At 67.8% G+C, this 453,955-nt stretch carries 402 protein-coding genes, 2 tRNA genes and 1 pseudogene (1 of these 405 cut by a window edge); 154 read left to right on the top strand and 251 right to left on the bottom strand.

Going from position 1 to position 453,955, the window contains the following annotated elements:
- The 5 genes from P5F91_RS14140 to P5F91_RS14120 all read right to left on the bottom strand — a co-directional run.
- Positions 1–216, bottom strand: partial view of a circularly permuted type 2 ATP-grasp protein gene (locus P5F91_RS14140; RefSeq protein ID WP_277907447.1) — the start only. It extends 2,343 nt beyond the left edge of the window; only the first 216 of its 2,559 coding nucleotides appear in the window; the start codon lies at positions 214–216; its stop codon lies beyond the left edge, outside the window.
- Complete coding sequence (locus P5F91_RS14135) at positions 209–3,526, bottom strand: transglutaminase family protein (RefSeq protein WP_277907446.1); 3,318 nt, start codon at positions 3,524–3,526, stop codon at positions 209–211. The genes P5F91_RS14140 and P5F91_RS14135 overlap by 8 nt, the downstream gene beginning before the upstream one ends.
- A gap of 175 nt (positions 3,527–3,701) precedes the next feature.
- Positions 3,702–5,606, bottom strand: coding sequence for a tetratricopeptide repeat protein (locus P5F91_RS14130; RefSeq protein ID WP_277907445.1), 1,905 nt, complete (start codon positions 5,604–5,606; stop codon positions 3,702–3,704).
- A 170-nt stretch (positions 5,607–5,776) separates the two neighbouring features.
- On the bottom strand, positions 5,777–8,773 hold the full coding sequence (locus tag P5F91_RS14125) for a TonB-dependent receptor domain-containing protein (protein WP_246134249.1): 2,997 nt from the start codon (positions 8,771–8,773) through the stop codon (positions 5,777–5,779).
- A gap of 406 nt (positions 8,774–9,179) precedes the next feature.
- The gene (locus P5F91_RS14120) at positions 9,180–9,632 is read right to left on the bottom strand and encodes an Lrp/AsnC family transcriptional regulator (protein WP_211106850.1); all 453 of its coding nucleotides are present in this window, start codon (positions 9,630–9,632) and stop codon (positions 9,180–9,182) included.
- Positions 9,633–9,735: 103 nt separating this feature from the next.
- Here P5F91_RS14120 and P5F91_RS14115 point away from each other — a divergent pair, with 103 nt between their 5' ends.
- The 4 genes from P5F91_RS14115 to P5F91_RS14100 all read left to right on the top strand — a co-directional run bounded on the left by P5F91_RS14115 (position 9,736) and on the right by P5F91_RS14100 (position 14,311).
- Entirely contained in the window at positions 9,736–10,848 is a 1,113-nt protein-coding gene (locus P5F91_RS14115) for a saccharopine dehydrogenase family protein (protein ID WP_040849010.1), read from the top strand.
- 44 nt (positions 10,849–10,892) lie between these two features.
- Positions 10,893–12,416 carry an L-piperidine-6-carboxylate dehydrogenase gene (gene amaB / locus P5F91_RS14110; protein WP_211106851.1) on the top strand — a complete coding sequence of 508 codons (1,524 nt, stop codon included), beginning with the start codon at positions 10,893–10,895 and terminating at the stop codon, positions 12,414–12,416.
- A 14-nt stretch (positions 12,417–12,430) separates the two neighbouring features.
- Complete coding sequence (locus P5F91_RS14105; RefSeq protein WP_145609349.1) at positions 12,431–13,447, top strand: 2-oxoadipate dioxygenase/decarboxylase family protein; 1,017 nt, start codon at positions 12,431–12,433, stop codon at positions 13,445–13,447.
- 216 nt (positions 13,448–13,663) lie between these two features.
- Positions 13,664–14,311, top strand: a complete 648-nt coding sequence (locus P5F91_RS14100) for an invasion associated locus B family protein (RefSeq protein WP_145609350.1) — start codon at positions 13,664–13,666, stop codon at positions 14,309–14,311.
- A gap of 64 nt (positions 14,312–14,375) precedes the next feature.
- Here the strand turns inward: P5F91_RS14100 and P5F91_RS14095 are convergent, their stop codons facing one another.
- The gene (locus P5F91_RS14095; protein ID WP_145609351.1) at positions 14,376–15,728 is read right to left on the bottom strand and encodes a pectate lyase family protein; all 1,353 of its coding nucleotides are present in this window, start codon (positions 15,726–15,728) and stop codon (positions 14,376–14,378) included.
- A 289-nt stretch (positions 15,729–16,017) separates the two neighbouring features.
- On the opposite strand from P5F91_RS14095, the gene P5F91_RS14090 reads away from it, so the two are divergent.
- The 5 genes from P5F91_RS14090 to P5F91_RS14070 all read left to right on the top strand — a co-directional run bounded on the left by P5F91_RS14090 (position 16,018) and on the right by P5F91_RS14070 (position 21,875).
- Positions 16,018–17,133: a LacI family DNA-binding transcriptional regulator gene (locus P5F91_RS14090; protein WP_246134250.1), complete on the top strand. Its 1,116-nt coding sequence runs from the start codon at positions 16,018–16,020 to the stop codon at positions 17,131–17,133.
- A 166-nt stretch (positions 17,134–17,299) separates the two neighbouring features.
- Positions 17,300–18,718, top strand: coding sequence for a glucuronate isomerase (gene uxaC / locus P5F91_RS14085; protein ID WP_277907444.1), 1,419 nt, complete (start codon positions 17,300–17,302; stop codon positions 18,716–18,718).
- A gap of 84 nt (positions 18,719–18,802) precedes the next feature.
- Positions 18,803–19,648 (top strand): 5-dehydro-4-deoxy-D-glucuronate isomerase, encoded by an 846-nt coding sequence (gene kduI, locus P5F91_RS14080; RefSeq protein ID WP_277907443.1) that lies wholly within the window; start codon positions 18,803–18,805, stop codon positions 19,646–19,648.
- Positions 19,649–19,662: 14 nt separating this feature from the next.
- Positions 19,663–20,436, top strand: a complete 774-nt coding sequence (gene kduD / locus P5F91_RS14075; protein WP_145609354.1) for a 2-dehydro-3-deoxy-D-gluconate 5-dehydrogenase KduD — start codon at positions 19,663–19,665, stop codon at positions 20,434–20,436.
- Between the two features lie 137 nt (positions 20,437–20,573).
- The gene (locus P5F91_RS14070; protein ID WP_277907442.1) at positions 20,574–21,875 is read left to right on the top strand and encodes a hypothetical protein; all 1,302 of its coding nucleotides are present in this window, start codon (positions 20,574–20,576) and stop codon (positions 21,873–21,875) included.
- A gap of 82 nt (positions 21,876–21,957) precedes the next feature.
- On the opposite strand, the gene P5F91_RS14065 is transcribed toward P5F91_RS14070, so the two are convergent.
- Positions 21,958–22,887 (bottom strand): AraC family transcriptional regulator, encoded by a 930-nt coding sequence (locus tag P5F91_RS14065; protein WP_277907441.1) that lies wholly within the window; start codon positions 22,885–22,887, stop codon positions 21,958–21,960.
- A gap of 99 nt (positions 22,888–22,986) precedes the next feature.
- Between P5F91_RS14065 and P5F91_RS14060 the strand changes: the two genes are divergently transcribed.
- Positions 22,987–24,015 carry an oxidoreductase gene (locus tag P5F91_RS14060; RefSeq protein ID WP_277907440.1) on the top strand — a complete coding sequence of 343 codons (1,029 nt, stop codon included), beginning with the start codon at positions 22,987–22,989 and terminating at the stop codon, positions 24,013–24,015.
- 18 nt (positions 24,016–24,033) lie between these two features.
- Here P5F91_RS14060 and P5F91_RS14055 read toward each other — a convergent pair whose 3' ends face one another.
- From P5F91_RS14055 to P5F91_RS14020, 8 genes are all read right to left on the bottom strand, one after another.
- Positions 24,034–25,350 (bottom strand): carbohydrate porin, encoded by a 1,317-nt coding sequence (locus P5F91_RS14055; RefSeq protein ID WP_145609358.1) that lies wholly within the window; start codon positions 25,348–25,350, stop codon positions 24,034–24,036.
- A 196-nt stretch (positions 25,351–25,546) separates the two neighbouring features.
- Positions 25,547–26,827, bottom strand: a complete 1,281-nt coding sequence (locus P5F91_RS14050) for a TRAP transporter large permease (RefSeq protein WP_145609359.1) — start codon at positions 26,825–26,827, stop codon at positions 25,547–25,549.
- Between the two features lie 4 nt (positions 26,828–26,831).
- Complete coding sequence (locus tag P5F91_RS14045; RefSeq protein WP_246134251.1) at positions 26,832–27,356, bottom strand: TRAP transporter small permease; 525 nt, start codon at positions 27,354–27,356, stop codon at positions 26,832–26,834.
- A 4-nt stretch (positions 27,357–27,360) separates the two neighbouring features.
- On the bottom strand, positions 27,361–28,356 hold the full coding sequence (locus tag P5F91_RS14040; protein WP_145609360.1) for a TRAP transporter substrate-binding protein: 996 nt from the start codon (positions 28,354–28,356) through the stop codon (positions 27,361–27,363).
- Between the two features lie 23 nt (positions 28,357–28,379).
- Positions 28,380–29,225 (bottom strand): 2-keto-4-pentenoate hydratase, encoded by an 846-nt coding sequence (locus P5F91_RS14035; RefSeq protein WP_145609361.1) that lies wholly within the window; start codon positions 29,223–29,225, stop codon positions 28,380–28,382.
- Positions 29,226–29,421: 196 nt separating this feature from the next.
- Positions 29,422–30,885, bottom strand: a complete 1,464-nt coding sequence (locus P5F91_RS14030; protein WP_277907439.1) for a mannitol dehydrogenase family protein — start codon at positions 30,883–30,885, stop codon at positions 29,422–29,424.
- Positions 30,886–30,911: 26 nt separating this feature from the next.
- On the bottom strand, positions 30,912–31,928 hold the full coding sequence (locus tag P5F91_RS14025; protein ID WP_277907438.1) for a sugar kinase: 1,017 nt from the start codon (positions 31,926–31,928) through the stop codon (positions 30,912–30,914).
- 189 nt (positions 31,929–32,117) lie between these two features.
- Positions 32,118–33,038: an alpha/beta hydrolase gene (locus P5F91_RS14020; RefSeq protein WP_277907437.1), complete on the bottom strand. Its 921-nt coding sequence runs from the start codon at positions 33,036–33,038 to the stop codon at positions 32,118–32,120.
- A 234-nt stretch (positions 33,039–33,272) separates the two neighbouring features.
- Here P5F91_RS14020 and P5F91_RS14015 point away from each other — a divergent pair, with 234 nt between their 5' ends.
- The 3 genes from P5F91_RS14015 (at position 33,273) to P5F91_RS14005 (ending at position 38,933) form a co-directional block, all read left to right on the top strand.
- Positions 33,273–34,850, top strand: coding sequence for a carboxylesterase/lipase family protein (locus P5F91_RS14015; protein WP_277907436.1), 1,578 nt, complete (start codon positions 33,273–33,275; stop codon positions 34,848–34,850).
- Between the two features lie 528 nt (positions 34,851–35,378).
- The gene (locus P5F91_RS14010) at positions 35,379–38,306 is read left to right on the top strand and encodes a TonB-dependent receptor (RefSeq protein ID WP_145609366.1); all 2,928 of its coding nucleotides are present in this window, start codon (positions 35,379–35,381) and stop codon (positions 38,304–38,306) included.
- Between the two features lie 207 nt (positions 38,307–38,513).
- Positions 38,514–38,933, top strand: a complete 420-nt coding sequence (locus tag P5F91_RS14005) for a hypothetical protein (protein WP_277907435.1) — start codon at positions 38,514–38,516, stop codon at positions 38,931–38,933.
- A gap of 51 nt (positions 38,934–38,984) precedes the next feature.
- On the opposite strand, the gene P5F91_RS14000 is transcribed toward P5F91_RS14005, so the two are convergent.
- The 7 genes from P5F91_RS14000 to P5F91_RS13970 form a co-directional block, all read right to left on the bottom strand.
- The gene (locus P5F91_RS14000) at positions 38,985–40,076 is read right to left on the bottom strand and encodes an NAD(P)H-dependent flavin oxidoreductase (protein WP_277907434.1); all 1,092 of its coding nucleotides are present in this window, start codon (positions 40,074–40,076) and stop codon (positions 38,985–38,987) included.
- A gap of 258 nt (positions 40,077–40,334) precedes the next feature.
- On the bottom strand, positions 40,335–40,547 hold the full coding sequence (locus tag P5F91_RS13995) for a SlyX family protein (RefSeq protein ID WP_004274585.1): 213 nt from the start codon (positions 40,545–40,547) through the stop codon (positions 40,335–40,337).
- A 91-nt stretch (positions 40,548–40,638) separates the two neighbouring features.
- Positions 40,639–41,214 carry a helix-turn-helix transcriptional regulator gene (locus P5F91_RS13990; protein WP_186454596.1) on the bottom strand — a complete coding sequence of 192 codons (576 nt, stop codon included), beginning with the start codon at positions 41,212–41,214 and terminating at the stop codon, positions 40,639–40,641.
- 341 nt (positions 41,215–41,555) lie between these two features.
- Complete coding sequence (locus P5F91_RS13985; protein ID WP_145609370.1) at positions 41,556–41,792, bottom strand: hypothetical protein; 237 nt, start codon at positions 41,790–41,792, stop codon at positions 41,556–41,558.
- Between the two features lie 28 nt (positions 41,793–41,820).
- Entirely contained in the window at positions 41,821–42,111 is a 291-nt protein-coding gene (locus P5F91_RS13980; RefSeq protein ID WP_145609371.1) for a hypothetical protein, read from the bottom strand.
- Positions 42,112–42,153: 42 nt separating this feature from the next.
- Complete coding sequence (locus tag P5F91_RS13975; RefSeq protein ID WP_004274473.1) at positions 42,154–42,309, bottom strand: DUF3309 family protein; 156 nt, start codon at positions 42,307–42,309, stop codon at positions 42,154–42,156.
- 342 nt (positions 42,310–42,651) lie between these two features.
- On the bottom strand, positions 42,652–43,230 hold the full coding sequence (locus P5F91_RS13970; protein ID WP_145609372.1) for a sigma-70 family RNA polymerase sigma factor: 579 nt from the start codon (positions 43,228–43,230) through the stop codon (positions 42,652–42,654).
- Between the two features lie 451 nt (positions 43,231–43,681).
- Between P5F91_RS13970 and P5F91_RS13965 the strand changes: the two genes are divergently transcribed.
- On the top strand, positions 43,682–43,909 hold the full coding sequence (locus P5F91_RS13965; RefSeq protein ID WP_145609373.1) for a hypothetical protein: 228 nt from the start codon (positions 43,682–43,684) through the stop codon (positions 43,907–43,909).
- A 117-nt stretch (positions 43,910–44,026) separates the two neighbouring features.
- On the opposite strand, the gene P5F91_RS13960 is transcribed toward P5F91_RS13965, so the two are convergent.
- The 7 genes from P5F91_RS13960 to P5F91_RS13930 all read right to left on the bottom strand — a co-directional run bounded on the left by P5F91_RS13960 (position 44,027) and on the right by P5F91_RS13930 (position 49,256).
- Complete coding sequence (locus tag P5F91_RS13960) at positions 44,027–44,578, bottom strand: type 1 glutamine amidotransferase domain-containing protein (RefSeq protein WP_145609374.1); 552 nt, start codon at positions 44,576–44,578, stop codon at positions 44,027–44,029.
- A 68-nt stretch (positions 44,579–44,646) separates the two neighbouring features.
- Entirely contained in the window at positions 44,647–45,180 is a 534-nt protein-coding gene (locus tag P5F91_RS13955; protein WP_277907433.1) for an SRPBCC family protein, read from the bottom strand.
- A 34-nt stretch (positions 45,181–45,214) separates the two neighbouring features.
- Positions 45,215–45,685, bottom strand: coding sequence for a VOC family protein (locus P5F91_RS13950; protein ID WP_145609376.1), 471 nt, complete (start codon positions 45,683–45,685; stop codon positions 45,215–45,217).
- Positions 45,686–45,788: 103 nt separating this feature from the next.
- Positions 45,789–47,063 (bottom strand): RNA polymerase sigma factor, encoded by a 1,275-nt coding sequence (locus tag P5F91_RS13945; RefSeq protein WP_277907432.1) that lies wholly within the window; start codon positions 47,061–47,063, stop codon positions 45,789–45,791.
- A 4-nt stretch (positions 47,064–47,067) separates the two neighbouring features.
- A complete protein-coding gene (locus tag P5F91_RS13940; protein WP_145609378.1) occupies positions 47,068–47,451 on the bottom strand; it encodes a YciI family protein in 384 nt (127 codons plus the stop codon).
- Between the two features lie 129 nt (positions 47,452–47,580).
- Entirely contained in the window at positions 47,581–48,666 is a 1,086-nt protein-coding gene (locus P5F91_RS13935) for a serine hydrolase domain-containing protein (RefSeq protein ID WP_211106854.1), read from the bottom strand.
- Positions 48,667–48,827: 161 nt separating this feature from the next.
- A complete protein-coding gene (locus P5F91_RS13930) occupies positions 48,828–49,256 on the bottom strand; it encodes a VOC family protein (protein WP_145609379.1) in 429 nt (142 codons plus the stop codon).
- A gap of 312 nt (positions 49,257–49,568) precedes the next feature.
- On the opposite strand from P5F91_RS13930, the gene P5F91_RS13925 reads away from it, so the two are divergent.
- The 3 genes from P5F91_RS13925 to P5F91_RS13915 all read left to right on the top strand — a co-directional run bounded on the left by P5F91_RS13925 (position 49,569) and on the right by P5F91_RS13915 (position 52,444).
- The gene (locus P5F91_RS13925) at positions 49,569–50,744 is read left to right on the top strand and encodes a glycosyltransferase family 4 protein (RefSeq protein ID WP_145609380.1); all 1,176 of its coding nucleotides are present in this window, start codon (positions 49,569–49,571) and stop codon (positions 50,742–50,744) included.
- 11 nt (positions 50,745–50,755) lie between these two features.
- Entirely contained in the window at positions 50,756–51,745 is a 990-nt protein-coding gene (locus P5F91_RS13920; RefSeq protein ID WP_145609381.1) for an alpha/beta hydrolase, read from the top strand.
- A 99-nt stretch (positions 51,746–51,844) separates the two neighbouring features.
- Complete coding sequence (locus tag P5F91_RS13915) at positions 51,845–52,444, top strand: hypothetical protein (RefSeq protein WP_277907431.1); 600 nt, start codon at positions 51,845–51,847, stop codon at positions 52,442–52,444.
- 12 nt (positions 52,445–52,456) lie between these two features.
- On the opposite strand, the gene P5F91_RS13910 is transcribed toward P5F91_RS13915, so the two are convergent.
- Complete coding sequence (locus P5F91_RS13910) at positions 52,457–53,371, bottom strand: LytTR family DNA-binding domain-containing protein (RefSeq protein WP_145609383.1); 915 nt, start codon at positions 53,369–53,371, stop codon at positions 52,457–52,459.
- A 133-nt stretch (positions 53,372–53,504) separates the two neighbouring features.
- On the opposite strand from P5F91_RS13910, the gene P5F91_RS13905 reads away from it, so the two are divergent.
- Positions 53,505–54,728, top strand: a complete 1,224-nt coding sequence (locus P5F91_RS13905; RefSeq protein WP_145609384.1) for an acyltransferase family protein — start codon at positions 53,505–53,507, stop codon at positions 54,726–54,728.
- A gap of 17 nt (positions 54,729–54,745) precedes the next feature.
- Here P5F91_RS13905 and P5F91_RS13900 read toward each other — a convergent pair whose 3' ends face one another.
- Together P5F91_RS13900 and P5F91_RS13895 are read right to left on the bottom strand one after the other, a co-directional pair.
- Positions 54,746–55,705 (bottom strand): PAS domain S-box protein, encoded by a 960-nt coding sequence (locus P5F91_RS13900; RefSeq protein WP_277907430.1) that lies wholly within the window; start codon positions 55,703–55,705, stop codon positions 54,746–54,748.
- A 245-nt stretch (positions 55,706–55,950) separates the two neighbouring features.
- Positions 55,951–56,820 (bottom strand): LytR/AlgR family response regulator transcription factor, encoded by an 870-nt coding sequence (locus P5F91_RS13895; RefSeq protein ID WP_277907429.1) that lies wholly within the window; start codon positions 56,818–56,820, stop codon positions 55,951–55,953.
- Positions 56,821–56,993: 173 nt separating this feature from the next.
- Here P5F91_RS13895 and P5F91_RS13890 point away from each other — a divergent pair, with 173 nt between their 5' ends.
- The 4 genes from P5F91_RS13890 (at position 56,994) to P5F91_RS13875 (ending at position 62,811) form a co-directional block, all read left to right on the top strand.
- The gene (locus P5F91_RS13890) at positions 56,994–58,235 is read left to right on the top strand and encodes an acyltransferase family protein (protein ID WP_277907428.1); all 1,242 of its coding nucleotides are present in this window, start codon (positions 56,994–56,996) and stop codon (positions 58,233–58,235) included.
- A 187-nt stretch (positions 58,236–58,422) separates the two neighbouring features.
- Positions 58,423–60,318: a methyl-accepting chemotaxis protein gene (locus P5F91_RS13885; protein WP_277907427.1), complete on the top strand. Its 1,896-nt coding sequence runs from the start codon at positions 58,423–58,425 to the stop codon at positions 60,316–60,318.
- 663 nt (positions 60,319–60,981) lie between these two features.
- Positions 60,982–61,392 (top strand): helix-turn-helix domain-containing protein, encoded by a 411-nt coding sequence (locus P5F91_RS13880; protein WP_044560789.1) that lies wholly within the window; start codon positions 60,982–60,984, stop codon positions 61,390–61,392.
- A gap of 591 nt (positions 61,393–61,983) precedes the next feature.
- Positions 61,984–62,811, top strand: a complete 828-nt coding sequence (locus P5F91_RS13875) for a ProQ/FINO family protein (RefSeq protein WP_186454598.1) — start codon at positions 61,984–61,986, stop codon at positions 62,809–62,811.
- 162 nt (positions 62,812–62,973) lie between these two features.
- Here the strand turns inward: P5F91_RS13875 and P5F91_RS13870 are convergent, their stop codons facing one another.
- Positions 62,974–65,688 (bottom strand): DUF3369 domain-containing protein, encoded by a 2,715-nt coding sequence (locus P5F91_RS13870; protein WP_145609389.1) that lies wholly within the window; start codon positions 65,686–65,688, stop codon positions 62,974–62,976.
- A 227-nt stretch (positions 65,689–65,915) separates the two neighbouring features.
- On the opposite strand from P5F91_RS13870, the gene P5F91_RS13865 reads away from it, so the two are divergent.
- Positions 65,916–66,608, top strand: coding sequence for a Spy/CpxP family protein refolding chaperone (locus P5F91_RS13865; RefSeq protein ID WP_277907426.1), 693 nt, complete (start codon positions 65,916–65,918; stop codon positions 66,606–66,608).
- A 90-nt stretch (positions 66,609–66,698) separates the two neighbouring features.
- Here P5F91_RS13865 and P5F91_RS13860 read toward each other — a convergent pair whose 3' ends face one another.
- Complete coding sequence (locus P5F91_RS13860; RefSeq protein ID WP_277907425.1) at positions 66,699–68,132, bottom strand: MFS transporter; 1,434 nt, start codon at positions 68,130–68,132, stop codon at positions 66,699–66,701.
- A gap of 108 nt (positions 68,133–68,240) precedes the next feature.
- On the opposite strand from P5F91_RS13860, the gene P5F91_RS13855 reads away from it, so the two are divergent.
- Positions 68,241–68,864: a helix-turn-helix transcriptional regulator gene (locus P5F91_RS13855; RefSeq protein ID WP_277907424.1), complete on the top strand. Its 624-nt coding sequence runs from the start codon at positions 68,241–68,243 to the stop codon at positions 68,862–68,864.
- On the opposite strand, the gene P5F91_RS13850 is transcribed toward P5F91_RS13855, so the two are convergent.
- From P5F91_RS13850 to P5F91_RS13840, 3 genes are all read right to left on the bottom strand, one after another.
- Positions 68,861–69,859 (bottom strand): glycoside hydrolase family 18 protein, encoded by a 999-nt coding sequence (locus P5F91_RS13850; RefSeq protein WP_277907423.1) that lies wholly within the window; start codon positions 69,857–69,859, stop codon positions 68,861–68,863. The genes P5F91_RS13855 and P5F91_RS13850 overlap by 4 nt on opposite strands.
- 142 nt (positions 69,860–70,001) lie before the next feature.
- On the bottom strand, positions 70,002–71,441 hold the full coding sequence (locus tag P5F91_RS13845; protein WP_277907422.1) for a M20/M25/M40 family metallo-hydrolase: 1,440 nt from the start codon (positions 71,439–71,441) through the stop codon (positions 70,002–70,004).
- Positions 71,442–71,574: 133 nt separating this feature from the next.
- Complete coding sequence (locus P5F91_RS13840; protein WP_277907421.1) at positions 71,575–75,462, bottom strand: sensor histidine kinase; 3,888 nt, start codon at positions 75,460–75,462, stop codon at positions 71,575–71,577.
- A 240-nt stretch (positions 75,463–75,702) separates the two neighbouring features.
- Between P5F91_RS13840 and P5F91_RS13835 the strand changes: the two genes are divergently transcribed.
- Entirely contained in the window at positions 75,703–76,122 is a 420-nt protein-coding gene (locus P5F91_RS13835) for a response regulator (protein ID WP_145609396.1), read from the top strand.
- Positions 76,123–76,245: 123 nt separating this feature from the next.
- On the opposite strand, the gene clpA is transcribed toward P5F91_RS13835, so the two are convergent.
- The 3 genes from clpA to P5F91_RS13820 all read right to left on the bottom strand — a co-directional run bounded on the left by clpA (position 76,246) and on the right by P5F91_RS13820 (position 79,733).
- On the bottom strand, positions 76,246–78,561 hold the full coding sequence (clpA, locus tag P5F91_RS13830) for an ATP-dependent Clp protease ATP-binding subunit ClpA (RefSeq protein WP_277907420.1): 2,316 nt from the start codon (positions 78,559–78,561) through the stop codon (positions 76,246–76,248).
- A 5-nt stretch (positions 78,562–78,566) separates the two neighbouring features.
- A complete protein-coding gene (gene clpS / locus P5F91_RS13825; RefSeq protein ID WP_040843733.1) occupies positions 78,567–78,911 on the bottom strand; it encodes an ATP-dependent Clp protease adapter ClpS in 345 nt (114 codons plus the stop codon).
- A gap of 261 nt (positions 78,912–79,172) precedes the next feature.
- Positions 79,173–79,733, bottom strand: coding sequence for a phasin family protein (locus P5F91_RS13820; protein ID WP_277907419.1), 561 nt, complete (start codon positions 79,731–79,733; stop codon positions 79,173–79,175).
- A gap of 528 nt (positions 79,734–80,261) precedes the next feature.
- Here P5F91_RS13820 and P5F91_RS13815 point away from each other — a divergent pair.
- Complete coding sequence (locus P5F91_RS13815) at positions 80,262–81,665, top strand: D-alanyl-D-alanine carboxypeptidase family protein (RefSeq protein ID WP_277907418.1); 1,404 nt, start codon at positions 80,262–80,264, stop codon at positions 81,663–81,665.
- An 11-nt stretch (positions 81,666–81,676) separates the two neighbouring features.
- Positions 81,677–82,603, top strand: a complete 927-nt coding sequence (locus P5F91_RS13810) for a CPBP family intramembrane glutamic endopeptidase (protein ID WP_277907417.1) — start codon at positions 81,677–81,679, stop codon at positions 82,601–82,603.
- Positions 82,604–82,661: 58 nt separating this feature from the next.
- On the opposite strand, the gene pgmG is transcribed toward P5F91_RS13810, so the two are convergent.
- The 3 genes from pgmG to galU form a co-directional block, all read right to left on the bottom strand.
- A complete protein-coding gene (gene pgmG / locus P5F91_RS13805; protein WP_277907416.1) occupies positions 82,662–84,053 on the bottom strand; it encodes a phosphoglucomutase/phosphomannomutase PgmG in 1,392 nt (463 codons plus the stop codon).
- Positions 84,054–84,083: 30 nt separating this feature from the next.
- On the bottom strand, positions 84,084–85,403 hold the full coding sequence (locus tag P5F91_RS13800) for a UDP-glucose dehydrogenase family protein (protein WP_145609402.1): 1,320 nt from the start codon (positions 85,401–85,403) through the stop codon (positions 84,084–84,086).
- 263 nt (positions 85,404–85,666) lie between these two features.
- Positions 85,667–86,536: a UTP--glucose-1-phosphate uridylyltransferase GalU gene (gene galU / locus P5F91_RS13795; RefSeq protein ID WP_145609403.1), complete on the bottom strand. Its 870-nt coding sequence runs from the start codon at positions 86,534–86,536 to the stop codon at positions 85,667–85,669.
- A 535-nt stretch (positions 86,537–87,071) separates the two neighbouring features.
- Here galU and P5F91_RS13790 point away from each other — a divergent pair.
- The 3 genes from P5F91_RS13790 to P5F91_RS13780 all read left to right on the top strand — a co-directional run bounded on the left by P5F91_RS13790 (position 87,072) and on the right by P5F91_RS13780 (position 89,852).
- On the top strand, positions 87,072–87,722 hold the full coding sequence (locus tag P5F91_RS13790; protein WP_145609404.1) for a LuxR C-terminal-related transcriptional regulator: 651 nt from the start codon (positions 87,072–87,074) through the stop codon (positions 87,720–87,722).
- A gap of 37 nt (positions 87,723–87,759) precedes the next feature.
- The gene (locus tag P5F91_RS13785; RefSeq protein ID WP_277907415.1) at positions 87,760–88,758 is read left to right on the top strand and encodes an SAM-dependent methyltransferase; all 999 of its coding nucleotides are present in this window, start codon (positions 87,760–87,762) and stop codon (positions 88,756–88,758) included.
- A gap of 185 nt (positions 88,759–88,943) precedes the next feature.
- On the top strand, positions 88,944–89,852 hold the full coding sequence (locus P5F91_RS13780; RefSeq protein ID WP_277907414.1) for a sterol desaturase family protein: 909 nt from the start codon (positions 88,944–88,946) through the stop codon (positions 89,850–89,852).
- 57 nt (positions 89,853–89,909) lie between these two features.
- Here P5F91_RS13780 and P5F91_RS13775 read toward each other — a convergent pair whose 3' ends face one another.
- The 7 genes from P5F91_RS13775 to P5F91_RS13745 all read right to left on the bottom strand — a co-directional run bounded on the left by P5F91_RS13775 (position 89,910) and on the right by P5F91_RS13745 (position 95,169).
- On the bottom strand, positions 89,910–91,115 hold the full coding sequence (locus tag P5F91_RS13775; RefSeq protein ID WP_277907413.1) for a BaiN/RdsA family NAD(P)/FAD-dependent oxidoreductase: 1,206 nt from the start codon (positions 91,113–91,115) through the stop codon (positions 89,910–89,912).
- Between the two features lie 8 nt (positions 91,116–91,123).
- A complete protein-coding gene (arfB, locus tag P5F91_RS13770) occupies positions 91,124–91,540 on the bottom strand; it encodes an alternative ribosome rescue aminoacyl-tRNA hydrolase ArfB (protein WP_040849022.1) in 417 nt (138 codons plus the stop codon).
- Positions 91,541–91,696: 156 nt separating this feature from the next.
- Positions 91,697–92,464 (bottom strand): Crp/Fnr family transcriptional regulator, encoded by a 768-nt coding sequence (locus tag P5F91_RS13765; protein ID WP_145609409.1) that lies wholly within the window; start codon positions 92,462–92,464, stop codon positions 91,697–91,699.
- Positions 92,465–92,597: 133 nt separating this feature from the next.
- Positions 92,598–93,212, bottom strand: coding sequence for a hypothetical protein (locus P5F91_RS13760; protein WP_145609410.1), 615 nt, complete (start codon positions 93,210–93,212; stop codon positions 92,598–92,600).
- Positions 93,213–93,438: 226 nt separating this feature from the next.
- Positions 93,439–93,921, bottom strand: a complete 483-nt coding sequence (rpsI, locus tag P5F91_RS13755; RefSeq protein WP_050898408.1) for a 30S ribosomal protein S9 — start codon at positions 93,919–93,921, stop codon at positions 93,439–93,441.
- Positions 93,922–93,924: 3 nt separating this feature from the next.
- The gene (rplM, locus tag P5F91_RS13750; RefSeq protein WP_004273148.1) at positions 93,925–94,386 is read right to left on the bottom strand and encodes a 50S ribosomal protein L13; all 462 of its coding nucleotides are present in this window, start codon (positions 94,384–94,386) and stop codon (positions 93,925–93,927) included.
- A gap of 285 nt (positions 94,387–94,671) precedes the next feature.
- The gene (locus tag P5F91_RS13745) at positions 94,672–95,169 is read right to left on the bottom strand and encodes a PaaI family thioesterase (RefSeq protein WP_145609411.1); all 498 of its coding nucleotides are present in this window, start codon (positions 95,167–95,169) and stop codon (positions 94,672–94,674) included.
- A gap of 104 nt (positions 95,170–95,273) precedes the next feature.
- On the opposite strand from P5F91_RS13745, the gene P5F91_RS13740 reads away from it, so the two are divergent.
- On the top strand, positions 95,274–95,732 hold the full coding sequence (locus P5F91_RS13740) for a CoA-binding protein (protein WP_145609412.1): 459 nt from the start codon (positions 95,274–95,276) through the stop codon (positions 95,730–95,732).
- Between the two features lie 2 nt (positions 95,733–95,734).
- Here the strand turns inward: P5F91_RS13740 and cutA are convergent, their stop codons facing one another.
- Positions 95,735–96,067 carry a divalent-cation tolerance protein CutA gene (gene cutA, locus P5F91_RS13735; protein WP_186454601.1) on the bottom strand — a complete coding sequence of 111 codons (333 nt, stop codon included), beginning with the start codon at positions 96,065–96,067 and terminating at the stop codon, positions 95,735–95,737.
- A 215-nt stretch (positions 96,068–96,282) separates the two neighbouring features.
- On the opposite strand from cutA, the gene P5F91_RS13730 reads away from it, so the two are divergent.
- The gene (locus tag P5F91_RS13730) at positions 96,283–96,615 is read left to right on the top strand and encodes a hypothetical protein (protein ID WP_246134255.1); all 333 of its coding nucleotides are present in this window, start codon (positions 96,283–96,285) and stop codon (positions 96,613–96,615) included.
- A 58-nt stretch (positions 96,616–96,673) separates the two neighbouring features.
- On the opposite strand, the gene P5F91_RS13725 is transcribed toward P5F91_RS13730, so the two are convergent.
- The 8 genes from P5F91_RS13725 to P5F91_RS13690 form a co-directional block, all read right to left on the bottom strand.
- Positions 96,674–96,750 (bottom strand) — tRNA-Pro (locus P5F91_RS13725).
- A gap of 343 nt (positions 96,751–97,093) precedes the next feature.
- Positions 97,094–97,861, bottom strand: a complete 768-nt coding sequence (locus tag P5F91_RS13720; RefSeq protein WP_246134256.1) for a MerR family transcriptional regulator — start codon at positions 97,859–97,861, stop codon at positions 97,094–97,096.
- 48 nt (positions 97,862–97,909) lie between these two features.
- Positions 97,910–98,221 carry an integration host factor subunit alpha gene (locus P5F91_RS13715; protein WP_145609414.1) on the bottom strand — a complete coding sequence of 104 codons (312 nt, stop codon included), beginning with the start codon at positions 98,219–98,221 and terminating at the stop codon, positions 97,910–97,912.
- Between the two features lie 292 nt (positions 98,222–98,513).
- Positions 98,514–99,488, bottom strand: a complete 975-nt coding sequence (locus tag P5F91_RS13710; RefSeq protein ID WP_277907411.1) for a beta-ketoacyl-ACP synthase III — start codon at positions 99,486–99,488, stop codon at positions 98,514–98,516.
- A gap of 29 nt (positions 99,489–99,517) precedes the next feature.
- Positions 99,518–100,591 (bottom strand): phosphate acyltransferase PlsX, encoded by a 1,074-nt coding sequence (gene plsX / locus P5F91_RS13705; RefSeq protein ID WP_145609416.1) that lies wholly within the window; start codon positions 100,589–100,591, stop codon positions 99,518–99,520.
- Positions 100,592–100,627: 36 nt separating this feature from the next.
- Positions 100,628–100,819, bottom strand: a complete 192-nt coding sequence (gene rpmF / locus P5F91_RS13700; RefSeq protein WP_081486680.1) for a 50S ribosomal protein L32 — start codon at positions 100,817–100,819, stop codon at positions 100,628–100,630.
- 238 nt (positions 100,820–101,057) lie between these two features.
- Positions 101,058–101,708 carry a YceD family protein gene (locus P5F91_RS13695; protein ID WP_145609417.1) on the bottom strand — a complete coding sequence of 217 codons (651 nt, stop codon included), beginning with the start codon at positions 101,706–101,708 and terminating at the stop codon, positions 101,058–101,060.
- A 63-nt stretch (positions 101,709–101,771) separates the two neighbouring features.
- On the bottom strand, positions 101,772–102,332 hold the full coding sequence (locus tag P5F91_RS13690; RefSeq protein ID WP_277907410.1) for a ubiquinol-cytochrome C chaperone family protein: 561 nt from the start codon (positions 102,330–102,332) through the stop codon (positions 101,772–101,774).
- A 247-nt stretch (positions 102,333–102,579) separates the two neighbouring features.
- On the opposite strand from P5F91_RS13690, the gene P5F91_RS13685 reads away from it, so the two are divergent.
- Positions 102,580–103,065, top strand: coding sequence for an outer membrane protein assembly factor BamE (locus P5F91_RS13685; RefSeq protein ID WP_145609419.1), 486 nt, complete (start codon positions 102,580–102,582; stop codon positions 103,063–103,065).
- Positions 103,066–103,155: 90 nt separating this feature from the next.
- On the opposite strand, the gene P5F91_RS13680 is transcribed toward P5F91_RS13685, so the two are convergent.
- The 12 genes from P5F91_RS13680 to rpiB form a co-directional block, all read right to left on the bottom strand.
- A complete protein-coding gene (locus P5F91_RS13680; protein ID WP_145609420.1) occupies positions 103,156–105,279 on the bottom strand; it encodes a sodium-translocating pyrophosphatase in 2,124 nt (707 codons plus the stop codon).
- A gap of 135 nt (positions 105,280–105,414) precedes the next feature.
- Positions 105,415–105,903 (bottom strand): GNAT family N-acetyltransferase, encoded by a 489-nt coding sequence (locus P5F91_RS13675; RefSeq protein ID WP_145609421.1) that lies wholly within the window; start codon positions 105,901–105,903, stop codon positions 105,415–105,417.
- Positions 105,904–105,905: 2 nt separating this feature from the next.
- On the bottom strand, positions 105,906–106,358 hold the full coding sequence (locus P5F91_RS13670; RefSeq protein ID WP_088871458.1) for a flagellar basal body-associated FliL family protein: 453 nt from the start codon (positions 106,356–106,358) through the stop codon (positions 105,906–105,908).
- 188 nt (positions 106,359–106,546) lie between these two features.
- On the bottom strand, positions 106,547–107,626 hold the full coding sequence (gene thiL / locus P5F91_RS13665) for a thiamine-phosphate kinase (RefSeq protein ID WP_277907409.1): 1,080 nt from the start codon (positions 107,624–107,626) through the stop codon (positions 106,547–106,549).
- Positions 107,627–107,660: 34 nt separating this feature from the next.
- The gene (gene nusB, locus P5F91_RS13660; RefSeq protein WP_246134257.1) at positions 107,661–108,218 is read right to left on the bottom strand and encodes a transcription antitermination factor NusB; all 558 of its coding nucleotides are present in this window, start codon (positions 108,216–108,218) and stop codon (positions 107,661–107,663) included.
- 259 nt (positions 108,219–108,477) lie between these two features.
- Positions 108,478–108,942 (bottom strand): 6,7-dimethyl-8-ribityllumazine synthase, encoded by a 465-nt coding sequence (ribH, locus tag P5F91_RS13655; RefSeq protein WP_145609424.1) that lies wholly within the window; start codon positions 108,940–108,942, stop codon positions 108,478–108,480.
- Positions 108,943–108,971: 29 nt separating this feature from the next.
- Positions 108,972–110,108: a 3,4-dihydroxy-2-butanone-4-phosphate synthase gene (gene ribB, locus P5F91_RS13650; protein ID WP_277907407.1), complete on the bottom strand. Its 1,137-nt coding sequence runs from the start codon at positions 110,106–110,108 to the stop codon at positions 108,972–108,974.
- Positions 110,105–110,704, bottom strand: coding sequence for a riboflavin synthase (locus P5F91_RS13645; RefSeq protein ID WP_145609426.1), 600 nt, complete (start codon positions 110,702–110,704; stop codon positions 110,105–110,107). The genes ribB and P5F91_RS13645 overlap by 4 nt, the downstream gene beginning before the upstream one ends.
- 77 nt (positions 110,705–110,781) lie before the next feature.
- The gene (gene ribD / locus P5F91_RS13640; RefSeq protein WP_277907406.1) at positions 110,782–111,900 is read right to left on the bottom strand and encodes a bifunctional diaminohydroxyphosphoribosylaminopyrimidine deaminase/5-amino-6-(5-phosphoribosylamino)uracil reductase RibD; all 1,119 of its coding nucleotides are present in this window, start codon (positions 111,898–111,900) and stop codon (positions 110,782–110,784) included.
- A gap of 77 nt (positions 111,901–111,977) precedes the next feature.
- On the bottom strand, positions 111,978–112,439 hold the full coding sequence (gene nrdR, locus P5F91_RS13635) for a transcriptional regulator NrdR (protein WP_145609427.1): 462 nt from the start codon (positions 112,437–112,439) through the stop codon (positions 111,978–111,980).
- Between the two features lie 45 nt (positions 112,440–112,484).
- Positions 112,485–113,765, bottom strand: coding sequence for a serine hydroxymethyltransferase (glyA, locus tag P5F91_RS13630; protein ID WP_145609428.1), 1,281 nt, complete (start codon positions 113,763–113,765; stop codon positions 112,485–112,487).
- A 71-nt stretch (positions 113,766–113,836) separates the two neighbouring features.
- The gene (rpiB, locus tag P5F91_RS13625) at positions 113,837–114,271 is read right to left on the bottom strand and encodes a ribose 5-phosphate isomerase B (RefSeq protein ID WP_145609429.1); all 435 of its coding nucleotides are present in this window, start codon (positions 114,269–114,271) and stop codon (positions 113,837–113,839) included.
- A gap of 574 nt (positions 114,272–114,845) precedes the next feature.
- On the opposite strand from rpiB, the gene P5F91_RS13620 reads away from it, so the two are divergent.
- Positions 114,846–115,289: a Ros/MucR family transcriptional regulator gene (locus P5F91_RS13620; RefSeq protein WP_145609430.1), complete on the top strand. Its 444-nt coding sequence runs from the start codon at positions 114,846–114,848 to the stop codon at positions 115,287–115,289.
- Between the two features lie 116 nt (positions 115,290–115,405).
- Here P5F91_RS13620 and P5F91_RS13615 read toward each other — a convergent pair whose 3' ends face one another.
- From P5F91_RS13615 to P5F91_RS13605, 3 genes are all read right to left on the bottom strand, one after another.
- Positions 115,406–115,615 (bottom strand): DUF6898 family protein, encoded by a 210-nt coding sequence (locus P5F91_RS13615; RefSeq protein ID WP_246134259.1) that lies wholly within the window; start codon positions 115,613–115,615, stop codon positions 115,406–115,408.
- A 31-nt stretch (positions 115,616–115,646) separates the two neighbouring features.
- Positions 115,647–116,120, bottom strand: coding sequence for a MarR family winged helix-turn-helix transcriptional regulator (locus P5F91_RS13610; protein WP_145609431.1), 474 nt, complete (start codon positions 116,118–116,120; stop codon positions 115,647–115,649).
- Between the two features lie 277 nt (positions 116,121–116,397).
- Positions 116,398–117,516: an enoyl-CoA hydratase/isomerase family protein gene (locus P5F91_RS13605; protein ID WP_145609432.1), complete on the bottom strand. Its 1,119-nt coding sequence runs from the start codon at positions 117,514–117,516 to the stop codon at positions 116,398–116,400.
- Positions 117,517–117,808: 292 nt separating this feature from the next.
- Between P5F91_RS13605 and hemB the strand changes: the two genes are divergently transcribed.
- A complete protein-coding gene (hemB, locus tag P5F91_RS13600; RefSeq protein ID WP_145615666.1) occupies positions 117,809–118,831 on the top strand; it encodes a porphobilinogen synthase in 1,023 nt (340 codons plus the stop codon).
- A 49-nt stretch (positions 118,832–118,880) separates the two neighbouring features.
- On the opposite strand, the gene P5F91_RS13595 is transcribed toward hemB, so the two are convergent.
- The 3 genes from P5F91_RS13595 to P5F91_RS13585 are packed head-to-tail and all read right to left on the bottom strand — an operon-like array spanning position 118,881 to position 121,205.
- The gene (locus tag P5F91_RS13595) at positions 118,881–119,270 is read right to left on the bottom strand and encodes a VOC family protein (protein ID WP_145609434.1); all 390 of its coding nucleotides are present in this window, start codon (positions 119,268–119,270) and stop codon (positions 118,881–118,883) included.
- A 38-nt stretch (positions 119,271–119,308) separates the two neighbouring features.
- On the bottom strand, positions 119,309–120,343 hold the full coding sequence (locus P5F91_RS13590) for a YheT family hydrolase (RefSeq protein ID WP_277907405.1): 1,035 nt from the start codon (positions 120,341–120,343) through the stop codon (positions 119,309–119,311).
- A 1-nt stretch (position 120,344) separates the two neighbouring features.
- Positions 120,345–121,205, bottom strand: a complete 861-nt coding sequence (locus P5F91_RS13585) for an alpha/beta fold hydrolase (RefSeq protein ID WP_145609436.1) — start codon at positions 121,203–121,205, stop codon at positions 120,345–120,347.
- A gap of 189 nt (positions 121,206–121,394) precedes the next feature.
- Between P5F91_RS13585 and P5F91_RS13580 the strand changes: the two genes are divergently transcribed.
- The 3 genes from P5F91_RS13580 (at position 121,395) to P5F91_RS13570 (ending at position 124,153) form a co-directional block, all read left to right on the top strand.
- Positions 121,395–122,555, top strand: coding sequence for a flagellar motor protein MotB (locus P5F91_RS13580; RefSeq protein ID WP_277907404.1), 1,161 nt, complete (start codon positions 121,395–121,397; stop codon positions 122,553–122,555).
- 181 nt (positions 122,556–122,736) lie between these two features.
- Positions 122,737–123,471: an arginyltransferase gene (locus P5F91_RS13575; RefSeq protein ID WP_145609437.1), complete on the top strand. Its 735-nt coding sequence runs from the start codon at positions 122,737–122,739 to the stop codon at positions 123,469–123,471.
- 220 nt (positions 123,472–123,691) lie between these two features.
- Positions 123,692–124,153, top strand: coding sequence for a hypothetical protein (locus tag P5F91_RS13570; protein ID WP_145609438.1), 462 nt, complete (start codon positions 123,692–123,694; stop codon positions 124,151–124,153).
- Here P5F91_RS13570 and P5F91_RS13565 read toward each other — a convergent pair.
- Entirely contained in the window at positions 124,150–124,743 is a 594-nt protein-coding gene (locus P5F91_RS13565; protein WP_145609439.1) for a CPBP family intramembrane glutamic endopeptidase, read from the bottom strand. The genes P5F91_RS13570 and P5F91_RS13565 overlap by 4 nt on opposite strands.
- Before the next feature lie 432 nt (positions 124,744–125,175).
- Here P5F91_RS13565 and P5F91_RS13560 point away from each other — a divergent pair, with 432 nt between their 5' ends.
- Positions 125,176–127,590: a glycoside hydrolase family 9 protein gene (locus P5F91_RS13560; protein ID WP_277907403.1), complete on the top strand. Its 2,415-nt coding sequence runs from the start codon at positions 125,176–125,178 to the stop codon at positions 127,588–127,590.
- 80 nt (positions 127,591–127,670) lie between these two features.
- On the opposite strand, the gene parC is transcribed toward P5F91_RS13560, so the two are convergent.
- Both parC and recO read right to left on the bottom strand, forming a co-directional pair.
- Entirely contained in the window at positions 127,671–129,920 is a 2,250-nt protein-coding gene (gene parC / locus P5F91_RS13555; RefSeq protein ID WP_145609441.1) for a DNA topoisomerase IV subunit A, read from the bottom strand.
- Between the two features lie 62 nt (positions 129,921–129,982).
- Positions 129,983–130,768: a DNA repair protein RecO gene (gene recO / locus P5F91_RS13550; protein WP_277907402.1), complete on the bottom strand. Its 786-nt coding sequence runs from the start codon at positions 130,766–130,768 to the stop codon at positions 129,983–129,985.
- A 222-nt stretch (positions 130,769–130,990) separates the two neighbouring features.
- Here recO and P5F91_RS13545 point away from each other — a divergent pair, with 222 nt between their 5' ends.
- The gene (locus P5F91_RS13545) at positions 130,991–133,195 is read left to right on the top strand and encodes a putative bifunctional diguanylate cyclase/phosphodiesterase (RefSeq protein WP_246134260.1); all 2,205 of its coding nucleotides are present in this window, start codon (positions 130,991–130,993) and stop codon (positions 133,193–133,195) included.
- Positions 133,196–133,227: 32 nt separating this feature from the next.
- Positions 133,228–133,569: a hypothetical protein gene (locus tag P5F91_RS13540; protein ID WP_277907401.1), complete on the top strand. Its 342-nt coding sequence runs from the start codon at positions 133,228–133,230 to the stop codon at positions 133,567–133,569.
- A 144-nt stretch (positions 133,570–133,713) separates the two neighbouring features.
- On the opposite strand, the gene P5F91_RS13535 is transcribed toward P5F91_RS13540, so the two are convergent.
- The 3 genes from P5F91_RS13535 to P5F91_RS13525 all read right to left on the bottom strand — a co-directional run bounded on the left by P5F91_RS13535 (position 133,714) and on the right by P5F91_RS13525 (position 134,884).
- Positions 133,714–134,058 (bottom strand): type II toxin-antitoxin system RelE/ParE family toxin, encoded by a 345-nt coding sequence (locus tag P5F91_RS13535; protein WP_145609445.1) that lies wholly within the window; start codon positions 134,056–134,058, stop codon positions 133,714–133,716.
- Entirely contained in the window at positions 134,055–134,321 is a 267-nt protein-coding gene (locus P5F91_RS13530; RefSeq protein WP_277907400.1) for a ribbon-helix-helix domain-containing protein, read from the bottom strand. Before P5F91_RS13530 ends, P5F91_RS13535 begins: the two co-directional genes overlap by 4 nt.
- A 170-nt stretch (positions 134,322–134,491) precedes the next feature.
- On the bottom strand, positions 134,492–134,884 hold the full coding sequence (locus P5F91_RS13525) for a DUF1801 domain-containing protein (RefSeq protein ID WP_277907399.1): 393 nt from the start codon (positions 134,882–134,884) through the stop codon (positions 134,492–134,494).
- 157 nt (positions 134,885–135,041) lie between these two features.
- Here P5F91_RS13525 and P5F91_RS13520 point away from each other — a divergent pair, with 157 nt between their 5' ends.
- On the top strand, positions 135,042–135,578 hold the full coding sequence (locus tag P5F91_RS13520) for a DUF3237 domain-containing protein (RefSeq protein WP_246134261.1): 537 nt from the start codon (positions 135,042–135,044) through the stop codon (positions 135,576–135,578).
- Here the strand turns inward: P5F91_RS13520 and cueR are convergent.
- From cueR to era, 4 genes are all read right to left on the bottom strand, one after another.
- Positions 135,563–135,973 carry a Cu(I)-responsive transcriptional regulator gene (cueR, locus tag P5F91_RS13515; RefSeq protein ID WP_145609449.1) on the bottom strand — a complete coding sequence of 137 codons (411 nt, stop codon included), beginning with the start codon at positions 135,971–135,973 and terminating at the stop codon, positions 135,563–135,565. The genes P5F91_RS13520 and cueR overlap by 16 nt on opposite strands.
- A complete protein-coding gene (locus tag P5F91_RS13510; protein ID WP_277907398.1) occupies positions 135,970–137,757 on the bottom strand; it encodes a tetratricopeptide repeat protein in 1,788 nt (595 codons plus the stop codon). Before P5F91_RS13510 ends, cueR begins: the two co-directional genes overlap by 4 nt.
- A gap of 79 nt (positions 137,758–137,836) precedes the next feature.
- A complete protein-coding gene (locus P5F91_RS13505) occupies positions 137,837–140,326 on the bottom strand; it encodes a heavy metal translocating P-type ATPase (protein ID WP_277907397.1) in 2,490 nt (829 codons plus the stop codon).
- A gap of 102 nt (positions 140,327–140,428) precedes the next feature.
- Positions 140,429–141,316, bottom strand: a complete 888-nt coding sequence (gene era / locus P5F91_RS13500; protein ID WP_244909422.1) for a GTPase Era — start codon at positions 141,314–141,316, stop codon at positions 140,429–140,431.
- 426 nt (positions 141,317–141,742) lie between these two features.
- Here era and P5F91_RS13495 point away from each other — a divergent pair, with 426 nt between their 5' ends.
- Together P5F91_RS13495 and P5F91_RS13490 are read left to right on the top strand one after the other, a co-directional pair.
- Positions 141,743–142,768 carry a glycerophosphodiester phosphodiesterase gene (locus P5F91_RS13495; protein ID WP_145609453.1) on the top strand — a complete coding sequence of 342 codons (1,026 nt, stop codon included), beginning with the start codon at positions 141,743–141,745 and terminating at the stop codon, positions 142,766–142,768.
- 242 nt (positions 142,769–143,010) lie between these two features.
- A complete protein-coding gene (locus P5F91_RS13490) occupies positions 143,011–144,324 on the top strand; it encodes an SIP domain-containing protein (protein ID WP_277907396.1) in 1,314 nt (437 codons plus the stop codon).
- 3 nt (positions 144,325–144,327) lie between these two features.
- On the opposite strand, the gene P5F91_RS13485 is transcribed toward P5F91_RS13490, so the two are convergent.
- Positions 144,328–144,966 carry an MSMEG_1061 family FMN-dependent PPOX-type flavoprotein gene (locus tag P5F91_RS13485; protein WP_186454606.1) on the bottom strand — a complete coding sequence of 213 codons (639 nt, stop codon included), beginning with the start codon at positions 144,964–144,966 and terminating at the stop codon, positions 144,328–144,330.
- A 16-nt stretch (positions 144,967–144,982) separates the two neighbouring features.
- Complete coding sequence (locus P5F91_RS13480) at positions 144,983–145,750, bottom strand: siderophore-interacting protein (RefSeq protein ID WP_211106857.1); 768 nt, start codon at positions 145,748–145,750, stop codon at positions 144,983–144,985.
- A 133-nt stretch (positions 145,751–145,883) separates the two neighbouring features.
- On the opposite strand from P5F91_RS13480, the gene P5F91_RS13475 reads away from it, so the two are divergent.
- On the top strand, positions 145,884–146,720 hold the full coding sequence (locus P5F91_RS13475) for an AraC family transcriptional regulator (protein WP_145609455.1): 837 nt from the start codon (positions 145,884–145,886) through the stop codon (positions 146,718–146,720).
- Here P5F91_RS13475 and P5F91_RS13470 read toward each other — a convergent pair.
- The 9 genes from P5F91_RS13470 to folK form a co-directional block, all read right to left on the bottom strand.
- Positions 146,707–147,870 carry a M23 family metallopeptidase gene (locus P5F91_RS13470; RefSeq protein ID WP_145609456.1) on the bottom strand — a complete coding sequence of 388 codons (1,164 nt, stop codon included), beginning with the start codon at positions 147,868–147,870 and terminating at the stop codon, positions 146,707–146,709. The genes P5F91_RS13475 and P5F91_RS13470 overlap by 14 nt on opposite strands.
- 112 nt (positions 147,871–147,982) lie before the next feature.
- On the bottom strand, positions 147,983–148,702 hold the full coding sequence (gene rnc, locus P5F91_RS13465) for a ribonuclease III (protein WP_145609457.1): 720 nt from the start codon (positions 148,700–148,702) through the stop codon (positions 147,983–147,985).
- 4 nt (positions 148,703–148,706) lie between these two features.
- The gene (gene lepB / locus P5F91_RS13460) at positions 148,707–149,483 is read right to left on the bottom strand and encodes a signal peptidase I (RefSeq protein WP_040845561.1); all 777 of its coding nucleotides are present in this window, start codon (positions 149,481–149,483) and stop codon (positions 148,707–148,709) included.
- Positions 149,484–149,542: 59 nt separating this feature from the next.
- On the bottom strand, positions 149,543–150,010 hold the full coding sequence (gene acpS / locus P5F91_RS13455; RefSeq protein ID WP_145609458.1) for a holo-ACP synthase: 468 nt from the start codon (positions 150,008–150,010) through the stop codon (positions 149,543–149,545).
- The gene (locus tag P5F91_RS13450; protein WP_145609459.1) at positions 150,010–150,792 is read right to left on the bottom strand and encodes a pyridoxine 5'-phosphate synthase; all 783 of its coding nucleotides are present in this window, start codon (positions 150,790–150,792) and stop codon (positions 150,010–150,012) included. The genes acpS and P5F91_RS13450 overlap by 1 nt, the downstream gene beginning before the upstream one ends.
- Position 150,793: 1 nt before the next feature.
- Positions 150,794–151,351, bottom strand: coding sequence for a DUF2062 domain-containing protein (locus P5F91_RS13445; protein WP_145609460.1), 558 nt, complete (start codon positions 151,349–151,351; stop codon positions 150,794–150,796).
- Between the two features lie 209 nt (positions 151,352–151,560).
- Positions 151,561–153,741, bottom strand: a complete 2,181-nt coding sequence (locus P5F91_RS13440) for a RelA/SpoT family protein (RefSeq protein WP_277907395.1) — start codon at positions 153,739–153,741, stop codon at positions 151,561–151,563.
- 135 nt (positions 153,742–153,876) lie between these two features.
- Positions 153,877–154,260: a DNA-directed RNA polymerase subunit omega gene (rpoZ, locus tag P5F91_RS13435; RefSeq protein ID WP_145615642.1), complete on the bottom strand. Its 384-nt coding sequence runs from the start codon at positions 154,258–154,260 to the stop codon at positions 153,877–153,879.
- A 169-nt stretch (positions 154,261–154,429) separates the two neighbouring features.
- On the bottom strand, positions 154,430–154,921 hold the full coding sequence (gene folK / locus P5F91_RS13430; protein WP_277907394.1) for a 2-amino-4-hydroxy-6-hydroxymethyldihydropteridine diphosphokinase: 492 nt from the start codon (positions 154,919–154,921) through the stop codon (positions 154,430–154,432).
- A 272-nt stretch (positions 154,922–155,193) separates the two neighbouring features.
- On the opposite strand from folK, the gene P5F91_RS13425 reads away from it, so the two are divergent.
- Together P5F91_RS13425 and P5F91_RS13420 are read left to right on the top strand one after the other, a co-directional pair.
- Complete coding sequence (locus P5F91_RS13425) at positions 155,194–155,778, top strand: LabA-like NYN domain-containing protein (RefSeq protein WP_145609463.1); 585 nt, start codon at positions 155,194–155,196, stop codon at positions 155,776–155,778.
- Between the two features lie 41 nt (positions 155,779–155,819).
- Positions 155,820–156,470, top strand: a complete 651-nt coding sequence (locus tag P5F91_RS13420) for a uracil-DNA glycosylase (RefSeq protein WP_145609464.1) — start codon at positions 155,820–155,822, stop codon at positions 156,468–156,470.
- 65 nt (positions 156,471–156,535) lie between these two features.
- Here the strand turns inward: P5F91_RS13420 and smpB are convergent, their stop codons facing one another.
- Positions 156,536–157,006: an SsrA-binding protein SmpB gene (smpB, locus tag P5F91_RS13415; RefSeq protein ID WP_145609465.1), complete on the bottom strand. Its 471-nt coding sequence runs from the start codon at positions 157,004–157,006 to the stop codon at positions 156,536–156,538.
- A 22-nt stretch (positions 157,007–157,028) separates the two neighbouring features.
- Positions 157,029–157,922 (bottom strand): 4-hydroxy-tetrahydrodipicolinate synthase, encoded by an 894-nt coding sequence (dapA, locus tag P5F91_RS13410; protein ID WP_145609466.1) that lies wholly within the window; start codon positions 157,920–157,922, stop codon positions 157,029–157,031.
- A gap of 117 nt (positions 157,923–158,039) precedes the next feature.
- On the opposite strand from dapA, the gene P5F91_RS13405 reads away from it, so the two are divergent.
- The 3 genes from P5F91_RS13405 to P5F91_RS13395 all read left to right on the top strand — a co-directional run bounded on the left by P5F91_RS13405 (position 158,040) and on the right by P5F91_RS13395 (position 161,320).
- Positions 158,040–159,983 carry a lytic transglycosylase domain-containing protein gene (locus P5F91_RS13405; RefSeq protein ID WP_277907393.1) on the top strand — a complete coding sequence of 648 codons (1,944 nt, stop codon included), beginning with the start codon at positions 158,040–158,042 and terminating at the stop codon, positions 159,981–159,983.
- A gap of 135 nt (positions 159,984–160,118) precedes the next feature.
- On the top strand, positions 160,119–160,376 hold the full coding sequence (locus P5F91_RS13400) for a hypothetical protein (RefSeq protein ID WP_145609467.1): 258 nt from the start codon (positions 160,119–160,121) through the stop codon (positions 160,374–160,376).
- 356 nt (positions 160,377–160,732) lie between these two features.
- Positions 160,733–161,320: a helix-turn-helix domain-containing protein gene (locus tag P5F91_RS13395; RefSeq protein ID WP_277907392.1), complete on the top strand. Its 588-nt coding sequence runs from the start codon at positions 160,733–160,735 to the stop codon at positions 161,318–161,320.
- 134 nt (positions 161,321–161,454) lie between these two features.
- Here the strand turns inward: P5F91_RS13395 and P5F91_RS13390 are convergent, their stop codons facing one another.
- Positions 161,455–161,955, bottom strand: coding sequence for a MarR family winged helix-turn-helix transcriptional regulator (locus P5F91_RS13390; RefSeq protein WP_277907391.1), 501 nt, complete (start codon positions 161,953–161,955; stop codon positions 161,455–161,457).
- Positions 161,956–162,052: 97 nt separating this feature from the next.
- Between P5F91_RS13390 and P5F91_RS13385 the strand changes: the two genes are divergently transcribed.
- Positions 162,053–163,573, top strand: coding sequence for a S41 family peptidase (locus P5F91_RS13385; protein WP_277907390.1), 1,521 nt, complete (start codon positions 162,053–162,055; stop codon positions 163,571–163,573).
- Positions 163,574–163,582: 9 nt separating this feature from the next.
- Here P5F91_RS13385 and P5F91_RS13380 read toward each other — a convergent pair whose 3' ends face one another.
- A complete protein-coding gene (locus P5F91_RS13380; RefSeq protein WP_145609469.1) occupies positions 163,583–163,894 on the bottom strand; it encodes an alkylphosphonate utilization protein in 312 nt (103 codons plus the stop codon).
- A gap of 221 nt (positions 163,895–164,115) precedes the next feature.
- Between P5F91_RS13380 and P5F91_RS13375 the strand changes: the two genes are divergently transcribed.
- Complete coding sequence (locus tag P5F91_RS13375) at positions 164,116–164,481, top strand: DUF4180 domain-containing protein (protein WP_145609470.1); 366 nt, start codon at positions 164,116–164,118, stop codon at positions 164,479–164,481.
- A 101-nt stretch (positions 164,482–164,582) separates the two neighbouring features.
- On the opposite strand, the gene P5F91_RS13370 is transcribed toward P5F91_RS13375, so the two are convergent.
- Both P5F91_RS13370 and gatB read right to left on the bottom strand, forming a co-directional pair.
- A tRNA-Ser gene (locus P5F91_RS13370) sits at positions 164,583–164,674 on the bottom strand.
- A 209-nt stretch (positions 164,675–164,883) separates the two neighbouring features.
- Positions 164,884–166,338, bottom strand: a complete 1,455-nt coding sequence (gene gatB / locus P5F91_RS13365; protein ID WP_277907881.1) for an Asp-tRNA(Asn)/Glu-tRNA(Gln) amidotransferase subunit GatB — start codon at positions 166,336–166,338, stop codon at positions 164,884–164,886.
- A gap of 272 nt (positions 166,339–166,610) precedes the next feature.
- On the opposite strand from gatB, the gene P5F91_RS13360 reads away from it, so the two are divergent.
- Both P5F91_RS13360 and P5F91_RS13355 read left to right on the top strand, forming a co-directional pair.
- Complete coding sequence (locus P5F91_RS13360; protein WP_277907389.1) at positions 166,611–168,830, top strand: methyl-accepting chemotaxis protein; 2,220 nt, start codon at positions 166,611–166,613, stop codon at positions 168,828–168,830.
- Between the two features lie 164 nt (positions 168,831–168,994).
- Positions 168,995–172,516, top strand: coding sequence for a CHASE domain-containing protein (locus tag P5F91_RS13355; RefSeq protein ID WP_277907388.1), 3,522 nt, complete (start codon positions 168,995–168,997; stop codon positions 172,514–172,516).
- A 22-nt stretch (positions 172,517–172,538) separates the two neighbouring features.
- Here the strand turns inward: P5F91_RS13355 and P5F91_RS13350 are convergent, their stop codons facing one another.
- Entirely contained in the window at positions 172,539–173,576 is a 1,038-nt protein-coding gene (locus tag P5F91_RS13350; protein ID WP_145609473.1) for a Tim44 domain-containing protein, read from the bottom strand.
- Between the two features lie 259 nt (positions 173,577–173,835).
- On the opposite strand from P5F91_RS13350, the gene P5F91_RS13345 reads away from it, so the two are divergent.
- Entirely contained in the window at positions 173,836–175,416 is a 1,581-nt protein-coding gene (locus P5F91_RS13345) for a S10 family peptidase (protein ID WP_277907387.1), read from the top strand.
- An 88-nt stretch (positions 175,417–175,504) separates the two neighbouring features.
- Here the strand turns inward: P5F91_RS13345 and P5F91_RS13340 are convergent, their stop codons facing one another.
- Both P5F91_RS13340 and P5F91_RS13335 read right to left on the bottom strand, forming a co-directional pair.
- The gene (locus P5F91_RS13340) at positions 175,505–176,809 is read right to left on the bottom strand and encodes a DUF3131 domain-containing protein (protein WP_277907386.1); all 1,305 of its coding nucleotides are present in this window, start codon (positions 176,807–176,809) and stop codon (positions 175,505–175,507) included.
- On the bottom strand, positions 176,803–177,654 hold the full coding sequence (locus P5F91_RS13335) for a hypothetical protein (protein WP_186454610.1): 852 nt from the start codon (positions 177,652–177,654) through the stop codon (positions 176,803–176,805). The genes P5F91_RS13340 and P5F91_RS13335 overlap by 7 nt, the downstream gene beginning before the upstream one ends.
- Before the next feature lie 369 nt (positions 177,655–178,023).
- On the opposite strand from P5F91_RS13335, the gene P5F91_RS13330 reads away from it, so the two are divergent.
- The 7 genes from P5F91_RS13330 to P5F91_RS13300 all read left to right on the top strand — a co-directional run bounded on the left by P5F91_RS13330 (position 178,024) and on the right by P5F91_RS13300 (position 184,695).
- Positions 178,024–179,868 carry a glycosyltransferase family 2 protein gene (locus P5F91_RS13330; RefSeq protein WP_145609476.1) on the top strand — a complete coding sequence of 615 codons (1,845 nt, stop codon included), beginning with the start codon at positions 178,024–178,026 and terminating at the stop codon, positions 179,866–179,868.
- On the top strand, positions 179,865–181,202 hold the full coding sequence (locus P5F91_RS13325; protein WP_277907385.1) for a DUF3131 domain-containing protein: 1,338 nt from the start codon (positions 179,865–179,867) through the stop codon (positions 181,200–181,202). The genes P5F91_RS13330 and P5F91_RS13325 overlap by 4 nt, the downstream gene beginning before the upstream one ends.
- Entirely contained in the window at positions 181,199–182,440 is a 1,242-nt protein-coding gene (locus P5F91_RS13320; protein WP_277907384.1) for a PP2C family protein-serine/threonine phosphatase, read from the top strand. Before P5F91_RS13325 ends, P5F91_RS13320 begins: the two co-directional genes overlap by 4 nt.
- On the top strand, positions 182,427–182,771 hold the full coding sequence (locus tag P5F91_RS13315) for an STAS domain-containing protein (RefSeq protein ID WP_145609479.1): 345 nt from the start codon (positions 182,427–182,429) through the stop codon (positions 182,769–182,771). Before P5F91_RS13320 ends, P5F91_RS13315 begins: the two co-directional genes overlap by 14 nt.
- Before the next feature lie 7 nt (positions 182,772–182,778).
- Positions 182,779–183,213: an ATP-binding protein gene (locus tag P5F91_RS13310; RefSeq protein WP_145609480.1), complete on the top strand. Its 435-nt coding sequence runs from the start codon at positions 182,779–182,781 to the stop codon at positions 183,211–183,213.
- Positions 183,210–184,355: an endo-1,4-beta-xylanase gene (locus P5F91_RS13305; RefSeq protein ID WP_277907383.1), complete on the top strand. Its 1,146-nt coding sequence runs from the start codon at positions 183,210–183,212 to the stop codon at positions 184,353–184,355. The genes P5F91_RS13310 and P5F91_RS13305 overlap by 4 nt, the downstream gene beginning before the upstream one ends.
- A gap of 109 nt (positions 184,356–184,464) precedes the next feature.
- Positions 184,465–184,695, top strand: coding sequence for a hypothetical protein (locus P5F91_RS13300; RefSeq protein ID WP_277907382.1), 231 nt, complete (start codon positions 184,465–184,467; stop codon positions 184,693–184,695).
- A gap of 377 nt (positions 184,696–185,072) precedes the next feature.
- On the opposite strand, the gene P5F91_RS13295 is transcribed toward P5F91_RS13300, so the two are convergent.
- The 5 genes from P5F91_RS13295 to P5F91_RS13275 form a co-directional block, all read right to left on the bottom strand.
- On the bottom strand, positions 185,073–185,495 hold the full coding sequence (locus tag P5F91_RS13295) for a type II toxin-antitoxin system VapC family toxin (protein ID WP_277907381.1): 423 nt from the start codon (positions 185,493–185,495) through the stop codon (positions 185,073–185,075).
- A complete protein-coding gene (locus P5F91_RS13290) occupies positions 185,492–185,779 on the bottom strand; it encodes a type II toxin-antitoxin system Phd/YefM family antitoxin (protein ID WP_145609485.1) in 288 nt (95 codons plus the stop codon). Before P5F91_RS13290 ends, P5F91_RS13295 begins: the two co-directional genes overlap by 4 nt.
- A gap of 60 nt (positions 185,780–185,839) precedes the next feature.
- The gene (locus P5F91_RS13285) at positions 185,840–188,545 is read right to left on the bottom strand and encodes a response regulator (RefSeq protein WP_277907380.1); all 2,706 of its coding nucleotides are present in this window, start codon (positions 188,543–188,545) and stop codon (positions 185,840–185,842) included.
- 55 nt (positions 188,546–188,600) lie between these two features.
- On the bottom strand, positions 188,601–189,770 hold the full coding sequence (locus P5F91_RS13280) for a response regulator (RefSeq protein ID WP_422394464.1): 1,170 nt from the start codon (positions 189,768–189,770) through the stop codon (positions 188,601–188,603).
- Between the two features lie 304 nt (positions 189,771–190,074).
- Complete coding sequence (locus tag P5F91_RS13275) at positions 190,075–191,301, bottom strand: TCR/Tet family MFS transporter (protein WP_186454611.1); 1,227 nt, start codon at positions 191,299–191,301, stop codon at positions 190,075–190,077.
- Positions 191,302–191,539: 238 nt separating this feature from the next.
- On the opposite strand from P5F91_RS13275, the gene P5F91_RS13270 reads away from it, so the two are divergent.
- Positions 191,540–192,430, top strand: coding sequence for an SMP-30/gluconolactonase/LRE family protein (locus P5F91_RS13270; RefSeq protein ID WP_277907379.1), 891 nt, complete (start codon positions 191,540–191,542; stop codon positions 192,428–192,430).
- Between the two features lie 39 nt (positions 192,431–192,469).
- Here P5F91_RS13270 and P5F91_RS13265 read toward each other — a convergent pair whose 3' ends face one another.
- Entirely contained in the window at positions 192,470–192,853 is a 384-nt protein-coding gene (locus P5F91_RS13265; RefSeq protein WP_145609489.1) for a hypothetical protein, read from the bottom strand.
- 246 nt (positions 192,854–193,099) lie between these two features.
- Positions 193,100–194,515, bottom strand: coding sequence for a DHA2 family efflux MFS transporter permease subunit (locus tag P5F91_RS13260; protein ID WP_145609792.1), 1,416 nt, complete (start codon positions 194,513–194,515; stop codon positions 193,100–193,102).
- A 234-nt stretch (positions 194,516–194,749) separates the two neighbouring features.
- Between P5F91_RS13260 and P5F91_RS13255 the strand changes: the two genes are divergently transcribed.
- Positions 194,750–195,142, top strand: coding sequence for a COG4315 family predicted lipoprotein (locus P5F91_RS13255; RefSeq protein ID WP_277907378.1), 393 nt, complete (start codon positions 194,750–194,752; stop codon positions 195,140–195,142).
- Positions 195,143–195,177: 35 nt separating this feature from the next.
- On the opposite strand, the gene P5F91_RS13250 is transcribed toward P5F91_RS13255, so the two are convergent.
- Positions 195,178–196,080, bottom strand: coding sequence for a LysR family transcriptional regulator (locus P5F91_RS13250; protein WP_145609491.1), 903 nt, complete (start codon positions 196,078–196,080; stop codon positions 195,178–195,180).
- Positions 196,081–196,225: 145 nt separating this feature from the next.
- Here P5F91_RS13250 and P5F91_RS13245 point away from each other — a divergent pair, with 145 nt between their 5' ends.
- Positions 196,226–197,098, top strand: a complete 873-nt coding sequence (locus tag P5F91_RS13245) for an NmrA family NAD(P)-binding protein (RefSeq protein WP_145609492.1) — start codon at positions 196,226–196,228, stop codon at positions 197,096–197,098.
- Between the two features lie 127 nt (positions 197,099–197,225).
- The gene (gene gstA, locus P5F91_RS13240; protein WP_145609493.1) at positions 197,226–197,840 is read left to right on the top strand and encodes a glutathione transferase GstA; all 615 of its coding nucleotides are present in this window, start codon (positions 197,226–197,228) and stop codon (positions 197,838–197,840) included.
- Positions 197,841–197,895: 55 nt separating this feature from the next.
- Here the strand turns inward: gstA and P5F91_RS13235 are convergent, their stop codons facing one another.
- From P5F91_RS13235 to kdpF, 11 genes are all read right to left on the bottom strand, one after another.
- A complete protein-coding gene (locus tag P5F91_RS13235; RefSeq protein ID WP_277907377.1) occupies positions 197,896–200,172 on the bottom strand; it encodes a glycoside hydrolase family 31 protein in 2,277 nt (758 codons plus the stop codon).
- A 61-nt stretch (positions 200,173–200,233) separates the two neighbouring features.
- Positions 200,234–202,663: a glycoside hydrolase family 2 TIM barrel-domain containing protein gene (locus P5F91_RS13230; protein ID WP_277907376.1), complete on the bottom strand. Its 2,430-nt coding sequence runs from the start codon at positions 202,661–202,663 to the stop codon at positions 200,234–200,236.
- A 223-nt stretch (positions 202,664–202,886) separates the two neighbouring features.
- Entirely contained in the window at positions 202,887–203,444 is a 558-nt protein-coding gene (locus tag P5F91_RS13225; protein WP_145609497.1) for an EF-hand domain-containing protein, read from the bottom strand.
- A gap of 160 nt (positions 203,445–203,604) precedes the next feature.
- Positions 203,605–204,393 (bottom strand): CBS domain-containing protein, encoded by a 789-nt coding sequence (locus P5F91_RS13220; RefSeq protein WP_186454612.1) that lies wholly within the window; start codon positions 204,391–204,393, stop codon positions 203,605–203,607.
- Between the two features lie 107 nt (positions 204,394–204,500).
- Positions 204,501–205,004 carry a PTS sugar transporter subunit IIA gene (locus P5F91_RS13215; RefSeq protein ID WP_145609499.1) on the bottom strand — a complete coding sequence of 168 codons (504 nt, stop codon included), beginning with the start codon at positions 205,002–205,004 and terminating at the stop codon, positions 204,501–204,503.
- Positions 205,005–205,207: 203 nt separating this feature from the next.
- Positions 205,208–205,909 (bottom strand): response regulator, encoded by a 702-nt coding sequence (locus P5F91_RS13210; RefSeq protein ID WP_145609500.1) that lies wholly within the window; start codon positions 205,907–205,909, stop codon positions 205,208–205,210.
- Between the two features lie 26 nt (positions 205,910–205,935).
- Entirely contained in the window at positions 205,936–208,638 is a 2,703-nt protein-coding gene (locus P5F91_RS13205) for a sensor histidine kinase (protein WP_186454613.1), read from the bottom strand.
- A gap of 110 nt (positions 208,639–208,748) precedes the next feature.
- Positions 208,749–209,360 (bottom strand): potassium-transporting ATPase subunit KdpC, encoded by a 612-nt coding sequence (kdpC, locus tag P5F91_RS13200; protein ID WP_145609501.1) that lies wholly within the window; start codon positions 209,358–209,360, stop codon positions 208,749–208,751.
- A 16-nt stretch (positions 209,361–209,376) separates the two neighbouring features.
- Positions 209,377–211,533, bottom strand: a complete 2,157-nt coding sequence (gene kdpB / locus P5F91_RS13195) for a potassium-transporting ATPase subunit KdpB (RefSeq protein ID WP_277907374.1) — start codon at positions 211,531–211,533, stop codon at positions 209,377–209,379.
- Positions 211,534–211,585: 52 nt separating this feature from the next.
- On the bottom strand, positions 211,586–213,313 hold the full coding sequence (gene kdpA / locus P5F91_RS13190) for a potassium-transporting ATPase subunit KdpA (protein WP_145609502.1): 1,728 nt from the start codon (positions 213,311–213,313) through the stop codon (positions 211,586–211,588).
- Between the two features lie 42 nt (positions 213,314–213,355).
- Positions 213,356–213,442 carry a K(+)-transporting ATPase subunit F gene (gene kdpF, locus P5F91_RS29875; RefSeq protein WP_145609795.1) on the bottom strand — a complete coding sequence of 29 codons (87 nt, stop codon included), beginning with the start codon at positions 213,440–213,442 and terminating at the stop codon, positions 213,356–213,358.
- 447 nt (positions 213,443–213,889) lie between these two features.
- Here kdpF and P5F91_RS13185 point away from each other — a divergent pair, with 447 nt between their 5' ends.
- The 3 genes from P5F91_RS13185 to P5F91_RS13175 all read left to right on the top strand — a co-directional run bounded on the left by P5F91_RS13185 (position 213,890) and on the right by P5F91_RS13175 (position 216,757).
- Entirely contained in the window at positions 213,890–214,513 is a 624-nt protein-coding gene (locus P5F91_RS13185) for a hypothetical protein (protein ID WP_145609503.1), read from the top strand.
- A 31-nt stretch (positions 214,514–214,544) separates the two neighbouring features.
- Complete coding sequence (locus tag P5F91_RS13180; RefSeq protein WP_277907373.1) at positions 214,545–214,937, top strand: hypothetical protein; 393 nt, start codon at positions 214,545–214,547, stop codon at positions 214,935–214,937.
- Between the two features lie 170 nt (positions 214,938–215,107).
- Complete coding sequence (locus P5F91_RS13175) at positions 215,108–216,757, top strand: ankyrin repeat domain-containing protein (RefSeq protein ID WP_277907372.1); 1,650 nt, start codon at positions 215,108–215,110, stop codon at positions 216,755–216,757.
- A gap of 74 nt (positions 216,758–216,831) precedes the next feature.
- Here the strand turns inward: P5F91_RS13175 and P5F91_RS13170 are convergent, their stop codons facing one another.
- Together P5F91_RS13170 and P5F91_RS13165 are read right to left on the bottom strand one after the other, a co-directional pair.
- On the bottom strand, positions 216,832–217,275 hold the full coding sequence (locus P5F91_RS13170; protein WP_145609506.1) for a septal ring lytic transglycosylase RlpA family protein: 444 nt from the start codon (positions 217,273–217,275) through the stop codon (positions 216,832–216,834).
- Between the two features lie 36 nt (positions 217,276–217,311).
- Positions 217,312–218,604: an outer membrane beta-barrel protein gene (locus tag P5F91_RS13165; RefSeq protein ID WP_145609507.1), complete on the bottom strand. Its 1,293-nt coding sequence runs from the start codon at positions 218,602–218,604 to the stop codon at positions 217,312–217,314.
- 302 nt (positions 218,605–218,906) lie between these two features.
- On the opposite strand from P5F91_RS13165, the gene P5F91_RS13160 reads away from it, so the two are divergent.
- Together P5F91_RS13160 and P5F91_RS13155 are read left to right on the top strand one after the other, a co-directional pair.
- Positions 218,907–220,568 carry a long-chain-fatty-acid--CoA ligase gene (locus P5F91_RS13160; RefSeq protein ID WP_145609508.1) on the top strand — a complete coding sequence of 554 codons (1,662 nt, stop codon included), beginning with the start codon at positions 218,907–218,909 and terminating at the stop codon, positions 220,566–220,568.
- A 113-nt stretch (positions 220,569–220,681) separates the two neighbouring features.
- Entirely contained in the window at positions 220,682–221,143 is a 462-nt protein-coding gene (locus P5F91_RS13155; RefSeq protein ID WP_277907371.1) for an acyl-CoA thioesterase, read from the top strand.
- On the opposite strand, the gene P5F91_RS13150 is transcribed toward P5F91_RS13155, so the two are convergent.
- From P5F91_RS13150 to P5F91_RS13140, 3 genes are all read right to left on the bottom strand, one after another.
- Positions 221,140–222,729 carry a PepSY-associated TM helix domain-containing protein gene (locus tag P5F91_RS13150; protein WP_145609510.1) on the bottom strand — a complete coding sequence of 530 codons (1,590 nt, stop codon included), beginning with the start codon at positions 222,727–222,729 and terminating at the stop codon, positions 221,140–221,142. The two genes, P5F91_RS13155 and P5F91_RS13150, sit on opposite strands and share 4 nt — an antisense overlap.
- An 11-nt stretch (positions 222,730–222,740) precedes the next feature.
- Positions 222,741–223,313, bottom strand: coding sequence for a hypothetical protein (locus tag P5F91_RS13145; protein WP_145609511.1), 573 nt, complete (start codon positions 223,311–223,313; stop codon positions 222,741–222,743).
- Between the two features lie 112 nt (positions 223,314–223,425).
- Positions 223,426–224,784, bottom strand: a complete 1,359-nt coding sequence (locus P5F91_RS13140) for a CoA transferase (protein WP_277907370.1) — start codon at positions 224,782–224,784, stop codon at positions 223,426–223,428.
- Between the two features lie 113 nt (positions 224,785–224,897).
- Here P5F91_RS13140 and P5F91_RS13135 point away from each other — a divergent pair, with 113 nt between their 5' ends.
- Both P5F91_RS13135 and P5F91_RS13130 read left to right on the top strand, forming a co-directional pair.
- Positions 224,898–226,103 carry a citrate synthase family protein gene (locus tag P5F91_RS13135; protein WP_277907369.1) on the top strand — a complete coding sequence of 402 codons (1,206 nt, stop codon included), beginning with the start codon at positions 224,898–224,900 and terminating at the stop codon, positions 226,101–226,103.
- Between the two features lie 121 nt (positions 226,104–226,224).
- Positions 226,225–227,898, top strand: coding sequence for a S53 family peptidase (locus P5F91_RS13130; RefSeq protein WP_145609514.1), 1,674 nt, complete (start codon positions 226,225–226,227; stop codon positions 227,896–227,898).
- A gap of 55 nt (positions 227,899–227,953) precedes the next feature.
- Here P5F91_RS13130 and P5F91_RS13125 read toward each other — a convergent pair whose 3' ends face one another.
- Positions 227,954–229,084 carry an FAD-dependent oxidoreductase gene (locus tag P5F91_RS13125; RefSeq protein ID WP_277907368.1) on the bottom strand — a complete coding sequence of 377 codons (1,131 nt, stop codon included), beginning with the start codon at positions 229,082–229,084 and terminating at the stop codon, positions 227,954–227,956.
- A 231-nt stretch (positions 229,085–229,315) separates the two neighbouring features.
- Between P5F91_RS13125 and P5F91_RS13120 the strand changes: the two genes are divergently transcribed.
- The 7 genes from P5F91_RS13120 to P5F91_RS13090 all read left to right on the top strand — a co-directional run bounded on the left by P5F91_RS13120 (position 229,316) and on the right by P5F91_RS13090 (position 233,336).
- On the top strand, positions 229,316–230,218 hold the full coding sequence (locus P5F91_RS13120; RefSeq protein WP_277907367.1) for a LysR family transcriptional regulator: 903 nt from the start codon (positions 229,316–229,318) through the stop codon (positions 230,216–230,218).
- A 219-nt stretch (positions 230,219–230,437) separates the two neighbouring features.
- The gene (locus P5F91_RS13115) at positions 230,438–231,076 is read left to right on the top strand and encodes a lysozyme family protein (RefSeq protein ID WP_145609516.1); all 639 of its coding nucleotides are present in this window, start codon (positions 230,438–230,440) and stop codon (positions 231,074–231,076) included.
- The gene (locus tag P5F91_RS13110; protein ID WP_145609517.1) at positions 231,073–231,504 is read left to right on the top strand and encodes a hypothetical protein; all 432 of its coding nucleotides are present in this window, start codon (positions 231,073–231,075) and stop codon (positions 231,502–231,504) included. The genes P5F91_RS13115 and P5F91_RS13110 overlap by 4 nt, the downstream gene beginning before the upstream one ends.
- Before the next feature lie 106 nt (positions 231,505–231,610).
- The gene (locus P5F91_RS13105; RefSeq protein ID WP_277907366.1) at positions 231,611–232,048 is read left to right on the top strand and encodes a hypothetical protein; all 438 of its coding nucleotides are present in this window, start codon (positions 231,611–231,613) and stop codon (positions 232,046–232,048) included.
- Positions 232,049–232,480: a hypothetical protein gene (locus P5F91_RS13100; RefSeq protein WP_277907365.1), complete on the top strand. Its 432-nt coding sequence runs from the start codon at positions 232,049–232,051 to the stop codon at positions 232,478–232,480. It abuts the gene before it with no gap.
- Positions 232,481–232,503: 23 nt separating this feature from the next.
- A complete protein-coding gene (locus tag P5F91_RS13095) occupies positions 232,504–232,965 on the top strand; it encodes a hypothetical protein (protein ID WP_277907364.1) in 462 nt (153 codons plus the stop codon).
- Positions 232,966–233,021: 56 nt separating this feature from the next.
- On the top strand, positions 233,022–233,336 hold the full coding sequence (locus tag P5F91_RS13090) for a type 2 periplasmic-binding domain-containing protein (protein ID WP_277907363.1): 315 nt from the start codon (positions 233,022–233,024) through the stop codon (positions 233,334–233,336).
- Between the two features lie 21 nt (positions 233,337–233,357).
- On the opposite strand, the gene P5F91_RS13085 is transcribed toward P5F91_RS13090, so the two are convergent.
- Complete coding sequence (locus P5F91_RS13085) at positions 233,358–233,639, bottom strand: hypothetical protein (RefSeq protein WP_277907362.1); 282 nt, start codon at positions 233,637–233,639, stop codon at positions 233,358–233,360.
- Entirely contained in the window at positions 233,636–234,280 is a 645-nt protein-coding gene (locus tag P5F91_RS13080; protein WP_145609523.1) for a hypothetical protein, read from the bottom strand. Before P5F91_RS13080 ends, P5F91_RS13085 begins: the two co-directional genes overlap by 4 nt.
- A 349-nt stretch (positions 234,281–234,629) precedes the next feature.
- On the opposite strand from P5F91_RS13080, the gene P5F91_RS13075 reads away from it, so the two are divergent.
- From P5F91_RS13075 to P5F91_RS13065, 3 genes are all read left to right on the top strand, one after another.
- Positions 234,630–236,939 (top strand): TonB-dependent receptor, encoded by a 2,310-nt coding sequence (locus P5F91_RS13075; RefSeq protein WP_277907361.1) that lies wholly within the window; start codon positions 234,630–234,632, stop codon positions 236,937–236,939.
- Positions 236,940–237,249: 310 nt separating this feature from the next.
- A complete protein-coding gene (locus P5F91_RS13070) occupies positions 237,250–239,553 on the top strand; it encodes a TonB-dependent receptor (RefSeq protein ID WP_277907360.1) in 2,304 nt (767 codons plus the stop codon).
- A 41-nt stretch (positions 239,554–239,594) separates the two neighbouring features.
- Positions 239,595–241,067 carry an esterase/lipase family protein gene (locus P5F91_RS13065; RefSeq protein WP_145609525.1) on the top strand — a complete coding sequence of 491 codons (1,473 nt, stop codon included), beginning with the start codon at positions 239,595–239,597 and terminating at the stop codon, positions 241,065–241,067.
- A 4-nt stretch (positions 241,068–241,071) separates the two neighbouring features.
- Here P5F91_RS13065 and P5F91_RS13060 read toward each other — a convergent pair whose 3' ends face one another.
- Positions 241,072–241,869: an SDR family NAD(P)-dependent oxidoreductase gene (locus tag P5F91_RS13060; protein ID WP_145609526.1), complete on the bottom strand. Its 798-nt coding sequence runs from the start codon at positions 241,867–241,869 to the stop codon at positions 241,072–241,074.
- A 276-nt stretch (positions 241,870–242,145) separates the two neighbouring features.
- Here P5F91_RS13060 and P5F91_RS13055 point away from each other — a divergent pair, with 276 nt between their 5' ends.
- Positions 242,146–242,712: a MarR family winged helix-turn-helix transcriptional regulator gene (locus P5F91_RS13055; protein ID WP_145609527.1), complete on the top strand. Its 567-nt coding sequence runs from the start codon at positions 242,146–242,148 to the stop codon at positions 242,710–242,712.
- A 5-nt stretch (positions 242,713–242,717) separates the two neighbouring features.
- On the opposite strand, the gene P5F91_RS13050 is transcribed toward P5F91_RS13055, so the two are convergent.
- The 5 genes from P5F91_RS13050 to P5F91_RS13030 all read right to left on the bottom strand — a co-directional run bounded on the left by P5F91_RS13050 (position 242,718) and on the right by P5F91_RS13030 (position 249,475).
- Positions 242,718–243,119 carry a type II toxin-antitoxin system VapC family toxin gene (locus tag P5F91_RS13050; RefSeq protein ID WP_246134269.1) on the bottom strand — a complete coding sequence of 134 codons (402 nt, stop codon included), beginning with the start codon at positions 243,117–243,119 and terminating at the stop codon, positions 242,718–242,720.
- A complete protein-coding gene (locus P5F91_RS13045) occupies positions 243,119–243,352 on the bottom strand; it encodes an antitoxin (RefSeq protein WP_004273055.1) in 234 nt (77 codons plus the stop codon). Before P5F91_RS13045 ends, P5F91_RS13050 begins: the two co-directional genes overlap by 1 nt.
- A 71-nt stretch (positions 243,353–243,423) precedes the next feature.
- Positions 243,424–246,684, bottom strand: coding sequence for an error-prone DNA polymerase (locus P5F91_RS13040; RefSeq protein WP_277907359.1), 3,261 nt, complete (start codon positions 246,682–246,684; stop codon positions 243,424–243,426).
- A 162-nt stretch (positions 246,685–246,846) separates the two neighbouring features.
- Complete coding sequence (locus P5F91_RS13035; RefSeq protein WP_277907358.1) at positions 246,847–248,544, bottom strand: DNA polymerase Y family protein; 1,698 nt, start codon at positions 248,542–248,544, stop codon at positions 246,847–246,849.
- A 4-nt stretch (positions 248,545–248,548) separates the two neighbouring features.
- The gene (locus tag P5F91_RS13030; protein WP_277907357.1) at positions 248,549–249,475 is read right to left on the bottom strand and encodes an ImuA family protein; all 927 of its coding nucleotides are present in this window, start codon (positions 249,473–249,475) and stop codon (positions 248,549–248,551) included.
- Positions 249,476–249,700: 225 nt separating this feature from the next.
- Here P5F91_RS13030 and P5F91_RS13025 point away from each other — a divergent pair, with 225 nt between their 5' ends.
- Complete coding sequence (locus tag P5F91_RS13025) at positions 249,701–249,922, top strand: ParD-like family protein (RefSeq protein ID WP_145609532.1); 222 nt, start codon at positions 249,701–249,703, stop codon at positions 249,920–249,922.
- Complete coding sequence (map, locus tag P5F91_RS13020) at positions 249,922–250,701, top strand: type I methionyl aminopeptidase (protein WP_145609533.1); 780 nt, start codon at positions 249,922–249,924, stop codon at positions 250,699–250,701. Before P5F91_RS13025 ends, map begins: the two co-directional genes overlap by 1 nt.
- A 2-nt stretch (positions 250,702–250,703) precedes the next feature.
- Here the strand turns inward: map and P5F91_RS13015 are convergent, their stop codons facing one another.
- Positions 250,704–250,934, bottom strand: a complete 231-nt coding sequence (locus P5F91_RS13015) for an AbrB/MazE/SpoVT family DNA-binding domain-containing protein (protein WP_145609534.1) — start codon at positions 250,932–250,934, stop codon at positions 250,704–250,706.
- 142 nt (positions 250,935–251,076) lie between these two features.
- Here P5F91_RS13015 and galA point away from each other — a divergent pair, with 142 nt between their 5' ends.
- Positions 251,077–253,623: a beta-galactosidase GalA gene (gene galA / locus P5F91_RS13010; protein ID WP_277907356.1), complete on the top strand. Its 2,547-nt coding sequence runs from the start codon at positions 251,077–251,079 to the stop codon at positions 253,621–253,623.
- A 60-nt stretch (positions 253,624–253,683) separates the two neighbouring features.
- On the opposite strand, the gene P5F91_RS13005 is transcribed toward galA, so the two are convergent.
- Positions 253,684–255,075, bottom strand: a complete 1,392-nt coding sequence (locus P5F91_RS13005) for an NAD-dependent succinate-semialdehyde dehydrogenase (RefSeq protein ID WP_277907355.1) — start codon at positions 255,073–255,075, stop codon at positions 253,684–253,686.
- A 289-nt stretch (positions 255,076–255,364) separates the two neighbouring features.
- Between P5F91_RS13005 and P5F91_RS13000 the strand changes: the two genes are divergently transcribed.
- The 6 genes from P5F91_RS13000 to P5F91_RS12975 all read left to right on the top strand — a co-directional run bounded on the left by P5F91_RS13000 (position 255,365) and on the right by P5F91_RS12975 (position 261,289).
- A complete protein-coding gene (locus P5F91_RS13000; RefSeq protein ID WP_277907879.1) occupies positions 255,365–256,558 on the top strand; it encodes an acyltransferase family protein in 1,194 nt (397 codons plus the stop codon).
- A 202-nt stretch (positions 256,559–256,760) separates the two neighbouring features.
- Positions 256,761–257,450 carry a phosphoribosylformylglycinamidine synthase subunit PurQ gene (gene purQ / locus P5F91_RS12995; RefSeq protein ID WP_277907354.1) on the top strand — a complete coding sequence of 230 codons (690 nt, stop codon included), beginning with the start codon at positions 256,761–256,763 and terminating at the stop codon, positions 257,448–257,450.
- A complete protein-coding gene (gene purL / locus P5F91_RS12990; RefSeq protein ID WP_277907353.1) occupies positions 257,447–259,666 on the top strand; it encodes a phosphoribosylformylglycinamidine synthase subunit PurL in 2,220 nt (739 codons plus the stop codon). The genes purQ and purL overlap by 4 nt, the downstream gene beginning before the upstream one ends.
- A gap of 149 nt (positions 259,667–259,815) precedes the next feature.
- The gene (locus P5F91_RS12985; RefSeq protein WP_040846404.1) at positions 259,816–260,052 is read left to right on the top strand and encodes a BolA family protein; all 237 of its coding nucleotides are present in this window, start codon (positions 259,816–259,818) and stop codon (positions 260,050–260,052) included.
- A 218-nt stretch (positions 260,053–260,270) separates the two neighbouring features.
- Positions 260,271–260,609 carry a Grx4 family monothiol glutaredoxin gene (gene grxD, locus P5F91_RS12980; RefSeq protein WP_004272927.1) on the top strand — a complete coding sequence of 113 codons (339 nt, stop codon included), beginning with the start codon at positions 260,271–260,273 and terminating at the stop codon, positions 260,607–260,609.
- A 389-nt stretch (positions 260,610–260,998) separates the two neighbouring features.
- Complete coding sequence (locus P5F91_RS12975) at positions 260,999–261,289, top strand: hypothetical protein (protein WP_277907352.1); 291 nt, start codon at positions 260,999–261,001, stop codon at positions 261,287–261,289.
- 53 nt (positions 261,290–261,342) lie between these two features.
- Here the strand turns inward: P5F91_RS12975 and P5F91_RS12970 are convergent, their stop codons facing one another.
- A complete protein-coding gene (locus tag P5F91_RS12970; RefSeq protein ID WP_277907351.1) occupies positions 261,343–262,359 on the bottom strand; it encodes a sulfotransferase family protein in 1,017 nt (338 codons plus the stop codon).
- 477 nt (positions 262,360–262,836) lie between these two features.
- A complete protein-coding gene (locus tag P5F91_RS12965) occupies positions 262,837–263,226 on the bottom strand; it encodes a VOC family protein (protein WP_004272924.1) in 390 nt (129 codons plus the stop codon).
- 246 nt (positions 263,227–263,472) lie between these two features.
- Here P5F91_RS12965 and P5F91_RS12960 point away from each other — a divergent pair, with 246 nt between their 5' ends.
- Together P5F91_RS12960 and P5F91_RS12955 are read left to right on the top strand one after the other, a co-directional pair.
- Positions 263,473–265,971 carry a cation-translocating P-type ATPase gene (locus P5F91_RS12960; protein ID WP_277907350.1) on the top strand — a complete coding sequence of 833 codons (2,499 nt, stop codon included), beginning with the start codon at positions 263,473–263,475 and terminating at the stop codon, positions 265,969–265,971.
- A gap of 18 nt (positions 265,972–265,989) precedes the next feature.
- Entirely contained in the window at positions 265,990–266,544 is a 555-nt protein-coding gene (locus P5F91_RS12955; protein ID WP_211106859.1) for a cytochrome b, read from the top strand.
- A 93-nt stretch (positions 266,545–266,637) separates the two neighbouring features.
- Here the strand turns inward: P5F91_RS12955 and rpsD are convergent, their stop codons facing one another.
- Positions 266,638–267,252, bottom strand: coding sequence for a 30S ribosomal protein S4 (rpsD, locus tag P5F91_RS12950; RefSeq protein ID WP_145609542.1), 615 nt, complete (start codon positions 267,250–267,252; stop codon positions 266,638–266,640).
- Positions 267,253–267,554: 302 nt separating this feature from the next.
- Between rpsD and P5F91_RS12945 the strand changes: the two genes are divergently transcribed.
- Together P5F91_RS12945 and P5F91_RS12940 are read left to right on the top strand one after the other, a co-directional pair.
- Complete coding sequence (locus P5F91_RS12945) at positions 267,555–268,385, top strand: MerR family transcriptional regulator (RefSeq protein ID WP_186454615.1); 831 nt, start codon at positions 267,555–267,557, stop codon at positions 268,383–268,385.
- Positions 268,382–268,990, top strand: a complete 609-nt coding sequence (locus P5F91_RS12940) for a hypothetical protein (RefSeq protein ID WP_145609544.1) — start codon at positions 268,382–268,384, stop codon at positions 268,988–268,990. Before P5F91_RS12945 ends, P5F91_RS12940 begins: the two co-directional genes overlap by 4 nt.
- Positions 268,991–269,044: 54 nt before the next feature.
- Here the strand turns inward: P5F91_RS12940 and P5F91_RS12935 are convergent, their stop codons facing one another.
- From P5F91_RS12935 to P5F91_RS12915, 5 genes are all read right to left on the bottom strand, one after another.
- A complete protein-coding gene (locus tag P5F91_RS12935) occupies positions 269,045–269,743 on the bottom strand; it encodes a peroxiredoxin-like family protein (RefSeq protein WP_145609545.1) in 699 nt (232 codons plus the stop codon).
- 106 nt (positions 269,744–269,849) lie between these two features.
- Positions 269,850–270,614, bottom strand: coding sequence for a tetratricopeptide repeat protein (locus tag P5F91_RS12930; RefSeq protein WP_145609546.1), 765 nt, complete (start codon positions 270,612–270,614; stop codon positions 269,850–269,852).
- Positions 270,615–270,616: 2 nt separating this feature from the next.
- On the bottom strand, positions 270,617–271,423 hold the full coding sequence (locus tag P5F91_RS12925) for a tetratricopeptide repeat protein (protein ID WP_277907349.1): 807 nt from the start codon (positions 271,421–271,423) through the stop codon (positions 270,617–270,619).
- 103 nt (positions 271,424–271,526) lie between these two features.
- Entirely contained in the window at positions 271,527–273,161 is a 1,635-nt protein-coding gene (locus P5F91_RS12920) for an amidohydrolase (RefSeq protein ID WP_277907348.1), read from the bottom strand.
- A gap of 134 nt (positions 273,162–273,295) precedes the next feature.
- On the bottom strand, positions 273,296–274,228 hold the full coding sequence (locus P5F91_RS12915) for an alpha/beta fold hydrolase (RefSeq protein WP_277907347.1): 933 nt from the start codon (positions 274,226–274,228) through the stop codon (positions 273,296–273,298).
- Between the two features lie 147 nt (positions 274,229–274,375).
- Here P5F91_RS12915 and P5F91_RS12910 point away from each other — a divergent pair, with 147 nt between their 5' ends.
- Entirely contained in the window at positions 274,376–275,245 is an 870-nt protein-coding gene (locus P5F91_RS12910) for an AraC family transcriptional regulator (RefSeq protein WP_277907346.1), read from the top strand.
- A gap of 12 nt (positions 275,246–275,257) precedes the next feature.
- Here P5F91_RS12910 and P5F91_RS12905 read toward each other — a convergent pair whose 3' ends face one another.
- On the bottom strand, positions 275,258–276,064 hold the full coding sequence (locus P5F91_RS12905; RefSeq protein WP_145609551.1) for an RNA methyltransferase: 807 nt from the start codon (positions 276,062–276,064) through the stop codon (positions 275,258–275,260).
- Between the two features lie 31 nt (positions 276,065–276,095).
- A complete protein-coding gene (cimA, locus tag P5F91_RS12900; protein ID WP_277907345.1) occupies positions 276,096–277,718 on the bottom strand; it encodes a citramalate synthase in 1,623 nt (540 codons plus the stop codon).
- A 425-nt stretch (positions 277,719–278,143) separates the two neighbouring features.
- On the opposite strand from cimA, the gene P5F91_RS12895 reads away from it, so the two are divergent.
- Positions 278,144–279,850, top strand: coding sequence for a methyl-accepting chemotaxis protein (locus tag P5F91_RS12895; RefSeq protein WP_145609553.1), 1,707 nt, complete (start codon positions 278,144–278,146; stop codon positions 279,848–279,850).
- A 64-nt stretch (positions 279,851–279,914) separates the two neighbouring features.
- Here the strand turns inward: P5F91_RS12895 and P5F91_RS12890 are convergent, their stop codons facing one another.
- Positions 279,915–280,304 (bottom strand): VHL beta domain-containing protein, encoded by a 390-nt coding sequence (locus P5F91_RS12890; RefSeq protein WP_186454617.1) that lies wholly within the window; start codon positions 280,302–280,304, stop codon positions 279,915–279,917.
- 807 nt (positions 280,305–281,111) lie between these two features.
- Between P5F91_RS12890 and P5F91_RS12885 the strand changes: the two genes are divergently transcribed.
- Positions 281,112–282,200: a tetratricopeptide repeat protein gene (locus tag P5F91_RS12885; RefSeq protein ID WP_277907344.1), complete on the top strand. Its 1,089-nt coding sequence runs from the start codon at positions 281,112–281,114 to the stop codon at positions 282,198–282,200.
- 173 nt (positions 282,201–282,373) lie between these two features.
- Here P5F91_RS12885 and P5F91_RS12880 read toward each other — a convergent pair whose 3' ends face one another.
- The 5 genes from P5F91_RS12880 to P5F91_RS12860 all read right to left on the bottom strand — a co-directional run bounded on the left by P5F91_RS12880 (position 282,374) and on the right by P5F91_RS12860 (position 288,600).
- Positions 282,374–283,222, bottom strand: coding sequence for a hypothetical protein (locus tag P5F91_RS12880; RefSeq protein ID WP_145609556.1), 849 nt, complete (start codon positions 283,220–283,222; stop codon positions 282,374–282,376).
- Positions 283,223–283,743: 521 nt separating this feature from the next.
- On the bottom strand, positions 283,744–285,183 hold the full coding sequence (locus tag P5F91_RS12875) for a tetratricopeptide repeat protein (RefSeq protein WP_145609557.1): 1,440 nt from the start codon (positions 285,181–285,183) through the stop codon (positions 283,744–283,746).
- An 84-nt stretch (positions 285,184–285,267) separates the two neighbouring features.
- Entirely contained in the window at positions 285,268–286,641 is a 1,374-nt protein-coding gene (gene cysS / locus P5F91_RS12870) for a cysteine--tRNA ligase (RefSeq protein WP_145609558.1), read from the bottom strand.
- 57 nt (positions 286,642–286,698) lie between these two features.
- Positions 286,699–288,045, bottom strand: a complete 1,347-nt coding sequence (gltX, locus tag P5F91_RS12865; RefSeq protein ID WP_145609559.1) for a glutamate--tRNA ligase — start codon at positions 288,043–288,045, stop codon at positions 286,699–286,701.
- 123 nt (positions 288,046–288,168) lie between these two features.
- The gene (locus tag P5F91_RS12860) at positions 288,169–288,600 is read right to left on the bottom strand and encodes a hypothetical protein (protein WP_145609560.1); all 432 of its coding nucleotides are present in this window, start codon (positions 288,598–288,600) and stop codon (positions 288,169–288,171) included.
- Between the two features lie 297 nt (positions 288,601–288,897).
- On the opposite strand from P5F91_RS12860, the gene P5F91_RS12855 reads away from it, so the two are divergent.
- Positions 288,898–289,560, top strand: coding sequence for a DsbA family oxidoreductase (locus P5F91_RS12855; protein WP_145609561.1), 663 nt, complete (start codon positions 288,898–288,900; stop codon positions 289,558–289,560).
- A gap of 37 nt (positions 289,561–289,597) precedes the next feature.
- Positions 289,598–290,521, top strand: a complete 924-nt coding sequence (locus tag P5F91_RS12850; protein WP_277907342.1) for an alpha/beta fold hydrolase — start codon at positions 289,598–289,600, stop codon at positions 290,519–290,521.
- 12 nt (positions 290,522–290,533) lie between these two features.
- On the opposite strand, the gene P5F91_RS12845 is transcribed toward P5F91_RS12850, so the two are convergent.
- Complete coding sequence (locus tag P5F91_RS12845; RefSeq protein ID WP_277907341.1) at positions 290,534–291,496, bottom strand: 3-keto-disaccharide hydrolase; 963 nt, start codon at positions 291,494–291,496, stop codon at positions 290,534–290,536.
- Between the two features lie 182 nt (positions 291,497–291,678).
- Here P5F91_RS12845 and P5F91_RS12840 point away from each other — a divergent pair, with 182 nt between their 5' ends.
- Both P5F91_RS12840 and P5F91_RS12835 read left to right on the top strand, forming a co-directional pair.
- A complete protein-coding gene (locus tag P5F91_RS12840) occupies positions 291,679–292,740 on the top strand; it encodes a serine hydrolase domain-containing protein (RefSeq protein ID WP_277907340.1) in 1,062 nt (353 codons plus the stop codon).
- A gap of 64 nt (positions 292,741–292,804) precedes the next feature.
- Positions 292,805–292,951 (top strand): hypothetical protein, encoded by a 147-nt coding sequence (locus P5F91_RS12835; RefSeq protein ID WP_277907339.1) that lies wholly within the window; start codon positions 292,805–292,807, stop codon positions 292,949–292,951.
- 2 nt (positions 292,952–292,953) lie between these two features.
- Here P5F91_RS12835 and P5F91_RS12830 read toward each other — a convergent pair whose 3' ends face one another.
- On the bottom strand, positions 292,954–295,047 hold the full coding sequence (locus P5F91_RS12830; protein ID WP_277907338.1) for an NACHT domain-containing protein: 2,094 nt from the start codon (positions 295,045–295,047) through the stop codon (positions 292,954–292,956).
- Positions 295,048–295,463: 416 nt separating this feature from the next.
- On the opposite strand from P5F91_RS12830, the gene P5F91_RS12825 reads away from it, so the two are divergent.
- Positions 295,464–296,333, top strand: coding sequence for a DUF2189 domain-containing protein (locus P5F91_RS12825; RefSeq protein ID WP_145609568.1), 870 nt, complete (start codon positions 295,464–295,466; stop codon positions 296,331–296,333).
- A 23-nt stretch (positions 296,334–296,356) separates the two neighbouring features.
- On the opposite strand, the gene P5F91_RS12820 is transcribed toward P5F91_RS12825, so the two are convergent.
- Positions 296,357–297,649 (bottom strand): O-acetylhomoserine aminocarboxypropyltransferase/cysteine synthase family protein, encoded by a 1,293-nt coding sequence (locus tag P5F91_RS12820; protein ID WP_277907337.1) that lies wholly within the window; start codon positions 297,647–297,649, stop codon positions 296,357–296,359.
- A gap of 275 nt (positions 297,650–297,924) precedes the next feature.
- On the opposite strand from P5F91_RS12820, the gene P5F91_RS12815 reads away from it, so the two are divergent.
- Positions 297,925–298,485, top strand: a complete 561-nt coding sequence (locus P5F91_RS12815; RefSeq protein WP_277907336.1) for a hypothetical protein — start codon at positions 297,925–297,927, stop codon at positions 298,483–298,485.
- A 26-nt stretch (positions 298,486–298,511) separates the two neighbouring features.
- Here P5F91_RS12815 and P5F91_RS12810 read toward each other — a convergent pair whose 3' ends face one another.
- The 3 genes from P5F91_RS12810 to P5F91_RS12800 all read right to left on the bottom strand — a co-directional run bounded on the left by P5F91_RS12810 (position 298,512) and on the right by P5F91_RS12800 (position 303,222).
- Positions 298,512–299,096: a tetratricopeptide repeat protein gene (locus tag P5F91_RS12810; RefSeq protein WP_277907335.1), complete on the bottom strand. Its 585-nt coding sequence runs from the start codon at positions 299,094–299,096 to the stop codon at positions 298,512–298,514.
- A 114-nt stretch (positions 299,097–299,210) separates the two neighbouring features.
- The gene (gene mfd, locus P5F91_RS12805; RefSeq protein WP_277907334.1) at positions 299,211–302,894 is read right to left on the bottom strand and encodes a transcription-repair coupling factor; all 3,684 of its coding nucleotides are present in this window, start codon (positions 302,892–302,894) and stop codon (positions 299,211–299,213) included.
- A 37-nt stretch (positions 302,895–302,931) separates the two neighbouring features.
- A complete protein-coding gene (locus P5F91_RS12800; RefSeq protein WP_145609573.1) occupies positions 302,932–303,222 on the bottom strand; it encodes a succinate dehydrogenase assembly factor 2 in 291 nt (96 codons plus the stop codon).
- 254 nt (positions 303,223–303,476) lie between these two features.
- Here P5F91_RS12800 and recG point away from each other — a divergent pair, with 254 nt between their 5' ends.
- The 3 genes from recG (at position 303,477) to P5F91_RS12785 (ending at position 306,956) form a co-directional block, all read left to right on the top strand.
- Positions 303,477–305,558, top strand: a complete 2,082-nt coding sequence (gene recG / locus P5F91_RS12795) for an ATP-dependent DNA helicase RecG (protein WP_145609574.1) — start codon at positions 303,477–303,479, stop codon at positions 305,556–305,558.
- Positions 305,559–305,653: 95 nt separating this feature from the next.
- Complete coding sequence (locus P5F91_RS12790; RefSeq protein WP_145609575.1) at positions 305,654–306,382, top strand: class I SAM-dependent methyltransferase; 729 nt, start codon at positions 305,654–305,656, stop codon at positions 306,380–306,382.
- 220 nt (positions 306,383–306,602) lie between these two features.
- Entirely contained in the window at positions 306,603–306,956 is a 354-nt protein-coding gene (locus P5F91_RS12785; protein ID WP_277907333.1) for a hypothetical protein, read from the top strand.
- On the opposite strand, the gene P5F91_RS12780 is transcribed toward P5F91_RS12785, so the two are convergent.
- Positions 306,919–307,329: a hypothetical protein gene (locus tag P5F91_RS12780; protein ID WP_277907332.1), complete on the bottom strand. Its 411-nt coding sequence runs from the start codon at positions 307,327–307,329 to the stop codon at positions 306,919–306,921. The genes P5F91_RS12785 and P5F91_RS12780 overlap by 38 nt on opposite strands.
- Positions 307,330–307,575: 246 nt before the next feature.
- Here P5F91_RS12780 and P5F91_RS12775 point away from each other — a divergent pair, with 246 nt between their 5' ends.
- The 4 genes from P5F91_RS12775 to P5F91_RS12760 all read left to right on the top strand — a co-directional run bounded on the left by P5F91_RS12775 (position 307,576) and on the right by P5F91_RS12760 (position 316,750).
- A complete protein-coding gene (locus P5F91_RS12775) occupies positions 307,576–308,679 on the top strand; it encodes a type III polyketide synthase (protein WP_246134274.1) in 1,104 nt (367 codons plus the stop codon).
- A 9-nt stretch (positions 308,680–308,688) separates the two neighbouring features.
- A complete protein-coding gene (locus P5F91_RS12770; RefSeq protein WP_145609578.1) occupies positions 308,689–309,213 on the top strand; it encodes an isoprenylcysteine carboxyl methyltransferase family protein in 525 nt (174 codons plus the stop codon).
- A 200-nt stretch (positions 309,214–309,413) separates the two neighbouring features.
- Positions 309,414–310,106, top strand: coding sequence for a Crp/Fnr family transcriptional regulator (locus tag P5F91_RS12765; protein ID WP_326485930.1), 693 nt, complete (start codon positions 309,414–309,416; stop codon positions 310,104–310,106).
- Positions 310,107–310,636: 530 nt separating this feature from the next.
- A complete protein-coding gene (locus tag P5F91_RS12760) occupies positions 310,637–316,750 on the top strand; it encodes a beta strand repeat-containing protein (protein ID WP_277907330.1) in 6,114 nt (2,037 codons plus the stop codon).
- Between the two features lie 33 nt (positions 316,751–316,783).
- On the opposite strand, the gene P5F91_RS12755 is transcribed toward P5F91_RS12760, so the two are convergent.
- The 13 genes from P5F91_RS12755 to ccoN form a co-directional block, all read right to left on the bottom strand.
- Positions 316,784–317,227, bottom strand: a complete 444-nt coding sequence (locus P5F91_RS12755; protein ID WP_145609580.1) for a PaaI family thioesterase — start codon at positions 317,225–317,227, stop codon at positions 316,784–316,786.
- A gap of 36 nt (positions 317,228–317,263) precedes the next feature.
- Positions 317,264–317,566 carry a flagellar motor switch protein FliN gene (gene fliN / locus P5F91_RS12750; protein WP_186291285.1) on the bottom strand — a complete coding sequence of 101 codons (303 nt, stop codon included), beginning with the start codon at positions 317,564–317,566 and terminating at the stop codon, positions 317,264–317,266.
- A gap of 120 nt (positions 317,567–317,686) precedes the next feature.
- A complete protein-coding gene (locus tag P5F91_RS12745) occupies positions 317,687–318,913 on the bottom strand; it encodes a GGDEF domain-containing protein (RefSeq protein WP_186454621.1) in 1,227 nt (408 codons plus the stop codon).
- Positions 318,914–319,102: 189 nt separating this feature from the next.
- Positions 319,103–319,633 carry a mismatch-specific DNA-glycosylase gene (locus P5F91_RS12740; RefSeq protein WP_145609583.1) on the bottom strand — a complete coding sequence of 177 codons (531 nt, stop codon included), beginning with the start codon at positions 319,631–319,633 and terminating at the stop codon, positions 319,103–319,105.
- A 55-nt stretch (positions 319,634–319,688) separates the two neighbouring features.
- Positions 319,689–319,904 carry a hypothetical protein gene (locus P5F91_RS12735; protein ID WP_145609584.1) on the bottom strand — a complete coding sequence of 72 codons (216 nt, stop codon included), beginning with the start codon at positions 319,902–319,904 and terminating at the stop codon, positions 319,689–319,691.
- Positions 319,905–319,929: 25 nt separating this feature from the next.
- Positions 319,930–320,094 carry a cbb3-type cytochrome oxidase assembly protein CcoS gene (ccoS, locus tag P5F91_RS12730; RefSeq protein WP_004274417.1) on the bottom strand — a complete coding sequence of 55 codons (165 nt, stop codon included), beginning with the start codon at positions 320,092–320,094 and terminating at the stop codon, positions 319,930–319,932.
- Entirely contained in the window at positions 320,091–322,499 is a 2,409-nt protein-coding gene (locus P5F91_RS12725; protein ID WP_145609585.1) for a heavy metal translocating P-type ATPase metal-binding domain-containing protein, read from the bottom strand. The genes ccoS and P5F91_RS12725 overlap by 4 nt, the downstream gene beginning before the upstream one ends.
- A 19-nt stretch (positions 322,500–322,518) precedes the next feature.
- On the bottom strand, positions 322,519–323,034 hold the full coding sequence (locus P5F91_RS12720) for a FixH family protein (RefSeq protein WP_246134275.1): 516 nt from the start codon (positions 323,032–323,034) through the stop codon (positions 322,519–322,521).
- A gap of 33 nt (positions 323,035–323,067) precedes the next feature.
- Positions 323,068–324,618, bottom strand: coding sequence for a cytochrome c oxidase accessory protein CcoG (gene ccoG, locus P5F91_RS12715; protein WP_145609586.1), 1,551 nt, complete (start codon positions 324,616–324,618; stop codon positions 323,068–323,070).
- A 335-nt stretch (positions 324,619–324,953) separates the two neighbouring features.
- A complete protein-coding gene (gene ccoP / locus P5F91_RS12710) occupies positions 324,954–325,847 on the bottom strand; it encodes a cytochrome-c oxidase, cbb3-type subunit III (RefSeq protein WP_145609587.1) in 894 nt (297 codons plus the stop codon).
- A gap of 9 nt (positions 325,848–325,856) precedes the next feature.
- Positions 325,857–326,063, bottom strand: coding sequence for a cbb3-type cytochrome oxidase subunit 3 (locus P5F91_RS12705; protein ID WP_088871312.1), 207 nt, complete (start codon positions 326,061–326,063; stop codon positions 325,857–325,859).
- Positions 326,064–326,073: 10 nt separating this feature from the next.
- Entirely contained in the window at positions 326,074–326,799 is a 726-nt protein-coding gene (gene ccoO / locus P5F91_RS12700; protein ID WP_004274100.1) for a cytochrome-c oxidase, cbb3-type subunit II, read from the bottom strand.
- A 15-nt stretch (positions 326,800–326,814) separates the two neighbouring features.
- Complete coding sequence (gene ccoN, locus P5F91_RS12695; protein WP_145609588.1) at positions 326,815–328,296, bottom strand: cytochrome-c oxidase, cbb3-type subunit I; 1,482 nt, start codon at positions 328,294–328,296, stop codon at positions 326,815–326,817.
- 298 nt (positions 328,297–328,594) lie between these two features.
- Between ccoN and P5F91_RS12690 the strand changes: the two genes are divergently transcribed.
- Positions 328,595–329,416 (top strand): DUF2189 domain-containing protein, encoded by an 822-nt coding sequence (locus tag P5F91_RS12690; RefSeq protein WP_246134276.1) that lies wholly within the window; start codon positions 328,595–328,597, stop codon positions 329,414–329,416.
- A gap of 126 nt (positions 329,417–329,542) precedes the next feature.
- Here P5F91_RS12690 and P5F91_RS12685 read toward each other — a convergent pair whose 3' ends face one another.
- The 3 genes from P5F91_RS12685 to P5F91_RS12675 all read right to left on the bottom strand — a co-directional run bounded on the left by P5F91_RS12685 (position 329,543) and on the right by P5F91_RS12675 (position 331,226).
- Complete coding sequence (locus P5F91_RS12685) at positions 329,543–330,046, bottom strand: hypothetical protein (RefSeq protein ID WP_040849387.1); 504 nt, start codon at positions 330,044–330,046, stop codon at positions 329,543–329,545.
- Positions 330,047–330,172: 126 nt separating this feature from the next.
- Positions 330,173–330,682 (bottom strand): hypothetical protein, encoded by a 510-nt coding sequence (locus P5F91_RS12680; RefSeq protein WP_145609589.1) that lies wholly within the window; start codon positions 330,680–330,682, stop codon positions 330,173–330,175.
- A complete protein-coding gene (locus P5F91_RS12675) occupies positions 330,669–331,226 on the bottom strand; it encodes a DUF5655 domain-containing protein (protein ID WP_145609590.1) in 558 nt (185 codons plus the stop codon). The genes P5F91_RS12680 and P5F91_RS12675 overlap by 14 nt, the downstream gene beginning before the upstream one ends.
- Before the next feature lie 128 nt (positions 331,227–331,354).
- On the opposite strand from P5F91_RS12675, the gene P5F91_RS12670 reads away from it, so the two are divergent.
- On the top strand, positions 331,355–332,044 hold the full coding sequence (locus P5F91_RS12670) for a helix-turn-helix transcriptional regulator (RefSeq protein WP_277907329.1): 690 nt from the start codon (positions 331,355–331,357) through the stop codon (positions 332,042–332,044).
- On the opposite strand, the gene P5F91_RS12665 is transcribed toward P5F91_RS12670, so the two are convergent.
- A complete protein-coding gene (locus P5F91_RS12665; protein WP_145609592.1) occupies positions 332,041–333,300 on the bottom strand; it encodes an FAD-dependent monooxygenase in 1,260 nt (419 codons plus the stop codon). The two genes, P5F91_RS12670 and P5F91_RS12665, sit on opposite strands and share 4 nt — an antisense overlap.
- A 239-nt stretch (positions 333,301–333,539) precedes the next feature.
- Between P5F91_RS12665 and P5F91_RS12660 the strand changes: the two genes are divergently transcribed.
- A complete protein-coding gene (locus P5F91_RS12660; protein WP_040849383.1) occupies positions 333,540–334,004 on the top strand; it encodes a hypothetical protein in 465 nt (154 codons plus the stop codon).
- Between the two features lie 36 nt (positions 334,005–334,040).
- A complete protein-coding gene (locus P5F91_RS12655) occupies positions 334,041–334,349 on the top strand; it encodes a hypothetical protein (protein WP_145609593.1) in 309 nt (102 codons plus the stop codon).
- A 97-nt stretch (positions 334,350–334,446) separates the two neighbouring features.
- Here P5F91_RS12655 and P5F91_RS12650 read toward each other — a convergent pair whose 3' ends face one another.
- From P5F91_RS12650 to P5F91_RS12640, 3 genes are all read right to left on the bottom strand, one after another.
- Positions 334,447–335,469 (bottom strand): LysM peptidoglycan-binding domain-containing protein, encoded by a 1,023-nt coding sequence (locus P5F91_RS12650; protein ID WP_277907328.1) that lies wholly within the window; start codon positions 335,467–335,469, stop codon positions 334,447–334,449.
- Positions 335,470–335,624: 155 nt separating this feature from the next.
- Entirely contained in the window at positions 335,625–336,314 is a 690-nt protein-coding gene (locus P5F91_RS12645; protein WP_277907327.1) for a cytochrome b/b6 domain-containing protein, read from the bottom strand.
- A 7-nt stretch (positions 336,315–336,321) separates the two neighbouring features.
- Complete coding sequence (locus P5F91_RS12640; protein WP_277907326.1) at positions 336,322–336,825, bottom strand: c-type cytochrome; 504 nt, start codon at positions 336,823–336,825, stop codon at positions 336,322–336,324.
- A 243-nt stretch (positions 336,826–337,068) separates the two neighbouring features.
- Here P5F91_RS12640 and P5F91_RS12635 point away from each other — a divergent pair, with 243 nt between their 5' ends.
- Both P5F91_RS12635 and P5F91_RS12630 read left to right on the top strand, forming a co-directional pair.
- A complete protein-coding gene (locus P5F91_RS12635; protein ID WP_145609597.1) occupies positions 337,069–337,653 on the top strand; it encodes an LOG family protein in 585 nt (194 codons plus the stop codon).
- A 243-nt stretch (positions 337,654–337,896) separates the two neighbouring features.
- The gene (locus P5F91_RS12630) at positions 337,897–339,120 is read left to right on the top strand and encodes an NADP-dependent isocitrate dehydrogenase (protein ID WP_277907325.1); all 1,224 of its coding nucleotides are present in this window, start codon (positions 337,897–337,899) and stop codon (positions 339,118–339,120) included.
- 85 nt (positions 339,121–339,205) lie between these two features.
- Here P5F91_RS12630 and P5F91_RS12625 read toward each other — a convergent pair whose 3' ends face one another.
- The 5 genes from P5F91_RS12625 to P5F91_RS12605 form a co-directional block, all read right to left on the bottom strand.
- Entirely contained in the window at positions 339,206–339,598 is a 393-nt protein-coding gene (locus tag P5F91_RS12625; protein ID WP_277907324.1) for a helix-turn-helix domain-containing protein, read from the bottom strand.
- Positions 339,582–339,857: a BrnT family toxin gene (locus P5F91_RS12620; RefSeq protein ID WP_145609600.1), complete on the bottom strand. Its 276-nt coding sequence runs from the start codon at positions 339,855–339,857 to the stop codon at positions 339,582–339,584. The genes P5F91_RS12625 and P5F91_RS12620 overlap by 17 nt, the downstream gene beginning before the upstream one ends.
- A gap of 161 nt (positions 339,858–340,018) precedes the next feature.
- The gene (locus tag P5F91_RS12615; RefSeq protein ID WP_004272076.1) at positions 340,019–340,378 is read right to left on the bottom strand and encodes a GcrA family cell cycle regulator; all 360 of its coding nucleotides are present in this window, start codon (positions 340,376–340,378) and stop codon (positions 340,019–340,021) included.
- Positions 340,379–340,795: 417 nt separating this feature from the next.
- Positions 340,796–342,247, bottom strand: coding sequence for an NADP-dependent isocitrate dehydrogenase (locus tag P5F91_RS12610; RefSeq protein WP_145609601.1), 1,452 nt, complete (start codon positions 342,245–342,247; stop codon positions 340,796–340,798).
- Between the two features lie 225 nt (positions 342,248–342,472).
- Positions 342,473–343,666, bottom strand: a complete 1,194-nt coding sequence (locus P5F91_RS12605) for a vWA domain-containing protein (protein ID WP_145609602.1) — start codon at positions 343,664–343,666, stop codon at positions 342,473–342,475.
- Positions 343,667–343,980: 314 nt separating this feature from the next.
- Between P5F91_RS12605 and P5F91_RS12600 the strand changes: the two genes are divergently transcribed.
- A complete protein-coding gene (locus tag P5F91_RS12600; protein ID WP_277907323.1) occupies positions 343,981–345,258 on the top strand; it encodes an ABC transporter substrate-binding protein in 1,278 nt (425 codons plus the stop codon).
- Positions 345,259–345,326: 68 nt separating this feature from the next.
- Here the strand turns inward: P5F91_RS12600 and P5F91_RS12595 are convergent, their stop codons facing one another.
- The 6 genes from P5F91_RS12595 to P5F91_RS12570 all read right to left on the bottom strand — a co-directional run bounded on the left by P5F91_RS12595 (position 345,327) and on the right by P5F91_RS12570 (position 354,693).
- Entirely contained in the window at positions 345,327–346,805 is a 1,479-nt protein-coding gene (locus P5F91_RS12595; RefSeq protein ID WP_277907322.1) for a methyl-accepting chemotaxis protein, read from the bottom strand.
- A gap of 140 nt (positions 346,806–346,945) precedes the next feature.
- Positions 346,946–348,634: a methyl-accepting chemotaxis protein gene (locus P5F91_RS12590; protein ID WP_277907321.1), complete on the bottom strand. Its 1,689-nt coding sequence runs from the start codon at positions 348,632–348,634 to the stop codon at positions 346,946–346,948.
- Between the two features lie 334 nt (positions 348,635–348,968).
- Positions 348,969–349,556 carry a hypothetical protein gene (locus P5F91_RS12585; protein WP_277907320.1) on the bottom strand — a complete coding sequence of 196 codons (588 nt, stop codon included), beginning with the start codon at positions 349,554–349,556 and terminating at the stop codon, positions 348,969–348,971.
- 211 nt (positions 349,557–349,767) lie between these two features.
- A complete protein-coding gene (locus P5F91_RS12580) occupies positions 349,768–350,613 on the bottom strand; it encodes an AAA family ATPase (protein WP_277907319.1) in 846 nt (281 codons plus the stop codon).
- A gap of 154 nt (positions 350,614–350,767) precedes the next feature.
- Positions 350,768–353,425 carry an alanine--tRNA ligase gene (gene alaS / locus P5F91_RS12575; protein WP_145609607.1) on the bottom strand — a complete coding sequence of 886 codons (2,658 nt, stop codon included), beginning with the start codon at positions 353,423–353,425 and terminating at the stop codon, positions 350,768–350,770.
- 218 nt (positions 353,426–353,643) lie between these two features.
- A complete protein-coding gene (locus P5F91_RS12570) occupies positions 353,644–354,693 on the bottom strand; it encodes a hypothetical protein (RefSeq protein ID WP_145609608.1) in 1,050 nt (349 codons plus the stop codon).
- Positions 354,694–354,840: 147 nt separating this feature from the next.
- Between P5F91_RS12570 and P5F91_RS12565 the strand changes: the two genes are divergently transcribed.
- A complete protein-coding gene (locus P5F91_RS12565; protein ID WP_145609609.1) occupies positions 354,841–355,332 on the top strand; it encodes a DUF2867 domain-containing protein in 492 nt (163 codons plus the stop codon).
- Positions 355,333–355,421: 89 nt separating this feature from the next.
- Here P5F91_RS12565 and recA read toward each other — a convergent pair whose 3' ends face one another.
- From recA to flgB, 8 genes are all read right to left on the bottom strand, one after another.
- Complete coding sequence (recA, locus tag P5F91_RS12560; RefSeq protein ID WP_145609610.1) at positions 355,422–356,498, bottom strand: recombinase RecA; 1,077 nt, start codon at positions 356,496–356,498, stop codon at positions 355,422–355,424.
- 304 nt (positions 356,499–356,802) lie between these two features.
- A complete protein-coding gene (locus tag P5F91_RS12555) occupies positions 356,803–359,370 on the bottom strand; it encodes a hybrid sensor histidine kinase/response regulator (RefSeq protein WP_277907318.1) in 2,568 nt (855 codons plus the stop codon).
- A 115-nt stretch (positions 359,371–359,485) separates the two neighbouring features.
- Positions 359,486–360,568 (bottom strand): flagellar biosynthesis protein FlhB, encoded by a 1,083-nt coding sequence (gene flhB / locus P5F91_RS12550; RefSeq protein WP_145609612.1) that lies wholly within the window; start codon positions 360,566–360,568, stop codon positions 359,486–359,488.
- Positions 360,569–360,581: 13 nt separating this feature from the next.
- Positions 360,582–361,343, bottom strand: coding sequence for a flagellar biosynthetic protein FliR (fliR, locus tag P5F91_RS12545; RefSeq protein WP_145609806.1), 762 nt, complete (start codon positions 361,341–361,343; stop codon positions 360,582–360,584).
- Positions 361,343–361,621, bottom strand: a complete 279-nt coding sequence (gene fliQ, locus P5F91_RS12540) for a flagellar biosynthesis protein FliQ (protein WP_004272109.1) — start codon at positions 361,619–361,621, stop codon at positions 361,343–361,345. Before fliQ ends, fliR begins: the two co-directional genes overlap by 1 nt.
- 134 nt (positions 361,622–361,755) lie before the next feature.
- Entirely contained in the window at positions 361,756–362,061 is a 306-nt protein-coding gene (gene fliE / locus P5F91_RS12535; protein ID WP_277907317.1) for a flagellar hook-basal body complex protein FliE, read from the bottom strand.
- A 27-nt stretch (positions 362,062–362,088) separates the two neighbouring features.
- Entirely contained in the window at positions 362,089–362,499 is a 411-nt protein-coding gene (flgC, locus tag P5F91_RS12530; RefSeq protein WP_277907316.1) for a flagellar basal body rod protein FlgC, read from the bottom strand.
- A 73-nt stretch (positions 362,500–362,572) separates the two neighbouring features.
- Entirely contained in the window at positions 362,573–362,980 is a 408-nt protein-coding gene (flgB, locus tag P5F91_RS12525) for a flagellar basal body rod protein FlgB (RefSeq protein WP_145609615.1), read from the bottom strand.
- 383 nt (positions 362,981–363,363) lie between these two features.
- Here flgB and P5F91_RS12520 point away from each other — a divergent pair, with 383 nt between their 5' ends.
- The 7 genes from P5F91_RS12520 (at position 363,364) to P5F91_RS12490 (ending at position 366,832) form a co-directional block, all read left to right on the top strand.
- Entirely contained in the window at positions 363,364–363,777 is a 414-nt protein-coding gene (locus P5F91_RS12520; protein ID WP_338424075.1) for an EscU/YscU/HrcU family type III secretion system export apparatus switch protein, read from the top strand.
- A gap of 41 nt (positions 363,778–363,818) precedes the next feature.
- Positions 363,819–364,106 (top strand): hypothetical protein, encoded by a 288-nt coding sequence (locus P5F91_RS12515; RefSeq protein ID WP_277907315.1) that lies wholly within the window; start codon positions 363,819–363,821, stop codon positions 364,104–364,106.
- Complete coding sequence (locus P5F91_RS12510) at positions 364,096–364,458, top strand: FliO/MopB family protein (RefSeq protein ID WP_277907314.1); 363 nt, start codon at positions 364,096–364,098, stop codon at positions 364,456–364,458. The genes P5F91_RS12515 and P5F91_RS12510 overlap by 11 nt, the downstream gene beginning before the upstream one ends.
- A complete protein-coding gene (fliP, locus tag P5F91_RS12505) occupies positions 364,455–365,228 on the top strand; it encodes a flagellar type III secretion system pore protein FliP (RefSeq protein ID WP_277907313.1) in 774 nt (257 codons plus the stop codon). Before P5F91_RS12510 ends, fliP begins: the two co-directional genes overlap by 4 nt.
- Positions 365,229–365,362: 134 nt before the next feature.
- Entirely contained in the window at positions 365,363–365,818 is a 456-nt protein-coding gene (locus P5F91_RS12500; RefSeq protein WP_145609617.1) for an STY0301 family protein, read from the top strand.
- Between the two features lie 166 nt (positions 365,819–365,984).
- Entirely contained in the window at positions 365,985–366,395 is a 411-nt protein-coding gene (locus P5F91_RS12495) for a BPSL0067 family protein (RefSeq protein WP_277907312.1), read from the top strand.
- Positions 366,396–366,400: 5 nt separating this feature from the next.
- Positions 366,401–366,832 (top strand): STY0301 family protein, encoded by a 432-nt coding sequence (locus tag P5F91_RS12490; protein ID WP_277907311.1) that lies wholly within the window; start codon positions 366,401–366,403, stop codon positions 366,830–366,832.
- 8 nt (positions 366,833–366,840) lie between these two features.
- Here the strand turns inward: P5F91_RS12490 and P5F91_RS12485 are convergent, their stop codons facing one another.
- The 13 genes from P5F91_RS12485 to P5F91_RS12425 form a co-directional block, all read right to left on the bottom strand.
- Positions 366,841–370,278, bottom strand: a complete 3,438-nt coding sequence (locus P5F91_RS12485; protein WP_277907310.1) for a tetratricopeptide repeat protein — start codon at positions 370,276–370,278, stop codon at positions 366,841–366,843.
- Positions 370,275–371,033 carry an OmpA/MotB family protein gene (locus P5F91_RS12480; protein WP_277907309.1) on the bottom strand — a complete coding sequence of 253 codons (759 nt, stop codon included), beginning with the start codon at positions 371,031–371,033 and terminating at the stop codon, positions 370,275–370,277. The genes P5F91_RS12485 and P5F91_RS12480 overlap by 4 nt, the downstream gene beginning before the upstream one ends.
- Positions 371,030–371,719 carry a flagellar motor protein MotB gene (locus tag P5F91_RS12475; RefSeq protein ID WP_277907308.1) on the bottom strand — a complete coding sequence of 230 codons (690 nt, stop codon included), beginning with the start codon at positions 371,717–371,719 and terminating at the stop codon, positions 371,030–371,032. The genes P5F91_RS12480 and P5F91_RS12475 overlap by 4 nt, the downstream gene beginning before the upstream one ends.
- A 64-nt stretch (positions 371,720–371,783) precedes the next feature.
- Positions 371,784–372,446: a protein phosphatase CheZ gene (locus P5F91_RS12470; protein WP_145609620.1), complete on the bottom strand. Its 663-nt coding sequence runs from the start codon at positions 372,444–372,446 to the stop codon at positions 371,784–371,786.
- A gap of 83 nt (positions 372,447–372,529) precedes the next feature.
- Entirely contained in the window at positions 372,530–373,327 is a 798-nt protein-coding gene (locus P5F91_RS12465) for a MotE family protein (RefSeq protein ID WP_277907307.1), read from the bottom strand.
- 179 nt (positions 373,328–373,506) lie between these two features.
- On the bottom strand, positions 373,507–374,445 hold the full coding sequence (locus tag P5F91_RS12460; RefSeq protein WP_277907306.1) for a DUF6468 domain-containing protein: 939 nt from the start codon (positions 374,443–374,445) through the stop codon (positions 373,507–373,509).
- Positions 374,442–375,521 carry a flagellar motor switch protein FliM gene (gene fliM, locus P5F91_RS12455; RefSeq protein WP_004271642.1) on the bottom strand — a complete coding sequence of 360 codons (1,080 nt, stop codon included), beginning with the start codon at positions 375,519–375,521 and terminating at the stop codon, positions 374,442–374,444. Before fliM ends, P5F91_RS12460 begins: the two co-directional genes overlap by 4 nt.
- A 242-nt stretch (positions 375,522–375,763) precedes the next feature.
- Positions 375,764–376,300, bottom strand: a complete 537-nt coding sequence (locus tag P5F91_RS12450; RefSeq protein ID WP_145609623.1) for a flagellar basal body-associated FliL family protein — start codon at positions 376,298–376,300, stop codon at positions 375,764–375,766.
- 170 nt (positions 376,301–376,470) lie between these two features.
- On the bottom strand, positions 376,471–376,863 hold the full coding sequence (locus tag P5F91_RS12445; RefSeq protein WP_277907305.1) for a VOC family protein: 393 nt from the start codon (positions 376,861–376,863) through the stop codon (positions 376,471–376,473).
- Positions 376,860–378,260 (bottom strand): flavin monoamine oxidase family protein, encoded by a 1,401-nt coding sequence (locus P5F91_RS12440; protein ID WP_277907304.1) that lies wholly within the window; start codon positions 378,258–378,260, stop codon positions 376,860–376,862. Before P5F91_RS12440 ends, P5F91_RS12445 begins: the two co-directional genes overlap by 4 nt.
- 136 nt (positions 378,261–378,396) lie before the next feature.
- A complete protein-coding gene (locus P5F91_RS12435) occupies positions 378,397–380,010 on the bottom strand; it encodes a peptide chain release factor 3 (RefSeq protein WP_277907303.1) in 1,614 nt (537 codons plus the stop codon).
- Between the two features lie 82 nt (positions 380,011–380,092).
- On the bottom strand, positions 380,093–381,802 hold the full coding sequence (locus tag P5F91_RS12430) for a DEAD/DEAH box helicase (protein ID WP_277907302.1): 1,710 nt from the start codon (positions 381,800–381,802) through the stop codon (positions 380,093–380,095).
- 367 nt (positions 381,803–382,169) lie between these two features.
- Positions 382,170–383,261: a serine hydrolase domain-containing protein gene (locus tag P5F91_RS12425; RefSeq protein WP_277907301.1), complete on the bottom strand. Its 1,092-nt coding sequence runs from the start codon at positions 383,259–383,261 to the stop codon at positions 382,170–382,172.
- Positions 383,262–383,397: 136 nt separating this feature from the next.
- Here P5F91_RS12425 and P5F91_RS12420 point away from each other — a divergent pair, with 136 nt between their 5' ends.
- The 4 genes from P5F91_RS12420 to P5F91_RS12405 all read left to right on the top strand — a co-directional run bounded on the left by P5F91_RS12420 (position 383,398) and on the right by P5F91_RS12405 (position 386,374).
- Positions 383,398–383,913: a MarR family winged helix-turn-helix transcriptional regulator gene (locus P5F91_RS12420; protein ID WP_211106860.1), complete on the top strand. Its 516-nt coding sequence runs from the start codon at positions 383,398–383,400 to the stop codon at positions 383,911–383,913.
- A gap of 61 nt (positions 383,914–383,974) precedes the next feature.
- On the top strand, positions 383,975–385,075 hold the full coding sequence (locus P5F91_RS12415) for a hypothetical protein (protein WP_277907300.1): 1,101 nt from the start codon (positions 383,975–383,977) through the stop codon (positions 385,073–385,075).
- Positions 385,076–385,214: 139 nt separating this feature from the next.
- On the top strand, positions 385,215–385,652 hold the full coding sequence (locus tag P5F91_RS12410; RefSeq protein WP_211106861.1) for a CidA/LrgA family protein: 438 nt from the start codon (positions 385,215–385,217) through the stop codon (positions 385,650–385,652).
- Positions 385,649–386,374, top strand: coding sequence for an LrgB family protein (locus P5F91_RS12405; protein WP_338424074.1), 726 nt, complete (start codon positions 385,649–385,651; stop codon positions 386,372–386,374). Before P5F91_RS12410 ends, P5F91_RS12405 begins: the two co-directional genes overlap by 4 nt.
- 30 nt (positions 386,375–386,404) lie before the next feature.
- Here the strand turns inward: P5F91_RS12405 and P5F91_RS12400 are convergent, their stop codons facing one another.
- Entirely contained in the window at positions 386,405–387,733 is a 1,329-nt protein-coding gene (locus P5F91_RS12400) for a methyltransferase (protein WP_145609630.1), read from the bottom strand.
- Between the two features lie 466 nt (positions 387,734–388,199).
- On the opposite strand from P5F91_RS12400, the gene P5F91_RS12395 reads away from it, so the two are divergent.
- The 3 genes from P5F91_RS12395 (at position 388,200) to P5F91_RS12385 (ending at position 390,728) form a co-directional block, all read left to right on the top strand.
- A complete protein-coding gene (locus P5F91_RS12395) occupies positions 388,200–388,913 on the top strand; it encodes a transglycosylase SLT domain-containing protein (RefSeq protein WP_186454625.1) in 714 nt (237 codons plus the stop codon).
- A 118-nt stretch (positions 388,914–389,031) separates the two neighbouring features.
- Positions 389,032–389,904 (top strand): 23S rRNA (adenine(2030)-N(6))-methyltransferase RlmJ, encoded by an 873-nt coding sequence (locus P5F91_RS12390; RefSeq protein WP_145609632.1) that lies wholly within the window; start codon positions 389,032–389,034, stop codon positions 389,902–389,904.
- 71 nt (positions 389,905–389,975) lie between these two features.
- Entirely contained in the window at positions 389,976–390,728 is a 753-nt protein-coding gene (locus P5F91_RS12385) for a protein phosphatase CheZ (RefSeq protein WP_145609633.1), read from the top strand.
- Between the two features lie 260 nt (positions 390,729–390,988).
- Here the strand turns inward: P5F91_RS12385 and P5F91_RS12380 are convergent, their stop codons facing one another.
- Positions 390,989–391,711: a response regulator transcription factor gene (locus tag P5F91_RS12380; RefSeq protein ID WP_246134280.1), complete on the bottom strand. Its 723-nt coding sequence runs from the start codon at positions 391,709–391,711 to the stop codon at positions 390,989–390,991.
- A gap of 617 nt (positions 391,712–392,328) precedes the next feature.
- On the opposite strand from P5F91_RS12380, the gene P5F91_RS12375 reads away from it, so the two are divergent.
- Positions 392,329–392,991: a LuxR C-terminal-related transcriptional regulator gene (locus tag P5F91_RS12375; protein ID WP_004272649.1), complete on the top strand. Its 663-nt coding sequence runs from the start codon at positions 392,329–392,331 to the stop codon at positions 392,989–392,991.
- Between the two features lie 270 nt (positions 392,992–393,261).
- On the opposite strand, the gene P5F91_RS12370 is transcribed toward P5F91_RS12375, so the two are convergent.
- From P5F91_RS12370 to P5F91_RS12360, 3 genes are all read right to left on the bottom strand, one after another.
- A complete protein-coding gene (locus P5F91_RS12370; RefSeq protein WP_145609635.1) occupies positions 393,262–394,332 on the bottom strand; it encodes an OmpA family protein in 1,071 nt (356 codons plus the stop codon).
- A gap of 340 nt (positions 394,333–394,672) precedes the next feature.
- Positions 394,673–395,005: a hypothetical protein gene (locus P5F91_RS12365; RefSeq protein WP_186454626.1), complete on the bottom strand. Its 333-nt coding sequence runs from the start codon at positions 395,003–395,005 to the stop codon at positions 394,673–394,675.
- 189 nt (positions 395,006–395,194) lie between these two features.
- A complete protein-coding gene (locus tag P5F91_RS12360) occupies positions 395,195–395,908 on the bottom strand; it encodes a hypothetical protein (protein WP_277907299.1) in 714 nt (237 codons plus the stop codon).
- Between the two features lie 238 nt (positions 395,909–396,146).
- Between P5F91_RS12360 and P5F91_RS12355 the strand changes: the two genes are divergently transcribed.
- Entirely contained in the window at positions 396,147–397,097 is a 951-nt protein-coding gene (locus P5F91_RS12355; protein WP_277907298.1) for an ROK family protein, read from the top strand.
- A 65-nt stretch (positions 397,098–397,162) separates the two neighbouring features.
- Here P5F91_RS12355 and P5F91_RS12350 read toward each other — a convergent pair whose 3' ends face one another.
- Entirely contained in the window at positions 397,163–397,327 is a 165-nt protein-coding gene (locus P5F91_RS12350; protein WP_186454627.1) for a hypothetical protein, read from the bottom strand.
- Between the two features lie 783 nt (positions 397,328–398,110).
- Here P5F91_RS12350 and P5F91_RS12345 point away from each other — a divergent pair.
- Positions 398,111–399,211, top strand: a complete 1,101-nt coding sequence (locus P5F91_RS12345; RefSeq protein WP_277907297.1) for a hypothetical protein — start codon at positions 398,111–398,113, stop codon at positions 399,209–399,211.
- A 137-nt stretch (positions 399,212–399,348) separates the two neighbouring features.
- On the opposite strand, the gene P5F91_RS12340 is transcribed toward P5F91_RS12345, so the two are convergent.
- The 4 genes from P5F91_RS12340 to P5F91_RS12325 all read right to left on the bottom strand — a co-directional run bounded on the left by P5F91_RS12340 (position 399,349) and on the right by P5F91_RS12325 (position 401,147).
- Positions 399,349–399,543, bottom strand: a complete 195-nt coding sequence (locus P5F91_RS12340) for a hypothetical protein (RefSeq protein WP_145609640.1) — start codon at positions 399,541–399,543, stop codon at positions 399,349–399,351.
- A gap of 188 nt (positions 399,544–399,731) precedes the next feature.
- Entirely contained in the window at positions 399,732–400,091 is a 360-nt protein-coding gene (locus P5F91_RS12335) for an ArsC family reductase (RefSeq protein WP_277907296.1), read from the bottom strand.
- 49 nt (positions 400,092–400,140) lie between these two features.
- Positions 400,141–400,521, bottom strand: coding sequence for a nuclear transport factor 2 family protein (locus P5F91_RS12330; RefSeq protein ID WP_211106862.1), 381 nt, complete (start codon positions 400,519–400,521; stop codon positions 400,141–400,143).
- A 239-nt stretch (positions 400,522–400,760) separates the two neighbouring features.
- Positions 400,761–401,147, bottom strand: a complete 387-nt coding sequence (locus tag P5F91_RS12325) for a winged helix-turn-helix transcriptional regulator (RefSeq protein ID WP_145609642.1) — start codon at positions 401,145–401,147, stop codon at positions 400,761–400,763.
- Between the two features lie 119 nt (positions 401,148–401,266).
- Between P5F91_RS12325 and P5F91_RS12320 the strand changes: the two genes are divergently transcribed.
- The gene (locus tag P5F91_RS12320) at positions 401,267–402,340 is read left to right on the top strand and encodes an SDR family oxidoreductase (RefSeq protein ID WP_277907295.1); all 1,074 of its coding nucleotides are present in this window, start codon (positions 401,267–401,269) and stop codon (positions 402,338–402,340) included.
- On the opposite strand, the gene P5F91_RS12315 is transcribed toward P5F91_RS12320, so the two are convergent.
- From P5F91_RS12315 to P5F91_RS12290, 6 genes and pseudogenes are all read right to left on the bottom strand, one after another.
- Entirely contained in the window at positions 402,341–405,562 is a 3,222-nt protein-coding gene (locus P5F91_RS12315; RefSeq protein WP_277907294.1) for a VIT domain-containing protein, read from the bottom strand.
- A 175-nt stretch (positions 405,563–405,737) separates the two neighbouring features.
- On the bottom strand, positions 405,738–407,057 hold the full coding sequence (locus P5F91_RS12310) for an MmgE/PrpD family protein (protein WP_277907293.1): 1,320 nt from the start codon (positions 407,055–407,057) through the stop codon (positions 405,738–405,740).
- Positions 407,054–408,178 carry an adenosine deaminase family protein gene (locus P5F91_RS12305; protein ID WP_277907292.1) on the bottom strand — a complete coding sequence of 375 codons (1,125 nt, stop codon included), beginning with the start codon at positions 408,176–408,178 and terminating at the stop codon, positions 407,054–407,056. The genes P5F91_RS12310 and P5F91_RS12305 overlap by 4 nt, the downstream gene beginning before the upstream one ends.
- A 29-nt stretch (positions 408,179–408,207) precedes the next feature.
- Positions 408,208–409,524 (bottom strand): NCS2 family permease, encoded by a 1,317-nt coding sequence (locus P5F91_RS12300; protein ID WP_277907291.1) that lies wholly within the window; start codon positions 409,522–409,524, stop codon positions 408,208–408,210.
- Between the two features lie 101 nt (positions 409,525–409,625).
- Positions 409,626–410,471: pseudogene (locus tag P5F91_RS12295) on the bottom strand (nucleoside hydrolase); the annotation flags it as partial.
- 149 nt (positions 410,472–410,620) lie between these two features.
- Positions 410,621–413,560: a TonB-dependent receptor domain-containing protein gene (locus P5F91_RS12290; RefSeq protein ID WP_145609649.1), complete on the bottom strand. Its 2,940-nt coding sequence runs from the start codon at positions 413,558–413,560 to the stop codon at positions 410,621–410,623.
- Positions 413,561–413,806: 246 nt separating this feature from the next.
- On the opposite strand from P5F91_RS12290, the gene P5F91_RS12285 reads away from it, so the two are divergent.
- Positions 413,807–414,754, top strand: a complete 948-nt coding sequence (locus P5F91_RS12285) for a LysR family transcriptional regulator (protein ID WP_145609650.1) — start codon at positions 413,807–413,809, stop codon at positions 414,752–414,754.
- Positions 414,755–414,769: 15 nt separating this feature from the next.
- On the opposite strand, the gene P5F91_RS12280 is transcribed toward P5F91_RS12285, so the two are convergent.
- Positions 414,770–415,147 carry a DUF427 domain-containing protein gene (locus P5F91_RS12280; protein WP_145609651.1) on the bottom strand — a complete coding sequence of 126 codons (378 nt, stop codon included), beginning with the start codon at positions 415,145–415,147 and terminating at the stop codon, positions 414,770–414,772.
- A 160-nt stretch (positions 415,148–415,307) separates the two neighbouring features.
- Here P5F91_RS12280 and P5F91_RS12275 point away from each other — a divergent pair, with 160 nt between their 5' ends.
- From P5F91_RS12275 to P5F91_RS12250, 6 genes are read left to right on the top strand one after another with little or no spacing between them, the layout of a single operon-like run.
- Positions 415,308–416,057, top strand: a complete 750-nt coding sequence (locus P5F91_RS12275; protein ID WP_277907289.1) for a FadR/GntR family transcriptional regulator — start codon at positions 415,308–415,310, stop codon at positions 416,055–416,057.
- The gene (locus tag P5F91_RS12270) at positions 416,054–417,229 is read left to right on the top strand and encodes a PLP-dependent transferase (protein ID WP_145609653.1); all 1,176 of its coding nucleotides are present in this window, start codon (positions 416,054–416,056) and stop codon (positions 417,227–417,229) included. Before P5F91_RS12275 ends, P5F91_RS12270 begins: the two co-directional genes overlap by 4 nt.
- Positions 417,229–418,509, top strand: coding sequence for an ABC transporter substrate-binding protein (locus P5F91_RS12265; protein ID WP_277907288.1), 1,281 nt, complete (start codon positions 417,229–417,231; stop codon positions 418,507–418,509). Before P5F91_RS12270 ends, P5F91_RS12265 begins: the two co-directional genes overlap by 1 nt.
- The gene (locus tag P5F91_RS12260; protein ID WP_246134281.1) at positions 418,506–419,393 is read left to right on the top strand and encodes a carbohydrate ABC transporter permease; all 888 of its coding nucleotides are present in this window, start codon (positions 418,506–418,508) and stop codon (positions 419,391–419,393) included. The genes P5F91_RS12265 and P5F91_RS12260 overlap by 4 nt, the downstream gene beginning before the upstream one ends.
- Complete coding sequence (locus tag P5F91_RS12255) at positions 419,390–420,232, top strand: carbohydrate ABC transporter permease (protein ID WP_277907287.1); 843 nt, start codon at positions 419,390–419,392, stop codon at positions 420,230–420,232. The genes P5F91_RS12260 and P5F91_RS12255 overlap by 4 nt, the downstream gene beginning before the upstream one ends.
- A gap of 9 nt (positions 420,233–420,241) precedes the next feature.
- Positions 420,242–421,306 carry an ABC transporter ATP-binding protein gene (locus P5F91_RS12250; protein WP_277907286.1) on the top strand — a complete coding sequence of 355 codons (1,065 nt, stop codon included), beginning with the start codon at positions 420,242–420,244 and terminating at the stop codon, positions 421,304–421,306.
- A 79-nt stretch (positions 421,307–421,385) separates the two neighbouring features.
- Here P5F91_RS12250 and P5F91_RS12245 read toward each other — a convergent pair whose 3' ends face one another.
- The 3 genes from P5F91_RS12245 to P5F91_RS12235 all read right to left on the bottom strand — a co-directional run bounded on the left by P5F91_RS12245 (position 421,386) and on the right by P5F91_RS12235 (position 426,250).
- Complete coding sequence (locus P5F91_RS12245) at positions 421,386–422,891, bottom strand: S10 family peptidase (protein WP_088871246.1); 1,506 nt, start codon at positions 422,889–422,891, stop codon at positions 421,386–421,388.
- A gap of 240 nt (positions 422,892–423,131) precedes the next feature.
- On the bottom strand, positions 423,132–423,539 hold the full coding sequence (locus tag P5F91_RS12240; protein WP_277907285.1) for a hypothetical protein: 408 nt from the start codon (positions 423,537–423,539) through the stop codon (positions 423,132–423,134).
- Positions 423,540–423,616: 77 nt separating this feature from the next.
- Positions 423,617–426,250: a tyrosinase family protein gene (locus P5F91_RS12235; protein WP_277907284.1), complete on the bottom strand. Its 2,634-nt coding sequence runs from the start codon at positions 426,248–426,250 to the stop codon at positions 423,617–423,619.
- 264 nt (positions 426,251–426,514) lie between these two features.
- Between P5F91_RS12235 and P5F91_RS12230 the strand changes: the two genes are divergently transcribed.
- The 4 genes from P5F91_RS12230 (at position 426,515) to P5F91_RS12215 (ending at position 429,779) form a co-directional block, all read left to right on the top strand.
- Complete coding sequence (locus tag P5F91_RS12230) at positions 426,515–427,621, top strand: carbohydrate kinase (RefSeq protein ID WP_145609660.1); 1,107 nt, start codon at positions 426,515–426,517, stop codon at positions 427,619–427,621.
- 8 nt (positions 427,622–427,629) lie between these two features.
- Positions 427,630–428,544, top strand: coding sequence for a pseudouridine-5'-phosphate glycosidase (locus P5F91_RS12225; RefSeq protein WP_145609661.1), 915 nt, complete (start codon positions 427,630–427,632; stop codon positions 428,542–428,544).
- 87 nt (positions 428,545–428,631) lie between these two features.
- A complete protein-coding gene (locus tag P5F91_RS12220) occupies positions 428,632–429,126 on the top strand; it encodes a helix-turn-helix transcriptional regulator (RefSeq protein ID WP_145609662.1) in 495 nt (164 codons plus the stop codon).
- Between the two features lie 104 nt (positions 429,127–429,230).
- Positions 429,231–429,779, top strand: a complete 549-nt coding sequence (locus P5F91_RS12215) for a DUF4199 domain-containing protein (RefSeq protein WP_040849108.1) — start codon at positions 429,231–429,233, stop codon at positions 429,777–429,779.
- Here P5F91_RS12215 and P5F91_RS12210 read toward each other — a convergent pair whose 3' ends face one another.
- From P5F91_RS12210 to P5F91_RS12200, 3 genes are read right to left on the bottom strand one after another with little or no spacing between them, the layout of a single operon-like run.
- Positions 429,780–430,457 carry a cupin domain-containing protein gene (locus tag P5F91_RS12210; protein ID WP_211106864.1) on the bottom strand — a complete coding sequence of 226 codons (678 nt, stop codon included), beginning with the start codon at positions 430,455–430,457 and terminating at the stop codon, positions 429,780–429,782.
- Between the two features lie 34 nt (positions 430,458–430,491).
- Complete coding sequence (locus P5F91_RS12205) at positions 430,492–431,616, bottom strand: alpha/beta fold hydrolase (protein WP_277907283.1); 1,125 nt, start codon at positions 431,614–431,616, stop codon at positions 430,492–430,494.
- Positions 431,617–431,669: 53 nt separating this feature from the next.
- Positions 431,670–434,174 (bottom strand): zinc-dependent metalloprotease, encoded by a 2,505-nt coding sequence (locus tag P5F91_RS12200; RefSeq protein ID WP_277907282.1) that lies wholly within the window; start codon positions 434,172–434,174, stop codon positions 431,670–431,672.
- A 280-nt stretch (positions 434,175–434,454) separates the two neighbouring features.
- Between P5F91_RS12200 and P5F91_RS12195 the strand changes: the two genes are divergently transcribed.
- The gene (locus P5F91_RS12195) at positions 434,455–437,478 is read left to right on the top strand and encodes a ligand-binding sensor domain-containing diguanylate cyclase (RefSeq protein WP_277907281.1); all 3,024 of its coding nucleotides are present in this window, start codon (positions 434,455–434,457) and stop codon (positions 437,476–437,478) included.
- A gap of 9 nt (positions 437,479–437,487) precedes the next feature.
- Here the strand turns inward: P5F91_RS12195 and P5F91_RS12190 are convergent, their stop codons facing one another.
- The 6 genes from P5F91_RS12190 to P5F91_RS12165 all read right to left on the bottom strand — a co-directional run bounded on the left by P5F91_RS12190 (position 437,488) and on the right by P5F91_RS12165 (position 446,225).
- Positions 437,488–438,072, bottom strand: coding sequence for a hypothetical protein (locus tag P5F91_RS12190; RefSeq protein ID WP_277907280.1), 585 nt, complete (start codon positions 438,070–438,072; stop codon positions 437,488–437,490).
- A 101-nt stretch (positions 438,073–438,173) separates the two neighbouring features.
- On the bottom strand, positions 438,174–438,983 hold the full coding sequence (locus P5F91_RS12185; protein WP_277907279.1) for a biopolymer transporter Tol: 810 nt from the start codon (positions 438,981–438,983) through the stop codon (positions 438,174–438,176).
- 41 nt (positions 438,984–439,024) lie between these two features.
- A complete protein-coding gene (locus P5F91_RS12180) occupies positions 439,025–439,966 on the bottom strand; it encodes a VOC family protein (protein ID WP_277907278.1) in 942 nt (313 codons plus the stop codon).
- A 31-nt stretch (positions 439,967–439,997) separates the two neighbouring features.
- On the bottom strand, positions 439,998–442,229 hold the full coding sequence (locus P5F91_RS12175; protein ID WP_277907277.1) for an alpha-amylase family protein: 2,232 nt from the start codon (positions 442,227–442,229) through the stop codon (positions 439,998–440,000).
- Between the two features lie 7 nt (positions 442,230–442,236).
- Entirely contained in the window at positions 442,237–444,870 is a 2,634-nt protein-coding gene (locus tag P5F91_RS12170) for a glycoside hydrolase family 3 C-terminal domain-containing protein (protein ID WP_277907276.1), read from the bottom strand.
- Between the two features lie 95 nt (positions 444,871–444,965).
- Positions 444,966–446,225, bottom strand: coding sequence for a Gfo/Idh/MocA family protein (locus P5F91_RS12165; protein WP_211106869.1), 1,260 nt, complete (start codon positions 446,223–446,225; stop codon positions 444,966–444,968).
- A 202-nt stretch (positions 446,226–446,427) separates the two neighbouring features.
- Between P5F91_RS12165 and P5F91_RS12160 the strand changes: the two genes are divergently transcribed.
- Positions 446,428–448,122, top strand: a complete 1,695-nt coding sequence (locus P5F91_RS12160) for a carboxylesterase/lipase family protein (protein WP_186454630.1) — start codon at positions 446,428–446,430, stop codon at positions 448,120–448,122.
- A gap of 9 nt (positions 448,123–448,131) precedes the next feature.
- Here the strand turns inward: P5F91_RS12160 and P5F91_RS12155 are convergent, their stop codons facing one another.
- Positions 448,132–448,995: an oxidoreductase gene (locus P5F91_RS12155; protein WP_145609669.1), complete on the bottom strand. Its 864-nt coding sequence runs from the start codon at positions 448,993–448,995 to the stop codon at positions 448,132–448,134.
- 117 nt (positions 448,996–449,112) lie between these two features.
- Entirely contained in the window at positions 449,113–449,997 is an 885-nt protein-coding gene (locus P5F91_RS12150; protein ID WP_145609670.1) for an AraC family transcriptional regulator, read from the bottom strand.
- Positions 449,998–450,150: 153 nt separating this feature from the next.
- Between P5F91_RS12150 and P5F91_RS12145 the strand changes: the two genes are divergently transcribed.
- Both P5F91_RS12145 and P5F91_RS12140 read left to right on the top strand, forming a co-directional pair.
- The gene (locus P5F91_RS12145; protein ID WP_145609671.1) at positions 450,151–451,077 is read left to right on the top strand and encodes an alpha/beta hydrolase; all 927 of its coding nucleotides are present in this window, start codon (positions 450,151–450,153) and stop codon (positions 451,075–451,077) included.
- 98 nt (positions 451,078–451,175) lie between these two features.
- Positions 451,176–451,622, top strand: a complete 447-nt coding sequence (locus tag P5F91_RS12140) for an acetyltransferase (RefSeq protein ID WP_277907275.1) — start codon at positions 451,176–451,178, stop codon at positions 451,620–451,622.
- A gap of 34 nt (positions 451,623–451,656) precedes the next feature.
- Here the strand turns inward: P5F91_RS12140 and P5F91_RS12135 are convergent, their stop codons facing one another.
- The 3 genes from P5F91_RS12135 to P5F91_RS12125 form a co-directional block, all read right to left on the bottom strand.
- Positions 451,657–452,580 (bottom strand): alpha/beta fold hydrolase, encoded by a 924-nt coding sequence (locus tag P5F91_RS12135; RefSeq protein WP_277907274.1) that lies wholly within the window; start codon positions 452,578–452,580, stop codon positions 451,657–451,659.
- A 147-nt stretch (positions 452,581–452,727) separates the two neighbouring features.
- Positions 452,728–453,228, bottom strand: a complete 501-nt coding sequence (locus P5F91_RS12130; protein WP_277907273.1) for a hypothetical protein — start codon at positions 453,226–453,228, stop codon at positions 452,728–452,730.
- A 98-nt stretch (positions 453,229–453,326) separates the two neighbouring features.
- Positions 453,327–453,908 carry a TetR/AcrR family transcriptional regulator gene (locus P5F91_RS12125; protein WP_145609675.1) on the bottom strand — a complete coding sequence of 194 codons (582 nt, stop codon included), beginning with the start codon at positions 453,906–453,908 and terminating at the stop codon, positions 453,327–453,329.
- Between the last annotated feature and the right edge of the window lie 47 nt (positions 453,909–453,955).

Raw genomic sequence — 453,955 nt, 5'->3', positions numbered from 1 at the left:
GCGCGCCGCCGCCCACCGCGCCGCCATCTGCTCCGGGGTGAACGGGCCATGGGCGGCGAAGAACTGCTGCCAGTGCGCGCGCAACTGCCCCGTGCCGGTCACCATCTCGTCAAAGATGGGACCGGTTCCATAACCGAGGTCGCCGGCGTCGCTGAACAGCGAAGGCTGCTCGGGCGGCTGTTGGGAAACGGGCTCCGCCAAATCCTGTTCAGCCAAGTCTCAGGTCTAGGGTCATGGGATAGTCCGGGTTCCGTGTTTCCGGCGGGATGGCCATGGGCCCCGGCGTATGCCCGAAGGGATGGAAGCGCGCCAGCCGGCGCCCCTCCGCTTCGTTGGCATTGACCGGGAAGGTGGTGAAGTTGCGCCCTCCTGGATGGGCGACGTGATAGGTGCAGCCGCCGACGGACCGTTCCGTCCACAGATCCAAAATATCGAAGACCAGGGGCGTATGCACGGGGATAGTCGGGTGCAGGCATCCGGGCGGCTGCCAGGCGCGATACCGGACGGCCGCCACATATTCGCCCTCCGTGCCCGTGGGGTGCAGGGGCAGGCGGCGGCCGTTGCAGGTGACGGCGTAGCGGTCGCCCACCATGCCCGTCATGCGGACTTGGATGCGTTCCAGGCTGCTGTCGACATAGCGCACGGTGCCGCCGCCGCCTGGCTCCTCGCCCAGCACGTGCCAGGGCTCCAGCGCCGTGCGCAGTTCCAGGGTCAGGCTGCGCTGGCTGACGCTGCCGATCTTGGGGAAGCGGAAGTTCAGGTGCGGGGCGAACCAAGACTCCTCGAAGGCGTAGCCGGCCTCGCGCAGCTCCGCCACCACGTCCTGGATGTCCTGGGTCACGAACTGCGGCAGCAGGAAGCGGTCGTGCAGCTTGGTGCCCCAGCGCACCAGGCCGGCGCGATAGGGCTCCCGCCAGAACCAGGCGATCAGGGTGCGCAACAGCAATTGCTGCACCAGGCTCATCTGCGCGTGCGGCGGCATCTCGAAGCTGCGCAGTTCCACCAGGCCCAACCGGCCGGTGGAGCTGTCGGGGCTGTACAGCTTGTCGATGCAGAATTCGGAGCGGTGGGTGTTGCCCTGCACGTCCACCAGCAGGTGGCGCAGCGCCCGGTCCACCAGCCAGGGCGGCGGGTTGGGGCCGGCGCGATCCAGCTCCTTGAAGGCGATCTCCAGTTCATACAGGCTTTCGTGCCGCGCCTCGTCCACCCGGGGGTGCTGGCTGGTGGGGCCGATGAACATGGTGCTGAACAGGTAGGACAGACTGGGGTGGTTCTGGAAATAGGCCAGCAGAGAGCGCAGCACGTCCGGCCGGCGCAGGAAGGGGCTGTCCGCCGCCGTCGGGCCGCCCACCACCACATGGTTGCCCCCGCCGGTGCCGACGTGGCGGCCGTCCAGCGCGAACTTCTCCGTGCCCAGGCGGGTCTGGCGCGCGTCCTCATACAGGGTGGTGGTGGTGTAGACCAGATCCTGCCAGTTGGACGAGGGGTGGATGTTCACCTCGATGACGCCCGGATCCGGTGTCACGGCCATGCTGTTCAGGCGCGGGTCGCGGGGCGGGGGATAGCCCTCCAGGACGACGGCCAGGTCCAGATCGACGCAGGTGGCCTCGATCTGGGTGACCAGCTCGATCCAGTCCTCCAGATAGCTGGTGGGCGGCAGGAAGATGTAGAGGCGGCCGTCGCGCGGCTGAACGCACAGGGCGGTGCGAACCAGCCACCAAGCGCTGGTGCCTTTTTCCGGCACCTGGTCGCGCACATCGGCCATGGCGCGCTGGCTCAAGGGTTCCGTCTGGCCCTTGCGGAGCACCATCTGCCGTTCCAGGTCCTCGCGCGAGGGCAGGTCCGGCCGGCTGTCGAAGGGATCCTGCTCGTAGGAATAGACGCGGTCGATGGTGTCGACCCAGGGCAGGGAACCCAGGGGCAGGCGATAGCCGATGGGGCTGTCGCCCGGGGCCAGCAACAGCCGATCGCTGCGCGTGGTCCAGGCGCTGGACAGCCAGACGGGGCCGCTGGCCTCATGCCGGCGGCTGATGGGCAGGGCGTAGCCGACGGCGGTGCCCAGGCCGGTGTCGAACACCTTGGCCAGGCGCGCCCGCTCCTCCGCGTTTTCCAGCTTGCTGTCGAACGGGTCGACGTTTACCGGCAGCTCGCGTTCCTTGCGGATGTAGTGCCAGGGATCTTCGAAGGCGCCCCGCGCGTAGTCGGGATTGATGCCCAGCCGTTCCGCCAGGCGGCGGATGAACCGCTCGGACTCGGCCAGGCCATAGCCATAGTGCCGGCGCTCATCGGCCAGGTATTCGGCATGGGTCCACAGGGCGTCGCCGTCGCGCCGCCAGAACAGCTGCAGCGCCCAGCGCGGCAGGCTTTCCCCGGGATACCACTTGCCCTGGCCGAAATGCAGCAGGCCGCCCTGGGCGTAGCGCGCCTGCAGGCGGCGGATGAGGTCGCCGGACAGCAGGCGCTTGGTGGGGCCCAGCGCGGCCGTGTTCCACTCCGCCCCCTCCATGTCGTCGATGGAGATGAAGGTGGGCTCGCCGCCCATGGTCAGGCGGATGTCGCCGTCCACGATCTCGCGGTCCACCTGCTGGCCCAGCCGGTCGATGGCGCCCCACTGGTCGGGGGTGTAGGGCTTGGTGGTGCGCGGCTGCTCCCGGATGCGGGTGACCGACATCTCGTGCTCGAACGTCACCTCGCACATGTCCAGGCCGCCGGTGACCGGGGCGGCGGAGAAGGGGTCGGGCGTGCAGGCCAGCGGGATGTGGCCCTCGCCCGCGAACAGGCCGGAGGTGGGGTCCAGCCCGATCCAGCCGGCGCCGGGCAGGTAGACCTCGGTCCAGGCGTGCAGGTCGGTGAAGTCCGCCGTGGGGCCGTCCGGCCCCTCCAGCGGCTTCTGGTCGGCCACCAGCTGCACCAGGTAGCCGGAGGCGAAGCGGGCGGCCAGGCCCAGGTTGCGCAGGATCTGCACCAGCAGCCAGGCGGTATCGCGGCAGGAACCGGTGCCCAGCTGCAGCGTTTCCTCCGGCGTCTGCACACCGGGCTCCAGGCGGATGACATAGCCGATGCGCTGCTGCAGCTTCAGGTTCAGATCGGCCAGGAAGGCGACGGTGCCCGTGGGCGTGAGGTCGACATCGGCCAGCAGTGCCTTGACCAGGGGGCCGGGCTCGTCAGCCTCCAGGAAGGGCTTGAGGTCCTTGGCCAGCCACGGCTCATAGGTGAAGGGGAATTTCTCCGCCGCCGGCTCCAGGAAAAAGTCGAAGGGGTTGATGACCGCCATGTCGGCCACCAGGTCCACCTCCAGCGTGAATTCCTCCGTCTTCTCGGGGAAGACCAGGCGTGCCAGCCAGTTGGACTGCGGGTCCTGCTGCCAGTTCAGGAAGTGCTGCTTGGGCGTGACCTTCAGCGAATACGACAGGATGGGCGTGCGGCAATGCGGCGCCGGCCGCAGGCGCACCAGTTGTGCCCCCAGATTGATGAGCCGGTCGTAGCGGTAGCTGGTCTTGTGATTGATGGCGACGTGGATGCTCATGACTTCCCCTGTTCGCGGAAGCGATGGCGACCCATAGCCCCCGGTGCCCTGACCCGGTCACGGTACCATCAATGCCCGCAAGCGTTAAAGTGCATTGCAGCATGTTTTTTGGGCAGCGCAAAAAATAGGCAACGCGCCGCCCCCAATAGCGCCGCCTACAGACCACCCCCGCCGGTCAGGCCCGGCCGCCGATGTCGAACGCGACGGTCGTGCGGGTCTGCGCGCTGTGGAAGGGGATGGTGCCGTGCCACATGTAGCTGGGGAACAGCACCAGCAGGCCGGGGCGCGGCTGGATGGCCCGTTCCCACGGCAGGGTGGCGCCGGTGCCCTGGGCGAAGGCGCCGAAGGTAATCCAGCCCTGCTTGCCCTCGGCATCCTTCACCACGTCGGGCATGTCCACGTAATAGCAGCCGCTGATCCAGCCCTCGGGATGGATGTGGTTGGTGTGATAGCCCTGGTCGCGCAGGCGGGCGGACCATGATCCGGCCCACACCAGGGACTGGCCCTTGCGCCGCAGGAAGGGGTGGCCGGCATCGTCCGGCAAGGCCGCGATATAGCGATGAGTGGCGGCCAGGATGCTGTCGCGCAGCGCCTGGATGACAGGCGCCGCGCCCACGCGCGTGAACAAATTCTCCCGCGTCTGCGTGCCGTTGCGCAGCGTCTGCTCGATGGGTTCGTGCGTGGCCACGTGCTGGGCGTCCAGCGCCGCCATCAGATCCGCGTGGAAGGCCGTCAGGTCGGCATAGCCTGCCGGCGGCGCGAGGTCGATGGACTGGATGAACCGGTCGTAATCATAGAGGCCGCGCGGATCCGGCTGGCCCAGCAGGCGATAGGCCGTTGCCTGGAAGGCGGCGGCGAACTGGCTGTCCCGCGCCACAGCGTCCAGGCGCCGGGCGGCCTCCAGCGCCTCGGCCGGCCGGTTCAGGCGCAGGGCGGACTCGGCCACCCGATGCAGCAGCAACTGGTCGTCCGGCGCGGTGGCCAGGCCCTGGCGGGCGGCGTCCAGCGCTTCCTCCACCCGCTGCTGGGCCAGCAGCAGGGTGGTGCGCAGGCGGGGAAGGGCGGGGGCGTCGGGCTCCAGGGCGGCGACGGCGGCGATATTGGCCTCCGCCTCCTCATGCCGGCCGAACAGGATGTAGGCCTCCGCCGCCATCTTCAGCAGTTCAGGGTCGTTGGGCTTGCGTTCCTTGGCCCATTCATAGGAGTTCAGCAACTGGGTGTGCTGGCCTGTTTCCCACAGCGCCTGGTTCAGGGCGCTTTGCGCGGCGTAGTTGGCGGGATCCAGCACCACCACCTTCTTGAAGCAGACGATGGCGTCGTCCATCTGGCCTAGGGCCAGGAAGGTGTTGCCCAGGTTCAGCCAGATCTGCCAGCGGTCCGGGGCCCGCTCGACCGCGCGCTTCAGGTAGGGCGCGGCTTCCTCGAACCGCTGCTGGCGGCGCAGCGCCGTGCCCAGGCTGTTGTTCAGGTAGAAGTCGTTGGGCAACCGGGTCAGGCCGGCGCGCAGCACCTCTTCCGCGTGCGGCGGCTCACCCAGCTGCAGGTAGGCCTCGGCCATGCCCACGCGCGCCGGGACGAAGTCGGGCTGCAGTTGCAAGGCGCGGCGGTAGAGCGGCAGGGCCGTTTCCAGCAGCGAGCGGGCATTGCCCGCTTCCGTCCCGGCAAGCGCGGCCAGGCATTCGGCGCGGTTGGTGTAGGCCTCGACATAGTCAGCCTTGTACAGGATGGCCTTTTCGTAGAAGGGCAGCGCCTCGGCCGGGCGGCCGGTGTCCTTCAGCAGGTTGCCCAGATTGTAGTTCACATGTGGCTGGCGGCTGTTCACGACCAGTGAGCGGCGCAGCAGCTGTTCCGCCTGGTCCAGCTTGCCGTTGCGCTTGGCGATCAGGCCCATGAGCTGCAGCGCGTCCGGTTCCGAGGCGTCCACCGCCAGCACCTGCAGCAGGATTTGTTCCGCCTCATGCAACTGGCCCCGCGTCTGGAAGGCCAGGGCCTGCTGGATGAGCGCCTGGATGCGCTGTCGCTGGGGCGCCGAAACGGACGGGGTGACGGGGATGGAGAAGGGGGACTGTCCGGTGGTCATGAGGCGTGCGCCGATGCGTCGTGAACGGGAGTGAGAAACGGCGGGCCCCTGGGGTAGGGACCCGCCGCGTGTCGAGATTATACGATAAGCCGCTCCGGGAGTCGGCGATTAGAAATCGGCGGTGATGCTCCCACGCCGATCAGAAATCGGCGGTGATGCCCCCACGCCGATCAGAAATCGGCGGTGATGCCCAGGAAGAACGTCCGCCCCAGCGTGTCGTAGATGCCGGGGTAGGTGTTGCCGTTGCCGTAACTGCCCAGCACGCTGACATAGTCGTCGTTGGCGGACTGGATGGGCGGGTCCTTGTCGAACAGGTTGTTGATGCCGAACCGCAGCGTGTAGTGGTCCATCAGGTTGATGGTCCCGGCGAGGTCGAAGTAATTGTAGGCGGCGATCTTGCCGTCGATGTTGTTGTAGATGCCGGAACCGGAGTTCAGGCTGGGATCGGTGCTGTTGTTGTCCAGGCTGGTGCCGCCGATGTAGCGCCAGTTGACCGACAGGTCGGCATTCCACGGCGTGTTCCAGGTGACGCGGAACTGGTGGCGCCAGTGGGGCGTGGGCTGGCCGCAGGTGCTGCCGTACAGGCCGGCGCAGTCGTACTTGGCCTCATGCAGCAGCGGCTGGTAGCGGTTGAACTGCGTCCAGGAACCGATGAACTTCAGGGTCACACCGCCCAGGTCCTTGATCCCCAGATCCTCCAGGTCCTGACGGTAGGTGCCGGAGACGTCGACGCCCGCCTGCTGGCGATAGCCGGCGTTGATGTCGGTGGTGATGAAATAGCCGTCACTGGAATTCAGGCTGCCCGAGGCGCCGCGGTGGATCAGGTCGCAGTAATAGGAGTTACCGGTGTTCAGGCATTGCGACATGATCTGCGAGGTCGGCACCGTGCCGATCAGATCCTGGATCTTGATGTTGTAGTAATCGACCGTGGCCGCGAAGTTGGGCATGAAGGTCGGCGTGAAGACGAAGCCGGCGGTATAGGTGTCGGCCGTTTCCGGCTTCAGCGCCTTGTTGCCGCCGCTTAGCGTGTTGCAGCCGTCGACGGAGGTGCATTCGGAGATGTTGCCGTACTGCGCGGCCGTGACGCCGGTGCGGCCGCATTGGGCCAGCGAGGCCGACGGGTTGGAGCCGGAGCAGGGGTCCAGCGCGCCGCCGATGCCCGAGGTGTTGGTCTGGAACAGCTCGATGATGTTGGGCGCGCGGACGGCGTGGTTGTAGCCGCCGCGCAGGGCCACGTCGCTGATGGGGGCATAGTTCAGGCTGGCCTTGTAGGTGTTGGCCTTGCCCGCCAGGTTGTAGTCCGACCAGCGGTAGCCGGCGTCGATGGACAGATCCTTGATGAAGGGCTGGTCCGACACCAGCGGCAGGCGCAATTCGCCGAAGATGTCCTTCACCTCGGTGGCGCCCACGGCCGGCTGGGTGGTGCCGGCGCCGGAGCCCGACAGGTCGCCGGACAGCACGTTCTCGCTGTATTTCAGGTCGATGGCGTCGCGGCGCCACTCGCTGCCCAGGGCGACGGCCACGGCATCCTTGGCGAAGGGGCTTTTCACGCCCCAGGCACCGAAGTCGCCGGAGACGGTGCCGCTGACGATGTCCTGGGTGGTGCTGCCTTCCTTGAAGCTGGTGGTGTAGACGTAGTTGTAGGCGGCGCTGCTGATCTTCCCCAGCTGGAAGATGTTGATGGGCACGCAGGCCGTGTCCGTGCCGCTGATGACGGATTCGCAGGTGGCGACGCCGTTGACGTTCTTCGCCAGCAGCGCGTTCTGCAGCTTGGCAATGGAAACGTCGTTCTGATAGGTCTCGTTGTAGATCACCGCCGAATGCTGGGCGTAAACGTCGTAGGACCAGCCGCCGCCCAGATCGCCCCTGGTGCCGATGACATAGCGGTAGTCGGTGTGCCGCAGGTCATCGTAGCGGGGCGCGTTGTTGTCGGTGAAGCGATAGGCGACATAGCCTTTCCAGGTGGCGGTGGCGCTGCCGGCGTTGGCGCCGCACAGGGTCGTTGCCTCGGATGCCGACATCAGCGGGTTGTCGCAGTTGATGGAATAGGTGGTGCCGCTGAAGAAGCCCGACGGCGCGATCTGCGCCTTGGTGTGGTCGGACATGAACATGAAGTCGGTGTAGACGTCGAACGCCGGGCTGATCTCATAGTGCGCGAAGGCACCGCCGGTGTACCGCTCATCCTGGCGCTGGATGTAGTTGTAGGGGCCGTAGTTGAAGGCCAGCGCGCTGTTGTATTTCACGAAGGACGCGGAGCCGTCCGGGTTCAGCGAATAGCCGGTGCCCGAGCCGTTGGTGCGTAGGCGGGCATAGGCGCTGTTGGACGAGCCCGAGCAATAGCGCTGGTTGTCCTGGGTGGCGAGCGCGTCCTCATTGCTGCTGGTGGTGGCCATGGTGCACGCCGACCAGTCGCGGGTGGCCTGCGTCACCGGTTCGGTCCAGCGATAAGTGGCGTAGGCGGTGACGTTGCCCTTGTTGTTGGGTGAGTTGACGCCCATGACGAAGGAGCTGTCGCGGACGAAGCCGTCGAAGCGGTCGCCCGGGACCGTGACCGGGTACTTGGAACTCTTCAGGACCTTCTGGGCATCATCGTTCTCGTTGCTGTGCTGGGCGGCGGAGAACTGGTAGTCGACCTTCACCCCTTCGAAGTCGCGCTTCATCTTGAAATTCACCACACCGGCCACGGCGTCCGAGCCATAGACGGCCGAGGCGCCGCCGGTGACCACGTCCACGCTTTCCACCAGCGCGCCGGGAATGAAATTGACGTCCGCATATGGATAGGTCGGGTCGCCCAGAGGCATGCGGCGCCCGTCGATCAGCACCAGGGTGCGTGCTTCGCCCAGGTTGCGCAGGTTGATGGTGGCGGTGCCGGTGGCGCCGTTGGACTGGGCGTTGGTCTGGGCCGCGGTGATGCCGGGCAGGTTGTTCAGCATCGTTTCGACGTTGGTCGTGCCCTGGAGCTTCATCTCGATGCTGTCGACCGTCGTCAGTGGACTGTCGCTGGTCAGGTTCGCGGCCTGTTTGATGCGTGAGCCCGTGACGACGATTTCCTGCATGTCGGTGCTGGCGCTGGCCGACTGTTGCGCCGCAGCATCCGTCGCCACCGCCAAGGCGCCGACAAGCATGGTCGAGGACAGCAGCAATGCGCGCCGCCCGAATTTTGGCATGCCCATGGATTTCCCCGCTGTTCTGGAGATTGTTGATATTGCTGGCCCCAACCAGACAAATCTCTTCTGAAACCGTGTCCCCTTGTGATCGGGGCCAACGGGGAAAGGCTATTTTGGATAATTTATGCTCGTCAATGCTGCGTCGCAAAATTGACGATTTCAGCAACCGGTTTCACTCCGGAGTGTAACTGCTGTGTAACAGTCGTGCGCATTCCTGAAATGAATCAGAAACATAATTACCGGCAGTTTTGCTTAGATCGAACGGAATAGACAAAAGCAGTACCGACTCGCGCCACTTTTCGAACGGTCTAGGCCCTTGCGGGTAATCTTCGAAAAACAGGGCGGGGCCGCCCGCGAGGGCCGCGGGGCGACTCAGGGAGCCCCGCAGGCGGCTGCGGGACTGGGGTCAGCGGGCCAGGCGCTGAGACAGGATGATGGAGGAGTTGGTGCGCTCCACCCCCTCCACCGCGCCGATGTCGTCGATCACCCTATTCATCTCGGCGATGGATTCGGTGGAGACGACGGCGATCATGTCGAAAGGGCCGCTGACGGCGTAGAGCTGGCGCACCTGGGGCATGGCCTTCAGCCGGGTTTCCACCTGGCGCGCCGCCTTGGGCAACAGGGTGATGGCGACATGGCCCTGGATGCGGCGTGCCAGGTAATCCTCATCCAGGCGGATGGTGAAGGCTGTGATGACGCCGCGTGATACCAGGCGTTCCAGCCGGGCCTGCACCGTGGTGCGGGACACGCCTAGGCGCTTGGCCAGCGTCACGGTGGGCAGCCGGCTGTCCCCCTCCAGCAGGCGCAGCAGGGCGATATCCAGGTCGTCAGGTTGAAAACTGTCGGTCTGACTGATCATTCTGCCCACCATTTTCCGTCAGATTGGTCGCATTGACTGTTCATTCCGTCAAGGGTTTGCCCGACAGTCGTTCCAACAGGGAACTTTGAACGGGAGAGCACACATGCGTCGCATCGTCGTCGTCGGGGCGGGCAAGATCGGGTCCATCATCGCGGAGAACCTGGCGGGGTCGGGCGATTTCCTGGTGACGGTGCTGGACCGGTCGGCCAAGGCGCTCGAAGGCGTCTCCAAACGCCTGCCCATCGAACGGCGCGAGGTCGACATCAGCGACGTGGCCGCCCTTACCGAGGCGCTGACCGGGGCCTACGCCGTGCTGAGCGCCGCCCCTTATCACCTGACCATCAAGGTGGCGGAGGCCGCGGCCATCGCCCGATGCCATTACCTGGACCTGACGGAGGACGTGGCCACCACCCGCCGGGTGAAGGAACTGGCGGCCAACGCCCCCAACGCCTTCATCCCCCAGTGCGGCCTGGCGCCCGGCTTCATCTCCATCGTCGCCGGCAGCCTGGCCAAGAAGTTCGACACGCTGGAGGCCGTGCGCCTGCGCGTGGGCGCCCTGCCGCGCTACGCCAGCAATTCGCTGGGCTATAACCTGACCTGGAGCACCGACGGCGTCATCAACGAGTATTGCGAGCCCTGCGAGGCCATCGTGGAGGGCGCGCTGCGCGAGGTACCGGCGCTGGAGGAGCGGGAGGAGTTCTGGCTGGATGGCGTGCCATATGAGGCGTTCAACACCTCCGGCGGCCTGGGCAGCCTGGCGGAGGTGCTGAAGGGCCGGGTGCGCACCCTGAACTACAAGACCATCCGCTATCCCGGCCACTGCCAGCTGATGAAGACCCTGCTGAACGATCTGCGCTTGCGCGACCGGCGCGACCTGTTCAAGACGGTGCTGGAGGGGGCCTTGCCCGCCACCATGCAGGACGTGGTGGTCATCTTCGTCACCGTCAGCGGCATGCTGGACGGCCAGCTGACCCAGGAAAGCTATTCCAGCCGCGTCTTCGGCGACTATGCCCATGGCCGGCAGCGCACCGCCATCCAGACGACCACCGCCGCCGGCATCTGCGCCGTGCTGGACATGCTGGCCGACGGTCGCCTGCCGTCGCACGGCTTCATCCGCCAGGAAGACATCGCCCTGGATGATTTCCTGGCCAATCGCTTCGGCCGCGCCTATCAGGGGGCGAACCCGGTGGACCAGGTGGTGGCGCGCGTCGCCTGATCGGGCCAACCGTTTAAGCAAGAAGCAGCATGAGGGAAGAAGCGATGACGGCAGTGGGCGAAACCCGGCGTGATATTCTGGCGGTGCTGGACCGGCTGGGCGTGGACCGGGCCGTGCTGGCGGGCGGCGACATCGTGGCGCGCAGCCCCATCGATGGCGGCGAAGCGGGGCGGGTGACGGCCCTGTCGGCCGCCGATGTCGATGCGCTGGTGCGCAAGGCGCATGCGGCGCACCTGGCCTGGCGCGTGGTGCCGGCCCCCCGCCGGGGTGAACTGGTGCGCCTGCTGGGCGAGGAACTGCGCGCGGTACGCACCGAACTGGGCCTGCTGGTGACGCTGGAGGCCGGCAAGATCCTGTCCGAAGGCCTGGGCGAAGTGCAGGAGATGATCGACATCTGCGACTTCGCGGTCGGCCTGTCCCGTCAGCTGTACGGCCTGACCATCGCCACGGAGCGGCCGGGCCATCGGCTGATGGAAACCTGGCATCCGCTGGGTGTCTGCGGCGTCATCAGCGCCTTCAACTTCCCCGTGGCGGTCTGGTCGTGGAACGCCGCCCTGGCCCTGGTCTGCGGCAACAGCGTCATCTGGAAGCCGTCGGAAAAGACGCCCCTGACCGCCATCGCCGTGCAGGCGGCCTTCGACCGCGCCGCCGCCAAGTTCGGCTCCGCTCCGGACGGCTTGTCCATCCTGGCACAGGGGCATGCCGACGTGGGCCAGGCCCTGGTGGACCATCCGCTGGTGCCGCTGGTCTCGGCCACCGGCTCCACCCGCATGGGCCGGGCCGTGGCGCCCCGCCTGGCGGCACGCTTCGCCCGCGCCATCCTGGAACTGGGCGGCAACAACGCCGCCATCGTGGCGCCGTCGGCCGACCTGGAACTGGCGGTGCGCGGCATCGCCTTCGCCGCGATGGGCACGGCCGGCCAGCGCTGCACCACCCTGCGCCGCCTGATCGTGCATGAGGCCGTGGCCGACCGCTTGCTGGACCGGCTGGCGGCCGCCTACCGCAGCGTCAAGGTGGGCGACCCGCGCGAGGCCGGCACCCTGGTGGGCCCGCTGATCGACAAGGCATCCTACGAGGGCATGGTCCAGGCACTGGCCGCCGCCAAGGCCGCCGGCGGCACCGTCATCGGCGGCGACCGCGTGGATGTGGGCTCGGGCGACGCCTATTACGTGCGCCCGGCGCTGGTGGTCATGCCGGACCAGGCCGGCCCCATGCTGGAAGAAACCTTCGCCCCCATTCTCTACGTCGTCCGCTACCGCGACCTGGACCAGGCCATTGCGCTGCAGAACGGCGTGCCGCAGGGGCTGGCCTCCAGCATCTTCACCACCGACATGCGCGAGGCCGAGACCTTCATGAGCCCGGCCGGTTCCGACTGCGGCATCGCCAACGTCAACCTGGGCCCGTCGGGCGCCGAGATCGGCGGCGCCTTCGGTGGCGAGAAGGAGACGGGCGGCGGGCGCGAGGCCGGGTCGGACAGCTGGAAGGCCTATATGCGGCGGGCCACCAACACCATCAATTACTCGAGATCACTGCCGCTTGCCCAGGGCGTGCAGTTCGACATCGGTTGAGGAGGGACCGTCCCATGAAGACGCCCACCGTCCAGAAGATCGCCCAGGGGCTGGTCGGCTCGGAGGAGGCCGGCCGGCTGATGGAGATGCTGGCCCTGCATCCCGATTTCCTGGCCGACCATGGCGACGCGGTGCCGCGCGCCGCGCTGGCCCAGGCCCTGACCATGCTGCTGTTCCGGGGCCTGCTGCGCGAGGTGCCGGAGGGGGCCCGCTATGTGCGGGAGCAGGGCGGGCGCATGGTGTTCGACCACGGCGCCCTGCGCACGGTGAACGCCCCCGGCCTGGGGGCGCTGCCGCCCGGCCACGCCGCCTTCGCCCGGGTGCTGGAGCCGCTGGGCTATCACGTCGGCGGGACCTACCCGCTGGAGCGGCTGCGCATGATGGGCTACGCCTACACCCACCGCGACTATCCCGACGACATCGCCCAGTTCTTCGTCAGTGAAATCTTTCCCGACCGCTTCTCACCCGAGGTGCAGGCAGCGGCGCAGCAGGTGTTCCAGGTAAAGGTGGACCCCTTGGCCGCCGAGGCCAAGGGCCTGCTGGACCGCCTGGCCGCCGGCGGCACGCTGAGCCTGGACGAGGCGACCGGCCTGGTGGGCGAGCTGGCGCGCCTGTTCGACCGGCACCACCCGGTGCCCACCCTGGCGCAATACGAGACGCTGCTGGCGGAATCGGCGGAGCTTGCCTGGATCGCCACCGAGGGCAATCGCTTCAACCACGCCACCGACCGGGTGCCGGATGTGGAGGCGCTGGCGGAGGAGCTGAAGGCCCGCGGTTATGAGATGAAGCCCAAGGTGGAGGTATCGCGCGACGGCACGGTCCGCCAGACGGCGCTGCGGGCGGCCATGGTGGAACGGCCGTTCGTCGACGCCCGGGGCGACACGGTCAGCCGCGTGGTGCCGGGATCGTTCTATGAGTTCATTTCGCGCGACCTCATCGACACCGAAGCAGGCCGCCGGCTGGACCTGCGATTCGACAGCGGCAATGCCCAGGGCATCTTCAAGATGACGGCGGCGGCCTCTGCCTGCTGACCATTTGTGACGGTACGCGCGCCCGGTCCCATCCTTATGAACAGGGTGGGGCGGGGGGGATGTGATATGGGGCGCTCGAGCCCGTCGCCGGTGGAGCGAGAGGTTGACCGGATACCGGGTTCTCCCCACAATCCCGTGTCTGATCATTGCTGCCCCGGGGGCTGGGGCAATCCGGGCTCCGGCGGTCTCGCGCCATAAACAGAAAAAAGCATATCCATGACCAATAAAGAGGACCCCGCGCCCGCCACCGCATCCACCGGCGGTTCGCGCACCCCCCTCATCGTGATCGGCCTGCTGCTGCTGCTGGGGCTGCTGACCGTGGGCGGCATCATGCTGTACCAGCATCACAAGGCCAGCTCGGCCAAGTCCACCGCGGCCGAGGCGCAGAAGCCGGCGGGACCGGCCTGGGCCAAGAATTGCGCCAAGGACGCCAATGGCGGTGACGTTTGCTATGTCGAGCAGTTCGCCATCGCCAACCCGGGCAACGCCATCGTGCTGCACGTCCAGATCGGCTACATGTCGGCCGACGGCAAGCCGGTTCTGGTCATCACCGTGCCGCTGGGCACGCCGGTGCAGCCGGGCCTGCAACTGACGCTGGACGGCGCCAAGCCCATCCCCTTGCCGCTGACCCTGTGCCAGCAGGGCGGCTGCATCGCCTCCGCCAACCTGGACCAGGACGTGCTGAAGCAGTTCACCACCGGCAAGGTGCTGATGGTGCGCTATGCCAAGCCGGACAAGACACCCATGGACGTCCCGGTGCAGCTGGGCGGTCTGGCGCCCGCGCTGCAGAGCCTGGGGCCGCCGCCGGCCCCGAAGCCGGCTGACAAGCCCACCGACAAGCCTGCGGACCAGCCGAAGAAATAAGCCGGGTCCGGATCAAGGAAAAAGGGCGGCGTCTCATGCGGGCGTCGCCCTTTTTCCTTGGGGATCAGGTTCCCCGGGCCTTGGACTTGGCGTCCAGCGCCGTCGCGGTGCGGGGGGTCATGTCGTCCAGGTTCCAATCGGCCGGGTTGAAGGGCCGGGTGCTGGGCTTCTCAGTGGGATAGCCGTGGATGTCATCCTGGCTGTTGATGATCTCACCCCGGCCCTCGGCCACGTCGGCCAACAGGCGCACGTCGTCGTAGTCACGGTCCCAGGGGCGGGCGCCGGCGTTGTGCAGCACGGACTTCTGCACCTCGGCCGCCGGCAGGGCTGTCAGGCCTTCCGGCCACAACGGCGGCTTGTCCATCTCGATCACCTTGGCGGGCGAGGTGGTGTAGCGGCCCATCAGGGGCAGGGGCTCGCCCGCCCGGTCCACGGCGATGTTATCCTTGCCGTAGTACTCCAGGTCGCCATAGCCGCCGATCTCCAGGAACGCCAGCGGCGTGGGGGTGGAGGGGCCGGCCCGCAGCACGTTGCCCACCGCCGCCATCTGGCCGACCTGATAGGGATGGTCGCCCCACTCTTCGGCCTGCAGGTTGTAGTGCACCGCCCGCTGGCCGGGATCGTAGATCAGATTGTTGACGATGACGCCGTGGACGCCGCCCTTGAACAGGGGGCTGCGCTCCACATTGTGGGCGTACAGGTTGCCGACGATCAGGATGTCGGTGATGTTGTCGTGGATGAGCGAGCCCTTGGAGTGCTCGATCTTCAGGTGGGTGGCGCGGGCCAGCCCTTCGGCGATGATGTTGTTGGAATAGGTAATGCGGTGCGAGGTGTGCTCGCGCCATTCGTCTGGCGTGTTGCCGTTGAAGCGGGGGCCGGAAGCGGACAGGTTCTCATCCGTCGCCCAGGTCAGGCTGCAATGGTCGACGATGACGTTGTAGGCGGCTTTCACCGTGCTGAAGGCATCCTCCTCCCAGCCGCTCTTCTTGGGCGCGCCGGCATCGCCCACGCGGATGCGGATGTGCTGCATCACCACGTCGTGGGCGCTGACATCCATGCCGCCGCGGATCAGGGTGATGCCGGGGGAGGGGGCGGTCTGCCCGGCGATGGTGACGAAGGGCTCATCCAGCTTGATGGTCTTCTGGTTCAGGTCGATGACGCCGCCGACCTCGAACACGATGATGCGCGGGCCCTTGGTCTCGATGGCTTCGCGGAAGGAGCCGGGCCCCTCATTGTTAAGGTTGGTCACCTTGATGATCTTGCCGCCGCGCCCGCCGGGCGTGTGCGCCGCCCAGCCCACGGCGCCGGGAAAGGCCAGCTGGTCCGCTTTCTCGGCGGCGCCGGCGCTGCTGACAGCCACGCCACCGGCGGCCAGCAGCGTGGCCAGGGCGGTGGTGGCCAGAATACGTCTGATCAACGGTCTATCCTCCCAGATGTTTGTTATGGCGATGGCGGGCCGCGACACGTCAAGCGTGCTGGACCCCGCTCCCGGCGTCAATAAATGACACCGGTTTCCTAATGGGGCAAGGGTGCAATTCCGGGGGTGCGGCGGAATGACGCCCGGGAAGCCGGCGGTGCGGAGGCCGGCGACGGGCGGGGGCCGCAAATCCCTTTTGCGGCGGCGCGCGGGACGCGGCATGTTAGGAAGCCTGAGCGGGCACTTCAAAAAGAAGCCCTGGAAAAGAATAACGAGAAGAAGACCAGCGATGACCCAGGATGCCGCGCCGCGTAAGGGGCGCCCCCGGCGGGGACGTGCCGCCGCCATCCAGACCGTGGCCGTGGAGGCCGTGACCTGGACCCTGGACCGGCCGCCCACCATCAACGACGTGGCCCGTCTGGCGCACGTGTCCAAGAAGACGGTGTCGCGCGTCATCAACCAGTCGCCCTTCGTGAATGAAGAGACGCGCACCATCATCAACGGCATCATCGAGCAGATCGGCTACGTGCCCAGCCCCCAGGCGCGTGGCTTGGCCTTTCAGCGGTCCTTCCTGCTGGGCCTGGTCTATGACAATCCCAACGCCCAGTTCATCGTGAACATCCAGGAAGGCGTGCTGGCCGCCTGCCGCCTGGCGGGGTTCGAACTGGTGGTGCATCCCTGCGACCAGAAAAGCCCGCATTTCCTGAACGATGCCAAGCAGTTCGTGCAGCGCCAGAACCTGGACGGCGTCATCGTCGTGCCGCCCGCGTCGGAAAACCCGCAGTTGGTCGAGGTGCTGCGGGACCTGGGTTGCCGCTATGTCCGCCTGTCCGCCGTGTCGCTGGACGAGGCCGCCAACATGGTGGTCTACAACGACCGGCAAGGGGCGGCGGAGGTGGCGGAGCATCTGGCCGCCCTGGGCCACCGTGACATCGGCTTCATCGCCGGCCCGTCGCGTCACCGCTCCGCCCATGAACGCCGGGAGAGCTTCGTCGGCGCGCTGAAAAGCCACGGCATCACCCTGCGTCCCGAGATGGTGGAGGAGGGCGCCTACACCTTCGAATCCGGTGAGGTCTGCGCCACCCGGCTGCTGACGCGGGAGCCCCGGCCCACCGCCATCTTCGCCAGCAACGACGAGATGGCGGCCGGTGTCTACAAGACGGCGCAGCGCCTGGGCATCAGCATCCCCCGGGACCTGACCATCGTGGGCTTCGACGACAGCCCCATCGCCACCCGGCTGTGGCCGTCGCTGACCACCGTGCGCCTGCCGGCCAAGGATCTGGGGCGGCTGGCGGCGGAAAAGCTGATCATCCGCATCTCCAGCGATGAGGAGGAGGGGCACACCGCCACCGGCGTTGTCAGCCGCATGGTGGTGCGCGAGTCCTCCGTGCCGCCCCGGGGCTGATCCCAACCTTGCGCCTGTTTTGGCGCCGGGTAAGCGATGCGAAATTGACACCGGTTACCAAGATCGTTACCACATGGGGTGGGAGGAGAGCGGCCCACCGGACATCCGGACGCCGTTCCTGCAACAACGTTTGCCGCATCTTGGCGGATAGTGAAGGAAGGCCCGGATGGCCCAGAACCTGACCCTGCACGACGATCGCCTGTTTCCCGCCGACCCGGCGGTTCGCGCCATCGCCCGACGCCTGTACGCCCTGGTGAAGGGCCTGCCCATCATCAGCCCGCACGGCCACACCGACCCGTCGTGGTTCGCCGGCAACGAGGCGTTTCCCAACGCCACCGCCCTGCTGCTGCAGCCGGACCACTATCTTTACCGCATGCTCTACAGCCAGGGCGTGACCTTGGAGCAGCTGGGCATTCCGGCCGCCGGCCAGCCGGCTCCCGATGTGGACCCGCGCGAGGCCTGGCGCCTGCTGGCCCGGAACTTCCACCTGTTCCGCGGCACCCCGTCCTCCACCTGGCTGAACCATGTGTTCACCCAGGTCTTCGGGCTGGATGTGAAGCTCGGCGCCGAGACCGCCGACCTGTACTTCGACACCATCACCGCCAAGCTGGCGACGGAGGAATTCCGCCCCCGCGCCCTGTTCGAGCGGTTCAACATCGAGGTCATCGCCACCACGGAAAGCCCGGTGGACACGCTGGCCCATCATGAGGCCATCCGCGACAGCGGCTGGAAGGGCAAGGTCATCACCGCCTATCGCCCGGACGCCGTCATCGATCCGGAGCACGAGAACTTCCGCCCGGCCATGGAACAGTTCGCCGCCATCACCGGTGAGGACGTGTACAGCTGGCGGGGCTATCTGAACGCCCATCGGAAGCGTCGCATCGACTTCAAGGCCGTAGGCGCCACCAGCAGCGACCATGGCCACGTCACCGCCGCCACCGCCGACCTGTCGCCGACCGAGGCCGAGGCCCTCTTTGCCCGCGTGGTCAAGGGCACCTTCACGGCGGCGGATGCCGAGCTGTTCCGGGCCCAGATGCTGACCGAGATGGCGGGCATGAGCCTGGAGGACGGGCTGGTCATGCAGATCCACCCCGGTTCCTTCCGCAATCACAACCACCAGATCTTCCAGCGCTATGGCCGCGACAAGGGCGCCGACATCCCGCTGCGCACCGAATATGTCCATGCGCTGAAGCCGTTGCTGGACCGTTACGGCAACGATCCGCGCCTGTCCGTCATCCTGTTCACCCTGGATGAGACGGTCTATGCCCGCGAGCTGGCGCCGCTGGCCGGCCATTACCCGGTGCTGAAGCTGGGCCCCGCTTGGTGGTTCCACGACAGCCCGGAGGGGATGATGCGCTTCCGCGAGCAGACGACGGAAACGGCGGGCTTCTACAACACCGTGGGCTTCAACGACGACACCCGCGCCTTCCTGTCCATCCCCGCCCGCCACGACGTGGCCCGCCGGGTAGATTGCGCCTTCCTGGCCCGCCTGGTGGCGGAACACCGCATCGATGAGGACGACGCGGCGGAGGTGGCGGTGGACCTGGCCTACCGCCTGCCCAAGCGCGCCTACAAGCTGGACTGACGATGGGGTGTTGCGGGGAAGATGACATCCGCGCCGCACCTCTTCCCCAGACGGGGAAACCACAAACAAACGGGGAGAATGGCCATGTTCAAGAAGGTTTATCAGGCGACCCATCCCGACATGATGGATGGCGCCCGTAACCAGCAGCTGCGCGACCGCTATCTCATTACCGACCTGTTCGTGGCCGGTGAGGTCAGCCTGAACTATTCCCATAACGAACGCTTCATCATCGGCGGTGCCGCCCCGGTGGACGCCCCCATAAACCTGCCCCTGCAGACGGAACCGGCCTCGGCCGCTGGCAAGCCCTTCCTGGAACGGCGGGAACTCGGCATCGTCAATGTCGGCGGCCCCGGCACGGTCACCGTGGATGGCACGGTTTACGAGCTGGCGTCGCGCGACGGCCTGTATGTACCCATGGGGACGGAGGCGGTGGTGTTCGCCTCGGCCGATGCCGCCCACCCGGCCAAGTTCTACCTGGCCAGCACGCCGGCCCACGCTCGTTTCAAGACGGTGAAGATATCCATCGACCAAGCCGTGCCGCTGGAGCGCGGGGCGCTGGAGACCAGCAACGAGCGCACGATCTACCAGTACATCGTGCCCCAGACCTGCCAGTCGGCGCAGCTGTTGCTGGGCCTGACCATGCTGAAGCCGGGCAGCGTGTGGAACACCATGCCGCCCCACCTGCACGACCGCCGGTCAGAGGTCTATTTCTACTTCGACATCAAGGACGACCAGCGCGTCTTTCATTTCATGGGTGAGCCGGAGCTGGCCCGCCACATCGTGGTCGCCAATGAGGAGGCCGTGGTGTCGCCGCCCTGGTCCATCCACATGGGCTCCGGCACCGCCAACTATTCCTTCATTTGGGCCATGGGCGGGGAGAACCTCGACTACACCGACATGAAGGTCCTGGACATTTGCCAGCTGCGCTGAGGGAGGGTGATCCCATGGCTTATAACCCCTTCGACCTGACGGGCCGCGTGGCCCTGGTCACCGGCGCCAACACCGGCCTGGGGCAGGGCCTGGCCGTGGCGCTGGCCCGGGCCGGCGCCGACATCGTGGCCGCCGGCCGCAGCACGCCTACGGAAACCGAGGCGGCGGTCAAGGAGGTGGGCGCCCGCTTCCACTTCGTCCATGCCGATCTCGACAGTGTCGGCGTGGTGCAGCAGGTGGTGGACCAAGCCGTCGCCGCCTTCGGCCGTATCGACATCCTGATCAACAACGCCGGCACCATCCGCCGGGCCGACGCCCTGGAATTCTCCGAGGACGATTGGGACCTGGTGATGAACGTGAATCTGAAGACGCCCTTCTTCCTGGCCCAGGCCGTGGCGCGCCGCATGGTGGACCAGGGAAATGGGGGCCACGGGGGCGGCAAGATCATCAACATCGCCTCCATGCTGTCCTTCCAGGGCGGCATCCGCGTGGCGTCCTATACCGCCAGCAAGAGCGGCATCGCGGGATTGACCAAGCTGTTGGCCAACGAGTGGGCGGCCAAGGGCATCAACGTCAACGCCATCGCCCCCGGTTACTTCGCCACCAACAATACCGAGGCGCTGCGCAACGACGAGACGCGGAACCGCGACATCCTGGCCCGCATCCCCGCCGGCCGCTGGGGGCGCCCGGAGGATCTGGGCGGGGCGGCGGTGTTCCTGTCCTCCGCTGCCGCCGACTATGTGCACGGCACCGTCCTGGCGGTCGACGGGGGGTGGCTGGCCCGGTGATCCCCGCACGCGGGCGCCGGGGCCGGTGAGGGCGCCTGTCGGAAATTCTGGCCGAAAAAGTTCCATGGTACCGGCTGATGCGGTAGGTATGGTCGATTGCAGGTCGCGACAGCGATACTATCAGGTGAGCCTCGACCGTGACCGACACGCCTCTTCCGCTGATCAGCCGACTGGCCGTCGGGCGGCGTCTGGCCGGTTCCCTCGTCGTCAAGATCCTGGCCGTCGTTGTCCTGTCCGCGTTGCTGGTCAGCCGCGACGCGGACTGGGTGATGCATCCGACCCTGTGGGCTGAGGATGGCGTCATCTGGTTCCAGAACGCCTATACCAAGGGCCTCAGGGTGCTGGTCATGCCCAGCGCCGGATACATCAACCTTTTCCCCTATGCCATGGCCCTGGCCGCCCGGGCCCTGCCGCTGGGATGGCTGCCGGGGTGGATGATGGCTGGCGGCTTCGTCGCCCAGGTGGCGCCCGCCGTTCTGTTGCTTTTGCGGGGGGCGCCGCTTGTTCCCTCCCTCTGGGCGCGAGGGGCGCTCGCGGTCTTTTACCTGGGCGTTCCCAATTCCTACGAAATCCATTTGAACCTGACCAATGCCCAATGGCACCTGATGCTCCTGTCCTTCCTGATGCTGGTGCTGCCGGCGCCGCAGGGGTGGGGCTGGCGGGCGCTTCAGTATGGCGTGTTGCTGGTCAGCGGGCTTACGGGGCCGTTCTGCCTGTTCCTGGCCCCTGCCGCCCTGTGGCAATGGTTGGGTGCGGCCCCAGATCAGCGGCGCCATGCCTTCATTCAGGCAGCGGTCATCGGGGCCACCGCCTTGATCCAGGTCCTGTGCCTGCTCACCCTGGGGGCGGGGGAGCGTCAGAGCCTGGTGCTGGGTGCCAGTGCCGCGAGGCTGGCGCGCATGCTGACGGATCAGGTGTTCCTCAGCGGCGTGTTGGGCACCGCCAACGTCGGCGTCCTGAAGCAGGGCGCGCTATGGCAGCAGCCTGCGATGGCATGGGCCATCGCCCTGGCGGGCCTGTCCATCATTGCCTTGGCGCTGGTGAAGGGGCCATCGAGCTTCCGTAAATTCTGCCTTGCCGGGCTTATCCTGCTGGCCTGCGCCCTGGTAAGCCCAGCCGGCTCGCCGGTGGGTGACCAATGGGCCCTGCTGGGCATGCTGGGATACGGTGGCCGCTATTTCGTCATTCCCATCCTTATCTTTTTCACCGCCTGCCTGATTCTGGCGTGCAAGGCGCCGGCCAAGTTCCGCATTCCGGCTTGCGCCCTGCTGTGCGCCTTCATGGTAGGGGTGTGGGCGGATTGGCTGTACCCGACGCGCAGCGGCACGTTCGCCGCCTATCACCAAGCGGTGGAGGCTTTCGACAACGCCCCGCCGGGAACCCAGGTTTCCTTCCCGGAGGCCAGCCCCGGTTGGAACATGGTGTTGACCAAGCGCTGAGGCCGGCGGATGGTCTGGTCCTATTGAGGAAACGGCATCGGTCGCGTTCTCAAATCCCCCTAAGGCCAATTGGGGGAATTGTCTATAAGCCCGCAGCCCCGCGATAGCGTCGTGGACCTACCCCGGTCACCCGTTTGAAGGCGTTGCTGAAGGCGCTTTCGGAGGCATAACCAAGGCGGTGGGCCAGTTCGGATACGGGCGCGTCCTGTTCCTTCAAGGCCCGCTCCGCCAGCCGCATGCGCCAAGCCGTCAGGTAGGCCAGGGGCGGAATGCCGGCCACCGCCTTGAAATATTGGGCGAAGGTGGTGCGCGACATGGCGGCGGCCTTGGCCAACTCGCCCAATTGCCAGGCGCGGCCGGGATCGCCGTGCATCAGCCTGAGGGCCGGGGCTAGGCGGGCGTCGGTGGCAGCGCGCAGCCAGCCGGCGGGCAAGGGGGGCCCCTCCACCAGATGGGCCCGCAGGATGCGGATGAACAACAGATGCGCCAGCTGAGCTGCCGCGATGCCGGCGCCCGGCAGGTCGGCGGCGTGCTCGCGTACCAGTTGGTCCAGCAGCCAGTGCAGGCCGTCGGCCTCCGGTGCCGTATGGCGAACCAGGATCACCGGCGGCAGGATGTCGGGCAGCAGCCAGCCGCAGGCGGGATCCAGCACCACATGGGCGCCCAGCAGGAAGAACTCATCGCAATCGCCCACCTGGCGGATGCCGCAGCCGGTGTTGGGTCCAAAGACGGTTCTGGCCTCCACAGGGGCTGCCCTCAGGTCGCTACCCAGCCGGAAGGGCCGTTGCGCCGGCAACAGGAACACATCGCCCGCCTCCAGGCGGTGTGGCGCCGCTACCCCCTCGATATCCAGCCAGCCGCCACCCCGCAGGATGGCGAAAAACTTGATCTTGCCCGGGGGCGGGAAGCGAATGCACCAGGCGCCACCGGCGGTGAAGCCGCCCGACACCACGGTCTGGGCGTCGGCGAATTTCAGCAGATCGGAGAAGGGGTCTAGCGGCGCTGAGCTCATTTCCGGATTTTCACGCAAGTAAGGCGGACGGACAAGCATTCATCGTTCGGGATCGCATGCCTACCTTAGGGGCCCCCTTCGTTCATCAAGGTATCCGTCATGCCTGTTCGCCAGGAACCCATTCACTCCGGCTTTGGTGCCGCCTCCACCGCCCTGGATGTCATCCAGGGCATCGACCTTGCGGGCAAGGTCGCCATCGTCACCGGCGGCTATGCCGGCATCGGGCTGGAGACCGTGCGGGCGCTGCGATCCGCCGGCGCCACCATCGTCGTCCCCGCCCGTGATCTGCCCAAGGCCCAGGCCGCGCTGGCCGGCCTGGACGGCGTTGAGATCGGCACCCTGGATCTGATGGACCCAGCCTCCATCGACGCCTTTGCCGCCGCTTTCCTGAACAGCGGCCGGCCCCTGCACCTGCTGATCAACAACGCCGGCATCATGGCTCACCTGCTGACCCGCGACGCGCGCGGGTATGAGGCGCAGTTCGCCACCAACCACCTTGGGCACTTCCAGCTGACGGCGCGGCTGTGGCCGGCGCTGCGCCAGGCGGGAGCCGCAGGGGGCGTCCGCGTCGTCTCGCTGTCCTCGCTGGGCCACCGCTTTTCCCCGGTCGTGGTTGAGGACCCTAACTTCGAGCGGCGGGACTATGATCGCTGGTCGGCCTATGGCCAGTCCAAGACCGCCAACATCCTGTTCGCCCTGGGTTTGGAGGCGCGCGCCGGCGCCCACGGCGTCCACGCCTTTTCCGTCCATCCCGGCACCATCGTGGACACGGACCTGAAGCGTTACATGACGCAGGAGGAACTGATCGCCTTTGGCGTGTTTGACGCGGAAGGCAAGGCCATCCATGACCCGTCCCGCAACATGAAGACCACGGCGCAGGGGGCGGCCACCACGGTCTGGTGCGCCACCAGCCCGCAGCTGCGGGACCACGGCGGCGCCTATTGCGAGAACTGCGACATCGCCCAACTGCTGCAGCCGGGGGAAGAAGCCGCCCAGGGCACCCCCACCACCCGCCGTCCCGGCGCCGTCATGGGCGGCGTGCTGCCCTATGCTGTCGATCCGGCGGCGGCCGACCAGCTGTGGGATCTCAGCGAACGGCTGCTGGGAATTACCTTCCGGCCGGTCTGACCCTCCAGTCTCCGTCCCTCAAATCTCCGCATGGAACCGGAGGCCCAGCACATTTGCCGGGCCCCGGTCGCGGTTGTAGGCGGGGTTGGCGATGAACTGGTAGTCCAGCGTCAGGTTGATGCCGGTCCACAGTGCGGCGCTGTAGTAGGCCTCCATGATGCGTTCGCTGCTGTAGCTCAGGCGGCCGTCACCCACCAGGATGCCCAGGCCGCCGGCCGCCAGGTAGTCGCGGGCGTCGGCGTTCAGCATGTTCACCACGCCGGCCAGGCCGGCGGTGTCCTTGTCCCGGCCCCAGGAGGCACCGGTGAGGGAGGCGCCGACGGACAGCGATTTATTCACGTCGGTGAACTCATAGGCCTCCTTGCTGCCGTCATTGGCGCTGGCGCGCAGGAACAGGCCCCAGTCGTCGCCCATTTGCTGTTCCGCGTTCAGGGCGAAGCCGGCGCGGGTGGCGTAGCGGCGGACATCGCTGGTGTCTGGTGTGCCACCGGTCAGCGCTGCCAGACGCACGGCGTCGCCGTAGCCGCCCATGTTGGCGTGGTTCTGGAAGACCAGCAGCTTCACCTTGCCGTCGCGGCCCATCAGCTGGTGCCGCTCCTCGGCCTCCACGACCAGCTCATACTGGCCGAAACCGCGCACCAGCGCCTTGTCATTGGGCTTGCGCGACAGGTCGAACAGGCCGGCGCGCAGGGTCCACCAGCTCTGCGTCCACTCCGCCGCGGCACCATAGCTGTAGCCCCAGGCGTCGGCGGCATAGTCGAAGGCGCCGCTGTCCACCACGGTCCAGTTCAAGAAGTCCTTACGCGGGTCGTGGGCATAGGTGTTGGCGTCGAAGATGTCGGTGACGGAGAATTTGCCGGCGGTGATGACGATGTTGTCGGCCGTGCGGCTGCCGCCCAACTGGTTGGCGGCGGCCTCCAGCGGCTGCGCCTCGCCGCCCAGATTGAAGGTCTGGCGGAAAAAGGCGCGGTCCAGGCGGATGTAGGGTTCGCTCTCGCCCACCTTGTAGGCCTCGGCACTGGGGAAGCCCGCCACGCCCAGCGTGTTGCTGAGGCCGAAGCCCTGGTCGATTTCCGGGTTGGCGTAGAACTCCATGCCCGGCCACAGGCGGACGCCGGCATAGAGCGTGGCGTCCGTCGTCTCATTGCCGCGCGCGCCCGGATCCAGGCTGTTGGCGCCCCGGTAGGGGGAGCTGAAGCTGGGGTGGTACTGCTCCACCAAAGTGAACTGGCCGTGCAGGCTCCAGCTTTCCGCCTCCGGTATGTCCGCCTCGGCGGCCAGTGCCGCGCCGCAGGTCAAGGCAAGGATAGGCGTGATGGTGAGAAGCGTTTTCATTTAAATAACTCGCCCGCCGGAGCATGAATTCAACAACCGCGTTCCTTTGGCAAAGTTCCGTTACGGATTTGCGATGGGAAGCGTGGTTGTTATACGGTTTCGGCGGGCGGTATGCGCCCATACAAAGGTTTGGGCAAGTCGGGCGTTTTGTCGCAGCGTCTCTCGATTGTTCTGTTATTTCATAACGTTAGTGACGTTATTTCATAGCATTGGGCAGCCAAAGCGACAGGAAGGGTATGTAGGAGACGAGCATCAGCACTACGCCCGCCGCCAAGTAAAACGGCCAGATGGACCGCATGAGCTGGCCCACCGGCACCTTGCCGATGGCGCTGCCCACGAACAGGACGGAGCCGATGGGCGGGGTGATCAGGCCGATGCCGCCGTTCAGCATCATGATGACCCCGAACTGCACCGGGTCGATGCCGAAGGCCTTGGCCACCGGCAGGAAGATGGGGGTGCAGATGATGATCTTGGGCCCCATGTCCATGAAGGTGCTGAGCGCCAGCAGGATGACATTCATGATCAGCAACACCATCACCTTGGTGCCGGCCATGGCCTTCAGTGCATCCACCGCCGCCGCCGGCACCTGCAGGTAGGACATCAGCCAGCCGAAGGCGCTGGCCGCCCCGATCATGAACAGGATGATGCCGGTCGTGTGGGCGGATCCGGCGCAGCACTCCTTGAAGTCGGCCCAGCCCAGGCGGCGGTAGACCGCGACCGTGACGATGACGGCGTAGACCACGGCGATGGCGGCACTCTCCACCGCCGTGAAGATGCCGGCGCGCACGCCGCCGAACACCAGCACCACCAGCAGCAGGCCGGGGCTGGCCGAGATCAGGCGCCGCACCACCGCCGCCATGCCGGGGAAGGGCTCGACCGCATACCCGCGCTTGGCCGCGATCAGGTAGGCCGTGACCATCAAGGCGACGGCCATTACCACGGCGGGCAGGATGCCGGCGGCGAACAGATCGGCAATGGAAATGCCGCCGCCGCCCGCCGCGGAATAAAGGATCATGTTGTGCGACGGCGGTACCATCAGCGCCACCAGGGCGGAGGTGATGGTGACGTTGACGGCGTAGTCCCGGTCGAAGCCGCGCGCCACCATCTGCGGGATCATGGTACCGCCGATGGCCGAGGCGTCGGCGATGGCGGAGCCGGAGACGCCGCCGAAGAAGGCGGAGGCCAGGACGTTCACTTGGCCCAATCCCCCCCGCAGATGGCCCACCAGGGCGGCGGCCAGGCCGATCAGCCGTTCGGAAATACCGCCGCGCATCATCAGTTCACCCGCGAAAATGAACAGCGGGATGGCGATCATGGCGGTTGAACTGATGCCCGAGGTCATCTGCTGCACCAACACCATGGGCGGCAGGCCTAGGGTGGCGATGGCGGCGACGGACGCGGCGGCGAGCGAGAAGCCCACCGGCACGCCCAGCAGCAACAGGACGGCGAAGGCACCGAAGAGGACGGCGATATCCATGGGCTCAATCCTCCACAACCATGTGATCGGGGGTGGGTAGCGGCACCACCAGCCGTTCGGCCGCGAACAGGGCGATCAGCGCCCCGCCGAGCGACAGCGGCAGGTAGTTCAGCCCCTCCGGCAGTTCCGTGCCGGGCATGGCGATGGACCAGTTGTCGGCCATCAGGTCCCAGCCCCAGATGGCCAAGGCGGCGCCGATGGCCAGCACGACCAGGCGGGCGAAGGCGTTCAGGAGGACCTGTACCCGGGGCGGCGCCACCTGGGCCAGGGCGATGAAGCGGAAGTGCATTTCCCGCCGCACGGCCACGGCGGCGCCCATCAGCGCGGTGGTGGTCATGAACAGCAGGGTCAGGGGTTCGGTCCAGCCGGGGCTGTCGTTCAGGACATAGCGGGCGAAGACCTGCCAGCCCTCGGCCAGGCTCATTCCCACCATGCCGATGGCGGCCAGGACGGTGGCGGCATGGGACAAGCCGGTGAGAAGGGTGCCGGCGAGGCCCGTGGGGGCAGGTACGGCTTGGGTCGCGTGCATGGGGTCAGGCCTCCTGCCGGATGCGGCGATAGAACCGGTTGCGGTCGGGGTCGGCCAGGTAGGTCTTGAGCACCGGTTCCGTGGCGCGACGGAAAGCGTCCTTGTCCACCTCCGTCACCTGGACGCCGTTGGCGATGCAGTGGGCCCTGGCGGCGGCCTCGTCCCGGTCCCACAAATCACGCATCACGGCGACGGAACGGGTGGCCAGATCCAGCACCAGATCGCGGTCGGCCGGGGCCAGAGCCCGCAGGCTGCGCTCGGAGATGAACAGCAGTTCCGGCGACATGGAATGGTGGGTTTCCGCCCAGTGGCGCGCCACCTCGAACTGGCGGGTTGAGTCCAGGCTGGGCCAGTTGTTCTCCGCCCCGTCGATCAGGTGGGTCTGCAGGGCGGTGAACACCTCACCGAAGGACAGCGGCGTCGGGTTGGCGCCCATGGCCTGCGCCATGGACATGAAGATGTCGGACAGGGGCACCCGGATCTTCATGCCGCGCAGGTCGCCCGGCTCATGCACCGGCCGGCGGCCGTTGTAGATGCACCTTGCGCCGCTGTCGTAGAAGCAGGCGGCCACCAGGCCGCGCTGACTCAGGGCCGCCAGCAAATCCTTGCCCACCGCGCCGTCCAGCGCCCGGCGCATGTGCCCCACGTCGTCGAACACGTAGGGCAGCGTCAGCACGCCGGAGACGGGGAAGATGTTGGTCAACGCCGCGAAGTTCACGCGGGTGAAGTCCAGCGCGCCGTAGCGGGTCAGGTCTATGGTGTCGTTCTCCCGCCCGATCTGGCCGGAGTGGTAGACGCGCATGGACAGGCGCCCGCCCGTCTCCTTGGCCAGTTGCTCCCCGATCCACTGGATGGCCTGGACGGTGGGGTAGTCCTGCACGTGCACGTCGGACGCGGTGAAGGTGCCGGGCGGCGGGGCGCCGGCCCGGGCCTTGCCGCCCGCGAGCGCTACGGCAGCACCGGCGGCCATGCCCTCCAGCAGTTGTCGGCGCTTGATCAATCCATCCTCCCGTTCGCTTATTCTTATGACCCTGGCGGTGTCGTTGCGCCGTCAGGGGGCCCGCCAAGGGGCGTCGCCGGCACTGCCCGGCAGTGCAGGACACCATCGGGGCCGAAGTCCACCTTGGCCGTTTGGCCGGCCACGATATCGTGGATGCCGGTGGTGGCGCCGGTTGACACCAGGTCGCCGCTTTTGAGCGGGCGCCCGCGCGCCGCCAGATGGCTGGCCAGGAAGCGCAAAGCCGACAAAGGGCCGCCGGGGATGGATGGCGCGCCACCCACGCCCACGCGGACACCATCGATGACAGTCTCGCAGCGCATGCTGTCCCAGCCGCGTGCGCGCCAATCAGCGATCTCCGGACCCAGGATCAGGCCGGCATTGTTGCCGAAGTCCGATACCACCACGGGCGGCCCCAGATCGTTGATGGTGGCGAGCGGGCTGCCCGCCGGCTCGATGCCGATGTGCAGGGCGGCCACCAGGTCCGCTGCCTCATCCTCCGTCCACGCCGCCTTGCCGGCCGGCGCGTCGGCGCCCAGGCGGAAGACGTATTCGGCCTCCACCGCCGCGAAGCCGCCGACAAAGGTGGGGAAGGGCGTCACGGCGCCACTCTCGACCCGCCAGACGTTGCGGGCGAAGATGGGGCCGGCCAGGCGGGGTTCGCCCAGCGTCTCCTCCCAATCGGGGGGGATGCGGCCGATCTTCCAGCCGGCGATGCGGTCGGGCCACAGGCCAATCGCCACCTCCTGCGCGGCGTAACCCTGGGCCAGGTCTATGGGCGCGGGCCCCGGATAGCCGGGCAGGAAACGTGCCGCCCGGCGGGCCGCGACGAAGGCGGCGGCGGCGTCGGTGGGGGAATAGTCGGCGGTCATGACCGCACCCCGCGCATGCAATTCTTACCCTGGACGATGGCTGCCGCAGCGGCAGGCACGGCACGCCGAGCCATGGTCGACCCTCCCTGGGATCCCGTCATTTCTTGTCCATCGTGTCTAAAGGAAACCGGTGTCATTTACAAGCCAACTCTGAGGCCGGATGAGTTTCGTCCGACCTCAGGTTGCTATTGCAGGTTCACAGCGCCGCGACGGCGGCGAGCACCGCGTCGCGCCCGCCATCGCCCAGGCGGGCATAGGCGTCGGTCAACGCGTCGCGGAAACGGGTGTCGGTGGCCAGCGCCGGCGCGAACATCACCTCCAGCGCCAGGAAGCGGCCGACGTCGGCGCGTGTGCCGTCGCAGCGGCCGCCGATGTCCAGCAGGGTGGGGGCCAAGGGGTCGGTCAGGCCGGCCCCCTCCGCCGCGCGGCGGACGAAGTGCATCCAGCCGGCGACCACCAGGGCCGGGCGGGCGATTGATAGGCCCTGGGCAAGCCGGTCCTCGATCACCCCGAACAGGCGGTAGGGCAGCTTCTGCGACCCATCCCAGGCGATCTGGGCCAGCAGATGGCGGATGGCCGGGTTGCGGAAGCGCTCCAGGATTTGGCTGGCGTACACGGTCAGGTCGTAACCGGCCGGCGGCGTTACCGTGGGCAGCACGTCCTGCAGCATCAGCCGCTCCAGGAAGCCCGCCAGTTCCGGCGTGCTCATGGCGTCGGCCACAGTTTCCACGCCCGCCAGGCCGCCGAGGTAGGCCAGGGCGGAGTGTGGGCCGTTCAGCAGGCGCAACTTGGCCCGGCCGAAAGCGCCGACATCGGTGGTCAGGATCACACCCGCCTTGTCCCAGGCCGGGCGGCCGTTGCAGAAGCGATCCTCGATCACCCATTGGGTGAAGGCCTCGCGCTGGATGGGCCAGGCGTCGGCGACGCCGGTCACGTCCAGCACCCGCTGGCGCAGGGCATCGTCGGTGGCGGGGGTGATGCTGTCCACCATGGTGCTGGGGAAGGCCACGTAGTCGCGCACCCAGGCGCCCAGGCCGGCGTCCAGGGCGGCGGCGTATTGCGCCGTGGCACGGCCCAGGCGGCGCCCGTTGTCCGTCATGTTGTCGCAGCTGATGACGGTGTAGGGTGGCAGGCCGGCGGCGCGGCGGCGGCGCAGGCCGGCCACGACGTAGCCGATGACGCTGATCGGTGTTTCGGGGTGGGCCAGGTCGTGGACGATGTCGGGGTGGGTGGTGTCCAATTCCCCCGCCGCCGTCAGGCAATAGCCCTTTTCCGTCACGGTGATGGTGACGATGCGGGTGGCGGGCGCCGCCAGTCGGGCCAGGACGTGGCTTTGCGCCTCCGGCGCGCACAGCACCTCACGGATCGATCCGATGACCCGGTGGCCGATGGCGCGGTCCAGCGTCACCAGGGTGTACAACCCATCCTGCGGCACCAAGGCGTCGCGTACGCCCGGGTTTTTCAGTGACACGGCGCTGATGGTCCAATCGCCCCCTTCTAGCGCCAGGGCGTCGTCGGTGTAGACGGCCTGGTGGGCGCGGTGGAAGGCACCCGGGCCGAAATGGACGATGCCGATGCCGCACACCGCCCGGTCATAGCCGGGCCGGGCCACGGTCTGGGGCAGGGTCGGCAGGGTATCGGGGGACAGGCGCGCGGTCATCAGGCTCAGGCTCCGGAAGGCGGGTATCAGCGGCGGACGTCCAGCCCGGCGGCGTCCTGGGCCGCCAGGATGTCGGCCTCGGGCAGGGGCAGGGCGTCGCCGGGAATGGAATGTTTCAGCGCGGCGGCGGCCACGGCGAAGGACAGGGCCTGATCCGGCTCCCATCCGCGTATCAGGCCGTGCAGCAGGCCGGCGGCATAGGCGTCGCCGCTGCCGATGCGGTCGACGATGCCGGCCAGCGCGTGGGTACGGCTCTGATGCAGGCTGTGCCGGGTGGCGAGCTTGCCGTAGAAGTCCTGCTGGTCCACACCGTGGTGGCTGCGCACGGTGGTGGCGATGGTCTGCAGGCGGGGGCAGGCGTCGAACAGGGCCTGGGCTGCGGCGGGGAAGCGCGCCGCCTCTTCCAATTTGTCCACATCCAGGTCCAGCAGCAGGGCGGCGTCGCGTTCATTGGCGAACAGCAGGTCGCACTGCTCGATGAAGCCGCGCAGGATGGCCGGGGCGTTGCCGCCGCGTGCCGTCCACAGCTTCTGCCGGTAGTTGCAGTCGAAGGAGATCTTGAGGCCCAGGGCGCGGGCGGCCTGCAAGGCGGCGCGGGCCGCCGTCTCCGCCTGGGGGCTGACGGCGGGGGTGATGCCGCAGATATGCAGCCAGTCGGCCCCTGCCAGCAGCGCCTGCCAGTCATAGGCGGCCGGATCGGTCTCCGCGAAGGCGGAACGGGCGCGGTCGTAGATGACGTCCGACGGGCGGGTCACGGCGCCGGCGGACAGGAAGTACAGCCCCATGCGGCCGCCGGCGTAGCGGATGCCGTCGGTGCCCACGCCGTGGCGGCGCAGCTCACCGGCGCAGGCGCGGCCGATGGCGTTGTCGGGCAGGGTGCTGACGGCGCGGACGGTGTGGCCCAGGTGCGCCAGGCCGACGCCGACATTGGCCTCCGCCCCGCCGAACAGGGCCGTCAGGCTGGGGCTCTGCAGCAGCAGCTCATGACCGGGGGCGGCCAGGCGCAGGAGCAATTCCCCGAACACCACGACATGACCACGCATCACAGGCCCGCTCATTCTCGTTCATCCATCCTGGTCGCTGCCGTGGGGGACCAAGGCCGTCCCACGCGTCCTCCCGGGCCCGTCTGTCACGCGGGCTTGCGCCACGCACTGTGCCAGCGGGGCCCGGCCGGATCAATGACCAATTGACACCGGTGACAATAAAGGTGGCCTTCCAGCGCGGAAGGACCATCACGGCATCATCCCTAGGCCACGCACCCAGGCGATGTAAAGGTCCGGCCACGCCGCGGCCGGCAACCCCGTGACGCCGCGGATGCCGAAACCGTGGCCGCCCTTCTGAAAAATGTGCAGCTCGGCCGGGACCTTGGCGGCATGCAGGGCGGCATAGAAGCGCAGGCTGTTCTCCACCGGCACCGCCGGGTCGTCGTCGGCGTGCAGCAGGAAGGTGGGCGGGGTCTGGGCGGTGACCGCGCGCTCGGTGGAGTAGGCGGCGTCCTGCGCCGGGGTGGGATTGTCGCCCAGCAGTTGGGCGCGCGATCCCTTGTGCGCGATGGCCGGATCCATGCTGGCCACCGGGTAGACCAGGGCCAGGAAGTCCGGCCGGGCGCTCTGCCGGTCCACCGCGTCCTGAGGGACGTAGACGGGCGCGTCGAACCGGGTGCCCAGGCTGGCCGCCACATGGCCACCGGCCGACAGGCCCATGGCGCCTACCTTGCGCGGGTCGATACCCCATTCCACCGCCCGGGCGCGGATCAGGCGCAGGGCGCGCTGCGCGTCCTGCAAGGGCACGTCGGCGGCATGGACGTGACCGTCGCCCGGCAGGCGGTAGGTCAGAACGAAGACGGTAATCCCAGCGGCGCTGAGGCGCCGGCCGATCTCATCGCCCTCCTTGTCCACCACCACCCGGAGGTAGCCGCCGCCCGGCATCACCAGCAGGGCGGTGCCGTTGGGGTGGGCGGGGCGGTAGAGCGACAGGTGCGGCCGGGTGATGCCCACGGTGTAGCGGTCGTGCAGGGTGGCGGGATCGGCGCTACGCTCCACCACCGTCTCCTGGACGGTGAGAGCTTCGGAGCCCGGCCCAACGCCGGCGGGCCAGATGGGGAAGGGGGTGGGCAGGTCATCGGCCAGGGCGGCACCCTGAAGCACGGTCACCAGGACAGCCCAAACGGCGCCCGCCGCAAAAGCCCTCTTCACAAAAGCATGGAAACCGGTGTCATATACCGGTCCGAGGTTCGGACGGGTGGCATCCATGGTGTCCTCCCTGTTCTTGATCTTCGGCTATAAAAGGACGTGGGAGGAAGCATGAACCCGGCTCGACCGTTCCGCCAAGCGGAAAGTCGCGTTTCCTTGTCATCATTTGATCGCCGCGAAGTGCTGGGATTGGGTATGGCCGCCGCCGCGGCACTGACCCTGCCGGCGCGGGCCTGGGCCGCCGCCGACCCGGTGGTGACCACCGTCCATGGCCGGGTGCGCGGCACCCGCCACGACGGCATCCAGGTGTTCAAGGGCATCCGCTACGGCGCGGACACCAGCCCCCGCCGTTTCCAGGCACCGCAGCCGCCGGCCCCCTGGCGCGACGTCAAGGACGCCTTGGCCTATGGCGCCGCGTGTCCCCAGACCCGGTTCGATGAACCGCAGTCCGAGGACTGCTTGTTCCTGAACGTCTGGACGCCGGAGGCCAAGGCCGGCGGCAACCGGCCGGTCATGGTCTATATCCACGGTGGCGCCTATTCCCACGGTTCCGGCAGCGACGCGCTGTATGACGGAACGCGCCAGGCCCACCGGGGCGATGTGGTCGTGGTGACCTTGAACCACCGCCTGAACGCCTTCGGCCATTTGTATCTGGGGCGTCTGGCCGGACCGGCCTACACCCAGTCCGGCAATGTCGGCATCCTGGATCTGGTGTTGGCCCTGCACTGGGTGCGCGACAACATCGCCGCGTTCGGCGGTGATCCCGGCCGCGTCATGCTGTTCGGCCAGTCCGGCGGCGGCGCGAAGATCGCCACCCTGATGGGCACGCCGGCGGCCCAGGGCCTGTTCCATCGCGCCGCCACCATGAGCGGCCAGCAGGTCACCGCCTCTGGTCCGCTGAACGCCACCGCCCGCGCCAAGACCTATCTGGAAGCCCTAGGCCTGGCGCCGGAGCGCGCGGCCGAGGCGGCCACACTGCCGGTGGAAAGGCTGCTGTCGGCCCTGAACGCCGCCGATCCCATCCACGGCGTGGCTGGGCAGGGCATGGGCGGGCTCTACTGGGGCCCCGTGCTGGACGACCAGGTGCTGGCCCGCCATCCCTTCTATCCGGACGCCCCGGCGCAGTCGGCCGGCATCCCCATGATCATCGGCAACACCCATGACGAGACGCGACTGCTGATCGGCGGGAGCGATCCGTCCACCTTCACCCTGGCCTGGGACCAGGTGCCGGCCCTATTGGCCAGGCACATGCGGGTGGACATCAACCCCGACCTGGTGGTGGCGGAATACCGCCGCCTTTATCCGGACTACAGCCCCAGCGACGTCTTCTTCGCCGCCACCACGGCCGGCCGCTCCTGGCGCGCTGCGGTGATGGAGGCGGAGGCGCGCGCCGCCCAAGCTCAAGCGCTGGGGGAAGGGGCCGCAGCCACCTACGCCTATCAGCTTAACTGGGGCTCTCCTAAGGATGGCGGCAAGTGGCGGGCGCCCCACACGCTGGACATCCCCTTGGTGTTCGACAACACCGCCGTGCCCGATTCGTTGTCCACCGACAGCCCGGAAGCGCGGCGCATGGCGGAGCGGATGAGCGACGCCTTCATCGCCTTCGCCCGTACAGGCGACCCCAACACTGCCGGCGCGCCGCGCTGGACGCCCTATACCCTGGCGGGCCGCGAGACCATGGTCTTCGATCTGGACTCGCGTCTGGAACAGGACCCGCGCGGCGCCGAACGTCGTCTCTTCGCCCGGGTTCCCTTCACTCAGCAGGGGACCTGAGCCCCCGCAAAATCCACACGTTCCCTGGCATTTCCGCTAGGAACAGCCGTTCAGACACAAGATGTCCGCGCAAACAACTCTTGGTGCTTGCATCGGTCGGTAACCGGTGTCATTTTAGGGGCAACGGCGATGGCCACGCAGGCCCCAATGACGCCGACATAATGGGAGGGTATGGGATGCCATCACGCAGAGGCATGGGCTGGGGCGCCGTTGGCGGCTGCCGCGCCCGATCAATTTTTCCCAAAGTATGGACTTTATACCGGGGAACGGCGCGGCGCTGACGCCACGCGTCGACGGCTGGCCCTTTACCAACCATCACGGCGCGGCAGGGCAATTCCGTCGCATTAAAATTGACACCGGTCCCAATAAAGGGCCGGACGGACGGGGAGATCGGACGGGTGGCATGACCAGGCGACAACGTCTGGTTTTTCTGGGAACACTCGGAACGGGGAACAACCGGCCAGATGCGTCCCGGGACACTTGGACCGGCAAAGCAAAACAACAAGGTTGAACGGAGGATTACGTCAAATGCTCAAGAGCATGAGCCGGGCGCGGCGTCACACACTGTCCACCCGCGTGTCCCGGGTGGCGCTGCTGCTGGCTTTGGCGGCGGGGGGAAGCGGTGTCGCCCATGCTGCCGGCCAGGTGGCGGAACAGCCCCCGGCGCCGGCGGCCGACCAGACCGCGACCCCGACGGGCGCGCCAGCCGACCAGGCGGCCCAGCCGGGGACCCAAGCGGCGCCCCAGGGCGAAACCGCCGCCCCGGGCGGTGGTGACGGGTTGGAGGAGATCATCGTCTCCGGCTTCCGCCGCAGCCTGAACGTGGCCCTGCAGGCCAAGCGTGAAAGCTCCGGCGTTGTCGACAGCATCGTGGCGGAAGACATCGCCAAGTTCCCCGACAAGAACCTGGCCGAATCCCTGCAACGCATCCCCGGCATCGCCATCACCCGCGACGCGGGCGAAGGGCGGCAGATTTCGGTGCGCGGCCTGGGGCCGGCCTTCACCCGCGTGCGCATCAACGGCATGGACGCCATCGCCACCACCGGCAGCTCCGACGCCCAGGGCGGCAACAACCGCTCCCGCGCCTTCGACTTCAACGTCTTCGGTTCCGACCTGTTCAGCAACCTGACCGTCCACAAGACGCAGTCGGCGGACCAGGAGGAGGGCTCGCTGGGCGCCGGTGTCGATCTGTCCAGCCCCCATCCGTTGGACTTCGGCGGCTTCAAGCTGGCCATCAATGGCAAGGCCACCTACAACGATCAGAACAAGAGCAAGGAGCCCAATGGCGCCGTGCTGGTCAGCGACACCTTCGCCGACGGCAAGCTGGGCTTCCTGGTCGGCCTGTCCTATTCCAGGCGCGATACGCAGCAGCTCAGCTCCGAAACCACGCGCTGGGCGTCCAACGCCTCCAACGCGTCGGGCAGTTATAACGGTGGTGTCACGGCGCCATCCTCGCTGTCGGCCGTCAACGGCCCCAACGTCTTCATGCCGCGCATCCCGCGCTACAGCGTCTATGACTACAACCAGAGCCGTGCCGGCCTGGTGACTTCGCTGCAGTGGAAGCCGGACGAGGATACCGAGATCAGCCTGGACGGCGTGTTCTCCGACCTTTGGGGCACCCGCACGGAAAACGACCTGGAGGCGATCAGCTTCAGCCAGGCCAGCACCAAGGTGGGCAGCATTACCACTGGCAAGCCGGTCATGCAGATCACCTCGGGCACCCTGGACGCCAACGGTAACCTGGTCGCCGGCACCTTCAACAATGTCGGCATCCGGTCGGAGGCGCGCTACGACGTGCTCAGCACGCAGTTCGGCCAGGAAACGCTGAACATCAAGCATAGCTTCTCCCCCAGCTTCCGCATGAACGCGCTGGGCGGCTACTCCGTCTCCGCCTTCAACAACCCGGTGCAGACGACCATCACCCTGGATCGCACCGGCAGCAACGGCTACTCCTACGACTATCGCGCCAACAGCCGCCTGCCGGTACTGTCCTATGGCTTCGACGTCACCAACCCGGCGAACTGGAGCCTGGTGAATGGCCTGTCCAACATCCGCCTGCGCCCCAACGGCACGCAGAACACCTATGGCAACGGCGATCTGGATTTCGAATACGACATCAGCAACGAGCTGACGCTGAAGGCCGGTTTCCAGTTCAAGGACTTCACCTTCTCCACCTACAACAAGACCCGCGCCTCGGAAATCGCCGTTCCCAACCTGCCGGCGGGCGTCAGCCTGGCCAGCCTGACCAAGATCGGTGGCGGCGTTGGCGGCTTCGCCCCGGCGGGCACGCCCACCAATTGGCTGGTGGCCGACATCGACGCCTTCGCCAACGCGCTGAACATCTACAGCAAGACCGGCACCTTCTCCGTCAGTCAGACGGGCACCGGCTCGCTGGGCAGCAACTACGCGGTGGAGGAAAAGGACTACGGCGGCTACGCCCAGGCCAATTTCAAGACCGACCGGCTGGGCCTGCCCATTCGTGGCGATATCGGCGTGCGTTTCGTCACCACCGACCAGACCTCGTCCGGCTACCAGGCGGTGGGCGGCACCCCCAACTGGGTGACCGTCGGCACCGACTATCATGACGTGCTGCCGTCGATGAACCTGGTGGGCGAAGTCACGGATGATTTCCTGATCCGTGCGGCTTTGGCCAAGGTGATGGTGCGCAACGACCTCAGCGGCCTGAACCCGGGCGGCAGCGTCAATGTGGCCGGTACCAACCGCACGGTGACCTCGGGCAACCCCTACCTGAAGCCCATCCGCGCCAACACCGCCGACCTGTCCTTCGAATATTACTACCAGCCCGGCGCCCTGATCTCGCTGGGCCTGTTCTACAAGGACATCAACAGCTACGTGCAGACCTTGAGCGAAAACAAGGTCTACAACAGCTCAGGATTGCCGCTGAGCCTGCTGAACGGCACCGGCCTGACCGGCAACGAGGTGTTCACCTTCAGCACGCCCGTGAACACCAAGGGCGGCGACCTGAAGGGCCTGGAGGTGAACTTCCAGCAGCCGTTCAGCTTCCTGCCGGACTTCTGGAGCAATTTCGGCATCCTGCTGAACTACACCTACGTGCAAAGCCGCATCAATTACCTGCTGGCGGCCACCTCGACCACCACCACCCTGGCCGATCTGGTGGGCCTGTCTAAGAACGCCTACAACGGCACGCTCTATTACGACGACAAGGTGTTCAGCGCCCGCATCTCCGCCGCCTACCGCAGCGGCTACCTGACCCAGGTGCCGGGCCGCAATGGCAACGACGTGGAAGGCACCAACTCCACCATGAACGTGGACTTCGCGTCCTCCTACGCCGTCAATGAGCGCCTGACCTTTATGTTCAATGCCATCAACCTGACGAACGAGTGCAATGACCAGTATGTCGGCTCGGTCAACCGCCTGAACTACTATAACTGCACCGGCCGCATCTATGAGGCTGGCTTCTCCTTCAAATACTGAGTGCTTTTTAAAAGCCGGGGCGCGGGTGAGGCGGCGTCCCGGTTCTTTCCCCCAGCCTCATGAGACCTTCATTTGTGCTCCACCTCCCTGACGCGCGCCGGCACGCGTACGGCGCGCGTTTTCTTTGCCGCCGGCGCGCCATCGGTTGTGCGGGCTTGGCCGTCATGGTTCACTGGCCACAAGAATGGGCGGCGGATGGGGCGGGGCATGCGGCGTGCGCGGTGGCGGTATTTCGCGAGTGTCCTGCTGATGTCCGTGGCGGACCCCGTCCTGGCGCAATCCCAGCCGGTGGCACCCCAGCCGCAAATCACCCTGACGCCCGTGGTGCCCAAGGCCGGCCCGCAGCCGGCACCGGCCTCCAGGTCTTCGGAACCGTCCCCCCCTGAAATCGTCATCCAGGCGCCGCATTTCGTCCTGCCCGACCCGCTGGAACAGGAGCAGTTCCTGCGGGAACAGGCGGAGACTTGGCGTTTCAATCACATGGAAACGTATCTGGGCGCGGACAAGGAGGACAAATATCTGCGCCTGCCGGAGATGAACACCGGCTCGACACTGGACCAGCGTTACCTGGGCAGCCTGCTGCACCCCTGCAAAATCAACCGGGACCATGTTCTGACATGCCGCTGACGGTCGTCTTGACGCTCTCGCTGACGCTCAGCTTGACGACCCCGCTGACGCTCAGCGGCCGCTGATCTGGTGGGCGCCTAGGCGGTCCAGCGCCTCCGCCGCCAGCGCCCGCGTCAGGTCGCCGGCGGGCAGGGCGCGGCCCAGGCGCGCCGCTTGGCCGGCCCACTGGTTGGTGAAGTCGCCGGACCCGGCCGCCTCGGCCCGGGCGCGCAAGGGTGCCAGGGCGCCACCGGCGGTGGGGAAGGCGGTGGGCGCGTCGGACAGGGGACCGACCTCGCGCATCAGGCGGTTGATGAGGCCGCGCGCGGGGCGGCCGGTGAACAGGTTGGTCAGGGCGGTACCGTCATCCGTGGCGCTTTCCAACGCCTGGCGGTGCACCTCGGGTATCTTGATCTCTGGACAGAACAGATAGGCGGTGCCGAGCTGCACGGCGGAGGCGCCCAGGGCCAGGGCGGCCACGATTCCGCGCGCATCCGCGATGCCGCCGGTGGCGATGACGGGGACCGAGACGGCGTCCGTCACCTGAGGCACCAGGGCGAAGGTGCCGACTTGCGTCGCCATGTCGTCCGACAGGAAGTTGCCCCGGTGGCCGCCGGCCTCCAGTCCCATGGCGATGACGGCGTCGACGCCGTGATGTTCCAGCCAGCGCGCCTCCGCCACCGTGGTGGCCGAGGCGATGACCTTGGCGCCGGTGGCCTTCACCCGCTCCACCAGCAGCTTGCCGGGCAGGCCGAAATGGAAGCTGACCACCGCCGGCTTCACCTCCTCGATCAGGGCGCAGAAATCGGCGTCGAAGGGTGTGCGGCCGCCGACCGGAGGCGTGTCGGCGGGATCAAGGCCCAACTCGACATAATAAGGTGCCAGCCGGGCGCGCCAGGCCATCAGGCGGGCCGGGTCCGGCACCGGCGGGGTGTGGCAGAAGAAGTTGAGGTTGAAGGGCCGGCTGGTGCCGTGCCGCACCTCGGCCACCGCGGCCTTCAGGCCGTCCAGGGTGTACTGGGCGCCGGGCAGGGCGCCCAGCCCGCCCGCCGCGCTGACTGCCACCGCCATGGCCGGCGTGCTGGCGTTGGCCATGGGGGCCTGCAGGATGGGATGATCGATGCCGAACAGGTCCAGAATGCGGCGGTCGGGCCAGGCGGTCATGGGACACGCTCCCTCGGTCGGTGGCGACATGCCCGGGATGTGGGCCCACAAGCCTGTGTCCCTAAGCATGTATGGCTTCCGCCGTCAGCTTGCCATGGATGAGGTGGCCGTCGGCGGCGAAATCGGTTGGATATCCTCAAGACAATGGCGTGAAGACGCGGCGGATGAGGCCGGCGATCTCCGCCACATGGGCTTCCGGCGTAAAGCGGTACGCCGCGCCTGGGCCAAGCGTACTTAGCGCCCTGCCAGTACCGTGTCTTAGTAATGCGGCGGCGGCTTTTCGTCCTGTGGGGAAGGGCGCCAGCCTCCCTCCGCCTCCTGCAGGCGGGCCAGCAGCCGGCGCACGCGGGCGGTCAGCATGTCGATCATCTGGCCCTGGTCCGCCACCACTTGGGATAGTTCCTCCGCCATGCGCTCATGGTGGGTGATGCGCATCTCCAGGTCGATAAGGCGCTGTTCGACGGAATCCATAGGGGTGGGTCCTAAAGGGATGATGGCGCCTCTATAGCACCACGGGCCCCGGGACCTCTCGAGATTATTTTGCCGGTGTCGGATGGGCCGATCAGGCGGCCTGCGGTTCGCCGGTTGCCGTCGCGTCGGCTCGCGGATCAGGGCGCTGATCGGGGTATTCCTGCTGCACGCGACGCCGCCAGGCTGCCGGCGTCACCCCCATGGTCTGCCGGAACAGCCGCGTCAGGTGCGCCTGGTCGGCCAAGCCACAGGTCAGCGCGATGTGGGAGAGCGGTTCCGTCGTGCTCGTCATCAGGTGCTTGGCCTGTTCCATGCGCCGATGGATGACGTATTGGGTGAAGGGCACACCGAAGGTGATGCGGAAGGCGCGCGAGAAATAGCTGGTGCTGAGGCGGACCAGCACCGCCACGTCACGGATGCGGATGGGCGCGGCCAAATGGTCATGGATGTAGGTTTCGACCCGGCGCGTCTGCCAAGGCACCAAGCTGCCGGCGAGCGGCGGCGCATCGACCGTCAGGTCGCGCAGCATATCCGCCGCCCGCTGCAGGCAGGTGGCCGCGGCGGCGCTGTCATTGTCCAGGAGAGTCAGGGCGTTGCGCAGCAAGATGGAAATCTCATCCCGGCGCCGCGCGCAAGCGGTGGCGGGCCCCGGTACGACGGTCAGCATGATTTCATCCCCGGATTGATCCCGGACCATTGTCGGCACTTTTGCCGGCCGCTGTCGAATAAATGAGTGCAAATCGGTGCAAGCCGACGGCAGCCGAACGCCACTGGCCATATCCTGTAAGGCTCAGCCCCTATTCCATATAATTTCCATAATCTTCCTTATCGGTTTTTGGTATGTAGGCGCAAAGTTAAAATGTCAGGCCTGTGCAAAGTAGAAGTGTCAGTCTCCTGGTTGGGTGGTGCCGGCTGGGAGGTTGGTGATGGGCTGGGTGACGAGGAATGGACAGACCAAGGGCGCCGGCCTAAATGACCGGCGCCCTTGGTCGCTCATCAACGACACCGTCAGTGTTCGGAATCCTGCTTGGAAACGCTGGGGCGCAGCAGCCTGTCTTCTTCCCGTGCGTGGGCTTTGCCGCGCGCCTCGGCCTGTTCCAGGTCGCGGCCTTCCGGGCCATCGACGGCGTCGGCCGCCGCACGGGCCTTTTCCGCCACCTGGCCCGTCGCCACGAAGTCGCGGGCGTGCTTGTTGTAGGCACGGGTCGCGGTGCGGTTGCCCTCGCCTTCATTGCGGTTGGCCATGGGATAATCCTTCCTTGATAAGGCGGCGTCAGCCGACCTTGGCCGGCCCCGAGGGTACGGACACGTCGCCCAGCGCCACCAGGGCCGACTTGACCTCGGACAGCTGGTGGGCCGTCGTCGGCGGTAAATCGGTGGTCATGTTCTCCTCGCTCGCCACCATGAGCAGCTGAAGGTCATGTTCCCAATGGCGCAGCAGCAGGATCTTTTCTGCCCGGTTCAGGCGGTCGGTGACGACCAGGTCGTGCGGTGTCTCGAAATAACGGGACACGTCGCCCAGCAGCGTGTCGATATCTGGAAGGGCCTCATGTACGGCGGTCATGATGCGTCTCCTTTCAAGGCATTCAAGGAAAGCTCCGGCCGGCTACACCCTGCCGGTCAGAACCAGCACCAGAACGACGATGAGCACGATGCTCAACAGGCCGCTGGGGCCGTAGCCCCAGCCGCGGCTGTAGGGCCAGCTGGGAATGGCCCCCAGCAGCAGCAGGACCAGGACAACAAGCAGGATGGTGCCGAGCATTGGGTGATCCTCCGTTAGGGACAGACTGTTTTTGCCCTTCTTGCCGGGGGCAGGTCCGTCAGGCGGCGATAGGGGGTACTGAGGCTTGATGGGAGGCCAAGATCTCCAGGGAGGGCGCTGGCAGGGAGAGCGCCGGATGCGGCGCCCAACCGCCCTCCCCGGCTCCGTCCGCGACCGGGTGGGCATGCGCGCGGCGCTCGGCTAGGCGGAGGGGAGCGGGTCGCTGGGCCGCCAGCCACTGGGTGGACATGCGCTTCCACTGGTCGGCATCCCTTGACCAAGGTTTCCTGTCAGGCACTTCACCTAAATCCTTATGCCAAGTAATTGATTTCGCTTCGTATCTCAGTGACTGCTCACCGGATGGCTGGCATCCCAGGCGCTGGAGGTGGCCATGCCCGTGGGGGCGCCGAGGCCGGTGTCGCCCGGGTCCATGCCCATGATGTCGGCCAGCCGGGCCCGGCCACGGTTCACGCGGCTTTTGATGGTGCCCAGGGCACAGCCGCAGATTTCGGCCGCCTCTTCGTAGCTGGCGCCGGCGCCGCCCACCAGGACCAGCGCCTCGCGCTGTTCCACGGGCAGCTTCATCAGCGCCGCCTTGAGCTCGCGGCCGGCAATGCCCCATTCCTGCGCCGGACTGATGGTCAGCCGCGCGGTATGGATACCGTCCGGGTCGCCCACCTCGCGCTGCTGGTGCTTGGCGACGGAATAGTAGCGGTTGCGCAGGATGGTGAAGAGCCAGGCACGCAAATTTGTGCCTGGGGTGAACTGGCCCGCATGGGACCAAGCGCGGACGATGGCATCCTGCACCAAGTCGTCGGTGTCGGCGGCGTTGTTGGTCAGCGACCGTGCAAAGGCCCGCATGGCGGGGATCAGCTTGACCAGTTCGTCACGAAAGGTGGGCGATGTCTCAGCGGATGGCATGGGTCACACCTTTTTGTGAAAGCCCGCTGCGATTTTATTCTTATTAAAGAAATCGCATGTGGATGCAGGCGATAATGGGTTCGGTAATTCCCCGAATTCGTCTGTCTTCTTGGGTCACTATAAGCAAATGCCGCCGCCAACGTCTCTCCGTATTTCGGGAAAATCCCTAGGTTTATCGCTGTATTTATTCGGTCTACTTAACGGATGGGCTATGACCATCCGATTATGCAACATGCCGCCCTGATAAGGGCTGGGCTAGTCTGTTCAAAGGAGGGGAAGGGAAATTTTGCGGTACCGGCTGGCCCCTGCCCTACGTCCATCGCCGCAGTCGCCTGCCGCCCGGCTTACACGGGAAGGGCGGCTATCCCGTTGCCACATTGGAACAAAGCCGCCGCTGGCCGCTTTAGTCATGGTGCGAAGGGCATAGGCCCAGGCTTTTGGGAAGGATGTCATGACCAAGCGGCAGAAAAGCATTGAGTTTCAGCGCACTCCGGCTCTGACCCCCGTTGTGGCGGCGGGATTTTCGACGGCGGCGGCCTATGCCACCCCCCTCGACATCGTCCAAGACGCGGTGGATGAACGGATCCGGGAGATGTTCTGTGACGCCGTTGCCGAGCCCCTGCCGCCCGAGATCCACGCCCTGCTCGCCCATTTGCAGGGGAAAACCCTGCTGCATTGAGCCGTCCCTTACCCCGGCGGCTCCTGAAAACCGAAAGGCCGGTCCCGTCGCGGGGGCCGGCCTTTTCACGTTGGGGTATTGGGCAGGGGGTATCGGGCCGGGGGTATCGGGCCGGGCTCAGCGTGTATGCCGGCCCTCACCCACCTCCTCGATGATTTTGGCGACAAAGGCCGGCAGGTCGTCCGGGGACCGGCTGGTGATGACGCCGTTGTCCACCACCACCTCTTCGTCCACCCAGTCGCCGCCGGCGTTCTCGACGTCCTTGCGTATGGACTTGTAGGAGGTGACGCGGCGGCCGCGCAGGGCGTCGGCCTCCACCAGCAGCCAAGGGCCGTGACAAATGGCCGCCACCACCTTGCCACTGTCCAGAAAACCCGTGACGCGGCTCATGGCGTCCGGGTTCACCCGCAGCAGGTCGGGATTGATCTGGCCGCCGGGCAGCACCACGGCCTGATAATCCTCCACCTTGGCGTCGGCGATGCGCAGGTCGGCCTCCACCGTCTCGCCCCAGTCGGTATGGTCCCAGCCGCGGATAGGCTTGCCGTCCGGGGTGGCCACGTCCACCTTGGCACCGGCTTTGCGCAGCTCATCCCGAGGGACGGTCAGTTCGGATTGCTCAAAGCCGTTGGCGGCCAGAATCAGGATGCGGGCGTCGTGGATATCGGCCATAACCGGCGTTCCTTTTGCTGAGGGGGTGTCGCCCGAACAACCCCTGCCCGTCCCCACCGGTTCCCCGCCTATTGGGGCATCGCCTGCGCCCGCGCCAGATAATCGTCCAACTGGTCCAGTGTGCCGCCCCAGCCCTGGCGCATGCTCTCGGCCCCGGCGGCGAAGGTCGCCTCCTCCTCCGCCGTCGCGTCGACCGGCACGGCGGTACAGTCCAGGCGGGTGCCGCCCTCGTCCGCGATGAAGGCCGTGGTACTCAGCATCTCCAGGGGCCAGGTGGGGCTCATGGGATGGCGCACCGGCGTGCCATCGGCGTCGGTGAAGGAGACGAGGAAGGACATCAAGCCTGGCGTCGATGGTGTGGGCGCCGTGATGTCGCGGAAGGTCCACTTGCCCCACATGGTGAAATCGCCGGCCCCCGCCGGCGGCTTCATGCCGTAGAAGAAGGTCCCGCCGGGCCGCAGGTCCAGATCGCCGCGCACCCAGGTGAAGCCCTTGGGGCCCCACCACAGACGCAACCGCTCCGGCTCCGTATAGGCGGACCACAGCAGGCAGGGGCTGGCGGCGAAGCGGCGGGAAATACGGAATTCTGGCATCTCGGTCATGGTGCCGGGTTCCTATGCTATCGTAGGTCGGGCGTCAGCCGGCTTGGCCGGCGGCCAGCGGGCACGGCTCACCGGGTGCCGCCAACGGATGGGCGAAGCTCCACAGGTGGCCGAAGGGATCGGCCACCTGGCCGTAGCGGGCGCCCCAGAAGGCGTCCATGGCCGGCATGGTGACCGTGGCGCCCGCGGCCACCGCCCGCTCCATGGCGGCGTCGCAGTTGGGCACCTCCAGATGCAGGACCGCGCTGGTGCCTTTCAGCAGATCCGGCGGGGCGCTGGTACCACCGTGCTCCGCCCGGTATTCGGGAAAGTCGTCGCGTAGGAACAGGCGGGCGCCGTTCACGCGGATTTCCGCGTGCAGCAAGCGGTGGCCGTCCTCGGCCGGCATGCGGAACACCTCCTCCGCGCCCAGGCCCTGGACGTAGAAGGCCAGCGCCGCCTTGGCGTCGGCGACCACCAGATGGGGGATGACGCCCTGCTGAATGGGCTGAACCGTATCGGACATGGTTGTGCTCTCCCGTTTTTAACTGCGTCGGCCACGCGGGGACGCGGGCTTGCCCTAAGGACGGCGGCCGCATTCCCGTCCCGACAGGGGACCGCAATTTTTTTCAGGACGGCGCGGCATCCCGCACCAGCCGGTCCAGGTGCTGGCGGATGTGGGCGGCCTCCGCCGGCGTGTGGGCCAGGGCGATGGCGCGATCGAAGGCCACCCGCGCCTCCGCCGTGCGGCCCAGCTGGGTTAGATAGGCGCCCTTCACCCCGAAGAAGTGGAAGTAGCCCGCCAGCCGCTCGCCCAGGGGCTCGATCATGGCCAGGGCCGCCGCCGGCCCCCGCACCTTGGCCGTGGCGACGGAGCGGTTCAGCGTCACCACCGGCGAGGGCTGGATGTGTTCCAGCGTGGCGTACAGCAGGTCGATCTGCGTCCAGTCCGTCTCGGCCGCCGTGGCCGCCCGGGCGTGCAGGGCGGAGATGGCCGCTTGCACCAGATAGGGCGTGGGCTGGCCGTGGCGCATGGCCTTGTCGATCAGGGCCAGGCCCTCCGCGATCATGGGGGCGTTCCAGCGGCCGCGGTCCTGGTCCTCCAGCAGCACCAGGTTGCCCTCCCCGTCGAAGCGGGCGGCGGATCGCGCCTGTTGCAGCAGCATCAGCGCCAGCAGGCCCATGATCTCCGGTTCCGACGGGAACAGGCGCAGCAGCAGGCGGGCCAGGCGGATGGCTTCATGCGCCAGGGGTGCCCGGCGTTCCGTCGTGTCGCCGCCGGCGGAATAGCCCTCGTTGAACAGCAGGTAGAGCATGGCGGCGACGGCACCCAGCCGCGCCGCCCGTTCCGGCGCGCCGGGGGTCTCAAAGGGCACGCCCGACCGCGTGATGCGCGCCTTGGCCCGGGTGATGCGCTGTTCCATGGCGCTGTCGCTGACCAGGAAGGCGCGCGCGATCTCCGCCACGCTGAGGCCGGAGACGATGCGCAGGGCCACGGCGATCTGCTGCGTGGCCGGCAGGTCCGGCGGGCAGCAGATGAACAGCAGGCGCAGGATGTCGTCGCGGTAGCCGGCGCCGTCCAGGCGTTCCGCCAGTTCGGCCTCGGCATCCCCTTCGCCGCCGTCGCTGTCGGCCAGCGTATCCTCGTCCGGCAGGGGTTGCTGGCGCGCCAGGCGGCGCACCGTGTCCAGGGTGGCGTTCCGTCCGACGAAGATCAGCCAGGCGGCGGGATCGCGCGGCGGACCATTGCGCGGCCATGCCTTCAACGCCCGCAGGGATGCCTCCTGGAATGCCTCCTCCGCTGTGTCCAGGTCGCGGAAATAGCGCAGCAAGGCCCCCATCGCCTGGGGCCGGGCGGCCGTCAGCGCGGTGTTGATCCAGGCCATGTCCGCGGCCTCGGCCATGATCTCACGCCCCAGTGGAAACGGTCGCCGGCGCCGGGTGGTAGAGGCCCACCGGGCGGATCTCGTAGCTGCCGCCCGGGTTGGCACGGCCCAGCTCGCGGGCGGTGTCCAAGATCTGCTCCAGCGTTTCGCCTTCCACCAGGTAGAAGCCCAGCAGCTGTTCCTTGGTTTCGGCGAAGGGGCCGTCAATCACCAGCGGCGGGTCGCTGTCCTTGCGCAACGTGGTGGCGGCCGTCGTGGGCAGCAGCCGAGCCACAGGGCCCAGGCGGCCCTCGCGCGCCAATTTCTCATGCACCACCGACAGCTTGGCCATCACGGCGTCATCCTCCTCCTTGGTCCAGGAACCGACGACGTCTTCGCGGTGATAGCACAGGATGGCGTACAGCATGGGTGATCCTCCAGCGGCGGGACGGCCGGTTTGAAACCGGTTCTTCCCCAGGACGGCCGAGTATGCCCGGATCCGACACCGCCGCCGGAAAAATCTTCGGTGTAATGCGGGCCTCAGGCCCCGTGCCGGTCAGGACTGCCCGCGCAGGTAGGCTAGGAAGGTGGGGCTGGCGCCTAGGGCCTCGAACACCGGGAGCACCAGTTGGAAACCGTTGTCGCTGTTGGTCAGGAACACCCCCCCTTTCCGGGTGGTCGGGCTGTACCACGCGAAGGTGGCAACCCCCTCGTCCCGGCCGGTGTGCATCATCACGGTCTCGCCGTTGAACTCCAGCACCTGCCAGCCCAGGCCGAAGCCGGCCTCGGCCGGGCAGGTGGCGGCCTTGGCGCCGGCGCACATCTCCGTCCTCTGGCTGACCTGGATATGGCGGCGGTCCGCGGCCAGGCTTGTGGTCAAATCCTGGTCCCTCATCACGCTGGTGATGAAGCGCGCGTAGTCGCCGGCCGTGGTGTAGATCAGGTCGGCGGCGTTGTACGTGGTGGCGTAGCCCGGCTGCAGCGCCTTGCCGGACGCGTCCGTGGGCACGGCGACGCGGCCGTCGAACCAGGGCTTGTGCCCGCTGGCGGTGTCGTTCATGCCCGCCGGCTTGAACAGGACGGCTTGGGCCAGGCTCTCGAAATCCTGCCCCGTCTTCTTCTCCACATAGCGGGCGACGTACTGGTAGCCCTCCCCCGAGTAGCCGTAGGAGGTGCCGGGCGTGAACTGGAAGGCCAGCGGCTTGCCTTGCCCCCGCCAGTTGGGGAAGCCCGTCTGGTGGCTGAGCGCCAGGCGCGGGGTCAGCAGCTGGCGGCGGTCGTCACTGGCGATGTCGGGATCCGTCCAGTAGTCGGCCATGGGCGCGTCCAGTGACACCGTCTTCCGCGCGGCCAGGCGCAGCACCACCTCCGCCGTGATGGGCTTGGTCAGCGAGGCGATGTTGTACAGCGTGGCCGGCGTGGCGCGCACGCCGGGACTTTGCTCTCCATAGGCGGCGGTCAGCGCGACCTTGCCATCCTCGATCTCGGCGATGGAAACGCTGGGCACCTTGGCGCCCGCCAACAAGCCGGGGACCGCCTGGTCCAGGGCCGCCCGGATGTCCTTGGGCTCCGCCGCCGGGGCGCCGCCGCCCAGGGCCAGGGCGGCGGCCATCACCGGCACCCCCCACAACGTCCGTCTCATGTTCACTCCCCACCTTAAGAAAGGCCGTGTGGGAACAGGACATCATGGGGCGGCGGCACCGGGAAGCCCAAGAAACGCAAGTGTTGCAATGCCGTAGCAATTTTCCCTGGCCCTGCAACAAAGGCCGCCGCCGGTTACGGGCGGTTACTTGTTACGGTCGGCTACTTGGCGAAGATTAGGGATTCATCACGAAACGCCTTGAATTCCAAGGCATTGCCGCTGGGGTCGTACAGGAACATGGTGCCTTGCTCCCCCACCTGGCCCTTGAAGCGGACATAAGGCTCGATGACGAAGGTCTGCCCGCCGTCGCGCAGGCGATCGGCCAGGGCGGTCCAGTCGTCCCAGGCCAGAATCAGGCCGAAGTGGGGCACCGGCACCTCGTGACCGTCCACCGGGTTGTGATCGTCGCTGGGCGCCGCCGCCTTGCCCGGCACCAGGTGGGCCACGATCTGATGGCCATAGAGGTCGAAATCTACCCACTCCGGCGAGCTGCGCCCCTCGGGGCAGCCCAGCAGCTCCCCATAGAAGGCGCGGGCGGCGGCCAGGTCATGAACGGGGAAAGCCAGGTGGAAACGTGGGCGCTGCGTCATCTTCATCCACTTTCTCAGGATTGATTATTATGGAATAAAATCATTAGCTTGTTCAGTAAATCACACGTTAGATGTCGCTTCAGGTTGGCGCATCCAGCACCGTGGCGTCGATGCGGTACATGCCGTTCTTGCCGGCAAAATAGTACATCAGATCGGTCAGGCCCAAGGCGCGGTCGAACCAGCGCCGGTTGTGCGCCCTGCTAGGGACAGGTTCGCCTATCCGACAGGACGTATACGACAGGCAGTCGGAAAATCGGTAGAACTCGCTCCCTGTTCCCTGCCATCACATTAGTGGACGCTGCCTTGGTCATCATGCCTGACGCCCCCCGCCCCACCTTGCTGTTCGTCGTGACGGAGGACTGGTATTTCCGGTCCCACCGTCTGCCGACAGCGCGGGCGGCTCGCGACGCCGGGTTCGACGTCGCCGTGGCCTGCCGGGTGGCCAAGGATGGGCCGGCCATCGCGGCGGAGGGGTTCCGCGTCATCGCCCTGCCCTGGCGGCGCGGCAGTTTCAACCCCTTGAACGCCCTGGGCGACATTCGCCGCCTGGCGCGGCTCTACCGCCGGGAACGGCCCACCATCATCCACCATATTGCGGTGAAGCCCACGGTGCTGGGCGGCTTCGCGCTGTTCCTGGCCGGCCTGCGCGACACCCGGGTGGTCGCTACCCTGGCCGGTCTGGGCCTGGGCCTGTCGGGCACGGGAACCAAGGCGGGCTTGGGCCGGGTGCTCTTGCGCCTGGCGCTGAACGCCGCCGGTTGGCGCCGGAGCCAGGCCCTGGTGGTGCAGAACGGCGACGACGCCGCCCTGCTGGCCGCCGGCTGGCCCCGGCCGCCGACGGCGCGCCTGATCCGCGGCTCCGGCGTCGATCTGACACACTATGAGGAACTGGCGGAGCCCCTGGGACCCGTCACCTGCGCCCAGGTTTCGCGCATGCTGACCCTGAAGGGGGTAGAGGATCTGGTGGCCGCCGTGCGTCTCGTGCGCGCCCAAGGCATCGATCTGCACCTGATCCTGGCCGGCGCGCCCGACACCGACAGCCCGGCCGCCATCCCCCGCGCGACCCTGGACGCTTGGGCGGTAGAGTCCGGCATCGAATGGCTGGGCGCCGTCAGCGACGTGCGCACCGTCTGGGCCCGCGCCAGCATCGCCGTGCTGGCCTCGCGGGGCGGCGAAGGCGTGCCCAAGAGCCTGCTGGAAGCGGCAGCCTGCGGCCGCGCCATCGTGGCGACCGACGTGCCGGGCAGCCGCGAGGTGGCGGTGGAGGGGCGCAACGCCCTGTTGGCCCCGCCCCGCGATCCGGCGGCGCTGGCGGCCGCGCTGGCCCGCCTGGCGCAGGACGCGGCCCTGCGCCGCCGCTTGGGCCTGGCCAGCCGCGGGGTGGTGGACCCGGAGTTCGGCGAGGCTGAGGTGGGCCGGCGCATGCGCGACCTCTACCTTGGCCTGGTGACCCCCCTGCCGGTTCCGCGCCGGGATGGCGGACGGTAAGCGGAGGATGGATGATGCGCGCACGGCATTGGAAAGGGGTTCTGCTGCTGGTCGCCCTGTTCGCTACGGGGCTCACCACGGGCCGGGCCGGCGCAATGGAGCAGGAGGTCACGGTCAACGGCGGCCCCGGTCCTTTGGCCGGCACGCTGCAGATGCCGGACACGGCCCCGCCCGGGCCCATCCCCGCCGTGCTGATGGTGCCGGCCTCCGGTCCGGTAGACCGCAACGGCAACGGCCCGTCGCTGCGCACCGACGCCCTGCGCCAGTTGGCCCAGTCCCTGGCCCTGAAGGGCATCGCCAGCCTGCGCATCGACAAGCGCGGTGTGGGCGCCAGCAAGGCCGCCCTGGCGCGGGAGGAGGACCTGCGGCTGAACACCTATGTGCAGGACACCGGCCAGTGGCTGGCCTTCCTGCGCGCCCAGCCGGGCATCGGCCCCATCTTCCTGCTGGGCCATAGCGAGGGCGGGCTGACCGCCATCCTGCTGGCCGAACAGGCGCCGGTGGCGGGCCTGATCCTGGTGGCCACCCCCGGCCGCACGTACGGCGACATGATGCGCCAGCAGCTGCCGCGTACGGACTTGGCCCTGGACGTACAGCGGGCCGCGCTGGACGCCATCACCCAGCTGGAGCAAGGCCGGCCGGTCACCAAGGTTCCGCCGCCGCTGATGAGCCTGTTCCGCCCCAGCATCCAGCCCTACCTGATCTCGGAACTGACCATAGACCCGGCGGCGGAACTGGCCCGCACCAGCCAACCCGTGCTGGTGCTTCAGGGCACCAACGACATCCAGATCGACATGTCCGACGCCATACGCCTGTCCCAGGCCCGCCAAGGCGTGCGGCTGGAGCGGTTGGAGGGCGTGAACCACATGATGAAGAACGCGCCTCTGAACGACCGCGCCGGCAACCTGGCCACCTATACCGACCCCGGTCTGGCCATCAACCCCGGCATCACCAGCGCCATCGTGCGCTTCGTGCGAGGGAATGGGGCGGGTGGTCCATGATTTAAGTCGAAGGAGCGGGTTTCCCTTCCTGGAGAAGTTATATCGAGTTCGGTGGTAAGTCTTGCCCTCGTTGGCAGTTTCGCTTGCAGGCCGTTCCTTATGGCTCTCGCCGCTGGAATAGTGGTCAGCGATGGCCTCTATAAGCCTGATGAGTCGCCGGGCGGACTGGGTACGGTGGGAGTTGGCGCATTGGTGATGGAAATGTCCGCTTTGCGCGAACGGCTGAGGGCCGCTCCGGTGTTCCTGGGATTCGCCGCAGTGGGCGGCGGGTTATTGTGTCTGGCTTTATTCAGCCTGCTTCCCATCGCTCACGATCTTGGCGCGGGCGCCCCTCTGATCACCCTAGCGCCCCGAGATGCCACTGGTCTGCCATTGGCTGTCACGCTCTTCGCCTTCGCGGCGATGACGCTGTTCCGAGCCCCTAAGATTGATCCTGCCAGACGCGACCGGAGCAGAACCAAGCAACCAGCCAGCCACATTAATGGTCCGGTGATTTGCCTGGGGGTGGCGTTTTTGGGGATCGTGCTGGCATTCCTGGCGTCCCCCATCACCACCGGCATCGTGGAGAAGGCGGCGGCGAGCCACGGCTATATCGCCTGCCCGGCCCTACCTGGTGAGCATCCAGCGCATCTGCGCTGGACACGCGATACGTTGGACCATTGCCCCTTGCCGAGGAAGAAAACCGCTTCTGACAGCTGAGGACACCGGCCATCAAACCTCCAGCAGCTCCGCCTTGTAGCGCCTGCTGGCGGTTACCGTCAGGCCGGTGGTCAGGGTGATGTCCAGGTCGCCGGAGGGGCGGCTGTCCACGCGCTGGATAGTGGCGCGGTTCAGCAGGCGGGAGCGGTGGACGCGCACGAACAGATGGGGCGGCAGGTCGGACTGGATGTCGGCCAGGGAGCGGCGGACCAGGTGCACCCGTTCCCTCGTCATGACCTCGACATACTTGCCGGCGGCGCTGACCTGGATGATCTCCTCCGGTGCCACGAACACCCGGCGGGTGCCGACCTTCAATTCCAGGCGGGCTGGCGGTTCGGGGGCCGGCGGTTCGGGGAGCGGGGGTGCGATCGGCGCTGAAACCACCGCGGCCTGCTGCGCCTCCACCAGCGCCACCACGCGCGACAGCCGTACCAACTGCCGCCCCATGGTCAGGATGGCGGCGGCGATCAGATACGTCAGCGCGTCCTTGCGGACCTCGTAGAGGAAGATGTCGGCCCAACTGCCGGCGTTGTGATAGTGGCCGCCCACCAGGGCGTACACGATGACACGAAGGCCCATCATCAGGCTGATGTGTACGACGCCATAGGCGATCATCAGCAGCAGGTGCAGGCCCAGGGTGCGCAGCGGTGCCCGCGCCCAGCCCGGCGCCCGCCTGATCCCGAGATACACCAGCGGCAGCGCCGCCAGGCCGCCCAGCGCGCTGGAATATTCCCAGCACATCGGTTCCCACGCGGCGATGGGGCGGCCGTCCCGCTTATGCTCCGACAGGACGGACAGCACGTTGATGGTGGTCGGCAGGAAATAGAAGACCAGCCACACCAGGGCCCAGGTGGCGCGCGCCGACAGCCGCCATCCCGGCAGCATCACCGCCTGCGCCGTTCCTTCCGCCGCTGGTGCCGTGGACATCGCCGTTCAATCCCCATCCGCGCCCTTTATCCCGCCGCCCGCACCCTCGCCTCTTGGGGGCGCCGGCGGTCGGGTGCCAGCGTAGCGCCATTGCCGGTGCCCCGGCCAGCTTGATCATGAGGATGCGACGCCGATGTCCGTTTCCGCTTCTTCCCCCTTCTCGACACGCCGGTATGACCTGGACTGGATCCGCGTCATCGCCTTCTTCCTGCTGATCCTCTATCACGTGGGCATGTTCTACGTGCCGTGGGACTGGCACGTGAAAAGCCCGCATACGGTTCCGGCGCTGGAACCCATCATGATGCTGACCAGCCCATGGCGGTTGACGCTGCTATTCCTGGTTTCCGGTGCCGCCACCCGTTTCCTGGCGGACAAGATGGTCATGGACGGCAAGATGGCGGTGGGGGCGCTGACCCGTGCCCGGGTGGCCCGGCTGCTGCCGCCCCTGCTGCTGGCCATCTTCGTCATCGTGCCGCCGCAGAGCTTTTTCGAGATCGTGGAGAAGGTGCCGGATCAGGCCCTGCCCTACGCGGCCTTTTATCTGAAATACGTCACCGGCAGCGGCCATTGGTGCCGGGGGACGGACTGCCTGGCGACCCCGACCTATAACCACATGTGGTTTGTGGCCTATCTGCTGGCCTACACCCTGGTGCTGTGCGGCCTGCTGGCTGTCGGGAGGGAACTGCTGAGGCGGCTGGAGCGCGGCATGGAATGGGCCTTGGGTGGCTGGCGCCTGCTGGTGCTGCCCCTCCTGTTCCTGGGCCTGATCCGTTATGCCCTGTTGGACCGCTTCCCCATGACGCACTGGATCGTCAACGACTGGTACGACCACGCCCTGTCGTTCAGCGCCTTCCTGTTCGGCTTCTTGATGGCGAAGTCGGAAACGCTGCGCCAGGGCTTCTTACGCCTGCGCTGGCCGGCGCTGCTGGTGGCCCTGCCCGCCTACGCCATCTTCGCCACCTACGCTTGGGCCTACCGCGCGGACGATGCGGTGCCGCCCGAGGCCTTGCGCGCCGTCATGCGCTTCGTCTATGCGGCAGACCAATGGGCCGCCATCGCCGCCGTGCTGGGTTTCGGCGCCCGCCATCTGACCCGTGACAGCGCCGCCCTGCGCTATCTGGTGCCGGCCGTGTTCCCCTTCTATCTGGTGCATCAGACGGCGACCGTCGTCCTGGGCCATTACCTGGCCAAGGCGGGCCTGCCCCAGGGGCTGGAGGCGCCGCTGCTGATCCTGGGCACCTTCGCCACCTGCCTCGCGGTCTACGAGGCGGTGCGGCGGGTGAACCCGCTGCGGCCCTGGTTCGGGCTGAAGCCCACACCGGCCGGGCGCTTGGAGGCACAGGCGCAGGCGGCCTGAGGCCCGACCCGGGAACGTCAGTTCAACAGGTTGGCGCGCGGCAGGCTGATGCCCAGGGCCAGACCGCCCTCCTGCCAGTCGAAGTCCAGACGCCCGCCCAACTGCCCCGCCAGCAACAGCTGGCACACGGTCAGGCCGAAGCCCTTGCGCATCGGTGGGCGGATGTCGTGCAGGCCCCATTCGCGCCAGTTGACCGACAGCGCGTTGTCGTCGCTCTGCCACGACAGATCGACGTGGCCGTCCGGATGATTCAGGGCGCCGTAGCGGGCGGCGTTGCCCGCCAGCTCGTACAGCGCCAGGCCCAGCGCCTGCGAGGCCTGGGGGCCCAGCACCGTCTGCGGCCCGCTGCGGGTGACGCGGGCGCCGCTGGGGTCGAAGGGGTCGAAGGAGATATGGGCCAGGCTGTCCATGTCGGTGCCCACCCACTGCCGGCTGGCGACTTGGCTGTGTATGGCGGCGAGCGCGGAGATGCGCCCCTCCACCAGGGCGACGAAATCGTCTACTGACTCCGCTCGCGTCAGCCGCAGGATGGATTGCACCACCGCCAGCGCGTTCTTGGCGCGATGGTCGACCTCCTGCATCAGGAAGGAGATCTGGCGTTCGGAGCGGCGATACTGCGAGATGTCGCGGGCGATCTTGGACGCGCCGATCAGGTTGCCGTCAGCGTCGCGCAACGGCGAGACGGTCAACGAGATTTCCAGCGTGTGGCCATCCTTGTGGCGGCGCAGCGTTTCAAAATGGCTGACGCGCTCCCCCTGTTTCAGGCGGGCGAGGATGCTGGGCATCTCCGCCTCGCGCCCAGGGGGGGCCAGCACCGCGATGTTGCGGCCGATCATTTCATCGGCGGTGTAGCCGAACAGACGCTCCGCCGCCGCGTTCCAACTGGTGACGGTGCCATCCAGCGTCTTGCTGATGATGGCATCGTCCGACGAGTCGACGATCGCGGCCAGAATGGCGTGCGGGGACAAGGCTTCCATCGGTCGGCAGTGCCTCCAACCAACCCAAAAACAAGGTTAACGCTGACCAACGCCGGCTGGGCCGGATGTCAGGCGCCCGTCGCCGTGGACACTTTTGAGAAAGGTGTGAAACCCGCTAGAAAAGTAGGTCCCCGTCGACGTCGGCAGTCTGGCCCAATGCATGGCCGCACTTCAAACGGACCTTAGACCTATACCCCCGGCTGGCGCGGTGCCGCGGCAGATAATCGCTTGGGCATACATCTATTCTAGAATAGCTCTGATTTATAGCGGCGGCTGGCTGGGATGGTGATGCCGTTGGTCAACGTCAAGTCCATGTCGCCGGAGGGCCGGTTATCGATACGGACGATGGCGCCCCGGTTCACCACATGGGAGCGGTGGACCCGCGCAAAGTCCGGCAACGGCAATTCCGCTTGGAAATCCGCCAGCGTGCGGCGCACCAGGTGGACGGTTCCGGCGGTCACCACCTCGATATAATTGCCGGCGGAGCGCACCAGCAGGATGTCCGCCGGCGCCAGGTAGACCCGTCGCGATCCCACCTTCAGTTCTATGCGCGCCGGTTCCGCCGCCGCTGCCGGTGGGGCCTGTCCCTCCATGGCCTGGGCGGCCGCGCTTGCCGCCGCCGCTTCCACCAGGGCCAGCGACCGCGACAGGCGGATCAGGTGGCGCACACCCACCACCACCAGCACGATCAGCAAATAGGTCAGCAGATCCTTGCGGAACTCATACGGCAGGTCGTCCCGCAGGTCGTCCACGGCGTAGCTTTGCCCCAGGGCACCATAGGCGGCCATGCGCAGCACGGTCATCGCCGCCAGGTGCAGCGTGCTGAAGGCCAGGGCCGTACCCAGGAACTGGACCGCGCAGCGCAGCGGCGCCTCCGCCCAGCCGGGCGTGTGGTTGATGGACCAGCGCACCAGGGGCAGCACCAACAGCAGGGCCACGCCGCTGGAATATTCCCGCAGGAAGGGTTCCCAGGCGGGGATGTCCTGGTTGGTCCGCTGATATTCCGTCAACAGTGCGAAGGCGTTGATGGTGGTGGGCAGGAAGGCGAAACCCAGCCACACAAGAGCCCAGGCCTTGAGGCTGGGCGTACTCCAGAAGACTGATAAACGATCCACCGCCGGTCTCATTTTTTCATCCGCTTGGCCCTGCTAGCCAACCATCCGTCCCCATCGGCCCCGGAAAACCCGCCGCTCGCGTCAGGGAAATGGCCGGCTCCCCTCCTTAAGGTCAGCCTAGGGCAGTGGCGCGGGCAGTCGCCACATGTCTTACGACCAGGGGCCGAAAGAACATGATGCCTTCCCGTCCTGCGCCAGCCGTCACCCGCCGTCCCGACTTGGACTGGATCCGGGTTCTGGCGTTCTTCACCTTGATCGTGTTCCACGTGGGCATGTTCTACGGGCCTTGGGAATGGCATGTGAAAAGCCCGCACGAGGCACCGGCCATGGCGCCGGTGCTGATGGCGACCAGCCCCTGGCGTCTCAGCCTGTTGTTCCTCGTGTCGGGGGCCGCGACCCGTTTCATGGCCGACAAGATGACGGTGGCCGCCCTGGCCAAGGCGCGGCTGGCCCGCCTCGTGCCGCCCTTGGTCTTCGCCGTGCTGGTCCTGGTGCCGCCGCAGACCTACTATCAGGTGATCGAGCAGGCGGTGACGCCGGTTGAGACCTATTATCCGGCCTTTTACCTGAAGTACCTCAGCGGCACGGGCCACTGGTGCCGGGTCAACGATTGCCTGACCACCCCCACCTATAACCATATGTGGTTCGTGTCCTACCTGCTGGCCTACAGCCTGGGGCTTTCGGTGCTGCTGGGGCTGGCGGGGGAGCGGCTGCGGGCGGCGGGGGTCCAGCTGGAGGCGCGGCTGGCGGGCTGGCGGCTGATGGCTCTGCCCTTCCTGGCGCTGTGCGCGCTGGACATGCTGCAGCTGCGCTTCCCCATCACCCACTGGATGCTGCACGACTGGTACAACCATACCCTGTCGTTCACCGCCTTCCTCTTCGGCTTCCTGATCGCCAAGTCCCTCCCCCTGCGGGATGGTTTCATCCGCTGGCGCTGGTGGGGGTTGGCCCTGGCCGTGCCCGCCTATGCCGTGGTGGCCTATTACACCTGGGTCTACCCCTTCGGCGCGCCGCCCGCCCCGCTGGGCATCCGCGCCGCGATGCGCCTCGTCTATGCCGCCCAGCAGTGGGGAGCCATCGTTGCCGCGCTGGGCTTTGGCGCCCGCCACCTGAACCGTGACGGCCCCGTGCTGCGGTACCTGGTGCAGGCGGTCTTCCCCTTCTACCTGGTCCACCAGACCATCACCGTGGTGGCGGGTCATAACCTGGCGCCCCTGGGCCTGCCCCAGGGCGTGGAGGCGACTATATTGGTAGTCATCACCTTCACCGGTTGCTTCGCCACTTATGAGATCGTCCGCCGCGTCAATTTCTTGCGGCCGTGGTTTGGTCTCAAACGCCTGCCACCGCCATCCAAGATCGCCCTGGAGACTGGTGAGGTGCAGACGCAAAGCCAGACACAACCGGCGCAGGCGTGATCATTGGATAAGCTATCCTCAAGATAGGATTGCTTTTTCTGAAAACTTTCTTCGTCTGTCGCAAAGTTTAAACCCAAATTTAACAGAGCTGTGATTATCCGGTGACCGGGGCGGTTTGTAAGGTGGTCCCGCCCAGGCCCTTCCCCGGCCTTTGGGCACCCTTGCCCCTGCCAGGATGGCCGCCCCCATGCGCCAGACGTCACCCGCCCGCCTCGCCGCCACTGCCGCCCGTTTTACCGCCTTTAAGACCGCCGTCACCGCTCCCCTGGCCGCCCTGCTGAACAGCCGGGCTGGCGCGGCCGTGGCCCCCGTCCTGGCGCGTTACGGGCGACTGCTGGGCCGCCTGGTGCCGCGCGCCACCCGGCTGCGGTCCAAGTTCATGGCCGTGGGCGGCACGCTGCTGTTCCTAGTCCTGCTGCAAAGCGCGATCGGCATCGGCATCGCCCGTCAGTCCCGCGCCATCCTGGAAGGCACCACCGCCCAGACCGACGGCGCTATGGCCGACCTGGGGCTGGCCGCCACCCTGAAGAACATGCAGGTGCAGGTGCTGCTGACCCAGACGCTGATGGGGACCCTGTCCGTGGCGGAACCGGCGGAGCTGAACAACTCCCTCCGGGCCATCGCCACCACCTACGCCGCCGGCCTGGAGGAGGTGCGCCGCGTCGCCGCGCGGGAGCGCGCGGGCGGCACTGCCGAGAACAACCCGCTGGGGGACGTGGCGACCAAGGTGCAGATGGCCAAGACCCAATTCGACGCCCTGCAGGAAACCGCCATGGCGCTGAAGCCGCTGGCGGGCAAAAGCTCGGCTCCGGCGGACCAGCTGCTGAAGCTGTCGGCCCAGGTCGACGGGCTGAACGACCATCTGGACCGCATGGCGGAGGCCATGAAGCTGGTGGCCAAGGGCGACCAGGCACAGGTGCGCACGGGCAATCAGACGGCCCTGGGCGTCATCGATGACCTGAACCACGGCATCCAGGCCAGCACTGCGCTGGGCCTGGTCTTGTGTGGCCTGGCGGCCGTGTTCCTGATGCGCGGCGTGCTCTCGCCCCTGCTGGCTGTGGCCGGCGCCACCCGGGACCTGGCCGGCGGCCGGCTGGACGTGGCCTTGCCCGCCGCCCGCAAGGATGAGATCGGCGAGATGGTGGACAGCCTGTCCGTCTTCCGTGATAACGCCCGCGCCGTGGAGCGCCTGAACGTGGAGCGCGACCAGGAGCGCGCGCGGGCCGAGGAAATGCGCCGCCGCGCCCTGGAGAACACAGCCCATACCTTCGAGACCAAGGCCGGCCGAATCCTGGGCTCGGTCACCGAGGCCGCCCATGGCCTGGTGGAAACGGCGCGGGCCGTGTCACGCACCGCCGCCGGCGCGTCCACCGCTGCCAGCGCCGCCGAGACGGCCGCCCAATCGGCCAACGGCACCATCCAGGGGGCCGTGGACGCGGCCGAGCAGCTGCGCGCCACCACGGCCAATGTGTTGGAAAGCGTCGCCGAGGCCGCCAAGTTGGCCCGCACCACCGCCGACAGCACCAAGGGCACCAGTGAGCTGATCGAGCGGCTGACGGTGGCCTCACGCCGCATCACCGATGTCGTGGCCCTGATCCAGACCATTGCCGGACAGACCAACTTGCTGGCGCTCAACGCCACCATCGAAGCAGCCCGTGCCGGCGAGGCCGGCCGCGGCTTCGCCGTAGTGGCCAGCGAGGTCAAGGGCTTGGCCGGCCAGACCGCCCAGGCCACCCAGGACATTCAGCAGGAGATCGCTGCCATGCAGGCCGCCATCGCCCAGGCAGTGCAGGCCTTCCGTGAGATCGTGGCGGCGGTGATGCGCATCGACCAGGTGAACGACGGCATCGCCCGCACCATTACCGACCAGGCGCGCGCCACCCAGGCCATCGCCGTCACGATGACGGACGCGGCGCAGGGCGTCACCCGCGTCGGCGGCGATATCGGCACCGTGGCCCGCGCCGCGAACGACACGGGCTTGGCCACCAACCAGGTGTTCACCGCCAGCAGCGATCTGTCGGTGCAGGCCAAGGAGCTGCAGCGCGCCGTATCCGACTTCCTGTCGGCCATCGTCGCGGCCTGAGCCACAGCCGCCGCCCGCCCTCCGCCCGCCTCTGCCCGGGGGCGGCATCACCTCATATCTTGCGAGTCGGGACGGGGCGCGGCCAAGGTCGCGCCCCGTTGGCGTTTGGGCCCCGTTGGAGTTTGGGCGCTGTTCGGCGCCCTGTCCGTCCGGCGGGGCCTATACCCTTTGCCCGCGCACGCGCGGCGATGTGCTGCACCTTTTTCGCGGGGGTGTGGTCATGGGACCCGCAGCCGGCGGGGGAAAGAACTACCTCTGCAGGACAGGGATGCCGGCGGGGCCCCTATCCCCTACTTTGTAGTCTATCAGGAATAGGGGAATTCCCTTATTTACCGTATGTAAACTTGTTTACGATGTCTTTATAAGGACTGCCCCGGTTCGGCCCCTTCCTTTATTCGCGGCGTCGCCTTTCCCGTACGGCTGAGCGCGGATGGCGGAGGCGGGTAGCGGACCCGGGCGGCGAAATTGGCGACGATCCCGTGCTGGGGGTGCCGTGTATCGGCCCTTGATGGCGGTGGTCAGAGAGGCCAAGTCCCCAAGATGGCCACAATTCCCGTGGATATCCTGGGGAGACTGCCTCGCCCCCTCACGAGCGATAGGATTTAGGAAATGACGACGACGGACAAGCCGAACACCGGCCGGGGCAAGACCCGCAAGCGCACCATGCTGGCGGCCGAGGAAGAGACCGGCACCAGCGTGGACAGTTATGTCGGCGGGCGCGTGCGCCTGCGCCGCACCCTCATCGGCATGAGCCAGGAAAAGCTGGGCGAGGCCATCGGCTTGACCTTCCAGCAGGTGCAGAAATACGAGCGCGGCGCCAATCGCATCTCCGCCTCCATGCTGCACAAGATCGCCCAGGTGCTGGACGTTCCCATCAGCTTCTTCTTCGACGGCCTGGGGCCCCAGGGGCAGATCCCGGCGCCGGCCATCGAGGCGGCGGTGGAAGGTGGCCGCCCGCCCAGCGAGCGGCGCGAGACCCTGGAACTGGTGCGGGCCTATTCCCGTATCACCGAAAGCTCGGTGCGCGACAGCATCATGGCCTTGGCCAAGTCGCTGGCCAACCATAACGGCTGATGCCAAAGGCGGCCTTCAAAGGCCGTTAAGCCTATCCGTTTTGCATTGCGGCATGGTTCGGAACCATCCACGGTGCGGATCAATTGAAGAAGCCGGACGATGACTCGACCGTCATCGTCCGGCTTTTTGTTTGGGATTGCCTTCCTGGCTGATGTCTTCGCCCGGCTTGCGCGAAGGGTTGACCAAGGCCAGGGACCATTGCCCGCCCTGCAACGCGCGCGCAGCGGACATGCAGGCAGAAAACAGGAAGACTGCGGGGGCCTGCCGTTACACGTGAGCCTTGTAAAACTTTCTTTAACCGCTGGGGCAGATAGTGATGGTCATGGGGCACGACGATACCGAACAGGGGTCGCCACCAGCCACTTCCATGCCGTTATTCGTTTCGTCTCCGGTTTCATTAACGTTTTCGTCCGCCTCCGCCCCTGCGGTGGGGCGGATGGCGACCGGATGGCGCGACCTTGGCACGCGAAGGCTCGGGTCATGCACGCTGGTTAAATCAAGGCTGCACCAAACGAGGGCTTGGAACTGACTTTCTGGTTGCGGCACCGCAGCAAAAAGCTGGTATCGTTGCCTTGAGCCGGGATGGATGCCATGACAACTTTATCTCTCAAGAAGCCGCTGGGCTTTGAAACTAAACTGACTCTCGACGCCGCGCAGCGCGGCACCGTCGGTGACCGCGGCGCAACAAAACGCGTCGTCGTCCTGGAACGGGCCCCTACGCCGGTACGTAGCCGCAGCGGCGGTCACGCCGATCGTGACACCGGTCGCTTCGACCGGGGCGACCGCCAGCCGGACCAGGAGTTCGGGGAGCGCCGCCAGTCCCGCGGCGACGCGCCCTACCGTCCTGCGCATCATGATTATGAGCGGCCGGACAGCGATTTCCGCCCCAACTACCGGGCCCTGGAGAACCGTTACCAGGACAACCGCGACAGCCGCCCCCACGGCGGTGAGCAGCGCGGCCGTCCCGGCGGGCGCCCCGCCCATGGCGGCCGCGGCCGTGAGGATGACGCCAGCGACCGGCCGCACGTCCTGTGGCCGCCGCGCGTGGTGGTGAACGATTTCGACGGCGCCACCATCTCGCTGCCCCGTGTGGCCGGCACGGCGCTGGAACTGCCGGAAGACCTGGCCAACGTCCATGCCCAGCTGAGCCGCCGCTTCCCCGAGGCCTTCCCCGAGGATCCGGTGCCGCTGAGCCTGACGGTGGAAAAGGAATTGGCCCGCGCCCTGGGTGACGCCGAGTTGATCGCCGCCGCCGAGTCCTTCCTGTTCGTCTATCGCGCCCACCCGGCCTATCTGGCCGCCGTGGTGCGCAACACCCGACGCGTCACCCTGGATGGCGGCCGGGCGGAACGCATCGAGCCCGAGGAGCGCGAGCAGGCCCTGTGGACCCTGCGCGCCTTGGACACGACGTTCCAGTAAGCCCCTTCTTTGCCAAGGCATCCCGGCCTCATGACAACGGCCTCCCCGATCCCCGGGGAGGCCGTTTCTGTTCGCGCGACGGCCCAAACAGTTCGGGCCCAGACAGTTCGGGGCCAGACAGTTCGGGGCCAGACGGTTCGGGGCCGGCCGGTTGGGCACACGTCAGATGGGTGGCGGCTGGTCTTCGGCGTCGGAGAGGAAGCGCTCACGCAGAAGTTCCCAATCCTGCCGCCCGAACTCCACTGCCGATTGGGCGACGGCCACGGCGCGGTCCAGGTCCGCCGCCACGCAGGCCTCATGCAGGGCCATGGCTAGATCCTGCAGGCGGATCAGGCCGCAGGTGCCGGCGGTGGCCATCAGGTCGTGCGACTCCGCGCGCAAGGCCTTCAGGTCGCGGTTGCGTGCCGCCTCCGCCAGCGTTTCCACCCGCTGCTTACCCAGGGTGAGGAAGCCGCTCACGATGCGGATGAAGTCCGGGCGTGCCGCCATGGCGGCCAATTCACCCAACCTGTCCTCTGCCAGGATGCCGAACAGGGGCGGCACCGAGGCCACGGGTTCCGGCGGAGTCTCCGGTTCGGCGGCCTGGCCGCAGGCCCAGTGCACCACCTTGCCGATGAAATGGCCCCGGTCGAAGGGCTTGGCGACATAATCGTCCATGCCTGCGGCCAGGTATTCCTCGCGCATGCCCGCCATGGCGTTGGCGGTGATGGCGATGATGGGCATGCGGGCGCCCATGGCGCGCATGCGCCGCGTGGCCTCGATGCCGTCCATGCGCGGCATCTGGATGTCCATCAGCACCAGGTCGAAGCGCCGGCAACGCACTGCCTCCAGCGCGTCGACCCCGTCCTGCACCAGGACCGCCTCGAACCCTTCCTTGGCCAGCATCAGGCTGGCCACCTCCTGGTTCACGGGATTGTCCTCCACCAGCAGGACACAGCGCCCCACGCCGCGGCCTTCCGCCGGCGTGGGCGGTGCGCCGCTGCCGCCCCAGACCGCGGGCGACGGGCGGCTGGCGGGCAAGGGCGCCGTGAACCCCTCCTGAAAGGGCTGTTCCGCCGGTTCCAGCGGTACCGTGAACCAAAAGGTGCTGCCGGTGCCGGGTTGGCTGGACACGCCGATGGTGCCGCCCATCAGTTCCACCAGCTGGCGGCAAATGGCCAGCCCCAGACCCGTGCCGCCGAAGCGCCGGGTGATGGAGGTGTCGGCCTGGCTGAAGCTTTCGAACAGGCGGGCCGCCTGCTCGGCATTGACGCCGATGCCGGTGTCCCTCACCTCCCCCCGCAGGCTGAGGCCGGCACGGCCGTTGGCCCGCGCCTGCGGCGTCAGCGTCAGGCTGACGTTGACCTCGCCGCGCAGGGTGAACTTGATGGCGTTGCCCACCAGGTTGACCAGGATCTGGCGTAGGCGGGTGGGATCGCCCCGCACCAGCACCAGCCGGCCGCCGGCGTCCAGATCGCCGCCCTGATCATCGCCCCCCAGCAGTTCCGTGCGGAAGGCCAGGCCCTTTTCCCGCGCCCGGGGCGCCAGGATGGTGGCGACACCGTCCAGCAGGCCACCCAGGGAGAAGTCGACGATGTCCAGGTCGACCTTGCCCGCCTCCAGCTTGGAGATGTCCAGGATGTCGTCGATGACGCCCAGCAGGGCCTCGGCGCTTTCGCGGATGGCCTGGGTGAATCCCCGCTGCTCTTCGTTCAGCGGGGTGTCCAGTAGCAGCTGCACCATGCCCATGACACCGTTCATGGGGGTGCGGATCTCATGGCTCATATTGGCCAGGAATTCCGATTTGCTCTGGCTGGCGGCTTGGGCCTGGACGCGCGCGCGATCCAGGTCGCGGGCCAGCACCGCCAGGTCATGGGCCTGGCGCTCCAGCCGCTCCTGCTTCTCCGTCAGCATGGCATTGGTGGCCTTCAGGTCCCGCGTGCGGCGGGCCACGTCGCCCTCCAGCCCTTCCAGCAGGCTGACATTGTCGAAGCCGGCCGGGATCTTGGTGGCGAACAGCTCTAGCAACCGCTGGTCCATGTTGGAAGGCGGGTCTTGCGCCTTGATCAACACCACCGTGCGCCCCACCTCGCGGCTGGAAATGTGCAGCACGCTGAGGTCGTCCACGAACAGGGACCGTTTGGTGCTGAGCGCCCGCTCGATCAGCTCGGCGCCGGGGATCGGCGCGTTCGCCTGGCCGTTCAGGTAGGCGTAGACGCCGCTGGCGGCCAGCACGCTCAGGGGCTGCCCCTCCAGCGCGTGCACGCAGACCACGCCCAGGGGACCGCAACTGAGAAAGCTGCCCACCTGGGTCAGGACACCGGTAGCGAAGTCACGCATGGACCGAATTTGGAACAGGGTGGCGGCGCTGTCGATGATGCGCTCCAGCCCGCGCTTATTCTCCTCCAGCGCCATGATGTGGCCATAGGACCGCAGGGCGGTGATGATGGTGGTGGTGAGGCGCGCGGCGCTGAGGTCCGCCTTGGGGCGGTAATCGTCGATGTCGTAGTCGACGATGACCTGTTCCTCCGGCGCCATGCCCGGCTGCCCGGTGCGCAGGATGATGCGCGTCGCCTCGTTGCCCAGATCGCGGCGGATGCGGCGGGCCAGCACCAGGCCGGCGTCGTCGGTTTCCATCACCACGTCCAGCAGCACGACGGCGATGTCCGGCACCTCCGCCAGTATCCGGAACCCCTCCGCCCCGGAATGGGCGGACAGGATCTCTACCTTGCGGTCGCGGAAGCGCAGACGGTTCAGGACCATGCGGGTCAGGGCGTGGACTTCGGCGTCGTCGTCGATGACAAGGATCTTCCAGGGGGGCAAGACGTCCGGCCGCCGTGGGTTGGCTCCGCCGTCATCCTCGTCCCGCCACATGGGCTCCTCGTCCATACCCTGCATCGGCCCTCTTCCCCTTGGGGAAACACGCCTTTCTGCCGGCGGTCCCCCTATGCGCCACCCCTGTATTGCGAGATGGCTTGTCACATCAGACTAACGCAGATACCCCAATCGGGACATTCCTCTTAAGGTTTCATCAGCGTTCGGCGACAGTTTTTCCATGTTGGCCCGTATATCCGCTTAGCCGGTTCTAGAACGGCGAAGACGAACCTGACGAGGCTTGTAGATCCATGTCCCGCTTTCGTACCCAACTCCTTTCGACCTTGGCGGTCGGTGTCTTTGCCATCGGTGTGGCGGCAGGCGCTTTCGCCCAGGACACGTCCCATCCGGCTCCGGCCCCGATGGCGATGGCGCATGAGCACCATCGCGGCGGTCCGTGGGAACATGTGGATGGCCGACTGGCCTTCTTGAAGGCCGAACTGAAAATCACTGCCGCCCAGGAAGGGCAGTGGAAGAAGTTCGAGGCCGTCGTTCGCGCCAACGCCGAGGAAATGAAACAGAAGGCCGAGAAGTTCGAGGCCGAGCACAAGGCGCGTTGGGAGCAGATCGAGGCCGCCCGAAAAGCCGGCCAGCCGGTCGAGCGCCCCGCCCCGCCCTCGCTGACCGACCGCCTGGACCGCGCCGAGAAGATGGCGGCCGAACACGCCAAGCACATCAGCGAGATGAAGGCCGTGCTGGCGCCGCTGTACGCCAGCTTCACCCCGGAACAAAAGGAAAAGGCAGACACCATGCTGGCGCGGGCCATCGGCCCGCATCATGGTCCGCACGGCTTCGGCGGCCATCATGGCTTCGGCGGCGGCCGCTTCGGTGGCCCCGGTCCCGGTGACCAGGGCATGCACGGCGGTCCCGGCCGTCCCGGCCCGGACGGCGATGACGACGGCGACATGCCGCCCCCGCCGGACCTGCCGGACGACGCCAACTGATCCTGACCGGACGGTTGGGACCATGTGAATGAAGACGGCGGCGGATCGTTGGGATCCGCCGCCGTTTTTATTTATTTGTGTGTGGGTCACCTAGGCGCGGTTGGGCACCAGCGACACCAGGCAGGCGATGGCGCCGGGCACCGCCATCAACAGGAACAGCCAGTGGGCGGCCGACTGGCCGCCGATGATGCCGCCCGGGTCGACCAGGCCGGCGCTGTTGGCGATGACGCCGGACAAGGCGGCGCCGAGGGCCCCGCCCAGGGACTGCATGGTGGCGATGGCGGCCGACGCCTTGTCCTGCTCCGCCTCCCCCGCCCGCTTCAGGACGCCCGCCACCAAATGGGCCCAGCACAGGCCCACGCCGCCGCCCATGGCCAGCATGGCCAGGATCGCGGGCAGCAGGGCCACCGGGCGGTCCCAGACCCCGGAACCACCCAGCACGGGGGCCAGGGCCAGCGTCGCACCCGCTTCCAGCGCGCAGCCGGCGCTGATGGCCAGCACCGCCCGTCCGCCGCTGAGCGTGCCGGTGAAAAAGGCGGTCAGCGTCCAACCCAGCGCCACCAGCGCCACCAGATACCCTGAGGCCAGGGGCGCCACACCGTGCAGGGTCTGCAGGAAATAGGGGATGTAGACATCACTGGAGACGGTGACGATCAGGCCGAACATGATGAGGTATAGCCGGGCGATAGGCTGGCCCAGCAGCACCGCCCCCTGGGGCAGCAGGCGGAGAGGGGCGCGGCGTTCCACCACCAGCATGGCGGCGAACAGCGCCAGCGACCCCGCCAGCAGCCCGGCCTTCAGGTCCCCGCGCTCCTCCGTTCCCGCCGTGCTGACCAGCAGCACCGCCGCCAGCAGCAGGCCGATCTGTGCCAGGGGCGCGCGGGCGTCGGCACGCTCATCCGCCACCCGAGGTAGCAGGCGCGGAGCGGACAGCGCCATGATCAAGGCCGGCGGCAGCAGGATGAAAAAGGCCCAGCGCCAGGCGGAGCCATCGGCGAACAGGCCGCCGGCGGTGGGGCCCAGAAAGGTTGCCACCCCCCAGATGGCGGCATAGAGGGTCGAGGCCTTGCGCCACAGCGGCTCAGGGTAGACATGCCGGATGAAGGCGTAGGCGAGCCCCGAGAGCATGCCGGCCCCCAGGCCCTGCACCGTACGCCCCAGCAGCACCACGGGCATGGACGGCGCCAGGCCGCAGACCAGGCTGCCGGCGCTGAACACGAGGGCACCCACGGTATAGACGCCGCGCAGGCCCAACGCCCGGGGCCGCAAGGCCACGAACAATGACCCCAGCACCGCCGCCGCGACATACAGCGTGGTGACCCAGGCGAACAGCTCCAGCCCGCCGATGTCGCGCACCACGGAGGGCGCCACCGTGGCGGTGACATAGGTTTCCACCGCGAACAGGGTGACGCCGCCGCCCAGCATGAGGGTGGCGGGCAACAGCCTGGGGGAGAACAGCTGGAAGATCGAGACGGCGGGGGGCCGGGGCGCCTCGGCGGGCTCGGGTCGGGGGTTCACGGACATGGGGTGATTTTCCTCGCGGGCTTATCCTTGACCTGTCGGATGATTTTTTCCAAGTTATTAATTGGAAAATATGTCCGGCCTAGATTTAAGCAAGCTGAAACTTGGAATATGACCCGCCAGTCACCCGTGAACCGCATCCTGCTGCTGTTGAAGACGGAAGGGCCCCAGGCCACCGCGACCCTGGCCGCCGCGCTGGGCATCACCGGCGAGGCGGCGCGCCAGCAGCTGTCGCGCATGGCCGAAGATGGCCTGGTGGTCAGCGTCGGCGAAGGGGCGGCCGGCCGCGGCCGTCCCCGCCAGCTATGGCACCTGACGGCGGCGGGCCATGCCCAGTTTCCGGATGGCCATGCAGCGCTGACCACCACCCTGCTGTCCACCCTGGTGGCGGAATTGGGCGCCGGCGCCCTGGATGCCGTCATCGCCGCGCGGGAGGCGGAGACCCTCGCCCGCTATCGCGCCGAACTGGCGGATGCCCCTGACCTGGCCGAGCGTGTCCGCCGTCTGGCCGCCATCCGCTCGGCGGAAGGCTATATGGCCGACAGTTGGATGCTGGATGACGGCAGCTGGCTGCTGGTGGAGAACCACTGCCCCATCTGCGCCGCCGCCACGGCCTGCGCCGGCTTCTGCCGGTCGGAACTGGAAACCTTCCGTACCGCGCTGGGCGCTCAGGTGGAGCGGACAGAACACGTTCCGAATGGCGCACGGCGCTGTGCGTATCGGATCGTCCCCTAGCGTTTCCCAGCAAATCCGGAAAACGTTCGGGCATAGGCGTTCGGCGCCTGATCCTGGCCGCTGCAGTCGTTGCGCGCCTTGCCGTCGCCGGGGCAGGCGCCGCTGTCCCGCTCGATTTGCCAGAACGACAGGCCGGCCAGGCCGTGCTGGTCGGCGAAGGTGCGCAGCAGGGCGGCGTCGGCCAGGGTGAAGACCTCATCCCCCGCGTCGTTCTGGCCGATCATGGGCGTGGCCGCGATCATGCTCCAGTATTGGGCATCCGCGCGGCCGGGCAGCAGGGTTTCCAATTGCTGGCGGACGTGAACCAGCCCTTCCACCGACCGGAGGCCCATGCGGCCGGCGGACTTGCCGTCGCGGTAGTCCATGGTCATGAGGTTGACGACGTCGAAGCGCACGCCGGCCGCCACCGCCGACCGCAGCACCGCGAGATCGATGGGGCGCATGCCCAGGTCCGGGCGCACGGCCAGGGTGAAGGACAGGCGCAGCACCTTGCCCGCCGCATCCCAACGGTCCTGCAGGCGGCGTAATCCCTGGGTACGCGCCGCGACGATGGCGGGACGCAGATTGTCATGCACGTCGCCATCCTCGGCATCGATGTCCAGGTGGTCGATGCCCAGGCGCGTCAGCGCCGCGTCATACTGGTCGGCGATGGCGTCGGCGCCGGTGCAGCGCTCCGCCAGGTCGTCGGCGTTCCAGCCGCCGCTGGACAGGATCACCGCGCCCCCAGCGGCGCGGAAGGCGGCCACCCGTTCCATCAGCCGCGCCTCGGGAATGGGCCAGCCGCCTTGGCAGGCGCCCTGGGCATTGAAGAAGGCCAGCGTGAGGCCCTTCTGGCCGGTGGCTTTGGCCCAGGCGGCAAGGTCGGGGTCGCCGGTCAGGTCGACATAGGGAGCGAATCCCAAGCGGGTATCGGCCCCTTGCGCCGCCCCGGCCGCCAGCGCCAGCAGAACGGGTAATGCCTGCCCCGCACGCCGAAAGAAATGGCCCAACCCCATGCCCTGTCCCTCCCCCCTCATCCCAGACGGTCTGGGCAACCGTAGTGGAGGGGGTGGGAAGGAGGGCACCGGCTATTCCGGCAATATCGTCATTTGATGGAAAATGGGGGCGGGCCGGATAGCCCCGCCCCGTTTCACGCGCTTATTTGCCCCCCGGCGCGCGGAAGGTGCCGCCGGCCTGCATGGCCAGCCACAGCACGCTGGCGTAGGCGGCCGTGGACTGGTCGATGGTGGGACGGTCGATCCGGTCCAGGGTGTCGTCGGCGGTGTGGTGGATGTCGAAGTAGGTGGTGGCGTCGAGCGACAGTTCCGCCACCGGCATGCCGGCCTCGGCCATGGGGCCCAGATCGGAGCTTTCACCCTCCCCATCGGCACCCTGGATGACGCGCAAGGGCTTCAGGGCCGCGGCCATGGCGGCGATGGCGCCCTCGGCATTGGCGTTGGACTTCAGCTTGAACTGCCAGACGGGGCCGATGCCCAGGTCGGCCTCGGTACCCAGAACATAATGCGCGGCGTCGGCCGCGTGGGCCTTGCCGTAGGCGGCGGCGCCGTAGGTGCCCTCCTCCTCCGCCGCGAACAGCACGATGCGCAGGGTGCGCTTGGGCTTTTCCGGCAGGCCCTTGATCAGCTTGGCAGAGGCCAGGGCGATGGCCACGCCGGCACCGTCGTCGATAGCGCCCGTGCCCAGGTCCCAGCTGTCCAGGTGCGCGCCCATCACCACGATCTCATCCGGCTTCTCCGTGCCCTTCAGGTCGCCCACGACGGTGTAGGTGGTGATGGGATCCAGGGGGCCCACATCCAGCACCAGCTTCATCTTCACCGGTCCACGCTCCAGCAGGCGGTCGATCTGGCCGGCGTCGATGGTGGAGATGGCGCCGGCCGGGATCTTGGCCACGCCGTCCTCATACCGCGTCATGCCGGTGTGGGGCGTGCGATGCGCGTCGGTGCCGACGGAGCGGATGATGACCGCCACCGCGCCCTTCTTGGCCGCCGCCGCCGGGCCGGCGATGCGCATGGCCACGGCCTCGCCATAGCCGCTGCCGTCTTGGGTGCGGGCCATGGGCAGGGCGATGTAGGCGATCTTGCCGGTCAGCGAGCCGGCGGGTGCAGCCTTCAGGTCCGCCAGACTGGCGAAGCGCACCACCTCGGCCTCGATGCCCTCCGGCCCGGTGCCCACGCTGGCGCCCAGCGCCGCCACGGCCACCGGCTGCGGCATGGGGGCGATGATGCTGGCGCGTTCCAGGCCGCGCCGCCAGCCGGGCATGGGCACGGCCTCGGTGTGGACGTCCTGCAGGCCCATGTCCTTCATGGCCTTGACCGCCCAGGCCACGGCGGCCGCGTCGTTGGGCGTGCCGGGCAGGCGCGGCCCGACCTGGGTGGTCAGCGATTCCACCACCTCATAGGCGCCGCTGCCGGCCAGCGCGCGTTTCTGCAGTTCCTTCACGCTGCTGAGCGCCGAAGCCGGAATGGTGGCCGGCCCCGCGTCGGCCCACGCCGCGGTGGCGAGCAGACCCGCGATCCCGCCCAGGGCCACGCCCATGACGACGCCCGTGCCCAAGGCCTTGTTCTTAAATCCCAACACGCCCTTGTCTCCCATCCGTCGCAACGTCCCGGAAGCGGCCCCCCGCCATTGCCCCCGTCCGTCATTGGATTAGGAAACTGCCACGGCGTGAGCCCGAAAGGCCACCACCCAGTTGTCACAATGACATGTGTTTTTACAGGCTGGGTTCCAGCACCGGCGGCGCCTCGCTGGGCTGGAAGCTGCCCAGCGCAATGTGGATGCGCGTCCCCTCGCCCGGCAGGCTGTCCAGGGTCAGTTCCCCCCGCAGGGGGCCGGTCACCAGGTTGTGCACGATATGCAGGCCCAGGCCGGACCCGCCGGCACCCTGCTTGGTGGTGAAGAAGGGCTCGAACGCCTGGGCCGCCAGGTCGGCGGTCATGCCCCGCCCGTTGTCGGACACGGTGACGGTGGCTTGGCCGCCCGGCGTGCCCGCCACCTGGATATGGATGGCCGGTTGGTCCACCCCGTCGAAGGCATGGACCACCGCGTTCTGCACCAGGTTGGTCAGCACCTGGGCGAGCTGCCCCGGCCGGGTGGGCACGATCAGGCCGGCGGGCCCGTCCACCGTGGCAGTCACCCCATGGCCCTTCAGCAAGGGATCCAGGCTGACCAACGTCTCACGCAGGTATTCCGTCAGGGGGATGGCGCGCGCCCGCTCACTGGTCTGGTCCACCGACAGCTGCTTGAAGCTCTGCACCAGGTCGGCGGCGCGGCGCAGGTTGCGGTTCAGTATCTCGCACTCATCCCGGGCCTGGGACAGGAATTCGTCCAGGTCGCCCCGCCGCAGGCGCTTCTCCGCCACGGCGTCGGCGAGGGACTCGACTTCCCCCTGCAACTGCGAGCCCAGGGTGACGGAGACGCCCAGCGGCGTGTTGATCTCATGCGCCACCACCGCCACCAGGTTGCCCAGCGAGGCCAGCTTTTCCTGCTGCACCAAGCGGGTCAGGGCATTCTCCAGGTTGGCCAGGGTCTGCGCCGTTTCCTCCCGCGCCTGCTCCACCTCGCGGAAGGCGGCGGCGTTGGTGATGGCCACGGCGGCGAAGGCCGCCATGGAGCGCAAGGCCTCGACATGGCGGGGCAGCGCCGCCTCCGGCCGGCTGATGCGCACCTCCACCACGCCCAGGCGGCGGCCACCAACGCGCAAGGGGGCGTAGAGCGCGGTATCGTCGGGTCCGCTGCTGGTGGAGGCGCCCTCGGCCGCGCGCCGGTACAGCGGGTCTTCCGGCGACAGCGGGCCCAGGTCGGTATCCGGCGTGCCGGCGGCGTAGACCAGGGACAGGCTGGAGGCTTCGGGCTCGGTGAACAGGGCCACGCGCAGGGCTGCAGCCGGCATCAGCTCCGCGACATGGGCATGCAGGGCGCGGCAGATGGCCTCGCGCTCCAGCGAGGCCGACAGGTCACGGCCCGCGTCGCCCACGCGCCGCAGGGTGGCGGCGGAGGCCGCCAAGTCCGCTGTGCGCGCGTCCACCAGCTCCTCCAGCTCGCGCTGGCGGCGGCGGTGCCAGGCCAGGCGGGCCCAGACCGCAAGGGCCACGGCGCCGATGACGCTGGCCCCCGCCAGAATGCGAAACCACCAGGTCTGGTACCAAGCCGGCAGCACCGTCACGGGCAGCGACAGGGTCTGCGGGTTCCACTGCCCGTCCTTGTTACTGCCCCGCACCAGCAGGCGGTAGCGGCCAGGCGCCAGGTTGGTGTAGACGGCGCGGCGCCGCTGCGCGTCCTTGTCCAGCCAGCCGCTGTCGAAGCCTTCCAGCATGACGGCATAGCGGTTGCGGTCGGGGGCGGAGAAGTCCAGCGCCGTGAACTCCACCTCGAACCCCCGGTCGCCGGGATGCAGGACCAGGGGCACGCCCTCGATGGCGGCGGGCGGCACGCTCTGTGTCCCCACCCGCACGTCGGTCACCGCCAGGGGCGGGGCGAAGCGCCAGTCGGTGATGGCGTCGGGCGACACGATGGTCATGCCGCCATCGCCGGCGAACAGCAGCTTTCCGTCCGGCGTCACGGCGGAGGCGTTTTCCCAGTAGCGGCGGATCAGGGCGTTCTCCGCCGGGCCCAGCACACGCACCGCCAGGCTGTCCATATCGATGCTGACCAGCTCGTCCGCGGTGGTGGCCCAGACATGGCCGTGACCGTCATAGGTCAGGTTGTTGACGCGCAGGCTGGGCAGCCCGTTTTGCCGGTCCAGGGTCCGGAAGCGCGGCTTGCCGCCACCGTCACGCCCTTCCAGGATGGCGATGCCGCCCTGGGCGGTCCCCACCCACAGCCGGCCCCGCCCATCCTCGGCCAGGCTGTTGATATAGTCATGCGGCAGGGAACCGGGGTCGTTCTTGTCATGGGCCAGGCGCTCCACCGCGCCGGTGGCCGGATCCAGACGGTTCAGCCCGTGTTCCGTACCGGCCCACACCGCCCCGGTATGGTCGACCGTCAAGGCGATGATGCGGTCGTCCACCAGGCTGGCGGGATTGGCCGGGTCGTGCCGGTACAGCGTTTTGGCGCCATCGGCATCGACGCGCACCAGGCCGGAAAAGGTGCCCACCCAGGTGGTCCCGCCCGCCGTCATCACGCGGGAGATGTAGGGATAGGGGTTGGCGGTGGGCAGCGCCTCCCGGTCCACCGTCCCCGTCACCTCGCCCACGCGGTAGAGGCCGCGGGGCGTGCCCGCCCAGATGTGTCCCGGTGCGGCGCCGTCTCCGCCCGCGTGCCGGGTCATGGCCAGCACGTCCAGTTGCGGCAGGCTGTGTTCCGGATCGGCTTGCGCGCCGCCGGCCAGGATGCGGCGCACCTGGCGGGTCGTGGGATCGAACACCAGCACGGCGCCATCGCCGCCCAGCCATAGCGTGCCTTGAGGGGCCACGGCCACGCTCTTGATGGTGGGCAGGTCGCCCAGCGGCGGCCGGCCGTTGCCGGTGAATAGCGTCACCAGGGCGGCGTTGGTGGGATTGTGCACATCCAGGCCGGAGTCGCCTCCCGTCCAGATCAGGCCGGACCGGTCCTTGAGGATGGCGCGCAGGGCGTTGCTGGACAGGGTGGCCGGGATGTCCGGCTCATGCCGGATGGTGTGGTAGTCGCCCTTGGCCACATCGACCTCGGCGATGCCGTTGCCCAGCGTCGCCACCCACAGCACCCCCGGGCGCACCTCCACGGCGCCCCGCATGGTGACGGCCGCCAGCGGCGGCTCCCCCTCGCCTTGCGGGCGGATGACGGTCAGGGAATGGTCGCGCGGGTCGTAGACGCCCAGGCCGCTGCGGTCACCGCCCAGCCATAGACGGCCGTCCGCCCCCTCCTCGATCTGCCAGACGCTGTCGGCCAACAGGGCGACGGCGGCGGGGGATGGCGTCGCCACCGGCGGCGGGGCGAAGCGGTCGCTGCGTGCCGCGCGCACCACCAGGCCCTTGGCGGTCCCGGCCCACAGGGCGCCGGTGCGGTCCTGGTGCACGGTGAAGACGGTGCTGTGGGGCAGCGCGTCGTCGCCTGGCGCCCGTTCCCCGGGGGCCCTGTCCTTCACGTCCTTGTCGGCGTGGCGGAAGCGTTCCAGCACCCGACCATCGCCGTTCAGGTGATCCATGCCGCCGCGGGTGGCGACCCAGACGCCGCCGTCGCCGTCGTCGCTGATGTCATAGATGGTGGCGGCGCTGACGCCCCCAGGGCCGGGGGCAATGGTGCGGAAGCGTTCCGTCACCGGGTCGTAGAGGGCCAGACCGCCCACGTGGGTGCCGATCCACAGCCGGCCGGCGGGATCGACATGCAGCGCGCGGATGACGCCGTCCGGCAGCGAGCCCGGCACGTCCGGATCCGGCTGGAACACCCGCATGTGATAGCCGTCGAAGCGGGCCAGGCCGTTGGTGGTGCCGATCCAGATGAAGCCGCGCTGGTCCTGCGCCAGGGAGAAGATGGTATCGCTGGGCAAACCCCGGCTGCGGTCGATATGCTCGAATGCCGTCTGCCCCAGCGCCTGCCATGGTCCAGGCTCCGCCCGCGCCGCGCCCCACGGGACGCAGGCGGCCCCCAAGGCGGCCAGCCATACCACAACGAACAATGACACTACGCGCATCAGCACAACCACCAGGGTGACGGCAATCGCCGGAGTCACCGATACGGGTGGCCCGAACAATCCTGGATTTTATAGGAAAGGCGGCGCCGCGCCACAAAATCAACGATACCGGTTCCACTGCGTCCTGCGGCAAAGGGACTGTGCGATGGTGGGGAACAGGCCTATTGTGGCGGCAACACAGGCTTGCGCCCCAGGGCGCGCCTACTGCGAGGAGCCGAGGGGCCAACCGTAATGAGTATCCAAAATACCGGCGCCGGAGACGCCGCCGCCGGCCTCCGCGTCCTGGTGGCGGAGGACAACCGGGTGAATCGGGAGTTGATCCTGGCCGTTCTGCGCCGCCTGGGGTACCAGGCCACGGGCGCCGCCGATGGGGCGGAGGCCATCACCCTGTTCGACGCCGCCGAAACACCCTTCGACCTGGTGCTGCTGGATCTCAACATGCCCGGCGTCGGCGGGGCCGAGGCCGCGCGGGACCTGCACGGCCGCCCCATCCCTGCCGGTCGCGATCGGCCCGTGCCCCTGGTGCTGATGACGGCGGAGACCGATGTCATCGACCACCTGACCACGGGCCTGTTCTCGGGCTACGTCGCCAAGCCCCTGGCCTGGAACGACCTGGACGCCCTGATCAAGCGGCTGGTCGCTTTGTCCTGAGGTCCCCTTTCCAGCCCGCGTCCTGCCGCCTTCACTGCCCTCTGCGCCAGCGTTCCAAAACGGCACGGGCCTCCAGGAATGTCCTGGAGGCCCGCCCATTTCCAACGCGTTCGAGACGCCGGCTCAGTTGACCAGTTCCGGCACCTTCTCTTCCGGCTTTTCCGCCTGCGGCGGGCGGGTGCCGCCGGCGACGTAGTCGAAGGACAGGGCGTCGTCCTTCACGGTGACGCGGACGGCGCCGCCCTTCACCAGCTTGCCGAACAGCAGTTCCTCCGCCAGGGGCTTCTTGATGTACTCCTGGATGGTACGGCCCAGGGGGCGCGCGCCGTACAGGGGGTCGTAGCCCTTCTTCGACAGCCACTCGCGGGCCTCGTCTGTCAGCTCGATGGTGACGCCGCGATCGCTCAGCTGCGCCTCCAGTTCCATGACGAACTTGTCCACCACCCGGCCGATGATCTCCGGCGACAGGCCGGAGAACGGGATGATGGCGTCCAGGCGGTTGCGGAACTCGGGGGTGAACAGCCGGTTGATCGCCTCCTCGTCCTCGCCCAGCCGCTGCTCCCGGCCGAAGCCGAAGGCAGGCTTGGCCAGGTCGGCGGCACCGGCGTTGGTGGTCATGATCAGGATGACGTTGCGGAAGTCGACCGTCTTGCCGTTGTGGTCGGTCAGCTTGCCGTGGTCCATCACCTGCAGCAGGATGTTGTAGAGATCCGGGTGCGCCTTCTCGATCTCGTCCAGCAGCAGCACGCAGTGCGGATGCTGGTCGATGGCGTCGGTCAGCAGGCCACCCTGGTCGAAGCCGACATAGCCCGGGGGCGCGCCGATCAGGCGGCTCACCGTGTGCCGTTCCATATACTCCGACATGTCGAAGCGGGTGAGTTCGATACCCAGGGTGCGCGACAGCTGGCGCGCCACCTCGGTCTTGCCCACGCCGGTGGGGCCGGAGAACAGGTAGTTGCCGATGGGCTTTTCCGGATCGCGCAGGCCGGCGCGCGCCAGCTTGATGGCGCTGACCAGAGTGTCGATGGCCTTGTCCTGGCCGAACACCATGGTCTTCAGGTCGCGCTCCAGGTTCAGCAACACCTCGCGGTCGTCGCGGCTGACGCTCTTCGGTGGGATGCGGGCGATCTTGGCGACCACCGCCTCCACATCCTTGACCTGGATGGTCTTCTTGCGCTTGCCCGGCGGCAGCAGCATCTGGGCGGCACCCACCTCGTCGATGATGTCGATGGCCTTGTCCGGCAGCTTGCGGTCGCCGATGTACTTGGCCGACAGCTCCACCGCCGAGCGGATGGCCTCGCGGGTGTAGCGGACGTTGTGGTGCTTCTCGTAATAGCTCTTGATGCCTTCCAGGATCTTCACGGCGTCGTCCAGCGAGGGCTCGTTGACGTCGATCTTCTGGAAGCGGCGGACCAGAGCGCGATCCTTCTCGAAGTAGCTGCGGTATTCCTTGTAGGTGGTGGAGCCGATGCAGCGCAGGGCGCCGCTGGCCAGGGCCGGCTTCAGCAGGTTGCTGGCGTCCATGGCGCCGCCCGAGGTGGCGCCGGCACCGATCACCGTGTGGATCTCGTCGATGAACAGGACCGAGCCCTCGACCGCCTCCAGCTCCGACAGCACGGACTTCAGCCGTTCCTCGAAGTCGCCGCGATAGCGGGTCCCGGCCAGCAGCGCGCCCATGTCCAATGCGAAGATGGTGGCGTTCTGCAGCACCTCCGGCACCTCGCCATGGACGATGCGGCGCGCCAGGCCCTCGGCGATGGCGGTCTTGCCCACGCCCGGGTCGCCCACGTACAGCGGGTTGTTCTTGGAGCGGCGGCAGAGGATCTGGATGGTGCGGTCAACCTCCTGCCCACGGCCGATCAGGGGATCGATCTTGCCGCTGAGCGCCTTCTTGTTGAGGTTGACGCAATAGGCCTCCAGCGCCTCGGTGCCCTTCTTGGGCGCCTTCTCGCCGGCGGGCGTCTCCTCTTCGGCGCCGGCGACGCGCTTCGTCTCCGACCGGCCAGGGGACTTGGCGATGCCGTGGGAGATGTAGTTGACCGCGTCGAATCGCGTCATCTCCTGCTCCTGCAGGAAATAGACGGCATGGCTTTCACGCTCCGAGAACAGGGCGACCAGCACGTTGGCGCCCGTCACCTCCTCCCGGCCCGAGCTCTGGACGTGGATGGCGGCGCGCTGCAGCACCCGCTGGAAGCCGGCGGTGGGCTTGGCGTCCTCAGACCGGCTGGAGATCAGGTTGCTGAGCTCATTGTCCAGGTATTCGCCCAGCTCGACGCGCAGCTTCTCCACGGTCACGCCGCAGGCGCGCAGCACGGCCAGGGCGTCCTGGTCTTCGGTGAGAGCCAGCAGCAGGTGTTCCAGGGTCGCGTACTCGTGCCGACGCTCATTGGCGTAAGCTAGGGCCCGGTGCAGCGTCTGCTCGAGATTACGCGAGAGCATGCCTACTAATCCTTCTCCAAGGTGCATTGCAGGGGATGCTGGTTCTGGCGCGCGAAATCCATCACCTGGGTAACTTTCGTTTCCGCCACCTCGTAGGTGAACACGCCGCACACGCCGACGCCGCGGCGATGGACATGCAGCATGATCCGCGTCGCTTCCTCCCGATTCTTCGAGAAGAAACGCTCCAGGATGTGAACGACGAACTCCATGGGGGTGTAGTCGTCATTCAACATCAGGACCTTGTACATGGAGGGCTTCTTGGTCTTGGGCTTGGCCTTGACCACGACACCGGTGTTGGTGCCGTCGCCGCCAGTGCCGCCCTCATTTCCCTGACTATCGAACTCCGTCATGGCCTTCCAGGTACGTGTCTCTCGGGGTGGTCATCCCAGGAATAATATGAGATCGCGGCGGGCCGTTGGAAGACCCCTGGTAACCTTATTCATGCCTGGGGTGCGATTGCCGCACGGAAATCACGCGGGCGCAAGCGAACCGTGCGCCCCGCAACGGCAGCCATCACAGCAGGCAAAACAAAACCCGGCGGGCACGGGCCCACCGGGTTCGTCAGCATCGGCGATGTCGCCGGGCCGCACGGGCGCGGCCCGGGCCGTCACTCAGGCCGCCAGGCGCGGCTTGCCGAACTTGGTCACGACCGCGTTGACGCGGGCGGAGATGGGCTCGATGGCCTCGTTGGCCAGCTTCACCGACAGCTCGGAGGTCTTGGTGGCCTCGCTGACCAGGGTGTCGAAGCTGGTCTTGGCGAATTCGGACTGCAGGTCCACAGCCTCGCGCAGGGTCTTCACGGCCAGCAGAGCCTTGGTGGCCGACACGCTGCTCTCCAGCGAGGACTGGGCGTAGGCGACGAAGGACTTGGACAGGCTCTCCAGGCCCTTGGCCAGGACGGTGGAGGACTGGACCAGCGCGTCGACCGTCTCCTTGTTGAAGGCGGTCAGTTCCTCATACGCCTCGAAGGCCTTCTTGCTGGCCTTTTCGACCTGCTCCTTGGTGAGGGCGACGGCCTGCTCGTAATTCTTGGTCACGGTGTCCTGCGCAGCGGCCACAGTGGTCTCGGCCGTCTGTTTCGTGGCAGCGGCGGTGTCCACGGCGGCGTCGGTGACGACCTTCTTGGCGCGCGCAACGGTAGCGGTGGGGGCGGTAGTATTCGCGGTGGTCATATCAGTGCTCCTTCCAATGATCGCTAATGATCCATCGGCCGCCCGATGCGGCCCGTACCCGGGTCAGGCAAACCGGCATCGGCCGGGTGGCGTGCCTGCGGCGGACGGCCCATTTCGCGGCACCGTCATGTTGCGTCGCAGCACGATGCCTTATCTGGACCCGGAAAAGGAGTTTGTCAACCCGTTTTTGTGCACCGCAAAAATTTCGTCACATGGGATTGGTGCCCCGCATACGGGTGTAATTCGTGGCTTTCAAACGTGAAATCGCCCTTCATAGGCCAAACCGGCTAGTCACTGTCGCGCCGGAAGGTAGGTGTATGTTGCGGCGCAATATATCATATGAATAAACACCTCTTCCCCGCCCGGGGTAGCGGGCGACCCGGAGTCGCGGCGTGTCATGTAAAGGCGGCAGTCAAAAACCGTGCATCCTTCGCCCTTAACCGTATTTTCAATACTGGACAGCGAATCATCGTGCCTTTACTTTTGTCGTCACCAACGACGTGGCATCGGCGGAAGGGGCAGTTCACCGTGACCCATTGGAATCGCTCGAACCTGGCGCGACGCCCGGGTTTTGCCGCCCGGCGCCTGCGCTGGGCAGCCTTGGCCCTCCTGGCCTGCTGGGCCCTGGCGCCGGTGAGCGCTTTCGCCAAGTACGCCGCCATTGTCGTGGACGCGGAGACCGGCCAGGTGCTGCACGCCGCCGGTGCCGATACCCAGAATTATCCGGCGTCCCTGACCAAGATGATGACGCTGTATTTACTGTTCGACGCGCTGGACACCGGCCGCGTCACCTTGGATACGCCTTTCAAGGTCTCTGCCCACGCGGCCGCCCAGGCGCCCAGCAAGCTGGGCCTGGACGCGGGCGACACCATCCGCGTGCGCGACGCCATCCTGGCGCTGGTCACCAAGTCCGCGAACGACGTGGCGGTGACGGTGGGCGAGAACCTGGGCGGCAGCGAGCCGCGCTTCGCCCAGATGATGACGGCCAAGGCTCGCGCCCTGGGCATGAGCCGCACCACCTTCCGCAACGCCTCGGGCCTGCCCAACACCGGCCAGGTCACCACGGCCCGTGACCTCGCCCGCCTGGCCCAGGCGCTGATCCACGATCACGCCAAGCAGTACGCCTATTTCAAGACGGCCAGCTTCACCTACAACGGTGAGACCATGGCCAACCATAACCACCTCATGTCCCGCTATCCGGGCATGGACGGTATCAAGACCGGCTTCATCAACGCCTCTGGTTTCAACCTGGTGGGCTCCGCCGTGCATGACGGCCGCCGCCTGATCGCCGTGGTCATGGGCGGCAGCAGCGCTGTGTGGCGCGACAACCGCATGGCCGACCTTCTGGATGAGGGATTTGCCACTAGGCCCGGCGAGGTGCTGACGGCGGAGGCGCCCATCCGCGCCCCGCGCGGCCGCGACGCCGTGCAAATGGCCAGCGCCGATACGGCTGACAGCCAAGACGGCGCCACTTCCCAGGGCGATGAGGACGAGGCGGATGAGGCCCCGGCGCCCAAGGCCACGAAGGCCAGCACCGGTGTCCGGCTGGCCAGCGCCGCCGGCAAGGCCGCCAAGGCCGTTGGCAAGGCGGCCGAAAGCGTCGCCGACCACACGCTGCTGGCAGCACCGGCCGAGGCGGCGCCAGCGGTCGCCACAGGCGCCACGGGCAAGACCATCCCGGCGGGGTGGAGCATCCAGGTGGGCGCCTACAACGACCGCGCCGCTACCCAGGCCGCCATCGCGCGCGCCACGCAGAAGGGCAAGGGCCTGCTGAATGCCGCCGTGCCCAACGTGGTGGAGGTATCATCCGCCAAGTCCACCCTGTTCCGTGCCCGCCTGGCGGGCCTGAGCGAGAAGAATGCCCGCGCCGCCTGTGTCCAGTTGCGTCGCCAGGGCCAGGGCTGCATCACCATCGCCCCCGGCGCCAGCTGATCCCGTCCCCCGTGTCGCAAGCCTCTTCTGTGGCGGGCGGTGACGCCGCCCCATCCGTCTTGGCCTTGGCCCGCCAGCGGCGCGAGCCGTGGTGGGCCTTTCTCGGCGGCCTCATCATCGTGGTCTTGGGCGCCATCCTCATCGCCGTGGTGCTGGTGAAGGTGCCGCAGTGGGCCCATCTGGACCGGACGATGAAGCATGATGAGGGGCTGCGCGCCGTCGTCGAACTGTTGACGATGCTGGGCAGCGTCGCCGCCGCGTTGTTTCCCCTGGCCCTGGCGGTGCGCTGGTTGCACGGGCGCCCGCTGCGCAGCCTGCTGTCGCCCCTGCCCGGCTTGGATGTGGGCCTGGCCCTGCGCTCCGCCCTGCTGTGGGGCGGGCTGGTGCTGCTGGCCGTCGTGACCAGCGGCCTGCTCGACGTCTGGAATGGGGAGCCCTTCGCCCCCGGCGGCCAGCCCTGGCCCCAGGTGCTGGCCTTCGCGGCCGCCACCGGCTGGATGGTCGTGCTTCAGGTCACGGCGGAGGAGGCGCTGTTCCGCGGCTACATCAGCCAGGGCCTGTACGCCGTGACGGGCAGCGCGTGGGGCACCGCCCTGCCCGTCGCCCTGCTGTTCGCCGGCCTGCACACTCAATCCTGGGGCAACGCCGTGTGGGACCAGCGGGCGCTCTATTTCATCATTTCGCTGCTGCTGTCGGCGATCACCGCCAAGGCCGGCCGGTTGGAGGCCGCCATCGGCATCCATCTGGGCCAGAACCTGATGGCCATCTATGTCATGGGCGTGCTGGGCCCACCCTTCCCTTCCCTGCTGGGCGTGGGCGCGCCGGAGAACAAACCCGCCGGCGTCGAGGACGTGGCTGGCGTCCTGGCAACCATGGGCGTCCTGGCGGGCCTATACTGGTATCTGGGCGTGCGCCGGGGCTGGGTGGTACGGAAATAAACAAAAGGGCCGCGACCCACCAGGATCGCAGCCCTTTCCTAAACGCGCATGCTTGAGATTAGAACCCTTCCGGCGCCTCGATACCGCTCTGGCTCAGCTGGTCGCGGATGCTGCCCTTCAGGCGTTCCAGGCCGGCTTCGCTGAAGGCTTCGGCGCGGGCCACCAGCACGTCCTGGGTGTTGGAGGCGCGCAGCAGCCACCAGCCGTCCTCGGTCTTCACGCGGACGCCGTCGATGTCGTTGACCTCCACGCCCTTGCCCGCCAGGGCCTTGGCGCGGGCCACGATCTCCTCCACCGCCTTGAACTTGCGTTCCTCGTCCACCTGGAAGCGGACTTCCGGGGTGTTGAACACGGGCGGCAGCACCGACTTCAGCTTGGCCAGGCTGCCTTCGCGGCTGACCAGGCCGGCCAGGCGCACGCCGCAGTAGGGCGCGTCGTCGAAGCCGTAGTACTTGTCGGCGAAGAAGATGTGGCCGCTCATCTCACCGGCCAGGGGGGAGCCCGTCTCGGCCATCTTGGCCTTCAACAGGCTGTGGCCGGTCTTCCACATCAGGGGCTTGCCGCCGTTCTTGGCGATGTCGTCGTACAGCGTCTGGCTGGACTTGACGTCGGCGATGATGGTGGCGCCCGGGTGGCTTTTCAGCACGTCGGCGGCATAGATGGCCAGCAGCTGGTCACCCCAGACGATCTCGCCATGCTCGTCCACGGCGCCGATGCGGTCGCCGTCGCCGTCGAAGCCGATGCCGATGTCCGCCTTGTGGGTGTGGACGGCGTGGATGAGGTCTTCGAGGTTCTCCGGCACGGTCGGGTCGGGGTGGTGGTTGGGGAAATTGCCGTCCACCTCCTCGAACAGCAGGATGTGCTTGCCCGGCAGCTTGTCGGTCAGGCGGCGCAGGACATGGCCCACGGCGCCGTTGCCGGCGTCCCACACGATGGTCAGGTCGCGGGTACCGTCATAATCCTTGGCCAAGCGGTTGATGTAATCCTCGCTGACGTCCAGCTTGCGGGAGGAGCCGGCGCCCGTCGCCAGGTCGTTGCCGTGGACCAGGCGGCCGATCTCCTGGATCTGCTCGCCATAGACCGGGCCTTTGCCCAGCATCATCTTGAAGCCGTTGTAGTCCGGCGGGTTGTGCGAGCCGGTGATCATCACGCCGGCGTCCAGTTCCAGGTGCCGCACGGTGAAGTACAGCATGGGCGTGGGGCCCAGGCCGATGCGGATGACCTCCAGGCCGGTGGACATCAGGCCCTCGACGCAGGCCTGCTCCAGCTCCGGCGAGGACAGGCGGCCGTCATAGCCGATGGCCACGCGGGTACCGCCGGCGCGCACCACCAGGGTGCCGAAGCCTTGGCCGATGGCGCGGGCGTCGTCCGGGCCCAGGGTTTTGCCGATGACGCCGCGGATGTCGTACTCGCGCAGCACCGTGGGGTGGAACCGATGATTAGCGGTCATGACTTGCACCTGCTCCCTTGCTGCTTTGACTTATCGACGCGCCGGACGGCCGATGGACGTGTAGGTGAAACCGGCGGCGCTCATATCGTCAGGATTGTAGATGTTACGTAGGTCGACCAGGACCGGGGCCTTCATGGACCGGCGCACCCGGTCCAGATCCAGCGCGCGGAATTCGTTCCATTCGGTGATGATGGCCAGGACGTCGGCATCCTGGATGGCGGCATAGGCGTCGGCGCACCACACCACCCCCGGCAGCAGATGCTCCGCCTCCTGCATGCCGGCGGGGTCGTAGGCCTGGACGGTGGCGCCCAGGCGCTGCAGTTCCGGGATGATGTCCAGCGACGGCGCGTCGCGCATGTCGTCGGTGTTGGGCTTGAAGGTCACGCCCAGGATGCCGATGCGCTTGCCCTCCACGGTGCCGTTGGCGGCGGCCACGATACGGCCGGCCATGGACTTCTTGCGCTTGTCATTGATGTCGATGACCGTCTCGACGATGCGCAGGGGCGAGCCGACGTCGGCCGCCGTGCGGGCCAGGGCCAGCGTGTCCTTTGGGAAGCACGAGCCGCCATAGCCGGCGCCGGCGTGCAGGAATTTGCGGCCGATGCGGCCGTCCAGGCCGATGCCCTTGGCCACGTCGTGGACGTTGGCGCCCACCTTCTCGCACAGATCCGCCACCTCGTTGATGAAGGTGATCTTGGTGGCGAGGAAGGTGTTGGCCGCGTACTTGATCAGCTCGGACGTTTCCAGGCTGGTCATGACGATGGGCGTCTCGATGAGATAGAGCGGCCGGTACAGGGCCTTCATCACCGCCCGGGCGCGATCCGATTCGGCGCCGATGACCACGCGGTCGGGGCGCATGAAGTCGGCGATGGCGGCACCCTCGCGCAGGAACTCGGGGTTGGAGCAGACGTCGAAGTCCAGGCCGGACCGCGTCTCCCCGATGATGCGCGCCACCTCGCGGCCGGTGCCCACCGGCACCGTCGACTTGGTCACGATGACCGTGTAGCGGTCGGGATCCAGCGCCAGCGCCACTTCCTGGGCGGCGGCGTAGACATAGGACAGGTCGGCGTGGCCGTCGCCCCGGCGCGACGGCGTGCCCACGGCGATGAAGACGGCGTCCACACCCTTGACGGCGGCGGCCAGATCCGTGGTGAAGCTGAGGCGGCCCGCCTTGGCGTTCTTGGCCACCAGATCATCCAGCCCCGGCTCGAAGATCGGGATCTCGCCCCGGTTCAGACGCTCGATCTTGCTGGCGTCCTTGTCGACGCAGACCGTGGTCACGCCGAACTCGGAAAAACAGGCGCCCGAGACCAAGCCGACGTAGCCTGTTCCGATCACCGCAATGCGCATACCGATCCCCTATCGTCACGTAGTCCCGTTTCCCGCACCCAGTATAGGCCGTGTGGGGGCACCACAGGCAGGGGGCATCGGGATCAGGGGCGGCGCCGGCGACTAGGCCGGACCGCGCCCTTATTTAAGGCGACATGGCTGTGTCGCGCATGTGACCTTTTAGGGTCTTTCCGATTTGAATTAAAGCCCCGGGACGGGCCCCGGATTTCTGTCGGGCCGCCGTGAATCAATGGCCCGGGCGACTAACCCGGGCCATCCCATGTTCAGAGCATTTCCTTAAGGGCGGCGCGCACCTTGGCCGCCATGTCGGGGCGTTCCAGGGCATAGGCCACGTTGGCCAGGACGAAGCCCAGCTTGTCGCCGCAGTCGAAGCGCTTGCCCTCGAAGCGGAAGCCGTGGAAGGGCTGCGTGCCGATCAGCTTGGCCATGGCGTCGGTCAACTGGATCTCGCCGCCGGCGCCGGTCTCGAACCGTTCCAGGTGATGGAAGATCTCCGGCTGCAGGATGTAGCGGCCCTGGATGGACAGGGTGGACGGGGCGGCGGCCGGATCCGGCTTTTCCACCAGGCCCTTCACCTCGGCCAGGCGGCCATCGTCCTTGCCGATGTCCAGGATGCCGTACTTGTTGGTCTGCTCGCGCGGGACCTCGAACACCGACAGCAGGTTGCCGCCGACCTGGCCGTAGGCGTCCATCATCTGCGCCAGGCAGGGGCGGTCGCCCAGCACCTGCTCGTCCGGCAGCAGCACGGCGAAGGGCTCGTCACCGATGAATTCGCGGGCGCACCAGACGGCATGGCCCAGGCCCAGCGGTTCGGACTGGCGGACGTAGGCGATCTTGCCGCTGTCGATCTGGATGTCCTCAACCACTTTCAGAAGGTCAAGCTTGCCGCGATTCTTGAGCGTCTGGTTCAACTCATAGTTCAGGTCGAAATGGTCTTCCAGCGGGGTCTTGCCCCGGCTGGTGACGAAGCAGAACATTTCGATGCCGGCCGCCTTCGCCTCATCCACCGCGTGTTGGATCAACGGCTTGTCGGCCAGCGGCAGCATTTCCTTCGGTATGGCCTTGGTCGCCGGCAGGAACCGCGTGCCCAGACCAGCAACCGGAAACACCGCTTTGCGTACGCGCTTGACCATAGACCGACCCCTGGAGTTCAAGCCCCGGATCACCCGGGGGATTATTGGAATTGGTGGGTGGGACGCCCGATTCCGGACAGTCCCGTCCGTTCGGCCCTTCTGCCACATCGACATCCAGGCACGCAATCAAGCTGATGAGACTTTCTGACGCTTTCGTGGCAAGAAAAAGCGCCATTCCAGCCCATGATGGCCTATGCCGGTGTCTATATCCATGGTCGGGGTCGGCGCCCGTTGGTTGGATGAATCGCCCCTCCAAACGATAACTTTCGCCTCAATCACACCTAAATCCGTTGCTTAAATTAACCAACCCAAGTCAAATCAGCGTGACAGGGCCGGGCGGAATTTGTAGTAGTTTAGCTTAAAGTTTGGCGCCCCAATATTCCCGAACCGGGTCTGTTCATCCATACGGCGGCTGGTTTTTGCCACCGCGCAGAAGCTAAAGCCGCCGCAGACATGCCCACCGCACGTAAACAACATAATCGTCTGGGTTCGCTGGCAACCTTGGTTCCCTACTACCTCTGAACGAGAGTCGGACATGAACATCCTGATCGGTGACGACCACCTGCTGTTCCGCGAAGGCCTTTGCCGGCTGCTGACCCAACTCAGCGCCGATGCCACCTTTACCGAGGCGGGCACGTTCAACGAGGCGCTGGAGTTCGCGCAGGGCGAGCAGGAATTCGATCTGATCCTTCTGGACCTGCAAATGCCCAACTGGCCGGGATTCTCCGGCATCCAGGAAATCTGTGAAATCCAGGCCGGCACGCCGGTGGTGATCGTCTCCGCCTCCGAAAGCCAGGCGGACGTGCGCGCGGCGCTGGACGCTGGCGCGTCCGGCTACATCCCCAAGTCCTCCAGCGTGAAGATCATGCTGAGCGCCCTGAACCTGGTGTTCTCCGGCGGCATCTACGTGCCTCCGGCCGCCATTCACGGTGAGGGCACGGCCCCGGCGGGCAGCGGTGGCGGCGTGGCCAGCGGCGGCGGCGGCGGCGGCAACAGCCCCTCCCTGACCCAGCGCCAGCGGGACGTCCTGCGCTGTCTGCGCGAGGGCAAGTCCAACAAGCAGATCGCCTATGAGCTGGGCCTGTCGGAAGGCACCGTGAAGATCCACGTGACCGCCGTCATGCGCTCCCTGGGCGTGCGCAACCGTACCCAGGCGGTTATTGCGTCGGCCGACATTCTGCCCTAAACGCAGGACATCGCTTTCCGACCTTAGAAGTACCGACATGACCGGTCATCCGGATGGAACCAACGCCCCGGCGAGCGCAGCTCCCGGGGCGCCGTCTTTTGACGGCGGCGAGTCGCCGGCTCCCGGCGCCGCCTACCTTGCCGCCGACGGCTTCCTTGAGCCCTTGCTGGAGGAACTGGCCGATTCGACAGCCACGGTGCATGGCCGCCTGGTGATCACCCGGGCGCCGCCCCGGCCGGCCGCTTGGTCCATCAACACCTGGCTGCAGCCCCGCCGCATCGCGATCGCGTCCATCAAGGACGGTGCCCGCAGCCTGCGGGCCATCCAGCGCAACTGGGCGGTCTATGAGCATGGCCACCATCGCCGGGCCAAGCTGATCCAGGAACAGCTGCCGCACGTCTCGGCCAAGCCGCTGGTCTTCCCCGCCCCCGCCCCCACCGCTCCCTTGGGCGCCTGGACGCTGCTGGATGAAGGCACCATCCTGGCCAGCCCTGTATGCAGCAGCGCCTTCGCCAACGGCGAGGTGGCGTTCGTGGAGGACAAGGCGACGCCACCCAACCGCGCCTACCTCAAGCTGTGGGAGGCGCTGACGCTGGCCGGGCGCCTGCCGGGCCCGGGCGATCGCTGCCTGGACCTAGGCGCCTGCCCCGGCGGCTGGACCTGGGTGCTGCAGTCGCTGGGCGCGGACGTCACCGCCATCGACAAGGCGCCGCTGGATCCGCGCATCGCCAGCCTGCCCCGCGTCACCGTGCGGCGGGAAAGCGCCTTCGGCCTGGATCCGGCCACGATAGGGCCGGTCGACTGGCTGTGCAGCGACGTCATTTGCTATCCGGAACGATTGCTGCGCCTGGTTCATCAGTGGAAGGACGGCGGCCACGCCCGCAATTTCATCTGCACCCTGAAGTTCCAGGGGGAGACGGACCACGCCAGCGCCCGCGCCTTCGCCGCCATTCCGGGCTCGCGCCTGCTGCATCTGTCGCACAACAAGCATGAGCTGACCTGGATTTATTTGGCGCCTGAAACATCAGCAAATTAGCCGTTTCCGCTGTGACGCAGACCCTTGCGCCGGGGGCCGGTCTGAGCGCAAAACGGTGACGGGGCGGTCCTGGTCGTATGGGGGATCGGTCTTAAACTGGATCACACCAGAGGCTGGTTTTCGCCAGGCCCCGCCGCCGTTCCGCGTCCTCGATGACCATCGGGGCGCCTTGCGATGGGTGACGAATGCGCCGGGTGTTTTCTTGGATCGCGTGGCCGGGGCTGCTGGCCCTGTGCATTGCCGGTTATGCCTATGGGAACGCGCTGGGCCATCCCATCCTGACCTACAACGTCACCTATTTCGGCATGGCCGCCGCCCTGCTGCTGCTCGAGCGCGTGATGCCCTACGAGGCGGCGTGGGCCAAGAGCGATGGCCAGATGCGCCAGGACATCAGCCACACCGCCCTGAACAAGGGCATCGGCCAGTTCCTGGCCAGCCTCGCCGCCGTGATCGGCGCCAATGAGGTGGCGCCGGCCGCTGCGGGGGGGATCTGGCCCGCCCACTGGCCCATGGCCGCCCAGGTGGTTCTGGGGCTGGTGGTGGCGGAGTTCGGCCTCTATTGGGCCCACCGCCTCTGCCATGAGGTGTCGTGGCTATGGCCCTATCACGCCGTGCACCACAGCGTCACCCGCCTGTGGGTGGTGAACACCGGCCGGTTCCATTTCGTGGACAGCCTGCTCAGCAGCGGATTCGCCCTGGCGCTGGGCATGCTGGTGGGCGCGCCCAAGGAGGTCATCGTCTGGGTGCTGGTCATCACCACCTACATCGGCTTCCTCACCCACTGCAACGTGGACATGGATTGCCGCGGCCTGAACTGGCTGTTCAACACGCCGGACCTGCACCGCTGGCATCACAGCCGCATCCCGGCCGAGGGCAACACCAACTATGGTGAAAATCTGCTTCTCTGGGACGTGATCTTCCGCACCCGCTACCTGCCGTCGGACCGGCGCCCGCCGGTGGACATCGGCACCGCCGATGCCGTGCCGCTGACCTTCCTGGGGCAACTGGCCTTCCCCTTCCGCCGCCACAGGGCCGCCCCCATCCTGGAGGCGCCGGTGGCAATGGAAGCGCGGGCCGAGGCGGGGGGAGACTGACCCTCAGACCTCCAGTCTGATGCGCCCTTAGGCTGCTGCCCGCCACCTGAGGGGATACTAAAGAGCCTGGCCGGCGACCCAGCCGGAGGACCAGGCCCATTGGAAATTATAGCCGCCCAGCCAGCCGGTGACGTCCACGGCCTCACCCACGAAGTGCAGGCCGGGCACGGCCTTGGCCTCCAGCGTCTTGGACGACAGGTCGTTGGTGTCGACGCCGCCCACCGTTACCTCCGCCGTGCGATAGCCCTCGGTACCGGCCGGCACCACGGTCCAGCGCCGCAGCTGTTCGCCCACCGCCGCCAGGGCTTTGTCCGACAGGTCGCGCAAGGGGCGGCTCTCCACCTCTCCGCCATTGGCGCCGCCCTCCCCGCACAGACGCTCGGCGAAGCGGCGGGGCAGGACATCGCCCAGGATGGTCTTCAGCTCGGCATTGGGCCGCGTCCGTTTGGCCGCCTTCAGATGCTCGGCCAGGTCCAGGTCGGGCGTGAGGTCCACGGTAATGGGCTGCCCCGGTTGCCAGTAGCTGGACGCTTGCAGGATGCTGGGACCGGACAGGCCGCGATGGGTGATCAGCAGGGCTTCGCGGAACGCGGATTTTCCGGCTTTGACGACAGCGTCCAGCGCCACTCCCGACAGGCCCTGGGTCCGCGCCAGGTCCTCGGGCGTGAAGGTGAAGGGCACCAGGCCGGGCCGCGGGGTCACGACCTTCAGGCCGAATTGCTTGGCCAGGCGATAGGCGAAGTCGGTGGCGCCCATCTTGGGAATGGACAGGCCGCCTGTGGCCACCACCAGCTTAGGCGCCATCATCTGGCCCCGCGCCGTGTCCAGCACGAAGCCGCCTTCCGTGCCCTGAACGTCCCGTACCGCGCAGTCCAGCCGCAGCTCCACGCCGGCGTCCGCCGCCTCGGCCAGCAGCATGCCCAGGATGTCCCGGGCGGAGTTGTCGCAGAACAGCTGGCCCAGCTTCTTCTCATGCCAGGCGATGCCGTGGCGCTCCACCAGGTCCAGGAAGTCGCGCGGCGTGTAGCGGCGCAGCGCCGAGATGCAGAAGTGCGGATTGGCCGACAGGTAACGCGCCGGCTGCGCATCCACGTTGGTGAAGTTGCAGCGTCCGCCACCGGAGATCAGGATCTTGGCGCCAGCCTCGGGGGCGTGGTCGACCACCACCACCCGGCGGCCGCGCTTTCCGGCGGCGATGGCGGTGAACAGGCCGGCGGCGCCGGCGCCGATGACGATGACGTCGGGGCTGCTGGAAACGGTCATGCGGGTTCTTAATCGATATCGACGGAACCGCGCAGGCGCTTCACGCCGCTGCGCGTGGCCTTGGCGTCCAGCCGCCGCTTCTGCGAGCCCAGGGTGGGCCGGGTGGCGCGGCGCACGGCCTGGCGCACCGTGGCCTCGCGTATCAGCTCGAACAGCCGCTCGCGCGCGTCCTCACGGTTCCGCTCCTGGGTGCGGTGGCGCTGGGCGGTGATGACGATGACGCCGTCACCCGTCCACCGGCGGCCCGCCAGGGTCTTCAACTTGTCCTTCACCCATTGCGGCAGATTGGGCGAGGCGGCCGCGTCGAAGCGCAGCTGCACCGCCGTCTCCACCTTGTTCACGTTTTGCCCGCCGGGGCCCCCGGCCCGCAGGAAGCTTTCCTGCAGCTCCGTCTCGGCCAGGCGTATCCCCGGCGCGACCAGCACGGTCGGGCCCTGGAACGGCGGCGGGGAAGACGGTGGCAACATGGCACGGAACGAAAAGCAAGGGACTGAAGGCTCGCGATCCTAAACGGCCCCGCCCCCCTTGTCTAACGATGGCCCCGTATGGCTGAGGCGCCGTGTCGCCTCCGTCACGCGCCGTCAGGAGATTGGCGCGTCCACGTCCCACATGGCCACGGGCCATTCTTCCGCCTGGCGGCGGCGCAGCGGGCCCGGGGTGGCCAGCGCGCGCAGGGCGTCGAAATCCTTGAGCACAGCCGTGGTGCCCTCCAGCGCCACACCGTGGCGGCGCAGGTCGGTGAAGGTCCAGGCCACATCCTCCGGCGTGGCGGCCAGGGCGGCGGCGAGGGCGCCCATGTCCAGGTCCAGCCGGCCGCCGGCGCGGCGGTCGTTGTGTTCCTTCAGCAAATGGGCTGCCAGGCGCTGGGGCAGCGACAGGTCCTGCAAGGCGGCCACGGTTTCCACCAGAACCTGTTCCCGTGCCGCCTGCCCCGCCATCAGCGATAGGGCCAGGTCGGCCCCCTCACCCAGGCGCGCACGCAACGCCGCCAGCGGCAGGACCAGCAGGCGGACCCCATCCACCGCACGCAGGGTGACGGGGGCGGCGGCACCGGTCAGCGCCTCCGGCAGCAGGAAGGTGGTTTCCGGTCCCCGCCGCTGCCCGACCTCGGCATTGCCGGCGACCAGCATCACGGCGCCGGACAACAGGATGTGGATATCGGTGAGGCGAGTTCCCTGCCGGACAGCCAAGTCGCCCGCGCCCAGATCCTGGATGTGGCATGCTGCCGCCAAGGAGGACAGAAGGTCCGGCGCCAGGCGGGCGAAGGCCGCCACCGACGCCAGTTCATTCACGATCCCCCGGGCCGCCGCACCACCCACGGCACCGCCCTTCGTCACATCCACAGTCATCCACCCAACCCCATCTTGCCTGTCGGGCGACCCCCAGGCGGGCGGCCACCTTATGCCCTACGGCAGACCCCCAATAGTCGAGCCTTTGCCTTAGGCCTTTTGGATACGCACCGTTTGGAAACGTTCCAATATCCTATCCGCCGCGCCGATAACGGCGGCGTTCGCGGGCCAAGGCCGCCGACCGCGCCGCCTGGCGCCAGGCGGCGTACAGCGCCGGCGCCAGGATCGCCCGTATCCCCTTGGCCAAGGCCACGACGGTCCGCCAGGCGGGCAGCGCCGTCAGCCGGTCTATCCACCCGACGATCCAGCCATGCACTCGCGCGAACCACCGGATGGTCAGCAGCTTGTGCCGGCTGCGCTGGAACAGGCGTTCCACCGTCAGCAGCTTCAGCACCTCCGCCCCCACGATCAGCAGGATGCCCAGGCGGGTCTTCCCCTGGGCGATCAGGAAGGCGCCCAGCGGCTTCGCCGGTTCCAGCACCACCAGCGGCACCAGGAACAGCACCAGGGTGGTCCGCGGCCCCAGGCGATCAATGAAGCGGCCCAGCGCCTGGAAGGGCGACCACCGCCCCATGCGGTTGGCGAATGGCCGCACGAGGGGCAAGAAACAGACGTCGACCAGCACGTACGCCAAGGCCGCGATCACCGCCAGCGGGGTCAGCAGCCGCCGCAGCCACAGGCGGGCTTGCGGGCTGGGCCGCCATCCCAAAGCGCGGTGCACGCGGCCGTGCGGCTTCTGATCCGGCATCCGTCTATCCTTCCCTGGGCCTGGCCTTCCCCAGGCCTGCCCTTCCCTGGACCTGAAAATGGACCCATGACCCCGCGACGGTGGGCCGGGGCCCACCTGATGCGCAAGGTCCACTTGGTGGCATTTTTGTAGAGCCTTCTCGCACGAATGCGCGGAACACCAAAAGGAAAAGGCGCCTTCCCCAGGGGGAAGGCGCCTTTCCTCGGTAATCCAGACGGCTGAGGGATCAGCGCTTGGAGAACTGGAAGCTCCGGCGGGCCTTGGCCTTACCGTACTTCTTACGCTCGACCACGCGCGGGTCGCGGGTCAGCAGGCCGGCGACCTTCAGCGGCGGGCGCAGGGCCGGCTCGAAGTAGGTCAGGGCCTTGGAGATGCCGTGGCGCAGGGCGCCGGCTTGGCCGGACAGGCCGCCGCCGGACACGGTGCACACCACGTCGTACTGCTCAACCCGGCCGACGATCTGGAACGGCTGGTTGATCATCATGCGCAGCACGGGGCGGGCGAAGTAGACGGTGATGTCACGGCCGTTGACCGTGACCTGGCCCTTGCCCGGCTTAATCCAGACGCGGGCGACCGCGTCCTTGCGCTTGCCGGTGGCGTAGGAACGGCCCTGGGCGTCGATCTTCGGCTGAGCCGGCTCGGCGGCCTCGGTCGTCACGACGGCGGCGCCCTGCTTCAGGTCGGCCAGGCTGTTGATGGTCTGAGCCATGGATTAGGCCCCCTTGTTCTTGGGATTCAGGGCGCCGACGTCCAGCACCTCGGGGTTCTGCGCTTCGTGAGGATGCGTCGGACCCTTGTAAACGCGCAGGTTACCCATCTGGCGACGGCCCAGCGGACCGCGGGTGATCATGCGCTCGACGGCCTTCTCGATGACCCGCTCCGGGTACTTGCCGTCCAGGATCTGGCCCAGGCTGCGCTGCTTGATGCCGCCGGCGTAACCGGTGTGCCAGTAGAAGATTTCGTCGCTGCGCTTGTTGCCGGTCAGCTTCACCTTCTCCGCATTGATGACGATGACGTTGTCACCGCAATCCATGTGGGGGGTGTAGGTCGGCTTGTGCTTGCCGCGCAGGCGCATGGAGATGATGCTGGCCAGGCGGCCCAGCACGAGGCCGTCGGCGTCGATGAGAAGCCACTTCTTCTCGATCTCAGACGGCTTGAGAGACAAGGTTTTCATCCGCGCACTCACTCAAAATGAGGTCCGGGCCCAAATGGGCCCCAGGGGCACCGCTCCTGGGACCGGCACCGAAGTGGGCGGTTTTTATGTCGGTGACGGTCGGGTGTCAACGGGAAAAAGACACCATCCATCAAATGCTTACCGCTGCGGTATTATAGTACCCACAACTCAAACCCATTGATTCTATTGGGTTTTCAAGAGACGCCGAAACGGCGCCGTTTCCGTTTTCCCCAATGAATCCAGGACATTGAGGGAACCATCCCGGCGAGCCACCTGGTGCGCCTCTCAGCCCCGCGGAATCGCATAGGTGCCCGTCGCGTGCGCCACGGGATCGTCCTCGCCCTCGGAATGAATAGTGACCTCGCCATAAGCCAAGTTCCGGCCCATGCGCACGATGCGGGCGTAGGCCAGCAGCGGCTTGGCCGGCGGGCGGCGCAGGAAGGTGATGTTCATGTTGCTGGTGACGGCCAGCACGATGTGCCCCGCCATGCTGAGCACCGCGCCATAGAGCGCCACGTCGGCCAGTGCGAACATGGTAGGGCCGGAGACGGTGCCGCCCGGCCGCAGGAAGTCTTCCGACACCGGCATGGTCAGGGTGATGGTGCCGTGCCCCATCTCCTTCGTCCGGATGCCGGCGCGATGGGCCTGGGGCAATCCCTTTTCCAGCAAGCGGTCGAAATCCGTCGGCGTGAAGACGGGCGCCTTGCCCATGGCCGCCAGCTTGTCGTCCGGCTTGGTGTCGGACGCCGGCGTATCTGCCGCCATGTCCATCTCATCCGTCATTCCCAAACCCCTCCCCTCATCCCATTTATGGTGTCCGGTATACCCGTCCCCAGGCGCCCTGCACACCCTGCCGTGGCTGCCTATCGCATAAGGACCCATGAGCCATGAGCGAGAAGATCACCGATGACGTGCTGCGCGACGTCTTCCTGAAAACCAAGACGGTGGCCATCGTGGGCATATCGCCCGACCCGGCCAAGCCCTCGCACTATGTGCCGGCCTTCATGCAGCAGGAATACGGCTACAAGATCATCCCGGTGCACCCGGCCCACGTCGGCACCACCATCCTGGGGGAACCGGTGGTGGCCACCCTGGCCGACTTGCCCGACGGCGTGGACTTCGTCGAGATCTTCCGCGCCGCCCCGGCCATCGCGCCCTTCGTGGTGGAGGCGGCGCAGCGGGGCATCCCTTACATCTGGATGCCGCTGGGGGTGAGCCATGAGGAATCGGCCGCCCAGGCGCGGGCCCTGGGCGCCACGGTCATCCAGGACCGCTGCCCCAAGATCGACCTGCCCCGCCTGTTTCCCGGCGGCTGGCCTGATCGCGGTCCCCGGGCGGACGGCTGACTTTAGTCGTCGCTGGCGTCGGGTGCCGCCGACGCCGCGATCCATTCCAGAAAGCCCGGATTGCCCGACACCACTGGCAGGGCGACGATGCACGGCGTGTCGTAGCTGTGCAGGGCCTTGACCCGCTTGGTCAGGGCCTCGAACCGGTCGGCGCGCGTCTTGGCGATGAAGGCCACCTCCGCCGCCGTTTCCACCCCATCCTTCCAGCGATAGATGGACTGGCTGGCCCCCAGGATGTTGACGCAGGCGGCCAGCCGCTCCTCCACCAGCGCCCGGCCGATGGTCTCCGCCTCCTCATTCGAGGCCGCCGTCATATAGACCAGGAACGCCGCCATCACCCACCTCTCGGTTCGAAGATATTCCGCCAGGACGCAGCCGCCAGCGGTCCGGTGCCGCAAGCACCTGACGCAGGGGGCCGTTTGACGCCCGGTCCCGTCAGCGTAAGATACCGGCAGGCCCCGCGCCATGGCCCAAAGGGCGTGGCGATTCCAAATGGGCCCATAGAATGGGCCGGTGGACGATGGCGCCCAACTGACGGGGGAGACTGGGCATGGCGCGCGGCAAGGAAGCTGTTCCTGAAACACCGACGCACGAGGCCCCGCCCCCGCTTCTTCCCACGCCCGTGCAGAAACGCTGGCTGCGGCGCGGCCTGGACCAGGCCGGCGGCAAGCTGCCCCTTTTCTGGGCGGACGGCAGCAAGGTGACCGCCGCCACGGTAAAGGCCTGCCTGGAGGCCGGCTGGGCCACCCCCTGGTTCAGCAACCCGCTGAAGCCCGACTGGCTGGTCTGCCGCCTGACGGATGCCGGCCGCGCCGTATGCAGCAGAACACCGGCGCGTAAGAAGGCGGACGAACTGCCAGCCACAGGCGAAACAAGCGCCTGAAATGGAAACGGCGCCTGGTCCTTCACGGGACCGGCGCCGTCTTCATGGTATCGAGAGATGGTCGGAGCGACAGGATTCGAACCTGCGACCCCCAGACCCCCAGTCTGATGCGCTACCAGGCTGCGCTACGCTCCGACCTCTCGAGTGAACCGCAGTGGGCTGCGGTTCGGGCGCGGACTATAGCCACGAGATTCACCAGATGCAACGGCGTTGGACGCCTAAACGTCAAAAAAATGAATTTTCTTATTTTATATTTGTAAATCAACACTTTAGCGACTCGCTTTGGCACGATCCAAAACCATTGGACCACCAAAACGGGTTTGGGGGGCTGGCCGGATCACCTTTCCCGGGCCGGCTTGACGATGCTGTTCGTCATCCCGCTTGCGCAAAGCGACGGACGACGCGCAGGAACACCGCGTGGGCGACATCGCCAAGACGGGACCGATACGGGAGTTACTTGTAGAAGTGGGCGGAGCGCTTACAGCACGCGACGCAGCAGGTCGCGAATCTCTTCCAGGTCCGCCAGCACCTGGCCCAGCGCCTCACGCTTGGGGGCAGACAGGCCCTTCTCCACCTTTTCCGTGGAGACCCGGCGCGGCTCATGGGCGCGCGGGGCCGCAGGCTCCGGCGTCGAAGGCGGCGTGCGCGACCATTCGGGATCCGCCTCGGGATCGTGGTCGAACAGACCGATGATGCGCAGCTTCTCCTCCGGCTGCGGGCGGGGCGCGGGGGGCGGGGATGGCGGTGCCGGTTCGACCCAGCTCTCATCCGCAGCCTCGGCTGCATCTTCAGCGCCGACGGCGGATTCGCTGATGGGGCCATTGGCGGGCAACGTGCGACCACCGCCGGTGCGCAGCAGACGCTGCACGCCCTTGATGGTGTACCCTTCCTTGTAGAGCAGCACCTGGATGCGGCGCAGCAGTTCCACATCGTCCGGGCGATAGTAGCGCCGGCCGCCGCCGCGTTTCAGCGGACGGATGTGGGGGAACTTGGTTTCCCAGAAGCGCAGCACATGCTGCGGCACATCCAACTCCGCCGACACCTCGCTGATGGTGCGGAAAGCGGTGGGCGACTTGGCCCCGGCGCGGCCGCGATCAGCCACCGGCGTCTCGTTTGCCGCGTCATCCGGCCCCGCGTCATCCGCCATGTCGGCTTCAGCGCCGGCATCCGCCCCCGCCCCGTCGCCCGCGTCCGTCATGTCGGGTGCGACGAGATCGTCCCCGGTCTCGACATCATCAGCCGACATGTCTTCAGCCGGTATCCGGGGCTCAGGCGCGGGCATGCCGGACATGGCTTAGTGCCCGTTGGCCGACAGGACTTCGTTGATGCGGTTCTTCAGCACATGGCTGGCGCGGAACACCAGGACGCGGCGGGGCAGGATCGGCACCTCTTCACCCGTCTTGGGGTTTCGGCCGATGCGCTCGCCCTTGGACCGCACGGAGAAGCTCCCGAAGGAGGAAATCTTGACCATTTCCCCCCGCCCCAAGGCGGAGGCGATCTCATCCAGCACGCTTTCCACCAGATCGGCGGACTCATTCCGCGACAGCCCTACCTCTTGGTAGACGGCCTCGCTCAGCTGAGCGCGCGTGACGGTGTGATCTCCCATGGGTGCCCTCCCTCAACCAGTGGCCCCTTCGCCAACTGCGGGAACGGTAATGCCAGCCGGGAAAGCCGTCAATTCCAAAGGTTTGCCAAAGTTTTGTCAGATTCGGCTAGACCATCCGTCAGGGCGAAACGGCTGCTGCAGAGCACCCAAGAATGGTGCGCCGCGAAAGCGGGACGGCCGTCGGCGCAATGGCAAAGGGGCGCCCCAGCGGGACGCCCCTTGAATACGTCGGTAAGCGGATTTGGGTAACCGGATTTGCCGGCCGGCGTGAGCCGCCGCTGACAGGCCCGGCCTAGAAGCGAACCAGCGCGGCACCCCAGGTGAAACCGCCGCCCATGGCCTCCAGCAGGACAAGCTCGCCCCGCTGGATGCGACCATCGGCCACGGCCTCGCACAACGCCAGGGGGATGGAGGCCGCGGAGGTGTTGCCGTGGTGGTCCACAGTCATCACCACCTGCGCGGGATCCATCTTCAGCTTGCGGCCGGTGTTCTCGATGATGCGGCGGTTGGCCTGGTGGGGCACCAGCCAGTTCAGGTCGGCGGGCGTCAGGCCGTTGGCCTCCAGCGCCTCGCCCACCACCTCGGCCAGGTTGACCACGGCGTGCTTGAACACCTCCTGCCCCGCCATGCGCACATGGCCCACGGTCTGGGTGGAGGACGGGCCGCCGTCGACATACAGCAGGTCGTGATGGCGGCCGTCGGAATGCAGGTGGGTGGACAGGATGCCGCGATCGGCGGCCGTGCCCTCGCCTTCCTCGGCGCGCAGCACCACGGCGCCGGCGCCGTCGCCGAACAGCACGCAGGTGGCGCGATCGGTCCAGTCCAGGATGCGGGAGAAGGTCTCGGCGCCGATCACCAGCACCGTGCGCGCCTGGCCGGCCTTGATGAAGTTGTCGGCCACCGACAGGGCGTAGATGAAGCCGGAGCAGACGGCCTGCACGTCGAAGGCGGCGCCCCGGGTCATGCCCAGGGCGGCCTGCACCTTGGCGGCGGTGGCGGGGAAGGTCTGGTCGGGGGTGGCGGTGGCCAGGATGATCAGGTCCAGCTCATCCACCGCGACGTTGCCGTGGGCCAGGGCGGCCTTGGCGGCGGCCAGCGCCAGGTCGGATGTCATCTCGCCTTCGGCGGCGATGTGGCGGCTGCGGATGCCGGTGCGCTGGGTGATCCACTCATCCGAGGTGTCGACCATCTTGGCCAAGTCGTCGTTGGTCACGACGCGGGCGGGCAGGTAAGAGCCGCAGCCCACGATCACGGAGCGCATTACCATCGTTCAACCAGCCATCAGGGGATGGGCCGTCACTGGGCGACGGCCTGGGGGTCGGAACCGGAAGCGGCGGCGGACGCCGCCTGCAGGCTTTCCTGCAGCAGGGCCAGCTCCTTGCGGATTTTCTCGTTGAAGCCGTGCTGGACCAGATCCACCGCCACGCAGATGGCGTTGGCGAAGCCCAGCCCGTCGGTGCCGCCGTGGCTTTTCACGCATACGCCCTGCAGACCCAGGAACATCGCGCCGTTGTAGCGGCGGGGATCCATGCGCTGGCGCAGCTTGTTGAAGGCGGTGCGGGCCAGCAGATAGCCCAGCTTGGCCAGCAGGGAGGATTGGAAGGTGCGGCGCAGGAACTCGCCGAACAGCTTGCCGGTGCCCTCGGCCGTCTTCAGGGCGACGTTGCCGGTGAACCCATCGGTCACGACCACGTCCACCGTGCCGGCGGCGATGTCGGTGCCTTCCACGAAGCCGTGGAAGTTGCGGGCCAGCGGCGTGGCGCGCAGGGCGGAAGCGGCGGTGCGAATGGCCTCATGGCCCTTCTGCTCCTCCGATCCCACATTAAGCAGGCCGATGGTGGGTTCCAGCAGGCCCAGCACCGTCTGGGCGAACACGGTGCCCAGCACCGCGAACTGCACCAAGTTGTCAGCGTCGCATTCCAGGTTGGCGCCCAGATCCAGCATCACACAGTCGCCCCGCATGGTGGGCAGCATGGATGCGATGGCCGGCCGGTCGATGCCCGGCAGGGTCTTCAGCACGAACTTGGCCATGGCCATCAGCGCGCCGGTGTTGCCGGCGGAGACGACACTGGCCGCCTCCCCCGACGCCACGGCGTCGATCGCCAGGCGCATGCTGGAGCCGCGCCCAGAACGAAGGGCCACGGACGGTTTCGCGTCCATGGCCACAACGTCAGCTGTATGGCGAACCTGGGAGATCGCCTTCAGTGCCGGCCGGGAGTCGAGCAGCGCGCTGATGCGCTGCTCGTCACCGACGAACAGGAAGTCGACATTGGGGCAGCGTTCGCGCGCGATGTCCGCGCCGTCCACCACCATGTCCGGGGCATGATCGCCGCCCATCGCATCCAGGGCGATTCGCAGGCGTGTGCTCACCGGACGGCGACCTCCTCAAGCACCGGGCGAACCGGATCAGGCGGCAGCGGTAGCAGTATCGACGACGACCTCACGGCCGTCGTAGTGGCCGCAGGAGCCACAGACGTGGTGCGGGCGGGTCAGTTCACCGCAGTTGCTGCACTCGTGGTGCGCACCGGCGCTGATGGCGTGGTGCGAACGGCGCATGTTGCGGCGAGACTGGGAGGTCTTTTTCTTAGGAACGGCCATGATCGTCTACTCTCTACTCGATTAAGACGACCACTCATGTGCCGTCTTGCTAACCATCGTCAGGCCCCATGCTTTAGCGAAACCGTCATCCTTTTCCCACCCCCAATTTGCTGGGGACGGGCTTGCGGAAAACGATATGGGGTCAAACGACAACGAACCCGGCCCAACCCTGGACCGGATCAAACAGGGCGCCTTAAGTACTCGAAATCCCCGGCAAGGGCAAGCGCCAAAGACCAAATTAAGTCTTAGGCACCAGCTTCGCAAGGGCGGCAAAGGGATTCGGCTTCTCCCCGCCGTCGGCGTCCTGGGCGGGCGGCGTGCCACTGGCAGGCGACTCAGCGTCCTGGCCACCGTCCATGTCCGGCGGCGGCTCGTTGGGCGCGTCGGGGAATTCGCCCTCACCCTCCCAATCCTCCACATGAACGAAGCGCTCGGCATCCGCCTTGCGGGGATAGGGGTCGAGGGCCAGCGACAAATGCTGGGCCACCAGCTCGCCGATGTCGATGCGGCCGTTCTCGATGGGCTCGGGCGGGTCGGCCTCGTCGTCCAGGCCCAGGTTGTCCAGCTCATCCTCGTCCTTGGGCACTAGGTGGGCCGGGGCGAACAGGGCCTGGAAGGTGTCGCGCACCTGGGCCGGCAGCGGCTCCAGCGTCACCACGCAGCTCTGCACCACCTCGGCCTCCAGCTCGCCGGTGACCCGCACCATCTGGCCCCCCCGGATGCGGCGCAGGCGCACCAGGGCCGTCAGGCTGTCCAGTGACACGAGATCCAGGCGCCTGGCCAAGGCGGCGCGCTCCGCCGGGGTGGCGGTGATCTTCTCCACGCTCTCGCGGGCGGACACCTTATCAGCGATGACGGGTCGGGAAAATTCAGGGGCCATGTCGGCCATGACGCGCAACTCCACACTTTAGGAAGTCAAACTGGCTAAGAAGTCAAAACCGGACCTAAGAAATCAAAATAGGGGCGCAGGGGCGAAGGCGGGCCCGCGCGCCAGCAGGTGGGCCGCCGGCAGGGCGCCTAGCCGGTCGGCGCAGGTTCGGACATAGCTGGCCACGGCCGCCACCTCCGGTCCGTCCGGCAGGGTGGAGCCGAAGAGGTTGCGGTCCAGCGCCGCTTCGAGATCCCCCGCCCCGCCTTTCAAGCCCGATTCGTAGGCGTCGGCCCGGCCGTAGAAGTGCGTGCCCAAATCCCTGACCTTCTTGCCCACCACCATCTCGCTGGCGCCCAGCTCCCGCAGGCTGAAGTCCAGGTCGGTGAACATATGGTCGAACAGGGCCTGGTTAAGGGCCGCCAGATCCGGCCCCTCGGCCGCCAGCCGGCGCATCACCAGCCAGGCGTGCAGGGCCACCACCTCGAACCGGCCCTCCACCGTGTCGGGCACGCCGCGCCCCTCGCCTGCCACCGCAGCATAGAATCCAGGCTGGCGCGCCTGGTCGACGATGCCGGCATAGAGACGCAACACGGCCGCCTGGTGGCGGTTACGGCTGAACAGGGACTTCAGCAAGGCGATCACGGCGCGTAACCCGGCTTTCGTTGACAGGACAAAGCGGCTGGTGCGATTGTCACCGGCCAGATGGGGGGTGGTCGTCCACCGGTCAAGCGCGACGAAGGACGCCGCGCCGGACGGGGATGGCCCGGAACCCGGGCCGGTTGGTCCTCAATCTCCGGATTATCGCACCCCCCGCGACGGACGGGCGGTGCCTCAATCGTGGAACGGGGCCGACCCGCGATCAACGTTCTTGGGATTAACGTCTTAGACCATGCCGAACAAGACCCTTAAGTTGCTGTCTCCCGCCGGCCTGATTGGCGTGGGCCTGCTCGGGATCGGGCTGACGGCCTGCACCCCCACGGTGAACAACCGCGGCAATCTGGTGGAAGACCGCCGCCTGGCCGACGTCCATCCGGGGACCAGCACCAAGGAAGATGTGCAGAAGGCGCTAGGGTCGCCCAGCACCACCAGCACGCTGGACGCCAACGTCTGGTACTACATCGGCGCCATCACCGAGAACGAAGCCTTCTTCGATCCCGACATCGTGCAGCAGCGGGTGCTGCAGGTCAGCTTCAACGACCAGGGCGTGGTCAGCGCCATCGGCGACGTGGACCTGGCCCAGCAGCAGGACATCAGCCCCGAGGATCGCGAGACCCCGACGGCCGGCCACGAGGTCACCTTCCTGGAGCAGTTGATGGGCAATCTCAACCGCCAGAAGAAGAAGGACGACAAGAAGAAGAAGGGCGGCGGCAGCTAAGGCCCCGCCCCTTGCTCAGTCCTTCACGGAATAAGGAAAACCCCGGAGCCTTCGCCCCGGGGTTTTTGCTTGGGACTCGAATGGCGCGCGTCAGCCGTGGGCCAGGATGGCCAGCAGCAACAGCGCCACGATGTTGGTGATCTTGATCATGGGGTTCACGGCCGGCCCGGCCGTGTCCTTGTAAGGGTCGCCCACGGTGTCGCCGGTCACGGCTGCCTTGTGCGCGTCCGAGCCCTTGCCGCCATGGTGGCCCTCCTCGATGTACTTCTTGGCGTTATCCCAGGCGCCGCCGCCCGAGGTCATGGAGATGGCGACGAACAGCCCGGTGACGATGACGCCCAGCAGCATGGCGCCCACCGCCGAGAATGCCGCCCCCTTGCCGGCGATGGCGTTGATGATGAAGTACAGCACCACCGGCGCCAGCACCGGCAGCAGCGAGGGGATGATCATCTCCTTGATGGCGGCGCGGGTCAGCAGGTCCACCGCCTGGCCGTAATCCGGCTTGGACGTGCCGGCCATGATGCCGGTGTTCTCGCGGAACTGGCGACGCACCTCCTCCACCACCGAACCGGCGGCGCGGCCCACCGCCGTCATGCCCATGGCGCCGAACAGGAAGGGCAGCAGCCCGCCCAGGATCAGGCCCACGACGACGAAGGGGTTGTCCAGTCCGAAGTCCAGCTTGCCCGACAAGTCGGCGAAGTAGGGATAGTCGGTCGGATTGGCCATGAAGTAGTGCAGGTCTTCGTTATAGGCGGCGAACAGCACCAGGGCGCCCAGGCCGGCCGAGCCGATGGCGTAGCCCTTTGTCACCGCCTTGGTGGTGTTGCCCACGGCGTCCAGCGCGTCAGTGGTCACCCGCACGTCGCCGGGCAGGTCCGCCATCTCCGCGATGCCGCCGCCGTTGTCGGTGACGGGGCCATAAGCGTCGAGCGCCACAATCATGCCGGCCAGCGCCAGCATGCTGGTGACGGCGATGGCGATGCCCAGCAGGCCGGCCATCAGGAAGGTCACCAGGATGGCAGCGCAGATGACGACGGCCGGCAGGGCCGTCGACTCCATGGAAATGGCCAGGCCCTGGATGACGTTGGTGCCGTGGCCGGTGGTGGAGCTTTGCGCCACCGACTTCACCGGGCGGTAGTTGGTGCCGGTGTAGTATTCGGTGATCCAGACGATCAGCGCCGTGACAATCAAGCCCACCACGGCGCAGCAGTACAGCGTCTGGCCGGTGAACTCCTTACCGTTGACGGAGAAGGCCGTCTGCAGATGGTCGGGCAGCACCCAGTAGGTGACGGCCCAGATGCCGGCCAGGGACAGGACGCCGGTGGCGATCAGGCCCTTGTACAGCGCCCCCATGATGTTGCCGCTGGCGCCCAGCCGCACGAAGTAGGTGCCGATGATGGAGGTGATGATGCAGACGCCGCCGATGGCCAGCGGGTACAGCATCAGGGGCGCCAGCAGGTCGGTTCCGGCGAAGAAGATGGAGGCCAGCACCATGGTCGCCACCGTGGTTACGGCATAGGTCTCGAACAGGTCGGCCGCCATGCCGGCGCAGTCGCCCACGTTGTCGCCCACGTTGTCGGCGATGACGGCGGGGTTGCGGGGGTCATCCTCGGGGATGCCCGCCTCGACCTTGCCCACCAGGTCGGCGCCCACGTCCGCCCCCTTGGTGAAGATGCCGCCGCCCAGGCGCGCGAAGATGGAGATGAGGGAGGCGCCGAAGCCCAGCGCCACCAGGGCATCGACCAGCGGCCGCCCCGTGATCTCCAGTTGGGAAAGCAGTCCGAAATAGCCGGAGACGCCCAGGAGCGCCAAGCCCGCCACCAGCATGCCGGTGACGGCGCCGGAGCGGAAGGCGATGGACAGGCCCGCCGCCAAACCGTGGCGCGATGCTTCCGCCGTACGCACGTTGGCGCGGACGGAGACGTTCATGCCGATGTAGCCCGCCGCCGCCGACAGCACGGCGCCCACGACGAAGCCCAGGGCCACGTACCATTTCAGGGTGACGTACAGCAGGATGGCGATGACGACGCCGACCACGGCGATGGTGCGGTACTGGCGGTTGAGGTACGCCCCCGCCCCCTCTTGAATGGCCGCCGCGATTTCCAGCATGCGGGGATTGCCCGGGCTGGCGGAGAGCACGGACCTGGCGGTGAAAAGACCATAGAGCACGGCCAAGGCGCCGCACCCCCACACGAAGGGAAGCACTCCTGTCATGTCGTTTCCTTTTCCCAGACTGGTTTCCCAGAGCCGGCGCCGCCCCAATTCTGAACGCTGGGTGTCGGTCGCCGTTTCAGCCTGAAAAAAGTGACATGGAAACAGGGCTTAAGCAATCGCCCCGCAAGGTGGCGTCTAAAGGGTCAGAAAGTAAAACCGGGTGTCGACCGCCATGCGGGGAAAGGATGGGGGTAACTCATCGGGGGTAATCTGCGAAAAACCGCTTTTTTCATAAAATCGATGGGCCGCCAGGAACTTAGCCGTTGTGCCCAAATACACGGATCGGAGCGTCCGATCCCTGGCATGTGCCAGCAAAACCGCCAGCAGCCGGGCGGCCAGCCGGTGTGGCGCGCCCCGGTGACTGGCCGCCACGAACATCTTGCGCAAGGCGGCCGCGCCATCGCCGATGTCCTTCAGCGCGATGGTGCCGACGATGCGGCTCCCCTCCACCGCCACCCAGAATTCCCCGGCGCCCTGCTGGTAAAAGCCTGGAATATCGCGCAGATCCGGTTGTTCCGCATAGGTGATGGGAATATCGAACTCTTCCCGCTGGATGGGGACGATGAGGTCGGCGATGCCCGACTCGTCACCAGGGCGGTAGGGGCGGATGACCACGTCCGCCATCGTCAGTAGGCCGGGTGCTGGTTGACGGCCTGGATCAGCACGTCATCGACCACGCCCTCGCCCATCACCTTGGGTGTGGCCTCGATCAGCCAGCGGCGCACCGCCACCACGTCGATGACCTGCCCGGCCTTGATCTGCTGCTGGCCCAGCTTGCCGTACAGCGTCTCGATGTAGGCGTTCTGCAGGATGTAGCGCCGTTCCTTGACCTTATCCTTGGCCTCGTCGCTGGCAACCTGGATCTGCACCTGCAGCAGCAGGTTTTGCTCGATCTGCTTGTCGCCCATGACGGGCAGGACGAAGGGGCCGATGTCCACGAACTGCGGCGGGCCCACGGGCTTCTTCTTCTCCTCCTCCACCTTGGGCTGACCGTCCTTGTGGACCAGGAAGATGTAACCGCCCACGCCGGCACCGATCAGGGCCAGCAGCGCCACCACCAGGAAAAGGATTTTCTTCATCGACAAGAATCCAGGGGACAAGAATCAGGGGAACAAGAATCGAGCGGACCAAACATTCAGGGAAAGGAACGCTATTGGCGGAGTGCCGCCCTCGGGCGCCATCCTGACGCCAGGGCGTTAAAAAACCGTGCTCAGCCAAGACCAAGGCTCCCCGAAAGGGCGCTCTCATCTGGCACAATAGACCAGGATCAGAAGTGCTGCCAGCCGGCGGCGCGGGGGGTGATGTCCCGGCCCATGGCGTCCACCAGCCGGGCGGGGCCGGTGCCGTCGGTGAAGCCGCCGCCGGCCGCCAGGGGGCGCAGGCTGCCGATCTCGGTGATGGTCAGCTTGGCCTTGGCCGCTGCCGCCATGACGGCGGCGCGCTTGGCCGGCGGGACGGTGAACACCACCTCGTAATCCTCGCCGCCCGTGGCCAGGTCGGCGATGGTGCACGCATGCCCGGCCAGCATGCGGCGGGCGGGCGGCGACAGAGGAATGCGCCCGGCCTCCACCACCGCCACCAGGCCGCTTTCGCGGACGATGTGCCCCAGGTCGGCCAGCAGGCCGTCCGACACGTCGGCCGACGCCGTGGCGCCGGCGCGCAGCACCGGGCCCACGCCCAGGCGCGGCCGGGGGCGGTAGAAACGGTCCAGCAGGAACTGGCGGTCATCCTCGGGCACGGGCCCCTTGCGCTGGCGGACCAGGGCCAGGCCCAGCGTGGCGTCGCCGATGGTGCCGGTGACGAAGACCAGGTCGCCCGGCCCGGCGCCGACGCGGCGGACGGCGGTGCCAGCGTCGATCAGGCCCAGGGCACTGATGACCAGGGTGATGGGCCCATCGGTGACGGTGCTGTCCCCGCCCAGCAGGTGGATGCCGAATTCCGCCTGGTCGGCGGCCAGGCCGCCGGCGAATCCAGCCAGCCAATCCTCGGGCAGGGTCTGCGGCAGGCTCGTGACCAGGCTGTAGGCCAGGGGTTCGGCCCCCTTGGCCGCCAGGTCGGACAGGTTGGTCCGCAGCAGCTTGCCGGCCACCAGGCCGGGCGCGTCTTCGGGGAAGAAATGGACGCCGGCCACCATGGCGTCGGTGGTGACCACCAGTTCCTTGCCCGGCGGCACGGTGACATAGGCGGCATCGTCGCGCAGCCCTTGCGCCCCGGGAAAGCCCTGGGCCAGCGGACGGAAATAGCGGGCGATGCGGTCGAATTCCCCCAGCGGCTGGTCGGCGCCCTTGTCCGGCTTGGCGACGGCGGCGAGCGCCGGAGCGCAGGGATCGGTACCCGTGTCCACCATCCGCTGGGTCAACCTCTCACGGTCGGGGCGGGCGTCAGCCCTGGGCGCCCTCAGTGCCGCTGGCGCGGGACGCCAGCTCATCCGGGCGGACGATGCGGGCGACCTTGTCCAGAACGCCGTTGATCATGCCGGGTTCCCGGCCGGCGAAGAAGCCGTGGGCCACGTCGATGTAATCGTTGATGACGATGCGGGCGGCGGTGTCGCCGCCGGCCAGCAACTCCCACGCGCCGGCGCGCAGGATGGCGCGCAGCAGCAGCTCCAGCCGGTCCAGGTGCTGGCGGTCCAGCGCCTGGCTGAGCACCGGGTCGATCTCATGCTGGCGCGAGGTGGCGCCGCGCACGATGGCGGCGAACAGTTCCCCATCCGCCGAGACGTAGCGGTCGCCGTCCAGTTCCTGGCCCAGGCGGAAATTGGCGTACTCGGTGATGATCATCTCGGGCGAGCTTTCCGTCAGCTCGATCTGGTACAGCGCCTGCACGGCGTTCAGGCGGGCGGCGCTGCGCCGTGCCTTGGCGGAACCGGCCCGCTTGGGCGTGGGAAGCTTCACTTCCGGCGTGGGCGTGGGGGTGGTGACCTTTTTGCGGGGAGCCATGATGTCGGGAACGCTTTTCGCCAGGAAGGAAGGGGAATCGGAAAGTAGGGAAAGATGCGGCAGCCGGGCCCGCCGGCCAACCGAAAAATCATCCGGCATAGCCGGCCTGCCCGTAAAGCGGCCGAAACCCACAATTAAAACCAACGGCATCCATGCCGTTGTAGGATGCGACCGCGTCCGCCGCAGCGAGCACCGCAGGGCACAGCGAGGATAGCCAAGGCCGCGGATGCGGCCGCCCGGCGCCTGAGGGCATCGCGCATTAGCGCGTGTTCAATCTAAACTGCCGCTTCAGCTCGATCATGTCGAGGCAAGCGCGGGCCGCCTCCCCGCCCCGGTTCTTCTGCGCAACCGATGCGCGGGCCCAGGCCTGTTCCCGGTTTTCCACCATCAGCACGCCGTAGCCCAGCGCCAGGGTGTGGCGCAGCACCAGCTCGTTCAGGCCCCGGGCGCATTCGGCGGCCACGGTGTCGTAGTGCGTGGTCTCGCCCCGGATGAGGCAGCCCAGCGCCACATAGCCGTCGAACCGGCGGCGGCCGGAATAGAAGTCCATGGACTTCACGGCGTACTGCAGGGCCGCCGGCAGCTCGAACGTTCCCGGCACCTGGAAATGCTCGTACGTCGCGCCGGCCCGGGTGATCTCGGCCACGGCCCCGCGCACCAGTTCCTCGCCGATGTCCTCGTAGAACCGGGCCTCGACGATCATGATGTGGGGGGCTTCGGCCAAGGACCGGCTCTCCTTCAGGCGATCTGGGTTTAGGCGACCGGGGGGCGCGGCGGGATGGCGCGCTGGCTGAGGATGGTCAGGCCGTAGCCCTCGACCCCCACCAGGGTCTTGGGATTGTTGGTCAGCAGATGCAGTTCCTTGACCCCCAGGTCCAGCAGGATCTGCGCGCCCACGCCATAGTCGCGCAACTGGCCGCCGTCGGGCGTGCCGGCGCCGTCCAGCGCCCGCAGCCGGTCCAGGAGGGAGAAGGGCTGCGCGTCGCGGATGACGACGATGACGCCCCGCCCCTCACGCGCCACGGTGGACATGGCGATGTCCAGGTCGCCGGCGCCCTGGCGCCGCACGTCACCCAGCAGGTCGTGCACCACCTCCAGCGCGTGCATGCGGGCCAGCACCGGCCGGCCGTCGTCCACGTCGCCCATGACCAGGGCCAGATGCTCCGCCCCGGTGATGCGGTTCTTGTAGACGTGCACGGTGAAGTGGCCGCCATGGCGGCTTTCGATGGCGGTGGTGTAGGTGCGCTCCACCAGCGTTTCGGTACGGCGGCGATAGGCGATCAGGTCGGCGATGGTGCCGATTTTCAGGCCGTGCTCGGCGGCGAAGGGCAGCAGGTCCGGCAGACGGGCCATGGTGCCGTCGTCCTTCATGATCTCGCAGATCACGCCGGCCGGCAGCTTGCCCGCCAGGCGGGCGAAGTCCACCGCCGCTTCCGTGTGGCCGGCGCGGACCAGCACGCCGCCGTCGCGCGCCACCAGCGGGAAGATGTGGCCAGGGCTGGCGATGTCCTGCGGTCCGCTGTTGGGGTCGATGGCGACGGCGATGGTGCGGGCGCGGTCGGGAGCGGAAATGCCGGTGGTGACCCCTTCCCGCGCCTCGATCGACACGGTGAAGGCCGTCTGATGGCGCGAGGCGTTGTCCCGCGACATCAGCTGCAGGTTCAGCCGGTTGATCTGGGCCGTGTCCATGGACAGGCAGATCAGGCCGCGGCCGTGGCGGGCCATGAAGTTCACGGCGGCCGCGTCGCAGCACTCCGCCGGGATCACCAGGTCGCCCTCGTTCTCGCGATCCTCGTCATCCACCAGGATGAACATACGGCCGGCGCGGGCCTCATCTATCAGCTCCTCAGGGGTGGACAGGGCCACGGAGACCGGCGTGTTGCTCATCATTTCGTTTCCGCGAGACGGGCGACGTAGCGCGCCAGCATATCGACTTCCAGGTTGATCACGCCGCCAGCCTTCAGGTGCTGGAAGGTGGTCTTTTCCTGGGTGTGGGGGATGATGTTGATGCCGAAGCGCGTGCCCTCGACCGAATTCACGGTCAGCGACACGCCGTCCAGCGCAACGGAACCCTTGGCGGCGATGAAGCGCGCCAGGTGCGGCGGCGCGTCGAACCACCAGCGCTGGCTGTCACCGTCCGGCTGCACGTCCACGATGTCGATCACGCCGTCGACATGGCCGTAGACCAGGTGGCCGCCCAGCTCATCGCCCAGGCGCAAGGACCGCTCCAGGTTCACGGGCGTGCCAGCCTGCCAGCCGCCGGTGGTGGTCTTGGAATGGGTCTCGGCGGACACGTCCACCTTGAACCAGCCGCCTTCCTGACCCTGGCCTTTCTCCACGACGGTCAGGCACACGCCGTTGCAGGCGATGGAAGCGCCGATGGCGACCGCCTCCAGGTTGAACCCGGTGGCGATGGTGAAACGGGTATCGCCACGCCGTTCAACAGCGGTGACCTGCCCGACATCCGTGATGAGTCCGGTAAACATGGGCGACAAACTAGGCCCGGGCGCCCCGGCTGGCGAGTGGAAAATGGCGGCGTTTCTTGCGCAAAACCGCAAACCGGTCACCCGGTGCGGCGATAGCTCTCGGCCTTGTCATCGCCGGCGGGACGCACGTCCACCAGCGTGAAGCGCGGGGCCGCGTTCAGCCGCTCCAGCCCGAAGCCATGAGCCGCCGGCAGGCCGTCGCCGCCGATGACCTTGGCGGCGCGATACCATTCCAGGCGGTCCACCAGGTCGTCCTTGAAGAGGGAGGCGGCCAGCTGCGCCCCGCCCTCCACCAGCACCCGGGTCAGGCCCCGGGCGCCCAGGGCCGCCAGCACGTCGGCCAGCGGCATGACGCCGTCGGCGTCGGCCGGAATCTCGATGACGTCCACCCCGCAGTCCTGATAGGCGCGGCGACGGGTGGCATCACCGCCGGCCAGGGTCGCCACCCACACCGGCACGCGGCGGGCGTCGCTCACCAGGCGGCTGGTCAGCGGCAGGCGCAGGCGGCTATCCACCACGATGCGGATGGGGGATCGGTCCTCCAGCCCGGGCAGACGGCAGGTCAGTTCCGGATCATCGGCCAGGGCCGTGCCGATGCCCACCATGATGGCGTCGTGGGTGCTGCGCAGGCCATGCCCCCAGGAGCGGGCGACGGGCCCCGTGATCCACTGGCTTTCATGCGCCTTGGTGGCGATGCGGCCGTCCAGCGTGGTGGCCAGCTTCAGGGTCACCATAGGCCGGCCCTCGGTGACGCGGCGCAGGAAGCCCTCGGTCACCAGCCGCGCCTCATCCTCCAGCAGGCCGACGTCCACGGTGATGCCGGCGTCGCGCAGGCGGGCGATGCCCCGGCCGGAGACGCGGGGGTCCGGATCGCCGATGGCGACGATTACGCGCGTGACGCCGGCCGCCACCAGCGCGTCGGCACAGGGCGGCGTCTTGCCGACATGGCTGCAGGGTTCCAGCGTGACATAGGCGGTGGCCCCCTCCGCCGCGTTGCCGGCCTGAGCCAGCGCCACGGTTTCGGCATGGGGGCGGCCACCGGGCTGGGTCCAGCTGCGGCCCACGACGCGGCCGTCCCTGACGATGACGCAGCCCACCGCCGGGTTGGGCCAGCAGCGCCCCAAGCCGCGCGAGGCGAGCGACAGGGCCGCGCGCATGTGCGCGACATCATCGGCAGTGAATTGGATATGGGTCATGCGGCCTCTCCTCAGGTCATAGGATGGGCCGTTAGGCGGGACCCGTTCAAGCCCCGCCTATAATAACTTTGAAGCCGTCAGACCTCGGGTTCGGTCTTAAGATGGCCGACAAACTCGTTGAAATCCGCCACTTCGCGGAAGTCCTTATAGACCGAGGCATAGCGGATGTAGGCGATCTGGTCCAACTGGGCCAGCGTATCCATCACCATGCTGCCGATCTGCTTGGACGGGATTTCCGTCTCACCGGACGATTCCAGCTGGCGAACGATGGAGTTCACCACCCGGTCGATGCGGTCGGCATCCACCGGCCGCTTGCGCAAGGCGACCCGCATCGACCGCAAGACCTTCTCTCGGTCGAAGGGTTCGCGCTGCCCGGTCGCCTTCACCACGGTCAACTCGCGCAACTGCACGCGCTCGAACGTCGTGAACCGCGCGCCGCAGGAGGGGCAGAAGCGGCGGCGGCGGATGGCGGAGTTATCCTCGGTGGGCCGAGAATCCTTCACCTGGGTGTCGTCGTTACCACAAAACGGGCAGCGCATTACTCCTGGTCCCCCTCCGTGTAAGGCCGTTCAACCAGCCTTGTTTCAGTAAATCGGGAAACGGCGGCAGAGCGCCTGAACCTTTTCCCGCACCCGCGCCTCGGCGGCCGAGTTGTCGCCGTTGGACTTGGCCAGCGCGTCCAGCACCTCGATGATCATCTCGCCGACCTGGCGGAACTCCTCGGTGCCGAAGCCACGCGTGGTGGCGGCCGGGGTGCCCAGGCGGACGCCGGAGGTGACCATCGGCTTTTCCGGGTCGAAGGGCACGCCGTTCTTGTTGCAGGTCATGCCGGCGTGTTCCAGGCTGACCTCGGCGTCGCGGCCCGTCAGCTTCTTGGGACGCAGGTCGACCAGCACGATGTGGCTGTCGGTGCCGCCGGACACGATGTCCAGGCCGCCCTTGATCAGCACGTCGGCCAGCACCTGGGCGTTGGCCTTCACCTGAGCGGCGTATTCCTTGAACTCGGGCTTCAGCGCCTCCCCGAAGGCCACGGCCTTGGCGGAAATGACGTGCATCAGCGGGCCGCCCTGCAGGCCGGGGAACACCGCCGAGTTGATCTTCTTGCCCAGGTCCAGGTCATTGGACAGGATCATACCGCCACGCGGGCCGCGCAGCGTCTTGTGCGTGGTGGTGGTGACAATGTGGGCGTGCGGCAGCGGGCTGGGATAGACGCCGGCCGCGACCAGGCCCGCATAGTGGGCCATGTCCACCATCAGGTAGGCGCCGATCTCATCCGCGATGGCGCGGAAGCGGGCAAAGTCGATCTCGCGCGGGTAGGCCGACGCGCCGGCGATGATCAGCTTGGGCTTGTGCTCGCGGGCCTTGGCCTCCATCGCCTCGTAATCGATGCGGTGGTCTTCCGGCCGCACGCCATAGCTGACGACGTTGAACCACTTGCCGGACTGGTTGGCGGCGGAGCCGTGGGTCAGATGGCCGCCGTGGGTCAGATCCATGCCCATGAAGGTGTCGCCCGGCTTCAGCAGGGCCATGAACACCGCCTGGTTGGCCTGGGCGCCGGAATGCGGCTGCACGTTGGCGTAGGCGCAGTTGAACAGGGCCTTGGCGCGGTCGATGGCCAGCTGCTCGGCCACGTCGACATACTCGCAACCGCCGTAGTAGCGCTTGGACGGGTAGCCTTCGGCGTATTTGTTGGTCAGGACGGAGCCCTGGGCCTCCAGCACGGCGCGGGAAACGATGTTCTCCGACGCGATCAGCTCGATCTGGTCCTGCTGGCGGCGCAGCTCGTCACCAATGACGCGGGCCAATTCGGGATCGGCCGCCGCGAGCGTGTCGCTGAAGAAACCGGCGCTTTGAGTAAAAGCCATTCTGACAACCCTCTATGATGCGGATCCCATGTCGTCTGGACCCGCGCCGGGGCGCCGGTCCCGGAAGCGCCTCAGCCCAGCATGGCAACGCGCCGGGCGTGACGTCCCCCTTCATACGGCGTGGACAGGAAAGCCAAGGTGCAATCGCGCGCCACCTCCAGCCCGACGATGCGGGCGCCCAGCACCAGGACGTTGGCGTCGTTGTGCTGGCGGCAGAGGCGGGCGGTGGTGATGTCGTGGCACAGGGCCGCGCGGACATGGCGGTGCCGGTTGGCGGCGATGCTGATGCCGATGCCGGTGCCGCAGATCAGCACGCCGGCCTCGGCCCGGCCGTCGGCCAGGGCGGCGGCCACGGCGTCGGCGAAATTGGGATAGTCAACGCTGGCGGGGCCATCGGTGCCCAGGTCCAGGACGCTCACGCCCTGCTCTTCCAGCAGCGTCTTCAGCGCGGCCTTCAGCTCGGTGCCGGCGTGATCGGAAGCGATGGCGAACGTCTTGGCGGTCATGAGGCCCAACCCATTTCGTGAACACGCGAACCGGGCGCGCGCCCCTATGGCCCGCCCCCGGCGCCGCCCCAGTCCCCGCACACCGCGAATAGTGCGGCGCCACAAGAAGTGGGGGCTAAAAACCGTGTGGACACTACCAGATGCGCCCCGTTCGCACCAGTTCCCGGATCCGCTGGCGGCGCAGCCAGGATATGCCCGGCACGCCGATCTAAACCCGGCGCGTCGGCGAATACGGTGGGGGCGCCGGTCCGCAGGTGCTGGCCCCGTACGCGCTGGTGGTTGTGGCGGCCGCCCGACAACGTCGAGTAGAACCACCCGCGTCCGCAATAGCCCCGAAATGCAGCTACTCAACGGTGAAGCCCGCAATCCGTCTAAAATTGTCCACATGTGATGGACGTCACAATCAATGGGATCTGGCCCAACTATCCCCGCCCAAGTCAACACGGCTAAACACTTGACGAAGGGCATGAAGACCAGCCCTACGTCGATAGGACAAGCCGAATTAACATTGACATAACATTATGACTGTGCGAGGTGTACACACACTTCGGTCCAATGTGTCAAGGCAGTTGAAATGATTGAACAACAGGACGGCGACCTGCGCGCGTCTCAACTTCTCCAGATGACGTCGGAAATCGTCTCTGCCTATGTTGGCAAAAATGCCCTGCCGGCCCAGCAGATTCCCGAGATCATCAGCACGGTTTACAGCTCTCTGGCCGGCCTCGACATGCCGCAGGTCGAAGCTCAGCCGGAGCCGCAGCGTCCCGCCGTGCCCGTGCGCAAGTCGGTCACCCCCGAATACATCGTCTGCTTGGAAGATGGTAAGAAGCTGAAGATGCTGAAGCGGCATCTGCGCTCGACCTATAACATGACCCCCGACGAATACCGCGCCAAGTGGGGCCTGCCGGCCGACTATCCCATGGTCGCCCCGAACTACGCCGCCCAGCGGTCGGAGTTCGCGAAGAAGATTGGCCTGGGCAAGGCCCCGGCCGACCAGCCGCGCCGCCGCGCGTCCTGAGTCACCGGATGACGGCCCAGCCCTTCCGGGGCCGGGCCCAAGCCAAATGAAAACCGCCGCCCGATGAGGAGCGGCGGTTTTTCATTTTAGGCCCCAGATAAAACGTGGCCGGTGGTTCAGACCAGTATGCCGCGCGGCTTGTTGCGCCTTTTCGCCAGGACGTATCGCAGCTTGGCCACCACCACGCGGCGCAAATGTTCCTGTGGCAGATTGGCCGGCCCCTGAATCGACACCTCGACGCCTGTATTGGCGTCGATGGCGGTCGCTTTCACGATCTGACCGATCCGATGGTATTCGACATAGACTTCGTCGTTCCCGGCCATCATCCGGCACCCTGCTTTGAATAAACGCCGGCGCTTAGGCGGCGGAACTTGCAGGATAGTTGGTGTAGTCCAGGGCGGAAGTCCAGAATCGCTCCAGCTTGCGCATCAATTCGTTGGCCTTGTTCAGCTCATCCGTCGACAGGCCCGCTTCACCGAGGGCACCCACCTGCCGCTCGAACAGGGTGTTGATCTTGTCGCGCAGCGCGATGCCCTTGTCCGAGAGGCGGACGCGCACCGACCGGCGGTCATGGGCCGACCGCTCCTGCGTCAGATAGCCGTTCTCATGCATCTTCTTGACGTTGTAGGAGACATTCGACCCCAGGTAGTAGCCCCGCGCGGTCAGTTCCCCCACCGTCAGCTCATCCTCACCGATGTTGTAGAGGATCAAGCTCTGGACGTTGTTGATGTCCTGCACACCTTGCCGGTCCAGTTCGACCTTCAGCACTTCCAGAAAGTGCCGATGCAGCCTTTCGATCAACAGGATGCTGTCGTAGTAAGGTTGCTTCAAAGCCCTCTCCTTCACACTGAACCGACGACATAGAGTGTTCGCCGGCAAGTAAACCGGCATGAACCATTTGGGATACGTAGATTCCATTGGACGGACAAGACTTTAACGCATCGCCCCCGGGTAATCGACCCGATAATGTAAGAAATGCTCAGAATCTGGCGGTCAAGTCGACCCCTTCCTACCCCTAAAGGGTAGGTCGGCCATCCGTTTGTCCGGCGTATATCTTCCGGAGGGATAAGCCGGGCCGAGTCCGCCCGGCCTACCGCTCCGGCGTACGTCAATCGGTGAAGGTGAGATCCCCCGAGGGCACCGGCTGGAAATGCCGTTCCACCTCAGACTCGGATACTTCGGCCAGGGTCGTCGGCCGCCATTTCGGCTGCCGGTCCTTGTCCACCAACTGGGCCCGGATGCCTTCATAAAAGTCATGGCCGGCCATCACCGCCTGGGTCATGCGGTATTCCATGACCAGCACATCCTCGATCTCCAGCGACACGCCCCGGCGCAGCTGGCTCAAGGTCACCTTCAGGCTGGTGGGCGACATCTGCGACAGGGTCTTCACCGTGGCCGACGCCCAGGCGTCGTCGAAGCCCTGCGTTTCATCGCCCAGGCAGGCCAGGATCTCTTCCACCGTCTCGGCGTTGAAGCTGCGGTCGATCGAGGGCGTGTGGGCGGCCAGCGGCGCCTCGCCCGGGAAGGTGGCGTGGCGGGCCAGCAGGGTATCGACGGTGGCGTGCGCATGCGCGCCATAGCTGGCGGCGGCCAACTCGTCCACCAGCGCACCCAGCTGGGCGGAGGGGACGTGGTGTGTGGCGATTCCGGCATAGGCGGCATCGGCGGCGCCCAGGCGGGCGCCGGTCAGCGCCAGGTAGGTGCCCAGCTCCCCCGGCAGGCGGGACAGGAAGTAGCCGCCGCCCACGTCGGGGAAAAGGCCGATGCCCGTCTCCGGCATGGCCAGCAGGGTCTTCTCCGTCGTCACCCGGTGGCTGCCGTGCACCGACAGGCCTACGCCGCCGCCCATGGTGATGCCGTCCAGCAACGCAATGTAGGGCTTCGGGTAGCGCTTGATGCGGCGGTTCAGCCGGTATTCCTCGCGGAAGAAGTCGCGGGCGATGGCGCCATCGCCTTCCCCGCGTTGCAGGGCCTTGCCGCTGTCCCACACGGCGCGCACGTCGCCGCCGGCGCAAAAGGCGCGATCCCCCGCTCCCTGGATCACCACCGCCTTGATGGCTGGGTCCCGGGCCCAGGCGGCCAGCTGCGGATCGATGATGCGGATCATGTCCAAGGTCAGCGCATTCAGCGCCTTGGGTCGGTTCAGCAGCACATGGCCGATGGCGCCGCGCACGGTGCAGATGACGTGGGGCTGTTCCGCCGCCCCCAGGTCCACGGTCTCGTTCATTCCCTCATCCCCTGAAGTTCGCCACGCCCCCTCGAGGGCCGCGGAATTTATCTGTGGGGCGGCGGCAGGAACCCCGCCCGTTGCCGGAGATCATAGGGAGCGGCACCGGGCAATACCAGCCCAGCGGCCATCGCCACCCCCTGCCCCGCCCCCGGGCAGGGCAGCGTTGACCTGGGCGGGCGGCCCGCCCTCGTCCGCGCCCTTGAGGGGCGGGGAACCCAGGCGTAGCATTCCGTCACCGGTTCCTTACCCAACGTCATTCCCAAACGTCTCAAGGACTTGGAGACCTTTCATGGTTGATCATGCCTCCCTGCCCCGCCGTTTCGGCGGCGATCCCCGCCAGCGTCCGCGCCGCAACCGCGTCGATGCCTGGACGCGCCGGCTGGTGGCGGAAACCCGGCTGTCGGTCGATGACCTGATCTGGCCGGTCTTCGTGGTGGATGGTGAGAACCAGCGGGAGCCCGTGGCCTCCATGCCGGGGGTGGAGCGGCTCAGCATCGACCTGCTGGTGCCGGCCGTGGCCGAGGCGCGCGACCTGGGCATTCCCTGCGTGGCCCTGTTCCCCTGCCTGTCGGCGGACCAGAAGGATCCCATGGGCAGCGAGGCGACCAACCCCGACAACCTGATGTGCCGGGCCCTGCGCGCCATCAAGCGCGAGGTGCCGGACATCGGCACCCTGGGCGACGTGGCGCTGGACCCTTACACCAGCCACGGCCACGACGGCATCGTCACCGACGGCCGCATCCTGAACGACGAGACGGTGGCCGTGCTGGTGCAGCAGTCGCTGGTGCAGGCGGCGGCGGGCTGCGACATCATCGCCCCGTCCGACATGATGGACGGGCGCGTCGGCGCCATCCGCGATGCGCTGGACGAGAGCGGGCATGAGCTGACCCGCATATGCGCCTATGCCGCCAAGTACGCCTCCGCCTTCTACGGCCCCTTCCGCGACGCGGTGAAGACCGGTGGCCTGCTGAAGGGCGACAAGCGCACCTACCAGATGGATTCCGCCAACACCAACGAGGCCCTGCGCGAGGTGCAGCTGGACCTGGAGGAAGGTGCCGATATGGTCATGGTGAAGCCGGGCCTGCCCTACCTGGACATCGTCCACCGGGTGAAGGCGGAGTTCGGCGTGCCCACCTTCGCCTATCAGGTCAGTGGCGAGTTCGCGATGATGAAGGCGGCCGCCCGGAACGGCTGGATGGATTATGAGAAGTCGCTGCTGGAGACACTGCTGGCCTTCCGGCGCGCCGGGGCCGACGCCATCCTGACCTATGGCGCCATCGACGCCGCCCGCCTGCTGCGGGCCGGCCACTGACCGGGCAAGGCGCGGACCGGACGCGCATCCGGTCCGCGCCGCCCTTTCGTCATTCGGGATCGTGGCAGACGGCCTCGATATTGTGCCCGTCGGGATCCAGCACGAAGGCCCCATAATAGTTGGGGTGATAGTGCGGGCGCAGGCCAGGTGCGCCGTTGTCCCGCCCACCCGCGGCGAGGGCCGCGGCGTGGAAGGCGTCGACCGTCTTGCGGTCCGCCGCGGCGAAGCAGACGTGCAGGGCGCCGCCTTGCAGACGCCGCCCCGTACCGATCCAGAAATAGGGTTTGCCGTCGCTGCCGTAGCCGGCGTGGGCACCGGCGCCGGTCATCTCCGCGGTGATGTTCATGAGGCGGGTGATGCCCAATGGGGCCAGGGCGTGGTCGTAAAAGGCGGTGGACGTCGCGAAGTCGGCGACCGAGAAGCCGATGTGATCCAGCACAGGAATGACCCTCCCATATGTTTATTATCGCGGGCCCATCATGCCAGCGTTTCCAGAAAACGCACCAGGCATCGATCGAGCCATCCACCACCTAAAATAGCGCCCCGCCCCTCAGCCGCGGCATGAAATCCGACATGCCCCCCTTTGGTCACGATCAAGGGCACCAGCGCCGGGTGCGCCGCCCAGTCGAAGGCCAGATAGGGCTCCGGCGCGATCCAGGGATCGTCCAGCGCGTGGATGACCAGGGTGGGCCGCGTGATGGCGGGCAGGAACTGGAGCGCGCTGTTGACGCGATAGTATTCCTCCGCGTCCCGCCAGCCGTTGGCCGGCGCCACATAGCCGTCGTCGAAGTCGTAGATGGTGCGGGCGCGGCGCACCGCCGCCTGGCGCTCCGCCTCGGCAGTTCCGGGCTCGGCCGGCGTGGCCAGCGTCTCCGCCTTCATCTGGCGCAACAGCCACAGGTGGTAGGGGCGGTTGCGCGCCTTCAGGAAGCGGCGGGAGGTGGCGGACAGGTCGATGGGCGCCGACACGGCCACGCCGCCGCGCACCATGGGCGGCAGCACATCCACCTCCCCCATCAGCTTCGGCACCATGTTGCCGGCCAGGGAATAGCCCACCACCACCACACCCGCCGCCGTCAGGTCCGGCAGGGTGGCGGCAAGGTGCGCCAGCACGGCGCGGGCATCCTGCGTGCGGCCGGCGTGATAGCGCTGGCGCGTCCGGCCGACAAAGGGACCGGCGCCGCGCAGGTTCAGGCGCAGGACGGCATGGCCGCGCGCCAGCACCGCCCCGGCGGCGGCGCGGATGTAGGGGCTGTCCTCAGACCCCGCCAAGCCGTGGATCAGCACCACCAATGGACGAGCGGCGGCCGGCGCCGCCGGGCGATGCAGCGTGCCGGCCAGGCTGTCCCCGGTGCCGTCGAGCATGGGGAAGACCAGCACCTCGCCCACCGGCAGGGCGTGACGGGGGCGGCGCAGGGTATTGCGCAGGGTCTGCAGGTCGGGGCCCAGCCACGGCAGGCGCGGCTGGAAGGGCGGATAGCCCGGGGGCAAGGGCGGAACGGCGGACGGCACCTTAACGCAGGAAGTCGCGCACGGCCGCCAGTTGCGCCGGGTCCATCAGCGCCGGGGCATGGCCGGCGTCCGCCACCTCGAACAGCGTGGCCTTGGGTCCCCGCTCCGTCATCGCCTGCGCGATCTCCGCCGTCAGCAGGTCGGACTGCAGGCCACGGATGGCCAGCACGGGGCAGCGGATCATGCCCCACACCGGCCATAGATCGACATCGGTGATGGGCTGGGTCTGGAAGGCGCGAGCGATGCCGGTATCGTAGGCCAGGCCCAACGTACCATCGGGCCGCGTCCAATAGCCGTGCTCGGCCAGGTGGCGCCACTGCGCCTCCGTCAGGTCGCCGAAGGGGGCGTAGACCAGGCTGAGGTAGCGCTGCACTTCCTCCACCGTGCGGAAGACAGGGCTGGTGCCGACATAGGTGCCGATGCGTTCCAGCGCCGCCTTGGGCACCAGCGGGCCGACATCGTTCACCACCAGGCGGGTGATGGGGGTGTCGCCCTGGGCCGCCAGGATCATGCCGATCAGGCCGCCCATGGAGGTGCCGACCCAGTCCAGGCTCTCCACATCCAGGCGCGCGATCAGGGCCGCCATGTCGGCCAGATACTGGGGGTAGCCGTAGAGGTCGGGATTGGCCAGCGTGCCGCTCTTGCCGCGGCCCACCACGTCGGGACACACGACGCGGGCGCCCAGGCTGTCCGCCAAATCCGCCGCCAGCACGTCGAAGTCGCGGCCGTTGCGGGTCAGGCCATGGCAGCAAACGATGGTGCGTCCGGGGCGCACACCTTCCGGACTCCACTGCGTGTAGGCCAGGCGGTGGAAGCCCAGGGCGGAGAGACCCCGAAGGGTATGTTCGGTCATGGTCGCCATGGGCAAAGCGATACCATGGGCCCCGGCCCGGGGAAAGCCCACCCTTGGCCAGCAGCGGCGCCATGACCATATGCCGCCCGCGACCGATCGTTCCGGGTAGGACCGTGGAGGGGCGTTCATCGCGGCCGGGCCATTTAGGATCTGTCGCGCCGCCCCCGCCCCCGGTTACACTGGTCGCCCACGGAAGGCATGGGGGATACCGGCTTGGCCAGCGCGGGGGGCGACGAGAAGGCGCCCATCATCATCAAGAAGGTGAACAAGGGCGGCGACGGGCACCACGGCGGCGCCTGGAAGGTGGCGTACGCCGACTTCGTCACCGCCATGATGGCCTTCTTCCTGCTGCTGTGGCTGCTGAGCGTGACCACGGCGGAGCAGAAGCTGGGCCTGGCCGACTATTTCAGCCCCGCCACCCCGTCCAAGCAGGAAAGCGGCGCCGGCGGCGTGCTGGGCGGCAAGACCATCACGGTCAACGGTGCCGCCATGAACAACAGCTCCCCCACCTCGGTGGCGGTGCCGCTGCCCTCCCGTCCCCAGGCCTCCAACGCCTTCCAGTCGGTGGAGGATGCCACGGACGAGGCCCAGGGCAAGCCGGACGGCAAGGATGAGAAGACCAGCGGCACCACCGACAACAACGGCGGGCGCAGCGACGGCAGCAAGTCGGGCGACGGCCGGCTGGACATGGACCAGAACGGCGACGGCAAGGTGGACGAGCAGGAGCTGAAGCAGGCCCTGGCCCAGCATGAGGACCAGCAGTTCAAGGAAATCGAGAAAGAGGTCCGCCAGGCCATCCAGCAGGTGCCGGAGCTGAAGGCCCTGCAGCAGAACGTCATCATGCAGCGCACCCCGGAGGGGGAGCGGCTGAACCTGGTGGACCAGGATGGCTATTCCATGTTCCCGTCCGGCAGCGCCAAGATGAACACGCAGACGGCCCAGCTTCTGTCGCTGGTGGCGCAGGCGGTGGCCAAGCTGCCGAACAAGGTGTCCATCACCGGCCACACCGACAACACGCCCTTCGCCAACAACGGCAGCGGCAACTACGGCAACTGGGAACTGTCGTCGGACCGCGCCAATGCCAGCCGACGCGCCCTGGCCGCCGCGGGCGTGGCCGAGGACCGCATCGCCTCCGTCGTGGGGCTGGCCGACCGCGACCCGCTCTTCCCTGAGGATCCCAAGTCGCCGCGCAACCGGCGCATCAGCATCACCGTGCTGCGCGAACATCCCCTGACGGAAACGGCCACGCCACGGGGCGCGGCCACCACGCCCTCAGGCGCCCCCACCACCCCGGCCGGCCAGCCCGTGCCGCCCCCGCCCCCCTCGGTCACCAGCCGGCCGGAAGGCGGCGGACACTGAAGAACACGGTTACCCCCAAAGGGAATGCCTCTGGTATGGCCTTACATCTCCCGGTAAAGTTCATCCTGTCCACGACATCGGATATCGTTTTGGCCGGCATGGTTCTTGAGTAGGCCCAGTATTCGCTCCCTTGCCCTCGGGGCGATGTCCCAGGGGCCCTGACCGTTCACGAAAGGCGCGGATGTCCGTCATCCCCCCCCATTCCCGGCCGTTGCAGCAATTCTACCGCTCCGGCCCCATGCCCTGCCCCTATCTGCCCGGGCGCATGGAGCGCAAGCTGTTCACCCGCCTGGTGGGTCAGCAGGCCAGCGGGGTCAATTCCGCCCTGTCCCGCGCCGGTTTCCGCCGCAGCCACGACATCGTCTATCGCCCCGTCTGCAGCGGCTGCGCCGCGTGCGTGCCCGTTCGCATCCCCGTCGCCACCTTCAGCCCCAACAAGACCATGCGCAAGGTCATGCGCGCCAATGCCGACCTGGTGGCGGGCGTTCAGCCGGCCAGCGCCACGGCGGAACAGTTCCAGGTCTTCGCCAGCTACCAGGCCGCGCGGCACAGCGACAGCGACATGAGCCGCATGGGCATGACCGACTATGCCGCCATGATCGAGGAAGGCCAGGTCGACAGCCGGCTGTACACCCTGCGCGACGGCGGCGGCACCCTGATGGGCGCGATTCTGACCGACCGGCTGGATGACGGCTTTTCGGCCGTCTACAGCTTCTACAATCCCGACATGCCGGAACGCAGCCTGGGCACCCACCTGATCCTGACCCTGGTGGATCAAGCCCGCCGTGAGGGCCTGCCCCACGTCTATCTCGGCTACTGGATCGAGGGTAGCCGCAAGATGGACTACAAGCGGCGCTTCCAGCCGCTGGAGGCCTTGGGCCGGGACGGCTGGCTGCCGCTGGATCCCGCGTCCTGACAGCGGTTTTTTGCCATCACACGCCGTCACATTTCCAAAATTCATTGCACAATGCAAAAGCCTCTTTCATTGAGCAAGAGGCTCCCATCGAAACGCGAGTCGGCAGCGCCATATCGCCGCTGAATTAACGGCATGTATATTGCTGTGTTGCGATATGCTTGATAGCGGTACCCATGGGGGGTGCCGCGCCAGGATCTTGAGAAAAGGGTGCCTGCGTTCCATGCGTGCGGTCAGCGGTTTCATCCGCCCTGCGTTCCTGGCCTTGGTTCTGGCGTTGCCGGCGGTGAAGTCGGCGATGGCGCTGAACATCGCCGTGAAGGGGGTGGTGGAGTCCAACTGTTTCGTGTCCGTTTCCACCGGCGATACCAGCCTGTCGACGGACGGCGGCAACGTCATGCTGGGTGACCTGGGTGAGCACTGCAACGAGTCCGCCGGCTACACCGTGGTGCTGTCGTCCAACAACGGCGGCGCCCTTGTCGACGCCAGCGGCAACAAGATCCCCTACACCATCTCTTACGACCAAGTGGATGGCCGCCCGCTGAGCGAGCCGCAGGTGATCAACCGCCTGGATCCGCAGACGGATCTGCGCACCGGCAGCATCCTGCTGAGCCTGCCGCGCCAGACGGTGCGTCATGGCGGCTTTTTCAGCGATACCGTCACGATCACGGTTCGCGCCCGTTAAGGCTGGCCAAGCCGCCGCCATCCCACCAGCCGGGGCAGCGCCAGGAGGCCGACCCAGTCCGTGGCCACATGCACGGCGACGGGGACCAGAAGATTGCCCGCCGCCAGGTAGACCAGGGACAGGAACACCCCCGCCATCATCGTGGCCGCGACCCCGCGCCATCCGAGATACAGATGCGCCAGACCGAACACCAGGGCTGAGGCGGCCATGCCCAAGGGCGCATCCCCCACCGCCAGGGTGATCAGCAGGGGGAGCAGCAGGCGGAACGTCGCCTCTTCGGTCAGGCCGGCGTTCAGCGACAGGACGGCTGCCCAAGCCCCCTCCGCGCCATCGCGCGGCAGCAAGGCCTCGACATCGCCGAACACAGCCGGCAGAAGCCGTCCCCGCTCCCGACAGGCGACCGCCACCACGACCACCGCGCAGGCCGCGACGGCCACCGTGGCGGCGGCGACCAGCACCGTGGCCCCCATGGCCCGTGCCGGGGCCGCCAGCGAGTCGAACTCCGGCGGCAGGTCCCAGAGCTGGCGCAGGCGCCCCAGCAGGGCCAGCGCCCCCAGCGTGCCGCCGCCGAACAGCAGCAGGCTGGTCATCACCCATTTCCTGAAGAAAGCGCGGCGCGCGCTCCCTTCCCCACCGGACCTGAAGGCGGCGAAGGCGCAGGCGTGCCACGGTGTCCAGACTGCAACCAGCGCCAGCACCACGAAAAGCAGGAAGACGGCCATCCGCTGTCCCCGATTCAGGCAGCCGGCGGCGAGAGGCCGGCGGAGACGGAAGCGCGGGGCCAGATGGATGTTCCTCCAGGCCCGTATGCGCCGCGACGGCACCTGGCGCTTGGGGGTTGTGTCCGCGCCCGCTTTGCCGCACAGTGTGGGCAAAATGGTACCGTTAACATAAAAATGTTAACGCTAACGGGAGGGACATCCATGCGGGCAGTCTGGTTCGCCGCCGCCTTGGCTATTCAGCCATGGCTTATCCAATCATGTCTTGCCGCCACGCCACCGGCCATCGCCGGCTCTCCGGGCTTGACCGTCAGCCCGAACGAGACCCTGGAGATGCAGGGCCTCAGCGTCATCGTCGACCAGATGCACTTCCATCCGGTATTCCGCGACGAAAAGAACGCCGGCATCCAGATCGTGCTGCATGGCGAGCGTATCGCCACCGACGGCGCCGTGCGCCTGAACCCCACGCCGGAACAGTGGGACCCCGTCCCCGCCTTCGTGAAACGTGAGCGCGGCCCCGGCCCCGACCAGCTGACGGTGTACAGCAACTTCCCCGAACAGGGCTTCAGCTACCGCCTGGTCATCACGCCGGAGGGCACCGGCTTCCGCGTGGCGGTGAACATGGATCAGCCGCTGCCGGCGGAGTATGTCGGCAAGGCCGCCTTCAGCCTGGACTTCCTGCCCACCAGCTATTTCGGCAAGACCTATGTGCTGGGGGACAGTTCGGGCCTGTTCCCGCGCAATCCCGCCGGCCCCATGGCCAAGGACGGCTCGGGCGACCCGCTGCCGCTGGCCTCGGGCGGGTCTTCCATCGTGCTGGCGCCGGAGGATCCCCTGACGCGGGTGGCCATCACGTCCGACACGTCGCCCCTGGCGCTGTACGACGCCCGCAACCGGGCGCAGAATGGCTGGTTCGTGGTGCGCGCCTTGATCCCGGCGGGCAAGACCACGGACGCCATCGTCTGGCATGTCCATCCCAACGTCATCAAGAACTGGGTGCGCGATCCCGTCGTCGCCTTCAACCAGGCGGGCTACACGCCCGACCGGGCCAAGGTCGCGACCGTCGAACTCGACCCGCACATGAAGGCGCCCAAGGACATCCAGCTGGTGCGCATCGGCGCCGACGGCAGCCAGACCGTGGCGTTGAAGGGCACCATCAAGCCCTGGGGCAAGTGGCTGCGCTACGACTACGCCACCTTCGACTTCTCCTCGGTGCGCACGCCCGGCATCTACGCCATCTCCTACGCCGGGCACCTGTTCAATCCCTTCCGCATCGCCCCCGATGCCTACGACCATATCTGGCAGCCGTCCCTGGACACCTATCTGGCGGAGCAGATGGACCACATCGCGGTACGCGAGCAGTACCGGGCGTGGCAGGGCCTGTCCCACATCGACGACGCCCGGCAGGCCGCCCCCAACATCCACCATTTCGACGGATATAAAATGGGCCCGCACCTGGACTCACCCTTCAAGCCGGGGGAGCACATTCCCGGCCTGAACGTGGGCGGGTGGCAGGATGCCGGCGACTATGACATCCAGACCTCCGACAACGCCTGGGTGGTGCGCGACCTGGTGCGGGCGCGGGAACTGTTCGGCATGGACTGGGATGAGGACACCATCGACGAGGCGGCGCGCCAGGTGGAGATCCGCAAGCCCGACGGCATCCCCGACGTGCTGCAGCAGATCCGCCACGGCACCCTGCAGCTGCTGGCGCAGTACAAGGTCTTCGGCCATGCCATCGTCGGCATCATCGAGCCGACCCTGAAGCAGTACACCCACCTGGGCGACGCCGGATCGCAGACCGACCGCCTGATCTATGATCCCAAACTGGGTCCAAACGAGAGCAACGGCACCTATTCCGGTGTGCCCGACGACCGCTGGGCCTTCACCTCCGACGTGCCGGCGGACGATTACCATGTGGCCGGCGCCCTGGCTGCCGCCTCGCGCGTGCTGGGGGAGATCGATCCCGACCTGGCCGCCCAGGCACTGGCCGCCGCCAAGGTGATGTGGGCCAACCAGCAGGATCCCAGCGACCGCCTGGACCGGCCGGAACGGGGTGACTGGAACCCTGCGGATCTCATCGACATGGCCGCCTTTTCCGCCACCGTGGATCTGGTGATCACCACCAAGGGCGCCGATCCGCTGTACACCAACAAGCTGAAGTCCCTGCTGCCCACCATCAAGCAGCGCTTCGCCTTCCTGGGCGGCATGGCGACGTTGGCCCTGCCCTACATGGATGCCGACTACCGCGCGCAGCTGACCCAGGCGGTGACGGAGGCCAAGGCCGCCATCGACGCCGAGGCCGCCAAGACGCCCTTCGGCGTGCCGGTGGCCATGGGCACCTGGGCCGGTTCGGGCCAGGTGGCCGGCTTCGGCACCAACATGTACCTGCTGCACAAGGCCTTCCCCGGCATCATCGGCACCCAGTACACCCTGGACGCCCTGGACTATGTGCTGGGCCGCCACCCGGCGACCAACCTGTCCCTGGTTTCCACCGTGGGCACGGAATCCAAGATGATCGCCTACACCCACAACCGGGCGGATTACTCCACCGTGCCGGGCGCCATGGTGCCGGGCGTGCTGGTCATCAAGCCGGACTTCCCGGAGCAGAAGGTGGCCTGGCCCTTCCTGTGGTTCGAAAACGAATCCACCGTGGCCACCACCACCTCCTACATCCTGGCGGCCAACGCCGGGATCATGGTGACCAAGGGGCAGTAAAACCTTATCGCCCCGCCCAAAATGAAAACGCCGGAGTGGTCGCCACTCCGGCGTTTTTCCTTGGGTCCTGACCGGATGGATCAGAACCGGTTGTTACGCGGGAAGCCGTTGGGTGGCAGCTTGCCCTGGGTGCCGCGCGCGCCGCGCCAGGGTGACAGGTCGGTCTCCACCCGGGTACGATCGCCGGCCCCGCCCATCTTCCACGACAGGCCCTTGGCGCTTTCGAACACGCAGATGTCGGACAGGCTGGCGTCCTTGTACTTCTGCAGGGCGACACCCTTGCCGCGCACCATGACGGGCAGTTCCTCCAGCGCGAAGACCAGCAGTTTGCGGTTGTTGCCGATGACGGCGATGGTGTCGCCCTCCACCGGCACGCAGGCCAGCGCCGTGGCGCCGTCGCCCACGTTCAGCACCTGCTTGCCCGCACGGGTCTGCGCCACCACCTCGTCCGCATCCACCTGGAAGCCGCGGCCGTCGCTGGACGCCACCAGCAGGCGCTTGCCCGGGCGGTAGGGCAGCACGGTGACGATGTCGGCGTCGCCCAGATCGACCATCAGGCGCACCGGCTCGCCAAAGCCGCGGCCGCGCGGCAGGCGGTCGACACCGATGGTGTGGAACTTGCCGGTGCTGGAGAACACCAGCAGCTTGTCCGTCGTCTCGGCATGCAGGACGAAGCGCTCGGCGTCGCCCTCCTTGTACTTGGCCTCCGCCGTCTCGGCGGGCGGCAGGTGGCCCTTCACGGCGCGGATCCAGCCCTTCTCCGACAGGAAGACCGTGACCGACTCACGCTCGATCATGGCCTCCACCGGCACCACCACGTCGGTGGGGGCGTCGCCCACATTGGTACGGCGGGCGCCCAGCTCGGTCGCCTGGCCGAAGCGCTTCTTGGTGGCGGCGACCTCGGCGGCGATGGCCGTCCAGCGCTTGCCGTCGTCGTCCAGCAGGGACAGCAGTTCCGACCGCTCGGCGGTCAGGCTGTCGTGCTCCTTGCGGATCTCCATCTCTTCCAGCTTGCGCAAGGACCGCAGGCGCATGTTCAGGATGGCTTCGGCCTGGACGTCGGTCAGGCCGAAGGCGCGCATCAGCTCGGCCTTGGGTTCATCCTCTTCACGGATGATGCGGATGACCTCATCCAGGTTCAGGTAGGCGATGAGATAGCCGCCCAGCACCTCCAGCCTATGGTCGATCTTGGCCAGGCGGTGGCGGGACCGCCGCACCAGGACCACATTGCGGTGGTCCAGATAGGCGCGCAGCACCTCATGCAGGGTCATGACGCGCGGCACCTGGTCGGCGTCCAGCACGTTCATGTTCAGCGGAATTCTCACTTCCAGGTCGGTGTTGCGGAACAGCTGTTCCATCAGCACCGCCGGGTCGACATTGCGGCTCTTGGGCACCAGCACCAGCCGCACATCCTCCGCCGACTCGTCGCGCACATCCTCCAGCAGGGGCAGCTTACGCTCCATGAGGAGCTCGGCGATCTTCTCCACCAGGCGGGACTTCTGCACCTGGTAGGGGATCTGGGTGACGACGATCTGCCAGGTGCCCTGGGCCAGCTTTTCGCTCTCCCACTTGGCGCGCAGGCGGAAGCCGCCGCGGCCGGTGCGGTAGGCCTCGCGCACGGCATCGCGGCTTTCCACCAGCACGCCGCCGGTGGGGAAGTCGGGGCCGGGCATCAGGGTGACCAGCTCATCCACCGTCACCGGCCGGCGGCGATCTTCCGGCACCAGCAGCTCCCGGTCGATGATCAGGCTGAGGGCGTCGCAGATCTCGCCGGCGTTGTGCGGCGGGATGCTGGTGGCCATGCCCACGGCGATGCCGGCCGAGCCGTTGGCCAGCAGGTTGGGGAAGGCCGACGGCAGCACCACCGGCTCCTCGCCGTCGCCATCGTAGGTGGCGCGGAAATCGACCGCGTCCTCATCGATGCCGTCCAGCAGGGCCTTGGCCACCTCGGTCAGGCGGGCCTCGGTGTATCGCATGGCGGCGGCGTTATCGCCGTCGATGTTGCCGAAATTGCCCTGGCCCTGGACCAAGGGATAACGGGCGGCGAAGTCCTGGGCCAGGCGCACCAGCGCGTCATAGACCGAGGCGTCGCCGTGGGGGTGGAACTTGCCGATGACATCGCCCACCACGCGGGCCGACTTCTTGGGCGGCGTGGTGGGTTCCAGCTTCAGCTGGCTCATGGCGAACAGCAGGCGGCGGTGCACCGGCTTCAGCCCGTCGCGCACATCAGGCAGCGACCGCGACACGATGGTCGACAGGGCGTAGGACAGGTAACGCTCACCCAGCGCATCGGCCAGGGGCTTATCGAGAATCTCGGTGGCATCGGTCATGGTGCGGCGACACTACCAGATATGGTGGGCCGATTGCCAGACATGGTGCAGCCGTAGAAAGGTCACGTTTCCTGCGGCTCCCCCCCATCCGTCCCGGGGATCGAAAGGCCATTTGTGCGCAAGTAACGCTCCACCAGGCGCTGGCGGGCTGGCGGCACCTCGGCATGGCGCTGGGCGAAGACATGCCGTTCCAGGAAATAGCCGGTCAGGCGCAGGCCGGCCGCCACATCCTCCTCCCCGCCGCCCTGGAAGCCCAGGCCGATGAGGAAACCCGGCAAGGGCAGCAGCTTGTCCCGGTAGGGCTCCCCCGCCGAGGCCGACACGGCGCGGCCGGTGCGGGGGCTGACGTAGGCCAGCTGGTCGTTCGGGTTGCCGACGGGCTGGCCGGTGCTGGCGCACTGCGTCAGGTCCAGGCCGAAGCCCGCCTCCTCCAACAGCCCGACCTCCCACCGCACGTAGACGGCGGGCCAAATGTCCAGGTCCAGGGCGGCGAACAGGGCCAGGGTGGCATCATAGAGGCCGGGGTGGGCCTCGCGCTCCGCCAGCATGGCGTCCGTCAAGGCGGTGGCCGCGACGATGGCAGCCAGGCGCAAGGGGTCGTCCAGGTAAAGGCCGGTGGCGGAGCGCACGGGCTCCACCGTCCAGGTGCCCAGCTGATCGGCGGTGCGGGCCCGCCAGCGGGCGGTGAGCTGCGCGCCCGGTTCCAGCGCGCCGCGATAGCGTGACGACTGCCCGCCGTGCAGCACGCCGGCGTGACGGCCATGCTCCCGCGTCAGCATGACCACCAGCGCGGCGGTGTCGCCGAACGGCCGGGCCGAAAGCACGATGGCGTCGTCAGTCCATTCCATGGAAGCTTTCTAGCAGATTGCGCCCCGGACGGTGTATGCCAATGCTCTCGTGCCGTCGTTTAGGCCAACGGTGTCACTGCTGAGTTTTTTAGTATACCCTGCATTAATAACCCTGGAACCGAGCGCCCGCGTGCACAGCCCATCTACTGGCAATCATTGGACTATGAGGGCTGGTTCACCGCGCGGACTGGTCATGGTGCTTGTCACGCCGCCGGTGTTGACATGAACGTGAGCAAGCCCGCCCGTTTGAAGGGTCCCTCCCCCGCCGCTGCACCGGCCTTGAGCGATGGCGAGCGCCTGACGCTGGAGCGGTACAGCCTAGCGGCGGCGGCCAGCAATGAGGGGCTGTACGACTGGGACCTGCGCACCGACCAAGTCTATTACGGTGAGACCTGGAAGGCGCTGCTGGGCTATGCCGAGGATGAGATCGGCACCTCGCCCGACGAATGGCTGAAACGGGTGGACCCGGACGACCTCATCTGGCTGCAGGCCACCCTGGACGCCCAGGCCAGCGCCGGCGGCAAGCCCTTTCAGATCGAATACCGCATCACCCACCGCAACGGCCATGTGCTGTGGATGATGTGCCGCGGCATCGTCGTGCTGGACGATGAGGGGGAGCCGATCCGCATCGTCGGCGCCCAGCGCGACATCACCGACCGCAAGAACGCCGAGGAACAGCTGCGCCTGAGCGAGGAGCGTTATGCCCTGGCCGCCCAGGGCGCCAACGACGGGCTGTGGGACTGGCACGTGGCCTCGGACCAGCTCTACTGCTCCCCCCGCTGGACGGCCATGCTGGGCATCGGCGGCGGGGCGCGCACCAGCACCATGGAGGACTGGTACGCCCAGATCGACGGCGAGGACCGCCCCCGCCTGCGCGCGGCGGTGGACACCCACCTGGCCGGCGGCAGCGCGCACCTGGAGGAAGAGGTGCGCACCCGCCACGCCGGCGGGGCGGAGCTGTGGGTGCTGATCCGCGGCGTGGCCATCCGCGATGAGGAGGGCGAGGCCATCCGCATGGCGGGCTCCATGACCGACATCACGGCGCGCAAGCGGGCGGAACAGCAGTTGCTGTTCGACGCCTTCCACGACGGTCTGACCCGCCTGCCCAACCGCATGCTGCTGCTCGACCGCATCGGCCAGGCGCTGGGCCGCCGGCGACGGCCGGAAGAGGCGCAGTTCGCCGTGATGATCTTCGACATCGATCACTTTAAGACGGTGAACGACAGCCTGGGCCCCCTGGTGGGGGATGAGGTGCTGTGCGCCGTCGGCCAGCGGCTGGACGGCGCCCGCCGCAGCGGCGACACCGTGGCCCGCCTGTCCGCTGACGAGTACGGCGTGCTGATGGACGGCGTGCTGGACGTGAAGGCGGCGGTGGACGCGGCCGAGCGCCTGGCGTCAGCGGTGGCCGAGCCCCTGACCCTGTCCAACGGGCAGGAGGTGGTGATGAACGTCACCGCCGGCATCGCCCTGTCCGGCTCCGGCTACGCGTCAGCCGGCGACATGCTGCGCGACGCGGGTCTGGCCATGTTCCGCGCCAAGACCAGCGGCCGCAACCGGGTGGAGATGTTCGACGACGCGCTGCGCGAGCGCGCGCTGACCCGCCTCCGCCTGGAATCGGATCTGCGCCACGCCATCGAGGGCCGGCAGTTCCGCCTGTTCTACCAGCCCATCGTGCGCCTGGCGGACGGCTCGGTGGCGGGGTTCGAGGCGCTGATGCGCTGGTTCCATCCCGAGCGCGGCATGATCCCGCCCAGCGACTTCGTCCACCTGGCGGAGGAAACGGGCCTGATCCTGAAGATGGGCCGCTGGGCCCTGGTGGAGGCCACGCGCCAGTTGGCGGAGTGGCAGGGCCGCTTCAGCCCCGACCTGTTCATGAGCGTCAACGTCTCCGGCCGCCAGCTCATGGAGGACGACCTGGTGGCGGCGGTGACGGAGACGCTGGACACCCACCGCATCACCCCCGGCACGCTGAAGCTGGAGATCACCGAAAGCCTGCTGCTGGACGACCCCGGCCGCTGCCTGGGCATCATGGAGGCCTTGAAGCGCAAGGACGTGAAGCTGTCGCTGGACGACTTCGGCACCGGCTTCTCCTCGCTCAGCTACCTGCACCGCTATCCCATCGGCACCCTGAAGATCGACCGCAGCTTCGTGCGCGCCGCCGGCGAAAGCGACCGCCGCAGCGCCATCGCCCGCATCATCACCCTGCTGGCCCAGGCCCTGGACCTGGAGGTCATCGCCGAGGGCATCGAGAAGGAGGCCGAGGCCGACTTCCTGCGCGGCCTGCACTGCCAGTTCGGCCAAGGCTTCCACTTCGCCCCGCCCCTGCCCAAGGAGGCCGTGGAAGACCTGATGGACGCGCGCCGCCGCAGCCGTGAAGTGCTGGAGGGCTTGTCTGCGCTCCGGGGGCTGCCACCCAAGGGGCGGTGAGCGCCCAAGGTGACAATGCGGAACCGCCAAAGGTGAGCATGAAAGTCTATTTTGAAATAGCGCCTTCCCCCGATGAGGAGCAGGAGCCTCAAAAGCCGGGGTTTAACGCCCTCATACATGAGGTCTGCGTCGGTCGTGGATGGTGCGGAAGCGTAGTTGACGATCAACCGCGTCATGTCAGCATGTTCATTCCGGAAAGTGGCCCGGTGACAGCCGATCAATTCGTCGACTGGCTATTTTTGGCCGAGGGTATAGACCTGTTGGAAGATGTGTCGAAATGGCAGCCGCATAAAGATGCGCTTCGCGACATATTCATCCGCCACATGGGCGCTGATGTCGTAGATGCCCACAAACTTAAGTGGGACTTCAGCTAACACATTGTTGCGTCAATCACCCTATTCCGGCGGACACCCCCGCTTTTGAAGCCGCAGCCGTCAAGTGCTGGAAGGACTGTCGGCGCTCCGGGGGCTGCCGCCCAAGGCGCGGTGAGCTTGGATCAGCTTGCGCGGCGGTAGTGCTTATTGCTTGGTCAAACGCTGCTTCCGTCGGTTTAGTGCCTGCTTCATCCGTGCAGCAATATCCATTGACGGGTGTAGAATGTTGAGAATTTCCAGACGGTCACGCACCTCTTGGAAGCGATAGACGATCAAATGCCTGCCAACGTTGTAGACCAGAAATGGCCCGGGAACATCGGCACGGCGGCGCCCCAGTTGTGGGTTGCGCGCCAATTTTTCAAACGCCAGGAATAGCGCTCGAATATAAGATTCCGCCTGGGCATCGCCCCATTCCCGGGCGGTGTAGTCCTCGATTTCGACTAGATCCAATCCCGCTTCATGGGAAAGGACATAGCTCTGCTTCGTCATCGGGAAGACTGGCCTTCCCGGCGAGCACGGCCTTCTGCAAGCAGGCTTTCGACAGATGCGTCCGAGAGATCATCTTCATCCAACTGCTGTGCACTCAAGACCAGGTAGTCACCCAATAGCTTACGGGCCTGTTCTGCCTGGCGCTTTTGGTCTTCGCGGATTAAATGTCTGATGTATTCGCTGGCGCTGTACTGGCCCTCTGCCGCCTGTTTTTCGACATACGCTCGCATTGCCTCTGGCATGGAAACGTTCAGGGTGCTCATCTCAAGGCCGCTCCTTCCAGATCCAACAGCGCCATGGTACGATATGGCCAAAATTTGTCAAATTTTGGCGCCCGATCGAATCGCAATCCGGGCTCCTGTCCCTTTCCTTTGTTCGCGCATCGTGCAGCAGCCGACGCCCAGGCGCACTGTTTGGGACCAGCCGGGCGGCGCTATTTCTGAAGGCGTCGCCGCATGTCCTGGTAGGCGGCGGCGATCAGCGCCGTGAGCGCCGCGGTGTCGTGCCTTTGGCCCCAGCGCAGCTTCACATGGCGCATGCGCTTGCCGGTGCCCTGCAACAGGCTGGCGGGATCGTCCAGGTCGGCGCCATGGAAGAAGCCCACGCTGGCATGCGCGGTGTAGGCGCCGACGTAGGCGAAGGCCGCGTCACCCACGCATGCCGTGGGTTGGCGGTCGTGGATCAGTTCCCGCACATCGTCACCGCAGCCGCGCAGCGCCTCGAACCACGGCTGGATCATCAGGCGCAGGGGATCACCTTGGGCGAACCAGGCGTCGACCTCGGGATCGCGCCGCACGGCGCCCGGCAGGAGGAAGAGAGCGTCCATGGGCGCAGTTTGGCAGGCCGGCTGGAAATGTCGAGGCGGGCACGCCGGCGGCCCCGCTTTCACCCCCATTGCATCGACAACCATGTTTATTCATAACTGTTAACGTCAATAAACAATGGAGATGGGGATGGACACGGTGGGCACCATGGATCGGCGGATGCTTTTGCAGGCCGCGGCGACGGCCGGCATCGCCGGGGCGATCGTGGCGGATCGCGCGGAGGCCGCCGCCCCGGCAGCGCCCCCGACCCCGCTCAGCACCGTGCCCCTGCAACTGCCCGCCACGGAATTCACCTATGAGGCGGTGGTGGACCTGGAGCCCATGATCACCCTGGGCCGGTCCCCGCTGGGGGAACGGCGCATGGTGCCCATCACCGGTGGCATGTTCCAGGGGCCGCGCATCAAGGGCACGGTTCTGGGCGGCGGCGCCGACCGGCAGCTGGTCCGGTCCGACGGCGTGCTGCTGCTGAACGCCCTCTATGAGTTGAAGACGGATGACGGCGCCATCATCACCGTGAACAACCGGGCGCTCATCGACACGCCGCCGGGCCAGCCCCCCTACGCGTACTCCGTCCTGGAGTTTACTGCCCCGGAAGGGCCGCACGCCTGGCTGAACCGCGGCATCTTCGTCGGCACCGTGCATGGCCTGCCGCCCGAGCGGCACGCCGTCCTGATCCGCGTCTACAAGGTCGTCTGAGCGGCCCCCGTCCCGCTCAAGTCTTCCAGGATGGGGCAGTCGGGGCGGTCGTCGCCGGCGCAGCAATGGGCCAGGTGGCGCAGCGTGTCGGCCATGGCCTGCATCTCGCGGATGCGGGTGTCCAGGTCGGCCAGGTGGCGTTGGGCGATGGCCTTGACCTCTCGGCTGGAACGCTCGCGGTCGCGCCACAGGGACAGCAGCTGGGCGATCTCCGCCATGTCGAAGCCCAGGCTGCGTGCCCGCTTGATGAAGCGCAGCTCATTGATCTCGCGGGCGTCGTATTCGCGGTAATTGCCCTCCGACCGGCTGGAGGGACGTACCAGGCCAACCTCGTCGTAATAGCGGATCATCTTGACGCTGACGCCGGATGCCTTGGAGGCTTGGCCGATGTTCATGACGCACGGTCCCCATTGAAGGTCGTCAGGGCGGTGCTCATGGCCGCCACCACGGGCGCCCAGTCCCCCAGCGTCGCCTGGCGGAACAGGCGCATGCTGGGGTACCAGGGCGTGTCCGCCCGCTGGTCCATCCAGCGCCAGTCCGCGTCGGTGATCACCATGGTCCATACCGGGCGGCCCAGGGCGCCCGCGACATGGGCCGGGCCGGTGTCCGGGGTGATCACCAGGTCCAGCAGGGTCATGATGGCGGCGGTGTCCGCCCAGTCGCGCACCTCCGGCGCCAGGTCCAGCAGGTTGGGCGGCGGCGTCAGCCCATCGACGGCGCCCCTGCCCTCCGGCCGCTGCAGGCCGATGAAGGTCACGTCGGGATGTGCCTCCAGCAGGGGCAGCAGCGCCCGCAGGCCCGGTGAGCGCCACGCATCGACGGGGAACTGGGGATTGCCCGCCCACAGCAGGCCCACCCGGTGGCCGGGCACGTCCGCCAGGCGCGCCCGCCACGCCGCCACCCGCTCCGGCGCCGCGCTCAGATAGGGGCCATTCCACGGGATGGTGTCCACCGTCAGGCCCAGGGCCTCCGGCAGATCCATCATGGCGATCTGATAATCGGGCGCCAGCGGCAAGGGCTGGCCGCGCAGCACCACGTCCCCCGGCCGCTGGCCGGGCCATAGCGCGGGTGGCCAGAGCACCGAGAGCGCGTGCGGGGATTCGAACAGCAGCCGCCCCACCCGGGCCGCCGCCTGGGGCAGCAGGCGCAGCATGCTGATGGTGTCGCCGGCGCCCTGCTCGTCCCAAACCACCAGGCTCTTGCCGGGAAGGGCGCGGCCGTCCCACTCAGGCACACCCTGGTGGCGCCGCGGCAGGGGCGTCAGATGCCAGCGCCGGCGATACAGGGGAAAGCCAGCGCGGTAATCGCCCAGGCGCAGATGGCAGTGCGCCATGCTCATGGCCAACTCTGGATCATCCGGTGTCAGGGCCAGTTGGCGGGCGCCGACCTTCAGCGCGTCGGCCGTATACCCCTGGTAACGCAGCGCGCGGGCCAGGATGCCGTAGGGCTCCGGCCGGGTGGGATGGGCGGCGATCAGGCCGCGCGCCATCTCGGCCGCCACCGCCATTTCCCCGTTTGCCGCATGCAGCTCCGCCCGGCTGGCCGCCGCCTCGAACAAACCGGGGCGCAGCCGCAGGGCATGGTCCAGCAGGCGGGCGGCCTCGGCCTCATGACCGCCCCGCTGGCGCAGCAGATCCCCCAGATTGACCAGCGCCACCACCTCATCCGGCGCCACTGCCAGGACGGCACGGAAGGCGGCCTCCGCCTCTTCCTTCCTGTCCAGGCGCAGCAGGCAGCGGCCGAGGCCCAGCTGGGCCTCCGCCACCTGGTAGGGCAAGCGGGTGAGCAGCCGGTAGGTGTCGGCGGCCTCCTCCACCCGGCCCAGATCCTCCAGGATCTGGGCGCGGGCCAGGTGCGCCGGGCCATGGCGCGGCGCCAGGGCCACGACCTGGCCATAGGTCGCCAGGGCGGCCAACCGATCGCCCCGCTGGCGCTGGGCCTGGGCCAGGTTGGCGCGATAGTCGACATTGCCGCCGTCCAGCGCGATGGCCTGGGCAATCAGGCCCTCACCCGCCACAGCACGGCCGGTCTGGACGAACAGCACGCCTTGCAGGTGCAAGGCGTCGGCGCAGTCCGGCATGGCGCGTAGGATCTGGCCGTACAAGTCCTCCGCCTGATCCAGGCGGCCGGACTGGTGATGGTCCAGGGCCACGGCCAAGACCTCTCCCACGGTGGGCATGCGTCGCTTTCCTACGTCATCCAGAGGCTGAAACCGTACACCAGGCGCCTGGTCCGAAGCACGCGCCTCCGGCGGACCGTCACGAACCGGGCACCTGGAAGCGGCGCAGGCGCAGGGCATTGGTCAGCACGCTGACGCTGGACAGCGCCATGGCGCCGGCTGCCACCATGGGCGACAGCAGCCAGCCGGTGATGGGGTAGAGCAGCCCGGCGGCCAGGGGGATCAGCACGACGTTGTAGCCGAAGGCCCAGGCCAGGTTCTGGCGGATGTTGCCCAGCACGGCGCGGCTGAGGGCGATGGCCGTGGCCACCCCGCGCACGTCGCCCCGCACCAGCACCACGTCGGCCGCCTCGATGGCGATGTCGGTGCCCGCGCCCATGGCCAGGCCGACGTCCGCCGTCGCCAGGGCCGGGGCATCGTTCACCCCATCGCCGGCGAAGGCGACGCGGCCGTAGCGCCGTTGCAATTCCGTCACCGCCGCCACCTTGCCCTCCGGCAGCACCTCGGCCGCCACCTCATCGATGCCCAGCGTCTTGGCCACGGCCTCCGCCGTGCGGCGGTTGTCGCCGGTGACCATGACGACCGTCAGGCCGGCGCCGTGCAGCGTGCGCACCACCTCGGCCGCCTCGGGCTTCACCGGATCGGCCACGGCCAGGATGGCGGCCAGCCGGCCGTCGATGGCGGCGTAGAGCGGGCTCTTGCCCTCCCCGCCCAGCCGGGCGGCGGCCTCCGCCACCGGCGCCACGCCGATGCCCAGGCGGGTCATGTAGCGGTCGGCGCCCACCGCCACCACCCGGCCCTCGACTCGGCCTTGCGCGCCATAGCCGGGTTCCGCCTGGAAGCTCTCCACCACCGGCAGGGTGAGGCCGCGCGCCCGGGCCCCGACCACGATGGCCTGGGCGATGGGATGCTCGGACCGCCCCTCGACCGCCGCCACCAGGCGCAGCACCTCGTCCTCGGCAAACCCCTCCACCACCGCCAGGTCGGTCAGCGCCGGCTGCCCCAGGGTCAGGGTGCCGGTCTTGTCGAAGGCCACGGCGCGCACGTCGCGCAGGCCCTGCAAGGCGTCGCCCTGGCGGAACAGGATGCCCAGCTCCGCCGCCTTGCCCGTGCCCACCATGATGGAGGTGGGTGTCGCCAGGCCCATGGCGCAGGGGCAGGCGATGATCAGCACCGCCACGGCGTTGACCAGGGCGTAGCTGAGCTGCGGCCCCGGCCCGAAGAAGTACCAGGCGGCGAAGGTTAGCAGCGCCGCCGCCATGACCGCCGGCACGAACCAGGCCGTCACCTGGTCCACCGCCGCCTGGATGGGCAGCTTGGCGCCCTGCGCCGTCTCCACCATGCGCACGATCTGGGACAGCAGGGTGGCCGCCCCCACCTTCTCCGCCCGGAAGCGGAAGGACCCGGTCTTGTTGACCGTGCCGCCGACGACCGACGCGCCGGGCCCCTTCTCCACCGGCAGCGGCTCCCCGGTGATCATACTTTCATCGACAAAGGACGACCCGTCCAGCACGCCGCCGTCCACCGGCACGCGCTCACCGGGGCGCACCAGGACGATGTCGCCCACCACCACGCTCGCGATGGGCAGTTCCAGGGTCTGGCCGCTCCGCTCCACCCGCGCCGTCTTGGCCTGCAGGGTCAGCAGGCGCTTGATGGCCTCGCTGGTTCGGCCCTTGGCCCGCGCTTCGAACAGGCGGCCCACCAGGATCAGGGTGACGATGACGGCCGCCGCCTCGAAATAGACGTTGTCGGTGCCGGCGGGCAACAGATGCGGCGCGACCGTGGCCACGGTGGAATAGAGGAAGGCGGCACCCGCCCCCAGCACGACCAGGGAATTCATGTCCGGCGTGGCGCGTACCAGATTGGGCACACCCTTGGCGAAGAAGCGGCCGCCGGGTACGGCCAGGACGAAGGCCGCCAGCGCCAGGCTGACCCAGCGCCACGGCTGTTCCCCCACCGCGCCCGCCAGCCAATGGTGGACCCCTGGAATGAAGTGCCGCGCCATCTCCACCGCGAACAGGGGCACGGTGGCGATGGCGGCGAGCGCCACGGCCCGCTTCAGGGCATTGATCTCCGCCGCCCGCGCCTCCCGTTCCCGGTCCGTCTGCGCGGCCGCGTCCTCCTGCACCAGGGGCTTGGCCTCATAGCCGATCCTGGTGGCCGCACCCGCCACGGCCGCGACATCGGCGCCATCGACCAGCACCACGCTGGCCCGCTCCGTCGCCAGGTTCACGGTGGCCTGCACCACGCCCGGCGCCGCGCGCAACGCCTTCTCCACCCGCGCCACACAGCCGGCGCAGGTCACGCCCTGGATGGCGAGCTCTACGGTGTGGGTGCCGGCGTCATAACCGGCCTTGGCGATGGCCTCGATCACGTCAGGCAGGCGCCCGCCCTCGGCCAGTTCCACATGGGCGCGTTCCGCCGCCAGGTTCACGGTGGCGGCGGCCACGCCCGGCACGGCGGCGATCGCCTTCTCCACCCGGCGCACGCATCCGGCACAGGTCATGCCGGCTATGGGGATGTCGATGGTACCAGGGGCGGCGGGCGGAACGGCGGCGACATGGGACATTTCAGTCTCCTCGACGAGATGTCCCGTATAGATAGACCCTCCCACGATGGGAGGGTCAAGGGCGGCGGCATGACGGCAGCGCGGGGCTGACGCCCTGTCGTGTCAGGCGTTAAAATCCAGCCCCCACTGGCTGTAGCTGTCGGGCTTCTCCGCCCAGTCCTCGCGCACCTTCACGAACAGCATGACGTGCACGCGGCGGTCCAGGATTTCCTCAAGTTCCACGCGAGCGGCGGCGCCGATTGACTTGATCTTGCTGCCACCCTTGCCCAGCACGATGGCCTTCTGGTTGGGGCGCTGGACGTAGACGATCTGGGAGATTTTGACGGAGCCATCCTCGAACTCCTCCCACGCCTCGGTCTCCACCGCCACGGCGTAGGGCAGTTCCTGGTGCAGCTGCAGGAACAGCTTCTCCCGCGTGATCTCGGCGGCCAGCAGGCGCTGCGGCATGTCGGACAGCTGGTCCTCCGGGAACAGCCAGGGGCCTTCCGGCAGGCGGGCGGCCAGCTTGTCCAGGAAGTCCTTCAGGCCGTCGCCGGTCAGGGCGGAGATCATGAAGATGTCGGTGAACACGCCCGTCTCGTTGAAGCGCGCCGCCAGTTCCAGCAGCCGCTCATAGGGGATCAGGTCGATCTTGTTCAGGATCAGGATGGCCTGGCGCTTGCTGTCCTTCAGGCGCTGGATGATGCCGTTGGTATCATCATCCACGCGGCGCGAGGCGTCGACCAGCACGGCCACCAGGTCCGCCTCCTCCGCCCCCGACCAGGCGGCGGCCACCATGGCGCGCTCCAGCCGCTTCTTGGGCGTGAAGATGCCGGGCAGGTCGACGAACAGGATCTGGGCGCGGTCGTGCATGCCGATGCCCAGCACGCGGGAGCGGGTGGTCTGCACCTTGGGGCTGACGATGGACACCTTGCTGCCCACCGCCGCGTTCAGCAGGGTGGACTTGCCGGCGTTGGGCGCGCCAACCAGGGCGACGAAACCGCAGCGCATGGGCGCGAGCGGCGTGCCGTCCCCCTCCTCCTCGTCATCCTCATAGTCGTCTTCATCGTCCAGGTACTGGTCTTCACCCTCGGGCGCCTCCTGCGCCTCGTGCTCGGGGCCCGTGGCACCGGCCACCGTGTCCTCATCGGGGGGAAGGCCGTCCTGGCCGTGTTCGACGTCGCTCATCACTCACATCCTCAAAGGGAACGGCGGGCCCGGACACCCTTTGGCATCCGCCCGCCGCCGCATGCGCGGCTTCATGACACAGACCGCGCGCCGGCACCAGCGGCGGCACGGCATCCAAGGATTGCGCAGGCGGCCGGCGCACAGCACCGCCTCGGAAATTTAACAAGGGCTTAGGGGATGCCCGGGCTATAGCTCGACCGCGCCGGCTTCGGCCGGCACACGGTCCCAGTCTACCAGGAGCCCGCTTCGATGTCCCTGCCGCACCGCCTGGCCCCGCGTCAACTGGCGCTCGCCGCCGCGCTCGCCTCAGCTGTCATTCTTCCCGCCCAGGCCCGCGACCTGGACATCGAGGCGCACCGCGGCGGCCGCGCCCTGTGGCCGGAGAACACGCTGCAGTCCTTCGCCCACGCCCTGTCGCTGGGCGTGACCACCTTGGAGATGGACATGAACATCACCAAGGACGGCACCGTCATCATTTCGCATGAGCGGCACCTGAACCCCGACCTGGCCAAGGGGCCGGACGGCGCCTACGTCACCGCCCCCACCCCGGCCTTCTTCAGCCTGACGCTGGAGCAGATCAAGAAGTACGACGTCGGCCAGCTGCGCCCGGGCAGCGCCTATGGCAGCCACTTCCCCGACCAGCGCCCCATTCCCGGCACGCCCATCCCCACCCTGAAAGAGGTCATCGACCTGGTGAAGCGGTCGGGCAACAAGACCGTGAAGATGAACATCGAGACCAAGATCGACCCCAGCCATCCCGAGGACAGCCCCACGCCGGAGGTCTTCGTGGACACAGTGCTGGCCGTGCTGAAGGCCGAGAAGTTCGAGGACCGGGTGATGATCCAGTCCTTCGACTGGCGCACCCTGCAGGTGGTGCAGCAAAAGGCCCCCGCCATTCCCACCGTTTACCTGACGGAGCAGGATCCGCGCGAGCCCTCGGTCAGCCTGACCGCCAAGCTGCCCTGGACTGCCGGCTTCGACCCCGTGGACCACGGCGGCAGCGTGCCCAAGGCGGTGAAGGCGGCCGGCGGCAAGGTCTGGTCGCCGCTCCACACCGACATCGACGCCGGCTTGGTGCAGGAAGCGCACAGCCTGGGCCTGACCGTCATCCCCTGGACGGTGAACAAGGCGGAGGACATGGCCAAGCTGATCGACATGGGCGTGGACGGCATCATCTCCGACCAGCCGGTGCTGCTGCGCGAGGCGGCCGCCGCCAAGGGCATCGCCCTGCCCAAGGCCTTCCCCGTCGAGGCCGTGCCGGGCAAGAAGCACTGAGCTAGGCCCCTCTCTCCCCTCTTTCCGCCACGCCCCGGCCGGGTTCTCCCGCCGGGGCGTTTTCTTTTCAGCTTCCTCTTGTCGGTTTCATATCGTTCGCTATATCGTACGATATGTTTTCCGATCAAACGACATCCCATCCCCCTTACCTGGCCATGGGCGGGCGCGGCGGGTGGCATCATTGGAAGCACGGCGGCGGTTTCAGCGGGGGCGGCGGCTTCTGGGGCGGTGGCGGGGGCGGCATGCCTGGCAGCCGCAAGCTGTCGTCCGCCGACCTGGAACTGCTGCTGCTGGCGCTGCTGGAGCGCAAGCCGGCCCATGGCTATGAGTTGATCCGCGCCGTGGAAGAACAGTCCGGCGGCTTCTACACCCCCAGCCCCGGCGTCATTTACCCGGCGCTGACCTTCCTGGCGGAGATCGGCTACGCGGCAGCGGAGCCGGAGGGCAACCGCAAGCTCTACCGCATCACCGACAGCGGACGCGCCCACCTGGAGGGCCACCGCGGCACGGCCGTCGCCATCCTGGAGGGCCTGCGCCGCATCGGCGGCCGGATGGAGCAGGTGCGCGAGGCCTTCGCCGGCGTCACCGACGCCGATCCCGCGGCGTCCGAAGATCTGCACCAGGCGCGCCACGCCCTGAAATCCGCCCTTTACGGCAAGCGCGGCTGCGATGCCGCCGAGGCCCGGCGCCTGGCCGCCATCCTGCGGCGCGCCACGGCGGAGATTCTGACTCCCTCCTCCTTGAATGACGACGGGGCAACCGTCCCCGCCTCTCAACCCGACAGACCTGACCTAGGTGACCGAATGACCGACACCCCCCGCCACCAGATCGGCCGTATGCGCTTCGACACCCGTCGGCGCACATTGACCGTGACCAGCGTGGCGCACCTGACGCCCAAGATGCTGCGCGTCGTCCTGACCTCGCCGGAGTTGGCGGACTTCGACAGCCGCGGCGCCGATGACCATATCAAGCTGTTCTTCTCCGGCCCGGATGGCCAGCCGTTGATGCGCGACTACACCCCCCGCGCCTTCAGCCAGGCGGACCGCACCCTGACCCTGGACTTCGCCCTGCATGACGCCGGCCCGGCCACGGCCTGGGCCCTGGGCGCCAAGGTGGGCGACACGCTGGAGATCGGCGGCCCGCGCGGCTCCATGATCGTGCCGGATGATTTCGACTGGTACCTGCTGGTCGCCGACGAGACGGGCCTGCCCGCCATCGGCCGCCGGCTGGAGGAGCTGCGCCCGGGCGTACCGGTCCACACCGTGGTGGCCGTCGACAGCGCCGCGGAGATTCAGGCTATCGAGACCAAGGCGCGCTGGACCGCCCACTGGGTCACCCGCGACAGCCAGGGCACGGACGACGCCGCCACCCTGCGCCGGGCGGTCGAGGGTATCCAGTTGCCGCCAGGCGACGGCTATGTCTGGATCGCCGCCGAGGCCACCGTGGCCAAGGCCCTGCGCGCCTATGTGCTGGAGGACCGCAAGCACCCGGCGCAATGGATGCGGGCGTCCGGCTATTGGCTGCGTGGCGAGGCGGGCGCGCACGAGAACCTTTGAGCTTCAGCCGTAGAGGTCGGTGCGCATGGCGTGATCGTAATGCGCATCGATCGCCTCTGCCTCCGCCGTGCTTTTGCGGGTCATGGCGGCCAGCATCTGGCCCGGCGTCGGCAGGCTGCCGCGCGCCAGCCTTGAGGCCGGGTCCCAAAAGCGGGCCCGGTTCAAGGCCTTGCCGCAGTGGAACAGGACTTCATCCACCGTCACGATGATCGCCGTCTTGGGCGCCTTGCCCCCCTCGGCCAGATCCCTGCGCACGGTGGCGTCATCCGTGACGCGGCCACGCCCATTGAGGCGCAGGAAGACATCGAGGCCGGGGAATAGGAACAGCATGCCCAGGCGGTCGTCCGCCTGAAGGTTGCGCATGGATTCGATGCGGTTGTTTCCCGGCCAGTCGGCGAAGGCCACCGTCTTGGCGTCCAGCACTCGCACGAAGCCGGGCGGCCCGCCACGTGGCGAAGCGTCCAGCCCGCCGTCGCGTCCGTCGCCGCGGCCCGTTGCCAGGCAGAAGAAGGTCGCCTTTTCCAGATATCGGATATGAAAGTCGATCAACTCGGGCATCACCGCTTGGCGGATGTGCTCCGCCGGCGGATCGTACAGCGTGTCCAGGTCCAGGGGATCGTGTCCCAGGGTTTGGGGGGCCATCGGCATCTCCATGATCTCAGTCCAGGCCGCTCTTGCCCGGCGCCCAATAAGCCTTGGCCTTGCGGCGTGAGGCGGCCACACCCCGCTCCTTCAGTGCTCGGGTGATCTGCTGGATGGCAGGCGCCCTGCCCGTCAGCGCGAAATGTGCCGCGTCGCCACCGGCATGCGACAGCGCGTCGACCACCCCCGCCAGGTGGCCCTCGCCGGCAAGGCGGCCGATCAGCATGGCGTCACTCAATCCCACCGCGTCCAGCACGGATCGCGCCTCGGCCAGGTCCGACACCTCGAATACACAGCGGAAGCCGCTGCCCAGCGCCATGCGGCAGGCCAGGGCCACCGCGAACGACGTCTCGTCCCCGAACAGTACCCAAGGGCCCGCGTGATCGGTGAAGTCAAGGGAGCGGCGCGGGCCGAAGAACTGGCAGCCATCGCCAGCCTTCAAGCCGGCCATCCAGCGGCTGCCCGGCCCCCCGCCATGGGCCCCCTCACCATGGGAAAAAGCCAGCAGTTGGGTGGCGCCCCCGGTAACGTCCCAGGACACCGGGGTATATGTGCGGGCGGCCAGGCCCATGCCCATGGCCACCTGTATCTTCTGCCCCGGCGCCCACAGCACGTCCCGCAGCGCCTCCCCCTCCAGCCGGACGCGCCGGAAGCGCGGGGACAGGCGCTCAACCGCCGCCACGCGGGCCGGGCGCATGAACCAGCGCAGCAGGGTCCGCGTCACCGGGCCTGCGGCCACAGGGGTCGCATTCTCCGTCACCCGATCCACATCTTGACTGTCCATCACTCTCTCCCAAGCCCGGCATGTGCGCGGCCTGACTTAGCTAGCCTCTTGGCGGATTGGCGTCATTGGGCAATCATGACAATCAATTTCGAAAATCTGCCAACCCGCATCTGAGGGACCGGAGCCAGGCCCCATGCCCATCCTGAGAGAGCTGCCCTCCAATGATCAGGACTGGCCAGGCGACCTGATGGACCCCGATGACGTGCCCCGGCCCATCGCCGCCTTCGGCATCATCGGCTTCACCAACGGCATCGAACTGGCGCCCCACCGCCACCGCAAGGCGCAGCTGCTGCTGGCCCCGCGCGGCGTCCTGACCTGCGAGGCGGAGAGCGGGCTGTGGCTGGTGCCGCCGAACTGTGCCTTGTGGATCCCTGCGGAGACGCTGCATTCCCTCAAAGTGTCGGGCACGGTCGATGGCTACAACGCCTTCATCGACCCCGCCGTGGCGGCGATCCTGCCGGCGCATTGCTGCACCGTCTCGGCGACGCCACTGCTGACGGCCCTGCTGATGCGGGCGGCCAGCCTGCCGCAGCTCTATCCTGAGGACGGGCCGGACGCCCGCCTGGTCACCGTCCTGCTGGATGAGATCGCGGCGGCGCCGGAGGAACGGCTGCACCTGCCCATGCCCACGGACGCGCGGCTGCGCCGGCTGGTGGCCCTGATGATGGCCGACCCGGGCCAACGCGGCACCATGGAGCAGTGGGCCAAGCGCGTGGGCATGAGCGAGCGTACCCTGGCCCGCCTGCTGACCCGCGAAACCGGCATGAGCTTCGGCCAGTGGCGCCAGCAGTTGATCCTCATGCTGGCCCTGCAGCGCATGGCGGAGGGGGCGCCGGTGCAGCAGGTGGCGCTGGACCTGGGGTATGAGAGCGCCAGCAGCTTCGTCACCATGTTCCGCAAGGCCCTGGGCAGCCCGCCCGCGCAATATATGGCACGGCAACGGGGTGCCGAGCCCCTCAGAAACCCATAACGGCGTTTTCAGTGGGCAGCTGCCGGCGGCGCGTTTCCGGCGGCTGGTCAGCACGCCAGGCGGCGCCGGCGTCGGCGGTGGCAGTGTCCGGGATCACGCCCGCCAGGGTAAAGGCGTCGAAGACGAACGGCAGGCCGTCGCTGGCGGCGATATGCCCACCATCCCCCACCTGGAAATGCAGGTGCGGGGCGTCGGACTGACCGGAATTGCCCAGCCGGCCCAGCACCTCGCCCTTGCGCACGGCCTGGCCCGGCCGCACGGGGATGCTGCCCGGGATGAGATGGGCATAGAAGGCGTACGCCCCCCCTTTCATACGCAGGACCACCTGGTTGCCGGCAATGGTGTCCAGCGTGACCTTCTGCGCCGGCGGCTGGCCGGGCACGTTATCCGGAAACCCGTCGCGCACACTCTCGATGACGCCGTCGGCCACGGCCAGCACCGCCTGGCCATAGCCGGGCCAGGACTCGTTGCGCGCCTGGTCGCCGCCGAACTCCCGCCCGTCCGCGGTCAGCCTCATGAAGTCGATGGCGTAGCGCTCTGGCACCCGCGCCTGCCCGTCCACCACCATCACGGTGGTCCGGTGTATAGAGGCGGCGGACAGGCCGTTGAAGGCCACCCATCCCGTGCCGGCGACGGGGGCGGAGACGACGACGGGCGGCGCCCGGCCCAGCGGGACGGCGACCGCCGTGTTCAGCGTGGTGTCGGGCAAGTCAGGCTTGAACGGCGCGATGGTGAGCGCCAGCCGCAGATCCGCCACCTCGGCATCATCGCCAAGATGCACGTCGAACAGGGCGGCGGCGTAGGTATTGCCCTGTATGACCGTCACCGGCGGCTGGCCGTCACCGGGCGGACGGCCGGGCCGCGACAGCAGATCCGTCAGGGCCGCGCCCTCGAATCGCGCCAGGGCGGCCGGTTGTGCCACCGTGCCCAGCCGCACGGTCGCCAACGTCATGGGCACGGGGGAAAAGTTGCTGATCAGCGCCTCGAACACCAGATGGCGGCCGTCCGTGGCCGGCACCACGCTGGCCGGGCGCAGGATCCGGATGTCCAAGGGGGTGATGGAATGGGCATCCGGCTCCGCCCTGGCGCCGAAGGCGGCGGCCAGAACTCCGCTGGCGACAAGGACCTGGGCGAGACGGCGGCGAAGCATGGCGGCCCCTGACGGTATGGAATATCCGCAGGATGCCGCACAACGCGTCGCCGTCAACCGCCTGTCGTCAATCGCCCGCGGTCAATCGTCCACCATCAAACGTCCGGAGGGCTCAGCCCAGCCGCTTCAGCATCTCCAGCGCGGCGGCCTTCTCGGCGGCGCGCTTGGACGGGCCGCTGGCAGCCTCGCTGCCCTTGCCCTGCACGGCCACGCGCACGGTGAACACCGGCTCATGGTCTAGGCCGGTGCGTCCCACCTGCTCATAGACCGGCAGGGGCAGGCCCCGGGCCAGCGCCCATTCCTGCAGGGCGGTCTTGGGTTCCACCGGTGGCAACTCGGCGGCGTCGATGCGGCCGGCCCAGTGCTTGCGAATGAACGCGCCGGCCACCTCCAGGCCGCCGTCCAGGTACAGGGCGCCGATCACCGCCTCGCAGGCGTCTGCCAGGATGGCGGGCTTGGTGCGGCCGCCCGCGTCCGCCTCGCCCGGGGCCAGGCGCAGGTAGCGGCCCAGATCCAAGCTTTCGGCCACGCCCGCCAGCGCTTCAGCCCGCACCAGGGCGGTGTGGCGCTTGGCCAGGCCGCCCTCATTCTCCTCGGGGAAGCGTTCCAGCAGCCACTGGGCGATCACCAGGCCCAGCACCCGGTCACCCAGGAACTCCAGCCGCTCATAATGCCCGGTGGCGGCGCGGGGCCCGCGGCCGATGCCGGCCACGCTGGGGTGGGTCACCGCCTCCAGCAGGTGGCGGGCCTCGGCGAAGGTGTGTCCCAGGGCCTCGGCCAGGGTGGCGATGTCGGCGCCGCCGGTGTCCAGCGGGCCAGCGGACGTGGCCATGGCGTCAGTGCGCCTTGCTGAAGATCTGGCCGAAGCGGATGGACGTCGGCCACTTCCAGAATTCCCAGAAGTGCACGCCCTCCTCCAGCGAGAAGAACTTGAACTGGGCCTTGCCCACCACGTTCTCCAGCGGGACGTAGCCGACGACGTTCAGGACGCGGCTGTCCTGGCTGTTGTCGCGGTTGTCGCCCATGCAGAAGATGTGGCCCTCGGGCACGGTGTAGACGGGTGTGTTGTCCAGCCCGCCGTCATCGCCCATGATCTCGATGATGGTGTGCTTCACGCCGTTGGGCAGGGTCTCGATGTAGCGCGGCACGGCGCTCTGGCGGCCGAACGGCGTCTCCATGGTGTAATCCTCGACCCGCTCACGCTTTACCGGCTCGCCATTGATGTGCAGGATGCCGTCGATCATCTGGATGCGGTCGCCGGGCAGGCCGATCACGCGCTTGATGTAGTCCTGGCTGGTGTCCGTGGGCAGGCGGAAGACCACCACGTCCCCCCGCTCCGGCACGCTGCCGAAGATGCGGCCGTGAAACAGCGGCAGGCCCAGCGGCAGCGAGAAGCGGCTGTAGCCGTAGCTGAACTTGGACACGAAGACGTAGTCGCCGATGAGCAGCGTCGGGATCATGGAGCCCGAGGGGATGTTGAAGGGCTCGAACGCCACGGTCCGCACACCCAGCGCGATGATCAGGGCGTAGATGACCGTCCGCACCACGTCGCCCCAGCTTTCCGCCTGGGGCTGGGGGGCCGCGCGGCTGACGCGATCATTCTGCTGGCTCATGGAACGAAACAACCTCAGTGAGAGTGGGTGGCACCGATCTAGCGGGCCCACCGGGATTTTCAAGCAATACCGTTGGCGGCGTCGCCCGCCGGGGCCGGCGTGGCCGTGATGATGACGAAGGCCTCCGCCATGGGCGGCTCATCCGTCAGCGTCAGATGAATCTGCGCCACCATGCCCGGCGGCGTCATCGCCCGCAACCTCTCCAGGGCGCCGCCGGTGAGACATAGTGTCGGCTGGCCGCTCGGCAGGTTGATGACGCCCATGTCCTTGTGGAACACACCCTGCCGAAAACCCGTTCCCAGCGCCTTGGAACAGGCCTCCTTCGCGGCGTAGCGCTTGGCATAACTGGCGGCGCGGCCGTTGGATTTGGCGCGCCGGTCGGACCTCGCCTGTTCAATGTCGGTAAAGACCCGCTCGACGAAGCGCTGGCCGAAGCGCGCCAGGGTCTTCTCGATGCGGGTGATGTCGATCAGATCGTTGCCGATGCCCAGGATGACACTGCCGGGCTGAAAAGCGCCAAAGGACATTATGGCGCCACAGTGCCGGTAGAATGGGCGCCGGCGGGACGGGCCTGGTCCATCAGCGCCCGCATCTGGCGGATGGCGGCCTCCAACCCGACGAACACCGCCTCGCCCACCAGGAAGTGGCCGATGTTCAGCTCCCGCACCTGCGGCAGCGCCGCGACCGGCATCACGTTGTCGAAGCGCAGGCCGTGGCCCGCATGACATTCCAGGCCGATCTGGCCGGCATGGGCGGCGGCGGCGGTCAGGCGCGCCAATTCGGCCTCAAGCTCGGCGGCGTTCTCGGCATCGGCATAGCGGCCGGTATGCAGCTCGACCACTGGGGCGCCGATACGCTTGGCCGCGTCCAGCTGCGCCCGGTCCGGCGCTATGAACAGCGACACGCGCACGCCGGCGTCGTTCAGGCGGCCGACGATGGGGGCCAGGTGGTCATAGCCGCCCACCACGTCCAGCCCGCCCTCGGTCGTCCGCTCCTGCCGGCGCTCCGGCACCAGGCAGGCGGCGTGCGGGCGGTGCCGCAGGGCGATGGCCAGCATCTCCTCCGTCGCCGCCATCTCCAGGTTCAGGGGCAGCGAGATTTCCGACATCAGGCGGTCGATATCGCTGTCGCGGATGTGGCGGCGGTCTTCGCGCAGATGGGCGGTGATGCCGTCGGCACCGGCGTCGGCCGCCAGGTGGGCGGCGCGCAGCACGTCGGGATGGACGCCGCCACGGGCGTTGCGGATGGTGGCCACGTGGTCGATGTTGACGCCCAGGCGCAAGCGCTGGCTCTGGGTTTCAGACGTCATGTCAATCTCCGGCCGGCTTGGGCTCATGGCCCAGAACCGGGTGATGGTGGCTGGCGGCGATGCGGTGGTGCTTGTAGCGCGCGATCAGGGGGCGCAGCACCAGGAAAACCAGGGGCCAGGTCAGGGCGGCGGACAGGAAGCCGCCGACGGTCATGGGTGCCACCACCTGCCAGGCGCTGTGGCGCAGCACGCTCCACGACAGCTCCATGGGGCCGTGGCCGGGGTGCATGTGCAGGACGAAGCAGCCCAAACGGTAGGTGGCCAGCCAGATGAAGGGCCAGGTCACCGGGTTGCCGAACAGCGTGCCCAGCAGCGAGGCCGCGATGGAACCGCGCAGCAGCCAGGCCAGGCCGATGGACAGGGGGAAGTGCACCCCCATGAAGGGCGTCATGGCCATGGCGACACCGCTGGCGAACCCGGCGGAGATGCCATAGGGCGTGCCGGGCACGCGACCGATGCGGTGCATCCAATAGCGGCCGGCGCGGCGCCAGCCCATGCGGGGCCACAAGGTCTGCTTCACGGCTTCGGCGAACGGCCTTTTTTCACGACGGCGGAACATAAGCCTGCTGCCCCTGGGTGAGTCTCTGGGCGATGGGTGTCGGCCCCCCGACAAACTTGCACTGTTCTAGACCTGGGCACGGCGCCACGCCAGCGCCGTATGACCTTCGTCTAGGCCGATCGTGCCGCACGCCCCGCGGACCGATCGGTTCCTCCCCTATGTCTATCCCTAGCACGCCATGCGGCGGCACGACGACTGAGGACACCGCGTCAGCGGCCCCGCGCCCGGTCAACGGAATTGATAACCGGCGTGGCCCGCAGCGCGGCGATGATATTGGTCAGATGTTTCACGTCATGCACGTCGATATCGATCAACATCTCGAAAAAGTCGGTCGTGCGGTGGGTGATCTTCAGATTGGTGATGTTGCCGCCGTTCTTGCCGATCACCGTGGACACGGTGCCCAGGCTGCCCGGCTCGTTCGCCACCACCACGGTGATGCGGCCCACCTTCTCGTCCGCGCCGTCGGCCTCGTTGTCCCAGGAGACGTCGATCCACCGTTCCGGGCTGTCGTGGAAGCTTTCCAGCGTCTCGCAGTCGATGGTGTGGATGGTGACGCCCTTGCCGGTGGTGACGATGCCGACGATGCGGTCACCCGGCAGGGGGTGGCAGCAGCGGGCGTAATGCACGGCCATGCCCGGGATCAGGCCCTTGATGGGCAGCGGGCTGTCCTTGCCCTTGGGCTTGCTGGTCTTGCCGCGGGTCAGCTGGACGATCTTTTCGTCCGGCGTGATCTGCTGCACCACCTTGTGGCCGGGGAAGACGGCGTTGAACACGTCGCGGGCGCCGGCCAGGCCGGCACCGATGGCGGCGATCAGGTCATCGGCGGACTGGTACTGGAAGATCTTGAGAACGCCTTCCAGCGCCTTGTCGGAATAGTCGTAGCCTTCCTGCCGGAAGATCTTCTGCACCATGGCCCGGCCCAGCTCGATATGCTGGGCGCGCTGCTGAGTGCGGATGTAACGGCGGATGCGGGCGCGGGCCTTGCCCGTGACGACGAAGTTTTCCCAGTCGGGCGACGGCGTCTGCGCCTTGCTGGTAACGACCTCGACCTGGTCGCCGTTCTGCAGTTGGCTGCGCAGCGGCTGGATGCGGCCGTTGATCTTAGCGCCGACGCAGGTGTCACCGATCTGGCTGTGCACGGCGTAGGCGAAGTCCACCGGCGTGGCGCCGCGCGGCAGCGCGATCAGGTCGCCCTTGGGCGTGAAGCAGAACACCTGGTCCTGGAACAGCTCCAGCTTGGTGTGCTCCAGAAACTCTTCCGGCCGGACCGCATGCTCCAGGATGTCCAGCAGCTCGCGCAGCCAGCGGTATTGCCGCCCCTCGGTCTTGGGCTGGCTGCTGCCGTCGGACTTGTAGGCCCAATGGGCGGCGACACCCAGTTCGGAAACCTCGTGCATCTCGGTGGTGCGGATCTGCACCTCGATGCGCTGGCGCTCCGGGCCGATGACGGTGGTGTGCAGCGAGCGGTAGCCGTTGGGCTTGGGTGTGGAGACGTAGTCCTTGAAGCGCCCCGGCACCACCGGATAGCGGGCGTGGATGACGCCCAGCGCCTGGTAGCACTGCTCGATGGATTCGACGGTGATGCGGAAGGCCATGACGTCGGACAGCTGCTCGAACGTCACGTTCTTGCGCTGCATCTTGCGCCAGATGGAATAGGGCGCCTTGCGCCGGCCCGACACGGTGGCCTGGGGCAGGCCGTTCTCGTGCAGGGTGTCCACCAGCTCATGGATGATGCGGTCGACGCGGCCCGCACCCTGCTCTTCCAAATCCTGCAGGCGCTTGGTGATGCTGTCGTAGGCGTCCGGGTTCAGTTCCTTGAACGACAGCTCTTCCAGCTGGTCCTTCCAGCGCTGGATGCCGATGCGCTCCGCCAGCGGCGCGTAGATCTCCAGCGTCTCGCGGGCGATGCGCTTGCGCTTCTCCGGCTTGGACAGGTAGTGCAGCGTCTGCATGTTGTGCAGACGGTCGGCCAGCTTCACCAGCAGGACGCGGATGTCTTCCGACATCGCCAGCACCAGCTTGCGGAAGTTCTCCGCCTGCTTGGACTGGTCGCTTTCCAGGTTCTGCAGCTCGATGCGCGACAGCTTGGTCACGCCATCCACCAGGCGCGCGATTTCCGGCCCGAACAGGCGCTGCACCTCTTCCAAGGTGGTCAGCGTGTCCTCGACCGTGTCGTGCAGCAGGGCCGTGATGATGGAGGCGCCGTCCAGCTTCAGCTGGGTCAGCAGCCCGGCCACCTCCAGCGGGTGGGAAAAATAGGGGTCGCCCGACGCGCGCTTCTGCGACCCGTGCGCCTTCATGGAAAAGACGTAGGCGCGATTGAGCTTGTCCTCGTCCGCGTTGGGATCGTAGGAGCGGACGCGCTCAACCAGTTCATACTGGCGCATCATGGATGCCCTGCCCGGCCCCAGGCCTGTTGCACACGGGGAACCGCAGCGAGCGCGGCGTGGCCGTTCAGGGCGCTATCCATGAAAAAATAGCCAAGGGGGACGGGTCGCTTACCCACGGCCTGCCCCACCACCGGCTCAGAGGCCCTCGTCGTCGCCGAGGTCGTCACCCTGCGCCGCATCCTCGGCGGCATCCTCGCCACCCAGGTCGTCATCTTCACCGGCGGCGCCCTGCACGGCCCAAGCCTGCTCACCGGCCATCAGCTCGATGATCTCTTCCTCGGGCTCGTCCTGCTCCTGGACGCGCTGATGCCCCTTGATCAGGGAGTTCTTCAGGCTGTCCAGCACCACCGTCTCGTCCGCGATCTCGCGCAGGGCGACGACCGGGTTCTTGTCGTTGTCGCGATCGACCGACAGCGGCGCACCGGCCGCCACGTCCCGCGCCCGCTGGGCCGCCATCATCACCAGCTCGAACCGGTTCGGAACCTTCAGGACGCAATCTTCAACGGTAACGCGGGCCATACCTTGCTCACTCCAACAACGAAACGGGTGCCGGGAATAGGGGCACTGAACACCATCCCATAGTTATAAGGGCCTGTTTTCGCGGTTGCAAGGAAGGCGACACCCGATCCGCCGCATTCCTGCGTTTCGGTCGTGAAGAACGGCCGGGGGACGGGCCTGCCCCGCCCCTCTAGTCGTCGATGCGCTCCGTCACCTGGCCTGGCGGAAGGTCCGCCACCAGGCTTGCCACGTTCATCCCCGTCACCGGGTGCCGCCACCCGGGCGCCAGGTCGCGCAGCGGCAGCAGCACGAACGCACGCTGGTGCAGGCGGGGATGAGGCAGTACCGGTGCCTCATCCCGAACGTCGTCATGGTAGGCCAGCAGATCCAGGTCCAGCCCCCGCGCCTCGTTCACCTGGCGCCGCACCCGGCCGAACGCGGCCTCCACCCGATGCAGGACGGCCAGCAGCGCCGGGGCGTCCAGGTCCGTTTCCACCCGCACCACGCCATTGACGTACCAGGGCTGGTCGGACGCGGGCACCGGGGCGCTGCGGTACCATGGCGACACCGCCGCCACCGCCACTCCTTCGCCATCCAGCGCCCGCACCGCCGCGGCCACGACATTGCGTGAGCCGCCGACGCCGGGAACCGACAGGTTCGACCCCACCCCCACCAGAATCATTCACCTCACCCCTACTTCGCCCTTCCGGCGCGCATCGCGCGGGATGACGCCAGCATCTACCCTTAAGGCCTAAATATGGTGCCCGCCCCCGGGGGCGATATCCCCAGAAGGAGGATGCGACTTTAAATACACCGGCTGCGACCATATCTTGCTTGAACGCGTTAACCCATTCACTTTATGTAGACGCTTGTCAGCGCGCTATAAAGACGGCACGCTACTGATAATTGAATCCTCTGCATTACCCTCCCAAATGATATTTAAAGGAATATAAAATGTTGCATTATCCCGAGGAACGTCTCGCCCTCTTCATCGATGGCGCCAATTTATTCGCCGCCGCGCGCGCCCTGAATTTCGATATCGATTATAAGCGTTTGTTGAATTTTTGTGGGAAGCGCGGGCGCCTGATCCGCGCCTTCTATTATACCGCGCTGGTTGAAGATCAGGAATATTCCCCTATTCGCCCGCTGGTCGACTGGCTGGACTATAATGGCTATACCATGGTCACGAAGCCGACCAAGGAATACACCGACGCGTCCGGCCGCCGGAAGATCAAGGGCAATATGGACATCGAACTGGCCATCGATGTCATGGAGATGGCGCAGCATTTGGACCACATCATGCTGTTCTCCGGCGATGGCGACTTCCGTCGCCTGGTGGAGGCGGTGCAGCGCAAGGGCGTGCGCGTCTCGGTGATCAGCACCGTGCGCTCCACCCCGCCCATGATCGCCGACGAGTTGCGCCGCCAGGCCGACAATTTCATCGAGCTGATGGATCTGGCACCCGACATCGCCCGCGCCCATGCCCCTCGCCCGGCGGTGGAGCATGCCCAGAATCTCGACACCACGCCGGTGGAGTGATATCCGGCGCCCACACGACACGTAACGGGCGCCCTTATCCCATGACCCAGAACCTGACGCCGCCGGGGCATGACTGCCCCTTATGCCCCCGGTTGGTGGATTATCGCCTGCGCAACCGCGCGGCCTTCCCTGACAAATTCAACGGGCCGGTGCCGTCCTTCGGCGGCCTGGACGCCCGCCTGCTGGTGGTGGGCCTGGCCCCCGGGCTGCGCGGCGCCAACTTCACCGGCCGTCCTTTCACCGGCGACTACGCCGGCGACCTGCTGTACGCCACCCTGCTGAAGTTCGGCTTCGCCACGGGCCAGTATCTGGAGCGGCCGGATGACGGCCTGACCCTGATCGACGCGCGCATCACCAACGCGGTCCGCTGCGTCCCGCCCGAGAACAAGCCCACGCCGGAAGAATCGCACACCTGCCGCCCCTTCCTGGTGGCGGAACTGGAAGCGATGACCAGGCTCAAGGCCGTGGTGGCCCTGGGCTCCGTCTCCCACACCAGCGTCATCCGTACCTTCGGCCTGCGCCAGGCGGCCCATCCCTTCGGCCACGGCGCCCGGCACGACCTGGGCGGCGGAGTGACGCTGTTCGACAGCTACCACTGCTCCCGCTACAACACCAACACCGGCCGCCTGACCGACACCATGTTCGAGGACGTGTTCAAGGCCGTGCGCCAGTACCTGGACGCATCGGAATAAAGCCCACCCAGACAAAAGGCCGGAGCGAACGCCCCGGCCTTTTGCATCTCTGGGCGGCCTTGCTGTCAGCCCTTGGCCCGCATCAGGCGCGCCTTGTCGCGCTGCCAGTCGCGTTCCTTCTCCGCCTCGCGCTTGTCGCCCTTCTTCTTGCCCTTGGCCACGCCGATCTCGACCTTGGCGTAGCCGCGGTCATTGAAATAGATCGACAGCGGAATCAGGGTGACGCCGTCGCGGCGAATGGAGGCGAACAGCTTGTCCATCTCGCGGCGGCGGACCAGCAGCTTGCGCGCCCGTTTGGGCTCATGCTGGAAGAAGCGGCCGGCCAGCTGGTACTCCGGGAAATGGGCGTTGATCAGGTACAACTCCCCATCCCGCTCGCCGGCGTAGGACTCGGCGATGCTGACCCGGCCGGCGCGAAGCGACTTCACCTCCGTCCCGGTCAGCATGATGCCAGCCTCAATCGTTTCGGTGATGAAATAATCAAAGCGGGCACGCCGGTTCTGCGCGGCGTATTTATGTTCGTCGGCGCGTGCCATGGCGGCTATCCGGCCCTTTCCCTCAGCTCAGCAGGCCAGCGTGGACCAGGGCTGCGCGCACCAGCTCCTGAGTCGCCGACGTGGTTTCCACCAGCGGCAGGCGCAGTTCCGGACGGCACAGGCCCAGCAGGCTGGCGGCGTACTTTACCGGCGCCGGGCTGGTCTCCACGAACATGGCGTGGTGCAGCGGCATCAGCAGGTCGCGGATGCGGGCCATCTCCGCCAGGTCGCCGCGCACCCAGGCGTTCTGCATCTCGGCGCACAGGCGCGGCGCCACGTTGGCCGTGACGGAGATGCACCCCACCCCGCCCTGCGCCAGGAAGGCCGTGGCAGTGGCATCCTCGCCCGACAGCTGGATGAAGTCGGCGCCGACTTCGAGCCGTGTGCGCAACGGCCGCACCAAATCGGCGGTGGCGTCCTTCACCCCAACGATGTTAGGCAACGCCGCGAGACGGGCCATGGTGGCGATCGACATGTCGATCACGCTGCGGCCGGGGATGTTATAAATGATGATGGGCAGGTCGGCCGCATCATGGATGGCTTTGAAATGCTGGTAGAGACCTTCTTGCGTCGGCTTGTTGTAGTAGGGCGTCACCACCAGGGCGGCGTCGGCGCCCACGGCCTTGGCGTGCTTGGTAAGGCTGATGGCCTCCGCCGTGGAGTTGCTGCCGGTGCCGGCGACCACGGGGACGCGGCGGTCCGCCACTTCGACACAGAGCTCGACCAGACGGCGGTGCTCTTCATGGCTCAGCGTCGGCGACTCGCCGGTGGTGCCGCAGGGGACCAGGCCGTGCGTGCCCTCTTTCACCTGCCAGTCCACCAGGGCCTGGAAGGCGCGCTCGTCCACTTTGCCGTCGGCGAACGGCGTGATCAGGGCGACGAGGGAACCGGCGAGGGCGGGCGTGGCGGTGGTCATCTCTGCAATCTCCGTGGGCATTCGACCCGAAAGGCGCGAACCTTAGCGGCCCCGCACCTAGGTGACAAGCGACGAGAAAAGGCCCCCTGGCCCCCGTTCCGGCGAGGGCTGGCCGCCTTGATCCTGCCGCTTTCCCTGCTGTGTGCGCCGATGGCGGCCATGGCCCAGTCCTCCAGCGATATCAGCACCTACCGCGCCGCCTTCAAGGCAGCGGACAGGGGCAAGTGGGCCGACGCCCACAAGCTGGCCGAACGCGGGCATGACCCGCTGGCCGACAAGGTCCTGACCTGGATGGATCTCGGCCGCGCCGACACCGACGCCAGCTTCCAGGAGCTGGCAGACTTCATCGACAAGAATCCGGATTGGCCCGGCCTGGCGGCCCTGCGGCGCAACGCCGAAATTCGCATGCCCAATTTCGGCGACACGCCGACGCGCGACTGGTTCGACAAGCACCCGCCCCTGACCACCGCCGGCTTCATGCGTTACGCCGACAGCCTGCTGAACCTGGGCGACAGCGAGAAGGCCATCGGTCTGATTCGCGACCGCTACATCAAGGGCAACTTCGGCGTGGTGGACGAGCGGACGTTCCGCACCAAGTACGTGGCCATCCTGCGCCCCGCCGACCATTGGGCCCGCCTGGACCGCCTGCTGTGGGAGAACGACGAAGAGGACGCGCGGCGCATGCTGCCCATCGTCGACCCCGGCCACCAGGCCGTGGCGCTGGCCCGCCTGGCCATGGCCGACTTGGACCCGGGCGTGGAACGCCTGCTGCAGCAGGTGCCCGCGCCGTTGATGAGCGAGCCCGGCATCACCTATGAGCGGCTGCGCTGGCGCCGGCGCAAGGAGATGGACGCCGGCGCGCTGGAGATCGTTGAGAACCTGCCCAAGGATGCGGGGAAGGAACTGGGCCATCCCGAGGCCTGGTGGACGGAACGGCACATCCTGGCGCGCCACCTGATGGACCAGGGGCAGATGCAGCGCGCCTACCGCCTGGCGGCCAACCACGGCGTGACCGATGGCCTTGGCTTCATCCAGGCGGAATTCCTGGCCGGCTGGCTGTCGCTGCAGTTCCTGAACAAGCCGGAACAGGCGCTGGACCACTTCACCCGCCTGTATGAGGGGGTCTCCTCCCCCGTCGGGCAGTCGCGCGGCGCCTATTGGGCCGGCCGGGCTTGTGAGAAGCTGGGCAACCCGGAGCGCGCCCGCCAGTGGTATGAACTGGGGGCCCGCTACGGCAGCACCTTCTACGGCATGATGGCGCAGGAGAAGCTGGGCCAGGCGGAGGCCATCCCCATCGCCCCCACGCCCTCCGCCGACGCCCGCGCCAAGTTCGAAAAGAACGAGCTGGCGCGCGCCGCCCGCCTGCTGGACAAGGTCCTGACCGAGGATGACGACCGTGTGGACCTGTTCTTGCGCAAGCTGTCGCAGGACGCCAAGACGCCGGACGACTTCGTGCTGGTGGCCAAGGCGGCACTGGAAATGCACCGCCGCGACCTGGGCGTGAGCATCAGCCGGCTGTCGCTGAACAAGGGCATCGTGCTGGCCGACGCGGGCTATCCCATCGTCTCCAGCCACCTGCCGGCCCAGCCGGAGCCGGCGCTGATCCATGCCCTCATCCGCCAGGAAAGCAGCTTCAAGGTGGACGCGGCCAGCGGCGCGGGCGCCCTGGGCCTGATGCAGCTGATGCCGCCGACGGCGCAGCAGCTGGCCAAGCGCGAGGGCATGAAATACACGGTCGCCAAGCTGACCCACGACCCCGACTTCAACATCCGCATGGGCAGCGTGTTCGTGCAGGATCTGCTGGACCGCTTCGGCGGCTCCTACATTCTGGCCATCGCCGCGTACAACGCCGGCCCCGGCCGGGTGGCCAACTGGCTGCGCGACTATGGCGACCCACGCATCGAGGCGGTGGATCCGGTGGACTGGATCGAGACCCTGCCCTTCTACGAGACGCGCAACTATGTCCAGCGCGTGCTGGAGAACCTGCACGTCTACCGTATCCGCATGGGGGGCCGCCAAATGCCCATGACCACCGATTTGAAGCGGGGCACGGCCGGTTGATGGCCAATCGGCAACACTATTTTGGTTAATTCGCGCAAAAGGTTAGGGGGAAAACCCTCAGACCCAATGTTAACTTGCGATTAATAACGAACGCCATATCCTACCCGGGTAAACAGTTCCCGATAGGTATGTGCCATGGCCTCTGTTCCCCTGGCTCCTCAGCCGCTTCCCGCCGCCCTGCTGCGGGCAGCCGTCATTCATCATCGTCTGGTCGACGCCTTCATTCAGCTGACGCGGACTGAACTGGCGCGTCAGCGCGATGATTACGCCCGCGACAGCCTCAATGAATTGCTGGACGTGCTGAAGGCCCAGCTCGCCGTTTACGGACCGGACGCCGTAATCCCCCCGCCGGCAGGGACGCCGACGGGGATGGAGCCGGCCAATCTGCCCTAAGCTACGCGATTAGGAGGGGCCGGGCCTCGGCGCCCACGGAAGAGTGGCGCGAGTCGGCGCGCATACCCGTCCGCGCCTGAACTTTTCAGCCGTGAAACCCCCGAGATCACTGCCGTCCGCCGGTATCCGAGATTGTTACGGGGACTGAAAAGATGAATACTATTGTATTCTCTCAGCTAAACAGCTTTAAAGAAGGAAACAGCGGGGAAAGGTTGAGTGTGGGGAGACAATGCCAGTTGTCAGCGCCAAGGCGCCTCCATACTCTCGCCCCAATTCAGGCTTCCTACCTTAGTAGGTTATGCTGTCGTCCCATCCGATGATCTCAGATGGCGCGTCATCGACTTGGAGTAGTGCCCATGCCCCGTAGGACTAAGAACACGGTTGTTGCCGAACTTGAAGGCAAAATTGAGAACCACGTCGCCAGCCGCATCCGTTTGCGCCGCGGTCTTCTGGGGATGAGCCAGTCGGATCTGGCCCGCGCCTTAGGCATCACCTTCCAGCAGGTGCAGAAATACGAGCGGGGCTCCAACCGCGTCTCGGTAGGCAAGCTGTATCGCCTGGCCGAAATCCTGGACGTGCCGCTGACCTTCTTCTTCGACGACCTGGAGAGTGGCGCCGACCGCCCCGCCCCCACCAGCTTCAGCGCACCGGATGAGGGCTCGCCGCTGCTGTCGCGCCGCGACCTGGACCTGCTGCGCGCTTGGCGCAACGCGCCGGCGGACATCGCCGACTGCGTCGCCGGCCTGCTGCGCGCCGTGTCGCATGACGACGACGGGGCCGAAACCGCCCCGGCTAGCACCTCCACCGCCGCCTCCAGCGAGGAAGACGCCGGCGGCGACGCCAAGCCCGCCCGCCGGCGCCGCGGCGCCGTCTGGGACCCCGCCGACATGTATAAAGCGGCCAAGGCGCCCAAGCGCGGCAAGTCGGCTCCCACGCCCCCGTAAGGCGCCAGCACACGATCCCTTCATGGGGACGGCTTCAGGTCGAAGACGGGCGCGGCGGGCAACTGCCGCGCCCGTTTCGTCTCAATTCAGGCAATTGGACATGATCGACTTCAATACAGCGTGATCAAAGCCGCCTAACCCTTCCCTCCTTGCGGCCCATCCATTGCCCGGCGTATCCGCTCGTAAAGCGAGGTGCGCGCCAGGGCGGCGTCCAGTCTGTCGAGCATCGACATCACGTCCGCCACCTCGGCGTTGAGTTCCACCGCGACCACGTCCATCGCCGCCCAGACGGGCGCCAGTTGGCGGTACAGCGCCCGCCCCTGGTCGGACAGGTCAAGCCGCCGGCTGCGCGCGTCGCGGGGGTCCGATTGCGCCTGGATGAGGCCCGCCACCTCCAGGGAGCGGCGCGTCTGGCTGACGGATGGCTGGGTGATGCCCAGGGCCCGCGCCAGTTCCGCCACCGACGCCGGCCCCTGCTCGGCCAGGTGTTCCATCACCCCCCACCACCGCTGTTCGAACACGACCCCCAGGTCGGCGTAAACCCGGCCGGCGTCCTGGTCCATGCGTTCAACCAGGCGGCGCAGGCGGCCGCCGATGGCCAGGGGGCCGCGCTTGCGGGTGTGATCCGTTGCCATCGGTTCCTCCTACTTGTATTTATATAGGCGCCTAACTAATATCTACGCCATCCGGGATTGCATATCACCTGGATGCGAAAACAGCGAAGGGGGGATCATGCGACACGCTTCCGGCATGCCGGTGGGGCGCCGTGTTCGGGCCTTGGCGCTTCTTTGTGTCTTGACCTCGGGCTTGCTGGCGCTCGTCCCTCTCCCGGCAACCGCGCAGTCCGCCGCCCAGGCCAATTATTCCCCCGACCAGGTGCTGGCGGACCTGGACATGCTGTATCAGCGGTTGAAGGCCGACGCCTTCGACCTCTACGCCTTCACCCCTGAGGCGGAGATGGACAGCCTCCACCAGACGCTGCGGGCGGGGATCACGGGGCCCATGACGCGCACCGAGGCCGAGGCGCGCTTCCAACGCCTCGCGGCGATGGCCCACCAGGGGCATGCGCGGGTCGAGGGCGTCTACGGCGCCTGGGCGGCCTACCGGAAGGCAGAGGGGCGCGCGTTCCCCTTCATGGTCCGCATCCGCGATGGTCGCCTCCATATCGCCGCCAATCTCAGCGACGTTCCACATCTCCCCCCGGGCGGCGAGATCCTGGCCATCGACGGGGTGCCGGCGGCACGCTGGCTGGAGCGCACGCGCGCTCATATCTCGGCCGAGACAACGGCGCTGGCGGACAGCATCCTGGAATATGATTTCCCCATGTACCTCTGGGTGGAGGCCGGCGCCCGGTCCGGTTTCAAGGTCCGCGTGAAGGCGGCCGACGGCGACGCGTTCGACACTGAGGTCGCCGCGCGAACGGCATCGGAAATCGCGGCGGCTGCCAGCCGGCAGCCGCCCCGCCTGGACCTGGAGCATCCCCTGCGGGACGCCCGAGTCCTGGCCAATGGCGTCGGCTATCTGCGCCCCGGCCCGTTTTACAATGAGGCCGCCAAGACCGGCGCGGACGAGTGGGATGTGACAGTGTTCCGGACGTTCATCAACAACGCCTTCGGCATGTTCGCGGCCAAGGACGTGCACCGTCTGATCATCGACCTTCGCGGCAATCCCGGCGGCGACAGCCTGTTCAGCGACGTCATGGTCTCCTGGATCGCCGACCGGCCCTATCGCTTCTTTTCATCGTTCAAGATACGGGTCAGCGCCGACGCCGTCACAGCGAACCAGGACCGCATCCTGCACGACGCGGTCGCGGCCGGCCCCATCTCCCGCCGCTTCGCTGACTTGTATGCCACTGCCCATCCCGGCGCCGTCGTGACCTTCACCCTTCCGGAAACGCAGCCCAATCCGGGCGGACGGTTCCAGGGCACGGTGTACGCCCTGATCGATCGGCACACCTATTCCAACGGGGTGGCCGTCGCCGCCACCATCCAGGACTATGGGTTCGGCAAGGTCCTGGGGGAGGCGACCACCGACATGGCGACCGCCTATGGCGCTATGGAACGGTTCACACTGCCCATCACCGGCATCACCGTGGGCTTTCCCAAGGCGCACATCGTGCGGCCCAACGGCGACACGCGGCCCCGGGGGGTGACGCCAGACATCGCCATCCCGGCGCCTTTGATCGAAACGCCCGACGACGCCATGCTTCAGCGCGCGGCAGAGATCGCCGCCACGGACCCAACCCTGCACTGAAAGTCCGGCTCAACCCTTCTTCACGAACTCCGCCCGCAGCACGAGGCCCTTGATGGTGTCGTGGCGGCAATCGATCTCCTGCGCGTCGCCGGTCAGGCGGATGGAACGGATGACCGTGCCGCGCTTCAGCACCTGGTTGGCGCCTTTCACCTTCAGGTCCTTGATCAAGGTGACGCTGTCGCCGTCGGCCAGCAGGTTGCCCACGGAATCCCGCACCTCGACTGTACTGGCAGCCGCCGCGTTGGCCGCCGCTTGGCTGGCCGGGATCCATTCGCCGCTGGCCTCGTCATAGACGAACTCTTCATCGGACGAACTATTCATCGGGAACCTCAATCTCTGGGTATGAGCCACCGTCGCCCGGTGACGCCGAGATGGCGCGGGCGCGGTAGCGGGGGTGTGCCTATCATTGGGCCGGTGGATCGGGGCGCCGGCACGCCGCCGCCGGGAAGGTAGCGGACAGACCGGCAGCCGTCACGCCTGAAAGCCCTGGCGGTGCTACACTGGCCGCACAACGGCATTGCTTCATTCGGGAGCCTCACCTCATGACCGACCTTCCCCAGGATCTCCAGGGCACGCGGGTGCTGGTCTGCGCGGCGGAGGGGCCGCTGCTGACCGGCGACCAGGACGCCGTGCCCCTGATCGGCCTGGCGTGGGAGCATGGTGCCCGGTTGGTGGCCATCCCCCTCAGCCGCTTGGGCGCCGGCTTCCTGACGCTGGCTACGGGCCAGGCGGGGGCCGTCATCCAGAAGTTCGCCACCTACCAGTTGCGCCCCGTCATCGTGGGCGACGTCAGCGCCTGGATGGCCAGCAGCGGGGCCCTGCGAGATTTCATCTATGAGGCCAACCGGGGCCAAGTCGTGTGGTTCGTGGACGATCTGGCGGCCCTGGAACGGCGGCTGGCGCCTTGAATGGCCGGCATCGTCACGCGGCCGGAACCAGAAACGACAAAGCCGCCCCAAGGGGCGGCTTGTCCGTTCACTTAGCCCATGATGTGGCTTGCGCTAAGTGATGGCGGAGGGGATGGGATTCGAACCCACGGTACCAGTTTCCCGGTACGACGGTTTAGCAAACCGTTGCCTTCAGCCACTCGGCCACCCCTCCGTCCACCGACTGTCGTCGGCGGTTCGCGTATGTACTCGGGCGGCGGCCCCCTTGTCAACGATAACGGTGAGGAAAAATCGCGGGAAAATGAAAAGGGGGACCAACCGGCCCCCCTGCCCACGCCCCACCCAGGATGTCCCCGGTGCGGCACCCTTTTTTTCCTGCCGGACCAAGGCGCAAGGGCCCGGCCCTCACCTTAAGCCTGCGCTTCAGCCCTTCAGCTTGGCGGTCAGGATCTCGTTCACCAGGGCGGGATTCGCCTTGCCCTGGGTGGCCTTCATGACCTGGCCGACGAAGAAGCCGAACAGCTTGTCCTTGCCGCTGCGGAACTCCGCCACCTTGTCGGCGTTGGCCGCCATCACGGCCGCGATGGCCTGGTCGATGGCGCCCGTGTCGGTCACCTGGCGCAGTCCCTTCTCCTCCACGATCTGGGCGGCGGGCTTGCCCGTCTCCAGCATGTCGGCGAACACCTCCTTGGCGATGCGGCCGGAGATGGTGTTGTCCGCGATCAGGTCGATCAGGCCGCCCAGCGCCGCGGCGCTGATGGGCGAGCTGTCGATATCGGCGCCCGTCTTGTTCAGGGCGCCCAGCAGATCGCCGATGACGAAGTTGGCCGCCATCTTGGGATCGCGCCCCCGGGCCACCTCTTCATAGAAGTCGGCGCGCGACCGTTCGGCCACCAGCACGCCGGCGTCATAGACCGGCAGCTTGTAGTCGGCCATGAAACGGGCCTTCTTCTCATCCGGCAGTTCCGGCAGGGTGCGCTTGATATCCTCGACCCAGGCGGCGTCCAGTTCCAGCGGCAGCAGATCCGGATCGGGGAAGTAACGGTAGTCGTGCGCCTCCTCCTTGGAGCGCATGGACCGCGTCTCACCCTTGTTCGGGTCCCATAGGCGGGTTTCCTGCACCACCACGCCGCCGTCCTCGATCAGCGCCACCTGACGCTGGGCCTCATACTCGATGGCCTGCTGGACATAACGGATGGAGTTGACGTTCTTCGTCTCCGTCCGGGTGCCATACTTCTCACCCGGCTTGCGCACCGACACGTTGATGTCGCAGCGCATGGAGCCTTCCTCCATGTTGCCGTCGCAGGTGCCGAGATAGCGCAGGATGGTGCGCAGCTTGCGCAGGTAGGCGGCGGCCTCCTCCGGTGTGCGCATGTCGGGTTCCGACACGATTTCCATCAGGGCCACACCCGACCGGTTCAGGTCGATGTAGGTCTTGGTCGGGTTCTGGTCGTGCAGGCTCTTGCCCGCGTCCATCTCCAGGTGCAGGCGGGTAATGCCCACCTCGCGGGTGGAGCCGTCCGCCAGATCCAGCACGATGGTGCCATGGCCGACGATGGGCTGCTGGAACTGGCTGATCTGGTAGCCGGAGGGCAGGTCGGCATAGAAATAGTTCTTGCGGTCGAAGACCGAGCGCAGATTGATCTGCGCCTTCAGACCCAGGCCCGTGCGCACCGCCTGCTCCACGCAGACCTCGTTGATCACCGGCAGCATGCCGGGAAAGCCCGCGTCCACGAAGCTGACTTGGCTATTGGGCGCGGCGCCGAAGGCGGTCGCCGCCCCGCTGAACAACTTGGCATTTGAGACGACCTGGGCATGGACCTCCAGCCCGATCACCACTTCCCATTCGCCCGTCTCGCCTGCAATCCGATAAGCCATCGTCTTCGCCATCAAGTCCAATCATGGAGTGAGGGGTTTTCATGGCCGGAATCGCGTGAAAACGCAACCGGCTTGGGCGCCGGTGCAGCCCGGCGCCCATTAGGGCCGCTGCCGCCCCCGCGACGGGTTACCCACTAAAAGTTGAAGTTTGAGAACCATTATTTTATTTTCAATGGTGAAATAAGCATGGAAATTCAGCGCGGAAATTAAGACATCATCAACCTCTCATCTAGTACCTACGGCCTAACCCTTTTCGTAACAGGATTGCCACGATGCTCCAGTCCCTGAAGATCGCCCACAAGCTGGGCCTGGCCGTCCTGCTTTTCCTGGTTCCCGTGGGTTACCTGCTGTACGCCCTGATCGCACAGCAGCAGATTTCCATCGATTTCGCGGCGAAGGAACTGGCCGGCACCGCCTATCTGAGGGGGCTGCAGACCGTGCAGGCCCGCCTGGCCGCCGCGGAAACGGGCGGGGCCGCTGTGGATACGGCCGGCAGTGCTGCCACCGTGCGCCAGTTGCAGGCCGCCTGGGGCCAGGACATGGAGAGCGCCGGCAAGGCCGACGAGCTGCTGGCGGCCCTGGGCAAGAAGGACGCCGCCGCCGCCCGGACGGCCCTGCGCGCGCTGATCGCCCAGATCGGTGATAAGTCCAACCTGATCCTGGATCCGGACCTGGACAGCTTCTATGTCATGGACATTGTCCTGGTCAAACTGCCCGACCTGCAGGACCAGACCACGGGCCTGCGGGCGGTGACGCATCAGGCGGGGGACAACAAGGTGGACCTGTTCGTCGCCCTGGGCGGGGTCAAGTCCCTGCTGTCCGGCGTCGATTCCTCCGCAACCTCCGCTTACGGCGGCAATGCCGACGGCAGCGTGAAAAAGGCCCTGGAGGCCCCGGTCGCCGCCCTGCAGAAAGCCGCCGCCACGCTGACCGCCGGTGCCGAGAAGGGCAGCGTGGCCGACGCGGACACGCTGTCGGCGCTGAAGACGCAGGACGCGCTGTACACCGTCGCGTCGGCCGACCTGGAGCGCTTGCTGAACGCGCGGATCAGCGGTTTCAAGGCGACGCAGCTGCGCGTGCTGCTGATCTCGCTGGCGTTGTTCGCGGTCGCCGGCGGCGCCGTCTACGTGGTGGTGCGCCGCTTTGTCATCAACCCGCTGAGCGACCTCACCGGCGCCATGTCGGGCCTGGCGCAAGGCCGCCTGGATACCAGCATCGCCCACGCCGACAATGGGGACGAGGTCGGCGCCATGGCCCGCGCCCTGGTCGTCTTCAAGGAAAACGCCCAGCGCACCCATGCGCTGGAAGCGGCGCAGACCCTGGAACAGGAAAAGCGGCTGCGCCGCCAGCAGGCGCTGGAAACCCTGACTAAGGATTTCCAGCTGGCCATCAGCGCCGAGTTGCGGGGCATGGCCGCCGCCGCCACGGAACTGGAGGCCACCGCCGGCTCGCTGGCCAGCCAAGCCGACAACACCGCCGCCCGCACCCAGGCCGCCGACGACAGCGCCGCCCGCGCCACGGCCAACACCCAGACGGTGGCGGCGGCGACGGAGCAGCTGGCCGCCAGCAGCAACGAGATCGGCGCGCAGGCGGAGCAGACCGCCGCCACCACCAAGACGGCTGTGCAGGAGGCGGAGCACGCCCGCAACGTGGTGGATGAACTGGCCACCGTGGCCGAGAGCGTGAACGAGGTGGTGCGCTTCATCCAGACCATCGCCGCGCAAACCAACCTGCTGGCGCTGAACGCCACCATCGAGGCGGCACGCGCCGGCGAGGCCGGCAAGGGGTTCGCCGTGGTGGCGACCGAGGTCAAGAGCCTGGCCAACCAAACGGCACAGGCGACGGAAGACATCCAGGCGCGGGTCGGCGGTGTGAAGGCCGCGGCCGACAACGCCATCGGCATCATCAACCGCATCGCCACCACCATCGGCGTCGTTGACGGCAATTCCGGCGCCATCGCCGCGGCCGTCAGCCAGCAGAGCGCCGCCACCAGCGAAATCAGCCGCAACGTCGCGGAGGCCGCCGCGCGCACGCAGGAGGTGACGGAATCCCTGACCCTGGTGCGGGATAGCGCGGAATTCACCAAGGAAGCCTCTGGGCAATTGCTGGTCGCCGCCAACGAGCTGTCGCGGCAGTCGGAGCAGCTGCGCACGGACGTGGAACATTTCCTGGTCGCCATGCAGACGGCCGAGGATCGTCGCCAGTTCGACCGCCACGACATCGACCTGCCGGCCCGCGTGGGGGCGCCGGGCGCCGCCCTTTCCGGTCCCGCGACGCATCGCCTGGTCAATATCGGCCGGGGTGGTTGCGCCGTGAGCGGCCCTGCCATCGGCGGCGCCGGCCATGAGGTCGAGATCGACGTGGATGGCCGCCGTTTCCGGGGACGCGTCACCGCCCAGGAGGGCGACACCACGCGCGTCCAATTCCGCCTGACCGATGAGGCCGCCCAGGCGGTGGACGCCCTGGTGGCCCGACACCGGGCCGCCGCCTGATCGGGTGTATTTTAAGACCGTGAAAGATAGGACGCCGAATCACCGGAGTCCAAACAAGCGGCAATTCAATACCTATAAGTATAGAGTTGGGGATGTGGGGTTAATCCTAACGATTTCTTCAGGCAAACTGGCAAAGATGGCCGCTGAAGAATCGTGAGGCCGGGATGCGTTTTCAAAATTCGCCGTCATTCTCCAGCAGCGGCGATATCCGCCCCGCCCCCTTCCCCTGGCGGCTGCCGGGCGCCGATGGGGTGCTTGTCTGCTCCAGCCGCCTTGCCCTGCTTTTACCCCTGCTGGTCCTGGCATTAGCGCTGGTCGGCGGCGCAGTGGTCGCCCGGCTCACCGATGCCCATAACCGCACCCTGGCCGCCGACAGCCTGTCGGCGCGCGCGGGCGAAATGACGGAAGACCTGCGCCAGCAACTGACACTGTACCAATACGGCCTGCGCGGCGCACGCGGTGCGGCAGTCGTTGCCGGCCTGGATTCCCTGACGGTTGAGCAGTTCCGCCGTTACAGCCAAACACGCTCCCTGGAAACGGAATTCAGGGGAGCTACGGGTTTCGGCATCGTGCGGCGGGTGCCCATCGCCGAAGAGGAAGCCTTCGTCGAGCGGGAGCGCCATGGCGGCCGTCCCGGATTCCGCGTCTGGGAACTCAAGCCGCACGATGGCGAACACGCCGTCATCCAGTTCGTGGAGCCGGAAGGCGTGAACGCCACCGCCGTGGGCCTGGATATCGCCTCGGAACCGGCACGCCATGCGGCCGCCATGGCCGCCATGCGGTCGGGCGAACCCCGCCTGACCGCGCCCATCTCGCTGGTGCAGGCCCCGGGGGACAACAGCGGATTCCTGCTGCTGCTGCCCATCTACCGGCAAGGGGCGGATCTCACCACGCCCGACACGCGCGGGACCGCGACGGTGGGATGGGCCTATACCCCCTTCCTGATCAGCAAGATGATCGTCGGGTCGGAGCTGATGCGGGCGGACGTCGGCTTCACCCTGAGCGACGTGACCGACGGCGCGGACGCCCTCCCTTTCTACCAAACCCCCGTCCCCGCCATAGGCTTCGTCGATGGCTTGGTCCACGATGATCGCCTGTCCATATTCGGCCGCCAGTGGCTGATCCATTACCAGGCGACGCCCGTCCTGCGGCAGGCCCTGAACCTCACGCCGCCCCTGCTGGCGGCAGGCCGCGTCAGCGTCGCCGGCGTCCTTCTGGCCCTACTGTCGCACCTCTACATGGCAAACCGCGCCCGCCGGCTTGCCGCCGGCAGGGAGCAGGCACGCCAGACGGACATGCTGGAGCGGGAGGTCAAGGCGCGCACGGCCGACTTGGCGCAACGGGAGGTCCGGTTCAAGACGCTTACGGAGCTGTCCACCGATTGGTATTGGGAAACCGACGCCGAGGGCCGCTTCACCGCCATGTCGCAGGGCGTCTCCCGCATCGGGCAGGATCACCGGAGCCTGATCGGCAAGACGCGGCGCGAGCTGTCGGCCAGTGCCCCGGACCCGCGCCTGGACCAATATGAGGATTTGGTCCGCCGCGGACAGCCCTTCCGCGACCTGCGCTATGACCTGATGGGCAATGACGGCGCCTTGCGCCATATCGTCATCAGCGGCACCCCCATCCTGGACGCCGCGGGCACTTGCGTCGGCTATCGCGGATCGGGGCGCGACGTCACCGAACAGCTGCGGGCCGAAGAGGCCCTGCGCGCCACCTCCTCTCGCCTGGCCTTGGCCACCAAGGCCAGCGGCATCGCCATCTGGGAATACGACGTGGCCACACGCCGCCTGGATTGGGACGAGCAGATGTTCCAGCTCTACGGCGCCCAGCGCGACGGCGGGGATTGCTTTTCCATCTGGCAGGCGCATTGCCAGCCGGACGACGCGGCGCGCCTGGCGGCGGAGTTCCGGCGCGTGCTGGATGGCGGCGCCGACCTGGATACGGAATTCCGCGTGGTGCGGCCCAACGGCGGCATACGCCATGTGAAGGGCGCCTCGATCACCGACAGGGACGCCGACGGCCGGCCCATCCGTGTCATCGGCGTGAACTGGGACATCACCGAGGTGCGCGACCGTGAGGCCGCCCTGGTCGCGGCCCAGGCCGCCGCCGAAGCGGCCAGCCGGGCGAAGACCGACTTCCTGGCCAACATGAGCCATGAAATCCGCACCCCGATGAACGCCGTCCTGGGCCTGACCCAGCTGCTGGCCGATTCCCGGCTGTCCGCGCAGCAACGGGACTTCATCTCCAAGATTTCCTCGGCCGGCCGCAGCCTCATGGCGCTGATCAACGACATCCTCGATTTCTCGAAGGTGGAGGCGGGGCGGCTGGACCTTGAGCATGCCCAATTCAAACTGCCCGACCTGGTGGACGGGCTGGTGTCGCTGGTGTCGGTCAACGCGGAGGAGAAGAAACTCGCCCTGGCGGCCACCATCGCGCCCCACACGCCGGCGACGGTGGTGGGCGATCGCCTGCGCCTGCAGCAGATTCTGCTGAACCTGCTGGGCAACGCCATCAAGTTCACCCAAGTCGGCAGCGTGATGCTGGATATCCGCGCCGTCGCCTGGCCCCGGCCGGACCGGGTGTCGCTGCGTTTCTCGGTGACCGACAGCGGCATCGGCATTCCCGCCCATGCCATCCCCACCCTGTTCAGCGCCTTCACCCAAGCCGATAGCTCGACCACCCGCCGCTATGGCGGCAGCGGCCTGGGGCTGGCGATCAGCAAGCGCCTGGTCACCCTGATGGGGGGCGAGATCGGGGTGGAAAGCCAGCCCGGCGCCGGCAGCACCTTCTGGTTCATCGTGCCCCTGGACGTGGCGTCGCCGGGGCACGCCGCGGGCCAGGCGATCCTGGCCGCGCCGCCGCCGGACGCCGCCGCGAGCGCCCCCCGGTCGCGGCGGCCGAAGCGGCTGAAGGGGCTGCGCCTGCTGATGGTGGAGGACAACAGCATCAACCAGGAGGTAGGCCGGCAGATCCTGGAGCGCGAGGGGGCCAGCGTCACCGTTGCCGCCCACGGCGCGCAGGCCTTGGCGCGGCTGCGCGCCCAGCCCGGTTCCGTGGACGTGGTGCTGATGGACATGCAGATGCCGGTGATGGATGGTTATGAGGCCACCCGGCTGATCCGGGAGGAACCGGGCCTGTCCACGCTGCCGGTCGTGGCCCTGACCGCCGGCGTCCTGGATGCGGAACGCAGCCGCGCCTACGCGGCCGGGATCACCGACTTCATGACCAAGCCGTTCGACCTGGACCAGGTGGTGGCCACCATCCTGCGCCACGCGCCGAAGGTGGCGGCACCACGCCGGGGTCGGGTGGCGGCCGCGCCCACCTCGTCGCCCAGCGCCCTGGCGCGCCTGCGCGCCATCCTGCCCGATTTGGACCAGCGGCTTGAAGCCATGGGCCTGCAAGACAGCGAGGATCTTTACGTCAGCCTGGTCGAGCGGTTTGTACGGGAATTCGCCGGCGCGGCGCAGGAACTGCGCCGGGCGGTGGCGGAGGGCCGGCCCGCCGACGCGGCTCGCATGCTTCACACCTTGCGTGGCACGGCCAGCCAGATCGCCGCCCTTGGCGTGGTCTCGGCCGTGGCGGTGGCGGAACATGCGCTGGCGCACGAGAACTGGGCGGTATGGGATGCCAGCCTCAACATACTGGCCACAGCCATGGGCAAGCTGGCGGCGGCCGTGAGCTGACGGCCGCCGCAGCGCCTGTGGATCAAACCTGCTGGATGGCCGACAGCAGCCAGCGGCCGCCGTCCGCGCGCACGAAAGTCCAGAGTTCCTGCACCTCCTCCGCGTGGCGGTCGTCGCCGGACACGACGCGGCCGGTGTTCTCATCCACCGTCCAGTCGCGGGCGCGCCAGCGCAGCAGGGCGGTGCAGTAAGTGCGGCCGTCCTCGTGCCAGCTTTCCACCACGTCGCCCTTCACCAGATGGACGTCGGCCACCAGATTGCGGACGCCCCGGCTCTGGTTCTCCGTCATCTCTTCGCCGTAGTAGGACAGCATCTCCGGCGTCAGGTGGCGGCGCAGGGCCGTCAGGTCGCCCTTGCTCCAGCTGTCCATGACGCCGGTCAGGATCTGCTCGAACGCCGAGAGGTCCTGGCCCTGCATCTGCACGCCGATGGCGGGTACCGGCGCGGGCGGCGGCACCGACGCGCCCCCCTGGGTGTAGCCGCCGCCGAAGGGCATGGCCTGGTAAGGCGCGTCCTGCGGCGGGTACATCTCATACGTCATGCCCGACGCCGGGGCCGTGCGCGGACCGCTGATGGCCATGCGCACCAGGCGGTAAATCAGGTAGGCGATGCCCAGCATGATCAGCAGACGCAGGAAGCCGCCGAAGGCCCCACCCGAGCCGCTGCCGTAATCGCCGCCCACGCCATAGCCGTGATGGCCAAACAGCGAGTTGTAGAGGCTGGCGCCCAGGAAGCCGCCCATCATGCCGGACAGGAAGGGATGGCGCTGGGTGAAGCTGGGCTGGGCGAATCCCGGCTGGGCGAACGGCTGCTGGAAGGCCGGGCGCGGCTGGTAAGCCGGCGCGGCGGGTGCTGCGGGCGCGGCCGCCGGGGGCGGGGTGATGCTGCGCTGGATGGGCTGGCCCGTCACCGAGGGGGTGGCGGGCGTGGTGTAGGTCCGGCTGCCGCGGCTGCCGGAACTGGAACTGCGGCCCGGGCGGGCGTCGGCAGCCAGGGGCGCCAAGGCCAGGGACACCGCCAGCACGGCGGCGACCGCACGCGAACCAAACCGACCGAACATTCTCTCTCCCCCTAAACAATGGGACCGATCTTTCGGTCCCACCCAAATGTGGCCACCCTAATGTGGGGCCCCTTTGCAAATTTGCGAGGGCCACTGCCGCATCGGCACGCCATACCGCTTTTCGGCGGCCCGCGACAGATGGGACCTTTGCCCGCAGGCCTTCCGCGTGTCTAGACTGCACCCAAGCCCGGGCCGGCACTGCGGGGAAGCATCGGACGCCGGGCAACAACGAAACCAGGGGTTATGGGGGTTACTACACATGCCTGCACCGAAGTGGAAGCTGGCGGCCCTGCTGGCCGGCACGGCCATGGTCTTGCTGACCACGCACATGGCCATCACCAGCACGCCCGCCAACGCCGGCGACAAGCCGGCAGTCGATCAGGCCAAGGGCGACGACAAGGCGTCAGCCGATAAAGACTGGACGCCCAAGCACTTCACCGCCGACCGCAGCGGCACCTTCAACGGCAAGCGCGTGGACTACCAGGTGCAGGCCGGCGAAACCCACCTGGTGAACGACAAGGAGGAGGACGCGGCCACTGTCTTCTCCACCGCCTACCTGAAGAAGGGCGTGAAGGACGCGACCCAGCGCCCGCTGATCTTCCTGTTCAATGGCGGACCCGGCTCCGCCAGCCTGTGGCTGCACATGGGCGCCTGGGGCCCGAAGCGCGTGGACGTGCCCAGCGACGCCACCAGCGCCGGCAGCCCGCCCTACCCCCTGAAGGACAACCCGCAGAGCCTGCTGGACGTGGCCGACCTGGTGTTCATCGATCCCGTGGGCACCGGCTACAGCCGCCTGCTGCCCAAGGGGGAGGAGAAGGACTATTACGGCGTGAAGCAGGACGCCCATTCCATCGCGCAGTTCATGCGCCGCTGGCTGACCGAGCACAAGCGCTGGAACTCCCCCGTCTTCATCGGCGGTGAGAGCTACGGCGGCATGCGCATCGGCGCGCTGCTCCCCGAATTGCTGGAAAATGGCGCGCCCGTGGGCCTGAACGGCCTGATCGTCATCTCCGGCGCCGTCGACTACGGCGCATTCGAGTTCAACCGCGGCAACGACCTGCCCTACCCTGCCTTCCTGCCCAGCTATGCCGCCATCGCCTGGTACCACAAGAAGATCGCCGACACCGCCATGGGGTTCGACGCCTTCATGAACCAGGTGCGCAAGTTCGCGGTGGAGGAATATCCGGTGGCCCTGCTGAAGGGAAACCGCATGACCCCGGCGGAGCGCAAGGGCATGATCGACAAGCTGGCGCGGTTCACCGGCCTGTCGCCCGCCTACCTGGACCACACCAACCTGCGCATCCGCGAGGTGCGCTTCGCCAAGGAACTGCTGCGCGACCAGGGCAAGATCACCGGCATCTACGACGGCCGTTATACCGGCCAGGAATATGATTCGGTGGGTGACCAGGTGGAAAGCGATCCGTCCAGCTACGGCATCGGCGCCGCCTTCGCCACCACGCTGCAGAGCTACCTGCTGAGCGACCTGAACATCAAGATGGACCGGGAGTACCGGACCAGCGGCGACGTGGGCAAGAACTGGGACTGGAAGACCTGGGGCGACGAGGGCGGCGGCTATGCCAACGTGGCGCCCTGGTACGGCGACGCCATGCGCCAGAACCCCAAGCTGAAGGTGTTCATGGCCGGCGGCTGGTACGACCTGTCCGTGCCCTTCTTCTCAAACGAGAACGCCATGAACGCCAACGGCGTGCCCACGGACCGGGTGACCTTCAGCTATTACGAGGCCGGGCACATGATGTACCTGAACCGTGCCGCCCTGGACAAACTGACCGACGACGTCCGCCACTTCGTGAAGGCGGCCGCCCCGGGGGCGAGCGAGTAGGACCGCGAGCCGGCGGGGCGGTCAGCGCCGCCCCGCCGGCTTTCTACACGCGGATTCTGGCATCACCCGCATCCTGGCGGTGCGCGTCTCAGGGCGCGGAGGCCGCACAGGTCCGGGCCGGCTCGGACGACAGCGCGGTCAGCAGCGGTCCGCGCGCACGATATGCCAGGACCTCCAGGATGACGGCATTGGTGCTGGCGGAAAGCACCGTCTCCGCCTTGCCGCTGGCCTCGTAGATCCCCTCCTGCCAGCCACGTGCGGTGGACAGCGGCGCCAGCCGGGCGACAAGGTCGTTCCAGCGCTCCGGCCAGAACGCCCATAATCCCAGCGCGGCCTTGGCCGAGACCAGCGCCAGGCTGGATGTTTCGGTTCCCTCCGGGGTCAGCACAGCCCAGGGACGGCCCGACGCGACCACCGTGCCATAGAGGAAATAGGGTGCTGTGGAGCGCAGGTAGTCATTGCGGGCGGTGGCCACCCCCTCCTGCAGCATCCGGGTGCGCTGCGCCAGCTCGACCGAGCGGGCGCGCTTCGCCATGTCGCCGGTGGCGGGCGCGGCCCAGCCGAACTCCAGCCCCTGCAGCACGGAATCGCCCGTCACCACCGGGGTGAACTCGTTGGCGTGGTCCGGTACCGCGCTGACGAACCCCACCCCGTCCACCTTCACGACCGGGTCGGACAGCCGGGGCGGCCGCGCGGGCATCCCCCACAGCCTGTAGCCGGCGGCGGCGTAATCCTCATAGCCGCGCCCGGCCTCACGGTAACGGGCCGGCGCAGGGCCGGCGGGCGCGCCGCCGGTCAGGCCGCCATCGGCGCCAATGGCGGCGCACAGGTCGAACCGGGCGACCACGGCGCGAGCCGCCGACGCCAGCGCGGGCTCCCGGTCCGCCAGGGCGCGCAGCCAGACAAGCAGCCGCCCCGTGTCCACCGCCGACCAGCCGGCGTTGCCGGGGTGATCCGCATCGATCGCGGCGACGCCGGTGGCGGCGTTGTACACCCGGTTGGGCAACCGCCCATAGGCCAGTTCCATGCGGCCGGCGAAGGCGAGGATCCGCGCCAGCCTCTCCTGGGCCGCAGCGGCCGGCAGCAGGCCGAGGTCGCGGGCGGCGATCAGGGCCGCGATGGTGTCCGCCATCTCCCAGGCCGTCGCCGTCGGGTACTGATCAACGGAGTTGACGAGGCCCGTCGCCGCATTGTCGTTTTCAGCGAAATAGCGCCAGGCGTTCCGCGCCCACGCCTTTTCTTCCGCCGTCAACGGCGCGGGTGGAGTGGGCGTCCCCGCCCGCTCCGGCTGCCCGGTCGCGGCCCTGTAGGCGAGGCCGCAGCCCGACAGCGCCAGCAGGCCTACGGCGGAGGTCAGGATCGCGACGGCGCGGAAGATGCGGCGGCTCACCATGCTTGGCTCCAGGAGGCGGTGATGGCACCGTCGACGAAGCGCCCCTGGGCCGGGCCGGCGTCGCGTCCGGGCCAGCGGTTGCCGGAATAGTTGCCATAGCGCAGCGAGAACGTGCCGGGATAGCCCCAGCTCCAGCCAACGGCGTAGGTGAAGTCCGGGTCCCAAGGTTGCTGGTCGCGATGCTGGGGATAGGCGAACGCCTTCCACTCCACATAGATGCCGGCCACGACCGGATAATGGCAGCCCAGCGACAGGCTCTGCTTCCAGCTGCGGTTGGCGGCGCTGGCCTGGTCGTAGAAGCGTGGGCTGACATTGACGTCGACCGTGCAGTCGATGGCCAGGTCGGGGTCAAGCAGCATGGGCGTCGCCAGCGCCTCCGGCACGGGGAAACGCCAGCCGGCGCTCCAGGTGCCCTGGTTGAAGCGCGTGACGTTCTCACCCTTTTCCGCCGATGGGTCCAGGCGGTTGCTGGCATAGTTGAAATAGGTGAGGTGCAGCGAGAACGGCGCGCCGTTGTCGAAGCCGAAGCCGTAATCGAAGTCCGGATTCCACGGCGCCTGGCGGCTGCCCTGGACGTAGCGGTGGAAATCCGTCATGGCGAACCAGCCCGGCAGCGGTTCATAGCGGATGAGGGCGTCCACCGTCGGGCTGCCCGTCACGTGGGCTCCCTGCTGGCCGCTGCCCGTGGGTCCGCTCTGCTCCGACCGGGTCATGGGAACGGTGACGCCGGTGCCGAGGGTCAATCCTTCCAGCGGCGTGCGTTTCTCTCGGGAGAAGGGCAGATCGAAGGAGCTGGCAAGGCCCGCATCGATGTCGGACCAGGTCCACTCGACGGCACCAGCCATCGACGGCGCCAGAACCACGGCCACCGTCGTCCCCAGTCCAAGCCGGCATCGTTTACGTTCCGCACGATTTGTCATCGGATCGGTTCTCCAGTACACTTAATTGTACCTGCGGTACGGTCGGCGCGCTAGACGCCCCCCGCAAGAATACGTCGACCATCCCTCTCGATTTTCCAATCCATCCCGCGCCCATGATGTTGACGGCAAGAACCGTGCGGTATGACGATGAAATCGCATTCCATGGCTGAGTTGCGATTAACCATTCGGATAGGTTCGTCTGTCGATTGTCTATGATGAGAATCGTAATCATCTAGGCAAGGCCCCGCACACGCGATATCGTTACGTCCGTTCCACCGCGAGATGTCATATCCGATGGGATTTTACTTCGACCGATTCGAATCGCGCCGCCCGCCGCCGCCGATCCCCTATTCGGCCGCGCGGGAGTTCCTCTGGCAGGTCCTCGGCACTGCGAACTTGGTGGTGGGCCTCTGGTATTTGCATTGGCGCTGGACCCAGTCGCTGAATCCGGACGCGCTCTGGTTCGCCATTCCCTTGGCGGCGGCGGAGACCATGGCCTTCCTCGGCCTCGTCCTTTTCACCGTGAACTTGTGGCGGACCGAGGATCCGCCCCGGCCGCCCCCGCCCGCGCGTATCGCCGACTGCGTGGAGGAGACGGACGTGCCTGACCGCCCGGTGTCGGTTGACGTCTTCTTCGCCACCTATAATGAAGATCCGGAGCTGGTGCGCCTGGGCCTGCGGGAGGCGCGCGCCATGACCTACCCGCACCCGATCGACCTGGCGGTGCACGTCCTGGATGACGGACGGCGTCCGGAAATGCGCCGCGTGGCCGAGGAGGAAGGGTGCAACTACATCACGCGCACGAACAATATCGGCTTCAAGGCCGGCAACCTGCGTAACGCGATGGAGCAGACCAGCGGCGACTTCATCGTCATCTGCGATGCCGACACGCGGCCCTTCCCTACCATGATCGAGCATACGCTGGGATATTTCCGCGATCCCACCGTCGCCTGGGTGCAAACGCCGCACTGGTTTTATGACCTGCCGGAAGGGCGCCGCCTGCCCGTGGCCTGGGGCCGACGCCTCGGCGCCGCCGGGCGCTTCCTCGGCCGGTGTGTCGAGGCGGTGGCGGGGCCCATCCATGTCGGGCGCGACCCCTTCGTCAATGACAGCCAGATGTTCTTCGACGTGCTGCAACGGCGGCGCAACTGGGCCAACGCCTCTTTCTGCTGCGGGGCATCCTCCATCCACCGCCGCGATGCCGTGATGCAGGCGGCCCTGAAATCCTACACCCGGGAAGTGGCGCGCAACGTCGACGCCCGCGCCCGCGAGGCGCTGAAGCTGACCGGCGAGTCGACGCTGGACGCCGGCCTTGAGGCGGCGCTGGTCCAGGAGGCGGCGCTGGCGGAAGAGCTGACGCCTTACAAGTTCCATGTCTCGGAGGACATCTACACCTCCATCGTACTGCATTCGGACAGCGAGCGGCGGTGGCGGTCGGTGCTGCATCCCGAGGTCGAGACCCGCATGCTCAGCCCCCAGGACCTGTTGTCCTGGAGCATCCAGCGCTTCAAATACGCCGGTGGAAGCCTCGACATCCTGTTCCACGACAATCCGCTGCTGCGGGGTGAATTGACCATCTGGCAGAAGCTGATGTACGCGGCGACCTTCTATTCATACCTGGGCGCCTTGTGGAACGTGGTCTTCTTCGCGGCCCCCATCATCTACCTGACCACGGGTGTGGCCCCGGTCAGGACCTACAGCTTCGACTTCTTCAAGCACATCATCCCCTTCCTCATGCTGAATGAACTCGCCTTCATGATCGGCAGCTGGGGGGTGCCCGGCTACCAAGGCAAGCGTTCCTGGCTGAGCTTCTTCCCGATCAATCTGCGCGCCCTCTGGTCGGTCCTGCGCCACCAGCAGATCAAATTCCCGGTGACGCCCAAGGACCGGCAGGAGGGCAATTTCCTGCGCCTCGTGCGCTGGCAGTTGCTGGTCATGGTCCTGTCGGTCGCCGGCCTGGCCTATGCCGGGATTCGGCTCTGGCTGGGAGACTCGCCCTTTTCCTGGGGCGGGTTGCTGGCCAACGTCTTTTGGTGCGCCAACAACATCTTCGCCCTGTCGGGCATCGTCTCCGCCGCCTTCTGGTCGCCTGATGACGATGCGCCGGCGGACGCCGCCGCCGAAGGAGTGCCGGCATGACTTTCCGCGACGGGCTTATCGCCGGGCGCAGCCACATCGCCTTCCTGGTCGGATTGCTGCTCTCCACCGCGCTCATCGTCCGCATCGAGCAGTGGGAACGGGACCCGACGCATCTCTACGCCGAGATTCCCTATAGTTCCCAGATCCCCGAACGCCAGCCGGCGCCGCTGACGGCGGAGGACAAGGCCGCCGCCACCATCGCCTGGACCTACCTGACGGCGCATACGCGGGCCGCGACCGGACTGGTCGATCCGGCCGCCGGCAACCGCGCGGCGACGCTGTGGAACGTGGGGTCGCAGATCCTGGGCACCCTGGCCGCCGAGCGCCTGGATCTCGTGACGGCCACCGACGCGGAAGCGCGGATCGACCGTGTCCTGGCAGCCCTGTCCCGGGTGCCCCTGTTCGACGGCGCCCTGCCCTCGCGCTTTCTCGACACGGAGACGCTACAGCCTGTAACCCATGACGGACGGCCCACCGAGCGGGAAGATCTGGGCTGGTCGGCCGTTGACCTGGGGCGGCTGCTGAACGCGCTCGACCTCTGGGGCCGGGCGCATCCCCGGCAAGCTCCCGCCATCGCCCACCTGCTGGCCGGCTGGCGCCTGGACGCGGCGGTGGCCGACAGGGCGCTGCGCGCCTCGATCATGAACGGCAGCGGCAAGCCGGAATTCCATCAGGAGGGCCGGCTCGGCTACGGTCAGTACGCCGCCAAAGGCTTTCAGCTCTTCGGTTTCGACCTGGCCCAGGCGACCGACCTGCGACCGACCCTGGGATGGGTTGAGGTTGACGGCGTGGAAGTGCCCGTCGACCGGCGGGCCATGGGGGCCGGCACGCGCACCCACACCCTGTCGGAACCCTGGATGTTCGACGGGCTGGAATACGGTTTCGATCGCACCTCGCGTGAGCTCGCATGGCGCACCTTCCTGGCGCAGGAGCGCCGGTTCGAGCATAGCGGCCAGCTCACCGGGGCCGGCGAAGGCCCGTTGGACCGCGCGCCCTGGTTCGCCCAGGCGACCGTGCAGGCCAATGGCAAACCCTGGCGCACCCTGGATGACGCCGACCGTGAGGCCGCGGCCCTGCGGACCGTCGCGACCAAGGCAGCGTTCGGCTGGGACGCCCTGTTCGCCACCGACTATGCCGCCCGGCTGCGCGCCGCCCTGACCGACCGCGCCGATGCCACCCAAGGCTGGTATGCCGGTTTCTACGAAGTCGACGGCACGACCAACAAGGTGCTGACCCTGGAAACCAACGCCCTGGTGCTGGAAGCAATGGCCGCCCGCCGGGACGGACCGCTGCGGCCCGCCGTGCTGTTCGGCCGACGGGCGGAAACATCATGAGCGAACTCCGCCGCATCCTTCTGGTCGAGGATGAGCCGACCACCCAGCAAATGCTGGGCATCGTACTGCGCGCGCTGGGCTACGATGTCGTGACGGTGGCCAATGGCGTGGCCGCGATGGACGTGCTGGCCGGCGGCGGCATCGACCTCGTCATCACCGACCGGCACATGCCGGAGATGGACGGCATCACCCTTTGCCGCGCCATCCGCGCCTCCTTCCCGGACCATTACCTCTACGTCATGATGCTGAGCGCCCAGATCGACGACAGCAGTGTGGTGCAAGGCCTGGAGGCGGGTGCCGATGATTTCCTCGTCAAGCCGCCAGATTTCGCGGAACTGCGGGCCCGGCTGAAGGCCGGCATCCGCATCATCGACCTGCAGCGCCAGCTGGAGCAGCGGAACCGCACGCTGGCCAGTGCCCACCAAAGCCTGGAAAAGGCCTATGAGCACATCCGCAAGGATCTGCAGGCCGCTGCCGACAGCCTGCGCCGGCAGTTGCCAAGGCCGGCGGAGTTGGATGGGCTGCGCTTCGATTGGCTGTTCGAACCATCCGACATGATAGGCGGCGATATCCTGGACGTGGTCCATCGCCCGGATTCACCCGTCACCGTCTTCTACCAGATCGACGTGGCGGGGCACGGCGTGCCCGCCGCCCTGTCGTCCTTCAACCTTCAATCCCTGCTGTCGGGCGCTGCCTTGCGCCAGTTGGCCGAGACCGGCGGGACCACCGGCTGGGCGACGCAGCCGGTGGCGGTGGTGGAGGAACTGAACCGGCGCGCCCAGCGCAGCGATGACGACGATTACTTCACCATGCTGTACGGCGTCATCGACCGGCGCACGGGCGAGGGCGTCCTGACCCTGGCCGGCCATCCGCCGCCCCTGGTCTGGCGCGCCGCCAGCCGGCGCCTGGAGACGCTGGGCGACAGCGGCTTTCCGGTGGGCATGCTGCCATCGGTCAACTATGAGGAACTGCCCTTCACGCTGGCGGCCGGCGACCGGCTGATCGTGCACTCGGATGGCCTCAGTGACTGTGTCGACGCCGAGGAACGGGCCTTCGGCGACGGGGAGCTGGCGCGCTGCCTGGCCGAGGCGGCGGCACTGCCGCTGGCCGACACCATCGCCATGGTCGGGCGCCGGTTCGCCGACTGGTGTGCCGACGCGCATTTCGATGATGTATCGTTGTTGATCCTGGAGAAGACGGCGGCCGAGGCCGCGGAGGGGCAAGATGATCGAGACTGAGCAGCGCGGCGGCGTGCTGATCACGCGGGTGACCGTCAGGCGGCTGGACGCCGTCATCACCCCCGCCTTCAAGGCGCGGATGGTGGACCTGATCCAGGGCGGGGCGGAGCGCATCGTGCTGGATCTGGCTGATGTCAGCTTCATGGATTCCAGCGGGCTCGGCAGCGTCGTGGGCTGCCTCAAGCTCATCGGCACGCGCGGCGACCTGGTGCTGGCCGGGATTCAGTCCCCTGTCCAGAGGCTTTTGCAGACCACCCGTTTGGATCGCGTCTTCAAGACCTTCCCCGACACGGACGCGGCCGTGGCCGCGCTCACCCCCGGCGGCGAGTAAGACCATCATGGCGATGCCCGTCCCCCATATCGTGCTGACCGTGGATGGCGGGCTGGAGCAGGTCGCCCTGATCGGGCGGGCGGTGCAGGCGGTCTGCGGCCTGACTGATCTCGACGCCGACGCGCTGGCCGCCATCGAACTGGGCATCGTCGAGGCGGTGACGAATATCGTCGAGCATGGTTATGGCGGTGATGCCGGCCCCATCGAGGCGGCCGTCACCCTGGCCGAAGGGGAGATCGTGATCGAGCTGAAGGATGACGGCCCGCCCCTGGACCCGGCGCGGCTGGCCGAGGCCCGCATCGACTTCGATCCCACTGACCTCGCCAACCTGCCGGAATCGGGCATGGGCCTCTCCTTGATCCAGTCCAGCTTCGACCGGGTCGTCTATGAGCGCGCCGGCGACCGCAACCGGCTCAGCCTCTTCAAGCGCATCGGGCCGTGACGGTGGCGGGCGGCCCGCACCGCCGCGCCGTGCTGGCGCTGGGCGTCGGCGGCCTGCTGGCGGCCGCACGCCCGGCGGAGGCCGCCGCCTGGTACGAGAACGATCCCGTCTCGTTGCGTGCCCGGGCGGAACGCAAGGGATTGCTGTTCGGCACGGCGGTGGGCCCCGCCCTGGATGAGGATCGCGACCTGCGTGCGGCGACCGTGGCCGACTGCACCATCATCGTCCCCGAGTATGAGTTGAAGTGGCCGGACGTGGCGCCGGAATCGGGGCTGTACGACCTGCGCGGCGCGGATCGGCGGTTCGCTTTCGCGCGCGATCATGGCATGGCGTTCCGCGGCCACGCGCTGCTTTGGCCCGAGCGCCTGCCCGCATGGCTGGCGCCGGGGCTTTCCCGCATCGCCGCCGAGGACCTGGTGGCCGGTCATATCGGAACCTTGGTCGGCCGCTATGCCCGGCGCGTGCATTCCTGGGACGTGGTCAATGAGCCGATCGACCTCGGCCCCACCGGCCGGAACGGGCTCAGGGTCTCGCCGCTTCTGGACGCGATCGGGCCGGGTTATATCGACTTCGCCTTCTGGAAGGCGCGTGAGATCGACCCGGCCGCCCGCCTGACCTTGAATGAGAACGGGCTGGAGCGTCGCGGCCCAGGCGGCGACGCCAAACGCGCCGCCATCCTGGCGCTGCTGCGCCGCCTGCTGGGCTCGCATGTGCCGGTCCACGCGCTGGGTGTGCAAATCCACGTCGGAACGGAGGGGCCGGAGGCGCTTGACGGGCCGGCATTGGAGCGGCTTTGCCATGAGGTCGCGCACCTCGGGCTGGAAGTGATGGTGACCGAACTGGATGTTTCCGACCAGTTCGCGCCGGCGGATACGGAGGCCCGCGACGCGGCGGTGGCGGCCACTTACCGCGCGGCACTCGAGGCCGTGCTGGCCGAGCCGGCGACCACGGTGGTCATGACCTGGGGCCTGTCGGACCGCCACAGCTGGCTGTCAGCGATGCGGCCGCGCCGGGATGGACTGCCCGTCCGCCCCCTGCCCTACGACACCGCGATGCGCCGCAAGGCCGCCTGGGGCGCCATCGCCGCCGCCATCGACGCCGCCCCGGCACGACATCCGCTGTTCCAGGCGCCGAAGGGCTAAGCGGGTCGGCCCGTTACGGCATCGGCACCGCCTTCGCCACCACGCTGCAGAGCTACCTGTTGAGCGACTTGAACAGCAAGATGGACCGGGAGTACCGACCAGCGGCGACGTGGGCAAGAACTGGGACTGGAAGACCTGGGGCGACGAGGGCGGCGGCTACGCCAACGTGGCGCCCTGGTACGGCGGCGCTATGCGCCGGAACCCCAAGCTGAAGGTATTCATGGCCGGCGGCTGGTACGAGGCCGGGCACATGATGTACCTGAACCGTGCCGCCCTGGACAAACTGACAGACGACGTCCGCCACTTCGTGAAGGCGGCCGCCCCGGGGGCGAGCGAGTAGGAGGGGGAGCCGGCGGGGCCGGCTTCAGGCGCATAGGGTGATCCGGATTGCGCCGCAGGAATCCGGACACCTCCTTGAGCGTGGCCGGCAGCGGCTCCGCCCCGGGATGCGAGCGATAGCTCCAGAACCGGTAACCCCGCCGCCACAGCGCTTCCACCTTCCGCCATTGGGCGACGTCAGTGCGTTTCGGCGCCTTGAATGAGCGCCCCATCAGGCATAGACCCCGCCGCATGCGGGACAAGATCGCCCACCCTCCCCCACGCCACCAAACAGCACGGGCAGTTTCCAGGAACGCCGGCAGGCGAAACAGGCGTGGGCGATCAGGTAGCGGTTGACGAAGGGCGCCGTCACATGGCTTCCGTTTTTCGGGATCATCATCAAAGCCACGGGTTCAGGATTGACACGCCCGTGCGGGCGTAATCCGTCACGTCGCGTGTCACCACCGTCAAATCATAGTGCAACCCCGTCGCGGCGATGATCAGATCAGGCTGCGTATAGGTATGCCGCGCTTGTCGACCTGATTCTACAAGCAGGCGCCACTTCAACATCACGTCTTCACTAATAGGCAGGACGCGGCCATCGAACATTGGCCGCAGCTTGTGCGTCAGCCAAGCCGTCAGCTCCGACCTTTTGCCGGCATCGGCTGCCTGCTCAATGCCAAAGCGAATCTCCGCCAGCGTCACGGTGCTGATAAAAAGAGTATCAAGTGGCTGGTCAGCCACGAAGGCAACGACCTTCCTGTCCGGCTTGGGCCGACGGAGTTCGGACAAGACATTGGTGTCGAGCAACCAGCCCGTCATAGAACGACATCACGCACTGGCATCACCATGCGCTCGACGTCAAACTCCACATCCGGATGTGGACACGCCTGGAGCACGTCCACCAAGGCCTGCCCGGAAAGGCTCCCCTTCAGCCGGCGGAACTCCTCCGCCGTAATAACTACCACCTCGTCGCGACCGTGCACCGTGACATGCTGTGGGCCATCGCTTTTGACCCGACGCACCAGCTCACTGAAACGCGCCTTGGCATCCTGTAAAGGCCAGCGATCATCAAGCTTTGGCGCCCCACGTGTTTCTCGCGTCATGTCCACCTCGGAAAACTGGTCGGTCTGACTATTATATCAAGATGGACAGAACCAAGCCAGTCACGGCTCCATCAACTCCAGCGCGCGGCTGAAGTCGAAGCCGCGCACCGATTGGATGAAGTCGTCGGCGCGGGGGGCCGGCAGGGCGGTGCGCAGCAGATGCAGGTTGCTTTCGGCCAGTTCCTCGGCTTCGGGGTCGTTGTCGGCCAGGAGGTCGCGCAGACGTGCCAACAGGGCCGCAGCCTTGGCCGGGTCGGCATCCGGCGAAGCCGTCAGGGCCGGGGCCGGCGCGTCCTGGGCCAGCCAGCGCTCGATCCCGGCCGCCACATCCTCCAGCAGCGGGGTCAGGATGGACACCGTCCGTTCCGGCGCGGCACCGCTGCGCAAGGCGGCCTCCACCGCCGCCGCCGCGCGCTGCACCTCGCCTGCGCCGATGGTGCCGGCGACACCCTTCAGGGTGTGGGCCAGCCGCTCCGCCGTGGCGGCGTCGCCGCTGCGCCAGCGGTCCAGGATGGCGGCGGGGGTAGCCCGCTGGTTGGCGGCGAACTTCTTCAGGATGTCGGCGTACAGCGCCCGCTTGCCGCGCACCCGCCGCAGCCCCTCCTCCGCGTCGATGCCGGGGATGTCGATGGCGCGCTCCGGCACCGGCTCAGCTGGCTTCCCCATGACAAGCGGCAGGGGGACAAGCGGCAGGGGGCGCGGCCCCGCCGCCTCGGTCCTGCCCTGCCCCCAACGCGCCAGGACGGCGAACAGCTGGTCGGGATCGATGGGCTTGGAAACATAATCGTTCATGCCCGCGGCCAGGCAGCGCTCCCGGTCCGAGGCCATGGCGTTGGCGGTCATGGCGATGATGGGCAGCGCCGTCTCGCCCATCTCCCGGATGCGGCGCGAGGCCGTGAGGCCATCCATGACCGGCATCTGCACATCCATCAGCACGGCGTCATAGCGCCGCGCCGCGATCCTCTCCAGCGCGATGGCGCCGTTCTCCGCCAGGTCGACGCCGACGCCCACGTCGGTCAGCAGCTCGATCGCCACCTGCTGGTTGAAGTCGTTATCCTCCACCAGCAGGACGGACAGTCCCTGCAAGGCTTCGAAGTCGGCGGGCAGGTCGCCGGCCCTGGCCTTGGGCTCCGCCGTCTCGGTGCCGGCGATGGCGCGGATCACGGCGTCGAACAGGACGGAGGAGTTCACCGGCTTGATCAGCACGTCCTCGATGCCGCTCTGCTCCGCCGCGCGGCGCACATCCTCGCGGCTGTAGGCCGTCACCATGATCAGGTGCGGCGGATGGGCAAGGCCCAGCGCGCCGATGCCCCGCGCCGTCTCCATGCCGTCCAGATCCGGCATCTGCCAGTCCAGGAAAGCCACGTCATATGGCGCACCGGCGGCGGCGGCCTCCTTGATGGCGGCGATGGCGGCGCGACCGTCCCCCGCCCCGTCGACGCGGAAGGACATGGAGGTCAGCATGGCCGACATCACCCGGCGGGCGTTGCGGCTGTCGTCCACCACCAGCACGCGGCGGCCGCGCAGGTCGGGCCGGGGCAGCAGCGGCTGGCTGGTGAGCACCCGCCCCAGCTTGGCCGTGAACCAGAAGCAGGACCCCTTGCCATAATCGCTATCGACACCGACGGCGCCGCCCATCAGCTCCGCCAAGCGCTTGGAGATGGCCAGGCCCAGGCCCGTGCCGCCGAAGCGACGGGTGGTGGTGGTGTCCGCCTGCTCGAAACTGCGGAACAGCCGGGCCTGTTGTTCCGCCGTCATGCCGATGCCGGTGTCCGCCACCTGGAACAGCAGGGTCACCGAGGCCTCATCCTCCTCGATGGCGCGGATGTTGATGGAGATGCGGCCCGTCTCGGTGAATTTGACGGCGTTGCCGGCGAAGTTGATGAGGATCTGCGCCAGGCGCAGCGGGTCGCCCATGAGGTTGCCGGGCACCGCCGCGTCCACGTCGAAGACGAACTCCAGCCCCTTGGCCGCCGCCCGCTCCGACACCAGGTTGGCGACACCGTCCAGCACCTCATCCAGCCGGATCTCCACCTGCTCGATGGTCAGCTTGCCGGCGTCGATCTTCGAGAAATCCAGGATGTCGTTGATGATGCCCAGCAGGTGCTGGCTGGAGCGCTGGATCTTGGTCAGATAATCGCGCTGGCGGGGGGTAAGCTCGGTCTTCAGCGCCAGGTGGCTCATGCCGATGATGGCGTTCATCGGCGTGCGGATCTCGTGGCTCATGTTGGCCAGGAAGTCCGCCTTGGCCTGGGACGCCGCCTCGGCGGTATGGCGGGCCGCGTCCAGTTCCACCGCACGGGTGCGGGTCATGGCGACGATGCGGCTCAGTAGTGCCACACCGGTGCCCACGCCCGCGTACAGTCCCTGATCGGTGATCAGGAAGCCTTCCGTCAGCGCCTTGGGATGGTCGCTGGCGATCATGGCGCTGACGTCATCCAGCGGCGTATCGACATCCACGCACAGGTAGGGCCGGCCCAGCATGAAGGCCACCGGCCGGCGGCGGTAGAGTTCGGACTTGATCTGATGGGCGAAGGTGGACAACAGGAATTCGCGGGCGATAAGCCCCAGCACCCCGCCCAAGTCGTCCACAACCGCAACGCAGGGCAGCAGCGGCGCGCCCAGGAAGATCTGCACGACATCGCCGCAGGGCGTGCGCTCGCTGATGCCCTGGGCGGGCTGCAGGATGTCGCGCGCGCGATAAACCACCGGCACCGCCGCCGCTGCCTCATCCGTCGCCATCCTATCCGCGCCCGCAGTGTCCATGTGCAGCCCCTGCGTTAAGCCGGGCCTCCCCGATCCCTTTTTCACTCGTGCTCTTTCACCGGCCCTCGGCCGCCATCGCCAGATAGTCGCGCTTCCCGTCCAGGAATCCGTCCTGGTCGGCGAAGCGCTCGGCGATGGCCCGGAATTCGTCCTCGATTTCCAGGAACGCCTTGACGATATCGGGATCGAAATGACTGCCCGAACCGTCGGCGATGATGGCCGCCGCCTGCTCGTGCGGCATGGCGTCCTTGTAGACGCGGCGGCTGATCAGGGCGTCGTAGACGTCGGCGACGGCCATCAGCCGGGCGGAGATGGGGATCGCGTCACCCGAGAGCCCTTCGGGATAGCCGCTGCCATCCCACTTCTCATGGTGGGAATAGACGATTTCCTTGATGCAGGTCAGGAACTCGACCGGAGCGCCCAGCGCATCCTCCGCCGCCTCGATGGCGTCGCGGCCCAGCGTGGTGTGCCGCTTCATGATCTCGAATTCCTCGGGCACGTACCGGCCCGGCTTCAGCAGGATGCGGTCGGGGATGCCGACCTTGCCGATGTCGTGCAGCGGCGCCGACTTGAACAGGGTGTCGATGCGGCTGTCGGTGATGTAGCCGGCGAAGTGGGGATGGTGGCGCAGCCGGATGGCCAGGGCACGGACGTAGAACTGGGTCCGGCGGATGTGATTGCCCGTTTCGGTGTCGCGGGTTTCCGCCAATGAGGCCAGGGTCATGACGGTCACGTCCTGGATGGCCATGACCTCCCGCGTGCGCCGGGCCACCTCGGCCTCCAGGAAGTCGGCCTTGTCGCGCAGCAGGTCGGCGATGGCCTTCAGCCGCAGATGGGCGCTCACGCGGGCCAGAACGATGGGCGGGCTGATGGGTTTGGTGATGTAGTCGACGGCGCCCAGGGCCAGGCCCCGCTCCTCATCCGCCACCTCGTTGCGGGCGGTCAGGAAGATAACGGGGATGTCGCGCGTGGCCGAATTGGCCTTCAGCCGGCGGCAGACCTCATACCCATCCATGCCGGGCATGATGATGTCCAGCAGGATCAGGTCCAGGCTGGGGTGGGCGGCGGTCACGGCCAGGGCCCGCTCACCGGAATTGGCCACACGGACGTGGTAATCGTCCTTCAGCAGGCCGCTCATGATCTTGAGGTTGTCAGGCGTGTCATCGACGACCAGTATTTGCGGCCGCGTCTTCTCCGCAATCACGGGACTATTGTCTTCCCACATCGGCCGTCGCCCACTCGAGAGGTGCCCCCGCTGGCGCCCCCACCTGAGGGGAGCCTGGGATTTTTCCTGTCACAGCGGGCTCTTGGGCGCACGGCCGCCCCGCTATCCAGCTTTCGGGACGCCGTAGGAAACGCCGTCGGGCGCCCGGCACCCGCGTGACATCTCTCTTTTGTATAGGCCGTATATTTCTTTTAGATGACGGTTTGCAAAAGATTACACTTTAATTATGAAGAAGATCGGTCGCTTTTTATTCAATTGCTCAGCGCGCCGGCGCGTCATAGGGGGCCAATATTAGGCCGCCCTTTCATGCCATCGCCCGCTGCGGCCGGGTGACGACAAAGGCCAAAGCCAGCGCCGCCACCAGCAGCACGGCGGCCAGCATGAAGGGCGATCCCTGGGGCAGCATGGCGAAGGGGCCGACGCTGTCCGCCAGTACGCTGGTGAACAGCAGGGGGCCGATCATGCCGGTGATGCCGCGGATGCTGACCAGGGTGCCTTGCAACAGCCCCTGTTCCGTCGCCGCCACCTGGGCCGACATCATGCTTTGGGCCGAGGGGCCGACCATGCCCCACAGCGCCACCAGGGGAATGCCGCAGAGGAGGCCCGCGCCCACGGGGGAGGCGCCGAAGGTGGTGAAGCCGGCGGCACCCGCCACCAGGCCCACCATCATGGTACGCCGCGCGCCCAGGCGCTTGACCACCCGGCCGACCAGGCCGCCCTGCACCACCGTGCTGCATACGCCCACCCCTGCCAGGGTCAGGCCCACGGACTCCGGCCCCCAGCCGTAGCGGTCGTTGACGTAGATGACGAAGGTGTTGTTCAGCACCTCATGCGCCAGATAGTAGAGCCAGACGATGCCCCCCAGGCCCAGCAGGCCGGGCGCGCCGCGCAGCAGGGCGAAGGCGCCCAACGGGTTGGCCCGCCGCCAGGAGAAGGCGCCGCGCCGGTCGGCCGGCAGCGATTCCGGCAGCACGAACAGGCCGTAGCAGGCGTTCAGCAGGCTCAAGCCCCCCGCCACCCAAAACGGCAGGCGCGGCTCGATCCCGCCCAGCAAGCCGCCCGCCGCCGGGCCGACGATGAAGCCCAGGCCGAAGGCGGCGCCCAGCATGCCGAAGGCGCCGGCGCGCTTTTCCGCCGGGGTCACGTCGGCGATGTAGGCCGAGGCGGTGGTGAAGCTGGCGGCGGTGATGCCGGAGACGATGCGGCCCACGACCAGCCAGCCGAGGCTGGGCGCCACGGCCATCAGCAAATAGTCCACCCCCAGGCCGAAGCAGGAGACCAGCAGGATGGGCCGCCGGCCGAACCGGTCGGACAGCGCGCCGATGAGGGGGGAGAACAGGAACTGCATGGCGGCGAACAGGGTGCCGAACAGGCCCACCATATGCGCCGCCTGGGCATTGTCGCCACCAACGAAGCCCTTCACCAGATCAGGCAGGACCGGGATGACGATGCCCAGAGCCAGGACGTCCAGCAGTGCCGTCACGAAAACGAAGGCCAGCGCGGCACGGCGCGGCGTGGGGGATGCGGTCATGGTCAGGCCCGGAACTGGAACCCCGGCGTTGCGGGCGCCGGGATGAGTTGGTCGTTCTTTGCAGGGTCTACCCTTAATCCTTTTGCCCGGCGGCGGGGAGTCCCGAAAACGCCGCCGGTCATTCTGTCCAATCCGTCCCCCCTGTCTAACCCGCCCGCATGTTGACGCGCTGGCCTTGGCCGGCTCGCTGCCGGTATGGTGCCTGCCGGTCACGAGCTCAGGTTAACGAGGACGAACGATGCGTGAAGTCAGCTGCGTTCTGGACGCCCAGGCCCAGTTGGGCGAATGCCCGCGTTGGGACCCGAACGGAGGGGACGCCGGGGGCGGCGTGCTGTACTGGGTGGACATCCCCGCCAAGACGCTGCACCGCTTCGACCCCGCCACCGGCCAGGACGTGCAGCGCGGCTTCACCCAGCCGGCCGCCTGCCTCGCCCGCCATGGCGCCCACGGCTTCGCCCTGGGCATGAAGGACGGCTTTGCCCTGCTGTCGGATTTCAGCGCCGAGCCCGCACCCCTGGGCACCCAGGTGGAGGAGGCGCGGCCCGACAACCGCTTCAACGACGGCCGCTGCGACCGGCTGGGGCGCTTCTGGTCCGGCACCCTGGACGGCACCAAGCAGCACCGCAACGGCACCCTCTACCGCCTGGACGTGGACGGCCAAGTGACGGACGTCGCCACCGGCTTCCTCACCAGCAACGGCATCGCCTTCTCGCCCGACGACCGCACCTTCTACCTGTCGGACACGCCCAACCACGTCATTTACGCCTACGATTTCGACCTGGCGTCGGGCCGTATCGCCAACCAGCGCGTCTTCCACCAGTTCCCGCACGGCCTGGGCCGACCCGACGGCGCCTCGGTGGATGCGGAGGGCTGCTACTGGACGGCGCTGTACGACGGCGGCCGGGTGGTGCGCCTGTCGCCCCAGGGGGACATCCTGGAACAGGTGGCCATCCCCGCCCGCCTGTGCACCATGATCGCCTTCGGCGGCCCCGACCTGAAGACCGCCTACGTCACCACCGCCCGCCAGAAGCTGGATGAGGCCGAACTGGCCCGCCACCCGCAGTCGGGCGGCATCTTCAGCTTCCGCGTCGACGTGCCGGGCCTGCCGGAGCACACGTACGGGGGATGACGCCCGGCACCGTCGATCGCACCCCGCCGATCGCTCCCCCTAGAATGACCGACCGCCCAGGCGATTTATAAAGTCCTGATCAGGGTGCGTGTCCGCGTCCGCCGACACGGCGTGGGACGGGCCCTCATGCTTGCCCGCCAGGCGATCGATGAACAGCCGGGCCGGATCGTCCAGGGGCTGGGCCAAGGACGGGGTGACGATGGCCTGCGCGACAGGTTCCTGTTTCCCCGCCAGCGACGCGATGAAGGCTTTTGCCGGATCCGGGTCCGTCGCAGCAAGCGCCGAACCGGACATGACGCTAAACAGAACCCCAGACAAAACCAAGGCTGTGACCGGCGCACGCAACTTCCCATGGATCGAGGCGACCATCATCTGTCTCATCTGCTGAAACCAGCCCGCCCCGTCACGGGGCGGGAGCAGCATCAAGCTGCCTCATTAAGATGAGTGTCTAGTGACGAATAAACAATATCATCACTAGATACTTTCGCAGATAGCCGCCATGCTTCCGTGGCGGCCATCCGTGAAAACGGGCGCCCGCCTCGATCGCTTGAAGGCGTCGGTGAAGGAAGATCCTAAATAGGAATTTCAGGATGGATGGTCGGCCTCGGGACACTCGCCCTGTCACAGGCGCACCCCCACGGCGAGACGGGCCCGTCGGCGCGTCCGACCTCAGTCGTCCCCTGCGGCATGCTCCGTCGCTGGCCGCAGCGGGTGGCTATGGTGGCCACTCACCTCGGCGCCGGCATCCGGGTCCAGGCGGATGAAGAAGAGGAACGAAGCCAGGCCGATCACCATCACGGTCAGGAAGGCCACCATGAAGTCGTGCGGCACCAACTGGGCGCCGCCATGCAGGGCCAGGGTGGTGTGCAGCAGCAGCGCGCCGGTGGCGACCCCCATGCCCAGCGACACCTGCTGCACCATGGACGACAGGCTGGTGGCCGCACTCATGCGGGCTGCCGGCACGTCGGCGAAGGCCAGGGTGTTCAGGCCGGTGAACTGCAGGGACCGGAAGAAGCCCCCCACCAGCAACACCAGCAGGATCAGCGGCACCGGCGTGTCCGGCCGGAACAGGCCAATGGCACCAGTCAGCAGGGCCGACAGCACGCTGTTGATCACCAGCGCCTGGCGGAAGCCGTAGCGGCGCAGGATGGGGCCGGCGGTCATCTTCATCACCAGGGCGCCGGCGGCGGTGGCAAAGGTCAGCAGGCCGGAGACGAAGGCTGTCATGCCGAAGCCCACCTGCAGCATCAGCGGCAGCAGGAAGGGGATGGCGCCCATGCAGATGCGGAACAGGGAACCGCCCAGCACGCTGATGCGGAAGGTGGCGGTCTTGAGCAGGTCCAGGTCCACCAGCGGGTGGGGATGGCGGCGCGAGTGGCGCACGGCGACGATGCCCACCAGCACGCCGAGGGCCAGCAGCGACGGCGCCACGCGCCAGTCCACGCCGTCGCGGCCGATGGACTCGAACCCGGCCATCAAGGCGGCCAGGGCCACGCCGGAATTCACGAAGCCCCAGCCGTCCAGCTTGGCCACCGCCTCCTCCCGATGATCGGCGATATAGCGCCAGGAGAGGTAGAGACCCAGCAGGCCGATGGGGATATTGATGAAGAAGATCCAGCGCCAGGACAGGTAGGTGGTCAGCAGGCCGCCGATGGGCGGGCCGATCAGCGGGCCCACCATGGCGGGCGTGGTCAGATAGTTCATGGCCCGGACCAGCTGGTCCTTGGGCACCGTGCGCAGCAGCACCAGGCGGCCCACCGGCACCATCATGGCGCCGCCCACGCCCTGTAGCAGCCGGGCCAGGGCCAATTGCGGCAGTGACTGGCTGAGCCCGCAGGCGATGGAGCCCAGGGTGAACAGCACGATGGCAGCACGGAAGACGCGGCTGGAGCCGAAGCGGTCGGCCACCCAGCCGCTGATGGGGATGAAGACCGCCAGGCTGAGGATGTAGGCGGTGATGGCCAGGCTGAGATGGATGGGGCTGACGCCCAGGCTCTCCCCCATGGCCGGCAAGGCCGTGGCGAGGACGGTGGCGTCCAGGTTCTCCATGAACAGGGCGCACGATATGATGAGGGCGACGAGCATCGTCGTCACAGTGCCTTTCATCCGGGGGCGGCAGGAAATCGCTACCTGCCGTTTGAGAATCTGGGCAAAGCCTGGCCCCTGACAAGTGCCGCCCGGGCATGGCTGACCGTCATGCCTGCACATCTGTTCGGCACGCGTAAAAATTCGGCGACCGACGGAATAAGGCTTCGGTCGAATGCGTCAACCGAGCGGTCCCACACCGACCAATGGCTCGACCACGGGAGGAATCCAGAGATGCTGAAACAGATCATCCCAGCCACCCTGCTGACCGTCGGCATCGCCCTTTCGGTGCCCGCCTCCGCGCAAGGTCCAGCGGGCGCCACGGTAGCGGAAACCGCCAAGGGCAAGACCCTAGTGGATGCCAAGGGCATGACCCTCTACACCTTCGACCATGACATGAGCGGGCAGTCCAACTGCATCGCCGCGTGCGCCAAGAACTGGCCGGCCCTGCCGGCTACCGCCGACGCCGGGGCCAAGGGCGACTGGACCATCATCACCCGCGACGACGGGTCCAAGCAGTGGGCCTACAAGGGCAAGCCGCTCTACACCTTCGTGAAGGACGGGAAGCCGGGTGACATCACCGGCGACGGCCTGGCGAACGGTGCCTGGCACGTGGCGACACCGTAAGGCGCGCGGGAAGGATATGCGGGGGCGGCGGGGTGTCAGGCCCCCGCCGCCACCTCCTGCACGAAATCCAGGAAGGCCCGCACCTTGGCCGGTGGCAGGTGGCGGCTGGGATGGTAGGCGTAGAGGGGATAGCGCTCCTCCGCCCAGTCGGGCAGCACCTGCACCAGTTGGCCGGACGCCAGCCAGGGGCCCAGGCCCAGCTCGAAGCTCTGGAACACCCCCTGCCCTGCGACGCAGGCCGCGACGGCCACGGACGGGTCGTCCATCACCACCCGGCCGGCCACCGCCACCGTCACCCGCTCCATCCCGCGGTGAAACTCCCACCCGAAGGGCAGGCCCGTCTGCGGGTTGCGGAACAGCACGCCCTCGTGCCCCTTCAGGTCCTGCGGCGTTACCGGCGTTCCCCGCCGCGCCAGATAATCCGGCGAGGCGCAGGTCAGCACCCGCGTCTCCAGCAGCTTGCGCGCGATCAGGGAGGCCACGTCCGGCGGGCCGAAACGCACCGCCACGTCCACGCCGGCCATCATCTCCTCCCGGTGATTGCTGACAGTCATGTCCAGGACCAGGCCCGAATAGCGGGCCGTGAAGTCCGGCAGGCGGGGCGCCAGCACCATGCGGGCGAACCAGGGATCGACGGAGACGCGCAGGCGCCCGTCCACCGTGGCCGCCGCCCCGGCCGCGTCCAGCGCCGCCTCTTCCAGCCCGGCCAACAGGGGCGTCACCTGGGCGTGGAAGCGCCGCCCCTCCTCCGTCAGGGTCACGGCGCGGGGGCTGCGGTCGAACAGGCGCACCCCCACCCGCGCCTCCAGCCGGGCGACGGCGCGGCTGACGCCCGACGGCGTCAGGCCCAGCACCTCACCCGCGCGCACGAAGTTTCCCGCCTCCACCACGGCGGCCAGCACGCCGATTCCGGTCAACAGACGCGCGTCGAAGCCCATCGCCTTCCCTCCTTCCCACCGCCCAAGCCAAGGTGACTATAGATCATCCTTCAGCTGACAAGGATGCGCCTGATTCAAATCCCCCTCCCGCCTAAAACCAGGCCACGGGCCGCCTACGGCCGACACTGGATAAAGGAGAAGGACCATGTACGTCATCACCGGCATCACGGGTAAGGTCGGCGGCGCGGTAGCCGAGGCGCTGCTGGCGGCGGGCCAGCCGGTCCGCGCCGTCGTACGCGATGCCGCCAAGGGGGCGACCTGGGCGGCCAAGGGCTGCGAGGTCGCCCAGGCGACCATGGAGGATACCGCCGCCCTGACCCAGGCTTTCACCGGCGCCACCGCCGTCTTCGTCCTGCTGCCGCCCAACTTCGACCCGGCGCCGGGCTATCCCGCCACGCTGGGCCTCATCGAGTCCGTGGCCACGGCGCTGGCGGCGGCCCAGCCGCAGCGGGTGGTCAGCCTGTCCACCATTGGCGCCGACGCCCCGCACGACAACCTGCTAAGCCAGCACACGCTGAGTGAGCGGCGCCTGGCGGCCCTGGGCTTGCCCATCACCTTCCTGCGCCCCGGCTGGTTCATGGAAAACGCCGCCTGGGACGTGGCCGCGGCGCGTGAAACCGGCGTGCTGCACAGCCACCTGCAGCCGCTGGACCATCCCTTCCCGATGGTCGCCACCCAGGATGTGGGCCGCACCGCCGCCCGCCTGCTGCAGGAGGCGTGGGCCGGCCTGCGCGTGGTGGATCTGGAGGGCCCCACCCGGGTTTCCCCCAAAGACCTGGCCCAGGCCTTCGCCCAGGCGTTGGGCCGTCCGGTGACCGCCCAGGCCGTGCCGCGATCGACCTGGGAGGCGCAGTTCCGTGCCCAAGGCATGCGGCACCCCGGCCCCCGCATGCGCATGCTGGACGGCTTCAACGAAGGCTGGATCGAGTTCCGCGACGCAGGATCCCACGCCCTGAAGGGGGAAACCCCGCTGGCCCAGGTCGTCGCCGCCCTGGTGGCGGGTGATTCCGGGCAATAAGGGGGCGGTGAGCGCGGCCATTTCGCCGCTTGGCATCCGGCAACGCCGCCCTTAGGAATGGACCCCCATGTCCCACTTCCCAAGGGCGGCCCTGGACCCAGGGCCCAGAAATGGCAGAGGAAATTCCATGAAGCTCTACTACAAGGCCGGCGCCTGCTCGCTCTCCCCGCACATCGTGGCGTTGGAGGCCGGCCTCGACATCGGTATCGAGGCGGTGGACCTGAAGACCAAGGTGACCGAGACGGGCGCCAACTTCCTGGAAACCAACCCCAAGGGCTCCGTCCCGGCGCTGATCCTGGACGACGGCAGCCTGCTGACCGAGGGTGCCGTGATTGTGCAATACCTGGCCGACCAGGCCCCCGCCAGCGGCCTGATCCCCGCCGCCGGCAGCGGGGCGCGTTATAAGGTGCAGGAGTGGCTGAACTTCATCGCCACGGAGCTGCACAAGGGCTTCAGCCCGCTGTTCAACCCCGCCACGCCGGATGAGGTCAAGGCGATGGCCAAGCAGAACCTGGACCGCCGCTTCGCCCACCTGGAGCGGACGCTGGCCGACGGCCGCAGCTATCTGACCGGCGAAACCTTCACCGTGGCCGACGCCTATGCCTATGTGGTGCTGACCTGGGCGGCCCAGGTGGGCATCGATCTCACCACCCATCCCAAGGTCGCCGCCTTCGTCACCCGCGTGGGCCAGCGCCCCAAGGTGCAGGTGGCACTGAAGGCCGAGGGCTTGCTGGCCGCCTGAGCGCCCCCCATGAAGAGAAGGGCCGTCTCCGCCGGGCGGCCCTTCCATACCCTCCTCACTCGCAGCGCGGCAGCGGAACGGTGACGGCGGCCCCGGTGTAGACGACAGTCTTGGCGTCCGCCGCCCCCGGCGTGGCACCGCAGACGACGCGGAAGCTGATGGACGGGGGCATGCCTGGGAAAGTGCCATCCCGCGCCTGGATTGTCAGCCGGCGCTGCTTGTCCGACCAAGCCATGGGAATGACCGCGCGCTTGCCCGCCTGGTAGCCATAGCCGTCGCCCTCATCGTCATACAACTCATACGCGGCGTCGCGGCCGGGGTAGACGCGCAGTTCCAGCGGTTCGTCACTGGGGGCATCGGCATAGGCCTTGACGGGGCCCAGCGGCACGATGCTGCCCGCGCGCACGAACAGCGGCAGCGTCGCCAGGTCCGCCTTCGCCTCCACCCGCTGCCCGCCCGGCTGCGACGCCCCCGTCCAGAAGTCGAACCACCGGCCGCCGCCCGGCAGGTAGACGCTGCGCGTCACGGCCCCCGCCTGCAGCACGGGTGACACGAGGAACGCCTTGCCGAACATGTACTGGTCGGTGACGCGCAGGGCGTCGGCATCGTCGGGGAAGTCGAAGGCCAGCGCCCGCATCATCGTCCCGCGATGGCTCAGCACATCCCAGGACAGGGAATAGATGTAGGGCAGCAGGCGATAGCGCAGCGTGACGTCGTCGATGAGGATTTTCTGGATCGCCGGGTCGAAGTTCCAGATCTCCTTGCCCTGCCCCGCGCCGTGGATACGGAACATGGGGTTGAAGACGCCGAACTGGTGCCAGCGCACGAACAGCTCGGCATAGGCCTTGTCCTTCGCCGGGTCAGGGCTGAAGAAGCCGCCGATGTCCGCCGACCAGTAGGGCTCGCCGCTCAGCGAGAAATTGAGCGCGGCCGGGATCTGCTTGGCCAGCGTCTCCCAACTGGCGTGGGTGTCCCCCGACCAGGTGATGACACCGTTGCGCTGCTGGCCGGCATAGGCGGAGCGGGACAGGATGAACACCCGCTTGTCCGGCTGGTCCCGCCGCATGCCGTCATGGACGCCACCGGTGTGCAGCAGGGGGAAGCTGTTGTTGACGACGATGCCGGGACCGGCGGCGGTCAGCTGCTCCCGCATCTCGCCGGTCTGGCCTCCCAGCTCGGCCTCATCGCCATCCAGCCACCAGCCGTCGAAGCCGAGGACGCCCAGGTTCCGCATGATCTGCGACCAGTAAATCTCCCGGCCTTTCGGACTCCACGCGTCGTACCAGCGGCCAAAGCCAACGGGGAAGACATTGTTGAAGGCGTCCGGGAAGGCCGCGCCCGCCTGGTCCAGCTCCGCGAGGTTGGCGGTGCCGAGGTCGAAGCGCGGCCATACCGAGATGATGGTGTGGACGTGCATGTCATGGATCGCCCCGACCATGGACTTGGGGTCGGGATAGCGCGACGCCTCGAACCGGTGGCTGCCCCACTGGCCGGGCGCCCAATACTGCCAATCCTGCACCACGGCATCGATGGGCACGCCCATGTCCCGGTACCGGCGCGGGATGGCGACCAGTTCATCCTGGGTGCTGTAATGCTCCTTGGACTGCCACATGCCCCAGGTCCAGCGGGCCATCAGGGGCACATCCCCGGTGAGCGCGCGATAACCCGCGACCACATCGTCCAGCTTGGGCCCCAGGATGAAATGATAGTCAATGCCCGGCCCCGCCTCGGACCGGATGCCCAGCGGCGCCTTGCCGGTGCCAACATCGACATCGGTGACGGAGGCGTTGTTCCACAGCAGGCCGAAGCCCGTGGGCGACACCAGCATGGGAATCCCCACGTCGGTGTTGGCCTGCTGCAGGTGGATGGTGTGGCCGCTATAGTCCAGCAGCCCGTTCTGGTGCTGCCCCAGCCCGTAGACCGGTGTCGCGGTCTTGAACCATTGGGTGGCCCCCACTCCGGCGTCCCGGTCACCCTCCTCCAGGATCACATGGTCCTTGGCGTCCAGGAAGGTCACCGCCGCCGTCCGCTTGGCGACGCGGACATGCAGTCGCGCGGTCGTCAGCACATAGGCGTCGGGTGTCTCATCCACATGGAAGGCGGCAGTCCCGGGTTGGGCGATGACGGCGGGATTGTAGTTGCCATGATAGCCGGGCGTTCCGAACCGGACATGGACGATGCCGTCCTGCCAGGGTTCGAGGGTGAGGACGCCGCGCTCGGTGCGCAAGGCCAGCGCGCCGGTGTCGTCCAGCCTTCGCACCACGGTATCGGCCTGGGCCGCCGACGTGAGAGCCAGCGCCATGCCGACCGCCGGCAGGAAACGCCTGGACATGAAATCCTTCAATGGTGAGCGCATGGCCATCCCTGTCGTTTGTTGCTTTATGGGGCTTGTTTCACGGGGATGTCGCGTCGAGCGTGACCCGGCGCGTCGGCAGGCCGGCGACGTCGATGTCAACCGTGATGGGGCCAGCCCGCGTTCCGGCGCGGATGGCCAGGACGGCCCGCCCATGGAAGGTGCGCCGCTCGCCGGACTGGAAGCTGCCCGCATCCCGCGGGTCGCCGTTGCCCATGCCAGCCAGCGCGCCAGCCCCCGCGACCCACACGGTCACCTGGCGATCGGCGTCCCGCGCATAGACGGGCGTGCCATCGGCATCGGCCAGTTCCACCGTCAGATAGGCCAAATCCGCGCCATTGGCCCGCACCGTCGGCCGGTCCAGTGACAGCCGCGCCTGGACGGGCGCGCCGGCGGTGCGCAGTTCCCACCGCCCCGCCGGCTGGCCATCGCGATAGCCCACGGCGACCAGGCGGCCGGGCGCGTAGGGGACCTGGAAAGTGGCCTTGTATTCACTGTCCACGCCCACCGGACGACGGCCCAGGCTGCGGTCGTTCAGGAACAGCTCCACCTCCGGGAATTCGGAGTAGACCACCACCTCCAGCGGCTTGCCCTCCTGCCCCGGCCAGGTCCAGCTGGGGTGGACGTCATCCAGCGACCAGTCCAGGTGCGGCGGCTGGATGGGGAAGTAATGCCGGTCGGGCAAATCCTCCGTCCCTGGCGGCTGGCGCACGAAGGCGGAAATGGGATCGATGCCCGTCCTCCACAGCACCTCGCGGTAATAGGCCGCCGGCCGCTTGCGTCCCGTGGCATCGATCTCGCCGCAATAGGCCAGGGTCCAGGGATAGGGCGCCAGTTTCTGCCAATCCTGGCTGTAGCCCATCCAGCCGATACCGGCCTCGCCGATGTAATCGACCGCTGTCCAGACGAAATCGCCGATCACCCAGGGCATGGTTTCCACCGGCCGCCAATATTGGAAGGCGTCCTTAGGCGTGGACTCGGTGGTCAACATGACCCGGTCGGGGAACTGGACATGGTCGGGGCCGAACAGGTGGGCACGGTAGTTGTAGCCCGCCACATCCAGCACGGCGAACTGGCGGGCGTTGTCGGGCCCGTCGATGCTGACCGCCTGGGTCACGGGGCGGCTGGGGTCCAGGCGGCGCACGCGCTCCGCCAGCCGCCGGCCCGTCTCCGCCCCCTCCGGCGTTCCCTGCTCCGGTATCTCGTTGCCGATGCTCCAGAACAGGACGCTGGGATGGTTGCGGCCGCTGACCACCAGGCTGTCCAGATCGGCCGCCCAATCCTGCGCGAAGAAGCGGGCGTAGTCCTGGGCGCGCTTGGGCTTGTCCCAGGCGTCGAACGCCTCGTCGATGACCAGCATGCCCAGCGCGTCGGCGGCGTCCAGCGTCGCCTGGCTGGCGGGGTTGTGGGCGCTGCGGATGGCGTTGTAGCCGGCGGCCTTCATCAGCGCCACCTTGCGCACGTCCGCATCGGGCAGGCCGGCGGCCCCGATCATGTAATTGTCGTGATGGATGTTGCCGCCCTTCAGCACCACCTTTTGACCGTTGATGCGCAGGCCCTGGCGCGCATCGACGGTGATGGTGCGGATGCCGAAGCGGGTGCGCCGCTCATCCTTCAGCGCGCCGCCCACGCGCACCTGCTGCACCAGGGTGTAGAGATTGGGCGCGTCGGGGGACCACAGCGCCGGCCGCTCCACCACCAGCGGCTGCTCCAGATCCGCACGGCCATTGGCCGCCACCGGCCGCACCTGCCGCGCCTGGGCAACCACGGCGCCGTTGGCCGCCACCACCTGCGACCGCAGCTCGACCGTCGCCGAGTGCGCCGACCGGTTCACCACCGCCGACCGCACCGCCACCTGCCCCCGCTCCGCCGTCGCCACGGGCGTGGTGATGGCCGTGCCCACCGGGTCGAGATGGACAGGGTCCAGAATGTCCAGGCTGACGGGGCGGATCAGGCCGGTGCCGGCGTACCAGCGCGACGACGGATCGGGATGGTTGACCCGCACGGCGATGACATTGTCGCCGGGGCGCACCTTGCCCGTCAGGTCGAGGCTGAAGGCGGTGTAGCCATAGCGATGCCGCGCCAGCGGCTGGCCATTCAGCCAGATGTCGGCATCCATGTAGACAGCTTCAAAATTCAGGCGGATGACGCGGGCCGCCTGAACCGCGTCCAGCACCAGGTGCCGGCGGTACCAGGCCTGCCCCCCCGGCAGGTAGCCGGAGTCCTGCCCGGCGACCGCCTGCGCGTCGAACGGCGGCGTGCCGTCGGCACGATCATCAATGGAGGCGTCATGGGGAACGGTGACCGGCCGCCAGTCCTTGTCATCGAACGCCACGGCCTCGGCGCCCGCCGCCTCGCCCCGATGGACCCGCCAGCCTGAGATCAGGGGCAGTTGTTCCGCTCGGACAGTGGTCGACAGGACGGCGACCAGCGCCGTCAGCGCCAGGACGCGGCCGCAGCTTCGTGGCATCACGCTGTTCTCCCTGGGACCCGCATCCCTGTGTCACGGCGGGCCCTTGCTTATTGTGGCGCCACCAGCAGCCGCGGCCGCCCGGCTCGCCGTGCGGCAGGCCGGGTGGACCGCGCCTGTGATAGCGCTAACATCCATATCCATTTGTCTGAGTAATCAGCTTTATGTCAACAGGGCACGGAATGATGGGGGCGCGCCGGCACGACGCCCCCACCCGTACGGCTCACGGCAGAAAGGCCTGGTTATCCCGCATTTGCTTCAGCATGTCCTTGCCGGCCTCGTTCACGACCTGACCGAAGGCGCCGTACATCATGTCCAGGCTGGCGCGGGCGACAGGGCCGCCGGGGTCGGTCTTCTCCGGCGGTATCCAGGGGTATTCGCCGCCGTCCTCCTCCCCCGTTTTCGGATTGACCAGGGACACCAGATGCATGGTTTGGACATAGCCATGATCGGTCATGTCCTTGGTCTGGGCCAGGAGATACAGGGTGGGACCGATCAGGCTGCCGCCCGGGAAGCTGGACATGAAGCGCTGCCGGTCCGCCGCCTGGGCGCCATCCGCGCTCAATCTCCCATACAGCGCGTCGGCATCGGCCGTGCCGCCTTGGCCGGACGCGACGGCGGCTTCCACCTCTTTGGCACCGAGGACGCCATCCTTGTCAGTGTCACTGACCTCAAAAATCTGGCCCAGCGCCGACTGCCTGGCGGCGGTGTCATCGCCGGGCGATCCCAGGTGGTTGACACCGGTGGCGACCCCGCGATTGATGACAGGCATCATGTTCATCGCTCCCCTCCCGCAAATCTATCGATGGGTGACGGACGACAAACATGCAACTTTTAAGCCAAGGACAAGCCCTTGATTCCCGGGTTATCGTCCGCCGGCGGCACCGGAAAGGGCGGGTGCCGCCGGTCAAAATCTGCCGGGCATGCCGGCGAAAGCTGCCTCACGCCACGAAGGCGTTGTCGACGCCGGCCCAGCCGGGCAGGCCCTCGGCCACCACCAGGTGGTCGCGCACCTCCCGCACGCCGGGGCCGTTCTCCGCCACCACGCGGAAGGCCTGGGCCACCCGGGCGTCGTAGACGGCACCGGTCAGGGTGACGATACCGTTTTCCACCACCACATCCACCCGGCTGTCGGCCCACCAGCGCTTATCAGCCAGTTCCATCAGCAGACGGTAGCGGATTTCGGCGTCCAGCAGCGGCGGCTCCTCCCCCCGAGGGGTGGCCAGGTCGAAAGTGTGCAGCAGGGCCCGCACCACGTCCGCGCGGCTGATGACACCGGCCAGGTGGCCGTGAGCCAGCACCGGCAGCCGCTTCACCTTGTGGCGGTCCATCAGGGCGACGGCGGTGGCGATGTCGTCGTCCACGTCCACGGTCAGGACGTCGCGGGTCATCACCTCCTCCACCCGGCGGCCATGCATCTTGCTGTACTGGTCCGCCTGGTCGCCCGGGGTGGTGAACATGCGCTGCCACCAGCGGTCGTGGACCTCGGTCCCCGTTTCGGCCCGGCGCATGAGGTCGCCCTCGGTCAGGACGCCGACGACGCGGCAGCCGCCACCGTCGGCGGCGGCGTCATCCTCCACCACGGGCAGGCCGCTGACGCGGTTGCGCACCATCAGGCGCAGGGCATCGACCAGGGGGGTCTCGGGGCGCACGGTCAGGACGCCAGGCGTCATGATCTGGCGGACGGCGGTGGGCTTGAAAATCTCTAAGGTCGGGGCGGGCGCGGCCATGACGGCATCCTCCGGTTGGGATGCCGCCATAGTGGGCTTAAGACCGGCACGCGTCCTTGATGCGGCTCAATTCAGCGGCCGCATGTATCCTGGAAAAAACGGTGACCTCAGCAGGCGGCCCCTGCATCCAGGATGGGGGCGACCAGGGCGTGCAAGGACAGGGCGTCCGGCGCGGCGCGCAGGGTGGCGGCCAGGCCGGGGGTGCGCAGGGCGCGGCTGATGCGGGCCAGGGCCTGCAGATGGGCGTTGCCGCAATGGACGGGGGTCAGCAGGCCGAAGACCAGATCCACGGGCGCGCCGTCGATGGCCTCGAACTCCACCGGCTTGGCCAGGCGGACGAAGGCGCCGATGGGGCGGGTGATGCTGCTGAAGCGAGCGTGGGGGATGGCGATGCCGGCGCCAACGCCGGTGGAGCCCAGCGCCTCACGGGCGCGCAGATCGTCCAGGACGGCGCCGACATCCAGCGCGCCGGCGGCTGCGATGCGCAGGGCGATTTCCTTCAGGACGGCGTCCTTGGAAGCCACCGAAAGGCCCAGCCCGACGGAGGACGGCGCCAGGGAGGAACCGGTGCCGGAAGGGGCAGATGACGGATCGGATGCGATCGACGCCATGACGTCAGCGACCTTGGGAGCGGCGAAGGCCCATCGGGACGCCACGCTGGAGCGGAGCATGAAAACAACCGTACTGGTGACCGATGGCCGTCAAATAAGCGATCTCGGGGCCTTTGGGAAGCCCCAACTGCGACAGCATAACGCGCCTGCCCGCAGGGTATGGATGCCCGTCCACGATTCGTTTCCTTAAGATCCCTATTGAATCAAAGAGATTCCTCACTAATGACCAGGCGGTAGCCGATGCCGGGTTCCGTCTGAATGATTCCCGGCGCGTTGGGGTCGTTTTCAATCTTCTGGCGCAGCATGCGGATATAGACCCGCAAGTACTGCACCTCGTCTTCCTTGGCGGGTCCCCAGACTTCCTTGAGGATTTGCCGGTGGGTCAGAATCTTACCGGCGTGCGCCGCCAGGAAGCGCAGCAGGTCGAACTCCGTGGGCGACAGGTGCAGCTTCTCCGACCCCCGCGTCACCTGCCGGTTGATGAGGTCAATCTCCAGCCCGCCGGCGTTCACCACCGACCGGCCGCCCTGTTGCTGCACGGCGTGGCGCAGGGCCGCGCGGATGCGGGCCATCAGTTCCGCCGTGCCGAAGGGCTTGGTGACATAGTCGTCGGCACCCAGGTCCAGCGCCGCCACCTTGTCCTCCTCCTGGTCTCGGCTGGACAGGATGATGATGGGCGTGGGGCGTTCGGCCTTCAGCTTGCCCACCAGGTCCAGGCCGTCGCCATCGGGCAGGCCCAGATCCAGCAGGATGAGGTCCACGCCCGGCAGGCGGGCCTGCACCAGCCCCTCCTGCGCCGTCGCCGCTTCCACCAAAGTCCAGCCCTGGGGGGCCAGCACGGCGCGCAGCAGGCGGCGGATGGCCACCTCGTCCTCGATCACCAGGATGCGATGGGGTTTGCTCATGATCTCAACTCTATTCCAACATGCTCTTACCCGAGAACCCAGGCATCTAGCGCATCATCGGTGGGCAGCGTCAGTTCAAAGACGGCGCCGGTCTTGTCGGTACGGTTGGCAGCCTTGATGGTGCCGCCCAGGGCGGTCATGAAGCCGCGGCAGATGGCCAGACCCAGGCCGGTGCCGGCCTGGCGATGGTCCCGCGCCTCCACCCGGTAGAATTTGTCGAAGATGCGTTCCAGGCTGTCGGGCGGGATGCCCACGCCCTCATCCATCACCCGGATGACGACATGGTTGTGCCGCCGCGCCGCCGACACCGCCACCCGCGCCTCGGGCCCGGAATATTTGGCAGCGTTGTCCAGTAGGTTGAACAGCACCTGTTCCAGCAGCAGGTAGTCGGTGCGCACCAGCGGCAGATCGGCTGCCAAATCCAGGTCCAGCGGCCGGCCGGCCAGGATGGGCTTGGCCCGCTGGGTGGCGGTATGCACCACGTCCACCAGATCCGTCGGCTCGCGGCGGATGTCCAACCCGGCCTCCAGCCGCGTCATGTCCAGCAGGTTGCGCACGAAGCGTCCCATGCGCTCCGCCTCCACCAGCAGGTCGCCGGTCAGCTGGGCGCGGGTGGCGCGCTCCAGCCCCTCCCCCTCCGCCTTGAGGGTGGTGGCGGTGCCGATGATGGCGGCCAGCGGCGTGCGCAAATCATGGGACAGCGAGGTCAGCATGGCGGAGCGCAGGCGCTCCGTCTCCCCCTCCAGCCGGGCCTTGTCGATGTCCTGCACCAGCTTCACCCGCTCGATGGCCACGGCGGCCTGGTCCATGATGGCATCCAGCAGACGGCGCTGGTCGGGTGTCAGGATGGGGCCGGGGTCGTCGGTGTCCACGCCCACCACCGCCACCACGCCCCGTTCCGTCCGCACGGGCAGGAACAGGCGCTGGGTTCCCGGCAGCGTGGGCGCACCGCGCCCTGCCGGCTTGGCGTTGTCATAGGCCCAGCGCGCGGCGGCCAGATCCATCTCCCCCACCTGGTCCTCCGGCGGGTAGCCCGCCTTCACCTCCAGCGCGCCATGGTCGTCGGGCATCAGCAGCACGACGCGCACCTTCAGCAGCAGCGCCACCTGGTGGGTGGTGGCCCACAGCAAATCCTCCATCTCGCCGATGCCGGCCAGCTTGCGCGCGAAGGAGAACATCTGCGCGGTGATGCGGGCGCGGTTGGCGGCGATGGTCGCCTGCTCCCTCACCCGCGCCGTCAGGCGGCTGGTGAAGACGGCGACGATGGTGAAGAACACCAGCGCCACCACGTTGGACGGGTCGCGGATGGTGAAGGTGTACAGCGGCGGCAGGAAGAAGAAGTTGTAGGCCAGCACGCTGAGGCAGGAGGCGAACAGCGAGGGGCCGTAGCCGTGCAGGATGGCGCTGGCCAGGACGGCGGCGATGTAGACGAGCGACAGGTTGCGCACATCCATGGCGTTGCCCAGCAGGCTGCCTGCCACGGTGGCCAGCGCCACCATCAAGGTGGCGACGCCATAGGGCTGCCACGCCAGGCCGCTGGATTCCGGCCGCGTCCGCACCATCTTGGGCGGGATCTCATCCGCCTCCACCGCGTCGCCGGCGATGACGTGCACGGAGATGGTGCCGGCCTTGCGCACCAGCTCATGCACCACCGAGCCGTGCACAATCTCGAACCAGCGCGGCCGTTCGGACTTGCCGATGATGATGTGGGTGAAGTTGTTGGCGCGGGCATAGCCCAGCACATCGGCGGCGATGGTGCGGCCGGGCACGGTGATGGCCTCGCCCCCCAGCTGCTCCGCCAGGCGCAGGGTGTCGGCGATGCGGTCGCGCGCCGCCTCCGTCAGGCGCTGGGTGCGCGCGGTTTCCACGTACAGGGCGGTGAAGCGGGTCTTCAGCCGGTCGGCCAGGCGCTTGGCGTAGCGCACCAGGCCGCCGGCGGTCCTGTCCTCGGACACGCAGACCAGCACGCGGTCGCCCGCCGCCCAGGGGCCCTGGATAGCGTGGCGCTGCATGTAGGACAGCATCTGGTCGTCCACCCGCTGCGCCGTCCGCCGCAGCGCCAGCTCACGCAGGGCCGTCAGATTGCCGGGGGAGAAGTAGTGCTTCAGCGCCCGCTGCGCCTGCTCGCGGATATAGACCTTGCCCTCGTTCAGGCGCTTGATCAGGTCCTGCGGCGGCAGGTCGATGACCTCGATCTCGTCCGCCATTTCCAGCACGCTGTCCGGCACCGTCTCGCGCACGCGGATGCGGGTGATCTGCGCCACCACGTCGTTCAGACTTTCCACATGCTGGATGTTCAGGGTGGTCAGCACGTCGATGCCGGCGGCCAGCAGCTCCTCCACATCGGAATAGCGCTTGGCGTGGCGGCTGCCGGCGGCGTTGGTGTGGGCCAGCTCATCCACCAGGGCCAGGCGGGGACGGCGGCGCAGCAGGGCGTCGATGTCCATCTCCTCCAGGGTGCGGCCCTTGTACTCCAGCACCCGGCGGGGCACGACCTCCAGCCCGGCCACCATGGCCTCGGTCTCGCGCCGGCCGTGGGTTTCCACCACGCCCACCACCACGTCCACGCCTTCGGCCTTCAGCTGTCGCGCCGTCTCCAGCATCTGGTAGGTCTTGCCCACGCCCGGGGCGGCCCCCAGGTAGATGCGCAGCTTGCCGCGACGCTCCTGCATAGCCTGGCTCAGCAGGGCGTCGGGGGACGGGCGGTTGGTGTAGTCGGCGTTGGTCACGGGTGGTCTTTCGAAGGCCCAAGCGCAAACGGCAAAAGCCGCCGCCCCGGAACGTTGGCCGACAATAGCGCCAACGGATCCGAAGCGGCGAGCTTTTCCCTTTAAGACAATCAGTTACCTGACGGGTGCGCGGCGTCCAGGGCGCGGTTCAGCGCCAGGACGTTCACGTGCGGCTCCCCGATCAGGCCCAGCAGGCGGCCTTCGACATGGGCATCCACCAGGGCGCGCACGGCGGCCTCGGTCATCCCCCGGGCCTTCGCCACGCGCGCCACCTGGTAATAGGCGCCGGCGGGCGAGATGTCGGGATCCAGGCCACTGGCCGAGGCGGTCACCAGGTCCACCGGCACCGGGTGGTCCTTGGTGGCGCCGTATTTCTCCGCGTCGCCGGCGATGCGGTCGACCAGCGCCTTGGAGGTGGGCCCCAGGTTGGAGCCCATGGAGTTGGCGGCGTTGTAGGGGGCGGCCACCGTCTTGGTGCTGTCGTTGGGGTCGGTGTCGGTGGTCACCGACGGGCGGCCCCAGAAGTACTTCTCCGACGTGAAGTTCTGGCCGATCAGCGTGGACCCGATGACCGTGCCGTCCTTGGCGGTGATCAGGCTGCCGTTGGCCTGGCGCGGGAACAGGACGCGGGCGATGCCGGTCATGCCCAGGGGATAGATCAGGCCGCAGACGACGGTGAAGAAGACGGCCAGCGAGATGGCCGGACGGATTTGCTTGAGCATGGCTCTCGGGCCTCCTTTAGGCCAGGCCGACGGCGGTCACGACCATGTCGATGGCCTTGATGCCGATGAAGGGGATGATGATGCCGCCCAGGCCATAGACCAGCATGTTGCGCGACAGCAGGCTGGCGGCCGGCAGGGCGCGGTACCGCACGCCCTTCAGGGCCAGCGGGATCAGCGCGATGATGACCAGGGCGTTGAAGATGATGGCCGACAGGATGGCCGACTGCGGTGTGGCCAGGTGCATGATGTTCAGCGCGTTCAGCGCCGGATAGAGGCCCGCGAACATCGCCGGGATGATGGCGAAGTACTTGGCCACGTCGTTTGCGATGGAGAAGGTGGTCAAGGCGCCGCGGGTCATCAGCAGCTGTTTGCCGATGCCCACGATCTCGATCAGCTTCGTGGGGTCGCTGTCCAGGTCCACCATGTTGCCGGCCTCGCGGGCGGCCTGGGTGCCGGTGTTCATGGCCACGCCCACGTCCGCCTGGGCCAGGGCCGGGGCGTCGTTGGTGCCGTCGCCGCACATGGCGACCAGGCGGCCCTCGGCCTGTTCCTTGCGGATCAGGGCCAGCTTGTCCTCCGGCGTGGCCTGGGCCAGGAAGTCGTCCACGCCCGCCTCGGCCGCGATGGCGGCGGCGGTCAGCGGGTTGTCGCCCGTGATCATCACCGTGCGGATGCCCATGCGGCGCAGTTCGGCGAAGCGGTCGCGGATGCCGCCCTTGACGATGTCCTTCAGATAGATGACGCCCAGCACCCGGTCGTTGCGCACCACGGCCAGCGGCGTGCCGCCGGCCTTGGCGATGCGCTCGGTGATGGCTTCCAGCTCCGGATGGCGCACGGGCTGGCTGCCCCGCAGGGCCGTCACGTGGCGCAGCACGGCGTCCACCGCGCCCTTGCGGATCTGGATGCCGCCCTCCCCGTTTTCATTGGCCAGGTCGACGCCGCTCATGCGGGTCTGCGCCGCGAAGGGGACGAAGCGGGCGTTCAGGGCCCCCATGTCCTTGCCGCGCAGGCCATACTTCTCCTTGGCCAGCACGACGATGGAGCGGCCCTCCGGCGTCTCGTCGCTCAAGGACGACAGCTGGGCGGCCTCCGCCAGTTCCTTGTCGGTCACGCCCGAGACGGGGATGAACTCGGCGGCGTGGCGGTTGCCCAGGGTGATGGTGCCGGTCTTGTCCAGCAGCAGGGTGTCGACGTCGCCCGCCGCCTCCACCGCGCGGCCGGACATGGCCAGGACGTTGAAGCGCACCAGGCGGTCCATACCGGCGATGCCGATGGCGGACAACAGCGCGCCGATGGTGGTGGGGATCAGGGTGACGAACAGCGCGACCAGCACCACCACCGACACCGTGCCGCCGGCGTAGGCCGCGAAGCCCGGGATGGTGACGACCGCCAGGATGAAGATCAGGCTCATGCCCACCAGCAGGATGTTGAGCGCGATCTCGTTGGGGGTCTTCTGCCGTTCCGCCCCCTCGACCAGCGAAATCATGCGGTCGAGGAAGGTGGAGCCTTGCGCTGCCGTGATGCGGACGATGATGCGGTCCGACAGCACGCGGGTGCCACCGGTGACGGCCGAGCGGTCGCCGCCGCTTTCGCGGATGACGGGCGCCGATTCACCGGTGATGGCGGACTCGTCCACGGTGGCGATGCCGTCGACGATCTCGCCATCGCTGGGGATGATGTCGCCGGCGTCAACCACCACGTGGTCGCCCACCTTCAGGTCGGCGGCCCCCACCGTCTGAAAGCTGGTGACGGCCGCCCCCCTGGCGACCATGGGGCCGGTCAGGCGCTTGGCCACCGTCTCGGTGCGGGTCTTGCGCAGGCTGTCGGCCTGGGCCTTGCCGCGGCCCTCGGCCACCGCCTCGGCGAAGTTGGCGAACAGCACCGTGAACCACAGCCACAGCACGATCTGGAAGGAGAAGCCGGTGCCCTGGGCGCTGGTGGCCAGGTCGCGCGCCAGCAGCACGGTGGTCAGCAGCGCCACCGCCGCCACCAGGAACATGACGGGGTTACGCACCAGGGTGGCGGGGTTCAGCTTGGTGAAGCTGGCCTTGACCGCCGGGCCCAGGATGGCCGGATCCAGCAGGGCGGACTTGGTGCCCCGGCGGGTCGGTGCGTCCGGCTGCTGGGGGGCCGCCGGCTGCTGCCCCGGGTGGAACATGGAAGGGGATGACATCTCAAAATCTCCGAAGAACGGATGACGCCAATGCAAGGCTTCTACCCGGGGGTCAGTAGGTGGTGCCGGCCATCATCTGCAGGTGCTCGACCACCGGCCCCAGCGCCACGGCGGGGAAGTAGGTCAGGCCACCCACGATCAGGATCACGCCCACCAGCAGGCTGACGAACAGCGGGCCGGTGGTGGGGAAGGTGCCGGCGGAGGCGGGCACGGACTTCTTCGCGGCCAGGGCGCCGGCGATGGCCAGGGCCGGGATGATGATGAAGAAGCGGCCCACGAACATGGTCACGCCCAGGGTCACGTTGTACCAGAGCGTGTTGGCCGACAGGCCGCCGAAGGCGCTGCCGTTGTTCGCCGCACCGGAGGAATAGGCGTAGAAGATTTCCGAGAAGCCGTGCGGGCCGTTGTTGGCGATACCGGCGACACCCGCCGGAATGGCGGAGGAGATGGCGCTGAACACCAGGATGACCAGCGGCATGGCCAGGATGGCCAGCACCGTCATCTTCACTTCCTTGGCCTCCAGCTTCTTGCCGATGTACTCGGGCGTGCGGCCCACCATCAGGCCGGCCACGAACATGGCGATGATCGCCATCAGCAGGATGCCGTAGAGGCCGGCGCCCACGCCGCCGACGATGACCTCGCCCAACAGCATGTTGACCAGGGGCACCATGCCGCCCAGGGGCATGAAGCTGTCGTGCCAGCCGTTGATGGCGCCGCAGGAGGCATCGGTGGTGATGGTGGCGAACAGGGCGGTGTTGGCGATGCCGAAGCGCACCTCCTTGCCTTCCATGTTGCCGCCCGGCGACAGGGCGCTGACCGCCTGATCCACCGGCAGGCTGGCGAACAAGGGGTTGGCCTGGGATTCGGCCCAGTAGCAGACGCCGACGCCGACGATGAACATGGCGCCCATGGCGGCCAGGATGGCCCAGCCCTGGCGCTCGTTGCCCACCATGCGGCCGAAGACGTTGGTCAGGCCGGCGCCGATGGCGAAGATGCTCAGCATCTGCACCAGATTGACCAGGGCGTTGGGGTTCTCGAACGGGTGGGCGGAGTTGGCGTTGAAGAAGCCGCCGCCGTTGGTGCCCAGCATCTTGACGGCCAGCTGCGAGGCCACGGGGCCCTGCGCGATGATCTGCTTGGCCCCTTCCAGCGTGGTCGCCTCGGTATAGGCCAACAGGTTCTGCGGCACGCCCTGCCAGACGTAGAACAGGGTCAGGACCACGCAGGCGGGCAGCAGGACGTAGAGGGTGGCGCGGGTCAGGTCGACCCAGAAGTTGCCGATGGTGCGGGCGCCGCGGCGGCTGAAGCCGCGCACCAGCGCCAGCGCCAGCACGATGCCCGTGGCGGCGGACATGAAGTTCTGCACCGTCAGGCCCGCCATCTGCACCAGGTAGCCCATGGTGGTCTCGCCGCCGTAAGCCTGCCAGTTGGTGTTGGTGACGAAGCTGATGGCGGTGTTGAAGGACAGGTCCGGCGCCACCGCCGCCTGCCCCTGCGGATTGAAGGGCAGCAGGGCCTGCAAGCGCATCAGCGCGTACAGCACCAGGGCGCCCACCAGGTTGAACAGCATCATGGCGACGGCATAGGTCAGCCAGTGCTGCTCCGCCGTCTCATCCACGCCGCAGATGCGGTAGATGCCGCGCTCGACAGGGCCGAAGACGCGGCCGAACAGGGTGTTCTCACCATTGAAGACACGGGTCATGAAGCCGCCCAGGGGCCGCGTCAGGACCAGGATGATCGCCGCGAACAGCGCGATCTGTAGGATGCCGTTGAAGGTCACGGGGAAAGTCTCCGCATACGCGCAGGGGGCCTGCGGCCACGCTCAGAAGCGCTCGGGCCGGATCAGGACGTAGACGAGGTAAAGGGTCAGGCCGATCGAGACGGCGGCGCCCAGGATCAGGTCGAACATGGGCCCCTCACAGCCTTTCGCAGGCGTAGGCGTAGGCCACGCCCAGGCCGAAAAGCCCCACCAGCAGGGCGAGCAGGATGACGTCGAGCATGCGGATGTTCCTCACGAACGAAACCCGGACGGCCCTCGACGGGGCGCTTTCCGGGCGGGATGGGTCGATGCTGAGGAGACAGCCGATGGCCATCAAAATTCGATGGCAAAGCCGAGGGCCGAAAATAAAAGGATTTTAACGGCGGCCGGCGCGGAAGGTGCGGGCTGACGGGCAAAACCGCCCCGACCTCAATGGGTTGACCACCTATTCCGATTGGATGTATGGAAAATCCGGCATGGGGGTGAATAAAGGGCGGCGGAACGGAGCTGCCGCAATCCCTTTGGCAATTCCCGGCAAACTGCGGATAAGATCCCCCGGAAACGGGAGCGACACCCCAGCGCTGCGGGAAAGAACCCATGACGACACGCCTTCGCTGGCTGGCCGCTTTGACCGCCTTGATGCTGGCCGGCGGCGCCCAGGCCGCCGATGCCCCACCCGCCGCCAGCACGCCTGCGGGCACCCCCGCCGCCAGGGCCGACCGCCTGACCCAGGCCGATGCCGCCCGCCAGCGGCAGACGCCGGCCGACGTGAAGGCGGCGCGAGCCCTGACGGCGCAGGGGGACCGCGCCTATCGCCGGGGCGAGTATGGCAAGGCCTACGCCGCCTACAGCAGCGCCTACCCCAACAGCCCCCTGGCCTACGCCTATGTCATGGCCAGCGACGCCCATTGGCGCGCCGTGGTGCAAGCCCACGCGGCGGCGCGCAAGAAGGGCGGCAAGCGCTGTGACCCGGTGGGCAGCGACCGCCTGGCGGGCGACCTGGCGCAAAGCCTGGAGCAGGAGCTGGATTTCGGCCTGGCCCTGGCCGCCCACGACAAGGACCGCGCCTTCCTGGACTCGCCCCTGGCCATCCGCGCTGGCGGCATCGCCACCTGCCTGCGCGACCTGACCCAGCGCCTGCGCGCCGGCGCCCCCCGCTGCGACGACACGCGCGCCATCGAGCATTGCCTGGGTGAGCCGCTGCCGGTGGGCGGTGGTTGATGTGTGGTGGTTGACTCCGATGGATGTCCCGATGGAATTCATGGTGCGCCTGATCGCCCCTGAAGGTGGGCAGTCCATTGTCATCGAGGATGATGGCCGCGTTGGATATGCCTACTTTCTGGACGCGGATGACCGCATCCGGGGAGATGTATGGCTTTACAACCGCTGCACCGCGCCAAAGGAACCCGAGTGGCATAATCGGGAAAGGGCGCCGTTTGCCAACTCCGCAGCCTATGTTTGCGCAGCCAGGATAATCGGTCTCCCCACTTCCCCTGAAGAGTTCTCCGTGACGTGGGATGATGCGGGCGCTTTGATTTTCTTGCGGGGAGAAATATTGGCCCGGGTCGCTGACGGTGCCGCCCCCGGATGGTCGGTCCTGGCAAGCAAGGACGGCCCGTTGGCGAAAGCAATGTCGCCCACCTGACGCATTGACCCTTGGACGGCCCTCCCCTATCGTCCGATCGCGCGGTTGCCAAGCCGCCACCGGACCCGCGGGAAGGGCTGAGCCCACTGGCCATATCCTGCGCGGTCACACCTGACCTTTGTGCAGCCGGATTTGCGGGTCGTCGGCGCCTCATGCACGGAGGTTCGCTTATGACCCGATCCCTTCCCGACCATCCCCATATCGACCAGTTGAAACGCCAGGCCAAGGAACTGCTGGTGGCCTATCGGCGCGGTGACGCCGACGCCCTCGCCCGCTTCCGGGCCAGCCTGCCGGCGGCCCGAGGCAAGGACGACGCGGCCCTGGCGGCGCTGACCCTGCGCCTGCACGACGCCCAATCCTGCCTGGCGCGCGAATATGGCTTCCCCTCCTGGGCGGAGCTGGATGCCTTCGTGACCAGCCGGCGGGCCACCTCCGCCGACAGGGCGGAGGCGCGGCTGGAATGGCTGCGCCTGGTGTATCCCGGTGACATCAGCGGCAGCATGCGCCGTCCGCGGCCAGCCGCCGCTTTGCGCCTGCTGGCGGAGAACCCGGATGTGGCGACGGGCGACCCCATCCTGGCCTGCGCCATCGGCGACGTGGACCGCGTGCGCCAGGCCATCGCCCAAGACCCCGCCTGGGTCAACCGCGTCGGCGGCCCGCTGCGGCTGCCGCCCCTGGTGGCGGTCGCCCACTCCAGCCTGGCGCGGGTGCCGGAGGTGGCCGGGCGCCTGCACGCCTGCGCCCGGGCCCTGCTGGCGGCAGGCGCTGATCCCAACCAGGCGGTGGGCAACCGCTGGCCGCCCGCCAGCGTGGCCCAGCCGTCGGAAACGGAACGGCTGTCGGCCCTTTACGGCGCTGCCGGGCAGAACCATGACCCGGTCCTCACCGCCCTGCTGCTGGACGCCGGGGCCGATCCCAACGACGGGGAGTCCCTCTATCATGCCCTGGAAAGTCCGGCCTGCGTAGACTTGCTGCTGAAGGCCGGCGCCGTTGTCGCGGGCACCAACGTCCTGTACCGGGCGCTGGACCTGGACAATCTGCCGGTGCTTCGGCTGCTGCTGGCCCATGGCGGCGACGCCAATGAACCGGTGCGCAATCGTCCCATCTCCGACTGGGGATCGCCGCTGCTGTGGGCCATCTACCGGCGCCGCTCCGCCGCGCACATCGCGGCCCTGCTGGCGGCGGGCGCCGACCCGGCCGCCCGCCTGCCGGACGGTACCAGCGCCTACACGGTCGCCCTGCGCTTCGGCATGGCGGATGTGGCGGAGGTGCTGCGCCAGGCGGGCGGAGGTGCTGCGCTGTCGCTGGAGGACCAGTTCGTCGCCGCCTGTGCCGCCGGGGATGAGGCGGCGGCGCGCGCCCTCCAGGCCCAGCGGCCGGACCTGCCTGCCAGCCTGTCGGACCGGCAGCGGTGCCTGCTGCCGGAGTTGGCAGCGCAGGGGGGCTGCGACAACGCCATCGCCGTCATGGTCCGCCTGGGCTGGCCCCTGACCGTGCAGGCCGGGGACTGGAACGCCACCGCCCTGAACCATGCCGTGTTCCGGGGGGACGCCGCCCTCACCCGCTTCCTGCTGGACCACGGCGCCCGCTGGACGGAGAGGCACGGCTACGGCGACGATGTCAGCGGCACCCTGTCCTGGGCGACGCTCAACCAGCCGGAGGACAGCGGGGATTGGGTGGCCTGCGCCCAGGCCTTGCTGGCCCACGGTATGCCCGTGGCCAAGGCACCGGCGGACGGCCATGGCGGTGTCCTGATCGATGGCCAGAGGAAGTGGTTCTCGGAAGAGGTGACGGAGGTCCTGCTGGCCGCCATCACCTGAAAAGGAAAGTAAGGGCCGGCGCGCATCATGCCGGCCCTCATCAAGGTGGGGATTGCCAAGTGCCCATCCAAGCGTCAAGGCGATCCCGCCTCCGCCACCAGTTGCGGCGCAGCATCGCACGCGCGGTTGGCGGGACAGACGGCGCCGGTGGGGCGGATGTTGACCACGGCCGTGCCGGTGCGATCCAGGCCCAGGACCCGGGCGGCCGCGGCCGACAGGTCCAGCACCCGGCCCTTCACGAAGGGGCCCCGGTCGTTCACCCGCACCTGCACCACCTGGCCGTGGGCCGACACCTCGATCACTGTGCCCAGGGGCAGGGTGCGGTGGGCGGCGGTCAGTCCCTCGGGGTCGTAGGCTTCGCCGCTGGCGGTGCGGTGGCCCGCATGCTCCCGCCCGTACCAGCTGGCCTTGCCGACCTGGGTGTGGTCATCCCCTGTCGTGGTGTTCCCCAGGGCCAAGGCCGGCGCAAGCGCCAGCCCGGCACCCAAGGCTAGGCAACCCCATAGCTGCGTCCTCATGGGACTCTCGCCGTCGTTGTTGAAATGGGTCGGGGCTTAGCCGCCGAAGGGAATCAGCACGTCCAGGCCGAAGGTGGTCTGTCCCTGATCACCGGCGAAGGGCCGGGCGTCGCCCAGCGAGCGGTCGTAGCGCACCTCCGGCCGCAGGGCGAGGCCGTCGGGAAGGGCGTCCCAACCCAGGGTGGCCGCCGGCTTCCACGTCACACCCGCGGTCAGCGCCATATAGGTCGCCCCCTGCCCCGCCGACAACACCGGCGCGCGCGTGGGCTGCCCGGCCTCCGCCAGGACATAGTCCTGGTTGCCCTGATAGGCTGAAACGTAGAAGCCCTGGACGTCGCGGAACAGCTCAGTCCGCAGGGTCAGCGACACGGCGTCGCTATACTTCCAGGTGGCGTACTGGGCGGCGCCGAACGCCTCCGCCTTCACCAGGTCGTCGCGGACGTAGTTCAGCTCGGTGATCAGGGTCAGGGCGTCGCTGGCCTTCACCGTCAGCACGGCGTCGTTGATCCAGCGCGCCTCGTCATTGGCGTTCTTAAGTCCCAGGGGAGCCTTGGTGCTGGCATTCTCCGGCCCGACATGGGTCAGGGCCACCAGGGTGACGGTGCTGTCGGCATTGGCGTAGCCGAAGCCGAAGATGCCGGACCAGGCGTCGTTGTTGTCGCCATCCTTGCCCAGGCTGGTGTTCACGCCGCTGTCGACGCCGCCGTAAAGGTCGATGCCGCCCGACAGGTGCAGGGTGGCCAAGGCACCGGTGTGCTTGAACGGCAGGCCGAAGTTGAAGATGTAGCTGTGGCTGTACAGCGGGTTGCTGGACGCCACGATGGTCTCGGCGCCCAGGGGCGAGGCGTACTGCCCCACCTTCAGGTCCAGGCTGCCGCCCGCCACGTCGGGGACGTGGAAGGTCACGTTGGCCTCCACGATGTCCAGCTGCGTGCGCTCGCCGATGGTGCGGTCAAGCTCACCCAGGAAGTGGGTGTAGCGGGCGTCTGTGCCGTACATGCCCTGCAGCTTGAAGCCCCAGCCGAAGTCGTCGCCCGAGCCCGCGTCCTTGGCGATGGTGCCCACGGCCTGGTTCAGCACCAGCTGGTCGGTGCGGTCGGTGAACAGGTGCCCATAGTTGGGGCCGCGGTCGGCGCCATGGTCCGCCGCCGTGATGCCGGCCTCCACCAGGCCGCTGACGGTGATGCCGGCGGGGGCGGGCGCAGCGGCGGCGTCCTCATCCGCGCGGGCAGCGGCCGCGCCCAGCATCAAGGCGCAGGCGGCCGTGGCCGAGGCGACGCGCAGCGCGGTGCGGCGGCGGGGAATGGTGGACTGGATGGAATGCGACATGGGAAGGCATCTCTTGATCTTCTTGGCCGGCGGGGTGCCGGCTTGGACGCCAAGAGACGTCAACGCCGCCTTAAAGTTCGATGTGAAAGCCGGGGATCGAAAATCAAAAAGCCTTTATTCAACCTGCCAACCCGGGGCCGTCCTCCCCCGGGGCTAACGGTTAGCGCCGCCTACCCCCATTGTTGAACAATGTGACCGCGTCATCCGTCACCCTTGGCAAACGCCCATCTGGTGTGAAAGCATAGTGCCCACTAACCCCGCCTCGGCATGAAGGCGGGCACATAATGGGAGGAGACCAGCGCATGACGATGCTGTGGGAAAAGTCCTATCCGCCGGGCATCGAGTGGAACAGCGAACCGCCCCTGCCCACCTTGGTGGAGGATTTGGACCGCGCCGTCGCCACCTGGCCCGCCAATCCCTTCCTGATCTGCATGGGCCAGACCATGGATTTCGCCACCTTCGGTGCGCTGTGCGCCCGCGTGGCGGCCAACCTGGCCAAGCTGGGCGTGGGCCCGGGCGTGCACGTCGGCCTGCACCTGCCCAACACACCCCATTTCGTGCTGGCCTTCTACGCCGTGCTGAAGGCCGGCGGCGTGGTCGTTCCGCTGAGCCCGCTGGATGCGGAGCGGGAGCTGACGCACAAGCAGACCAAGGCCGACATCCGCCTGGTCATCAGCTTCGCCGGCCTGGCGGACAAGCTGCCCCTGGCCGAGGGCGTGCGCCTGGTGGTGGCCGGCCCCACCGACTTCGCCGGCCAGGGCGTGCCGGCGGAGGCCCTGCCCAGCGGCGCCCTGCCCTACACCGCCCTGCTGGCGCCCACGGAACCGCCGGCCGCCGGCTGGCCCAAGCGCGCGCTGGACGACCTGGCCACGCTGCAATTCTCCGGCGGCACCACCGGCCTGCCCAAGCCCGCCATGCTGACCCACCAGAACCTCAGCGCCTCGGCCGGGGCCTATGACGTGTTCAGCCGATTCATGGGGCTGACGCCGGGCCAGGAACGCATGATGGTGGTGCTGCCCCTGTTCCACATCTACGCGCTGGACACGCTGATGGTGCGGGCAATGCGCAACGGCTACTGCATGATCCTGCATCCCCGCTGGGACACCGATGCCGTGCTGGACAGCATCCGCGACCACCGGCCCACCCTGTTCGCCGGCGTGCCCACCATGCACCGGGCCATCGCCTCCAGCCCCCGGGTGAAAGACATCGACTTCAGCAGCCTGAAGTTCGTGGGCAGCGGCGGCGCGCCCCTGCCCGTGGAACTGGCGCACGAGTTCGAGGCCGCCACCGGCAAGCCGGTGCTGGAAGGCTGGGGCATGAGCGAGACCAGCCCCGCCGGCACCATCACCCCGCCGCATAGGCGCAAGGTCGGCTCCGCCGGCATCCCCATGCCGGGCATCACCATCGAGATCCGCGACCTGACCGACCCGCACAAGACCCTGGGCGCGAACGAGAAGGGGGAGATTTGCATCAAGGGCCGCAACGTCACCCAGGGCTATTACAAGCAGCCGGAGGAGACGCGCGAGGCCTTCATCGACGGCCTGTTCCGCACGGGCGACATCGGCTACCTGGACGATGACGGCTTCATGTTCATCGTCGACCGGCGCAAGGACATGATCCTGTCCGGCGGCTACAACGTCTATCCCCGCGTGGTGGAGGAAGCGATCTATGAGCACCCCGCCGTGGCGGAGGTGATCGTCATCGGCATCCCCGACAGCTATCGCGGCGAAAGCGCCAAGGCCTTCGTCACCCTGCGCCCGGACGCCACCCCCTTCAGCCTGGAAGAACTGCGCGCCTTCCTGGCCGACAAGCTGGGCCGGCACGAGCTGCCGGCGGCGCTGGAGTTCCGCGACATCCTGCCCAAGACCGCCGTGGGCAAGCTGTGGAAGCAGCCCCTGGTGGCGGAGGAACGCGCCAAGGCCGCCCAGGGACCTGAAAAGGTGGCGGCGCCGGCGGCGGAGTAAGCACCGAGCAATGCCCTGAAACGGAACGGCGCCCCGGCGAAACCGGTGGCGCCGTCGCCGTCTTCGCGGGTATGTCCTGAGGCGCGTCCGCCCCGTATTCCCGAGGAATCCTGATGAGCACCCCGGCCACGAACACTCCGGAAAGCCGCGCCGACTATCGCCACTTCCAGCCCATCACCACCCGCTGGGCGGACAACGACGCCTACGGCCACGTCAACAACGTGGTCTACTACAGCTACTTCGACACGGCGGTGAACCAGCACATGATCGAGAAGGGCGTGCTGGCGCCGGACAGGGGGACCGCCATTGCCCTGGTGGTGGAGACGCAGTGCCGGTATTTCGCGCCCATCACCTTCCCCGACCGGGTGACGGTGGGGGTACGGGTGGCACACATGGGCCGCAGCAGCGTGCGCTATGAACTGGCGCTGTTCCGCAATGACGAGGATGCGCCGGCCGCCGCCGGGCACTACGTCCATGTCTATGTCGACAACGCCACCCGCCGCCTCACCCCCATTCCGGAGGATGTGGCGGCCGTGCTGCGCACCATGGTGGCGGCGCCGGCGGAAAAGGCTTAAGGCGCGGGGTTGGCCTGGGCGGCCAGGGTCCGGGCGCGGCGGCCGGCCAGGCCGGTGCTGAAGACAAAGCCCACGCCGGCCAGGGCCAGCACCAGATCCACCACCAACGCCGCCGCCGGCAGGTCCGTGCCATGGCGGGCGGCATGGGCACCGGCCAGCAGCACCAAGGCGGCCCCCAGGAGCAGGCGCAAGGTCCGCGACGCCCGCTCACCCGTGGGCGCCGCCAAGCTCAACAGCGGCAGGATCGCCACCAGGCCCCAGAAGCTCCAGAGATAGACCGCCTCCCGCGCCAGATCGGGCGCCAGGGTGAAGGCGGCCGAGACGGTCGCCGCCAGGGGCACGCCCCAGGTCACGCCGGCCCAGGCCCGTTCCAGCCGGGGCAGCGGCCGGCCCCGATCGCGCCGCCGGGCCAGGAAGATGGAAAACCCCGTGGCGGTGACGATGCTGAGCGCCAGGCCCAGCACGCCATAGACCAGGCGCACCGGCAGGCCGCCGTAGGTGGCGCAGTGCAAGGCCAGTGAGGCGCCATAAACGCGCATGCCGACGGGCCCGTCCAGGAAGCCCAACGGCGCCAGCAGCTTGCCCTCGCCATCGAAATAGTTGCGGTCGCCCTGGGTCAGACCGTCGTGGCGGGTCATGTCCAGCAGGATGCGCTGCCCCTTGGTGCCCGGCCGCTCGACATAATAGAAGCGGGAGATGCGCGCCGCCCCGGTCGTGGGGTCGGCCACCTGCGCCTGCAGCAGGGCGATGGGCGGCAAGGGCTGCGGGCCGGCGTCGGCCGCGACCTGGGCGCCGCTCAAGGGGGCGTAGGCGCGGGCGAGGTCCCCTTTGTAGCCCACCTGGGCCACGGTCAGGATCATCAGGCTGGCCAGCGCGAACAGCGCGCCGGTAACGGTGATGGCGACGTGGAAGGGCAGGCCCCAGACGCTGAGCCGGTTGTGCAGGTCGGCCAGGCCCAGGCGCCGCGCGCCGGTCAGCCGCAGGGCGAAGGCGTCGCGGAAGATGCGCGGGTGGGCCAGGATGCCGGAGAACAGCAGCGACAGCAGCACGATGCCGACCGTGCCAACCGCCAGGCCCGCCCACACCCCCGGCAGGCTCAACTCCATGTGGACCTCGCCGATAAAGTCGGTCCAGGCATCGGACGGCGTATCGGCCAGCACGCCGTCGGCGCCGGCCCGCCAGGTGACAGCGCCGGCCGGCGTGAAGGCGCGCACCGCCAGGTGGGGCCAGTCCGGCCGGGGCAGCAGGCCGTAAAGGCCGGTCACCTTCTCCGCCCCGCCCGCCTGTTGGGCCGCGCGTGCCAGGCCGGCGGCCAGGGCCTGGTCCACCACCTCCGGCGCCAGGGTGGCGGTCTCCGGCGTGCCGGCCCATTCCCAGCGGCTGAGATCATCGGCGAAGACGGCGACGGCCCCGCTGAGGCAGACGATGTAGACCAGCGCGCCCAGCCCCAGCCCCAGGGCCGAATGCCCGGCCAGGGAGGACTGGACGACGCCACCCCGGGCGCGGGGCGTGGCGCCGGGCTTGGCCGCAGTGGCGGGGTCGGCCCTGCGGCGGGCCAGGACGCGGGCGGCGATGCGCTTCAACATGTCTTCCCCCCTCAGACGCGGGACAGCCAGGCGGCCGCCACGGCGGCACCGGCCGTCAGCGGCAGCAGCAGGCCCACCCGGGCCAGGCGCGCGTCCACCAGCGCCCAGGTCATGGCAATACCCCAGCCGATAGGGCCGATGAAGCCGGCGGCCACGAGGCGGTCGGCCTCCATCCCACCGGCGCGCACCGCCACCAGGGCGGCCACCGACATACCGGTGGCGGCGGCCAGCGGGCCGGCCAGCAGGGTGCGGGCCGTCCCGCGCAGGAAGGTCACCCAGGCCCGCCGGCCCGGTTCCACCGGCATGGCCACGGGGGCCTTGGGCGCGCGGTGCGGCCGGCGGCGCCGGTCCCGGCCCAGGATCACCACGCCGTAGCCCACCAGGGAGAAGGCCAGGAAGCCGATGACGACGGCCTTGTCGGCGTCGGCCACGGCCAGCCAGCCGGCGAAACCCGCGGCGATCAGGGCCCAGCCCGGCAGGGCACGCCAGCGCGGGGCCGTGGCCGAGGCCCATACCCGCCGCAGCAGGACGATGCCCAGCACCGTCAGGGCCAAGCCCCCCAAAAAGCCCATCGTCGCCGTCATGCCGTCGCCCAAATCCCAAGGATGTCGCGGGCATCCGGCCGATCGTCCCCGTCCGGCGCCCTTAGCGTCCGGCACTATAAATAAGAGTAATTCGCAATTGCAACTTCGAACATCATTCCCAGACGGCGGTGGCGCCGCCCAGCGGCCCCGCCGGCCGGTCCCAGGCCAGCGGCGCCCCGGCCACGGTCACCGGCGCCGCCAGGCGGCGGGCTGGCCCCCAGCCGGTCTGTTCGAGGGCGGGATTGAAGTCGGTGTCGGTCTCGGGCGCCAGAGGGGGCGCGTCCATCACCCCCGCCCCGCCGTCCAGCAGCAGGCGGGCGGTGCTGGCCAGGGCGGTGCGGCCCGCCGTGCCCTGGCCGGTGCGCGCCCGGAGCGCCAGGCCGCGCAGCGCCATGGCGGCCAGGATGTAGCCGGTGGCGTGGTCCAGCGCCTGCACCGGCAGGGGCGTGGGCTTGTCGCGGCCCAGCAGGCGCATGCCGGCCTCGGCGATGCCGGCGCTCATCTGCACCAGGCTGTCGAAGCCGCGCCGCCCGGCCCAGGGCCCGTCCCAGCCATAGGCGTCCAGGCAGATATCGACCAGGCCGGGGTTGAGCGCACGGCGGCTGTCCGCATCCAGGCCCAGGCGGGCCAAGGCGTCCGGGCGATAGCCATGGACCAGCACGTCGGCCCGGGCCAGCAGGCGCTTCAAGGTCGCCACATCGTCGGCCCGCTGCAGGTCCAGGCGGGCGCAGCGCTTGCCCAGGGTCATGTCCGGTTCCAGGTTGGGTTCCGCCCAGCCGGGCGGGTCGATGCGCAGCACCTGGGCGCCGCAGCCGGCCAGGAAGCGCGTGGCCGTGGGCCCGGCCAGGATACGGGTCAGGTCCAGCACACGGATGCCGGCCAGGGGCCGGACGGGATCCGGCCGCCACCCCTCGACACCCTGCCCCGCCGTTTCCAGGGTCAACAGGGGGGAGGCCGCCACGGCGCGGCCCTGAGGGTGTTCGGCCCACGCCTCGGCGCTGCGCATCTCCGCGGCGCAGCCGCCGGCCGCCACCACCGCCGCCTCAAGATCGCCCGCCGTCCAGCCCGCCACGGCCCGGGCCACCGCCGCCCGGTCCGCCGGCACGCCGAGCACGGACAAGGCAGCGGCGCGGTGGTGCGGGGCGTTGGTGTGCAGGCGGATCCAGCCGTCGGCGGCGCGGTAGTCGCCCGCCACCGCGTCCCAGGCGGGCGGCAGGTCCCAGCCCTGGGGCCGCAGGGCATAGCCGAACCAGGCAGAGGACAGGCGGCGGTCGGCCACCACCCCGTCCGCGCCCGCCAGCTCGGCCAGGGCCAGGCCGGCGGCGGCCACCGAGGCGACCGCCAAGTCGCTGACGGCGAAGACGGACGGCAGGCTGCCGGCGCCGGTGAAGCGCACCCGGTCCAGCGCGTCGGGCGCGCCGCCCAGGGCCTGCCAGATGGTCTTGAGGAAATGATGGCCGGGGGTGGTCATGGTCGGTTCTCCGCTGGCTTCAGGGACGGCCCGACGATGAACCGGTGACAATAATCGTCAATGTTGATTAACTGATTCAATATTGATTGAGACGATCAACGAGGGGGCGCCCGATGGCCGACCTGCTGACCGCCGCCCAGGCCGCCACCCGGCTGGGCGTCTCCCGCCAGACGCTGTACGCCTATGTCAGCCGGGGGCTGCTGCGGGCCCAGCCGGACGGGGACACGCGCGAGAGCCGCTACCTGGCGGCGGAGGTCGACCGGCTGGCCCTGACCCGCATCCGGGGCCGCCGGCCCAAGGACATCGCCAAGGCCACGCTGGACTGGGGCCTGCCCGTGCTGGAGTCGGCCATCACCCTGATCCAGGACGGCCACCTCTACTACCGGGGCCGCGACGCCGTGGACCTCGCCGCCCGCGCCAGCGTGGAGGAGGTGGCCGGCCTGCTGTGGCGGGTGGCGCCGGAGGAGGCGTTCGGCGGCCCCCTGCCCCAGCCGGCGCAGGCCTTCGCCGTGGCCCAGGCGGCCTTCCACGGCCGCCGGGCGGAGGAGGCGCTGCTGCCCCTGCTGGCCCTGGCCAGCGAGGACGCCGACACCGCCGCCTGGCAGCGGGCGCCCGGCCGGCTGGCGCAGGGGGCGGCGGCGCTGGTGCGGCTGCTGACGGCCTGCCTGCTGGGCACAGCCCCCGCCGCCGGCCCCATCCACAAGCAATGCGCCCAGGCGTGGAAGCTGGACAAGGACGGCGCCGAGCTGGTGCGCATGGCCCTGGTGCTGTGCGCCGACCATGAGCTGAACGCCTCCAACTTCACCGCCCGCTGCATCGCCTCCACCGACGCCAGCCTGCGGGCGGCCGTCATCGGCGGGCTGGCAGCCCTGGGCGGCCCGCGCCACGGCGGCCTGACCGCGCGGGTGGAAGCCCTGTGGGATGAGGTGGGCGCGGACGGCGAGACCGCCGCCCGCCTGCGCCAGCGCCTGGCGCGGGGGGAGGACATCCCCGGCTACGGCCACCCGCTGTACCCCACCGGTGACCCCCGCGCCGCCGCCCTGCTGGGCCGCATCCTGCCCTTGCGCCCCACCTGGGCCGTGGTGCAGGCGCAGACCCAGCGCCTGGTGGGCCAGCCGCCGGTGATCGACACCGCCCTGGTGGCGCTGCGCCGCCATCTGGGCCTGCCCAGGGGCGCCGCCTTCGGCCTGTTCGCCCTGGGCCGCTCGCTGGGCTGGATCGCCCACGCGCTGGAGCAGCGCGCCGATGCCCAGCTCATCCGCCCGCGTGCGCTCTACACCGGGCTGCGGCCCGGGCCGGAGCGGCCGCGCGGCGATTGAAGGCCGCCGGCAGCCCCGCTACATCCTGTCGCAGGAACCGGCGCCGCCGCCGCGCGCTTCCCGTCCTGGGTGAGCCCTTACCGGGGCCGCCCTTGGCACCATTCGCGAGAAGGCGGCGACGATGCCCGGCAGAAAGCTTTTCCCCGACAGCGTGATCCCCCTGCCCGCCGGCCAGGGCCTGGCGACCCAGGGCCTGCTGATCAGCCCGGCGGAGCCCCGCCACCGGGCGGCGGCCATGTCCCTGCACTTCGCCCTGAGCCTGCCCGAGGGCAAGCAGCGAGAACTGGAGGACAGGGTGGCGGCCGGCGAGGTCATCCCCTTCGCGGAGCAGGCGCGGGACTATGCCGCCGACCCGGCCGCCGCCGACCGCCTGGCGCGGTGGCTGACGGCCCAGGGCTACACCATCGACCAGGTGACGCCCGACCACACCACGGTCTACGCCACCGCCCCCGCCGGCACCATCGAGGCCAGCCTGGGCGTGACCATGGTGCGGGTGACGCGCGACGGCCACGCCTACACGGCGGCCTGCGACACGCCCAGCCTGCCCGACGACGTGGGCGGCCCGGTGTTCCACATCGGCGGCCTGCAACCCTTCCTGCGGCCCAACAAGCACTATCGCATCAGCCATCACAAGCCGCCGCCCGATGGCGTCCCCCCCGATGGCGTCCCCGATGACCCTACGGACACGGCCGCGCCGCAAAAGCAGAAGAAGAAAAAGAAGAAGCCGGCGGCGGCCGACCCCACCCAGCCGCCCTACACCGTGCCCGCCATCCTGAAGGCCTACGGCGCCGACGGGCTGGGCCTGACGGGGGCGGGGCAGGAGATCGCCATCCTGATCGACACCGTGCCGCTGGACAGCGACCTCACCCTGTTCTGGCGGGCCAACGGCGTCAGCGCCGACCTCGGCCGCGTCACCAAGATCAACGTCGCCGGCGGCACCCTGCCCTCGCCGGAGGGGGAGGAAAGCCTGGACGTGGAATGGACCAGCGGCATCGCGCCCGGCGCCGGCATCCGCGTCTACGCCTGCGGCTCCCTCTCCTTCACCGCGCTGGACCAGGCCCTGGACCGCATCATCGCCGACGCCGCCCAGCGGCCCGCCCTGCGCCAGCTGTCCATCAGCCTGGGGCTGGGCGAGACCTATCTGCAGGGCCCCTCGGGCGAGATGGCGACCCAGCACCAGAAGTTCCTGAAGCTGGCGGCGGCCGGCGTGAACGTCTTCGTCTCCAGCGGCGACGCCGGTTCCAACCCCGACGACACCGGCCATTCCTCCAAGGGCCCCCTGCAGGTGGAGTATGAGGCCAGCGACCCCTGCGTCATCGGCGTGGGCGGCACCTCCCTGCGCCTGGGCGCCGATGGCCATGTGGCGGCGGAGGTGGCCTGGCCGGGCAGCGGCGGGGGCAAGAGCGTGGACTTCCCCCGCCCGGCCTGGCAGGTGGGCAACGGCGTGCCGGCGGGCGGGCAGCGCCTGGTACCCGACGTCGCCGGCCCCGCCGACCCCAACGAGGGCGCGCTGCTGTACCTGAACGGCCAGAAGGAGCAGATCGGCGGCACGAGTTGGAGCGCGCCGCTGTGGGCCGGCTTCTGCGCCCTGATCAACGAGGCGCGGACCAAGGCGGGCAAGGGCGCCCTGCCCTTCCTGAACCCGCTGCTCTACCCGCTGCTGGGCACGCCCTGCTTCCGCGACATCACCCAGGGCAGCAACGGCGCCTATAGCGCCGGCCCCGGCTATGACCTGGTGACCGGCCTGGGTGTGCCCAACGTGGCCCAGCTGGTCAGCCGCCTGCAGAACAGTTAGGGCGGGCCAGTTAAGGGCGGGGACGGCCTTCACACTGCCCCCTCTCGCTGCCCCCTCACACGGGCTGGGCCGTCACCTCCAGCATCTTCTTCACCAGGCCAATGCGGTCCACGTCGTGGCGCCGCGCCATTTCCCATTCCCCCACCATGATGGAGCTGTCGACGATGAAGCGGCAGCGCTCATACCGCCGCTCCATATAGCGGGCCAGCAGGTCGCCCAGCGGCGCGTCCTGGGGCAGCAGCTCGGCCAGCACCACGGCGTCCTCGATGGCCATGCCCGCGCCCTGGCCCAGGTGCGGCGTGGTGGCGTGCACGGCGTCGCCCAGCAGGACCACCCGGCCCCGGTACCAGGGGGCCGGCATCATCAGCACCTCCATAGGCTTGTAGACCACCTGGGCCGGGTCGGTGATCCGGTCGCGCAGGGCCCCGATCAGGCCGCCGAAGCCCTTCATCCGGTCGCGCATCAGGGTGTGCAGCTGGTCGGCCGGCATGCGGGGGTTGCCCGGCTCCTCCGACGTCACGAACAGGTACATCAGGTCGTGGGACAGGGGGCAGAGGCCGGCATTGCCGTCCGCGCCGGTGAAGGCCGCCAAATGGTCGATCTCCGCCGGCCTCGGGAAGTTGTGGCGCCAGACCGACTGGCCGGTGTGGCGCGGCCGATGCTCGTCTCCAAACAACAGGCCGCGCACCTTGGAATAGAGCCCGTCCGCCCCGACCACGACGTCATAGCGGCCGGTGGTGCCGTCGCTGAAGGTTACGTCCACGCCGGCGTCGTCCTGGTCCAGCCGCTCCACCGTCGTGCCCAGGCGCACGGCCGTGCCCTTCTCCAGCGCAGCGCCGCTCAGCACCGTGTGTAGGGCCAGGCGGCTGATGCCCAGGTTGGCGGGGTATTGCGGGCCCGCCAGGCGCTGGCCCGGTATCTTGGCCAGCAGGCGGCCGTCGGGGGCGTACATGCCCACCGCCTCGAACGGGAAGCCGGCGTCGAGGTAGCGGTCCACCAAGCCTAAGTCGGCCATGGCGCGCACGACGTTGCATTGCTGGATGATGCCGACGCCGTAGACCGTCCATTCCTTCTGCAGTTCCACCAGGTCCACGGCCAGGCCCCGGTCGCGCAGGGCCGACGCCAGGGACAGGCCGCCGATGCCGCCCCCCACGATCAGCACCCGGCTCACACGCTGCGCCATCATCCTCCCTCCCGTTCGCTTGGTATGGGCGTTTGTTATGGCGGCAACGGTACGGCGGCCGGCAGCATCGGTTGAGGCGTATTTTCCGATGCGCGTCCATCGGCGCGGCCGATATCAGCGCCCTCCTTCGACGGGCCTTGCGCTCAGCGAACGGCTGATCCATCTATCGGTTCTGCCGTACCAAAGTGCGGCGAGGTATCACCTCGAACAATAAAATAGGGAGGATGGGCGCCCATGCGCTTCCGCCGTTTCGACCTGAACCTGCTGGTGGCCCTGGACGTGCTGCTGGAGGAGCGCAACGTCTCGCGCGCCGCCCACCGCCTGCACCTCAGCCAATCGGCCATGAGCGGGGCGCTGGCCCGACTGCGCGATTATTTCGATGACGAAATCATGGTGATGGTGGGCCGCGCCATGGTGCCCACGCCCCTGGCGCTGGCGTTGGTGGAGCCGGTGCGCGACATCCTGATCCGGGTGCAGACCACCATCGAGGCGCGCCCCACCTTCGACCCCGCCACGGCCCAGCGCGTGTTCCGCGTGGTGGCGTCGGACTATGTGACCGAGGTGGTGCTGGCCCGCGCCATCCGCCGCCTGCGGCGCGAGGCGCCGGGCTTGCGGCTGGAGATCAGCGCCGTGGCCGACGACATCCACGACCGCCTGAACCGGGCCGACGTGGACCTGGTGATCTCCCCCGACGCCTACCTCACCAGCGACCAGCCCAAGGAAATCCTGTTCGAGGAGACGCACAGCTGCGTCGTCTGGCGCGACAACGCGGCCGTGGGCGACAGCCTGACGTTCGAGCAGTACCTGGACATGGCCCACGTGGTGGTGATCATCGGCGGCAAGCGCACCCCGGCCTTCGAGCAATGGTTCCTGGACCGCTACGGCTACGCCCGCACCATCGGCGCCGTCGCCCCCGACTTCTCCTCCGTCGCCCCCATCCTGGTGGAGACGGACATGATCAGCACCATGCACACGCGCCTGGCCCGCCTCTACGCCCAGCACCTGCCCCTGCGCGTCCTCCCCGCCCCCATCGAGTTCCCGGTGCTGACCGAGATGATGCAGTGGCACTACCAGTTCGACCGCGATCCCGGCCTGATCTGGCTCAGGGGGTATTTGCGGGAGTGCGCCGGGGAGTGAGGACGGGGAGCGCTGGTAGAACCGGCGCCGGCGTTTTCAACCGCGCGCCCGGCGCGCGCCGGGATGAGCCCTTTCGGGGAAGGAAAGCGGTATGACGTTCTACCATTCAGGCAGGGCTTGAAACCGCAGGCCCACTTTTCATTTCCCTGGCGTGGGGGCAAGGCATCGCCTGCAAGCCCCATCGCAGCCGTCTTAATGAAAAGGTCCAGGGCCCCGACCATGCTCCTCCCAGCCTTGCGAGAGAACATCAGAACCCTGCTTCTCAGATGGGAAGATCAGGTACTTTGGATGTATTTGGATAGTGAGGGCTTGGTGACGGTAGGCTGTGGCACCCTGTTAGCGACCGCCGAAAGCGCCAGCGCTCTTCCTTTCCTTCATAAGGGCAACAACCAGCCGGCCAGCAAACTTGAGGTCGAAGCCGCTTGGCGCGCCTTGTTCATTGGACACCAGGAGCAGAAGTCCGCCGCGCCCCACAAAAAACACACGGCGGCGCATTATGAGAATGACAGTGATCTACGGATCACCCAAGCAACCGCCAACACCCTTTTGGACGCCCACTTGGATTCGGATCATCTCCATCTAAAACTGATCTATCCCAAGTTCGATGATTTTCCGGACGATGCGAAGCTCGCGTTGTTCGACATGATCTACAATTTGGGCGCTGGGCGCAGCAAAACCCGCCATCACCGGGCCGCCGGACTGATGGCCTATTCAACCATGAACCATGCGATCAATAGCGGCGACTGGGCCAAAGCGGCAAAGTGCTGCTTTCGTCACGGCATCCAAGCCGAGCGCAATAAGGTCACAGCGGCCTTGTTCGAGCGGTGTGCCCAGGCCCAAAAGGGGAGGAGCGTTTGAAGCTCGGTTTCGTATTACCCATCGTCACCATGTTAATGGCGGCGGGGCCGACGGCAGCGCTGGCCGATGATCAATTCCTTGGGAAATGGCACGACAACTCCCCCCAGCGCCGGCCAATGGGGACCCTGGAGATCACCACCGACAAGATCAAGTTGGGGAAAGTCACCTACGATGTCGTGCCCAAGGGACCTTTTGGCAATGGGATCCTCTATGCGGTGAAGGACCTTACGCCGAAGCCCGATCCCCGCCCTTGCGGTGCGAGCGATCCGGCCACCTACTTCATCGTCAAGCCCCTTCCCCCAGATCCCATCGTCCCGCAGGCAACCATTTTGGTGATCTTCTATTCCGGCGCCAACGCGCCCAGGCCGGAAACGCTGGACAGTGATGTTGGCGTTTGCGGTCAGCATCCCTTTGGGCGGAGCAAGTAGCGCCTGCGCGATCGGGACATGGCACGTGGTAGTGATCATGGGCGGACAGCACACCGCGTTCGGGCAGTGGCTCTCAGTTCCAGAGCTGCGTTGACAGGAAACCCGCTTGAACCTCGGCATTGCCCGCACCTTGCCCATGGTGACCCTGCTCGTACTCGGGGCGAACGCTGCCTGCGCGGATGATCAAATCCTGGGCAAGTGGAAGGACAATTCCCCCCAGCGCGCGCCTATCGGCGCCTTGGAAGTGACGAACGACAAGATCACCCTGGGGAAGGTCACCTATGACGTGGCGCCGGTCGGACCCTTCGGCACCGGCACCCTCTACGCGGTCAAGGGCCTCAACCAGAAAGCCGATCCTTATGGCTGCGGTCCCTCCCACAAGGTGACCTATCTGATCCTTCAGCCCAACGCGCCGGACACCAGTTCCCTTTCAACGTATCTTCGGGTCACCTTTTATTTGGGCGCGGAAGCGCCAAAACCCGAAACGCTGGGCGACGACATGTGGGTCTGTGGCGCGCATCCGTTCGCCCGGGACAGGAAATAGATGAGGCGCGGCATTTCATCGGCGCTGCTGTCCTTGCCCCTGCTGCTGATGGGCACGGCACCGGCGTGGGCCGATGATCGCTTCCTGGGGAAATGGACCGACTCCGCCCCCAAGAACGATCCAATGGGCCCGCTTGAGATCACCAGCGACAAGATCACCGTGGGGAAGGTCACCTATGAGGTGACCCAGGCCGGCCCCTTTGGCGAGGGCGCCCTGTACACGGTCAACGGCCTGAACCGGAAAACCGATCCCAATGGCTGCGGCCCCACCAAGAAGCTCAGCCACATCATCGTGCGGCCCAAGCCCACCATCGCCAACGCCACCTACAGCGCCATCGTGGTGACCTTCTATGCGGCACCGGAGGCGCCCAAGCCGGACACCCTCAATGAGATGGCGGTTTGCGGCGAGCATCCCTTCGGCCGGAAAGAATAAGCATCGACGGCCGCCGAGGCGTGATGGTGGCGCAGTTCAAGAAGGCAAGCACAATGCGCCGCCATCCCTTGCCGTTATTCTTGCCGGCCCTGCTCCTGCTCGGGGCGAACTCGGCCCACGCCGACGACCAGATTCTGGGCAGGTGGATGGACAATTCCCCCCAACGCGCGCCCATCGGCGCCTTGGAGGTGACGAGGGACAAGATCACCCTGGGGAAAGTCACTTACGACGTGACACCAGCCGGGGCCTTCGGCACGGGCACCCTCTACGCGGTCAAGGGCCTCAACCAGAAAGCCGATCCCTATGGCTGCGGCCCCACCGGCAAGCTGACCTACCTGATCATGGAACCCCTGCCGCCGGATCCCTCCGTCAATCAGGAAGCCCTGTTGGTGATCTTCTACTCCGGCCCGAACGCGCCCAAGCCGGAAACGATCAAGACTGACTTCGGCGTTTGCGGTCAGCATCCTTTTGGGCGGGGCAAGTAGCGCCCGTGCAATCCGCCGAGCCGTGGGCAAGGGCCTATGGCTCAAGCCCCCCTGACATGGCGCATGTGGTGGTGATCATCGGCGGCAAGCGCACGGCGGCCTTCGAGCAATGGTTCCTGGACCGCTACGGCTACGCCCGCAAGGTCGGCGCCGTCGCCCCCGACTTCTCCTCCGTCGCCTCCATCCTGGTGGAGACGGACATGATCAGCACCATGCACACCAGGCTTGCCCGCCTCTACGCCCAGCACCTGCCCCTGCGCGTCCTCCCCGCCCCCATCGAGTTCCCGGTGCTGACCGAGATGATGCAGTGGCACTACCAGTTCGACCGCGATCCTGGCCTGATCTGGCTCAGGGGGTATTTGCGGGAGTGAGCGGAGAAGTAAGGGGCGGCGTCAGGCCGGATGCCCCGACATCGCCAGCCCGGCGCCCAGCAAGGTCAGAGCGAAGCACAACACCAGCATGATCTTGAGGAAAGGCCGCCGCTGGCTCCACCGGTTCCCGGGCAGGTCGGCGGCCAACAACAGCCCCCAGGCGCCGATGGTCGCGGCGACCATGCCCAGCGTGGCAACCTCATAGCGCTTGTCGGCCTGGGCGAAAAACGCCAGCAGGCCGCCCAGCAGTATCAGCCACTGCCCATAGCGACCAACCCAACCACGAAAGGTCACCAGCGTCATCTCATCATCCGCCGATTATACTCACTCGAATACCGGGGCCATAACCGCCCCAGGCGCGCGGCCTCCCAGGAACCGCCGGGCATGAGATGCCCGGTTATGGCGCCCAAGGCGGTCGACACCGTGGCCCGCGCCGTCGCGGTGCTGAGCGCCGCCCCACTGAGCGCCGCCGCCCCTGCCACCTCCGGCAGCATGGTCGTGACGGCGGCGCCAACAACAACACCCGCCCCCACGGCGAAGATGTCCTGCGCCAAGGCGGAGTAGAAGCTGGGTGGATTGTAGATCCCTTGAATGTCCGGCATCTTTCCACCGAAATTCTTGGTGGCGTAGTAGTCGAATTCCCGATCCGACAGAGCGAAGGGCCATTCGTCCGGGTCTTGGGTGACCTGGAACTTGGTCATGATCATCCAGGAATAGAATGGTCCCCAGCCAGGCTTATGGCGGAAGGTATCCAGCTCCTTCTCGAATGCTTGTCGGAAAGTGTCGCTTCTGCGGATCAGGCATAGCCCCGCCACCAGGACGCGCGCCCTCAGTGGATCGGATGTCTGGTTCAGCAGCGCGAAGTCGCAATTCGCTTCGTTCAGCAGCAAGGCCAGGGCGTCGTCCTTAAGCCAACGATGGTTCACGGTGACGGTGTCGGCCATCTTTCATTCCCTTCCGTTTACCCGCTATGCGATAAGCAAACTGAGCCGCCCTTCAAATATGGCCCGGCGGCGGGTCGACAAGCTGGCTGTCCGGAAGGTGTAGGCGGAAGGGGTCTTTCATTCAATTCATGTGAAAGATTGCTGACCGCCAATTTCATCATTTCCTCCGATACATCCCTATCCAGCCTATCGATTTGATGAATGCATAATTGCGTTCTACCTTTGCCTGTAGCGGCACAGCAGGCGCCCAGGAACCGGCGCCCCGGCCCCTAGTCCCTTGGAAGAGCACGGAGTTTTCCCCGTGGGGGCTATGGGCCGGTCAACAAGGCCGCGCAGGGAGTGAACACATATGCACCGGATCGTGCGTCCGGCGACGGCTGCCGTCGCCCTTATGCTGACGCCTGGCGTGGGCCTCGCCCTCCTCTCCTCAACCGCCGTGGCGCAGAGCGCGGCCCCGGCCGAGAAGGGCGCCGCCGCCGCCGTGGCGGAGACCGGCCAGCTTGAGGATATCGTCGTCACCGCCGAGCGGCGGGAGCAGAGCCTGCAGAACGCGCCCATCGCCGTGTCGGCCCTGGGCGGGGCGGCGCTGAAGGACGCGGGCGTGGCCGACGTGTCGGACCTGACGCGCAGCGTGCCATCGGTGGTGATCGCCCCGGCGGCGGGCGGGGTGCCGCAGGTCTATGTGCGCGGCATCGGCACCTTCGCCTCCAACCAGTATGCCGAGCAGTCGGTGGCGGTGAACCTGGACGGCATCTACATCTCCCGCCCCGCCGGGGCCAACGGCTTCTTCTACGACATCCAGCGGGTGGAGGTGCTGAAGGGCCCGCAGGGCACGCTGTACGGCCGCAACGCCTCGGGCGGGGCGCTGAACGTGCTGCCGGAGACGCCGAAGCTGGACGCGCTGTCGGCGGCCGCCACGCTGGACATCGGCAATTACGACCTGCGCAAGGGCGACGCCTACGTCAACGTGCCGCTGAGCGACAAGGCGGCGCTGCGCGCCTCCGGCATGGTGATCGACCGCAAGGGCTACCTGACCGACGGCTACAACGACGACCAGGGCCAGGCCGGGCGCCTGCAACTGCTGCTGGAACCGACGGAAGACTGGCGGGTGCGCCTGTCCGGCGACTATTACCACCGGGGCGGCAAGGGCTCCGGCCAGGTGCAATACCCCTACGCCGACGCCGACACCCCCTGGATCGGCCCGTCCGACCCGCGCGAGGTCGCCGCCTATTACGCCGGGCTGCCGGCGGCCTCCGCCCACAACCCGCTGATCAGCAACGCCAAGGGCGACGGCTTCATCGACGACCAGTTCTGGGGCACGCATGCCGAGATCAACCACGATTTCAGCTTCGCCACCCTGACTGTCATTCCCGCCTATCGCGAGGTGCATGAGGACTACCTGTCCTATATCCCCTCCGCCTTCCGGGTGCAGAGCGACGCCCAGCAGAAATCGGTGGAGGCGCGGCTGGCGTCGCGGGATGCCGGGCCGCTGACCTGGCTGGCCGGCGTCTATTACTTCACCGAGGATGTGGCGGCCAACCAGGACTATGACCACTGGGTCCAGGAAACGGTGATCGACAGCAAGCTGACGGATGAGACGGTGGCCGCCTTCGGCCAGCTGACCTACGCGCTGACCGACAGCCTGCGCCTGACGGCCGGCGGCCGCTTCACCCATGAGGAGAAGACGCAGGACACCCAGTTCGGCACCGCCACCTTCAGCCCGGCCAAGCCCACGCTGGCCACCCGCGCCGACGACCGCATCTGGAACGCCGCCACCTGGAAGGTGGGCGTGGATTACGATCTGGCGCCGCAGTCGCTGCTGTACGCCAACATCGGCACCGGCTTCAAGGCGGGCGGCTTCTTCGCCAGCGCCGGGCCCGACACCTTCAACCCCGAGCACCTGACGGCCTACAGCATCGGTGTGAAGAACCGCTTCTGGGACAACCAGGTGCAGCTGAACGTCGAGGCCTTCGACTATGAATACCGCGACCAGCAGATCAGCTATCTGGCGCCCTCGCTGACCGGGGTGTCCAGCTTCCCCTACGCCCCCGTGTTCGTGACGCAGAATGTGGGCCGGTCGCGCATCCGGGGGTTCGAGGTGGAGGGGCGGTGGAAGGCCACGGCGCAGGACCTGCTGACCGCTAACGTGCAGTATATCGACAGCCGCTACACCAGCTTCACCTACAGCTATTTCTCCAACTTCGGCGCCCCGCCCTCCGTCGGCTGTCCGGCCGCGCTGGCCACCGGCACCAACCCGGCGCCCGTCCCGCCCTCCGCCATCTACTCGGTGAACTGCAGCGGCAAGCCCGGCACCAACGCCCCGCGCTGGACCGCCAACCTGGGCTATGAGCATGAGTTCCGCTTCGCCGACGGCTCCGGCCTGACGGCGGCGGCGGACATGTACCTCTCCGCCTCCTACTACACCGCCTACGATTATTTGGCGAAGCAGGTACAGGGCGGTTACCACATGACCAACCTGCGCCTGACCTACAATGCGGCGGACGACCTGTGGTCCGTCACCGGCTATGTCAACAACGTGGAAAACCAGGCGGTGGTCAGCACCAGCTTCCAGCCCAACCAGGCCTTCGGCAATGGCCTGAACTACGCCAACATCCGCCCGCCGCGCACCTACGGCGTCCGCGCCACGGTTCGGTATTAAGGGCCGGTATTAAGGGCCGTTATCGAGCGGCCGGCGCATTAATAAAACCGTGTTTCACAAATACTGATTGAAGGAACGGCGCCGTTTCCGCCCACCAGACAAGGTCAAGGGGCGGGGCGGCGCCGTGCACCCGTGTGCTCCCGCAGCATCAGTGACAAATTCTTATAAAAACGTATTATTATTTCGTTGCGCGGAACGCTTCTTTTCTGTCTCCTGCCCCCCGTCTGCACAGGCACGAATGGCGTCCGCCCAAGCGGCGCCCCGGACCCCGCCCGGGCCCGGCCAACAGCGCCATGCGTTGGGGACACAGATGAACCGACTGTTCCGGCCGGCGACGGCCATGGCCACCCTTTTCCTGGCCACTGCCCCCTTTGCCGCCGCCGCAGGGGCCATCGACGGTGCCACCGGCGGCGCCGACCCGGCGGACGCCGCATCCGATGCCGTGCTGAAGGACATCGTGGTCACGGCGGAACAGCGGATGGAGACGCTGCAGTCCGCCCCCATCGCCGTGCAGGCCGTGACCGGCGACAGCCTGGCGGCCGGCAGCCTGACCAACACCGCCGACCTGGCCCGCGCCCTGCCCGCCCTGGTGGTGGCGCCGGCCGCCGGCGGGACGCCCCAGCTCTACGTGCGCGGCATCGGCACCTATATCGTCAGCAGCTATGCCGAGCCGTCGGTGGCCTTCAACCTGGACGGCGTCTACGTCCCCCGCCCCGCCGGCGCCAGCCTGGTGTTCTATGACCTGCAGCGGCTGGAGCTGCTGCCCGGGCCGCAGGGCACGCTGTACGGCCGCAACGCCTCGGCCGGCGTGCTGAACGTCGTGCCGGAGGTGCCGGTGCTGGGCCAGACCTCGGGCCACGCCTCGCTGGAATTCGGCAACTACAACCTGCGCAAGGGCGAGGGCGCCTTGAACGTGCCGCTGGCGGACAAGGCGGCGTTGCGCGTGGCGGCCCAGGTGGTGGACCGCAAGGGCTATCTCTCCGACGGCTATGACGACGACCAGAGCCAGGCCGGCCGGGTGCAGGTGCTGCTGGAGCCGGCGGACGACCTGCATGTGCGCCTGGCCGCCGACTACGCCCACCGGGGCGGCAAGGGTGACGCCCAGGTGCAGTACCCCTTCGTGAACGGCGACAACCCCTGGATCGGCCCGTCCGACCCGGCGGCGGTGAAGGCCTATTACGCCGCCCTGCCGCCGCTGGCCCGCCTGAACCCGCTGATCCGCAACGCCCGGAACGACGGCTTCATCGACGACAGGTCCTGGGGCCTGAAGGCCGACATCGTGAAGGACTTCAGCTTCGCCACCCTGACCCTCACCCCGGCCTATCGCGGCATGGATGAGGATTACCTGGCCTATGTGCCCAGCGCCTTCAGCCTGAGCGGCCGCTCCCGCGCCACCTCCGTCGATGCGCGCCTGACGTCCAACGGCCAGGGGCCGCTGAGCTGGGTGGGCGGCGTCAGCTATTTCAATGAGCAGCTCTACGCCAACCAGTACTACGACAATTACATCCAGCACGCCGTGGGCAAGGGCGACCTGAACACCGAGTCCGAGGCCGTGTACGGCCAGGTGACCTACGCCGTGGCGCCGGACCTGCGCCTGACCGCCGGCGGCCGCCTGTCGCATGAAGAGAAGGCGCAGAACATCCTGTTCGGCAGCAACACCTTCTCCGCCGCCTTCCCCACCCTGCTGCCGCGCCAGGACACGCACGACTGGAACGGCGCCAGCTGGAAGGTGGGGACGGATTACGACGTGGCCCCCGGCTCCCTGCTGTATGCCACCATCGCCACCGGCTTCAAGGCGGGGGGCTTCTTCTCCTCCCCCGTCAACCAGCGCGACTACTATGGGCCGGAGCATCTGACGGCCTACACCGTGGGCCTGAAGAACAGCCTTCTGGGCGGCAAGGCCCAGGTGAACCTGGAGGCGTTCGATTACGAATACCGCGACCAGCAGATCACCTATACCGCCCCGGTGCAGACCGGCGTGCCGCTGGCGCCCTACGCCGCCCTGCTGGTGACGCAGAACGCCGGCCGGGCGCACATGCGCGGCCTGGCCGTGGACGGCAAGTGGCAGGTGACGGCGGACGATCTGCTGACCGCCAGCGGCCAGTACCTGGACACCGCCTACGACGATTTCCACTACCGCTACTACAGCGGCCTGGGCGCCTCGCCGGCCGTGGGCTGCGCCTACACCAACGCCTCGGCCACGGCGGTGCCCAAGCCCATCGGCGCCGCCCGGATCTGGGCGGTGGATTGCGCCGGCAAGCCCGCCATCAATGCCCCGCGCTGGACCGCCATCGTCGGCTATCAGCACGATTTCCGCCTGGACGGTGGCGGCACCGTCACGGCGGCGGCGGACGTGCACCTCTCCTCCTCCTACCAGACCGCGTACGACTACGCGCCGCAGCAGCTGCAGGGCGGCTACCACATGACCAACCTGCGCCTGACCTACACCCCGGACCATGGGTGGTGGAGCCTGACGGGCTATATCAACAACGTGGAGAACCAGGCGGTGGTGACCAGCGGCTACCAGCCCGCCCAGGCCCTGGGTGCCGGCTACAACACCGCCAGCATCCGCCCGCCCCGCCTGTATGGCGTGCGGGTGCGGGTGGCGTATTAAGGGGCTATGCTGCGCTCTGGGGTGACGCTTGCGGGGGGCTCATGATCCTGGTTTTCGTGCATGGCTGGAGCGTCACCAGCACAGCGACCTACGGCGGCCTGCCGGACGCCCTGGCGGTACAGGCGGCGCTGACGGCGCCCGGCCTGAACCTGACGGTGGTGCAAATCCACCTGGGCAGCTACGTCAGCTTCCAGGATGCCGTCACCATGGCCGACGTGGTGCGGGCCTTCGACCGGGCGCTGCGCGATGCGCTGCTGCCGCCCGGCGCCCCGGCGGGGACGCCCCTGCCCGACTTCTCCTGCGTCACCCATTCCACCGGCGGGCCGGTGGTGCGGGAATGGGTGAGCCGCCTTTATGACGGTGGGACGGGGGGTGGCGCGGGGCTGCGACGGCCGCCGCTGCGCCACCTGGTCATGCTGGCGCCCGCCAACCACGGCTCCCCCCTCGCCACCCTGGGCAAGGAGCGGGTGGGCCGCATCAAGGCCTTCTTCAACGGCGTGGAACCGGGGGAGCGCATCCTGGACTGGCTGGCCCTGGGCAGCACAGACCAGTGGCGCCTGAACGGCCGCTGGCTGGACTATGACCCCCTGGCCGTGGACCTCTACCCTTTCGTGCTGACCGGACAGACCATCGACGCCCACTTCTACGACTTTCTCAATTCCTACCTGGCGGAGGAAGGGTCGGATGGCGTGGTGCGCGTGGCGGGGGCCAACCTGAACTGCCTGTTCCTGAGGCTGAATGAGATGGCGACGGCGGTGACCAACCCGCATCCGCATTTCAACGGGCAGCCGGCCGCCGTGCTCAGCCCCGACGGCGGGCCCCGGACGCCGCAGCCGCCCCTGGCCTTTGGCGTCATTCCCGACGCCAGCCATTCCGGCGACCGCCTGGGCATCATGGGCAGCGTCACGCCCCAGAACGCCGCCGCCAAGCCTGTGGTGGCGGAAATCCTGCACTGCCTGCAGGTCGACAGCCCGGCGGCCTATGGCGCCCGCGTGGCGGCGCTGGCGGCCCTGACCGACGCCACGCAGCAGGCCGTGGCCCTGGCCAGGCCGGATGAAGGGCAACGCCACAGCCAACTGGTCTTCCGCATCCGCGACGACCAGGGCGACGCGGTGGACGATTTCGACCTCTACCTGCTGGGCGGCCCGGACTACACCCCCGACGACCTGCCCAAGGGCTTCTTCGTCGACCGGCAGCGCAACAGCGTCTCACCCAACTGCCTGGTCTACTATCTGGATTACGACGTCATGGCGCAGCTGCCCGGCGCCCATTTCGGCCTGCGCGTCCAGGCGCGGCCCGCCACCGGCGACGGCTTCGTCGGCTATGCCCCGGTGGAGTTCCGCACCGACGGCGCCGGCCTGGCCGTGGCGCTGAAACCCAACCAGACGACCTACGTCGACGTGGTGCTGAGGCGCCACGTCGATCGCGCGGTCTTCCGCCTGGGGCCGGTGACGCCCGCCCCGCTGGACTTCAAGGACCGCAAGCCCAGCGGGACGGACGTCGACACGCCCTGACGGATCAGCCAGCCTTGTAGCGGTCGGCGGCGTGGTTGCGCGACAGGTTGGGGCCCAGGGCGTAGCGGGCCTTGTTCACCGCGTCGAAATCCGCCGGGTTGGGCAGCGAGGGGATGGTGACCAACTCGCCCTGGTCCAGGCCGGCCAGGGCCGCCTCCACCATCTCGCCCACCTCCATGACCATGTTCTGGTCCAGGTCGTCGAAGGACTTGCCCACGCGCTCGAAAATCTCCGTCCGCGTCAGGCCGGGCAGCACGGCCTGGAACTTCACGGCCTTGCCGGCCTTGGCGGTTTCCGCCTGCAGCGACTGGGTCAGCGCCAGGACGAAGGCCTTGGTGGCGACATAGGTGGCGCTGAACATCTCCGGGATCAGGGCGACGACGGAGGCGACGTTGACCACGGTTCCGGCGCCCTTGGCGGCGAAGGCGTCGGCGGCGGCGATGGCCAGGCGGTTCACCGCCGTGACGTTCACCGCGATCATGGTGTCCTGATAGGCGATGTCGCTGCCCAGCGAGCCCTCCTTGGGGCCCAGGCCGGCGTTGTTCACCAGCAGGGTGATGGCGGCGTCGGTGCGCAGGCGCTGCTCCACCGTCTCCACGTCGGCCTGGTTGGCCAGGTCGGCGGCCAAGACCTCGACCTTGACGCCGGTCTCGGCCCGCAGCCGGGCGGCCGCTTCTTCCAGCCGGCCCTGGTTGCGGGCGACCAGGATCAGGTCATAGCCGCGACGGGCCAGGCGGTCGGCATAGGTGGCGCCGATGCCGGAGGAGGCGCCGGTGACGAGGGCGGTACCTTTGGTGCTCATGGGAGTTTCCCTTTGAAAGAAGCGGTGGAAGTGGGGCGCCATCGGCGTCGTTGATCACGAAGCTGGTATATGCCACTATTATCATGCAAGTCAATCGGACTTGTGAACCCCAAGCCCCGCGCCGGGGGCATTGCAGGGCGGGCGCCGTCGCCGGGCTGCTGGCCCATATGACGACGCGCCGGGACAGATGCCCCCTGTGATGGTGGGAATGGCCCTAACCGCCGGGGGCGCCTATTCTGGCCCGCTGGTCTTGGAAATACCGGTTTTGAAAGGATCATGGAGTTGGATGAGCCCGCCCCCACAGCCGCCGTCCCCATAGCCGCCGCTCCCACAGCATCTGCCCCGACGGCGACGGCGTCGAATGAAGGCCCATCGGACCGCTGGGGCTGGGACTATTGCACCAACACCGCCGTGCGCCGTGCCGCCCGCCGTTTGGGCCAGCTCTATGGCGACGTGACGGCACCGGCCGGCCTGATGCCCACCCAGCACACCCTGCTGACCCACCTGAAGCTGGCCGCCGCCGCGTCCGACCCCGCCGCCGGCACGCTGCAGAACCTGGCCGCCGCCATGGTCATGGACCTGTCGGCCCTGGGCCACACCCTGAAGCCGCTGATCCGCGACGGCTATGTCGAGTTGGTGCCCGACGCCAAGGACCGCCGCGTCAAGCGCGCCCGCCTGACGGCGGCGGGCGAGGCCAAGCAGGCCGAGGGGCTGGCGCTGTGGCATGTGGCGCAAAGCCGCTTCGACGCCCTGTTCGGCGCGGAGGAATCCGCCGCCCTGCGCCGCGCCCTGGCCATCGTGGCGTCAGAGGAGTTCGCGGCGGCGTTCAAGAAGAAGGAATAAGCGCGCTATCCCCGCAGCCAGTTTTCCACCCGCAATCCTTCGATACGGGCGAATTCACGCTCGTTGTCAGTCACGAGAATGTAGTCGAGGGCCATACATTGGGCGGCAATAAGCATGTCATTGGCCCCGATAGGCTGCCCCATCCCCTCCAAGCGCGCCCGTAACTGTGCATAGAATTCATCAGCAGGTGCTTCGAACGGCAAGATATCGAGCATCTCAAGGGCACTTTCGACCCTGGCTGTCAGGGCTGGGAGCCCTTTCTTGGCAACGCCAAAACGCAACTCCGCCGCCACGATGATGCTGGTGCAAAGGGCCGCAGGCTCTACCAAACGAGCCTGTTCCGTCGCCATCCCATCCGGATGGCGGATCATATGGGAAATGATGTTGGTATCCAGCAGGTAGCGCACTATAGCGACACATCTTCGGCTGGCAGATCGTCAATAGCGGGAAAATCCTCGTCCAAAGGTTCCCAGCTATCCAGCAATGCCACGAAGGATTTGAGCTTGACCGGTTCAATGATCAGCCGGTTCCCCTCCTTGCGCATGACCGCATCCTCTCCCGGTAATTCGAATTCCCGGGGGATGCGAACGGCTTGATTACGGCCATTCTTGAATAATTTGACGTGACGCTCCGGAAACATGACGCCCTCACGATCTGGCATATGCCATAGCATAGGTCATTCGCTCGCTAATTTCCAGGGCAGCCCGGCCCTCACCTGAAATTCCGCCCATCCGGGAAGGTCGCATCCGCGCGGCGGGCGGGGGCCGCGCCGGTGGGTTCGTCCAGGCGGGACAGCAGGTCGGAGTAATCGATCAGGCGCTCGGCGCGCACGTGAGTGACGGGGGTGGCACTGGGGCCCCGGTCCTGGGTGGGGGCGATGACCTTCTCCACCCGCCCCAGGCACAGCAGCAGGCGGCTGCCCAGGATGTGGCGGCGGAAGGCGGTGAAGGTCTCGGGCATCAGCACCAGGTTGGCGATGCCGCTCTCATCCTCCAGCGTGATGAAGATGACGCCCTTGCTGCTGCCCGGCCGCTGGCGCACCAGCACCAGGCCGGCCAGGGCCACGCGGCTGCCGTCGGCCAGGGTCTCCAGCGTCTCCATGCGCATCAGGGGATAGCGGCGGACCATTTTCTCCTTGGGCTCCGCCGCGAACCGGTCCAGCCGGGCCACCACGTCATCGCGCACCAGGCTCATGGGGTGGCGCTTCAGCGACAGGGACAGGCGGGTATAGTCCTCCACCAGATGCTCACCCAGGGTCATGGCCGGCAGGGTGGCGATGGACGGCTCCTCCGCCCACGGGTCGCCCGTCCCCTCCTCCTCCGCGTTCAGCGCCAGATCCAGCAGGGGCGGCAGCCGTTCGCCCAGGGCGCTGACCGCCCACAGCGCCTGGCGCCGGTCCAGGCCCATGGACTGGAAGGCGTCGGCCTCCGCCAGCAGTTCCAGGGTGCGCGGCGCCAGGCGGGCGCGGCGCCAGAGATCATGCGGGCTGGCGTAGGGCTCATGCCCCCGCGCCTCCAGCAGGGGCTGCACCGCCGCCTCGCTCAGGCCCTTGGCCAGGCGCAGGCCCAGGCGCAGGGTCTGGAAACGCTGCCCCCGCCCCGGTGGCTCCAGCCGGCTGTCCCAATCGGAATGGTTCACGTCCGGCGGCAGCACCACCACGTCATGGTCCCGGGCGTCGCGCACGATCTGCGCTGGGGCGTAGAAGCCCATGGGCAGGCTGTTCAGCAGGGCGCAGGCGAAGACGTCGGGATAGTGGCACTTGATCCAGGCGGAGACGTAAACCAGCTTGGCGAAGCTGGCGGCATGGCTTTCCGGAAAGCCGTAGGTGGAGAAACCCTTGATCTGGTTGAAGCAGCGCTCGGCGAATTCCGCCGTATAGCCGTTCTTCAGCATACCGCTGCGGAATTTTTCCTCGAACGTGTCGATATCGCCCAGCTTGCGGAAGCTGGCCATGGCCCGGCGCAAGGCGTCGGCCTCCGCCCCGGTGAAGCCGGCGCCGACGATGGCGATCTGCATGGCCTGTTCCTGGAACAGGGGCACGCCCAGCGTCTTCTTCAGCACCTTCTTCAGCGCCTCGGACGGATAGTCCACCGGCTCCAGCCCCTGGCGGCGGCGCAGGTAGGGATGGACCATGCCGCCCTGGATGGGCCCGGGGCGGACAATGGCCACCTGCACCACCAGGTCATAGAACTCGCGGGGGCGCAGGCGGGGCAGCATGGACATCTGCGCCCTGCTCTCCACCTGGAACACGCCCAGGGTGTCGGCGGCGCACAGCATGTCGTAGGTCGCCACGTCGCCCTGCGGAACCGTGGCCAGCGTCAAGTCGCGGCCGTAATGATCCCGCAGCAGGGTGAACGCCCGGCGCAGGCAGCTGAGCATGCCGAGGCCCAGGACATCGACCTTCATCAGGCCGGCGGCGTCCAGATCGTCCTTGTCCCACTCGATGTTCTGCCTGTCCTCCATGGCCGCGTTCATGATGGGGCAGAATGTCGCCAGCGGCTTGGGCGTGATGACGAAGCCGCCGACATGCTGCGACAGGTGGCGGGGGAATTTCGAAATCTGGCCCGTCAGGTCCAGCACCTGGCGCAGCAGCGGGTCGTCGGGGTCCAGCCCGGCCTCCCGCGCCCGCTCCTCCTCCGGTGTGCCGGTGCCCCAGCCGGAGATCATGGCCGACAGCTGGCCCACCGTGTCCTGGCTCATGCCCATGGCCTTGCCCACATCGCGCACCGCCCCGCGCGAGCGGTAGCAGATGACGGTGGCGGCGATGGCGGCGTGATCGCGGCCGTACTTCTCGTAGATGTGCTGGATCACCTCCTCCCGCCGCTCATGCTCGAAATCCACGTCGATGTCCGGCGGCTCGTTGCGCGCGCTGGAGATGAAGCGCTCGAACAGCAACCCGCTTTCCACCGGATCGATGGAGGTGATGCCCAGGCAGTAGCAGACGGCGGAGTTGGCGGCCGATCCCCGCCCCTGGCAGAGGATGCCCTGCTCGTTGGCGAACCTCACGATCTCATAGACCGTGAGGAAGTAGGAGGCGTAGCCCAGCTCTCCGATCAGGGCCAATTCCTTGTCGATCTGCTTTTCGACATCTTCCGGCACGCCCGCCGGGTACCGTTTGCGGGCCCCCTCCGCCGTCAGTTGGGCCAGGCGGCCCTGTGGCGTCTCCCCCGGTCCGACTTCCGCCGGGTACAGGTAATCCTTGCGCAATTCGCTGATGGAAAAGGTGCAGGCCTCCACGATGTCGCGAATGCGGGCCAGGGCGCGGGGGTGGCGGTGGAACAGGCGCGCCATCTCCTCCGGCCGCTTCAGATGGCGCTCGGCGTTGGCGGCCAGGCGCCAGCCCGCCGTCTGGATGGTGCAATGCTCGCGGATACAGGTCATCACGTCCTGCAGCGCCCGCCGGCCGGGGTGGTGGTAATGCACGTCGTTGGTGGCCAGCGGCGACAGGCCATGCGCCTCGGCCAAAGCCGCCAGCCGGTCCAGACGCCGGGCGTCGTCGCCCTGGTAGCGATGGGTCAGGCACAGGCTGAGGGTGCGGCCGAAACGGCGGCGGTAATCGGCCAGGTCGGCGGTGAAGTCCGCGTCAAGAGTGTCCGGCGGCACCACCGCCATCATCTGGCCGGCGGCGTGTTCCTCCACATCCGCGCGGGTCAGGAAGCATTGCCCCTTGGGCGCCCGGCGCATGCCCACCGTCAGCAGGGTGGACAGGCGGCCATAGGCCGCGCGGTCGGTCGGCCAACACAGCAGCGAGGGGCCGTCCGTCAAATCCAGCCGCGCCCCCACCACCAGGCGGAAATCCAGCTCGCGCGCCGCCGCATGCGCCTGCACCACTCCCGCCAGGCTGTTGCGGTCGGTCAGCGCCATGGCGCGATGCTCCAGCGCCTTGGCCGCCTCCACCAGCTCACCGGCCTTGGAGGCACCGCGCAGGAAGCTGAAATTGCTGGCGACTTGAAGTTCTGAGTAGCTTTGCATGTTCCCTCAGACGCCGGGCGGGCGCATCCGCGCCCTTGGCTTTGTCCTCAGTTTCCAGTCCGCTACGCTCCCCGGAAACTTCCGGCGGCCGCAGTCGCAGCCTAGTCGCTGCGCTCCGGGGCGCATCCTCAAGCGGTCACGGCTAGGGGTGGGGGGCGGGCGTCACCCGAAAAAGCCGTGCAGGAACCAGCGGGGCGGCGGGCCGCCGGCGTGGTAAAGCCCCAGGCGGTAGAGCCAGAAGCGCCGGCCCTCGGCATCCTCCACCCGGTAATAGTCGCGGGCCTCGGGGTTCGGGTTGGGGCGGCGCTCCCCCCCTTCCCACCATTCCGGCAGCAGGCGCTCCGGCCCCTCGGCCCGGCCCACGCGATAGGTCTGGTCGCGCCAGCGAAACAGCAGGGGCGGGTCGTCGGGGATGGGGGCCACCACCTCCACCGCCTCCGGCCGGGGCAGCAGGCGGATGGGACGCGGCCGGTCAGCGGGCCAGGCGAGCGGTGCAGCCGCCGGCGGGGCCGCTTGTGGGCTGTTGTCCTGCGCCTCGGCCGGCACCGCCCGCACCGCCTGTTCCGGTATCCAGCTTTGCCGGGGCAGCAGCCGCAGCACCCGGCCAGGCCCCAGGCGGGCGCCCAGCCGGTCCACCAGTTCCGCGATGGGCGGATCGGTCACCAGGGGGTTGCCGGTGGCCGCCGCCTCTCCCCCCTTCGCCGTCGGCGGTCCCGCCAGGTCGGCCAGCCCATCGCCGCTCAGCACCGCCTGGCCGCCATCGAAGGGGGCGGCGTGGGTGACGGAAATGGCCATGATCTCGAAGCCCGCCCCAGGCTCCAGCTGGTCCATGCGCGGTTCCAGCAGGCGCCAGAGATGGGTGGGGTCGCGGTTGGGGCGGCTGGCGCCCACGCCCAGCACCTGCGGCGGGGCGTCGTGGCCGGCGTCGATGCGCCAGGCCTCCAGCTCCAGCGAGCGCGCGCCCTCACCCGCCGCCGTCAGGCTGGCCGCCACCCGGCCCAGCAGATGGCGCACCGCCTGGGCCAGGCCCTCGGGCGTGGAAATGGGATCGACCACCGTCAGGCGGGCGGTGTGGCGGGTGGGCGCGCGCCTGGGTGACAGCGGCTCATCCACCCAGCCCAGGGCCTGGTCCAGGCGCAGGGCGACCTGGGCGCCGTAACGCGCCGCCAGCGCCGCCCGGTTCTTGGACCCTTGCCCCCCTGTTCCTTGGGCCATGCGCATCAGCTCGCCCACCCGGCGCAGGCCCACGCGGCGCAGGCTGGCCACCAAGTCGGGGCCCAGGCGCAGGGCCGGCAGCGGCAGGTCGGCCAAAGCCTCCGCCGCCCCGCCCGGCGGAACCACCAGCTGGGCGCCGAAGCGGGCCTGCGCCCAGGCGGCGCCAATGCTGTCGGCGATGGCGGCCCGCCCCTCGAACCCCGCCTTGGCCAGCCGGCGTTCCAGGTCCAGCAGCAGTTCATGCTCGCCGCCCAGCAGATGGGCGCAGCCGGTGATGTCCATCAGCAGGCCGGGTCCCCCACCAAGACCTTTGGGGCCGAAGCCGGGCGGGTCGCTGGGGTCCACCGCCGTCCAGGGCGTGTAGCGCCGGGCCCAGTCAGCCAGCCGCCCCAGCGCCGCGGCATCGCCCTCGGGATCGGCGTCCACCACCCGCACCTGGGGTTCCAGCGCGCGGGCGTCGGCCAGGCCCATGCCCGGCACCAGGCGCTTGGCGCGCGCCGCCGCGTTCACCGCCGCCACGGTCAGGCGCCCCCGGTCCGACAGGCGGGTCACCAGGGCGTCGTCTGCGGGCAGCGGCGGCGTCAGCCCCCGGGCGATACGGTCGGTGGCGAAGGTGGGCAGCCAGAGGGAAAGGATGCGGCGCATGGGATCAGCCCACCGCACGCAAAGTGGAGGTGAGTTGGGTGGAGGTGAAGGGCACCACCGCCGAGGCGGGCGGCGGCGTCTCCGGCGCCGGCGCGGCCGCCTGGCCCGCCGCCTCCAGCCTCACCCCCTCGCGTTCATACAGGGTCCAAGCCCCCGGCCGGCCGCCCCGGCAGCGCAGCAGTTCCACCCGCCAGGCGGGGCCGGTGAAGGCCGAAGCGGTGGTGCCCCAATCTCCCGCACGGGCTTCCTGGATGGGGGCCGTGCCGACCTGCCAGCGGGTGACGGCGGCACTTGCCTGGGTGCTGCCACGCCCACTGCCCCGCCCAGCGCCCTTCAGGCCCTTCATGGCGCCCCCCTTACCCGCGTTCAGGCGCAGCAGCAGTCCCGGCACGCCGCCCGTTTCCGCCGCCAGGTGCAGACGGCGGCTGGCCGTCAGGTCCAGCCCGCCGGCCTCCCCCACCACAGCGCCCACGCGCGGGCAGCGCAACGCCTCCTCCATCGCCCACAGCAGGTCGACCTCGCAGGCGGCATGCACCACCACCAGCCGGCCGGGCCCCACCCCCTGGGCGTCCAGCCCGGGGGCGTACAGGTCGGGTGCCCGGGTCATCCACAGGATGGGGCCGCGCACCTGTTCCGCCAGGCGGGCGGCCAGCAGGGCGGTGAAGGCCGTGGCGGCACCGGCATCGAGATCGCCCGCCGCCGCCACCTCATGCAGGGCGGCGCGCGGCAGGCCGTGGGCGCCACCTTCCCCCGGGCCCGCCGCCGGCAGATGGGCGTCCACCGCCGGCACGCCCAGGGGCACGACACCCCGGCCGGTCCCCGGCGCCTCCACCGCGCGCACCTGTTCCCGCAGCACCGCCAGCAGGCGCTGGCGGTCCAGGGCACCGTCAGACTGCCCTTCTTCAGGACAAGCCCCTCTTGGGCAAGCCATTGGCCAAGCTGCGGAAATGGGGGGAGGTGTGGCGGGCATGGGGATGCTGCCTTGGTCTCTCGCGTGCGGGGGATGATGTTCTTGTTATGTTCTAATCCGGAGTCGGCCGCCTGGTCAAGATGAGTCGAGCCCCCAAAACCGGACTATCCGGAATCGACAGCGCCGGTTGACGTGACGTCACCCTCGATATATGAATCGTATACGTTTCGTATATTGGAGAGCCCCATGGGCATCGTGAAGATCGACGACGACCTGCACGAGGAGGTGCGCAAGGCCAGCACCGTGCTGTGCCGGTCCATCAACGCCCAGGCCGAATACTGGATGAAGATCGGCATGCTGGCGGAGGCCAACCCCACCCTGTCGCTGAACGACATCCTGCGCATCCAGCTGAAGATGGCCTCCGTCCATCTGGAACCGGAACCCCGCCAGCTGGAACCTACCCCATAATGGTCAAGCGCCCCGACGAGATCGAAAAGCTGGGGGAGGCCGGGCGCCTACTGGCCAGCGTCTTCCACATGCTGGACGACATGCCCCTGGCCGGCCTCAGCACCCTGGAAGTCAACGACCGGGTCGAGGACTATATCGTCAACCAGCTGCACGCCCGCCCCGCCAGCAAAGGGCAGTATGGCTATGGCTACGTCCTGAACTGCTCCCGCAACGAGGTCGTCTGCCACGGCGTGCCCTCCGCCACCGATATCCTGGCGGACGGCGACATCGTCAACTTCGACATCACGCTGGAGAAGAACGGCTACATCGCCGATTCCAGCAAGACTTACCTGATCGGCGCGGTGGCGCCGGCCGCGCGGCGCCTGGTGCAGACGACGTACGAGGCGCTATGGCACGGCATCCGCCAGGTGCGCCCCGGCGTCCATTTGGGCGACATCGGCCATGTCATCGAGCGCCACGCCAAGCGCAACGGCTATACCGTGGTGCGGGAATATTGCGGCCACGGCATCGGCCGGGAGATGCACGAGGAACCGCAGATCCTGCACTTCGGCAAGCCGGGCACGGGCCTGCGCCTGAAGGAAGGCATGGTCTTCACCATCGAGCCCATGCTGAACCAGGGCGGCGCCAAGGTGGAGACCAAGGACGACGGCTGGTCGGTGGTGACGGTCGACGGCACGCTGTCCGCCCAGTTCGAGCACACCGTGGCGGTCACCGCCACCGGCGTGCGTGTGCTAACCCTGCGCGCGGAAGAGCGCAAGCGGCGGGCCGAGACCCGATGATCTTACCGGGCATTGGCGTCGTGACGGTCGAATTTGAAATCCGCTGGCAGCCGCCCTCGGAAGGAACGCAGACGCATTAACAAATCCTCCCGTCCGGGCTTATGGGTGACAGTGACTTCCCGCCTATCCGCGACATGGATTTCGACCTCGTCGCCTTCCTTCAACCCCAGAGCCCTGACCATCGCCACAGGCAACCGAACGGCCAGGCTGTTCCCCCACTTCACGACCCGCATGGCCCCCTCCCCGCTACAGATCGCCAGCGTGCAGCTGGCCGCTGACGCTGATCAAGCATCTTGAAGGTCATAAGGCTTTTACGCGGCGCAAATTGGATATTATATATTATTTATAAATCGCCGCACCCTGGGGACGCTTGCCATGCCTGATTTGACCCGCCGCCGCCTGCTGGCCACCGCCGCCACGCTGCCCACCCTTGGGACCGCGCTGGGCGTGGCACCGGCCGCTGTCCCGTCGGCAATGGCGGCGCCAGCGCAGGTCGCGGCGGCATCCCCTGCCCCCGTACCCGCCGACCTGGCCCCACGCGAGCGGCTGCGCATGAATGACGGCTGGCGCTTCCACCTGGGTCATGCCGCCGATCCGCTGCAGGATTTCGGCTTCGGCGCCGACCGCAGCACCTACGCCAAGTCCGGCGATCTCAGCGCCCCCGTGGCCAAGGCCGATTTCGACGACAAGGACTGGGCCGCCGTCACCCTGCCGCACGACTGGGCGGTGGACCTGCCCTTCGCCCAGGCGCGGCTGCCGGGCAAGGAGGCGGCGGAGGCCATGGCCTATCAGGGCTTCAAGCCCCTGGGCCGGCAGTTTCCCGAAACCAGCGTCGGCTGGTATCGCCGCAGCTTCACCCTGCCCGCCACGGATGCCGGGCGGCGCCTGTCGCTGGAGTTCGACGGCGTCGCCCGCAACTGCCTGGTGGTGCTGAACGGCTTCATCGTCGCCACCAACGAAAGCGGCTACGCCCCCTTCCGCGTGGACATCACCGACTTCGTCCTCCTGGGCGGCGCCAACACCCTGGTCATCCGCGTGGACGCCACCCTGGGCGAGGCCTGGTCGTACGAGGGCGCCGGCCTCTACCGTCCCGTCTGGCTGGTGAAGACCGCCCCCGCCCATGTGCCGCAGTGGGGCACCTTCGTGCGCAGCACGGTGACGCCCAGCGGCGCCGACCTCACCATCACCACCGAGCTGGCCAATGAGGGGCCGGCGGCGGACCTCACGGTCCGCAGCACCGTGCTGAGCCCCGATGGCACGGCCGTCCTGCAATTGGAGGCCACCCCCCTGGCGCTGGGCGCCTGGGAAGCGGGCGCCGTGACGCAGACCGCCACCCTGCCCTCACCCGCCCTGTGGTCGCTGGAGGCGCCCAACCTCCACACCCTGGTGACGGAGGTCAGCGTGGGCGGGGCGGTGGTCGATCGCCATCACACCTCCTTCGGCATCCGCACCCTGCGCTTCGACGCCAACCAGGGCTTTTTCCTGAACGGACGGCCGGTGAAGGTGAAAGGCACCTGCAACCACCAGGACCATGCCGGCGTGGGCTTCGCCGTGCCCGACCGGCTGCATGCCTATCGCGTGGAACGGCTGAAGGAGATGGGCGCCAACGCCTGGCGCACCACCCATCACCCGCCGGCGCCGGCCTTGCTGGACGCCTGCGACCGGCTGGGCATCCTGGTGATGGAGGAAACCCGCCAGATGTCCAGCAACCCGGAGGGCATGAGCCAGCTGGAGCGCATGGTGAGGCGCGACCGCAACCGCCCCTCCGTCTTCCTGTGGAGCATCGGCAACGAGGAAATCCACCGCGGCACGGAACAGGGGGCCCGCATCGCCGCCAGCATGAAGCGCGCCGTGTACCGCCTGGACGGCACCCGCCCGGTCACGGAGGCGTTCAACGGCAAGTTCGGCCAGGGCGCCAGCCCGGTGCTGGACGTCATGGGCTTCAACTACTACCTGGATGAGATCGACGCCTTCCACGCCCGTTTCCCCAACCAGCCCATGATCGGCACGGAAACGGCCAGCACCGTCTGCACCCGCGGCGTTTACGCCCACGACGACGTCCGCCATTACGTCCCCGCCTATGACACCGAATATCCCAAGTGGGCCAGCACGGCGGAACAGTGGTGGACCTTTTATGACAGCCGCCCCTTCCTCTCCGGCGGCTTCGCCTGGACGGGCTTCGACTATCGCGGGGAGCCGACGCCCTTCATCGACTGGCCCAACACCGTGTCCAACTTCGGCATCCTGGACCTGTGCGGCTTTCCCAAGGACAACTACCACTACTACCGCGCCTGGTGGCGGCCGGATCAGCCGCACCTGCACCTGTTCCCCCACTGGACCTGGCCGGGGCGGGAGGGCCAGGACATCGCCGTCTGGTGCCACAGCAACCTGGACGCGGTGGAGCTGTTCGTGAACGGCCGCAGCCTGGGGCGCAAGGACGTCACCCGCAACCGCCACCTGGAATGGACCGTGCCCTACCAGCCGGGCGCCATCGAGGCCCACGGCTACAAGGACGGCCGCCGCGTGCTGACCCAGCGGCAGGAAACCGCCGGCCCTGCCCACGCCCTGACCCTGGCCGCCGACCGCGTCACGCTATTGGCCGACGGCGATGACGTGGCGGTGCTGTCGGCCAGCGTGGTCGACGCCAAGGGCCGCCTGGTGCCCGATGCCGACAACCTGGTGACCTTCACCATCGAGGGCGGCGTCCGCCTGCTGGGCGTGGGCAACGGCGATCCCACCAGCCTGGAACCCGACCACGCCCCCTATCGCAAAGCCTTCAAGGGCCTGTGCGGCGCCATCGTGCAGACGGGCCACCAAGCCGGCACGGTGCGCGTGACCGCCAAGGCCGAGGGGCTGAAGCCGGCCACGGTGGAACTGTCGTTGGAAAAGGCGGCGCTGGTGCCCAGCGTCGGCCCAGCCTGACGATGTACGAACACCCGGGCGCGGCATGAGACCGCGCCCGGGTGTCACCCCCCCCAACGCTCAGAACGGCGCGTCGATGTCGACCACGTCGATCAGCTTGTGGTTCACGAACTCCTTGATGCCCAGCCCCAGCAATTCGCGGCCATAGCCGGAACGGCGGATGCCGCCGAACGGCAGGTCGGCCTTCACCATGGTCGGGTGGTTGACGAAGACCATGCCGGTGGAGATGCGGGCCGCCACCGCCGCCCCGCGGTGGGTGTCACGGGTGAAGACGGAGCCGCCGAGGCCGAAGGGGGAGTCGTTGGCGATGCGTACCGCGTCATCCTCGTCCTTGGCGCGGAACAGCATGGAGACGGGGCCGAAGAATTCCCAGTACCGGGCGGGGTTGTCCTCCCCCACCTCCGTTAGGATGGTGGGCTGGACGAAGGCGCCCTGGTTGGGAACCTTGGGGCCCACCTCGATCGCCTTGGCCCCATGGGCGACCGCCTCGCGGATTTTCTGCTTCACCTCATCGGCGGCGCCTTGCGACGACAGGGGCGCCAGGGTGGTCGCGGCGTCGAAGGGATCACCGGCCTTCAGCCCGGCGACGCCGTTGATGTAGCGGTCCAGGAACTGGTCATAGACCTCATCCACGATGATCATGCGCTTGGAAGATACGCAGACCTGGCCGCCGTTCCAATGCCGGCCGAACACCGCCCATTTGACGGTCTTGTCCATGTCGGCGTCCGCCAACACGACGAAGGCGTCGGCCCCGCCCAGTTCCATGGTGGATTTCTTCAGCGCCTTGCCTGCCTGGGCCGCGATCACGGCGCCCGCCGCCTCCGACCCCGTCAGGGCCACGCCGTGGACGCGCGGGTCGTTCAGGATGCGCTCGATCTGCTGGCGGGTGGCGTACAGGTTCCGAAAAGCGCCATCGAGCAGGCCCGCCTGGCGCATCAGCCCCTCAAACGCGGCGGCGCACTGCGGCACGTTGGAGGCGTGCTTCAGCAGCATCGTGTTCCCGGCGGACAGCTGCGGAGCGATGATGCGGGCGATCTGGTAATAGGGGAAGTTCCACGGCTCGATGGCCAGCAGCACGCCCAGCGGCTCGCACACCAGCACGGCCTCGCCCTCCGCCGGGTCGGCCACCGGCAGTTTCTCCGGCGCCAGCAGCGCCTCCGCCTTCTCGGCATAGTATTCGAAGATGCGGGCGGACAGATCCACCTCCGCCTTCGCCTCGGTAAACAGCTTGCCCATCTCCAGCGTCAGCAGCCGGGCATAGGCGTCGGCCTCGGCGCGCAGGATGTCGGCCGCCTTCTGCATGACGCCGGCGCGGTGGGCGAAGGGCGTTTCCCGCCAGGCCAGGAAGGCGGCGTGGGCGTCCGACAGGGCGCGGTCGACCTCCGCGTCGGTGGCATCGGGAAAGGTCTTCAGCAATTCGCCGGTATAGGGATTGGTGGTCGCGTACGGCATGGCGTCGTCCTCCGTTGCTGGCCGGCACACCGTCCCGGCCAACGCCATCGGAGCACCAGCGTCAGCCAGGGGCCATGACGTGGGTCAAGGGTGAGCAAGCGGCCGCGCGAAGATCAAGTGTGTGTCACCGCCAGGGCGGAAGCCTGAAGGAGGCGACAGCGGAATTGGGCGACACTGCTAAGGATTGGTCGACTTCCCAGCTTTTGATTACCTATGCTGAGGCATTTCCGATATATGCAGGATATAGTTACATTTTCACGCATATTGGCTAGGAGTCTTCAAATTGCGCATGCTGCCGTGGCCGCCTCAGGGCAGGACATTGTCCGAAGTGATCTCGGGGAGAGATAATAATTTCGATCTTGTCCGCTTGATTGCTGCCCTTCTGGTGATGGTTGGGCATTCATATGGCATGCAAAATCCCACCGGGAATATCGATTATATTCGTTATATACTTGGAACTGATTACCCTGGAAGCCTTGCTGTTTACATATTTTTTACCATTAGCGGCATGCTGATCTACCAGAGCTTCGAGCGTGCCAAAAACCCTATCAACTTCATGGCCTTTCGCGTCGCCCGGCTGTGGCCTGGTCTCGCCCTGAACACCCTGGTCATCGTTTTTATAATAGGCCCTTTCTTTTCCACCGCCGCCACTCTGGGTGAATATTTCAGCGCCAACGAATTTTCCCCACTACATTACTTGGCCATTAATGTCTTCCACATTGGCGAAGCACGACTGAACATCGAGAACATGTTCATGCACGCTGGAGGCAACAAGACGGCGGTCAACTACCCCTTGTGGTCCCTGACGGTGGAAGCGCAATGTTATTGCGTAGTCATGGTTTTGGGCGTGATGGGCCTGCTGTCACGGAAGAAATTGATGCCGGCCCTGATGGCGGCACTGACGGCGCTGTACCTTCTCGGGACGTACGTCAATTTCGAATACCCATACTCGATCTTTCTTTATACTTTCAACCGCTTCAAGGAAGACTATTCCTTCTATCCCGTGCCATTCTTTTTTCTGGGCATGGTGTTTTATGCCCTGAAGGACAAGATCACCCTAAACTGGTGGCTGGCGTCGGCCCTAGTTGTCATCGCAGCCATGCTGCACCATACGGTCCTGGCCGTCCCGACCTTTGTCATCGCCCTGGCCTATCTCACGCTGACAGTGGGGGCTTCGCGCAAACTGAGGTTTCTGCGGCCGAAATACGATTACTCCTACGGCCTTTATATTTATGGCTTCGTCTGCCAGCAGATGGTGCTGGACCTGTACCCGTCGCTCAGCAGCTATAAGGCCTTGGCGGTGGCAGTGCTGATGGCCCTGGCCTTCTCTGCCATTTCCTGGCACTTGGTCGAAGACCCTTGCCTGCGCCTATGTAAACGATGGGCATCCGGAACGCGCCAGCCGGCCTCCGCCACAGTCACAGGACTGGACGCAACGCCCGGCAACGCCGTCATCGCCCAGCCGGTACTTCAAGCGAAGTAGGCCATCGCGCTTCCCCCTTGGGTACTCCGCCTAGCGACCCCCACGCCCCCACATCCGCGCGGGGTAGCCCCCCACCCCCACGCCTTGCATTCGACCATCGGCGCGGCTAGCTTCCGCCCCACAAGACGACGGGTGTTGCGCCGGCTTAAGATCGGTGGGCATCCCGCCTTCCCCGGCCTCCAACGATCGGATTTGCGGCCCCATGAAGTCCGCCGTCATCGTCTTTCCCGGTTCCAACTGTGAACGGGACATCGCCGTGGCCCTGGAACAGGTTTCCGGCCACAAGACCTTCCACGCCTGGCACCGCGACACCGACCTGCCCGAGGTCGACGTCATCGCCGTTCCCGGCGGCTTTTCCTATGGCGATTACCTGCGCTGCGGCGCCATGGCCGCCAACTCCCCCGTCATGCGGGTGGTGAAGGAGCGGGCCGCCCAGGGCGTGAAGGTCATCGGTGTCTGCAACGGCTTCCAGATCCTGACGGAGGCGGGGCTGCTGCCGGGCGCGCTGATCCGCAACCAGTCGCTGAAGTACATCTGCAAGACGGTGGACCTGAAGGTGGAGAACACCGACAGCGCCTTCACCCGCCACTACACCCCCGGCCAGCACATCGGCATCCCGGTGGGCCATGGCGAGGGCAACTACGTGGCGGATGAGGAGACGCTGAAGCGCCTGGAAGGCGAGGGCCGCGTAGCCTTCCGCTACACCGACGCCGCCGGCGTGGTGAACGAGGCCGGCAACCCCAACGGCGCCACCAACAACATCGCCGGCATCTTCAACGAGACGCGCACCGTCCTGGGCATGATGCCCCACCCGGAACGCGCCTTTGACCCGCAGCACGGCAACACCGATGGCCGCGCCCTGTTTACCAGCCTGCTGGAGAGCCTGTCGTGAGCGTCACCCACACCCCTGACCGCGAACCGAAGGTTACCGCCGAGCTGGCGGCCGAGCACGGTCTGAAGCCCGACGAATACGCCAGCATGCTGGAAAGCGTGGGCCGCACGCCCACCTTGACGGAACTGGGCATCTATTCCGTCATGTGGTCGGAGCACTGCTCCTACAAATCCTCGCGCGTGTGGCTGAAGAAGCTGCCGACGACGGCGCCCTGGGTCATCTGCGGCCCCGGTGAGAATGCCGGCGTCATCGACATCGGCGACGGCCAGGCCGCCATCTTCAAGATGGAAAGCCACAACCACCCCAGCTTCATCGAGCCCTACCAGGGTGCGGCGACGGGCGTGGGCGGCATCCTGCGCGACGTCTTCACCATGGGCGCCCGCCCGGTGGCCAACCTGAACGCCCTGCGCTTCGGTGAGCCCGCCAACCCCAAGACCCGTCACCTGGTGGCGGGCGTGGTGGCCGGCATCGGCGGCTATGGCAATTGCGTCGGCGTGCCCACCGTGGGCGGCGAGACCAACTTCCACAAGGCGTACAACGGCAACTGCCTGGTCAACGCCATGACCGTGGGCGTGGCCCAGACGGACAAGATCTTCTATTCCAAGGCCGCCGGCGTGGGTAAGCCCGTGGTGTACGTGGGATCGAAGACCGGCCGCGACGGCATCCACGGCGCCACCATGTCGTCGGCCGAGTTCACCGAGGACAGCGAGGCCAAGCGCCCGACGGTGCAGGTGGGCGACCCCTTCACCGAAAAGCTGCTGATCGAGGCCTGCCTGGAGCTGATGGCCACCGACGCCATCGTCGCCATCCAGGACATGGGCGCCGCCGGCCTCACCTCCTCCTCCGTCGAGATGGCGGGCAAGGGCGGCCTGGGCATCGACCTGGACCTCGACGCCGTTCCCCAGCGCGAAGCCGGCATGACCCCGTACGAGATCATGCTGTCGGAAAGCCAGGAACGCATGCTCATGATCCTGGAGCCGGGCCGCGAGGAAGAGGCCAAGCGCATCTTCGACAAGTGGGAACTGGACTTCGCCGTCATCGGCAAGCTGACGGACAACGGCCGCATGGTCATCCGCATGCATGGCCACACCTGGTGCGACGTGGAGCTGGCGCCCCTGTTCGACAAGGCGCCGCTGTACAACCGCCCGACGGAGCCCACCCCGCCGCAGGCCGAGATCGCCGCGGCGGAGGCCCCGCTGAAGGCGTCGGCCCGCGACACCCTGCTGGCCCTGATGGGCACGCCGGACCTCGCCTCCCGCCGCTGGATCTGGGAGCAGTACGACAGCCAGGTGGGCGCCGACACCATGATCGGCCCGGGGGGCGACGCGGCATTGGTGCGGGTGCATGGCACGCCCAAGGCGCTGGCCATGACCACCGACTGCACCCCGCGCTACTGCTACGCCGACCCGGTGCGCGGCGGCGCCCAGGCGGTGGCGGAAGCCTACCGCAACATCATCACCGTGGGCGCCCTGCCCCTGGCCATCACCGACAACATGAACTTCGGCAATCCGGAGAAGCCCCGCATCATGGGGCAGTTCGCCGGCTGCATCGAAGGCATGGCGGAGGCCTGCCGCGTCCTGGACTTCCCCGTCGTGTCGGGCAACGTCAGCCTGTACAACGAGACCAACGGCGAAGGCATCCTGCCCACCCCCGCCATCGGCGGCGTGGGCCTGCTGAAGGACAGCGCCCTGGCCATCGGCAGCGGCTTCAAGAACGCGGGCGACACCGTCCTGTTATTCGGCGAGACGAAAGGCCATGTCGGCCAGTCGCTGTACCTGCGCGAGGTCCACGGCCGTGAGGAAGGCGCCCCGCCGCCGGTCGACCTGGCGGCCGAGCGCCGTGCCGGCGACCTGGTGCGCGGTCTGATCGAGGCCCGCAAGCTGACCGCCTGCCATGACTTGGCCGACGGCGGCCTGGCCGTGGGCTTGGCGGAAATGGCCCTGCGCGGCAAGAAGGGCATCGCCCTGACCGGCCTGGAGGCGGCGGACGCCGGCCTGCTGTTCGGTGAGGACCAGGGCCGCTACCTGGTCACCGTGGCCGCCGGCGATGTGGCCGCCGTCACCGACGCCGCCAAGGCCGCCGGTGTACCGGTCACCACCCTGGGCACGGTAGGCGGCGACGCCATCACCGGCCTGGGCGGCGGCGCCCTGGCGCTGGCCGACCTGCGCGAGGTGCACGAAGGCTGGCTGCCCGGCTACATGGCCGGCGACGCCTAAGTAAATGGGAGCGCTGGCATAACTTGTTCATGCCAGCGTAGCCCGCGACTGCGGGCGCCGGAGCGAGTACCGCAGGGCGCAGCAAGGACAAGCCAGGGCCGCGGATGCGGCCGCCCGGCGCCTGAGGGAACATAGAAAGGAAATAACTTATGGCCATGGACGCCTCTGAAATCGAGCGCCTGATCCGGGAAGGCATTCCGGGCGCCGAGGTGCGTATCGAGGATCTGCGGGGCGACGGCGACCATTATGCCGCCTACGTCACCGCGGCGGCCTTCAAGGGCAAGAGCCGGGTGGCGCAGCACCAGATGGTCTACGCGGCCCTTGGCGGCCGCATGGGCAATGAACTGCACGCCCTGGCCCTGACCACGGCGGCCACGCAAGACTGATCCGCGAACATCGCGGGGCGATGCGCCGGCTATTCCCTCTGGACAGACGCCCGGCGCGCGCTCATTTATGATGGGTACACGTTGTTGGGTGAACCAAGCCGCCGCCAGCGGTATCATGGTCGCCAGCAACACCGGCCCCGTTTGGCCGGCTTGGTTAGACCGCCGACCATCTTCCCCGCGTGAGGAAGGCGGCCCCGGCACCAGAGGATCGATCGTACATGGACAAGACCGTCGAAGAGCGCATCCGCCGCGACATCACCGAAAACGACGTCGTGCTCTACATGAAGGGCACCCCCGTTTTCCCGCAGTGCGGCTTCTCCGCCGCCGTCGTGCAGGTGCTGAGCCACCTGGGCGTGAAGTTCAAGGGCATCGACATCCTGGTCGACCCGGCCCTGCGCCAGGGCATCAAGGAATTCACCAACTGGCCCACGATCCCGCAGCTGTATGTGAAGGGTGAGTTCGTGGGCGGTTGCGACATCATCCGGGACATGTATGAATCGGGTGAGCTGGTGCAGCTGCTGGCCGAGAAGGGCGTCGCCGCCCAGGCCGCCGCCTGATCACCCAGGGCTGAAAATTGACGAAGGGCCGCCCCGGGATGCCGGGCGCGGCCCTTTCGCTTTAAGCACGCTGGAATGCCGCCTGACGCGGTCGCGGCGCCGTCCCTTTATGGAACACCAGGCCCTTAATGAAACATCAGATAGATGATGATCAGGACGGGTAACGGCACCCCCAGCAGCCATAACAGCCCATATCGCATCGCCGCGATCTCCTTGTATTTTGGTTCTCGATCTCTCAGTTCTTGAGAGCGGCCCCACAAGACTGGGCCAACGCCGACTGAAACCTCGCGAAGCCGGGTTTTGTTCCAGGTGACGGCAATGAGAGTGTCGGAACAAAGATGGGGCGCGCCCCGTTTAAGTCGGGCTCGCCCCCAATCGCGGAGACACCGATGGCGAAGAACGCCTGGATGCGCAATGGCTTCGACAGTTGGCTGCTGGGCATGGAAGCCTTGCAGGTCATCACCCTGCGCACCATGAAACTGGCGGCCGGCGGAGCCGCGGCGCAGACGGAGGCGCAACGCATGATCAGCGAAAAGATCGCCGCCGGCCTGGACCTGCAGATGCGGGCGCTGACCGGCGGCCTGGGCGCCACCGCCGATGGCGCCGCCGCCAAGGTGCTGGCCCATTACCGCCGCAAGGTGCGCGCCAACCGCCGGCGCCTGAGCAAGGCCGCCAGCTGATCCCCTGCCATCCTATCCATGGCATCCCACCCAGGGCATCCCGCCCGGGGCTCCTACCCGGGGCGGCGCCCCCGCAGCCGGTCCCAGCCCTTGCCCGCCTCACGCAGCACGCTGTACCAGCGCTCCCGCAGGCGCCACATCAGGGTGGGCTGGCTGGGCGCCTCCAGATACCCCAGGGACAAAAGCGTGGGCTCGATCAAGCGCACCACCTGGCGCCGCTGCCGGCGGTGGCGATGGTGCTTGCCGATCGCCCCCTTGCGCACGGAGGCGGACCGCCTCATCAGCGCGGCCTCGTCCGCCCCCTGCCCCATGAAGGTCAGGATGCGGCGGGAGGTGGGGATGAAGTCCTGGCACAAATCCTCGTACCGGACCTCCAGGTAGCGTTCCTGCAGCATGGCGCCGTAGGTACGCCCCACCTCCACCGAATTCATCCAGTGCAGGGCGTTATAGACGTGCGGCCGGCGGACATAAGCGCGATTGGTCATGGACAGGCCGCGCCAGCCCTGGATGTCGCCATTATTGAAGTAGACCTTGCGCCAGAAGCGGGCCTGAGGCGGCACATGGTCACTGAAGGCCACGTCCAGCCCATCGCGCAGCAGGTGGATGAAACGCGCCTCGGGGAAGACGGCGGCGATGATGGGGACGATGTAGGTCGTCTCGCACAGCTTCCAGCCCCAGGGCGAATAGCCGTCATAGCCCGCCAGATGCTCCATCATCGCAGTGACGAACAGGGCCTCCAGGTCGGTGGGCCATTCCTGATCCCACAGCGCGTGGTAATCGGGGTAATAGTCCTCCACCAGCCGCTCGACCAGGGGCAGAATGGCCATGGCGTCGTTGGACTCGTTCAGCTTGCCGCCGATGAACACGCCCTGGTCGTCCAGCATCTGTGCCAGCAGCCGGCTGCCGGAATGCGACTTGTTATAGACGATCACCGGCGCCGGCAAATCAGCGAAGCGCCGCCGCAGCCGTTCTATCGTGCCAACCTGACTGTGGACAGGCCGGGCGCGGGGGGACACCGGGGCACCGGCACGACTTTGACTGTCCCAATTCTTGGCATAGGCGTTCGACAAGACCAAATCCCCATTACAGTGATTGGGCGAACAGCACCGTCCACGGATCAATCCAGGCTGGGATGCGTCCACAAGTCACAGGTTCTCTTCGTGACTTTCCTGTTACGTTTGGAGATTAAAGATCCTGCTTTCATTTGTGATCAAGGGGCGGATTCTTCCGTCTAGGATTCCAGTAACCCGGCCATCCATTAGATATACACGAAGCACGACCATCGTTATAGGTTACACAAAATAAAACTATCCATATTTGCAAACATTATTTAATTTGGCCTAGGCCTTGGTCTGAACGCTGCCACATCCTTCCACCCAGGCGTGCACACGTCCGCCAACGCAAAGCCAGCAGGTTTAATTTTTTGGATAGGATAATGGCGGGCGGGCAGCCTCCGCCCAGGCATCTCTCAAGCGCAGGGCCGAGCTGCCAACAGGCGCAGAAGTCCGCCGGCGGGCAGACGGAACGCGGGGTTAAGGAACGCAGGACTATTTGCCGGGAGGCGGTTCCCAGAGCTCGACCCGGTTGCCTTCCGGATCCATGACCCAGCCGAAGCGGCCGAATTCGCTCTGCTCCACCCGCTCATCCACGGCGGCGCCGAAGGCCCGCAGTTGCGCCAACATGGCATCCAGGTTGTCCACCCGGAAATTGATCATGAAGGGCGCCGTGGACGGGGCGAAGTAGGTGCTGTCCTCGGGGAACAGGCTCCACGCGGTGGTGCCCGGCCGGTCGGGGCGCTGCCCCTCCGGCCAGCTGAATTTGGCGCCGGCGAAATACGGGCTGAGCGGAACACCCAGGGCGTCGCGGTACCAGGCGCTCAACGCCTTCACATCCCGCGCCTTCATGAAGACGCCGCCAATGCCCGTGACCCGTTCCATGCCGCTCCCCCGCTGGCCCTGCCGGCCTCTGCTGGTGTGATGGCGCAGCATCGCATTGCCACAACCAAAAGAAAAGGCCACGCCCCGGATGGTCGCGCGGCAAAGAGGCGCGGGGCGGCGGGTATCCACCCGTCGCCCTGACCTAAATCAAGGCCCCCGCCCCGGCATCGCGGCACACTACCACCGCCTGAATACCGCATCCGCCCCGGTGCCATGATGCCGCGTGACCCAGTTCCGACCGTCGGATTGTCCGCCACGGAAGCGGCACGGCGCCTGGCAGCCGAGGGCTACAACGAACTGCCCCGGCCGGACAGGCGCCCCTTCCTCCGCATCCTGCTGGGTATCCTGGCCGAACCCATGTTCGGCCTGCTGGTGGCCAGCGCCCTTATCTACCTGGTGCTGGGCGACCTGCGCGAAGGCCTGATGCTGCTGGCCTTCGCCACCGCGTCGGTCGGCATCGCCGCCGCCCAGGAAAGCCGGAGCGAGCGGGTGCTGGACACGCTGCGCACCCTGACCAGCCCCCGGGCCCAAGTGCTGCGCGATGGCGCGCGCGTCCGCATTCCGGGACGGGAGGTGGTGCCCGGCGACATCGTGTTCCTGGAGGAAGGCGACCGGGTGCCGGCCGACATCCACCTCCTGTCCGCCCAGGATCTGGAGGTGGATGAATCCCTGCTGACCGGGGAATCCGCGCCGGTGCGCAAACGCCCCGGCGGCCCGGACGACGCTGCCGCCGCCCCGGGGGGCGACGACCTGCCCCTGGCCTTTTCCGGCACCCTGGTGGTGCGCGGCCGTGGGTGCGGCGCCACCGTCGCCACCGGCCGTCGCAGCGAAATCGGCAAGATCGGTCTGGCCCTTGGAGGCATCCATCCGGAGCCCACCCGGCTGAACCGGCAGACGCGCCGCCTGGTCCGCGGCGTGGCCGTGGCCGGACTGGCCGTCAGCGTCCTGGTCATGGTGCTTTACGGCCTGGCGCGGGGAAGCTGGCTGCAAGGCGCGCTCGCCGGATTGGCCGTGACCATGTCGATGATCCCGGAGGAGTTCCCCCTGGTGCTGACCGTGTTCATGGTCATGGGGGCGTGGCGCCTGTCGCGGGCGCGGGTGCTGACCCGCCGCGCCGCCGCGATCGAGGCGTTGGGCGCCGCCACGGTGCTGTGTACGGACAAGACCGGAACCCTGACGCAAAACCGCATGGCCATCGCCGAGATGCGGAACGCCGGCGACTTGGCGCGACGCCTGACGCCCGGTGATACAGAGGCCGCCGCCACCCGCACACTGGTGTGGCATGGCATCCTGGCCAGCGCCCCCAACCCGTTCGATCCCATGGAGCGCGCCTTCCGCGACTTGGGCGAACGTCTGGGCCTGCATCCGCCGGAGCCCTCCTGGGTCCTGGTGCGGGAACACGGGCTGGAGCCGGGCCTGCCGGCGGTGACCCAGGTCTGGCAGCCGCCGCAGGGCGGGGCCATCGTGGCGGCCAAGGGCGCGCCGGAGGCGGTGGCGGCGCTGTGCCGGCTGGACCCGCGCGCGCATGCGGCGATGCTGCGCGCTGTGGACGGCCTGGCCCGCGACGGCATGCGCGTGCTGGCCGTCGCCGGCGGCGAAACGCACAGCCCGCTGCCCGCCGACCGCCGCGACTATCCTTGCCACCTGCTGGGCCTGGTGGGTTTCAGCGATCCGCTGCGGGCGGAGGTGCCGGCGGCGGTGCGGGATTGCCTGTCGGCGGGCGTCCGCGTGGTGATGATCACGGGGGATTATCCCGAAACCGCCCGCGCCATCGCCGTCCAGGCCGGCCTGCCCGACGGCCCCCTGGTCACCGGGGCGGAACTGGACGGCCTGCCGCCCCGGGAACAGGCGGCGCGCATCCGGGGGGCCGCCCTGTTCGCCCGCACCCGCCCCGCGCACAAGCTGGCGATCGTGAAGGCCCTGCAGGCGGACGGCCAGATCGTGGCCATGACCGGGGACGGCGTGAACGACGCGCCATCGCTGAAGGCGGCGGACATCGGCATCGCCATGGGCGGCCGTGGCACGGATGTCGCGCGCGAGGCGGCGTCCCTGGTGCTGCTGGACGACGACTTCGGGTCCATCGTCCACACCATCCGGCTGGGACGGCGCATCTATGACAACCTGCGCAAGGCCATGGGGTACATCCTGGCGGTCCACGTGCCCATTGCCGGCCTGGCGCTGCTGCCGCTGGCGCTGGACCTGCCGCTGCTGCTGACCCCCGTGCACATCGCCTTCCTGGAAATGGTGATCGACCCCGTCTGCTCCATCGTCTTCGAAGCGGAACGGTCGGAGGCGGACATCATGCGCCGGCCACCCCGCCCGCCGGGCAGCACCCTGTTTTCCCGCGCGCTGGTGCTGTGGAGCCTGGCCCAGGGCATCGTCGCCTTCGCCGTCGTGGCGGTGCTGTTCATGGCGGCCTTGAACGGCGGCATGCCGGCCGACCAGGCCCGCGCGCTGGCCTTCGTCGCCCTCATGCTGATCAATTTCGGCCTGGTGCTGGTCAACCGCTCCTTCGCGGCGTCGCCGCTGACGGCGCTGCTGCGGCCCAACACCGCGCTATGGACGGTGCTGGCGGTCATGGGCGCGGTCATGGCGGCCACCCTCGCCTGGCCGCCCGCGGCCGCCCTGTTCGCCTTCGGGCCCCTGCATGCCGACGACCTGGCCGTGGCCTTCGCCGCCGCCGTCGTCATGGTGCTGGCCCTGGAGATGGTGAAGCCCCTTTGGGCCGATCACCTGCGCCGTTGACCTGGAAGGAGGAAACAGATGGATCGCACACCCTTGGCCGAGTACGGCGGCGCCATGAAGGGGTTCCACTGGTTGGTGGTGGCCCTGCTGGTGGTGCAATACGCTTTGGGCTGGACCATGCCGGAGCTGCGCCGCGGCATGCCGCCGGAGGGCCTGGTCAACCTGCACCTGTCCTTCGGCGTGGCCATCGGCGCGATCATGGCCCTGCGCCTGGCCTGGCGGGTGCTGACGCCCCAGCCGCCGGCCAATTCCAGCCTGCCCCGCTGGCAGCATAGGGCGGCGACGGCCGTCCACGGCCTGCTGTACCTGCTGGTCTTCGCCCTGGTGCTGACCGGATGGGCCGACGCGTCGCGGCGCGGCTGGCCCGTGACCCTGTTCGGCATCCTGGACCTGCCGGCCCTGGTGGCCACGGGCTCCACCGTCGGCCGGGCCTTGGGCGAAGTGCATGAAACCCTGGTGACCGTGCTGCTGCTCCTGGTCGGCCTGCACGTGGCCGCCGTGGCCGCCCATGTCGTGCTGTGGCGTGACCGGATCATGGACCGCATGACGCCCCGTCTCCGCCACCGGAGCTGATGGCCCGGGCCGCGCCAGCCGGGTCGCGCCAAAAGAAAAGGCCGCGTCCCGAGGGGCGCGGCCTGATCTTGTCGGTTCCCGGAGGACCCTGGATTAGCGCGAGTAGTACTCGACCACCAGGTTCGGTTCCATGGTCACCGGGTACGGCACGTCGGCCAGGTTCGGGGCGCGGACGAAGGTGCCCTTCAGCGCGCCGGTGTCGACCTGCACGTACTCGGGGATGTCGCGCTCACCCGAGGCGGCGGCCTCCAGGATGATGGCGAACTGCTTGGCCTTCTGACGGACCTCGATCACGTCGCCGTCCTTCACGCGGTAGGAGGCGATGTTCAGGCGCTTGCCGTTCACCAGGATGTGGCCATGGTTGATGATCTGGCGCGACGCGAACGGCGTCGGCGCGAACTTCATGCGGTAGACCACGGCGTCCAGACGACGCTCCAGCAGCTGGATCAGGTTCTCGCCGGTGTCGCCCTTGCGACGGACGGCTTCCTGGTAGATGCGGCGGAACTGGCGCTCGCCGATGTTGGCGTAGTAGCCCTTCAGCTTCTGCTTGGCCATCAGCTGCAGGCCGAAGTCGGACGGCTTCTTGCGGCGCTGGCCGTGCTGGCCGGGGCCGTATTCGCGGCGGTTGACCGGGCTCTTGGCACGGCCCCACAGGTTGACGCCAAGGCGGCGGTCAATCTTGTACTTGGACTCTAAACGCTTGCTCATCTCTAAGCTCCAGAGTGCCGCTGTCGCGGCTTGTTGTCCCGGTAGTTCCATGGCGCCCCTATCCGGCAACAATCCGGATCGGAACCCATGGACGGGGACAAGGGGAGAGATCCCCCGGACCCACCTTCCCGGGAAGGGAAGGCCGGCACTATAAGCACGACGCCGGCCAAGTCAACGGAAACCGCAGCCCATGCACCGGCGCCGGCCGCAGGCGGCCCATGCGACGCCCGTTTAGCGGATCGTGCGGAAGGAGGGCAAGAGGCGCTTGCACCGGACCTTGGGTCCGGTTCTACGCTGGCCTTATGGACCAGAGAAAGCCCCCCGCCACCGCCGGCCTCGGCCCCGGCGACGTCGCCGCCAAACTGGGCGTCACGCCCAAGGCGTTGCGCGTCTATGAACGCGCCGGCCTGCTGACGCCCGAACGGCGGGCCGGCGGCTGGCGCCGCTATACCCGCGAGGACTTGGCACGGCTGCACCAGATCCTGGCGCTGAAAGGCCTGGGCCTGTCGCTACGCCAGATCGGCGAGGTGCTGGCCGGGCATGGCGCCGATCTGGCCCAAATCGTGGACCTGCAAAGCCGCCATCTGGAGAAGCAGATCGCGGCGCTGCGCCAGCGCCTGGACGCCGTGACGCACGCCCGTCAGCGGCTGGCGGCGGGCGAGCTCCTGTCGGTGGATGAACTGATCAACCTGGCCCGCCAGGCCACCGCCCCCCAGACGCTGACCACCGACGACGTGCGCCGCCTGCTGACCGAGTTGGCGGAGGGCCGGGGCCTGGAGCCGGAGATCGCTCGCCTGCGCGTGTCGATGGCGGAACGGCTGATGGGCACGGGCGTGGACCTGCCCACCTTGCGCCACCGCATCTCGCAGGCGCTGACCACCGCCGACCGCCTGCGCCAGGCCAACCACACCGCCGCGTCACCAGCCGTGCGGGAACTGGCGCGGGAGTGGCGGGAGATCGTGGCCCTGGTGGGGGAAGCCGACGGCGAGGCGCTGTCCGCCACCTTCGGAACCGACATGCGGCAGCTGGCCCAGGACTTCCAGACCGCCTCCCCCCTGTCGGCCGCCTTCGCCTTCCTGACCGAAGCGTTGGCCACCACGCCGCCCACGACCTTGCCGGGAGAGAAAGCATGACCCGACGCAGCCGCCTGGCCTTATCCGCCCTGCAATACCTGCTCGCCTATCTGCTGGCCAGCGGCGCCGACATCTGGACGACGTTGTTGGCATTGCGCGCCTATGGCGTCCATGAGGGCAACAGCTTCCTGGCGTCGCCGGACGGCCTTGCCCTGGCGCGATCCTGGATCGCCACCGGCCTGGGCGCCGCCTTCCTGACCGCACTCTATCTCTTCGGCATCGCACACGCCCATGACGTGGAACCGCACTGGTTGCGCCGGCCCCGACGCTCCTTCCTGCGATTCTACGTCAACCCGTGGCGACGGTTGGACCGCGCCCCCCTGCATGCCATCGCCTATGCCCAGGCCTTCGTGGCCCTGCGCGGGCTCGCCGCCGCCAACAACTGGAGCTTGGCGGAGAACGGCCCCGGCCCACTGGGCGACCTGGTGGGCTGGTGCGCACGGCAGTTGGGCAGCATGCCCGGCTACACCCTGGCCATCGGCGGCGTCTACCTGCTGCTGACCCTGGCCGTGACGCCACTGGCCGTCGCCACCGTGCGCCTGGCAATGGAAGATCTGCCGCGCCCGTCACCACGCGGCGACAGGGCGCGCCTGGCCCAGGGATGATGGCCCAGGGATGATGGCCCAGGGATGATGGCCCAGGGATGATGGGACGGTTGGCTATTCCGCCGCGCGGCGGGCGGCATCCTGGAACGCCAAGGTGCGCGCGGCTTGCAGGATGGGGCCGGGCTCCGTCCGCGCCAGCCAATCCGGGGTGACGTCGGCGTAGCGCACCACCCCGTCGCGGTCCAGCAGCAGCACCGCGGGCATGGGCAGGTCCCAGGTGCCGGTGCCCGTGACCTCCCCCAGCGAGGTGCCCTTGGCCAACTGGCTGGCCTGGGAGGCGGCGTTGGCGGTGAAGACGATGCCCAGGCGGCGGCCCAGGGTGTTGTCGCGGTCGCTGGCGACGGTGAAGGTCAGGTCGTGGCGGCGTTTGATCTCCACCAGCCGCTCCGGCACCTGGGGACTGACCGCCACCAGCTGGATGCCCAGGGCGCGCAAGCCCGGCTCCAGATGGCGCTGGTAGTAGGGCAGCGCGATGTTACAGGCGGGACAGGTGGCGAAGCGGAAGAAGACCAGCGCCACCGGCCCCCGGGCCAGCAGCGCGCCCAGGTGCAGCGTGCCGCCCTCCACATCCTGCAGCACCTCGCCCACCAGCCGGTCGCCCGGCCGCACGAAGGCGCTGCGATCCGCCGTCTCCACCAGTTCACGCCGCTGGTCGATGTTGATCTGCAGCTGGGCCGGATCCATGGTCGCCACCCGGTGGGCGTGCAGATCGGCGAACAGCTGGGTCAGGGTGGGTTCGGCGGATTGGATCATGGACGGGCTCCCAGGTTTGACGGTTGCCGCCACTGTGCCAGCGACGGACTCTTGAGAAACCCGAGTAATCCTTGAGCGTCTTATTGGCCGGGATGAAGTGCCCGCCTCAATGGCCCTGGGCCCGCTGGCGCTCAATCTCTTTCAGTTCCATCTCTGCCAGGGCATTGCCGGGCAGCACCTTGAGACAGCGCTGGTAGGTCGCCTCGGCTTCATCCAAGCGGCCCATGGCGACGTAGGTGCTGCCCAGACCATAAAAGGCGTCGGCCGTTTCCTGCGGTCTGGTTTCCGGTGGCGACAGGTCGGCGGAGTCCACCGCCGCCTGGTAGGCCTCCTGTGCCTGAGGCAACATGCGCTGGGCCTTGTACGCGGCCCCCAACTGCAGCAGGACAGCGGCGTTGGCGGGCGACAGGGCCCGCGCCCGCTCCAGCCCCACCTGCGCTCCCGCCGGGTCATCCAGTATCATCAGTTCCCGGGCCCGGTAGACATAAGCCAGGACCAGTCCCGCCTCCACCACCCGTGCCGGCTGATGCGCCCGCAGGGCGTCCTTCATGTAGCGGGCAGCCTCTTCCATGCTGCGGGCACAGTAGAGGCGCCCCGGCACCGCCTTGTAGCGCCGTTCATAAGCGTTGATGACCGGATTGAAATAGCCATCCACCGCCCGCCGGGCATCCCCCGCCCGCACCGCCAAAAGCCCCTCCAGCAAGGCCTTGCCCAATACCGGGTCAGGGGTCAGATCGGCGGTGGGCAAGGAAGGGGCGACCGACGGTGCTTTGACTGGCGGGGCGGTCGTCCCACCCGCCGGCGGCCCGGCGCAGGCGGCACAAGCCAGCAGGGCCAGGATCGGCAAGGGGTGGCTGGTACCGCCCCGCATCTTCAATGAACCTGCGCCTGCTTGGCCTTCTGCTGCGTCACATAGTCCAGCTCGTGCTGGGCGTAGGCGTCCTGCGGGTTCTTCGCCAGGCACTGCTTGTAGATGGCCTCGGCCTCATCCAGCTTGCCGGTCTCGGAGTAAATGAAGGCGATGCCATGCAGGGCCACCTGCTCCTCTTTTTCCTTACTTTGAGCGAAGACGGCGGAATGCTCTTTCGCCGCTTGATACGTCTCCAACGCCAGGGGCCAGTTCTTCTCCGACTTATAGATGTTGGCCAGCTCGTTCAGATAATGAGGGTTATACGGTGACAGGTCGCGGGCCCGCTCCAGACTAGCCTTGGCAGCGTCCAGATCTTTCAGTTCCACGAGGGAGAAGCCTTTGAAGAAATAGGCGGCGCCCCAGGTGTTTGGCACGGCGTGAGCCGATTTCGTCGGTTTCTGGCTGGCCGCCAATAGCATGTACGCCAGAATCTCGGCAGGGCTGCTACCGCAGTACAGCCTGTCCGGGTTGTCTTTGTAACGGACCTCATAAGTGGCGATCACTTGGTCGAAGAACGCGATGGCTTGGCGCGGCTGGCCAGAGCGCATGAGTTGCACCCCTTCGCCGATGACGCGCAGCATGGCTTGGTCTTCAGCCTCTTCCGCAGCCTTCTTGGAATCAGCGGGCTTGGGATCAACGGGTGCTGGCGCCGCCTGGCCTTGGGCGGGGATTTGAACGGGCGGAGCGGTCTCTTGATCCTGTGCCCATGCGGAAGCAGTCGAAAAGGCCAGACCCGTCATCAACAGAACAGCAAACACCCCGGCGCGCATCGCTCCCCCCATCCCCATCCCATGCGATCGTCGCACGTTGGCGATCATTCTATCAGGACGATTGCGACACACCAGGGGCGCAACTCCAGAGGCGCGCCAAATCCTATTTCCCGGCCGCATACACTTTTTTGCCGTCCACCCAGGTGGACAGCGGCTTGATGTCGGCGATCTGGCGCGGGGCCACGGTCAGGGGATCGGCGCTGAGGATGACGAAGTCGGCGCGCAGGCCGGGCTTCAGGGCGCCCACCTCCCCTTCCATGAAACCGGCGTAGGCGGCGTCGCGGGTGAAGCCGGCCAGCGCCTCCTCCCGCGTCAGCTTCTGGTCGGGCAGCCAGCCGCCCGGGGGCTGGCCGGCCAGGTCCTGGCGGGTGACGGCGGCATAGAGCCCCAGCATGGGGTTCACCTTCTCCACCGGGAAGTCGGAGCCCAGGGCCAGGCGCGCGCCGGCGTGGCGCAGGCTCTGCCAGGCATAGGCGCCGGCCAGCCGATCATGGCCCAGGCGCTTTTCCGCCCACGGCATGTCCGAGGTGGCGTGGGTGGGCTGCATGGAGGCGATGACGCCCAGCTGGGCGAAGCGCGGGATATCATCCAGGGTCAGGATCTGGGCATGCTCCACCCGCCAGCGGTGGTCGCTCTTGGCGTCGGCGCCCAGTACCTTGGCGTAGGTGTCCAGCACCAGGCGGTTGCCGCCGTCGCCGATGGCGTGGGTCGCCACCTGAAGGTGGCAACCCTTAGCCTTGGCCACGATGCGGGGATAGTCGGCGGGGTTGGTGACGTAGATGCCGCTGTTGCCGGGATCGTCGCTGTAGGGGCGCAGCAGCTTGGCGCCCCGGCTGCCCAGCGCGCCGTCCATGTACAGCTTCACCGCCCGCATGCGCACCCGGCCGGTGGGGTCGGTATAGCCGCCGTTTTGGCTGCACAGCCAGGCCAGCGCCTCATGGTCGCCGTCGGCCATGGTGTAGAGGCGCACCGGCACCTCCCCCTTGGCGGCCATGTCCTGCAGCACGCGGAAGGACTGCAGGTCGATGCCCGGCTCATGCGCGCCGGTCAGGCCCAGCGACACCATCTCGGCGAAGGCCAGCTTATAGTTCTGGCGTATCTGCTCATCGGTGCGCGGCGGCAGGGCCTCGGTCAGCAGGTCCATGGCGTTGTCGATCAGCACGCCGGTGGCCTTCTTGCCCTTGCGCACGATGCGGCCGCCTTGCGGCTGCCAGCTGCCGTCCAGGCTCTTGGCCCTGGGTTGCGCCGCCATGACACGCAGCGCGGCACTGTTGACCCAGACGGCGTGGCCGTCGATACGCTCCAGCCGCACCGGCCGGTCGGGGAAGGCGGCGTCCAGGTCGGCGGCGGTGGGGAAGGCCTTGTCCGCCCAGCGATTCTGGTCCCAGCCCCAGCCCTGCAGCCAATCGCCGGGCGGCAGCTTGGCCGCCTGCGCCTTAAGGCGGGTGAGGATCTCGGCCTTGCTGGTGCTGCCCGACAGGTCTGCGGTCAGCAGCGCCGCCCCCTCCTCCTGCACATGGCCGTGGGCGTCGATCAGGCCGGGCACCACGGGGGCGCCGCCGGCATCCACCGTGGCGGCGCCGGGATAGCGCTGGGTCAGGTCCGCCGTCTCCCCCACCGCCAGCAGGATGCCGCTCTCATCCCAGGCCAGGGCGCTGGCCGTGGGGTGGGCGGCATCCTCGGTATGGATGAGGGCGTTGACCAGCAGGGTGGGCGCGGCCCATGCCTGGCCCCCCATTGGGCCCCCCAACGGGCCGGTCAGCAGCGCCAAACCAGAGACCGCCGCCGCGACCCGTCCCATTCGCATCATGATCCCCATCCCCTTGGTTTCATTGCCGCCAAGGGTACAGGGGATTTTCTTGCGGTCAAATTCTAGAGGAAGGGCTCCACCGCCGCCAGGAAGGCCTTGGGCGTCTCGATCATGGGGGCGTGGCCGCTGTCGGGGATGGTGACCAGCTTGGCCCCCGGAATGCCGTCGGCGTAGAACTGGCCATCCGCCGGGGGCAACAGCTTATCCTCCGCCCCCCAGACCACCAGGGTGGGGATGGTGATGTCCTTCAGCCTGCCATCCACCGTCTCGTTCAGCAGCGCGGGGTTGCTGTAGACGGCGTGGATGGTCCAGGCGTCGCCCTTGGACAGGCTCCAGGCGAAGCCGCGCTTCAGGGCCGCCGGCCCGGTGGACCAGCGCGGGTCATGGAAGATGGCGCCCAGCATGGCCTTCTGCCCCGCCAGCGAGGCGGCGGGGGGCGGGGCGTCGGCGCCCGCCGGCTTGGGGCCAAAGGCCTTGGCCATGGTGTCATGCCGGCCGGCGGCGTCACACAGGACCAGCCGCGACGGCTTGGGCAGGGCGAAGGCGGGATCGGCGGCGATGCCGTCCAGGGCCTGGATGGTGTATTGCGCCGAAATCCAGCCGCCCAGGGATTCGCCCATCAGGGTGAAGTCCGTCACCTTCTTCTGCCGCAGGAATTCGCCCAGGAAATCCACCCAGGTCTGGATGGCGTAGTCGATCATGGGCTTGTCCGAGGCGCCGAAGCCCAGTTGGTCCAGCGCCAGCACGTGGTGGGTCTTGGCGAGGTCGGCCATCACCTTGCCCCAGTCGCCCTGCGCGCTGCTGCCCAAACCGTGGACCAGCACCAGGGTCGGGCCCTGCCCCGCCTCGTAATATTTGATGGAGGCGCCGAACAGCTGGATGGTCTGCGCCTCGCTCTTCGCCGCCCGTCCGGCGGTGGCGGGTTGCGCGGCATCGGCCGCGTGCCCATCCCCCGGCGCCATAAAGGGCGCCATCGCCAAGGCTGCCGCCAGCATCGCCGCCCGTATCATCGTCCCTGACCGCATTGCCTTCCCCGTATCGTTGGCCGACCCGTCGGCGTAGGAGCACCAGGGTGCCTCCCTTCCCCCCAAAACAGCAAGACCGGTCAGGACGGGGATGTCGGCATTGGTCATAGTGCCGGCATGAGCCAGCACACCCCCGACCGCCTCGCCGACCTCTTGTCCTGGATCGAGGACAATTTGGACCAGCCGCTGACGCTGGACGGCATCGCCGCGCGCATGGCGCTGTCGCCCTACCATTTCTCCCGCCTGTTCACGGCCCGCATGGGGCGCAGCGTCATGGCCTACGTTCGTGGACGGCGGCTGGTCAAGGCGGCGCGGCGCCTGACCCGCGAGCCGGAGGTGCGCCTGATCGACCTGGCGTTCGATTGCGGCTTCGACTCCCAGGAAGCGTTCACCCGCGCCTTCGGGCGCCTGTTCGGTGTCTCGCCCGGCCGGTTCCGGCAAGGCTACTCCGCCATCCCCTTTGAAGGACAATATCCCATGAGCCTGCCCGACAGCACCGATGTCGATGTCATCCGACTGCCCGACCTGGTTTCCCTGGACGCCTTCACCGTCGCCGGCCCGTCGCGGCGCTTCGACGGCGCCACCAAGGCCACCATCCCCCAGCTCTGGCCGGCGCTGATCGGCGCCCTGCCCTTCGCGGGACAGGAACCCAGTTGGGCCACCTATGGCGTGGTGTGGGCAGCGGACCGCTCGGAAGGCAGCTTCGATTACATGGCCGGCGTGCGCGTCGCCCCGGACGCCACGCCGCCGGCGGGGTTCACCACCCTGCGCATCCCCGCCGCCACCTACGCCGTGTTCCGCATCACGTTGAACGGCGGCCCCCTGCACCCCCAGGTCAAGGCGGCCATGGCCCGCATCTGGGGCGAGTTGATCCCGGCATCGGGCCTGAGGGCGGCGGACAGCCCGGACTTCGAGCTTTACGACAGCGAATTCGCGCCCACCCGCCCCGGCGCCTTCATCGATTTCCACGTGCCCGTGGTCATGTGACGGGCGTGGGGATCAGTGCCCCTTCACCGGCCCGCCGTCCTTGCGCCGGCCGGTGAGGGCGGCGATCACCCCGTGCATCGTCCGCACCTCCTGCTCCGTCATGTGCGCCCGCTGCAGCATGTTGCGGATGTTGCGCACCATGCTGGGGCGCTTTTCCTCGCTGGTGTAGAAGCCGGTGGCGTCCAGCTCCAGCTCCAGGTGCTCGAACAGGTTGACCAGTTCTTCCTTGGTCGCGGGGCGGGAGTTGCCGGTGTAGAGCTGCCGCTCCGGCCCTTCATAGCCCGCCTGGAACCATTCGTGCGCCACCAGCAGCACGCACTGCGCCAGGTTCAGGGAGGAAAAGCCCGGGTTCAGCGGGATGGTGATGATGGTGTCGGCCAGCGCGATGTCGTCATTGACCAGGCCGGTGCGCTCCGGCCCGAACAGGATGCCGACGCCGCGGCCCACCTGGGCATGCGCCCGCATCTCCGTCGCCGCCTCGCGCGCCGTCAGCACGGTCTTGACCATGTAGCGGGGGCGCGCGGTGGTGGCGTAGACCTTCTGCAGGTCGGCGATAGCGTCCTTGGTGCTCTCGTACACGCGGGCCTGGTCCAGCACCAGGGTGGCGCCGGCCGATGCCGACACCGCCTTCTCGTTGGGCCAGCCGTCGCGCGGGTTCACCAGGCGCAGGTCGGTCAGGCCATGGTTCAGCATGGCCCGCGCCACGGTGCCGATGTTCTCCCCCAACTGGGGCTCCACCAGGATGACGGCCGGGCCTGCGCCCTCCTCCGTCCCTTCAGCCTGGGATTTGGCGAGCATACGGCGGTCGGTTCCACTCATGGCACTTGGGTCCTGAAACTGCTGGCGTCCCTCAGGCGGTGGGGACGGTGGCCCCCGCGCGGTAGAGACAATAGGTGATGCTGTCGAACAGCGCGTTGAACGACGCGTCGATGACGTTGGCCGATACCCCGACGGTAACCCAGGGGGCGCCGTCCGGCATCCGCGTTTCGATCATGACGCGGGTCACCGCCTTGGTGCCGTCCTGGGGGGTCAGGATGCGGACCTTGTAGTCGACCAGCCGCATCCCGTCCAGATGCGGGTAGGCGGGGATCAGGGCCTTGCGCAGCGCGGTGTCCAGGGCGTTCACCGGGCCGTTGCCCTCCGCCACCGTCATCAGGGCGTCGGCCACACCCGGCACCTCCAGCTTGGCGGTCGCCTCCGACAGGGTCACCAGCTGCCCCTGGGCGTTCCAGCGCCGCTCATCCAGCACGCGGAAGGAGATCAGGCGGAAATAGTCCGGCAGGGTGCCCAGCGTGCGCCGCGCCAGCAGTTCGAAACTGGCCTCGGCGCCGTCATAGGCGTAGCCCTCGAACTCCCGCCGCTTCACCGCCTCTACCAAGGCACCCACGCGCGGGTCGCCAGGCTCGATGCTGATGCCGACCTCGCGCAGGCGGGCCAGGACGTTGGAGCGGCCGGCCTGGTCCGACACCACGACGTGGCGCCGGTTGCCCACCGCCTCCGGCGGCACATGCTCATAGCTGGTGGGGTCCTTCTCCACCGCCGAGACGTGCAGGCCGCCCTTGTGGGCGAAGGCGCTTTCGCCGACATAGGCGGCATGGCGGTTGGGGGCGCGGTTCAGCCGGTCGTCCAGCAGGCGGCTGACATGGACCAGGCGGCGCATCCCCTCCTCGTCCACGCCGGTCTCATACCCCATCTTCAGGGACAGCGTGGGAATGAGGGAGATGAGGTTGGCGTTGCCGCAGCGCTCGCCCAGGCCGTTCAGGGTGCCCTGGATCATGCGGGCACCGGCGCGCACCGCCGCCAGACTGTTGGCCACGGCGTTCTCGGTGTCGTTGTGGCAATGGATGCCCAGCCGGTCGCCCGGGATGATCCGGGCCACGGCCGCCACGATGGCCTCCACCTCGTGCGGCAGGCTGCCGCCGTTGGTGTCACACAGCACCACCCAGCGCGCCCCGCCCTCATATGCCGCGCGCACGCAGGCCAGGGCGTAGTCCGGGTTGGCCTTGTAGCCGTCGAAGAAATGCTCCGCATCGAACAGCGGCTCGCGCCCCCGGGCGGACGTTTCCGCCACGCTGTCGCGGATCAGGTCCAGGTTTTCCCCGCGCGGGATGTTCAGGGCCACGTCGACATGGAAATCCCAGGTCTTGCCCACCAGGCAGACACCGGCGCCCGGCACCCCGTCCGTGGCGTTGAACAGCGCGTTCAGCCCCGGATCGTTGCCGGCGCTGCGCCCCGGGCGGCGGGTCATGCCGAAGGCTGTCAGCCGCGCCCGCTTGAAGCGGGGCGGATCAGCGAAGAAGGCGTCGTCCGTGGGGTTGGCCCCCGGCCAGCCGCCCTCGATATAGTCGATGCCCAACGCATCCAGTTCCCGCGCGATGGCCGCCTTGTCGGCCGCGGTGAAGTCCACGCCCTGGGTCTGCGCGCCGTCGCGCAGCGTGGTGTCGTATAGGTAGATGCGGGGGCGATCGGTCATAACCAGGCCAGATAACGTAATGGAGTTGCGACAATGGCCCATCGCACGCAACGAAGCAACCTTGGAAGCCCTCAAGGACGGACATGGCGGCCTTGTCGGACGCGGTGCGCCTTTATCCGGCGACACCGGGAGATGGATCGCAGGGACATTGGTAAAAACCGCCAGACGCCTCCGGATGTGATTGGCTGTGACACCCGGCGACACCTGCCGAATAGAATTAACCAATCAAATCGGTGAAACCTTACACAGGGTTCTTGCGTTCTTTTGTTCAACACCTATACTTTTTGCATAGGGAATTTCTAAGACCATCCTAGTTAATATCGAAAATTTTATCGAATTTACTCGCTCGAGCGGCCGCGCCTCCACCGCCTTGCTGTTTATTTGCTCCGTTCCGGCATCCGTCCCCTTTTCCAAGGAAACCGCCCATGACGCTTTGGCTGAACCTGTCGCTGCGCGCCAAGGTCCTCCTCTCCTTCCTGGCCGTCCTGATCCTCATGGCGGCCCTGGGCGGCACCTCCTTGTGGACCCAGGCCAGCCTGGGGCGGACGACGGACGCCCTGGCCGGCCAGGCACTGCCCAACGCCGTGCGGCTGGGGGAACTGATGGAAAGCCTGAACCGCTATCGCCGCCTGGAACTGCGTCTGGCACTGGCCGCCGCCGTGCACGATGCCGGCGATGTCAAAGGGGCGGAGGATGATTTCCCCAAGACCCGGGCGGCGGTGGAAACGGCTATTCGCGATTACGCCGCCAACATCAACGCCGACAGCCCAGACGGACACGCCCTGCGCACCTTCACCGAGGCTTGGCAGCGCTACACCGCCGCCACCGCCAAGCTGGTGGGCCTGATCGACGCGCATGACGATGCCGGCATGCAGAGCTTCGCCTCCGGCCCGCTGAAGGACGCTTTCCGCGCCGTGATCAGCCCCCTGACGGACACGCTGGAATGGAACGCCCGCCATGGGCAGGACCTGGCGCGGACGGCGAACGCCACCCGCGAGGCCGCACGCACCGCCGTGCTGGGGGCGCTGGCCGCCAGCCTGGCCTTGGGGCTGGTGGTTATCCTGGCCATGTCGCGCACTGTGGCCCGCCCCCTGACCGCGATGGCGGACGCGCTGGGCCGCTTGGCGCGCGGTGACCTGGAGGGGGCCGTGCTGGCCCGGCAGGAGCGGCGGGACGAGGTCGGCCTATTGGGCCGGGCGCTGTCCGTCTTCCGCGACAACGCCCTGGCCGTGCGGCGGCTGGAACAGGAACAGACGGCCCTGCGCACCCAGGCGGAGCGGGAGCGCAAGGCGGCCCAGGCCGCGGTGGCGGACGCTTTCGAGGCCCAGGTGGCCAGCCTGATCGATGCCCTGGCCGCCGCCGCCCGCGAGATGAAGGACACGGCGGAGTCCATGGCGGAGGCGGCGGGCGTCACCCGCGACCGCTCCAGCGCCGTCGCCGGCACCGCCCTGCAAACCTCGGCCAACGTGCAGATGGTCGCCACCGCGTCGGAGGAACTGGCCGCCACGGTGCAGGAGATCGCGCGCCAAGTCGAACGCTCCCGCCTGCAGGCCCAGGACGCCATCGCCGACTGTGCCGCCTCCACCGAGGTGGTGGGCCAGCTGCGGGACAGCACCAACCGCGTCACCGAGGTGGTTGAAATCATCGCCGGCATCGCCGCGCAGACCAACCTGCTGGCCCTGAACGCGACCATCGAGGCGGCGCGCGCCGGGGAGGCCGGCAAGGGCTTCGCCGTCGTGGCCGGCGAGGTCAAGGCGCTGGCGACGCAGACCGCCAAGGCGACCGAGGACGTGACCGCCCAGGTCCAGCGCATCCAGGGCTTGAGCGAGCGCACGGCCGCCGCCATCGCCGGCATGCAGAGCGCCATCACCGGCATGGCCGACATCGCCATGGCCATCGCGTCGGCCGTCGAGGAACAGACCGCCGCGACGCGGGAGGTCGCCCGCGGCATCAACGAAGCCGCCACCGGCACCGAGGACATGTCGCGCGACATCACCCAGGTCAGCGCCGCCGCCACCACCACCGGCAGCGCCGCCACCCAGATCAAGGGAACGTCCGGCAAGCTGGCGGAACACGCCGACGTGCTGACCGGCGCGGTGGAACGGTTTCTGGGGACGGTGCGGGCGGCGTGAGGGGGCCGGGAAGATGGGAGGGCGGCATGGACCTGTGGGCCTGACGCCGCCCGCCGGCGCTTGCTTATTCGACCTGACAGCCCTGCTGCTCGTAAGCGAAATCGCCGCTCTGCAGGGAGATCTTCATTTTGCAGGCCGAGGCCTGCACCGGGCGGATGGGGCCCAGGCAAACGGCGCCACTGGGCGTGAACGCCTCCAGATACCAGATGTGGCCGACATAGGTGACGAAGTCTGCCGTCTGCTTGGGCTGCAGCGTCGTGTAGTGCGTCAGGACGCCGTCAAATCCCGCCCACAGCACGTTGATCTGGCTGTTGGTGGTGTTCTGCAGGCTCAGGCCGGACTTCACGCGCGTCTGAGGCGACGGCTCCTGCTGATTATCACATTGCTGCGCACTGGCATACGAGGCGAACAGCAGGGGGAAAGCGAGGGCGCAGAAGAAAGCGAATTTACGCATGATCGATCTCCTCAATACTGATATTTTCATTACGCGTAAGCAAATAGCGATCACAGAAACTCTTCTGCCAATTTCTAATTTTTTTAATTACTGGATCCGCTTGAAGCATTGAGCATGCCGACAAGTCGAGCGAACCGCCATACGGCACTCACAATAGGGGAGTTACTCATATTCCACTGATTTGTACATCAGTTCGGTCAACTACGCAAAAGCAGCACGCCAGAAGCTCCCAGAAGACCAGATGGCTGGCAGGATTCAGCCACGCCACCCGAGCTATCGGAAATTTTCTATCCGTATAGGTTCTTTATAATTCTAATTTCCGTCTAACGTTCCTTCGTTGCACAGGGAATAGCGACGCCGAATCCGTCATTTCGGTTGATGAATCCTTCCTGTCAAAATAAACCGTGCGCTAACGGCTCCACTGAATCGGCGCATCGATTTTTTCCTGCCCCCTTCTCCTGGCCGAACGTTGGCATGACTGGCGGTGGATGACGCTGGCCCATGCCCTATGCTGGATGGCTTCTTGCCGTAACGGGAGGGAGCGACAGCGCCCCCTGACGTCAACGGGAAGAAGGGACGAGGCACGGGTTGCGCCCCAGCCTGATCGAAAGGGAAAGGACCGCGGCGGGGGCTGCAGCGGCCCCTTGGTCTTTCGTGGGGTGGCGTATGGCGCGCGCCGTATCCCTTCCTCCATAGCCTTGATCCGGCGCCCCTGCCCAGAAGGCCCCCCGCCCCGGCCGCGCGTTGACAGCCCTGGAGGCAGTCCCCACCTTTGACCGGCCCCCTTCGCAGGAAGCCCCCCCTCGCATGCCGGCGCACACCGCAATTCCCTTCGCCGATCCCGCCTTCATGAATCCCGCCTTTCCGGACTCCCGCGGGTTCCATCGGCAGGGGCGCGGCCTGATCGACCAGGGCCGTCCCGAGGACGCGCTGCCCGTCTTCCAGCACGCGGCCCTGCTGGCCCGGCAAGGCGACGGCCAAGGGGTCGTGGACGCGGACCGCCTGGGCCGCATCCTCTATGACGTGGGTTATTGCCTATACGACCTGGGCCGCATCGACGAGGCGCTGGCGGAGTTCCAGGACGCCGTGGCGGCGGCGGAACAGGGCGACGCCCACGGGCTGGTGCACGGCGACAACCTGGCCGCCTGCCTGCATTTGGTGGGGACCTGCCTGGCCCGCCTGGGCCGGGATACGGAGGCGCTGGCCTGGTTCCAGCAAGCGGCGGAGGCCGCCAGCCGGGGCGATGCCCAGGGCCGGGTGGACCGCGAGGCTGTGGGCCACAGCCTGCACCAGGCCGCCGCCTGCCTGGCGCGCCAGGGCCAGCCCGACCAGGCCCTGCCCTGCCTGCAGCAGGCCGTGGCAGCCAAGGAGCAAGGCGACGGCACCGCGCGCGTGGACCACGCCAGCCTGGGCGCCAGCCTTCACCTGATGGCGGACTGTCTCTACGCCCTGGGCTTGGTCGAGGACGCGCTCGTCTGGTTCCAGCGCAGCGTCCAGGCGCTGGAGCGTGGCGCCCCCGATACCCCCGTCAACCACGACGACGTCGGCCGCGCCCGCCTGCGCGTCAGCCACTGCCTGATGGACCTGAAGCGCCCGGCCGACGCCCTGCCCTGGGCCTTGGCTGCCGTCACGGCGGTGGAGGACGGCGACGCCGCCGGGCGCGTGAACCTGGAGGGCCTGTGCCACGCCCTGCAGGCGGTGGGGGACACCCTGGCCAGCATGGGCCGCTTCGACGAGGCCATGGACTGGTACCGCCACGCCGCCGAGACCGCCGAACACGGCGACCCCGCCGGCCTGGCCGCCACTCTCACCGCCGGCGCCGCCTGCCTGCGCAAGCTGGGCCGGACGGAGGAAGCCAGCGCCTGGGAACTGAGGGCCAGGACGCCGGTGGGGTGAACTGACACTTATTTCAAATAGCCACCAGCTCAGAAATTTTAAAGTCTAGAGCCGAGTGCGTTTAATCAGAAACGCACTCGGCTCTAAGTGCTTGTTCAACGAGCGGATTCACGCTGCAAAGCGATTCCGCTTTTCCGCGATCCGCTCTAAGCGCCTAGACTTCTTTCCAATTTTCAGTGAGCTTGAGGCTCAGCCTGAATTTGCTGTTGTTGCTGAGCCGTTGGCTTAGCGTCCGGCGCTGGCTTTGCCCCCCCATCGACCGGTTGTTCTTTAACAAAGGAATCTGCCCCACCGCCAAAATTTACAATCGGTATGTAGAATCCAAGACCTTGGCCATCTATTTTATCTACACTTGCGCTTTTACTTCTAACAGCTTCTGTGACGAAGCCTCGTATTTTAACTGGTGTGCAAAGCTCGTAGTAACTATTGAGAGCTGTTATTAATTGTGGGCCACCACTTATTTTCTCAATTGGTAAGTAAGTTATAAATGTCTGCTTTGCTTTGATTACAAGAGCATACGTGGCATAAGGAGGCAAATCATATAGAACATTATTTGCTGCATTCTCAATTGTCTGAGTAGTCAATCCAAATAATGCGGCAACTGTGGCGATCGCCACATGACTAGCATTAAAAGCCCCCATGAGACTAGTTGTGGTTGATCCAATTAGACTTGTTTCAGAAACACCAGTAGCCTTATCTTGAGAAAGTCTATCCAACGCCGAGAAATAATTATGACAGTCAGTATCTATTATTGATGCAGCAGCATAAAATATATCCTTCATGTCTTTTTTATCGTCACCAGATAATTTTAATTGTTTTCTAATAGAGTCGTATGATTCTCCTTGATTGCCAAGCCTAACTGGAAAGTCCTTATTCTCTATAATTCTAGATGGTCCTTCTCTAACGTCATATCCGCCATCTAATTTATTAAAATTGCTATAATTCTTCGCCGCACCATAAGCTGCGCACCCAGACATCATCGTGCAGGCAAGCAGCATCGTGACAGAACCCATTTTATTCATGGTTTCCTCCTGGCAGGTCAGAGCTGTGTAAAGTGACAGCAGAAAGGCCTCAGCGGCGCCGGTTACTGGACCGGCACCGGAAATTCGTCACGAATTTTAGGCAAATGCACCAACCTAACGGTTGCGTGACACTACCATAGCGGGTGAATGCCGCAAGGACATATCATCTTCGGCAAGCACAAAACCCCGGACTCTAACCATAAGGATATAACCATGAACTATGCCCGCTCCCAGGTCGTGCCCTGCCCCCAGCGCCACGCCATGGTCCAGTAGCGCGTCCCGGATACGGTTAGCCTCGGTGAAGTTCCTGGCGGCGCAGGCGTGCTTGCGCGTATGAAGGGTGGCCTCGTCCAGCCCTCTCCCGTCCCCCCGGGCCTTTGGGCAACCAGCGGAACCAGACCCCGGTTGCTGGTTGGGTGGGGCTTATTCGGTTGGCGGCGGCCTTGAAGTTGGCGGCGGGCTGAGAGCCAACCTCTAGCGCCGCCCGGAAATCGAGGGCCAGGACGCCGGTGGGGTGAGCCTTATTTCTGTTCCGGCGCCAGCCCTTGCGCCGCCGCGTCATCACGGGTGGCGCGGGCGTCGTCATGCAGGGCGGCGTAGGCGATGGCGCGGTAGCGGTACGCTGCCGCGTCCCGGGGTTGCAGGGCGATAACCTGGGTCATGTCGGCGATGGCGGCCTCAAAACGGTCCTGGTCCAGCGCAATGGCGCCTCGGGCCCGGAGCGCGTCGGCGTAGGTCGGCGACAGCGCGACGGCAGCGTTCAGGTCGGCCAGGGCGTCGGCCATCCGACCCTGGGCGCGGTAGATCGCGGCCCGCCGCAGCAGGGCTTGCGGTGTGCCGGGCTTCAGACGCAGGGCCTCATCCAGGTCGGCAAGGGCGGCCGCGTCCTGTCCTTTGGACTGCAAGGCCAGGCTGCGGTTCAGGTGCGCACCCGCGTTCATGGGATCCTGGGCCAGGACGGCGGTGAAATCGGCGATGGCCTGATCCCAGGCTGCCTTGCCGATATAGGCCACCCCCCGGTTGTTGTGCGCGTCGGTAAAGCCGGGGTCGATCGCCAGCGCCTGGCCATAGTCCGCAATGGCCGCGTCCGGCGCGCCGACCGCCAGATAGCTGTCCCCGCGCGCCTTCAGGGCGCGGGCATCCTGGGGGTTTAGGGTAATGGCTTTGGTGAATTCGGCAATGGCGCCCGCGGCCTCCCCCGCCGCCTGCAGGCTGAAACCGATGTCGCTGTAGGCCTCGGCCATGCGGGGGTCCCGCCGTACCGCCTCCGCCGCGTCGGACTGGGCCTGGGCATCGTCGCCCTTGGCGCGATAGGCCACGGCGCGGAAGCGCCATGCAGCAGCGGCGGTCGGGTCCAGACGGATAGCCTCACTTTCATCCGCGATGGCCCGATCGACCTCATGGCGCTGGATGTAGAGCGCGCCACGGCTGACATAGAGCGTGGGGTCATCCGCCTTCAGCGCGATGGCGCTGCTGAAATCCGCCAACGCGGCGTCACGGTCACCCCGCTTCAGGAATAGGGCGGCACGGTTGACGTAGCCAGCCAGCAGTTTGGGATCCGCCGTCACGGCGCTGCCGTAATCCGCCAGCGCCCGACCATCGTCGCCCCGCTCGGCATAGGCCAGGCCACGGTCGACATAAAGCCTGGCGTCCGTCTCGCCCGCCCGCAGATGCAAATCGATGGCGGCGCCATAATCGGCGATGGCGCGGTCCAGGTCACCCGCCTGATGGAAGTGGAAGGCGCGGTTGCGCAAAGCGCCGGCCCGGACCTGGGCCGTTTCCCCCTTCGCCTCGATGATGCGGGTGCAGGCGGGGATGGCTTCCTCCGCCGGGGCTTCCGCGCAGTGCCGCCGGTCGAAATTCATCCGCGCGGCCAACGCCGCCGTTTGCGCGCCCGCCGGGCCCCCCAGGGCCGCCGCCGCCAGCAGCCCCAGACCGAACGCCGCCGTGACCCTGATCATGCCTTCCCCCGGATCGCCACCCCCGACGAGGGGATTTTGCTGGCAGTATTACCCGCTGAGCGCGTCGGGGCAATCGTGTCGCGGCTACGCCCGCTTCCAGGTCGTGCCCTGGGGTCCGTCCTCCAGCACCACGCCCTGGTCCAGCAGCGCCTTCCGGATGCGGTCGGCCTCGGCGAAGTTCTTGGCGGCGCGGGCATCCTTGCGCGCCTGGATGGCGGCCTGGATGGCGGCCTCGTCCAGGCCTTCCGCCCCCTTGGGCGTCCAGCGGAACCAGGCCTCGGGGTCCTGGATCAGCAGGCCCATCAGGTTGGCGGCGGCCTTGAAGCCGGCGGCCACAGCCTGGCGGGCGCCTTCATCCGTCTCCTTGTGGAAGCGGTTGGCCAGCTCATGCAGCAGGCTGAAGGCCAGCGGCGTGTTCAGGTCATCCTCCAGTGCCGCCAGAACCTCATCAGGCACCTTGGCCGCCGGCACAGTACCGGCGGCCCGCAGCACGCCGTACCAGCGGTCCAGCGTGGCCTTGGCCTGGCGCAGGCCTTCCTTGGAGAAGTCCAGCGGCTGGCGGTAATGGGCCTGCAGCAGGGCCAAGCGCAAGGCCTCGCCCGGCACCTCGTCCAGCAATTCGGCCACGGTGAAGATGTTGCCCAGCGACTTCGACATCTTGTCGCCGGACATGGTCAGGAAGCCGGCATGGACCCAGTAGTTGGCCATGACCTGGGTGCCGTGGGCGCAGCGGCTCTGCGCGATCTCGTTCTCATGGTGGGGGAAGATCAGGTCCAGCCCGCCCCCGTGCACGTCGAACACCGGGCCCAGGTGGGCGGCGGTCATGGCACTGCACTCGATATGCCAGCCGGGGCGGCCCCGGCCCCACGGGCTGTCCCAGCCCGGCTGATCCTCGGCCGACGGCTTCCACAGGATGAAGTCAGCCGGGCTTTTCTTGTAGGGCGCCACCTCCACCCGCGCGCCGGCGATCATCTCATCCTGGCTGCGCCGGGACAGGCGGCCGTAGTCGGGCATGGACGGCACGTTGAACAGCACGTGGCCTTCCGCCGCATAGGCGTGGCCACCGGCGATCAGCCGCTCGATCATGGCGATCATGGCGTCGATGTGCCCAGTGGCGCGCGGCTCCACATCCGGGCGCAGCAGGTTCAGGGCGTCCATGTCGGCATGGAACTGGGCCGTCGTCGTCTCCGTCACCGTTTCGATGGGCTGCCCCAGGGCCTTGGCCCGGTCCATGATCTTGTCATCGACGTCGGTGATGTTCCGGGCGTAGGTCACGGTCGGGTACAGGTGCTTCATCACCCGCGCCAGCAGGTCGAAGGCGGTGAAGGTGCGGCCGTTGCCGATGTGGGCGTAGCTGTAGACGGTGGGGCCGCAGCAATAGATCCGCACATGGCTGGCGTCGACGGGCACGAAGACTTCCTTCGCGCGGGTGAGCGTATTGTACAACTGCAGTGCCATGACGGATTGATCCGGGATAAGAGGAAAAGACAATACTACTTTGAAAAGGCAACCAGTTTAAGCGGTCTGACCGGACAGCCGGGCCAGCGCCCGCTCCCGCCCGATGAGGGGCAGCAGCGTCTTCAGTTCCGGCCCATGCTCCAGGCCCGTCAGCGCCAGGCGCAGGGGCATGAACAGGGCCTTGCCCTTGGCGCCGGTGGCGGCCTTCACCGCGTCCACCCACTGGCCCCAGGTGTCGGGGCCCCAGGGGTCGGCGGGCAGCAGGCCGGCGGCGGCCTCCAGGAAGGCGGCATCGGTCACCACCGGCGCCAGCGGGGCATGGGTGATGTCCCACCAGCCCTTGGCCTCCGCAACATGGGTGATGTTGGGGCGCACGGCCAGCCAGAAGGCCTCATCCGCCCCCGCCATGCCCAGGGCCGGCAGGCGGCCCGCCACCGCCGCGTAGGGCATGTGGTGCAGGATCTGGGCGTTCAGGCGGTGCAGATCCTCCGCATCGAACTTGGGCGTGCCCCGGCCCACCTTGGCCAGGTCGAAATCGGCCACCAGCTCCCCCAGCGTGCCCCGGGCCTCCACCGCGTCCGACGTGCCGATCTTGGCCAGCAGCGACAGGATGGACAGGGGCTCCAGCCCCGATTCCTCGCGCAGGCTCTTCAGGCTCAGGCTGCCCAGGCGCTTGGACAGGCCGGCGCCGCTGGCGTCCGTGATCAGGGGAAAATGGCCGAAGGCGGGCACGGGGCCGCCGAGAGCCTCATACAGCTGGATCTGCACGGCGGTATTGGCCACATGGTCCTCCCCCCGGATGACATGGGTGATGCCCAGCTCGATGTCGTCCACGACGGAGGCGAAGGTGTACAGCGGCTGGCCATCCTCGCGGATCAGCACCGGGTCGCTGAGGTCCTGGCCCTGGAAGCGCTGAGGCCCACGCACCAGATCGTCCCAGACGACGGGGCTATGTTCCAGCTTCAGCCGCCAATGCGGGCGGCGGCCCTCCGCCTCCAGCCGCGCGCGGTCGGCGTCGGTCAGGCGCAGGGCGGCGCGGTCGTACAGCGGCGGGCGGTGCTGGGCCAACTGGGCCTTGCGCTTCAGGCCCAGCTCATCCGGCGTCTCATAGCAGGGGTAGAGGCGGCCGGCGGCCTTAAGACGCTCCGCCGCGGCGGTGTAGCGGTCCAGCCGGTCGGACTGGCGGGCGAAACGGTCCCATTCCAGGCCCAGCCAGCGGAGATCCTCCTCGATGCCGGCGGCGTACTCCGCCGTCGACCGCTCCCGGTCCGTGTCGTCCATGCGCAGCATGAAGCTGCCGCCGTGCTTGCGGGCGAACAGCCAGTTCATCACCGCCGCGCGGGCGTTGCCGATGTGCAGGCGGCCGGTGGGGCTGGGCGCGAAACGGACGGCGACAGGGCTCATGGGAAAAGCGGACCTTCAGGAAACGATAAGGAAACCAAGGGCGGCAGCGATACCATGAAGCGGCCGAAAAGCAAAAGGCGGAGCCGCCGGCCCCGCCTGTTCCTACAGCCACAAAGCGACCGTTCAGAACTTCTTGCGGTGGAAGGCGGCGGCCAGCGCCTTGACGGAGGCCGCCTGCTTCACCGTGCCCTCGCTCTTGGGCGGCGGGGCGCCGTTCAGGATGGGCGGCTGGTTGGCCAGGCGGGTGCCGCCCATGCGGGCGACGATGGCGTCCAGCTGGGCCTGGGTCAGGCGCTGCGGCGCCGGCGCCCGTCGGCTGGTCCCCCCGCTGGGCACGGCGGCGGCGGGCGCCATGGCGGGCACGGCCGGGCCGCCCCGGTAGGCACGCTCGATGGCGGCGCCGGTGATGCCCTTGAGGAAAGGCTTGCACAGGCCGCGCATGAGCTGCTCATCCGCCAGCGCCCAGGCCATCAGGATGCGCTGCGCCTGGGCGCGGCTGCCCTGCGCCTGCGCCATGGCCTCGCGGATTTTCATGGTGACGTAGGTTTCGCTCATGGAACGGGCCCCCACCGGGCGGCGGTCCACGCCGGACCAGCCTTTCTAAATCGCCGCGCACTCGCCACCTGGCGCCATCGACCGAAGCCGGCGGCATACCCATATATGGCAGAGATAAGAAAAGTTTAGCGCAGGAGGCCCTGAACCGGAATGGAAAAGAAACCGGCCGCATCCATGGGCCGCCGCCGCCCTGTAACCATCCTTGGTATATAAACCATCGGATGAGGCTCGGCAGGCCGGCACCGCCGCCCTATAGTCCGTCCACGCTCGCGACCTGGCCCCCACCACGACACACCCATGCTGATCGAGATCGTCGCCGACTTCGTCTGTCCGTGGTGCTACATCGGCAAGCGCCGCTTGGAACGCGCGCTGGCCCAGCGCCCGACGCAGCAGCCGGAGGTGCGCTGGCTGCCCTTCCAGCTGGACCCGGACACACCGCCCAGCGGCATCGACCGTACCATCGACCAACTGGCCAAGTTCGGCAGCGTGGAACGCATCCGCCAGGTGAACGCCCTGCTGGAACAGACGGCGGCGGCGGAGGGCCTGACCCTGAACCTGGACCGCATCCGCCGCACGCCCAACACGCTGGACGCCCATCGCCTGCTGCGCCACGCCGACGCCAATGGCCAAGGGGGCGCTCGCACCCTGGAGTTGGCCGCCGCGCTGCAGGCCGCCTTCTTCCGCGACGGCCGCGACATCGGCGACCGCGCCGTGCTGGCCGCGATCGCCGGGGAGGTGGGGCTGGACGCCGACACGGCCGCCGCCTTCCTGCACGGCGACGCCGACCGCGACGCCCTGCGCCAGTCGCTGGCCACCGTGCGCCAACTGGGCATCCAGGCGGTGCCCTGCTTCATCTTCAACCGCCTCTATTCCCTGTCGGGCGCCCAGGAACCGGGCGCCTTCCTGCCCCTGCTGGACCTGGCGGGGGCGGAGGGCGTGGTGGCCAGCGCCGCCGGCTGAACCGGAACCGTCGGCGCCTCAACGAGGTTGAAACGGCATGCCTCCCACCGAATACGCCACCGAACCAGAGATCACCCATATCGCCACCCCGCTGCTGGACGTGGCCTACATCGCCGGCGGGCCCGCCGACGGCCCGCCGGTGATGCTGCTGCACGGCTGGCCGGACGACGCCCACACCTGGGATCGGGTGGCGCCGGCCCTGTGGGAAGCGGGGTACAAGACGGTGGCGCCCTGGCTGCGCGGCTTCGGTCCCACACGCTTCCTGTCCAGCCAGACCACCCGCTCCGGCCAGATCGCCGCCTTGGCCCAGGACGCGCTGGACCTCGCCAACGCCCTGGACTGGCAGCGCTTCAGCATCATCGGCCACGACTGGGGCGCCCGCATCGCCTATTTCCTGGCCGCCGTGGCGCCCGACCGCCTCTGCCGCATCGCCGCCCTGTCGGTGGGGTGGGAGCCGGGCAGCCTGCCCACGCCCGCCCTCCCCCAGGCCCAGCGCTACTGGTATCAATGGTTCCTGACGACGGAGCGTGGGGCGGAAACCATCTGCCACGACGGCAAGGCCTTCGCCCGGTATCAATGGGACAGCTGGAGCCCCGCCGGGTGGTATGAGGAGGCGGCGTTCGAACGGACGGCGGCCGCCTTCGAGAATCCAGACTGGGCCGCCATCACCCTGCATTCCTACCGCGTGCGCTGGGACGAGGCGAAACCCGACCCGCGCTATGCCGAGATGGAAAAGCGCCAGCGCGCCGCCCGCAGCCTCGCCGTCCCCACCCTTATGATACAAGGCGGGGACGACCGCTGCACCCTGCCCGCCACGACGGAGGTCAACGAGGGCCATTTCACCGGCCCCTATCGCCGGTCGGTACTGCCCGACGTTGGCCACTTCCCGACGCGCGAAGCGCCGGAGGCGGTCGGCCGCCTGCTGCTGGACTTCTTAAGGACGGAAACGGTGAACCCGTAAGGGATCAATCCTTCACCCTTGCGGCACCACCTTGGGCAGGCTGGTGATGGGCTCCAGCGTGATGCGGCGGAAATAGGTCTCCGCCCCTTCGGATTGCAGCTGTATGCGGCCGTGGGTCAGGGGCGACCAGCCCTCACCCTCCCGCATCCGCAGGTCGCGCACCACCATGACCGGCACGCCGTTGACCACGTGCACCGCCTGGTCGCCCAGGACATAGAGGTCCAGCACGTTCCATTCGCCCACCGGCCTTTCGGCGTTGCTGCCGGCCTCCACGTTCCAGGCCGGCTGCCGCACGGTGACCGCGCGGCCGCCCATCATGTAGCGGCGCTGGGGATCGATCAGCGTGCGGTCGCGCCCCACCTCGGTCACCGCCGTCACGTTGGGGCCGACAGGCACCACCATGCCGACGGAGCCCAGCATGATCTCGAACTCCGCCGCCGCCATCCAGGTGCCATAGACGGCACCGGGCGCGCCATGGCTGTGATACAGCAGGCCGTTGTTCCAGGGCAGGTCCAGGCGCGGGGCGTAGCGGGTCTTGCCCCACTTGTATTCCAGGCGCAGGTGATAGTTGGCGTGGTCGCCCCCGTTGACAATGCCGCCCCAGGTCTGCCCGGTGATGAAGATCGCCGGCTCCCCCTCCTCCATCACCACGTGGAAGATTTTGGCGATGGCGGCCTTGTCGGCGCCGATAGGGGTCTGACCGGGCTGGGCCAGGTAGGTGCGGGCCGGGTCGGGATAGCCCAGCCAGGCGTCCCAGTCGTTGAGGTCGCGGCCGTTGAACAGGCTGATCGCCGGCCCTGCCGGGGCCGGCACGTCCACCAGGCGCAGGTTTTGCGGCTGAAACGGCGGATCACCCGCCAGCACAGCCTCCAACGCCGGGTTCGCCGGCGCCTTGTCCGCCGCTTGGGCCGGGACCGCGCCGCCCAGACCCATCCCCACCGCCAGAACCAGTGCCCACGCCGCACGCATCGCCATGTCGCCCCTCAAACCTTGGTGATTGTCTCGATGTTATCGATTTCATAGCAGCGATGCAGGCGAGACGTCAGGGAATTCATTCCGGCGACGCAAAGTGGCTCCACCCGTCCATGCGCGGATGGCCGTTGCCCCAATCACCGGACCCGGCAAGGCTGCGCCCACAACCAAAGGGGAGTGGCGGCATGGACGGGGCATGGTGCAACCGACGGGCGGTGCTGGGTGGCTTGGCGGGAACGGCGTTGGTGGGACTGACACCCAGGATGGCCGGCGCGGAGAATGCCACCCCAGCCAGGCTGGCCGCCCTACTCGAAACCTTGCGCAACGATCCCCATCCTGACCTCAAGGGCGTGGTGGTGCTGCGGCATGGCCGGCGCATCGCGGAGGCCTATTACAACGGCGACGACGCCACCACCCTGCACGACATCCGCTCCGCCACCAAAAGCCTGACCAGCCTGCTGATGGGCATCGCCATCGATCGCGGCCGGGTGGCGGGCGTGGACGCCCCCATCGCCCGCTATCTTCCGGGGCCCCTGCCACCGGGGTGGGAGGCCATCACCATCCACGACCTGCTGACCATGCGCTCCGGCCTGGCGGCGGACGACACCGATCCCGCCAGCCCGGGCAACGAGGACACGCTGGACGAGGCGGGGGAAAAGAGCGGCGACTGGGCCACCGCAGCATTGGCCGTGCCCGTGCGGGAACCACCGGGCCGCACCTACCAGTACTGCTCCCTCAACGCCTTCCTGACCGGTCTGATCGTTGAGCGCGCCACCGGCCAGAGCCTGGACAGGCTGGCGCAAGAGGCCCTGTTCGCCCCGCTGGGCATCCGCGCCCACGACTGGCGCACCCTGCCCGGCGGCCACGGCACCGGCCAGGGCAACCTGTCGATCACCGTCCGCGACGCCGCCACCATCGGCCAGATGGTCTTGAATGGGGGAACCTATAAGGGCCGACGCGTCATCAGCCAACACTGGCTGGCCGACAGCCTGGCCCGCATCCATCCCATCGCCGCCAGCGACCCCTACGCCGATTTCTACGGCTACATGTGGTACGCCAAGGATGAGCCGGCGGGTGGCGGCCGGACCGTGCCGGTGCACTTCGCCTCCGGCAACGGCGGCAACAAGATCTACGTGGTGCCATCGCTGGACCTGGTGGTGGCCATCACCTCCAGCGCCTACGGCAAAGGCTATGGCCAGCGCCGGTCGCAGGATATTCTGCTGGGTATTCTGGCGACCCTGTCCTGACGCCCCTGGGCCTGATGCCCGTGGCCTGACGAACAGCGGCCGCCCAACAAAGGATGCCGCCCCAATGAAATCCTGCCTGCAGCCCGGCCTGCGCCACAGCGAAAGCCTGACGGTGGACGCCAGCATGCTGGTGCCCGCCCTGCCCGCCGCCTTCGGCGGTTTTCACGACATGCCGCCGGTCTTCGCCACCGCACTTGTAGTATCAAATTAATATTACCTGATCAGATCCGATGTAAATTGCCAAATTGGATCTGTAGACATATTAAGCTCGGACATAATTTTTGAGACCCTTGGCTTCATCTTCATAACAGGGATATATAGCACTCCGTGGTCGCCTCTTGATTGGCTAAGAACGCCGTTAACAACCAAATGACTCAATATCTTTATCGTGTATCCACCGCGATCTATCTGACCTAGACCTCTAAGCAAAGCCTCTTCCTGCCTACCTTTACCTTTTTGAAAGTAGGTCTTCTTCAATATTGTTACCAATATCCTGTGAGGTATACTAAGTCTGACATTCTTTACACCAGCTATATTAGCAACTGAATCAAATTTCGAGACATCACAAGAGTCAACCCAGGAAGGAAGCCCTACAGCAGAAGAAACACCGAACGCCTTTCCCATCAAAGACTTAGATATAGTTATGCCATTTATTGGCCTAGGAGGAAAAATTATCTCCTCTATTATAGAATTAATAATTGTTAATTTATCTGGAATTGATGCAGACAAATCAAGCTGCAAAATGTGCCCATCTTCAATAACAGTGTTCATAAAATCTATGTTTTGGACCCCGCACCTAAGAGATGAAGAGACAATATCTGATGCTAATACGGCATTCCCCTCAGATGCAGCCCTCATCGCATAACGAACACAAGTCTGTATCCTCAAATTACTATTGACCCTTTCGCCAAGAACCCTCTGCCCAAGAACGCCGAGCGGATTAAGCCAACGCTCCTTCAAAGTTGGCTTTCTATCTTCATTTATAGAATCGGCAACGTCGACAGCCCTTAAACCATCAACAATGTATATATCAATAAATTTTCTATCATCCGATTCAGCTTCAGTTCTACCGAGACCTGGCAATCGCTGTAACATAACGGATGCACCTTCGACAGGCTCTCTACCCAATATAGCTTCAAATGCCCTTTGAATTTCTGATAGGGTTAACGGCCCCACTCCGGCAGATTTCGTCCTAGTCATGCGGGACAATTCTTTAAGGACCAAATAAATTGTTTCCGGATCAAGTGATGATTTGATTCTACTTTCTCTTGTACATACAACTTTCATAAAGTTATGCCAAAATAACACGTCACCGTCCACATCCCCAAACATGCTCAGCAATTCACTAGAATCAAGGTTCGCAATTGCTTGGCACATAAGTGGCCTTTTCGGAAGCCAATCAGGAACAGGAACATCTATTCCCAAATTTTCCAGGAAATCCTCCATTTCATCTTCCGAAAATTCATCTTTACAGTAAATAATTTCCGACGATGACTCAATAACTCCGATAGACCTAAATAATTCCGCATTTCCGTTGAAATAGTGGTCGCGACCGCAAATCAATACTCCACCAGGAGTCCTTTCAACCAACTCACGTACGCCGGCGAGGGTTTCGAATCTGATATTCTGCAGCTTTGTGGCATTGTTACTCCAAGCTTGCGAGCCAAGCTCATCAAACCCGTCTAGCAAGAAGCAAATCTTCCCCGCATTAAATGCCCGTATGAGTTTGTCGGCCCCCGATGAAAGCCCGATGTCCTCCATATGGCGACGCAATATTTCTGCAGCACTCTGAAGCCCCCAAGCCTTTCTTAGATCGATTGCTAAATAATAAGTTCCTCTATCTTTACTTTTTTCCGATAAAATTGAAAATAATTCCATAATACAACGACTTTTACCGGCACCATACTGACCAACCAAAACAATCTTCTTTCCATCTTCTAACTTTTTTGAAATGTATTTAATGTCAACCTCACCACCACCATCCCGAACATAAGCCACCGGAACATATTGAGATTTATCCGGAATTCCTGTAATTGGATTGATCGCACTTCCAAATTGCAACTTTTTCCGTTCATCTGCATAATTTTTATAATCAAAAAGAGACCTCTCAAATTTATCTAAAGAGTATACCTTTACGTGCAACTCCTTCCCAGCGTCAGTCATTGCTTGTGTCGGCGTTCCATTAACCACCAAATAACAGTCGGCCATGATCTGACTATTTGAGAACAGACTTAATCTAGCCATCGAAACTCGATTAATATCTATTCTGATTTTATCGAGGGTTCTATTCTCAGTTATCTCAACCACGGTCCATCGACCAGCGTCGACCTTCAATACGCAGTCAAAATTCACCCCAGCAATCCGCTCTCTCTCAGCAGGCCGATTCCACATAATGCTTGCCGTAGAACGTACGCGCTCCTCAAATTGAGCATGTGCTATCATATGTCTGCTCCAACTAGCTTAAACATCGATGCAATGAAATGCTCGCATAGGATGCCTACAATGACAGACAATTTCAACTTAGTAACATAAAGACGACAGCACCCAATCAGCGTACACTCTCTCCGAAAAGGTGCGGGTCTCAACACCACACCTTTACGGGAGAACGCCCTGCCCTAGCGGCTCCGCCTCCCGTTCGCGCCAAAGAGCATAGTTACCGCCTTGGGCCCCAGCGACTTCTGGGCCCCTGCCTGATACCACAACGCGTTCAGGAGGATCAGGGCATGACACAAGAGACCATCCGCAATCCCGTGGAATGGACATGGGAACGGCTGGGCGAGGCGGCGGCGGGTGTCGCCTCCGTCGGCCGGGCCATCGGGCATATGGAGGACCTGCGGGCGCGGGAGGCGCCCCTGGTGCGGCGCATCGGCGTGGCCGACCTGGGCGAGGCCATCGCCGCCGGCTTCCGCGACTTCGGCGCCTTCCGCACCGATGTCTTCGCGCTGTGCATCATCTACCCCATCCTGGGCTGTGTGCTGGCCCGGGCGGCGGTGAACCTGAACATGCTGCCGATGCTGTTCCCGCTGGCCTCCGGCTTCGTGCTGGTGGGTCCGGTGGCGGCCATCGGCCTGCTGGAGATGAGCCGGCAGCGGGAACGCGGCGCCCAGCCCAGCTGGCGCGAGGCGTTCGGCCCCCTGCGGTCGCCGGCCATCGCCGCCATCGCGGCCCTGGGCTTCCTGCTGACCATCATCTACTTCGCCTGGCTGTATGCCGCCCAGGGCATCTATGACGCCACGCTGGGGCCGCAGCCGCCGGCCTCCGTCGCGCAGTTCGCCGCCGACGTGGCGGGCACCCGCGCCGGCTGGACCATGATCGCGGTGGGCTGCGCCGTGGGCGCCTGCTTCGCGGCCGTGGTGCTGGCCATCGCCGCCATCAGCTTCCCCCTACTGCTGGACCGCGACGTGCCGCTGCACACCGCCGTCGGCACCTCCCTGCGGGCGGTGGCCCGCAACCCGGGGGTGATGGCGCTGTGGGGCCTGATCGTGGCCGGCAGCCTGCTGGCGGGCACGCTGCCCGCCTTCGTCGGCCTGATCGTGGTGATGCCGGTGCTGGGCCACAGCACCTGGCACCTCTACCGCCGGCTGGTGGTCTGACGCCCGCCGGTGCCTGCGCCTTCTTAGGCCTGGGCCAGCGCCTGGGTGAGGTCGGCCAGGATGTCGTCGATGTGCTCGATGCCGATGGACAGGCGGACATAGCCGGGGGTGACGCCGGTGGCCGCCTGGTCCTCGGCCGACAGCTGGGAATGGGTGGTGCTGGCCGGGTGGATGGCCAGGCTGCGCGCGTCGCCGATGTTGGCCACGTGGTAGAACAGTTTCAGCGCATCGATGAAGCGGCGGCCGGCGTCGGCGCCGCCCTTCAGCTCGAAGCCCACCAGCGCGCCATGGCCGCCCTTCAGCACGGCGTCTGCCCGGCGGCGCAGTTCCCCCGTCTGCCGGCTGGGGTGGATGACGTCCGACACCTTGGGATGTTCCGCCAGGAAGGCGGCGACGGCGCTGGCGTTGCGGTTATGCTCCCGCATGCGCAGCGGCAGGGTCTCCAGCCCCTGGATGGCCTGGAAGGCGTTGAAGGGGCTGAGCGGGGCGCCCACGTCGCGCAACAGGGTAACGCGGGCGCGCAGGATGTAGGCGATAGGGCCCAGCGGCTTCACCGCCTGGGTCCACACCGCCCCGTGATAGCTGGGGTCCGGCTGGTTCAGCAGGGGGAAGCGATCGGCGTGCGCCTCCCAGTCGAAATTGCCGCCGTCGATGAGGGCGCCGCCGATGCTGGTGCCATGGCCGCCGATGTACTTGGTGGTGGAATAGACGACGACGGCCGCCCCATGGTCCAGCGGGCGGGCGATGATGGGGGTGGCCGTGTTGTCCATGATCAGCGGCACGCCCAAGTCCCGCCCGATGGCCGCCACCTCGGCGATGGGGAAGACGCGCAGCTTGGGGTTGGGCAGCGTCTCGGCGTAATAGGCGCGGGTGCGGTCGTCGGTGGCGCGGCGGAAGTTCTCCGGATCCGAGGGATCGACGAAGCGCGCCTCGATGCCCAGCTGCTTGAAGGTGTTGGCGAACAGGTTCCAGGTGCCGCCGTACAGATCGGTGGAGGTGACGAAGTTGTCGCCAGCGCTGGCCACGTTCAGGATGGCGAAGGTACTGGCCGCCTGGCCCGACGCCACCGCCAGCGCCGCCACCCCGCCCTCCAGCGCCGCCAGCCGCTGTTCCAGCACGTCGGTGGTGGGGTTCATGATGCGGGTGTAGATGTTGCCCAGTTCCTTAAGCGCGAACAGGTTGGCGGCGTGCTCCGTGTCGCGGAACTGGTAGGACGTCGTCTGGTAGATGGGCACGGCCACCGCCCCCGTGGCAGGATCGGCGCGATACCCGGCATGCAGGGCCAGGGTCTCAGGGTGCTTGCTGTCTACGGCCATGGCGACATCCTCCGCTCATTATTCGTCGGTGCGGCGATTGTTGCCTCAGCCGTTCGGAAATTGCATCCACCGATCCGGGCTTATTAAATTATTTCATTTATGGCGGGAAACGGGGGGCCGGCCGCACCGTGCGCCCGCTTTCTCTAGGCTGATCCAGTCACCCGCGCGCCTCCCGATCTAACCGTTTCGCGATACCGGGCCCGCCCTTTTCCGGCCACACACCGCTCCTACCCTTCCTTGCAGCCTCAAGACAGTTCAGCTGCCGGAGCGTGAAAATGCCCAAGGTCTCCCTGTTCAAGCGTTCCCTGGCCAAGGTCGGCCTGTTCGCCACCCTATTGACCATCGCGGGCAACGCCCACGCCGAAGAGATGATCGAGCCGGTGTTCGGCCTGATCTATGACCCGCAGACCGTGGTGTTCGAGCAGGCGCCGGACACCCTGCCCGGCCGCTGCCCCGGCCTGGTCGAGGCCGGCCTGGGGGATCGCATCCGCGTCTTCGGCCGTACGGAGATCGACGGCACGCAATACTGGGCGCTGGGCGGCGAGGTCGTGGTGCGGCGCAAGGACCAGCCCATCGTGGTGCCCAAGGGTGCCGTCGTGGCGCTGACCGCCGATGGCTGCACCCTGCTGGGCCCCATCCGCGCCTTCTTCCAGTTCCCCAACCGCGTCCCGGCCGACGCCGTGTCCCGCCTAGCGGATGAGGTGGTGGAGCGCTACGAGTCCGCCTACGGCGGCGCGCCCGCCTTCACCGCCGTGCTGAAGAAACAGGACGCCGTGCCCCAGGCGCCCATGAAGGGCCTGCTGCGTGCGGCATTGGAACGGCACGGGGCGCTGTAACCCGCATGGCCGGGGGGCAGAACGGTTTAGACTGCGCTGGCCTGGAGCCGCGACAGGCGCGTCCGCGCCTCCTTGGCGCCGGGATTGTCGGCCAGGCCGAAGTCGCCGTGGAACACGGCATCGAGCGCGGCATAGCGGTCCAATGCCTCCCGCCATAGCGCCTCGGCTTCGCGCTGGTCACCGCGTCCCTCGGCATTGCAGGCAAGCGCGCGGACGGCGTTGGCCATTTCCAGGGGGGCGACCTCCGCCGCCTGGTACAAGGCCATCATCTCCGCATAAACCGGCACGGCGTCCCCATGGGCCGCCATGTCGTCGAGGATTCCACCCAGGTGACGCAGGGCGCGGGCCGTGGACAGGCCATCGCCCGTATCGCGGGAAAGGGCCACCGCCTCCTCCTGCGGCAATCGCGCCTCAGCCGGCCGTCGCAGATCACGCAGTGCCTGCGCCAGCCGCGTCAGCGCCTGGGGCAGATCAGCGCCGCCCGTCTGGCCGGAGGCACGCGACAGGGCCACCGCCTGGCTGGCCAAGTCGAGGGCTTCCGACAGCCGGCCCGCCCGCCGGGCGGCGGTAGCCTGTTCCAGAAGCTCTTTTGGATCAAGCATGCCGGCCATAGCCGCCTCCCCTCCCGGACACAGCCCGAATCTTAATCCGGGCCGCCGACATCAGGAAGGCGGGGATTGGTTGTACCGCCAGGGTACGGGGCCATTTGCGTTTTCCGCGCGCGCCTACCGCCGGCTGCGCGGCGGGGCGGAGAAGCCCGGGCGGCTGAGCTTGGAGGCCGGCAGCGGCGGCTTGTGGCCCCAGGCGGAGACGGGCTTGCCCTGGGGCTTGGGCGGCGGAGGGGGTGGTGGCGGCGGCGGCGGGTCGGTCTTCACGGTCTCACCCGCCGCCATCTTGGCCAGGTCGCTCATCAGCTTGCGCACGCCGTCCATGCGGGTCTCGGCGCTGTCCCAGGGGCGCAGCAGCACCAGCTTGTGGTCCGGCCGTATCTTGGCGGTGCCGGCCTGCTGCTGGATGAAGCTCACCAGGGCGGCCGGGTTCTTGAACTCGTTGTTGCGGAAGCCGATGACGGCGCCCTTGGGGCCTGCGTCCAGGGTCTGCACGCCCGCGTCGCGGCACAGGCGCTTGATTTCCACCAGGCGCAGCAGGTTCTCCACCTCCCCCGGCAGGGTGCCGAAGCGGTCCACCATCTCGGCGGCGAAGGCGTCGATCTCCGCCCGGTCCACCAGGTCGGCCACGCGGCGATAGAGCGACAGGCGGATGCCGAGGTCGGCAACGTAGTCCTCCGGGATCAGCACGGGCATGCCCAGCTGGATCTGCGGCGTCCATTGCTCCTCCGCCGCCTGCGCCTCCGTCAGGCCACCGCGCGCGGCGGCCACCGCCTCCTCCAGCATCTGCTGGTACAGTTCCACGCCCACCTCGCGGATCTGGCCCGACTGCTCCTCACCCAGCAGGTTGCCGGCGCCGCGGATGTCCATGTCGTGGCTGGCCAGCTGGAAGCCCGCGCCCAGGCTGTCCAGCGTCTCGATGACATGCAGGCGCTGCTGCGCCGTCTGCGACAGCACGGTCTTGGGCTGATAGGTCAGGTAGGCGTAGCCGCGCACCTTGGACCGGCCCACGCGGCCGCGCACCTGATACAGCTGCGCCAGGCCGAACATGTCGGCGCGGTGGACGATCAGGGTGTTGGCGCTGGGGATGTCCAGGCCGCTTTCGATGATGTTGGTGGCCAGCAGCAGGTCGTACTTGCCCTCGTCGAAGGCCGTCATCACCTCCTCCAGCTGCGCCGCCGGCATCTGGCCGTGGGCGGTGATGACCTTCACCTCCGGCACCAGCTCCGCCAGCCGTTCCTGCAGCTTGGGCAAATCCTCGATGCGCGGGCAGACATAGAAGCTCTGCCCGCCGCGATAATGCTCGCGCAGGATGGCCTCGCGGATCACCACCGGGTCATAGGGCAGCACGAAGGTGCGCACGGCCAGGCGGTCCACCGGCGGGGTGGCGATCAGCGACAGCTCCCGCACGCCGCTCAGCGCCAGTTGCAGGGTGCGGGGAATGGGCGTGGCGGTCAGGGTCAGGACGTGCACGTCGGTGCGCAATTCCTTCAGCCGTTCCTTCTGCTTCACGCCGAAATGCTGTTCCTCGTCCACGATGACCAGGCCCAGGCTTTTGAACTGGATGCTCTTGGCCAGCAGGGCGTGGGTGCCGACCACGATGTCGATGGTGCCGTCGGCCAGGCCGGCCTTGGTCTGGTTCGCCTCCTTGGCGCTGACCAGGCGCGACAGGTGCCCCAGGCGCACGGGCAGCCCGGCGAAGCGCTTCTCGAACGTGCGGGTGTGCTGGCGGGCCAGCAGGGTGGTGGGCACCACCACCGCCACCTGCAAGCCGCTCATGGCCGCGACGAAGGCGGCGCGCAAGGCCACCTCGGTCTTCCCAAACCCGACATCGCCGCACACCAGGCGGTCCATGGGCTGGCCGGAGTTCAAATCCTCCAGCACATCCTCGATGGCCTTCAACTGGTCGTCCGTCTCGGCATAGGGGAAGCGGGCGGCGAACTCGTCATAGACGCCGTCCGGCACCTCGATAGGCGGGGCCTTGCGCAGGGCGCGCTCGGCGGCGATGCGCAGCAGGGCGTCGGCCATGTCCTTCAGCCGCTTCTTGACCCGGGCCTTGCGCGATTGCCAGCCCACGCCGCCCAGCTTGTCCAGCTGCGCGCCCGATTCCTCGGAGCCGAAGCGGGACAGCACCTCGATGTTCTCGACCGGCACGTACAGCTTGTCGCCGCCATCGTAGAGGATGCGCAGGCAGTCGTGCGGGGCGCCGGTGACGGTCAGCGTCTCAAGCCCGTCATAGCGGCCGATGCCGTGGTCGACGTGGACCACCAGGTCGCCGGGCGACAGGCTGGCGGCCTCGGCGATGAAGTTGGCGGCGCGGCGCTTCTTCTGCGACGGGCGGGCCAAGCGGTCGCCCAGGATATCCTGTTCGGTGATGACCGCTAGGTCGCCGGTGGTGAAGCCGGTGTCGATGCCCAGCACGATGACGGCGGTGGCCCGTGCTTCCTGCGCCCCTACCTCCGCCCAGGTGTCGGCGGTCAGGGCCGGATCGATGCCGTGTTCCTTCAGCATCTTGGCCAGGCGGTCGCGGGCACCCTGGCTGTAGCCCGCCACCACCACGCGGCGGCCGTCGGCATGCATCTGGTCGATGTGCTGGCCCAGCGCGCGGAAGACATTCACGTCCGGATTGGCGCGGGCGTCGGCGAAGTCGCGCCCCCGGCGGCCGCCGGCATCGGCCAGGTTGGGGTTGGAACCGCCCTTTTCGTCTTCGCGGGCGACAGCGGCGAAGGTCGACAGCTGGGCAACACAGCGCAGGGCCAGGTGCCGGTCCCAGGCGTCGCCATCCAGGAACATGGCGCCAGTCGGCACCGGCTTGTACACCGGCGTGCCGGACTTCTTCTCCACCTCCTGGAAGGTGCGGCGGGCCTCGTAGAAATCCGCAACCTGCGACAGGCGGGCGTCGCGCGCCTCCTCCGCCTGGGCGTCCAGGCTGACCATGGCGGCGGGGACATAGTCGAACAGCGTGTCCAGGCCGGCGTGGAACAGGGGCAGCCAATGTTCCATGCCCGGCATCTTGCGGCCGGCGCTGATGCCCTCATACAGCGGGTCGCTGTCGGTGATGGCACCGAACAGCTCGCGATAGCCGGTGCGGAAGCGCTGGACGGAAGGGTCGTCCAGGAACACCTCCGACATCGGTTTCAGGTCCACGCCCGACCGCTTTTCCGTGGTCATCTGGGTCATGGGATCGAAGGCGCGGACGCCTTCCAGCTCATCGCCGAACAGGTCCAGGCGCAGGGGTTCCGGCGTCGCCGGGGGGAACAGGTCGATGATGCCGCCGCGCACCGCGTACTCACCCGGCTCACGCACCGTCTGGGCGCGGGTGTAGCCGTTGTTGGCCAGGAAGCGCTGCAACTCATCGACGTTGAGGCGGCCGCCGACCTTGGCGCCGAAGGTGGCGTTGCGGAAGGCCAGGCGCGGCGGCACCTTCTGCAAGGCGGCGTTCAGGGTGGTGAGAACGACGAAGGGGCCTTTCGGCCGGCTGCCCAGCAGGGTGGTCAGCGTCTCGATGCGCCGGGCCACGATGTCGCCATTGGGCGAGACGCGGTCATAGGGCAGACAGTCCCACGCCGGGAAGGGCAGCACCGCCACATCGGGCGCGAAGAAGGCCAAGGCCTCCTGCACCCGAGCCATGCGCGTGTCATCCAGCGCCACATGCAGCAGGCCCGAGGCCCCCGCCTGCCGCGCCAGGTCGGCCAGCACGCGCGCGTCATGCCCCTCCGGCGCGCCGGCGACCAGCAGGCGGCGCGGCGTATCGGGGGTCAGGCTGGAAAGGACGGCGGACGGCAGGACGGTATCGGGCATGGGGGGCAAGCCAGGCGTTGGGCGGTGAAGGGCGAGGTCAGGCGACGCGGTGGGCTTGCAGCAAGGCCATCAGGTCCGCATCCAGGTCATCGGGGAACGGCGCGCGGCCCAGCAGCCAGTCGAAGACATCCGGGTCGTTCAGATCCAGCAAATGCTCGTACCGGTCCAGCTGTTCCACCGTGAAGGCCGGCACATGCTTTTCGGCGAAGGTGCCCATCAGCAGGTCCATCTCCTTCATCCCGCGATGCCAGCTGCGGAAGATCAGGCGCTTGCGCCGCACGGCCAGGGCGTCTTCGGGGGCGGCATCGGACAGGAGGTCGGTGGGCATGGCATGGCCTTTGGGAAACGAAAACTCGATTGGGATGCTTGGTGGCGACACTGGCCACGCCGCATCAGCCCCTGGAGTAACGGCAGACCCGGGCGCTGTCACGTCTTCAATGGCGGCGTGCCCGGCATGGCCGCACCATACACACGGCAGAACATATCGTAAACGCGCCTCGCGACAAGGGGTAGCCGGTCGACAAGCCGGCCCGCTAACATATAGGCATATGCCTACGGTTTTGCGTCCTGGAGCCTACCCCATTGCGTCCGCCCGTCCTCTATCCCCTGTTCGCGCCCATCACCAGCCTGCCCGGCCTGGGGCCCCGCCTGGGCAAGCTGGCGGAGCGGCTGACCGGCCCGCATGTGGCGGACATCCTGTGGCATCTGCCCACCGGCATCCTGGACCGCGCCAACGCCCCCAGCATTGCCGAGGCGCCGGAGGGCCGCATCGTCACCCTGACGGTGCGGGTGGACGGCCACATGCCGCCGGTGCAGCGCCACCGCCCCTACCGCGTGCGCTGTACCGACCATACGGGGGAGATGGAGCTGGTGTTCTTCCACGTGAAGGGCGACTGGCTGGAGAAGAAGCTGCCGCAGGGAACCATGGTGGTGGTCAGCGGCAAGGTGGAACGCTTCAACGGCCTGCTGCAGATGCCCCACCCCGACCATTTCGCCCCCGTGGAAGAAGGCGCCCCGCCGCAGGAGGTGGAGGCGGTCTATCCCCTGACCGGGGGCCTGAACCCCAAGCCGCTGCGCACCGCCATCCAGGCCGCCCTGGCCCGCGCGCCGGAACTGGAGGAATGGCAGGACCCGGCCTGGCTGGAGCGCCAGGGGTGGCCCGCCTGGAAGGCGGCGCTGGCCGGCGCGCACGACCCCAAGGGGGAAAAGGACGTCAACCCGCTGAGCCCCCTGCGCCAGCGCCTGGCCTATGACGAGCTGCTGGCCAACCAGCTGGCCCTGGCCCTGGTGCGCTGGCACCAGCGGCGGCTGGCCGGCCGCGCCACGGTGGGCAATGGCACCCTGCGCGCCCGCATCCAGGCGGCATTGCCCTATCAGCTGACCGGCGCGCAGGCGCAGGCGCTGGTGGAGATCGACGCCGACATGGCGCAGCCGGAGCGCATGCTGCGCCTGCTGCAGGGCGACGTGGGCAGCGGCAAGACCATCGTGGCGCTGATGGCCATGGCGACGGCGGTGGAGGCCGGCGCCCAGGCCGCCCTGATGGCGCCCACGGAAATCCTGGCGCGCCAGCACGCCGAAAGCCTGGCCGACCTGGCCGAGGCCGCCGGTATCCGCCTGGCCCTGCTGACCGGCCGGGACAAGGGCAAGGCGCGCCAGCAGGTGCTGGACCGCCTGGCGTCGGGGGAGATCGACATCCTGATCGGCACCCACGCCCTGTTCCAGGAGGACGTGGCGTTCAAGGATCTGGCGTTGGCGATCATCGATGAGCAGCATAAGTTCGGGGTGCACCAGCGTCTGGCCCTGGCGGCCAAGGGGCGTGGCGTCGACACCCTGGTCATGACCGCCACCCCCATCCCCCGTACCCTGACCCTGACCGCCTATGGCGACATGGACGTGAGCCGCCTGACGGAAAAGCCGCCGGGGCGCAAGCCGGTGGTGACCCGCGCCGCCGCCGCCGACCGCATCGAGGAAGTGGTAGAGCGCGTGGCCGCCGCCATCAAGACCGGCCAGCGGGTCTATTGGGTCTGCCCCCTGGTGGACGAGTCGGAAACGGTGGACCTCGCCAACGCCACCCTGCGGCATGCCACCCTGATGGAACGGCTGGGCGGGTGCGTCGGCCTGGTGCATGGCAAGATGAAGGGCACGGAGAAGGACGCCGTGATGGCCCGCTTCGCCGCCGGCGAGCTGTCCGTGCTGGTGGCCACCACCGTCATCGAGGTGGGCGTGAACGTGCCGGAGGCCACCATCATGGTGGTGGAGCATGCCGAGCGCTTCGGCCTGGCCCAGCTGCACCAGCTGCGCGGCCGCGTGGGGCGCGGCGAGCGCGCGTCCGCCTGCCTGCTGCTGTATGCCGCCCCGCTGGGCGAGACCGCCCGCGCCCGCCTGGACGTCATGACCTCCACCGAGGATGGCTTCATCATCGCGGAGAAGGACCTGGAACTGCGCGGCGCCGGCGAGGTACTGGGCACCCGGCAATCCGGCCTGCCGGAGTTCCGCATGGCCGACATCACCGTGCACGCCGACCTGCTCGCCACCGCCCGTGACGACGCCAGCCTGATGGTGGCCCGCGATCCCGACCTGGAAACCCCGCGCGGCCAGGCCCTGCGCGTCCTGCTTTACCTGTTCCAGCGGGATGAGGCGGTCAAGACGCTGCGGTCGGGGTGAGAACATCCGCGGAAGAACGGCACCGCAAAGCGCTCGACTGGGAAAGCCAGGAACCATCCGATTGACTTGAATTTATAATTTCATCTGGAGTGATCATGTATCACCACAATCACGCTGGCGTTGATTTCCGGGTATTCATACAAAAAATGGTCAAGTCGAAAATGGCCAGAACCTATATGGAGATCGGCGTCCGCGACGGCTCCACCTTGGCGATGATCGATTGCTCCGCGATTGGCGTTGATCCTGATTTTCAGTTCAGCTCCAGTCCCGTCGGCACGAAGCCGTCCCTTTTCCTATATCAAAAGACAAGCGACCAATTCTTCAGGGATCATGATGCAAGGGCAATATCAGGCGACACGCTTGATGTTGTGTTTCTTGATGGCCTACATCAATTTGAATATTTACTGAGAGATTTTATAAATAGCGAAAAAAGCTGCAATCGACACAGCCTCATCATGCTGGATGACTGCCTACCCGTGAACGCGGAAATGACCGAAAGGCGGCACAATGCACCGCAGCGAAAGAATCAAGACTATGCCGGGTGGTGGACCGGCGACGTCTGGAAAATGATCCCGATATTGAAGAAATATAGAAAAGACCTGCACATCACCCTCGTCGACACGACACCAACAGGCATCGTCTGCATCACCAACCTGAACCCATCTTCAACTATTCTGGAGGATAATTATTATGAAATACTCAAAGAATTTGACGATGCAGTCATGACAGATGAAAATATTGAGAAATTTTACCAAGAAAACGAGATTGATTCTTCGCAGGCGATAATGGCCGGCTTTAACGCGTCGCTCACGGTGGGTCCATAAGGAAAGCGACAGCCATCGAATAGGCGGCCAAGGCTCCAGCCCATAAAATCGTCGTCACTCCACCGATGAGCGGCGGATACCGGCATCGTTGTAGCAATGTTTGCACCCGGAGCGACGCCTGCAACCGCCAACTTGTGCCGCCGGGCTATTTCCTCTGCACAGTTGCAGCGCGGGATCAGCGCCGTATGTCCCATGGGGTTCCCCCTTCAGGAGATACGCCATGGTCGCCACGCCCACTTCCGCAGCCGCCACCCCAACGGGCCCCGCAGCCGATAAGGTCAGCCTGCGGACCCTGACGGTCGTCAGGCACGTCTTGTTGGGCTTAGGCTTCGGCTTGATACCGATGGTGATTTTCGTCATGCGACACGACCTGCCAACCAGCCGCGGCGCCCTTGTCGGCTCCGTTCTGGGGGGCGCATTGGGCGGCATGGCAAGCATGGGATTGATCGGGGCTTATCGCGCCCGCTCCATCCCGCCCGATCAGCCCAGCCCCATCGGCCGGCTGCGCCTGACCCTGGGCCTGGCGCCGCTGGCCCTCATCCTTCTGGGGCTGATGGTCCTGGCGGTGATCTGACCAGTTCGGCCAGCAAGCCCAGCCAATAGCCCAGCCCCAGCGTGAACGCCTTGGCCCACCCCCGCATGGGGGTGGCCGGAACGATGCCGAAGGAACTGAGCCGTTGGACCGAGCGCCCCTCGCCACGCAGGTGGACGGAGGCTCGGCGGACCAAAGGATGAAACAGATCCATCGCGCCTACATGGTCGCGGGTACCGTCCAGGTTTTCCCAAGCCAGCAACGTCGCAGCCGTCTCGTCGTCATAGCCCCGCACGATCAGGACACGCGGTCCCCCGTCGGAAAATCGCCAGAGGGTATAGGCATAATAATAATCGTAATAGCCGTCCGGTCCGATGTCGGAACAGTCGACATGGTGTGAGGTTTCCACGTTCACCAGCGGGCGTCCTTCGCAGGGATGGCCCGCATCGATATAGCGCGGCCGGCCATTCCGGCACGTCCTGACGAAGCGGCGCCCGGCTTTATTCCAACCGTTGCCGGACGACCCACCCCGCCAAAGTGACGGATGTTGGGGAGGCTCCTTCCCCTTAGCATGATGGTGTCCGGGCATGCCCGGCAACGCCACATGAACCATCGCCGGTCGGTGGCCGTATGACAGGCAGACACAAGGGGAAGGACACACATGACCATGGCCAGCGCCGCACCTACATCCAATACCCCGCTGTCCACCCCGCCGGCGCCCGCCCGTCTGCTGTCCATCGCCACCGCCCTGCCGCCCTATCGCCTGACGCAGGAGCAGGCGCTGGCCGGCGCCCGCCAGGTCTTCGCCCATCGGCTGCGCGATTTCGACCGGCTGGCCCCCGTCTTCACTCATGCCGGCATCGAGGGCCGCGCCTCCTGCGTGCCGCTGGAGTGGTATCTGGAACCGCACGGCTGGGCGGAGCGCAATACCCTGTACCTGGAGCACGCGGTCGACGTGCTGGCCCGCGCCGCCACCCAGGCGCTGGACCAGGCCGGCCTCAAGCCCACCGACGTGGACGCCATCGTCGCCGTCTCCTCCACCGGCATCGCCACACCCAGCCTGGACGCGCTGATCATGCAGCGCCTGGGCATGAGGCCGGATGTGGAGCGCATGCCCCTGTTCGGCCTGGGCTGCGCCGGCGGCGTGCTGGGCCTGGCGCGGGCGGCCACCTGGGCCACCGCCCGGCCCGGTGCCAACGTCCTGCTGCTGGTGGTGGAGCTGTGCGCCCTCAGCTTCCGCCGGGGCGACCTGTCCAAGGCCAACGTCATCGCCACCGCCCTGTTCGGCGACGGCGGGGCAGCGGCCATCCTGCGGGCCGGGCCCCGGGAGCCGGACGACGCCCCCGCCTTCCTGGCATCGGCCGAGCATCGCTGGCCCGACAGCCTGGGCATCATGGGTTGGCAGGTGGAGGACGACGGCATGGGCGTCATTTTCGCGCAGAGCATCCCCATCCTGGTGCGGGAGAAGCTGCCGGCCGTGGTGGGAGGCTTCCTGGACCGTCAGCGGCTGACCCTGTCGGACCTGGCCGGCGTGATCTGCCACCCCGGCGGCACCAAGGTGCTGGACGCGCTGGAAGAGATTCTCGCGCCCGCCGTCGAGGGTCTGAATGACGCCCGGGAAATCCTGCGCCAGCATGGCAACATGTCGGCGGTCACCGTGCTGTTCGTGCTGGAACGCTGCCTGCGCCAGCGTGCGCGCGGCCTGCAGCTGTTGTCCGCACTGGGCCCCGGCTTCGTCGCGGCGCTCGGCCTGATGCGGTTCTGAGAGGGCGTCATGGGATTCGCTTTGGGCGTTCCGCAAATCGTCGTCCTCTTGCTGGCCGTGCAGCGCCTGGCGGAGCTGCGCGTGGCCAACCGCAACACCCGCCGCCTGTTGGCCCAGGGCGGGCGCGAGGTCGGGCGGGCGCACTACCCGCTGTTCATCGTGCTGCACAGCGCCTGGCTGGCCGCGCTGTTCTTCCTGATCCCGGCGGACGCCCCCGTCGTCTGGCCGCTGGTGGCGCTGCTGGTTCTGCTGCAGGTGGGGCGTTATTGGGTCATCCACACCCTGGGGCCCTACTGGACAACGCGCATCATCACCCTGCCCCAGGCACCGCTGATCCAGGGCGGGCCCTTCCGCTGGATCCGCCATCCCAACTACTGCGTGGTGGTGGCGGAAATCGCGGCCGTGCCCCTGGCCTTCGGCGCCTGGCAGTTGGCCCTGGCCTTTTCCATCGCCAACGCCCTGTTGCTGACCCATCGCATCCGGGTGGAGGAAGCGGCCCTGGCGCCACGTCGCGGCGTGGTCCCGCAGGCCTGAACGGCGGCGCATTGGGTAAGGGGGGCGCCACCAAAAGGCGTGGGGCCGTTTACGGCGGGCGCGCGGGCCGTTATTGTCCGGCCCCAGTCCCTGTTAAATGGGACCCCTGTTAAATCGGCCCCCGGACGCGATGTTCGGGGGCCGGTGCGGATTCCGGGGAGGGATCCGCATCGCGCCGACCCTATCCGGAGCCCATTCCCGTGATCGAAGCCGCGTCCCTCGACAGCATCGAACTGCTGGCCCCCCTGACGGCGGACCAGCGCGCCAGCCTGGCCAAGCAGTGCAGCTGGCGCCATTTCCATCCGCAGGAACAGGTGATCGACCGCGCGTCGGACAGCCGTGACGTCTGCTTCATCGTTGAGGGCCGGGTGCGGGTGGTGAACTACTCCCTCTCCGGCCGCGAGGTCACCTTCGACGATGTGGAGGCCGGGGGCTACCTGGGCGAACTGTCCGCCATCGACGGCGAGGCGCGGTCGGCCAGCATCGTGGCGCTGAGCGAGGTCATGGTCGCCTTCATGTCGCCGCGCCTGTTCCAGCAGGTGGTGACCCAGAACCCCACCATTGCCTGGGGCGTCATGACCCGCCTGGCCAGCATCGTTCGTTCCGCCACCGGACGGATCATGGATTTGTCGACCCTGGGTGCCAACAACCGCGTGCATGCCGAGCTGCTGCGCCTGGCCAAGCCCACCCTGAAGGACGACAACACCGCCGCCATCTCCCCCATCCCGATTCACAGCGACATCGCCGCCCGGGTCAGCACCACCCGCGAAACGGTCGCCCGGGTGCTGGGCGACCTGTCTCGCGACAAGCTGGTCATCCGCCAGGACAACTCCCTTCTCGTCCGCGACTTCGCCCGATTGGAGGAGATGGTGGAGGAAGTGCGCGGCGACTGAGCCTTTGGGGTTAACCATGAGGTCAGTTTTTTGAAGTGTGACACGCTTGCCACGGTTTTTTAACTTTTCATCAATCGGTGTCGGAGCTATATAGGAGGGGCTTGACCGTGACGGATTTGACACTCTCAAGCCTTCAACCTCCTTATGAGGCTCCCTTCATCTTCGCCGGCTGTCCTGAGACAGCCGGCGTTTTTTTTGGTCCGTCGGCGGCCGCGGCCACCGACCATCCCATCCTTTTGCGCCTCTTGCGCGGCACTAAGCCGCCCCGTGCATTCGTGGATGCGAAGCACTACAAAAACGGATACAGTCATCCCTTGAATGCAATCGTGTGATTGGCATCGCGTCGCCCGGTCATGGCGACCCCAAAGGGGCGCCGGGGTGATCCGTGTCTCAGTACCTTTTCCCGGGCATCCAGTAGGGGGCGGAGGAAAAGGCGGACGTCATCGCCACCAGTCCGTGGCGACACCCAGAAGGGGTGTGGGTTCACGCCGAATACGAAGCGTCTCAAAGAGATGCGGTCGGAGGTGGGTATGGTTTCGCAGATCGGTCTTCTGACGCCGGCGCAGTTCGCCGCCATCACGACCACGAATATCCAGCGGCTGACGACTCAGGACGTCCAGGCGCTGACGACCGCCCAAATCAAGGCGATGACGACGCAGCAGGCGGCGGCCTTCCAGGTCAGCCAAATGGTGTTCAGTGCTACTCAGCTGCAGGCGTTCAGCGAAGCCGACATCACAGCGTTGGGTACGGACGATTTCAAGGCCCTGAAATCCACCCAGGTCGCCGGCCTCACCTCCAACCAGATACAGGCGCTGACCACGGATCAGCTGTCCGCCCTCACCACCGCCGACATCCAGGAATTCAGCAAGGCGCAGATCGGCGCCCTGACCACCGACCAGTTGGCGGCCCTGTCCACCGCCGACATCCGCGCCCTGACCGTCACGCAGCTGAGCGGCTTGACAACGGCCCAGCTGGCGGGCCTGGGCTCTGACAACCTGTCAGCCCTGAACAGCACGCAGACGGCCAGCCTGACCGCCGCCCAGGTCAAGGCCCTGACAACCGACCAGCTGGCGTCGCTGACCACCGCCGACATCCGGGAATTCACCGCCACCCAGATCGCGTCCCTGAGCACCGGCCAGACCGCCGGCCTGACGACCGATGCCGTTGCCGCCCTGACCACCGCGCAGGTGGCGGGCCTGACCACGGCGCAGATCCGCTCGCTGACCTCGGATCAGCTGTCGGCCCTGTCCACGGCCGATGCCAAGGCCCTGTCGGTGACGCAGCTGTCGGCGTTGGGTACCGGCCAGGTCCCCTTCCTCACCAGCAACGTGCTGTCGACGCTCAGTTCCATCCAGGTGGCGGCCTTTTCCACCGCCCAGGTCAAGGCGCTGACCACCGATCAGCTGAACAGCCTGACCACGGCCGATATTCGGGAATTCACCAGCCTGCAGGTGGCGGCCCTCACCACCGCGCAGATCTCGGCCCTCAGCACCGGCAACCTGGCCGCCCTGACCACGATCCAGACGGCGGCGTTGAGCACCGCCCAGGTGGCGGCCCTGGGCACCGACCAGGTCGCGGGACTGACGACGGCGCAGGTGGCGAACCTCTCCGCCAACCAAGTCAAGGCGCTGTCGACGGATCAGCTGGACGCGTTGGGCACGGCCACGGTGCGGACGCTGTCCAGCATCCAGCTGGCCGCCCTGACCACGGCGCAGGTCGCCGGCCTCAGTACCGGCAACCTGTCGGCCCTGACCAGCGCCCAGGTGCAGAAGCTGTCGACCGCCCAGGTCCGCGCCCTGACGACGGACCAGCTGAACGGCCTGACCACCGCCGACGTGCGGGAATTCGCCGCCACCCAGGTGACGGCGCTCAGCACGGCGCAGATATCCTCCCTGGACACCGACAACCTGTCCGCGCTGACCACCACGCAGCTGACGGGCCTGACCTCGACCCAGCTGTCGGCGCTGAGCACCAGCCAGGTGGCGGCCCTGACCACCGCCCAGCTGGCCAGCCTGACGGCCGTGCAGCTGAAAGGCCTGGGTTCGGACCAGTTCAGCGCCCTGGGCACGGCATCGGTGCAGAAGCTGACGCCGGCCCAGGTGGCGGCGCTGACCACGGCGCAGATCGCCGGTTTATCCACCGACAACCTGTCGGCGCTGAACAGCGCGCAGGTGGCCGTCCTGGGCAGCCTGCAAATCCGCGCCCTGACCACCGATCAGCTGAACGCGCTGAATTCCGCGGACATCCGCGAATTCACCGTCACGCAGGTGGGCCAGCTGACCACCGACCAGGTGGCGGGCCTGGGCAGCGACGCGCTGGCGGCGCTCAGCACCGCCCAGGTCGCCAACCTGACCACGGCCCAGCTGCGCGCCCTCACGTCGGACCAGCTGTCCGCCCTGTCCACGGCGGACCTGCGCGCCCTCACCTCCCTCCAGATTCCCGGCCTGACTACCGGCCAGATCGCCACGCTGGGCACCGACGCCCTGTCCGCGCTCAACAGTGCGCAGGTGCAGAAGCTGACCAACGCGCAGGTCCAGTCGCTGACGACCGACCAGCTGAACGCGCTGGGAGCCGCGGACCTTAAGGAATTCGCGCCGGGCCAGATTGCGGCCCTGACCACCGCCCAAGTGGCCGGCCTGCGGACTGACACCCTGGCGGCGCTAAGCACCGCCCAGGTCGCGGCCCTCACCACCGCCCAGGTGCGGGCGCTGACCACGGACCAGCTGGGCACGCTGTCCACCGCCGACGCCCGCGCCCTGACGGCCACCCAGCTGGCGGCGGTGTCCACCGCACAACTGTCCGCGCTCGGCAGCGACGCCCTGTCGGCGCTCAGCGCCACCCAGGTGACGGGCCTGACCGGTGCCCAGGTCAAGGCCCTGACCACCGATCAGCTCAACAGCCTGACCTCCGCCGATATCCGTGAGTTTTCAGCCGCCCAGGTGGCGAGCCTGACGACGGACCAGGTGTCCGGCCTGGGCACCGCCAACCTGTCGGCGCTCAGCAGCGCCCAGGTGCCCAGCCTGACCAGCGCCCAGGTCCAGGCGTTGACCACCACCCAGCTGAACGCGCTGACCACCGCCGATGTGCGGGAGTTCAGCGCCACCCAGGTGGGGGCGCTGACCACCGCGCAGCTGTCCGCACTGGGAACCAGCCAGCTGACGGCACTGACCTCCCTGCAGCTGGCCGGTCTCACCACCACCCAGGTGGGGGCCTTGACCACCGACCAGGTGACGGCCCTGACCACGGCGCAGCTGGTCACCCTGTCGGCCACCCAGGTCAAGGCGCTGACGACCGACCAGCTGTCGGCCCTGCCCACCGCCAACCTGCAGAAGCTGACGGGCACCCAGATCGCGGCCCTGACCACTACGCAGGTGGCGGGCCTGGCCACCGGCACGCTGACGGCCCTGACCACGGCCCAGGTGGTCAGCCTGACGGCGGCCCAGGTGGGCGCCCTGACCACCGACCAGCTGAACACCCTGTCAACGGCCGAGGCGCGGGCCCTGACGTCCCTGCAGCTGACCAGCCTCAGCACCGCCCAGGTGGCGGCGCTGGGCACCGCCTTCCTGACGGCCCTCAGCAGTACCCAGGTGGCCAGCCTGTCGGCCGCCCAGGTCAAGGCCCTGACCACCGATCAGCTGGGCACCCTGCCCACGGCCGACGCCCGCGCCTTGACCGCCACCCAGGTGACGGCCCTGACCACCAACCAAGTGGCGGCGCTCAGCAGCGACGCACTGTCCGCGCTGTCCGCCAGCCAAGTGGCCGGCCTGACCTCCGCCCAGATCCGCGCGCTGACCACCGACCAGTTGAACAGCCTGACCACGGCCGATATCCGTGAACTGTCCGGCACCCAGGTGGGCTTCCTGTCGACGGGTCAGGTCGCGGCCCTGGGCACCGCCAACCTGGCAGCCCTCAGCAGCGCCCAGGTTCCCAGCCTGAACAGCGCCCAGATCCAGGCCCTGACCAGCACCCAGCTGAACAGCCTGAACAGCGCCGACATCCGTGAGCTCAGCGCCACGCAGGTGGGGCAGCTGACCACGGCGCAACTGTCCGCCCTCGGCACGGACCAGCTGACGGCGCTGTCGTCCACCCAGGTCGGCGGCCTGACGACGGCCCAGCTGAACACCCTGACGACCGATCAGGTGGCGACCCTGACCACGGCGCAGGTCGCCAGCCTGACCGCCACCCAGGTCAAGGCCCTGAGCACCGACCAGCTGGACGCGCTCAGCACCGACACGGTGCGGACACTGACGGGCACCCAAGTGGCGGCCCTGACCACGGCGCAACTGGCGGGCCTCAGCACCACCAACCTGTCGGTGCTGACCACGGCCCAGGTGACCAGCCTGACGGCCGCGCAGGTGGCCAGCCTGACCACCGACCAGTTGAACACCCTGTCCACCGACGACGCCCGCGCCCTGACGGCGACCCAGCTGCAGGCCCTAACCACCGCCCAGGTATCCCAGCTCAGCACCAGCTTCCTGGCGACACTCAGCACAACGCAGATCAGCAACCTGTCGGCCGCGCAGATCAAGGTACTGACGTCCGATCAGCTGAACACCCTGCCCACCGCCGACGCCCGCGCCCTGACCGCCACCCAGGTCCAGGCCCTGACCACGGCCCAGGTATCCTCCCTGGGCACCGACGCCCTGTCGGCGCTCAGCGCCACACAGGTGGGCACCCTGAACAGCGCCCAAGTGCAGGCACTGACCAGCGGTCAGCTGAACAGCCTGACCACCGCCGACGTGCGTGAGTTCACCGCGGCCCAGGTGGGCCAGCTGACCACGGCACAGCTGTCCGCCCTGGGCACCAACCAGTTGACCGCCCTGTCCACCAGCCAGGTGCCCAGCCTGACCACGGCCCAGGTCAGCGCACTGACCACCACCCAGGTGGGTGTGTTGACGACAGCGCAGGTCACCAGCCTGTCGGCCGCCCAGGTCAAGGTGCTGTCCACCGACCAGATCAACGCGCTCGGCACCGATACGGTGCGGACGCTGACCGGCACCCAGGTCGCCGCCCTGACCACGGACCAGATCAGCGGCCTCGGCATCCCCTTCCTGTCCACCCTGACCACCGGTCAGGTGGCAAGTCTGACCACGCTGCAGCTGCATGCGCTGGGCACCGACCAGCTGAACGCCCTGTCGACGGGGGACATACGGGCCCTGACGGCGACGCAACTGAGCAGCCTGGGTACCGACCAGGTGAGCGGCCTTGGGACCGACTTCCTACAGGCCTTGAGCACCACCCAGGTGTCCAGCCTGACCGCCGCCCAGGTCAAGGTGCTGTCGACCGACCAGCTGGACGCGCTGTCCACCGCCGACGCCCGCGCCCTGACCGCCACCCAGCTGGCCGCCCTGTCCACCGACCAGATCGCCGGCTTCAGCACCGACAACCTGTCGGCCCTGAACGCCACGCAGGTCAACAGCCTGACCAGCGCCCAGCTGCAGTCGCTGGGCACCGGTCAGCTGAACGCCCTGACCACATCGGACGTCACTGAATTCACGGCGGCCCAGGTCGCCCTGCTGACCACCAGCCAGCTGGCGGCCCTGGACACCGCCCACGTCGGGGCCCTGACAACCACCCAGACCGCGGCGCTGACCACGGCGCAGGTCGGCGCGCTGACCACCGCCCAAGTCGGCGGCCTGACCACCGCCCAGGTGGCCAGCCTGTCGGCCACCCAGGTCAAGACGCTCAGCACCGACCAGCTGAATGCCCTATCGACTGGCGACGCACGCGCGCTGTCCGCTACGCAGCTGGCCGCCCTGACGACGGCCCAGCTCTCCGGCCTCAGCACCACGGTGCTGTCGGCGCTGAGCAACACGCAGCTGAGCAGCCTGTCGGCCAGCCAGATTCAGACGCTCAGCACCGACCAGTTGAACGCGTTGAGCACGTCGCAGATCAGGGGCCTGTCGCCCACCCTCATCGCCGCGCTGACCACGGCGCAGATATCGGGGCTGGATACCGACAACCTGTCGGCGTTGAGCGGCCCGCAGGCCACCGTGCTGACCACGGCACAGATCCAGGCGCTGACCACCAGCCAGCTGAAGGCGCTGTCCACCGCCGATATCCGCGAATTGTCCGCCAGCCAGCTAGGCGCGCTGACCACCAGTCAAATATCCGGCCTGACCACGGACGACGTGTCGACCCTGACAGCGACGCAGGTGGCGGGCTTGAGCACGGCTCAGATCGGGGCCCTCTCCACCGCCCAGGCGGCAGCGTTGACCACCACCCAGGTCTCCGGCCTGTCGCTGACCCAGGTGAAGGCGCTGGGTACGGCGCAGCTGGACGCCCTGGCCACCGACCGCATCGTGAATCTGACGCCGGCGCAGGTGACGGCCTTGACCACGGCGCAGTTGGCGGGCCTCAGCTCCACCAATCTGTCGGCGCTGAGCGGCACCCAGGTCGCCCTGCTGAACAGCACCCAGATCGACGCCCTTAGCACGACGCAGATCAGCGCCCTGACCACGGACGATATCCGGGAGTTCACGGTCAGCCAGGTGCCGATGTTCACCACCGACCAAATCCCGGGCTTCAGCACCAACCTGATCGTGGCGATGTCGTCGGACCAGGCCAACGCCTTTAGTGGCGACCAGTTGGGCGTGTTCACCTCGGACCAGACCAACGCGTGGCAGACGGCCCGCACGTCCTGAGCCTGAGGACCGAAAGGGGGCGAAGGGCGGCTCTCAGGCGCCGGCCAGGCTCCACAGGGCGGTCCCGGCCACCAGCGGGCGGTCGCCGTCATGGACGCGGACCTCGGTCACCAGCTGCGACCAGTTGCGGCGGATCAGCCGCGCCTCGCCCTGTACCAGGGTGCCGCGCGGGCCGCTGCCTAGGTGGTTCAGCGTCAGGTTCAGCAGCACCGCCTCCCCCTCCGGCACGCCTTCGTCACTGATGGCGCGCAGGCAGACCAGTTCGGCGAAGGATGAGAGGACGGAGGTGTGGATCTGGCCCGTGCCGGCCAGGTGGCGTTCATCGGCGACGAAGGCGCGGACCCAGCCGCCATCCCCGCCGCCGCGAGCCGGCCGGCCCTCCCAGAAGGGGCCGATATGGGCGATGAAGCCGGGGGTCACGGGGCAGAGGGCCCAGCCCTCCGTACTTGTCTCCACCACGCCGCCGTCCGCCATCATGTGCCCCGCCCTCCCCTGGTTCTCAGGTGAACGACATCAGCCGTTCACCCGCGTGAACTCGCGGAAGGTCACGGCGATCTTGTCCTCGACGATGGTGACCTCGCCCCGGCCGACGGTGCGGCCGGAAACGATGATGTCGGACAGGTCGTCGATCTTGCGGTCCAACTCCACGATGGCGCCGCGGCCCAGCTTCAGCAGGTCGCGCACCCGGATGGTGGAGGTGCCCAGCACCACCGACACCTCCACCACCGTGTCATAGATGGCCGACAGTTCGGGCGCTGACGACATGGTGGCGCCGCCACCGCCGAACATGGCATCGATATCGTCCTGGTTGCTCATGTCGCCGGATCCCGTATTCGCAAGTCCCGCCCGTGGGATACCGCATGACATTACCATGACCCGGCAGCCAAGCGAGTAGCGATTTGGATGCATGCTCCGGCAAGGGCTCGCGGTGGTCGCCTATATCCAGCAGGCCGCGGCCAGCCCAGGGGCTTCCGCGTCGGCGCCTCGCCCCGGCGCCTCGTCCCACAGGTGCGCCTCCACCCGGTTGCGGCCGCCGGCCTTGGCGCGGTAAAGCGCCTGGTCGGCAGCATGGACCAGGGCCGCCCAACCCACGCCAGGCGCGAGATTGGCGCGACCGACGCTGACCGTGCATCGCAGCGGCGTTTGCGGGTCCACGACCAGGTCGGCGACGGCCTGGCGGATGCGTTCCGCCACGGCGGCCACCGTGGCCATGTCGGCGTCCGGCAGGGCGACCGCGAATTCCTCGCCGCCGACGCGACCCAGGATGTCCGTCGCGCGGACGACGCCGGCAATGGTTTGCGCGACACGGGTGATCACCATGTCACCCACGCCATGGCCCCACCGGTCGTTGATGGCCTTGAAGTGGTCGATATCGACCATCAGCACCGCCAGCATGCCGCCCCGCTGGTGGGCCCGCGCCACCAAACGCTCCCCCTTTTCCCAGAGGACACGCCGGTTGGCGATGCCGGTCAGGGGATCCTGCTCCGCCAGGCGGATCAGGCGCGCCTGCAACCGCTGCCCCACCATCCACAAATAGCCGAGGGTCAGCGTGAAGGTAACGCCGGCCCGCAGCATCAGCCCTATGGAGGTGGTGGAATCTCGCAGGTCACCGATCACCACCTGGCCGTGCGGCAGCACCATCAACGCTTCCCAACCCATGCGGGTCAGCAGCACCGCCGCCCAGGCCACGTTGAATCCCGCCATCGTCCAGGCGGCGATCCTCAGATCGCGCTCCGCATGGCGGAGCAGAAGCCAGGCGCAGCCCATCGCCAGCAGGAAGCGGCAACCGCAACCCAGGATGACGTTGATGGGCAAGTTCAGACCGACCCCCAGGAAAAGGCCGATCTTGGCGCACGACAGCGCCGCCGCGGGAAGCAACAGCCAGAGCGTGCGCCGGGGCCGGTCCAGGAACGAGAGGATGCCGACGTAAGCCAACATCGTTCCCCAATCCAGCAAGAGGTTACCGATCAAGCTGAACGCCGGTATGGGCCGGTTGGCGTGGGGCGTCAGGACGATCAGCATGCCAGCTGCATTGAACAGGTTCGAGGAAACCCAGAACCAGACCGCCCTGCCCGCCTTCAGCGTACGACCGACGGGAAACAAACAGAAGGCGGCGATGACATGCAGCAGAATATTCACGTCGAGAAGTGTCAGGACATGCATTTCACTTCCACCGCCGCGCAATACCGATAACGGCCGGATATTCCCCATAGAATCGACCGGGGCGCCCGCGATAGGACAGCGAAAATAAATCCGTCAACCGGACACCGGAACCCGATGATGATACTAGCACACAACTGTTACCGGAGTGGACGATGCCCACGCGCTACCTGGAAATGCAGATCTGCAAAATCAGGGGAGCCGGGCGGAAGCGGTGCGCCGCTGGGCCACGAAGGCCGCCGCCTCCCGCCAGGGCCCTAGCGTGAAGAAGCGCCGCGCCTGGCCGGAGGGGGACGGCAGGACGAACAGGACGATTCCCTCGAAATCCTGGGCCTGGCGGCCATACACCGGGCTCCCGACCAGGCCGAAGTGCCCCGCCAGGAAGACGGACGCGGCCGTCTTGCTGGTGAAGGCGACGGCGCCGGGGCGATGGCGCCGCATCTTCTCCACGAAGGCCGCCACGTCATAGGCGGCGGGGTCCAGGTCGACGTCATTGCCGAACTGGGTCTTGTTCAGGTCGGTCAGGCCCAGGCCCAGCCCCGGCAGGGTGGGATATTCCTGCGGCGTCAGGCGCGTGGGCGTGAAACCAGCGGCATGCAGGCTGGGCCAGAAGGCGTTGCCGGGCTTGGCGTAATAGGCCTTGGCCGCCATGGAGGCGCGGCTGGGCGCCGTGCCGCAGAACACCAGGTGAAGGCCGGGAACAAGAACATCGGGGATCAGCATGGCGCAAAGATAGGGATGGTTCCCATCCCGCGCCAGTGCCGCCCCCCCCTTGACCTCACTCCGCCGGCTGCTGCGCCAGTTCGTCCGTATGCCCGCCGACGGTGCGGGCGATGGTGAAGAAGTTGACCAGCACGCCGAAGGCGACGAACAGCAGGCCGTCGATGTAGCCCGCCAGGTCGGTGGAACCGGCGGCGAAGAACAGGCCCAGCACGGCCACGATGATGCCCATGCCATGAACGATGACCGCCGGCAGGGTGTTGGACGCTTTCATGACTCACTCCATCAGGCTAAACGGATCAGGTGTGCCGCTTGGGCAGCGGCGTTTCATCCTCGTACAGGATGCGGGTGGCGGAGCCGTCGAGGTCCTCGAACTGGCCGTCGCGCACCGCCCAGAGGAAGGCGCAGAGCCCCAGCCCGCCCAGCAGCAGGGCGGCGGGGATGAGGAAAAGCAGGCTGTTCATGACTGACCTCCGTCGGGGGATTTCCTACCGCCCAGGCGCAGGGCGTTGGCCATGACCGCCAGCGATGAGCCGGACATGGCAGCCGCCGCCACGAAAGGCGTCGCCAAGCCGGCCATGGCCACCGGCACGGCGCACAGGTTGTACAGCAGGGTGAAGGCCAGGTTCTGGCGCACCAGGGCGCGGGCCCGCCGGGCGACAGCCAGCGTCTCCGCCACCGCCGCCAGGCCATCGCCCTGGAACACCACGTCGGCCGCGGTCTGGGTCACGTCCACGGCGCTGGCCGGGCTGAGCGAGACATCGGCAGCGGCCAGCGCCGCGGCGTCGTTCAGCCCGTCGCCCACCATCAGCACCCGGCGCCCTTCCGCCCGCAGGGCCGCCAGGTGGGCGCACTTGTCGGCCGGCCGGGCGTCGGCGCGCACGATATCGATGCCGACCTCCGCCGCCAGCGCCTGGGCGGTGATGGCGCGGTCGCCGGACAGCAGCTCCACCCGGTAGCCGGTGGCCTTCAGCTCCGCCACCACAGCGGCGGCGTCGCGGCGGGGCCGGTCGGCGAACAGGAAGCGCCGGGGCGGCTGGCCACAGCGGCTGAACCACAGCTCCGGCCCCGCCCGCCCCTCGTCCACACCCCCATAGACAAAGTCGGTCACGCCGCAGAAGGCGCGCGACCCCAGGCGAACGAAGCCCTGCGGCCCCCGCCAGCGCAGGCCACCGCCCGGCACCTCCACCACGCCATCGGCCACGGGGCCGGGACCGGCGGCGCGGGCCAGCGCGCGCGACAGGGGGTGGCGCGACGCGCGGGCCAGGCGGGCGGCCAGTTCCAGTTCCGCCGCCGCCAGGGTGGGATCGGGCAGCAGGTCGGGGCGGCCCAGGGTCAGGGTTCCGGTCTTGTCGAACACCACGGTGTCGACGGGTGCCAGGCGCTCCAGGGCGGTGGCGGACTTCAGCAGGATGCCCTGGCGCATCAGCCGGCCGCTGGCCGCCACCTGCACCGCCGGCACCGCCAGCGCCAGGGCGCAGGGGCAGGTGATGATCAGGACGGACACGGCGATCAGCAGCGCCTGGTACCAGGCGGCATGGCCCAGGAACACCCAGGCCAGGAAGGTGGCCAGCGCCGTCAGGTGCACCACGGGCGTGTAGGCCCGGGCGATGCGGTCGGCCAGCAGGACATGGCGCGCCCGCCCCTGCTCCGCCGCCTCCAGCAGGCGCACCATCTCCGCCAGCAGCGTGCCCTCGCCACTGGCGGTGGCGATCAGGCGCAAGGGAGCGGTGCGGTTGATCATGCCGGCGAAGACCTGGGCGCCGGGTGCCACCGCCAGGGGCAGCGTCTCGCCCGTCACCAGGCTGGCGTCCAGGTCGGACACGCCCTCGGCCACCGTGCCGTCCACGCCGATGCGCTCCCCCGCCGCCACCAGCACCGTGGCGCCCAGGGGCACGCGGGCGGGGGGCAGGACCTGGGGCAGGCCGTCGGCGCCCAGCACCGACACGGGCGCCTGGTTCAGCGCCAGCAGGTGGGCGGCCGCCGACCGCGCGCGGCCCCGCGCCCGGCTGTCCAGGTAGCGGCCTACCAGCAGGAAGAACAGCAGCATGACGGCGCCGTCGAAATAGGCGTGCTCCCCATGCTGGGCCGTCATCACCACGCTCATGCCCGTGGTCAGCAGCACGCCCACGGAAATGGGCACATCCATGTTGGTGCGGCCGGCCCGTAGCGCCGCCAGCGCCGACTGGAAGAAGGGCTGCCCGGCAATGGCCACCGTGGGCAGGGCGATCAGCGCCGACACCCAGTGCAGCAGCGTGCGGGTGGCGTCGCCCATGGCATCGGCGCCGGACCAGACCGAGACGGACAGCAGCATGACGTTGGCGGCGGCAAAGCCCGCCAGCGCTAGACGGCGCAGCAGCGCCCGTTCCTGCGCCGCCGCCGGATCGCCCCCCGCGCCGGCGCCGCCGAAGGGCGCCACGCGATAGCCCAGGCCCGTCACCAGCCGGGCATACTCCACGGCCTGGGCGGGGGTGCCCGTCCAGCGCAGGGTCAGGCAGCGGGTGGTCAGGTTGGCCCGGGCCGAACGCACCTCGGGATGGTGCTTGGTCACCGCCGCCTCGATCAGCCACAGGCAGGCGCCGCAGTGCAAGCCGTCGATGCTGAGGCGCAGCAGGCAGCTGCCGTCCGGCGCCACCGCCACCGCGTCGGGCAGGCCCAACAGAGGATCGGCGCCGTCCCCGTCGTCCGCCACGGCGGGGGCGGCGGCCTCCGCCGGCCGGCGGTCGTAATAGGCGTCCAGCCCCAGGTCATGGATCAGGGTGTAGGCGCCGGCGCAGCCCTGGCAGCAGAAGGCACCCCGCTCCGTCGCCGCCCCCAGCAGGGGCTGGCCGCAATGCCGGCAGTGCGTCGTCAGGCTGTCCAAGGGCATGGGGCGCGTCCTATCCGCCTTACTTCACGAACAGCCGGCGGGTCAGGTGGTACCAGTTGGCCCCCTTTTCCGCCTTCAGCTTCAGGTCCCACTGCCCGTGCTTGGGCAGGGTGACGGTAGCGGTGTAGCGGCCGTTGCCGGCGGCGGTGAAGGTCAGCGGCACGTCGGGCATGATGTCGATGGGCCGCACTAGGCGGCCGGTCAGGGCCATGCCGTCCAGGACGGTGCCGTCGCGGTCGGTGATGCGCACGGTCAGCACACCCGTCCCTTTAGCGCTGTCGGCGGCCGGCTCGATATCCGCGTCGAACACCCAGCCCAGGGCGTCCTGCTGGGCCTGCGCCTCCAGCACCTTGTTGTATTCGATGCCCCGTTCATAGGGCTTGGCGGTAACGATGCCGGTCCAGCTATGCATGGCGTAGTAGATCAGGATGCTGTTCACCACGATCACCACGCCCATGCCGCCCACGAAGATCCAGGGGATGAGGGAGCGCTTGGGCTTGAGCGGTTGGCGGCGGGGCATGTCGATGACGGTCATGACGGTCACTCCTCAGGATCAGGGCCTGGCAGATCAGGGCTTGGCGCCGGGGCCCATGAAGACGCCCTCGTAGAAGGTGGGGCGTGCCGGGGCCGGCCCCTGCTCCGTCAGGCTGAATACCAGGGGGATGGAACCCTGGGCACCGCCATCGCGGGTCATCGACTGGCGCGGTAGGCTGACGAAGACGCGGAAGGTGGCGACGGCGTCGCCGTGCACCGGCAGCGTCACGCCATCGCTGCCATGAGCCTCGCCCACATCCTGTACGACCAGGGTCGCGCCCGGCTGGCCGACCACGCCCAATTGGAAGGCGCTTTCGCCCCGCCGCTTGTTGATGACCTTGATGGTGTAGCCGTTGCGCAAGGAGCCATCCGACAGGGTGACATACAGCGGCGCCCGGTCGCGCAGCACGCTGATGCCCATGGTGGCGCGCGTTTCCAGGGCGGTCAGCATCACCCCCGCCACGATCGCCAGCACCAGGGTGTAGATCACCACGCGCGGCCGCAGCAGGCGATAGCGATTGGCCTGCCCGCCCGCCTTTGTCTCCTGGTTGGCCAGGGTGTCGAAGCGGATCAGGTTGGGCGGACGGCCCACTTTGGTCATGATCTCGTTGCAGCTGTCGATGCACAGGCCACAGCCGATGCACTCAAGTTGCTGGCCATCGCGGATGTCGATGCCGGTGGGGCAGACGGCGATGCACTGGCCGCAATCGATGCAGTCGCCCCGGCCTTCCCAGCTGGTGCCGGCCTTGTGCGGCCCGCGCCGCTCGCCGCGCCAGGCCTCATAGGTCACCACCAGGGAATGCACGTCCAGCATCGAGCTCTGAAAACGGGGCCATGGGCACATATAGGTGCAGACTTGCTCACGTGCCCAACCGGCCAGGACATAGGTTGTGGTGGTGAAAAGGCCGACGAAGAAATATTCACGCATGGTGGCGTGACCGGTCAGCAGCGCCTTCAGCGCCGTGGGCGCATCGTCGAAGTACAACACCCAGGCCCCACCGGTAGCCACGGAGATGGCCAGCCAGGCGGCGTGCTTGGCCGTCTTGCGGAGCAGCTTTTCCCGGTTCAAAGGCTGGTTATCCAGACGGATGCGCGCGCCGCGGTCACCCTCGATCCAACGCTCCACCGCCATGAACAGGTCGGTCCATACCGTCTGCGGGCAGGTGTAGCCGCACCAGACACGCCCGGCCAGCGAGGTCACCAGGAACAGGCCAACGGCCCCCAACACCAGCAGGCCGGTGATGTAGTAGACCTCCTGCGGCCAAATCTCGATGCCAAAGAAATAGGCGCGCGGGGCGGCGAGGTCGATGAGGATCGCTTGGTTGGGCGCCCCGGGCCCGCGGTCCCACCGCACCCAGGGAACGGTGTAATAGACCGCCAGGCACAGGACCAAAATCGTCCATTTCAGCGTACGGAAGGGACCGGAAACCGCCTTGGGGTACACCTTGACCCGCTCGGCATACAGGCCGCCTTCCTGGCTGTCGCGGCTGGCCTTGATCGACTGCGGGCGGCCGTCACGTGGCGGCGCCTTGCGTTGTTCGACCGGGCGTTCCAGCAGGCCGCCGTCCTGGGGATTGGTTTCCATGGGAGTCCATCCTAGTAACCATACGCGGGCCAGCCCTAACGGTTGGGCCACCAACGCGGATATGGACGGACCCTATGCCCGCACCGCTCCCCTCGCCTTGCGATAGATCAACCGCCCGCCGGCCATTGCCGCGCCGCGACGGCAGGTCACAGCCGTGAAAACAACCGCTTGCAAAGTGCTGCACCTGTGATCTGGGCAAAGAAAAACCCCCGCCGGATGGGGTGCGGCGGGGGTTCTCTCGTGCGGACCCTGGGCGGGGTCCCCCTGTGACACGTATTGGGGGAGGCAAGCGTCAGGGGGATGGGGGGAAGGAGGGTCCCACCCCCCCGTCGGCCTTACTTCCCACCGCCCAGGGTGTGCACGTAGGCGGCCAGCAGCTTGACGGTGGCCGGATCCAGACGCTCGCTCCACGCCGGCATGCTGCCGCGCCGGGCGTAGGTGATGGTCTGGACGACCGTGGCCTTGTCCCCGCCATAGAGCCAGATGGCGTCGTTCAGGCGGGGGGCGCCCACGTCGGGGTTGCCGTCGCCCTTTTCACCGTGGCAGGCGGCGCAATTGTCCGCGAACACCTGGGCGCCGCGGCCGGCGGCCGCCTTGTCCGTACCGGTGTTCGACAGGCTCAGCACGTACTCCGCCACGTCGTTGATCTGCTCTTTGGTCAGCAGGCCGTCGGCGCCGAAGCGCGGCATGTCCGACACGCGGGAGTCCGGGTTGGAATTGCGCACACCGTAGGTGACGGTCTGCAGAATCTGCTCCGGCGTGCCACCCCACAGCCAATCGTCGTCGGCCAGGTTGGGGAAGCCCTTACCCCCGGCGCCGCCGGCACCGTGGCAGGCGGCGCAGTTCTCGGCGAAGGCGATGTGGCCGGCGGCCTGCACGTAGCCGCGCAGTTCCGGGTCCTTCTCGACGTCGCCGATGGGCGTGGCCAACAGCTTGGCCTTCAAGGGCGCCAGCGCCTGCTGACGGGTGTCCAGCTCGGACTTCACCGTGTCGCGCCGGGTCCAGCCCAGCACGCCCTTGGTGTGGGAGTGCAGGCTGGGCCAGGCGGGATAGAGCACGGTGTAGACCAGGGCGAAGGCGATACAGGCGTAGAAGGTGTACAGCCACCACTTGGGCAGCGGCGTGTTCAACTCCTTGATGCCGTCCCATTCATGGCCGGTGGTCTCCCGGCCCGTGTGGGCGTCTCTTTCCCTGCCCGCATGGGCATGGTTGTCAGTGTGGGTCGACATGGGGGGACCTCAGCCTTTCATAGTCGGCATTGTCCGCCGCAGGGGCCGCCGCCGCTCGGGCAGCGGGTGGTCGGCGTCATCCAGCAGCGGGATACGGGCGCACTCGTCCAGGCGGCGCCGGCGCGAGGGCCAATAGGCCCAGATGCCGATACCGCTGAACAAGGCCACGAACCACAGCAGCCAAACCTGCGAGATCAGGGCGTGGAACTCTTCCATGGCATCCCCCTCACTGGTGCAGGTCTTCGGGTTGCAGCTTGCTGAACTCGACCAGCGTGCCCAGCATCTGCAGGTAGGCCACCAGGGCGTCCATCTCCGTCAGCTCCGGGCTTTCGGTGTTGAACTTGCCCACCACCGCCTTCGGGTACCGCTTCAGCAAGCCGCTGGTGTCGGCGTCCGGGTCGGCCTGGGCCTTCAGGTCGGCGGCGGCGTTGGCGATCATGTCGTCCGTATAGGGAACGCCCACGGTGCGCAGGGTCTTCAGGTGATCCTGGATGTTGGGCACCGACAGCGGACGGCTGGCCAGGAAGGCGTAGGTCGGCATGATCGATTCCGGCACCACGGCGCGCGGGTCCTTCAGGTGGGCCACGTGCCAGTCGTTGGAATACTTGCCGCCGACGCGGGCCAGATCCGGACCGATACGCTTGGACCCCCACTGGAAGGGATGGTCGTACATGCTTTCCGCCGCCAGGCTGTAGGGGCCATAGCGCTCCACCTCATCGCGGAAGGTGCGGATCTGCTGGCTGTGGCAGACGTAGCAGCCCTCGCGGATGTAGATGTTGCGGCCCATCTGCTCCAGCGGGGTGTAGGGGCGCACCCCGCCCACCCGCTCGATCGTGGTTTCGATGGAGAACAGGGGCACGATCTGCACCAGGCCACCGATGGACACGGTGATCAGGGTCAGCAGCGCCAGGATGACGACGTTCTTTTCGACGATGGCGTGAGAGAATTTCATTTTCGGTCCCTCCGCTCACTCGGCCGCGACCAGGCCCGCGGGCCGGTCTTCCGCCAGCGGCTGGCCATGCTTCACGGTGCGGATCAGGTTGAAGGCCATGATGATGGCGCCGGTCAGGAACAGGATGCCGCCCATGCCGCGGATGATGTAGTAGGGGTGCATGGCGGCCACCGTCTCGACGAACGAGTACTGCAGGAAGCCCATGTCGTCGTAGGCGCGCCACATCAGGCCCTGCATGATGCCCGACACCCACATGGAGGTGATGTAGAGCACGATGCCCAGGGTGGCGGTCCAGAAGTGCCATTCGACCAGCGTCTGGCTCCACAGCCCCTTACGCCGCCACAGCACCGGCACCAGATAGTACAGGGCGCCGAAGGTGACGAAGGCGACCCAGCCCAGGGCGCCGGAGTGCACGTGGCCGATGGTCCAGTCGGTGTAATGGCTGAGCGCGTTCACCGGTTTCACCGACATGACCGGGCCTTCGAAGGTGCTCATGCCGTAGAAGGCGACGGCGGTGACCGTGAAGCGCAGCGACGGGTTGGTGCGCAGTTTGTCCCAGGCGCCCGACAGGGTCATGATGCCGTTGATCATGCCGCCCCAGCTGGGCATCCACAGCATGATGGAGAACACCATGCCCAGGGTCTGCGTCCAGTCCGGCAGGGCCGTGTAATGCAGGTGGTGCGGGCCGGCCCAGATGTAGAGGAAGATCAGGGCCCAGAAGTGGATGATGGACAGGCGGTAGGAGTAAACCGGCCGCTCCGCCGCCTTGGGGATGAAGTAGTACATCATGCCCAGGAAGCCGGCGGTCAGGAAGAAGCCCACCGCGTTGTGGCCGTACCACCACTGGATCATCGCGTCCTGTACGCCGGCGAAGGCGCCGTAGCTCTTCGTGCCGGTGAAGCTGACAGGCACCGCCAGGTTGTTGACGATGTGCAGCATGGCGATGGTGATGATGAACGCCAGGTAGAACCAGTTGGCCACGTAGATGTGCGGCTCGCGCCGCTTGATCAGCGTGCCGGCGAACACGATCAGATAGGCGACCCAGACGATGGTCAGCCACAGGTCGGTATACCACTCAGGCTCGGCGTATTCCTTGCCCTGGGTGATGCCCATCAGGTAGCCCGTGCCGGCCAGCACGATGAACAGCTGATAGCCCCAGAAGATGAACCAGGCCGGCAGCGCGCCGCCGAACAGGGGGGCGCGGCACGTGCGCTGGACCACGAAGAAGGAGGTGCCCAGCAGCGCGTTGCCGCCGAAGGCGAAGATGGCCGCGGACGTGTGCAGCGGCCGCACGCGGCCGAAGCTGGTCCATTCCAAACCGAAATTCAGCGCGGGAAACGCCAACTGAAAGGCAATGAGGACGCCGACCGTGAAGGCGGCGATGCCCCAGAACATGGTCGCGATGGTGAACGCGCGGACCACATCCTCCACATAGGCTTCCCGGCTGGCGGGGCGGGCCGCCGTGATGGGCACCCCCCCGGAAACCGCTACACTCATGACACCCCCCGAATATGGGCTCAAGCGGCAGGGACCCGGGTTGAACCCCGGACCTCGTCTCTTAAGACAACGATTGCGGGCATCGGCGGGCCCGGTTTCCCAGGCGGTGTCCGTCGGGCGACGGGGCCGATGCACCTCAGCGTCGGCACTGTGATGGGGGGCACACCCAGCCGCATTGACCTGCGTCAAGCCGCCATCCATCAACCTGGCGTATGGTTGGGTGAGTGACGGAAGGCCCGGCAAGAAGGCCTCCGGAACGCGGTTGGCGTTGCAACCCCTGGGCGGAGCGGCACAGGCCATGACGGCGATGACGGACGGGACCCTGATCCCGGTTTTCACCCACCCCTCACCCGCGGTCCGGCGGGTGCCGATGGACCGGCCCTGGCACTGGCTGCGGCTGGGGTGGGACGACATGGTGGCGACGCCCGCCATCAGCCTGGGCTATGGCCTGATACTGGCGGCGGTGGGCTTCTTCGCCACGGCCGTGGCCATCCTGGACGGCTGGCTGGCCCTGCTGCTGCCGCTGACCGGCGGCTTCATGCTGCTGGCGCCCCTGCTGTCCGTCACCTTCTACGAGGCGTCGCGCCGGCGCGAGCGGGGGTTGCCGCCCGACGCCGCCGCCTGTCTGAACGCCTGGCGCGGCAACCTGTCCGCCATCGGCGCCTTCGGCGTGGTGCTGCTGCTGATGCACCTGTTCTGGGTGCGGCTGGCCACCCTGCTCTACGCCCTGATGCTAGGCGAGGTGCATGTGCCGCCGGACGGCTTGGCCGCCGCGCTGCTGACCCCGGCGGCCCTGCCCTTCCTGATCGTCGGCACCCTGCTGGGCGCCGCCCTGGCGCTGGCCACCTTCACCATCAGCGTGGTGACCCTGCCCCTGCTGCTGGACCGCGACGTCGGCGTCCTCACCGCCGTCGCCACCAGCATCACGGCGGTGCGGGCCAGCCCGCGCGCCATGCTGCTGTGGGCCGCCCTGATCGCGGGGGCCGTGGCACTGGGCATGGTCACGCTGTTCATCGGCCTGGTGCCGCTGCTGCCCCTGATCGGGCACGCCAGCTGGCACGCCTACCGCGACGTGGTGCGGCTGCCGGTGGAAGTGAGGCCGGTCACACCAGAGGCATGAGGCCCAATCTCACGTCACCTAGGATGCGACCGCATCCGCCGGACCTTTTCGGGGAGCGGCAGCGGACTGAAAAGGGAGGATAGCCAAGGCGGCGGATGCCGCCGTCCGGCGATTGAGGGAACACGCTCAGCTGAACTGCAACATGGACGGCGCCTTGTCGATGATCTCTTCCAGGATCATCTCCGCCGTCTCCAGCTCGCTGCGGATGGATTCGTTCAAGCGGCTGGCGTATTCCGGCTTGCGCAGCTTTTCGCTGGCCTCATAGAGGCTGCGCAACTCCGTCACGAAGATCTCGCGGGCGCCCAGGGGCAGCACGGTCTTGGCCGACAGCACGAAGAAGAAGCGCATGCTGGCCCGCACCAGCAGACTCAGCATCAGGGTGTCCAGCTGGGCGTAGCGCTCGCGCACGTCATCCACGGGGCCGTCCATGCTGCGCAGGCGGCCTTCCACCAGGATGCACAGGGCCCGGAACTCCCCCACCTTGTTGCGGAAGGCGTTGTAGGCCTCGAAGCTGTCGCGGGCGGCCGCCGCCTCGGCCTGCTTGGCCAGTTGGGTGGATTCGCGCGCCTGACGCTCCAACGCGTCCAGCAGGCCCACCACTTCCTTGCGGGAATAGACGCGTCTGACCACCGGTATGCCATCCTGTCGCTAGGGCACCGCACCACCCTTGTATACTCAGGCCACCCGGTGGATCAAAGCGCTGCCGACGGGCGGGCCGGCATGCGCGGAGGGATGGAGCCGCCCGGGCAGCACTTCTCACGGCGCCGGCGACAGCGTCCCCTCGGTGAACAGCGTGAAGGACGGCTGTGGGCCCGGCGGCGCGATCTCGAACCGGACGGCCAGGCGGCCGCCCGCCAGCCCCTCGTATGTCAGGCGGAAGGTGGGGGCCACCGGCGCCGGATCACTGGTGAACTGGACGCGCCGGCCCGGCGCCAATTCCGTCACGTGATAATGGATGACGTGCCCGGCCGTGTCGAAGAAATCGGCGCGCAGGCGTCCGTCCTCCGCATACATGGTCATGACCATGTCCAGGTCGCCGCCCTCGGCCATGTGGGTGCGGTCGCGGCGCACCAGCAGGCTGCCGTTCAGGTCGGGCCTGATCTCCGACGTGCCCCCCTGATTGGGCCGCGCACCGGCAGCGGGGTCGGCGACGCGCTCGCCCACCAGGAAGGAGAGGGCCGCCAGCGACTCCGCCGCCTTCGCCCGGGGCATCAACGCCGCCACCGCCAGCGCGGCCGCGGCCAATCCGCGCTCAAACCGCCTCATCGTACGCCTCCTTCAGCCAGGCCAGCACTTCGGCATCCACGTCGGCCACGGCCGCCAGCTTCACCCGGTGGGTGAACATGGCGTTGAAACTGCCGGACGCCTCCAGCCGGCCTTCCGGGGGACGGGACTTCAACACCAGGCCCAGGTCGAGGCGGGTGCGGGTCGATGGCTGGATCAAGGCGAACTGCTTGCGCCGGCGGATGCTGACATTGGCCTTCTTGGGCGCCACCTCGACGTCGGGCCCAAGAGCCATCACCGCCGCGACCAGCGCGTCATGGAGGGGACGCAGCCCCGCCTTGCCCTCGAACAAATGCGCCACGGGATCGTCGGCCGAGCGCGGTGCCGCGTCAGCCAAGGCGCGCTTGGCGACATGGTTGGCATAGCCGTGGCCGAAGCCATGCTCCGCTTTCAGCCAAGTCACCATTTCCCCGTGCTTGGTCAGGCCCTGCGCCCGGATGCGTCCCACCCACACGGCCACCGGCTGCCCCGACGCCGCCTCGATGTTCCGTTCCATTGTCGCGATCGCGTCTTCCACCGACGCCATGGCCGCCCCCATTCTTGTTCCTGGCTTTGGCACCCGCACCGTCTTCCCGGGAGCCAGCGCCGTCATGCATTCTATGGTCAGCCTGTTGACAGCATGGTGGCAAGATGGCGCGTCGCGCGGAAAGGTTGTTGATCCTGCTGGACCTGCTGCGAGGCCGCCCGGTGGTGACGGCGGCCACCCTGGCGGAGGCTCTGGAGGTTTCCCCCCGCACAGTCTATCGCGACATCGAGGCGCTGCTGGCCGCCGGCGTCCCCATCCGGGGAGAGGCCGGTGTCGGCTTCAGTCTGGGCCAGGGCTATTTCCTGCCGCCCCTGACCCTGACGGAGGACGAGGCGGAGATCCTAGCCTTCGGCGCCCGGGTGCTGAGCATCTGGAGCGACGGCGCCCTGGCGGCGCAGGCGGAGATGGCGCTGACCAAGATCCGGGCCGTGCTGCCCAAGGCTGCCCGCGACAGCGCGGCGCGGGAGATCCTCTGGGCGCCCCCCTGGGTGACCCGCCACCCGCCGGCGGTGGACCTGCTGCAGTTGAAGCGCGCCGCCCAGCGGCGGCAGTACCTGCGCATCACTTATGAAACCTTGAACGGCACCCTGAGCGAGCGATCGGTCCGCCCCCTGTCGCTCAGCTTTTTCGGGCCTGTGTGGCTGCTGATCGCCTGGTGCGAATTGAAAGCGGACTTCCGCTGCTTCCGCTTGGACCGCCTGCGGGCTTCCGAGGTGCTGGACCAGACGTTCCGGGATGAGCCGGGCAAGCGCCTGGCCGACTTCCGCCGCGCCAAGGGCGAGGCGGCGGCGCGGGAGATGGCCAGCAGCGGGGTTTAGTCCAGCGCTGCCAGCCGCACCGGCCGTTCCTGGCGCGACACCGGCAGTTGCGACAGGGTCAGCGCGATGCGCCGCCGCAGGAAGGGGGTGCCGATAATCAGGGGCAGGAGGTGACGGCGCAGCAGCCGGCCCCACCAGCCGTCGGCCAGCAGGCCGACGCGGGAAATCAGGTCGGTGCCGCGCAGCACGCCACGCGCCACGGGCAGGCGGTCCTGGGCGTAGCGGTCCAGCACGCCCTCGTCCTTCCGCCCTCGCCCGCCCCGGCGCAGCGCCTCCGTCAGGCGGGCACCCAGGTTCAGGGCGTCCTGGATGCCGGTGTTCATGCCCTGGCCGCCGGCCGGGCTGTGAATATGGGCGGCGTCGCCGGCCAGGAACACCCGGCCGTGGCGCAGCCGCCGCACCATGCGGTGATGGATGGTGAAGCGGGTCAGCCAGGTGGCCTCCCCCAGCACCAGGGGCAGGCCGGACACGGCGCAGGCAAGCGTGCTGAAGGCGGCCAGGTCGATCTCCGCCTCCGGCACCGGCGGATCGCCCTTGGGGATCACCACCAGGCGGCACAGCGTGGGATGATCCGCATCCTTCATCGGGAAAAAGGCCATGGCCCCCGCCTCCGTGCTGAAGAAGCGCACGGAGTCGTGGCCCAAATCCCCATGCCCCGGGCCCCAGTCCAGCGTCACGTCGGCCAGCAGGAAGGTGCCGGGATAGGAGCCACCGGCGAAACCGGCGCCCACCTGGTGGCGCACTACGCTGTGGGCGCCGTCGCAACCGGCGACATAGGCGGCGCGCACCAGCTCGATGCCGCCATCGGGCCGGCGCACCTCGCACTGCACGCCGTCGCCGTCCTGCCGCAGGCCGGCCAACTCATGGTTCCAATCGACGGCGACGTTGAAGGCCGCCGCCTGCTCCGCCAGCAGGCGCTCCGTCTCTCCCTGCGGCAAGACCAGGACGAAGTTATAGGGACTGGGCAGGCCGCCCAGGTCCACCGGGATGGGACGCCGGTCGCCCAGATGGAAATGCACGGTGCGAACCGGCTGGCCCGTGGCCACCATGCGGGCCGGCAGGCCCACGCCGAACACGTCCGACAGCGCCTCCAGCGTGCCGGCGTGCACGCCCAGCGCCTTCGATTTCTGGGAGCGGCCCGCCGCCTTGTCGATCACCCGAACGGGCACGCCAGTGCGGCCCAGCATGGCCGCCAGCGCCAGGCCCGTGGGACCGGCCCCCACCACCAGGACCGCCACATCCATATCGCTGCTCAAGTCCGCGTCCTCCCACCCGGTTCCCAGGAACTGGCCGCTTACTTCTTGTTAGTTCTCTGCCGATATGCTCCCGCTTCACGCGCGCCGCAATGCGCACCTTGGCAATAGGGCGCCTTTACAAGTTCAAGGGGTGCGCCCGGGGATTAAGGTGGACGGCCAACGGCGCCTGAGGGTAAGCATGATGCCGGTTTGTTCTGCTGCCGAACCGGCGTTAAAAGCATTGAGAGGGCGTTCAGTCAATGGAACAGGCGATCGTCACCGTTCAGAACCTCGCCGGCTTGGCGCAAAGCGCCCAGGCGGGCCTGCCGCTGGGCAAGGACGCCCTGCTGTTCGGCGAGGACGGCACGGTGCGGCTCAACCGCGACCGTTCGCCCTCACGCCACCATTTCTACCTGGACGGCCTGCTGTTCCACGTCTCGATCACGCCGCAGGATGAAAGCACCCTGTTCCAGATTTGGGCCGAGGTCGGCTTCCTGCCCTACACCATCGAGGCGCCCGAGAAGCGCGCCAAGCTGCAGTCCATCCTACGCGCCACGGCCAGCCTGCGCACCGCCCGCTTCATCGTCGATGAACAGCAGAAGGTGCTGGTGCTGAGCCAGCAGGACGTGCCGGGCCATGTCAGCCTGACCGACCTGATGTATGAAACGGTGCAGTTCATCCAGGAGGCGCGGCCCTACCTGCGCATCTTCGGCAGCTATCTGTGAATAAGAATAGGCGCCCGTACCTGACCGGAGTGCGCCATGCTTGAGATCATGCTGGGCGGCTTTATGCTCATCGCAATGGTCTTAATCGTGCTGGAATATTCCCTGCTTTTCATAGCTTTTCGTGTGCTGAAAAACGGTGCCGCACGAGTGGTGGCTCTCGGTCTATCCTTCGCTGCCGCATTAGGCGCCTACCACTTTATCGGCACCCTCACAGATTGGTTTACCAGTCACGAAGGCCGATTGCTCTACGCCATTCCAGCGGTCGGACCGGCTATCGGACTGGTCTTTCTTCTGGTCCGGTTCACCAAAAAACTCGATGCCATGGACGAACAGAATTCACAATAATTCCGCCTACCACAGCAGCTCGTAGCATCCAAAAATCAACCGCCGCCGGCTGGTCGCTTGGGGCTGAATAAACCAACCCCAGGACCTTTCGAAATCATCAATGATGCCCGCCGGCGCCCGCCTGCCCGCCGTTCGCCTGGCCGCCCCCCGCCTGCCCGTTGGTCGGCAGGATGAAGATCTGGCCGGGGTAGATCAGGTTGGGGTCGCGGATCTGGTCCTGATTGGCGTCGAAGATGGTGGTGTACTGGATGCCCTCGCCATAGAGGTGGCGGGCCAGGGTCCACAGGTTGTTGCCGGCCACCACCACCACGGCGCGGCTGTCGCTGTCGGCGATGGGCTGGCGCTCGAAGGTCACCTCGGCGCGGGCCGCCACCTTGCCATCGGCCCCCACCTGATCGACGCGCAGGGTGTAGCGGCCGGGGTCGACCAGGCGTTCCGGGGTGATGGACCAGCGGCCCTGCAGGTCGGCCGTGGCGTGGCCCACCAGCGTGTTGTCCAGGTACAGCTGCACCTCCGCCTTGGCCGGGGCGTCGCCACCCACGGTGACGGCGCCGGCGCGGTTGTAGTCGATGGTGTCGATGGCGACGGCCAGCGACTTGTCGGTCTTGACCGGGCTCTGCAGCACGCGGCTGCCGCCCCGGCGCGGGGTGACGACGGCCAGCGCCCCGCCGGTCTCGTTCTGCTTGCGGCCGGCGATGTCGCGCTTGGCGTCCGGCACCACCAGGGTCACCGTCTCATCCGCCGCGACCTCGGCGCCTTCCGCCGTCTTCATCTTCAGGGACAGGGTGCGGGAGCCGGGGGTCAGCGCCTGGGTGGGGGTCAGCACCCACTCGCCACGCTTGTCGGCGGTGACGGTACCCAATTCCTTGTCGCCGTCGGAGATGGTGACCGCGGCGCCCGGCATGGCGCGGCCGGCGATGACCGCCGTACCGTCGGGGCTGACGCGCACCACATCGAAGGTGGGAACCGCGCTGGGGCCGGACGGGGCCTCGGCCACGGCCGGGGCGGCGGTTTGCGTCGTGCCGGCGGTGCGGTCGGCCTGCATGTGGGACAAGCCCCAGACCAGCAGCGCCAGCGCGCCTACGCCGACGACGGCGGCAATGACCTTGTTCTGCGTCACAGTCGGTTCCTTTGTCATTGTCCCGGCGGCTGACCCCCGGCCGCCGATTCATGAGCCCCCCAAGCGATCCTGGGTACCATCCTGGGTGCGATCCCGGGTGCCGTTCCGGAATAGCCCGGTGGCACCCGCGCGATCAAGCCTGGAAGATCGCCGCGTCAGGCGAAAACGACCAAGCCCGCCACCAATCCCGCCGCGACGGCGGCCAGCACGCCCGCCCGCCACAGCGGAACCCAGCCGTGGCCCACGCCCGCCTCCCCCTCGCCGGGCAGGAAGGTAAGGCGTTTCCACCCCGTGACCATGGGGCGCACCAGGTTCTCGCGCTTGACCAGCAGATAGAACAGCACCGCCGCCACGTGGACGGCGACCACGATCTGGATCAGGCTGAAGTTGGCGTGGTGCAGCCGCCGCGCCAGCTTGGCGGCTGAGGCGCCGACGCGGTGGGCCAGCGGCCCCTCCTCCATCCCGTCGTCATCCACGGCGAACAGGCCAGTGCCCACCTGGGCCAGCAGCACCAGCAACAGGACGACCACGGCCCAGCCGCCCAGCGCGTTGTGTCCCCGTTGCGGCGGCAGCGGGCCGGGGCTCGCCATGTGCCGCAGGTGGCTGAGCACCGCCGCCGGCCCCTTCAGGAAATGGGCGAAGCGCGCCTGGTCGCTGCCCATCACCCCCCAGAACAGGCGGAACAGCAGCAGGGCCAGGGCGGCGTAGCCCAGCTTGAAATGCAGGGCGAGGTTGTCATGGGCGGCCGTCCACCACAGGCCGGCCAGATCGGCGACCAGCAGCCAATGGAACAGCCGGATGGGCAGGTCCCATACCGGGACGCCGCCCTTGCCCGCGGGCGTCATGCCCGGCTTACTTCTTCTGCCGGTAGGTTTCGTGGCATTGCTTGCAGGTGCCGCCCACGGCCTGCACCGCCTGGCCGATGGCGGCCTTGTCGGCGGTGGCCGGCAGGGCCAGGATCTTGTCCAGCGCCTGGGCCAGGTCGGTGAAGCCCTGGCGGAACTTGGCGTTCTCCTGCCAGATCACGGGCAGGGCCTCGCTTTCGCCCACCCCCACATCCGTGCCCTCGGTAAACTGGTCAGGCAGGCCCTTGGTCACGGCCTCCATGGCGGCGGCGGCGGCGGCCACGTCCTGGGCGGTGCCCTTGTCGTCCTTCAGGTAGCCCATGAAGACCTTCATGCCGCCGCCTAGCTTCTTCATGTCCTGCTGGCGGGCCTTGACGATTTCGGCCGGGTCCAGCGCGGCGTGGGCGACGCTGCCCCCCAGCAGGGCGGCGGCCAGGGCCAGGCCGGCGGCGACCCGCGCGGCGGAACCGGTGCGAAAGGCTTGCGGGACATCACGAAAAGCACGCGGCATTCTTCTCTCCTGCCCTGATTGTAACCACTTATCTCTATGGCCTTGCCCGCCACCCGTCCGGGCCGCCTAATGCCATCCGCCGCCTTGCACGGCCTGCCGGATGGCTTGCAGTCGGCCCGCAAGGATGGTGTAACGGGCCGTCACCCGTCCGGCAAGCCCCGCTGGCGGTCAGCGGACGGCGGCATCCCGGGCGGGGATAAGGGGATTACAGCCCATCCCGCCCGTTCCATAAGGATGAGAGGAATGTCCAAGGTGCGTAGCGTCTGTGTCTATTGCGGGTCCTCGGGCCAGGTGTCGGAGGAATACAAGAAGGCCGCCCACGACCTGGGCACCCTGATCGGCAACGCCGGCCTGCGGCTGGTCTATGGCGGCGGCCGCGTGGGCCTGATGGGCATCACCGCCGACGCCGCCCTGGCGGCGGGCGGCGAGGTGGTGGGCATCATCCCCGACCACATCCAGGTGCGCGAGGTCGACCACGGCGGCCTGACCGAACTGCACGTCGTGGACAGCATGCACACGCGCAAGCGCATGATGGTGGAGAAGTCCGACGCCTTCGTCGTCATGCCCGGTGGCCTGGGCACTCTGGACGAAGCGTTCGAGATCATCACCTGGCGCCAGCTGGGCCTGCACGACAAGCCGGTGGTCATCGCCAACATCGGCGGTTACTGGGATCCGCTGCGCGACCTGCTGACCCACATCCGCGCCACCGGTTTCGGCCGGGGCGAAATCGAGAGCTATTTCACCTTCGTCGACAGCGTCCACGCCATCCTGCCGGCCCTGCGCCGCGCGCCGGACGCCCAGCAGAAGATCGCGGTGGAACGGCTGTAGCCGGTTTCAAGGGCACGCGGCCCCGGTTTCATCGGGGGGACACCGTTGCGGGGACCGCACGCCGGTTCCCCGCCCCGCTTGCTTGATCGCCGGGCCCGAATGGGCTCTTATACCGGCCGTCCGATATACTGGTCGCCCAATCGCGGTCGTTTCTTACCCGGGAAACGGCTCTGGCATATCGAGGCGCGCTCAAACGCGGCGCCGGCTGTCATAAAAATTACCTATACGCAGAAGGCATTGAGAATGCAGAAGATCAAGGTTGCCAATCCCGTCGTCGAGCTTGATGGCGATGAGATGACCCGCATCATTTGGCAGTTCATCAAAGACAAGCTGATCCTGCCCTACCTCGACATCGACCTGAAGTACTACGATCTGGGCATCGAGCATCGCGACGCCACCAACGACCAGGTGACCGTGGACGCGGCTGAGGCCATCAAGAAGTACGGCGTGGGCGTGAAGTGCGCGACCATCACCCCGGACGAGGCCCGCGTGGCCGAGTTCAGCCTGAAGAAGATGTGGAAGTCGCCCAACGGCACCATCCGCAACATCCTGGGCGGCACCGTCTTCCGTGAGCCCATCATCTGCAAGAACGTGCCGCGCCTGGTGCCGGGCTGGACCAAGCCCATCGTCATCGGCCGCCACGCCTTCGGCGACCAGTACCGCGCCACCGACTTCAAGGTGCCCGGCGCCGGCAAGCTGACCATGACCTTCACCCCCGACGACGGCGGCGAGGCCATCACCTACGACGTGTTCAAGTTCCCCGAGGCCGGCGTGGCCATGGGCATGTACAACCTGGACGAATCGATCGCCGGCTTCGCCCGCGCCTGCTTCAACTACGGCCTGCAGCGCGGCTATCCGGTGTACCTGTCCACGAAGAACACCATCCTCAAGGCCTATGACGGCCGCTTCAAGGACATCTTCCAGGAAATCTTCGACGCCGAGTTCGCCGAGCGGTTCAAGGCCAAGGGCATCGTCTACGAGCACCGCCTGATCGACGACATGGTCGCCTCCGCCCTGAAGTGGGACGGCGCCTTCGTCTGGGCCTGCAAGAACTACGACGGCGACGTGCAGTCCGACACCGTGGCCCAGGGCTTCGGCTCGCTGGGCCTGATGACCTCGGTACTGCTGACCCCCGACGGCAAGACCGTAGAGGCCGAGGCCGCCCACGGCACGGTGACCCGCCACTATCGTGAGCACCAGAAGGGCCGCCCCACCTCCACCAACCCCATCGCCTCCATCTTCGCGTGGACGCAGGGCCTGGCCTATCGCGGCCGGTTCGACGGCACGCCGGAGGTCACCAACTTCGCCAAGACGCTGGAGAAGGTGTGCGTGGAGACGGTCGAGTCCGGCTTCATGACCAAGGACCTGGCCATCCTGATCGGCCCGGACCAGCCCTGGCTGACTACCCAGGACTTCCTGGCCAAGCTGGACGAGAACCTGCGCAAGGCCATGGGCTTCGACGCCTGAGGCCTATCAACGGTTGCGATGTGACAGAAACGCCGGGCGGCACACCACCGCCCGGCGTTTTCTTTTGGCTGGCGTATTCATCGACTCAGCCGGCCTTGAGCACCTGGGCCACTTGGTCCGGCATGGCGGCGATGACCTTCAAGTAGGACAGGGTCGGGCCGTCAGGTCGAGCGCGTCCCTGTTCCCAATCTCGTAGGGTACCTACGGGGATGCCGTAGCGATTGGCGAACTTGTTCTGGGACAGGCCGGTCGCCTTGCGGATGCGCGCGACTTGGCCAGCGACAAGGCCGCGAGAGAATTCCTCGTCCGTCATGGGCACGGCATCGGGGTCCGCCTCGGCCGCCGCCGTCACCTCGTCATCGCTCAGACCGTCCAAAGCCTGAAAGTCCGGTTGGGGAAGCGTATAGGGTTCCGTACGTCCATCGGGGAAGACGCGCACGAAGGAGCCATCCGCCAAGCGCTTAAAGGAGATGGGCATGGTATCGCCTGGTTTCCCGGTCATTCGCCTTCCTCACACTGATGAAGCGGTAGACGCCATCGCGCTCAGTGAAAACCGCTACCCAAACCCGCCCCGCGACTTGACCATGGCATTGGACGCGCACCTCGCCATATAGGGCCCTGGTATCAACAACATCCAACCGGCGCTCGTCCAGAACCACCAAGGCACCGAAGGCCAGGGGAACACGGTGTTTCAGTTGATTGGCCGCATCCTTGGCCGGGTCGATCTCAAAGTTCATCAACGAACCCAGCCATAAGTCGCGGGTATCATATCAATGTGCGGATATCCCGTATAGCGATTAAGCCGCCATCACCGCATGATCGGCTGACCGGGCCCCAAAAGCAAAACCCCCGCCGTCGCCGGCGGGGGTTCGCTTGATTCCGTGTGAGGACCAGTGTCTCAGGCCATGACCAGCTTGCGCTCGTCATCCCGCTTCTTGGCGGGCTGGTAGGCCATCTGCGCGTGTTCGCGGCAATAGGGCATGCCGGGCAGCGAGGGGCAGCCGCAGAAATGGAAATCGGCGTGCTTGGGGTCGCCCACCGGCCATTTGCACATGCGCTCGTTCAGCGACAGGATGGTGGCGCCGCGCGTGGGCTTCTTCTTGATGGGCGACGGCCGGCCCGAGAGGCCCAGCCGGTGCGCCTTGCCGATCACCGCATTGCGGGTCACGTTGCCCAGCAGGTCGGCGATCTCGCTGGCGCTCATGCCCTGGCCCCACAGCTGGCGCAGGCGCTCGATACGCTCGTCAGTCCAACTCATCGACGCTTTTTCTTCTTCCATCGAAGCCCTCGCTCCTTAGCCCCCGAGATCGGCGGGCGCGCAAAAACATGCCGTCACCGCCGAGCGTCCCGCTCCAGCAGTCGATACCGGGAAATTTCCCATCAACAAGATTTGGTATCGAGATGCGTGTGACACTACCAAACTTGCCAAAGCCTGAACAGGTGATTCCGACTCGTTTTTTGACCGCGGATACAGAATCCACATCGAAGATCCGCAGGCAGCCTGGGGAAACCCGCCGCCCCTCCCCTTAGTGGGTATATCCCAGGAACAGCCACTATTCCTAGCGGGCCCACTCTCGTTCATCCCCTATTAAAGGGGAGTTAAGAGGGAACGGGCGCCCTCCAAAATGGCGACGGGCATGGGAGCGATCCCATGCCCGCCTGCTTACGCGCCCCCTTACTGGCCGGCGGCGGCGGAGAAGCCGTTGGCGCCGTCGAAGGTGTAGAGGTTGGAGCTCTGGACGAAGTCCAGGCCTTCCTTGGCGACGCGGGCCAGCAGCTCGGCCACCTGGCCGTGCTTCAGCTCATCGGCGCCGTCGGCCATGACGCGGCAGCGCCAATGGTCGGTGCAGAAGGTTTCCGGCGCGCCGTCCGGCCACACCTTCTGGCCGCGGTTGGACACCATCACCAGCTTCAGGCCGGCGGGGATCAGCGGCTGGAACAGCGCGGCCATGTCGTCGCCGGTGCCGCCCTTGCGCTCCAGGAACACGTCCACGCCCACCAGCTTCTTGGTCTGGGCCGGGGCGCCCTTAAGGGCGATGCCGCTGAAGCTGCTGGCGACGCCGGCCGGGTAGCTGGCGGGCACCAGGGTGGCCGGGCGATCGCCCAGGCGGTCGATCAGGTTGGCGGCGAAGTCACGGGTGCCGATGCGGGCCTTGCTGACGCCGCGCTTGAAAATGTCGACGGTGTGGATGCCGTCCTCGATCATCTTCAGCCAGGCGTTATGGATGCGCTCAGCCGCTTCCGACTGGCCGATGTGGACCAGCATCATGACCGAGGCCAGCAGCAGGCCCGAGGGGTTGGCGATACCCTTGCCGGCGATGGTGGGGGCGGAGCCGTGGATGGCCTCGAACATGGCGCACTGGTCACCGATGTTGGAGGAACCGGCCAGGCCGACCGAGCCGGTGATCTGGGCGGCGATGTCGGAGATGATGTCGCCGTACAGGTTCAGGGTGACGATGACGTCGAAGTGCTCCGGCGTGTCCGCCAGGCGGGCGGCGCCGATGTCGACGATCATGCTCTCCGCCTCGATGTCCGGATACTCGGCGGCGATCTCGTCGAAGACCCGATGGAACAGGCCATCGGAGATCTTCATGATGTTGTCCTTCACGAAGGCCGTCACCTTGCGGCGATGGTTGGCCCGCGCGTATTCGAAGGCGTAACGGATGATCTTTTCCGAACCGGGGCGGGAGATCAGCTTCACCGCCTGGGTCACGTCCTGCGTCTGGCGGTATTCGATGCCGGCATACAGGTCTTCCTCGTTCTCGCGCACGATGACCACGTCCATGGACGGGTGCTTGGTGGCGACGAAGGGGGAGTAGGAGACGCAGGGGCGGATATTGGCATACAGGCCCAGGGCGCCGCGGATGGTCACGTTCAGCGACTTGTAGCCGCCGCCCTGCGGGGTGGTGATCGGGGCCTTCAGGAACACCTTGGTGCGGCGGAGGCTTTCCCAGGCGCTGGGCTCCATGCCGTTCATGATGCCCCGGCGATAGACGCTCTCGCCGATCTGGATTTCCTCATACTCGAGGTTGGCGCCGCTGGCGGCCAACACCTCAAGGGTGGCGTCCATGATCTCGGGGCCGATACCGTCGCCGCGCGCGATGGTGATCTTGGTCGGAGAATTCATCTTCTCTTTCATCCTTGGCACTAGCACCTTTCCCCAACCATCGGGGGACATGGCGCGGTTTGGGGGGCGCGGTTTGGGGCACGGTCTGGGAAGGCCGCCCGCGTCCGGCTCAAAATCTTTGAGCCCGCGCGGACACTATGCCGGGACGCCCGGCGCGGCAACTGTGCTTTGGGCGTCCCTGCCCCCCTGCACTTGCGTGGGTGGGTGCCAAGAAACGTTAATAAATCAATGGCTAAGTTCCCGCATGCCCGCCTCCAGCCCCTGCAGGGTCAAAGGGTACATGCGGCCTTCCATCAAATTTTTAATTAGGCCGATGCTGGCGGTGTAGGGCCAGTACCCTTCGCTGACCGGGTTCAGCCAGATGGCGCGGCGGTAGACGTCCAGCAGCCGCCGCAGCCACACCTGCCCCGCCTCCTGGTTCCAGTGCTCCACCGCGCCGCCGGCGTGGGTGATCTCATAGGGGCTCATGCTGGCGTCGCCCACGAAGATCAGCTTGTAGTCCGCCGGGTAGGTGTGCAGAACGTCGACGGTCGACATCTGCTCCGTCCGCCGGCGGCGGTTATCCTTCCACACGCCCTCATAGACGCAATTGTGGAAGTAGAAATACTCCAGATGCTTGAATTCCCCCTTGGCGGCGGAGAACAGCTCCTCGCACAGGCGGATGTGGTCGTCCATGGAACCGCCCACGTCCAGGAACAGCAGCACCTTGACCGCGTTGTGCCGTTCGGGGCGCAGCTTCAGGTCCAGATGGCCGGCGTTGGCCGCCGTGGCGCGGATGGTGTCGGGCAGGTCCAGCACCTCGGCCGCCCCGGTACGGGCGAACTTGCGCAGGCGGCGTAGCGCCACCTTGATGTTGCGGGTGCCCAATTCCACCGTGTCGTCCAGGTTGCGGAACTCGCGCCGGTCCCAGACCTTCACGGCGCGGCGGTGGCGGCTGCCCTCCTGCCCGATGCGCACGCCCTCCGGATTGTAGCCATAGGCGCCGAAGGGCGAGGTACCGGCCGTCCCGATCCACTTGGACCCGCCCTGGTGGCGGCCGTGCTGCTCCTTCAGGCGCTGGGCCAGCGTCTCCATCAGCTTTTCCCAGCCGCCCAGTGCCTGGATCTGCGCCTTCTCCTCCTCCGTCAGGTGCCGCTCGGCCAGCTTGCGCAGCCAGTCTTCCGGCAACTCGCGCGCGGCGACATCGCCACCATCCCCGGCCACCGCCCCTTCCAGCCCTTTGAAGACCTGGCCGAAGACGACGTCGAAGCGGTCCAGGTTGCGCTCATCCTTCACCAGGATGGTGCGGGACAAATGGTAGAAGTCCTCCACGCTGTAGCCCGCGACATGCGCGGACATGGCCTCCATCAAGGCCAGATACTCCCGCAAGGTCACGGGAATTCGGGCCTGGCGCAGCTGGAAGAAGAAGGTGCTGAACATGGGGCCAGTCTACGCGACGGCGGGCCCGGGGGCCAGGGGGTGCGGGGCCAAGGGGGCGTGGGGCCAAGGGCGCGCGGGGCGGCTGCATTCCACCTGAATTTCCACGTAGGATTGGCGGCGCCCATACCGTATAGGTAGCATCCCTTCCCCGGCCTCGCGCTCCGGTCCCAGTTCGCCGTTGAAAAGTTCCCCGGCCCAAAGACTCCCCTGCCAAAAGCCCCCCGCCCAAGGTTATCCAGCATGAGATCGAAATGGCATAGGACAGGCGGGGCGGGGACCGTTGGATGGTAGCGGTCACGCGCCGAAAGGGCCGGGTGTCTGACGGCACGGCGGGCCTTCTTCTGTGTCTGGTCCTGGTCCTTTGCCTGGCATGCCCGGCACGGGCCGGCCACCTGACCATCGACATGATGGTGGGCAGCCGGGACAAGCACACCGCCTGGAGCGCCCTGCTCGACCGCTTCGCCGCCGCCAACCCGGACATCCAGATCACCCATCGCGAAGTGCCCATGGACCTCTACTGGCAGCGGGTTGGCGCCAGGGCCGGCGGGCCTGACGCGCCGGATGTCGCGTTCTGGGATTCGGGCAAGGCGTTGCGGGACGGCTATGTCCGGCGGATGGTGGCGCCCCTGCCCCCGGATCTGGCCCGGCTGGTGCGCGACCGGTTCAGCCCGCCGGCCGTCGATGCCGTCACCGTGGGCGCCAAGGTCGTGGCCGTGCCCCTGTCGACCTACCCCTGGGGCTTCTTTTACCGCAAATCCCTGTTCCAGCGTCTGAACCTGGCGCCGCCCCGCACCTGGGAAGAGTTGCTGGCCGTGGCGGCGCACCTGAAGGCTGCGGGGGTCACCCCCTTCGCCTATGGTGCGCAGGAGAACTGGCCGCTGTTCGCCTGGTTCGACTACCTGGACCTGCGTCTGAACGGGCTGGACTTCCATCGTCGCCTGCTGGCGGGCCAAATCCCCTTCACCGACCCGGCCGCGCACGCGGTGATGGCGCGATGGAGGCTGCTGCTGGACCGGGGATACTTCCACGTGCCCCAGCCCGGGGACAACTGGCGCGATACCCTGCCCTATTTCTATCACCAGCAGGTGGGCATGCTGTTGCTGGGCGGGTTCGCCGCCATGCACTTCTCGCCCCTGGTGCGCGATGACGTGGGCTTCATTCCCTTCCCCACGCTGACCCCCGGCATGCCCCGCTATGAGGACGCGCCGCAGGACGTGCTGGTGGTGGCCCCCCGGGCCGCCGCGCGGCCCGAGGTTCAGCGCTTCGTGCGCTTCCTGGCGGAGACGGCGGAACTGGACCGTTTCAACACCGATCTCGCCATGGTGTCACCGCTGCGCGATGGGCAGAGGGACACGGGCCCCGCACCGGCGGGCGCCGGCACCTTCTTCGAGAACGCGGGGCGGCAGGTGCTGGAGGATGCGGCCGGCTTCGCCGCCTACTTCGACCGCGACGCCACCGCGCCGCTGACCGCGGCGGCCGGCCGCATCTTCCGCCGCTTCATGGCCCCGCCGTACGACATCGACGCGGCCCTGGCGGAGCTGGAACACGCCAGGACGCAGGAGACCGGGGCGGTGCAGTTGGGCGGGCACTGAGGTTGCCAGGGGCGCCGCGATCTCGAGGCGGCACCGCCGGCACCCAGTCTGCAAGCCCCCCCTTGTCCTCAGCGCACGAGCACCTGCGCCGCCTCCTTGGTCTTGTCCATGGCGGCAGCCACCTGGCTGATGGCGGCGGAAATGGCCGTGACGTTGGTCGTCACCGTGGAGACGGCGCTGGAGGCGCTGTGCATGTTGGTGGACATGCTGCGCGTGACGGCGCTCTGTTCCTCCACGGCGGCGGCCGTGCCGGACACATGCTCACGCACGGTGGACACCGCCTCACGGATGGCGTTCAGGGCGCCCGCGACCTCGGCGGAGGTGGACTGTATCCCTTCGATTTCCCCCGAAATCTGCTCGGTGGCCTTGGCAGACTGGTTGGCCAGGTTCTTGACCTCGCTGGCCACGACGGCGAAGCCCTTGCCCGCCTCGCCGGCGCGGGCCGCCTCGATGGTGGCGTTCAGAGCCAGCAGGTTGATCTGGCCGGCGATGTTGTTGATCAGCCCGACGATGCCGTTCATGGCCTGGGCCGCCGCCGCCAGCCGGTCGGTGCTTTCACCCACCTGCACGGTGCGGTCGAACGCGCTGTCGGTGGCGGTGCGGGCGCGCGACATGCTCTGCGAGATCTCGGCGATGGAGGCCGCCAGCTCCTCGGCGCTGGCCGCCACCATCTGCACGCTGCTGGCCGTGGTGCCCGCCGCGACCCCGGCCGACGAGGCCTCGCGCGTCGACTGGCCGATCGCCCGTTCAATCTCGCCGAAGTTCTGGTCGATCAGGACCTTCAGGTTGTTCAGGAGGTTGACCTGCGCCGTCACGTCCACAGCGAATTTCACGACCTTGGTCACCTGGCCCTTTTCATCGAAGATCGGGTTGTAGGCACCCTCGATCCAGACGGCCTTGCCGGACTTGGAGACGCGCTTGAACTGCGCGGCCTTGAACTCGCCGCGTTTCAGCGATTCCCAGAACTGGCGGTACTCCGCCGTGGCGCCGTAGTCGCGATCGACGAACATCTGATGATGCTTGCCCACGACCTCCTCCAGGCGATACTCCATGACCGCCAGGAAATTGTCGTTGGCCTTGGTGATGATGCCGTCGGTGGTGAATTCGATGACGGCCTGCGACCGGCGGATGGCGGCGATCTGCCCGGCGTAATCCAGGTTCTCAAGCCGCTCCTTGGCGTCCGCCCATTCGACCACGAAGCCGATGCGCCGGCCGCCCTCATTCAGCGGCGTGACCAGCAGGTCGAACTGGTGGCTGGCGACCTTGATGGTGGCGGCGTGAGGCTTGGCCAGCTTGGCCAGCATGCCCCGCTGATGCGCCGGGTCCTTATGGAAGATGTCGATGTTGCTGCCCACCAGGCGGTCCACGTTGAGACGCGGCAATTCCTTGCGCAGGTCCTGCTCCACATCCCGAAGCAAGGCGACCACGGATGGATTGACGTAGACGATATTGAGATCCTCGTCCGCCACCATCACCTTGGCGCGAAGGGCGTCAATGGCCGCGATTTTACGATTGATGGCGCCGTTGTTTTTTGAAAATCCAAACATCTCTCTTCCCCGCTTTCCTGTTGTGCCGCTTTTTTTTCCAGCCCAAGAAGTCGGCATCGTGGCAGTGCATGCGCCGGGGCGGGCCGCGTTCATTCAGGAACGCCTCCCACCCCGGACCCTGGTCCTAAGTCATTCCCGCCTCACGCGGCGCGGATTTCGCGCAGGAAGGTGTCAACCTGCTGCTTGAGCAGTTCGCCGTTCTTGCTGAGATCGTTGGCCGCCGTGTGCACCTCCCCGGCTGCGCCCCCGGTCTCCTGCGCCGCGTCGCTGACGCGCGAGATGGTCTGGCTGACGTCGCTGGTCCCCTGGGCCGCCTGCTGGACGTTGCGCGTGATCTCATTGGTGGTGGCGGCCTGTTCCTCCACCGCCGAGGCGATGGTGGTGGCGGCCTGGTCGACCTGGTTGATGATCTCCACGATGCCCTGGATCGACTGGGCCGAGGTTTCCGTGGCCGCCTGCATGCCTGCGATCTGCGCCCGGATCTCCTCCGTGGCCTGGGCCGTCTGGGTGGCCAGGGACTTCACCTCGGACGCGACGATGGCGAAGCCCTTGCCGGCATCTCCGGCGCGGGCCGCCTCGATGGTGGCGTTCAGGGCCAGGAGATTGGTGCGGCTGGCGATGTCGTTGATCAGGGTCACCACCTCGCCGATGCGCTGGGCCGATTGCATCAGGCCCTGCACTTCCTCATTGGTCCGCCCGGCCTGGCCGACGGCGCTGGAAATCATCTGGCTGGACCGCGAGACCTGCAGGGTGATTTCCTGGATGGAGGCGGACAGTTCTTCCGTCGCCGCCGCCACCGTCTGCACATTCTGTGTCGCCTGCATGGAGGCGGCGGCAACGGTGCCCGCCTCACGCGCCACATGACCGGAAGAGGAATTCAGGGTCTGCGCCGTGGCCAGCAGTTCCGTGGCCTGGGCCGTCACGCCGTTGACGATGCCACCCACCCGGCTTTCGAAGGCGCCGGCCAGGTCCAGCATCGCCTGCCGGCGCTCTTTCTCCGCGCGCTGCTTCAGCGCCTCCTGCTCCGTCCGCAGCCGGTCCGCCTCCAGCATGTTGTCCTTGAAGACCGCGACGGCCCGGGCCATGCCGCCGACCTCGTCCTCGCGGTCACGGGCCGGTACCTCCACCCGAGTGTCGCCATCCGCCAAGCGCTGCATCACGGCGGTCATGCCGACGATGGGCGAGGCCACCGACCGGGTCAGGCCCCAGGCCATGACGACGGCGAGAAGGATGGACAGGCCGCTGCTGACCAGCGCGACGGTCATGGCCGTCGTAAGCGCGTCGGCCTGGATCGTCGCCCGCTGCGCCAGCAGGTCGCGCTCCACCTTGTCGATCTCCGCCACCTTGGCGCGGATGGGATCCATATGCACCTTGCCGATGCCGCTGGCCGCCAGCTTGCGCGCCTGCTCGATGGTTTCCGGCTTGGCCATCAGCCCGATTTCCGCGTCCGCCACCTCTTGCCGCCACGCTTGCTCCAGCCGGCGCAACTCATCCAGGCGCGCCTGCTGCGCGGCGTTGTCCGCGGTCAGGGACTTGACCTCCGCGAACGCCGCCTCGAACGCCACCTGACCCTTCTGATACGGCTCCAGGAACTTGGCGTCGGCACCGATCAGATAGCCGCGCAGGCCAGATTCCCGATCGACCATGGCCGCCATGACGTGGCCAAGCCGTTCCAGCACCTTGTAGGTATGGTCGGTCCACTGCGTCGTGTCGCGAATGGTGGATAGCGCCCGGTAGTTGATGCCCGAGGCGATCAAGGTGATGGCGACGATGATCGTGAAAGCGGCCGCCAGCTTCCGCCCGACCTTCATGCTGGATAGTAAGTTCATCGTTTCGAGCCTGAGGGGTTAATCCGAAGGCGGACAGGATTGCCTCTTAGGCATTAAGGAAACGCTAACGCACACAACGAAGCAAAGTGAATTTTGTATATTCGTAAGTATACATGGAAAAATTATAGCCCAAATCTCTAGCCTTTATTTATTCTCTCTCTCGCAATAACTGCATTATATATTTGTATTTCGGAAGTAAACGAAAATGAAACCGGTTGCACTCCGAGAGAATTCAAAATGCATCGGTGAGTAAATATATTGTATACAGGATAAATTATCGGAAAATGCACGGACCCCCTGCCTGCAGCCAGCCCGCGGCGTACCTCCAAGGATGTCAGGGGCTCTGCGTGGTCGCCTCAGGCCGCAACAGGCGGGCCATACGCACGGGCGAGGGTTCGGTGGGATCGCGATAGGCGCGGTGCAAGGCCGCCACTGGGCGATAGGCGCTGGCGGCCAGGCTCTGGCCGATGACGATCAGCCGGGCTACGGCAGCGGTCCGCATCCGATCCCTCTGCGCTGCCAGATCAGCGGGCAGGCCTGCCAGCAGGGCGCCGGCGTAGCGGGTGTAAAGCCCCAGATCCCGCCCCCCGCCCCGGCCATCGAAGGCCTGCAGTTCCAGGATCGTGCCGGGCGGGGTTTCAGCCCCAACTAGCGTTTCAGGGACAGGCACCGATTTGGGTGTCCACAGCGCCTGATACCCCGCCACGCAGGTGGCCGTGGGCACCGGCGTTGGATGCGCCGGCATCAGGCCCAGCATCCGGGCGAAGGAGGGAAGCCGGTCCACCACCGGGGCGGCGTTCACCGCGTCGGCGCACACCATCTCCAGCCCCAAACCGGCCCCGGCATAGGCGACCTGGGGCACCGCCGCCAATCCGCCCAGCAAGAACGCCACCATCCACCGCCGCATGACACCGGCAACCATGACCGGAATCCTTCGCTCACTGTTGAGATGTCAACAGTGATAGCGCAAACACATGGGACTGTGCTGTGATGAATGTTGCAGTGCACACATGTTGGTGCCGCCGTCTGCCCTCAGGAAGGCTGGAAGTCCACCATTTCCACATTCAACCGTGCCCAAGGCTGGGGAGATTTGCGTCAGAAGCAAACATCGCAGCGCAGCATGGCGCCCGGCCTCAATCCCGCTCCCGCCGCGCCAGAAAGGCCAGGCGCTCGAACAGATGCACGTCCTGCTCGTTCTTCAGCAGGGCGCCATGCAGCGGCGGGATGGATTTCTTCACGTCGCGCTGGCGCAGCACCGCCGGGTCGATGTCCTCGATCATCAGCAGCTTGATCCAGTCCAGCAGTTCGGAGGTGGAGGGCTTCTTCTTCAGGCCCGGCACCTCGCGCACCTCATAGAACAGGGTCAGGGCGTCGCGCAGCAGGTCTTGTTTGAGATTGGGGAAGTGCACATCGACGATGCGGGCCATGGTTTCCGCATCGGGGAAGCGGATGTAGTGAAAGAAGCAGCGGCGCAGGAAGGCGTCCGGCAGTTCCTTCTCGTTGTTCGACGTGATGATGACCACCGGCCGCTGCCGTGCCTTGATGGTCTGCCCCGTCTCGTAGACGAAGAATTCCATGCGGTCGAGTTCCTGCAGCAGGTCGTTGGGGAACTCGATGTCCGCCTTGTCGATCTCATCGATCAGCAGCACGGGGGCCACGTCGGCCTCGAACGCCTCCCACAGCTTGCCCTTGCGGATGTAGTTGGCGATGTCGTTGACGCGGGCGTCGCCCAACTGGCCATCGCGCAGGCGGCTGACGGCGTCGTACTCGTACAGGCCCTGCTGCGCCTTGGTGGTGGACTTCACATGCCATTGCAGCAGCGGCCGGCCCAGGGCGTTCGCCACCTCCTGCGCCAGCACGGTCTTGCCCGTGCCCGGCTCCCCCTTCACCAGCAGGGGGCGCTGCAAGGTGACGGCGGCGTTGACGGCGACCCGCAGGTCATCGGTGGCGACGTAATTCTCCGTCCCTTGGAATTTCATGGTCGTGTTCCCTCAGGCGCCGGGCGGGCGCATCCGCGCCCTTGGCTTGTCCTCACTTTTCAGTCCGCTACGCTACCCGAAAAGTTCCGGCGGACGCAGTCGCGTCCTACAGCGGCATGAGAAAATTCTCATACCGCTGCTTGAGGAGTAGCGATTAGCCGGCGAGCGCCGCTTCGACCGCCGCCACGGCGGCGTCGGCCTTGTCGGGCTCGCTGCCGCCGGCCTGGGCCATGTCGGGGCGGCCGCCGCCGCCCTTGCCGCCCACGGCCGCCGCCGCGAGCTTCACCAGATCGACGGCGTTGAAGCGGCCCGTCAGGTCGGCGGTCACGGCGGCCACCAGGGTCACCTTGCCTTCGCCCTTGGCCACCAGCAGGACGATGCCGCTGCCGATCTGGCCCTTGATCTCATCGGCCAGGGGCTTCAGGTCTTTGGCCTCGATGCCGTCCAGCACGCGGGCCGACAGCTTAACGCCGTTGATCACCTTTTCCGGCGTGGCGGCGGCACCGCCGCCCCCGCCCAGGGCCAGCTGGCGCTTCAGGTCGGCCACTTCCTTTTCCAGGCGGCGGCGCTCCTCCACCAGGGTGGCGACGCGGGCCGGCACCTCCGCGGCGGAAACCTTCAGGGCACCGGCGGCGGCCAGCAGGCGACCCTCCTGCCCTTCCAGGTACTCGAAGGCGCCCCGGCCGGTCAGCGCCTCGATACGGCGCACGCCGGCGGAGACGGCCCCCTCCGACACGATCTTGAACAGGCCGATGTCGCCGGTGCGGCGCACGTGGGTGCCGCCGCACAGTTCCACGGAGTACTGGCGGTTCTGGCCCTCGTCCTGGCCACCCATCGAAACCACGCGGACCTCGTCGCCGTACTTTTCGCCGAACAGGGCCATGGCGCCTTGCTCGATGGCCTCGGCCGGGGTCATCAGGCGGGTGACGACCTCGCTGTTGCCCAGGATGCGGGCGTTCACCGCCGCCTCGACCACGCGCACGTCGTCGTCCGACAGCGGCGTCGGCTGGCTGATGTCGAAGCGCAGGCGCTCCGCCGACACCAGCGAGCCCTTCTGCGTGACATGCTCGCCCAGGCGCTGGCGCAGGGCTTCGTGCAGCAGGTGGGTGGCGGAATGGTTGGCGCGGATGTCGCCCCGGCGGCGGCCGTTGACGCGCAACTCCACCAACTGGCCCGGGGCCAGGGTGCCGTGGGTGACGGTGCCGATGTGGGCGAAGACGGCGCCCAGCTTCTTCTGCGTGTCGCTGATGGCCACCTCGACGCCACCGGCGCCGAAAATGACGCCGCTATCGCCCACCTGGCCGCCGGACTCACCATAGAACGGCGTCTGGTTCACCAGGACAATGACGTCCTGGCCGGCGGTCGCCTTGTCCAGCTTGTTGCCCTGCCGGTCCAGCACCGCCGTGACCTTGCCCTCGGCGTTCTCGGTGTCATAGCCCAGGAACTCGGTGGCGCCCAGCTCATCCTTCAGCTCGAACCACACGCGCTCGGTCGCGGCCTCGCCGCTGCCGGCCCAGGCCTTGCGCGCCTCGGCCCGCTGGCGCTCCATGGCGGCGGTGAAGCCATCGACCTCGACCGTGCGGTTGCGGCCGCGCAGCACGTCCTGCGTCAGGTCCAGGGGGAAGCCGTAGGTGTCGTACAGCTTGAACGCCACCTCGCCGGGCAGAGGCTGGCCGGCGCCCAGCTTGTCCTCTTCCTCGTCCAGCAGCTTCAGGCCGCGATCCAGCGTCTGCTTGAACCGGGTTTCCTCCAGCCGCAGGGTTTCGGTAATCAGGGCCTGGGCGCGCTGCAACTCGGTATAGTGGCCGCCCATCTCGCGCACCAGCGCGGGGACCAGCTTGTGCATCACCGGATCGCGGGCGCCGATCATGTGGGCGTGGCGCATGGCGCGGCGCATGATGCGGCGCAGGACATAGCCGCGCCCCTCGTTCGCCGGCAGCACACCATCGGCGATCAGGAAGGAGGAGGCGCGCAGATGGTCGGCGATGACGCGGTGCGACACGGCGTGCGCGCCGGACGGATCGCTGTTGGTGGCATCGGCCGACGCCTCGATCAGCGCGCGCATCAGGTCGGTGTCGTAATTGTCGTGCACGCCCTGCAGCACCGCCGCCAGACGCTCCAGCCCCATGCCGGTGTCGATGGAGGGCCGGGGCAAGGACACCCGCTCCTCCTTCGTCACCTGCTCATACTGCATGAACACCAGGTTCCAGATTTCGATGAAGCGGTCGCCGTCCTGGTCCGGGCTGCCGGGCGGGCCGCCGGGGATGCCCTCGCCATGGTCGTAGAAAATCTCGGAGCACGGGCCGCAGGGACCGGTGTCACCCATGGCCCAGAAATTGTCGGCCGTGGGGATGCGGATGATGCGGTCGTCCGACAGGCCGGCCACCTTCTTCCACAGGCCGTGCGCCTCGTCATCGGTGTGGTAGACCGTGACCAGCAGCTTGTCCTTGGGCAGGGCGAAGGTCTTGGTGATCAGGTTCCAGGCCAGCTCGATGGCGTCGGCCTTGAAATAATCGCCGAAGGAGAAGTTGCCCAGCATCTCGAAGAAGGTGTGGTGCCGGGCGGTGTAGCCCACATTCTCCAGGTCGTTATGCTTGCCGCCGGCGCGCACGCACTTCTGCGAGGTGGTGGCCCGGGTGTAGGGGCGCACCTCGTTGCCGGTGAAGACGTTCTTGAACTGTACCATGCCGGCGTTGGTGAACATCAACGTCGGGTCGTTGCGCGGCACCAGCGGGCTGGACTCCACCTCCGTGTGGCCGTTCTTCACGAAGTAGTCCAGGAAAGCGGAGCGGATCTCGTTGGCGGTCTTCATCGGGCAACAGCCTTAAGCATGCGACGGAACACCCCGGGGCGCGAAACACCGGGACAGGGTTTGTAGCGTGTGGATACGGGGGCTGTCCATGGGATGGGGCGATGACATGCCCTGGGCGCGCGGCTTTTCACCGCTTTCCATTCCCGATGGGCCCCGCCGCCCCCTGTCAACTGGACAATCGACGGGCCGGTTGATCGATGGAACTGCGCAAAAGCCCGTCAGACCAACAGCAAGGTGTTGTTCGGCGTGGCGACGACCGTGGGCGCGGTGGGAACGGTGGGGGTGGTGCCGGCGGCCAGGGACTGGTCGGCGGCGTCCACCTGCTTGGCGGCGTCGGCGATGTCTTGGGCGCTGTGGTCGGGATCCTCTGGATCGCCGGGCTTGCGCTTGCGGTCCAGGACATTCCTGGCCTGGGCGTAGACGCTGCGCGCCTGGGCCATCAGGGTGCGGACGTTGCCCATGAACTCCATGCGTTCTTTCCGCGCCGCCAGGTCCGTTTCACCGTCAGGGACCTGGATGATGCCGGCCTTGTCGGTCTTGCCGTCATTGGCCGCAGCCTGGGCGTCGCCCGTCTGCAGGGTGGCATTGGCGCCGGCCGTGGTGGCAGCTTGAGTGGTGGCAGCCTGGGCAGCAGCGGCCTGGGTGGAAGTGGTCGGGGCCTGGCCGGTGCCGGCGGCGGTGGCCTGGATTTGGGCGGCGTCGCTGCCCACGCCGGCGATGTCGGTAGCGGCACCACCCGTGCTGGCCCCGCTGGTGCCCGAAGCGCCGGTGGCGGCGGAGGAGTCGCCGCCGGTGGCGCCGACCGAGGCGCCGTCCTTCACGGCGCCAGCATATTCCTGCGCGGCGGAGCCCAGGGACTTGGCCACGTCCGCCGCCTCGCGCGCGATGCGGGCGGCGGCCTGCTTGTCGCCCATGGCGGCGGCCAATTGCGCGCGCATGCGCAGGGCCTTCAGCTGGCGCTTGGCGTTGTCGACCTTATCCTGGGCGGCCTTCTTGTCGTTGTCGGCGGACTTCTGCTTCAACTGCTTGTCCAACTGGGTGGCGTCGGACTGCAGTTTGGTCAGCTTCTTCAGGGTCTTTTCATCGACGAAGGCGCCGATGGCCCCGGCGGTGTCACCCTTCTGCAGGGCGGCGGCAACCTTTTCAGCGGTGGTTTTGGGGGCGTTGGCGGTGGACGCGCCACCGAACAGCGACGTCTGCTGCGTCACCGAGGAAGCCAGGCTTTGCGCCTGGGAATAGCCGTATGCGCCTGTGGTCGAAACCATCATCCGCCCCCCATTTTGGGTCCCGTGATTTTCGCATTCATGCGATCGGTTCGGATGATACGCCTTTGATCTCAGTTCTGCAATTAAGCGGCCTTACACCTTTGGGGGTGGAGCGGGTAAAATGCGGACGGAGCGCGAGGAAGTGCCGCCATGACTGTGCACGAAGTCACCCCCGGGCCCGACACCTGGGCCCTGCTGCCCGGCGCCCAGTTCGCCGACGCCTTTCGCCTGACGCTGCCGTCCGGCGGGGCCGTCATCGATGCCCCGGCCGCGGCCCAGCGCATGATGGGCACCTCCCCCGCCTGGGTGCGGCGGCTGATGGCCCTGCGCAACGCCATCGTGGCGCCCCTGGGGCTGAAGGCGCCCCGGCCGCCGGCGGCGTCGGAGGCCTCGCGCGCCGGCCACATCGGCATCTTCCCCATCCTGAGCAGCGGGCCGGACCGGGTGGTGCTGGGCATGGCGGACAAGCACCTGGATTTCCGCGCCGTGGTCGATGTGCGCCAGGATGCCGGCGGCTGCCAAGTCACCGCCACCACGGTGGTGCGCACCCACAACTGGCTGGGCCGCGCCTACCTCACCCTGATCATGCCCTTCCACCGCCTGGTGGTACGCACCATGCTGGGCCAGGTGGCGGGGCCCTGAGCCTGTCCGCAGGCAAATGACCCAGACAAGGAAAAGGCGGACCGTCCCCGGCCCGCCTTTCCTTCATCCGCCTGTCCCGGAGGCGCCGATCACTCGGGGCTGTCGGCGTCGCCGTCGGCCTCGGGGGAGCCCACCATCATGGCACCAGCCACCAGGCCGGCGTTGGCGCGGACCTTTTCCTCGATGGCTTTGGCGATGGCCGGGTTGGTGCGCAGGAACTGCTTGGCGTTCTCGCGGCCCTGGCCGACGCGCTGGCCGTCATAGGAGAACCAGGCGCCCGACTTCTCCACCACGCCGGCCTGGATGCCCAGGTCGATCAGCTCGCCCACCTTGGACACGCCCTCGCCGTACATGATGTCGAACTCGACCACGCGGAACGGCGGGGCCAGCTTGTTCTTCACCACCTTCACGCGGGTCTGGTTGCCGACGACGTTGTCGCGGTCCTTGATGGCGCCGATGCGGCGGATATCCAGGCGGATGGAGGCGTAGAACTTCAGCGCGTTACCGCCGGTCGTCGTCTCCGGGTTGCCGAACATCACGCCGATCTTCAGGCGGATCTGGTTAATGAAGATGACCAGGCAGTTGGACTTGGAGATGGACGAGGTCAGCTTGCGCAGCGCCTGGCTCATCAGGCGGGCCTGCAGGCCGACGTGGCTGTCGCCCATCTCGCCTTCCAGTTCGGCGCGCGGCACCAGGGCCGCCACCGAGTCCACCACCAGCACGTCGATGGCACCGGAGCGCACCAGCGTGTCGGTGATCTCCAGGGCCTGTTCACCGGCGTCGGGCTGGGAGACCAGCAGGTCGTCCACGTTCACGCCCAGCTTGCGGGCGTAGGACGGGTCCAGCGCGTGCTCGGCATCGACGAAGGCGCAGGTGCCGCCGGCCTTCTGGGCCTCGGCGATGGCATGCAGCGCCAGCGTGGTCTTGCCCGAGCTTTCCGGCCCGTAGATCTCGATGATGCGGCCGCGCGGCAGGCCGCCGATGCCCAACGCAATGTCCAGGCCCAGGGAGCCGGTGGAGATGGCATCCACCTCCATCGACGCCTCCTTGGCGCCGAGCTTCATGATGGAGCCCTTGCCGAACGCGCGTTCGATCTGGCCGAGAGCGGCGTCGAGGGCCTTTTGCTTATCCATGGGTGTTTCTACCAGACGAAGTGGTGCCGACATCTTGCTGTCCCCCTCTTGTCGCATACGGCCAACGGGCGTTCAACGGCTGTGGTGAGGGAGAACGTACATGGTCTGTTCTGGTCTGGAAAGAGGGTTTGTTGATCTTTTGTTCTTTTTTGTTCTTGTTATGATGCCCTCTGGCGCCGGACACCGGCATCCGCCGGCTGGGCTTCCTCGCATTTCAGTCCACTACGTTCCCCGAAATGCTGCGGCGGCCCCGGTCGGGGCCTCGTCGCCGTGCTTCAATTCGCTTCCAGGTCAGAGGGTTAGCAAGCCCCCGGGACAGCCCCCCGGATTCGCCGCCTCACGCCCCCGTGCGCGGGGCGCCTTCCATCACTTCCTTCACCTTGGCCGCCAGCTGTTTCAGGCTGAAGGGCTTGGGCAGGAAGTCGACCACCGCACCGTCCTTCAGCGAATGGCGGAAGCGGTCTTCGGCATAGCCGGAGATGAAGATGACCTTCACGTCGGGGCGGAATCGGCGAACCTGCTCGATCATGGTGGGGCCGTCCATCTGGGGCATGACCACGTCGCTGACGATGAGGTCCACGTCCCCGCCCCGTTCCCCCTGCAGCAGGTCCAGCGCCTCTTCCCCGCTGCGGGCTTCCAGCACGGTGTAGCCCTTGTTGCGCAGGGCGCGGGCGCCGAAGACACGCACGGCGTCCTCATCCTCCACCAGCAGCACGGTGCCCATGCCGGTGAGGTCGGCGGCGGCCTTGTCCTTGGCCTCTTCCGCTGGCGCGGCCTGGGCCGCCTTCTCGTCCAGGCGCGGCAGGTGGATGGAGAATTTGGCCCCCTCCCCCGGCTTGCTCTCCACGAAGACGAAGCCGCCGGTCTGGCGCACGATGCCATAGACGGTGGACAGCCCCAGCCCCGTGCCCGACCCCACCTCCTTGGTGGAGAAGAAGGGCTCGAAGATGCGCTGCAGGTTCTCCGGCGGGATGCCGATGCCGGTATCGATCACCTCCACCACCACCCAGTCGCCGGGCGGCATCTCCTCCGTCTCATGGCGGACGGGCTCGGTCGTGTGCAGGTTGCCGGTGACGATGGTCAGCCGCCCGCCCTTGGGCATGGCGTCGCGGGCGTTGACAGCCAGGTTGATGATGACCTGTTCCAGCTGCCCCTGGTCCACCCGCACCAGGCCGGTGTCGCGGCCGTGCAGCATGCGCAGCTCGATGTTTTCGCCGATCAGGCGCCGCAGCAGGTTGGACAATTCCGCCAGAACGTCGGTGATGCTCAGCACCCGGGGCTGCAGCGTCTGCTGCCGGGAGAAGGCCAGCAGCTGGCGCACCAGATTGGCGGCACGGTTGGCGTTCTGCTTGATCTGCATGATGTCGCTGAACGACTGGTCGCCCGGCTTGTGCCGCAGCAGCAGCAGGTCGCAGAAGCCGATCATGGCCGTCAGCAGGTTGTTGAAGTCGTGCGCCACGCCGCCGGCCAGTTGGCCGATGGCCTGCATCTTCTGCGATTGGACGAACTGCGCCTCCAGGTTCTTCTGGGCGGTCATGTCCACCAGATGCAGGATAAGGCCGCGGTCACCGTCGCCCTCGCCGTCGAAGCGGCGGGAATAGACATGCACCACGGCGCCGGAGGTCCCGCGCAGCCGCGCCTCCACCGGCGTGCCCATGCCCCCGCCCATGCTCCCGCCGGCCCCCGCCGTCGGCCGGCCCTCCAGCACCTCGCCCAGGCGGGCCAGCAGGTTGGCGCGGTGTTCCGGCTGGAACAGGCTGGCGATGGGTTCGCCCTGCACGTCGCCCAGCCGCAGGTCGGCCATGGTGAGGAAGGTGGGGTTACACTCCGCCAGGCGGAATTCCCCATCCACAAAGGCGAAGCCAGTGGGCGCGAACTGGAAGAAGCGCTGGAAGCGCTGTTCCGCCCGGCGCAGTTCCTCCTCCCGCGCGGTTTCGCGGGTGAGGTCGCCCAGGAAGATCAGGCTGCCGCCGGACGACGACGCCACGTGCAGCACGCTGGCGCGCAAGGGGGCTGCGCGGGCCGCCGCCAGTTCCACCTCCGCCATGCCGGCCAGGCGCCCGGGAAACAGCTCCCCCAACGGCGGTGTCGCCAGCAGGTCGCGCAGGTGGCGGCTGCCATCCTCCAGCAGGTCGCGGGTATGGCCCAGCCAATCGGCCAACGTCAGGTTCACGCGCAGCAGGGTGCCGGCCCCATCCACCAGCATGACGCCCAGGGGCGCCAGATCCCACAGCTCACGCCAGGGGTGGCTGCCCGGCACGGGGATGGCGCCACCGCTGCGCACCCGCCATTCCGACACTCCGGCCTGGTCCGCGGCGACCAGGGGCCGCGCCACCACCAGCCGCGGCGCCGGCCTGCCCACACCGCCGGCGGGATGCCCCCCGCCACCCTGGCCCGACGTGTCATCGACGAAGACGACGAAGGCCTCGCCCTCCTCGCCCCGGCGCACCGCCTCCTCCAGGTCGTGCAGGCGCTGGCTGTCGGCCCCCTCCCGGCAATGGCGGGCCAGGATGTCGACCACCCGCCCACCCTCGACGGCATTGGCCAACGCGGCGAAGGCGCCGTTGGCGGCCAGCAGGCGCCCATCCGCCCCCGCCACGGCCAGGGCGTCGGGCACCGCCTCCACCACCGCGCGCAGCACGGCGGTGCGCGCCGCCACCTGTCGCAGCCACAGGACGCCCAGCAAAGCCATCAGCAAAAAGGCGCCGGCGGCGGCGATGGCCGCCAAGCTGGCGGTGCGGTCCGGCAATCCCCACCAGGACAGGGCGGCAGCCAGGAACAGCGCCGCCGCAAGCAGCGGCACCCCGGCCACCAGCGCCAGGCCCGCCCGCGCCGCCCCGCCAGCCAGGTTTTCCGGCGGCGTCGCGGACGGGGCGGAGGACGGGCGGGAGGGGGAAACGGCCACCGGCAGGCACCTCGGGATCGGGGGCCCCGATCCTACCAGCACCGGCCGCGCGGGACGAGATGCCAAGAACGAAATAAAACGGAGGCGGGGCACCCTTCCGGCAGAGCGCTTTAGGTCAGCGCTTGGGAAATGTCTTCTTCTTCAACTTGAAGACATAGGAAATGACCTGCGCCACGGCCTTGTAATGCTCGGCCGGGATTTCGTCGTCCACCTCGGCGGTGGCGTACAGGGCGCGGGCCAGCGGCGGGTTGGGCACCAGGGGGATGCCGTGCTCCTCCGCCAGCTCACGGATGCGGGCGGCGATGAAGTCCACGCCCTTGGCCACCACCATGGGTGCCGTCATGGTCAGCGGGTCGTACTTCAGCGCGATGGCGTAGTGGGTGGGGTTGGTCACCACCACGTCGGCCTTGGGCACGTTCTCCATCATGCGGCTGCGGGCGCGCTGGATGCGCAGGGCGCGGATCTTGCCCTTGATCAGCGGGTCGCCTTCCGTCTGCTTATGCTCGTCCTTCACTTCCTGCTTGGTCATGCGCATGTCGCGCATGAACTTCCAGCGCTGGTACCACCAGTCGGCGCCGGCCAGCAGGCCCAGGGCGATCAGCACGCGGAAGATCAGGCCCACCGCCTGGCTCTTGGTCTCATTCACCAGGCCCATCAGCGGAAGGCCGATGAAATGATCCACGGCGTGGCCCAGGGGGATGAGGCCCGGCAGCACGATGACCGACACCACCGTCAGCTTGATGACGGACTTGGCGAACTCGATCAGGTTGCTGACCTTGAACTTGTTCAGCAGGTTGGTGACGGGATTGAAGCGGTTGAGGTCGAAGCTCAGCACCCGCTCGGTGCTGAAGACGAAACCCACCTGCAGGACGGAGCCGAGGAAGGCCGCGATCACCAGCAGGGCGAAGGGCACGGACATGGCGACGGCCACCTGGCCCAGCAACTCGGTCAACAAATGGCCCAGCCCACCCCTGTCCACCGGCATGGTCTCCGGCCGTTCTATGAAGGGAACCAGCACGCTATGGATGCGCCCGAACGTCCAGGGCAGCACGGCCACCACCAGCACCAGGATGGCGCCCAGCATGAAGAGGTGCGGCACCTCTTGCGACTTGGGGATGTTGCCCTTCCCCCGGGCCTCGGACAGCCGTTTGCCTGTCGGCTCTTCCGTTTTGGAATCTGGATCCTGGTCTTCCGACATGGGCCCCTTCCCCCTACGACGACAGGAAGGGCATCATCTGCCCCTGGAAGGCGCGCAGCCAATAGACCATCAGCCCCGACAGGCTGCCGCCCAGCAGCAGCAGGCCCAGGGCGATCTGCAGCGGCTGGGTCACGAAGAAAACCTGGATGGACGGCACCAGCCGGGCCACCAGGCCCATGCCCAGGAAGAACAGCAGGCCGATGACGACGAAGGGCGCCGACATCTGCAGGCCGATCATGAAGCTTTCCGAGAAGATGCGCGTCAGATGCTCGGTGAAGTCGCCCAGCGGCATGGCCCCGCCGGGCGGGAACAGGCCATAGCTGCGCACCGCCGCCAGGATCAGCATGTGGTGCATGTCGGTGGCGAACAGCAGCAGGATGCCCAGGATGCCCAGGATGGAGTTCACCACCGTCGTCTGCTGGGACATGGCGGGGTTGAAGGCCTGGGCGGAGCTGAGGCCGACGTGGTTGGCGATCAGGCTGCCCGCCGTTTCCAAGGCCCCCATCATGGTGCGGGCGATGGTGCCGATGAAGATGCCGATCAAGGCCTCGCCGATGATCAGCACGGCCATGTCGGCGGGCTGCGCCGGCTCCGGCGGCAGGGTGCCGCCCACGGCCGGCGTCACCGCCAGGGCGACCATCACGCCGAACAGCAGGCGGATGCGGGTGGAGACGAAGGTTTCACCCACGGTGGGCATGATCAGGAAGGCCGCGCCCAGCCGCACGAACACCATCAGATAGGCGTAGAACTGGCTGACGAGGAAGGTCTGCAACATCACTCGCTGCCCGTTCCGACCCCGACGATCTTGTCCATGATGCCTTCGGTGAAGGTCACCATGTGGTGCATCATGAAGGGGGCCAGGAACACCAGGGCCACGAACATGGCGATGATCTTGGGCACGAAGGTCAGCGTCTGTTCCTGGATCTGGGTCAGCGCCTGGAACAGCGAGACGGCCAGGCCCACCACCATGGACACGGCCATGATCGGCCCGCTGACGATGATGACCGTCAGCAGCGACTGGCGCACGATCTCGATGATTTCCTGTTCGTTCATGCGCGGGTCCACAGACGCGAAGAGGGGCGCGAAAGGGGCGGCGGACGCCCCGTCGGGGCCAGCTTGCCCCAGAACCACCCGCCCCACAAATGTGAAACAAGGCCAGCCCGGAGGGTGCTCCTCCGGCACTGGCGTCACATCGGCATGCGCATGATTTCCTGGTAGGCGGAGATGACCTTGTCGCGCACGGCCGTCACCGCCTGCAGCGTCACCTCGGCGTTGCTGACGGCGTTCACCACGTCGGTCAGGTCGGCCTTGCCCACCACACCGGCGGCGGTCATGCGCTCGCCCTGGTGCATGGTGTCGATGGCGTCCACCGCCGCCTGCTTCATCAGCTCGCCAAAGCTGGGGCCGCTGGCGGGGGCCGCCACGCCGGGCCCGGCGCCCTGGCGGGCCGTGTTGGCGTAGGCCGCGATCGCGTTCGGAATGGGAATGGCCATCTTGTTCACTCAGCTCCGGTTCGCGGCTCAGTTGCGCAGCAGGTCGATGGTCTTGGTCAGCATGGTGCGGGTGGCGTCGATGACGCCCAGGTTGGCCTCATACGACCGCTGGGCCTCGCGCATGTCCATCGATTCCACCAGGCCGTTGACGTTGGGCATCAGCACATAGCCCTCGCTGTCGGCGCTGGGGTGGCCGGGATCGAACTTGCGCTGGAAGTCGCCGCGATCGACGTCGATCTTCTTCACCTTGACGGTGTCGATGCCCAGCGCCTTGTCCAGGCTGTTGGCGAACAGCACCACCTTGCGGCGGTAAGGCAGGTCGCCCGGGCTGGCGGCCGTGCTGTCGGTGTTGGCCAGGTTCTCCGCGATGACGCGCAGGCGGGTGCCCTGCGCCTTCATGCCGGCGGTGGACAAGTTCAGCGCGTTCATCAAATCCATCGGAACCCTCGTCCCCAACCCTTGAAGCCTAAAATACGCTGCGAACCATCAAGAACACGTTAACCAGAACCGCTCAGCTGGACCCCTTGCCCAGGGCCATCTTCAGCATGCCGATCTGCTTGCGGTAGAGGTTGGTCAGCGCCTGGAAGTCGATGGCGTTCTGACCAATCTTGGTCATCTGGTCCTCCAGCACCACGGCGTTGCCGGTGGGCGAGGTCTCATAGGCCGTGCGTTCCTTGGCGGAGCGGAAGCCGCCCGCCCCCGTGCTGCTGGCCGACAGGTGGGCCGGATCGGTCGACACCAGGTCCAGATGCCCGGCCTCGCGCAATTGGTGCTTGAAATCGAAAGGCACCAGGTCCTGCGCCTGGTAGTTCGGCGTGTCGGAATTGGAGACGTTCTGCGCCAGGACCTCCTGGCGCTGGTTGTCCCAGGCCATCTTGTCCGACATCAGCTTGAAGATACCCAGCCTGTTCAGGTCCATGATCCGTACTCACCTACCCATAAGGGTCAAACCGGGGGTCACCGTCCCCAAAAGCGCCAAACGCCAGGCCCAGGCACCTCTATCGCGATAGATGGGTCATATGCAATCTGCAAGCCATTGCCTAGAGAATCGCTCTAAACCAAATGGGATTCCAGCATTTTTTGCCGGCCTCCACGTCCTGGGTCCGGACACCGGCATGGCGTCCCCCCGCATTTTCCAATGACGGTAGCGTTTCGGGCCCATCGGCGACGCCCTTTCAGGCGGCTGCCCATTTGCGTCCGGGGGCGGCGGGATATACCCTGGCCCCGTCCCGGCATGTGCCGACCAGGCCCCATATGGCCGGCCGGGGCCGCTTTTCAATTCAACGAAGGACTCATCCCCCTTTGCCCTCCGGCCCCACGCCCCCAGCCCCCGAGGACGACAGCGACAAGCCCCGCCGCCAGGTGGCGGTGGCCTTGCAGCACATGGCCGAGGGCCTGCCGCGCATCGTCGCCACCGGCCAGGGCGCCGTGGCCGAGCAGATCCTGGAACTGGCCTTCGCCAACGGCGTGAAGGTGCGGCAGGATGCGGACCTGGCGGAAATCCTGTCGGTCATCGACATCGACAGCGAAATTCCCATCGAGGCGCTGGCGGCGGTGGCGGAAATCCTGGCCCACGTCTACCGTGCCAACGGCCGCCTCAGCAGCGGCGTCCCGCTGGATGCAACCTCCCCCGGAACCGTCCAGCCCCCCAACCCTTATGGCCAGGCCCCCGGTCCGGGGCCCGGCACCACGTCCGGAACACCGCCGATCAGATGACCCCGCCCCTTTCCCCCGAAGCGGATGCCTTGGCCACGGCCATGGACGACCTGCTGGCCATCCTGAACCGCACCGCCGACCTTGTCGCGGCCGGCGACGCGGTGGAATTTGCCGGTCTGGAGGATGAAGCCACTGCATTATGCAATGCAGTTGTCCAATTGCCGCCGCAGGAAGCGCGATCCTTCCTGCCGCGACTGGAGGGCGTGCTGGCAGCCCTGGAGCGGCTGGAAGCGGTGGTGAAGAAGGCCAATGAGCTGACACAGGGCAAGGCTACGGTAGGCCGGGCGGCCGCCGCCTACCGCCGGGCCGAAGATCCGGATGTCGGCTGACCCCATGGCCACGTCCGCCGCCTATTACGTCTACGCCGCCCTGATGCTGGGCCTGGTGCTGGGCTTCATCCTGGTTGCCGGCTGGCTGGTGCGCCGCTTCGGCGGCGGCGCCCTGATGCGCCTGCCCGGCCGGGCCCAGCGCCGCCTGGGCGTGGTGGAGGCCATGGCCCTGGACCCGCGCCGCCGCCTGGTGCTGATCCGGCGCGACGGGGTAGAGCATCTGCTGCTGCTGGGCGGCACCCAGGATCTGCACCTGGAGGGCCCCATACCGCCGGGCGGTACCTCCACCTTCGAGACCGTTCTGAACGAGGCCGCCGCCCCGCCGGCGCCCGCCCCGGGGCCTGTACCATGAGCACCACCCCCAGCCGCCCCTCCCGCCTGTTCCGCTGGGGCGTGCCCGTCCTGGCCATCCTGCTGACGGTGGCGGCCTCGCTGCTGGCCGGCACCGCCTATGCGCAAAGCCTGAACCTGGACCTGGGCTCGCAAGGGGGCAGTTCCACCAGCCGCATCATCCAGCTGGTGGTGCTGATCAGCGTGCTGTCGGTGGCGCCCAGCATCCTGGTGATGATGACCAGCTTCGTGCGCATCATCATCGTGCTGGGCTTCCTGCGCTCCGCCATGGGCACGCAGCAGGTGCCGCCCAACCAGGTGATGCTGAGCCTGGCCCTGTTCCTCACCTTCTTCATCATGGCGCCCACCTTCCAGGCGTCCTACGACGCGGGCATCAAGCCCATGATCGATGAACAGGTGGATGAGCTGACGGGCCTGAAGAACGCCGTCGTACCCTTCCAGGACTTCATGCTGAAGCACACGCGGGAACGCGACCTACAGCTGTTCACCGACATTGCCAAGATCGACAAAGTGACGGCAGCCAAGGATCTGCCCATCCAGGTGGTCATCCCCGCCTTCATGCTGTCCGAGCTCAAGCGCTCCTTCGAGATCGGCTTCCTGGTGTTCGTGCCCTTCCTGGTCATCGACATGGTGGTGTCGTCGGTGCTGCAGTCCATGGGCATGATGATGCTGCCCCCGGCCATGATCTCCCTGCCGTTCAAGATCATCTTCTTCGTGCTGGTGGACGGCTGGTACCTGATCGTCGGCAGCCTGGTGAAAAGCTTCGGGTAGCGCCGCCCCTCGGCGCCGGCGCAACGAAGTGTGGGGCGCTTTGCCGCTGTTCAGCAGGCTCTTCCCATCTAGATTCGTAGAAGGCGTTAGGATCAACGCCTTGCCCCACACGCCACACGACCTGAGTGAGGAAAATGAAGAAGGTTCTGACCAGCGGTCTGCTGTCCCTGTTTGCCGTCACCGCCATCACCGGGTTGGGGGCCGGCCAGGCGGCCGCCCAGGCCGGCCCGCAGTGCCCCAAGACCCTGCCGGTGACCGAGACGGTCAAGGACGTGCCGGCCGGCTTCAAGGCCTACCAGGACGGCAACCCGCCCAAGGCGCCGGATGGCAGCGCCCTGCCCCTGCCGCTGGCGGCCATCCTGTTCTGGAACGGCGAACCCGGCGGCCAGCCGCCCCTGCCCCCGGCCAGCCAGTCGCGCACGGCCCTGACCTGGAATTTCACGCCGGCCCAGGCCCAGAACCTGTGGATGGCCTGCGCCTATGACGCCACCGCCATCATGATCGCGTCCAAGATGCCGGCCAGTGTCCACACCTGCACCGTGACCCTGTCGCCCGACGGCAACATGGCCGCCGGCCTGAACTGCCAGTAAGCGAAGGTCAGGGGTCGGCCCCGCGCCGGCCCCTGCCTCCATTTCCAGCGCTCAAACATCCAACATCCCAAAAGGCATAAAAGCGCCAAGGGCGGACCGCCCTTAAGTGGAATGGAGATTGCGGGACGCCCCTTTATTTCAAGGCGAAGAATATGCACCACCATGCATGGAAATCGCCGTCATGCCTTACGTCTATAATGACGTGCTGTCGCTTCTGACACACCCGCCGATGCCAAACGTCGGCACAGGGCAATGTGTCGCGTTGATTGAGACCTACACGTCAGTGCCGAAACCGGCGTCCCTCTTTTGGAAAGAAGGTGCAGCCGTCCGGGGCAATACTTCCCTGAAGATGGGAACGGCCATAGCCACCTTCGTGAATGGGAAATACCCCAGTCACAGCCATGGCAACCATGCTGCCTTCTACATCAGTCAGGACTCAACTGGCATCTGGGTAGTGGACCAATACTCCACCAGTCTCGGCATCCACAAACGCCATCTCTCCTTCAAAGGAAAGAATGACGATGGCACTTATAAGAATCCGAGCAACAACGGTGACGCCTTTTCGGTGATCGAGTGAGAAAGATGAAAACCTTCCTTATTCTCGGCGCACTCATGCTCCCCATTGGAATGGCGTCAGCGGCGGAGACAGTTCCGCAGTGTCCCAAGACATTCGCGGTGACGGAGACACCAGCGTCGGTGCCGGCCGGCTTCACCGCCTACTCTGATGGCAATCCACCAACCGCTTTGAGTTCCCAACCGTTGGCCCGTCCGCTGATCACCGTTCGCTTCTCAGAGGGCCCGCCCTCGGAGCAAGCGATCCTGGCCCCGGATGCGACGACCAAGACGACCGCGAGTTGGACGTTCGAACCGGCGTCCGGCAAGGACATCTGGATGTCCTGTGCCTACGTCGCCACCGACATCATCATCGTGACCAAGCTGCCACGTTCAATAAAGAGTTGCCGCCTGACACTGGATAAGGGCGGCACACTCGTGCAAAGCGTCAACTGCCATTAAGGCTCTATTCAGCGCCGCTGGCCTTCCGGCGCGGGCGGGGTGGCGGCGGCGCTGGAGGCCGCGGGCGGTTCGCCCGCCGGCTTGGCTGATTCCGGTGGCGCCGTGGCGCTGGGTGCGGCCTCACCCCCGGTTGCCGACGCTTCGCCCGGCACGGCCGCCCCCTGGGTCTGGCGGGTGCGGTAGCTGTCCAGGAAGCTCTTGAACAGGTCGATTTCCTTGACCTGGTTCTGGATGGTGGCGGCGTCCAGCAGGCCGTTGGCCTCGGTCGGGCGGGTCATCACCTGGAACATGTTGGAATCCGGCCCCTTGTCCATCGACGGGCCGAAATCGGTGCGCAGCTTTTGCAGGCCCGGCAGATCTTGGGCCAGCGACAGGGCCACGGCCCGGTTCACCACCAGGCGCGAAATGGTGGGGTCGATGGGCTGGCCGGCGGCCGGCGGCGGGCCGATGACGTCGGCCAGGGCCTGGGCCGCCAGCGGCCACTGCTTAGCGTGCCAGGCGATGTCGATGCGCATCAGGTTGGCGGGGCGGGAATTGTCCTGCTTCAGCAGGGCCACGGCCTCCGGCCCCTTGTCGGTGCGCGACAGGGCGCGGGCGCGCAGCAACCGGCGTTCCGCCGCCATGGTGTCGGGAATGCCCGGCACCTCCGACTGGTCCAGGGCCGCCAGCGCCTTGTCCGGCTGGTTGTTCAGCAGGCGGATGGCCGCCTCGCGCGTGCCCACCTGGGCCTTCTGCTCCCCCTGCAGGCGGTACTGCACCTGGCGGTCCAGCAGCTCGGCCGCACGGTCCAGCAGGTCAACGTCGACCAGCCGTTCCGCCAGCACGCGGATGACCGTGTCGCCGTCGGGGCCCGGGGGCGTCAGTTCCTTGTACTGCTCATACAGCGACAGCGCTTCCAAGGGCGGCATCTTGTCGGCACCGTTGCGTACGAACAGGCCGGTGAAGGTGTCCGTCATTTGCTTGGTGATCAGCGGCGCCTCGGGGCTGTTGGGGAACAGGGTGATGGCGCGCTTCATGGTGTCGAAGGCTTGGGGGAAGTTGCCGGCCTTGATATGCAGGTCGGCCAGGCGGCGCAGGATGTGCAGTTCCAGGTCGTCGCCCGTCCAGGCGAAGCGCATCTTCTCCATCTGCTCCGCCGCCTTGGCGGGGGTCAGCTTGCCGGCGGCCAGTTCCTCGTCCACCAGGGCCATGCGGGCCTTGGTGCGATAGAGGCGGTCCGTCCCCTCCGTCGCCGCGCGGTAGGAGTCGATGGCCTTCTCATGGTCGCCCGCCAGGCGCGCCGCCTCGCCGCGCAGATAGTTGATGGCGGTCTCGGCCGGCCCCTTGTTGGCGCCGCGCTTCACCAGCCGGTCCAGCAGGGTGTTGGCCGTGTCCACGTCGCCCTTGGCCAGCGCCGCCTCGGTCGCGGCCAGGCTGAAGCGGGTGTTAAACGGCTCCGGATAGGTCCGCAGCAATTCCCGGCGACTCTGGAACAGGCGATAGGCGGTGTCATCGTCCCCGGTGGTGTGGGCGGCATAGGCGCGCCACAGGGCCACGTCCGGTTCATTCTGCAGGGCCGGGGCCGTCAGGTCGTCCAGGCCGCCCTTGGCATCGCCGGTCAGGATGCGGGCGGTGCCGCGCACGGCCGCGAACTCCGCCCGCTTCTCCAAATCCGGCTGGTCCTTGCGCGCCATCTCCAGCAGGCCTAGCGCTTCCTGACCGAAGCCGTTGCCGGCGTAGAAGCGGGCCAGATCCAGGCGCAGCTTGGGCCGATCGTCCGGCGGGGCCTTGACGATCTCGTTCATCACGTGCTCGCGTCCGGCCACGAAGCCGTTGGGGTCCACCTTGGCCCAGCGCTGGAAGTCGAAGAAGCGGTCGGGCTCCACCACCGGCGGCGGCGGTGCGGCGGTGGCGACGTCGGTGGACGGCGACAAGCGCAGGCCGCCCGGCACCGTCAGCTCAACCCCTTCCTTGGCCGGCTGCACCAGCAGGCGTTCATCGATGGGCCGGACCACCACCCCCTGGGCTGTGGGCAGGAACTGCGCCTCGGCATAGCGCAGCGTCACCGGCATCAACTGCGGCGCCGGGCTCATGGGGATGACCTTCAGCGTATCGCCCACCACCGGGTCGGAGAAGGTGAAGACCTTCACCGGCTTGGGCGTCTTCACCACCAGGCGGGGGCCCAACGCGAAGTCGGGGTCCGTCACCACCGGCACGCCCGCCGGCGCGCCGTCCGCCGGCGCGGTCGGGGCGTGGTCAAAAGTGATGCGATAGCCGGTGGCGCCCTCCCCAGTCACCTTGGGCTCCAGCACGGCTGGCGCCGGCAGGCGGAAGCCGGTGCCGCCAGTGAAGGCCACCGGCTCCACCTGGCCCAGCACGGCCGGTTGGTTGGCGGGTTGCGTCGGCGCGGTGGTCGGCGGCACCGCGCGGTCGAACAGCACGTACAGCCAGCCGGCCCGCGCGAACACAGCCACCGCCGAGGGCTGGCCGGGATCGAATACCAGGGTGGGCGGTGGTGCCGGCGGTGCGTCGGCGCCCGGCTGGGCGGCCGCCGCTTCGGAAGCCGGCGCCCCCTCGGGCGCCGAGGCGCCCGGTGGATGCGCCGCCACCGGGGGAGCGCCATGCTCACCAGCCGGCGCAGGCTTGGCCTCGGGTGTCTTGGCCTCTGGTGCTTTGGCAGGCGGGGCCGCCTGCGCCACGGCCTTGGCGGCAGCCTCTTTCGCGGCGGCATCTTTGGCCGCCTGCTGCTGGATCAGGTACAGCGGCTGGCCTTCCTTGACCGCGCGCGGATCGGCCGGGGGTGCTGCCACCGAGGGCGGGGCGCCACTGGCCGGGACACTGGGCGGCCCGGCGGACGGCAGGGCGGCAGCCTGGCTGGGCGCCGCCACCGGCGTCTTGGCGGCGGGGGCCGCCCTCTCCGCCGAGGGGCCCGAGGCGCCAATGCTGGTGGTCGTGCTGGCAGGGGCCGGCGGGGCGCCGGGCTTGCCGTCGCCCACGTCGATGACGACCTTGTCGCCGGAGCGGGACTGTTCGACCGTCGCGTTGGCGGGGATGGTCAGGGCGACGGTCAGGCCGGAACCGCCCGCCACCGCTTCCACCCCCGAGATGCGGGGAGAGCGGGCCTTGCGGGCGGCGCCCAGGTCGGCCTTGGCCGGCCTGTCGAAATGAATCAGCAGCTTGGCACCGTCGCGCTCCAGCGTCGACTTGACCGGTCCCGCCCAGTCGAACACCAGGCGGCTGCGGCCGGGATGTTCACCGGCACGCACCGTCACCGTGGGCAGGGCGGCGCCCGCCTCCGCCGGTTGCGCGGCCGCAGGCTGGGTGGCGGTGGGCTGGGTGGCAGCGGGCTGGATCGCGGTGGGCGGCGACTCCCTGGTCTCCTGGCCGGCGGCCAGGGCGGGGGTCGCCGCCAGCGCCAGGGCGGCGACCATCAGCAGGGAGCGGAAAAGCGGGGCGTAAGCGGTCATGACGGGGGCTTGCCGTCCCGGGCGGCGTATTCACGGATGACGATGTCGATGCGGCGGTCGGCCGTGGCCCGGTCGGCGTCGGTAGCAGCACCCGGGGCAGCCGGACCGGCGCCGCCGGCCTGGCCGCGCACGGTGATGGGTTCGGCATAGCCCGCGCGGGCCAGCGCCAGGGCGATGGTGCGGCCACGCGCCAGCGACAGTTCCCAGGTGGATGGGTAGGCGGCGTTGGCGATGGCGCCGGGCGCGTTGGAGCCGGGACCAATGGAGTTGAGGTCGGTATGGCCCACGACCTCAACCGCGTTGGCGACGTTGCTGACCACCCCGCCCAGCGCGAACAGGATGGCCGACCCGGCGGAGGACAGGGTGGTGGCCCCGGGGGCGAACAGCGCCTCCTCCGGCAGGGCGGCCACCAGACGGTCGCCCGCATGGATGACGCGGACGGCCGCCAAGGCCGGGTCGCTGGACAGCTGGCGTTCCATCACCCGGGCCAGATAGCCCAGGTCGGTGGCCTTGCCCCGGTCCAGGTTGCCGTTGCCGTGCTGCTCGGCAGGGGAACCGCCGAAGATGGCCTGCAGCACCTGGTCCCGCCGCGCGTCCGGGGCCGTCATGCCGTACAGCATGACGAAGAACGACAGCATCAGGCAGACGAAATCGGTGAAGGAAATCAGCCAGATGCGCTTGGGCGCCTGGATCTTGGGCGCCAGGGACGGCAGGAAGCCCGGGATGGGCGGCGGCAGGGCATCGGGCTCGCTCATGGCCGCGTCTCCGCCGCCGGCGTCACCGGAACCGCCGGCAGGCCGGCACGCGGCAGCCGGGCGCGGAACAGGAAGCGCACCGTGTCCGCCCTGCCCTTCTCCACCCCCACGGTCATGGCGCGCGGGGCCACGCCGGCCGCGGCCAGGGTGCGGGCCATGGCGCCGGCCTGGAACACGGGCAGGCTGGCGCCGGGATTGCCGCCGTCGCCCACCAGGAACTCCAGGTCGATCTCCAGCCCCGTCTCCTCATCCGGGCGCACGGCCTCGGCCATCTGGTGCCACACGCCCTCGCGGCCGGGCAGGACGGTGACGATGGTGCCGCCCCCCTCCGCCGCCGCCGTGGCGAACAGGCTGGATGTGGGCATGGTCGCGGCCAGGGTGCCGCCCTTGCCGCTCTGGTCGATGACGGCGTCGGGCATCACGGCCACCAGGCGGCGGCCCACGGCGCCCAGGCGCTCATCCGCGCGGGCCAGGGCGGCCTGCGCCGCCGGCCCCTGGGTGAGGGTGACGCCGAACGCGTCCTGCACGGCCTGCATAACGGCGTCGAACTTCCGGTTCTCGAAGGTGGACAGCGAGGTCAGCAGGATGAAGAACGCCAGCAGCAGGAAGAATACCGACAGGTAGAGGACGAAGACCCCGCCCTCCTCCTGGGCGATCTTCCGTCCCCCCGACACCAGCCCCGCCATGGGCCGGTTCCTGGACGCCCCAACCGTCATAGCCGTCGCCTTTGGGCCCATCCCCTCTGAAGACTCAGTCGAAGCTCGCCAGCAGGCGATCGATCTCATCCTGGTCGATGGCCCGGCCGGGCAGCTGGGGCCCATGCAGCAGGAAGTCATCGTCGGATGCGCCGCCGGCCGGCGTGTCGGCGGCGGGCGGACCGTCGGGGTGGCGGCGCTGCACGTCCTCGCCGAAGGCCACCAGCATGGCCTCCACCTTGGCCTCGATATGCTTCAGCGCCTTCACCACCTTGGTGATGCGCTGGCCGGTGATGTCCTGGAAGTTGCAGGCCTCATAGATGCCGGTGGTGATGTCCATCATCTTGGACGACACCTCCGGCGTCACATCGCCGGCCATGCCCATCAGCTGGTCGCAGGCGTCCATGATGCGGTTGGTGGCATCCTCCGTGGCGCCCACCACGGCGTCCAGCTCATCCGTGGCGCGGGGAATGTGTTCGGCGTGGATGTCGCTGGGCTGCAGCGCCGCGATTTCCTTCTTGGCGTTGTGGATGAAACGGGCCAGGCCCTCAAGCTCGCCATAAAGCTTGATGTCGTGCTGGGTCACGTCGCCGCCCATGGAGGCGACCACGGTGGAGACGATCTGGGCGACCTCTTCCCGCGACAGCGGCTGGCGGGCCTGGGAGCGGGCGGCATCCAGCCGGTCCTGAAGGATCGGGTCGGCGGCGGGGCGGATCATGGCGGCTCTCGTCTCGTCAAATGGGGCCGGTTATCAGGCCTGGTGGCGGCTGGGTTGGGGTTTGGTGCGGTTGGCGGGCGCGCTCATTGCGGCACGCTGGGCAGTCGTTTGCGGTCGGCCAGCATGGTGGTCACCTGCTCCGCGCGCTTGGGTGTCATGGCGGCCAGCACCGGGGCCGCCTTGGCTTCCTTCATGCGGCTGATCACGTTCAGCAGCACCTTGTCGTCCATGGCCTCGAAGATGCGGGCGGCCTCGGCCGGCTTCATCGTCTCGTAAATCTTCACCAGGCTGTCCAGCTGCTGCGCCTGGTCGGCGTTGACCTGGTTGACCAGGCCGTCCAGCTGCTTTTTCAGCGCCTGCATCTCCGCCAGTTTCTGGTCCAGCCGCTGGGTCGCCACCTGCAGCATGGCCTCGCGCTGGTCCAGGTCGCGCTCGCGGCTGTCCAGGGCCTCGCGCCGTTCCGCCAGGCGCTGCAGCAGCTCCACGTCCTTGGGCGTGAAAGTCTGGCCGTCGGTGGGGCTGCCGGAAGGCTCGGGCTTGCCGCCCTCCGCCTTGGCGTCCCCTTTTGCGGCACCCTCGGCAGGCTTGGCGGCCGGGGCCTCCGCCGGCTTCGCCGGGGCAGCGGCAGATGTCTGGGCAGCGGTTGCCTGGGCAGCGGGTGTCTGGCCAGAAGGCGTTTGCGAGGCGGGCTTCTCCGGCGCCGGGCTCTGCGCCTTGGCGGCCGGCACGTCGGGCGGCGCGGCGCCCACGGTCAGCGTCCACCACATGTCCCCCGCCCGTGCCCCCAACAGCAGCACGGCGGCGAAGATCGTGGCCGGCAGCAGGCGCACGCGCAGGCGCCGCCACAGCGGAACCTTGGGGGCCTCGTCCTTCCTGGCCACGCGGCCCTTGCCCGCAGTGGCGCGCGTTCCCGCCGGGCGCGCCCCTGCCGGCACCGGACGCTGGGTCCGGGGCACCTGGGGGGCGACGGCCTTGGGGACGGCCCCGGTGGGGGGTGCCCCAGGCGTTGTCCCGAGGGCGGCCGTTGGCCGGCCTTGCCGGGGAGCCGAAGGTTCAGCCGTCATTGACGCATGTTCTCCAAGGCCTGGAGCAATTCACGCTCCGCGCGCGAGCGGGCCTCGGGCAGGGTGCCGCCCGCCTGGCCACCAGCGGCCTCGCCCCCGGCGGCGGCTCCCGGTGCCGGCAGGCGCGCGGGCGCCGGGCGCGGCGCGGGGCGGTTGACGTCCAGGCCGGCGTCGTTGTCATAGCGGTCGCCCGGCCGCTCGGGCCGGGAGGCGCGTTCGGGCACGCGCCCGCCATTCAATGGGTCGCCAGCAGCCCGTTCCCCCGCGAGGCGCTCGGCCATTTGCCGCTCGGCGATCTGGCGTTCCGCCGCCATCCGTTCGGCCAACTGGCGTTCGGCGATGGAGCGTTCAGCGGGCCGTTCCTGACCGCCACGCTCGCCCTCCAGCCGTGCCGGCAGCGGGCGCGGATCGGGGCGGATGCCATCTGGGCGAATGCTGGCGGCGCCACGCGGCGCCTCGGACCGGTGGCCGTTCACGCCGCCTACCATCCCGCCACTGGCCATGCCGCCACTGGCGACGCTGCCGCGCAGGGCTTCCGCCCGGGGCAGGTCGCGAGGCTCCGGCCGGCTGTCGCGCGCCGGCTCCGGTGGCGCGGCGTTGGCGCGGGCGCGTCCGGCGGCGCCCTCAAGGCGCGCGGCCAGGGCATCGGCCGCCTGGGTCATCTGCTCCAGCTCTTCCCGCATCTTGTCGGCGCGGCCGATCAGGTATTGCAGCGCCTCGCCGGACTCGGCGGCGGCCTTGCGCATGCCCTTCACGCCGGCATCGGCCTGGGCGGTGGCCTCGCTGAACTCCCGCACCAGGGCCTCCATCTCGCCCCGGCTGTCGCGCAGCTGGGCGATCTGGCGGTTCAGGCGCAGGGCGTAAACGATGGTGGCGACCAACAGGCCGCCGACCACCACATCCAAGGCCAGGGAAAGCAGGATGGTCAGGCTCATGTCGGCGCGGTCTCCGGCTTGGGCGCCTCGCGGTCGATGCGGACCGCGATGTTGCCGCCCTTGCGCCCCATGCGGCCCAGGAACATGGGCACGTCACCGCACCGCAGCTCGATGGTGTCGTCCGGCGCCACGTTCAGCAGCACGCGCGACCCCACCTTCCAGTTCAGCACGTCGTAGAGCGACAGCGTGATCTCATCCAGCACCGCCGACAGGTGCACGTCGGTCATCCACAGCTCGCTGGCCAAGTGGGTTTCCCAGATGCTGTCGCGGCCGAACTTTTCACCCATGAACATCTGCAGCAGCAGTTCGCGCACGGGTTCCAGGGTGGCGTAGGGGATCAGCAGTTCCAGGCGGCCGCCGCGATCCTCCATGTCGATGCGCAGCTTCACCAGCACGGCGGCGTTGGCCTGGCGGGCGATGGTGGCGAAACGCGGGTTGGTTTCCAGCCGGTCGAAACGGAAGGTGACGGGCGACAGGGGGTCGAAGGCGGCCGACAGGTCGGACAGCACCACGTGCACCATGCGCTCCACCAGGTTGCGCTCGATGGTGGTGTAGGGGCGGCCCTCGATGCGCATGGCCGCCGTGCCGCGCCGGCCGCCCAACAGCACGTCGACGATGGAGTAGATCAGCGCCGAATCGATGACCATCAGGCCATAGTTGTCCCATTCCTCCGCCTTGCAGACGGCCAGCATGGCGGGCAGCGGAATGGAATTGAGATAGTCGCCGAAACGGACCGAGGAGATCTGGTCCAGGCTGACTTCCACGTTGTCGGAGGTGAAGTTGCGCAGGGAGGTCGACATCATGCGGACCAGGCGGTCGAACACCACCTCCAGCATGGGAAGGCGTTCGTAGTTCACCAGCGCCGAGTTGACCAGCGCCATGATGCCGGAATTGTCGCCGTCGCCGGCGCCGTCCTTGTCGAAGCCCAGCAGGCTGTCGATTTCGTCCTGGTTCAGGACGCGGGTGGCCCCGCCGCCCATGTCGCCAAAGCCACTGTCGCCGGCGCCCTCGTCCGCCAAGGCCGCCCATTCGGCGGCCATGCGTTCCTCTTCACTCAGCTCCTGCGGATCCGGCATCGGTCAGCGCTCCAGCGTCCAAAACGCGCATGCGGGCCCCCGGCCCCCCAAGAACCACCCATCAGGAAACCGGGCGGGGCGCCGAATGTTCAGAAACATGCACGTACCAGGCCATATTACAATCGGCGGGGCGGCAATATCCATGCCAGCAAGCAGGCGCCCCCAAACCCAATCACCCAAACCCAATCACCCAAACCCAATCACCCAAACGATGACAAGGCCGTTTAAGGCCCCATCTCATCTCACTGTGATTGTACCAGAATTTCCTCAAACAGCACGTCCCTCACCCGCACCGGGGCGGCCGCCGCGTTCACCCGCTGCAGCAACTCCTCGCGCAGGCGGTAAATGCCGGCCGATCCCTTGAGATCATCCAACCGCAGTTCCCGCAGATAGGTCTGGAAGGTATCGACGATGCGCGGGGTGGCCAGGGTCAGCTTGGGCCTGTCCTCTTCCTTGTAGATCTCCAGCTGGATCTTCAGCTTCAGGAAGGCCGGGCGGCGCTCATTTGTCTGCAGGTTGATCAGCAATTCGCCCAGCGGGAAGAACACCGGAGGCGCCTTGGGATCGAACGCCTCCTCCGCGGCGGCGGGCTTTTCCTCCACCTCCTCCGCCTTCTTCTTGCCCAGCAACCCGTCCAGCAGGCCGCTGAAGATCAGGCCACCGGCGATGAGTGCGATGAGCAGCAGCGGCACCACCACGAACATGACGATCTTCTTGCCGCTGAATTTCTTTCGCGGCAGTTCCTGTTCGCCCCCACCATCCGTTTCGATGGCCGTCATGCTACCCCGCAACGCTCGTGCACCGGGCCCCGTTCGAACGCCGTTCGGGTAGGACCCACCATCCCGCCCCAGTACGGGGCAGGTTCATATAATCATGAAGGCGTTAACCCTTCCTTTCAACAAAATCGGGCCAACAAAATCGGGGGAAGGCGCCCCGCCTCGCTCCCCCCTCAGCTGAGGGGACGGCCGAAAAACAGGGTATAGCCGTCGGGATCCCTCAGTTCAAAGCCGCGCAGGCCGTCCCCCGTGTCCTGCAGCGGTACGGAAAAGACGACGCCGCGCCCCAGGAATTCAGCGGCGAGCACGTCCGGTTCGTCGGTATTGACGTACGAGTCCCAGCGCGCGTTGGCCGCCCGTGCGGGGTTGGGCACCGGTTCCACCTCCACCGACTTCAGGAACAGCATGGCGCCATCCCGCACGACGATGGCGAAGAAGGGCGCCTCTTGCGGGGACATGTGCATGACCGTGAACCCCAGCGCGTCGCGGTAGAACGCCGCCGACGCCACCACATCCCGCACGATGAAGAATGGCGCCATGCCGTTCAGGATGGCGCGCGCGGTCATGATGGCAGCGCCAGCACGCGCTGGGCGGCGGCCACGCCCGTCTCATAGGCGCCGGGCAGCCAGCCGGGCCAGGTGAGCGAACAGGCCTCGCCGGCGAAGCACAGCCGGTCGCCCACAGGCTCCGACAGGATGCGGCGCGCCTCGGCATGGCCCGGCTTGGCCGCGGTCATGGCGCCCAGGGAATAGGGGTCGGCGCCCCACCGGCTGACGTGCCAGGCGGTGGCCTGCCGGCGGGTAAGCGATCCGAAGACGTCGGCCACGGCGTCGCGCACCAGGTCCACCGCCTCCTGATCCTTGGCCGTTTCCAGCTGGCGGGCCAGGTCGCCGCCCACCGTGGCGATGGCCAATTCCCGGCCGAAGGGGCGCAGGCACAGATCCAGCACACGGCCGTCGCCGCGCACCTGGTCCAGGGCGGTGAAGGGGTCGCAATCCAGGCTGTCGGGCTTGTAGCCCAGCGCGATGCGGTTGACCAAGCCGGTGGTCAGGCCGTCGAACGCGGTGCGCACGCCCTCCGGCAAGGGCGGGTCGAAGGTAACGCCGCCCGAGGCCAGCACCGAAATGGGCACGGTGATGATGGCGGCATCGGCGCTGACCACGCCCTTGGGTGTGGTGACCCGCACACCGCTGCCCGACCAGTCGATGCGGCTGACGGGACTGGACAGGGTGATCTTGACGTCGCGCGCCATGTCCTTGGCCAGGCTGGCGACGGCGGTGCCGATGCCGCGCGGGAACCACAGCGCCGCCTCCGCATCCGGTCGGCGCGCGGCGTCCAGGCTGGACAGGTCCTTCAGCTCGACGCCGAAGTCCAGGGGCCCCACCAGGGCGGTGGCCAGCTGGCCCAGGTTCCCCAGGTCAGGCACCAGTTCGGCGGCCGAGCGGTCGACCTGGGCGCGGCCGGCCTCCTTCACCGCCCGCTCCAGCCGGTCGATGGCGTCGGCGGCCGCCGCATCGGTGTCGGCGTCGGCCTCCTTGGCGTCGAAGAACAGCAGGTCGTCGGCGCCGTCGTCCGGCACTGTTTCCATGCCGCGCTCATCCAGCAGGCGGCGCAGGGGATTGTCGGCCGTGGCTTCCAGCGAGCCACAGCCGATATCGTAAGGGAAACCGAAGGGCTTGGACTCCGTCCAGGCCCTGCCGCCCACACGGGCGCGGGCCTCCAGCACGGTGACCTCGGCCCCGGCCTGCCGCAGGGTGCCGGCAGCCGCCAGTCCGGCCAGGCCGGCCCCGATGACCACGACCGTGCGGCCGGGACGGATAGGTGCCGGACGGCTGGCCACCGCCCCCGCCAAGCCGGGCAGGCCGCCCGTCAGCAAGGGCGCCAACGCCAGTCCGCCAACCAGGCCGCGCCGCGACAGCCCGGCGCCTGCCAAGAAACCCGGTGATCGGGAAGAACCCGACATGTCACGCCTTCCGACTTACCATCTTCGGCGGGGATGATACCGCCCAGGAAGCGGCCCTGTCACCGCGCCATCCGGCGGATGCGCCATTTCGTCCTTTCAGGATAAGGGCTTCGTCCTCAAGCGCGGGAAGCCGCCATTAGCCCAGGGCGGAGGTGGTGACGGCGCGGTTCTGCTCACGCGTCTTCTGGAAGCGGATCTTGGGATAATCCTCCTGCGCGCGGTTCAGCTGCCAGCTGTTGCGCGCCAGGAAGACCAGGGCCCCGTCGTGATCCTCCGCCAGGGCGGAGCGGTTGCTGTCCAGGAAGGACTTCAGCACCACCGGGTCATCGCATTCGATCCAGCGGGCCGAATCATAACCGCATGATTCGAACTTGGCCTTGATGTCGTATTCGGCATCGATGCGGGCGGCCAGCACCTCGAACTGCAGCGGACCGACGACGCCCACCACCCAGTCGGCACCGATCAGCGGCTTGAACACCTGGCTGGCGCCCTCCTCCGCGAAATGCTCCAGCGCCTTGCGCAGGTGCTTCATCTTCATGGGGTCGTCCAGCTTCACCCGCTGCAGCAGTTCAGGCGCGAAGCTGGGCACGCCGGTGTAGCGCAGGTCCTCGCCCTCGGTCAGTGTGTCGCCGATGCGCAGCGTGCCGTGGTTGGGAATGCCGATGATGTCGCCGGGATAGGCGTCCTCCGCCAGTTCCCGGTCGCGGGCCAGGAACAGCACAGCGTTGTTGACCGCCAGCAGCTTGCCCGAGCGCATGTGCTTCAGCTTCACGCCCCGGCGGAAATGGCCGGAGCACAGGCGGAAGAAGGCGATGCGATCGCGGTGGTTGGGGTCCATGTTGGCCTGGACCTTGAACACGAAGCCGGTGACCTTGGGCTCCTCCGGCTGCACCGTGCGGCTGTCGGCCTGCTGCGGCCGTGGCGACGGCGCGTAGGCCGCCAGGCCCAGCAGCAGCTCGCGCACGCCGAAGTTATTGATGGCGCTGCCGAAGAACACCGGGGTCTGGTGGCCTTCGCGATAGGTTTCCAGGTCGAAGGGCGGGCACAGTTCCCGCACCATGGCCACGTCCTCGCGCAGCTTGGCCACCTGGTCGGCGGGCAGCAGCTCATCCAGCTTGGGATCGTCCAGGCCGTCGCACTGGATGCCCTCGCTGGCGACGTCGCCTTGGCGGCGGTCCAGCAGGACCAGCCGGTCGCGGATCAGGTCATAGCAGCCGCGGAAGTCAGGGCCGGAACCGATGGGCCAGGAACCGGGCGTCACCTCCAGCTGCAGGTCGCGCTCCACCTCGTCCATCAGGTCGAAGGGGTCGCGGGCCTCGCGGTCCATCTTGTTGACGAAGGTGATGATGGGCACGTTGCGCAGGCGGCAGACCTCGAACAGCTTGCGGGTCTGCGCCTCGATGCCCTTGGCGGCGTCGATGACCATGACCGCGCTGTCCACGGCCGTCAGCGTGCGGTAGGTGTCTTCGGAAAAGTCTTCGTGGCCCGGCGTGTCCACCAGGTTGAAGGTGCGGTCGGCATAATCGAAGTTCATCACCGACGCGGTGACGGAGATGCCACGCTCCCGCTCCACCTTCATCCAGTCCGACCGGGCGCGCCGCTGCTCGCCGCGCGCCTTGACCGCGCCCGCCATCTGGATGGCGCCGCCGAACAGCAGCAGCTTTTCCGTCAGCGTGGTCTTGCCGGCGTCGGGGTGCGCGATGATGGCGAACGTCCGACGGTTATGGACTTCCTGGAGGAGCGCGCTCATGGGACCAAACGTAAGGCTGAAGTCTTAAAAGGCGAAAACGGGGCCGTCCGGTGCTGGACGGCCCCGTCATCAAACGCGGGACTTAATTGGCGGAAGAACGCGGGCGACGCAAGCCCCCCGTCCCGCCGTCACCCTGCACCCGGGCCGGGCGCGGGCCGTTGCTGTGCTTGCGGGCCCCATCGCGGGCCGGCTTGGCGCCGTCCAGCGGGTGGTAACCGCCACCATTGCCGCCGCCGTGGCCGGCGCCATGGGCGCGGGCCGGGCGGTCCTGCCGATGGCCTTCGCCGCGATGCTGGCCTTCGGAACGGGGATGGCCGTCACGGGGGCCGCCGAACTTCTTGAAGCCGCCTTCCGGACGATCGCCGCGTTCACCGCGCGGGCCCTCGCCCCGGGGGCCCTCGGCGCGGAAGCCACCTTCCGGCTTCCGGTCGCCACCGAAGCCGCCCTGCTTGAAGCCACCCTGCTTGAAACCGCCACCATGGCCGCCGAACGACTTGCGCGGGCGGCCACCGGGGGTGCCGCCGGGACCGCCGGCCGGACGCTTGGGCAGCTCACGCGGCTCCAGGCCCGGGATGACGTGCTCAACGGCGCGGGTCTGGGTGTAGCCCTCGATGCCACGCACCAGGCCCCACTCATGACGGGTGTACAGGCTGAAGGCATTGCCGGTGTTGCCGGCGCGGCCGGTACGGCCGATGCGGTGCACATAGTCCTCGGCCTGGCGCGGCAGGTCGAAGTTGATGACGTGGGTCACGTCCGGCACGTCGATGCCGCGGGCGGCCACGTCGGTGGCCACCAGCAGGCGGACACGACCGTTGCGCAGGGCCTGGACGGTGCGGTTACGCTCCTGCTGGCGCATGTCGCCGTGCAGGGGGGCGGCGGCATAGCCCATTTCCGACAGGCTGTCGGCCAGGCGGTCGGCGTCGCGCTTGGTGGCGGCGAAGACGATGCCCTTGTTCATGGACGGGTCGGCCACCAGGTGGGCCAGCAACTTTTCCTTATGCTCCAGGCCGTCGGCCCGCAGGAAGCGCTGCTCGATGGCGCTGACGTTGACGCTGCCGCCGGCAACGTCAACGCGCTCCGGGTTCTTCAGCAGGTTGCCGGCCAGGCGCACCATGGCCTTGTCCACCGTGGCGGTGAACAGCAGGGTCTGGCGGTTTTCCGGGCAGGCGTTGGCGATCATCTCCACGGGCTCCAGGAAGCCCATGTCCAGCATGCGGTCGGCCTCGTCCAGCACCAGCATCTCGACGGTGGAGAGATCCAGGCGCCCGCGCTCCAGATGGTCGATCAGGCGGCCGGGGGTGGCGACCACCAGGTCGACCCGGCGGCGCAGCATCTCCAGCTGCTGGCGGTAGGGCATGCCGCCCAGGATGGCCAGGGTGTGGATGCGGCTGTACTTGGAATAGCCGCGGACGGCGTCCATCACCTGGGTCGCCAGCTCACGCGTGGGGGTCAGCACCAGCAGGCGGGGCCCGAAGGTCTGCAGGCCCTCGGCGCTCAGCGGGCGCGGGGTGGTGGCCATGCGGTGCAGCGCCGGCAGCACGAAGGCCGCGGTCTTGCCGGTACCGGTGTTGGCGGACGCGATCAGGTCGCGGCCAGCCAGGGCGACGGGGATGGCCCGCTCCTGGATGGGGGTGGGGTACTGGTAGCCGACTTCTTCCAGCGCCTTGGTCAGGGCGGGGGCCAGGCCCAGGTCGGCGAAAGTGGCGCGGCCGTCATTGGCGGCGTCCAGCTCGACGGTGTCGAGGATTTCGGTTTCGGTCACTTCGGTATTGGCGGCAACGGGCAAATCCAAGGGACTTTCCTTCACATAGCAAAACAGCGCCGCGCCCCTCCCGCCCGGGAAAGGCACGCGAACAAACAAGCCGGCACCGCGCCCGCCGAACAAACGGCAGGCGGCACCAGCCAACGAAAGAGCGGCGCAACGTCGGAACGTGTGGAAAGCCGGACCTATCCGGCAATCACAACCCCGAAAGAAGCGGGGCTATGGAAGCGGCGCTGGCGTCGCCCCCTGGAAAGCGGAGACGACCATAACCATGCGCCAGGGGGCCCCTCGGCCACTCAGGCGAGGCGGACCATACGGGGGCGGCCGACAAAAGCCAAGGATTCCGTGACATGCCGCAACGCAACGCAGCGTGGCGCCAGACGCACAGGGTCGCCCCTTATAAATCCGGTCCCTCTCGCAGCAAACGCGCCGCCACCTTTTTCACCGCGGCCTTGGCGGCGTCCGTCGCGGTGGCGTTGGTCAGGATGGTGACACCCTGGCGGCGCCCGGGATCCAGATAGGCAACGGTGAAGATGCCCTCCGCCCCGCCCCAGTGCTCCCACCGGTCCGCGCCGTCCAGGGGTCCCATCATCCAGCCCAGGCCCTGGCCGCTCAGCCAGCCGGGCAGGTTCGGTGCCGGCTGGCGCGTCAGCATCTGCGCCATCGTGCCGGCCGGCAGCACGCGCGCGCCCTCCGCCGCGCCATCGTTGGCGCAGGCGGCGATGTAGCGGGTGAAATCGGCGGCGGAGGATTGCAGCATGCCGGCCGACCAGTCGGGGAAGCCCATGGTGGCAACGGGCTTGCCACCCTCGTACGGTGTGGCGGCCAGGACGGGCGGCACCTCGCCCAAGGTCCAATAGCTGTGGTGCAGGCCCAAGGGCGCCATCAGGAACTGGCGTATGGCCATGCGCGCGTCGAAGCCGCCGACGCGGCCAGCGACATAACCCAGCAGGGCGAAACCGACATTGGAATAGTCCCAGGCCTCCCCCGGGGCGGCGGCGTAGCAGCCGTTCGCATCATAATAAGTGCCGCCCGGCATCAGGTAGCCCACCAGCATGTCGCGCAGCGCCAGCGGCGTGTCGCCGCCCCGGTGCCGGAAATCCACCGCGTAGTACTTTTCGTCCGAAATGCCGGAGGTGTGGGTCAGCAAGTGGCGCAGCGTGATGACGGCATCGGGGTGGTGCGGGTTCACCACGGGAAAGTCGAGATGGGCCGCCACCGGGTCATCGAGGGTCAGGCGACCCTGCCCCGCCAGGCGGAGGATGGCCGCCGCCGTGATGGTCTTGGTAATGGAGGCGATGGCGAACACCGTGTCCGGCGTCACCGGCCGGCGGCGGGCCACGTCGGCATAACCGTAGCCGCGGACGAAGCGTACCCGCCCCTCCCGGGCATAGCCCACCGCCGCCCCCGGAATGCCGGCCTGGGCCAGGGTGATGCGGATGTCGTGGTCCAGGTGGACGGGGATTTGGGCCCATGCCGGGCGTGCCATCAGGGCCCCCGCGGCCGCGGCGATCACATGACGGCGCGTCGGTTTCATACTTACCCCTCCCCTGATTCTGGACACCCCGGTTCGATCCGCCTATGATCTGTAGGTGCCTACATATTTGTCAAGGAACCTGTCGCCCGTGCCCCCATCCGATGAGATCACACCGCCGGAGGATTATTCCCGCCGCCTGGGCGGCGCGGCGCTGGGCGCCCGCTTGCGGCGCCTGTCAGAAACGATAGACGGCGACGCCACCCGTACCTACGACGCCTTGGGCGTCACGTTCGAGCAGCGCTGGTTCGGCGTGCTGAACCAGCTGGTGCTGAACGGCCCCCTGACGGTGGGGGAGCTGGCCAGCCGCCTGCGCATCACCCACGTCTCCGTCAGCCAGACGCGCGCCTCATTGGAGAAGGCCGGCCTGGCCCAGACCACCGCCGATCCGGATGACGCGCGCCGCCGGCGCCTAGCCCTGACTCCGGCGGGGACGGCGCTGGTGGAACGGCTGCGTCCCTTGTGGCGGGCGCTGGAGGCGGCGGCGCTGGACCTGGATGCCGAAGCGCAGGCCGTGACCGCGGCCCTCGACCGGCTGGAGGACGCGCTGGCCCGCCGCAGCCTCTACCAGCGGGTCCTGGATCATCTGGCCGGGGAGACGGCATAAGACATAGGGGAGCCGCTACACTCTTGCGCCGGCCCGGCCCCGTCGTCCATGGTCCGCCGCCATGAAACGCCGCGCCTCCATCCCCCGACGGCCCGCCCAGCCCGCGTTGCTGCTGGGGCCCTTGCTGCTGGCCCGGGGTGGCCAGGGCGACCGCTGGCGCATCAGCGCCGTGATCGTCACGGACGGGGAGGATGAGCCGCCAGACTTGACGGTCGGCGGCGTGGGCCTGCCCGTGCCGCCCCGCTGGCTGGGGAAGCTGCCCGAGGGCAAGGGCGCCGCCTGGCGCTACGACTTCGCCGTGCCCCGGGGTGCGCAGGATGGGCGGGCGGACTACGGCTTCCTGGACCTCGGCAGGCCCTGGTCCTTCGCCGTGCCCGGCATGGCGGTGCCGCCGCGCGTGGCGCTGGCCGATGCCGGGGACGACGCCCCGTTTGCCTTCTCCCCCTCAGGCCCCTCCGCCTGGTCGGCCCTGCAGTCCCGCCATCGGACGCAGCCGTTCCACCTGTTCGTGCTCAGTGGCCTGGTGCCGCGCGGCCTGGCGCCGGACGGCACGCTGGCCGGCCCCGCCCAGGCGGAACGCCGCGCCCTGATGGCCAGCGTGCCCCACCTGGCGGCCTGGACCGGTCCGGGGACGCATCATGGCAGGGCGGCGGGCCCCCGCGCCCTGCACCGCCTGCTGGCCCAAGGGCTGGGGGCGGAGGACAAGGCAGAGAACGCCTGGGCCGGTGCCGACGACCTAGTGCAGGGCCTGACGCTGAACCGCCTGGGCGTGCTGGCGCTTGATGCCGCCGCCGACCCGGATATGCTGGCGGAGCGGCTGGACCGGTTGCGCGGCTGCCGCGCAGCCTTGGTGCTGACACGCGGCCCCGGCGCCCCCATCACCGGCTGGCGCGCCCACCTGGCCCGCTTGCGTCCCGGCAGCAGCGCCAGGGACACCCTGACGCCGGCACTGGACCGCTTCCGCGATGCCGCCGCCATGGAGATCGTGCATCTGCGTCCCGGCACGCCGCCAACGGCGGAGGAAGCTTGCCGCCTGCTGCCCTCCCTGGCCACGGACGCCCGCTGGCTGGAGGCGCGGCTGGGGACCCGGGGCCTTGAGCTGACGGTGCAGGAGGCACGACCGGCCACCACCCCCGCTGATTTTTCCGACCGCGGCCGGTAGAAATCGCGGGCCACGCCTGCGCCCATGCCGGTTGACCCCGGTGGCGCGCAGGGTCCAGCTTGGCGTCGCGATAATCCACATCCACCAAACCCACCGCGTCAGGCGTCCCGAGGCTTTCCGCCGCCGGGGACCGCCTCACATGACGGAGTTCGCCATGGTCGGCGCCCTTGCCATGCTGGTGGTCTGCCAGCTCATCGGGGAAATCGTGGTGCATGGCCTGCACCTGCCCATCCCCGGGCCCGTGCTGGGCCTGCTGCTGCTGGTCGCCTGGTTCGCCTGGCGCGGCGGCCCGACCCAGACCATGGGCACCACCGCCGACGTCATCCTCAGCAACCTGTCGCTGCTGTTTGTGCCGGCGGCCGTTGGCATCGTGCAGCACGGCCAGCGCTTCCTGACCCAGGGACCGGCCATCGTAACCGCCCTGTTCGCCAGTTCCATCCTGACCATCGCCGTCACGGCCTATGCCTTCCTGTGGGCGGACAGGCGCTTCGGCGGAAAGGGGGCGGCACCGGCGGCCCCCGCCAGCCATGATCCTTTCGACACCGATACGAACGGCGGAGCCGGGGGTGCCTCATGATGAGCAAGAAGGGTCTGGGCGACATCTGGGTCTACCTGTCGGCCAGCCCGCTGTTGTGGCTGGCCGCGACGCTGGTGGCCTATCTCGTCGGCGTGCGGATCTACACCCGCACCAACCGCAACCCCTTCGCCAACCCGGTGGCGCTGGCGGCACTGTTCCTGGTCATCCTGCTGGTGGTCACGGACACGCCCTACACCACCTATTTCAATGGCGCGCAGTTCATCCATTTCCTGCTGGGCCCCGCGACGGTGGCCCTGGCCGTGCCGCTGTGGCGCCACCGTGCCGACGTGCGCCGGGGCGCTCTGCCCCTGACCATCGCCATGGTGGCCGGTTCCATAACCGCCGCCGCCTCGGCCGTCTTCGTCGCCCACGTGCTGGGGGCGGACAGGGAAACGGTGCTGTCGCTGGCGCCCAAGTCGGTCACCACGCCCATCGCCATGGGCATTTCGGAGAGCATCGGCGGCATCCCCTCGCTGACGGCCGCCATGGTCATGGTGACCGGCATCATCGGCGCGGTGTTCGGCCCGCTACTGTTGCGCTGGCTGAAGATCCGCGATGACAGGGCCAAGGGCCTGTCCATGGGCATGGCGGCCCACGGCGTGGGCACCGCCATCTCCTATACCATGAGCCCGCTGGCCGGCAGTTTCGCGGGCATCGCCATGGCCCTGAACGGCCTGATCACCGCCCTCGCGGTACCGCTGCTGCTGGCTTTGCTGCTCTGAGCCTCAGGCGCCCTTCCCTCAGGCGCCCCCTCAGGCGCCCTTGCGCAGGATGAACAGCAGTCCATCCACCGGCCGCCCCTTCTCCCAGCGTGGCGCCACCGGCGCCAGGTGCTCCACATCCAGGCCCGCGCCGCCGGCGGCCGCCAGCACATGCTCCCGCGCGTGAGCATAGCGGCGGCTTTCCCGCAGGGCGTAGGGCCCCTCACCCGACCAGCGCTCCACCGTCGCGGCGAAACGACCGCCGGGCTTAAGCGCCCCGGCCGCCGCCTGGAACACCGGCGCCAGATCGCCCAGGTAGACCAGCACATCGGCCGCCAGCACCAGGTCCCAGGCACCCGGCGCCTCCGCCAGAGCGCCCATCAGGTCGGCGTCCCACAGCCGATCGTACAGGCCACGGGCGCGGGCGTGCTCCACCATGCGCGGTGACAGGTCGACACCGGCCAGGAACCGGGCCAGCGGCTTGACCTCCACACCCCCCAGGCCCGTGCCGCACCCAATGTCCAGGATGTCCAGCCCAGCCCCAACCCCCACCGTGTCCAGCGCCTGGCGCAGTAACTGCGGCGCCTGATAACGCAGCTTCTGCGTCAGGTCGGTGTCGAAACGGTCGGCGTAGCGATCGAACAGCGCCTTCACATACGTTGGTGTCAGGTCGGCGCCCCCGGTGGCCATGGCGGCCTCCAACGCCGCCAGCAGCCGGGCAGCGCCGCCGGCATCCTCAGGATCGGCTTCCAGCGCCTGGTGCCAGCAGCGCGCCGCCTTCTCCCCCTCCGCCAAAGCGGCCCACGCGCGGCCTTGCAGCACCAGGGCGCCGGCGCGGGCTGGGTCGGCCGGATGGGCGTGGGCCAGCAGCGGCTCCAGCATCTCCACCGCCGTCAGCGGGTCGCCGGCGTCCACCAGCACTTGCCCCACCTCGGCGGCCCCGTTCAAGTCGTGGGGCGCCAGGAAACGGGCCTCGCGCGCATGGGCCAAGGCGGCAGCGGTCTGGCCGCGCGCCAGTTGCAGGCGCGCGGCCAGACGGTGGCCGGCCGCGTCATCCGCCCGGCGGGCCAGCGCGGCCGATGCCAGGGCCCAGGCGGCGTCATGGTCACCGGCATCGGCCAGGCAGCACGCTTGGTCCAACGCCCACGAGGTGCGTCCAGGTTCCGCAGCGGCGGCCGCGGCGAACTGGGCGGCGGCCTCCAGGAAGCGGCCCTGGCGGCGCAGCACGGCCCCCAGGGCTCCCCGGGCCTCGGCAGCCTCCGGCGCCAGGGTCACGGCCGCCGTCAGCGCCGCCTCCGCCGCGGCCTCGTCCCCGGCGTCCAGGGCGTCATAGGCCTGCGCCATCCGCTGTTCATAATCGGGAAAGCTATCGGAGGTCATAGTCGGACTCGGAGTTTCAGGGCGTGGGCCGAGGGCCCCTTATGGCCCCTCCATTCCTGGGGGGCAACCCGCGCTATGGCGCTATTTGTAGAGGGGCCCCCAGTTCACACGGGGGCAACATGACGCACGCTAAGGGCTTGGAATCCTGGACCGCATGGGGCATGGTGCCCTCGCTGACAGGGGCGCAGCGTGGCGCGGTTGCCACACTCCGGTCATATTTTTTATTGACCTGCTGCGTTTTGTCTGCAATTGCTATGCGGCCGTTGCATGGATATAGGCCTTACGGTTAGACGGCAACGGTAATTCGACCCATTCGGTTAGGGAGCGGTCACCGCACTGAGTATCGGTGATCTGATGGAATACCCCGCCCGCGAGCGGGGATGTGCTTTGGGGAACCAGCACAGACGCCAGATGGATGTCGCGACGCGAGGTCGTCGACGCCAGTGACGATAGATGGAGGACTCTCATGCAGATCGCGCGCCGCCGGAGCGACGCCCTTCTAGGCCGGGAGTCCGAATCCGAGTCCGCAGGCGCCCTCCGCCTCCGCTCCACTGCCCGTCTCTTCAAGACCGCCATCGCCGGGCTATTCCTCAGCCTGGGTCTGGTCGCCGCTGCCCCCTCCGCCCACGCCGCTTGCCTGGATCACATCCTGCAGGCTGAAAAGGAGGCCGGTGTGCCGTCCGGCCTGTTGCTGGCCGTGGCCCTGGTGGAAAGCGGCCAGTCCATTTCCTCGGAGGCCTATGCCGTCAACGTGAAGGGCACCGCCCATTTCGTGTCGACGCCGACCGCCGCCGCCAAGTATCTGCGCGATCCCAAGGGCAACCTGCGCCAGGACGTGACCGCCGGCTGCATGCAGCTGTCGCTGTCCGACCACAAGGCGGCCTTCCACCCGGTGGAAAAGATCGTCGATCCCAAGGAAAACGTGCAGTACGCGGCCCGCATGCTGGCCCGCCTGCGCGCCACCGCCGGCAGCTGGGCCGCTGCCGTGGCCCGCTACAACGGCGGCAGCGGCAAGACCGCCCATGCCTACGCGTGCAAGGTCCGCAGCAACCTGGTCAGCCTGAACTCCGTCAACGCCTCGCTGATCGATGGCAACGGCTGCAGTGACGAGGAAAGCACGGCGGTCACCCCGCGCACCCGTCGCGTCTACCAGAGCGCCACGACCGAGCCGGTGGGCTGATCCGCCCTTCCCATTTGATCCACCGTTGAACAGGCCGCCCCGTGAGGCGGCCTTTCGCTTTCTGGGTCGCGGCCACGGCGATTGCCGGTGCCGGCCCTTGCTGGCATGCTCCCGCCCCATGAACTACCGCCACGCTTTCCACGCCGGCAACCCGGCCGATGTCATGAAACACGCCATCCTGGCGCTGCTGATGACCCGCCTGACCGCCAAGCCCGCCCCCTTCGCCGTGCTGGACACCCATGCCGGCATCGGACGCTACGATCTGACCGGGGACGAGGCCACACGCACCGGTGAGGCCGCCATGGGCATCCAGCGCCTGCTGCAAGCCGCCGAGGCGGGAACCCTGGGCGCCGCCGCGACCGAAGCGCTGGCCCCCTATCTGGACGCCGTGCGCGCCGCCGCCGGCCAGTCCGCGGGCCCTGTCAGCAGCTATCCGGGATCCCCCTGCCTGGCGCGTGCCTTCCTGCGGGAGAACGACCGGCTGATTCTGGCCGAACTGCATCCGGAAGACGCACAGACCTTGAAAGGCGTGTTCCGGGGCGACCGCCAGGTGGCGGTGCACCACATGGACGGCTGGACGGCATTGAAAGCCCACCTGCCGCCCAAGGAAAAACGCGGCCTGGTGCTGATCGACCCGCCCTTCGAAGCGGCGGACGACTTCGACCGACTGGTGGCCGGCTTGGCCCTGGCGCACGGCCGCTGGCCCACCGGCATCTACGCCCTGTGGTATCCTATCAAGGACCGCGCCGTAAGCTGGCGCCTGCACCAGCGGCTGGAGGACAGTGGCATACCGAAAATCCTGGCAGCCGAATTGACCTGGAACGACGACGCCCGCATGGATCGCCTGAACGGCTCCGGCATGATTTTGGTTAATCCGCCTTGGCAATTGGATGAAACTTTAGGGCAAATGCTGCCGGCTCTGCACGAGGCCCTTGGCTTCACCCAAGGTATCGCCCATGTTGAATGGGTCGCCGGCGAACATATTGCCTAAGGACATAACCTTTCGGTTAGGTTCGCTGTGAGTGACATCAGTGGATACGACGGGGAAAGAGGATCCAGCGGATGGCGCAGAACGGTCAGCGGCCTTTCATGGCGGAAATTCAACGGCAGCGACGGGCGCAAGACCAACCCGGCACCGTTGACGCCCTGTCGCTGTCAGCCACCACGCTGAACCCGGCCGCCTTGGCCCCGCTGACCCCGGCGCAGGAAATTCGCCTGGACACGTCGGAAGTGATGGAGGCGATCCAGCATCTGGGTCAGAAGCTGGACCGTTTCCTGAATACCGACCACACCCAGATCGAAGCGATCCATGTGGAGATCGCCGACATCGCCGGCCGCATCAAGGCGACGAAGCTCGAAATGGCGGCCCTGCGTCATCCGTTGGCCAAGGACGACACCTTCATGGAGGCCAGCCAGCAGCTGACCGCCGTCGTCGCCTCCACCGAGGCCGCCACCAACAGCATCATTCAGGCGGCCGAGGAGATCGACGACATTGCCAATGAGGTTCGCTCCCAGTTGCCGGAAGGCTACCAGAACTCTCGCCTCAAGGACCTGAATGAGGTCACGCTGCGCATTTTCGAGGCCTGCAACTTCCAGGACCTCACGGGCCAGCGAATCACCAAGGTCGTCCAGGCCCTGAGTTTCATCGAAGAGCGGGTCGAGGCCATGATGTCGCTCTGGAACTCCAAGGAGTTCGAGACCATGCCCCTGCCCCCCTCTATCCACAAGCATGATGAGGGCCTGGAGCTGCACGGCCCCGTCAAGGACGGCGGCCAGACCATCTCGCAGGCGGACATCGACGCCCTGTTTGATTGATCCTCAAGCGGCGGGCGTTGGCATCCGCCGACTTGGCTTATTCTCATTCTGCAGCCCGCCACGCTTCCGCCGGAACTCCGGCGGGCGCAGTCGCGGCCTACTGCGGCATGAGACCATTCTCATGCCGGTGGAGCGCTCTTTTATATTCCTTCTGTAATGCGCGAGCCCACGGTGGCGAGCCCCATAAACGGCAACAGGGGCCCAAGGGGCCCCTGCACCGTGTATCGGTCCCCGGAGGGCCGAAACATGCCGTCGATCTTTTAGTTGGTCAGCGTGCCGGCCATGAAGGCCATGCTGCCGAAGCCACTGCGCGCGGCGGCGACAGCCACCTGCGTGCGGTTCTTGGCACCCAGCTTCTGCATCACCGCGCGCACATGAACCTTGACCGTGCCTTCCAGCACGCCCAGTTCGCGGGCGATTTCCTTGTTGGAGCAGCCGGCCAGGATCAGGCGGAAAATATCCTGCTGGCGTTCGGTCAGACGGTCCGCCAAGGCGGCCTCGCGGCTGGCCGGAGCCTGGCCCATGGCCGGGCCCGAAGCGCCGCGCACACCCGCCAAGGCGGCGGTGAGCGCCTGGCGCGGCATGGCCACGTAATTCTCACCCGACAGGATCAGGGTCAGCGTACGCTCCAGCACCTCGGTCGGGCCCGTCTTCAGCACATAAGCGCGGGCGCCGGCGCGGATGGAGGCAATGACCTCATCCCCTTCCTGTACGGCGGACACCGCCACCACGGGCACGGAGCCCAGGGCGGAAGTCAGCTGCGCGATGGCTTCAACCCGGCTGCCGGACAGGCTGTCCAGGTCGAGCAGGACGAGATCGATTCCCGGCGCGGACATGGCCTGTGCCAGCGCTTCCTCCACGGTGCCGGCCTCAAGCGCCGACGCACCCGGGAACTGGGTGGTCAGCATCAGGGCGGCGCCGCGGCGCACCAGGGCCTGGCCATCCACGACGAGAAAAGTGCGGTGGCGGGGCGAAGCGCCCACACCGGCAATTCCGTTTTCCAAACCATCCTCGGCTAGACTGCTGACAGTCCCGGGAAAACGCGCGGTCATGCTCATCATCTGAAACCCCACGTTCGAGTCCGGCCACTTCCGGCCCAGGCCATCCAAAACGCTTCATCCGGCATCGGGCCCCGCGTGGCAGGTCCCTGATGATCGCCCATCGGTTCCGGCACCTTTGGCCCCCGGACCGACACTTTCGATGAACGCGTGACCCTGACTGGTTAGCGACACCTTCGCCATTATGACCATTCGAACACGGCCAAAATGGGGCAACCTAACCTTTTTTCCCCGGGAACCCCATTTCCGCCGTGGTACCCCCTAGGCGGCTTCCGATTTTCCCGGGTGGCCAAACGATCCACCTCACGATGTGACAGACTGTGACCCGTTTTCAGACATGCCGCAACAGAAACATGGCGTTCGGGGTCACTTTCCCATAGGATTGTCGCAATAGAACTGGCGATCTATTACCTGGCCACGGGGCAAATAGGCCGTTAACAGGTTAGCGTCGACATTTCACGAGTATCCACGACAATGTTAGTAAAATTTTTAATAAACAGTCTCCGGTGGGGGAGACCGCAATCACAATGGGGGAATAGGCAATGACAGGCCGCAGCGTTCTTCTGATCGACCAGGATCAGTTGTTCGGGGCGGCACTGGGTACATTGCTGGGGGAAGATAGCTTCCAGCTGTTACCGCCCGTCCCTTCGGTTGAGGAAGCAATGAAGGTGCTGCGGGACATCGCAGCGCCCGATTTGATCATGGTCGACCCTTGGGGCATAGACCCGCCGCGCGTGGCCAGCGAGCTGCGGCGATTGCGCGCATCCGCCCCCCAGACCCGCATCGCGGTGCTGACGTCCGACACCAGTGATTCGGTGCTGAAGGCCAGCCTGTTCGCGGGCATGGACGGCCACCTGTCAAAATCATCCGGCGTCGCCACCCTGCGCGACGCGCTGGAACTGATCCTGGCTGGCGATGCCGTGTTTCCGCCGCGCGCCGCCGCCCTGGTGGCCCAGGCGCAGCAGCCCCAGGGGCCCACGCCGGCCGATCTGGTGGCGGCCACCGCCGATCTGTCGCGGCGCGAGATTCAAATCCTGGGCTGCTTGCTGGCGGGACAATCCAACAAATCCATCGCCCGCCGGCTGGAAATCACCGAGTCCACGGTGAAGATGCACTTCAAGAACGTGATGCGCAAAATCGGCGCACAGAATCGCACCCAGGCCGCTGTCTGGGCTATTCAGCGCGGCATCGGTCCGCTCAGTTAAGTAGTCCCCCAGCCTGCGGCGGACGCGATCCGCCTCCCATAGCGGCATGAGTACGCCGTTGATATGGCGCCAAGCCGCCCGAGAAACCTTCGACACAAAAGAAAAAGGGGCGCCGCCCAGCCGGGTGGCGCCCCTTTCTTATTTCCACCGTCCGGTTCCGGCCCCTTAGGCGGGAGCCAAAGGCTGGAGTTCCGGAAGGCGTCGTCCTCATCTGGTCGAAGAGCCGGGCCTGGGGTTCGCCCAGGCCCGCTCACCGATCCCCTGACTGGATCAGGGGAAAATGATGACGGCGCGACGGTTGGACGGCTCACGCACGCCGTCCGCGGTCGGGACCAGCGGATCGGACTCGCCCTTGCCGTCGGTGGCGATGGAGGCGCCGACGCCCTTGGACGTCAGGTAAGCCTTCACGGCCTCGGCGCGGCGCATGGAGAGCTTCAGGTTGTAGGCGTCCGAACCGGAACGGTCGGTGTAGCCCGTCACGTTGATCTTCGTGATGTGGCCGGTGGCAGCGTCCTTGGCGGCGTTGTCCAGCACGGTCTTGGCGTCAGCCGACAGGTCCGTCTTGTCCCAGTCGAAGAACACCGTGAAGTTCCGCGAAATGGACGGAGCCGGCGGCGGGGGCGGCGGGGGCGGGGGCGGCGGGGGAGCCGGCGGAGCCACGGTCGGGGTCGGCTTGGGCGCCGGGGCCGGCGGGGCGCCGAAGGTGTAGCGCAGGCCAACCAGGACCGAGTGGTTCTGGTAGCCGGCCTTGAACTTCGGAGCGTTCGACGGCTCGTAGGTGGTGTCCGGCGTGCCCATGAAGCGGTAGCCGACGGTGAAGTCCAGGTTGTCGCTCAGCGCGTAGGCGACGCCGGCAGCCAGCTGGTAGGTGAAGGCGGTGGTGGAGGTCTCCACCGACAGGCCCGGCGTGTACAGGTCGCCCACGCCGTCGAACTTGTAGCGGCCGAAACCGATACCGGCGCCGACATACGGACGCAGCGGGCTGTCGACGTTGAACTCGTAGTAGGTGACGGCCATGAAGGTCAGGGCGGTCAGGTCACCGGCGCCGCCGGCGCGGCCCGGGCCGCCACCGGTGATGTCGCCGACGGTGCTGCCACCGTAACCGATTTCCGCACCGACGCGCACGCCGTTGCCGAACTTGTAGCCACCCTCGACCAGGCCGGTGGGCGAGGTCGTGAAGTCGGCCTTGTCGGTGTAGACCGGGCCCTTCAGGTCGGTCTTGTCAGCCCAGTTCACACCGGCCTGGGCACCGAGGTAGTAGCCCTCGTTGGTCTGGGCCAGCGCGGTGGCCGGCAGACCGAGCGCGAACACCGCGCACAGTAATGAATGACGGAGTTTCATTCGTCGTTTCTCCTCCTTCTGACCGAGGGGTACGTCTCCCCAAAGGAACCCTCGGTTGAATTAAGACTACCCTTCGCGCCAGGACGTGGCGCCTTTGATTGTCCCGCCGAACGGCAGGGTTAGACAACGTCCTGAGTTAATTCAATCCTTCAACACCGAACGGGGAGCAACCCAGCCTTGTGAGCTACGCCGTTCGGCCCGTCAGGACACGCCGTTAATCGGATGGAAATGAGGTTAAACTGAGGCAGGAATTTTCAAGGGGCGCGGTTTGCATAAGTAGCGGAGGCGCCATCCGCCATTTGCATATTGCACGGTCCTAGGGCTTTAGTTAGCCCCAATGTCATTCACGACCGTAAAATGCCGATTCTGCCGCAGCACGGGCCGCCGCCGCGTCGGCGAAGACTTGCCCATCGAGGGCCTGGGCACGCATGTGAACCGCGTGGAAGGCCATGCCGTCGGGATGCACCGTCACCAACCCTACCGCTTCCTCGTCGATTTCAATGACATATGCCATCGGATCAGGCAGCGCCGAGGCCGCCTGCCGGGCCGGGCGCGCGGCACTCGCTTCGTGGTCGTGCGTGGGCGTAAATTCAATAGGCTCACCACCGGCGGGCATAATATCCAGAGCCTCGTGGAGAGCTATTCTATTGGGCATAACCCATTCTCCTTTCATCAGGCGCGCCTCACGGGAAGGGCGCCGACTTGCGGAGCGGATTAAACAATCCCCAGCATTACGATTTCCACCACGCTTATGGGCATAGCGTTACTTTGTCACCAGCCCTTTGTTATCCCCCGCCTGGGCTGGCCCTTAGGCCCACACCCGGAAATTCGGGCATGGGCCTTATGACCTGTGGCGCTGACGTTAGTGGGACGCGCCACTGGCGGCGCCGCCGGCATCCTTCGTGGCGGCGGCAGTGGGAATCGCGACCGCGGGGGTGGGGCCGGTGATGCGATCACCGGCCGTGGCGGCGGTCATGACCGGCGGCGGCAGGTCGCAGCGCGGCAGCTCCGACACGCGGACGACGGCATCGTTGGTGACGGTCTTCACCACGTCGGCGTCGCTCATCAGCTCAGCCTGGGCCAGCATGTCGGCATGCTGGGCGCAGTAGATATCGGTGGAGACGGCCGCGATGTGCTGGGACATTTCGTTGGCCAAGTGGGTGCGCAGGGTGTCCAGCGCGCGGTTGGGGTTGCCCTTGGCCGTCTTGCGGTAGTGGGCGATCAGCGAGTCTTCCCAAGCGATGATCTGCGCCTTGTGCGCCAGCGTGAACTTCTTGTAGCGCACATAGAGGCCTTCGTAGTTCCCGCCCAGCTGCTGGCAGGTCAGGCCGATGACCATCAGACGGGTGTGGTAGCGGATGGCCTGTTCGGCATCAAACTCCGCCGGGGAATAGCAGGGACCCGACACCTTGGCCGGCTTGGGAGTCTTGGCGGCCTTTTCCGGTGCGGCCTTCTTGGATGCCGCGGCCTTCTTGGCCGGGGTCGTCTTGTCGGCAGCGAAGGCCGGCGCGCTTACAGCGGCGGCGGCCAGCGCAAGGGACAGGAGGGGGGCGGCGAGCAAACGGGCACGCGTCATGGCGCGGGTATCCATATCAGTATCGGAACGATCGGCATCGTGGCGGCGGCGCGGCACATCCCCATGAAGACATCCCCCTTGCCGGTCAAGGCCAGGAGGAACGCCCGCGATCAGGCCCCCGCATCCACCACATCTTGTACTTTTAGCCCTGCATGCCCACCATGAGCAAGAGTCGGGCGCGACCTAGCCCATAAGGGCGGGGTCCAGGCGTGACCGTCCCACGGAAATGAGGAACGCCATGGCCCGTATTGGCATCGACCTGGGCGGGACGAAGATCGAAGGGCTGGCCCTGGGTGACCAGGGGGAAGAGCTGGCCCGCCGCCGCATTCCCGCCCCCCGCGACGATTACGGCGCCACCCTGGCCGCGGTGGCCGGGCTTGTCGCCTGGCTGGATGCGGAGATCCGGGTGCCCGCCAGCGTTGGCGTGGGCATACCCGGCGTGCTGTCCCCCCTCACCGGCCTGGTGAAGAACGCCAATTCCACCTGGCTGAACGGCCATGCGCTGGACCGTGACCTGGCGGCGGCCATCGGCCGGCCTGTCCGGCTGCAAAATGACGCCAACTGCCTGGCCCTGTCGGAAGCCGCCGATGGGGCCGGCGCCGGCTGCCGCACCGTCTTCGCCGCCATCCTCGGCACGGGCTGTGGCGGCGGCGTGGTGGTGGATGGACACATCATCACCGGCCGGCACGCCGCTGCGGGCGAATGGGGCCACAGTCCCCTGCCCTGGCCGCAGCCGCCGGATGCACCTGGTGAGAAGCCCGGGCTGGGGACTCGCATGGAGGACGAACGGCCGGGCCCCACCTGTTACTGCGGCCGTCGGGGCTGCCTGGAAACCTGGGTCTCCGGGCCCGGGCTGGCCGACGACCACGCCCGCGCCACCGGCCGCGTCCTGGCAGCTGTGGAGGTGGCCGCCATGGCCGCGAGCGGCGACGGCCCGGCGCAGGCGGCCCTGGACCGCCATGTCGACCGGCTGGCGCGCGGGCTGGCCGGCGTGGTCAATCTGTTGGATCCGGACGTCATTATCCTGGGCGGCGGCCTGTCCAACATGACCCATCTTTATGAGCGCCTGCCGCGGCGGCTGGCGGCTTGGTGCTTCTCCCCCGATGTCACCACACCCATCCGTCCGGCGCGGCATGGCGACTCCAGCGGCGTGCGCGGCGCCGCCTGGCTTTGGCCCCTCCAACGCTGACCTTAACGCCGGCCGGCCCGACCTGGGGCATGTTGGGGGCCCGTCTTTGGAGAGGACGGTCAGGCCTAGCGACGTGCCCAGATCAGGGTACCGGCCGCCGTCGCGAACAGCAGCAGGGCGAGGATGGCCGCCCACAGCGCGGGCGAGGCCAGGATGAGCACCGCGCCGGCGATCACCTGGGCGGCGGCCGCCATATGCCAGCGGGCCCGGGGCGTGATACGAACGGACATCGGCGGGGCCGCGGGCGGCGCCTTGCGGGTCAAGCCTGCCCTGCGGCGGGTGCTCTTCGGAGGGCGGCCGCTTTGACGGGCGGATGCAGCGGAACGGGAGGGTGCGGATCGCTTGGCCATGGATCATGGGCATAGCAGCGCCACCGCCGGACAGCAAGGCGGGCCGGAACAGGGCCCCTGAGTCGCGGGGGACCGGGCTCAATAAAGACGGTGGCGGCGATGTGCAGCTCCCCCCGGCACCGAAATGCCCGGGGACTCTGGCTTTCCGGGTAAGGCGCCCTCCATTCCGCCTAGGCCGGGGGCCTGTCGACACAGCCGTCGGCACAGCCATCCGGGGGGCCGCCGGCGAGTCGGCGAATGAGGTTTTTAAAAAAGAGCGATGACGATGGAATCAACGCTTGCAGTCCAAGGATTTTCTTTTAAATAAAGGTCAGGACTTGGGTGTCACCGGCCAGCCCTGGCGGACATTCGCAACGGCGACCCGGCACTTCAGTTCAACTGGATTTTCATAAACCTTGCGTCGTCGCCCTCCGGGCGTAAATCCGTGTGGCGCCGCGTCGGTATCCTGGTCTTTGCTTGAAAAGACGTCGGAATACTTAGGGGTTTTGAATATCGCTTTTAAAAGATGTGGTCCGTCGTTGTAAAAAGCGGCGGCGACATCAGGGGTGCCGCTACGGCCGGCTTTGGCCCGTGTCGACGGCGCGCCTTGCAACACCCGTCCGTGACCGCCGGGTCAGCCCCCCATCGTTCGGCTGCCGGCCTTTTGAATGATGTGTGACAGACATGACCCAAGAGCCCCTGTGGCAGCCTAGCGATATCCAGAACCAGGAAGGCGTGGAGAAGGAAGCCGACGGCGACGCCCCCAAGCGGCGCGGTCGCATTCCGCAATCGGCCTGGCCGTCCATTCTGGAACGGTATCGCGCCGGCGCCACGCTGTCGGCCATCGCCCGCGAGTTCGACTGCACGCCCAGCGCTATTTCCTATATCGTGCGCAAGGCCGAGACGGCGCAGCCCGGCGAAGGCGGCGACGCCCCCGCACCGGCCGTGGAGGCAGCCCCCGCACCCAAACCGGCCCGCACGCCGAAGGTGGAGGCCCCCGCGGCTCCCGCCCCGGCCTTGCCGCTGGAGCAGCCGGTGGTGACGGAAGCGCCAGCAGCCCCCCAGGCGGCCCCCGCCGCCGTGGAGGCCGCCCCCGTGGCAGCCGCTCCCGTCGTCGAGCAGCCGCAGCGCGCCCCGCGCGCCGCCGGCGAGCGCGGCCCCCGTGGCGAACGTCCTATTCGTTCGCACGAGGGCCGCTCCCAGGAAGGTCGTTCCCACGAGGGCCGCGAAGGCCGTCCGGAGCGTGAACCGCGGGGCGACCGCGCCGAAGGGGAACAGCCCCGGGGCGACCGGTTCGGTGATCGTCCGCAGCGGGGGGAGCGCCGCACCCTGACCGGCGCCGCCGTTGCCAATGCCGCCCAGGAACGCAGCCAGCCGCCGGCCGTCAGCCAGGGCCAGCGTCCCTACGGCGATCGCCAGGGCAACCGCGCGCCGGTCGACACCGACAGCATGGACCAGTTGCTGGACCGCCCCTACAACAGTGACCGTCCGGTGGGTTCGGAATATCCCTACCGCCAGCAGCAGCGCAACGCCGCCCGCCTGGAGGCGGCCGAGACGCCGACGGAACCGGCCGACCAGCGCATGATCGCGGCCGCGCAGCGCAGCGCCGAGGCCTATACCGCCTGGAAGGCCAATCCCGAAGGCGGCATGCAGGGCCTGACCGACGCGCTGCATGAGCTGCGCAAGGTGATCGCCCGCATGGAGATCGAGATGTCGGCCAGCCGCAAGGAAGAACATGCGGCCCGGCCCATCCCCATCCCCTATCACCGCGCCCAGCGCCGCTGAAGGCTCGGGGCTTATGCCCCGGCTTTCAGCGCCCGCGAGCATTGGATGTGAAAACACCCCGCCCGGGTCTTCTCGGGCGGGGTGTTTGCATTTGGACCGCCGCTCAAGGAACGGCAGCCCATGAAAGGGTGACGGCGTCAGCCGCCCATGGTGGCGCCCAGGATCAGCACGGCGCCATAGAGGGTGGCGAACAGGCTGGCCAGCGCCAGGAAATCCCGCACCAGACGACCGCCATTGGCGCCGGCCCGGCTCAGCGCCCGGCGACGCAGCAGCGTGGATTTCGGGGCAAAGCCGACACCGTGCATCGTGTCATGGACCGCAATGTACGCCATTTACCCCTCCACCGTTTGTCTATCCGGAGCCGGCGTACTTTCACGCCCGGCTGTTCATGGGCTTAGTGTTGCCAGAACGTTCCAGGAACCACAAGCGGAAATGTTCTCATCATGTTCCTTTTTTGGACTCGCCTTGAGAACATTCAATCCCTGGGGGCTGGATCATGCCCAAGCCCCCAGGAATGGGTTCAGCGCCCAACGCGGGCGAACGCCTCCTCATACCGCTCGGGCTTGAAACCGGCCATCACCACGCCATCCAGCTCCAGAATCGGGCGCTTGATCATGGACGGTTGGGCCGCCATCAAGGCCACCGCCTTGATGGCGTCCAGGTCTTGCTTGTCGGCGTCCGGCAACGCCCGAAAGGTGGTGCCTGCCCGGTTCAGCACCGTTTCCCAGCCCAGCGCGGCGCACCACGCCTGCAGCCGGGCTTGGTCGATACCCACGGCCTTGTAGTCATGAAAGGCATAGTCGATGCCGCGCCGGGCCAGCCAGTCGCGGGCCTTCTTCATGGTGTCGCAGTTCTTGATGCCATAGAGGGTGACGGCCACGGCCCAGGTTTCCTTAATTGATGCAGTAATGCGGAAATGCGGAATTCTTTCAGCTTAATACAGGCGTTCCCAAGGTGAACCAGGCGCGGCTGATGCGGCCATCCGTCACTTCATAAATGCCGATGACCTCCACCGTGCCGGGGCCTTCCGGAAACGCCCGGGTCACCATCTCATGATCCACCACAGTGCCGCCCACCGCCATGCGGTGCAGCAGACGACCGTGCAGGTTGGGTTCCTGGAACCGGATAAGATGGCGCGCCCGAATCTCATCCATCCCGCGGGCCAGCAGGGTATCGGGATGCTGGTAGACGCGCGCGTCCTCGGCCCAATAGGCCATGAAGGCGTCGATATCCTTGGCATTGTAGGCGCGCAACTGGCCATCCACCACCTGCTCGGGCGTCAAGGTCGAAGAGGACATGGGCGGGGGCATGGTGGCGCTCCTGAAGGAGAAGGATGAGATCATCCTTATCAGGCATCACGCCGTCCGTCCGTCGTCCGTATTCGGCATGCCGCCCATTCCCCACCCGCCTCGAAATGCCTCTGACGGGATCATCAACAATGGATGGATACCGGCATGGCCCAGGTGGAAACGGCGCCGCTGGCGCCGGCGGGGTGTTGTACATGGATGTCTGGCCTGTGCGGCCGGCAGCCTGCTGCTAAAGGGAAACGCTAGCCGGCGCGCCGGCGAGAGGTGGCGCGGGGCTTGAGGGCGTCCAGCGCGTCGGCGTTGCGGCGGCCCCAATCGTACAACATCTCCACCGGTTCCACGAAGCGGCTGCCCAGTGCCGTCAAACCGTAGTCCACGCTGGGAGGCAGGGTGTCGTGCACCCGCCGCTCCAGCAGCCCGCTTTCCTCCATTTCACGCAGGGTCTGCGTCAACATCTTCTTGGAAATGCCGGGCAGGCTGCGGTGCAGCACGCCGGCGCGGGCACGGCCGTCGTGCAGGGCGTACAGCGTGTGCAAGACCATGCTGGTCCATTTGGTGGCGAAGATTTCGATCACGCGACGTGGCGCGCAATCTTCCCGCCAATCGTCCTCCGGGGTCCCACTCATCATCGCTGGATACCTTCTGGTGCCTATGTCCCCATTTGGTGCCGTCTGGACGCCCTGGGCGCATCGGCCTAGCCTGCCTTCCGTTAGCAGGAAACGCGCCCGCAGGAAACGGAACTTGGGACATGACACAGTCGGCATTGGTGGTCGGTGTCACCGGCATCGTGGGCAGGGCGCTGGCGTCCCTGCTGGTAAAGGAAGGGTGGCAGGTGGCCGGCCTGTCACGCCATGCGACCACCCAGCTCGGCGTGACACCGGTGACGGCGGACCTGCGGGATGGGAATGGCCTGACCCGGGCGCTCGCCTCCATCCGCCCATCCCATGTCTTCCTCTGCATCTGGAGCCGGCAGGCGACGGAGGCGGAGAATATCCGCGTCAACAGCGCCATGGTGCGCGCCGTGCTTGACGCCGTGCGCCCCGCCGGGACGGTGCGGCACGTGGGCCTGGTGACGGGGCTGAAGCACTACCTGGGACCGTTCGAGGCCTACGGCAGGGGTGTCCTGCCCCAGACACCCTTCCGGGAAGATCAGGGCCGGCTGGACGTGGACAATTTCTATTACGCCCAGGAGGATGAGGTGTTCGCCGCCGCCGCGCGCGACGGCTTCCGCTGGAGCGTGCATCGCCCGCACACCATCATCGGCCAGGCGGTGGGGAACGCCATGAACATGGGCACCACCCTGGCGGCCTACGCCACCCTATGCCGCGAGACGGGGCGGCCCTTCCACTTCCCCGGGTCGCCCGTCCAGTGGCACGGCCTGACCGACATGACGGATGCCCGTCTTCTGGCCCGCCACCTGCTGTGGGCGGCCACCACGCCGGGGGCCGTCGACCAGGCCTTCAACGTTGTCAACGGCGACATCTTCCGTTGGAAATGGATGTGGACCCGCATTGCCCAATGGTTTGGGCTGGAACCCGCGCCCTTTACGGCAGAGGACGCGGGCGGCATCCTGCCCCTGGAACGGCAGATGGCGGACGACGCGCCCCTGTGGGCCGCGCTGGCCCAGCGCCGTGGCTTGGTGGAGCCCGACCTCGCCCGCCTGGCAAGTCCCTGGCACACGGACGCCGACCTGGGCCGTCCCATCGAGGTGGTGACCGACATGTCCAAAAGCCGGCGCCTGGGCTTCACCGACTACCAGGCCACGGATGACGCCTTCTTTGATTTGTTCGGCGAGCTGCGGGCCCACCGGCTGATCCCCTGATCAGGGCCCTTGCGACGCGCCCACCGCGGCCCCACCGCCTCCCACGGTCACCCGGCCCACCACGCGCGTGCCATCCTCGCCCGGCTTCAGCTCGATCTGCATCACCTGCACCTCCTCCGCCACCCGCTGGTAGTTGCGGTAGAGATGGGCACGCACGGTGATGGGCCCGTTCGGGTTCAGGCGATCGGTGCGGTAGATGTTGGCGCTGATGGTGTATTCGCCGTCCGGCGCCCGGCGCAGCAGATACTCCTCCGGTCCATAGCCCTGGGTCATGTCGTGCGACAGCCGGCCGCCGATGGCGGTGCGGGGATGGTTGTAGATGGCGCGCTCGCCCGAGGGCTCATCCACCCACAAGTCCATGTCCGTGGCGTCCACGTTCCATTCCAGGACCACACGCAGATCCACGTCCAGCTTGTCCCGCAGGCGCGGGTCCAGCGGGATGGCGCGCACGCCCAGCTTTTCCAGGCGCGGCAGGATGCGGTTGGCCTCCATCAGGGCCACCATCTCGATGCCGTTGTAGGCCGGCGACCAGATGCGGGTGATGACCTCGTTCAGCAGCCGCATGGCCCGTTCGTAATCCGCCCGCACCGACGCCGCCGGAACGCCGCGCTTGGCCGCCCGTTCCGCGCGCTCGATAAGCGCCAGGGCCAGGCTGCGCCGGGGCTGCGGCCGGTCGCCGTCCAGGTACAGCACCTTCTCATACAGCCAGATGGCGCGGTCCTCCTGCCCGAAGCGCATCAGATCGTCGGCCACGATGATCAGGGTGCCGGTGTCGGCACTGGGCAGTTCCAGGGCGCTCAGGGCCATGGACGCCGCCTCGGCCGCCTTGCCGTTGCGGAACAGCAGCTCCGCCACATCCAGGTAAAAGGCCGGCAGGCTGCCGTACCGGGCGGCCTGGGCAGTGACCGCCGCCCGGAACTCCTCGGCATCGGCCAGATGCTCCTTGATCTCGCGAATATAGGGACGGTTGGGGTCCCAAGGCGCCACCTCGATGGCGCCGGCGCTGTCGCCACCGGACTGGCCGCCACCGGATTGGCCATTCGCGCGGCTGCCGGTAACGACCACCTGGTCCGCTGCGCGGCCGGCGATGGGTGCTCTGGGCGTGGGCCCGACCGATGAGAGGGGCGCCATCACCGGCGGCGGCGGTGCCTCGATGTTGACCTCCACAGGCGGTGCGAAAGCCGGTGGTTGCACCGCCTGTGGTGGCGGGGCGGGTGGCGCCGCGATGGGGGCCGGCGGCGGCGCCACAATCGGCGGCTTGGCCGTGGTTATCGAGTTCGCCACGGGCGGCGGCGACCGAACCGTGGTGGTGTCCTGGATGATGTGCGGCGGCGGCGGGCTCTCTCGGCGGGATGGTGCCGGGGGCGGTGGAACAGCCGGCGGCGGTGCGGGCTTGCGGCCAGCCCACCAGTCCTTCTGCTCCTGCCAGGCGGTGACCACCTGCCCCAGCCGGTTGGCGGCGGCGATGTCCTTGATCTGCTGGGCACGGGCCTGCGCCGCGGCGAACTGGTTCTGCAGATCCTTGCCCAGGCTGTCAGGCGGGGCGATGTCGGCGTCGACATAGTCCTGCAGCCGCTCCAGCACCAGGAAGACGGCACCGCCGCCGGCGACGCCGTAGCGCCGGGCGAAACCCACGGCCGCCTTCTGGTCCGGCCGGTCGGACGCCGTCATCTCCGCCACGCGGTCGGCGGCCCACAGGGCGCCCAGGGCGTCGTCCGCCGCCGTTGGCAAATCGTCCAGGTCGAAGGACAGGCCGCGTCCGTCGGCCAGTGTCACCTTGACGGCGCCCAGCGACGGCGGGGCCCGGCCGACGACGCGCACCCAATCGGGTGCCGCCGGCAGCACCGTGAAGTCCAGCGCCGTGCCGTCCGCCGCTTTCACGTCGATGGCGCGGCTGGCCGGGCTGGTCAGGCGGGCGAGCACGGCGTCCACGCCCCGCGCCCGCAAATCGAGATGCTCCCCGCCCGACTTGCGGGCCAGCGCCGCCAGGAAGCCGTGGTCGGCACCGGCGCCGCTGGACAGGGTGAACAGCGGGCAGTTCACCCGCTCCGCCTGATAGGCATCCAGGGTCACCCGCCCGTCGGAGAAGAACAGGCAGGCGTCGGCCGGTGCCGGCGCGGCCTTCAGCACCCCTTGCAGGGAGGTGGCGCCGCCGTAGCTCACGGCCCGCAGGGCGCCCATCGCCTCGTCCGCCGCCGTGGCGCTGCCGAACGACAGCACGCGCGGCGTGTCGTCGGCGAACAGCACCACATCCACCACCTTCGGGCCGATCGCCGCCAGATAGCGCTGCAACAGCTCCAGTTCCGCCGGCGCCGCGTCCTGCCGCGACAGCGACCGGTCCCAATAGACGCGCACACGGCCGGTGGGCTTGGCGCCGCCATTAACGCCGCCGGGCACGGCTGCGTTCACCTCGAAAAACGTATCGCCGCTGTGATGCCGGGTCAGCACCACCGGGGCCACCGGCGGCATGCCCCCGATGGTCAGGGCGCCGCCCAGGGTGACGCCGCTGGCGCTGGCCCGCGCTTCCAACCCACCCGTGCCGGGGGCCCAGCGCAGGTCCAGCCCATCCGGCCCCGCCAGGGCAGGCGCGGCGGCGGCGTCCACATCGATGACCAGCAGGTTGACCTTGGCCACCGGGTCCAAGGTCACCAGTGGCAAGGTATAGGGCTGGTCCGTGCCGATGGGGGTGGCGAACTCAACCCGCACGATGCGGCCCCGGTTGGGGAAGATGGGAAAGACATGGGTGCGGAAGGCGTTGTCGCGCGTCACCTCCGCCAAGCCGGGATCGACGCCGCGCCGCACCTGCTTCTGATAGGCCAGCGTGGCGGCGCGCTTGGCCACCAGCACGCCGTCGGCCATCTGGCCGTTCACGTCCAGCGCATAACCGGTGACGATGGAGCCCGCCGGCAGGTCCAGGGTGAAATCGCCCTCCACGGCCGCTGCGGTGGGGTTGGCGAAGGTGGTCGACAGCGTGGTGTGCGCCACCCCGCCGATGATCTTCACCGTGATGTCCAGGTTGCCGATGGTCAGCGCATGGGTGGGCTGGGCGCCCCCGGGCGCCATATAATTGCGGGCGACCAATTCGGGACTATAGGTCCGGGCCGGTGCTGGTGCTGCCCCACCCGTGCGCGCCCAGAACAGCAGCCCCAGGAAGACCGCCAGCGTCAGCAGCACCCAGACCGCACGACCCATGCCCCAGCGCCCGATCAGCCTGTCGCGCATTCCATCCCCCATTTATGCAATACTGTAACGGTCCCGCGCCCCACCGCGCAAGGCCGCCACCCCGGGACTTGGCACCCGGAATCGTGGAACAGGATTGCCAGGATCATGCACGCCGGAATGTGGCGGACATAAGGCCCCTTTCGCCCCTTCGTTGAAAAAGCGCCAGCCCTCTGCGCTACCCTACACGCAGTGCCAGGCGGCACAGCGCCCGCACGTCCGTCACGGCCTCGATGCCGGCCACCTGGTCGGCCAAGCGGTGCGCCTGCCCGTCCGGCAGCGTGCCCGCCAAATGCAGGAACTTGGCGCGCAGGCGGTCGTCATCGGCGCCGATCAGGCTGGTGTCGCAGCGCGCCTCGCGGCGCGATCCGTCAGCCAACGTGACCTCCACCGCCGTCAGGTCGGCCGGCCAGTCCCGGGGCCCGAACGCCACCGTCACCCGGTCCCGCAGGGCGACCAGACCCGGCCGGGCCGTCACGGCATCGGTGAACAGCCCGGGCCTGCCGGTATCCGCGCCCGACAGGGCCAGGGCCGCGACGAAACGCAGGCTGAATTTCGCCTCCGTCCCCGTCGCCGGGGCGGCGATGTTGCACATCCGGTCGGCACCGGCATCCACGGTCAGGCGGACCTGCCGCACATCCGTTGGCTCCAAACCCTGGGCGCGCAGTGCTGCGATCGCCTCGATGGCGCCATGGGTCCCGAAGCAGGAGGCGTGGTACTTGAAGGAATTGCGGTTCAGCTCATGGCCGTCCCAAATGATGGGGCCGGCGGGGATGGCGGATTGGGTGGCGGCATAGCCCTGGGGCGCCTCCAGGATGTCGATGCGGCTGGAAATGCCTGCCTCAGCCCACAGGGCGGCGCACAGCCCGGCCTCGGCCGCTCGGCCGGCATGGATGGGCTTGGCCATGGTGCCGAATTGCGCCTTCAGCCCCGCCGCCTGCGACGCCGCCAGGCCGTAGGCGCGGGCGGTCGCCTCCTCATCCAGGCCCAGCAGGTGCGCGCAGGCGGCGGCGGCCCCTAGGGCGCCCAGGGTGCCGGTCATGTGGAACCCACGATCATAGGGACCCGCCCCCAGCCAGCACCCGATCATGCCCGCCGCCTCATATCCGGCGACGAAGGCCGCCATCACCGCCCCACCCCCCAACCCACGCTCCTCCGCCAGCGCCAGCAGCGGCGGCAGGATGACGGTGGTGGGGTGGACATGCATGGCCAGCGAGACGTCGTCATAGTCCAGCGCATGGCCCGCCACGGCGTTGAGGAAGGCCGCCTGGCGGACGCTCACGCTTTGGCCTCGGCCACCCATGACGGTAGCTGTCGCCCGCCCGCCTTCGGCCAGGGCTAGGGCCCGCAACGTGCGGGAGACAGGTTCGTCCGCCCCCGCGATCGCCAGCCCGAACCAGTCCAGGATGCAGCGGCGGACCATCGCCGCCGTCTGCGGCGGCACCGACGCGGCGGCGTCCCGGCTGAGGCGGATGACCTGGAGGGTGGCGCCGGTCATAAGGCCGAGGGTTCCCAATCCAACCCCGCCGCCAGGGTGTCGAATAACGCCGGCCACTGGGCGTGCCAGGCGGACCGCTGCGCGGCGTCGGCCCAGCTGCCGGCGATGCCGGCGGTCATCATGTTCCGCAGGTCGGGAATGCCGAAGCCCAGGTGGCTGTACATCAGCTCCCACGCCCCCGCCGGGCTCACCCGGTGCAGGGTCGGGTCGTCGGTGTTGGGGTGGATGGCCAGGCCGGCGGCAGCCATGCGGCGGATGGGATGCTCTGCCGCCCATCGCTCCGGCGCCAGGGTACGCAGGTAGTAAGAGTTGGTCGGCACCACCGTGAAGATCATTCGGCGGTCGGCGTACCGGCGCATCAGGTCGGGGTTGTCGACGATGCTGTAGCCGTGGTCCACCCGGTCCACACCCAGGCGATCGACCACGGTTTCCACGTTGTGCCAGGGCGTGCCGAACTCCCCCGCGTGGGCGGTGAGGCGCAGGCCCTGGCGGCGGGCCAGGGCATAGGCCTCGGCGAACAGTTCAGGCGGCCGGTCCGTCTCGCGATAATCGATGCCGATGCCGGGCACCAGCGGATGGCGGGCGGCTGCCATCAGTTCCACCATCTCCAGCGCCGCGGCCGGGTCGGCCTCACGGTCGATGGATGGGATCAGCAGGCCACTGATGCCATGGTCGGCCGCCGCCTCGGCGATGCCGGCGACCAGGGCCGCCTGCACCTCATGATAGGCCAGGCCGGTGTCGCGCAGGGTGGCGGTGGGGTTCCAGAAGAACTCGGCATGGCGCACATTCTCCGCCGCCGCATCCTCAAGGTACTCGTAGGCGATGCGGCGGAAGTCGTCCGGCTCCAGCAACAGGTGGCGTTCCAGGGCGCGCAGCACGTGCAGGACGCCCACCGGCTTGGCCCCGCGCCGGTAGAAGGCCTCGATCTCCGCCCCGTTCATGGGCGCGCCGTGCTTGGCGGCCAGGTCGGCGAAGGTTTGGGACCGCACCGCCCCCAACAGGTGGCAATGCAGCTCCACCTTGGGCATGGCGCGGAAGAAGGCACGCTGCGCCTCGGTGACCGTGCGGCCGGTCCGCGCCGGCGGCACGGTGGCAAGCGTGTCGGTGATGGGAATGGTCATGAAAGGCCCATGATAAGCGCCGCGGCGGCTCAATGCCGGGTCGCGGCGACATAGAAGTAATAGCCGAGCGGAACGGACAGGATCAGTAGCCCGACGGGCACGCGGGCCACCCGCCCGGCAAGGATCTGCACCAGGACGTAGGCCAGGATGCCGGCGGCGATGCCGGTGCCGAAATTATTGGCGACCAGGGTGACCAGCACCATGACCAGGGCCGGCAGCAGGTCGGCGATCTCGTCGGCCACCAGGTGGCGGATGGTGCCGAACATGGACAGGCCGGTCAGGATCAGGGCCGGCGCCGTCGCCTGCCGGGGCACCGCCATCACAAGGGGCGTGATCAGCAGGGTGGCGAGGAAGCACAGCGCCGCCCAGGCGGAGGTCAGACCGCTGCGGCCCCCCGCCTCCACCCCGGCGGCGGATTCGACCAGGGCCGTGCCCGACGGGATGCCGATCAGCGGCCCCAGGGTCGCCATCACGGAATCAACCAGGAAGGGTCGCTCGATGCCCGGCAGGTTGCCATGCTCATCGGTCAGCGACGCCTTGGCGCCCACGGCCAACGTGGTGCCCAGGGTGGAAAAGAATTCCCCCGCGAAAAAGGCGAACAGATAGGGCAAGGCCGTCAGCGAAAAGGCGCTGGCGATATCGACCTGGAACAAGATCGGCTGGAAGGACCGGGGCAAGGCCACGAGGGAGGACGGCAGCACCGTCAGCCCCAGCGGGATGCCCGCCAGCGTCGCCGCCACGATGCCCGCCAGCATGGCGCCCGGCAGCCGGCGTGCCTGCAGGGCCACGGCGACGCCCAGGCCGGTCAGGGTCACGATGGGCCCCGGCTGGCTGAAATCCCCCAGCGACAGCGAAATGCTCTTGGCGTTCAGCGCCACCATGCCGGCGTCGCGGCAGCCCAGCAGGGCGATGAACAGGCCCAGCGACGCCCCCAAGCCCAGCTTGATGGGGGCCGGCACCAGCCGCATCACCAGGGTGCGCGCACCCGTCAGGGTCATCACCAGGAACAGGACACCCGACAGCAGGGCGATGCCCAGGCCCGCCGGCCAGGGAATGTGCTCGGTCTGCGCCAGGGTAATGCCCAGGATGGCCGACCCGCCCAGGCCCGGCCCGACGATGAAGGGCAGGTTCCCGTACAGGCCCATGAACAGGCTGCCCACGGCCATGACGACGATGGCGGCGGTGGTGGCGGCCCCGCGATCCATGCCGCCACTGGACAGCAGCGACGGGATCACCACGATCAGGTAGGCCGCCGCCATGAAGGCGGTGAGGCCAGCCACGCCCTCGCGCCCCACGCTGGTGCCGCGCGCCGCGAGGTGGAAGCGGCGATCGAGCAGCGCCTTCATCGCCGGGGTCCTCATTGCCTGGCCTGGGCGGTGAATGCGGACAGGAAACGCGCGGTGTCCACCTTCTGCACGATGTGCACCGTCTGCTCGCCCTGGTGCGGGGCAAATTCGTCCTTCCAGATCTGCGCGGTGCCATAGGCCGGCCCCGGCAGCAGGTCGACGTCCATGCGGGCCACCAGCTCCTCCGTGACCAGGGAGCGGTCGATGGCGACGGCGGCGGTCAGCTCATCCCACAGCGGCTGGCCGACCTTGGCGTAGTCATGGAAATAGCGGGCCAGCGGCGTGCCGGCGGATACCACCTGCCCCACCAGCTCCGGCGTCACCTTCACACTGCCGGTGACGTTGCCCATGACGGTGATCTTCTTCCACGGCGCAGTCAGCACGATGTGCGCCGCCTCGGGATCGAACAGGAAATTGAAGTCGGTGGCGTAGTCGGTGTTGCCGGTGACCCGGGCCACCGCCAAATCCAGCCCACCACCCTCGATCACGATCTCCTTGGCCAGCGCCGGCAGGTCGGGCGCCAGGCGCAGCGCCAGGGCGATATTGGTCAGCGGTCCGGCCGTGATCACCATCACCTCGCCCGGGTGGGCCCGCACCTGGCTGATCAGCAGGTGCGCCGCGTCTTCCGGCACCGCCGCGACCTGGGGTTCGCCCTCGGGCAGGGGTGGCACCAGCGCCGGGTCGTCGGGATGATAGCTCCGGCCCGGGCGCGGCGCGTTCCACGCCCCCTTCCACGGGATGGCGCCGTAGCGCTGTTCCCACGCCCGCATCTCGCCCTGGGTGCGCAGCAGGGGCATCTCCGCCCCCTTGGCCACCGGAACGTCCGGCCGGCCGGCGATCTCCAGGAAACGCAGCAGGTGCCGCGTCTCCTCCTGCAGCCAGGCATCGCCGGTGACGACGCCCACCCCCAACAGCTCGACCTTGGGGTCCCGCAGCAGCGGGATCATCGCCTGGATGTTGCTCTGGCCAGGCCCCAGGAAATCATTGTCGAAATAGATCAGGGTCTTGTCGGACGCGGCGGCCGGAACCGTAGCACCCAGGGAGAGCACCAGCGCGGCGGCGCGCGCGGCATGAACGAGCTTCATCGATGACCCCATCAGAACCGCGCGCTGACGTTGGTGAAGACATAGCGCCCCAGGGCATCGTAGATGCCGCTGTAGAAAGCGCCATTGGAAACCTGGCCGCCGGTGCTGGCGGTTACAGGCGGGTCCTTGTCGAACACGTTGTTGACGCCCATCCGCAGGCTGATGTCGTCGGTCAGGGCCAGCGACACGCCCAAGTCCAGGTAGCTGACGCTGGGCAGCGTGGCGTCATAGGGCTGGTAGGCGCCAGCCAGGTAGACGGCGCTGCTGGACTTGTCGTTACGGGTGCCGCCGATGTAGCGCCAGGTGGCCATCAGGTCCAGGCCGTCCGGCAGGGTCCAGTCCACCACCATGCGGTGGCGCCATTTGGGGATGGGCATGCCGCAGGTGACGCCGAAATAGCCCTCGCAGCGGTAGGACGGCGTGTTGGGCAGCACCTGGATCTCATACTTGTCGGTGAAGGTGCCCGAGAAGTTCAGCCCCACCCGGCCCAGGCCGTTCACCCCGATCAGGTCGGCCACGTCGTATTTGGCCGAGAGCGAGAAATCGACGCCCGAAGTGTCGAGGTAGCCGGCGTTGATATAGGTGGTGACGACATAGCCACTGGTGACCAGCGAGCCGGTGGTGGGGTTGCGGACCACCAGGTTGCAGAAGGTGCCGGTGGCGATGCACTGGCTGAGTTCGATCGTGGCCGGCACGGTCGAGATCAGCTTTTTCACATCGATATCGAAATAATCGGCGGTAAGCGTCACGCCCGGCAGGAAGGACGGGGTGATCTGGGTCCCGAACGACACCGTGTTGGACTCTTCCGGCTTCAGGCCCGGGTTGCCGCCGATCATGGCGCCGGACTTCTGCCCCGCCGCCGGGGCGATGTTGCCGTACTGGGCAACCGTCACGCCGGAGGCCTGGCAGGCCGCCAGGCTGGCGGTGGGATGGGCGCCTTCGCAGGGATCGGTCAGGTTGGCGGTGGTGATTTGTTGCGGCCCGTACAGTTCCACCAGGTTGGGCGCGCGCACCGCCCGCTGGAAGCTGCCCCGGAAACGGATGTCGGTGTCCGGCGCCCACTCGCCGCCGGCCTTGTAGGCGGTGGTGTCTCCGGCGGTGCTGTAGTCGGAATAGCGGGCGCCGGCATTCAGGGACAGGCTGTGGAAGAAGGGCCGGTCCTGGACCAGCGGCGCGGTCACCTCGGCGAACAGCTCCTTCACGTCGAAGGCGCCGGAAATGGGGAACTCACCGCCCGAATTGCCCGCCACGTCCTTGGAGGAATAGTGGCTGTCCGGCGTCAGGCCGATCGACTCCCGGCGGTATTCCGTGCCGAAGGCCACGCCGAGGGGGCTGTGGGCCAGGGGGCTGGTGAGGGCCGACAGCTGGCCGGTGACGGCGCCGCTGGCCACCACTTCCTGGGTGAAGCCGGTGCGGTAGAAATCCTGCTGCACATAGCCCAGCGCCTCCGGCGTGATGCCGCCGATGGCGAAGATGTTGATGGGTACGCAGCCGGCAGCACCGGTCTTGCACACGATCTGGCCGCTGGAATTGGTCACGGCCTGCAGCGCGTTGGCGAAGTTGGACAGCGAGATGTCGCCAGTCAGCCGCGAGTCATAATTGGTGCGGCCGTACTGGGCGTAGACGTCGTACTGCCAGTCGTCACTGATGTCGCCCTTGGCCCCCAGCACGCCGCGGTAGGCGGTGTGGGTGGTGTAGTCGTGGCGCGAGCCGGCCTGCACGTCGCGTTCCGATACCACCACGTTGGCGGTCTGGGCGGTGCTCAACCCCGCCGTGGTGCAGAAGACGCTGACCTCCTGCGCCGACAGGTAGGGGTTGTTGCAGTTGACCTTCTCCGCCACGCTGAACACGGCGGTGGGCGACAGTCGGATGTCGGCCTCGTCCCGCATGAACATGAACTCGCCATAGACCTGGTGGCCGGGCGCGTATTCATAGTGGCCGAACAGGTCCAGGTTATAGCGCTGGTCCGGCGACTGCAGGTCGTAGGTGGGGCCGTTGTTGAAGCCGTCCGACGTCTTGTAGGTGCGCAGGGTGTTGCCGGTGGTGCCGTCCAGCGTGTAGGTGCCCCGCGCGGCCCCCGTCTTGGGGTTCAGCGGCTGGAACTGGGCCGGGTATGTAGCGCTGGACAGCGAGCAGGAATAGCCGCTGGCGCCGGCCGACAAGCCGCAGATGGAGAAGTCGCGGTCCGACGTCCCCACCCCTTCGGCATGGCGATAGCTGAAGAAGCCCGTGATGTTGCCGCGCCCGCCAGCGAAGTTCTTGCCGGCGGTGATTGAGACGTCGTTCTGCGGCCCATCGAAGGTGGCCCCGCCGGGATAGGCCTGCTTGGCCGCCGCCGAAACGGCGCGGATGGGATTGTTGTTGGTATGGCTGTAGAAGCCGTTGGTGGTGTCGACCTCGACGCCGTCGAAGTCCTTCTTGAGGACGAAGTTGACGACGCCGGCCAGGGCGTCCGAGCCGTAGACGGCGGAGGCGCCGCCGGTGACCACATCGATGCGCTCGATCAGCGCCGCCGGGACGTTGTTGATATCGGGCGCCTGCGCCGCCGTGCGGTCCGGGTCGCCCTGCATCAGGCGGCGGCCGTCGATCAGCACCAGGGTGCGCTGGTTGCCCAGGTTGCGCAGGTTGATGGTGGCGGTGCCGCTGGCGCCCACCGTGCCGCCGCGGTTGCCGGCGCCCTGGTCGGCGTAGGCCTGCGGTAGGGTGTTGATCAGGTCCTCGACCCGCGTCACGCCGCGCTGCTGCAACTCCTCGCCGCTGACCGTACTGATGGGGCTGACGCTGGTGGCGTCGGGGCTGCGGATGCGCGAGCCGGTGACGATGATCTCGGTCAGCGCCGTGTCGCTGGACGCGGTCTGCGCCGTGGCTGTGCCGGCCGCCCCCGCGGCGATGGCGACGATGGTCGCGGTGAAACACCCGGCGCGCGCACGCGCCTTCCTGCTGATAGACATGGAGCCCCCGTCTGATTTTTTCGCGCCCGACACTTGCCCGGTCGGCGGCTCCTCCCCCGAGGTGGCGCGCGGCTTGCCGCCTGTCGCCCGTCCAGTCCGTGCGGTACCCGGCGGCTGCCCGCCACCTTCCTTGCCCTGTTTGGGCCCGTCCCGTCTGAACTATGAATGTAGTATGACGCGCGCCCCCTCAGAGGGGAAAGTTTTTACATTTATGTTTTTATAACTTTGCCTTATTACAAAACCGCCATGTCCCGAACCATCGACGCGCCCCCCGCCTGGAAGAATCCCGTCTCGCTGCGCCAGCTCCGCTTCTTCGTGGAGTTGGCGCGCACGGGGAACTTCTGCCGCGCGGCGGAGGAGATGTCGGTGTCCCAGCCGGCCATCAGCGCCGGCATCCGCCAGATAGAGGCGCACCTGGGCGTCCGCCTGTTCGACCGCACGACGCATAAGGTGACGCTGACCGACGCGGGCATCTCGCTGCTGCCGCATGCCCAGCGGTTGCTGACCACAGCGGCCAACGCCTTCAGCGACATGCATGAGGTCGCGGGGCGGGAAATCGCCACGGTGCGCATCGGCGCCATCCCCACGGCGATGGAGGCGGTGGCCGCCTCGCTGGCCGAGTTGGCGGGCGACATGCCGGGGGTCGTCCCCCACCTGCATGACGGGCGCGCCGACCAGCTGATCCGCGGCCTGCGCGGCGGCACCTATGACCTGGTGGTGACGGTGCAGGCCCTGCCCGACGACGACCTGGAAGGCGTGCCGCTGTTCGAGGATGAGATGCTGCTGGTGGCCCGCGCCGACCATCCCCTGGCCGCCCACGACCGCCTGCCGTGGCGCGCCCTGGCCGGGCAGGAGATCGTGCATTTCGCCGGCGGCAGCATCGGCGAGCTGACCTCGGCCGCCCTGCAACAGAACGATCTGGCGCCGTCCACCCGCTACCGCGTGGACCAGGTCAACTCGCTCTACGGCTTGGTGCTGAGCGGCCTGGCCATCGGGGTCATGCCCTGGCTGTACACCCTGGGCTTCCCCGAGGACCGCCTGCGGCGCATCCGCCTGGACGGTCCCACCGTGCGCCGCCAGCTACGCCTGCTGCACCGCCCGCAACTGCGGGAGGAGCATCCGCGCGGCGTGGAATTCGCGCAGAGGCTGACGGCCAAGCTGCGCGACAAGCTGGCGGCCAACCGCCTGCCCTGAACGCCGGCGGCAGCCTCAATCGCTCTCGGCGATGGAATCCACCCGGTCCGGATAGAAGGCCAGGTGGTCCTTTATCGCCCCGACAGCGGCGTGCGGCGCCTCATAGGTCCAGATCGCGTTCACCGCCCGCGCGCCGCCGGCGGGGATGCTGAAGTAGGAAGCGTCGCCCTTGTAGGGGCAGTGGGTGGTGTGGTCGGTGCGCTCCAGCGCCGCCATGTCCACATCCTTGCGCGGGATGTACTGGACAGCCGGATAGCGCGCCTCCCGCAGGCTGAGCGCGTCACGCGTGTCGGCGATCACCTTGCCGCCCAGCGTCACGACCACCCGCCTGGGGTTGCGCTCGATGGTGATGGGATGATCGGGCCCGGGTATCTTGATCGTCTTGTCGGACATGGGCTGCCTCCTGCGGTCGCTTCCAAGGATATGGGGCCGGTGGTCCCAGGCGTCGAGACCCGCTTGACAGCCCCTGACCGCGCACCGATCATCAGATGTCAGACCAATTTGGGGCGGCGTCGGGATAGCGCCGCGTCCCACCCATGACATCCGAGGTGCCGTGGTTCCGCCCGCCTCCCCCCTTCCCGCCAGCGCGGCCCTGCAGCCGCTGCCCAGCGCCGACCGCATCGCAGCGGTCAGCGCCGCCCTGGCTGCCTTCATCGCCGAGGGGGCCTTGCAGCCGGGCGACCGCCTGCCGACGGAGCGGGAGCTGATGGCCCGCCTGGCCGTCGGGCGGTCCACGGTGCGGGAGGTCATTCGCCAATTCCAGGCGCGTGGCCTGGTGGAGACGCGCAAGGGCAGCGGCACCTATCTGCTGCGGGCCATCACGCCCGGCGCCGTCCATGTCTCGCTGACAATAGATGCCGGGCTGCTGCGCGACCGGCTGTTGCAGACCCTGGAGATCCGCCGGGGTCTGGAGGTCGCGGCCAGCGAGGCCGCCGCCCGCCGCGCCACCCCGGCCGACCTGGCCATCCTGGAGGAGAAGCTGGTGGCCATGGAGCGCGTGCACCTGGACCAGGGCACCGCCGGGCCGGAGGATTTGCAGTTCCACCTGGCGATCTATGATGCCACCCACAATCCACTGTTCCGCCAGTTGCTGGAGCAGTTCCGCGAGACGTTCGAGCATTTCTTCGACAAGCCCTTCGACCGTCCCGACTTCGCCCGCCGATCCTTCGCCCTGCACCGCGAGCTGTTCGACGCCATCCGCGCCGGCGATCCGGAGGCCGCACGGCTGAAAACCCTGGGCATCCTCGCCATCGTCGAAGAAGACATCCAGGCCATGTCCCCCACAACCGGCTCCCCGCAATGACCGACTTTACCGAAGACCCCGTGGCCCTGGCCCAGCGCTTGGTGGCGCATGATGAGATCACCCACGCCTATGAAGCGGTGGTGCCCGGCATCGTCCAAACATCGCTGTTCACCTTCCCCAATTTCCAGGAGATGGCGGACACCTACGCCGGCAAGCGGTCGCGCAACGTCTATTCCCGCACCACCAACCCCACGGTGACGGAGTTCGAGCGCAAGATGGCCGCGCTGGAGGGGACGGAGGACGCCATCGGCTTCCCCAGCGGCATGGCCGCCATCTCCGGCGCCGTGCTGGCGCTGGTGCAGCCGGGCGACCGCATCGTCTGCGTCCGCCATGTCTACCCGGATGCCTACCGCCTGTTCGAGACGCTGCTGAAGAAATGGGGCGTCACCACCACCTACGTCGACGGCGCCGACCTGGCCGCCGTGGACGCCGCCTTGCCCGGCGCCCGCCTGCTGTACCTGGAAAGCCCCAACAGCTGGATGATGGAGGCGCACGACGTGGCGGCCCTGGCGGCCCTGGCCAGGAAGCACGGCGCCGTCAGCCTGATCGACAACTCCTGGGCCACCCCAATCTTCCAGCAGCCGGCGACGCTGGGTGTGGATCTCGTCCTGCACTCCGCCTCCAAATACATCGGCGGGCACAGCGACACGGTGGCGGGCGTGGTGGCCGGGCGGGCCGATCTCACCGGCATCATCCGCCGGACCATCTGCCCCTACATCGGCGCCAAGCTGGGGCCGTTCGAGGCCTGGCTGCTGCTGCGCGGCCTGCGCACCCTGCCCATCCGCATGAAAGCGCACGAGGCATCGGCCCTGACCCTGGCACGGCGGCTGGCCGAGCATCCCAACGTCACCAAGGTGCACCATCCGGCGCTGATGGGCCCCTTGCCGCCGGGCCTGACCGGCACCTCGGGCCTGTTCTCCTTCACCGTGGACGACGGCATCGATATCCCCGCGCTGTGCGACGCGCTGGCCCTGTTCCACCTGGGCGTCAGCTGGGGCGGGCACGAAAGCCTGGTGGTCCCGGCCCTGGTGACCCACGTCCAGGCCGCCGGCCCCAACTCCGCCCTCGATTTCGGCGTGCCGGCCACCATGGTGCGCCTTCATGTCGGGCTGGAGGGGACGGAGGCGCTGTGGGCCGACCTGGACCAAGCCTTGACGGCGGCCAAACGCTGATGATGCTGAAGCGCCTGCTCCTCACCCTCACCCTGCTTCTGCCAGCGGCCACGGCCCACGCCGAAGAGCTGCGGCTGGTGGAGGTGTTGAGCAGCCCGGAGCGGACGGAGACGCTGAAGCGGCTGGTGGCGGGTTTCGAGGCCCGCCACCCCGGCACCCATGTGGAGATCACCTCCCTGGCCTGGGGATCGGCGTTCGAGAAGCTGGCCACCATGGTGGCGGCGGGTGACATCCCCGACGTGGTGGAGATGCCGGACCGCTGGCTGTCCCTCTACGCCGGCAACGGCCAGCTGGAAAGCCTGGAGCCCTATCTGGCCCGCTGGCCGGAGACCAGGGGCCTGAACGACCGGGCCCTAACGGTCGCGCGCTCCGTGGCCGACACCGCGTATATGCTGCCCTACGGCTTCTATTTGCGCGCCCTGTACTACAACAAGGCGGTGTTCCGCCAGGCCGGCATTGCCAAGCCGCCGAAGACGCTGGAGGAACTGCGCGCCGACGCGGCTCGGATCGCCCAGCTGCCGGGCAAGTCCGGCTATTGCCTGCGCGGCGGGCCGGGCGGCCTGAACGGCTGGGTCATGTTCGGGGCCAGCATCGCCGGCGGCAACGCCTTCTTCCATGACGACGGCACCAGCACCCTGAACGACGCCGGCTGGGTGGCCGGCACCACCTGGCTGATCGACCTGTACAAGGACGGGCTGGCGCCCAGGGACAGCGTCAACTGGGGCTTCAACGAGGTGGTGGCCGGCTTCTACACCGGCACCTGCGCCATGGTGGACCAGGACCCCGACGCCCTGATCGCGCTGAAGGCCCGCATGAAGGCGGAGGATTTCGGCGTGGCGCCTTGGCCCAAGGGCCCCAACGGCAAGGCCTATCCCACCCTGGGCTTCGCCGGCTGGTCCATCTTCAAGAAGTCCGCCCAGAAGGATTTGGCCTGGGACTTGGTGGCGGCCCTGAACGACCCGGCCGGCAACCTGGCCTGGAACCAGCAGACCGGCGCCCTGCCCGTCTACACCGCCGCCGCGCACGACCCGCTGTACGCCGGCGCCATCTATCAGGGGTGGTTCGCGGAACTGGCGGATCCGGACGTGGTGCCCACCCTCATGCCCACCTACCTGCCGGGCTTCGCCTATTTCGCCGACAGCCTGGTGGTGCGCAGCAGCCAGCAGGCCCTGCTGGGCCAGATCAGCCCCGCCACCATGAACAAGCAATGGGCCGCCTACCTGACCAAGGCCAAGCGCAAGCAGGCCTCTTCAAGTCAGTTGGGGGGTGTAAAGCCATGAACCGCACCCTGGCCCTGAAGCTGGAACCTTATTTCTACACGGCACCGTCGCTGCTGCTGATCGCCGCCATCATGCTGGTGCCGCTGGTCACCGGCCTGTCCTACGCCTTCCACGACCTGATCCTGCTGGACCCCTTGAGTGGCGATTTCGTCGGCCTGGATCATTTCCGGGAGATGCTGGACGACGACGGCTTCTGGACGGCGCTGCGCAACACGGTGGTGTGGACGGCGGTGTCGGTGGCGCTGCAATTCACCTTCGGCCTCGTCCTGGCGCTGCTGCTGAACCGGCCGTTCCCGGCGCGCGGCCTGGTGCAGGCCCTGGTCTTCCTGCCCTGGGCGGTGCCAGGCTTCCTGTCCGGCCTCACCTGGGCCTGGCTGTTCAACCCGGTGATCGGCCCGCTGCCCCATTGGCTGCACGGGCTGGGCCTGCTGGCCACGCCGGAGAACATCCTGTCCGACCCGCGCCTGGCGCTGTGGGGGCCCATTGCCGCCAACGTCTGGTGGGGCATCCCCTTCTTCGCCATCACGCTGTTGGCGGCCCTGCAGTCCATCCCCAAGGACATCTATGAGGCGGCGGCCATGGACGGCGCCGGGCCGCTGCTGCGCTTCCGCCGCGTCACCCTGCCCCTGCTGGCGCCCACCATCGCCATCACCGTCATGTTGCGCACCGTGTGGGTGGCCAATTTCGCCGAGCTGATCGTGGTGATGACCAAGGGCGGGCCGGCCGACGCCACCCAGATCCTGTCCAGCTACATCTTCACCCTGGCCTTCCAGCGCCTGGACTTCGGCTACGCCTCCGCCGTGGCCGCCGTGCTGCTGCTGTTGCTGCTGGCTTACGCCGCCGCCGTCATGGTGCTGCGCCACGCGATGACGGAGCGGCCATGAGCAAGACCACCCCCCACAGTATTGGGGCCCGCGTCCTGCACGCCCTGGCGCTGGCGGCCTTCGTCGCCTTCGCCCTGTTCCCCCTGTTCTGGCTGCTGAAGGTGTCGCTGACGCCCGACGATCTGATGTATGGCGAGGGCGTGCGGCTGTGGCCCTCCCGCGTGACGCTGGACCATTACGGGTCCGTCCTGCGCCACAGCCAGTTCCCGCTGTTCTTCCGCAACAGCCTGATCGTTTCCGCCGCGACCGGCCTGCTGGCCACCGCCGCCGCATCGGCCGCCGGCTACGCCTTCTCGCGCTTCCGCTTCCGGGGCAAGGCGTGGGTGGTGGGGGTGATGCTGGTCAGCCAGATGTTCCCCCTGGTCATCATCGTGGCGCCCATCTTCCGCCTGCTGGCGCCGCTGGGCCTGACCAACAGCCTGACGGGCCTGGTGGTGGTCTACACCGCCTTCAACACCCCCTTCGCCGCCTTCCTCATGCAGTCCTTCTTCGAAGCCATTCCGAAGGATTTGGAGGAGGCGGCGATGATGGACGGCGCCACCCGCTTCCAGGCCCTGCGGCGGGTCATCCTGCCCCTGACCCTGCCGGGGCTGGCGGCCACTGGCGGCTTCGTCTTCACCGCGGCGTGGAGCGAGCTGCTGTTCAGCCTGATGCTGAACTCCTCCGCTGCCGTCAGCACTTTCCCCGCCGGGCTGCTGAGCTTCGTCTCGAAATTCTCGGTCGATTTCGGGCAAATGATGGCGGCCGGCGTGCTGGCCCTGCTGCCGGTCGGCGCCTTCTTCCTGCTGATCCAACGCTATCTGGTGCAGGGCCTGACGGCCGGCGCCGTGAAAGGCTGACCCCTCCCCATGGCCACCATCACGCTTTCCAACGTCAGCAAGGATTACGGCGGCGGCCCGGTGCTGCGCGGCATCGACCTGGAGATACGGGAGGGGGAGTTCGTGGCCCTGATGGGGCCGTCGGGCTGCGGCAAGTCCACCCTGCTGCGCCTGATCGCCGGACTGGAAGATCCCAGCGGCGGCGAGATCCGCATCGACGGACGGCGGGTGAACGAGGTGGCGCCCAAGGACCGGGACCTGGCCATGGTGTTCCAGTCCTATGCCCTCTACCCGCACATGACGGTGCGGGAGAACATGAGCTTCGCCCTGAAGCAGCGCCGCCTGCCGCCGGCGGAAATCAAGGCGGCGGTGGAGGCCGCCGCATCCAAGCTGGGCCTGACCGGCCTGCTGGAGCGCAAGCCCAAGGCTCTGTCCGGCGGCCAGCGCCAGCGCGTGGCCATGGGCCGCGCCATCGTACGCAACCCCAAGGCCTTCCTGTTCGATGAGCCCCTGTCCAACCTGGATGCCCGCCTGCGCGAGCAGATGCGTTATGAGATCCGCAAGCTGCACCGTGAGCTGGGCGCCACCAGCGTCTATGTCACGCACGATCAGGTGGAGGCCATGACCATGGCCGACCGCATCGTCGCCCTGAACGACGGCGCCATCCAGCAGGTGGGCAGCCCCCAGGATCTGTACGACAACCCCGCCAACCTGTTCGTGGCCGGCTTCCTCGGCTCCCCGCCCATGAATTTCCTGGACGCGACGCTGGCGCCCGAAGGCGCGCTGGTGGTGGAGGGCCAGACGCTGGCCCGCGTCTCCCCGCCCGCCGGTCTGGCGGCGGGGACCACCCTCACCCTGGGCCTGCGGCCGGAGCGCCTGGCCCTGACTGATCCAACCGAGGGCACGGCTGTCCGCGTTGACGTGGTGGAGACCACGGGCACCGGCCGGGTGGTACACTTGGCCCTCGGCCCCCAACGCCTGAAGCTGTTCACTATGGACCCGCGCCCACTGCCGCCAGGTGAAGTTGTGGGCCTGGTCGCATCGCCCAGCGCACCGCTGCTGTTCGACCCAACCACCGGAACACGCATCGGGTGAGCAACCCTGGCCCCTCAATGAAAAAGCCGGCCGGGAGCATGTCCCGGCCGGCGATATCCGCTCAAATCGCGTCAGGCGGTCACTTGGCGTCGTACATCGCCATGACGTCCTTGCGGAAGGCGGCGCCGCTGTCGGGGCGGGCGTAGAACATGTGGCCGCCGGGGTACATGCGCAGCTTCACCCGCTCCGCGACGCCGTAGGTCGGCATCTGGTCGATCAGCATGCGCGAGCCGAAATAGGGGCAGGACAGGTCGTTCCAGCCGTGGACGATGGTCACCGCCATCTTGGGATCGTTGGCGATGGCCTTGCGCAGGTCGGTGACGGGGTTGTCGGTGTCGTCCCGGTCCCACAGCTTGTTGACCTCATACGACAGGGCGTTGTAGCGCGCCTCCACCTTCCAGCCGACCTGGTTGGTGACGAAGTCGGCCATGGCCGAGGTGGTGGGCGCGATCAGGCCGTCCAGCAGCGGGTCGTTGTACCGGGCCTCGGCGCTGGAGGGGAACGGATCGAAGGCGGTGACGTTGCTGTCGTAGACCGACCCCACCTTGCCGTCGGCGCGGTGGATTTCCCGCAGGTAGGTGCCGATGTCCACCCGGCCGTTCATGCGGCGCACCAGCTTGGGATCCAGGCCGGTCAGCTCCGCCACCTTGGCGGACAGGCGGTCGGTGGCGGCCTTGTCGCGCGGGCCGGCCATCAGGTCCTGCATGAACTCGGTGCGGTCGTACTTCTCGACCGGGCCCATGGTGGTCTCGTTCAAGGGCTTGCCCTGGCGCTCGAAATTGCCGGCGGCCATGGCCGTCAGGTTGATCATCCACGGCAGGGGCGACAGGGCGTCGGCCTCACCGATGGCGGGCGGGTCCAGGTAGGGCGACACCAGGGTCATGCCCGACACGCCCACGCCGATGCGGCTTTGCAGGTAATAGGCCAGGCGCGGCAGGCGATAGCCGCCGTAGCTCTCGCCCACCAGGTACTTCTTGCTGGTCAGGCGGTTGTTAGTCAGCAGCCAGTCATAGATGATGCGGCTGAGGTAATGGATGTCGGAATCGGCCGTGTAGAAGGCCTTTTTGGTCTGTTCCTCATCCACCTTGGTGCGGGAGAAGCCGGTGCCGATGGGGTCGATGAAGACCAGGTCGGTGAAGTCCAGCCAGCTGTTGGCGTTGTCCTTCAGGATGGCCGGGTCGGACGGGCTGTCGCCGGCCTTGCCGAAGGCCACCTGCTTCGGCCCAATGGCGCCAAGGTTCAGATAGACGGAGGAGGCGCCGGGGCCGCCGTTGAAGGCGAAGGTCACCGGGCGCGCGGCGGCGCCGGAACCGGCCACTGTGTAGGCGGTGTACACCACCTCGCCGATGGTCTTGCCCTTCTCGTCCTTCACCGGCAGGGAGCCGACGGTGGCCGTGTACTCGACGCGCTTGCCGGCGATGGTGGCCGTCTGCTTGACCGACTTCGGGGCCGGGAACGGCGCCAGCTCGCCGTCATCCTTCGGCGCCTCCTTGCCCGGCTTGTCGGCGGGTTTGTCGGCGGCATAGGTGGGCGCGCCCATGGCCATCAGCAGGGCGAAGCACGAGACGAACGTAGTGATGCGCATGAAGGATGGTCCCCCTGATCGGTCGGCATCTTTGTGCCTGATGGCGACTTTTAGACCATGGTCGCCACCGACCCCGCAAGCCCGTGGCATTCCCTGCGGCATCGGGGTGCCAGTTACACCGGACCCTGGGTTGATGAATGGCCCCACAGGCCCCTGCGGCGCAACCAGCGGGACCTCCGCCCCGCCGGTAATGGGGATACCGTATCCGTCGACAGCCGTGTGAGTCGCGTCCGCCGGCTCTCAGGTGCCACGCGGATACGACAGGGTGCGCAGCCAGTCGCGTATGGTCGCCAGCTCATCGGCGGTGGCATGGCGCCGGGCCGTGGCGGGGCTCAGCACCGGCATGCGCGCCGGGCTGCCGTCCGCGCCGGGCGACAACATGCGCACCAGCGCGCACTGCGCCGTGATCTGGGCGTCGCTCAGGGTCGCATAGGGCAGGTCCGGAATGAGCTGGATATCGCTGCTCGCCTGCCCGCCGCCATAGGGGTTGGCGATGGAGGCCAGCAGTTCCGGCTCAGTCTCCCAGCTATAGCGGCCCTGGGCATCGTGGCGACCGTAGATCTCATACCGCGCCTGCACGTCGTCCTGCGAGGCGGTGATGGTGAACAGGATGGTCTGCACGTCGGCGAAGGTCGGCGGGTTGGCCATGGGCATGTTCCTTCATGTGCGGGCCGGGCGGCGGGGTCTGCAGGTCACGCGCAGCCCGGGGGGGAGAGATGTATGGATCAGCCGGCGGCCAGCGCCAGCATATGCCGCGCGGTCTTCAGCGCCGCCTGCTCCGCCGGCGACGTGGCCGACAGGATGTCCAGCAGGTGGGCCAGGCGGGCGCGCCGGTCTGCCGGCAGGTCGCGGCCGTGGTCCAGGACATAGGCGCCGACGGCGGCGATGGCCTGGGCCTTCAGCTCCGCCGACGCCGTCCGGTCCCGGTCCAGGCTGCCCACCACAGTCTCGAAGGCCGCTTCGTTCAGGTGGCGCAGGCTGTTGATGGCCGCGGCGCGGGCATCGACCGTGGCCTTGGCATCCGCCGCCAACCCCTTCACCAGGCTGATGGTGGCCGCATCACCGCTATGGGCGAGCACGGTGGCCGCCAGCGCCTTGGTTTTCCACCAGTCGATGCCCACGCTGGTGGGCGTCGTAGCGCTCATCTTCAAAAGACCGCGCATGGTGTTCAAGGTCACGGCCTTGTCAAAGGGCGTGGCGCAACTGGCGTTGGCCTTGCCATGGACATGGCGGCTGTTGGCGGCCGGCATCGCCTCGAACAGGTTGGTAGAGGCGACGAAGGCCGCCGCATCCTGCGGGAAGATGCGCACGGCGTCGGTGGGCTTGGCCAGGAAGTGCTGCAGTTCCACCGTCAGGCCGCCCACGACGCACGGGTTGTTGTCGGGCACGCCGTTGCGGGCGGTGGCGTACAGACCCTTGTCCAGCACCGACACCGTCTTGGGCGCGGGCGGCGGCGCCGTTTCCGCCGGCATGTCGACCGGACGGTTGGCAAACATCTCCATGGCGCGCACCCGTTCCACCGCATGAGCCAGCGTGGGGTGCTTGGCGTCACCCTCGATCTTGTAGGCCGTCTCCACCGCGTAAGCCGTGTCGACGCGGGCCAGGATGTCCAGGGCTGCCGCCCGCACCTCCGCATCCTCGGCCGTCGCCAGCGCCACCGCCTGGATGGCGGACTTGGCCGACGCGTCGGATGCCGCCGCCAGATCCACCTGCGCGGCCTGCTCCACACGTTCCGCCACCGGGCGGTCCTTGGCCAGGAAGGTGGTCATGGCCGTGGCGGTGGGCGCCACGTCGCCCTGGAAGGGCTGACTCTGCTGCTTGGGTGACCAGGGCAGGTTGTCATAGCCCACACCGGCGTCGGTATCCGGCGTGACATAGCCGGCGTAGTCGATCAGCTCACCCGGCGTGGGCTTGGCCGGCGTCTGTGGCCACAGGCCCGGCACGCCGGAGGGGGCGAAGGGCCCGCCCACCGTCTGCGGCGGCCGGCGGGCGCTGAAGGTTTCAACCGGCTTGGGCTGAATCTCCTCGTTCCACGGCCACATGGTGTCGCGCAGGTGGTGGCCCAGCGGATTGGTCTTGTTGCTGGGGTTGCCGTCGGCATAGGCGTCGTTGGGCCAGTACTGCGCCGGGTCTGCGCCGTCGGAGCGGAAGCGGTCGTAATGCTGCTGCCAGGCCGCCCACAGCCAGTCGAAATAGGTGTGGAAGGGCCAGAACATGGGGTCGCTGGGCGAGATCATGCAGTTGGACATCCACACGCCGGACCAGCCGTGCCCGATGTTGTGGGGGTTGGCCTCGACAGAACCGGCCATGAAGGAATAGTTGGACTTCAGCCCCGCCTTGGATTTGTCCAGCAGCATGCCCGGCGTGTTGAACAGCTTGACGTTGTTGCGGTCCTGCCGCCAGCGCATCAGCGGCCCGCGGCCCGGCATGTTCCAGCCGTACAGCGGGTTGCCGGCGTCGAAGCGGATCAGGTCCGTGGCCATGAAGTCCGGATCGCCGGCCACGGTATTGGCACCGGTGAAGTCGGCATGGAACACCGTCGCCCCATCCTTGCCCGGCGAGTAGTACATGGGCCAGTAGGGCAGCGTGACCGAGGGGTCCACCTTCTGCAGCGCCCGCTCCAGCTCCAGCAGGAAGGCGCGGTGCCAGGCGACGAAGGCCGCCGCCTTGTGCTCCTGGTCCGGATAGCCGATGTCCGCCGGTTCCGCGAAGCCGCGGGCGCCGATGTCATGCATATCGACCAGGAAGGTGTAGGTGTCGCGCCAGCGCGGGTCGGGCGATTTCTGGAAGCGCAGGGCCGCCAGGGCCCACAGGAAGCGGCTGCGCTCCTCCGCGCTCAGCGTTTCCTCATTGCGGCGCACGCGCACCATGACCTGGGCGCCACCCATCACCGGCCCCGTGGCTGTGCCCTGGTGGGCGACGATGGCGGTGTCCTTGTCGTCGCGGCTGAAGTGCGGGAAGTCACCGGCCACGACGATGGGCTGGGGCGTACCGTCGCCCTTCAGCGTCAGGATGATCTGGTCCTTGGCGCCGCCGCCCTCCACCGCCTTCTTGTACTCGTCCGCCGTGAGGGCGAAGTTGACATGGCCCTTGCCCTCGGCCGGGGCGGCGGCGTTGGTCAGCACCACGGTGACTGTCGCCCCCGGCGGCAGGGTACCGGGGCGGACACGCACCAACGTCGGGCTGGGCGCCCAGGTAACATAGTCGAAGTGCGCGCCCGTCCGGGCATCGCCATGGACCAGGATTTCCACCTGCGCGCTCGCGCCATCGGCCGCGGTCTGCGCGCCGGCCGTTGCCGACAGCCCCACCCCCAGCGCCACGGCCGCGCACATGCTGACCCGCCGGGCTATCGCCTTCATCGATCGCCGCATCCCGTCCCCCTCCAGAGCGTCCGGCAATTTACCCGCCATGAACGCATTAATAATTAAATTAACAACCTGGAGTATGGATGCCGCCGCTCGTTCGGCCAAGAGGGTATTATGTAACGAGTTCTTACAATGGAGATACTCAACCTGAGAGAACTGACACCACGGTCCTGGGAATGATCAAGGTCGCACCAAAACATATGTTTTTTTGAGAACATGTGTTTATAACCCCTTGTGATCTCGCCAGCCGGACACCCCATGACCGATCTTAGCGACCAGGAACGCGCGGTATTGGCCGCCATCGAGGCCAACCCCTTCGTCAGCCAGCAGGACATGGCCGACACCCTGGGCCTGGCCCGCTCCACCATTGCCGCCCACGTGGTCAGCCTGACGCAGAAAGGCCGGCTGCTGGGCCGGGGCTATATCCTGCCGGCGGGGCGCCGCGTGGTCTGCCTGGGCGGGGCGGTGCTGGACCGCAAGTACCAAGCGCTGGCCCCCCTGGTGCCCGCCACCTCCAACCCCGTGACCGGCGTGCGCAGCCCCGGCGGCGTCGCCCGCAACGTGGCGGAGAACCTGGCCCGCCTGGCGGTGCCCACCGCCCTGGTCTCCCTGGTGGGGGAGGATGAGGCCGGCCGCGAAATCCTGAACCACCTGCGCGGCCTCGGCGTGGATGTCAGCCAGACGGCGGCGACAGCAGAGGCGCCAACCGCCGAATACGCCGCCATCCTGGGCCCGGATGGCGACCTGGCGGTGGCCGCAGCCGACATGCGCATCTTCGACCTGTTCACCCCCGCCTTGCTGGACCGCGCCTGGCCACACCTGGCAGCGGCCAACTGGGTCTTCGCCGACTGCAACCTGCCGGCGGAAACGGTGGCGGCCCTGGTCACGCGGCGGCGGGGCGCCCGGTTCCACCTGGCCATCGACGCTGTCTCCATCCCCAAGCTGGCGCGCCTGCCGCGGGACCTGGCGGGCATCGACCTGCTGTTCATGAATCTGGACGAGGCCAACGCCCTGCTGGGCACCCATCATGAGGGGTTGGAGGGCGCCCAGGCGGCGGCCCATGGCCTGAGGGCCCGTGGGGCGGCCGGCGCCGTGGTCACCCTGGGCGCCCAGGGCACGGCCGTCGCCGGCGACGACAGCGCCGCCACCTTCGCGGCCATACCCGCCCAGCCCGTCGACACCACCGGCGCCGGCGATGCCATGATCGCCGGCACCCTGTTCCGCTTGGTGGCCGGCGATGGCCTGCTGGCCGCCGCCAGGATGGGCGCCCTGGTGGGGGCGCTGACCACCGAAAGCAAAGCCAGCGTCCATCCCGGCCTGTCGCCGCAATTGCTGGCCGCCAACCTGCACCGTCTGACGATTTGAGGTCCCCGATGTCTCTCCTGAAGCCCGTCCTCAGCCCCGAGGTCGCCGATGCGCTGGCCGCCGGCCGCCCGGTGGTGGCGCTGGAATCCACCATCATCACCCACGGCATGCCCTATCCCGCCAATCTGGAAACAGCGCTGGCGGTGGAGGATGTGGTGCGCGCCAACGGCGCCGTGCCCGCCACCATCGCCGTGGTGCGGGGCGTGGCCCGCGCCGGCCTGACGGTGGCGGAGCTTGAGGACCTGGCCCAGGCCAAGGGTGTCGTGAAGGCGTCCAGCCGGGATCTCGCCGCCGTCATGGTGCGGCGGGGCAGCGCCGGCACCACGGTGTCCGCCACCATGCGCCTCGCCGACCTGGCCGGCATCCCCCTGTTCGCCACCGGCGGCGTGGGCGGCGTGCACCGCGGGGCGGAGGCCACCTTCGACATCTCCGCCGACCTGACGGAGCTGGGGCGCACGCCCACCACCGTGGTCTGCGCCGGCGTGAAGTCCATTCTGGACATCCCCAAGACGCTGGAGTTCCTGGAAACCCAGCGCGTGCCCGTCATCGCCTATGGCAGCGACGACTTTCCCGCCTTCTTCACCCGCAGCAGCGGCCACAAGGCCGACCATCGCCTGGACAGCGCGGAGGAGATCGCCGCCACCATGCGCCTGCATCGGGACCTGGGCTGCGGCACCGGCATCATGATCGCCAACCCCATCCCGGAAGCCGACGCCCTGGACCCCGCCTTCATCGACGGCACCATCGCGGACGCGGTGGCGGAGGCCGAAGCCCGGGGCATCAGCCGCAAGGACCTGACGCCCTTCCTGCTGGCCCGCATCAATGAGTTATCGGGGGGCCGTAGCCTGACGGCCAACATCGCCCTGGTGAAGAACAACGCCGCCTTGGCCGCCCGCATCGCCGTGGCCTACGCCGCTGGCTGAGGCCCGCTTGACAGGGGCCAACTTGACAGCGGGGCGGCCCCCGGCGGACCTTCATGGCGAATGGTCCGATCAGCCTGAAGGAAAGCCATGCGCCGTCCCGTGTTGCCGCAGCGCCTGTTGCCGCAGCGAGTGCGGGTGGCGTTCCAGCGCCGGGCGGACTGGCTGCCGGCCGCGCGGCGCGTGGCGATCTACGGCCTGGCGCTGGCCGTGGGCACGGCGGTCCTGCAGTGGCTGGATTACCAGCGCCTGGCCCGCGCCCATTCCGACGACATCTATATCCTCCTGATCGCGGCGGCCTTCCTGGCCCTGGGCGTGATGGTTGGGATGCGGCTCATGCGCCCCGCCCCGCCGCTGCCGGCGGAGGGCAACGTCCAGGCCCAGGCCGGCCTGGGCATCAGCGCGCGCGAGATGGCCGTGCTGCGTGAGCTGGCGGCCGGACGCTCCAACAAGGAGATCGCGCTGGTGCTGGACATCTCACCCAACACGGTGAAGACGCACCTGGCCCGCCTGTTCGAGAAGCTGGGCGCCCAACGCCGCACCGACGCCGTCAACCGCGCCCGCGAGTTGGGTCTAGTGCCCTGAATAACGGGTGATTCCGGCCAAATCACCCGTTTGGGCGATTGCCCGCGGCCGGAATCGCGGGGCACTGAGGGGCACGGACCACACGCAACCAAAGGGGCCTTCGCATGCTGCGCAAAATCCTGACCTACGGACTGGCCGCCGGCCTCATCTCCGGCCTGGCCATGGGGGTGCTGACCACGGTTCCGCACGGCCACCTGCCCATGGCCGTGGAGATGGCCCTGGGTTACGCCACCATGCTGGTGGCGCTCAGCACCATCTTCCTGGCGGTGAAGCGCCACCGCGACACCGCCCTGGGCGGCGTCATCCGTTTCTGGCCCGCCCTGTTCCTGGGCCTGGGCATCAGCGTCGTCGGCGGGGTGATCTACGCCCTGGCGTGGGAGGTGACGCAGGCCCTGAACCACATGGACTATGTCAACGACTACGCCCAGGCCATGATCAGCCAGGAGAAGGCCAAGGGCGCCTCGGACGAGGCCCTGGCCGCCCTGACGGCGGAGATGGACAAGATGAGGGCGAAATACGCCAACCCCTTCTACCGCCTCTCCTTGACCTTCAATGAGATCTTCCCCGTCGGCGTGCTGGTGTCGCTGGTTTCCGCCGGCCTGCTGCGCAACAGCCGCTTCTGGCCCGCCCGGCGCGCGCCGGTCCTGGCCTGATCAGAAGGCGCAGACATCGGGGTGCAGCAGCGGCCCGGCCTTCAACCAGACACGGGCGCCCTGCCCGCCGGTACGGACCACCAGGTCCTGGCCGGCGGGCAGGCGCAGCCAGGACTGGGAGTGGAACGCCTCGCCCTTTTCCATAAAGCCGCCGGCCACGACCAGCAGTTCCAGGCCCTGCGGATTGGTCACACGCACTTCGGCATCCGGCCCCCAGTCCTCCAGCCGCACCTCCTCATGCCCGTCGGCGAACAGGCTCAGGGCGCGCTCAACGCCGGGGCGGACGGGCAACGCCGCCCCCTCGCCGGGCTGGAGGACGACGCGGGCCTGATCATCGGCCCGGAACTGCCACAGCTTCACGAAGATGACGCAGCCAGGGACGGAACCGGGGGCATGGGCCGTGCCGGGCGGGTTGCGGACATAGGTGCCGGCGGGGAAATCGCCCGTTTCATCCTGAAACACGCCATCCAGCACCAGGAACTCCTCCCCGCCTGGGTGGCCGTGGGTGGGGAAGCGGCTGCCGGCGGCATAGCGGACGATGGAGGTGGCGCGCGCCTTCTCATCCCCGATGCGCGACAGCATACGGCGCCCCACGCCCGGCGATGGGCTGGGCACCCAATCCATGCCACCGGCATGCACCGCCGTACGCACGGCAAGATCGTCGTTCAGCCGCATCATCGCGCATCCTCCGTCACCTCGTGGCCCCCTCCACTCACGGGCCATCCGCCTCTGGCGCCACGTCGCCCACGGCCGCCGCCAGCAGCCGGGCGTCCTGCACCAGGTGGACTAGCACCCGGCCCGGCTCCTCGCCATACATCATATGGGCGGAGTTCTCGAACCAGACGAAGCGCTTGGACGGCGCCGACAGCCTGCGGAACCAGGCCTGCACCGGCTCCGACGGCGTGGTGTAGTCATGCCGGCCGGCGAAGATGATGAGGGGGCAGTCCAGCTTCGTCAGACTGGTGAAATTGGCCCCGGCCAGGTCGGGCAGCAGCTTGGGCAGGGAAAAGCCGCTGCCCTGGTCGATGGCCTTGAAGTCGGTATCGGAATAGTCCGGCGAAATCTTTTCGGCGTTTTCCCAATAGTCGTAATTGTCGCGGCCATAGGTCAGGCCACCGAACTTCACGGACCACTTGCGCTCCACCCCCAGCTTATCGATGGGCAGGCTGCCGTCCTTTTCCGGATAGGGGGCGATGGCCTCAAGCTCCTTCAGCGCCTGGGCGTCGCCCCGCCGCCTCGCCTCGTCCAGCACCCAGGCGTAGTTGACCTTCTCCGCCGCCACCGTGTCGATGATCTGGCCGGCACCGATATAGGCGTACAGCCAGTCGGGCCGCCGGGCGGCCAGGCTCAGGCCGATGATGGTGCCCCAGGAGTGGCCGATGGCGAAAACCTTCTGCTTGCCATAGGTGGCGCGCAGATAGCCCACCAGCTCCTCCGCGTCGCGCACGATGCGGTCGGCGCTCAAGGTGGGTGCGATCTTGGCCGGATCGTTCAGCAGATAGGTCTTGCCCGCCCCGCGCTGGTCCCACTCCACCACGGTGAAATAGTCGGTCCACGGCGCCTCGAACAGATAGCGGGTAGGCAGCTCGGGCGCCGCCGGGCCGCCGTGGATCACCAGCAGGATGGGGTTGCGCCTGTCCTTGCCGCGCACGGTGATCCATTGCTGGATGCCGCCGATCTCCACCGCCTTGGCCTCGTCGATGCCATTGGCGGAGACCACCTTGCCCACCGTGCCCAGGATAGCGCGGGTGTCGGGCGGCAGGGACGCCAGGGCCGGTACCGCGAGGGTGGCGATGGCCACCGCGATGGCGACGGATTTCAGACTCGGACCACGCATGCACTTCCCCTCCGTTCAAAGATTTTGGGGTGCAGGCTAGCGGCCGGTCCCGGTCAGGGCAAATCCATCCAGTCGCTTTCCCCACCGATGGGGTCGCCCGGCGGCACCTCCACCGAGCGCGGATGGTCGGCCAGCAGCTTGTCCGCCTGCTGTGGGTCCAGCAGCCGGCGCGACAGGCTGAGGGCCCAGGCGCGTTCGTCGGCATCGCCCCGGCCTTTGGCCAGGGTCTCCGCCACCTCGTGCACCCGCTGGTCCAGCAGGGCCGCCACCTCCGGCGTGGTGCCGGGACGGCGGGCCACCTGGGCCATGGTGACGATGGCGCGATAGGCGACGCGGCGGCTGACGGCGTCGCTCCTGTCCGGCAGCGCGGCGGCGGTCAGCCGCTCCAGCACCTCAGCCAGCCCCAGCGCCTGCGGATCGGCGGCGTGCTGTGCAGCCAGCCGGGCGAGACGCGTGGGCGCCAGCAGGGTGTTGAGGGTGACGGAGGCCGCGACGTCCGCCGCCACCAGCGGGTCGAACACCGGCCCGCCGGCGGTGGCGAACAGCTCGATATCGAACTGGCGGTTGTCGCTGCCGTTGCGGGCGGCCGACAGCAGGGGCAACAGGCCGGCCGGCACGCGCAGCTGGTCGGCCGACAGGGTGGAGAGCAGGGCCGACAGGGCGGCACGCTGGGTTTCCGCCGGCACGGGCGCAGACACCTCCCGACCGTCGCCCTTCACCGAATAGGCGAAGGTGACGCCGCCCACCGATTTGGCGGCGGCGTTCACCTGATAGCGGTGCAGCAGCCATATGGGCACGAAGCGGCGGCGCAGCTCCGCCACCGCCTCCCCCGGCGCCAGCGCTTTCAGGCCGAACTGGTCGATGGCGGCACGGCGCACGCCCATCAGGCGGGTCAACTCCACCACCGGATCGGCGCCGTCGTCCCACAGGCCGCCCCAAGGCTGGGCCGTGTCCGGGCGGCGGGCATTGTCGTCCTGCACATAGCGCAGGCCGGCGGCCACCGCCGCCGCGGCCTTGGCATCGGCCGCCGCCTGGTCGTCCTGGCCGGTGGGCGCGGTCCCATACAGCCAATCCACCGTCGCCTTATCCCAGGCGCCCACGCCGGTGCCATAGGCGTCCGACAGGTCAGGATGGCCATCGACCAAACCGATACGCGGGGCGGGATAATCCATGACCGAGGCGCGGCCCTGCGTGCTGGCGGCGAAGTTGTGGGCGAAGCCCAGCGCGTGCCCCACCTCATGCGCGCCCAACTGGCGCAGGCGGGCCAGCGCCACCTGGACCGGGTCGTTCGGCCCGCCGGTCCCCACCTTGTCCGCCCCCACGAGGCCTTCGAAGATCAGGATGTCCTGCCGCACCCGTTCGGAGCCCAGGACCACCATGCCCTTCACGATCTCACCCGTGCGCGGGTCCACAATCTCCTGCCCGTAGGACCAGCCGCGGGTGGCGCGGTCCACCCAGTTGACGATGTTGTAGCGCACGTCCATCGGATCCACGCCGTCGGGTAGCGGCTCCGCCCGGAAGGCGTCGATGTAGCCGGCGGCCTCGAAGGCCTGGGCCCACCAGTTGATGCCCTCCAGCAGGGCGGTGCGCATGGGCTCCGGCACCGTGCGGTCCAGGTAGAAGACGATGGGCTTCTTGACGCGGGAGCGGGCGGCGGACGGGTCCACCTTTTCCAGGCGGAAGCGGTTGGCCACGTCATGCACCACGTCCTGGCCCAGGGGCCGCCCGTAATCCACCGCCTGGGTGGAGAAGCCGCCCATGCGCGGATCGAAGGCGCGCGGGGTGAAGCCGGGGGCCGGCAGGCGCACGAAACTGTGATGGACGGTGAAGCTGACCTGGCGGGCGTCCGGGGCGATGTTCTCCACCTCCGCCCCCGGATGGTCGGAGGTGTAGGTCTGGATGGCGTCAACCTCCAGGTTGTCAGGGAACAGCTTGAGCGAGGTGGGGTCGGCGGCGCTGAGGCCCCCGTCCAGCCTGAAGCCCTTGCCCGCCCCCTGCGGCGCGCCACCGGTGCCGATGGCATCGCCCTCCTGCCCCAGCGACTTGGCAATACCCAGCATGTCGGCGGTCAGGAACTTGGCGATGTCCACCGCCACCCGCCCGTCGGGCAAGGGCACGGCGTCCCCCATCCACACGATGGAGGTGGCGAAGTCGGCGCTGGGGCCGGACGCCGCGGGGTTGCGGAAGCGGGGGTTTTCGAACTGGACGGCGACCTTGGCGCCCAGCAGGCGGAAGGCCAGCACCTGCGTCTGCCCGATGCGCCCCCGGTCCAGGAAGGTGGGAGCGGACCCCAGGCCGGTGCGCAGCGCCGGCGTGTAGAGGTACCGCGCCATCACGCCGTCGGCAGCAGGCGCCGGCAGGGTCAGGAAGATCTTGCCCGCGGCCTTGTCCACCCGCACCGGCAGCAGGCCGTCCTGCGCCGGCAGATCCCGCAAGGCCGCGGCTGGCCCGGACGGCGCCCCGGCAGGTACCGCCGCCAAGGCGACGGGTGCTGTGGAGACGGGTGCTGTGGAAAAGACCAACACGGCGGCCCACACGGCCAGCGATGACGTGCGCAACGGATGTCCCCCAATAGTCCCCTGTTTGGACGCACGATGTGCCGAAATGCGGCCACCACACAAGGGTTGGCTGAATTAGTCCCTTGAAAAACCTTTTCGTATCCGACGGATATCCATTATTCCTGACCAGAAGATAGCGTGTTGGTAGCGACACGCCGGTGCTAAGACACGTCATACCTGTTATGGTTCCGATGTCGAACGGACGATGGGCGGCAGCATCTTGAGCGTTAAGCGCGTAAGTGGGTTGGTCCTCAGCGGATTGCGGCTGTGCCGTGTCGTCTTGCTGCTTGGGCTTGTCGCCCTGCCGTCGCTTACCCGCGCGGCGCCGGCGGAACGCTGGTCCGGCTTGGCCGAAACGGTGTTTCAGAATTACGGCCGTGACCAGGGCCTGCCCCATCCCGTGCCCACCGCCCTGGCGCAGGACCATGACGGCTTCATCTGGGTGGGAACCCAGGGCGGCCTCGCCCGCTGGGACGGCTATCGCTTCAAAAGCTACACCGCCAGCCAGGACGTGCCGGGCAGCCTGCCCAGCGACTTCATCAAAAGCCTGTTCATCGACCCCAAGGGACGGTTGTGGGTGGGTGCCAACAGCCTGTCATTGTATGACGCCGCCGGCGACCGGTTCGAGACCATCCCCCTGGGCGCCATCAACGGGCGGCCGGACATCGGAGCCATCACCGACGATGGTGCCGGGGGATTGTGGATCGGCACCGACGACGGGCTGCGCCACCTGGACATCGACAGCCGGGCGGTGACCGTGCTGCGCGCCGGGGCACCGGAAGCGGGCGGCCTGCCCGCTGGCCGGGTGCAGGCGGTGCTGCGCGACGGCGCCGGCGGCCTGTGGGTGGGGACGGCGCAAGGCCTGGCCTACCGCAAGCCCGGCGGCAATGGCTTCACGGCCGTGGCGCTGGGCGAGACGCCGCAAACGAACGTCTCGGTCCTGTTCCAGGACGGCGAGGGCCGCATCTGGGTCGGCACCATTCGATATGGACTCTACACCATAGACCGGCCAGGTGCCGTCCCCCGGGCGGTCAACCCGGCCGCCACCGAGCTGACGGGCTGGATCTCCGCCATCTGCGCCTCGGGCCCGCATGAAATCTGGGTGGGCCTGCGCAACCGCAGCATTATCGCCATCGACACCCGATCCGGCGCCATGCGCCCCATACGCCACGACCGCGCCCAGCCCAACAGCCTGGCCCATGACGACATTTGGGCCCTGCTGCGGGACAGCGCCGGCTCAATCTGGGTGGGGGGCACCGGCGGCCTCAGCTATCACCCGCACGACGCCGGCCTGGTCGCCACCGTCTTCGGCGGCAGCCGGCGGGAAGGCTTGAGCGCCAGCGACGTGTTCGCCCTGCTGTCCGCGCGGGATGGCCGCGCGTGGCTGGGCTATTTCGACGGCGGCATCGATGTCGTCGATCCGATGGCGGGTCGGGTGGCAGCCCTGCGCCCCGATCCCAGCCAGCCGGAAGACGCCCTTCCGCCCGACATCGTCTTCTCCCTGGCACAGGATGAGGCGGGTCGCGTCTATATCGCCACGCGACGGGGCCTGTACCGCGCCGATCCGGCGGCCAGTGCCGTGCGGCGCGTCACCCTGCCCGGCGGCCGCGACCCGGCCGCCGCCACCATGTCGCTCATCGTCAGCGACGGCATGCTGTGGGTAGGCGGGGAGGAGGACGGGCTGCGCGGCTACACGCTGGACGGTCCCGGCGGCACGCCCGGCCGCCTGGTGTTCGGCGCCACGCCGGCCGACCAGGCCCAGTTATCCGACCGCACCATCCGCGCCCTGCTGTCCGGCGCCGGGCGGGACCTCTGGGTCGGCACGCGCAATGGCCTGAACCACATCGACATCGCCACCGGCGCCGTGGAACGCATCCCCCCGGCCCCCGGCGACCCCCAGGGCCTGCCGGACCCCTATGTCAGCAGCCTGCTGGTGGACCGTCAGGGCCGCCTCTGGGTCGGCACCTTCGGCGGCGGCTTGGCGCTGATGACCGCCCGGGACGCCGATGGCAGGCCGCGCTTCCGCCACTTCGGTCTGGCCCAGGGCATGCCCCACGCCAATGTCTGCAGCCTGGCCATGGACGGCGACGGCGTCATCTGGGCCGGCACCGACGACGGGCTGGCCCGCATCGACCCCGGGACGCTGGAGGTTCGGCCGGTGCGCCGCGCCGACGGTTCCGCCCTGGTCGATTATTTCGTGGGCGCCAGTGCCGCCACCCCGGCGGGGGAGGCGCTGTTCGGGTCCAAGGGCGGCATGACCGTGGTGCGCCCAGGCAGCCTGCCCGCCTGGCGCTTTCCAGCCCCGGTGGTCATCACCGATCTGCGGGTGGGCGGCCATCCCATGCCCGTGGCCAGGGTGGGCGCGACCGGTCCCCTGGTGCTGACGCCCGAGACCAACAGCCTGGCGGTGGAATTCGCCGCCCTGGATTACACCGCCCCCGTCCGCAACCGCTACGCCTATCGGCTGGAGGGGTATGACGCCGATTGGATCGAGGCGGACGTGAACCGCCGCCTGGCCGTCTACACCAACCTGCCGCCCGGCGACTACACCCTGCGCCTGCGGGGCAGCAACCGCGACGGCGTGTGGACGGAGCGGGACCTGACCCTGCCCCTGCGCGTGATGCCGGCCTGGTACCAGCGCCTGTGGCTGCGCCTGCTGGCGGTGGCGCTGACGGTGGTGGCGGTGACGCTGCTGGTGCGCTGGCGCACCAGCTATCTGCGCCGACGGCAGGCGGAACTGGAAAACCAGATCGCCGACCGCACCGCGGACTTGCGCGCCGCCAACGACCGCCTGACCCACCTGGCCACCACCGACCCGCTGACCGGCTGCGCCAACCGCCGCCATTTCATGGAGCGGGCGCACGACATGATCGCGCTGGCCAGTCGTCATGGCACGCCTCTGACCCTGGCCATCCTGGACCTCGACGAGTTCAAGCGCGTGAACGATACCCACGGCCATCCCGGCGGCGACGCCGTGCTGGCCCTCACGGGACGCGTCCTCGCCAGCCATGTGCGCTCCACCGACTTGGTGGGCCGCATCGGCGGGGAGGAGTTCGCGCTGCTGATGCCCCACACCGCTGCCCACGGCGCCCGCCTGCTGGCCGACCGCCTGCGCCAGGCCATCAGCGACGAACGCGTGGCAACCGATGGCGGCGCAACGATCCGCGTCACCGCCAGCCTGGGCCTGGCCGAATTGCGCGACGGCGAGGATTTGGACGCCCTCTACGCCCGCGCCGACGCCGCCCTGTACGTCGCCAAGCAATCCGGCCGCAACCGGGTGGAGATGACACGCTCCGCGGAGTGAGAGCCGGGTTCAGCCCAGGGCGATGGCCGAACCGGTGAAGGGCAGGACCACGTCATAGCCGGGCGGCGGCGGGGTGACCGGTGTGGCGGCGGCGGTGCCGAACTGGGTGATGCCCCGGCCGATATGATGCGCCAGGTCATGGCGGTCCCCGGCGAAGTCGAACGGGACGCTGGCCACCAGGCGCGCGGAAAACACGTTGGTGGCGAACACCGGCGCCGGCGTGGCGCCGACGGCGACCGCCACGGTGGTGCCCACCGCCAGGCTGGCGCGGCGAAACGTGGCGATACGCTCGCCCTCCATGAACGAGGCCGGGTTATCGAAGGTGGCCGCCGGCCGGCGCTGCAGATACAGCGAGAACTCCCCCACCGGATCCAGGCTCAGCGTCAGCGCCCCGTTGTCGACCTGCGCCGCCTTGAACGGCCGGGCGGCGAAGGTGAAATGCGCTGTTTTCTCCGACGGCGTGCCGTCGAACAGCGGCACCCCGTCGAACGGAAGGTGCAGAAAATAGCCGTAGTCGGCCAGTTCCCCGTCCTTGGTGCCGTAGAAGCGGCCGGTGGCGTACCAGGCAAGCTCGGCGGGAAGCAGGGCGGTCATGGGCGGTCCTTCCGGGATGGTCGCAATCTGGCTCCAGCCTGGCACAGGCCACCCTGGCCCGGAATCTCCCTTGACGAGATAATCCGGGCCAGCATGCCCGCCTAACGTACCTTCCCGGCCGCATTCTCCAGCACCACCCGGGACAGCACCGCTGTGTCCGTTGTGGTCGGCAGGTGGGAGACGAAGCCGATGCCGGCGTAGAAGGGCTCGGTGAGCTTCAGGGAAATGGGGGCGCCGTAGGGGTGCATCGGCTCCCCCTGCTCGCTGACCCACAGGGTGAAGGCGTCGCCCTTCTTCTCGATGCCGATGCGCTGGGGATGCAGGGTGACCAGGCCGGCGACAGCCTCTCCCTTCAGGGCGCCGCGGCTGCCGACCTTATATTCCATGTCCACCATCTCGGCCCCCTTGGCCGGACGCCAGGCGATGTGGAACATGCCGGTGCCATGCAGGCCCACCACCATCTCCGGCGCGTCGTCGTCCAGGCTCTGGCGGATGACCAGCAGCGCCTTGCGGTCGCCGTAGCCCACCGGGTTGGGGAAGGCGACGTCCGCCGCCAGCGACACGTCGCCGGACATCTTCTTCCACAGGAAACGGAACTCATCCCGGCCGTACCACATGTTGTAGCCGGCCGAGGTGACGGTGTAGCGGCCGTCCTGGACCGTTCCCTGGCCCGGCACCAGGGTGCCGCCCACGTCCGCCTGGCCATCGAACAGGCCGATGGGCTGGGCCTCAACGCGCGTGGGGCGGTGGAAGCCCGCCGGCGGGGCCACCTGACGATGGCCGGGATAGTCGGGATAGGCCCAGTCCGGCGCCGTGGGCGTGCCGGGCGCGCTATTGGCGGGCGAAGTGCCGGGCACCTCTTGCGCCGCCGCCGGAAGGATGACCATGAGGCAGGCGGCCAGTACAATCATGCGATGCTTCATCTCGTTCTTCCCAATCTTGAGGACGCCGCTCACTTCTCGGGATCGGGTGCACCGAACGGGGTGCAGCAGGGCGTGCCGATGGCATGCAGTTCCATCAGTTCCGCCCGGGTGCCGTCGGGATCGATCAGGTTCATCTGCCACTTCGCGTCGCGCCCGATCTTGGGCAGGTTGTCCTGGCCCTTCAGCCGGTCGCCGTTCCACAGCAGGGTGTAGGCGGCCTCCGCGTTGGGAATGGCCAGGGCGAAGTGGTTGAAGACGCCCAGGGTGGCCTGCGATAGGTCGGGCGGGATGCCTTTCGTGTCCGGCGTGCCCACCACCATGTATTCGATCCAGTCGCGGCCGTCGGGCAGCTGCAGGGAAATCCAGGTGGGCTTGTCATCCTCCATCCCGCCCGCCCAATAGGGATGCAGCCCCAGAATCTGCTGGTAGAAACCGTCTTCCAGCGCCCGGTTATGGACGATGAAGCCGAAATGCATGATGTGATTGGAGAGGGCGTTGGGCGGGATGCTGGGCGGCGTGGCCGGCGCCTGCACGAACTGCATCACCGTGCCCTCGGGATCGGTCACGTCGAACCAGCGGCTGCCGTCCGACCCCTGCTGCACCTTGCCCGGCACCGCAATCTTTTTGGCGATCAGATAGTCGCGCATGGCGGCGACGTCGGGGGTGTTGAAGGCGCCATGGGCCAGGCGGTTGATGCCGGTGTACCCCGCCGGCAGGGGCAGCACCTCCACGAACTGCGTGGGGCTGAAGTAATAGCGCACGCCGGCCGGGTTTTCCGGATCCGGCAGCTTGGTGGCGCCCAGGTCGTGGACGTAGAACGCCTCCGACTTCGCCATGTCCGCCGCGTAGATCGCCAGATGCGAGACGGCGACGATGGGCGGCCGCGCCCCTCCTGCACCCCCAGGGGTGGCCGCCTGCGCCATGCCGCACAAACCCGCGAGCACCAGCGCGCCGATGATGGTTCCTTTCATGGTTCCTCCCTGTTTTGTTTTACGTTGAAGATCAGATTTCCAGCGCCACCACCTCATATTCGTCCAGGCTGGGCACGGTGAATTCCACCACCGCCCCCTCCTGTCGAAAGGGCAGCGGCTGGCCGGCGCGCAGCAGGCTCGCCTGCCGGATGGGCTTTGGTGACGGCAGGGTCATGCGCACCAATTGCGGCCCCAGCGGGTTCAACCCACGGGCAGCGGTGGCGCGGAAACCGGGGCTGGTGTGATTGACCAGGTGAAGGGCGTAACCCGGCTCCGTCTCCCACCCGAACACCTCCACCAAGCCCGGGCCCTGCACGGTGATGGGCGGGGCCGGCGCCAGCCAGCGCAGGGCATTGGTGACAAGATCACCCAGGTCGGCGGCGCCGGAGCGCCAGTAGCCGGCCTCCACATCCGCCGCCAGGTACACCAGACGCGCCCTACCCGCCTGGCGCACCGCGAGGGTGGGCTGGTCGGTGTGCGGCTGGCGGCTGTAGACGCCCTCCGTCGGGTACCAGGGATACTGCGCGACATGGGTCAGCAGGGGCGGGCCGTCGATGGTGATGGGCACGCGGCAGCTGGAGCCCTGGATCCAATCCGTCTCCTCGAACCCCGCCAGGATGGGATGGCGCCGCTCGATGCGCTGGATGGCGCTGGATCCGGGGAAGCGGGGCTGATTGGGCGTGGCCCCCTGGCCGAAACTTTCGCGCTTGCCGGCGCGCCGCATGCCGAACAAGGGGCCCAGGGCGAAGTCGTCACGCGGCCGCCCGGTTTCGTCATACAGCCCGGTCTCGAAGGTCGCTAGCACGCTGCCGCCGGCCTTGGCGAAGGCCGTCACGGCAGCGGCCTGGGCGTCGCCCATCAGCGCGATGTTGGGCAGTACCAGGGTCTGGTATCGGCCCAGTGTGGCCGCGTTCAGGTCACGATCCAGCACCACGTCGAAAGGGATGCGCGCCTCGGTCAGCAGTTGGTACATGCCCTGGACGGCGTCCAGCGCGTCCGTGCCCGCCGGCGGATCGTACAGGCGGTTGCCGCGCTGGGACACTACCAGGGCCACGCTGGCGATCGAACGACGGTTGTGGAAATGACGGTCGTTGGCGGCCTGCCAGGCCAGCACCTCCCGCCCCACCTTCTGCCAGCGCCGGTCCTCGATGAAGCCCTGCTGATAGCCCAGCCAGTGGTAATGGAGCACCCCGCCCGCCGCCAGCGTCTGGTGGATGCGCGAGCGCACCTCCACCGCGTTGCCGGTGACGTTACGCCAGCGGATGTCGCCGGCGATCTCATACCCCGCCGTGATGTTGGTGACGGGGCGGTCACCCCCTTCTCCAGCAGGGGAATTGCCAACGATCGCCTTGCCGATGCGGGTCTGCTGGCTCGCATCCCAGGCGGGGGCGCCGATGCCGCCGCGCCCTTGGTTGTCGGCCATGAACCAGGGGGCGGTGGCGGCCAGGGCCGACAGGTCCAGGTTGCCGCCGCGGAAGCCGCCGCCCAGGTTGCCGGTGAAGATCAGCCGGGCGTCATGCTTCTTCACCAGGGCGTCGTAGCGGCCCCACAGATCCACCGCCCGCTTCAGGAAAGCATCCTCATACGCCCGGCTGTGCGGGTCGCCGATGGTGCGGCAGATGGGGCAATAGCAGACGACGGCGTCCGGGCTGGGCCAACCGTTGCTGTAGATGCCGTCGATGGGGTAGCGGCTGAGCACCTCATCGAACAGGGCCGGCACGAACTGGGTGTAATAGTCGCTGAACTGGCAGGTGGGCGCGAACTCCGACGAGGCCGACGGGTCGTCCGGCGCCCCCACCAGGGAGCGGCGGACCAGGGCGCCATCCTGGGTGCGGCAGAACCAGTCGGGATGCCTGTCCGCCAGCTGGCTCTTGGCGATATCGATGCTGAAGCGGCCCATGACGCGGATGCCCCGCGCCTTGGCCGCCGCCACACATTCCCCGAACACGTCCCGGCCCTTCAGCCAGGCGCTGACCGGCAGGTCGGGCAGGCCCGTGGGATAAAAGGCCACCACGTTGGTGCCGCTGAGATAAGTCATCTGCGCCTGGCATGAGGCCAGGTAGTCCACCCATTTCCCGACGTCGAAAGTCTCGGGGTCGCGCTCGTTGAAATTGACGTGGACGATGCGCTTCATGCGCTGGTGCCAGGCGTCGGGCGGGTAGGCGCCCGCCCCCGGCCTTGGCGCCGCCCAGGCAGTGCCGGCATTCAAGGCAGCCAGCGCCGCCCCGGCCATCAGGGCGAACTCTCGGCGGTTGGTCTCCATCCTCCCCTCACTCCGCCAGCGGGGCCGTACCGACCACGGTGAAGCCCGCCGTGGCACCGGGCACGCCGGTGCCGGGCTGGCCGCCGCCCACGGTCAGGGTGTAGCGGCCCTCCGTCACCACCCGGTCGCCCGCCTCCGTCACGCTGGACAGGTCGCGGGGGGCGAGGTTGAAGTGGACCTTCTTGCTTTCACCCGGCGCCAAGTGGACGCGGGCGAAGGCGCGCAGGGCCCGGATTGGGGCGCCCGGTACCTGCGGAAAGCCCAGGTACAGCTGCACCACCTCATCCCCCGCCACCGCGCCGGCGTTGCGCACCTGGGCATCCACGCCCAGCGTCTCGCCCGCCTTCAGCGTGGCGGCCGACAGGGCCGGCGGGGTGTAGGCGAAGGTGGTGTAGCTTAGGCCGTGGCCGAAGGCGTACAGCGGCGTGCCGGTGAAGTAGCGGTATGTCCGCCCCTTCATGCTGTAATCCTCGAAGGGCGGCAGGCCGTCCACGCCCTTGTAGAAGGTCACCGGCAGGCGGCCGGAGGGATTGTTGACGCCCGACAGCGTCTGACCGATGGCCATGCCTCCCTGTTCGCCCGGGTACCAGGCATCGATGATGGCATCGACGTGCGCGGCAGCCCAGTTCACCGACAGGGCGGACCCGTTCATCAGCACAAGGGCCATGGGCTTGCCCGTGGCCTTCACCGCCTTCAACAGGGTCTCTTCCTCCGCCGGCATGTCCAGGCTGGTACGGTCGCCGCCCTTGAAGCCGGGGACGGTCACCGTCATCTCCTCCCCCTCCAGGGCGGAGCTGATGCCGGCCACGGCCACCACCAGGTCGGCTGCCTTGGCCGCTGCCACGGCGCGGTTCAGCGGGTCGGCCACCACAGGGTTCCATACCAGGCGGATGACGGGGCCCTTGGCCGGCGTCTGGTCGATGCGAATGGCGTAGCGGCGCCCAGCCTCGAAATGCAGGGCCTTCATCTGCGGTGTGCGCTGGCGGTCGCCGTTCTTCACCGCCTGCACACCATCGACCCACAGGGTGGCGTTGGCGCCGCTGAGACCGATGGTGTACTCACCCGTCGCCGGCACGGTGACGAAGCCTGTCCAGCGGGCGGAGATGGCGGCGCCCTCCACCACCGGGGTCATGTCGCGGTCCAGGTTCAGGGTGCCGTCGGTGCGGGTCACGGCCGGGGTGCCGCTGAAGTCGGGGTTGCCCCAGTACTCCCCCTTCAAGCCTGGCTTGCCATCCGGACCGCTGAGGGCGCTGCCTGGGATGGTGGACGCGGAGCGCAGGAAGTTGCTGCCCGGCTCGTAAGCGATTTGGGCGTTGGGGAAGGCGGCGCGGATGCCGTCCAGCGCCGTCACCGGGTGGATGGGCTGACCGTTGTAGTTGCCCAGCAGCACGTCCACCTGGTCGGCCAGCGGGCCGATGACGGCGATCGTCTTCACCGTGGGCTTCACCGGCAGCACACCGTTGTTCTTCAGCAGCACCATGGACTCATTGGCCAGGTGCAGGGCCAGCGCCACATGCTCCGGCGAGTTCAGCTGCGTGTCATCCGCCTGGGCATAGGGCACGCTGGCCGGCGGGTCGAACAGGCCCAGGCGCATGCGGGCCGTGAATAGGCGGCGCAGGGCGGTGTCCACCACGTCCTGCGACACCAGCCCCTGGGTGATGGCGTCGCGGTAAAGGTCGAAATCATCCGGCTCATCCGGCGGGCGGTTGTACTGGGTGCAGTCGTTGTCCACGCCCAGCTTCAGCGACACGGCCGCCGCCTCCGCCAGGGTCTTGGTGTAATGGTGGCCGCGCTGGATGTCGGCGATGGCGTCGCAATCGGACACCACATAGCCGGTGAAGCCCCAGCGCTTGCGCAGCTGGTCGGTCAGCAGGAAGTCGCTGGCGCAGGCCGGCTGGCTGTTGACGCGGTTGTAGGCGCACATGACCGAGGCCACCTTGCCCGTCGTCACCAACTCGCGGAAGGCCGGCAGGTAGGTGTCCTCCTGATCGTGCTTGCTGACCGTCACGTCCACCTCGTGGCGCGTCGGCTCCGGCCCGCTGTGCACGGCGTAGTGCTTGGCGGTGGCGATCACCCGATAATATTTGGGGTCGTCGCCCTGCATGCCCTGGACGAAGGCGGTTCCCAGCTTGCCGGTCAGGTAGGGATCCTCACCATAGGTTTCCTGCCCCCGGCCCCAGCGCGGGTCGCGGAAGATGTTGATGTTGGGCGACCAGAAATCCAGGCCCTGGTAGATGCGGTGCTCCGCCCCCGCCTTTTCCACGCGGTTGAACTTCACCCGCGCCTCGGTGCCGATGGCCACCCCCATCTGGCGGATGGCGTCGGGGTCGAAGGTCGCGGCCAAGCCGATGGGCTCGGGGAACACCGTGGCCTCGCCATTGCGGGCGACACCGTGCAGCGCCTCGCTCCACCAGTTGTAGGCGGGGATGTTCAGGCGCGGGATGGCCCGGGCCTGGTTGGTCAGCTGCGCCGCCTTTTCCTCCGGCGTCAGGCGGCTGACCAGGTCATCCACCCGGCGTTCCACCGGCAGGCTGGGGTCGAGGTAGGGCGGCTTGGCCGCCTCCTGCGCATGAACGCCGCCCGCGCCTGCCACCACAAATAGGGCCGCCCGCATGGCGACCCCGAACACAGAACGACCCATCCGCCCCTCCCATTGTTAGCGTTATCATTTTAAGTCCGGAACGGTCCTGGGAATATGACCGCCCCATCAAGACAGCTACGCTTTACGGTCGCCGGTCAGGCCGGTACATCGACGGCCTTGGCCGGGTCGACCGCGCGGGTGTAGCCGAAGGCGGTCGACACGGTGGCGCCGCCCTGGGCGACCGAGTCCAGGATGGCCTTCATCAACCGCATGTCCTGCAGGCCTTCCTCGCCCGTGGAGACCAGCGGCGCCTTGCCCCGCACCACGTCGGCCATCCAGTCCATCTCACGCGCGAACTGGTCGATCTCATGGATGGCCTGCACCTGCGACTGGTAGCCGGTCTGCACCGTCAGGCGGTTGCCGTTGTAGAAGGCGCCGGGGTCCGCCACCAGCCGCCCCTGCGCGCACTCCACCTGGTAGGACATGGTGGGGGCGTAGTCGAAACTGGTGGACCCGTTGGCAACGGCGCCGCTGGGGAAGCGGAACTGCCAGGCGATCAGATCCTCCACCTCGCGGAAGCGCGGGTCATTGCGGTCAGTCTGCGCCCAGGCGCGCACCTCCACCGGCTCTTCATTCAGCAGGTAGCGGGCGCCGTTGATGCCGTAGATGCCCATGTCGGCCAAGGCACCACCGCCGGACATCTTCATGTCCAGTCGCCACACGTCCGCCGGATCGCTGAGCGAGGCCTGGCGCCCCATTTGCGTGACCACCACCCGCGGCTTGCCCAGCTTGCCTGAGCGGATCAGGCGCATCGCGGCCAAGTTCAGCGGCTCATAATGGCAGCGGTAGGCGATCATCAACTTGCGGCCGGCGGCCTTGGCGGCGGCGATCATGGCCTCCGCATCCGCCACGCTGGTCGCCATGGGCTTCTCGCACAGCACATGCTTGCCGGCCTTCAGCGCGCGGATGGTGAACTCCGCATGCATGGCATTGGGCAGGACGATGTAGACGACCTGGATGCGCGGGTCGTCCACGATGCGGTCGTAAGTCTCGTAAGTGTAGATCGCGTCCTTGGCCACCCCGTGTTTGGCGGCGAGTCGCGCCGCCTTGTCGGGATGCCCACTGACCAGGGCCGCCAGTTTGGCCCGCCTGGCGTTGCGGAAACCGGGCAGGATCTGCCCCTGCGACAATCGGCCAAGGCCGACGACGGCGAAGCCCACCCCCTCCCCTTCCGCCGGACCGGCGGTGGGTGACGCGATGGCCGGGCGCATCAGCAGCGTGCCGGCGCCGGCAGCCCCCAACCCCATGAGAAGACGGCGGGAAATACCGATTTCGCTGGCGCCCGAACTGCCATCGGTCGTGGCGCTGTCGAGGGAAATGGGATCGGTCCCGGCCCCTGGAATGCGTGCGGGCATTCCCGGTCCTGTCCTCCGGACGCTCATTGTTCCTCCCGGTTTTTATGTTACCGTTATCATAGATTCATACGCCGATTGCCCCGCGTTGAAAAGGGACCGGCTGGCGGCATCCCCTGCCCCGGCCCGCCACCTTCCCTCGACGCGGCCCCTCGACGCGGCCCAGGCACCCAAGTCGCACAAGAATAAAACCGGGAGGAAAATCATGGCCCTATCCCTCAATCGCCGCGCCCTGCTGCAGGCAGGAGCCGCCACCATCGCCGCCCCTTATTTCTGGATCCCCGCCCGCGCGGACGATGGCGTCTGGTTCACCCAGACGGTGGGCCCCTTCGTGGAAGTGGAAACGTCGGCCGGCCGACTCCGGGGCGGGCACGACCGGGGCGCCCTGGCCTTCAAGGGCATCCCCTACGCCGGCTCGGTCTCGGGCAGGAACCGTTTCAAGGCCCCGCCCAGGGTCACACCCTGGACCGGCGTGCGCGACGCCACCCGCCTGGGCCCGCCCGCCATGCAGGGCCCCGGCACGACGTATGGCGAGCATGAGCCGGCCTACAGTGAGGACTGCCTGGTGCTGAACGTGTGGACACCGGCGGTGAACGATGGCGCCAAGCGGCCGGTCATGGTCTATTGCCACGGCGGCGGCTTCACCACCGGCAGCGGCGGCCAGCGCATCCAGGACGGCGCCCGCCTGGCCGCCACCTACGACGTGGTTGTGGTGGCGACCAACCACCGCCTGGGCCTGCTGGGCTATCTCTACCTGGGCGAACTGGGCGGGACGGACTACGCCACCTCCGGCAACCAGGGCATCCTGGACATCATCGCCGCGCTCGGCTGGATCAAGGAGAATATCGCCACCTTCGGCGGCGACCCCGGCAACGTCATGGTGTTCGGCGAGTCCGGGGGCAGCGCCAAGACCTGCGCCATCATGGGCATGCCAGCCGCCCAGGGCCTGTACCACAAGGCGGGGATGCAGAGCGGCCCCTTGCTGCGCGGACTGCCCAAGGACGTGGCGACGGAGACGGCGCGCCGCGTGCTGGCCGCCTTCGACATCCATCCGAAGGATTTCGCCAAGTTGCACGACGTGCCGGCGCAGAAGTTCATTGATCTGCAGCTGGCGGCGGAGAAGGGCCAGGGCCCCCTGACCGTGGCCACCAAGGAGTGGCAGGCAGGGCATCCCACGCCCAAGCCCAGCCTGGCGGCCAACCGCGCGCCCAGGCCCGGCGGCTGGGGCCCGGTGGTGGACGGGACCGTCCTGCCCCAACACCCCTTCGACCCGGCAGCACCCGCGATGGTGGCCGGCATTCCCCTGCTGATCGGCAACATGCGGGACGAGGCCGCCTTCTTCGAGCGCGACCATCCGGAGTTCTTCCACATGGACGCGGCCCGCCTGACCGCGCGGGCCCAGCAGCGCTTCGGCCCGGACGCGGAGCGCATCCTGGCCACCTACCGCCAAACCCGCCCCAACGCCACGCCGGTGGAACAGGGCATCGCCATCGAAACCGCCCTGTCCATGGGCGCCGGCACCGCCACCCTGGCCGACCGCAAGGCGGCGCAAAGCGCCCCCGTCTACCGCTACCGCAACGACTTCCAGTCCAACGTGCCCATCAAGGGCACGGACTGGACGCTGCGGGCCGGGCATGCCATCGACATCTCCATCACCTTCCTGAACACGGAGATGCCGGACCTGCAGGGCGACGGCCCCGGCCTGGTGGAAGCCGCCAAGGCCGTCAGCGGCTATTTCACCAGCTTCGCCCGCAGCGGCGTGCCCACCGCCGCCGGCCAGCCGGACTGGCCCCGGTATGAGACCAAGGACCGCGCCGTCATGCTGCTGAACAGCCAGTGCCAGGTGGCCCTGGATCCCGATGGGCGGGAGCGGGAGATGTGGCAGGCGATGGGGGTGTGAGCGCCCGCGTCAAGGATTGGGGAAATCGGCGGACAGCGCCTGGTCGCGCTGGCCCTCGATTTCCTCCAGCCGCTGGCGCAGCCGCGTCACCACCGCATCCTGGCCCCAGGCGCCCAGCACCACATGGCGGGGCGGGATCGGCCGCTGCGTGATCTCGATCATGATGTCGCTGGCCCGCACGGGATCGCCGGCCTGGGTGCCGCTGATGTCCTTGGTGGCGGCCAGGCGCTTGGCCGCCGTGTCGGCGTAATCCGGGATGCGGCTGGCCGTCTGGCGCAGGGAACGGCCGGCCCAGTCGGTGCGGAAGGGCCCCGGCTCGACACAGGTGACGCCGATGCCCAGCGGCTCCACCTCCGCCCGCAGGCTGTCGGACCAGCCCTCCACCGCGTGCTTGGACGCGGCGTAGTAGCCGGAACCGGGGTAGCCCACCAGGCCGGCGACGGAGGTGATGTTAAGGATGCGCCCGCCGCCCTGCGCCCGCATCAGGGGCAGCACCGCCCGCGTCATGGCGAACAGGCCGAAGACGTTGGTGTCGAACTGGGCGCGGATCTCAGCCTCCACCCCCTCCTCGATCGCACTTTGGTAACCGTAGCCGGCGTTGTTCACCAGCACGTCGATGCGGCCGAACCGCTCTTGCGCCGCCGCCACCACGGCGTCGATCTGGTCATACCGGGTGACGTCCAGCGCCGCCGGCATGGCCCGGTCATCGGCTGTCGCCACGATGTCGATCACCTGCGCCGCGTCGCGCGCCGTGACGACCACCCGCCAGCCGCGCGCCAGCACCCGTTGCGCCAGGATGCGGCCGAAGCCGGTGGAACAGCCGGTGATGAGCCAGACGGGGGTTTCCAAGGCGGGCGTGCGGGTGTCAGCCATGTGGGTCGCTCCGGAATGGGATCGGTACCAGGGGCCACCACCCTAAAGCAGCACCCCCATCCCCGTCCAACCGCCAAGGCGACATAGGCCCGTGGCACTTCGTTGCCGGCGCTGTCATCACTCCCTCCGCAGCCGCTTCCCGTCCCGCCCCGGCGCCTGGCCGAACTGCCGGCGGTATTCCCGGCTGAACTGCGAGGGGCTGTCGTAGCCCACGGCGAAGCCGATGGCGGCCACGTCCTCCGCCGACGCCATCAGCCGCGACCGCGCCGTCTGCAGCCGTATCTGCTTCTGATACTGGATAGGAGTCATGGAGGTGACGCCCTGGAAATGCCGGTGGAAGGAGGTGACGCTCATGCCCGCCAAGCGCGCCAGATCCTCGATGCGGAAAGCCTCGGCGAAGTGGGTGCGAATCCACCGGATGGCGCGGCCGATCTGGGCCATGCGGCTGTCGGCGAGGCCAATCTGGCGGACCATGGCGCCTTGCGGCCCGTTGATCAGGCGCCAGAGGATTTCGCGCTCGATGGCAGCCCCCAGCACCGACAGGTCGGCCGGCCGATCCACAAGGCGTAGCAGGCGGATGACGGGCTCCACCAAGTCATCGCTGAGGTCGCTCACGGCGATGCCGGGCGGGCCGGACTTGGGCACCGGCCCGCTTCCCACCTCCAGCAACAGCGACGCGATGGCCTCGGCCCGCAGGGTGATGCCCAGGCCCAGGTAGGGGGCCTCAATCGAGGCCTCGGCTACGTGCGCCTCCAACGGCAGGTCGACGGAGACGATCAGGTACTGGCCGGCGCCATAGCTGAAGACGCGGTCGCCCAGGCAGACCCGCTTGGCGCCGCGCGCCACCAGGGCGAACACCGGTTCGCTGACCTCCGCGATGGGCGGCGTGGGCGCGGTGGCCGACAGGAGGGTGAGGCCCGGCAGCGCCTGGAACGCCGGGGCGTCCAGTTTGCCATGGCGGGTCATCAGCCGTTGCAGCTCGGTCAGCAGGAAGGGGTCCATGCCGGCAACCATAGCGCATGTGCGGACATCTGTGTGTGATCCTCTCCATTTTGGCAGGATCATGCATTCATCCGGCAGGCCCGTTCTACCGCCCCCAGCTGGTTCTCTGATCCTAATGGGGCAGCTGAAATGGAGTCTTCCCATGAGAACGCCATGAGAAAAGATGTCAGTTTCCCCAGCGCCGGCCTGAAAATCGCGGCGCACCTTTACATGCCGGACGCCCCCACAGCGCAGCCGCGCCCCGCTATCATCGTCGGCCACCCCGGCAGCGCGGTGAAGGAGCAAACTGCTGGCCTCTACGCCCGTCACCTGGCGGACCTAGGCTTCGCCACCCTGGCCTTCGACGCCGCCCACCAGGGCGAGAGCGAAGGCCAGCCCCGGGGCCTGGAAGACCCGGCGCAACGGGTGGAGGACTTCAAGGCCGCCGCCTCCTATTTGAGCGCGCTGGACACAGTCGACCCGGCCCGCATCGGCGCCCTGGGCATTTGCGCTTCGGGCGGCTACGTCATCGCGGCGGCGGCCACCGATACCCGTATCCGCGCGGTGGCGACGGTCAGCGCCGCGGATATCGGCCGCCATTTCCGCCACGGCGCCGACGGCACGCTATCCCCCGCTGTGCTGCGGCAGATGCTGGACGCCTCCGCCACGGCCCGCACGGCGGAAGGGCGGGGCAATAGCGTGGGCGCCCTGCCCCTGTTCCCCGCCACGGCGGAAGAGGCCCTGGCGCAGGGACTGCACGCCTTCGAGGGCTATGAGTACTATTGCACCGACCGCGGCCGGCACCCCCGCTCCGCCAAGACCCTGACCTGGAGCAGCATCGACCGCATCGCCGCCTTCGACGCCTTCCGCTTCATCGACATGATCGCGCCCCGCCCCCTGCTGCTGGTGGTGGGCAGCGAGGCGGTCACCGCCTGGATGGCGCAGGAGGCCTTCCGCCTGGCGCGGGAACCCAAGCAATGGGCCTGGATCGAGGGCGCCACTCACGTTGACCTCTATGACAGGGAGGTGCCCGTCGCGGCGGCGGTGGAAAAGCTTTCCGCGTTCTTCGCCGGGAACCTCGCCGGCCAGGGCGGGCTGTGATAGCGCCGCCGCTGGGCCGGAGTGACGGCCGTCAGCGACAGCCGAGCGACGGAGCATGTGTCCTCCCCGGCCATTCACGACGGCCCAGGGGGCATTCATTGACCAACCTTACCACCATCCGACCATCCGAACCCCGCGATGGGGCCAGGGTCCTCGACATCTGGCGCCGGGCGGTCGACGCCACGCATGACTTTCTGACACCGGCGGACAAAGTAGCCATTGATGCGGAGGTGGCTGGCTTCCTGCCAACGGCCCCGCTATGGCTGGCCGTCGATGCCGCCGACCGGCCCCTCGGCTTCATGCTGCTGAACGGCGCGCATATGGAGGCGCTGTTTGTCGATCCCGACCATAGGGGTACCGGGGTCGGGCGGCGGCTGGTGGCCCATGCCCTGACCCTGCACGCCGTGCTCACCACCGATGTGAACGAGCAGAACGGCCAGGCCGTGGGTTTTTATGAGCGGCTGGGCTTCCGCCCCACCGGACGCTCCGCCCTCGATGGCCAGGGGCGGAGCTATCCGCTCATTCATTTGCGATCGGGCGGTTGACGGCCAAGATCACATCCCGACGCCACATTGGGCGTCACCCATGGGTGTCCAGGAAGGCGCGGATGGCGGCGACCGTCGCCGCCGGCTGTTCCTCCATCAGCCAATGGCCGGACTGGGGGATGACCAGTTCCTGCACATTGCTGGCGGCAGCGCGCGCCACCACGGCCATGGTGGGACCGAAGGAATGGTCGCCGCCGATGGCCAGCACCGGCATGGTGAGCGGCCCCTGCGCCAGGAAGGCCTGGTCGTCCTTAACGTCCTGGTCGAAGGCCTTGAACTGCTCGAACCCGGCATGCATGGCGCCGGGCCGGGCGTAGAGGGCCGCGTAATGCTGGCGCGAGGCGTCGTCGAATTTGCGCGGGTCGGCGGAGAACTCGTTCCAGAAACGGTCAAGGTAGATGCGCTCCCGCCCCGCTACCAGCCGTTCCATATCCGGCCCGCCGAAGCGGAAATGCCAGAGCAAGGGGCTTTTCAGGATCTCATCCCACGGGCCGACGCCGGGAATGGGTGCGTCCATCAGCACGAACCGCGTGACGCGATCGCGGTTCTGGGCCGCGAAGGCGTAGCCCACCATGTTGCCGATGTCGTGGGTGACCAGGTCGACCTTGCCGATACCCAGCGCGTCCAGCACGCCCGCGATGTCCTGGCCTTGCGTCTTCTTGTCGAAACCGCTGGTGGCCCGCGCTGACAGGCCCATGCCGCGCAGGTCGGGCACGATCACGGTGTGATCGCGCATCAGGTCGGCCGCCAGTGGCGCCCACATGTCACCGGTCTCGCCATAGCCATGCACCAGGACGACGGCGGGCCCCGCGCCACAAACGCGGACGTGCAGGGTGGTCCCGTTGGTCGGAACCTCCCGCGCGTGGCAGGGGGGCGGGAACGGCATGACCTTGGCCTCAGCGGCCCCAAGGCCCAGGCAGCACAGGGCGGCCACACTCGCGGCGAACAGTTTCAGCATGGGCGGTAATCCTCGCGAAACAGAGGGGCGTCAGCCCTCTCCGGATTTGTCCGCGCCATCCCTACACCGGTTCGCGCCCCCCCGATTGTAAGCCCATACTTCGTTTGGACCATCCTTGCCGGCTTTTTGCTGCGGCGGCGGCGGATGTCAGGAAACGGCGGCCTTGCCCTGCCGGCGCAGGACGATGACCTGGACGGTCACGCCGATGACCAGCGCGGCGAAAAGGCCCGCCTGCGCGCCGAGCAGAAGCGGCGACTTCAGGTCGGTGACCAGGGGGTGGCCATCGGGGACGCGGCGCAGGGTTTCGCTGACCGTCGGCACCATCAGCAGGAAGGCCGTCAGGCTGAGGAAAACCGTCTCCAGATAGGTGGCGGCACGCCCCAGGCCGGGAACGCGCCCGACCCCATATCCGGCGAGCAACAGCAGGATGGTCACCACCGCGATGCCGTAACTGACGGATTGGTGGGCGACCAGGAACACCGTGAGCCCCCCAATCAGCATCGACACGAAATAGACGGCGCCCGGCCCCGACCGCGGCACGATCCGCCCGTGACGGGCGAACATGTACAGGGCCAGCGGAATGGCGGGGAGGCTGCCGAGCGTATGCACCCAGCCCAGGGGGGAAATTCCAAACATGTCGATCTCCATGAATTCGGAAAGGGGAATTGCGGTTGCCGGAAAACATCCGACTAGTAGGTAGGTACCTTGGACGCACAAAGATGCCGCCCGGCATCAGGGCGGCATCCCTATCGGGCGGAAAGCCGGTCCAGCAGGGGTGTCGTGACGACCCCGAACATCTTCGGGTCGCCGTAGGCCCGCGCGGAGAGCATGGCCCCATGGACGGCGGCCATGAACGCCTCCGCCTCCGCCCGCGGCGTGCCGCTGAGGCGAAGCTGGCCCTGCTGCGCCCCCCGCTCGAATACTGAGGTCAGCCAAGCCGACAGGAAGCGGAAATGAGCCCGGACTTCCAGCGCCACCTCTTCCGGCAGGATGGGCAACTCGCTGGCCAACAAAGCACAAATGCAGAAGGTCGCGCTGGCGTCGGTGATGCATCCCTCCCAATACCCCGCGTAGCCGCGGAGCTGTCCAAGAGGGTCGGGGACATGGCGTTCCAAGTCCGCGATCCCGGTCCGCGCCTCTTCCCGATAGCGGGCGACCAGCGTGCGGACCAGATCCACCTTGTTGGGGAAATGGTGGTGGATGCTGGCCTTGCGGATGCCGACGACGGCGGCGATATCGGCGTAGCTGAAGCCGTTGTAGCCGCCCGCCATGACCAGCGACCGCGCGCAGGCTAAAATCTCATCGGCGGTAGAGGATGGTGTGCTCATGCGCCAAAACTACCTACTAGTAGGCAGCACGTCAAGCACTGATGATG

It is taken from the genome of Nitrospirillum amazonense, assembly GCF_029594735.1.
Lineage (GTDB): Bacteria > Pseudomonadota > Alphaproteobacteria > Azospirillales > Azospirillaceae > Nitrospirillum > Nitrospirillum amazonense.
Note: the sequence above shows the minus strand (reverse complement) of the source record. Positions and strands in the feature narration are given on the sequence as shown.

Excerpts from the sequence above, each read along its gene's own strand:
- P5F91_RS13080 (WP_145609523.1), bottom strand. The coding sequence starts at position 234,280 with ATGGCCGACACCGTCACCGTGAACCATCGTTGGCTTAAGGACGACGCC.
- rpsI (WP_050898408.1), bottom strand. The coding sequence starts at position 93,921 with ATGGCTCAGACCATCAACAGCCTGGCCGACCTGAAGCAGGGCGCCGCC.
- P5F91_RS13420 (WP_145609464.1), top strand. The coding sequence starts at position 155,820 with ATGACCCAGAACCTGACGCCGCCGGGGCATGACTGCCCCTTATGCCCC.
- P5F91_RS12405 (WP_338424074.1), top strand. The coding sequence starts at position 385,649 with ATGATGAGCAAGAAGGGTCTGGGCGACATCTGGGTCTACCTGTCGGCC.
- flgC (WP_277907316.1), bottom strand. The coding sequence starts at position 362,499 with ATGGATTTGATGAACGCGCTGAACTTGTCCACCGCCGGCATGAAGGCG.
- P5F91_RS13470 (WP_145609456.1), bottom strand. The coding sequence starts at position 147,870 with ATGCTTCGCCGCCGTCTCGCCCAGGTCCTTGTCGCCAGCGGAGTTCTG.
- P5F91_RS13950 (WP_145609376.1), bottom strand. The coding sequence starts at position 45,685 with ATGTCCGATACGGTTCAGCCCATTCAGCAGGGCGTCATCCCCCATCTG.
- P5F91_RS12170 (WP_277907276.1), bottom strand. The coding sequence starts at position 444,870 with ATGGGTCGTTCTGTGTTCGGGGTCGCCATGCGGGCGGCCCTATTTGTG.
- P5F91_RS13730 (WP_246134255.1), top strand. The coding sequence starts at position 96,283 with ATGGCGCGCGGCAAGGAAGCTGTTCCTGAAACACCGACGCACGAGGCC.
- P5F91_RS12495 (WP_277907312.1), top strand. The coding sequence starts at position 365,985 with ATGGAAATCGCCGTCATGCCTTACGTCTATAATGACGTGCTGTCGCTT.
- P5F91_RS12355 (WP_277907298.1), top strand. The coding sequence starts at position 396,147 with ATGGCCCGTATTGGCATCGACCTGGGCGGGACGAAGATCGAAGGGCTG.
- P5F91_RS13575 (WP_145609437.1), top strand. The coding sequence starts at position 122,737 with ATGTCCGTCATCCCCCCCCATTCCCGGCCGTTGCAGCAATTCTACCGC.
- P5F91_RS13900 (WP_277907430.1), bottom strand. The coding sequence starts at position 55,705 with ATGGAAGCCTTGTCCCCGCACGCCATTCTGGCCGCGATCGTCGACTCG.
- P5F91_RS13425 (WP_145609463.1), top strand. The coding sequence starts at position 155,194 with ATGTTGCATTATCCCGAGGAACGTCTCGCCCTCTTCATCGATGGCGCC.
- cutA (WP_186454601.1), bottom strand. The coding sequence starts at position 96,067 with ATGGCGGCGTTCCTGGTCTATATGACGGCGGCCTCGAATGAGGAGGCG.
- P5F91_RS12450 (WP_145609623.1), bottom strand. The coding sequence starts at position 376,300 with ATGACGGCCATCGAAACGGATGGTGGGGGCGAACAGGAACTGCCGCGA.
- acpS (WP_145609458.1), bottom strand. The coding sequence starts at position 150,010 with ATGTCCTTTGGCGCTTTTCAGCCCGGCAGTGTCATCCTGGGCATCGGC.
- P5F91_RS12345 (WP_277907297.1), top strand. The coding sequence starts at position 398,111 with ATGACCCAAGAGCCCCTGTGGCAGCCTAGCGATATCCAGAACCAGGAA.
- rnc (WP_145609457.1), bottom strand. The coding sequence starts at position 148,702 with ATGGCCACGTCCGCTGGCCCGCTGGACACCGGCGGCGCCGACATCGCC.
- P5F91_RS12415 (WP_277907300.1), top strand. The coding sequence starts at position 383,975 with ATGAAACGCCGCGCCTCCATCCCCCGACGGCCCGCCCAGCCCGCGTTG.
- P5F91_RS12235 (WP_277907284.1), bottom strand. The coding sequence starts at position 426,250 with ATGAAGGCGATAGCCCGGCGGGTCAGCATGTGCGCGGCCGTGGCGCTG.
- P5F91_RS12935 (WP_145609545.1), bottom strand. The coding sequence starts at position 269,743 with ATGATCCAATCCGCCGAACCCACCCTGACCCAGCTGTTCGCCGATCTG.
- recO (WP_277907402.1), bottom strand. The coding sequence starts at position 130,768 with ATGGAATGGACTGACGACGCCATCGTGCTTTCGGCCCGGCCGTTCGGC.
- P5F91_RS13960 (WP_145609374.1), bottom strand. The coding sequence starts at position 44,578 with ATGGCCGATATCCACGACGCCCGCATCCTGATTCTGGCCGCCAACGGC.
- dapA (WP_145609466.1), bottom strand. The coding sequence starts at position 157,922 with ATGACCACCGCCACGCCCGCCCTCGCCGGTTCCCTCGTCGCCCTGATC.
- era (WP_244909422.1), bottom strand. The coding sequence starts at position 141,316 with ATGCGCTGCGGTTTCGTCGCCCTGGTTGGCGCGCCCAACGCCGGCAAG.
- P5F91_RS13345 (WP_277907387.1), top strand. The coding sequence starts at position 173,836 with ATGCCTGCACCGAAGTGGAAGCTGGCGGCCCTGCTGGCCGGCACGGCC.
- P5F91_RS13260 (WP_145609792.1), bottom strand. The coding sequence starts at position 194,515 with ATGCTCGTCGCCCTCATCATATCGTGCGCCCTGTTCATGGAGAACCTG.
- P5F91_RS12480 (WP_277907309.1), bottom strand. The coding sequence starts at position 371,033 with ATGAGCGAGCCCGATGCCCTGCCGCCGCCCATCCCGGGCTTCCTGCCG.
- P5F91_RS13570 (WP_145609438.1), top strand. The coding sequence starts at position 123,692 with ATGCGTGCGGTCAGCGGTTTCATCCGCCCTGCGTTCCTGGCCTTGGTT.
- P5F91_RS12840 (WP_277907340.1), top strand. The coding sequence starts at position 291,679 with ATGGACGGGGCATGGTGCAACCGACGGGCGGTGCTGGGTGGCTTGGCG.
- recA (WP_145609610.1), bottom strand. The coding sequence starts at position 356,498 with ATGTCGGCACCACTTCGTCTGGTAGAAACACCCATGGATAAGCAAAAG.
- P5F91_RS12150 (WP_145609670.1), bottom strand. The coding sequence starts at position 449,997 with ATGGACCCCTTCCTGCTGACCGAGCTGCAACGGCTGATGACCCGCCAT.
- kduD (WP_145609354.1), top strand. The coding sequence starts at position 19,663 with ATGGCTTATAACCCCTTCGACCTGACGGGCCGCGTGGCCCTGGTCACC.
- P5F91_RS14125 (WP_246134249.1), bottom strand. The coding sequence starts at position 8,773 with ATGCCAAAATTCGGGCGGCGCGCATTGCTGCTGTCCTCGACCATGCTT.
- P5F91_RS12210 (WP_211106864.1), bottom strand. The coding sequence starts at position 430,457 with ATGATGCGGCTGAACGACGATCTTGCCGTGCGTACGGCGGTGCATGCC.
- P5F91_RS12605 (WP_145609602.1), bottom strand. The coding sequence starts at position 343,666 with ATGTTCAGCACCTTCTTCTTCCAGCTGCGCCAGGCCCGAATTCCCGTG.
- P5F91_RS13115 (WP_145609516.1), top strand. The coding sequence starts at position 230,438 with ATGCTCCTCCCAGCCTTGCGAGAGAACATCAGAACCCTGCTTCTCAGA.
- P5F91_RS12290 (WP_145609649.1), bottom strand. The coding sequence starts at position 413,560 with ATGTCTATCAGCAGGAAGGCGCGTGCGCGCGCCGGGTGTTTCACCGCG.
- P5F91_RS14030 (WP_277907439.1), bottom strand. The coding sequence starts at position 30,885 with ATGACCGCGCGCCTGTCCCCCGATACCCTGCCGACCCTGCCCCAGACC.
- P5F91_RS12620 (WP_145609600.1), bottom strand. The coding sequence starts at position 339,857 with ATGAACTTTGAGATCGACCCGGCCAAGGATGCGGCCAATCAACTGAAA.
- P5F91_RS13510 (WP_277907398.1), bottom strand. The coding sequence starts at position 137,757 with ATGCCCACCGTGGGAGAGGTCTTGGCCGTGGCCCTGGACCATCACCAG.
- fliP (WP_277907313.1), top strand. The coding sequence starts at position 364,455 with ATGAGCACCACCCCCAGCCGCCCCTCCCGCCTGTTCCGCTGGGGCGTG.
- P5F91_RS12880 (WP_145609556.1), bottom strand. The coding sequence starts at position 283,222 with ATGAATAAAATGGGTTCTGTCACGATGCTGCTTGCCTGCACGATGATG.
- P5F91_RS13130 (WP_145609514.1), top strand. The coding sequence starts at position 226,225 with ATGCCCGGCAGAAAGCTTTTCCCCGACAGCGTGATCCCCCTGCCCGCC.
- P5F91_RS13450 (WP_145609459.1), bottom strand. The coding sequence starts at position 150,792 with ATGACGTCTGAAACCCAGAGCCAGCGCTTGCGCCTGGGCGTCAACATC.
- P5F91_RS13140 (WP_277907370.1), bottom strand. The coding sequence starts at position 224,784 with ATGACCACCCCCGGCCATCATTTCCTCAAGACCATCTGGCAGGCCCTG.
- P5F91_RS13380 (WP_145609469.1), bottom strand. The coding sequence starts at position 163,894 with ATGAATAGTTCGTCCGATGAAGAGTTCGTCTATGACGAGGCCAGCGGC.
- P5F91_RS12470 (WP_145609620.1), bottom strand. The coding sequence starts at position 372,446 with ATGATCCGCCCCGCCGCCGACCCGATCCTTCAGGACCGGCTGGATGCC.
- P5F91_RS13270 (WP_277907379.1), top strand. The coding sequence starts at position 191,540 with ATGCGTGAAGTCAGCTGCGTTCTGGACGCCCAGGCCCAGTTGGGCGAA.
- P5F91_RS12615 (WP_004272076.1), bottom strand. The coding sequence starts at position 340,378 with ATGAGTTGGACTGACGAGCGTATCGAGCGCCTGCGCCAGCTGTGGGGC.
- P5F91_RS12205 (WP_277907283.1), bottom strand. The coding sequence starts at position 431,616 with ATGCGTGGTCCGAGTCTGAAATCCGTCGCCATCGCGGTGGCCATCGCC.
- gatB (WP_277907881.1), bottom strand. The coding sequence starts at position 166,338 with ATGGCTTATCGGATTGCAGGCGAGACGGGCGAATGGGAAGTGGTGATC.
- P5F91_RS13615 (WP_246134259.1), bottom strand. The coding sequence starts at position 115,615 with ATGATGGCCGGGAACGACGAAGTCTATGTCGAATACCATCGGATCGGT.
- map (WP_145609533.1), top strand. The coding sequence starts at position 249,922 with ATGGTCAAGCGCCCCGACGAGATCGAAAAGCTGGGGGAGGCCGGGCGC.
- P5F91_RS14065 (WP_277907441.1), bottom strand. The coding sequence starts at position 22,887 with ATGAGCTCAGCGCCGCTAGACCCCTTCTCCGATCTGCTGAAATTCGCC.
- P5F91_RS13775 (WP_277907413.1), bottom strand. The coding sequence starts at position 91,115 with ATGACCGTTTCCAGCAGCCCCGACGTCATCGTCATCGGCGCCGGCGCC.
- P5F91_RS13035 (WP_277907358.1), bottom strand. The coding sequence starts at position 248,544 with ATGCGCCGCATCCTTTCCCTCTGGCTGCCCACCTTCGCCACCGACCGT.
- rpmF (WP_081486680.1), bottom strand. The coding sequence starts at position 100,819 with ATGGCCGTTCCTAAGAAAAAGACCTCCCAGTCTCGCCGCAACATGCGC.
- P5F91_RS13680 (WP_145609420.1), bottom strand. The coding sequence starts at position 105,279 with ATGACAGGAGTGCTTCCCTTCGTGTGGGGGTGCGGCGCCTTGGCCGTG.
- P5F91_RS12800 (WP_145609573.1), bottom strand. The coding sequence starts at position 303,222 with ATGCCCACCGACCTCCTGTCCGATGCCGCCCCCGAAGACGCCCTGGCC.
- P5F91_RS13820 (WP_277907419.1), bottom strand. The coding sequence starts at position 79,733 with ATGACCACCGCGAATACTACCGCCCCCACCGCTACCGTTGCGCGCGCC.
- P5F91_RS12775 (WP_246134274.1), top strand. The coding sequence starts at position 307,576 with ATGACCATGGCCAGCGCCGCACCTACATCCAATACCCCGCTGTCCACC.
- P5F91_RS12515 (WP_277907315.1), top strand. The coding sequence starts at position 363,819 with ATGGACGACCTGCTGGCCATCCTGAACCGCACCGCCGACCTTGTCGCG.
- P5F91_RS13935 (WP_211106854.1), bottom strand. The coding sequence starts at position 48,666 with ATGAGACGGACGTTGTGGGGGGTGCCGGTGATGGCCGCCGCCCTGGCC.
- P5F91_RS13910 (WP_145609383.1), bottom strand. The coding sequence starts at position 53,371 with ATGTCCACGGCACCAGCGGCGGAAGGAACGGCGCAGGCGGTGATGCTG.
- P5F91_RS12725 (WP_145609585.1), bottom strand. The coding sequence starts at position 322,499 with ATGCCCTTGGACAGCCTGACGACGCACTGCCGGCATTGCGGCCAGCCC.
- P5F91_RS13645 (WP_145609426.1), bottom strand. The coding sequence starts at position 110,704 with ATGTTTACCGGACTCATCACGGATGTCGGGCAGGTCACCGCTGTTGAA.
- P5F91_RS13315 (WP_145609479.1), top strand. The coding sequence starts at position 182,427 with ATGATCGAGACTGAGCAGCGCGGCGGCGTGCTGATCACGCGGGTGACC.
- P5F91_RS12230 (WP_145609660.1), top strand. The coding sequence starts at position 426,515 with ATGACCGATCTTAGCGACCAGGAACGCGCGGTATTGGCCGCCATCGAG.
- P5F91_RS13175 (WP_277907372.1), top strand. The coding sequence starts at position 215,108 with ATGACCCGATCCCTTCCCGACCATCCCCATATCGACCAGTTGAAACGC.
- galU (WP_145609403.1), bottom strand. The coding sequence starts at position 86,536 with ATGGTCAAGCGCGTACGCAAAGCGGTGTTTCCGGTTGCTGGTCTGGGC.
- P5F91_RS12400 (WP_145609630.1), bottom strand. The coding sequence starts at position 387,733 with ATGACCTCCGATAGCTTTCCCGATTATGAACAGCGGATGGCGCAGGCC.
- P5F91_RS12445 (WP_277907305.1), bottom strand. The coding sequence starts at position 376,863 with ATGACCGCGCGCGCCATCCTGAACGGCATGGCGCCATTCTTCATCGTG.
- lepB (WP_040845561.1), bottom strand. The coding sequence starts at position 149,483 with ATGAGCCAGCAGAATGATCGCGTCAGCCGCGCGGCCCCCCAGCCCCAG.
- P5F91_RS12820 (WP_277907337.1), bottom strand. The coding sequence starts at position 297,649 with ATGGCCGTAGACAGCAAGCACCCTGAGACCCTGGCCCTGCATGCCGGG.
- P5F91_RS12285 (WP_145609650.1), top strand. The coding sequence starts at position 413,807 with ATGTCCCGAACCATCGACGCGCCCCCCGCCTGGAAGAATCCCGTCTCG.
- P5F91_RS12610 (WP_145609601.1), bottom strand. The coding sequence starts at position 342,247 with ATGAATTCTCCGACCAAGATCACCATCGCGCGCGGCGACGGTATCGGC.
- P5F91_RS13485 (WP_186454606.1), bottom strand. The coding sequence starts at position 144,966 with ATGGCCCCCCAAACCCTGGGACACGATCCCCTGGACCTGGACACGCTG.
- P5F91_RS14105 (WP_145609349.1), top strand. The coding sequence starts at position 12,431 with ATGAAGACGCCCACCGTCCAGAAGATCGCCCAGGGGCTGGTCGGCTCG.
- P5F91_RS12125 (WP_145609675.1), bottom strand. The coding sequence starts at position 453,908 with ATGAGCACACCATCCTCTACCGCCGATGAGATTTTAGCCTGCGCGCGG.
- fliN (WP_186291285.1), bottom strand. The coding sequence starts at position 317,566 with ATGAGCAACCAGGACGATATCGATGCCATGTTCGGCGGTGGCGGCGCC.
- P5F91_RS13230 (WP_277907376.1), bottom strand. The coding sequence starts at position 202,663 with ATGCCACGAAGCTGCGGCCGCGTCCTGGCGCTGACGGCGCTGGTCGCC.
- P5F91_RS13395 (WP_277907392.1), top strand. The coding sequence starts at position 160,733 with ATGCCCCGTAGGACTAAGAACACGGTTGTTGCCGAACTTGAAGGCAAA.
- P5F91_RS12585 (WP_277907320.1), bottom strand. The coding sequence starts at position 349,556 with ATGGTTGCCGGTGTCATGCGGCGGTGGATGGTGGCGTTCTTGCTGGGC.
- P5F91_RS12410 (WP_211106861.1), top strand. The coding sequence starts at position 385,215 with ATGACGGAGTTCGCCATGGTCGGCGCCCTTGCCATGCTGGTGGTCTGC.
- cimA (WP_277907345.1), bottom strand. The coding sequence starts at position 277,718 with ATGACCGATCGCCCCCGCATCTACCTATACGACACCACGCTGCGCGAC.
- P5F91_RS12660 (WP_040849383.1), top strand. The coding sequence starts at position 333,540 with ATGGAACAGGCGATCGTCACCGTTCAGAACCTCGCCGGCTTGGCGCAA.
- P5F91_RS13885 (WP_277907427.1), top strand. The coding sequence starts at position 58,423 with ATGCGCCAGACGTCACCCGCCCGCCTCGCCGCCACTGCCGCCCGTTTT.
- P5F91_RS13605 (WP_145609432.1), bottom strand. The coding sequence starts at position 117,516 with ATGAACGAGACCGTGGACCTGGGGGCGGCGGAACAGCCCCACGTCATC.
- P5F91_RS12510 (WP_277907314.1), top strand. The coding sequence starts at position 364,096 with ATGTCGGCTGACCCCATGGCCACGTCCGCCGCCTATTACGTCTACGCC.
- P5F91_RS13185 (WP_145609503.1), top strand. The coding sequence starts at position 213,890 with ATGACGACACGCCTTCGCTGGCTGGCCGCTTTGACCGCCTTGATGCTG.
- P5F91_RS13580 (WP_277907404.1), top strand. The coding sequence starts at position 121,395 with ATGGGGGATACCGGCTTGGCCAGCGCGGGGGGCGACGAGAAGGCGCCC.
- P5F91_RS13980 (WP_145609371.1), bottom strand. The coding sequence starts at position 42,111 with ATGACCGCCGTACATGAGGCCCTTCCAGATATCGACACGCTGCTGGGC.
- kdpB (WP_277907374.1), bottom strand. The coding sequence starts at position 211,533 with ATGTCATCCCCTTCCATGTTCCACCCGGGGCAGCAGCCGGCGGCCCCC.
- fliE (WP_277907317.1), bottom strand. The coding sequence starts at position 362,061 with ATGGCCATTCCCATTCCGAACGCGATCGCGGCCTACGCCAACACGGCC.
- P5F91_RS12165 (WP_211106869.1), bottom strand. The coding sequence starts at position 446,225 with ATGCCCGCACGCATTCCAGGGGCCGGGACCGATCCCATTTCCCTCGAC.
- P5F91_RS13390 (WP_277907391.1), bottom strand. The coding sequence starts at position 161,955 with ATGGCAACGGATCACACCCGCAAGCGCGGCCCCCTGGCCATCGGCGGC.
- P5F91_RS13495 (WP_145609453.1), top strand. The coding sequence starts at position 141,743 with ATGTCCCTGCCGCACCGCCTGGCCCCGCGTCAACTGGCGCTCGCCGCC.
- P5F91_RS13275 (WP_186454611.1), bottom strand. The coding sequence starts at position 191,301 with ATGACCGCATCCCCCACGCCGCGCCGTGCCGCGCTGGCCTTCGTTTTC.
- P5F91_RS13880 (WP_044560789.1), top strand. The coding sequence starts at position 60,982 with ATGCTGGCGGCCGAGGAAGAGACCGGCACCAGCGTGGACAGTTATGTC.
- P5F91_RS12490 (WP_277907311.1), top strand. The coding sequence starts at position 366,401 with ATGAAAACCTTCCTTATTCTCGGCGCACTCATGCTCCCCATTGGAATG.
- P5F91_RS13090 (WP_277907363.1), top strand. The coding sequence starts at position 233,022 with ATGGCGCATGTGGTGGTGATCATCGGCGGCAAGCGCACGGCGGCCTTC.
- P5F91_RS12570 (WP_145609608.1), bottom strand. The coding sequence starts at position 354,693 with ATGATGGTTTCGACCACAGGCGCATACGGCTATTCCCAGGCGCAAAGC.
- P5F91_RS13785 (WP_277907415.1), top strand. The coding sequence starts at position 87,760 with ATGACCGGTCATCCGGATGGAACCAACGCCCCGGCGAGCGCAGCTCCC.
- P5F91_RS12655 (WP_145609593.1), top strand. The coding sequence starts at position 334,041 with ATGCTTGAGATCATGCTGGGCGGCTTTATGCTCATCGCAATGGTCTTA.
- P5F91_RS13505 (WP_277907397.1), bottom strand. The coding sequence starts at position 140,326 with ATGTCCCATGTCGCCGCCGTTCCGCCCGCCGCCCCTGGTACCATCGAC.
- P5F91_RS14010 (WP_145609366.1), top strand. The coding sequence starts at position 35,379 with ATGCTCAAGAGCATGAGCCGGGCGCGGCGTCACACACTGTCCACCCGC.
- P5F91_RS12225 (WP_145609661.1), top strand. The coding sequence starts at position 427,630 with ATGTCTCTCCTGAAGCCCGTCCTCAGCCCCGAGGTCGCCGATGCGCTG.
- P5F91_RS13355 (WP_277907388.1), top strand. The coding sequence starts at position 168,995 with ATGCGTTTTCAAAATTCGCCGTCATTCTCCAGCAGCGGCGATATCCGC.
- P5F91_RS13320 (WP_277907384.1), top strand. The coding sequence starts at position 181,199 with ATGAGCGAACTCCGCCGCATCCTTCTGGTCGAGGATGAGCCGACCACC.
- parC (WP_145609441.1), bottom strand. The coding sequence starts at position 129,920 with ATGACCGATGCCACCGAGATTCTCGATAAGCCCCTGGCCGATGCGCTG.
- P5F91_RS12835 (WP_277907339.1), top strand. The coding sequence starts at position 292,805 with ATGAAATCCTGCCTGCAGCCCGGCCTGCGCCACAGCGAAAGCCTGACG.
- P5F91_RS13675 (WP_145609421.1), bottom strand. The coding sequence starts at position 105,903 with ATGGCGGACGTGGTCATCCGCCCCTACCGCCCTGGTGACGAGTCGGGC.
- P5F91_RS12755 (WP_145609580.1), bottom strand. The coding sequence starts at position 317,227 with ATGATGGCGGACGGCGGCGTGGTGGAGACAAGTACGGAGGGCTGGGCC.
- nrdR (WP_145609427.1), bottom strand. The coding sequence starts at position 112,439 with ATGCGCTGCCCGTTTTGTGGTAACGACGACACCCAGGTGAAGGATTCT.
- rplM (WP_004273148.1), bottom strand. The coding sequence starts at position 94,386 with ATGAAAACCTTGTCTCTCAAGCCGTCTGAGATCGAGAAGAAGTGGCTT.
- P5F91_RS13040 (WP_277907359.1), bottom strand. The coding sequence starts at position 246,684 with ATGCAAAGCTACTCAGAACTTCAAGTCGCCAGCAATTTCAGCTTCCTG.
- P5F91_RS12135 (WP_277907274.1), bottom strand. The coding sequence starts at position 452,580 with ATGCTGAAACTGTTCGCCGCGAGTGTGGCCGCCCTGTGCTGCCTGGGC.
- P5F91_RS12790 (WP_145609575.1), top strand. The coding sequence starts at position 305,654 with ATGTATCACCACAATCACGCTGGCGTTGATTTCCGGGTATTCATACAA.
- smpB (WP_145609465.1), bottom strand. The coding sequence starts at position 157,006 with ATGGCACGCGCCGACGAACATAAATACGCCGCGCAGAACCGGCGTGCC.
- P5F91_RS13545 (WP_246134260.1), top strand. The coding sequence starts at position 130,991 with ATGAACGTGAGCAAGCCCGCCCGTTTGAAGGGTCCCTCCCCCGCCGCT.
- P5F91_RS13920 (WP_145609381.1), top strand. The coding sequence starts at position 50,756 with ATGATGCGCGCACGGCATTGGAAAGGGGTTCTGCTGCTGGTCGCCCTG.
- P5F91_RS13565 (WP_145609439.1), bottom strand. The coding sequence starts at position 124,743 with ATGACCAGCCTGCTGCTGTTCGGCGGCGGCACGCTGGGGGCGCTGGCC.
- P5F91_RS12910 (WP_277907346.1), top strand. The coding sequence starts at position 274,376 with ATGAGCCAGCACACCCCCGACCGCCTCGCCGACCTCTTGTCCTGGATC.
- P5F91_RS13210 (WP_145609500.1), bottom strand. The coding sequence starts at position 205,909 with ATGAGCAAACCCCATCGCATCCTGGTGATCGAGGACGAGGTGGCCATC.
- P5F91_RS13530 (WP_277907400.1), bottom strand. The coding sequence starts at position 134,321 with ATGAGCACCCTGAACGTTTCCATGCCAGAGGCAATGCGAGCGTATGTC.
- P5F91_RS12680 (WP_145609589.1), bottom strand. The coding sequence starts at position 330,682 with ATGAGGCGGTTTGAGCGCGGATTGGCCGCGGCCGCGCTGGCGGTGGCG.
- P5F91_RS13745 (WP_145609411.1), bottom strand. The coding sequence starts at position 95,169 with ATGACGGATGAGATGGACATGGCGGCAGATACGCCGGCGTCCGACACC.
- P5F91_RS13055 (WP_145609527.1), top strand. The coding sequence starts at position 242,146 with ATGGAGTTGGATGAGCCCGCCCCCACAGCCGCCGTCCCCATAGCCGCC.
- ccoN (WP_145609588.1), bottom strand. The coding sequence starts at position 328,296 with ATGAGTGTAGCGGTTTCCGGGGGGGTGCCCATCACGGCGGCCCGCCCC.
- P5F91_RS13180 (WP_277907373.1), top strand. The coding sequence starts at position 214,545 with ATGGAATTCATGGTGCGCCTGATCGCCCCTGAAGGTGGGCAGTCCATT.
- P5F91_RS12500 (WP_145609617.1), top strand. The coding sequence starts at position 365,363 with ATGAAGAAGGTTCTGACCAGCGGTCTGCTGTCCCTGTTTGCCGTCACC.
- P5F91_RS13060 (WP_145609526.1), bottom strand. The coding sequence starts at position 241,869 with ATGAGCACCAAAGGTACCGCCCTCGTCACCGGCGCCTCCTCCGGCATC.
- P5F91_RS13535 (WP_145609445.1), bottom strand. The coding sequence starts at position 134,058 with ATGACGAAGCAGAGCTATGTCCTTTCCCATGAAGCGGGATTGGATCTA.
- rpsD (WP_145609542.1), bottom strand. The coding sequence starts at position 267,252 with ATGAGCAAGCGTTTAGAGTCCAAGTACAAGATTGACCGCCGCCTTGGC.
- P5F91_RS12265 (WP_277907288.1), top strand. The coding sequence starts at position 417,229 with ATGATGCTGAAGCGCCTGCTCCTCACCCTCACCCTGCTTCTGCCAGCG.
- P5F91_RS12930 (WP_145609546.1), bottom strand. The coding sequence starts at position 270,614 with ATGCGGGGCGGTACCAGCCACCCCTTGCCGATCCTGGCCCTGCTGGCT.
- thiL (WP_277907409.1), bottom strand. The coding sequence starts at position 107,626 with ATGGTGGACACGGGTACCGATCCCTGCGCTCCGGCGCTCGCCGCCGTC.
- P5F91_RS13025 (WP_145609532.1), top strand. The coding sequence starts at position 249,701 with ATGGGCATCGTGAAGATCGACGACGACCTGCACGAGGAGGTGCGCAAG.
- P5F91_RS14060 (WP_277907440.1), top strand. The coding sequence starts at position 22,987 with ATGCCTGTTCGCCAGGAACCCATTCACTCCGGCTTTGGTGCCGCCTCC.
- P5F91_RS13135 (WP_277907369.1), top strand. The coding sequence starts at position 224,898 with ATGGCCGACCTGCTGACCGCCGCCCAGGCCGCCACCCGGCTGGGCGTC.
- P5F91_RS13475 (WP_145609455.1), top strand. The coding sequence starts at position 145,884 with ATGCCCATCCTGAGAGAGCTGCCCTCCAATGATCAGGACTGGCCAGGC.
- P5F91_RS14035 (WP_145609361.1), bottom strand. The coding sequence starts at position 29,225 with ATGACCGCCGACTATTCCCCCACCGACGCCGCCGCCGCCTTCGTCGCG.
- P5F91_RS14005 (WP_277907435.1), top strand. The coding sequence starts at position 38,514 with ATGCGGCGTGCGCGGTGGCGGTATTTCGCGAGTGTCCTGCTGATGTCC.
- P5F91_RS13340 (WP_277907386.1), bottom strand. The coding sequence starts at position 176,809 with ATGGTGAGCCGCCGCATCTTCCGCGCCGTCGCGATCCTGACCTCCGCC.
- purQ (WP_277907354.1), top strand. The coding sequence starts at position 256,761 with ATGAAGTCCGCCGTCATCGTCTTTCCCGGTTCCAACTGTGAACGGGAC.
- P5F91_RS13970 (WP_145609372.1), bottom strand. The coding sequence starts at position 43,230 with ATGCCATCCGCTGAGACATCGCCCACCTTTCGTGACGAACTGGTCAAG.
- P5F91_RS13015 (WP_145609534.1), bottom strand. The coding sequence starts at position 250,934 with ATGCGGGTCGTGAAGTGGGGGAACAGCCTGGCCGTTCGGTTGCCTGTG.
- P5F91_RS12895 (WP_145609553.1), top strand. The coding sequence starts at position 278,144 with ATGACGCTTTGGCTGAACCTGTCGCTGCGCGCCAAGGTCCTCCTCTCC.
- P5F91_RS12260 (WP_246134281.1), top strand. The coding sequence starts at position 418,506 with ATGAACCGCACCCTGGCCCTGAAGCTGGAACCTTATTTCTACACGGCA.
- P5F91_RS12310 (WP_277907293.1), bottom strand. The coding sequence starts at position 407,057 with ATGACCGGCGCCACCCTCCAGGTCATCCGCCTCAGCCGGGACGCCGCC.
- mfd (WP_277907334.1), bottom strand. The coding sequence starts at position 302,894 with ATGCCCGATACCGTCCTGCCGTCCGCCGTCCTTTCCAGCCTGACCCCC.
- P5F91_RS12940 (WP_145609544.1), top strand. The coding sequence starts at position 268,382 with ATGACCCGACGCAGCCGCCTGGCCTTATCCGCCCTGCAATACCTGCTC.
- P5F91_RS13915 (WP_277907431.1), top strand. The coding sequence starts at position 51,845 with ATGGCTCTCGCCGCTGGAATAGTGGTCAGCGATGGCCTCTATAAGCCT.
- P5F91_RS12300 (WP_277907291.1), bottom strand. The coding sequence starts at position 409,524 with ATGAAGGCGCTGCTCGATCGCCGCTTCCACCTCGCGGCGCGCGGCACC.
- P5F91_RS13850 (WP_277907423.1), bottom strand. The coding sequence starts at position 69,859 with ATGGGGTTGGGCCATTTCTTTCGGCGTGCGGGGCAGGCATTACCCGTT.
- P5F91_RS12160 (WP_186454630.1), top strand. The coding sequence starts at position 446,428 with ATGGCCCTATCCCTCAATCGCCGCGCCCTGCTGCAGGCAGGAGCCGCC.
- P5F91_RS12690 (WP_246134276.1), top strand. The coding sequence starts at position 328,595 with ATGACGGCGATGACGGACGGGACCCTGATCCCGGTTTTCACCCACCCC.
- P5F91_RS12365 (WP_186454626.1), bottom strand. The coding sequence starts at position 395,005 with ATGAAAGGAGAATGGGTTATGCCCAATAGAATAGCTCTCCACGAGGCT.
- P5F91_RS12180 (WP_277907278.1), bottom strand. The coding sequence starts at position 439,966 with ATGAAAGGAACCATCATCGGCGCGCTGGTGCTCGCGGGTTTGTGCGGC.
- P5F91_RS13990 (WP_186454596.1), bottom strand. The coding sequence starts at position 41,214 with ATGCTGACCGTCGTACCGGGGCCCGCCACCGCTTGCGCGCGGCGCCGG.
- P5F91_RS13125 (WP_277907368.1), bottom strand. The coding sequence starts at position 229,084 with ATGATGGCGCAGCGTGTGAGCCGGGTGCTGATCGTGGGGGGCGGCATC.
- P5F91_RS13855 (WP_277907424.1), top strand. The coding sequence starts at position 68,241 with ATGACCCGCCAGTCACCCGTGAACCGCATCCTGCTGCTGTTGAAGACG.
- rpoZ (WP_145615642.1), bottom strand. The coding sequence starts at position 154,260 with ATGGCCCGCGTTACCGTTGAAGATTGCGTCCTGAAGGTTCCGAACCGG.
- P5F91_RS12920 (WP_277907348.1), bottom strand. The coding sequence starts at position 273,161 with ATGGGGGGCCAGGCATGGGCCGCGCCCACCCTGCTGGTCAACGCCCTC.
- P5F91_RS12330 (WP_211106862.1), bottom strand. The coding sequence starts at position 400,521 with ATGCCCCCGCCCATGTCCTCTTCGACCTTGACGCCCGAGCAGGTGGTG.
- P5F91_RS13170 (WP_145609506.1), bottom strand. The coding sequence starts at position 217,275 with ATGAGGACGCAGCTATGGGGTTGCCTAGCCTTGGGTGCCGGGCTGGCG.
- P5F91_RS12645 (WP_277907327.1), bottom strand. The coding sequence starts at position 336,314 with ATGACGCCCGCGGGCAAGGGCGGCGTCCCGGTATGGGACCTGCCCATC.
- P5F91_RS13860 (WP_277907425.1), bottom strand. The coding sequence starts at position 68,132 with ATGTCCGTGAACCCCCGACCCGAGCCCGCCGAGGCGCCCCGGCCCCCC.
- clpS (WP_040843733.1), bottom strand. The coding sequence starts at position 78,911 with ATGACGGAGTTCGATAGTCAGGGAAATGAGGGCGGCACTGGCGGCGAC.
- P5F91_RS12985 (WP_040846404.1), top strand. The coding sequence starts at position 259,816 with ATGGCCATGGACGCCTCTGAAATCGAGCGCCTGATCCGGGAAGGCATT.
- P5F91_RS13330 (WP_145609476.1), top strand. The coding sequence starts at position 178,024 with ATGGGATTTTACTTCGACCGATTCGAATCGCGCCGCCCGCCGCCGCCG.
- P5F91_RS14135 (WP_277907446.1), bottom strand. The coding sequence starts at position 3,526 with ATGAGCATCCACGTCGCCATCAATCACAAGACCAGCTACCGCTACGAC.
- P5F91_RS12955 (WP_211106859.1), top strand. The coding sequence starts at position 265,990 with ATGGATCGCACACCCTTGGCCGAGTACGGCGGCGCCATGAAGGGGTTC.
- P5F91_RS13440 (WP_277907395.1), bottom strand. The coding sequence starts at position 153,741 with ATGATGCGCCAGTATGAACTGGTTGAGCGCGTCCGCTCCTACGATCCC.
- P5F91_RS13490 (WP_277907396.1), top strand. The coding sequence starts at position 143,011 with ATGCCTGGCAGCCGCAAGCTGTCGTCCGCCGACCTGGAACTGCTGCTG.
- rpiB (WP_145609429.1), bottom strand. The coding sequence starts at position 114,271 with ATGACCGCCAAGACGTTCGCCATCGCTTCCGATCACGCCGGCACCGAG.
- P5F91_RS14025 (WP_277907438.1), bottom strand. The coding sequence starts at position 31,928 with ATGCGTGGTCATGTCGTGGTGTTCGGGGAATTGCTCCTGCGCCTGGCC.
- P5F91_RS13400 (WP_145609467.1), top strand. The coding sequence starts at position 160,119 with ATGGCCTCTGTTCCCCTGGCTCCTCAGCCGCTTCCCGCCGCCCTGCTG.
- P5F91_RS13225 (WP_145609497.1), bottom strand. The coding sequence starts at position 203,444 with ATGAACATGATGCCTGTCATCAATCGCGGGGTCGCCACCGGTGTCAAC.
- fliM (WP_004271642.1), bottom strand. The coding sequence starts at position 375,521 with ATGCCGGATCCGCAGGAGCTGAGTGAAGAGGAACGCATGGCCGCCGAA.
- P5F91_RS13100 (WP_277907365.1), top strand. The coding sequence starts at position 232,049 with ATGAGGCGCGGCATTTCATCGGCGCTGCTGTCCTTGCCCCTGCTGCTG.
- P5F91_RS14115 (WP_040849010.1), top strand. The coding sequence starts at position 9,736 with ATGCGTCGCATCGTCGTCGTCGGGGCGGGCAAGATCGGGTCCATCATC.
- uxaC (WP_277907444.1), top strand. The coding sequence starts at position 17,300 with ATGGCCCAGAACCTGACCCTGCACGACGATCGCCTGTTTCCCGCCGAC.
- P5F91_RS13945 (WP_277907432.1), bottom strand. The coding sequence starts at position 47,063 with ATGGCCGAGGCCGCGGACATGGCCTGGATCAACACCGCGCTGACGGCC.
- P5F91_RS12860 (WP_145609560.1), bottom strand. The coding sequence starts at position 288,600 with ATGAGCGAAACCTACGTCACCATGAAAATCCGCGAGGCCATGGCGCAG.
- P5F91_RS12915 (WP_277907347.1), bottom strand. The coding sequence starts at position 274,228 with ATGCTGGCGGCAGCCTTGGCGATGGCGCCCTTTATGGCGCCGGGGGAT.
- clpA (WP_277907420.1), bottom strand. The coding sequence starts at position 78,561 with ATGCTCTCGCGTAATCTCGAGCAGACGCTGCACCGGGCCCTAGCTTAC.
- P5F91_RS13250 (WP_145609491.1), bottom strand. The coding sequence starts at position 196,080 with ATGGGCTTCGACGCGCGTCTGTTGACCGGAATCGGCGTGCTGGCCGCC.
- P5F91_RS12215 (WP_040849108.1), top strand. The coding sequence starts at position 429,231 with ATGCTGCGCAAAATCCTGACCTACGGACTGGCCGCCGGCCTCATCTCC.
- P5F91_RS12850 (WP_277907342.1), top strand. The coding sequence starts at position 289,598 with ATGCCTCCCACCGAATACGCCACCGAACCAGAGATCACCCATATCGCC.
- P5F91_RS12155 (WP_145609669.1), bottom strand. The coding sequence starts at position 448,995 with ATGGCTGACACCCGCACGCCCGCCTTGGAAACCCCCGTCTGGCTCATC.
- P5F91_RS13075 (WP_277907361.1), top strand. The coding sequence starts at position 234,630 with ATGCACCGGATCGTGCGTCCGGCGACGGCTGCCGTCGCCCTTATGCTG.
- P5F91_RS13310 (WP_145609480.1), top strand. The coding sequence starts at position 182,779 with ATGGCGATGCCCGTCCCCCATATCGTGCTGACCGTGGATGGCGGGCTG.
- P5F91_RS12705 (WP_088871312.1), bottom strand. The coding sequence starts at position 326,063 with ATGGAAGAGTTCCACGCCCTGATCTCGCAGGTTTGGCTGCTGTGGTTC.
- P5F91_RS12395 (WP_186454625.1), top strand. The coding sequence starts at position 388,200 with ATGCAGATCGCGCGCCGCCGGAGCGACGCCCTTCTAGGCCGGGAGTCC.
- P5F91_RS12565 (WP_145609609.1), top strand. The coding sequence starts at position 354,841 with ATGACTGTGCACGAAGTCACCCCCGGGCCCGACACCTGGGCCCTGCTG.
- P5F91_RS14000 (WP_277907434.1), bottom strand. The coding sequence starts at position 40,076 with ATGACCGCCTGGCCCGACCGCCGCATTCTGGACCTGTTCGGCATCGAT.
- ccoP (WP_145609587.1), bottom strand. The coding sequence starts at position 325,847 with ATGTCGACCCACACTGACAACCATGCCCATGCGGGCAGGGAAAGAGAC.
- P5F91_RS13765 (WP_145609409.1), bottom strand. The coding sequence starts at position 92,464 with ATGACTGTGGATGTGACGAAGGGCGGTGCCGTGGGTGGTGCGGCGGCC.
- P5F91_RS12270 (WP_145609653.1), top strand. The coding sequence starts at position 416,054 with ATGACCGACTTTACCGAAGACCCCGTGGCCCTGGCCCAGCGCTTGGTG.
- P5F91_RS14055 (WP_145609358.1), bottom strand. The coding sequence starts at position 25,350 with ATGAAAACGCTTCTCACCATCACGCCTATCCTTGCCTTGACCTGCGGC.
- P5F91_RS12240 (WP_277907285.1), bottom strand. The coding sequence starts at position 423,539 with ATGGCCAACCCGCCGACCTTCGCCGACGTGCAGACCATCCTGTTCACC.
- fliQ (WP_004272109.1), bottom strand. The coding sequence starts at position 361,621 with ATGAACGAACAGGAAATCATCGAGATCGTGCGCCAGTCGCTGCTGACG.
- P5F91_RS12845 (WP_277907341.1), bottom strand. The coding sequence starts at position 291,496 with ATGGCGATGCGTGCGGCGTGGGCACTGGTTCTGGCGGTGGGGATGGGT.
- P5F91_RS12875 (WP_145609557.1), bottom strand. The coding sequence starts at position 285,183 with ATGATCAGGGTCACGGCGGCGTTCGGTCTGGGGCTGCTGGCGGCGGCG.
- P5F91_RS13445 (WP_145609460.1), bottom strand. The coding sequence starts at position 151,351 with ATGTTCCGCCGTCGTGAAAAAAGGCCGTTCGCCGAAGCCGTGAAGCAG.
- P5F91_RS13790 (WP_145609404.1), top strand. The coding sequence starts at position 87,072 with ATGAACATCCTGATCGGTGACGACCACCTGCTGTTCCGCGAAGGCCTT.
- P5F91_RS13165 (WP_145609507.1), bottom strand. The coding sequence starts at position 218,604 with ATGTCGCATTCCATCCAGTCCACCATTCCCCGCCGCCGCACCGCGCTG.
- P5F91_RS13685 (WP_145609419.1), top strand. The coding sequence starts at position 102,580 with ATGCCGAACAAGACCCTTAAGTTGCTGTCTCCCGCCGGCCTGATTGGC.
- P5F91_RS12190 (WP_277907280.1), bottom strand. The coding sequence starts at position 438,072 with ATGACCGCCCTGCTTCCCGCCGAGCTTGCCTGGTACGCCACCGGCCGC.
- P5F91_RS12340 (WP_145609640.1), bottom strand. The coding sequence starts at position 399,543 with ATGGCGTACATTGCGGTCCATGACACGATGCACGGTGTCGGCTTTGCC.
- P5F91_RS12185 (WP_277907279.1), bottom strand. The coding sequence starts at position 438,983 with ATGATTGTACTGGCCGCCTGCCTCATGGTCATCCTTCCGGCGGCGGCG.
- P5F91_RS13155 (WP_277907371.1), top strand. The coding sequence starts at position 220,682 with ATGAGCACCCCGGCCACGAACACTCCGGAAAGCCGCGCCGACTATCGC.
- P5F91_RS12945 (WP_186454615.1), top strand. The coding sequence starts at position 267,555 with ATGGACCAGAGAAAGCCCCCCGCCACCGCCGGCCTCGGCCCCGGCGAC.
- P5F91_RS13925 (WP_145609380.1), top strand. The coding sequence starts at position 49,569 with ATGCCTGACGCCCCCCGCCCCACCTTGCTGTTCGTCGTGACGGAGGAC.
- kdpF (WP_145609795.1), bottom strand. The coding sequence starts at position 213,442 with ATGTTCGACCTGATCCTGGGCGCCGCCGTCTCGATCGGCCTGACCCTT.
- P5F91_RS13000 (WP_277907879.1), top strand. The coding sequence starts at position 255,365 with ATGCTGCCGTGGCCGCCTCAGGGCAGGACATTGTCCGAAGTGATCTCG.
- P5F91_RS13085 (WP_277907362.1), bottom strand. The coding sequence starts at position 233,639 with ATGACGCTGGTGACCTTTCGTGGTTGGGTTGGTCGCTATGGGCAGTGG.
- P5F91_RS13045 (WP_004273055.1), bottom strand. The coding sequence starts at position 243,352 with ATGTTTCCGGAGCGTCACGTCAAATTATTCAAGAATGGCCGTAATCAA.
- P5F91_RS12485 (WP_277907310.1), bottom strand. The coding sequence starts at position 370,278 with ATGACCGCTTACGCCCCGCTTTTCCGCTCCCTGCTGATGGTCGCCGCC.
- P5F91_RS13360 (WP_277907389.1), top strand. The coding sequence starts at position 166,611 with ATGCTCCAGTCCCTGAAGATCGCCCACAAGCTGGGCCTGGCCGTCCTG.
- ccoS (WP_004274417.1), bottom strand. The coding sequence starts at position 320,094 with ATGAACAGCCTGCTTTTCCTCATCCCCGCCGCCCTGCTGCTGGGCGGG.
- P5F91_RS13145 (WP_145609511.1), bottom strand. The coding sequence starts at position 223,313 with ATGACGGCGACGATGGGCTTTTTGGGGGGCTTGGCCCTGACGGTGCTG.
- P5F91_RS13385 (WP_277907390.1), top strand. The coding sequence starts at position 162,053 with ATGCGACACGCTTCCGGCATGCCGGTGGGGCGCCGTGTTCGGGCCTTG.
- P5F91_RS12460 (WP_277907306.1), bottom strand. The coding sequence starts at position 374,445 with ATGAGCCTGACCATCCTGCTTTCCCTGGCCTTGGATGTGGTGGTCGGC.
- P5F91_RS13710 (WP_277907411.1), bottom strand. The coding sequence starts at position 99,488 with ATGGTAATGCGCTCCGTGATCGTGGGCTGCGGCTCTTACCTGCCCGCC.
- gltX (WP_145609559.1), bottom strand. The coding sequence starts at position 288,045 with ATGAGCCCTGTCGCCGTCCGTTTCGCGCCCAGCCCCACCGGCCGCCTG.
- P5F91_RS12965 (WP_004272924.1), bottom strand. The coding sequence starts at position 263,226 with ATGGAACGGGTCACGGGCATTGGCGGCGTCTTCATGAAGGCGCGGGAT.
- P5F91_RS12595 (WP_277907322.1), bottom strand. The coding sequence starts at position 346,805 with ATGTTTGGATTTTCAAAAAACAACGGCGCCATCAATCGTAAAATCGCG.
- P5F91_RS12350 (WP_186454627.1), bottom strand. The coding sequence starts at position 397,327 with ATGTCCGTTCGTATCACGCCCCGGGCCCGCTGGCATATGGCGGCCGCC.
- P5F91_RS13245 (WP_145609492.1), top strand. The coding sequence starts at position 196,226 with ATGTACGTCATCACCGGCATCACGGGTAAGGTCGGCGGCGCGGTAGCC.
- P5F91_RS14015 (WP_277907436.1), top strand. The coding sequence starts at position 33,273 with ATGGCCGCCGCCGCGGCACTGACCCTGCCGGCGCGGGCCTGGGCCGCC.
- flhB (WP_145609612.1), bottom strand. The coding sequence starts at position 360,568 with ATGTCGGAAGACCAGGATCCAGATTCCAAAACGGAAGAGCCGACAGGC.
- P5F91_RS13285 (WP_277907380.1), bottom strand. The coding sequence starts at position 188,545 with ATGGACACTGCGGGCGCGGATAGGATGGCGACGGATGAGGCAGCGGCG.
- P5F91_RS12630 (WP_277907325.1), top strand. The coding sequence starts at position 337,897 with ATGCAGAAGATCAAGGTTGCCAATCCCGTCGTCGAGCTTGATGGCGAT.
- P5F91_RS12760 (WP_277907330.1), top strand. The coding sequence starts at position 310,637 with ATGGTTTCGCAGATCGGTCTTCTGACGCCGGCGCAGTTCGCCGCCATC.
- P5F91_RS12720 (WP_246134275.1), bottom strand. The coding sequence starts at position 323,034 with ATGACCGTCATCGACATGCCCCGCCGCCAACCGCTCAAGCCCAAGCGC.
- alaS (WP_145609607.1), bottom strand. The coding sequence starts at position 353,425 with ATGAAGACCGCCAACGAGATCCGCTCCGCTTTCCTGGACTACTTCGTG.
- P5F91_RS14100 (WP_145609350.1), top strand. The coding sequence starts at position 13,664 with ATGACCAATAAAGAGGACCCCGCGCCCGCCACCGCATCCACCGGCGGT.
- P5F91_RS12220 (WP_145609662.1), top strand. The coding sequence starts at position 428,632 with ATGCGCCGTCCCGTGTTGCCGCAGCGCCTGTTGCCGCAGCGAGTGCGG.
- P5F91_RS13325 (WP_277907385.1), top strand. The coding sequence starts at position 179,865 with ATGACTTTCCGCGACGGGCTTATCGCCGGGCGCAGCCACATCGCCTTC.
- P5F91_RS12745 (WP_186454621.1), bottom strand. The coding sequence starts at position 318,913 with ATGCATGTCCTGACACTTCTCGACGTGAATATTCTGCTGCATGTCATC.
- P5F91_RS13760 (WP_145609410.1), bottom strand. The coding sequence starts at position 93,212 with ATGCCGGATCAGAAGCCGCACGGCCGCGTGCACCGCGCTTTGGGATGG.
- P5F91_RS12145 (WP_145609671.1), top strand. The coding sequence starts at position 450,151 with ATGAGAAAAGATGTCAGTTTCCCCAGCGCCGGCCTGAAAATCGCGGCG.
- ccoG (WP_145609586.1), bottom strand. The coding sequence starts at position 324,618 with ATGGAAACCAATCCCCAGGACGGCGGCCTGCTGGAACGCCCGGTCGAA.
- P5F91_RS13290 (WP_145609485.1), bottom strand. The coding sequence starts at position 185,779 with ATGACGCGAGAAACACGTGGGGCGCCAAAGCTTGATGATCGCTGGCCT.
- P5F91_RS13720 (WP_246134256.1), bottom strand. The coding sequence starts at position 97,861 with ATGTCGGCTGATGATGTCGAGACCGGGGACGATCTCGTCGCACCCGAC.
- P5F91_RS12855 (WP_145609561.1), top strand. The coding sequence starts at position 288,898 with ATGCTGATCGAGATCGTCGCCGACTTCGTCTGTCCGTGGTGCTACATC.
- P5F91_RS13875 (WP_186454598.1), top strand. The coding sequence starts at position 61,984 with ATGACAACTTTATCTCTCAAGAAGCCGCTGGGCTTTGAAACTAAACTG.
- P5F91_RS12675 (WP_145609590.1), bottom strand. The coding sequence starts at position 331,226 with ATGGCGTCGGTGGAAGACGCGATCGCGACAATGGAACGGAACATCGAG.
- cysS (WP_145609558.1), bottom strand. The coding sequence starts at position 286,641 with ATGGCACTGCAGTTGTACAATACGCTCACCCGCGCGAAGGAAGTCTTC.
- P5F91_RS13480 (WP_211106857.1), bottom strand. The coding sequence starts at position 145,750 with ATGGACAGTCAAGATGTGGATCGGGTGACGGAGAATGCGACCCCTGTG.
- P5F91_RS13985 (WP_145609370.1), bottom strand. The coding sequence starts at position 41,792 with ATGGCCAACCGCAATGAAGGCGAGGGCAACCGCACCGCGACCCGTGCC.
- P5F91_RS12635 (WP_145609597.1), top strand. The coding sequence starts at position 337,069 with ATGTCCAAGGTGCGTAGCGTCTGTGTCTATTGCGGGTCCTCGGGCCAG.
- P5F91_RS13930 (WP_145609379.1), bottom strand. The coding sequence starts at position 49,256 with ATGACGCAGCGCCCACGTTTCCACCTGGCTTTCCCCGTTCATGACCTG.
- P5F91_RS13030 (WP_277907357.1), bottom strand. The coding sequence starts at position 249,475 with ATGGCTTGCCCAAGAGGGGCTTGTCCTGAAGAAGGGCAGTCTGACGGT.
- P5F91_RS12245 (WP_088871246.1), bottom strand. The coding sequence starts at position 422,891 with ATGCGCATCACTACGTTCGTCTCGTGCTTCGCCCTGCTGATGGCCATG.
- pgmG (WP_277907416.1), bottom strand. The coding sequence starts at position 84,053 with ATGACCGCTAATCATCGGTTCCACCCCACGGTGCTGCGCGAGTACGAC.
- P5F91_RS12390 (WP_145609632.1), top strand. The coding sequence starts at position 389,032 with ATGAACTACCGCCACGCTTTCCACGCCGGCAACCCGGCCGATGTCATG.
- P5F91_RS12280 (WP_145609651.1), bottom strand. The coding sequence starts at position 415,147 with ATGTCCGACAAGACGATCAAGATACCCGGGCCCGATCATCCCATCACC.
- P5F91_RS12425 (WP_277907301.1), bottom strand. The coding sequence starts at position 383,261 with ATGGCACGCCCGGCATGGGCCCAAATCCCCGTCCACCTGGACCACGAC.
- P5F91_RS13585 (WP_145609436.1), bottom strand. The coding sequence starts at position 121,205 with ATGGCGACCATGACCGAACATACCCTTCGGGGTCTCTCCGCCCTGGGC.
- P5F91_RS12255 (WP_277907287.1), top strand. The coding sequence starts at position 419,390 with ATGAGCAAGACCACCCCCCACAGTATTGGGGCCCGCGTCCTGCACGCC.
- P5F91_RS13670 (WP_088871458.1), bottom strand. The coding sequence starts at position 106,358 with ATGAAGAAAATCCTTTTCCTGGTGGTGGCGCTGCTGGCCCTGATCGGT.
- P5F91_RS13160 (WP_145609508.1), top strand. The coding sequence starts at position 218,907 with ATGACGATGCTGTGGGAAAAGTCCTATCCGCCGGGCATCGAGTGGAAC.
- P5F91_RS13220 (WP_186454612.1), bottom strand. The coding sequence starts at position 204,393 with ATGGCCGCGCCCGCCCCGACCTTAGAGATTTTCAAGCCCACCGCCGTC.
- P5F91_RS13295 (WP_277907381.1), bottom strand. The coding sequence starts at position 185,495 with ATGACGGGCTGGTTGCTCGACACCAATGTCTTGTCCGAACTCCGTCGG.
- P5F91_RS13620 (WP_145609430.1), top strand. The coding sequence starts at position 114,846 with ATGATTGAACAACAGGACGGCGACCTGCGCGCGTCTCAACTTCTCCAG.
- P5F91_RS12315 (WP_277907294.1), bottom strand. The coding sequence starts at position 405,562 with ATGCGCGACAGGCTGATCGGGCGCTGGGGCATGGGTCGTGCGGTCTGG.
- P5F91_RS12360 (WP_277907299.1), bottom strand. The coding sequence starts at position 395,908 with ATGACGCGTGCCCGTTTGCTCGCCGCCCCCCTCCTGTCCCTTGCGCTG.
- P5F91_RS13235 (WP_277907377.1), bottom strand. The coding sequence starts at position 200,172 with ATGTCCAGGCGTTTCCTGCCGGCGGTCGGCATGGCGCTGGCTCTCACG.
- ribB (WP_277907407.1), bottom strand. The coding sequence starts at position 110,108 with ATGATGAGCAACACGCCGGTCTCCGTGGCCCTGTCCACCCCTGAGGAG.
- grxD (WP_004272927.1), top strand. The coding sequence starts at position 260,271 with ATGGACAAGACCGTCGAAGAGCGCATCCGCCGCGACATCACCGAAAAC.
- P5F91_RS13065 (WP_145609525.1), top strand. The coding sequence starts at position 239,595 with ATGATCCTGGTTTTCGTGCATGGCTGGAGCGTCACCAGCACAGCGACC.
- P5F91_RS12905 (WP_145609551.1), bottom strand. The coding sequence starts at position 276,064 with ATGAGTGGAACCGACCGCCGTATGCTCGCCAAATCCCAGGCTGAAGGG.
- P5F91_RS13780 (WP_277907414.1), top strand. The coding sequence starts at position 88,944 with ATGCGCCGGGTGTTTTCTTGGATCGCGTGGCCGGGGCTGCTGGCCCTG.
- P5F91_RS12305 (WP_277907292.1), bottom strand. The coding sequence starts at position 408,178 with ATGACCATTCCCATCACCGACACGCTTGCCACCGTGCCGCCGGCGCGG.
- folK (WP_277907394.1), bottom strand. The coding sequence starts at position 154,921 with ATGATTCTGGTGGGGGTGGGGTCGAACCTGTCGGTTCCCGGCGTCGGC.
- glyA (WP_145609428.1), bottom strand. The coding sequence starts at position 113,765 with ATGGCTTTTACTCAAAGCGCCGGTTTCTTCAGCGACACGCTCGCGGCG.
- P5F91_RS12770 (WP_145609578.1), top strand. The coding sequence starts at position 308,689 with ATGGGATTCGCTTTGGGCGTTCCGCAAATCGTCGTCCTCTTGCTGGCC.
- P5F91_RS13890 (WP_277907428.1), top strand. The coding sequence starts at position 56,994 with ATGATGCCTTCCCGTCCTGCGCCAGCCGTCACCCGCCGTCCCGACTTG.
- ribD (WP_277907406.1), bottom strand. The coding sequence starts at position 111,900 with ATGACCCATATCCAATTCACTGCCGATGATGTCGCGCACATGCGCGCG.
- P5F91_RS13715 (WP_145609414.1), bottom strand. The coding sequence starts at position 98,221 with ATGGGAGATCACACCGTCACGCGCGCTCAGCTGAGCGAGGCCGTCTAC.
- P5F91_RS13995 (WP_004274585.1), bottom strand. The coding sequence starts at position 40,547 with ATGGATTCCGTCGAACAGCGCCTTATCGACCTGGAGATGCGCATCACC.
- hemB (WP_145615666.1), top strand. The coding sequence starts at position 117,809 with ATGGTTGATCATGCCTCCCTGCCCCGCCGTTTCGGCGGCGATCCCCGC.
- P5F91_RS12785 (WP_277907333.1), top strand. The coding sequence starts at position 306,603 with ATGGTCGCCACGCCCACTTCCGCAGCCGCCACCCCAACGGGCCCCGCA.
- P5F91_RS12815 (WP_277907336.1), top strand. The coding sequence starts at position 297,925 with ATGCCCAAGGTCTCCCTGTTCAAGCGTTCCCTGGCCAAGGTCGGCCTG.
- P5F91_RS13870 (WP_145609389.1), bottom strand. The coding sequence starts at position 65,688 with ATGCAGGGTATGGACGAGGAGCCCATGTGGCGGGACGAGGATGACGGC.
- P5F91_RS13375 (WP_145609470.1), top strand. The coding sequence starts at position 164,116 with ATGACCGACCTTCCCCAGGATCTCCAGGGCACGCGGGTGCTGGTCTGC.
- P5F91_RS12375 (WP_004272649.1), top strand. The coding sequence starts at position 392,329 with ATGACAGGCCGCAGCGTTCTTCTGATCGACCAGGATCAGTTGTTCGGG.
- P5F91_RS12385 (WP_145609633.1), top strand. The coding sequence starts at position 389,976 with ATGGCGCAGAACGGTCAGCGGCCTTTCATGGCGGAAATTCAACGGCAG.
- P5F91_RS13940 (WP_145609378.1), bottom strand. The coding sequence starts at position 47,451 with ATGCTGTACGCCATCCTGTGCTATCACCGCGAAGACGTCGTCGGTTCC.
- P5F91_RS14120 (WP_211106850.1), bottom strand. The coding sequence starts at position 9,632 with ATGATCAGTCAGACCGACAGTTTTCAACCTGACGACCTGGATATCGCC.
- P5F91_RS13695 (WP_145609417.1), bottom strand. The coding sequence starts at position 101,708 with ATGGCCGACATGGCCCCTGAATTTTCCCGACCCGTCATCGCTGATAAG.
- P5F91_RS12435 (WP_277907303.1), bottom strand. The coding sequence starts at position 380,010 with ATGAGCGCGCTCCTCCAGGAAGTCCATAACCGTCGGACGTTCGCCATC.
- P5F91_RS14130 (WP_277907445.1), bottom strand. The coding sequence starts at position 5,606 with ATGACCACCGGACAGTCCCCCTTCTCCATCCCCGTCACCCCGTCCGTT.
- galA (WP_277907356.1), top strand. The coding sequence starts at position 251,077 with ATGCCTGATTTGACCCGCCGCCGCCTGCTGGCCACCGCCGCCACGCTG.
- amaB (WP_211106851.1), top strand. The coding sequence starts at position 10,893 with ATGACGGCAGTGGGCGAAACCCGGCGTGATATTCTGGCGGTGCTGGAC.
- gstA (WP_145609493.1), top strand. The coding sequence starts at position 197,226 with ATGAAGCTCTACTACAAGGCCGGCGCCTGCTCGCTCTCCCCGCACATC.
- P5F91_RS13005 (WP_277907355.1), bottom strand. The coding sequence starts at position 255,075 with ATGCCGTACGCGACCACCAATCCCTATACCGGCGAATTGCTGAAGACC.
- P5F91_RS12370 (WP_145609635.1), bottom strand. The coding sequence starts at position 394,332 with ATGAAACTCCGTCATTCATTACTGTGCGCGGTGTTCGCGCTCGGTCTG.
- P5F91_RS12975 (WP_277907352.1), top strand. The coding sequence starts at position 260,999 with ATGGCGAAGAACGCCTGGATGCGCAATGGCTTCGACAGTTGGCTGCTG.
- flgB (WP_145609615.1), bottom strand. The coding sequence starts at position 362,980 with ATGGACCTGAACAGGCTGGGTATCTTCAAGCTGATGTCGGACAAGATG.
- P5F91_RS13965 (WP_145609373.1), top strand. The coding sequence starts at position 43,682 with ATGACCAAGCGGCAGAAAAGCATTGAGTTTCAGCGCACTCCGGCTCTG.
- P5F91_RS13255 (WP_277907378.1), top strand. The coding sequence starts at position 194,750 with ATGCTGAAACAGATCATCCCAGCCACCCTGCTGACCGTCGGCATCGCC.
- fliR (WP_145609806.1), bottom strand. The coding sequence starts at position 361,343 with ATGTTGCAGACCTTCCTCGTCAGCCAGTTCTACGCCTATCTGATGGTG.
- ccoO (WP_004274100.1), bottom strand. The coding sequence starts at position 326,799 with ATGAAATTCTCTCACGCCATCGTCGAAAAGAACGTCGTCATCCTGGCG.
- P5F91_RS13350 (WP_145609473.1), bottom strand. The coding sequence starts at position 173,576 with ATGTTCGGTCGGTTTGGTTCGCGTGCGGTCGCCGCCGTGCTGGCGGTG.
- P5F91_RS12825 (WP_145609568.1), top strand. The coding sequence starts at position 295,464 with ATGACACAAGAGACCATCCGCAATCCCGTGGAATGGACATGGGAACGG.
- P5F91_RS12475 (WP_277907308.1), bottom strand. The coding sequence starts at position 371,719 with ATGGCGGGGCTGGTGTCGGGGGGACGGAAGATCGCCCAGGAGGAGGGC.
- P5F91_RS12925 (WP_277907349.1), bottom strand. The coding sequence starts at position 271,423 with ATGCGCGCCGGGGTGTTTGCTGTTCTGTTGATGACGGGTCTGGCCTTT.
- P5F91_RS13975 (WP_004274473.1), bottom strand. The coding sequence starts at position 42,309 with ATGCTCGGCACCATCCTGCTTGTTGTCCTGGTCCTGCTGCTGCTGGGG.
- P5F91_RS12250 (WP_277907286.1), top strand. The coding sequence starts at position 420,242 with ATGGCCACCATCACGCTTTCCAACGTCAGCAAGGATTACGGCGGCGGC.
- P5F91_RS13955 (WP_277907433.1), bottom strand. The coding sequence starts at position 45,180 with ATGACCGAGATGCCAGAATTCCGTATTTCCCGCCGCTTCGCCGCCAGC.
- P5F91_RS13835 (WP_145609396.1), top strand. The coding sequence starts at position 75,703 with ATGAGTATCCAAAATACCGGCGCCGGAGACGCCGCCGCCGGCCTCCGC.
- P5F91_RS12740 (WP_145609583.1), bottom strand. The coding sequence starts at position 319,633 with ATGCTGATCCCCGATGTTCTTGTTCCCGGCCTTCACCTGGTGTTCTGC.
- P5F91_RS12175 (WP_277907277.1), bottom strand. The coding sequence starts at position 442,229 with ATGGAGACCAACCGCCGAGAGTTCGCCCTGATGGCCGGGGCGGCGCTG.
- P5F91_RS12885 (WP_277907344.1), top strand. The coding sequence starts at position 281,112 with ATGCCGGCGCACACCGCAATTCCCTTCGCCGATCCCGCCTTCATGAAT.
- P5F91_RS12590 (WP_277907321.1), bottom strand. The coding sequence starts at position 348,634 with ATGAACTTACTATCCAGCATGAAGGTCGGGCGGAAGCTGGCGGCCGCT.
- P5F91_RS12810 (WP_277907335.1), bottom strand. The coding sequence starts at position 299,096 with ATGGCCGGCATGCTTGATCCAAAAGAGCTTCTGGAACAGGCTACCGCC.
- P5F91_RS12580 (WP_277907319.1), bottom strand. The coding sequence starts at position 350,613 with ATGAAATTCCAAGGGACGGAGAATTACGTCGCCACCGATGACCTGCGG.
- P5F91_RS13215 (WP_145609499.1), bottom strand. The coding sequence starts at position 205,004 with ATGGCGTCGATCGCATCCGATCCGTCATCTGCCCCTTCCGGCACCGGT.
- P5F91_RS13280 (WP_422394464.1), bottom strand. The coding sequence starts at position 189,770 with ATGTGGGAAGACAATAGTCCCGTGATTGCGGAGAAGACGCGGCCGCAA.
- P5F91_RS12440 (WP_277907304.1), bottom strand. The coding sequence starts at position 378,260 with ATGTCGGGTTCTTCCCGATCACCGGGTTTCTTGGCAGGCGCCGGGCTG.
- P5F91_RS13150 (WP_145609510.1), bottom strand. The coding sequence starts at position 222,729 with ATGTTGAAGCGCATCGCCGCCCGCGTCCTGGCCCGCCGCAGGGCCGAC.
- P5F91_RS13265 (WP_145609489.1), bottom strand. The coding sequence starts at position 192,853 with ATGCTGCTCCCGCCCCGTGACGGGGCGGGCTGGTTTCAGCAGATGAGA.
- P5F91_RS13905 (WP_145609384.1), top strand. The coding sequence starts at position 53,505 with ATGTCCGTTTCCGCTTCTTCCCCCTTCTCGACACGCCGGTATGACCTG.
- nusB (WP_246134257.1), bottom strand. The coding sequence starts at position 108,218 with ATGGCTCCCCGCAAAAAGGTCACCACCCCCACGCCCACGCCGGAAGTG.
- P5F91_RS12325 (WP_145609642.1), bottom strand. The coding sequence starts at position 401,147 with ATGATGAGTGGGACCCCGGAGGACGATTGGCGGGAAGATTGCGCGCCA.
- P5F91_RS12625 (WP_277907324.1), bottom strand. The coding sequence starts at position 339,598 with ATGCCCATCTCCTTTAAGCGCTTGGCGGATGGCTCCTTCGTGCGCGTC.
- P5F91_RS12320 (WP_277907295.1), top strand. The coding sequence starts at position 401,267 with ATGACACAGTCGGCATTGGTGGTCGGTGTCACCGGCATCGTGGGCAGG.
- P5F91_RS13520 (WP_246134261.1), top strand. The coding sequence starts at position 135,042 with ATGCTTTTGCAGGCCGCGGCGACGGCCGGCATCGCCGGGGCGATCGTG.
- P5F91_RS14045 (WP_246134251.1), bottom strand. The coding sequence starts at position 27,356 with ATGCACGCGACCCAAGCCGTACCTGCCCCCACGGGCCTCGCCGGCACC.
- P5F91_RS13740 (WP_145609412.1), top strand. The coding sequence starts at position 95,274 with ATGAGCGAGAAGATCACCGATGACGTGCTGCGCGACGTCTTCCTGAAA.
- P5F91_RS12735 (WP_145609584.1), bottom strand. The coding sequence starts at position 319,904 with ATGAAAGCGTCCAACACCCTGCCGGCGGTCATCGTTCATGGCATGGGC.
- kdpC (WP_145609501.1), bottom strand. The coding sequence starts at position 209,360 with ATGCTCAAGCAAATCCGTCCGGCCATCTCGCTGGCCGTCTTCTTCACC.
- P5F91_RS13095 (WP_277907364.1), top strand. The coding sequence starts at position 232,504 with ATGGTGGCGCAGTTCAAGAAGGCAAGCACAATGCGCCGCCATCCCTTG.
- P5F91_RS14090 (WP_246134250.1), top strand. The coding sequence starts at position 16,018 with ATGACCCAGGATGCCGCGCCGCGTAAGGGGCGCCCCCGGCGGGGACGT.
- P5F91_RS12130 (WP_277907273.1), bottom strand. The coding sequence starts at position 453,228 with ATGGAGATCGACATGTTTGGAATTTCCCCCCTGGGCTGGGTGCATACG.
- P5F91_RS12890 (WP_186454617.1), bottom strand. The coding sequence starts at position 280,304 with ATGCGTAAATTCGCTTTCTTCTGCGCCCTCGCTTTCCCCCTGCTGTTC.
- kduI (WP_277907443.1), top strand. The coding sequence starts at position 18,803 with ATGTTCAAGAAGGTTTATCAGGCGACCCATCCCGACATGATGGATGGC.
- P5F91_RS14050 (WP_145609359.1), bottom strand. The coding sequence starts at position 26,827 with ATGGATATCGCCGTCCTCTTCGGTGCCTTCGCCGTCCTGTTGCTGCTG.
- P5F91_RS13335 (WP_186454610.1), bottom strand. The coding sequence starts at position 177,654 with ATGGCTGGTGCCGTCGAGTGGACCTGGTCCGACATCGATGCGGGCCTT.
- P5F91_RS13120 (WP_277907367.1), top strand. The coding sequence starts at position 229,316 with ATGCGCTTCCGCCGTTTCGACCTGAACCTGCTGGTGGCCCTGGACGTG.
- P5F91_RS12640 (WP_277907326.1), bottom strand. The coding sequence starts at position 336,825 with ATGCCGCGTGCTTTTCGTGATGTCCCGCAAGCCTTTCGCACCGGTTCC.
- cueR (WP_145609449.1), bottom strand. The coding sequence starts at position 135,973 with ATGAACATCGGCCAAGCCTCCAAGGCATCCGGCGTCAGCGTCAAGATG.
- P5F91_RS13800 (WP_145609402.1), bottom strand. The coding sequence starts at position 85,403 with ATGCGCATTGCGGTGATCGGAACAGGCTACGTCGGCTTGGTCTCGGGC.
- P5F91_RS13070 (WP_277907360.1), top strand. The coding sequence starts at position 237,250 with ATGAACCGACTGTTCCGGCCGGCGACGGCCATGGCCACCCTTTTCCTG.
- P5F91_RS13525 (WP_277907399.1), bottom strand. The coding sequence starts at position 134,884 with ATGGACGCTCTCTTCCTCCTGCCGGGCGCCGTGCGGCGCGATCCCGAG.
- P5F91_RS13865 (WP_277907426.1), top strand. The coding sequence starts at position 65,916 with ATGTCCCGCTTTCGTACCCAACTCCTTTCGACCTTGGCGGTCGGTGTC.